The organism is Aquimarina algiphila, assembly GCF_947494415.1.
Lineage (GTDB): Bacteria > Bacteroidota > Bacteroidia > Flavobacteriales > Flavobacteriaceae > Aquimarina > Aquimarina algiphila.
On record NZ_CANLVC010000006.1, the window covers coordinates 1 to 461,373 of the forward strand.

Consider the following 461,373-nt stretch of genomic DNA (forward strand, 5'->3'; position numbering starts at 1 on the left):
GTGACCGGGCTGGGGCTCGAACCCAGGACCCTCTCCTTAAAAGGGAGATGCTCTACCAACTGAGCTACCAGGTCATACATTCTTTTTCCTTGAATGCGGGTGCAAATATACTATCATTAATTTATTTTTCAAGAAGAAATTGATATAAATTTGCATTTTATTTTAAATGATATTTCTTTTGAGCAATATCAACTTAATTTTTATGATATGAGTATAGTTTTAATTGGGTATATGGGGAGCGGAAAATCCTTGGTAGGCAGAGACTTGGCAAAAAAAATGAAATTAGAATACCTTGATTTGGATGAATATATAGAAAATCAAGAAAAAAAAACAATTTCAAAAATTTTTGAAGATCACGGCGAGATATATTTCAGAAAAAAGGAATCATTATACCTAAAAGAGGTCTTAGATAAGCATACTGATAGTGTAATTTCACTTGGCGGAGGTACACCTTGTTTTGCGGGAAATCTTGAAATTGTGAAAGAAAATGAAAATACAAAAAGTATTTACTTACAAACATCATTGGATGAACTGACAAAAAGATTATTTGCAGAACGGAATAAAAGACCACTAATTGCTCATATCACAACGATCGATGAACTTAAAGATTTTGTTCGTAAACATCTTTTCGAAAGATCCTTCTACTATAATCAAGCCGATTATAAGGTGGTTACAGATCAAAAAGATGCAAATCAAATAAGTGAAGAAAGTATTTCTGCGTTATTTTAGATATGCACGATCTTCTCCTCCAAATTGTACTATGACATGCTCATGTAATGAAGTGGATAAAGAAATACCTTTAAAATCTGCCTTGATAGGATATTTCTTGTGATTTCTGTTTACTAAAACCGCGGTTTTAAACCTAACTAAAGGAACATCTAAAAAGTGTTTTACACCATAGATAAGAGCTGTTCCCGAATTAAGAACATCATCAGCAAGAATTAAAGACTTGTTTTTATATTCAGAAGAGTTTAACGATGTCTTTACAGTATTTTGAGGAGATTTTTTATCCATTGTGACTGTGCATAACGTAACCTGGATGTTTGAAATATCTTCTAATGTCTCTTTTAATCTCTGTGCAAAAACGTATCCGTTTTCTGCAATTCCGGCAATTATGATTTCTTTTTCGTCTACATTAGTTTCGTAGATTTGATATGCAATTCGTTTTATTTTATGTTGTATTTGCTCGTGCGTAAGGATTATATTGTGGTCTGTTTGCATACTTAGATTCATTAGTCACTATTATAGAATAACAGGTAGACGATTAAAGATTTTCAAATATAAAAAAGAGTTTGTTAACCTTGATGCAATCTATCAAATTCTAATGGTTTTGCGAATTTTAGAAACTTTTACCTAAACTATTCTTCTTCTTCACTCGCAGTATTCGTGCCATCAATATACCAATCATCGATATCTCGTCTATCTTTTTTTGTAGGCCTTCCAGTCCCTTTTTTTCGATAATAATCTTTAGAATACTTTAAAAGGTCTAATTTTTGCAACGCTTCCTTAGGAGTGGTGTCTTTACGGTATATATCGACGAGCTTTGCTCCAATTCGATTATCAGGTGTATCTAATACAACAAGTTCATAGTTGATTTGATTTTTGCGAACAGTAATTTTATCCATTGGATAAATTTCTCTGGAAGGTTTAATAAGGGTATCATTTACCCTAACTTTACCTTCTTTACATGCTTTTGTTGCGATACTTCTTGTTTTAAAGTATCTGATACACCATAAATATTTGTCAACTCGCATAAAAAAATATTAAAATGCGTTTTTATATTAAATAATTGTAAAGCAAAAGTACAAGAAAATCGTATCTTGCGCCTTCAAAAAAGTAATTAGATGAATGTAAGAAAATATATTTTTGCCATTGTGTTGGTTGTGGTATCTTTATATGCTTGTAAAAGTGATGATGACGATGAAGCAGCGGCAGCTATTCCTGCTAGAGATAGAGCAGAGCAACAAGTTACTGATGATGCAATGCTTCAGGAGTATTTAAAAACTCATTTTTATAAAGTCGAAGATGTGTTTATAAATGGAGATACTACTCCAGAATATCAAATTGTCAAATTAGATACTATCGAAGGAGCTAATAGTGGAGAGTCAGCAATTATCGATTCTGATCTTCTAACTACAAAAAAAGTTACTAGTAATGATGTAGAGTATAATTTATATATTCTAAATTTAAATAAAGGAGAAGGACCACTACAACCTAGCTTTGCAGATTCTACTTTGGTAACCTATAAGGGTGAATTACTATTTGATGATGATAATGGATTTGATAGCGCGATTACTCCTATATGGTTTAATCAGGAAAGTCTAATAGAAGGATGGAGAGAAGCTGTAGTGGACTTTAAAGGAACTCTTAGTGAAAATTTTGTTGAGAATCCTGATGGTACAGTAACGGCAACCGGGTTTGGACATTTGGTGGTGTTTATTCCTTCAGGGCTTGGGTATTTTAATGCTGCTCAACCAGGAATCCCATCTTACTCGCCTTTGATTTTTAATATACAATTGTATAAAGTGAATCAATCTGATCACGATAGAGACGGAATTCCTTCTGATCTTGAAGATCTTGATGGTGATCGTATAGTTGCAGATGATAATACCGACGGAGATGTATCTCCAAATTATCTTGATATTGATGATGATGGTGATGGTACACTAACCAGAGATGAAATTACAGTTACGGATAGTAATGCTGATGGTATTATAACTATAGATGAAATAACATTTTATGATGATGATGGGGATGGAGTGAGTAATCATCTCGACCCTGATGATAGAGATGTGAAAAATAATTAACAAAAAACTCCGGTACATATACCGGAGTTTTTTGTTAATTATTATAAATCCAGAGAGACGCCTATTATAAATTGATTAGGTCTAGAATCTACTCTAATTCCATCATCTATAGATTCTGCTCGGTTTTTACTTAACCCTCTCTCATATCTAATGTCTGCATTAAAACTCCCTAATTGTAAACCGGCTCCAAATTGTAGGCCGACGGTAAACTCGTTTTTGACATCACCAAGCCTTACGTCTTCCAGGTCGTTTTCTACTATATATTGCAAAGAAGGTCCTCCAAAGACATGTATAGGTCCTAAAACAGAAATTCCCAGAAGAATAGGCAAGTCTAGTTTTTTGATATTATAATCAAGATCGGTTCCTCCAACATTAGTATATGTACTATTGTTTACAGTGTATTGTAATTCTGGTTTAAGATAAATATTGTCAGTTAATTTTCCTCTCAAAAATACACCTAGATGGTAGCCGACTCGATCGTCTGCCCGAACACTGGTTACATCTGCAACTTCGATTTTACCATTGTCTCCATAATTAAGACCAGCCTTTACTCCAAAAGTTATTTTTTTCTCCTGAGCAAAAAGAGAGCAAGAGATAAATAACAAAAAAAATACAAATACATTTTTCATTGTAAAATAATTTTACTTTAAAGATTAATAAATAATTTGAGTGATTTTGGTGTAATGGCTAGTGTTTATAAAACGATTAGAATACCTTTTTATTCTTTCTAAAAACAAAAAACCTTCTGAAATAAATCAGAAGGTTTTCTTAAATATGCTTTATTTTATAAGTATTATTTTCTTTGTATTGCTTTTTGAGAAGCTTTAACGATGGCTTCAGCGTTTAAACCATATTTTTCCATAAGTTGTGCAGGTGTTCCACTTTCTCCAAAAGTATCATTAGTAGCAATGAATTCTTGTGGAGTAGGATGATTTTTAGTTAGAACTCTAGAAACACTTTCTCCTAAACCTCCCAAGAAATTATGTTCTTCTGCAGTAACAACACAACCTGTTTTCTTTACAGAATTTAATATTGCTTCGTCATCTAATGGTTTTATCGTGTGTATATTAATAACTTCTGCACTTATTCCTTGCTCTGATAATGATTCAGCGGCTTGTAATGCTTCCCAAACCAAGTGACCAGTCGCCACAATAGTAACATCAGTACCTTCTTGTAATAGAACGGCTTTTCCGATTTCGAATTTTTGATCTTCCGCAGTAAAATTAGCTACTTTTGGTCTGCCAAAACGTAAGTAAACAGGACCTTGATGATCTGCTATGGCAATTGTAGCTGCTTTTGTTTGGTTATAATCACATGTGTTGATTACAGTCATCCCAGGAAGCATTTTCATAAGACCTATATCTTCAAGGATTTGGTGTGTAGCACCATCTTCTCCTAAAGTTAATCCAGCATGAGAAGCACAAATCTTTACATTTTTACCACTATATGCGATAGATTGACGTATTTGATCATAAACGCGACCAGTCGAAAAATTTGCAAATGTTCCTGTAAAAGGAATTTTACCCCCTATGGTTAATCCGGCTGCAATTCCCATCATATTTGCTTCAGCAATACCTATCTGGAAAAAACGCTCAGGATGATTTGCAATAAAAGCATCCATTTTTAAAGAACCAATCAAATCAGCACATAAGGCTACTACATTTTCATTAGTTTTTCCCAATTCTTCCAAACCGGCTCCAAAACCAGAACGTGTATCCTTTTTTCCTGTATCTATATATTTTTTCATTTTGTTTTTAATTTGGGTAATTTAATAGTCACCTAATGTTTCAGGGTTTTGCTCTAATCCAATTGCTAATTGCTCGTCATTAGGAGCTTTACCATGCCATGCATGAGTATGCATCATAAAATCAACTCCATTACCCATTACAGTGTGTAATAATACACAAACTGGTTTCCCTTTTCCTGTTCTGCTCTTAGCTTCCTGAAGTCCTTCAATTACAGTGTTGATATTATTACCATTTTTTACTTCCAAAACGTCCCATCCAAAAGCTTCAAATTTACCTTTTAGACTTCCCATAGCAAGTACATCATCGGTAGACCCATCAATTTGCTGACCATTAAGATCAATAGTAGCAATAATATTATCTACTTTTTTTCCAGCGGCATACATAATAGCTTCCCAATTTTGACCTTCTTGAAGCTCTCCATCACCATGAAGGCTATATACAAGATGAGGATCATTGTTTAGTTTCTTGGCTTGTGCTGCTCCCAGAGCGACAGACATTCCCTGTCCTAATGATCCAGAAGCAATTCTGATACCAGGAAGTCCCTCATGTGTAGTAGGGTGTCCTTGTAATCTGCTGTTGATTAGCCTGAAAGTGTTAAGTTCTTCTACAGGAAAGTATCCGCTTCTTGCCAATACGCTGTAGTACACAGGTGAAATATGACCATTAGATAGGAAGAAAATATCTTCACCTATACCATCCATGTCAAAATCGTCTTTTCGTTCTAAAACCTCTTGAAAAAGGGCGACAAAAAATTCTGTACAACCTAAAGAACCACCTGGATGACCAGAATTGACTTTGTGTACTTGTCTTAAAATGTCTCTGCGAACCTGTGTTGCAAAATCCTCTAATTGTTTTGTTTTTGGCATTATAATGCTGATTTCTTGATAATAAAAGCCCAAAAATACAGGTTTTGTATACGGTGACAAAATGTATACAGCGCTTTTAATTAAGAAACTATTGTTAATAACGAAAAGTTTTCGAAAACCTAAGTTTATCAAAGTGATTTTAGTTAGTTATCTTTGCGCTCTACCAAATAGGAATTATGCAATTTGACCTTTTGTCCAAAGACTCTCAAAGTAAAGCGAGAGCAGGAAAAATAACCACAGATCACGGTATTATCGAAACTCCAATTTTTATGCCGGTTGGTACTGTAGCTACTGTAAAAGGAGTACACCAAAGAGAGTTGAAAAATGATATTAACCCTGATATTATATTAGGAAATACATATCATTTATATTTAAGACCTCAAACACCAATTTTGGAAAAAGCAGGAGGACTGCATAAGTTCATGAATTGGGATAGAAATATTCTTACAGATAGTGGTGGATATCAGGTGTATTCTTTGTCAGCTAATCGTAAGATAAAAGAAGAAGGCGTAAAGTTTAAATCGCATATAGATGGCTCTTATCATGTTTTTACTCCAGAAAATGTAATGGAGATTCAGCGTACAATTGGAGCAGATATTATTATGGCTTTCGATGAGTGTACTCCGTACCCTTGTGACTATAGATATGCAAAAAGAAGTATGCATATGACTCATAGGTGGTTGGATCGTTGTATGCAACATTTAGAAAAAATTCCGGTTAAGTATGGGTATGATCAAGCTTTTTTTCCGATTGTCCAAGGAAGTACATATAAAAATCTAAGAGAACAATCTGCAGAGTATATTGCAAATGCAGGAGCTGTGGGTAATGCAATAGGAGGATTATCTGTAGGAGAACCTGCTGAAGAAATGTATGCAATGACAGAGGTTGTCACTAATATTTTACCAGAAGATAAACCAAGGTATCTTATGGGAGTGGGTACGCCTATTAACATATTAGAAAATATTGCTTTGGGGGTAGATATGTTTGATTGCGTTATGCCTACGCGTAATGCGCGAAATGGAATGTTATTTACGGCACATGGTACTATTAACATAAAAAATAAAAAATGGGAAGATGATTTTTCTGCAATTGATGAGATGGGAATCACCTTTGTAGACACAGAGTATTCAAAAGCTTATCTAAGACATCTATTCTCTGTAAATGAATTGTTAGGGAAACAGATTGCAACCATACATAATTTAGGCTTTTATTTATGGTTGGTTAGAGAGGCAAGAAAACATATATTAGCTGGGGATTTTAATTCCTGGAAAAATATGATGGTTAAACAAATGGATAAAAGATTATAGATTGAAGATATTAGATTGGTACATACTTAAAAGGTATTTAGGTACATTTTTTACAATGATTCTGTTGTTTATTCCGATAGGAATTATAGTAGATCTTTCTGAAAAAATAGATAACATGCTAGAACATAGTGTTCCTTTTAATGCTATAGTTGGGTATTATCTTGATTTTACAGTCTATTTTGCCAATTTATTATTTCCACTTTTTGTATTTCTATCTGTAATTTGGTTTACATCTAAGCTGGCAAATAAAACCGAAATTATAGCTTTTTTGAGTTCAGGGGTTTCTTTCTGGAGGTTTCTTCGCCCTTATATGATTGGAGCTGTTCTCATTTGTCTAGGCGCATTGGTTATGGGGTTATTTCTAGCACCAAGAGCTAGTAAAGGGTTTAATGAATTTAAATATTCTTATCTTAAGAAAGGACGAAAAGTACAGGATACTAAGAACATATATCGTCAACTTAATGATAGTGTCTTTCTATATGCCAATAATTTTAAACCTTTAGATAAATCTGCGACTAACTTTACTATAGAATATTTTAGCGGTAATACATTAACAACAAAGATATCTGCCAAAAAAATTACATTTAAAGACAGTATTTATGAATTACAAAATTATGTAAAGCGAAGAGTTTTAAAAGATAGAGACATTATCGAGAAAGGTAAAACAAAAGATACAGTCTTACCTTTTAATATTGATGAATTTACATCCGTCTCTTACGTCGCTGAAACTCTTAATTATGCAGAACTTAGTAAGTTTATAGAGAAAGAAAGTAAAAGAGGATCTTCTGACATTAATAGATATAAGGTAGTTGCATATAAAAGATGGAGTTTGCCGATATCAGCATTTATCCTAACCATTATTGGAGTAGCAGTTTCATCTATGAAAAGAAGAGGAGGTATGGGGGTGAACCTTGCTGTAGGTATTTCTTTGGCTTTTGTTTTTATATTTTTTGATAAAGTTTTGGGGACCCTTGCTAATCAGTCTGATTTTCCACCTATTGTAGCGGTCTGGTTTCCCAATATATCCTTCGGAATTTTAGCTATATATTTATTATACAATGCCAAACGCTAAATTTAAAAATTATCTGCATTTACATTTTATAGTATTTGTTTGGGGATTTACCGCAATACTTGGCGAGTTAATATCAATTGAAGCATTGCCATTAGTTTGGTATAGAATGTTATTAGCATCTGGATTTATTCTTGGGTACATCTACGTTAAGAAAGTATCGTTAACCATCTCAAGGAAATTGTTTTTTATCCTTTTTTTTGCTGGTATTGTTATTGCGTTACACTGGATTACCTTTTTTGCAGCAATCAAAGTTTCTAATGTTTCTATTACTTTAGCAATGCTATCTACAGGTGCGTTCTTTACATCAATCCTAGAGCCAATCTTTTATAAGAGAAAAGTGATTTGGTATGAAGTACTTTTTGGAGTACTTGTAATTACAGGTTTGTATATTATTTTTCAAGTAGAAGGGGATTATCTTTTAGGAATCATATACGCATTGTGTTCCGCATTTTTATCTTCTGTTTTCTCTTTAATGAATGGAAAAATAGCCCAACAATATAATCCTTCAATGATTTCTTTTTATGAGTTATTATGTGGTGTAGGGGTAATTACACTTTATTTATTGGGGTTAACAATTTTTGGAACACCTACAGAAGGTTTTACTGTTTCTTTTTTTCAACTATCTACTTCTGATTGGATGTATATGTTGATACTGGCATCTGTTTGTACAGCATATGCTTTTATAGGTTCTGTGCAGGTAATGAAGTATTTAAGTCCTTATACGGTAATGTTAACAATCAACTTAGAACCTGTTTATGGTATACTATTAGCATTTTTAATTTTTGGTGAAACAGAAAAGATGAACCCCCAGTTTTACTACGGAGCAATCATTATTTTGTCTACAGTTGTTTTGAATGGAATATTCAAAAATGCTAAAAAAAGAAAAAGACAGACAACTTTAGGTAACATTACGAAGTAAAGTTTTTATATTTGTCCGCTAACCCTAGTTAATATAAATTATATTCTTAGTTATGGAATATTTAGAATTTGAACTCCCCATTAAAGAGCTTGAAGAACAATTCGAGAAGGCTTGCGCCATAGGTGAAGAGAGTGAAGTTGATGTAACAGACACCTGTAAGCAGATTGAAAAAAAACTGAAAGAAACCAAAAAAGAAATATATAAGAACCTTACTCCATGGCAAAGGGTTCAATTATCTAGACATCCTTCTAGACCTTATACCTTGGATTATATCGATGCAATTTGTGGAGAATCTTTCTTAGAACTGCATGGAGATCGAACTGTTCGTGATGATAAAGCGATGATTGGAGGTTTAGGAAAAATAGGAAACCAAAGTTTTATGTTTATTGGTCAGCAAAAAGGCTATAATACAAAAACAAGACAGTATCGTAATTTTGGAATGGCAAATCCAGAAGGATATCGCAAGGCACTCCGTTTAATGAAAAGTGCAGAGAAATTTAATATCCCGGTAGTTAGTTTTATTGACACACCAGGAGCTTATCCTGGATTAGAAGCAGAAGAACGTGGACAAGGAGAAGCTATTGCTCGCAATATATTAGAAATGACTAGGCTTAAAGTTCCTGTAATTGTAATTATTATTGGTGAAGGAGCAAGTGGAGGAGCATTAGGAATAGGAGTAGGTGATAAAGTACTAATGCTTGAGAATGCATGGTATTCTGTTATTTCACCAGAAAATTGTTCTTCTATTTTATGGAGAAGCTGGGACCAAAAAGAACAAGCTGCAGAAGCACTAAAACTTACTGCAAAAGATAGTGTTAAACTGAAAGTGGTGGATGAAATCGTTAAAGAACCATTAGGAGGAGCTCATAGCGATCGGGAAACTACCTTCAAAACAGTACGAGATAAAATTCTATCATCTTTTGAAGAATTAAAAAACTTATCACCAGAAGTATTGGTTGAAAATCGTATGGAAAAATATGCGAATATGGGAGTCTTTAAAGATTAACCCTTAAAGAATCACTTACTACATAAATCTGAAGTTGTAAGCTTCAGATTTTTTTATGCTTATTAACAATAATATAAACTTATTAACAGTTCTTTTGTTGAAGACCGGTGAACATTCGTATCTTTATATGTAGGTACATCTCTTTACAATTTTTTTACATTCGTAGTCATGGAAAAAGTACAGCAAGCTCAGCAAATAAATTACGGTCGGGGGAACGTAATATCGCTGGAGAAAGGAAAAATACCTCCTCAAGCAGTTGATTTAGAGGAAGTTGTGCTTGGAGCAATGATGATTGATAAAAAAGGGGTTGATGAAATTATTGATATTCTTAATCCAGATGTTTTTTATCGAGAAGCGCATCAATACATATTCGAAGCTATATTTAAACTCTTCGAAAACTCTGAGCCAATCGACTTATTAACGGTTTCTACCCAATTAAAAAAAGACTCAAAGCTAGAACTGGCAGGAGGAGACTATTATTTAATACAATTAACTCAAAAAGTAGCATCTTCTGCCCATATAGAGTTTCATGCTCGTATTATTCTCCAGAAATATATTCAACGTAGTTTGATTAAAATTTCAAATGAGATTATAGAAGAATCATATGATGAAACTACAGACGTTTTTGATCTTTTGGATATGGCAGAATCCAGATTATATGAAGTCACACAAGGAAACATAAAACGATCTACAGAAAGTGCTCAAAATCTTGTAATACAAGCAAAGAAAAAAATACAAGAGATATCAAACAAAGAAGGAATGAGTGGAGTTCCTTCTGGATTCGATAAGCTTGATAAATTAACTTCAGGTTGGCAACCAAGTGATTTAATTATTGTAGCTGCTCGTCCAGGTATGGGTAAAACCGCTTTAACCTTATCGATGGCTAGAAATATGGCCGTAGGAAGTAATATTCCTGTAGCTTTTTTCTCTTTAGAGATGTCTTCAGTACAATTGATTACACGTTTGATCTCTTCAGAAACAGGACTTTCTTCAGAAAAATTACGTACGGGTAAATTAGAAAAACATGAGTGGGAGCAACTTAACGTAAAAGTTAAAGATTTAGAAAAAGCTCCTTTGTTTATTGATGATACGCCTTCTTTATCAATTTTTGACCTTAGAGCTAAGGCGCGACGTCTGGCATCGCAACATGGTATTAGAATGATTGTAATTGACTACCTTCAACTAATGACAGCGGGAGGAAGCGGTAAGAATGGAAACAGGGAACAAGAGATTTCTACAATTTCTCGTAACTTGAAAGCTTTGGCAAAAGAATTAAATATTCCCGTAATAGCCTTATCTCAGCTATCACGTGCAGTAGAAACTCGTGGAGGGAGCAAACGACCACTACTTAGTGACCTGCGTGAATCTGGAGCAATAGAACAGGATGCAGATATTGTTGCTTTTATTTTTAGACCAGAATATTACAAAATTGATGAGTGGGATGATGAAGAAAGATCACCTACTCAAGGGCAAGGAGAGTTCATTGTTGCAAAACACCGTAACGGTGGTTTAGAAAATATTAGGTTAAAATTTATTGGTCACTTAGGTAAATTTGATAACTTAGATGACTTTAGTACTCCTTTCGAATTTCATTCTAAGATGAATGATGGTGGGGAAGAAGAACCTTTTAAAACAGGTAATCTTCCTAGTGCAGATGAAGCTTTTGGGAGTAGCATAAATGATTCTAATGATGATGATGATGAAGTACCTTTTTAAAATATTTGCGACTCAGAAATCTACTTTTATGATTAAAAGAAGGATGCAATCTTTTGTTGTTTTATTATTTTTATTTCTGTTTACATTTCAATCCTATGCTTCTTATGTATTGATACCAATGGACGCAGAAAGCCAGCAAAATCATCTAAAAGCTTATGGGATTACCTATTGGACTTTAAGTAAAGATCTGAAAGTAAAATGGTTGTTAAATTATAGAGGTGGTTCTTTTCTCTTGCCTGATACCGAAAATATAAGAAAAGAATGTACTATCCGAGGAATCTCTTATGAGGTACTTAGCGATGGAGAAACAGAAGAGATTCTTGAAGAAATTAGTAGTCCTTCTCAGAATATGGAAGCTGTAGTATTAGAAAAAGCACCTAAGATAGCTGTGTATTCTCCAAAAGGAAATCAGCCATGGGATGATGCTGTAACTATGGTGTTAACGTTTGCTGAAATTCCTTATGAAACGATATACGATAAAGAAGTTCTAGAAGATAATCTAATATTATATGACTGGTTGCATCTGCATCATGAGGACTTTACAGGACAATATGGTAAATTTTATGCTTCTTATAGAGCTGCACCCTGGTATATTAGAGAAAAAGCTGCAGCAGAGAAACTAGCTTTGGATTTGGGATATCCAAAGGTATCACAAGAAAAACTAGCGGTAGCTTTAAAAATTAGAGACTACGTTGTTGGAGGAGGATTTATGTTTGCAATGTGTAGTGCTACTGATAGTTTTGAGATTGCTTTGGCAGCAGAAGGAGTAGATATTTGTGAGCCTATGTTTGATGGAGATCCTAGCGAACCCGGATATCAGTCTAAAATTGACTATAATAAAACGTTTGCATTTAAAAACTTTACATTAGAACGCAGCCCGAATGTCTATGAGTTTTCTTCTATTGATATGACCAGAAATCGTCGTATCTCTAAAACCACAGATTATTTCACTCTCATGGATTTTTCTGCAAAATGGGATCCAATCCCAACAATGCTTTGCCAAAATCATACAGCCTTAGTAAAAGGTTTTATGGGGCAAACCACTGCATATAATCCAAATGAGATTAAATCCAATGTTCTGGTATTGGGTGAAAATAAGACAAATTCAGAAGCTCGTTATATACACGGAATCAAAGGAAAAGGTTTTTTTACATTTTATGGAGGACATGATCCCGAGGATTATACACATAGGGTGGGAGATCCGAAAACAGAACTGGAGTTGCACCCCAATTCACCTGGATATCGATTGATTTTAAATAATGTACTCTTTCCTGCTGCAAAAAAGAAAAAGCAAAAAACCTAAGCCTCAAAGTACTTCACTTATATATATAATTTCACTGTTTATTGGGATAAACTTATGTATTGCTTTTTATAGCTTTGTTTTTGGTTCATAATATTGATGAAAAAAGTTATGATAAAAAAAGTATTAATGACATTAGCAGTAATATTTGTAATTATTATTTCATTGGTTGGATATGGAATTTATAGATTTTTTAACCCATTTGGTGAATTGGTAAATGAAGAAGTATCAGATTCCTATTTTTATTCTAGGGATAAAGAGCATATAATATATAGTCCGATGGGAAATTGGTTTTCTCTTGGGAAACATGAAATGGATGTTGATCTTTCTACTTTTAAGGTTCTGGGAAGGGATTATGCAAAAGATCAACAATATGCTTATTTTAAGTCTAGAGCAATCAATTTTCAAATAGATGTGCCTTCATTTAATGTAAAAGAAGGGTATGTTCCTCTAGATAAAAATTATGTTTATGTTCTTGTAGATGATCTCTATTATTTAGACGATTCTAGGGAAGGTTTTAAGATCCTAGAAGATGCAGATCCAAATACATATGTACAATTAAATTATAATTTTGCAAAGGATAAAAATTTTGTATTCAGAAATAATGAAAAAATTAAAGAAGTAAATCACGAATCTTTTGAAGTGATTAACGACGAGTTTTGTAAAGATAATAATGGGGTTTATTTTTATTGGTATCAAAAACCGCTACGTATAATAAAGGAAGTAAATCTCTCCGAAGTCGTAGCGTTGACCAATTCTTGTATTCGAGATGATAAGTATATTTATATACATATAGGTAGAAGAAATTATGAAGAAGTTGATGAGGTTATTAATATTCCTTTTAAAGATGTCGAAACGATTAAGTTTTTTGAAGATCATGCTTTTATTAAAGTAGATGACAAAATTTATTATGAAGGAGTTATTTTAGAAGCAGCAGATGCTTTTTCTTTTGAAGAAATTGGTTATGGATATGCTAAAGATGTGAAATATGTTTTTTTTAATGGGAAGGTGATACCGGGTGCAGATTCAAAAACATTTAAATATAATGATATAAAGTATACTTTTTCTGATAAAAATAATACTTACAAAGCAGGAGAAGTTGTAAAGAAATAAAAACTGTGATGATATTTATTGTAAGGTTAAGTTGTTAATACGACTACATCTGCTAAAATTAACTCATATCATACAGTTTAATTATGAAAAAACTAATCCCACTATTACTTTTAATTGTTGCTTTTGTATCCTGTAAGCAGGAAGTAAAAACAGAACAAGAAACTGTTGTTTCAGAACCAGTAAAAGAAGAAACTATTCCAGATCGATCAGGTAATTTTCCTGAAGATATAGCTGCTGTCTTTACAGCCCATGGAGGTATTCAAGCTTTTGACCAAATGAATACTCTAATTTTTGAAATGGTAAAGCCAGAAGGAAACGAAAAACATACTACTGATCTTAAAACACGTCATGCCCGTATCGAAACTGATAAATTTGCTTTAGGGTTTGATGGAAATGAAGCTTGGTTAGAACAAGAAGATTCTACATCCTTCAAAGGAAACCCTCGTTTTTATCATAACCTAATGTTCTATTTTTATGCCATGCCCTTTGTGTTAGGAGACGAGGGTATTTCTTATGAAAAAATAGAAGATCTTAAAGTAGAGGATGTTTCATATCCCGGGTATAAAATATCATATGGTGATGGTATTGGAGATTCTCCTAAAGATAATTATTTTGTGTATTATGATGAAGCATCTAAAAAAATGAAGTTTTTAGGATACACAGTTACTTTTTTTAGTAAAGAAAAAAGTGAGAAAATCAATTTAATTGAATACTCTGATTGGAATGATGTAAACGGGCTATTGTTGCCTAAAACTCTTAAGTGGAGAGTGTTTGAGAACGGTGTAGTAGGAGAGGTAAGGAGTGAAAGAAATTTTGCAAATGCTAACGCAAGTAAAGAAAAGCCTTCTCCCTCATTATTTAAAAAACCTACTGTAGAAGAAAGTAAAACATTATAAAATAAAAGATTATTTTAAAAAAGATGAACCCGTTACTATAGTAACGGGTTCATCTTTTTTAAACAAAGAAGCTGACTTTTTTTGATAAAAATTCCATGCCTTTTTTAAGAATTATACAAAATACATCTAACTTTTTATTGCCAAAATATAAGATTAGTATTCTTCAATATGATTTTCACTAAAATCAAGTGCATTTCAAAATTTTGGGTTTATAGAATTAGCTAACTTTATATCCTTTATTCAACTTTGATTGCGAAAACGATATAGTTGATAACAAGTAAAAATCTAAATCATGTATAGCGAACTTAACACAAGTAATAGAATTTTGATGGGTCCAGGACCTTCTGATGCGCATCCAAGAATACTTAAAGCAATGTCAACTCCTTTAATAGGACATTTAGATCCACAGTTCGTGACTATTATGGATGAGGTAAAAACAATGGTGCAGGATACGTTTATAACAAAGAATCATTTATCTTTTGTGGTCTCAGCTCCCGGAAGCGCAGGGATGGAAACTTGTTTGGTGAATTTATTAGAACCAGGTGATGATGTTATCATATGCATTAATGGGGTTTTTGGTGGTAGGATGGCTGATATTGCAGAACGATGTGGAGCAATTGTACATAAAGTCGAAGTAGCTTGGGGAACCGTAATATCACCAGAAGACATTAGGAAAGTATTAGACAAGTGTCCAAAACCAAAATTGTTAGCTCTTGTGCATGCAGAAACATCAACAGGTGCCTTACAGCCGATTAAAGAAATTAGTGACCTGATTCATAATGCAGGAGGTTTATTAATGGTTGATGCGGTGACTTCGTATTGCGGTGTAGAACTAAGAGTTGATGATTGGGGTATTGACGCAATATATACAGGAACACAAAAATGTCTTAGTGCTCCTCCAGGACTATCCCCGGTTAGTTTTTCTGATAGAGCGGTTAAGGTACTGGAAAATAGAAAAACTAAGGTGCAAAGCTGGTTTTTAGATCTTAGTTTAGTTAAGAACTACTGGGGTGGTGAAAAACGGGCTTATCATCATACAGCGCCAGTTTCATCTGTATATGCACTGAGAGAATCTTTACGTATCGTTTTAGAAGAAGGTTTGGAAAACAGATGGAAAAGGCATCAGCGGGTTCATGAAGTGCTAAAAACTAAATTAGAAAAATTAGGCTTTAGATATTTGGTAGAAGAACAATATAGGCTGCCAAACCTTAATTCTGTATTCTTACCTGATGGAAATGATGAAAACTTAATACGTTCTATATTATTGAATGATTATAATATTGAAGTAGGAGGTGGGTTAGGTGCTTTTTCCGGAAAAATATGGAGAATTGGTATTATGGGAGAGAGTTGTACCTTTAATCACGTCAATATGTTGATCAGCGCTCTTGAAGATATGAAAGAATTTAATGCTTAAAATTTAAAATACACCCCGTAGTTTAAAAAACTACGGGGTGTATTGTTTTGATCTTCTTAGATTTACTTAAAAAAGTTGTTACTTAGAATTGTATTTCTTACTATATCGTTTCCAAAGTTTGGTATGATGACTTTCTAAACTAATATCACGTCCTTGAATAAATGCTTTTTCTAATTGATTAGTGCGCATATCTAACGCGTCGCCTTTGCTAATAAATAGGGTAGCGTCTTTACCCACTTCTAGGGTTCCTGCAATGTCATCAATGCCAAGGATTTTTGCACTATTACCAGTAATGAGTTGTAGCGCTTTTTCTTTGTCTAATCCATGCGCGGCAACAGTTCCAGCTTGAAAAGGTAAATTTCGAGCATTGGCACGTTCCATCTGGCCACTATTTTGTATTGCAACTAATACACCAGCATCCATAAGTAATTTTGCATTTTTATATGGTTGATCATAATCATCATCTTCCATAGCAGGAACACTATGAGCTCTGGTACTAAGTACAGAAATATTATTCTGTTTTAATTGTGAAGCTACTTTATGCCCTTCATATGCTCCTACTAAAACTAGTTTTTTGATTTTGTTATTCTTTGCAAAGGAAATGACATCTAGAATACCTTTTTCTGTTTCTACATGCATAAATAACGTTTTAGTGCCATCAAAAAGACCTTTCATTGCATGATGAGGGAGGTTTATTGTTTCCTTATTAGATTGTATCGAGGCTTTAGCTTGCTGAACAAAATCTACTAACTGGGTTACTTGTTTTTCGTATTTTTTGTTTTCTTTAAACCCAGGGTCTTCACCAAGCCACCAACGTCCTCTTGTAAATGTATTTGGCCAATTGATATGAATCCCATCATCAATTTTGATAGCAGCATCTTCCCAATTCCATGCATCTAGTTGTACAATCGATGATGTTCCTGTGATTCTACCTCCTCTTGGGGTTACCTGAGCTATTAAAACACCATTTGGTCTCATGCTTTCTACAATTTTGCTTTCAGCATTATAAGCAATGATACTGCGAATGTGAGGGTTGTAATTTCCAATTTCACTATCATCATCTGTTGCGCGAACAGCACTTATTTCTACTAGCCCTAAAGTAGAGTTAGGGGCTATAAAACCGGGATAAACATGTTTTCCAGAAGCATCAATCACGGTCCCTTTTGAAGCAGAACTTCCTGATGAGCCAACTGCGGTAATCTTTCCATTTTCAAAAATAATTATACTGTTTTGGATCACTTCTCCATTACCGATATGAGCAGTGGCTCCAGTAATAGTAATGGCGGTTTTTTGATTTTTTGCAGGTGTTTGCTGAGCACTTATCTTTCCGTATGAGATGAGACAGAGTACTATTATGGCAATTATATTTTTCATGTTTTTTATGATTATAGACTTTGGCAAGCTCGGTCTGATAAATGTTTTATTTAGTTAATAGTCTCCAAGGTTTCACATTCAAAATTTTGTTTTTCCTTTTTCTTGGCAGGCTGTGTTTTAAGCCCACTGTTTTTTGCTTTTAGCATCATCGTAGAAAGCTTGTTCTTTTCTTTTGTAATAGATTGTCTCATAGCTTTATCTTTTTCAAGATCAAAATAAATTGCTCCTTCAATTATAGTTTTTTCAGCTTTAGCATATATAGAAAGAGGATGATCGGTCCATAATACTAAATCAGCGTCTTTACCTACTTTAATACTGCCTACTCTATCATCTATGTGTAATAGTTTTGCTGGATTTAAAGTCACAAATTTTAAGGCATCTTCTTCGCTAACTCCACCATATTTTACAGATTTTGCAGCTTCTTGATTAAGACGACGAGACATTTCACCATCATCACTGTTAATAGCAGTTACCACACCTTGTTTGTGCATAATAGCAGCGTTATATGGTATTGCATCATTAACTTCATATTTATATGCCCACCAATCAGAAAAAGTAGATCCACCTACACCATGAGCAGCCATTTTATCAGCAACTTTATATCCTTCAAGAATATGAGTGAATGTGTTAATTTTAAAGTTAAACTTTTCAGCAACTTTCATTAGCATGTTGATCTCACTTTGTACATAAGAATGACAACTAATAAAACGTTCGCTATTAAGAATTTCTACTATAGTCTCCATTTCTGTATCCTTACGATAAGGAACCCCACTTTTCTTTAGTTTTTCATATTCTTTTGCTCTAGAAAAGTAATCTACATATAACTGCTCAACTCCCATTCTTGACTGGGGAAAACGGCTAAAACTTTGCCAGTTACTTTGTTTAACATTTTCACCTAAAGCAAATTTGATAAACTTAGGAGCATTAGTGTAAATTAGATGATTTGCATCTTCACCCCATTTTAACTTTATAATGGCAGAACGTCCACCAATAGGGTTTGCAGAACCATGAAGTATCTGAATAGAAGTTACCCCACCGGCAAGATTTCTGTAAATGTTGATATCATCAGGGTCAACAACATCTTCTATGGTAACCTCTGCAGAAGAGTTATGCCCTGCTTCATTAATTGCAGCAGCAGCAATATGAGAATGCTCATCGATAATACCAGCAGTAAGATGCTTTCCTGTAGCATCGATTACTCTAGCATTTCCAGAATTTAGATTTTTACCTATCGCTGAGATTTTACCATTCTTGATGAGAACATCTGTAGTTTGCATGATCCCTTCTACCTCATTAGTCCATACCGTAGCATTTTTAAATAGTATAGTTTCAGATTTTGGTAATTGAGTGTTACCATAAGCTATATTAGGATATACCACTGGAAGAACTTCGGGAGCATCTTTTTTCTTAGCATCTTTTTTAACATCTTTTGTACCTGCAGTATCTTCTGTTTTCTTTTTAACCGAAAAAGAAGTTTGTGCTCCATTAGGAAGTATAGTTTTTCCACTCCAGAAATTTGAGTTGTCTCCGATTTTTGAAATGATTCTGGTATATTGGGTTTTTGTGGTGTCTGGATCAGTAAATGTTATAGTTACCCAATCATTTTTATAATTGATTTTAGTCCCTAATTTAGTTTCTCCAAGCTTTAATTCAGCTTTAGGAGAAGAGGTTTTTCCCGAAATCAATAAATCATATGTTTTTCCAGAAACTGATAATTCATATTTTCCGTTAATATCAGTAATATTCATGTCATTAATAATATTTTTATGACCCTGTATCCAGTTTTCATATATAATATTATCCTTTGAAAACAACTCATCTTTTGAAATTAAAAAGTTGGCATACGCTCCTTTTTTAATACTTCCCAAAAGATTACTTTTTCCTAAGATTTCAGCGGGAATGGTGGTTAAAGCGGCAATGGCAGTTTTTTTATCCAAACCATGTTCAATTGCCTTTACTATTCTGGTTTTTAGATCAGCTATCTTCTTTAACTTATGTGTTGTCAAAGAAAATGTAATTCCGTTTTTAGATAAAACATATGGATTAGTTGGAGCTTGATTCCAATGACGCATATCACCCAAACTAACCAAATTAGCCATGAAAGGGTCAGATACATCATATGCTTCTGGAAAATCAAGTGGAATAATATATTTTGCATTAGTAGCTTTTACTTTATCTATACGAGCATATTCATCTCCACCACCCACTAATATGTATTGTATATTAAACTGATCACCAACTTTATCTGCTCTAAAACCATTAATTCTGCTTCCGACGTCAAAAATTTGAGGAAGGTTTTTATTTCTGTTTAATGCCTCTAATGATAAATCTTTGTTATTAGCATTACCACCTGCATACCAATCAGCATCATAATACATTTGTCTAAGTAAAGCCATACTACCCATTAGAGAAGTGGGATACATTTGCTTGCTTTTATTGCTTTTAGAAAATGATAAAAATTGAGCTGATCGATCACTTAATAGACGTTCTCCTTCTGTTCCTTGATTGTTTAATGCTACTAATAATCCAGTTCCTCTCACTATACCATCTGGCATATGTGTATTTACAACACCAAATCCTTCTTTTATGAATTCGGTAGCTTTTTTTGTGTCATACTTAAAAAGAGTTAGAGCATTAGTTTCGGGACGTATATGGTCATTCCAATAATATCCTTCTCTAGAAGCTTCATATTGTGGATTTCCTCTAAATGGACTACCCCCTTTGCGTTTTGGTTTTTCGATACCAAAGTTGGTAAAAGGATCAATGAAAGAAGCGTAAATATGTTTTCCTTTTAGGTCAATAACAACACTGTTAGTGGGAATGGATAAGGAATTACCTACCTGTACAATCTTTCCTTTTTGGATAATCAGAATTCCATTTTTGATTTCTGTATCAGGTGTAGTGTGAATAATCGCATTTTTAAATACGGTGTAATTAGAATCTGTGGTATTAACTCCATCATTTTTAGGAAAATAATCTTGAGAATGAGAATTTAATATTCCACAAGCAATTGCAAGTGATAATAGAAGTTTTTTCATGAGAGTTGTGTAAAGTGTATTGAATCGATTTTAAAGATAATAGTTGAAGCAAAAGGAGTTTGTTAATTAAGGTTTATTTAACATGTGGCATAGTGGTAAATATTTGATTTTTGTGATATTTAGTAAAAAGTAATAACAAAATCTAAGAAAATAATGAAAAACTTTTTACTCTTCTTTTTATTAACCACTTCAATGATTGGACAGCAAACTATAGATAATGGAATTGATCCTGAAGGGAGTTCAGCTATATCGCCATACAGTACTACAATGATTGTTAGAAATGCTCCAATTGATAATAGTATTCGAGGTCATCAATACTATGAAGAATATAATAGTCTTGCTACAGTGTATATAGATAAAAAAAGAGCACGTAAGTGTTTAGTTCGATATAATGCTTTCAAAGATGAAATTGAGGTTACTGAAAATGATAAGGCATTTAATATGTTAAAAATAGATGATATTGAAGTTGCTCTTGATGGATATGCTTATAAATTATATGATTATGAAGGAGGAAAACAATTTTTTATTGTTTTTAATGAAGGGCGATATTCGTTAGGAATAAAAGCACAAAAGAAAATAAAAGCAGGAAAACAGGCTTCAACTGGTTATGAAACAAGTACACCTTCTAGATATATTGAGGTTAATAAATATTGCATAATCGATAATGAGAAGGGAGAAATAAAGAATGTTAAACTGAAGAAAAAAGAAATTCTTAAAGTACTAAATAAAAAAACTGAAATTGAAAAATTTGCTTCTTCAAAAAAACTAAGTTTTAAAAAGGAAAAAGATCTTATTAAGATTATTAACTATTATAATTCTTTGTAAAACTTTATGAGTATTTCATTCTTAGGAGGTAATTGAAAAAGTGCAATTGTCGATTTTATTCCTGTTAGGTGTAATTCTTTGATCCCTAGATTTTATAGAATAGAAAACGTTTGGAAACCATAGTTTTTTTATCAATAAATTATGATTCAAACAGATATTTTGTATGCTTACATCGCAATTAAAATGTAATTATCTAAAGCATGTTTAGTGGTGAACTTAACCAGGAATTGTTAATTTCATAATTCAAATATATAATTAACTTATTAGTTTATTGTTAACCATATTCGGTAAAAATTATTGATATGTTATTTTACTAATTAAGGTTTATGATTATGAATAAAAATCGTTTATTTGCTTCGGAAAATTTTAAATTAAAGGAAAATGAAAAATTTGTTTTTAGTAATTTTATTATTGAAAATGTATATGGCTGTTGGACAAAATTCGATTTCTAGAGCAGAAGAACTGTCAGATATGGGAGCTTATGGGACTCGAGTAGTCGTTAGGAAACCTATAAAAAATACTGTTCAGGGGCATCAGTATTATGAAAATGAGAATAAACTTGCTTCAGTATATATAAACGGTAAAAAATTGCGTAGAGCTTATGTTAGATATAATAGTTTAAATGATGAAATAGAAGTTACTGAGGTATTTAATATTTTGAAAAAAGAAAATATTAAGGTTGTTTTGGACAAAGGGTATGTTTATAAAATGTTAGATTTTGAAGGAACAAAGCAGTTCTTTATTTTTTTAAAAGAAGGAAAAAATTCTTTGGTTATGAAGGTAGAAAAGAGAATAAAACAAGGTGAAAATGCAATTGACGCTTATAAACAGTCAACGAACGCTAAATATATAGAAAAACGTAGGTATTTCATATTGACATCAGAAGGTGATTTACTTAGGGTCAAATTAAAACAAAAAGATGTACTTAAAGTCTTGGGAGATAAAAAAAATGAGATCAAAAAATACGTTTCCTCAAAAGGGCTTAATTATAAAAAAGAAAATGATTTAATTAGAATTGTTAGTTATTATAATACATTATAATTCTATAATTTGGTTTTGTAATAATTAACTAATAAGGCTACTACATAGCTGTACGTGTCTAATCCATCAGGTTGATCGTTAGCTTTTAGATAACTGTCATAAGTACTTTTAAAGATAGGTTCAAGAGGATTTTCGTAGGATTCCCAAAATTGATTTACCTCTAGATAATTTTTTCGAATTCCCGGACGTAATTTTTCAATAAGACAAATGGCTTTTTCTTCGTTACGAAGATAGAGGTCATTTAAGCAAAACTTTAAAGCAAATGTAACTCCGCTATAATTAAAATAAGAATCATCATAGTTTATTGTGGTTAAGGCGGCTATAAAGTTAGCTTCATTTTCTTTTGCAAACCCCAATTGGTGAGCCTGCTCATGACAACTTGTTGTTGGAGCTTTATAGTTAAGAATTAATCCATTTATTTGTGCTTCATTAGTAATCGGATTTAGGTATCCACTAAAGCCCATGTAGGTAAGAGGAAGACTTAAAAGTGATGTTTTAATACTCTTAGGATGATACTTTAATGTAGGGAATATGGTATTAAGTTGATCATAGGCAGGGACTGTTTTTTGAAAAACTTCGTCTTTGGTATATGGGATTCGTATTGGCAAAGAGTCGTTGGGTTCTAATTCTAAATGTAGAGAATTAGCTTGTGAAATCAATTTCTCAGAAACCTTAATAAGTTCCACTTCGGTATATTGATCATCAATTTTTAGTATTTCATGTAATGGCAGTCGATAATAATTCATACCCCATAGGATATGAAAACTAGCATAAATGATAGATAAGGTAGCTCCAATATCGAATAGGACTTCTTTCCAAATTATTTTTTTTCTAAATACCTTTTTGAATAAAAATCGAATTAACAATACAATCAAAATACAATAGACTATATCTCCAAAAGAAAACGGAATCCAGCCAAATACATACCGTAGAATTTTAGAAGTATAAATAAAAATTCCATTACTGTAAAATTGTTCGATAACATCAGGGAAAAAAGAGAGTACTTTAACCAGAATGACCTGAATTGGCAGTAATATCGTGAGATATAGCTTTGTTTTAGATTGCATTGGGTAAATATATTTACAATTCTGAATTTAGGATAACGAATTAAGAGTTTTTTAGTATCAATTAGTTTAACTCATGAAACTTTGATTCTTAATTTTAAATTAAGAATTTCGCAATTCTAAATATAATACACATATGAATTCAGAAATAAGAGCCTTAGAACCCAAAAGACTTTGGAATAAATTTGCAGATCTTAATGAAGTACCAAGACCTTCAAAAAAAGAAGAGCGTGTAATCGCGTTTATGAAAGATTTTGGAGCATCTTTAGGATTGATAACCGAAGTTGATAAAGTTGGCAATGTCCTTATAAAGAAACCAGCTACAGCAGGGCTTGAGAATCGTAAGACTGTGGTAATGCAATCACATTTGGATATGGTTCATCAAAAGAATGCAGATACTGATTTTGATTTTGATACTCAAGGAATAGAAATGTATGTTGACGGAGATTGGGTACGTGCCAACGGAACCACACTTGGTGCTGATAATGGATTAGGAGTAGCAACAATTATGGCAATTCTTGAAGCAACAGATATTGCTCATCCTGCTCTTGAAGCACTTTTTACTATTGATGAAGAAACTGGTATGACAGGGGCTATGGGGTTAGAAGGCGGATGGTTACAAGGGGACATACTTTTAAACCTGGATACAGAAGAAGATGATGAAATCGGAGTAGGCTGTGCTGGCGGAATAGATGTAACTGCCAAAAGAACCTATAGAGAAGAACCTATAGAACAAGGTAAAAAAGCATATGTCATTTCGGTTACAGGGCTTAATGGTGGTCATTCTGGAATGGATATTCATAAAGGATTGGGAAATGCCAATAGAATAATGAATAGACTATTGTTTGATGGTTTTGAAAATTTCGGACTACAAATCAGTGAAATCAAAGGAGGAAGTTTGCGTAACGCTATACCTAGAGAGAGTTTTGCCAATATAGTTGTTGATACTGTTCAAGCTGAAGCTTTTGAGTTTGAGCTCAATGAATTGATAAAAACAATTAAGAATGAACTTAGTACAGTGGATCCAAATCTTAGTATAGAAATTAAGGAAACTAATCTGCCAGAAAAAGTAATGGAATTAGGAGTACAAGAAGGAATGTTAAAAGCGTTATATGCAGCGCATAATGGAGTGTATAAGATGAGTGCGTCGATTTCGGATTTAGTAGAAACCTCTAACAATATATCAAAAGTTACTATAGGAAATGGAGAAATGACTATTGAATGCCTAACCCGAAGTAGCGTAGAATCCTCTAAACAAGATTTGGTTAATAAATTAAGAGCAACTTTTGAATTGATAGGGTGTGAAGTAATTACTGGTGGCGATTATCCTGGTTGGGCACCTAATATGAATTCATCAATTCTAAAAGTATTAGATGAATTATATCAAAAATTAAACGGAGAAAAAGCGCATGTAGCTGCTTGTCACGCTGGTTTAGAATGTGGTATTTTGGGGCAAAATTACCCAAATATGGATATGATATCTTTTGGTCCGACAATTTTAGGAGCACATTCTCCAGACGAAAGAGCAAGCATTTCTTCTGTTCAGAAATATTGGAAGTTTGTTAAAGAAATTTTAGCAAATATTCCGTTGCAATAGATAATAAAAGTAATCGTTCTTTTAGTTACTAAAAAAGCGTCCTGATCAGGACGCTTTTTTATATTTCTTCTGTAACTATTTTTTTATTTAGCTTCTTCTTTACCTTGGATATTCATAATTTCTAGTTCGAATATCAAATCAGTGTTTGGTGGAATTGTTCTTGCTCCTCTTTCTCCATATGCAAGGTGAGAGGGGATAAAAAGTACAGCTTTGTCTCCTACTTTCATTTTTTGAACTCCTTCTTTAAAACCAGGGATCATTTGAGCATCTGGTGAGTATGGTACTGGAATAGGAGCATATCCTCTAGGATCTGCTGCTCTCTGTTCGTTATATACACCTAATTCTTTAGCTGTCTCTGCAATATTAGTGTCAAAAATTCTTCCGTCTGTAAAAAAACCAGCGTAGTTTACACCAACGGTATCATCTGATTTTGGTTGTTCACCATCTCCTTGGTTTATAAAATGAATTTCTAAACCGCTTTCTAATTTTGTAGATTTAGCTTTTAGCTCAACAAATTTTGCAGCAATAGCTTCGCCACGTTCTTTTGCTAATCTTTCTTTTTCAGCTTTTTCTTCTTCAAGAGCTTTTAATTTATCAGTAAATGCAGAATCTGTATCAAATGCCTTTGCGTCTGAACCTTTACGGATAATATTAACTTCTATCATTTTTAGTTCTTCTACTGGTTTGTCTCCTGCTGCGGTCTTGGTAATACCTATACTATCAACAATTTCTTGACCTAATACAATTTCACCAAAAACAGTATGTTTTCCGTTTAACCATGGAGTTTCTTTTAATGTGATAAAAAACTGACTTCCGTTTGTTCCCGGACCAGAGTTTGCCATAGATAGAATTCCTTTTGATTTGTGAGAAAGTGAATCTACGATTTCATCAGGAAATTTGTATCCAGGACCACCAGTACCAGTACCTAAAGGATCTCCAGTTTGGATCATAAAATCCTTGATTACTCTATGAAATATAATTCCATTGTAATATTTTTTTCCTTTATAAGTGCTATCGACCATAGTGTTAGTACCTTCTGCCAAAGACACAAAGTTTGCAACCGTCATAGGAGTAACATCATGATATAATTTTGCTACCGTAGTTCCTTGATTGGTTATAATTTCTGCATAAATTCCATCTTGTAGATCTGGGTATTTTTCATTACAGCTATTAAGTGTTATTGCAATAATGGCTAGGAATAATAAATTTAATCTTTTCATTTTTGTTGGTAATTAATTTTCTGTTGTTGATTCTTTTGTAATTGTGTTAAGTGTTACTTCTGTTATTAACGGAATATTTGTGCCAATCTTATTATCATCACCATAATATCCATAAGCTTGATAAGAAGGGAAAAGAAAAGTAACCATTTCTCCTTGTTTCATGAGTTTTAAACCTTCTCTTAAACCAAGAAAAAGTTCTTCTTTATCAATACGATATGTTATAGTATCTAATTCTTGTTGTGTGTAAATTACATTGCCGTTTAAATCTGTTACATTATAATTAAATGTAACTATATCCCCAAATTTTGGAGTTGTACCTGATATAGTGTCTTTTTTAGTGTAAAAATACCAGAAACCGGTTTGTGATGCCAGATAATTATGAGCAGAGTCGTTATTAATTATTTTTTGAATTCGAGCTTCTTCCTTAGCTGCAAGTTCTTTATTACGACTTATAGATTCATCTATGAAAGACCCTGATTTAATATTTATAGGTCTCCTGGCTTCAGGTGTTTTACAAGATGATAAGAAGAAGACAAGACAAAGTATGTGAAGTACTAACCTCATTGATTTAGGACGTTTTTATAAGCAGGTAAGATACTAATAAATTTCTCAACAGTATCAGATAATGAAAGATTACTTCTTCCACCGGCAGCATTATGATGACCCCCTCCTTCAAAATGACTTCTTGAGAATTCATTTACAGAAAAATCTCCTTTAGAACGTAAAGAAATTTTAATGATTCCTTCTCCCTTGTTTTCAATAAAAATTAAGGCAAACTTAATATCTTTTATAGAGAGTCCTAAATTGACAAAACCTTCGGTATCTCCTTTTTTGAAATGATGATCATCTAATTCTTTTTGAGATAAAGTGATATAAGCAGTTTTGTATTCTGGAATAACTTTTAAATTGTTTAAAGCAACACCTTGTAATTGAATCCTGGATAAAGTATTCATATCGTAGATACTTTCATGAATACCAGTGTTATCAGCACCATGATCAATCAAATTTGCAATTACCTTGTGCGTGATACTTGTTGTTGATCTAAATCTAAAAGATCCCGTATCTGTCATTATTCCAACATAAATGCAAGTTGCAATTTCTGGAGTAATACGATCTAAATCATCAAGTTTTTCTATAAAGTGATAAATCATTTGACAGGTAGAACTCATCCCTGTATCACTATAGGTATATGCCGCGTAAGTATCGGGTTGTTGATGATGATCGATCATGATAAAAGTGGTTTTAGTTTTAGCTAAAACATTTTCCATGTCACCACTCCTGGATAAGTGATTAAAATCTAAAGTGAAAATAAGATCAGCTTCCTCAATTTTTGATATAGCTTTTTTAGTTTCACTATCGTACTTAAGAATTGTATCTTGTCCTGGAATCCATTTTAAAAAATCCGGATAATCATTAGGAGTAATAACAGTAACGTTATGATTACTTTCTAATGCAGTAAGATAATGATATAAGCCTAAACTAGAACCAACAGCATCACCATCTGGATTTTTATGAGTTACAATAACAATTTTTTTTGAAGAGGATAATAATCCTTTTATTTCGATTATTTCATTAGTATTCATAGGTCAGCGAAGATACAATAAATAATATTTTGGTAATATTAGAACTACTACTTTTATATGTACTTTATATGCTCTAATAATGAAAAGAAAATATACATACCTCGTATTGTATGTCGTTGTCGTACAGTTTTGTTTTAGTCAGAAAAAAGTCGAAGTTAATAATACCGATTTTACTATTGCTTTTGGAAGTTGTAATAAACAAAACAATCCGCAACCTTTTTGGAATGAAATATTAAAAAATACCCCTAATGTGTTCATTTGGGGAGGAGATAATATCTATGCTGATTCTGAAGATGTATTAAAAATAAAAAATGATTATGCGTTTCAGAATAGTAATTCTGGGTATATAAAATTAAAACAATCTGTACCAGTAATGGGAACATGGGATGATCATGATTATGGTAAAAATGATGCAGGAGTAGAGTGGAGTAAGAAAAAAGAAAGTCAGCAGTTGTTTTTAGATTTTTTGGAAGTATCAAAAGATAGTCCCAGAAGAACACAGCATGGAGTATACACGTCCCGAATATTTGAAATAGACAAAGGAAATATAAAGGTAATTGTTTTGGATACTCGATATTTTAGATCTCAGTTAAAGAAAAGTGCTAATGGTAATGGTCGCTATGAACCTCATGATAATAATGAGGGTACAATTTTGGGAGAAGAACAATGGAAATGGCTTGAAAAAGAATTAGAGAATAATTATTCTGATTTTGTTGTTATTGTCACCAGTATTCAGTTTTTGTCTTCTGAACATGGTTTTGAAACCTGGGGTAATTTTCCTCATGAAGTAGCACGTCTTAAAGAGATACTATTGAATAAGAAGGTTAGAAATGCAATTTTACTAAGTGGAGACAGACATATTTCTGAATTTTCGATAACTAAGATACCAAGTCTAAAATATCCATTAATAGATTTTACATCAAGTGGATTAACACATTCGTATTCTGCATATAGAGGAGAATCTAATAAATATAGAATAGGTAATGTTGTTTCTATTCCGAGTTTTGGAGTTCTAAAATTTGATTTTGATTCTTATGAAGTAACTATGCAAATTCGGGGAAAGAATAATGTTGTACTTCAAGAATTTAAGCAGCAATATCCCAAAGATTAATCTTTTTTTGTATAATCTTCAAGAAGGTTACATATTCCTAATAATAATTCTTGTTTTTGAAGCTTTTATATATATTTTTGCACAAAAATTAAAAAATCGGGTTGTAATATACCTAAATAATAATCTGAAATACTTTTAGATAAAGAAGTATATAGAAAGTAAAAAAAATACCATGGCAACAAACAGAACTTTTACGATGCTTAAACCGGATGCGGTAAGAAAAGGATACATCGGAGCAATTCTTGAGCAGATTAACGCTTCAGGATTTAGAATTGTAGCAATGAAATTAACACAACTTACTACTGACGATGCAAAAGCGTTTTATGCAGTACATAGCGAACGTCCTTTTTATGGTGAGCTTGTAGAATATATGACCAGCGGTCCTATTGTTGCTGCTATTTTAGAAAAAGAAAATGCAGTAGAAGATTTTAGAACTCTTATTGGAGCAACTAATCCAGAGGAAGCAGCAGAAGGTACTATACGTAAGAAATATGCAACTTCTATTAGTGAAAATGCAGTACACGGAAGTGATAGTGATGAAAATGCCGCTATCGAAGGAGCTTTTCATTTTTCTGGAAGAGAGCAATTCTAAAGATAAAATATTCAGAATTTTTTTAAAACCATTTCGTTTTCGGAATGGTTTTTTTGTTTATCATCTTCAAAAAATACGAAGTAATGTGATAAAAAATAATTTTTATTTACCAAAAGACTCTGAAGCTAATATTGGGTGTAATTCCTAGAGAAAGGATGTCAGAGTTTATGAATTGATTATTTAGAGAATTTGTTGTTCTAAATTCTCGGTTTAGCAAATTCTTCCTATTATACAAATTAAGAATTGAAAGCCCAACACGATATTTGAAATTAGAATGTGATCTTAACTTAAAATCATAAATAGCAGAAAAATCTAACCTATGATATTCGGGTAATGTATTACTATTAATTTCTCCAAATTCTAAGATTACAATTTCACCACTATCGTCAACTCCAGATACATTAGTGAAAGACTTACCAGTATGCCATATCCAACCTAGAGAAAACTGAAAATTATTGATTTTGTAGAATTGAGACCATTTTACTGTATGTTCAATATTCCAATTACCAGGAAAAGATTCGTTATTGTTGATGTCCTCAAATGTATTGCGTGTATTAATATAGGAATAACTCACCCATGTTTTATAGTTTTTGAATCTCTTTTTAAGAAAAAGATCAATTCCAAAGACTCGACTTTCTCCTACATGATATGTGTTATCAATAGGATTAATAAACCCTGCGGTTAATGTTGTAATGTCCTCGATTTGTTTATAGTAACTATCAATGTCAATAAACCATTTATTTTTTCTAAAACTACTCCCGAATGTGTATTGATAACTTGTGACTATAGGAAATTGATCATCATTAGCTAATGTCCAAACCTGATTTTCTAAAGATAGATCACTGACCACAGATTCTTGTATCTGACTTGTTGCCTGACTACGGTATTCTGCACTGGTATTGATTTCCCAATTTTTGGTAATGTATTTTTGTAGAAAAACTCTGGGTTCAATAAAGGTTTTATCTAGTTCTGCGTAAAAATTAAAACGTAATCCGGTAGAAATAAAAAAGTTTTTTGGGTTTTCGAGTTTATATTCGGCGTATGCGGCATGGGTATTTAAAAAACGATCATCCTGATCCAAGACTAATTCATAACTGGGAGTAGCAGTTACAAACGCGTATTTGATTGTATTGTTTGAAAACTGATATCCTCCCGAAACACTCTGGTAATCTGATATTTTGTAGTCCAATTCAAATTCTGCTCCAAAATCTGCGACATTATTTTTTTTACTTTCAATTTCTGTTATTGCACCTAGATCTCTGGTAATGAATTGATAATTTAATAGATATTTGGTATAATATCCACTTACATTTTGAGAAAGATTTTTCGAATATGATTGATTCCAGCTAAAGTTATATCCCTCATTTTCGGTAACGAGGTTATCATTAAATGACTCTACATCATCACTTCTTCTAAAATCCAAATCATTTTTACTGTAAATAGTATTGAATTCTATTTTGTGATCATCAGATGGTTTTATGATTAGATTTGCATTATAATCTGCATAGAAAAAATCATTAACTTCATCATTAAGCTCTACCGTTTCTGCAATTTTTGTATTCTGAAAAACGCGATCTGATAACTGTTTGTATGTAAAAGTTTCTAATACATCGGTATATGATCTTCTCCCAGATAACTGAAGAGATACTTTGTCTTTTATGATTGGTATATGCGCAACAGCATCTACGTTAATCATATTAAAACCAGCTCCGCCCGTAAAACGATTAGAAACTTCATTTTCAGACTTAATATCCACTACACCGGCGATTCGATCTCCATATTTTGCGCTAACACCACTTTTTGAAAAATTTACCTCTTTAGCAACATAGGGATTGAAAGCTGATAGCATACCAAAAAGATGTCCTTGATGATATGTTTTTATACCGTTCCATAACACTAGATTTTGATTTGGAGTACTACCTCTTACAAAAAGACCAGAAGCTGTTTCAAAAGGGTTGTTAACTCCCGGGGTTAGTTGTATGCTCTGTAAAATATCAGGTTCAGTTCGACCAGGTAATACTTCAACATTGTCTAAGTCAATATTGATTATCTTTTTGTTTTGTGTAATTCCTTTAGCCAAATATTCCTGAATAAAAACTTCATCAAGAATTTCTTCCTGAGCTGCATGTATAAGGCGTATTTTGATACATTCTCCTGTTATAAATTGTTTGGTGTTTAAGACTCGTTGACGAAATCCGGGAGCACTAATCAAAATAACAGAATTAAACGATACTTCGTTCTTTTTAAAATATCCATTTTGGTCTGTTGTGATATTGGTGCGATCAGATTTAAAGAATATCCTAATATCTTTCAGAGGCTTGTTTTCTTCATCTAAAATATATCCACAAATTGAAAGCTTATCTTTTTGGTTGAAAGAACTAATAGTAACAAAGTTATTTCCTGTAATAGTAAATTGTAATTGTGTCTGTTTTTGTAGTTCTTGGGTAAGGTTTTCTATGGATATCTCTGGGTTAATGGTAATTGAAACTTTTTTGTTATCAATTAAGTTATCGATATAGGAAAATTTAAGATTGTAGAGATTTTCTATAATCGTAATGGTCTCTAATAGCGATTTGTTTTCTACAGTTATCCCTTTTGTTTCTTCCTGAGAAAAAACAGATATATACCATAAAAAAAAACATACACATAAAAGTCTTGTCATGCTATTACTTTTCTAATACCACGGTCTTGCCATCTTGCGATACGCTATACTCCATGCCTAAGGTACTAAAAACTGTTTTAAGAGCCACTTCCTTATTGTTATTAGGAAAAGTTCCTGTGTATATAGTTTTGAGATTTATGTTTTTTGTATTAATATCTAAATTATATTGTTCTTCTAACTCATCGAATACATACTTTATAGGTGTACTTCTAAATGAGCTTGTATTTGTAAGCCATGAAGGTTCATTAGACTCAAAAGTCCATTGTTCAGGATTACTATTATTTAAATTTCTATATCCTTTTCCTGCCGTAAGAATTTCTTCGTTTTTAAGATTGCTTACACTAACCTTACCTTCATAACAAGCAACTTCGAAGAAATTGTTTTGTGATTGTACATTAAATTGTGTTCCTAATACAGATACTTCTCCATTTTTGGTTGAAACAGTAAATTTACTTCCTTTTTTAACTTTGAAATATGCTTCTCCTTTTAATGTTACGGTTCTGTTTTCATTCCAGTTATCACTGTCAAAATTTGCAGTAGATTTAGCATTAAGAATCATTTCGGATCCATCAGGTAAAGTAACCGCTAATTGTTCTCCGTAATCAGATGAGAAAGAATCATTAGAGTTAAATAAAAATAACCCTAAAATAATTGCGATTGAAGCTGCTACCGCTGTGTATGGCCATAATTTTATAACTAAACCAGAGTTCTTATTCGTCGTGCTATTTCGTTTAGATTTTAAAGTGTGAAGTTCTTCTTCAACATCATAATCTTTTAGATCCAAAGCATCTGCACCCGCCATTATCTTTACATAATATTCATATTCAGGATGAGACTTAAATTCACGAAGTTCCTCTTCAGAAAGCTCTCCGCTAATCCATCTGGATAAGAAAATATCGTCTTTTTTATCGTCTAACATAACTTCGGTTATATATATGTGAACGTTTCATTTGCTAATTACCCTACCTTTTATTTGTAAAAAGATTGAATTTTTAATTTTTACTACCATAAAAAGCTATTTTTTAAAGCATTTTATGTTGCGACATCTTTGTATTTAATATTAAATATTTCCTATTTTTTTACGTAAGGCTAATAATGCCTTATGCATTAATTTCTCTATAGCTTTTACAGATACATCTGATAATTCTGCAATTTCTTTATAAGTCTTTTTGTCTATCCTACTCAAAAGAAATACTTCTCTTTGTCGTTCTGGTAAATCAGCGATCGCACTTTTTAGTTTCTCCATATATTCTTTTTCTAAGATGACAAATTCTGGAGATTCATGGTTAATATCGGTTTTACGCTGTACTATATAATCTTTGTACTTGAATTTTACTTTTTGATGACGTGTATTGCTAATGCCTAAGTTAGTAGCAATAGTATAGACATAACTTTTTGCTTTGTCAATAGGTACTTTAGAGCAATTATTCCACAGTTTGATAAATGCATCCTGAACGATATCTTCTGCTTGCTCCATATCTCCAAATTTATAATAGATATAGTTTCTCAAAGATTTAGAGTGGTTTTTAAAAAACCTGTCAAAAGCATTTTCGTTACATGTAGAATTTTTATTGTCAGACATTGGGGAGGTAAAATATATTTTTCAAATCTAGATTTTTTTTTCAAGCTATCAAAAATAAAAAAATTAAAGTATGCTAGGGTAGGGTGTTCTTTTTTTGAGTCGTTTCATTTTAGAGAAGTAGAAAAGGACTTCTAAAATTAATAACTCAAAAAATTACACACAATGAAAAAAATTGGTATTTGGTATTTTTTAATACTTTCACTTTTATTAGGGTTTACATCCTGTGATGATGAAACAGAAGATTTTGATAATGATCCAAAAGTAGAGATTGTTATCGACAATAAAGAAGGAAGCGCGGTCTATAGTTTTGAAGCTAAAACAACCGGTATTGATGATAATGCACAAGTGATTTGGTCTGTGGACGGAAAAGACATAGAAGGAGAAGATCAACAAAATATCATTAACCAAATCTTAGATTATTTATTTAAACCAGGAAAACATACAATCTGTGTTAGGGTAATAACAGAACAACGAACAATAGAAGCTTGTGCAGAGATTAATGTAGATGTGGATCAAAACAATCCATGTCCAGATTTATTTTTTAAAGCTAAGCGTTATCAAGGGCCGTTTACATATAAGTTTATAGCAGATTTTGAAGGAGTTGAAAATGCATCCTATGAATGGTCTGTTAATGGAGAATTGGTTCAGGAAGCTTCACAAAATGATAATCAATATCTTATTTATAATTTTGAGCAGGCTGGAGAATACGAGGTGTGTATCATGACCGAAACACCAGATTGTCCTCAAGGAGTGTCCTACTGTAAAGTCATTGAGGTAAAAGACGATAATAATGGATTATGCCCAGAGTTATCTTTTATTACTGAAGGGAATTTGTTGTTTGCTAATTTTCCTGAAATGGAAGAATTGGAAGCTTATGAATGGTTTGTAGATGGTCAATTAGTAGAAACTGAATCTCTTCAGAATCAAGATCGTGATGATTTACTTAATTTAGAATCTTACAATCCAGGAACATATACGGTTTGTATTAAAGCAGAAACACCAGATTGCCCTAATGGGATAGAATTTTGTAAAGAAGTTGTTATACCAGAACCTAAGCCAATAGATTGTTCTGTATTTGATTTGGTAAACTTTAAAGATAAAGCAGCTGTAGCAGGTGCTATATCTATTACAGATATTGATCCTAATTCTGTGGTTTGGACCATCGATGGCACAGTAATTACTCCAATAACACCTAGAGTTGCCCGACTTACGGATCATGTTACTCAACCGGGAAAATACGAGATTTGCTATAAAGCTGTTTCTCCAACATGTGGGACTCTCGAGAAATGTATCGAAATTGATTATAAAGGGTAATGTGTAGAAAATCATAGTGATTTTTCTATATAATATATTATTTATATAAAATCAAAAGAAGGTTATGTATATATATGTAACCTTCTTTTTTATTGATTATCAATTAATTATATAGGTTTTGTCTGTTTTTTTTTAATAAGGTGGTAGGGGAATTCCCCCTTGATGCGTTTCATAAATGTACGGCAAATAGAAAGCCAATTTTAAATTAATAATTGAATAACCCCTAAAATCAAATACAATGAAAAAACTTAGAATTTGGTATACATTGATGCTTTCGCTTTTATTGGGATTTATTTCTTGTGAACAAACAGAAGATTTTGATAACGAACCCAAAGTAGAGATTGTTATAGATAATCAGGAAGGGAGCGGAGTGTATAGCTTCGAAGCTAAAACCATAGGTATGAGTGATAATGCGCAAGTCATTTGGTCTGTGGATGGGAAAGAAATTGAAGGAGAAGATCAAGAAAATATTATCAATCAGATTTTGGATTATTTATTTAAGCCAGGTAGTCATACCATTTGTGTTAAAGTAATAACCGATCAACGAACAATAGAAGCTTGTACAGAAATAGAGGTTGAGGTTGATGAAAATGACCCTTGTCCAGACCTGTTTTTTAAGACTAGACAATATGAAAGGCCATCTACATATAAGTTTATTGCAGATTTTGATGGTGTAGAAGAAGCTTCTTATGAATGGTTTATTAATGGTGATTTAGTAAAAGATACTTCAGAGAATGGAAATAACTATTTGATTTGGAACTTCAAAGAAGCAGGAAGATATGAAGTATGTATGAAGACTGAGACTCCAGATTGTCCTCTAGGAACATCATATTGTAAAGTGATTGAAATTGAGGAATCTGATTTAGTGTGTCCAGAAGTTTCTTTTACAAAAGAAATGGAGCCAGGGACTTTTGGCACCTATACTTTTGAAGCGCAAATAGAAAGTAATGATGATGTGGCAGAAATTAAGTGGTATGTAAATGGTGATCTTGTAGAATCTCCTACAGACCCGCAAGTAGGAAATAGAACGCTATATTACCAGTTTGGTTCTGGAGCTCATGAAGTATGTCTTAAGGTAACTACTCAAAATTGTCCAGAAGGGATTAAATATTGCAAAGAAATTAGAGTAGGAGATTGTCCGGATCTTTTCTTTGAGCCAGAAAGAGATGGAGATAAGAATGCATATTATTTTTACCCTAGAGCTTTTGATGGTATAGATGATGTTGTTCTAGAATGGTTTGTCGATGAGCAATACGTAGGAAGATCTCCAGAGTTTCCACACAACAATCCGTATTATTATGAGTTTGATGGACCTGGTAGATACGAAGTGTGTTTAATGATCGAAACTCCAGAATGTCCAAATGGAACTTCATTCTGTAAAGTAATAGAATTTGAATAATAAAAATATATAATTAATTAAGTTGTTTAGGTTAGATTAATTAGGTTGATTTCCCTGAAAGTATGGCCATTACTTTCGGGGAATTTCATTATTGAATTCTACTTTTGAAGGTATAATCTTGTATGTTTTTTTGATTGTGATTATATTTTTATACTTTCATGACCTATTGATTATCTTAAAAATAAGAGGTAGGGTAAATATGTTTTTAAACGTTATATATATAAGAACCAGTCATATTGAATAAAATTTACACATATTATACTGTTTTTATACTAATGATAGTCTTATTGGTATCTTCATGTGTGAGCGATGATGGTTCCTTTCCTGAAGATCCTGGTAATGAAATTACATCAACCCCAGCAATCGTTACTATTCTTAATGATTTAAATGTTAAAGGAGATACTTTTTCAGAAGATCAACTATGCTTTAGATTTCAATATCCATTGACTTTGGGATATAATACAGATTCTAATATAAGAATTGATAGTTATCAAGGTTTATTGGATGTGATTTCAGGTCAAAGTTCTAATTTTAATATTACAGGAATTCAGTTTCCGGTCGAAATTATATACAGCGGAAATACAACGACAAACGTTATAGGGAATGAGGCCGCCTTATTTGAGGTAATTCGAGAATGTCAATTAACTACATTTAGAGATATCTTCAATAAACTTTTTAAGCAATGCTTCAAGTTTGATTATCCAGTGATACTTAAGAACGGAAATAAGGAAGAAACTACTATTGATGGCGATGAAGGTTTTATTCGTTTTTTAAGTGCTCAAGGAGAAAATTATCAACCAGATTTTACATTCCCCGTAAATATTTTAGTCGCTCCAAATTTTGAAGCCAATAGGATATCAACCTATTATGAGTTTTATCAAATTTTGAATTTATGTGTAGGATGTCCGGATATTAGATTCGATGTCATACCATTACAGGATAATATATATCAGTTTACTCCAAATTTTGAAATAGGAAATGGATATGAATTATCTTTTAAAGTAAATGAAGAGGTTATTCCTGATGTTATTATAGATGGAAGCGTATTTACAAGACAATTTAGTCCGGGGACATATGAAGTTTGTATAAAAGCAATAACACCAGATTGTCTCGAAGGTAAGAGTGTTTGTAAAGAAATAATTGTAGAGCCAATTTGTCCGGATTTATTATTTGATTTTGTACAGCAACCCGGTAGTCTATCGTATAATTTTACGGCAGATTTTGTTGGGATAGATGACATATCTTATGATTGGGTAATTGATAATGAAGTTATAGAAAGTGATGGAGGAGCTAATGGAGATAATATGTTTACTTTTGATTTTACTCCAGGAACTCATAAAGCATGTATAAAAACTGAGACGCCATCATGTCCAAATGGGATCGAGCTTTGTAGAGACATTATAGTTTGTCCAGAATTATCTTTTACTTCAATGCAGCAGGGAGTAACAAGTACATATGACTTTGTCGCAAATTTTCCTGGAAAAGAAGATATATCATATCAATGGCTCATTAATGATAATATCCAGGAAGAAGATGGAGGAGCAGTAAATGGAGATAATGAATTTACATTCAATTTTACTCCGGGTGATTATGAAGTTTGTATTGTTACCGAAATTGAAGGATGTACAGATGGAGTGAGATTTTGTATGAGCATAAATATCCCATAATTTTTTTCTAACTATCTTTTATTGGTTTGCAGTATTATCTTATTATGATTATAGCAAAATATAAGGATTATAATTTTTAATTTGCTAACGTACAGCTTTTTCAATTTTTAAACTCATAATTCGTTTTAGAAGAGCTATAAAATGTGTCCTCTCAGGGATGTTTTTCATAATTTTGTTGAAAACAAAGAAGGCTATGAGGTACCATACAAGAAAAATTGTAAAACCAGGAGATTTAAACCCTAATGAGACGTTGTTTGGAGGTAGGTTATTAGAGTGGATAGATGAAGAAGCGGCATTATATGCTGTTATACAATTAGAAAGTAAGAGAGTAGTAACAAAGTTTATATCTGAAATCAATTTTGTTAGTTCTGCTGTACAAGGTGATATTGTCGAGATAGGAATGGATGTGGTAAAATTTGGAAACTCTTCTTTAATACTTAAATGTGAGGTAAGGAATAAGCTAACACGTAAAACGATAATTCAAGTCGAGAATATCACTATGGTCAATCTTGATGAAAACGGAAAGCCTAAGGCGCATGGTAAAACTAAAATAGAGTATGTAAAAGATAGATTATCTCATAACTAATTTTTTAATCAATATTTTACCTAATTCGGTATTAATATTATCGATTATTTTCTGTTTACCATAGCTCAATTCTTCTCTTAATACAGATGAAGTAAGTTCAACAAATAATGTTTCTCTTTCGAGTTTAATATTCCTGGTGTATTTGGTAATGGCAGGCCCCATGATTTTTTCCCAAACATCACGAACTTCAACTTTATCCAGACCTTTTTGTAGATTATTGTCAGAAACAAAGTTTTTTAAAACCTCTTCCAGGCTTTGATGTTCTTGATTGCGTTTTGCCATTATAATTTAATCTTCTGATATCGGTTGTAAAAGTAAACATTTCCCGTCTCATTTTGGATCACCATTTGGTTTTCTTTTACAGAAATAATCGTTTCTGTCCAAGTGGCTAATGAAGTTTTATAATGTATTCTCAGACTATCATTTTTGATTGCTAATGAGAATGTTTCACTATCCTTGGTGATGATGAATCCCCCATCAAGTTTAGGTTGTACTTTTTTGCGAATCCCTACAGAATCGTTCACTTCAAAAAAATCAATGCTCTGATTGAAATTATATTCTTTTTCACTACCATCTTTTAATTGTACTTTCTTGATTTCCCAATACCCATTAATGTGTTGGATGTTTTCTTTTGGATTTGTTGTTGTGCATGAAGCAAAGATCCATAGAATGGTTAGCATTAATGTATATGTTAGACCTTTTTTCATATGATAAATTTAAAGGTTTTCAGGCTCATGATCTCCTAATTTAATGATCTTATAGGATTGTGATATTTTTTTTACTACTTCTTCAGTTCTATCGGCGTGTGTATCGCTTATAAATAATTGTCCAAAATTTTGATCATCTACTAATTTTATGATGTGCTCTACTCTTTTTTCATCGAGTTTGTCAAAAATATCGTCGAGAAGGAGCAAAGGATTTACTTTACTTTGCCTTTTAATAAAATCAAATTGAGCAAGTTTTAAAGCAATTAGAAATGATTTTTGTTGCCCCTGACTCCCAAATTTCTTGATCGGATATCCTTCAATTTCAAATAGTAAATCATCTTTGTGGATTCCTACACTAGTATATTGTAACATTCTATCTTTGTCAAGATTCTGTTGTAGAAGTGTTAGTAAACTTGTTTCAGAAAGTTTACTCTGGTAGGTTAAAGAAACTTTTTCATGTCCAGAGCTAATGGTATGGTATCTACTGATGAATATGGGAATAAAGATTTCAAGAAAAGCTGCTCTTTTTTCGTGTATAATAGAGCCGTATTCACTAAGTTGCTGATTGTACACTTCTAATGTAGTGGCATCAAATGTATTATTAACAGCAAAGTATTTTAATAAAGAATTACGTTGTGCGACTATTTTTGAATATTTTAATAATGTGGTAAGATATTTTTGATCACTTTGAGAAATTACGCCATCAATAAACTTACGTCTGGTATCACTTCCTTCTGTAATTAAATCTCGATCTGCAGGAGATATGATTACAAGAGGCAAAAAACCAATATGCTGACTAAAAGTGTCATATGTCTTTCCATTGCGCTTGATTACTTTTTTTTGTCCTCTTTTTGCGCTAATAACAACTTTCTCATCCCGTTCTTCTTTTGTATAAAGCCCGTCGATGACAAAAAAATCAGTATTGTGTTTAATATTTTGACTTGTAATTGGATTAAAATAACTTTTACCAAAAGATAAATGATAAATAGCGTCGAGAACATTCGTTTTTCCGACTCCATTGTTTCCAACAAAACAGTTTATCTTGTCGTCAAATTCAAAATTGATCGATTCAAAATTTTTATAATTGAGTAAAGAAAGCGATTTTAAAATCATAAAACACTGATCGTCAAGGAGTCTTAACTTTAATGAAATTCTTAGTTATCCGCTGCAAAATATTGAAAAATAATAAATAGTTGTGCTTTTAATTATGAATAAAAATTTTATTTTTGCCGTTCATTAAAGCAAACTTATGGCAACTTATAAGAAACGAGGACACAAACCAAAAAATAAAGCTGAAGAAGTTGAGCATGTTGAAGAGAATTCAACAACAGCAGAAGTATTTAATACTCTAGATGAAGGAGCTTCGAGAACCGAAGAATGGGTTGCGGCGAATCAAAAATATATACTTGGTACAGTTGGAGTAGTAGCACTTGTTATATTAGGGTATCTTGGATTTCAGAAATTTATTCAGGAGCCAAAAGAACAAGAAGCAGCAAATGAGATGTTTAAAGCTCAACAATATTTTGACAATGCTGTTAATGGTAACTCAACAGTGAGTGATTCATTATATACTTTGGCTCTTAATGGAGGAGAAGGAAAATACGGTTTTCTAGAGATCATTGAGAATTATGGAAGTACAAACGCGGCTAATCTTGCGACGTACTATGCTGGATTTTCTTATTTAAATATGAATAAGTATCAAGAAGCAATTGATTATCTTGATAAGTTTAAAAGCGATGATGAGATGCTTGGACCTCTTGCTCTTGGAGGTATTGGTGATGCATTTTCTCAACTGGATCAAACAGAAGAAGCTTTAGGATATTATGAAAAAGCGGCGAAAGCAAAAACTAACGATTTTACAACTCCGAAGTTTTTATTAAAAGCAGCAATTACAGCAATATCTCTTAATAAACCACAAGTAGCAATACCATACTTAGAACGAATTAAGGAAGAATTTCCTAAAAGTGTAGAAGCTAATCAAGTTGATGTACATCTTGGTCAGGCTCAAGCAATGAAGTAATTTGTAGTTCAGGTTTTAAGGCATTTCCTTGGTCTGAATAACAAAAACTTTAAATCAACACCATGGCTACAGAAAATAAAAATTTATCACAATACGATAAAAACACAATCCCAAATGCGAAAGATTTTCGATTTGGGATTGTTGTTTCAGAGTGGAATGAAAATATTACTGAAGGACTATTTCAAGGAGCGTTTGATGCTTTTATTGATTGTGGAGCGATAAAAGAAAATATTGTACGTTGGAATGTGCCCGGTAGTTTCGAATTGATCTATGGTTGCAAGAAAATGCAAGAGTCTTTTGATATGCTTGACGCTGTTATAGCTATAGGATCTGTTATTCAGGGAGAAACCAAACATTTTGATTTTGTATGTGAAGGAGTTACTCAAGGTATCAAAGATTTAAATATTAATTCTGATATTCCAGTAATCTTCTGCGTTCTTACAGATAATACACTACAACAATCTATTGACAGATCAGGAGGGAAACATGGTAACAAAGGAACAGAGGCGGCAATTGCGGCTATCAAAATGGCACAATTACGCAAAGATGCTACCTTTTATAAATAGATTTTTAGACTTTTATTACTAAGCGGCATAATCCTTGCTGTTCATATTTTGATGTTATTGTAATGCTAAAAGCTTTAGATTGCAATGCATTTTGAGTATATTTGGATAATCTAAAGATAGAACAGATTTTGAAGTTAAGTATTCCAAAGAGAAGGAAAAACCGAAGATTCAACTACACGCCTAGATACTATGAAGGTAAAAGTGAAGGTAATATCTATGATTTTGAAAATAGAATTACGAAATATCGGGATACCACAAATGATATAGATTTTGGTGCTCATTGGGCAGAAGCCCGTACTTCGAGTCGCAATCGAGGTAATCGTGAAATCAATAGAAGGGTAATTTACGTAGCAATAATCTTGATTTTTATCTTTTTGTATATAATAGATTTTGATTTATCCATATTTACTGCACGACGTTAAATGTCTGACATTATTCAACTTTTACCAGATCACGTAGCTAATCAAATTGCTGCTGGAGAGGTGGTTCAGAGACCAGCTTCAGTAGTAAAAGAATTGTTAGAAAATGCTATTGATGCCAAAGCGACATATATAAAACTGATCATTAAAGAGGCAGGAAAAACTTTAATTCAGGTTATTGATGATGGTTCAGGGATGAGTGTTACCGATGCCAGATTAAGTTTTGAGCGACATGCTACTTCAAAAATAAAAACTGCAGAAGATCTTTTTCAATTAGATACAAAAGGGTTTAGAGGAGAAGCTCTTGCTTCTATAGCCGCTATTGCACATGTAGAGTTAAAGACGAAACAAGAAGAAGATGAAGTAGGTACAGAAATAAAAATTGAAGGCAGTGAAGTTACATCTCAAGAGGTTTGTGTAACTCCAAAGGGAACTTCAATAAGCGTTAAAAACTTATTTTATAATATTCCTGCACGTAGAAATTTCCTAAAATCAAATGCGGTAGAACTAAGACATATCATTGATGAGTTTCATAGAGTGGCAATGGCGCATTCTACTATAAAATTTGATATGTATCATAATGGAGCAGAGGTTTTTAATTTGCCAAGCTCTAATGATCGCCAGCGTATTGTAAATATCTTTGGTGGAAAGACAAATGAAAAATTGGTTCCGGTTACTGAAGAAACAGATTTGGTTACCATAAATGGTTTTGTTGGAAAACCACAATATGCTAAAAGAACAAGAGGAGAACAGTTTTTCTTTGTGAATAATAGATTTATAAAAAGTCCATATTTAAATCATGCTGTTAATGCAGCATTTGAAGGGTTGCTGAAAGATAAAGCACATCCAAGTTATTTTTTATACCTTACTGTTGATCCTATTTCGATAGATATCAATATTCATCCTACAAAAACTGAAATCAAATTTGAAGATGAACATGCTTTATATGCTATGTTACGCTCTTCTATAAAACATAGTTTAGGGCAATTTAATGTAGCTCCGGTTTTAGATTTTGATAGAGATTCTTCAATGGATACTCCTTATGAGTATAAAAGTAAAGCGGCCCAAACACCAACGATAGAAGTAGATAGAAGTTTTAATCCATTTAAAGATGAGAAAATATCAGGAGGAAGTGCTTCTGGAGGTTCTTCATCTTTAGATAAAAGTTATACTCCTTTTAAGAAGGAACCGGCAGGAAGTTGGGAAAACCTTTATGTTGGGCTTGATTCAGAAGTAGCTCCTGTAAAAACGGTAGAGAATGACTTTTCTTCGGTAGAATTCGAAAGTACAGAGGTTACGGGTTCTTTATTTGAATCAGATGAGAAGAAAATAGGACATCATACTACATATCAGCTTCGAAAAAAATATATAGTGACCACTATTAAAAGTGGAATGGTGATTGTTAATCAACACCGTGCTCATGAAAGAATAGTATACGAGGAATTATTGCGCAATATCACAATGGCTAGCGCAGTGAGTCAACAATTATTATTTCCGCTTACTCTTTCTTTTTCTAAAAAAGAGATAGCACTTCTTGAAACAGTAAAAGAACAGTTAGAAAATATGGGATTTGTTTTTGCAGAACAATCACTAAGCGAAATTGAAATTACCGCAATACCATCGGTAACTTCAGAAAAAGAAGTTTCCTTATTGTTGGAGCAATTGATTCATGACCTTGAAAACGAAGTGCCGGATAGTGGTTTTTCACAAACAGATCTGTTAGCTCGATCTATAGCAAAAAGTATAGCGGTAAGAACAGGAGTAGAATTAGCACAAGAACAACAACAATATATGGTGAATAGTTTGTTTGCATGTACAGAACCTACGATTACACCAGATAATAAGCCGACTTTCATCACGTTAACTGTAGATGAAATCGATAAGAAATTTTAAATAATACATGGGAAGAATTACAGATACAGTAAAAGGCTTATTGATTGTAAATGTCATTTTTTTTGTAGGGTCTCTGACTCTGGGAGATAAAGCATTCGAGTTATTTGCACTTTGGTTTCCAAAAAATGATTATTTCCAGGTATGGCAAATTATTACCCATATGTTTATGCATGGAGGTGCGGGGCATATCTTTTTTAATATGTTTGCTTTATACATGTTTGGAAGCCATTTAGAAAGTTCTATTGGACAAAAAAAGTTTCTTTTTATTTATTTCTTTTCAGGCCTTGGAGCGGCTGGTTTTCAAATTCTTTTTACTTATTTCGAATTTAGCCCTGGATATCAAGCGTATTTGAGTGCAGGTTTTTCTCCTTCAGAAGTGAATGATTTTATACAGAGCACTATAGCTTCTGGTCAATATCGTGTTGACCCTAATATACCTCAGGAAGTAACAGAAAAGATGATTGGAGCTTATGTTACTCCTATGGTAGGAGCTTCGGGAGCTATTTTTGGTGTATTGGCTGCATTTGCAGTGTTATACCCTAATTTACCTTTGTATATTATGTTTATTCCCGTTCCTATTAAAGCAAAGTATTTGATAGGTGGTTATTTCTTATTTGATTTATATTCGGGTATAACAGGTCAAGCAATTTTGGGACCTTCTAACGTAGCGCATTGGGCGCATATTGGAGGAGCGGTGATTGGTTTTATCACCATGTGGTATTGGAAAAAGAATTCGTTTAACGATAGACGTTGGTATTAGTATGGCTAGTAATAATCTAACATATCAATTTAAAACAGCTAATATTATTATTAAGCTGATTGTGATTAATGTGGTATTGTTTTTATTTGCCACATTAGGTTCCTGGATGTTTAAAACAAGTTCTGGGGCTTTAATGGAGTGGTTTGTATTGCCTGTTGCTCCCGAGAGCTTATTAGTACAACCATGGAGTATACTTACATATAGTTTTTTACATTTTGATTTCTGGCATATCTTCTGGAATATGTTAGTATTATATTGGTTTGGACAATATGTACTTAACTTATTTACAGAAAAAAGGTTTCTTACCATTTACCTCTTAGGGGCTATTTGTGGAGGATTGTTATTTGTATTAGCATATAACGTCTTTCCTGTATTAAATGGAACATTAGCCTATCTTATTGGGGCTTCAGCGGCAGTTCGTGCTATTATGATTTTTATTGCGGCATATACTCCAAATTCTGAAATGCGAATATTCTTTTTTAACATTAAGTTATGGCAAATAGGAGTATTTGTGGTGTTATCTGACCTTATCCAAATACCAACCTCTGGTAATGCTGGTGGTTTAATTGCACATTTAGGCGGAGCAGTTTTTGGTTATCTATATGCGGTTCAGCTTAAAAAAGGAAATGATATAGGAGCGTGGTTTGAAAGACTAATGGACGGATTAACCAATATGTTTAAACCTAAAAAGAAAAGCCCTTTAAAAACGGTACATAAATCAAAGACTCGTAAAACAACCCCAAATAGAACTACAGTTTCTTCAACCAAAAGCCCAAACCAGAAGCAAATAGATGCTATTCTGGACAAGATCAGTAAAAGTGGATATGATAGCCTAACCAAAGAAGAAAAAGACTTTTTGTTTAAAGCAGGTAAGGAGTAATTATGAGGAAAATAATTAACAAGATTGTCTTTGTGATGAATTCTATCGCAGCCTTTGCATTGTTGTTATCTTATCTATTGCCCTATGTTTCCCCAAAAACATTTCCTCTATTGTCGGTATTAAGTTTAACAGTACCTGTTTTTATTGTGATTAATCTATTTTTTTTATTGTATTGGGTGATATTGCTTAATAAGAAAATGATACTTCCGCTTACGGTATTGCTTTTGGGGGTTTCTCACGTTTCTTCTTTGTATAAATTAAGAGGTAAATCTTCAGAGGATACGGCTGGTAGTATTTCGTTGTTAAGCTATAACGTACATAGTTTTAATCGATTTAAGTGGATTGATTCAGATTCAATCCCCCAGGATATTTCTTCGTTGATACGAGAACAGGATGTGGATATTTTCTGTGCTCAGGAGTTTTACAATAATCCTGATATTAACTTTAGTCAATATAAATATAAATACGAATATTTTAATCATAATAGTAGGGAGCTAGCATTAGTTATTTTCTCTAAGTTTCCTTTTATCAATAAAGGATCTTTAAATTTTGAGAAAACTGCTAATAATGTGATTTTTGCTGATGTTGTAATACGTAAAGACACTGTTAGGGTCTATAATATTCATTTACAGTCTCATAGGATAAGCTCCAAAACAGATGAATTGGCCAAGGCTGATTCTCAAAAATTATTAAAACGTATTGGAGTTTCTTTTAAAAAACAACAGAGTCAGGCTGAGCAACTTATAGCGCATATGAAATCTTCACCTTATAAGAACATTATAATGGGAGATTTTAATAATACAGCGTATTCATATGTGTATAATAAAATTAAGTCTGAAAACCTTCAGGATAGTTTTAAAAAGGCAGGGAAGGGGTTTGGGAAAACTTTTAAATTTGAATTATTTCCTGCAAGAATTGATTTTATATTGGTACCTGAAGAATTTGAAGTATTAAATTTTAAAAGTTATGATCTTGAGTTGTCTGATCATTATCCTATATTCTCTAGAGTAAAGCTATAAAATAGAGTATACTACAGTGGATTTTTGATATCAATATGCTTAAGAGTAATACTTTTCATTTTCAGATATCTAGTCATATTCAACAAATATATATTACTGTTCTATAGAAACATTGCATAATACTATATTTACTTAATCAATAAAATTGAAAGATTCAAAAAAAACCTATTTGCTAATGAGTTTAGTAAATTAACTTGTTTTTTAAAAATACCGAATAATATGAGTATTATACTTTTTTTTATAATAGTAGCTGTAATAGGAATATTTCCTGTAAAATGGGTACTTAAAAAACTAGGAGTTCATAATAATACAACAAAATGGATTTTAGGAATTCCTTTAGCATTAATATTAAGTGTATTACTTTATATGCTGTTATTAATTATACTATATAGCTATGAAGAAGGAACTGGTAACATGGATTTGTTTTAAAGATAAAGTTGAGTCATTAGAGCTTAGCTTTAAAATTAATACAGAGTTTGAGTCTACCTCAAAATGATGAAGGTTTTAAATGAAAAAAAACAAACTCAATTGTTTATTAACTAATCCTGCAGATCAGTGGCTTCTTTTGCCATTCTTTGTTCCCAACCTTTAGAAAAAATAGCATGTTTGTTGGCTGTCATTAGTTTCATTTTTTCTTTAACGGCTTTTTGTATCTCTAGGGGTAACCCATAAAATTGTCCATTGATTTTGGTTAGTCTTCCACCATATTCACTGTTTTGATGTCTAATTGTTATCCTTCTTTTATTGTGATATATCATGATTTTCATCCTACCGTCTGCATACATATCTTGACCAGTAGTTCCGTAAACTAGTATAAGATCAATTAATCCATCTTTGTCTAAGTCTGAAAATTCTGAGTACTTATTCCAAAACGAAATCGAGCTTTCCCAATCTTTATCTATTTCGTCACTGATACTGGATTTCTTTTTGAGTCGATTGTCTTTATTGGTCAGATAAAGAGATTGTAACTTATCGTTTAGCGTGTCATTTTTTCCATCTGTTTCTAGAATATATTCTGATAAGGATAATACCAAATAATATTTACCTGATTCATCGGTATATGAATATGCCTGATGAATAGGGTGTTCAATATCAAATCGCATTTTTACTCTCTTGTTGAAAATTGATTTGATCTCTTTTTCAGAAAGTTTATTTCCCCATTTTGGATCAATAGATATAGAATCAAGTTTTTTTAATTCTATTTTAGGGATAGTATCTTGTTCTATTGTTTTTTGATCAGAATTATTTTTGGATTCTTTTGATTTTTCCTGGCAAGAAAATAGGGCTAAAAGTATAACGAAAAATAGAAATCTATTCATAGATAAGAGGTTAGATTAAACAAGAAACATTAACATAGTTTCATAATAAATGTAATAAATATTTTATAAATGCATAGATATATCCATATTTACATCATCCAACAATCCAATTGATCTGTTATTATATGCCATATCAATGCTAATCCAATAATTCTTGTTCTTGTAAAAAACAGAGATGTACAATATACTGCAATTGCATAATAGCTATGTAGAGGATGAAAACCGACGCTACATCGATTTAGATCAAAAATAGGATTGGCAAGAAGATGATCAAGATCAATTAGCATACTTCCTAAAAAAATAAGGTATACCTTTTTCCATTGTTTAGGAAAGAAGAGTAGTGCGATAATTAGGGGAATTATAAAATGAAAGCTATAGTGCAGGATTGGTCTAATCATCGACAATAGATTGATTCTCTAGGTAGGTCAAAGTATTAGTTCCTTCGTTAAAGAGTAAATCCAAAATAGAAAGATTAGGAATAAATCCTTGTTTTTCTGCAAAAACCTGGATGTAAGATTCTAAAGAATAAGGTTTTTGTTTTTTAGCATTTATAAGCGTTCTTAAATCTATATGTTCTTGAGGGCTTTTGATATATTCACTAGTTTTTGTATATGAAGTGTCTAGTTGTAAGCAATTATATACTGCTTGCATGCATTCATAATTGAAATCTAAAAGAAACTTTTTTGGTTTTTCGAAAAGATGCGCAAATTCATCTTCATAATACTCAAAAAAAGGTGATGTTCTGTATGCTGTTTCAAGTGATTTCCAATGTAATGACTGCCAGGGGAAATCATTTTCTATACGAACATCTTTATATAGTTGTCTCCCTTTATTTCCGATATGTTTTATAGGAATACTAAGAAGTAATTTTCCATTAGCACCATAAATATAAGTACGATTACGATAAGTTTGTTTTTGGTAATTATCTTCGTTTTCAAAAACAACAGATGTTGCTTTCGCCATTACTACATATTGTGCAATAGTTCCAAAATACATTGGATGTAATAAGGGGATATTCAATTTAATCGACTATGTATTAAGCGCTTTTTTTCTTTTTACGATATTGACCATAAATAATCCATCCAGCTAAAACAATTAAAAAGTACTTAAAATAAGAAACTGGATTTCCGCTTCCACCAACGGTGGTAAACATGCGTTCCCATCTTATTTTATTAAACAGCCCTTTGGCATTAGTATCCCAACTAAACCATACAAATACAGGTTTTCCAACAATATGATTGGCAGGGACATAACCCCATACACGACTGTCTTCACTATTGTGACGATTATCACCCATCATCCAATAATAATCTTGTTTGAATGTATACGTATCAATAGGTTTTCCATTAAGTAAAACTTGCGTACCATTTACAGTAAGTTTATTATCTATACCCAATTCAGAGCCTTCATAAACTTCAATAATTCTTCTATATAATGAAAAACTTTTAAGATCCATTTTAACAGTTTTTCCGGCTTCAGGAATATAAATTGCTCCAAAATTGTCAGAGTTCCAGTTTACTTTGCCGTTATTAGGAAAAATACTAGGGTCTTTAAGTCCCTTTGGCATTATATTTCTTTCAATACCAGCAACGTTGGGGTGGTTTTTAAATCGGGTCGCAGCATCAGTAGTCATTCCCTGAGCATTAAATTGAGTATTGTTGTATCCAAACTCATTTGGTTTAATGCGATAACGATCATATAAGTTTGGTAGATTGAAATTACTGCCTTTTGTAGTTCCACTATATGAAAACTGCACTTGCGCACGTTCTGGTAGCTTATTCTGCTTTCCATTAATGTATACATACCCATCAACTACTGATAAAGAATCTCCAGGAATACCTACACATCTTTTTACATAATTAGATTTCTTATCAATAGGTTTGTAGTAACTTAATTTTGATCGATCTCTAAAATATCTAACAGTGTCTATTGGCCAACTAAAAACAACAATGTCATTACGTTTGATATTCTGAAATCCGGGTAATCTAAAATATGGATATTGCGGTTTGCTAGAGTATGATTTTGTTCTTACTAACGGTATAGTGTCATGTACCATAGGAAAAGATACTGCGGTCATAGGTGTTCTTGCACCATAATGAAATTTACTTACAAATAGGAAATCCCCAACAAGTAATGTTCTTTCTAAAGAACCTGTAGGGATAGTATATGGTTGCATAAAATAAGTGTGTACAATAGTTGCAGCAACTACGGCAAAAAGAATAGAACTTATCCACTCTCCAGCAGCTGTTTTTGGCTTTAAATCACGATTTTCTATATAAGTAACATCAAGCATATAGTTAATGTAATATATATAGAACCCTAAAGTAACTACTACAAGAACAGTATCAGTAGTAGAGTTTTTACCAAAACTCCTAATGGTCTCCACCCAGATAACGGGGAGCATGATTACATTAATTACAGGAATAAATAATAATATTACCCACCACCAAGGGCGATTTATAATTTTCATTAAAACAACGGCATTATACACCGGGATAATTGCTTCCCATGCTTTTCGTCCTGCTTTAGTGTATAGTTTCCAGGTTCCTAAGAAATGAATTGCCTGTAATATCAGGAAAAAAATAAACCATTCTGTAAGTATCATCTTTAAATATATTTTTTAGTATAAGTACATCTTATTAACCAAGCGTTACACTTTTTATAGCCCTAATACATCTTTCATACTGAAAACTCCTGTTTTATCAGTTAACCACTCAGCAGCTACAACTGCTCCTAGTGCAAAACCATTTCGATTGTGTGCCGTATGTTTAATCTCGATGTCATCTACTTCTGAAGTGTAGTTGACGGTATGTGTTCCAGGTACTTTATCAATTCTTTTCGCTATTATAGGGATAGTGTTTTTGTCTCCATTATCTAATTGCCATTCAGTTTTATCTGTGTTTTCGATAATACCTTTTGCAAGAGTAATAGCAGTACCACTTGGAGCATCTAATTTTTCTGTATGATGGATTTCTTCCATTGCAATATTATAGCCCTCTAGCGGTGCCATCATTTTTGCTAACTTTCTATTAAGTTCAAAAAACAAATTAACACCAAGACTATAGTTTGAGGCATAGATAAACCCTCCTTTTTTTTCTTTGCATAGGGCGACCATGTCTTCATAATGATCTAACCATCCCGTAGTGCCAGAAACAACAGGTACTCCTGTATTAAAGCAATTCGTTATATTATTCACAGCCGCAGTCGGAATACTAAAATCGATGGCTACATCTGCTTCTGAAAGATCATATGTGGTATCTTCTTTGTCTACTTTAAGTATAATAGTATGACCTCTTTCTGTGGCAATTTTTTCTATTGTTTTCCCCATTTTGCCATATCCCAGCAGCGCAATTTTCATATCTTGGTTGGTGTTATTTTTATGTTTTATAAAAAGGAATCAATCTTTTTTTAAAAACTATAATTGAGTGATACTCCATAATTTGGTCTGGTATCAAACTCATTAAAATTTATTTTTGGTTTGAAAGAAAGATCATCTGTTATATTATATTGTTGTAAATGTGCAGTTACATTGGCATCTACAATGTTTAGGAGATAAATCCCTACAGTAACTAATAATGATAACTCCTTATCACGTCGAAAACGTTCTTGCAACGATATTAATTGATCATTGGTTATGTTTGGAAACTCATCATCGGTAAAACCAGCGAGTCTACGTTTAAAAATATCACGAAAGCGATTATAGTTATTATTATTGTCAATATAAAAGTATACTCCTGTTCCTAATGCTGCGTATACGATAGGGACTTTCCAGTACTTTCCTGTATATGCTTGGCCTAGCCCAGGGAGTACCGCAGAATAAAAAGCGGCTCTTGCGGGAGCTAAAGGTTCATATGGTCGAATCTTTCTCTCTCTCTTTTTCTTCTTCTTTTTTACAGGCACTTCTTCTGTAGTAACTTTTAATTCTTCATTTTCTTGAGCAAGAATATGCTGAATAGAAAGTAGTGTAAAAAAGATAATATAAAAGAATTTAATCTTCACTATTAATAAGTTTCTTTATGCGTTTAAAATCTTCTTCGGAAGAAAAAGGTATAATTAACTTTCCACTTCCTTTATTGGAAACTTTTACATCAATTTTTGCGCCAAAGTAATCAGAAAAATCTTTTACTCCTTTTGCAATATGTTTTGGTAATAAATTTGTTGCAGAACTACTATTTGCAGAAGAATTAGTACTATCTGTTTTTTCATTTAGAGATCGTACCATTTTTTCTGTATCACGTACAGATAGTGACTTTCCAATGATAGTTTCATAAATATCAAGTTGTTGTTGTTGATCATCAATATTTATGAGTGCTCGACCATGACCCATAGATATAAATCCGTCTCTCATTCCTGTTTGAACAATAGGATCTAATTTTAGAAGTCTAAGATAATTTGCAATAGTTGACCGTTTTTTACCCACTCTATCACTCAATTGTTCTTGAGTGAGGCTAATCTCATCTATAAGTCGCTGGTATGAAAGTGCAATTTCGATCGGATCTAAATCCTGGCGTTGAATATTTTCGACCAATGCCATTGTTAATGATTCCTGATCATTAGCAATACGAATATATGCAGGAATAGACTTTAATCCGGCTAATTTTGAAGCACGAAAACGACGCTCTCCACTAACTAGTTGATAATTGTTAAAATCTAATTTACGAACAGTAATAGGTTGAATTACACCGACCTCTTTTATAGAAGTAGCAAGCTCACGTAATGTTTCATCATTAAAACTAGTACGAGGTTGAAAAGGGTTAACATCGATACTTTCCAATTCTAACTCGATAATATTGCCAACTACTTTATCAGCACCTTTATCTTCTACTGATTTTATATCATTATCAGGATCTTTTAACAGAGCTGATAATCCTCTTCCTAATGCTTGTTTTTTGGTTGCCTTCGCCATGAATCCTTAGCTGTTTTTCTTAATAATTTCCTGTGCCAAACTTAAATAATTACTAGCACCTTTACTAGAAGCATCATAATTAATTATACTTTCACCATAACTGGGTGCTTCACTCAAACGAATATTTCTCTGAATGATTGTTTTAAATACCATTTCATTAAAATGCTTTTGTACTTCTTCTACTACTTGATTGGATAGCCTTAACCTAGAATCATACATAGTAAGTAATAGTCCTTCTATATCTAAATTTTGATTATGAACTTTTTGCACACTTTTAATTGTATTCAAAAGCTTGCCCAATCCCTCTAAAGCAAAATATTCACATTGGATAGGTATCATTACAGAGTCTGCAGCAGTCAATGCATTTAGTGTCAATAAACCTAGAGATGGTGCACAATCAATAAGAATATAATCATATTGAGATTTTAATCCTTCAATGGCTTTTTTAAGCATATATTCTCTTGAATCTTTATCTACAAGTTCAATTTCTATGGCTACCAGATCAATATGTGCAGGTATGATATGCACATTTGGAGAACTGGTTTCCAAAATTGCTTCTTCTGGTTTGATAGTATGTTCCAGGATTTGATATGTTCCTTTTTCAATGGTATCCACATCCAACCCAAGTCCAGAAGTAGCATTCGCTTGGGGATCAGCATCGATTAATAATACTTTTTTCTCTAATACGCCTAGAGAGGCTGCTAAATTTACTGAGGTAGTAGTTTTACCTACACCACCTTTTTGATTGGCAATCGCTATAATTTTACCCATGAGGGGAGGTTTGGATTTAAGAGGTAAAAATACAATTTATTATATATTATAAAAATGAAAAATGTTAACAGTAGGATATAAAAAAGACCATCCCCCTTTGGAGATGGTCTAGTGTACTATTTTATTGTTAATAAAAACTTATTTATTCTTTTTTGAACGTATCATTGCCTCAAGTTGATCCCACATTTCTTCAGGGACCTGTTCAAGAAGATTAAATTGTCCGGCTCCTTTAATCCATTCTCCGCCATCAATGGTAATTACTTCCCCATTTACATAAGCAGAAAAATCTGACACCAAATATGCAGCAAGGTTAGCAAGTTCTTGATGCTCACCGGTACGACTTAATGGTACACGTTTTGAAAAATCTAATTTTTCTGCTAAATCTCCAGGAACTAATCTATCCCAAGCTCCTTTTGTAGGGAATGGCCCTGGAGCAATTGCATTAAAACGCATTCCGTATTTTGCCCACTCCACTGCTAATGATCGTGTCATAGCCAAGACCCCTGCTTTTGCGCTCGCACTTGGCACTACATAAGCAGAACCAGTCCATGCATAAGTGGTTACAATATTAAGAACAGCAGTGTTTTTGTATTTAGTATCAATCCAATGTTTTCCAAAAGCTAATGTGCAGTTTTTGGTTCCCTTAAGCACAATATCAATTATAGTATCAAAAGCATTTGCCGATAGACGTTCTGTGGGAGATATAAAATTACCAGCGGCATTGTTAAGTAAGATGTCAACAGAACCAAAAGCTTCAATAGCTTGATCTCGCATTGCTTCAACCTCGCTGTAATGACGAACATCACACTGTAAAGGTAAACAAGTACCTCCGGTTTCAGCTTCGAGTTCTTTAGCTGTATTTTGTAACTTCTCTATGTTACGAGAAGTTATAGCTACTTTTGCTCCAAGTTCAAGAAAATATTTGGTCATTGATTTCCCTAATCCACTACCACCACCAGTGACTACAATATTTTTACCTTCTAGCGCTCCATCTCGAAGCATTTTGTTTGTATAATTCATAATTTTTGTATCGATATTTTGCTAATATAACAAGTTATAGTTAAAAAACTATGCGTGCATAGTTTTTTATTGCCTGTTTAAGTACTTAACAAAAATACTATTATTTATAAAGCTTGCGGTGATGTCTAGGTAAAAACATTTATTATTTGTAATTGTGCAACTTTCTATAAGGAGTGAAAATATATATGTTGATTAAGAGAAGTAAATAACTTTTACCTATTTTTATAATGTGCTATTAACCAGTTTATTTGGAGAAAGAAATTATATTTTAAGTATCATAAGGAAAACAAAATGCTTTTGAAAAAAAAAATACTGTTTAAATTCTTACTATTAACCATTGTTGTTGGGAATTCTACTCACTCTTTTGGTCAATCAAAACCCAGATTAAATAAAATTTCAGGTTATGTAACTTACAATGAATTTCCACTAGAATTGGTAAAGGTCGAAATAAAAGATAGTAATGTGAAAACAACTACCAATAGGAAAGGATATTATCGTATTGAAGCGCCCGAAAAAGCTATAATTCAATTTTCTTTTAAAGGTATGAAACCTGTTGAAGTTATTGTAGAAGACATTACAAAATACCTAAATATAGGAATGGTTGATGAAGTGAATGATCTGGAAACAGTAGTTATAAAGACAAATAATAAAAAGAATAAGTTTAGAGATGAGGATGCAGAAGACGATCAAAATATTGAAACGGCTTATGGTACTATTAATAAGAAAAGTGTTTCTTATGGCAAGATAAAAACTATTAAAAGTAATAGCCTTAATATCCAAGGGAGTGATTTAATTGAAACCTTAAGTGGTTTAATAAAATATCAAGGTATATCATATGATAGTCGAAGAATTAAAAGGGTAAGATTGGTCCCTAATTTATCCATTTCTAATCCAGAAGAAAGTCTAGCTATATGGGATATCGATGGGATCATTTATGAGGACCCACCTAACTTGAGAGTAGGAGAAATTGATAAAGTTACTGTAATTAGATCTGTATCAGGAACAACAAAATATGGAATGAGAGGATCTGGTGGAGTAATTGTGGTTAGAACAAAAGGAGCTAGGTTAAAAAAGAAAAAGGGAAGTAAGAATAAGGCTAATAAAAATATTTATGCAACAGGAAGTGTTCCTTATTCAACAATAAAATTAATTCCTTCTTATTTTTCGATATTAGATACAGTTACTAATGATAAGGAAGCATATAAATCTTATAGTGCCTTAGCCGAAAAAAACAAAAACTCACCTAGTTTTTTTATGGATATGGCAAGGTATTTCAAAACAGAAAAACAACTGGATACACTTTCATTAAAAGTTCTTTCTGAAGCAGAAGTATTGTTTAAAGAGGATCCTGAAGCATTAAAAGCTATCGCATATATTTATCAAGAACGTGGACTACATCAAAAAGCTATAGGTTTATATACAATGCTTATAGAGTTAAGACCCTCTTATTCACAATCATTTAGAGATTTGGCTAATGCGTATGCGGCTAATAAAGAATACAAAAAGGCTTGGGATACATATTTACAATATTTACAGGCAGGTAATTATGTACTAGAAGATGGTATTGAAAAAATGGTACATAGTGAAATGTCATTCCTGTATTTGAAAAAAAAGAATGCTTCAGGAATTCGTGAAAATGCTGAGATTAAAAACTTAAACCTAGAGAATGCAGAAAGTGATATTCGAGTTGTTTTTGAATGGAATACTACAGAAGCTGAGTTTGCAATAGAATTTGTAGATCCAGAATCCCGTTCTTTTGCATTCGAACATTCTCAAGAAAAAAATAACGATCGTATTGTAGATGAAAAATTAAGAGGATACTCTTCAAATGAGTTTTATTTATATGATCTGGCAAAAGGAAATTGGTTTATTAATATCACCTATCAAGGAAATAAAAAATATGAACCTACCTATCTAAAAACTACTGTGTATAGAAATTGGGGGAGAATCAATCAAACTCAGGAAATAAAGGTGTTCAAACTTCAAAGAAAAGAATATAAGATGGGGTTATTAAAATTTAATTCAAAACTCTCTACTGCAGGATATTAATCAATAATACTCTCTTCAATCATTAGATTCTAGTATATATTCTTAATAAAATCATAAAAATTATAAATAAAAATTTTTATGACACAATGTGGCAAAATATTTGATGCGTTAAAACTAATGGGTTTTTTGCTAATTATCTAGTTATGTGTGTAATACCGTTGAGGAGATATTTAGTTTTTAAGCTAATACTAATTATTATATATGATTTGGAAGAAAGAGACTGGTCGGTTATTATAACTTGTTAAGGAAACAAAAAGTATGAACCTACCTATCTTAAAGCTTCAATATATAAGAATTTAAGACAAGCAAATTTACCCTAAGAGAAAAAACTTTTTAAGCTATGCAATCAAAATTATAAGATGAGATTGCTAAAACTTAATGGCAGTTTTCTTAACTAGAATAATTAGGTATTATTTTGCTAGCCAGTAAATTAGAGGGCGAAAACGAAGTGCGATTTAATGGCTTCATAAAATTAGTTAATTAACATTTCTATATTATAATCTGAGGGATTTCTTCAGTAAATTTAATAGGAATGTAACATATCATAACCTTCAAAATTCAACTAAAATGTTATTACAAAAAAACAGTATTACCAAAATCCTTATAGGGCTAACTTTATTTTTAAATTATTCGCTTTCTTTTGGACAACCTTCCTCGATGAATAAAATAACCGGATATGTAACTCATGATAATGTACCATTAAATAATGTGAATATTTTCGTAAAAGGAACAGATAGAAAAGCTATCACTAATAAAAAGGGGCAATATTCTCTTCAGGCATCAGAAAAAGAAGTTATTCAATATTCCTTTGTTGGAATGAAACCCGTCGAGATAGTGGTAGAAGATGTGACTGATTTTTTAAATGTAAAAATGGCCAAAGTGGTAAGTGATTTAGAAGAAGTTTTGGTAGAAGGAGATGAAAATGTGAAGAGTTTTGGTACAAAAAAACAAAAAAGACCAAAAGTTTCAACGGCTTACGGGGACATTGATCGACGAAGTTTTTCAAATGCTGTTCAGATTATAGAGGGTAAAGACTTGTGGTTAGGTTCTGGAAATATTGCCCAGTCTTTGCAAAATCAGTTAGCTTTGAGTGGATATGGAAGTTTTGGAATACGACCTACAGGTACTTTCTCTGGCAGAAAAACTGCGTTATGGGATATTGATGGGATGATTTTTGAAAATAATCCTCCGCATGTAGATCTGGTTGATGTAGATTATGTTGCTGTCCTTAGATCTGTGGCTTCAACCACTTTATATGGGATGCGAGGCGCTTCAGGAGTAATTGTTGTAAGAACAAAAGGAGCCTCAAAATCTGAAGTATTAAAACAGCAATTGGGTTTTAGAAATCAATCTAAATATAAAAATGATGCATTGCCATATAGAGACTTTTCATTTAATACTGAATATTTGAAAAAATTGGAGCGTGTACCAAATCAAGAATTATACGATTCTTATAAAGATTTATCTGCTCAGTATAAGAATTCACCTAGTTTTTATTTAGATGTTTCTAATTTCTTTAGAATCGAGAAAAGAAATAAAAAAATGTCTTTGGCAGTGCTAGAAGATATGGAAGAAGCATTTGATCAAAATCCTGAAGCATTAAAAGCTTTGGCATATACGTATCAAGAGTTAGGAGAGAAGTCGAAAGCAATAAAAGTATATTATAAAATTGCTTTTTTAAGATCATCTTACACACAATCTTTCAGAGATCTTGCAAATGCTTATATAAAGAACAAGCAATATAAAGAAGGTTGGGATATGTATCTTAGATATTTACAAAGAGGTAATAAGCTACAGGATAAAGGTATAGAGCAGATTGTTTATAATGAGATGAAATCTTTGTATTTACAAAAAAAGAAGGTTGCCAAAATAAAAGAAGTTTTCATTCCTAAGGATAAAAAAAATAATCCAGAAAGTGATTTAAGAGTGGTTTTTGAGTGGAATACTTCTGAAGCAGAATTTAAATTTGAATTTGTTGATCCAAAATTAAATTCATTTGTTTATGAACATTCTATGGAAAAGAATAGCGAACGTGTTGCAGATCAAAAAGCAAAAGGATATTCTTCTGAAGAGTTTTTTATATATGATATGAATAGTGGAGATTGGCTTATTAATATGACATATTTGGGAAACAAAAAATATGATCCAACTTATTTGAAAGCGACAGTTTACAAGAATTGGGGACGAAAAAACCAAAAAGAAGAAACAAAAGTATTTAAGTTAAGTGATCTTAATAATAAAGTACAGCTTTTTAAATTTAATTCTACGATACCGGTATCATCCGCTGTATCTTCAAATTAGAGGAGCATCAATATATCCAATTATTATCTTAATCTCGACTTTTTAGGAAACCACTAGAAAGTCGAGATTAAAATTTCTAATATGGTGATAGCAGCATCACTAATCTTGGTTCCAGGTCCAAATATAGCTACTGCTCCTGCTTCAAAAAGAAAATCATAATCGTCGGGAGGAATTACACCTCCAACGATAACCATGATATCTTCTCTTCCGTATTTTTTGAGTTCCTCAACAATCTGCGGAACTAAAGTTTTATGTCCTCCAGCTAGAGAAGATACACCTACAATGTGTACATCATTTTCTACAGCTTGTTTTGCAGCTTCTACCGGAGTTTGAAATAAAGGTCCAATATCAACATCAAAACCTACATCAGCATAACTGGTTGCAACTACTTTGGCACCACGATCATGGCCATCTTGTCCCATTTTAGCAATCATGATTCGAGGTCTTCGTCCTTCTAATTCTGCATATTGATTTGCTAGTTCTCTGGCCTTGTTAAAGGAATCATCATTTTTTATTTCTTTAGCATACACTCCTGTAAATGATTTTATTTCTGCTTTAAATCTTCCAAATTCTTTTTCTAAAGCATCACTAATTTCTCCCAAAGTAGCTCTTAATTTTGCTGCTTCAACAGCTAAAGCTAGTAAATTTTGATTATCATCGGCTGCAGCCACAGTTAAATTATTCAATGCCTCTTGTACTGCTTTTTCATTTCTTGAAGCTTTTACTTTCTCAAGCCCTTCTATTTGTTGAGCTCTTACTGCTTGATTATCAACTTTGAGGGTGCTTATAGCTTCTTCTTCCTCAAGCTTATATTTATTAACTCCTATGATAACATCTTGCTCACTATCAATTCTGGCTTGCTTTCTGGCGGCGGCTTCTTCAATTCTCATTTTTGGAATACCTGCTTCAATAGCTTTGGTCATTCCTCCCAGTTCTTCTACTTCTTCAATTAGTTTCCAAGCCTTTTCAGCAATATCATTGGTTAGAGATTCTACATAATAACTTCCTGCCCAAGGATCTACTGTACGAGTAATGTATGTCTCTTCTTGTAAGTAAATCTGAGTATTTCTGGCAATTCTTGCAGAAAAATCTGTTGGGAGTGCAATAGCTTCATCAAGAGCATTAGTATGCAAACTTTGTGTGCCTCCAAAAGCTGCGGCACTTGCTTCTATACACGTACGCGCAACGTTATTAAATGGATCTTGAGCAGTAAGACTCCATCCGCTAGTCTGACAATGGGTACGTAGCATTAAGGATTTTGGATTTTTTGGATTAAACTGTTTAATTAGTTTAGCCCAAAGCATACGTGCTGCTCGCATTTTTGCAATTTCCATAAAATGATTCATTCCTATAGCCCAAAAGAAAGAGAGGCGAGGAGCAAAAGAATCCACATCCATTCCAGTTTCAATTCCTTTCCTTATGTATTCTAAACCATCAGCCAATGTATACGCTAGTTCGATATCACAAGTAGCACCGGCTTCTTGCATATGGTATCCAGAAATACTTATAGGATTAAATTTGGGCATATGAGTAGAACAATATTTAAAGATATCTCCAATAATTCGCATTGAAGGAGTAGGAGGGTAAACATAAGTGTTACGAACCATAAATTCTTTAAGAATATCATTTTGAATTGTTCCCGAAAGAAGATTTTTAGCTACTCCTTGTTCTTCTGCCGCTACAATATAAAAGGCCATAATAGGTAAAACAGCCCCATTCATAGTCATAGAAACAGACATTTTATCAAGGGGTATCTGATCGAATAACACTTTCATGTCTTCAACAGTGTCTATTGCTACACCTGCCATTCCAACGTCACCAAATACACGTTCATGATCACTATCATACCCGCGATGTGTCGCAAGGTCAAAAGCTACTGATAACCCTTTTTGGCCAGCAGCAAGATTCCTGCGATAAAAGGCATTACTCTCTTCTGCTGTAGAAAAACCAGCATACTGTCGTATGGTCCATGGCCTTCTAACATACATTGTAGAATATGGTCCACGTAAATATGGAGGTATACCTGCAGAAAAATTAAGATGACCTAAAGTATCAATATCATCTTCAGTATAGGAGGATTTTATGTTAACTCCTTCTGAGGTAGTACATGTAGAAATCTCTTCCTGTCTTGTAGGAATTACTTTTTTTTGTAATTGGATGTGTTGTACGTCTTTTCTATTCATTATTCAACGCCTCATTTTTGGAAATGATAAATTAACAAGGCCATAAAATTAAGGTTTTAAAAATGATTTTTATTATAAAAAATCAATTCTACCTCAGGTTTTTAGAGAATAATGCAAAAAAATTTACTTAAACGCTTTTTCAATAACCATTAAAATAGAATAATAGATATCAAAAGCGATAAAGTTTTTTATTTCAATAGCACAAAACTCTTTATCAGTAATGTAATAAATTCTTTGAGAGATCAATGAAGTACTTACATTTCCATCCTTTTCAAGCGTATCGATAATTTCTTTAAAATCATCACTGTCACTCGTGTTTTTAAGACATTGAATAAATCCACCTCTGTAATTAAATATTAAAACTTCTTCTTCATTTTTTTTGCTATTAGTAGAAGGAGAAGATTTCTTTACAGCTTCTTGATTTTCATACTCACTTAATCTGATCCAAAGTGAATTTTTATTATCCGCTATTTTCTTAAACTCACGGGCTAATTGAATAGAGTTACTAGAAGGAAGTTTTCTAAGATCTAGAGATAAACTTGCAACTTCTGCAAGGAAAGTTCTGTAGGTCTTAATAGAATCGTTACCAAATTTATAATAATCGAATAGGTCATTTTCGAAAGAATCGAATGCTTTTTTGATAATTCCTGTTTCATCTACACGATGACAATTAATACCATTTTGAGCATAAGTCATATTCAGAATTAATGATAAAGAAACGACTATGATTCTAGATCTAATCTTTAGGGGCATTGATTTAGATTTAGTACTGTTAGTATATAAGCTAAGTTTTATAATTAGCTCGAAAGTTAACAATAAATTAGATAATATTAACGTTTTATTGTGTTTTTTTCTCGACTATCTCACTTAATCTATGTTTTGTGATAGGTTGAAGTAGTGTTTTTCTTACATTTTTATCTGGAAAAACAGATTTTTGAAAAGGAGGTAAAACTTCCTCAGAGTTTACATATTTGTTAGCTCCGGTTAGTATAATGGTTTGATTGTCGAATAATTCTTGCTCTTTTTTAGCGCTTTCTTTTATTTTCTTTTGTAGGATTCCAGATTTTAATTGGTTTAAAAAACCACCACCTTCTTCAATATTTTTAAATAATGATAATCCTTTTTCTGCTAATTGATCTGTCAGGCTTTCTATGTAATAAGATCCTGAAGCTGGGTTAGTAACCAAATCAAAATAACTTTCGTTTTTTAATATAAGAAGTTGGTTGAGAGATATCCTTGTTCCAAAATCATTTTCGAGATTATAAATATCATCATAAGGAAGATTCTGAACCGTATTTGCTCCGCCTAGTATAGCACTCATACATTCTGTAGTTGTACGAAGCATGTTTACATTATAATCCATGATTGTCTTATTACGGTGTGAAGGATATGCCAAAATATAGCATTCTTCTAGGATGTCATACTCAGAGGCTAATGAACGCCATAATATTCTTAGTGCTCGTAGTTTTGCAATCTCAAAAAAATAATTACTACCCACCGCTACCTTAAAAAGTATTGGGGTTTTTGTAAATGAAGAGAGCGTTATATCCTTAAAATGATTTAGATATTCATTAACATGGGCTAATGCATATGCCAATTGTTGAACCATTGTAGCACCCGCATTTTGATATAAACCTACGTCAATACTAATTGTACTTTTAAGGTGTTTGCTCTGCTTAATAATATCTTGTAGTATTTGATGATCATCTTTTAGGCTTGTAAACCAATTACCCGTACTTGCCAAATTACCAATGATATCTGTTGCTAAAAAGATATCTAAATTTAAATTTTGAGCAATGTCATTTAGCTCTTTTATATAGGAAAGCGAAAGAAACTCAGTTTCAATGAAAATCTGAGTATTTGGGGGTATATTTTCTAAAAGAAGATTAAGATCAATAGTTTCTTTTGCGATAACGAAATGAATACTTTCTGCACCTTTTTTAATAGCTTCCAGTGCTTTTTGATTACCAATAGTTGCATCTGATACTTCGATCTTTAGTGAATTATTCCAGGAAGAATTTTCTGAAATTGTTGTACTAATATGCTCCAGATCTTCTTGATGATAAAAAGGTTTAATATCAATTCCTTCTAAAGATTTGAATATTAGAGCTTCATTGTAATCAGCTCCTTTGAGATCAAATTGAATTTTTTGTTTCCATTGTTTTGCAGAAACGTCATCAAAACTATCAAATAAGGATTTAGTCATCTTTTTTGTTTTTAGGAACACTATCTTCATATTCGATAATGTAAATTTCTTCATTATCTCGTTTCATAAAGTATTCTTCTCGAGCAAATTTTTCAAGTTCACTACTGTCTTTTAGTGTTTTAATATCTTTTTGATCTTTTACAATCTCTTTGATATAGTACTCTTTATTATCCTCAAGTTCGCGAATCTCCTGATCCAATTCTTTATGAATAAGCCATGAGTTTGTATCAAGAAACAACATCCAAATCACAAAAAGAAGAACGATCAACACATATTTATTTAAAAATATTGCGAATATCGGTATCAGTGCCGGTTTGTTTTTAAGTTTCTGAAAATAACTTTTAAGCTTCAATCTCATTAAGAATTATATGGGTTATAAAGGTACAAAAGTTAATTCAAGCGTTCTTTAATAATGGTACGTACTATATCAACTGCTACATTGTTATAATTATTATTGGGGATAATAAGATCTGCAAATTCTTTGGTTGGATCAATGAATTGCTGATGCATAGGTTTTAATGTATTTTGATAACGATCCAAAACCTCATCCATATCTCTACCACGTTCTGCAATATCTCTTTTTAATCTTCGTATTAAACGTTCATCACTATCGGTATGTACATATATTTTGATGTCAAACATATCCCTGATTTTTGGGTTGGTAAGAATCAAAATTCCTTCTACAATAATTACTTTACTTGGAGCAGTTGTGATGGTTTCCTTAGTACGGTTATGCTCTACAAACGAGTATACTGGTTGGTCAATTGTTTTACCATTTCTAAGCGCGATCAAATGTTCACCTAATAAATCAAAATCTATAGATTGTGGATGATCAAAGTTTATTTTTACTCTTTCATCATAAGTGAGATGACTGGTGTCTTTATAGTAGGAATCTTGTGAAATTACACATACCTCATTTTCGGGTAATTCATTTACAATTTGATTGACTACAGTAGTTTTACCACATCCTGTTCCGCCAGCGATACCGATAATTAGCATTTCTATTTTTTTGGCAAATTTACAGAATGCAAATTAATCTTTGACATAAACTTATTCACGAAGGATAATAAATAGTTCCTGAAGAGGAATCTTTCTTCGCTCCGGTTACTGATTGCAGGCAATTGACTTCATTTCTTTCTTTTAATACTCCCATAAAACCAAAGACTAATGCTTCTTTAAAATCGATAATGTTTTCTGGTGGAATAATAACCGTAGTCAATTCATTTAACTTTTGTTGTAAAATTTCTATAAGAAAATCATTTTTTGCTCCACCACCTGTTATTAGTATGGTAGCATGTTTTTTTGTTACTTTTTTTATAGTGTCCGCGATCTGCGTAGCGATATGATGTACAGCCGTATGCAAGAGATCCTGGGGAGAATCTTCAGAAACATTTATAATAGGTATTACTTTTTCTAAAAACCATTCGTATCCTAATGATTTAGGGAAGGGTTGCTTATAATATTCTAAATTGTTTAATGCACTTAATAAGGCCAAATTCAATTTTCCTGTTTTAGCAATTTCTCCACGATTATCATAGGATTTATCGATAGTTGCGCAAATATAATTAAGTAACATATTTGCGGGCGAAATATCATAGGCAATTCTTTTTCCTTTATTTTCAAAGGAAATATTACTAATTCCTCCAAGATTAAGACAAAAATCATATTGATTGAACAATAATTGATCTCCTATGGGAACCAAAGGAGCTCCCTGTCCTCCTAAAGCGACATCATTAGTTCTAAAATCACTTATCACTTTACATTCACAAGCATTAGCCAAATGCTGTCCAGACCCAATTTGATAAGTTAATCCAATTTTAGGTTGATGAAAGACAGTATGACCATGGCTTGAGATAAAATCAACCTTAAGGTTATGGTCAAGAATAAATTTTTTTACCTGATTGCCTAACCAACTTCCGTATTCATTATGAAAAGCCAATAATGAGACTGCATCAAGATTAACCGTGTTTTTAAGTTTTTCTTTAAACGTTATGTCATAATCTACACTTTGGGTGTTAAGAATTGTAAAATCCCAAATATCATTTTTTTTCTCAAAATGACAATAAACGATATCAAGACCATCCAATGAAGTTCCTGACATTAAACCTATGACTTTATATTGGTCTTTATTTGAATTCATGTTTTTTAGATTGAAAGTTGAACTGGCGATATTCCAATAGCCTTATGTTTGCCAATAAAATGTTGTGCCGCAACCTGCTGAAAGGTTTCAAGATCCTGATACCCAAGAATAATGTTGTTAATATTATCAGTTTGTAATATTCGCAAAGCGTAGGGGTTGCCAAACAGGTATAAAGCTACATTTTTTGTACGGCTTAATTCTGCAATTGTCTCCTTCATCTTTTTGTCTATTCCAAATTCGTTTTTTGGTTTTATAGAATCAGGGAATAGGGCAATAAGGATATTGTTATTTGTAGTCGTTTTAGAAAGATTTATAAGGTTAAAATTTTTTGTTTTTTCGATTTCTGTAAAGAAAATACAGTGGTCTGTATTTTTTATTAAAATAGCATCAAATCCCTCAATCATGAATTTGGATAAACTATTTTGATCTGAGATATAATGAGTAAGTGATGCTTTGGCTATATTTTGATTTAGAGAAGTTATTTTGTTGATATCGATATTATGTTCTGAAGAGTGTTTTGTAAATGCATTTTCTTTAAATGCTGTGATTCTGCTAAAACTTTCTTCAATTTGATCAGTGGTCGCATTTTTTTCAATAGTTAGTATTCCTTCTTCCACATGCTCCGCAAAGCATAAAACATCGTTACCGGCATCAAAGGCCTTCCATTCTAAAAGTCCTTTTTCTGGGTATAGTTTTGAAACGCTATGCATATTAAGTGCATCAGAAATTACAACACCTTTAAAACCTAATTCTTGCCTTAATAGTCCCTTAATAATATCTTTTGATAACGTGGCTGATATATTTTTTCCTTTAGAAAGAGAAGGAACTGCTAAATGGCCAATAAGTATACTGTCGATACCTTGAGCAATAGCTTTTATAAATGGATATAATTCTGTGTTCTGTAATTCTTGTTTTGATTTCATAATCACAGGAAGACCCAAATGAGAGTCTACTTCGGTATCCCCATGACCAGGAAAATGTTTGAAACATCCTAAAATTCCTGATGCTTTAAGTCCATTGTAAAATGCAATAGACTTAAGTGTTACCTGTTCTTTATTTTCTCCAAAAGCACGATAACCAATTACAGGATTATTAGGGTTGATATTTACATCTGCTACTGGGGCAAGGTTAAGGTGAATTCCAATATTAGCCAAATCATTTCCTACATGTTTTCCTACTTCAAAAATCAAATCTGTTTGGTCTTTTGGGAGGGCTCCTAATGTGATGGCATAGGGATATTGCGGAGTGTTTTCTACACGCATTGCTAGGCCCCATTCTGCATCTATACTTATAAGTAAAGGGTACGAGGCTATATTTTGATAGTGTTCGATAAGTTCTGATAATCTTTGTGCACTATTTTCGTTGCGTATTACTTTTTTCTTTCCTTCAAAGTTTGTTGCAGCACTAATTCTGCTATGAAAAAAAGTTAACCCTCCTATTTTATAATCTTTTATAAGTCTTTCAATCTTTTTTATTTCTGAATCACTATCATTTATAAATGCAGCAGGAAAGAAGAACTGACCAATTTTTTCTGTTTTGGATACGATATTCATACTGCTATTTTTTATCTTTCTTTCCATAATCATTAGGGTATTGTATATATCTGGTAAGGATGATTCCGGGTACAGCTGCTACTGCAACCCAAATAAAAAAGCCCGTATAACCGATAGCTTCCTGGATAATGCCACTGACCATGCCTGGCAACATCATTCCTAATGCCATAAATCCCGTTGCAATCGCATAATGAGAGGTTTTAGAAACTCCTTCGGCTACATAAATCATAAACATTAAATATGCGGCGAATCCAAAACCATATCCAAATTGCTCTATAATTACTACCAATGTTGCAAATAGAGTGGATGAAGGTTGCCAAAATGCAAGCAAAGCATATAATAGATTAGGTAGGTTTAATGCCAATATCATAGGAAGCATCCATTTTTTTAATCCGTGCATTGAGATTACGATTCCGCCAAGAATACCTCCAATAGTTAAGGCTATAAGTCCAAAAGTTCCGTATATAGTACCTACAGCTGTAGTAGATAATGCAAGTCCTCCAACTTCGGTTTGATCCAATAAAAATGGGGAGGCCATTTTGACTAATTGAGATTCTCCTAAACGATACATAAGGATAAAAGCGATCGCAAGTCCAATTTGTTTTTTTTGAAAAAATGTACTGAAAACATCAAAAAAACCTATTTTCTTCTCTTTATCCAGAGTATTCTCCTGTTCTATTTTTGGAGTAGTGAAGAAATTAGTAAGTGTCAATATCACCATAAAAACAGCAGTGATAGTTATAGTGTAGGACCATGCTTTCTGATTATTTCCATAATACTCTTCTAAAAAACCCGCAAGTACAACAATAAGCCCTTGTCCGGTAATCATAGCTAAGCGATAAAATGTACTACGTACACCGAGAAAAAAAGATTGTTTTTTTTCAGAAAGGCCAATTAAATAATATCCATCTGCGGCGATGTCATGTGTGGCAGAAGCAAAAGCAGCAATCCAAAAACAAGAAAGACTTAAAATAAAGAAATTGTTGGTAGGAATCGTTAACCCGACTCCAAGAAAAGCTATAGCAATAAGAAGTTGCATACCTAAAAACCAATTGCGTTTAGTGCTTTTAATATCTACCAAAGGACTCCACAAAGGTTTAAGAACCCATGGTAAATATAGCCAACTTGTATATATACCTATATCGGCGTTACTCACACCTAATTTTTTATACATAATAACAGAAACTGTAATTACTATTACATAGGGTAGACCTTCTGTGAAATAAAGTGAAGGTACCCAAGCCCAGGCATTTTTATCTTTATTTGATGATTCTATCATGAATTGTTTTTAAGGAAAGTAAGATACTCACAAATTTATTAATAAAACTTAGTTTATATTTTATCAATATAGTCTAACTCAAGCTTGTCAAGATGTATCTCGGGGAGTGATTTTTTATAAAAGAAATCAATGATTTGATTTTCAAGATATGAATTGATTTTGTCAATTTTTTTTTCTTCAATCATTGTAAAGATATTCATTGCTTCAGCCTTTTTAAATTCTGCAATAAGCTCGTCTGGATTTTTAACTGCATCCATGCCTCTATATCGTTCTATTTTTTTCTTCATCCATCGATGACTCATTAATTTTATTTGGCTATCATGAAATTCTTTACTCAGTCGATTAATTTCTTTAATATTATTTTTATCTTCTTTATTGGCGCGATCCAGAGCTACTTTAGCTTTTGTAAATTGTCTTTCAAACTTAAAATCAAGACGTCGCATATCTCTTTTTAGATGTAAAATCACCGCATAGAGAGCATTGTCATATATGGTTAAGAAATCTTCATAAGCATATAAAGCATCAAGAAATATGATCGCACGTTTTTTATACAATCGGGGTATGGGTTGTTCTCGTACTTTTTTAAAAAGCATATTAAGTTCGACTTGTTTTTCTTCAGGAATATTTACAAACCATGAATTATTCTTTAGCGTCCTTATTTTTTTGGTTATTTGGAGTTTAGTCCCTTTGTATAATTCTGATTTATAACTAAACCGATAGGTATTTGGATTAACTTCCTCAATTTCTTGAGCGCTGCTTTGATATATGAGTATAAATACAATAATGAATGTGAAGAGTTTCATATATCGTCTTTGATTAGTATAAGCCTTATTAAGTGTGTTGTAATGTTAACGTAAGATATGATTTGATTGTTGTATTATAAAATAGACATTGAATTTTAACTCATAAAAACACAATATTTTGAACTTTGTTGTGAAAAAAAGTAAGGTGTAGAACGGCAATTCTACACCTCTTGTAATTAAGAAAAAAAGCTAACTCAGACTTAATTAATAGTTTTTGATTATATATTAAAACACAAGTTTAGTACTCTTCATAGAAGATCTCTTTATAATAAGACCCTAGAAAACACAAAAAGGGTAGTGGTAATATGAAAAAAAAAGAATAATGATTTAAAAAAGTTACCTCAATATTGTAATGTAGTTTTGTCTTCTAGGAGAATAATTAAAAAGTTTTGCTTTTTTTAGGGTAGCGTCTGGATTGTTTTTGAGGAGTTATTTCTTTTAACCTTTACAAATTGAAGATCATCATTATTTTTAACAACACCAATATACCTTGTATTACCAATAGTGATGAAGGAGAAATCTTTAACATCCCCCTTAAGATATAGTCCACATTGATCATTTGGTACTGCAATAAAATTACCATTACCATCACCCTTTAAAAAGGTACCAATACTTGAATCGTTTCTAGGGGTTTCGATTTCAGAAGCATACAAATTTCCTCCAAGTATAATGTCTTTGAAGCCGTCTCCATCAATATCGTTAGAGATTATTTTATTGACCGATGAAAATTGAGCTTCATTAGGCAATGGGGTTATTTTAAATTTTCCTTTACCTAAATTTTCTATGTAGCTGCTAGCAAAAGTTTGAACTTTGTAATGTATCTCGGCATTTTCTAGTTTTTCTTTACCATATACTTCATTAACATCTGCAATTGCAAACGAATTATAGTCTTGGAATTTTTTTCTTAATGTTGGCATTTGCTGAGATGAACATGATTTACCACGAACCGGAAATAATTTTCCAAAATTATAATAACTCAGTACTATATCTTTTCTCTTATTACCGTCAAAATCATCTGCATATACTTCAAAAGGTTCATCTTTTGAGGCTTTGTATTTGTAATTTAGACCTAAATTACCAATTATATAATCAATATCGCCATCATTATCAAAATCATCTTGAGTTATGCTTGACCACCAACCATTGGTGTTTTGAAGCCCAGTAGATGTTGTTGTATTTTGAAATGTATTACCATCATTGCTATAAAATAAGATTGGTATCCATTCACCTACGATAATAAGATCTAGTGTACCATTATTATCAAAATCTGTCCAACTAGCATCTGTAATCATTCCTAATGTTGAAAAATCCGGGGCTATTTCTGCTGTTACATCTTTATAAATACCATTATCATTATTTAAAATATAACTCTTTGCCGGCCAGGGGTATTGTCCAACAACTAATCTCCCACCTACAAATAGATCTAAATCTCCGTCATTATCGTAGTCACCTGCTATTACTCGAGAACCGCTAGTTTCTATGCGAGGTAAAACGCTTATACTTTTAATAAATTTGCCTTTACCATCATTTATATAAAGACGGTCTTGAAAATTTGCTAAGTCTTGATCACCTTCATTGCCGCCACTCACTACATATAGATCTTTATCCCCATCATTATCATAATCCAAAAATAAAGCACTCATATCTTCCATAGCTTTATCAGCTTCCCAAATAATATCGTTGGTTCTGTTGAACTTACCTTCAGTATTTTGGACAAATAGTGTTGCTGCTTGTTTTGAAGCACCACCTATGTAAAAATCATCTAAGCCATCTCCATTTACATCGCCAACCGCAATCCCTGGACCCAACATAGAAGTTTGATGAGGTAATAGAGGCTCAAAATAATAGTCATCATATTTGTTTTCTATATGGGTAAAATCTACACCAATGGTATCTAAAGCTATAGTTTGAAATAGCGGTTTATTTTGAAGAGATTCTTTTTTTGATTTCTGAGCAGAGGAAAAATCTACCAGGAGATTTTGATTTGCTTTTACATCTTTTATTTCAGAAATATCACCATTTGGCCATACTACTTTTACTAATGATACGATTTCTTCTTTCCCTAAACCAAAGTGTAATATAGGAGCTACAGAAGATTGAAATCCCCTGGTTAAGGTAAGTTCATTGAATTGTTGTGATTGATTGGTCGTTATATATACTTTTGCTCCAAGACCATTTTGGTTGTTTTTAGTGCCTTTTAGACTTATTGTTAAAAAATTATTATGGTCTAAATTATTGTTTTTATAAATCGAGGGATGCTGATCGATATTATTAATAACAAAATCTAAATCCCCATCATTATCCAAATCAGCATATAAAGATCCATTAGAAAACGTTTTTTCATCCCATCCCCATTCATCTACCATATTTTTAAAAGTAAAATCTTTGGTGTTTTTAAAAATATAATTAGATATTTTTTCTGAAGGGATTTGTTGTACTTCTTCTGCTGATAATGCTGCATTCCCAAAATAGTTCTTCGTTTTTAATTTTGCGAAATAATCCCTGTTATTAATATCCCTTCGTGTTCCGTTAGAAATAGTTATGTCTTTCCAACCATCATTATCTAAATCTGAAAAAAGTATTGACCAACTCCAATCAGTGGTTGATATTCCGGCTATTCTTGAAACTTCACTAAAAACTGGATTTCCGTTAGCATCATTCCCCCTGTTTAATTGAAGACTATTTTGCATGTACTGATAGTTTAAACCAGAATTTACCATTTTAGTAAATCCCAATGGATTCATGCTTGACATATTAGCTTTAGATCTTCTGTTGTCTTCTGGAGTCATGTCTACCTGGGCTATGTCATGAAGATTATCATTGTTATAATCGGCTATATCTGCCCCCATGCCATATTGAGAAGTATGATTTACAGCTTCTTTAGCAATTTCCTTGAATGTCCCATTCTTATTATTTATGTACATGAAATCTGGAGAATCGAAATCATTAGATACATAAATATCTTTAAAACCGTCGTCATTAAAATCTGCAATAGTTGCGCTTAAGGAAAGTCCAAAGTTTAATATTCCAGATTCGATAGTAACGTCGGTAAAAGTACCATCGCCATTGTTTTTAAATAGAATATCAGATTCTTCTATTTTTGGATTATTTACTTTACGTCTATAAAAAGATACGGGGCTTTTAAATGGAGTAGGTGGATAGTTGGCCAGATATAAGTCTAAATCCCCATCATTATCATAATCAAAAAAAGTACTTTGGGTGGTATGCCCGTTATGGTTTATCCCAAATGCTTCAGCCTTTTCTGTAAATGTTATTTGCCCAGAGCTTGTCGAAGGACCATTATTGATATATAAAAGATTATTTCTTTTGTTGCTTTTACCAGAAACACTTACGTAAATATCTAAATACCCGTCGTTATTAATGTCGACCATGGTAGTTCCTGTAAACCACCTGTCATCTCCTCCTATATTAGCCGCATCGGTAATATCTTCAAACTTAAATTTTCCTTTATTTAAGTATAATGAATTGGATTTCATATTAGCAGTAAAAAACAAGTCTACAAGCCCATCGTTATTAATATCACCAGCAGATACTCCTCCTCCCATATACATATATGGGTAAGTAAAGTAATTTAGACTATCCGTCTCAATAATATCATTAGAAAACAAAATACCTGTACGATCACCGGATAGCAAACTAAACTGTTTTTCTTTATTTTCCTGACAAGAAAACAATACTATTGAAAAAAATACGATGCTATATATCCTCTTCATTTTTAAATTTTTTAGAAAATTATAAAAAGGGCCCCAAATAAACAATATCTAAGACCCTTTTAAATCATAATTATATTTTTTTAGTATCCTTCATTCTGTGGAAGTAAGTTCGGATTTATACTTAATTCAGAATTAGGTACAGGAACTAATTCGTGACCTGCAGGTATGGTTTGACCATATCGTTCTTGAATATACCGGGTAGCTTCACCTGACCTTCTAATCACTGGCCATAAAGAAAATTCCCCTCCCAGCTCGTGTCTGTACTCTTCAAGAATAATATCCATCATACTTCCTGTTGGAGTAGGGGCAATGCTTCCCCAGGCACGATTTCTAATTCTCATTACGTTTTCCATGGCTTTACCGTCATTACCTGATTTATGATAGGCTTCAGCTAAACTTAGTAGTACTTCACCGTAACGTATCCAAATATGACCTTGACCTCCAAAAAGTTGAGTTCTACCCCAACCATCAATATTAGGATCTCTCCAGCTTTTAATTCCCCAATATCCTGTTCTTTGATCAGATTCTGCTTCCCCTGCTGGTGCACCTGTCCAAGGGTCAGCAATTGTACCACAAGTATTGATATCTACTCCCTCATACATATTAATATCAATTAATGGGTCAGGATGTTCTTCACCTGGTCCAATCACTGTGGCTTGCCTCCTTAAGTCTCCAGGTTCAAAAGAATCATATAATTCTTTTCTTGGGATACCTGCAAAACCACCACCACCAGTGATATCAGTTGGCATAGCAAATAATTGTAAAATATTTACTTCATCATTTCTGTTCCAGCTTAAATCACCATTAGCAGCCCATTGTATTTCAAATATTGATTCTTTACCATTTGGGTTTGCTACGGCATGAATATCAAGATAATTTTCTTCTAAAGAAGTAACTCCTCCAGTTTCTATAGCTTCAAAAGCTGTAATTGCCCTATCATATTGTCCTAACCACATATGAGCATTTCCTAAAACGGCATAGGCGGTTCCTTTGGATACCCTGCCTTTTTCTTCATCATATGACCACGGAAGTCTATCTACTGCCTCTTCCATATCAGTAACTATTCGTTGCCAGATCATCTCTTCAGGGTCTCTACCCTTAAAAGGGTCATCATTTTGACTCAACATTAGAGGTACATTTCCATAGGTTGCGGCAAGATATTGATACGATATAGACCTGATTACCAATACTTCACCAATTAGCCTGTTTCCTAGGTCTGCATTTACATTTCCAGCATCAATAGCTGGTTGTAAATTATCAAGTGCGTTATTGGCTCTACCAATAGCTCTATAAAGGTTGGGCCATATTTTAACAGCAACATCACCATCGGGACTAAGATCTAATCTGTCATATTCTGATTCCCCTCTTACAGCACTATCTTGCCAATCTAGTGTAATGTTATTAGCCATTCTAAAAATACCTTTAACATTAAACTCATTGGGTAGACCGGGATCACCCTGTGAATCATTTTGTAATCCATCATATACACCTGTTACAGCTGCTAATGCTGTATTATCATCGCTAAAAACAATGTTCTCTGATAAATCTTTTTCATTTTCATCTAATAAGAACTCATCAGAACAGCTCAATACAAAGGTTAGTATTGCAACTCCAAAGAAAACGAAAAGCTTAGTGTTTTTGAGTTTTATATTCATAACAATTTATTTAAAATTTTAAATTAAATCCAAGTGTAAAAAATCTTGATACTGGATAAGCACCAGCATCTATACCTCTGGTAGTAACACTGCTCTGACCTTGGATATCTGAGTTTTGTCCTACTTCAGGATCAGAACCACTATAATCTGTAATAGTGAATAGATTTTGAGCACTTAGATATAGTCTAAAGGAATTTAGACCAATTTTATCGGTTATTTCGCTAGGTAAAGTATACCCTAAATTAATGTTTCTTAACCTAAAATACGAACCGTCTTCTACAAAGTAACTGGAAGCCCTGTTATTTTGGACACTTCCATCATCGATTAAGGCTCTGGAAAAAGTATTTGAAGGGTTACCAACTGTCCATCTATTATTGAAATATTCGGTACTTACATTTGAGAAAGATGCCGAATTACCATAACCTGAGGCACTTTCTAATTCTCGTTTTACAAGATTCAATATTTCATTGCCATAAGTACCGTAGAAATTAAGTCCCAGATCAAAGTTTTTGTAAGCAAAGTTAAGGTTTAAACTTCCATAAAAATCAGGTATAGGACTACCTATAACTTCTCTGTCCTCTCCAGTAATTTGACCATCACCGTTAAGATCTCTAAACCTACGATCACCAGGTGAGGTCTCTGCAGCTTGATAATTTCCATTAGGTGAAGCTGTATTTAATGCATCGATCTCTGCTTGACTTTGGTAAATACCATCTGCTACAAAGCCATAGAAAGATCCTACCTCTCCACCAAGTTCTGATCGTGTTATGTCAAACCAAAAAGCACTTTCATTAAAACTATCTAAGAATTCGTTATTAAATCTGATTTGTCCTACAGGAGAATCAATTTTGGTAATTTCATTTTTGATCGTAGTAATATTGGCGTTAATATCAAATGTAAAATCACCTTCATCTTTGCGATACCCGACTAAAAATTCGAATCCTTCATTAACAGCTGTAGCTCCGTTTACAGGTCTTGTAGGGAATCCAGATTGACCAGGCGTTGTTATGTCAAATAGGATATCTTTAGATTTTCTGTTAAAATAATCTACTGTAAAGTATATTTTATTATTCAAAAGTTCTCCATCGAATCCAATATTACTCTGTACTTGGGTTTCCCAGCGTAAATTAGAGTTTGAAGCACTTACAGGAGCTAGTCCTAATGATTGAGTAGTGTTTCCTCCAAAACTATAACTAGAATCATTTCTAGGTGTTCCGTTACTAAAGGTGGTGCCAGATACAAATGGAGCTATTCCAAAGAAGTTACCAGTTTCTCCCCAACTTCCGCGAAATTTCAGGACATTAAAAATACTACCTTCCATGAAGTCTTCTTCATCTATATTCCATCCTGCAGCAAATGATGGAAATACATCCCAGGCATTTTCGACAAGAAATCTATTTCCTACACCATCTCTTCGTATAGTAGCAGTTGCGTAATATTTGCTGTCAAAATTATAATTTAACCTGGCAAATGTACTTGCTAAAGTTTCTCTGGCAAAGCTACCTTGTCTATTGGTAATATCTTGAGCTTGTGCAATATCCCGAATTCTGTTATTTAAGAATCCTGTACCTTCAATTTGAGTAAATTTTGTATACCCTCGTTGTGCAGAATATCCTGCAAGAACATCTAAGTTATGTTTAGTAGCAAAAGTCTTTTTATATTGAAATATATGTTCTGCTAATATTTCATTAAATGTATTCTGCGTAACAGTAAAGACAGCGTTATTTCTTAAATCAATATTTCCATTACTACGGTAATATTGTGGGTTAAAAACCCAACCTGCAAAATTTGTAGCTCGAGCACCAATGTTAACTCTAGTAGAAAGTCCGTCTATTATATCCCATTCTGCACTTATGTTAGCCAGTATATCATTTGTTACATTATCGCGATCATCTTCTAAAGCTCTGGCTACAAAATTTCTACCATCACGAAACGTTTCTGATCCCACATCTGGATAAGCTCCAAAGTTCCCATTTCCATCAACGGGTACATTACTTAAGTTAGGATCTCCATTAAGATTAAGTTCCCCTACTGGTGCTAAATGTGGTATATTTCCATAGAGATTTAATAGACTTCCACGTCCTGATCCCAACGGTTGAAAGTTTTGAGAAGATATATATTTTACACTTCCTTTGAAACGAACCTTATCGGTCACATCAAATTGAGCATTTAATCCTGCATCATAACGTTTGTATTCAGAGCCAATAAGAGTTCCTTCTTCATCATAAAACCCTAAGTTTAATGCTACTCTGGATTTTTCGCCACCTCCTCGTATACTTAATGTAGTACTTTTACTGATTGCTTCGCTAAATACCTCGTCTTGCCAATCTATGTTTCTCAGACTACCAGAATTGTTCCATCCATCATAAGGAATTGCAGAACCGGCAATTTCAGAATCACTGCTTCCGCTAAGTTCGAGTGCAAGTGAGGAAAATCTATTTACATCAAGGACATCAACACTTTTTGGTTTGGTACGTACTCCCAAAAAGGAATTTAACTCAACATTTACTCTTCCTTTTTTTCCTTTCTTAGTTTCAATGATTACAACACCATTACTTGCTCTAACACCATAAAGAGCAGTAGCAGATGCATCTTTTAAAACAGATAAAGATTCTATGGTGTTAGGGTTGATAAAAGAAATATCTTGTGTTGGAAAACCATCTACAATATAAAGAGGTGTAGTACTACCAAAAGAACCTACACCACGAATGTTTACTGTTACAGATGAACCTGGTGCTCCAGAATTAGCGGTGATTTGTACACCACTAGTTTTACCCTGTAATGCTTGATCTACGGTTGTAGTAGCAAAATTATTAAGTTCTTCTGAACTAATTACAGATACAGCACCAGTAAGATCTTTTTTAGTAGAAGTACCATATGCAACAACAACAACTTCTTTTAAAGCTTCTGCATTTTCTTCTAATTGAATGTTAATTGTAGTATTTGTACCTACAGGAACCTCTTTGGAAGTAAAGCCAATAGAACTAAAGGTTAAAATTGCATTTGCACTAGATACGGTAAGTGAATAATTACCGTCAAAATCTGTTGCAGCACCATTCGAAGTACCTTTTTCAACGACAGACACACCGGGTATAGGTTGTCCGTTGGTATCTGTAACTATACCTGATATAGATTGTTGAATAGAAACGTAACCTATTTCTACAGATCGTTTTTTAGAGTCCTCAATCGTTTTCGTGTTTGATACATTTTTTAAATCCGGATTTATTTTGATATTCCCTGAATGGGTATTTGCCCGAATTGAAAAAAATGAAACTAATAAAGAAAATAAGGTGAGTCTTATTTTTAAGTTAAATTTAAGCAGATTGAGCTGATATTGCTCAGAGCCTTTAAGGTTTTTCATATATTTGAAATGTTTATATAGTTGCTAATTTTTAGTTGACTATTATATATCGGGAAATGTTGGAGCATTTCTCGATATTTTTTGTAATAATCAGAAATCTGGATGTCAATTTTATTGCATAGGCATTGTTATTTATAAATATTAGATTTACGATAAGTATCTTTTATAAAAGTGTTTAAGATTTTTTTAATAGGTTTCTTTTTAATTTTTTAATTATAATTTAGGTTATATTCATTTGCACACAAAAAATCTAAAAATCCTCTTTATTATAAGACCCAAAAATTGTCAAATCGGGTAGTGTTAAAATGGAAAAATCGTATTTTTTTTATTAAAAAAATGTCATTAAATGAATTATGAATATTTAAGCATATGTATTTCGTAATGCTAAGCGTAATATTTTAAATGATTTTTTTAAATGGAATTTCACTGTATTTATTGAAATACCAAGTGAGTCAGCTGCATTTTGATATTTTTCTCCATCCAAAACGCAAAGCTGAAAAACTTTTTTACTTTGTTCTGGTAATACTTCCATAGCCTTTTGTACTTTGATTTTTGTTTCTGTTTCAATCAAATATTCTTCATAAGAAGGAGAAGAAATTACATTAGAATTTTCTAATTTTTCTAATTTTCTATTTCTTTTAATCCTTTTTAAACTATTGTTTTTTACAGCTGTACTGATGTAATTTTTTAAATCTAAAATTTCGTTTTTAGGTTTTCTTCTCAATATTTTAACAAAAACATCCTGAACCATATCTTCGACTTCAGACATGTTTTCGATATAACTATATGATAGTAAACACCATTCTTGATAGTGTTTTAAAAACATGGCTTCAATTTCTGGTTGATTATTAATCTTTAAATTATTTCCCAACATTACATTACTATTTATCCAATATAAATTTTATCATTACACTTAAGTTCTTTCCTTAATAGCTTATCCTAATTATCTTTTTTTATTAAACAAACCCAATCTCTTTGAACAGTTTCATCTTTTTGAGTTAAGGGGAGACCTAGTTTTCGTATTCCTTCACCATGTATACTTTCTACAGATCCTTTTTGCAACTGTCCTCCGTTTTGGGGATCAAACCAATGTATTGTAAAATCACCTTTTACATTAGTTAAATTGATGGTGTGTACTTTCGATTTTGGTAGGTAAACAGCATATATTTCTCCTGTTTTACGTAAGCAATATGCTTTTGATGAGTTGATTAGTGTATGTTCTGGTTGCATTTTCCAGTATGGTAAATTGTCTTGAAAAAATGTAATAGCATGATTAGTTAATTCCCAAAGTCGAGTTCGTTCTCTCCAATCTTCAGAATTTAGATCATTGTGTGGGTGCTTTGCGCCAAAATACCATTCCAAACCTGCAGCTCCCGACAATAAAGTTCCCCAAAGAACATATTGTCGTAAGGAATCATGATCGGGGTCTTCATTATCCGGTAAAGCTGCAGTATGCCATAAACCTATTTCGTCCATGGTAATTAACCAATCATGTCCTTTTTCTTTGGCTTTTGTTTTCCAGGTTTCAACTACATGTGATGCAAATTCTCTTTTGTCTTGTTGTAATGACAAGCCATCTAAGTACTGATATCCCAAAATAGAATCTAAAATTTTACTTCTTAGTGGATCATGTGAATGTGTATGTAAAAGAACAGGATGTCTATATGGGTCGGCATTTTTAAGAAATTTAGCCATTGCCTTTCGCTGACTATCATTTTGTCCTATTGGAGACCAGGAAGCTGGACCGTTTTCTTCTCCTAAGTTCCAGTTTAGTGCTAAATGATGTCCGAAGCGAGCAATTAATTCTCTGAAATATAATTGCCTCATAGGTCCTGTATTTCCCTTATCGAGCATTGTTTCATTTTCAGTTTCTTGTAGTACCAGATGTAATAAAATCCCTTTGGCTTGCATGTGCTGAAAGGCAATTTCCCATTGATCTAATTTGCTAACATCAAAACGGGTAAAATCTTCAGGGTGTATATATGGCCATACATCTTTACCATCTCCTAAAATATTCATGGTTAGAAAGTAGATCGAATTCATTCCTTTTGAAGCTAAAAAATTTATAGCTCCTATTAATGATTTTCCTTTGCCGTTTTTCCAACTGGGATCACCAGGCTTCCAATCTTTTAGATGAGGTTCATATTTATGTATTTCTTCTGTAGTACTTGCTTCGCCATCTTTGTTTGAACTCTGTATGCGATAGGTGTCATCAAAATCTACATATCCCAATAAGTTTTCAGGACTATTTGCTCCTCCTTTTAACCAGTATTTTTTTGAATCTTGAAATCGATAATATCCTTTTGAAGCTTCAAGACGACCATTAGCTCTAAAATCAACTCCATCTTTATCAGATTCTGTTACTATAAATTGACCTTTAGCATTTGTGATGTCAACTTGTTCTCCTTTTTTTAAATCATCATCTAGAGCAATACTATCTTTATGATGAAGTGTTGCAGAATAACTCCATTTTCCTATTTGATCTGGGGTGAATCTTGCCTTCCAGATATTTCCTTCTTTAGCTCCCGTTTCAGAAGCATTACCATCCGCAGCAAAAAAACCTCTTATGGTATATTGCGTTTTTTCATGTTTGAATTCTACATTTAAACGATAATTTAAAAATGGATTATCAGAAGCTGTTTCTGATGTTTCTGATCCGGCAAACGATAAGGTTACGGTATGCCATTGCTTATGAATAGGTATAGCATTTGATTGTGTAACGGTTTCACTATTATCCTTAGATGGTAGTTTAAGTCGTTCTATTGAAGTAAGCTCTGGTCCACCACCACGATTACCGCTTCCTGATGCTATGTATACATAGTCGCCAATAATAGCGAACCCTGTGCCATGACGCCCTTGTAGTAATGAAGGCCATTTGCTCCATGTTTTTGTTTTACTATTGTAAGCTTCAACTTCATTATGAGCAGCTTCATGCGCCATACTTTCACCTCCACCAATTATAATATCATTATTCCATGAAAATGCAGAATTACCGGCTCTTTGAGTAGGTATTTCTAGTATATTAGTTACTGTTTCCCATTTGGCAGTTTCAAAATCATATATATTTCCATAAGTATTGGTCAATGCCATATCTTGATTTGTTTTTTTTGAAGTCCTGCGGCCAGCAAAAGCATATAGTTTATTATTGGCCACTACAGCCTGAAAATGATCTCGTGCATCAGGCGCATCGTCCAAAACTTTCCAGGCTCCTGTTTTAGGATCATATTCATCTAACCAGGGTTTGTAGCCATCTACATGGCCATTTGTAATCCCGCCAACCAAATAAATTTTATTGTTATGATACACTACACCTGCGCCTCCACGACGTCGATGTTTAGGAATTGTATGGCCGTATACAAATTCATCTCGTTCAGGGTAATATATGATAACACGATCAAGAGGTTTTTCGTTTGGCCATTTCCCGGTCATTGCACCTATAAGATATACAGCATCCTCTACAACTACCGGTTGAAAATGATGTAACTCGATAGGGGTCTTTGATTTAGCTTCCCAAGTATTTGTTTTTGTATCAAAAACATCAATAGGATTAATTCTTCTACCACCAATCAATAAAATTTTATCTTTAAACGCCACCATCCCTGCTTCATGACGAGCAGTTGGTTTACCTTGTACAGAAATAGTTTCCCATTGACTATTTTCTATTCGTGTTTCCTTACAGTTTACGAATAGCAGCAGGCTTAATAGCAATAGAAAATTATATGTAAGACTAAAAAGACGTTTCATAAGTTTTTACTTCATTTTTAAAGTTTAGTTTTGGTTTTTTTTCCTGAAATGATAGTTATTAGTTTTTGTTTTTTATTACCATCATTACCAACCAAACCAAATTCATCACTTTTATAATTCCAGTTTGCATATCCAATTCCTGTTTCTTCAAAAAGCTCGATCATATCTTCATACCAAATAAGACTATCTTTTTGTGGTGCGTCAGAAATAATTCCAAACTCCCCACAGTATAGAGGTAAGCCTAATTCTTTTGCTTTTTGAATGGGTTTTTGCCACATTTTTAATAATATGGCTTTGTTAAATTCTACATTTACCCATTTTTTCACTAATGGTTTTACAGCTTGAGGAAGTTTCTTAAATTCCTTTTCAGTAAGTATTATTCCCGGGTAATGCACAGGGCCTTTGTATTCTTTTAAAGGAGTCCAATGTGTTTTGTAATGACTTAATAAAAAAGGCTTATAAAAATGAAAGCTCAAAAGAATATTTTTATCATTTAGAGGCACTTCAAGAGCATCAAAAGTTTCTACCGATTGCCATCGATTAGAACCTATAACAATTGTACGTTCTGGTTCTAATGTTCTAATGGCAGAAAAAGCACTAACAAGCAATTTGTTCCAGTCATTGTGATCGTCTGCAACGGCTTCATTCATTAATTCATAGGCCAATAAATGATTAGGGTATTTTTTTAACGTTTTTGAAAGATCACGCCATAGGTCAAAGAATTTTTCTTGTTCTAATGTACTAGTCCATAATGGTTTTACTTTCGCATTGAAATGATGTGATCTTAAAATATGTAAATCGACTATAACTTTTAAGCCATATTCAGAACACCAATTCACACAATCTTCCATTAATTGAAATGCATCTTCATATCGATTTCCATTTTCATCCCACATTTGTTCTTCATCAATGGGCAATCTGATGTGATCAAAACCCAGATCTGCAATTTTTTTTACATCTGATTTTGTGAAAAACTTTGTTCGTTCTTCCGTTTTTTTCTTGGTTTGAGATAGCCAATGTGCAATGTTAGTTCCTTTTTTTACTTCAAATTTTTCAAAATCTGTTTGTTTTGAATTTTGACCAAAAGAAAGGGTAGAAGCCAATATTATAAAAATGACCATCATATATTGCATTATTTTAAAGCTTGTCCTCATTGTATTTTATATATATTACCAACCTTTGTTATCAAGAGCTTCTAGAACGACTACTTCATCCATTTCTGCATCCATTGTACCAGCTACAGCAATGGCACCTAGAAGTTCATCATTATGCCAAATGGGATATCCTCCTTTTAAAGGAACATATGCTTCTGATGTAGCACTATCCAGAACCAACATAGGTGTTCTTCCTTCTAATACTACATTTTCGAGATCGATTGTGGGCCTTTTAAAAGCAGCAGCGGTGGCAGCCTTACCAATTGCTATTTTTGCAGCACTACTCATTGTATTTTCAAGACTCTCTAATAATATTAGATTTCCACTGCTATCAACAATTGCAATTGCTCCTGGGACATTATGTTGAAATGCTGACTTTGTAGCAGCATTCATAAGTGATTTTGCGTCACCATACGTTATTTTAAAAGTTTCTTTTGGCATTTTTAAAGTCTATAAATTTCTTTTCGTACTAATTTCATCAAATCCATATGTTTTTCTTCATGCATAAGTCTTCTGTATTTATCACGATCTAGATGTTCTACAATATTCCAAATGGCTTTATTCATTTCTGCATGTTCAGTAAAAAAACCAACCATATCAAAAATACGGGGAGATGCATCGGCTGTAAAATACTTGTTGTAACCAAATTCTTTTGCATAAAAGAAAAACTCTACCGTATGTAAAAAATTTCTAGAACCACCAATTAAATCCCAGTCAAACTGCCAATCATTATCATTGGTGTGTAAGTAATAATCTACGTTTGACTGTTCGCACAGAGCGAGTACCTGTGCTGGATTTTCTTTGGCTAAAAGAGAATGACCAAAATCAATTGTAATTCCGGTTGCAGCATTCTGAACTTCTTTTAAAAACACAATTGTTTTTGCGCAACTATCCAAATGACAGTTTACTCTGGTTTCATTAATTTTATATTCAATAAACAAGGGCATTTCTGGTTTATAATCTGCAGCTTCGGCGACAGCATCAATCATATATTTCCAGGCTTTTTGATAATCTACCTGAAATAAGTTGTCAAACCCATCTGATAGAGGGCAACAAGTAACCAAGGGTGCACCAACGGTAATTGCATAATCTTTTGCATCTTTGATCATTTGAACAGCTTCTTGTCGCAGATTTTCTTTTGGTCTGGATAATGCACCAGGGACCCATTTTGTTTCTTTTTTGATATTGGCATTTACAGCAGCAAATTCTAATCCCATCTCTTGCATTAAAGCTTTGGTTGTATTAGCTTCTTCTGTTTCATAAGGAAACACAATCTCAACACCAGTAACTCCATTAATTTTTTTTACGATTTCAAGACGTTCTCTTAGAGCAGTAGGTTCTTGATATTCAGAAAACCTATCCTGTGTTTTACTTAAAAATGCGGTTATAATACTTTGTTTCATTTATATTTTGTTTGATATTGTTGTTGTATTAATATGTGCTGTTACTAGGTTCTTGCTCGATAATGGTATCTCTTACAATATTTTGATCTGTAAACTGATCCATTAAATCTGTTACAGTTGTTGAAAAAGAATACATTACAGCTCCCTTTTTACCAGCTTGGAACCAATGTTTTGTCCCTGCTGGTAATACTAATTGATCTCCAGGGTTAAGTACAACTTCATTGCGCATGGTGTAGCAATCTTCTTTTCCATCTACAATAAAACCTTGTGTCATGTTATTTTCTCCAGGGATATAGAAATAAAGTTCTCCACTAATAGCTCTTATAACTTCTTCTTTTCCGGGGTCATTTCCTACGGTAGGGTGCCAGTGCTCTGGTTCTGTTTGATTGGGTAATAAAACCAATATTTTACCGGCTATTCTATCAGTCTGAAACATGGTTAGTATTTGAACGCCTTCTTTTTTTATATGATTTAAACCAAAATCTGCAGCTGTTATTTTCTTTTTATCCTCTGGTGTTAGTAATAGTCCAGCAGCTTCAATCATCTCGATGGATTGTTGACAAACTTCTTTAAATTCTTCAAATTTTATCATTCTTTACTTCTTTATTGAGTTAGAGACAATGGTTTTTGTGGTTTTACGATCAGCCACATAGGTATAGCTAATACATTAAGTAGTGCGGCTAAAAAGAAAAAAGGAGTATTAGAACCTGTAAATGCTATCATATAGGGGAAAGCTAATGCAGTAAAAAAAGAACCTAAGTTTCCTGCCATATTCATGGTTCCGCTAACAGTTCCCGAATGCTCTTTTCCAATATCAAGGCAAGCTGACCATGATGGACTTAACGTCATATCTGCTCCAAATACAGCCAGAGATATAAAGATTACGGCTCCCAGGACTTCGTCCATATAGATACTTGCTACTATTCCGATGGCTGCAAGAGCAAATCCTATCATGGCAGGTACCTTTCTTGATAGTCCCCAGTTTCCTTTTTTGTAAATGAAATCTACCATCCAACCTGAAACCCAATTTCCGATGGCACCAAATATAAATGGAGCAGAGGAATAGAAACCAGCTTCAATAATATCTAAATTGTATTTTGCCTTAAGGTGAGGGAACAACCAGGTTAAACAAAAAAAGAAGGTGAAATTACTACAGAAATACTGTCCCATCATTAGCCATACTGCACGAGAACCAAATAATTTTTTAAATGAGATAGATGGCTTATTATTATTTGTTTCTTGCACATTTTCTTTGATGATTTTCAATTCATTTTCTGAAACCGAAGCATGATTTTCTGGTAAATCACGATACCACCAATACCATATTAAGGCCCATAATACTCCAATTAATCCAAGAATAACAAAACTCATTCTCCAACTTGTAATATCAATTAACCATGCTACAATAGGCAATGCAATTGCAGCTCCGATTCTACCGCCAGAAAAATTTATACCGTGTACTAAACCTCTTTCTTTTATTGGAATCCAACTAAAAATTGCTCTCGCCATGGTTGGAAAGGCTCCTGCTTCTCCAACTCCAAAAAGAAATCGGACGATGATAAGAGTGAAAAAATTATAAACCGCTCCAGTAAGTGCTGTGAAAATGGACCAAATACTAACTACTGCGGTAAGAATTTTTCTTGCTCCGTGTTTATCTGCCAAAAATCCTGAAGGAGTTTGAAATAAGGCATAACCAAGAGCAAAAATAGATAATACCCAACCCATTTGTTTATCAGATAATGCAAGGTCATTTGCTACTGGGTCCTTGGCTACCGAAATTAAAATTCGATCAAAAAGGACAATCATAGAGAGAACAAATGTGCCTAGTACCATACGATACCTAACAGGGAAAAAAGTGCTTTTTTTACTCATTTAACTTTTTTAGAATTAGTTGCTTTGTTCTATCTAGATGTGATTTGGAAAGTTCTTCGGCTAAGTCGGAGTCTCTTTTCTGGATTGCGTCAATCATTTCCATATGCTCCTGAAGTGTTTCATCAGGTTGTCTTAATAAACCTATTAAGTCAATACAAACCAATAAATTTCCTTTATGAAATAATTTGTGTAGAAAGTTATTTCCGCTGCCAAGCATAATGGCATCATGAAATTTGGCATCTGCTTTTTGATAAGCATCGTTGTCAATTTTTCCATTTAAAAAAGGAAGGAATAGATTTCTAAGTTCACTTATTTCGGCATCTGAAGCGCGGTCTGTAAATAATCGAATGGCAGTTACTTCTAAAGCTATCCTGCAATCGAATATTTCTACAATTTCTCTATCTGTAAATTCTTTTACAATTACACCTTTGCGAGGAACAGATTCTATTAAACCTTCTCCTTCTAACATTTGTAGTGCCGATCGTAAAGGCGTTCTGCTAATACCCAGATTTTCTGCTAGTTTGTCTTGAACAATCTTCTGCCCAGGGACTAGTTTTTTATTTATAATCATTGATCTGACCTCTTTGTAGGCCTGTGCACTTAGTTCATTATTAGAGAGTTTTTCCATCTTATATTTTATTTCGTATACGGTATACAGTATACTAAAGTAGTCTAAACTAATGATTTATACAAATGTTTTTTAAAATTGAATGAAAATTGAGTTTTAAAATAACTTCTAACTGAATAGCAGGAAAGTCTATAAGAAAGAAATATGAAGTTGAATAAGAACCTAATAAATATAGGTGTTTAAAGAGGGGGTATATAGTGTTTGTGTTAAACTATTGTAGCAATTAATTTGTTGTTTTTACACATGGATAATATTTTAAAATATCTTTTATCATCATAGTAGTAATGCTATCAAACTATTGATAGGCTAAATAGTAATCAAGGAAGTTAGTATTATGTAGTATATATTTTGGGAAGAGTATTATTTTTTTACTTTAGAAACTTCCTGAGTTGTAACCATTTTTTTCTGTGTATTTCCCCATGTGTTCATGATATAATTCATAACATCCGCAATTTCTTCATCCTCAAGCCCTAGTGAAGTCATTGCACTATTGTATGATATTCCGTTAACTTCTATAGGGCCATTTAGTCCATACTTTATAGAGTGAATACTTTCTTTACGTTTATTAACTAACCAATCAGATCCTGCAAGGGGAGGGAATACTTTTGGAGTTCCTTTTCCATCTGGAAGATGACATTGCATACAAAAATCAGCATATATCTCTTTTCCACGGGCAATACTTTCTGAAAGTATTGCATCTTGAATTTCTAATTCTGTATTTGAAATGTATGTGTAATCAGTGTTTCCTTTTTGAGCAAGAATCGATACGCTCATAACCAATATTATGATTTCAAAGATTAAAAGTTGTTTTAAACGCTTCTTCATTTTATATTTCTATTTTAGGGAAGGAACTATTTTTACAATACCTTTATTTTCGATAGCAACATAGATAAATCCATCAGGTCCTTGTCTTACATTGCGAACACGTCCCATGCCATCTAATAGTTTTTTTCGTCCTGTAACTTTATTGTTGCTTAACTCTACCAATTCCAAATATTGAAATTTTAAAGAACCTACTACGAGGTCGTTTTTCCAATCGGGGTATTTGTCACTGGTAATAAAATCCATACCACTGGGAGCAATAGAAGGTACCCAATAATATAAAGGTTGTTCCATTCCTTCTTTTTTGGTGATATCTGTTATCGATGTACCACTATAATTGATACCATAAGTGATTACTGGCCAACCATAATTTACTCCTTTTTTTATAGGATTAATTTCATCTCCACCCCTTGGTCCATGCTCATGAACCCAAATTGTGCCATCAGGGTGGATTGCCATTCCTTGAGGATTACGATGTCCATAAGAGAAAATCGCCTTTTTTGCACTATCCTTATTTACAAAAGGGTTATCTTTTGGGATGCTTCCATCATCATTAAGACGATATATTTTTCCACCATCTTTGGTAATATCCTGAGGGTTTACATCTCTATTTCCTCTATCTCCAATGCAAAAGTATAAGTATCCATCATTATCAAATTCTATTCTAGATCCAAAATGGTGTCCACGGGTAGTATTTGGAGTTCCCTTATATAATTTTTCTATGTTAACTAACTCATTATTTTTAAGTTTAGCTCTTATTAGTGCTGTATTTCCTCCTTTTTCTGGACCTTCTTTAGAAGAGTATGTTATGTATAGCCATCCATTTTCTTTGTATTTAGGATGTAGCTCGATGTCTAATAAGCCTCCTTGATTACGATTATATACTTCTGGTACATTTGCAATTGAAGTTTTAACACCATCTTTAAAGAGGATTAGCTCTCCACTTTTTTCTGTAATTAACATACTCCCATCAGGTAACCAAACCATTCCCCAGGGAATTAATAAATCAGGAACTACTATTTCTGTTGTGTAATTCTTAGGATCTTCTTCTAAAGTAATATCATTTTTCTTTTCCTGAGCACATGAAAAAGTTGTGAGGAAAGTAAAAGTCAATAGGAGAACAAAATTCTTCATAAATTATGTGTTTACTCTGGAAAAATACAAAGAAATATTGTTTATAATCTATAATTTATGTTAATCCCTCCATAGATATTAAATGGTAAACCTGGATAAAAATATCTTGGAGCGTTACCTCCAAAACCTCTTGCGTTAATCTGTAATTGAGAAGCATAGTCAGTGTCTAAAATGTTATTTACACCCAAAAATAAATCGTAATTGAAGTGGTTACTAATACTATTCTTAAATCCTATTTTACCATGTAATAATTCATAGTTTTTACTAAAAGTAGTATTGGCGTCATTAACTGGGATTTTGCCTACGGTTTGATAATTAAGATTACCATAAAACCCTTTTTCTGTAATAAATTCGATGCCAGAATTGGTAACTTCTGAAGGAACACCAGTAAGATCGTTACCAGAAAAATTACTGTCAAGATCAATAAAATTATCAAATGTATGGTCATATATAGATGCGTTGAAAAAGAAATTTAAAGTTCTTTTACCAAGATTTAATCTGGCAACGGTGAAATTTAATTCAAACTCAGCTCCATTATGAGTGGTTTTGCCGGCATTAATTGCAAAGAAATTGTCATCTACAGTTCTCCTTGAGACTAACAAATCTCTGGCTCGAAGCGTGTACAAAGATAAAGAACCGTATACTCTGTCGTCAAGTAGTTTGTAACGTGTTCCAATTTCATAATTCCAACCTATTTCGGGCTTTATATTTGGATTAAAAATACCATTAGGTAATAATGTTTCTGATGTTGTAGGAGTAGAGAAACCATGAGCAATAGAACCGTAAAAAGTAACGTTGTAATTTAAAGTATAGTTTATACCAATTTTTGGAGAGAGTATAGGGTCGAAATCAAATTCTCCAGAATTGTCTTCTCCATCTGATAAAAACTGATCTTCAATGTCAAAGGAAGTTTGATTAAGGTGTGCCCCAGCATTAAATCTAAGTTTTTTGTTAATTTCATAATTCACTTCGCCAAACAGGTTATAATAGTATCGTTTTTCATCAAGATCAGAAAGTTGATTTCCCTGTACACTACCCGTTCCGATAGGGAAATCTTCATAAAGATTTTGAAAAGTCTTACCGGTATAATTTTCAAAAAACAATTCTCCGCCTATGGTCCAATTCAGTTTCTTTTTAGCGACAAGATGTGTGCCTAAAATCCTACTCCTAATACCAAAGCTATTTGTATTTTCTTTAAGGATGTTAAATGGTCTGGGTTCATCATTATTTCTAAAAGAAGTAAATAAACTGGTGTTGTTGGATACTTTTTCATTGAAACGATGTTTCCAGGTTAGTCCTAAAATTCCGTAATTTATGTCTTCAAAACCTTGAGCTCTTCCCCATGTAAATGCAGCTTGTCTGGGATTGTTATCAAAGTCTTCCTGATTTAAGGAACTAGGTATGCCCGCTTTGAGGTCGACATAACTTCCTAATATAGAAAAGCTATCTTTTTCTCCTAAATCAAAATCAGAGGCGAGTGTTATTGTATTTCGATCATACTCATTATTCTCTCGATAACCATCGGTATGGTTATTACTATAGAGTACAATAATATTTGAATTCTTCAGAGATGTAGAGGCTCTAGCGAGAATTCGTCTTAAACCATAACTTCCAAATGACGTAGTAAGTTGACTTTGGGTAGTATTTTCTTCAGCATATTCAGGCTTAAATAATATGGCGCCACCCAATCCGACACCAAAACTACTAGATGAAGGCCCTTTATGAATTTCAATTTGAGATACAGTCCCGAGTTCTAAATCTTCTATTGAAGATTCTCCATTTCCATCAGTTAATGGAATATCACCAAAATAAGCTCTGATATTTGCGGTTCCAAATAAATTTCTGGCACCAATTCCTCTAATTGTGATTCGATTGGTGTTTAATGTTCCGTTTTGCATAAAAACACCTGCCACACGATTTAGAACAGGGTGTAATTCTATCGGATTTCCTCGGTTAATATCATTTGCAGTGATAGTAGAAACAGCATCTGTTGCATATTTATGTGGTTGCGGACGAAAATAGTCTTCAATTAATACCTGTGTTAATTCTGTAATGGGGGATAATGTTATCTCTATATGTTCATCTTTACTATAATTGTCTTTGTTGATCAGGATGTAAACTCCGGCATATCCTTCTTTAGAAAATTCGATTTTACCTAAAGCCTTTATAGAAAATTTTCCGTTCACATCAGTTAAAATACTGACATTACTTCCGACATCAAGAACCTTAGCATTTTCTATGGGCAGGTTATTTGAACTATCAATTACGGTTCCGGTAACATTGAGTTGCGAGTAAGCAGGAAAACTACAAACAAGTATTAGCAATAAAAATATTCTTTTCAAGATTTGTTTTTGTTCAAATATCGTAAACTAAAGATAAATGCTTTTAAAAAACATGATTGTGTTAATGAATTTTACTAAATACCTTTTTAAAATTTAAGAGTTATATCGTTAACAGAGAAAGAAAGGACGTTCACAGATTAAAATTTCTTAAAAGCTGTAAGAGTATCACTTTTGATGTATCAAATTCAAAAAAATGATACGAACAGTAGTTGTTATGTTTTTTTTCTTCATTGGATCTCTAATCACGACCAGTCAAGAGGTAAGAACTTTTAGAGGTACGGTAATAGACGTAGTCACTAAAGAAATAATTCCTTTTGCAACAATCGCAGTTTATAATGATAAAAATGAATTGTTAGATGGTGCCTCGACAAATGATAGAGGACATTTTCAGTTAAAAACTAATAAACGATTTACATATTTTGAAATTAGTTTTATTGGTTATGAAAACTTTGTGAAACGACTTTCTGAAATTAATGACCTTACCAATATCTCAATTGAATTAAAACCGACAGTGAGTAATCTCGAAGAGGTTGTGGTAGAAGCTGGCCGAACCACTACACAACTCAAAATTGATAGAAAAATTATTGATATAGGAGCAGATATTCAGCAATCAGGAACTACGGCACTCGAAGCTTTTGACCAAATAGTTGATATCCAAACTGACCTGGGGACAGGTAGTATATCTTTAAGAGGAAGTGATAATGTAAGATTATTAATCAATGGGAAACCATCTTCTATGGATGCTGTAGAATTGTTAGAACAAATTCCGTCATCTACTATTAAAAGTGTAGAAATCATTACTTCTCCTTCAGCAAAATATCAAGCAGATGGGTTGTCTGGTGTTATCAATGTCATTCTAAAGAGAAATTTGAATACTGGATTAAATCTTAATCTCAACAGTTCTGTAGGAACAAAACGTTATGGTTATGGAATTGATGGAAACTATAATTTATCGTTTGTAAATCTAAGGTTTAATGCTTCACAATCTGGACGAGAAATGGATAGTAAGCAAACTATCGATAGAACTTTTCTGAATGGTAATACCCAAAGCATTTTTACTCCTCATGATTTTAATGGCCTTGTTAGAAAAGGAACAGTAGGATTGGATTTTTTTATAGATAAATATAATGAGTTCTCGATAGGTTTTGATTATACTGATGATTATCACAGTTTTTATAACAATTCACAATATTTTAATGTGACAGATCGTAATGATTTTGTGTATACCCGAAACTCAGCACATTCACATCTTACTTCCGTTTTTAATGCTAATTATCGCAAAGCGTTTCGTAAAGAAGGACATTTTTTAGAGATAGATTATAATCTTAATGACAATAAAAATGAATATCCTGCTTCTGATTTTGAAGATGCTGTTTTTTTGTTTGATCAAATTATAGAGGAAGATAATACCATTCATGCAATATCATTAGACTACGTTTTACCGGTTTCAGAAAAAATTCAAATAGAAACAGGAGCTTCCTGGAATAGAAGTGATACAAAAAACCAGCAGTTTTTTAGAGCAAATAACACTACCGGAGCACTAGATACATTTGATTATGAAGAAGAATTGTTAGGTATTTACGGACTTGCAAAATTTAGTGCTCAAAATTTAGACTGGCAAGTAGGGTTGAGGTATGAAGATTTTTCTTCGACATCGCAAAACACGTTGAATTTATCTACAACAGATTTGGATTTTTCTAACTTTTTTCCATCAATACATGTTTCCTATAAGTTTAATGAAGATAATACAATCGGTTTAGGATATAGTAAGCGAGTCTCCCGTCCTAATCTACATCATATCAATCCTTTTCAGTTAGGTAATCCTTTCTTCAGGTTTGATGGTAATCCAGAATTAAAGCCAGAATCAAGTGATAATATTGAATTGAATTATCAAAATAATGGCGAAAAAATAAATTGGTCTTTAGCGACATTTTATCGGTATAGGAAAGATGTAATCCTGTGGGTAAATGATATCGAAGACAATAATGTACAGGTAATCTCATTCCAAAATATCGGGGTAAATCATTCTTTTGGAGTTGAAACTACAGTGAAATACAAATTTGCTAAGTTTTGGGATACAGCCCTTACGGGCAACTATTATTATACGGCGATAGATGATAATAACCTGGTTACGTGGGATGAGCTATACTCATCAAATCTACAACTAAAAAATACATTTAAGATTTCTAAAAAGATTAGTACAGATATTACATATCGACATATGCCAAGACGACAAAATGCTTTTAATTTTATTGAACCAAGACATAGAGTAGATTGGGCATTAAGAGCAAAATTTCTAAAAAATAAATTGACAGCTAACCTTAGAGTCATTGATGTGTTAGATAATAATTTAATGAAACGAAATACGCGTACCACAGAGTTTAATCAACGTACCGTGTGGAAGTTTCAATCACAAACTCTTGGATTTCTTTTTAGCCTCAATTACATGCTTTTCAAAAATGAAAATAAAGAGAGAAATAGAAAAAAAAGAGAATATAGACATAATGATTCTAACAATTAAAAATTGAACAATGGTAAAATTTAATGTAATACAAAGGAACTCTTTTCTATTTATGATATTGGTAGTTTTGGGATTAGGACTAGTAAGTTGCAATTCTAATGAACTTATTGAAGAAAAAGTTAGTTCTCAGGAGCTCTCTGGGTGGGAAACACTAGGGAAAGGTAAAACTTCGATACAAGATCATGAATTTGTTTTTGAAGAGATAGATAGCTCTGATGGTTTCTTTTTGATAAGTCCAAAAAGATATGAAGGTGATATGGTATTAAAGTATAAGGTAAAGCCTTTGTCTGAAGCATCGGTATTAATCACATTGTTTTCGGCATCTGATACAGCAGAAACATTACAACTCACCTTACCAGAAAAGAACGCTGATGAAGAGGCAATATGGGAGTGGCGTAGAAAAATGAACCATTATAACTTGACCTTTAATAATGAATCTCATGGATATACTCCATTTTTTTATAAAAACATTTCTTCATTAGATCGAGGTTTTCATCTCCGAAAAGAAGAAAATATAATGAAGTCTAAGGAATGGGTTACCGTAGAAATAGGTAAAAAAGAGAATAGTGTATGGTTTTCTCTTGACGATATTGTTATTTTCGAACGTACAGACTTTTCGCCACTTTTAGGAGGACATGTGATTTTTAGAATAAGCGGCACTACAACCAAAGAAAAAACTATTCTGGCAAAGGCATCAATAAAGGATTTAGTGATTTATCATCAATAAAAATAATAACTTAGTACTCTTCTATGAATAATAACACGATGTATCTAAAACTGAAAAAGACAGAGCCTGTATTGCATTTGTTCTTTTGGGGAATGGTACTCTTTTTTCCGTATGTAAAATATATGGGTAGAGAAGGAGGGTATCCTATGAGTTTTATGCATGAATTGGTAGCATTATTATTCAATATGATTCCCACATATATAATGTATTTGTGGTTCTTTCCATTAAGCAATAAGAGAAAATATATTCTTTTAGTATTGCTTGTCTTTATTTGCAACGCTTTGATTCATTACTATGCCGATACTTTTTTTCATCCAGAAGAAGGACATAAGCATCATCGTTGGAGATCTATAACTTCTAGTTTGGTAACATACTTATCTTTTAGTTTGGTTTTTTTTGCTTTACATTCTGTAAAGAAGTTATATACAAAACAGCAAGAGTTAGATGCTACAATACAAGAAAAACAACAAGCAGAACTTAGAGCGTTAAAAGCACAAGTGAATCCACATTTTTTATTTAATACACTCAATAATATTTATGCAAATGCATTAAAAGGAGATGAAAAAACTCCTGATTTAATTTTAAAACTCTCGAATAATTTTAGATATGTATTGCATGAAGGACAAAAAGAAGATGTATCTCTTGATCAGGAAATTACTCATATAAAAGACTATATTAGTTTGCAAGAAGAACGATTATCTACTAAGGTAGAAGTTGATTTTTTGAGTAAGATGGATAATGCAAAAAAACAAATTGCACCATTACTATTAATTCCTTTTGTAGAAAATGCATTTAAGTACACAAGTATTTTGAAGGGTAATAAACATCCAATAAATATTAAAGCAATATTAAAAGATAACCAGTTCTCTTTTTATTGCGAGAATCCATACGATGAAAATGGAAAACAAGAGATCGAAATAAACTGGCAAGAGAGCGGTATTGGAATAAAAAACACACAAAAAAGGCTGCAATTGTTATATCCAGAACAGCATCAATTAGAAATTAAAAAAGAAGAGAACCTATTTAGAGTGATACTTACTATTTCATTATGATACATTGTTTAATTATAGAAGACGAGCATGGAGCGCAAGAGGTTTTACAAAATTATATCGAGAAAACCCCTTTTGTGAACTGTTTGGGGGTGTATGAAAGTGGATTGGATGTACCATTACAAGAGCTAGACGAAACAGATTTTTTGTTTTTGGATATTCAACTTCCCGAATTAAATGGTTTATCTTTTTTAAGAACGTTATCAAATCCTCCTAAAGTTATTATTACTACAGCTTATCCAGATTATGCGGTTGAAGCTTTTGAAGAAGCAGTTGTGGATTACCTGGTAAAACCTTTTTCATATGAACGGTTTTTTAAAGCTGTAAACAGGTTACAGGATATAAAAGCATTGGATAATAATGAGAACACAAAACAGCTTTTTATCTATGCAGATAAGGCTATTTATAAGGTAAATATTGATGATATTCTTTTTTTGAAAGCTGAAGTGGATTATGTGAAGGTAGTTACAAAAGATAAAAGTATTTTGATTTTAGATAGCCTTAGAAATTGGGAAGAAAAATTGTATAATTCTAATTTTGTTAGAATACATCGTTCTTATATTATCAATCTGGATAAGATTGAAAAAGTCTTGGGGAATCAGGTTTTTATTCAAGATACAGTAATGCCGATCGGAAAAACATACAAGAACGATTTCTTAAAGCGTATTAGTTATTAATAATTATTTAGCAAGCCATTTTTTGATAACCTCTTTTTCCTTATCCATAGAATAATATTTCATTTGTTTATTGTTTATAACAACTCCAAATTTTACATCATCATTTGGATGTCTGCTTTTATACCCTTCTAATTGATCTATGGTCATTTCTACCATTGGACGATTCACTAACCCTGCTTCAATTGCTTTCTGAACATTAAAATAATAAGAACCAGCCGGACTTGGTTTCCATAAAGGCATTATTTTGTATGGAAGGATCTCATTTTTTATTAAAAAGTCACCATCAATCCAATGCATTTTTTTCGGCATTTGGGTAGCATGTATTAGGCTGGAGACATAATCTTTAAAGGGAGTAGGAGTGTATGCAACATTGTAGTCTCCATAAATTTTATTCTTAGCGCAGTGAATGATAAAATTCACTAAACTTTTTACATCAGTAACCTGGATGTGATGATTGTGGGTTGCAGGTAACAGGATTTCACCTCCTCTATAAAATCTAATAGGCCAAAATGGTTCTGAATTGGGATCTTCGGGTCTTGTGGTCCTAAAATCTTTCATGCCATGAGATCTGTATATTGTATACTTATTTGTCTTTTCTCTTATGGTGACTTCAGAAAATGTTTTTCTAATAGCATACCTAAAATCTTCTTGTATGGTTTTCGGAAATTTTGGAAGTGGATTTAAAGGTTCTGTCTCTGTTATAAATTTCTTGTCCCATTTATCATAAACAGAAACGGTAGAGACGTAATGATAGTGTCCAATTTGTCCCTCAAATTCCTCCAGGAAATCTGAAACAGCTTTTGGAGATTTCTGCCATGTGTCTACAACGATATCCCAATACGTTTCTTTATGTTTTTTATCAATAGTTTTAAGCCCTTGTTTGTTTTCCAGTTCTCTATCGCAGATTATTATGGGAAGATTTTTAAAAAGGTGAGGGTTTGTTTTTCCTCTATTTAATAAAGTAACATGATAACCAGATTTTAAAAAAGCACTAACAATAGTTGGTCCTATAAAACCTCTTCCGCCTAGAACGAGAACCTTAGGAATATGGTTTTTATCACTATTTGATGTATATGTTAAAGCTTCTAATGGATTTAAAAATGTAAACGCTGTAGCTGCTCCCATGGTTTTTATAAAATCTCGTTTCTTCATTTTGTTTAATCTTAAATTGAGATACAAACAAAGTGATTTGCAAGATGATAACGGAACCTCTTAATTAATCCGAACTTATTCCTTTTACAAATTGACCTGGTGTTTTTCCTGTATGCTTTTTAAAATGATAAAAGAAAGTGGATTTAGAATTAAACCCACATTCATAACCCAACCCTTCAAATGTCAATTGTTTATTATTTCCTTTCCTTATTCTGTGCATAGCATATTCTATTCGTTTTGTATTAATCAAATCATAAAAGGTAGTACCCATGTCCGAATTTATAATCTGAGAAAGGTGATGTTTGGGAATATTTAAAGATTTTGATAAAGTGGTTAATGAAAAATCTGAATGCAAATACATAGTACTTTCTTTAAAAAAGGAATTAATTTTATTTTGAAAAATATTGATCTCATCATTCTTTAAAGGACTATGCTTGTATTTTTTTTCTTCCGGAAATGCACTAAGAGAGATTTCTGGTGTATAGACGATACCATATTTCAAACCAAAAAAACCAATAATTGTAAAAAGGCTAACATAAAGTAACATATCCAGAAGTTCAAAGTATGCAACACCAACCAGAAGTTCTGTAGTAAGCCTTAACATCGCAATTCCTGAGCTAATTAAAAACAAGATTGCTATATTTTTAAGCCAGGATAATTCTAATATACTATGATCGGCTCTTTTTGATTTCAAAAATTTAAGTTTTGCATTAAGCGAGAATAATACATATAAAGGGTAAATAATTCTAGAGGCAAGTTTTGCAATAAGAACGATGATTTCTAACGATAGTTCTTGATTAGGTTTGATATAAAAGCCAGAAATAGTGAAAACCAAAAAAGGTAAAAAATGTAAAATATCAAATTTGCTGGGGTGTTGATTGAATATAGTTTTTGCGTAATAGTAAAAAAAAGGGCCATGTAGAAAACCAATGGTCATTGTTAGTATTTCTAAAGCATTTATAGGATATTTTTCTTTTACTATAGCTAATACTAAGTGAGTGAAAAAAATTAAAAACCAAAGAATTAGATTCCAATCAGATAATCTTTTGTTCTTTTTTGCTAGTATTAATAATATGAATAAAATACTTTGAATTGCTCCTATTCCACAAAATATTTCTAGCCAATAAGTCATGTAGTCATATCTTTTTTAATATTATCTATTACAGAATTAGGTAAAAAATAAAGTATAATCAATACTAGATTAATATCTGAAAAGTAATAATTAATAAAAATTTACAAAAATAAAAAGCTTATAAATTAATTCTGTAAGCACGGTAAAGCTAAAACAAAACCTTACTAAACTATAATTGTACACCTCTTTGTAATTTGTGAGACAACTAAAGAAGAGTAAGTATTATAGATTTTGAAACTGTTGACGATAGTTCTTGGGAGACATTTGTTTGTACCGATTAAACCGCCGGTAAAAAAAAGACAAATTGTTGTAACCAGATTGATAACCGATTTCAGAAACAGATAAGTCGGTTTCAATGAGCATCTTACTGGCAATTGTTATTTTGTATTCATTTATGTAATTAGAAAATGTTTTGTCAAAGGTTTTCTTGAAAAACCTGCAGAATGCCTCTTTACTTAATGAAAGCTTTACAGATAACTCATGGAGTAGATTTTGACTATGGATATTATCTTTGATGTAATTATGAATTACGTTAACTCGATGGCTCTCTTTTGAAGAAAGTACCTTTCCAAATCCTGGCCCAGCTAATAATTGCATGGTGGATTTGGTAGCTAATGTGTGTAGAATATTTAATAATGTTACTAATCTTTCAAAAGGAGCCTGTTTAGCAATAGAAATAAATGATTTTTCTAAAGATGTAGCAATAGTATAATCAAAAGAGACACTTCTAGAAGATTTTTGTAGTAAAGCTTTTATAGCGATAAATTCTGGTTTGTCTAACCAATTTTTGAACAAGGTTTCATCCCATTGTATGATAACACATTTAACGTGTTCATTTTTTGTATCAATGGTCTTCCATGAGTGAGGAACATTTTTACCCACTAGAACCAAATCACCACGTTTAAAAGAATGCATTGAATCTCCCACATACCTTATTCCAGTACTCCTTACCATGTATGTAAGTTCATATTGAGGGTGAAAATGCCATACAGGCTTAAACTCTTTGCCTTCAAAGACTTTAACTTTAAAAGAGCTATCAGGTGAAGTTGTAACCTCTTTAAGGTATGCTTTCATATTTTTTTACGCTAATATTTAAAAACAAAAATGACCATTATTAATTTATGATAAGCTGTAAATTAACTTAATAGTCAATATAGTATATAAAATGAACCATATGCTGTATCAATTCTTCAATGAAATCAAAGACCTTTGTATTGCATAAAGTAACTAAGATATTATTATGAATGATTTAGCGATTAGAGACGTAAAAATATATAAAGCGTCTTCAGAGCTTAAAAAACCCATTTCAGATTCAACTCACACATTAACTGAAATCTCCTTTATTATAATGAGAATTCAGCTAGAAAATGGAATTATTGGAGAATCATACCTGCTGTCTTTTCAATATTCTCCAAATGCTATCATAGGAGCCTTAAAAGATATTGTTCCGGCAGTAAAAGGACATCAATGTTTTGAAACAGGAATTGTACATCAGAAATTAGAAAACCTCTTTGAGTATTTTGGAAATCAAGGTTTATTAAGATGGTCACAAGCTGCTGTAAATATCGCAATGTGGGACGCTTGGGCCAAATCTCAAAAATTACCTGTTCATAAGTTATTAGGTGTCACCAAAGAGAAAGTGCATATATATGGAAGCGGTGGGTGGATTTCGTATTCGATTGATGAACTAATAGAAGAAGTTACAGACTATGCAAACCGTGGATTCAAAGCGGTAAAAATCAAGGTAGGATCTCCAAAAGTTAGTACAGATTTAGAAAGGCTGAAAAAAGTACGTGAAGCGGTAGGAGATAAAGTTGATATTATGATGGATGCTAATCAGGGTATGGATTTACCATCAGCAATTAAATTATCTAATGAGGCAAAGAATTTAAATATTCATTGGTTTGAAGAACCCGTAAACCATCAAAATTTTCAGGCTTTTGAAATATTAAAAAATCAAACAGGAGTTTCTTTGGCCATGGGAGAAAGAGAGTTTGATACGCTGGCCTTGCGCGAATTGATTTCGAGAAATGCTTTGGATATTTGGCAACCTGATATTTTAAGGATAGGCGGAGTTGAAGCTTGGAGAGAAAGTGCAGCATTGGCCAATAGCTTTCATCTCCCCGTATTACCCCATTATTATAAAGATTATGATGTTCCATTGTTGTGTACTATTTCCAATGGAGTTGGAGCTGAATCTTTTGATTGGGTAGATCCATTAATTGATAACCCTATGGTCATTAAAGATGGGTATGCAAAACCACATGATTTACCTGGTTGGGGGTTCAATTTTATAGATGATAGATTAACCGAAATTAAATAATATGGCTTTATCTGTATTTTCTTTAGAAGGAAAATTGGCATTAGTTACAGGAGGTGGAACTGGTATAGGTCTGGGAATTTCAAAAGCTTTTGTTGAAGCAGGAGCACGAGTTGTTATTACCGGGAGAAGAGAAGAAGTATTAAAAAAAGCTGTTGCCGAATTAGGAGAAAAATCGACATACCGTGTAAATGATATTACGCGTAAAGAGGGAATACCTGTATTAGTCACAGAAATAGAAGAAACAGAAGGACCCATAGAAATATTAGTAAATAACGCCGGTATACATCATAAGGCAAATGCTCAAGAAACTTCTGATAAAGACTTTGAAAGGATTTTACAAACCAATGTTATGAGTGTTTTTACGCTTACTCGAGAATGCGCCAAATATATGTTGCAGCGAAAATGCGGTTCCATTCTTATGATAGGTTCTATGGCTGGTTTATTCGGGATAGATAAAGTAGTAGCTTATGGGACATCAAAAACTGCATTAACAGGACTAGTCAATGCTCTAGTTACAGAATATTCAACTAGTAACGTTCGTGTAAATGCCATTGCACCCGGTTGGATAGAATCTAATATGTTTTTAAATGCCATTAATAAAGACGAAAAACGTAAACAACAAATCGTTAATCGTATTGCTATGGATGGTTTTGGTCAAACCAGTGATATTGGTAATGCTGCGGTGTTTTTAAGTTCTGAGGCGGCAAGATATATAACAGGAGTGGTATTACCGGTGGATGGCGGTGCTACTGTAAGTTTTTAATAGATGAATAGACCTTCTTACATAGAAAACTATGAAATAAGTGATGCTTTTGGAGGAGAAAGTCGCCTGGTTTTTGGCACTTCAGGATTAGGAGGTGTATGGGGAAAAGTAGAAGCGCAGGAATCTGTAGATACCTTACTGTATGCATTTGAAAACGGAATTTCTGTCTTGGATACTGCACCTTCTTACGCCAATGCAGAGAAATATGTGGGTGAGGCAATACGGCAATGGAAAGGTAAAAAGCCATTTGTTAGTACCAAAATAGGAAGATTAAAAGGAAATGATGCTTTTGAGGTAAAGCTTGATTATTCTAAAGACGGAATGAAAAAAAGTTTAGAAAACAGCCTTGAAACATTAAATACTTCAATTGATTTGTTGTTTCTACATGAACCACAATTAGTCCCTCTCGATCAAATTGAAGATGTGATTGAAACGTTGCTCGAATTTAAATCGCAAGGTTTGGTGAAGGAATTGGGTGTTGGGGGAAATCCTAATTCTACTTTTATGCCTTATGTAAAAAAGAAATACTTTACCGTAGTATCGGGTTTTCTAAAAATGGATGCTTGTAATCTTTCAGTTTTTGATGGAGAAATTCAACAGTATAAAAAGGAAGGAATCGCATACTATGCAGCTTCAGCACTCCACTTTTCTTTATTAGGAAATCGATTCAAAAAATATCAAAACGATGGAGCTGATGGAGAATGGATTACAGAATCAGATCTATTGAATGCGAGAAAGGTAAAAGCAATAGCAGATAAACAAGAAATGTCTTTGGCAACATTAGCACAACGTTATCTCTTTTCGATCAAGGAAGCAGACCGTGTGGTTATGGGAGCAAAAAATCTTACCCAAATAAAGTCAACAATTCATGACTGGAAGTTGGGAAAACTGGATCAGGAAACCTTTGAAGAAGTAAGCAAAGTTATATTAGATTAAATGAGCTATGAAGATAATACGATTAGAAAAACCAGGAGTTTGGAAAAGTTATTCAAAAGAATTTCCAGGTAGGGATTTACAATCTGGAGAAGCATTGGTCAAGGTTCATAAAATGGGTGTCTGTGGTACAGACTTACATGCCTTTAAAGGCAACCAGCCTTTTTTTGAATATCCAAGAATATTAGGGCATGAGTTAGCTGTAGAAGTATTAGAAATAAGTGCAGAAGTATCTAATGTAAAAGTGGGAGATCGATGTTCTGTAGAACCCTATTATAATGAAAAAATTGGACAGGCCGCTAGAAGAGGGAAAACAAATTGTGGGGATTATTTGCGTGTATTTGGTGTACATGTCGATGGTGGGATGCAGGAAGTCATGAAGATTCCGGCAAAAAAATTACACCCTTCAGATACATTATCCAATGACCAACTGGCTATGATAGAACCATTAGCAATTGGTTGTCATGCTGTCGATCGTGCAGAAGTAAAGAAAGATGATATTGTACTGGTTATTGGAGCTGGTCCTATTGGTTTAGGGACTATTCAATTTGCTCAATTGACAGGAGCTAGAGTGATCGCAATGGATATTGATGCCAATAAGCTTAAAAAAGCACAGGAAATTACTCAGGTAAAAGATACCTTATTAGTCTCAGATCACATCGAAGAAGATTTAGAAGAACTATTAGCTGGTGATTTGCCAACTATAGTTTTAGATGCAACAGGTAGCCCAAAATCTATGTTGAATACATTCAAGTATGTTTCAGCCGGAGGCACCATTGTTTTTATAGGATTGTTCCAGGGAGACATTGTTTTTAATGACCCTTATTTTCATAAAAAAGAATTGACTTTAAAGGCAAGTAGAGCGGCATTAAGTACTGATTTTAATAGGATTATTAAACTCATAGAAGCAGGAAAAATAAACCCTGAAACGTTTATAACACATCGAATGAATTTTGATGATGTGCCAACAAAGTTTGAAGAACTTTATGATTATGGAGGAGTATTGATAAAGGCAATTATTGACTATTAATTTTTTTTAGACCCGTAAGTACTATTTATATGAATATTTCATTTATCGACCTTTCAATTATAGCCATTTACCTAATTGGTATTGTGATTGTAGGTATTTGGGCCGGAGGTGGTTTCAAAAAACAATCTTCTAACAATTACTTCCTTGCTGGAAGATCATTGGGTTGGGGAGTTGTCGGAGCATCACTTTTTGCCTCCAATATTTCAACAGTTCATATTGTAGGTTTCGCAGAGTCTGGATTTACCTCGGGACTATCCGATGGAATTTTCGAATGGATGGCTATTCCATGCCTGGTATTTTTAGGAATTTTTATTGCACCTTTTTATTTTAGAAATCAAATCGCTACAATTCCAGAATATTTTGAGAGACGGTTTGATGGTGTTTCCAGAACCTTTATGGTTGTTTTTGCCATTTTAACAGCCTTATTAATCCATATAGGAATTAGTTTATACGCAGGAGCTACCATCATGAAGGAGTTTTTTGGACTAGACCAATTATGGGGCGTATTGTTAATCTCAGGTTTAACAGCGCTGTATACTATTTTAGGTGGCTTAAAGGCAGTAGCAGTTACTGAATCTATACAATCCGTAATGTTATTGGGAGGAAGTATTCTCATAACCGTATTCGGTTTAATGATGCTACCAGATATAGGTATTGCCGATTTGGCCTCTTTTAAAGAAAGCATCAAACCAGGAAGTTTATCTATGCTACGCTCGGATGCCATAGTAGCCGAGACAGGTGGGATTCCTTGGTATGCTGTATTTTTAGGGTATCCAGTATTAGGTATTTGGTATTGGTTTACAGATCAGACTATTGTTCAAAGAGCTTTAGGGTCAAAATCTGAAAAGGATGCACGTATTGGTCCAATGTTTACAGCAGTTTTAAAACTAGCGCCAGTATTTTTTATGCTCTTGCCAGGTTTGATTGCTTATGTGCTTTTTAAAGATGAAATTACTACTGCTGGTACAGGACAAACATTTTCTATTCTTGTTAATAAATTACTCCCGGTAGGATTGGTAGGATTAGTAATTGCTTCTTTGCTTGCTGCGCTTATGAGTTCGGTTGCAGCTGCTCTAAATAGTTCTTCAACGCTAGTTTCTATAGATATCATTAAAAGGCTAAAACCAGAGACTAAAGATGGCCGCTTGGTTTGGTTTGGAAAAATAACTGCTTTTGTGGTAATGATTATCGCTATTCTTTTTTCATTAATTGCTGGATCAAAAGGTGGTTCTATCATCACTATTGTAAACTCTATTGGTTCTAGTATTGCACCATCAATTTCAGCAGTTTTTATTCTTGGTTACTTTTGGAAACGAGGTACTAAAGAAGCAGCAAAGATTACTTTTGGGATAGGGTTGATCATTGGGATATTAATGTTTGCCTTAGATTTTCCGGATAAAAATGGTATAAAATTAATTACCGATACTTGGGGCATCATATTTATGATGCAAGCGTGGTGGGGTTTTGTTATTTGTTGTCTGATCTTTATCATTATAAGTTTATTGACTCCTACGCCAACAGAAGCACAACAAGCTCTTACCTTTTCTGGTAGCGCGTATTTTAAAAAAATAAAATCAACCTTTGATTATCGAATAATTGGTATTGTAGTATTAATAGTATTGGTCGTATTGTGGCTAATAATTGAAATGATTGCATAACTTAAAAAATACATAAGAATGAAAAAATACATCGCTATAGTTTTATTGATCTTTACGCTATGTGCTTGTAATCAAAACAAGGGAGATGATGGAAAAGTGAGAAGGTTCACATTTGCTGTTTCTTCATCAGTAAAATTACCCTCAAACCTGAATATAAATGATACATCCATAGAAATAGAAGTGTTTAAATTGAATGATAAAGCGTTTTTGATCATTGATGCTCCAGGTAATTACAACTTCGAAGATGTATTAACTACATTACAAAAAAACAATTCTTCAGTATTTGTTTTGTTAGAATCTCTATCTCCCTTAGAAAGAGTTTACAAATTAGATCAGGAATATGAATATACGCCTCTTGAAGGACAACTGATATCCATTCAGGAAAATACAAAAAAGTATGTTTTGACCTTAGAAATCATCAATGATCCTGAATTAAAAAAAGAATATAAACGAGTACATGGTAAGGGAATGGCTTGGCCAGAGATCACCGCCAATATGAAAGAAGTTGGCATAAAAGATATGGAAATCTATTGGGAAGGCTATCAGGCGTACCTAATTATGGATACCAAAATGGATTTTGATTTTGCTACAGATGGAGAAAAATGGAGCACTTTACCTCGGGAGTCTGAATGGCAAGAATATGTGGCAAAGTTTCAAAAAGTTGATCCACAAAGTAAGGCTGCCGAAAAGTGGCAAACTATGATTCTGCAAAAGTAAAAAGGTATTTTTTCTAAAGTATTATGAAACAGATATTAAGTATAACATTGGTTTGCATATCCCTTATTGGATATGGTCAAAAAATACAAGAAACCTATAAACCTACATGGACTTCATTGCAACAACATGAAATACCACAGTGGCTAAAAGACGCTAAATTTGGAATATACACTCATTTTTCTTTAGAAAGTATGAGATTTATCAAAGGCAATGAAAATAAATATCAGCATGAGATGATTGGTGATTTCAAGTTTGAAAATTTCGATGCTGCTGAATGGGCAGAACTTTTTAAAAAATCAGGAGCCAAATTCGCGGGTCCAGTTTCATGGCATGGAAGCGGAATGGTACATTGGGATAGTGATTTAACTCAATTAGATGTTGTCGATATGGGACCTAAAAAAGATATATCTGCATTATTAAAAAAAGAAATCACAAAACGTAATATGAAATTCATCATGTCTTTTCATTCAGGATATTGGTATCGCGCTGCTATTGATAGAGATAACCCTGGTAGAAAAGATTCCAATTTTTATGAATTATATGGACCGCCTCATGATGAAGATGTAACAGATGCTATACCTTGGGAAAATCATATTGAAAAACAATCTAAGTATACAGAAGAGCATCTGGATCTTTGGTTAGCAAAAATGAAAGAAGCCGTTACAAAATATAGCCCAGATATTTCTTGGGTTGATGTTTCTTTTGGGGGTAGCGTTCGGGCACATAATATAAACTCCTTTAAAAATGGAAAGGTGGTCTCTAAAGAAGTCTATTTTAGTGGTGTTAATGAAAGTAGACAAAGAGAATATATTAGTCATTATTTTAATACAGCACTTAAAAATAAGCAAGATGTAGCATTTGTTTATAAAGAGCATGATATCCCACCTGGTATTGGAATGCGAAATTTTGAAAATGGACTTATTGATCAATTGACATATGATACCTGGATGACCGATATTGACATATGTCAACCTGTTAGTTGGTGGTATCAAGAAGGTATGGGAATTAAAGATGCTAACTTATTAATTGACATGTTAGTAGATGTTACATCAAAAAACGGAATTCTGTTGTTAAATGTACCTCCAAAACCTGACGGTGCTTTTGCAGATTTTATAAAAAAAGAACTGTACGAAATTGGGGATTGGTTAGAAATCAATGGAGAAGCCATTTATGGAACCATGCCTTGGTCTATATATGGAGAAGGCCCATCATTTCTTCCCAATACAGGGCACTATTCAGAAAAGAAAATTAATGCCTCCTATACATCCAAAGACTTTAGGTTTACCCAAAAAGATAATATACTATATGCTACTTGTCTAGGAATACCTAAAGGAGAAATTACTATTAATTCGTTAGGGTCTTATGGAAGATTATATGCAGATGATATACTTTCTATTGAACTATTAGGTAGCGATGTAGAATTAAAATATCAACAAAACAAATATCATTTAAAAGTTGAAATGCCTACTAATTTTGAAGGTAAATATGCTTGTGTTTTTAAAATTAAAAGGAAGTCTTAACTGAATTTTTTATAAAAGTTTAAAGAATGAAAAAAATAATTTACATACTATTTACTATTAGTTTAGTGGCTTGTCAATCAAAAAAAAAGGATAAAATTGAAGTTGATACAGAAAATCAAAAACTCACAACACAAGCATTCAAGTTTGAAGAAAATTGGGATAGTTTAGAGCAATATAAGATTCCTCAATGGATGAAAGATGCTAAATTTGGAATCTTCATACACTGGGGACCTAACTCGGTAGCTGAACTACATACGGACTGGTATCCTCGCTGGATGTACATGGATTCAGGGCAAATAGACCATATTACAGGAGAATATACCAGTAGAGAGCCTCATCCTGCTGTAGCACATCACAGAGAGAAATTCGGTGACCAAAAGGAGTTTGGATATAAAGATATGATCCCGCTATGGACAATGGAAAATTTTGATCCAAAGGCTTGGGCAGAATTATTTAAAAAGGCCGGCGCACAATATGTAATCCCTGTTGCAGAGCACCATGATGGTTTTGCTCTTTATGAATCTGGTATTACACCTTATAATGCAATGGATATGGGACCAAAACGTGATGTTTTTAAGGAATTGATAGATGAGGTTAAAAAACAAGGCTTGATATCTGGTGCCAGTTCTCATTTGGCTTTTAACTGGAACTATTATAACCAACAAGATTACTTTGATACCGGTGATCCACAATATACAGATCTCTATGCCCCAAGGCATGAGCGAAATGCTCCTGTGAGTAAAGAGTGGTTGGCTAATATGTGGTGGCCTCGAACAAAAGAAATCATAGATAAGTATCAGCCAGATATTTTGTGGTTTGATTTTTATCTGGATCGTCCAGAATTTGCCCCTTATCATAAGAAATTAGCTGCGTATTATTATAATTCAGGCCTCGAGAGAGGCAAAGATGTAGTACTTCAAACCAAGAATCTAAAATATGAATCCTATAAAAAAGGAACTCACATGTTGGATTTGGAGAGAAGTAAAATGGATTCCTTACGTAACGAGTATTGGCAGACAGATACATCCATTGGTAAGAATTCATGGTACTACGCTAAAAACTGGATTCCTAAATATGCAGATGAGTTAATTGCAGACCTAGTCGATATTGTTAGTAAAAATGGCTGTTTACTGCTTAATATTGGTCCCAGGAAAGATGGGATTATTCCAGAGGATCAGCAAAAAACATTATTGGATATAGGAGAATGGTTAGCGATAAATGGTGAAGCCATTTATGGATCGACTTATTATGAGGTATATGGTGAGGGTCCAACAGAAACCAAAACCGGCCATCTTTCTGAAGATAAAAATAAAGGTTTTACAGAAGAAGACATTCGTTTTACGATCAAGGATGATTTTTTGTATGCTACGGTGTTGGTCGAACCAACAAAAGATATCAAAATCAAATATCTCACTTCATCAAAAATAAAGGTTGATACTATAAAACTATTGGGATATGATGGTGACATTGTATTTAAGCAAAATGCTGAAGGTATTACAATTTCATTACCATCTAATGTAAATCTGAAACATGCATGGGTGTTTAAGATGATTAAGAATTAAGAAATTCAAATTGAGTATAATTTAAGGTGATTCCTATGAGTACGATACATGTATTTTCATATGCTCACGGAGTAGTTACCAAAAAAGATTTTGAGGATGTGAGGTGTCCAAATTGGATTTAGAATATTTAAACGGATGATGAGCAGGTGTTTTTATGCAGTAGAGCACTTTGTTTTCCTGGATTGAATATTAAAACTTCCCTCTTGTTTTGTATTGTTTTGGAGCTATTCCAAACCTTTTTTTGAAAGACTGAGAAAAACTAGAAAGACTAGAAAAACCCATTTCTTCATAAATCTCACTTGGATTTTTTTTGTGAACACCGATGAGGTAAGCTGATTTCTCGAGCCTTTTTTCACGAATCCATTTTCCTGGACTGACTCTGTATAAATCAAAAAACACCCTTTTAAATGTAGAAATGCTCATATTACATAGAAAAGCCATTTCTTCTATTGTACTCAAATTGAATATGTTCTTTTCTATAATCTTTTTAAACATACTTTCATTACTGTAGCTAGTGGGCGTCTTAAAAAAATCAATGACAGATTTCCCGTATTGTTCAAGAAGATATAACATAATCTCTTCAAACTTTATAAGTTGTAGCCTAGAGGAGAATGTACTATTGTCATGAAAAATTTCTTTTATAGTAGTCTTAAAGTTATCAAGATAAGAATCTGTGGAAATCGAGATTTTGTTTTGTATAGAAAGTTTAGAATTTGAATGGTTGCATAAATCTTGATATTTATGCCTAATACGTTCTAAAGCAGTAGAGTTGAAAAAAATCAAGATGCTATGATAGGGCTTGTCGGTTGGTGCAATTTTAGTGGATAAATAATTACCAGATTTGAAGAGTAAACAGGAGTTGCGGTCATAAAAGAAATTTTTATCCCCTACAATGATGTGCTTTTTTCCGCTTAATAACAGAGTAATACAATGACTATTAAATGTGATTTTTGTTCTATGGTCAACATCATCACTAACATGATAATAAAAAATAACATCATTATATTCAGGCACTCTTGTGCCAATTAAAATATCAGGAAGATTTATTATGTTCATAATAGCATAAATTTACCTCAATCTTTCTGATGAAGATATTGGTTTTTTGTATTTCTTGTTATCATCCTTTCAAAACCAGATCTTGTCTTTATTACTTGTTATCTCAATAGTATGGATTAAAGAAAGCATCCACTCAGAATCTACTGCTTTTAATTTTAAGATTTATAGATTCATAATCACCAAATTTTCTGAATACTACTCCGATTTTTACAAGATAACCTTGATAGGATACCCGTTTCTATTTCTAAAACATGGTTTGTACCATACGAATATAATTGTAAAAATTAATGATGTGATACTTTTTGCAAGGTAAATTTCTCAAAATATTTGGACATCTATATTGAAAAAATGAAGAAATAATTAAGATGAACTTTTTTCTAAATTTTTTGAACTAATTGAATAAGTTCGTGTGATATCGTAAGCTCTATTTTTGTGAAGGTATAAGCCATCTGATTCAAACACCACATTAAAAAACAATTGATATGAGCCGAAAAATGAACAGACGAGAAATTTTAAAGACCTCTGCGTTAACCATGGGTGGGATGTCTATAGCTGGTTTTAGCCCCAGTAGCATATTTTCTGATGATGCTCATGATTTATATTTTGAAAAAAAAGTTGCTTTTATTACCGGAGGTGCCAGAGGAATAGGTTTTAGCACGGCAGAAGAATTGGCCAAACTAGGTGTTCACATTGCTATTTATGATATAGCCATGAATATAGAAGATGTGCCCTATGAATTGTCTTCAATTGATGATTTAGAAAATGCCAAAAGAAAGATAGAATCATACAATGTAAGTTGTATAATATTTAAAGGTGATGTGCGAAATGAAAAAAGCCTTATAAGGGCACTATCCGAAACGAAGAAAAAATTTGGAAAAATAAATTTTGTAGTGGCTAATGCGGCAGTAACGCGTTTTGGAGATTTGCTGAGTCATAATGAAAATGTCACCCAGACCCTATTGAATATTAATCTAAAGGGAGTAATTAATACCGTTAAAGGGGTTATTCCTATTCTAAAAGAGCAAAACTCAGGAAGAATTATAACCATTAGCTCAATGGCTGGTAGAGAGGGCACAGGTTTTTTTCCAGTATATGCTGCTACCAAATGGGGTGTAATCGGTTTTACAAAAAGTATGGCAATCGAATTAGGTGAATATGGTATTACTTGTAATACAATTTGCCCAACTGGTGTGAAAACCAAACTTGTACTAAATGAGCATATGGCTCAAATATTCGGAAAACCAGATGTAGAAAATAGAGGAGAAGGGTTCAATTCTTACTTAAAATCTACTGTTCATACGTTGCCCATTGGTTTGTTAGATCCTATAGAAATAGCAAAAACAGCTGTTTTTCTCTGTAGTGAAGGAGCACGGTATATTACGGGGGCAGCACTAGATGTTGCAGCAGGTTGGAATGCTAGGAATACGGCATAGCCGCAAATAGAACAATAAAATAAATTATAATATTATGTATAAACTCAAATCAAATGAGATTTAAATTACTTGATTCCACCATATGTTTTCTTATATTTTTTCATTATGCCTTCTCACAACAATCAGCATCTGCTCCAACTAAGACCTTATATGAGATTGAAGATCATGTATATATATTCCAAGGTGGTGGCACATGGGCTTTGACCTCTATTATATTAGAAGACAATGATACACTTATCCTTATTGATACACATTTTTCTGATGAGAATAATCTGCTGTTAATTGAACAGTTAAAAGACATGTTCCCTAAAAAGAAGGTAGGCACAATTGTAATTTCACATCCACATGCCGATCATTTTATGGGAATTAAATTGTTCAAAGAAGCATTTGGTGAAATTGACGTTATCTCAATTAAGGGAGAGAACGATCACATAGAAAAAACCACAAAAATTCTATATCAAGCCTATGAGGAAGTTTCTCCACAAAAACTGGTAAAACCATATGATATAGTTCATCCCAATATAGAAGTAGACAAAAATTTTACTATTCCATTTGCCAATAGATCCGCAGAATTCGAAATTATCGACCAGAATGAGAGTTGGAAATCACTCATAATGTATTTGCCTGACACTAAGCTTTTATATCTAGCCGATCTTTATTGGGGAGGGCTTGCCCTGGATATTGAAGGATTTGGTGCCTCGCTCATACTTTGGGAAAAGGAGCTTAGAAATGTTATTGACAGGCCAACAGGAAAAATCATCCCGGGTCATGGAGTGGGATTATACCATCGGGATAAAATTAAAGAGTTTCTTAACGACATTTCGGGTTTTATTATTACCAGTATAAGAATGATCAAACAAGGAATAAAACGAGATGAATATATACAAAGTGATTTTCATGATAAAATTATCTTCTTTGGAGGGCGTGAGTTAAATCTGGGTCACGCATATGACGAAATCAAAACATCCATTAAAAATGAAAACAAATAAATACTTAAAACTACTATTTTCGCTAATACTAGCAATCATATCGAGTTGTTTTTTAAATGCTCAAAAACTTGATCAAAAAATACTTGAACCACCTTTTATGGCAAAAAGTGAAAATTTTTCGATCGTGCTGTTCAATCTCGATGCCCATGGTGTACAAGAAATTTTGCCTGAAGGAGTTCAACCAAAAATAAAAGAAGATGGCCAGGTAACGGCTGGACTAGAGTTGTATACAACCTCACGTGTACAAGGAATGCCAATTTTTTCCATTGCATTTATTTATGTCGAGGTAGAATTTATGGAGAGTAAAAATGGTACTCCAGGGCATTGGGCCATTTGGGGAGAAACCAATAACAAAGAAATTTTGGCCAGTATGAAATCGAATTATGGCTTTCCATATCAATATTCTTCAGAAATCAGTATCACAGCCAAAAAAGGAAGTTATATGAGCACGATATTTGGAGACGAAGATGAACGTTTACATATACAATTAAAAAAAGAACAGGCAACAGAACCTTTGATAGCACAAGGAATTGTCAATATGTGCGGAAAGATAAAAAATGGAAATAATGTACAATCAGAGGTTACTTGGTTTACTACTGGTCAGAAAGCAGAAGTAATTTCTATAGAAGTTGAACCAGGTGAAAATAAGGTTTTACAATTGTTAAAGGACTCAAAACCATTTTGGGCCATGGTTAGCGAAGAACAGGTTTTCTGTTACTCAATTCCAATTTCAATCACGCATAACTAATTTATCATATTATACTATGGGATTAACATATATTGACTTTCTTATAGGTCTTACTTTAATAAATACAATTCCGCATTATGTACTCGGAATCTGGAAAGGGCGAATGTTTAGCGGTTTAGGTTTTGGGAATAGTCAAAACATTATATATGGCTTACTCAATTTTAGTACTTCGATTGGTTTGTTTATTTACAAATATGACTTTAAAGGACTTTTAGAGAATGGTATATATTTAGGAAGCGTATTTGTAGTTCTTTGTTATTTTGTAGTTGGTAAATTATGCTATAAGTACTTCCATAAAAAGTATTATCTCAAAAAGGAATAGTGTCTGCGCAAAACTACTTCACTTATAAATATAAATAATGGATAAAGACTATGTAAAACTTTGATCAGAATCTTTATTAGTAAAATAACATCCCTGTATGCAAATAGCAAATACGGGATTTTGTTTTATTACATCATATGAATTCAATTCTTATTTATGATAGTCTGAAAACTATAGAACCTTGTAATTTTAAATTACAAGGTTCTATTTAATTTGTCGGGGTGGCAGGATTCGAACCTGCGACCTCCGCGTCCCAAACGCGGCGCGATAACCGGGCTACGCTACACCCCGAAAAAAGGTTATCCTTTTGAGGGTGCAAATATAAATAAATCATTTAATATAAGGCCAAATAAAATTGAAGAAAATAATGTATGAATTTACTTTTAGCATATCGTAATGCATAAACAATTCAAAATATAGAGGTTGGAGTACTTAATATCGATAGTATAAGATAGAAAAAACCCTTGTAACAGGCACAAGGGTCTCATTCATATAAATAAAAGTATGAGTTTATACAATTATGCATGATAATAACGTTCTCTGTAAATTTTTCCATCTCTCCATTCAGTTACTACGGTTTGCTCTGAAAGCATAGTACTGCCATCTTTTAATTTTAATTCCATTATTGCGTCATAAAAAGAATGGTTACCATTGACAGCATAATTGTTTACATCATATCGAATAAACTCTGTAAGTTGATTATCTATAAAATCTTGTTCGAACTTAACATTAAATGCTTTTCCTTTTTTTGGTGCATCATTAGCTTCTTGTAATTCTACATCATCATGTAAATAAGTTTCCATCGCTTCTATAAATTGTCCTTTTGATAGTAATTCATGAACATGTTTTAAGTTTTTCTCAATTGTACTTTCCATTTTGTAGTGTTTTTTATATTAATTTTTTAGTAGAATACCTACTCTTATAATTTGATATGGTAAAGATGCGTTGATATTCGTTGCTTCAAAATGTAGTTTTTACCCTAATTCTTGTCGATTTTTCCCTGTATATAAAAAACATAATGTTCTTTGGTATTATGAGTAATTTAATTCTAATGCTTCTATTTTATGAAATACATAAACGAAATCTTTATGATGAAAGTTGATGTAATGAATGTTTTGAATTTTGGCTATTTAAATAAGTTATTGTTAATTTTTTAACTATAAAAGAAATAAATTATTAACAATCAAACGTTTGCGTAAAAAAATGGTTATAAAATGCCGTTTTTTTTCGAAATCTTTATTACAACGTTTGAGAAACTATTTAAGAAATAGATTATCAAGTAGTTACTTATTAATCAACAAATAATGTATTATGAAAAAATTATTTTATTTAGGGCTTTTATTGGCTTTTTGCATACCTAGAATCAGTATTGCTCAGTCCAATAAGAACATACCATTTGCATGGGAGAATGCAACGGTATATTTTGTACTTACCGATCGTTTTGAAAATGGAGATACTTCTAACGACTTTTCTTATGGAAGACAAAGAAATGGTCCACCATTAAGAAGTTTTGAAGGTGGAGATCTTCAAGGATTAATCAATAAAATTGATAGTGGATATTTTGATGACTTGGGAGTGAATGCACTTTGGGTTACTCCACCGTATGAAAATATACATGGTTCTATTGGTGGAGCGGGGTATGCTTTTCACGGATATTGGGCAAAAGACTGGACGACCATAGATCGTAACCTGGGAACAGATGCTCTTTTTAAAACCTTTGTGGATAAAGCTCATGATCACGGTATTCGAATCATTATGGATGTGGTTTTAAATCATGTAGGACCCGATAATTCTAGCGATGAATCCTGGCCATCAGAATGGGTTCGTCGTGAGCCTACTTGTAATTTTCAAGGACCAGGAGGTAGTATTCCCTGTGAATTGGTTGATAATTTACCAGATATAAGAACAGAATCAAATGGAAATGTTTCAGTTCCTGGTTGGTTACTTAATAAATGGAGCCAGGAGGGGAGGAGACAACAAGAAGAGAACGAATTAAATAATTTTTTTAACAGAACAGGTTATCCAAGGGCTCCAAGGTTTTATATAATGAAATGGCTAACTGATTATGTTAGAGATTATGGAGTAGATGGATTTAGAGTAGATACAGTTAAACATGTCGAAGAGTTTGTTTGGAAAGAGCTAGAAACAGAGGGTTTAATTGCCTTAAGAGAATGGAAAAATAATAATCCAGATAAAAAATTAGATGATTTAGATTTCTGGATGACAGGAGAAGTATTTGGTTATTCTGCACCAAGTATGGGAAGAAGATTTACTGGAGATGGTTTCAATGTAGATTATTATGATAATGGATTTGCTAACCTTATTAATTTTGAATTTCGGTTTAATGCCAATGACGGATTAGAAAGTATTTTTAGTAGATATGATAATCTTTTACAAAACCAACTGGGAAATGGTAAAAGTGCTATGAATTTTTTGGCAAACCACGATACAAATGAAGTTTTTGATAGAAATAGAACCAGAACTTTTGAAGCAGGAACCAAATTATTATTAACTCCTGGACCTGCACAGATTTATTATGGTGATGAAACTGCAAGAACTTTAACTCCTGGAGGCGGAGCTTCTGGCGATGCTACACTACGTTCAAATATGAATTTTAATGAATTAAATAACCCTAATTCTAAAGCAGCTCTTACCTTAATACATTTTCAAAAGTTAGGCAAGTTTAGAAGAGAACACGTTTCTGTTGGTGCAGGAAAACATACTAAGTTACAGGATACTCCTTATACCTTTAAGAGAGAATATAATAATGCGGGAATTACAGATAAATCATTGGTATATACAGGAAATGATGGTGATTTCTCTGGCGGGTTGAATGTTTTTGGTATGTGGCCAAATGGAACAACTTTAAAAGACTACTTCTCTGATAAAACAGCTGTAGTATCTGGAGGTAGTGTTAACTTTGGAACCTCTTTTGGACTGGTATTGATAGCAGAACCTTTAACGATTTCAAATTCAGCATCTTTATCTGTATCTCCCGCCTCAGGTTTTTATACAAGCGCTGTAAGCGTAGAGATGACAGCATCGACTACAACTCCAGGAGCTTCAGTAAATATTTTTTATACAGATGATGGATCAACTCCTTCTTCTTCTAGTACAGCCTATAATAACTCGTTTACGATAAGTGAGAATACTACTATAAAAGCGATAGCGATAGATTCAGAAGGGAATCAATCTTCAATAATCACAAGAGATTATGTATTTGGAGGTCCTTTTGATGTGTATTTCAAAAAACCAACAGGCTGGTCTTCAGCTTTTATTTATGTATTTAATCAAAGTACAGGAGCAGCCATACCAGGGTTCCCGGCTTGGCCTGGAGTTGCTATGGAAACCGTAAGTGATACACCGTGGTATAAGTATAACATTGATCAAAATGTTCAGGTTGGTATTGTATTTAATGATAATGGAGGTGCTCAGACTGATGATTTAACCAGAATTAAAAATGGTTGGTATGATAATCAATGGTTTGATAATTGTCCGGGAGACTGCCCGGATCTTATTGAGTTGCCTGTAGTATCAGTATCTCCTGCTTCTGGATCTTTTAACGGAAGCGTAGACGTGTCTATGAATGCAACAAATTCGGGATCAATATTCTATACTTTGGATGGGTCAATGCCAGATAGTTCAAGTACTCCTTATACTGGTGTTTTTACCATATCTGCAGAAGGTAGTACTGTGGTCAAAGCTATTGCAATTAATACTGCAGGAAATTCTTCTATAGTAAGCAGAACCTATACTATTGAAAATGTGTCTGGATATACTGTTAATTTTAAAAAGCCAAATAATTGGAGTACGGCTTACATTTATTTGTACGATAAAAATGCCAATACAGCAATCCCGGGATTTCCTGGCTGGCCAGGGATACAGATGTCAAAGTTAGGTAGTTCTCCTTGGTATGCATATACTATTGATCAAACTGTAGAAGTTGGAATTGTGTTTAACGATAATGGAGGAGCGCAGACCGATGATTTGTTTAGAACAACAAGTGGCTGGTATGATAACCAATGGTCAGATACGTGTCCTAATGAATGTCCAGATATTGTGGATACTTCGTTTATGGTATATTTCAAGAAACCGAACAACTGGAACACAGCTTATATTTATATTTATGATAAAAACGCAAATGATGCAATACCTGGATTTCCAGCTTGGCCAGGAATACAAATGTCTAAATTAAGTAGTTCTCCTTGGTATAAATATACTATAGATCAGACTGTAGATGTTGGTATTGTGTTTAATGATAATGGAGGAGCGCAGACTGATGATTTATTTAGAACAACAAGCGGATGGTATGACAACCAATGGTTTGATAATTGCCCTGGAGAATGTCCTAATTTAAATGCTTTAAAGGGATCTTTTTCTAATATAACCTCAGATAATGATAAACTAAACTTTATAAGTGCATGGCCAAATCCTTTTAAGGAAACGCTATCACTTTCGTTTACAAAGAATGTGAATAAGAATAATTTAAAAATAGAAATGTATGATCTTTCTGGAAAATTAACTAATGTAGTTCCTGATAAGAGTACCAAAGAAAATACGGTAACGATACAAACGTCCAACCTTTCCAAAGGAATTTATTTGCTTAAGATAACTTCTGATGACAATGTAAAAATGATAAAAGTCGTTAAGTAATCTATTATTTTTTAGATATAAAAAAACCTGTTGAGGATATTATTTTCTGAGCAGGTTTTTATAAGATAAAAAGATTATACCAATAGTCCTTTTTCAAAAGCAACACGAATCAAACCCGCAGTATTACGCACTCCCATTTTTAGAATCAAATTACTTCGATGGGCTTCTATCGTTTTTACAGTTATAAAAAGTGTTTGTGCTATTTCTTCATTTGTATGTTCTTTAGCAATTAATTGCAATACTTCTTTTTCTCTTCTGGTTAATTTTGGTATAAATGAAGAAGATTTTACACCGATACTTTCGTTCAATAATTTATTTTTTAAGATAGATGGTAGATAGGTTTCTCCTTTATGTACCGTTTTAATGGCTTCTTCTAATTCGTCTTTTGAAGTATTTTTTAGCAAGTATCCTTTTGCTCCATTGCGTATCATATTTTTTATAAAACCCGTTTCACTATAATTGGATAGGCCTATGATGGATATATTGGGGTATGTCTTGGTAATACGTTTACATAATTCAATGCCATTGATGTCTGGTAAATTTATATCTAATATCAGCACATCATAACTATTGTTTTGTAAGTTTTTCAATAATTCCTGCCCTTTCTTATATGTAGCCTTTACTTTAATACTATTAGAATCTTCAAGCATAGTTTCAAGTCCCCTTAGTACCATTGTATGATCATCCAAAATCGAAACTGTTATCATTTTTTAAATTTTATCAAGATATATTTCTATGTTGAAGGAAGTTCCTTCAGCACTTGAATGAATATCTAAGTTAGCATTTAAGAGACTGACTCTTGATTTTATATTCTGCAATCCTATTCCGTGACTTTTTACATCAGGATCAAATCCAATTCCATTGTCTTCAACAGTAATATGAAGTTTGTTTTCATAACTATTGATTTGTATCAAAGCTTCGGTAGCATTAGCATGTTTTATGATATTATTTGTGAGTTCCTGTATAATTCTGTAAATAACAGTTTCTTTTTCCTTTTCAAGTTTGAATTGTTTTCCAAAATATTGAAAGCTTGTATTTAAAGGATTAGAAGAATTGATTCTATCACAAAATTGTTGTATTACTTCGACCAGATTAAAATTTAACAAGGAAGAAGGAGCAAGATTATGCGAAATTCTACGTACTTGCTCTACTGTATTATCAAGCATTTGAATAGCCTCATGATGTATGATTTTTTCTTTTTCATTTAACTTAGAAGGTGCTATAGAGGTAATTTTATATTTAATTGCAGATAAATCACCATTAATACCATCATGTAAGTCTTGAGCTAATCGATTACGTTCTTTTTCCTCCCCATCAATAAGTGATTCGAGTTTAATTACTTCCTGTTGATGTTGTAAGGTTATGATCTCATTATTCTTTATTTTTTGACGTTGTCTATAGATAAAAAGTAGCAAAATGAACCCTAGTATTGCAGATAGTATTGATAGCGTTAAATAAATTTGATGTTTTTCTTTTTTTAGTAACTCATTTTCTTGTGCTTGGATTCTAAAGTTCTGATTTACAATTTCCTCATTCTTTTTGGCTAGCTGATATTTCTGATCCAAATCATAGGCAGTATAGATGTGTTGCCTGGTATTAATCTTTTCTTTTATTTTAAAGTATTGATTTTGTTCAAGATAACTTTTTTCAAAATCTTTGACTTCTGCCCAATACAATGATGATAATTGATGAAAGGTTTGTTTTAAATTAAGATCACTGATATTTGGGATTAGTAAATGTAATTTTTCTATAAGTACACGTGCTTCTTTCCATTTTTTTTCATGAACACTATACTTCAATTTTGCTAAATTAAAATCGAATAAGGTACTGTTAGTTATTTTTTTGTTTTTGATATCGGTGACATCTAATACTGGTATCTTATGAGGTTTTCCTATTTGTCCATTCAATTTGAAAAGTAAAACCTCTATTTGTACCTTATAGTTGGGTAAATCTTTATTTTTAATTAGGTCTAAAGCTTTATGGGCATATAATTTAACTTCTTGATATTGCTTTAGAGCAAGTAAAATATTTCCTTTTAAAATATAAGCTTTACAGGTAGCGATAGTAAGGTTACGTGGATCTTTAGAAAAATAATGAAGTGATTCATTGATGTAGTTTAATGCCTTTTTCAGATCATTAACTTTATAAAAGTTTTCAGTTAAGATTAAATAAGAGACTCCTAATTGAAAATAATTATCTTCTTCAATTAAGCCTATTCTTTTAAAAGAATAATGTAATGAAGAATCAATTCTTCCTGCTACTGAATGAGATGCTTCTTTTTCATTATAAAAATATCGTAAACTTCCTTTAGATACGGTATCTGATATGTACAATCTATTAATTTTGTTTAAGGTATAAAAACAAGAGTCTAATTTACCTTCATCTCTCAGTGTTTTGGCGAGATATGAATTTGATTTTATCAATTCACTATAATGGTGATATTTTTCATAAATAGAAATGCCTTTTTTTACATTAATTTTGGCATTACGAATGTCTCGCTTAAATCTATAGAGTGTTGTTTTAGCATCGTAAGCAATAGCCATATAAATACTATCCTTATTCTTGATGCCGTAAAGCTCCATACTATCTGTTATTTCCAAAGCTTTTTCATAATCAGATTGATCTAATGACTTTCGTAATTGATATTCCATTCTTTTTTTTGAGGTAGAAGTGTCAGTATTGTTTATATGTTGCGCAGATATTGTGTTAAAATTTAATAACACAAACGTCCAATATATATGAATATAACTCAGTCTCATTATCAATATAATTAGCTGACAAAATAGTAGGGGTTACATTAAAGATACATATCTTCTTATCCAATTAAATCCTATTTGCTAGAGGATTTTACCCCTTTTTGTGAAAAGAGATAGAGATTTTTAAGGTATAGTTAAATGTAGAAGAATTAAACGACCTGTTTTTTTAAAATAAACAGGCCGTAAAAAAGGTTTTGGAATCAATTTTATGATTAGAAATTAACACGAGAATAACTGAGGCCTTCTGCATGGTAATAATCCCACCCTGTTTCAGTTTGATTGTCCATCCATAAATTTGGATCTGATAACAAGAATGCGCCATTACTATCAGATGTTGCGGGTACAGTTTGGTCAGATTTCCATATTGCGACGTCAAATGACTTGACAAACCAATTATTAGTACCTCTTAATCTAAGATGCGCTTCATCTACTTCTATCCAGGATATAGCAGTATTATTAAACTGAAGATCGAAAAGATAAACATCGACTTGATCTGTATTTCTATCATCACCATTATCCAACGCTAAATATCTAGTGATGCGTCTTCCCTGGTCATGAACAAATTCTACTTTGGCCATTACATCACCGTTAGTATCATGATTAGGTTGCGACCCAGTATGAGTAATTATTTCATATACTACATGAGTACTTACTCCCTTATTTTGATTAGCATTTTTACTAACATATTCTTTAACCTTTTTTTTCCACTTGAGCTCGTTTTCTTCTTTACTTAGGTTTTTATCAAAACTCATATGAAGTAAAGGTTGTTGGATTTCTTCATTCTTAATATCCAAAACTTGATCATGATTACCGGTTTCACTTGTAAATTCTTCTTCATTAAACTCAACGATTTCTGTCTTTACTCCTTCTTTTTCGCAAGCAATAAATACGATTCCTAACAGTATTGCTAAAATTGACATTTTAAAAATTGATTTTTTCATAATAAATAGTTTTAAGATTTCCCTACTCTTTTGATATGGGTTTTCAGATTCCCCCTTACATACAAATTTGTGTTTGCTAAATTACTGTTGTTCAGCGCTTTGTTTGTGAGTGTAAAACCTAGGATTTAAAATCTAGGGTTTTCCCTAGGTTGGTAAAAAGGATATAGATAAAAGTTTATGGATTTTGGGGTAAAACAACAGCTTTTTTTCTTTAAAAAACCGTGTTTAGATCGTATCTTTATAGCATAAAAGAAACTTCCGGGAAAACAATCTTTTTTTAGGCATATGTAACTAAGGTTACTTAGTATTATGATGTCTAAGAGTATATTTATACAATAAAAAGATTAAAAAAATAATCTATGGAAAACCTTGATGCTGCAAGACTTCAAATGGCATTTACTCTTATATTTCACATTGTTTTTGCTTGTATTGGTATGGTAATGCCTTTTTTTATGGTCGTATCCCATTATAAATGGTTAAAAACTAAAGATAAAATCTACTTAACGTTGACTAAAGCATGGCAAAAAGGAGTTGCCATATTTTTTGTAACCGGTGCCGTTTCAGGAACAGCTTTATCATTTGAATTGGGATTGCTGTGGCCAGAATTTATGAAACATGCAGGACCAATTATCGGAATGCCTTTTTCATTAGAAGGAGCAGCTTTTTTTGTAGAAGCACTGGCATTGGGTTTTTATTTATATGGGTGGAATAAATTACCAGAGAAATTTCACTGGTTTACTGGTGTTATTATAGGAATATCTGGAGTAGCTTCAGGAATTTTGGTGGTAGCGGCTAATGGATGGATGAACGCACCAAGTGGATTTGATTATATAGATGGCGAATTTTTGAATATTGATCCTATTAAGGCGATGCTTAACCCCGCATGGTTTACTCAAGCATTGCATATGACTCTTGCAGCGTTTACGGCAACAGGTTTTGCAGTAGCTGGTATTCATGCTTATCAGGTGTATAAGGGGAGAAGAGTAGAATTGCATAAAAAAGCATTTAAGATAGCAATTACATTTGGAGCAATAGCTGCAATATTACAACCAATAAGTGGTGATATCTCTGCAAAAGATATTGCAGAACGACAACCTGTAAAATTAGCAGCCATGGAAGCTCATTATAATACCGAAAAAGGAGCTCCTTTATATATTGGCGGAATAGTAGATACAGAACACCAAGAAGTAAAGTATAAGATCGCAATCCCAGGGATGTTATCTTTTCTGGCTTTTGGAGATTTTGATGCAGAGGTAAAAGGATTGAATGATTTTCCTGAAGATGAACGACCAAATGTTAGTATAGTACATTATGCTTTTCAGGTTATGGTGGGTATAGGAACGTTGTTATTGTTTGCTGGGGTTTTATATTTTGTTTCTTTGAAGAGAAAAAAATGGTTTACTACCAATAAATATTGGTTACTTTTTGTGATGCTGGCTCCTATGGGATTCATTGCACTGGAAGCAGGGTGGATTGTAACCGAAGTGGGAAGACAACCCTGGATTATTCATAAAGTAATGCTAACCAAAGACGCAGTCACTCCTATGCCTGGTATAGTTTTTAGCTTCTATACTTATGTTGCAGTATATACAATTTTATCAGTAGCGGTAACCTGGTTAATGCTACGACAAATAAGAGTTCTTAATTCCTCAAACTAAACCTATAAATATGTTATATGTCGTTTTGTTTTTCTTGATATTTTCATTGTATCTCTATGTAGTTCTTGGTGGTGCTGATTATGGAGCCGGTATTGTAGAGCTTTTTTCTTCTGAAGAAAATCAAAAAATTACTAAGAAAACTATCTATCGTGTAATGGGGCCTGTATGGGAAGCAAACCATATATGGATCATTATTCTGATTGTGATTTTATGGGTAGCATTTCCTGTTTACTATAATATCATGGTAGTCAACCTACATATCCCATTAACCATTGTATTGTTAGGAGTTACACTAAGAGGAGTAGCATTTGTTTTTAGACATTATGATGCGGTAATTGATAATTCGCAGAAATTATATGATACCATGTTTAAGATTTCTAGTCTTATCACTCCCATCTTTTTAGGGATGGTCTTTGGTGGACTGATAAGTGGTAAAATAAAAGTAGTAGATGATGTTACTACCTTAACTTTTTATGAGGCTTTTGTAGCGCCCTGGTTTAATGTATTTAGCATCTTAATAGGATTGTTTTTTGCATCTCTCTGTGCGTTTTTATCTTCGGTTTTATTAATCGGAGAATCAGAAAAAGCAAATATTTATATCAGAAAAGCGGGAATTGCCACGATCATTGTTTTTGCAATTGGGTTGCTGACTTTTGTATATGGGTACAGTTACGATTATATCTTTGTACATGATTTTATTAAAAATCCGTATTCAATAACGGCGATGTTATTTTCTGGACTATTATTAATACCTCTTTGGATTACTATTAAAAAAGGAAGAAGAATATTAAGTCGTTTTTTTGCTGGTCTCCAAGTATTTTTAATTTTATTGGCAGCATTATTAGCTCATTTTCCCGGAATTATTCTTTTGGATGAAGGGAGCGTTAGTATATTAGAAAATATAGCTCCTGATAGCGTAATAAAAGTTTTAGGAATAACACTTATCATTGGTGGTACTGTGATTTTACCAGGATTATTTCATTTACTAAAATCCTTCAAAATGATAAAAATTTTGGAACAAAATAACAATCCGTCTATATAATTTTAAAGTTATCATTCGTCACACGTAATTTTGAAAAAAGATAATTATGTTTTCTCGCGAGATAAACAAATTCTTTTTCGCAAGAAACAAGTAGAGTAATAATGGTTAATAAATAAGTTTTTTCATTTTTTAAGGTTTTAAGTTAAATACAAAATTGTGAGTTCAATATTTAGTGTTTTAACTCAAAAAAATGATACCCTATATTTTAAAAATTAATACCGATATATGATTGACAATGATTAAATATATAAACTAAAAGACTAAAATTTCATATTCCATTGGTTGGGTTATTTCTTCAATACTACCAATATATGCTTTACCTCTTAATCTATCTACAGTATAACAATCTAGTAACCCATTTGGTAACGGTATTGCATAACTACCTCACTTTTCATCATTGCGCACTCAAACCATAGCTCTTTTACTATAGACAAATTACTACTATTGATTTTAACAAAATTTTAGAGGTAACGATTTGATACACTAATACATTAAAGGAGAATTCACAATACTATTGTCAATAGTAAATTAATTATTAACCCTTAAATATTATTAAAAATGAAAAGTTTAAGAAGTTTATCAGAATTTAAAATTCCTAAAAAAGAATTAAAATTCATTAACGGATCAGGCGGAACAAACGGTTGCTTAAAGTCATGTTCTGAAGCATGCGATATAGTTGACACATCTTCTAGATCTGACAATTTTGTGGGAGAAGGAGGCTCCGATGATTGTAAAAAAACATGTAAAGAGTTATGTGGTGTTGCATAAACTTATTCATATAGATAAGCAAATGCAGAAGTTAAAATCTTAAAATCAAAAGAAATGAAAAGAATCTTAGAAAAAAACACGAATTGGACCGAAAGGACTTTGAGTCGAAATGAACTAAAGCAAATAAACGGTGGTGCGAATCATGATTGCTATGATGACTATAATAGTGATTTTAATTATTGTATTGAAACAGATGGTGTTCTTTATGGAGTTTTCACCGATTCAGATGGACAAATCTGTATTGACAAAGGCGCTGACTATTGTGCAGCTTAAACTTTGAATTTATTTTATTATGATACTCCACATGGACTGATTCGTTTTGTAAATCTGTCCAGTGGATTATCTTACCCAGAAAATTCTTATTGAACCATCTGAAGAAATGTTTTACATATCGAAAACCGTCGTTGATTGCTAATTGTTCTATACTCCGTAGACTAAGAAATACTCTGGTAAAAGAAGCAAACGAGTATCCATTAAAATATTTACTGAGCTAATTGATAGACATAAGAATTTTGAATGTGATGATATTCTATATTACTTTAATGATAACTCAGGGACTTGGATGTGGGGACATATAGATTAAAACTTTTTCTATTTTTCATCTATAACATTGGATACATTTTTCTCTTGACAATCTAAAACATTAGCAAAAACTTTATTTATTTGTACAAACTTGACATTATTAAAGTTCTGAGGTTGTTTTTCGAAATAAGCAAAAAATGAATTAGAATCAGTTATACTAATTTTTATAAATCCGATTTCAAATAATCTAATTAGAAGTTTATTCGTATTATCGAAATATTCATGAGTCCAATCTAAATCAATATGTTTTTCATCAAAATATAATATACATTCCTCTAATTTATCTAAAAACAAATCTTTTGTATACTCTCTATCAGCACCTTCAAAATTATCTAAAAATGATTTTATTTCAGGATATTCATGATTAAATTCAGCACAAAAATCATAATACCTATCTCTTGAAAAATGTTTACTAACTATATCTATAATTTCGTTATTAATTTTTTTTCCAAATAATTTTTTACTTAAATAAGATTTTGAGAACTCCGCTATTGAAAGGTTACAATAGTGTATTACTTCCCTTGGCCTATTTAAAGTTCCTGAAAGCAAATAATCAAAAGTGTTTTCTTCAAAAAGGACTCCTAAAATTTCATTGTGAGAAGCATAATTCAAATGCTCAAAATTATTTCTTACTTCAGGATTATCTTTAATTCTATTACATATGATTGCTATTAATAAATCTTTATCCCATTCTAAAAATTCTATTTCATCTCTAATTTTCTCGGTATCGTCAAACGCAGATGAAAGGTTATTATACATATCTTGTCGTAGAGACAGAAATACTTTTATTCCAGATAAATTATTTATTCTTATACTACCTGTTATTAAACCACTAATAAAGTTTTTAGCTTCTTTTGTATTATTCCATCCTGTATCTAATTCGTCAATAAAAATATAAATTGGGTGTTGAAAAGTTATTTGCTCTAATGCCCCTAAAGGTTTCCTTATTTCATCCAAATTATAAAGACTAACTAATTTTTTTGCTGCATTTGTTTTTGCATCACCTGATACTTTAAACCCTTTATATTCGATATTTAATTTGGTTAAATCAATTCGCGAAAGAAAATCTAAAAATAACTCTAATCTCGTTTGTGATTCTATAAATTTATTTCTTAAAAGAAAATCATCAATGATTTTAATATTCTCTCGATTGCGCTTTACGTTAGGGTTAGCTTTGAAATATTTTGAAACTTCTAAAAATAATTGAACTATCAATGTGTACTCCCAAGCTAATGAATATGAAGCTTTCACATCATAAAAACTATGTTTAAGATTAGTAAAAGTTTCATAAGAGTATTCGGAAGGACTTATTTGAACAATAATATTGTTTTTCTTTGAGGACAATTCAAACGACAATTGATTAAACAGAGCACTTTTCCCTGAACCTCTATGAGCGATATAAAAAAGCTTTCTTTTTCTCTCTTCTTTAGCATTTCTATATGCATTTGTACTTACAAAATAATTATTTAGATGTAATCTTTCACTTTCCGCTTTAGTTCTCCCCAAATATAGATTTCTGATGTCAATATTTTCAATCATTATTATTTTTTAATTTAATCCAATGTTATTGTGAATAGAGCATTTTAACATACTATACATGTTGTCAAAACCTAAGACTTGGGAAAGGATTTTACCTAGAATACATTGTAATGCTCTTTTTTAATTATATTTTAATTGTAGTTAACAGTCTCGTGTATGAAGCATAATAGATTTCTACTTATTAACTTTACAGTTTATCATTGGCCTTAGTTTTATATTTATACTTTATTTTTATTATTTAAACCTCTATTACTTATACTCATTATTGGTATTAGTCTTTTTTGCTTTTATTAAAATATATTCATGTATCCAAAAAGGTTCGAATCGATATTTCGAATATTTATCATCAATAGGGTCTATTGTTATTAGTCCACTTCTATTCAGTAAAGATTTTACTGTTGTGGTGTAGACGATTCCACCTAGGTTAATACTTACTGTCTCATTGTTATCAACTTTAAACCAACCATTTTTTTCTTCAATTTCATCAATATCTATTTTATTCAATACAATCTCTTCAAGAAACGTCATATAAATTGCACCTTCATTAGAGTCTAACATTGGTCTCAAATGGGAATCTGAATTTCTGCCAACCATTGTATTGAACAAAATCGTCTTAATCTCATTTTCATTAGTGTTTTCATCAATTCTATTCTTTAAAATTCCACGAAATAAAAAATCACTATTTGATTGTATTTGTAACTGAAGCTTTATGAAATCGTATGATTTATATAAACTAAGGATCTGCTCAAAAATTTGATTTCTTTCAGTATGATCAATTAAACGACCCAATTTTTCCTCTTGATACCAATCTGCCCAATTATTAACTCTGTCCCGAATCTGATTACTTGTTGCGAAAATTGGTTTTTGAAGTACTTTTTGTTCGAGGCCGTAAATCATATCAACTTTTGGACACTTTCTATAAGTATTAGATAAATAATTAACAAGTGCTTCTGGTCTTGATAAGAATACGATTAAGTTTATGTCAGAATATTTTTCTTTTTCAATTATATCTTCGAATTCTTTTAGATATCTATTTGTAGTTGACTCAGAAACTTCATCCAAATCATCCACCATAATCACATCTATTTGTTTATCGTATTTATAAAACTGAATTATGGAATCTAAATTAAATTTATATGTATATAAATACCCTAAAAGTTTCTCATTTCCATTCTTTGAAACAGCTATTAAATCCGGCTTTTTAGATATAATATAACCTAGTGAATCTGCATAACATTTTGATTCTTGCTCCTTACAAACAAAGTCTTTACGAACTTTAATTTTTCCAATATTTTTACCTGTTAATTCCTCGGATAACCATTTTTTTGTAAAATAGGATTTTCCAAATCCTGCTGATGCTGTTACATAAGCAATACCTTTGTATTTAGGATTTAGAGTTAGAGAATCATTAAATTCTTTAAGAAATGATGTAAAATCAACATTAGATTTTTTTATGTGTTCAATGTATGAATCGGTTTCAAGAATAGGCGTTGTTTTATTAGCGATACTTTTCTGTGTTTTTTTTAATATTTTTTCGTATTCGAGAGTGTCATTTTCTGTGATATTAAAGTCTAAATTATTAACTGATAATAGAACAACAATTGATAAGCCTATAAAACCTAATGCTTTAAAAATTGGCTTAAGGTTTGAATTGTCGAAAAATCTAACAAAAAGAATCAGTATGATTGTAGCTAAGGTTATTATTAACACTGGTTTACTACCTGACGAAAAAAATACGATTATAAAATCCGCAAAAACTTCAAATGAAGTAGAGTTAGGATAATTTTCCTTTAAACTTTCAGCAAAGTTCTTAATGTCACTTCCAGCACTTATAGCTGTCAATTCCTTGATTAAAAATGCTGATAGGATATAAAGAATAGTATTAAGGTTTTTCCTTCTTAAAAACCAATCCACAATTTTATTCCAAGTATCTTTAAAGAATTCTTTCATTTGGTTTCTAGATTAATCCAAAGTAAAGTACTGTACAAGGAGAATTGAAATGCTCTTTGCTCATAGTAATAAATAGTTTATTCTTCTTCATATTTAGATATTATAAATGAAATAAAATTTCTTGGTAATCTCTCACCCGAACCATTTTCTGGTTTTATTAAAGAGTCCTCCGTATCATAATACCATTCAGACCAGTTCAAATCTTCCTTTTTTGTTTGGACAGCTAGATATGAACCTTTTTTCAAGCTAGCTACACCAGTAGTGCCAGAAAAGTCAAATCCTAAACCTATCTCTTGAATAATTTTATTTTTCTTCTCCTCTGTAATATATTCGGTAATTCCAGTAGCATAGCCAGCTACTTCTTTCACAAGTGGGTTTGCAGCCGAAATTAATTCGATTCCTGAGTTAAAAATTGGACTGTTTAAAAATTTAAGAACTTTTTCCTCTGATTTATTTGCTATATATATAGTATTTAAATAAAAGTCTATACCATTATTAGGAACACGTAAACCTTGCAAAACCTTTAACCCTTGCTTCCCTCCACCTCCTTTGTTCCTGATGGTATATTTTTGAGTATATTTTATATCCTCATCGCCGCTATTATCATCAGGTGAATGTTTGGCGCTAAACTCAAATAATATTTCATGTTCACCACCTAAAATACCGGGATATCGATATATATTAATAGTACCAACTCGAATATTTATCCTTTCTCCCTTCAAAGTTTCATCTGGTGCCATTGTCAAGGCATTTACTATGGGAATTTTATTGTCAACTCGATTTTGATAATCAAGATACCCAAAAGCATGTTCTTTTATTTTCCATGCTTTATTGAATTTTAATTCTGGTATACTCTCTAGAGTAAGTTCAGCATTAGAAGAATCTTCTTTTAAAAGATTATCTAACTCAAACGCTGATTCTGTATCACCTATTTCACTTAAAACAGTAATAGCATCTGATATTTTTAGGTCTGAAAAATTTTGAGCCATATTATTAATTTATTTAGTTATTATTTTTTTTATAATTATTCATTAAAGTTGTAAAGTTATATACCCAAAATATAGAAGATATAGGTTATCATGGTAACCATACTTCTTAATCATAAATACTAATTATGATATACGGGGATATTGAAACTGGTTTACGTTTGGGAGGGAATTTTCATTATCTGATATTATAGATAATGATTAATCTATTAAACAAAAAACCTCACAATAGCACTTGTAAAGTGCTGATTATGAGGTAATTTTAAGCTAATTTATTAAAATTAGTTAATTAAAATATTAATTTAATTTTTCCTTAACAATTTAAAATAGTCCTTACTTGTAAAAAGGAATAATTAAATTAGAAACCACCGCCAAAACAATTTTCAGCGGTAAGAGTAATAGATCTTATTCCACTAGCATCTCCATTACTTGAAATTGCCCTAACAGAAACAACATATTCCCCGGGTTGGCTAACTTTTAATAAAGCACTAGTTTTATTAATTGGACTTGGATCTAATTCAGTTCCAAAAACTGTTGGACTAATAGACCAAATATAGTCTGCCGCACAAGGAACTTCATCAATTAGAAGTACATTTGCTGTTGTATTTATACAAAAGTCTCCACTCGTAGGGTTTGTCCCTAAGAAGTTATCAAAAGTTATTGGTCCTGGAATAGAAGGAGCTGGTGATCCATCAATACAACTACAAACATCATCAGCATTTGTAGTAATTACAAAGGATACAGAACAACCATCTAAATAATCTAAAAATATTGTTCCGCATGTAAAATTTGGAGAAAAATTTATGTCAGCATAAAGATTACCATTAGAATCAGTTTGAACTGCGGTTGTTCCCCAAATGTTATCATCTGTACGCTCACTTATACTGAACCTTATTAATTGATTAGTTTCCGAATCAATAAAAGTATATCTATGATCACTATCTGGTGTTACAATAGCGGGGCCCATAATTAAGGAACTAGCTGCACATGGAATAGATGAACTCTTAGCATCAGATTCTTTAATTTCGACAGAAGTTAAACCTTGATCATTGGTAAGTTCATCGGCACTCTCTTTTTCACAAGAAACAAATAGAGTAATAACGGTTAATAAATAAATAAGTTTTTTCATTTTTAAAGGTTTTAAGTTAAACACAAAATTGTGAGTTCAGTATTTAGTGTCTTAACTCAAAAAAATGATACCCAATACTTAAAGAAAATAATATTGGTTTATGATTAACCACGATGAAATATATAAACTAGAAGACTAGATTTTCGTATACAATCGGTTTGGTGATCTCTTCTAGATTACCTATATACGCTTTACCTCTTAACCTATCCACGGTATAGCAATCCAATAAAGCATTTATTTCCATTCAAACTTATATTGAATTAATCTGCTTGAGAATAAATCAAGTTTGTTTTCAATCACTCTAATTCCATTGTTTTGGAAATTACTTTTTAAATTATCATTCATTGGAAGCTCTACACTTATCGTAACAAGCATTTTTGGATGATTTAATTTAATATCTAAAATTCTTTTAAGTACATCAATATCTATTGACTCCTTAAAACCAAGATTCATAAAAGTTCTAATTAAATTTTACCCCATGTAAATCTAATAAATTTTTAAAACCAAATCATTACTACAATGTAAATTACATTTCTTATCGTATTTGTTTTACCATTTGCTTATAATTCCCTAATTATTCGGTATTTTGTTTCTTTTAATTCTATTGATTTTATGCTACTTCTTAAAGTTCTGGCCCTACCAAACCAAATCGAAGAGTTAGCTGGAACAACAACATTATAATTAAAATCATTCCCTCCTATAATTAAAATATTTCCTTTGTTATCTAATCCTTTGAACTGTAATTCTATAGTCAAATCCCCATCAGTGGTGTTATATAATTTTGCTCCAAAAGTTAGCCACGAATTTGTATTTCTTTCCAAAGTAATAAATGAATCTGTGATTAATATATCACCATCTACAGTTTGATACTGAAATTCTACCTCTTGAAAATCAATACTTTGCCCTCTACAGGATACACATAAAATGTATACAAATAGTATTATTAGCTTTCTCATTGTTGTAATTGTTTAACTAGCTTATATTTCTTCTATTGAATTTAAGAATCGTTTAAGAGTAATTACTTCTTCTTTGTTGAATGTTAATACCTGTGAAAGATCAATGTTTAATTCATTGTGCTTAATTATTAAAGTAAGATGATTTCCTATTCTGGAATATGATTTTATAAGACTACAGTCATGTCGTTTTTTATTGTTTTTTTTGGTTCAGGTTATACTTACTGTTAATTTGATTTTTTTGTTTGTCATCTTGTGCCCAAGAATGAATTACCATAAAGTAAAAAGCAAAAAAAAACATCCATATATAGCTGCTTCTGTTGTTCATTCTAAAATAAGATTATCGATATAACTGAAGTTTTAAAGTCTAAATTCAATCCTTTGTTTAGATTGTGCTAAAAAAAGTGTCGAAACCAATTAAATTAGGGATGAATAAAGAGGTTTAGGATAATCCATCCAATAAAATCATCATTAAACAACAGGATTATTTCTCATACTATTTAGGATCATTTGTAAAGTGAAGCTCTTTATTCATACTAACATTATATATTCTCTGAATATGGTTTGAATGTATTCTGGGTGTATATCTACATGGTTCTTATTCTCTACGCAATGAAACAATAAGTGTATCAATCCATACTCTTAAAGTACTTTGTATTTGTGTTGTTCATTATTCTTAACTAAGAGATAAAACAACGAAACCCCTTTATAAAAGAGGTCTCATGGGTGTGGGGTAGAGAGGATTCGAACCTCCGATCTCTGGTCCCCCAGATTACTATATTAAAACTGATTATCAATTGTTTAATTATAAAAAATATAAGATTGTCAAACTTTTGTCAAACTTTAATGTATTGACCATTCATAGTTTTTTAAAATAGTAATCACTCCTCGGCTGTCTTTTAACTCATTTTCTCTTCTAGCCACTTTAAATGAAATACGATGAAATATTTTTTTTGAGAAGTTTTTACTTTTTTAGGCCAAAGAGTTCGTTTTTAAAAAGTTTGAAAGCATTATAAATATTATGCAAATGTGGATAACCGTAAAAACGGTAAAGAACACTATTGTATTTTTAAAACAGAATAGATAATAACCGTTTGTAAACACTTACAAACATTTACAAATACATAATAAAAGATAAATATAGTTACTATGGTAATTATATTTACTTGTTGTCACCAATTTGAAGAAATATAAAGAATGCCATATACAACTGATACAGAAATAGAAATTGAATTAGACGAGGAAATAACAACTAGATATATTATTTCTTCCCAACATAGAGCGACTGGTAATCCGAACAAAACTGTTTGGTCTGTTGACTTTAACGACGAAGTTGAATGTTTTAGATTATCTAAAACATCGGATTGGATTCAAGACAATTATGGTTGGGGAATAAAAGTAATTAACTCAATAATACAGTATATTGGTCATAATTTTGAGAATGAGACACTTAAATTGGCAAAATTCGTTGACGGAAATGGAAATGATATTTGGCACGGTTATCCTGCTGACTATTTAAGAAGGTCACAAGATAGACCACCAACTTTTATCCTTAAAAATTGGGTAGAACAAGGTTTTTTGACTAAAGCGAAAATGAACAAAATAAGAAGAGGACAATCGTGCAACCTTTAAAAATAAGCATAAAAGGAGATTATTATGACTGCCAAATATATCGTGGTAGATTATATCTATGGAATTTTGATGGTGGACTCAAAGTTTACGATTGGACATCTATTGTTCAAAGTTTAATAAAAAAAGAAACAGACAAAATTGCTCTAACATTCAGTTTTTTAGATGGTAATTATTTATATAAATCTTCATTGATTGAACTTTTTAAAGACAAAGATTTTAAACAATTACTACTTAAAAAATTCAAAAGAGTAGAAAATAAAACCTTCGAAATAACTCAAAAAAAATTAACCAAATTCTTGCTTGGAGAACAAGAAACACCAACAGGAATTTTGCCCACAGATACAGAAATTTACAGTAATCAATTATATTTCATACACGAAAAAGGTCTTTTTTCAGGTTCTGCTCACAGAGCTAAATCAGAAAAATATATGGTTAGCTCAAGACCGACTAAACTATGGGATTGTAATTTGTTGTCTATAAAGGCAAACAAATATCCTCAACTTGCTTTATCAGGTGGAGATGAAGGACTTTTTGAGTTAAACACATCAAGAGCACAACCAGAAAATTTAAAAAAAGTTGAAAGTAGAAAACCAATTTATCAAATTAGCGATGAACATTCCTCATTTTCTAATTATTCCTATTTAAATATTTACAATACGTCACTTGTAAAAGATTCTTTTTTGGCAACTTTCAAATGGGATACTAAACCTGAATTAATTGGGCAATTAAATGTCGCAAGAAATTTTGAGGCCAAACTTTCAGATAAACAACTATTTAAAAGTAAATCTAAACAACATTTTGTAAGTTGGGGAATAGCTGATAAATTATACAAGGCAAGAAATGGTGGCTTTGAAATAATTAAATACAATAATTACGCAAACGAAGATAAAGGAGAAGAGAAGTTTCAAAAGTTAACTTCCTTTAATTTGCAAGCTTGGAAAGGAAAAGTAACAAATGGAGGAACAGCATATTTTGGTAATATCGTAGAATGTGAAAATGCTCTAATTGTTGTTTTGAGTGATAATCAAATTATAACGATTCCAGGACCAATTACCAGGTGGAGAGTATATCCAAGGTCAATGAATTATGAAAATCATTTGCACGTTATATTAGACGAATCAATAGATATTTATTCATTCAATCAAGACTATTTTTTGACACAAGAGGATAAAGCAATTGGAATTCAGTTCCGTAATGAAAAATCAAGAAGAACGCCACGAGGTAGCTATTTTGAGGATACCAATGAAAGTTTATTTGGCGATATTGACCTACCTTTTTAAGAAAAAACTGGTGACAACAAGGTGTATAGCCAATAGGGCGTTTGGTAATAAAACGAAAGTCCTGTTCCTTGAGCAGGCAACGCCAAAACAAAGTTTTGACGTTTAATAGAAATAAAATTTAAAAGTAAAAACGTTTGTTTTGGCTTAGTGCAAACCCGAAAGTTAAGTGCTCCGAACCTGCCCTACTGTCCATACACAGAACGTTGTACTTCATTAAAAAAACAAAAACCTATGTCTAATGATTATAAGGATGAATACCTTTTAAGACTTGAAAAAAGTGACCTATATAAGGTTCTTAAAGTTAAATGTGAAAAGAAAGATTCCGAAATAATTACATTGGTTAATAAAGGAATATCATATGCATTCCAAAGAACGAAAACCATTGTAAAACACATGGGTGAGTTTACTCTTCATGATGGAGATCATTTGTTTAGAGTTTTGAATTTAATGGAAAAACTTATTCCTAAAGAAAATATTCAAAATTTCTCGATACCAGAACTAGCAATTTTAATACTGAGTTCTTTTTTTCATGATATAGGTATGGCTCCTGATGAAAAAGAAATTTTAGCATGGAAAAAAGTGTTTGATTATAAACCTGAAATAGAAGAACAAGAAAAAGAATTTTTTGATAAATTTAATCGATTTATAATTGCGAGACCTGAGTCAAAAGAATTGATTAATGAGCTAATAATTAAAGGAAAGCATTCTGAAGCTGAAATACAAAAAGCTTATTTGATAACCGAATATATTAGAGTCACACATGCTGAAAGAGCTAAAGACATTATTGCTAAAGATTGGAGTAATAAGATTGTATTTAGAGATGTTGATCTTACTATTGAATTTGCACAAATATGCTACAGCCATAATGAAAATGCTCTCACTCTCCTAGACCTTGATCAAAATTACCTTTGTGGTGAAAACATCTATTCTTGTCTACCTTTACTTGGTGTGATTCTTAGACTTGCGGATATTCTTGATTTTGATGCTAAAAGAACTCCTCCAACTTTATTTTCTCACTTAAATGTTCGACATCCAATATCAATCAAAGAATGGAATAAACATCGAGCGGTTCAAGCATGGGTAATTAATTCGGATAAAATTCAATTCAATGCAAAATGTACACATCCAGCAATTGAAGCTTCAATTCATGAGTTTTGTGATTTAATTGATCAAGAACTTAGTATTTGTAATAACATACTGAGTATACTATATGATTCAAATCAAATAATTGACAGAAACATAAACATTCGTATACCTTTTCAAGTAGACAGAGAAAAGATTCAAACTCAAAAAGACATTCACAATAAACCGCTTTACATATACAGAAATACCCAATTTAACCTAAGCAAAAAACAAGTTATAGGTTTGTTAATGGGAACTAAACTTTACGGAAACCCTGAAGTAGCTTTAAGAGAACTTTTACAAAACTCTATAGATGCTTGTCTTCTAAGGAAAGCTCAAGAAGATGAATGGGGCAATTCATACGTTCCAGAAATAAGCGTAAAATACTACAAAGAAGAAGGAGATATTATCCTAGAAGTTGATGATAATGGAACAGGGATGGATCAATATATTATAGATAGTTATTATTCAAAAATTGGCTCATCTTTCTACAAATCAACTGATTTCTACGACTTGAAGTCTAAATCAAATGCCGATTTTACGCCAACTTCTAGGTTTGGAATTGGAATTTTATCATGTTTTATGGTTGCAGACACATTGACTGTTGATACCAAAAGGGTTTATGCACCGCACAAGTCAAGTGATGCAATCAATATTACTGTTGAAGGGCAAGAAAGCATCTTTTGGATTAAAGATGGATCAAGAGAAATGCCTGGTACTACAACCAAACTGGTTTTAAGAAAAGAGAAAAATCCTTGGGATGAAATGTCGGAAAATGACTTTATAAAATCTATAGATAATGTAATCCCCAATCCTCCGTTCCAAATAAATATTCATACTATCTCTGAGAAAAAAGTAAAGAATGAAAGTAGCTTTCTCGAACAAACATCTATTTCATTAAAAGATAGGACTTGGAATTCTCATGATAATATTAGAATATTTGAAATAGAACTTAACAAAAAAGAATTAGGCTTTCTTGGTTCTGTATCAGTTGCTATTCTTGAAAGTCAAGATGCTCCCCAAAAGAAAATTGAACTAAATTCAAAAGATATTGAAATTGAAGGCGATACCTATACACTAGAAAAAAAGATTACAATTTCAGAAAACTCTATCTCAGAAACATCAAAAACAATTACGATTAATGATAAAGGAGAAATAGATGAATCTCAATCTCATACTGATTTAGTAAAATCTAGATCTAAACTTTCTCTTCATGGTATTGAAGTACCTTCTACACTATTTCCTAATAGATGGAATTTAAAAAATCATCAAGTTAGAATTTCATGGCCTTTTCCTCTTATTCTATTTGTTGATATCTGTGGTAAAAGAGATTTGGATCTGAACTCGCCTAGAACTGAAATTATAATGTCAGAAAAATGGATAGAATTTGAAGAAGATATTGCTTTTACTATATGTCAAAAAATTGCTAACCAAGTAACTAAGGAATATTGGACTTCCCTGAAAGAAATTTTTGAATCTATGACTGAAAACAAAATATTCTTAGCTGGTTTGACACAAGTAATAAAATAACGAAAGCACAACAATGTATAAGAAAACATAGGGCTTTTGTGTTAACTCCAAAGGTCTGTGTTTATTTATAAAATCCGCTAAATATGAAAAAAATTACACTACTTCTGATTTCTATATTGATAACGTCAAATTTATTATCTCAAGAGTATACAATTGAAAATGCTAAAAAAACCACAGCTGAATTTCTAAAAGCCCTCAAAATTTTGGATTTACCAGAAGGTAAAGAATTAGTATCAGGGTTAGTTTTTGAATCCAATAATAGTTTTCCTGTCATATCGTCAAGTGAAATCCTTTTTGAGAAGCTATTCGACACGGATATTGATGGAATAAAAGGCTACAAGGGTTTGTTAGAAATAAAATCTATTAGCAAAGCAAACACTCCATTGATTCTCAGGTATATATTAATTAGCTATCTAGATAAAAAAGATAGCAAATGGAAAGTCTTTGCTTTTAGAGAAACAATTGATATCGAAAATGAAATTCTTTCTTGTAAGCAAAGCTTAAATAGTGACAATGACTCTCGACCAATGCAATATCGTTTAAGGAATCTAGCATATTGGGAAATTCTAAATGGAGAACTTTCATCTGCAACCAAAAATTTTCGAAATGCATACTCGGAAGCGGAATCAAATAATGATACTAACTTTAAAATTCCAACATCTTTAGTTTTAAATTCAATCACAGGATCAAAAACAGAGTAATCAATAAATATAAACGTGTGGTAAAATTATATATAAAATCAGAGCAAAACTTAGGGCTAGATCAAATGGGCATTTCCTTTTTGCAGTGGCTCTAAATTTTTATAAGTTTAATTAAGAAATAAAAATACGCAGATAGATCGATTGGTTCAGGCTTGCTTGCCTTGCTCCGATTCATATATTTAGCGTTAGCGATAATAACAACGATGATCAATAAGCAGGGAATTCTAGAATACATCGAAAAGATCAAATGTCTATCCTTGATAGAACAATTCAATAATAAAATAGAAAATGAAGAAATACTGATCGATCTTGACGAAAGACCCCAATACACAATAGCCAAAGATCATATTGGTCAGTTTTTTTACGATTATTATTGCAGGTGCACTTTTTTAAGCTCATTGATTTCAGTCAATGTAGATGATGAAATTGATCAAATGATTAAGTTCATCAAAGGTGAAACGGATACAGTTAATACTTATCATTTTTCCCTATCACCACAAAAAACAAATAATGACTTAGACCTTGGGAATTACTTTCTAATTCAACTCAATGAAGATCAATTTCAGAACTTGATTCAAACACACCATTCCTTCGGTCATCAAATTGAACGAGAAAACTACCCATCAGAATATCGGGCACTGTTAATTAGTAAGGTAATTGCAAAAAGAAAACAAGGAAATCAGAGTCATCATCTTTGGTTTGATCGACTTGATGAAATCTACACTTATCACTCAATTATAAGGTTCCTATTAAAATATTTTGCTGGAAATATTCAGTCAGCTGATTCTTCAATTAGTTCAGATAATTTCCCCTTTGCATCTAGTTCCGGAAGTGGTAAAGTTTTTAAAAATGAGATTACTTCTATTTCAGACTCTGACAAGGCGAAAATTATTCAAATTATAGATTTCTTAAGCGATAAACTTGTTTTTAGGCTTATAGTGAGAAGTGAAATAAGCTGTAAAAACGTTTTTGAACAAGCGGTTTTCCTTCGCTCAATTCTTGATCCTATTCTTTCAAAAAACAATACGGCCATAAGAAGTACAATGGTTCAAGGGGATCATAAAACGACTTTTCAAGCTAAATTTATCTTGAAAACTTTAGTTGATAACGCGTGTCAGTATCACAACCTGATTTCTGAGAGTCTATTAAAAGACTTTCTAAAAATCAGAAACTCAATAATTCACCCAAACCCAACTGACGGAATAGAACACCTTCATCTGCTTTATGACAGGATACATGACATTAGAAAGGTTATCTATGAATTTCTGTTTTGTTCAATTGAATTGAAACAAGCAAATAATTTCGATGATTTCGAACTCAATACACAATTATAAAATCGCTAACAATGGCTAAAAATCATATCTGCCCTATGGGACAGCAACGCTTTTTAGCCTGAACGTTAGAGCAAATAAAAATGAATAGAATATACTTCTCTTGATGATCGCACAAGAGGCGTTATAATTTAACAAAAACCCGACCAATAATGATCGGGTTTTCTCAACAACAATAAAACACACTTTTACAGCGAACGAACAATAAGTTTTGTTTTTAAGGGCTCAGCCTTTTTTGTAGGGTTTTTCTTTGTCTCTTCTGAGTCTCTTATCATGCATTGATGATATATACTGTATTTCAGCATAGGGATTTCATTATATCTATTTTTACGTGCTACCAGGTAGTTATCTCTATAATCTTCGTTTGGCTTCTCAACTTGTAATATTACATCGCCATCAAACTCTGAATCCGAACCGCCACGCATGGTTTTTCCGGTAGTTCTCTGGAAAATCAAAAAGAATAGTTTGCCATCAAATGCTTTTCTAATATGCTCATCCAGTTCTAACTTAAAAGATTTAATTAATCGCTGAAGCTTTCCAAAGCTATCTACAAAAATAACATCATGTACTTCTACTAACTTTTTGAATTCTTCATAATTCGAAACATCATCTATAATGGTAATGTTCGCATAATTTTTAGGTGATATGTATTGATTTCTTTTGTTCTTAAATAGCTTACTTTTTGAATGTTCCTCCAGCGTAAAAAACAGACACTTTTTATTATCATTTGCGTATCCTTCCATAGCCTGAAAGAATACCCTTGTTTTACCTGATCCGGCAGGGGCATCTAAGGTAACCACTACGCTATGTTCTGGTTTCTTTTCTAAATTTCCTAAAAACTCTCCTAACTCGGTTTCTAACCTAAAGGTTTCTGTGGGTTCTTCTATATGATCCAGATCTGCCATTGTTGGAAGTCCTTTGATTGGTTTTCTTTTAGGTTTGATTTGTACAGGTTCCTTTTTCTGTTGACTTATGGTTTGAGGCTTTAAAGTTTTTTGAACTGGAGTAAATGCTTTTCTGGTTTGTTCTACTATTTTTGGCACTGTAACCGGTTCCGATGTAGCAAGATGAATAATAGGAACACCTAAACCTTTTACAATAAGTTTAGATGCTTTTTTGGTTTTAGTTTTGCTAATCGCCTTGACTCTTTTTTTAGCTTTTCGCTTTACCTTCTCTAAAGTCTTCGATAACTTCTTTGTGATCTTAATTTTAAACTTAGTATTATCATTTTGCTCGAGAAGATTTTCAATTTTAGAGATTACCAGCTTTTCCTTTTCCGTTCGAGCTTTGGACAGTAATCGTTTTAACGCATCACGAGATACTACACTATCATCCAAATTGTTGTATTGTTCTATTGCTGTCATGTGTTGTTATATAGTGTAGGTTTTACCTAACGATTCTAACTCGGCCTTTACATTCAATTTAGAAGGGTCAATAAAAATTCCGATAGCACTATTAAATAGGTTACCAATGTTTGAGATATCAATGCTAGTAGAAAGATTAGGAATATTCATCGAACCCCTGGCCGGTATTTCTATACCAGATAGGTTAGGGAAGGATTCCCCTATGAACTGACCAGATTCAGAATAGAACAATAAACGCTTAAGGGTAACTAAGTTTCCTGTACTTAAATGTAAACCTTCTTTGGTTGGGTTAGTAATATCTAAGTCAATATCAAAGTTTACACCTGTGGTTTCTATCTGAAAATTACGAATCCCATTAACACGTAATAGGAGTGCATCAACTACATTTTTTATCTCAGTTACCTTTTGTTTTCCAAAATACATAGCTCCAAAAGCTACTCCACCAATTAGTAATAACATATTTTTCATTGTTCTTATTTTTTATGTGTTGCTTCTTTAAATTCTCTAACGTCTAAATTCACGTTAAACCTTTTCATCTTATCAATAAAACCTACTGGAGGAAACTTGCCTTTTGTAATAATATAAGAATTCCAAAATGCACTACCTGCAGGATATAAGAATACAGCCATTCTCAACACAATAATAGCATAACTCTTTACAAATGAGTCTTCCTTTACTATAAAATTGACTCCTTCAAATAAAAATCCTACGGTTACCACTAATCCTACTTTTTTAATAAGGCCAATCAAATTATCTTTAATAGAGAAGTCTTTTTCAATAAATAGATGTTTTAGTGTGCCAAGTCCATGATCTACGATGATGGCACCTAATACGAAAACCACATACGCTTCATTTTCAAAAGTCCAATCTGTAATTTTTTCGGCGAAGTACGCTATGGGACTAATCGATAAACTAAGCGCTAAGGCTGCTTTTACTTTTGTAATCAATGTTCCTTTATGGATTGCAAGTACATGCTTTATTATGAATTTTAAAATAGTACTTATCATATCTTAGATTTATTTTGGGGTTAATCTATATTAAGACCGGGGGAGCCAATGCGGTATAATGGAATAAGAAAAGGTATGATGTAGTTGGTTCTATAATATTATCGGCTGCACTAATCGCAAAGTACAGTCCGTTTGTTGCATATGAAATATTATTACTTCCGAACACGGATTCTACATCATGGAAACCACCTCCAAAAGGATCACCGACATCTGCATTCGTTTTTTTGAATACTACTTGGACGTAATCATCTATACCTAATAAATGTGATAATCCAGAATTATATCCAGTAGGAAATGATCCAGTTAACAGATCATTACCGCTAATTGAAATGGCCTGAGAATAAACAAATTTATTTAGATACTTCGTAAATGTATTCTGAGGTAGAAAACCAATATCTAAATTAGGAGCCAAAGCAAAATCCTCCAATAATATAATATCATTTGGGTTCACTGGTTGTCCACCAACTCCATAGGTTCCTGACGGTATATTTGCTATAAAAGAAGCACGACTCATCCTAATTGTTGTTTTATATAGGTTACTTTAAAAATCGGATATTCATCAGCTTTAATCGTAAAACCCGGATGGTTATCTATGGCTTGTGCCAAATCAAACTTGGTAGGTCTTATCCCAAATATTCGAATTACTCCCAATTCAATTTCAACTGGTTTTTTGCTTCCTCCCTCACTTGTGGCTCTATATGATGTTTTACCCAGTAATAGCATACCCTTATTTTTATACGGTTACAAATCCATTTTGCATCTGATTGCTGATCAACTTTTTTTGTAAATCAGCAATTGAGTTGCCGAAGGTGTCATGAAAATGAGGTTTGTCATCGATTGATTTAAAATCACCACCCCATGTAAAACCCAATGATTTTCCAATCTGGGCGATCTTTATATAATCATCTTTATAATTTGGTTTTCCGTTAATCATAGGTACTACGTCTATAGCTAATCCATAATTATGATAGGATTCACCAGCTTTAGCATTGGTGACAATCTTACCCGGTTTTGTTCTTCCCTTAGCATATAGACTATCCTGTTCACTAAAAGTTCGTAATCCATCAGTTACACGTAATTTAATCCCTTGCTGATCTGCTAAATGAATAAACCTTCGTACTTTGTTTTGTATGCTTGGGTGTAGTTTCTTAATTCGTTGTTCTGAAACCAGATCCCAAACGGCACCATAAATTTTGTTTCTCATTAAAAAAAGAATCGTGGTAAAAGCAATTCCTGCAACTACTATGTTTTTATTTATTTTCACTACAGTGCTACTGGTTTTGGAGTTTTACTTTTATACCATAAATAACCACCTGTTAAAACCAAAGCCCATATCCAAAGGTTATCTTTTTGGGATTTAGCTGCATTAATAATTACTTCATCAAGACTCTCTATAGCATCTTTTAATACGATTACTTTACCAATCTTAGCAAATGAGATATTTTCAGTGATCTTCCCCACATGAGAAAGTGTAATGAACTCTTTACCATTAGAACTAATCGTAGCTTCACCTCTTGCATTGGTAATGGTATTACTACTACCACTAAACACATGAACACCTACTAAAGGCTTTCCTTTTTCATCTAAAATTGTAACATCTTTTTGTATGCTCATAGCCGGTGAAATTTTTCTCGATATATCTTTTGTTGGAAAAACGGTATGCTTAATAATACCCGGTGTTACCGCTAAGTTATTTCTACATGCAAATTGTTTCATAATTATATCGTTTTTAGAATGCAAAGCCTGCGGCATTTACGATTTGTTTTACTTTTTTATATACTTCACCATCACTAGGACTTAATTCTGATTTTAACCAATACACCAAATCTCTGGGTTCGTAACTATCGAGATTAGCGAATATTCCCGATGGAGGAGAATTGTAGCCGTTATAATCCTTCTTGCCAAAGGCATTAAATACGACTTTGAAGTCTGCCTGTGATAGTTGGTTAAATATTTCAAGAATTGTTTTTTCGTCTGTACCCCAAAATGGAGCTTTATGATTGAAAGCATCTAATAATTGTTGTGCAAATACACGGGCTTGTTTTGCGGTGATGGTAGCCCCGTTTGTATCAAGGTCTCCAACATCTACCTGATTATCGATATCGGGATTAAAAATCCCATCCACAGCGTTGCCACCTGCATTCAATGTTTTTACTAATCTATAGACTACAAAACCTAGTACAACACCACCAACCATATACAATGCGGTTTTAGGATTACTTTTTACCAAATCCCCTGTTTTATCAATACCTTTTTTAGCTGCCGAAGCTGCTTTTTTGGCTAGATCTTTTTTTGTGTCTTTTTTGACTAGAGTTGTAGTGGCCATAATTACATAAATAAAGTAGTGATAGTACCCCAATTATTCTGGAGTGCTTTCCTTGATTTTTTTGATTTTGATAACTGGTATAATTTGCTTAATTCATCATCATTTAGATTGTCCTGCATGTATTGTAATGCTTTAGCTCGCTCATTCTCTGATATCGGATTACTTCCTTTAATGTGTATTGTTTGTGCCATTTGTTTTATAATTGTGTTTTAATAAAAGTTGTTGTAATTCTTGGATAAACTCCTGGTTATGATCTCCAAAAGCTTGTAATACGTAGTACGAAGCCATTAATTGTTCATCAGTTACTGCGGGAGCATCCATAATGACTTTGATTAGTTTTCCTTTTAATCCTTCCGGTTGTTGTGATTCGTATGTTGGGGCTGCCAAACCTGGTGCTTTTAATGTGGTAAACATACCCGCTAATGCTGGTCCAGCTTCTTTGACCAAATCACCCCAAAATTGTTTGGTATCATTACTTTTTTCCAACCGTCTTACCTTTTCCTCTAAATCACGGTTTTCTTTTTCTAACCGTACGGTTTTTTCCTTTTCAATGGCTAAATCTGATTTGGTCACATTTAGCATGTTACGATCTACATGCAGATCAATCATATCTGGCATTGAAAGTCCCGGAAACCCTAATCCTTGTGCTATTGTAGATGATGGCTCCATAGTTTCTTTAGGTTTTTGTGAAATGGTCTCTTTCTGTCCATTCGCTAGTTCACAGTTATAGGCTAATCCATCCCGTATACAAGCATTTCCTTGTTTTCGATGTAACTGGATCTGAATTTTAGTAACTCCTTTATCCATCAATTCGGCAAACCACCCTTCAATATCTCCAGATTTTTCAATCATAGTTTTTCCATCAATCCGATCATTAATGGGGACAATAGGGTTACCATTTTGATAGTCTTTAATCTCTACACAAAGTTTGTCGTTTGTCTTAAGTCTATGTACAATATTGTTGAATTCTCTGTCCATAATTAGCAGTCTTTTTTGTGTAGGGAATTGTAAATACAAACTACTTTCCCACCATCTGGCATGATGATATTAATACTTCCTTTCATTGAAAAATTGTTTGCAGAACAGTTAAACATTTCTCCTGGTTTAACCGTGACATTCAAAATAGAAACATCCGTATTACCTTCATTGTGAAATCTAGGTGCAATCTTACCTTTTAACGTATAGTTATCCTCAGTTACTGTAATTGTATCAGAAGAAACCGTAGTTTGATACCCAAAAAGGAAAGCAACCATATGTTGTATTGTACTTAACATGTCGGATGTTGAACAATAACAAAAACTACTTGTACTGTAATGGCAGTAGACAATACTCCATTGGGGGCAATTAATCTTACTTCCACTTCTGAACTCCCTTTTGTATTTACAGGTACAAAACCGTCAATCATATGGTTTCCTATTTCTCTATCCCTCCAGAAACGAACATCAATAGGCGTGTTGATTTCTTGTCCTTGTTCGAATAATCCTAGGTTAAGAAATTTATCTGGTGTAGTATTAGGTTTTGCTGCTGCCACAATCTGTATTCCTGATGGTAACTCTATGTTTTTATTGGCATGAGTATCTCCCACCGGCAAGGTTACTGTTAGGGTTTTGAACTGATATTTATATGCTGTATTCATCTTATGTTTTGTTTTGAATAAAAAAAGCCCTGCCTTTTACAATAGGCAAGGCTTTTTAATGAACTAATCAACCAATTATAAAATACTTACGCGACGTTTTTGATAGTCTTGAATCCTTTTAAGAATACTTCTAGGTAGTGTGCTTTCCCGGTTGCAGGTGCAGGCATAGCAACTCCCGCAGGAAATTTAATCTGCCATTCCATTTCTTCATCATCTACCAAATAGGCTAATGCTCCCAGATCATAGTATTTATCAGAAGCATTTAATCCATTTCCTGTAGGACGTAACAGATCTGCTACAGGTAGGCTTATTACTTCTCTATTATTTTGGATAATGACGAAAGTTGCATTGCGAAGTGCGGGGATATCCGTATTTCCATATTTGACAGCACCTTCTTTGTTTGGATCATCCAATCCATACCCTAAAGCAATTTCGCTAAATACTACAGCTTGATTTTTGGTCAATCGTGTTCCCTTAATACTCGATACACCATCGATTTTTTCTGTAGTAGCATCAATCACATCAAAGTTTGAAGAACCTCCAGTGATATTTTTACGAACAAAAACCGTATGGTCCGTTAACCGTACACGACCATTTCCCAGCAGTTGTTGTAATTCTGAACTTAAAATTGCAGCTATTGAGGTGATAAATGACCAAGCTGTTAATAATGATGATTTATTATTTTGCATTGTATTATGATTTTAGATTTGTTTCTTAATTTTTAAAATGATCTACTTCTTTTAAAAAAAAGAACTAGCATTGTTTTGCATTCCTACTTCATGAAATCCAGCATTATAACCTCCAGGCATATTCAAGGCAGGTAAATAGTCAACATGATAATCTTCTTCGTATCGCATTTGACAACCTCCATCAGGACAAGCTAGACCGATTGCTCCGGCAATGAGTTTATCACTCGATGTACTAGCATCAGTAATTGTATATTTATTTTTTAATGCATCCTGCAATAGGTCCATACCTTGACGAATGGCAATACCTGATAATACTTTGGTCTCTGGTTTGATTACTTTTGCTCCAGCTTGTGTAGCTGCAGCAATCAAAATACTACCTCCAAGAAGTGCTGCTTTTACCATTTTTTTCTGCTTGTCGGGAACCAGTGCAGCTATAGCACCTGAACCTGCCCAACCTAGAGCTGGTAACGCAACGTTTTCTACTGCGCTCCCTATATTTTCTACTTTTAAATTCATGTCTTAAAAATTTTAAATTCAAGTTTATGATAGTGTGCTTTTACGGCAGACCACCGACAAGCAACGGTTATCTTTATTTTTTGCTAATTGCTTTTTTAATTTTTGGAGCGAATAATACTCCTGCAGCTACAAGTCCTAATATCCATCCGGTATTTGCTGTTTGTGCTTTTGATGGAGGTAGTGGAGTGGGGGAGACTGGTGTAGGTTTTGGAGTTACTGGAGTTGGTTTAACTATGGGTTTTACAACCGGTTTGACTACAGGTTTTACTACTGGTTTTACAGGTTTTATTGCCGGTGGATTTACAACCTTTGGAGAAACTGTATAGCTTTGATAGTAGTATGGTGCGGTACCATGTCTACGTCCCCATTGGTAAGAACGCCCTTTGGCATATCCAGGTAATCCTGAAGGCACTTGAAAATTCCCTTCTTTTCGCCCGGCTGATCTAAGATTATAACTCAGTCTAACATCTGCCAATATCTGCCCTATTAATGCTTCTACGGCTGCCTTACGTAATCCGTGACCTTTACGGGTACAACCCGCAAATCGTCCATTGGTACCATTAGTGGATTCTGCCAAATATGCTGCAGAAAAATCTAAAAACTTATTAAGACTAGCGGTATTGACACCACGGGATAAACCACTATGCTCTACAATAAAAGGCATGTCTACTTCTACGTGAGCCTTTGCTTTTGATGGAGAATACGAACTACCCCAGCAACTCACATCGAAACCATTTTTAAAAATCGATCCAATAGAGCTTTTAAACCAATCACTTTTTAGAACGGCTTTTGTTCCTGCAACAATTGCTCCTGTGGTAGCTACGGCATTCAATCCACCTTGAAATGCGCTTTGAAATGGAATAAGTTCTCCTTGAACCACTACACCTGCCTCAGTGATAGCAAAACTAGGATCGATTCCTCTACTTGTATAGTTTTTTACTTTCTGACGAATAGTACTGGTAACAGGTATTGAAATTCCATTATCATTAAGGAACATCAAAAAATCCTCAAATCCTTGATCTACTAAACCAGGCATTCCTAAACCGTGAGAAACCGTACGGTTAGAAGCTCCATTTAATCCAATGTGTGGTAATCCTTGCATAAATAAGTCTTTTGCCTCTAAGAAGTCTACTTCTGTGTTTTCATGCTTGGTAGCATCAATAACGTAGTAGTTCCCACGAGTGTTAGTTTTACCTTTTTTAGGTATGATTACATAAACATGTGTAAATTGATTTGCATGGAAACTTCTTTGTTTTACCTGACGGATATAATGTGAAATCCCTAAATTTTTAAGGATGCAACTCGCAAAAATGCTATAGCTTTTACAGTCAACACCTTCATATCGTTGTTTCCAAGCACAAGCCGGTGAACGTAATTGTTGTTCTCTGCCATCAGCTTTATATTGTATGTGATGATATAGAAAATCATATATTGTCTGAACTGTACCCTTAAGCGTTGCTCGTTTTAACTTTGGTGCTAGTCTTACAGTTTGCTTATAGTGTGTATTGACCCAATCAGCCATGTGACTAACTGTAGTATCTGTACCACCTTTAGTTAAACGAGTAACTTTACATTGTGAATTTGGTATCAGATTAACAAACGCTTGCCCGTCTTTTAGAGGGCGCTGCAGGAAGCTAAAATTTTGAGGTATATCCAAATCAATCAACTTTTGTTAATGAACTTGGGTACAAGTACGTGAGAAAACAAAGGCACTTTCTCGGTTAGTCACGCTTAACCGTGGTTAGCTATGGTTGGACTTGTTTAACATCGATTAGTCTAGTTTAGTAATCTATGTTAATAACTATGTTACGGTAAAACCGTAATTTTTATGGAATATTTCCTAATTTTGGGAAATATTCCAAATGTTATGTTAAGTAAATCTAAACCTGCAAAAATTGATGATGTCTTTATAGAACAAATGATTGAGCGTTGTTACTCGGTTGATCAATACGTTAAAGTTAGTAATTCAGGTTATTTTTATGCACAACTAAAATATGGTGAATATACTTACAGGAATCGCTCTGGAACATTCACTGAAGAAAAAAAACTAAGACCTCTTAAATCAATATTTCATAAACTCATTAATCGTCATCTATCTTTTGAACATGAAGGACACTCTTATTTTTATAGTAGTGGTAGTTGGAGAGTTTATAGATTGGAAGACTAACAACTTTCTTTTAATGTAAAGATAAGGAAATCATATATCTGTATAGTTAAAAATTATTAAAATTACAAAATTAATAATCATATTCTATTAAGGTTATACTCTGAATTTATAAATATCAATAACTAATGTTTTTTAAAAGTCTAATATTCAGTTAAATTGAAATTCACATAACACTTAAAATTTTATAACATGAAAAAATTAAAAGACATTGGTAAGTCGATAACAAAAAAAGAACAATCAAAAATTTTTGCTGGTCATGGTGGTGGGGAAGGTTCTCAATGCAGAGATAACTGTAGAATAAAATTTAATGTTTGTAAAGCCAAATGTTTAAATCCTTTTGGTTCTTGTGTATCTCAATGTTTAGCATTTTATGGCTGTTGTATCGAAACGTGTTAGACAGCAACAATAACTAAAAATAAGTAAAAGCCAACCGAGGTTGGCTTTTAAAATTATAATCTAGGCAGAAGTTAAACTCTTTCTTTTTACCATTCTATTATTATCCATTAAGCTTAAAAAAATACACTAATCCAAGAAAATTTTAATTGCCAATTTGCAACGTTCATTATTGAAATAGTGTCTTGTACGCCAATTATATTTCTATAGAATACTATTGGAAGAATTAGAGACGCAACTGCCATTTGAGTAATATATTTAATGATCGACCTGAATTCAGACATCATCCTTATATATTGTTCTTTTTTCATTTTTACCATTGTTCATAACCATTGTTAGCCATAGTACTTTTACCACTTAAACAATTTCTTTCCTATTTTCCTAATAGCTCCAGAACCTGGAATTATTGCATCTTCTGGATATTTCTTTAAATGTCGTTCTACTTTTTTTCCAGCTTTTTTTATCGCTTTCTCACTTTTCTTTCCAAAGCGACCAATTTCTTTTATCACATCTTCGGTTAATTCATTTCCCGGAATCATAGTAGGTGAGAGAAATAAAAATGGGTCATTACTAACTGCTGCATTAAAGTAAGCATCTGCACTATATTTTCCTCCAAGATATACAATTATTCCTGTGACTGGCTCATATTGGCCAATTTCGGCAGAATATAAGTCAATTATATATTTTGAAGCATCTCTTATTTCTTCTGCAGTTTCGTAATCTAAAGTATTGAATAGTACTTTTTCTTTTTTTTCATCGTAATGAGCAACAGTAACTCTCTTATCGTTTGGATTTTCTTCGTTCCATTTTTCAGTATTGCATTTAGACAAAACCGAGAGAGCATAATTAAAAGATTCAGGCTCTTCATTTCCAGTTTGAATAATTTTGAGGGCTTCCTCACAAGTCATATTTGGATTCAGATTCAAAATTTTCATAGTGTTTGAATCAGTCGATTCGTTTTGCCCAAAAATATTTGTGAAAACAATTAGTGTTACAAATAATAAAATTGATTTTCTCATATTCTACAGTTTTTGATTTGTATTATGGCTAACAATTAGATATAATTACCCTAGTAACTATATATCTTAAATATGGGAGATATAGGTTATCATGGTATAACTATATTTCTTAATCTTAATACTAATTATGACAAATGTGGGAGTGCTTAATGTGTTTAAAGTTTGGGAGATATTTAATTATTATTTCAAGATAGTTTTGATCACTGTGTATGATTATATAAATAATATTTCATCTCCCTTTATCTTAACAATAGCAAATTAAAAATTTCAAATTATTAATAAAATACCCACTAATGGGTATTTTTAAATTACGAAGAATAAAATTGTGCAACCTTTTAGTGATGTTATAACCTAAGCTAAATATTACAGAAATAAGTTTTTCTTTTTTATAGCTCTTTATCTCTCTTTTTATGTTTTGTAAACTAAGGGATAAATTTGGTTAACATTGTTAGTTTAATTATACCTTTTTAAAACAAAGGGTGATTTCCCCCTAAAACAATCACAACCAATTATTTAAATTTAAAAATTCTAACAACATTATTTCATAACTCATTATTTATTTAATTCTTAATCTATACTTAGTTAGTTTTTAATACAAATATCTTCATGGAAAATTCTGATTGCAATAATCTCGAACTAGAAAATAAGAATTTAAAAACTGAAATCAATAACTTAAAAAACAAAGAAAAAAATAGGAGAAAAAAATTATACAAATTAAGTCATCGGATTTTTCAATTAATCACTAAAATCTTTTTTGGTCCTAGATTGAATAAAAGTATAAAAGCTTTTATAGCAGACTTAAGATCAGAAAACAGAATAGATAACGATAGAGTAGCTGATCTTATTTCTTCAATAATAAGAAGGGTTATTGGAGTAAGTCTTTTCGGTGTCATAGTTATGTTAATACCATTCACGCTAAGTACCATACAAACAATAAGTTTATTGAAACAAAATCAATATATAAAAAGGCAATATTATTTAGATGAAAATAACAAAAATCAATCAATCTCTGTATTAATAAACGACTTGATAGTAGATATTGAGAAAGAATTAAGAGATGAGAATAATAAAAAAAGAGATTTGAGTGATCTTTTGATAAAAAGAATTGCTGCATTAACATTTTACATAAAACCAGAATATACTTATTATGACAGCACGAAAAAGTTAAAATCTAATGAAAGAGGTTTTATATTATATTCTCTTATAAAATATAATATATCTAAAAAATCCTTTAAGGAAATAATTAAAAACGCAACTTTTTCTCATGCAAATTTGACAAATATTAAGTTAACAAATGTAAATTTTGATAATGCATATTTACCTGGTGTACATTTATCTGGAACTTTAATTATGAATTGTTCTTTTAAAAACACGATTCTTATTGGTTCAAAAATTAGAGGTTCACTTATATGGAAAAGCACCTTTAAGGGAGCAAGATTAGATTTCTCTTCAATTGAGAATACAATGATCAGGTGCACCGACTTACGAAACATAATATTAGAGAATGCAACCTTAAAAAATGTTGAACTTTCTAATCTCTATTCAAAAAAAACAATGCTTGTACAATTTAATTCTAAGTTTATTGATGAACCAAATCATGATAGTTGGATTCTACGTGAAGTAATAAACCCTCATACCAGAAAATTCATGTTCAACATTACAAACCAATTTGTTAACAAGACCTATACGAAGGATACAATTAAGTTTATCAACTCCCATAATTGGGTTGATAAAGATTTTATTGAACGAATAGGATCCAAAGAGCGTCCAGATGGATGGGATTTGATAAGGAATGCATATAAAGTTTCATTGAATGAATACAATGATATTCAAAATAACGCTATTCATATACTTCAAGAACAATAATTCTTAATGACTTTCAAATATTCTAATGTCTCTTAAGGCGTTTATACTATACCAATTTAATATCCTCCTTAAATAACATATGAATATACTCTGCATGTATTTCTGTATGATGTTTTGCTTCTACACAATGAAATAACAAGTGGATTATCCCGTAATCCCCTAAAGCACCTCTGTATTCATGTCGTTCCTTATTCTTAACCCAGAGGATAAAACAACATAAATGCCCTATTTCTCCAAGTTTTTGAGTGTCCTTTAAACACTCTTTGAATTCTTCCGAAGTCATTCGAGCGTACTCATTATACTTTCGTTTGCAAAAATTGTAATCAAAGGTGTGCTTGTATGATTGTAGTTTTCGATTCTGTATTTCGTAATTCATTCCACTCATAGTATCACTAATCTAGAAAGGTTGGTCAAAGAATCCATCTGGAGGGTAATAACCCTGGGGAATACCAAATAATTTTACAATAGAAACAAACTCTGGATGAAGTAAAATCCTTACGTTTCTAACTTCATCTTCCGTTTTGTTTCGATGTTTTATCATTATCTCACGTATCTCTTCCTTTACAGTTACTTGATTAAGTTTTACATAGATCCTGAAAACTTCACTTTTTGATGGTGACCATGGTAAAGGCCGTTTATTATTCGTTTTATATGCCTCCATACACTTTTCTTTTTTGATTTTTATTCCTATTTAGATGATTACGCTAGTTGTTGATTCAATTCATTTTTTAAAGTAAGAATAACATTCCAGGCATATTCCCCGAAGTCATACCTATGAATATCTTTTAAAAACAGCTCAAGAAAATGAGCTTCATAAAAGGCCATCGTAAAACTCAGTTTTTTGTTTTTAGGATATGTATTCATCGTTTTACTTTTTAATCTTTTGCTGATAGATAATAAAGCACTTCTGGCCACTCTAGATTCCCGGTTAGGATCGGTTATCCTATTGATGAAGTAAAATATCTCATTCAAAACTTCGATCTCCATAGTATTTATCTTGACTTTGATTTTTTTCATGCCGCTCTGTTGTTTTATCAGAATGTATTAGATCCTTATTCCTCTTTTGTATTTAGCCAGTTCGGTTCCATTAGGCTTGTTATCATAAATAATAGCCGTTTCCCATTGCCCTTTAAATGTTTCTCTCAACATCTTATCAAGTCGCCGCATTCCTAGTGCCTTATTTCTTTGCCCATTTTTATGTTTTAAATCAAGGCTATAAAACGTTCGGCAATTGCCATCATAGAAATACACGATACACTTTGTGAGTGCATTCTTATTATCAATATTTGCTATCATTATGATTTTTAGTTTTTGAATATTTATGAATCAAAGTCTGATACTCCTGGTATAGTTTTTCATCTTTAATTTTACTAATTCGTTTTCTCTGAATTTCGAAGAGCTGCAGTCGTGATTTATTTTTAAACTGCCCTTGGCCTTTATCGTGATCCCTCCATTCTTTTTCTGCTCTTTGTAGCACTAAATCATTGCGAACAGCAGCTTTTAAAGCTTCCTGCTTCATAAACCATTGATAGGTTTTATCAAAACCATTTCGGGTATTGAATTGATTAAAATATACCTCTGGTACGGGTATCCAACGATTCGGGCTCCGACTCAGCCATTTGGCGACCATATCAATACGTTTTTCGAGGATTTTTTGATTCTCCTGATAGTCTTTAACTGTACCTTTAACCGTGAATTTTCTATATACCGAAGCCCAAATTAGATTTAAGATCTGGTCATTCTCTACATCAGTTAAAATCATGTCTGGATATAAAATGCTTTTTGCATAAAACCAAAATTGTCGCACCAATCCCAGTAAAAAAGACATATCCGGAGTATCACCATTGACAATGTGAGGGCTTTGCATGCCTATGTTAACCTTTTTATTTGGTGAATCCTCCGGACTGCCTTGTTTGGAAGAAACTGAAACTGATTTTTTGGTAATATCATCAGTAATAGCCTTTTCACTTCCGCCCGTATCTTGATTTTTGTTTGAAAATTTTGCGCCGCTCTTAGCTTGTTCCATTTTGGAGTTTTTACTTTCGCCCGTGTTCATGTGTTGTTCTTGTGGTGTACCTGTACCGTAGGTCTCATTATCGAGAGGAGGCGATAGACGACGTTCCTTATTATCCACAATGCTATTTATATTATTTTGTTCTTGATGTACATGAACTAATGGGGGTAAATTTTTCCTTTCTCCCTTATTTGGACAACTTTTAAGAGATTTTTCAGCCTCTAAAAAATTGTGGTTTTTAGTCTGTTTTCTGAGTGAAAAAACACTTTCATTAATCAATAACTCGATCCCCATTGCACCATGATTAATCTCTCCTGTAATAAACCCTGCACTTTGAAGGCGTTTCCTGTGGTTTTTGATTGTTTTAACCGTACATCCTTTGGCGGTTGCCATAGAGCTATTATAGGTCCTGAAACCAGGTAATCCATTCTCCATGGTATCGCCCAAGGCTAGTGCATGATTCAATTGTTTTGCATATAACCTAGTAATCATTTCAGCAGTGGCACGATGATTTGCATTTAATTTGCTCTTTAGTTCGATTTCTGACACATTATGCTGATCAACAAAATCTTTTGTTGCTATAAATAGCTTCGAAAAATCAAACGTATGACGGGGTATTGATGTATGATCTGACATGATTATATTATTTAAATATGTAGGAATTCCAGGTAAGGCCAGTAAAAAAACCTTTGGAGGTTATGTATTTAATAGGGTTGCCAATAGGTGTTCTATAATAGGTGCTGGAGGAAACATTGATCGAGGTTATATGATCATTCTCCGTTTTAACAACTATGATGAATTTTTCTGATTGATATTCTACAGAAGAGATGATGCCTGAGCTCCCTTTTACGTCTGTAATTGTACCTATGTTTAGATTAGAATGACCATCTTGAAAATATTTATCGATAACCGTGCCGTTAAACTGTTCTTTGTTAGCCATAGAACCATCTATGATTACAACGGATAATAAAATTATAGCAACAAAAACAGACGCTACTACTACCTTATCTTCTTTTAAAATTCTGAATTTCATAGTTTAGGCCGTTTTAAGATGAGTTTGGAAGTATTGTATTTCATCATCTGTAAGCGATACTGGACTAACCAGATATTGATTTCTAATCGCGTAATAGATTTTCTCATTCGCATTAGAATCTGAGATCAAAACTTTAATCTCACTGCCACTCTCTCTTAAGATGAAAAATATATTTCGATCCATAGTACTCGAAATGACACTAAACTCTTCTTGATTCATAAGTTTATGGTTTTACGTTATTACATTAAAGGGTGAAAAAACCGTACGGTTTAATGGCGATTGATGTACTTTAAAATTTTACTCGTTTATAGAATTGGTCTGCTCGATATGCGATAACACTAAGTGTTATGACCAATAAAAAGATGCTTAAAATAGTTATCATAATATTTTGGGTTTTACGAATATGTATTGTTGTTATGAGAAGGTCAAATCCTTTACCTAAGTTTACTTTGCCTGTTTAATTCTCTATCTAAAGATTCTACTTGATACCTGCCATTTACACTTGATTTTCTGATCAAGCATTTAGGATCATTAAGCATTTGATAGAATTTGGTTTTACCACATCCCATGATTTCTAATGCTTCTCTTAGATTACAAATCTTCTTGCGTTTACTCTCCCGCATATCAGCAGCTGTTTGATATACAAGATCTAGAAAGACCTGCTTATCCACCACAACTACCTCTTTTCCTTCTAAATTAAGTATTGATGTATCCATTCTTTTCCTTTTTAAGTTGTTGTATATTTCTTGGTAAAATCCAAAGCCATTTTTTGCAGCTCTTTATTATTGGTCCTGATATTATTTTCATGCTCACTGCTAGCTTCTGAAATAGATTTAACGATCATCTTCATTTTTGACATATCTGTTTTAATGTCTGTAATCAGGTTTTTAAAGTACCATCCAGCACAGCCATATTTTTGTGCGGCTAGTTCTCTGGTGCCCCTTGGCATGATGTTATAAATCTGTAATACTTCTGTATGAATGTCAATTGGATCTGGGTAGGGCTTAACCGTACGGTTATCTATTTTATTTGTAGTAGTTTCCATATATTTGCTGTATTGTGGTTGTAGAACACTACAAATATATAAACATTATTCTAAATCACAAACACTATTCTATTTAAAATAGAATATCGTTTGTATTTATATAGAAAAAGAATATGAAGCCTATAAATAGAGTAGAACAAATAATAAAACATAAAAATCTAAGTATCAGTGGATTTGAGAAGACTACGGGATTATCAAATAACTCTATTCAAACGGCAATAAAAAGAAACTCCAACCTTAAAGATGAAACATTAAACACTATTCTAAGTACTTTTCCTGAAATCTCAGCAGAATGGCTATTAACAGGGAATGGAATCATGTTAAACGGTAGTTCGAATAACTCAAATAATTTTCCAAAAGAAGACGTCAAAAGTTTAATTCGTTATCTAATAGATAATAACGAAAAGCTAATAAAAGATGATTTATTCAAAAAATATATTGAGGGAAACATTAGGCTATTACAACTTGATGAAGAAAAAACAAAGTATGAAGAAGAAATGCAGAAATTGAAGGAAGTTATTTTAAAGAAAAAGCAAAATAATTAATTTAAAAAATCAAAGCTTTTGAGTTTCAACCATTATTGAATTAAACAATGAATTGATTTCACTTTCAGAGTAAAGCTTATCGCTTTCCTCTAATACTTCTCTCAATATTTGTATTTCCATATTTCTACGTTTATACTCTTTGTATTTGTTAGTTGCATTTTTCTCAACTTCATCCAATTCCTTTTTTAGATCAGATTCGGTTATATCTCTTTGTACTTTTTTGACATAACGTCGCCTTCTAAATATCTCTAACAATTTTTTAATCATAACTCTTCTCATCAACAACCTGTTCAAATATTTCTTATAACCTCTCTCAAATCATCTTGAAACTCATCAATGTCATTATCCAAATCAGACTTTTCAATCAATCCTGCTTTTTCAGCATACTTAGCTTTTAACGCTATTTTTGGATAATGTAAAGCTCTTATCCTTTCCAGAAATGAAAGCTGTTTATAAATTATGTCGTCTTTATAAGTATAATATTTGACTAAGAAATAAGTAAAAACGCTAAATAAAAGAGCGCTGACTAATATTATTAAAACATATTTATTATGATTAAAGTCCTTTTGAGTAAGAAAGGTGAGGTGAATAAGCCAAAATATCGAAATCAAGATACCAGAGGAAGAAACAAAATGAAATTTAAAAGTACTTCCACGGGAGAAATCATCGTGAAGTGATTTACAACTAAAAAAGAAAAGTGCTGTAATCAGACCAAAAACAAATATCCAAAAATGAAAACTAGATCTTCCACGAAAAGAATGCTCTCTATTAATTTGACGCATTTCGTCATTAATTAGTTTCAAATTCTCTTTTGAAGATTTAATCAATTGATTTGTTAATATATAGTATTCATCAATATCAATTACTCTATTTTTTAAATCCTCCAAATATTGTTTCTGAGAATTATTCCTATGAGCAATAGCGCTATCATATTTTTCATTATTTGATGGCAACTTATTAGATTTACTATCGAAGAAAACATGAAATAAAGAAAGGGTAACTAACAAAAATGCTAGTACCCCTTTTATAAATGGTAAAATTTTTATTCTATTATTCTCCTTCTCTTCTGTCGTCTTCGTCAATGGTTCCGTCATTGCTCGGGTCGACCAATTGTAATTCTGATTCGTAGATTTCATCATTTACATCTGTTGTCTCACAACTAGATATTGATAATCCAAAGACTACAAATGCTGATACTGTTACTAATTTTTTCATCTTGATCAATTTTATCGGTTTATACAAAAGTAGACCTCAAAAGATCAAAAAAACTAAGTATTTTAATTAATTAGTAAGTGTATTATTAACAATAGTAGTCATATATCATATGTTAGTGAGTTGTGTTAATTTCTTCTTCAAATATAGGGACATTTCCCTGCTATCCGGTTACGGTTTTTCCGCAAAAAAACACTCGTAAGCATTGTTTTTATTGCGGTTTACCACAATTGACTTTACAATTTATTTTACTAAATTGCATAGCGTTTCATAATTATTATTACTTATCAAAGAACTCTTGATAAAGGGTAGGAATTATAAATATAACTATAACAAATAGGCACATGTTACAGAAAATGTATTCTTTAACAAATTAGAGAAATGTAACTGCTTAATTTTAAACGTTTTTGAAAATAATATGTAGGCATTATATTTTACCCCTCCTCCTAGGTATTAACTTCAATCTTAAATAACCAGATATGCGATATAAAGGTCACGTGACTTTTTATATTCTTGTTACAAACAAACAAAAACATGACTGAATATAAATATGGAAATTTCATTTATAGACTTAATGATTATAACAATTTTGAAGTCGAATCGAATATTGAAGAGCCTACTTCTATATTCAAATACTATCCCAATAATAGTAATAGTATAGATGCCCTAACCAATCAATATTTATTTTGCAGTCACCCTTTTCATTTGAATGATTCAATGGATTGTTCAAATTTATTGTGGGATTTTTCGAATATATCTAAAAAACAGTATAATGCTTTTTTCTCAAAAACAGGATTAGACCAAGTAATCGAAGTTGATTTTAAACAAGACAAGAATAACAATTTTTCAACCATTAGACATCACCTTTTTAACTTCATTACTAACGGTTCAGGAATAATCTCATTAACCACTGAGCCACTACACACCTTGATGTGGGCCCATTATGCTTCTGAAAAAGGCTTTATGATCGAATTAGATTTTAATGATGTCAAACAAAATCTAAAAAAGGAAAATCGTAATTTAAAGAATTATGCATTATTCCCGGTTCAATATGTTGATATTCTGGAAAGTATTGATTGTTTTCAAGAAGGTTTCAAATCACCAGATATTCCTTTTTTATATTCCGTAGGAATTAAGAGAAAAGATTGGTCATATGAAAATGAATGGAGACTTGTTCCGTTTACAGATAATTATGGAATACCACATTCTATAATTGCTCCAATGGAAGACATGAAAGGTGAAAATGAGAGAAAAATATACTACCCCAGAAAAGCAATAAAATCTATTGCAATTGGTAAACTTTTTTTTAATGGAAGTAATATTGAAAAAATAATAAACCCATATACATATAAGTTAAAACGGTCTGCTGACTTAGATTTTGTTAATTATCTATATGAAAACTTTAATGATCGAATCTATTTTTGCGGAGAATTTGAAAATGATAAACAGTTTATGAGAAGTGCTGAACGTATTGAATTTAATAAATTAAATGATGACACATTAAGTATTATTCGTAAAAATGAAGGTTTTCATCAAAAATAACCCATTGGTAATACTATATATATGATCATAGTTGATTAGTGATTAATCTCGATTGGTTCTTCTATATTCATAAGGCCTTAATGATTTTAGTATGAGAAATGTATAAAACAAATGCAGATTTGCCTATAGTTCGGTAACATTTTACTGTACTATGACATATACTTATAACACTGTGTTTAATATAAAAAACTAGCAATGAATTGCATTTTTTGCAAAGAAATATCAGATAGTTCTAAAAGTGTAGAACACATTATTCCAGAATCTCTTGGAAACAAAACTCATATTCTATCTAGAGGAATAGTCTGCGACAAATGCAATCAATATTTTGCATTAAAAATTGAAAAGAAATTGTTGGAAAAAAAGTATTTCACGGAAGTTAGACATAGAAATCTAATTGAAAATAAAAAAAGAAAAATTCCTAAATCTAAAGGAATAATTGGCGGAGAAGTTGATGTTTTGAAAACGAGGGACGGTAAAACAGAAGTTGTTGTTGAAGACTCTAAAATTTTCAACGGAATTTTAAACGGGAATTTTAAACATATGATTATTCCGATAATTCAAGAACCAGAACCAAATGATAAAATATTATCGAGATTTTTAGCAAAAGTTGCTATAGAAAGCTTAGCTCAAAGATTTTTTCCTCACGTAGGATGGAATGAAATGCTTATAGAAAAAGAAGAATTAAACCCTCTAAGGAATTATGCTCGTTACGGAACTCAGAATAAGTATTGGGAATATCATCAAAGAAGAGTATATAACGAAACTGACCGTTTTTTCAATCCAAATGTTTCTGATGTTCCTTATGAGGTTTTGCACGAACAAAATTTAGTTTATTTACAAGAAAAGCAACTCTATTTTGTGCTTATCCTTTTTGGAATAGAATATGTGATAAATATAACCAACCCAGAAATAAATGGATATCTAGATTGGTTGAGTAAAAATAATAATCGAAGTCCTATAATTGGAGAAAACGAGAGAGAAACAGTATAAAAAAGTACCACACACAACAACGCTTATAATATACCGCACCATCACTATGATTAATAGACAGATAATATTTGTAGGAGGAATTCACGGAGTTGGAAAAGGAACTGTTTGCAAAGAATTATCACAAAAATTCAATTTTGAGCATCTATCCGCTAGTCAAGTTCTCAAATGGAACGAGATTAGTGACTTGAGAAATAAAAAAGTACAAAACTTTGCAACTACACAAGAAAGATTATTAACCAACCTAAATCAAATTATTCAACCAAATAAAAAGTATTTACTAGATGGACATTTCACGCTATTGAACTCAAACGGAGAGCCTGAAAAAATTGATGATTCCACATTTGTAGGAATTCAACCAGAATCTATAATACTTCTGACCATGCAACCTTCAATAATCTTTGAAAGATTAAAACAGAGAGATAACTCTACTTACAAATTAAATGTTCTCAAGAAAATGCAAAAAATGGAGTTTGAACATGCAAATCACATATCCAAAAAATTAAATATACCTTTATTTACATTAATTAATGGTGACACAAGTTCAGTACTTGAATATTTAAATAAATTATGAGAATACTAATTGATACAAATATAATTATTCATCGTGAAGCGAGTAAAGTCTATAATAAAGATATAGGGTTACTTTTCAATTGGTTGGACAAGTTAAAATATGAGAAATGTGTTCACCCTCTCTCCATACAGGAAATCTCTAACTATAAGAATTCTGAGGTCGTGGATACAATGAAAATAAAAATCGAGAATTACAATCTTCTTAAAACGGTATCAGATGATAAAGATTTAATACTCCAATTAAGAAAAACTGATAAAAATATAAATGATCAAATAGATACAAGTATTATCAAAGAAATCTATAACAACAGGGTTGGCTATTTGATTACTGAAGATCGTGGAATACATCACAAAGCGAGAATATTAGGTGTCTCCGAAAGAGTGTTCAAAATTGATGATTTTTTAGAGAAATGCATTGTAGAAAACCCAGAATTAAAGGATTATAATGTACTATCTGTTAGAAAAGAGTATTTCGGAAAAATAAGCTTATCTGATGATTTTTTTGATTCTTTTAAAGAAGATTATAAAGAATTTGAAAGATGGTTTACAGATAAATCTGACAAAGAATCTTATGTCTGTGTAACTGATGGAATAGTGAAAGCATTTCTATATTTAAAAGTTGAAAAAAAAGATGAATCATATTCTAACATAACACCACAATTCAAAAAAAAGAAAAGATTAAAAATAGGTACATTAAAAGTTACTTCTACTGGATATAAGCTGGGAGAAAGATTTCTAAAAATAGTATTTGACAATGCTATACAGTACAAGGTCGAAGAAATCTATGTCACTATTTTTGATAAAAGGGAGGAACAAAAAAGACTTATCTACTTATTGCAAGATTGGGGTTTTAATGAATGGGGTATTAAAGAAACAGACAATGGAAATGAAAAGGTCTTTGTTAGAACATTTGGAAAAGAATTACCAGTTAGTTTAGAAAACCCAAAAAAGACATTTCCTTTTATTTCAAGAGATACAAGGAAATATATTATAAAAATTGAGCATACATATCATACCGAACTATTTCCTGATAGTATAAATACCAGGGAAAACCAAGAAAATTATATCGAAAATGAACCCCACAGAAATAGAATTGGTAAGGTATATATATCCCACAATAAAGATAGACATCTTCAAAAAGGGGATTTAGTACTTATCTATCGAATGGGAGAAACTAGTCCAAAAAGGTTTACCAGCACAATTACATCAATATGTATCGTGGATGAAGTATTTGACAATATTCATTCATTCGAAGAATTTTTCCAAATATGCAATAGAAGAACCTTTATTAAGGAAGAAGATTTAAGACTAAAATGGTGGAATAAGTCTCAAAAAATAAGACCTTTTGTTATTAACCTTCTATTTGCTCATTCATTTCCAACACCAAAACCAACGTTACAAAATCTAATCGATTTTAATATAATTAAAGATATTCATAATATTCCTAGAGGATTCATAGAAATTAATAATGACCAATTCAATACTTTAATTAAATTTGCTTATCGTTCTAAATAAGATTATGAAAGTAATATTGTCAATAAAACCCGAATTTGCGTTTAAAATATTTGAGGGAACAAAAAAATTTGAATTTCGTCGTTCTTTATTTAAAAACCAAGAAGTCAAAAACATTGTTGTTTATGCTTCAGCTCCTATTAGCAAAGTTATAGGAGAATTTGAAATTGACACAATATTTCATCAGGATCTAAATTCACTTTGGGACAAAACATCTAAATTTTCTGGAATAAGTCAAGGCTACTACAAAGACTACTTTACTGGCAAAGATCAAGGGTATGCAATTAAAGTAAAAAATCCTGTAATGTATGAAAATCAATTATGCATTAAAAAATCTTTCGGATTGAACCCACCTCAATCATTTGCCTATATAAGATAGAAATAGATTACAAAAACTCAATAAAGAGTAAAACCAAACAAATGCCTAGACCAATAATATTCGGAGAAATAGAAGGTATTGAAGAAGGACAATGGTTCCAAGGCCGAAAAGAAATGATGCCAACTAGTTTTCATAGAAGTTGGGGTTCAGGAATTGATGGTAATGGGGGAGAAGGTACTGCAGCAATAGTTTTATCTGGTGGTTATGAAGATGATGAGGACCATGGAGATGAAATTGTCTATACCGGAGCGGGGGGTAATGATCAAAATACTCGTAAACAAATAGCTGATCAATCCTGGAAAAATCCTGGGAATGCGGGATTACGAAAAAACATGAATGAAGGACTTCCTGTTAGAGTAATTAGAGGCCATACTCATAAATCAGAATTTTCACCTGAGCGTGGTTATTCTTACGCTGGATTATACAGTGTGGTTGATGCTTGGGAAGAAACTGGAAAAAGTGGATTCAAGATCTGTAGATTCAGGTTAATCTACTCCGGAGATAATACTCAAAGAAAAACAGTTGAGCAAATAGAACTGGACCATAGTATAAAAGAGAAAAAAAGAAAATCGGGTACAATACTACGTGTAGTGCGAGATACAAAAATTTCTACAGATATAAAGAAATTATATAAATACAAATGTCAAGTTTGCGGCACTGCTATCAAAACCAAAAATGGGTTTTATGCTGAAGGAGCTCATATAAAACCTCTTGGTAAACCCCATGATGGTGATGACAGTGTAGTCAATTTGATTTGTCTATGTCCCAATCATCATGTAATGTTTGATAAAGGTACTTTTTCAATCTTAGATGACTTTACTCTAATTGGAGAGCTTATTGGTGTATTACAAGTCGATGAAAAGCATAAAATAGATAAAAACAACTTGCAATATCACCGAAAAAGCCATGGGTATGATTAAGGTTGTTTGTGGGATCATTTATAAGGATGAAAAAATATTCATCTGTAGACGGAAACCAAGTAAATCACTCGGTGGATTTTGGGAATTCCCGGGTGGTAAAATAGAACACGATGAAACGCATGAGGGTTCTCTTACTAGAGAACTTATGGAAGAGTTAGAAATGGAAGTAGAAATTCAGGAGTTTTATGATTCATCAAAATACAACTATGATCAATTTTCAATTGAATTAATCGCTTATATCTGTACATATAAATCTTGGAACCAAAATCTAACCGATCACGATAAATTCGAATGGGTAGATCCAGATAAATTGTTAGATTGGAAACTTGCTCCTGCCGACGTACCACTGGCGAAAAAAATTAAAGAAGGAAAAAGGCATTAAAACGCATTTTGCTCTAATCGTTATCTTTAAACTATGAAAAAGAAGTATTTGATAATAGTAGTTTTGATTTTGAATCAAAACTTGGCGCTTGCACAAACTGAATCTGAAATTAACTTATTACTAAACGGTATTTCAGAAATGGAAAACTCCATTGAGATAACAAAATCAGAACATGCCAAAAAAATCATTGCTTATGGAGAAAAATCCTTATTAGTTCTTTCTCACTTTTTTACAGATTCCACTCTTACATATGTAAAATCTGAATGCAAAAATCGGATTTTAACAAAAGGAGAATTAGCAATTATAATGGCTGACAGGATTGAAAGAATGCCATATTTTACGATTACTGGAATTCAACATTGTACTATGACTTTTTGTGATAATAATCCAAATATAATTGAATATTATTTGGGGTATAATAAAAAAAATGCATTCAAAGAAAGATATGTAGAATGGTTATATAGCAAGGAAAGGTTAAAAAGAGTAAAAGGAAAAGCAAGAAAAGAACGTAAAACAATGATTCGTGAATGGGATAGAAATACTCGTTAGTAACAAAGTGTCAAAAAAAGGCATTAAATTGTATTTTAAACCAACCATCATTTCTAATTAGATGAAATTTATAGATCCAATGCCTGTCACTTGTGAAAGTTGTAACCATGAAGGAAAATATAAAACCGATCTACTTTTAGCTTACAAAGCAAAATGTGCGAAATGTGGAAATGATCTTGATTATGCTTCGGATCAAATGAATGAAACAATAGATTTTTCCAATGAAACTAATGAAATAATACGAGTCATTCTAGGAATTGAAGCCTATTTTAATAGGGAGTATAAAGGAAGAGAAGTTGAAGAAATTAAATCCATGCAAGATCTTTTAAGCGTAACTATAAATGAATTTCGAAATCCGGAAAATGGAGATGAATGTATAAAAAAGGACCTACTCAACTATTTAAGTGACAAATACAAGGTTGAGAATATAGTATTAGAAGGTTCAATTCTAAAAGCATTAGGAATTGAAATAGAAAAAAGGAAAAGGGTAGAAGGTTAGTGAAACCATACATAAATACTTAATAAAACCTCGAATGGAACATTATATATATTTCAAGACAGATGAATTAAGACCTGATTTTCGTTTAGTTTGTGAATGGGTTTCGGATGAAATTCATAGTATTGATACTGATGGAGATTCTCATAATCCAGCAAGTAAAGAATGGACTTGGCTATATTTAACTAACCGAAAAATTGAGAATGAATATGCTGAAATTGGTCAAATCAAAGAGAACTCAGAGATTTATGAGATTGAATCCTCTAAAGCTGAATTTGGCTACTTTCTTGCATATTTTCTTGCAAAGGAGACCAAAGCAAAAATTGCGTTCGATGATAAGTTTGAGAATACTATTGACCTGAATGAATTATCAAAAAAAATTACAAATTATAATATAAACGACTCTTAAAGAGAACTGAAAAAAGTATCTGGAGAAAAGCAACTCTTGAGAATCCATATCCAAATTCATAATAATTTTACACCAGGAAAGTAATTAATCCAAACTATTCCCAAAATAACTTTAATACCTTTTCATGTTCCTTGTCGATTACTTCATAGGATAACTTTCTTTGATACTTATATGTTATCCCTTCTGGTTTATGACCTTGAATCTGCATAATGGTTAACGCATTAATTTGAAGATCCCCAGAGAACGATCTAAACAAGTATCTAGGAGTTTTAGTCTTCAGATTCTCAGACAATTTTAAAGTATTAGATATTCTTCTTAATGACTGACCTGCATTTTGCCTTCTAGAAATATAATTTGGTGAATCTGGAGAAGGGATATGAGAAAATATTCTTTCGTGGTTTTTATCACCATATTGTTCAATAGTAGATAGTGCAAATTTGGATAACATATTATCTATTCTTTCTCCACCATTAGGCTTATTACGATTTTTATATCTCTTGAATTTTATACGCCCATTTTTTACATCTGTCCATTTTAGATTAGCGATATCCGCATAATCATGTCCTCCTATCGCAAACTGAAAAAGAAATATATCAATATGCCTTTGCGATACAAACAGACTTTTCTTAGTCGAAGACTTCCTTGGCTCATAATTGAATAATTTTTTTATCTCTTCCACCGTTAAATCGCAGACCTCTTTAGTTGTATTATTCTTAATCAATCCTAGAAAAGGATTCCCCTTTTTAACATTCAAAGATTCTCTTCTTTGGGCCTCTTTAAATACTGCTCGTATTGTTTTTAATAAGAAAGTAACATTACCTTTTCCTTTACCAAATTTTGTTTTATACCTAATAAAACTTTGGAGCCATTCATAATCGATATTATTGAGTAATATATCATTCTCTCCAGCCAAGAAATTTACAACTTGTATCCTTGCATTTTTATACTCTTGAGATGAACCGTTTAAATCCTCAATCTCCTTAATTCTAATATCAAAGAACTCGATTAATCCTACTCCTGTTTCTCCTTGTAACTCTGCTAGCTTCTTCTTAAGTAAAAAAATTTGCATGTCTTTATCATCAGGGATCCCATCTTTGATAATTTTTAAACTCTCTTCTAAGGAAAGCTTGTTATTATTACAGTATTGTATTTCTTCTTCTAGCTTTCCAATTCTTCGAGCAATTTCTGAATCTATCTTAAGCGTTTTTGACTTCTGATATTTTTTTAAACTAATATATTTGTAGGTACGATTAGCATAAACTTCTATTTTTACAGCATATCCTTGGGAGCTTTCTCTCCTGGTCTCAACAATAATCTTAGCTTCTATCATTTTATTTTGTCAAACATTTGTCAAACAAATGTACTATTTTATGGCAAAAAAAGGCTAAAAAAGGAAAAATTGAGTATCTAAAAAGTTGAAAAAAGAAATGGTTAAAAACACCGAAACCCCTTTATAAAAGAGGTCTCGTGGGTGTCGGGTAGAGAGGATTCGAACCTCCGATCTCTGGTCCCCCAGACCAGCACTTTAACCGGACTAAGCTACTACCCGTTTTTACTTAATTACTTCTAAAAACCAGTTGTTTTCAGTGCATTTAAGTTTTAATAAAAATTTCTAAAATTGTTTGAAAATTAATTCGATTCTATTTTTGTGATTAAAAAAGCACAATGAATTGTTAATTATAGAAGAGCAACTTCAAAAGGTTATTCTATAAAAATCGAAGTATATATTCAAGGCGCAAATATAAATATTTAGGTTTAGATAAATATTAAAAATCCAAAAAGTCTAAACAGATCTATGGCATAATAAAAAAACTAAATTAATGGTTCGATTGTAGTGATTGTTCTTAAAGAAGTTTACGAGTATATAAGTGTTTTGAGCATATAATGCCACCGATAGAAATCTCAATCAAGATCAAAAACAATCACTTTTTTATCCATGTAGATTAATTTATGGTCTTATAAACAAGATAAAAAAATAATTAGGTATTCTAATTCATATCAAGTCTCTTGAGTTTAAACATGGCAGACACTAGTTAGCAGAATATTAAATGAACACTATCAATCAACTCATTGCTATACATGAACTATAATTCTTTATTGAAGTTTTACCAATTCTAAATGTATTTTTATTTTGCTTCCAGAAATTGTAGCATATATTTTGTCTCCTTTTTTTCTATATTTTATTTTATTAGGAGAATCAAGTTGCTTATTAGGAAAATTACGTGCATTATTTTCGCAAATAAATTCATGGGCGTTAGAACTTGTCATTTTAAATGAAGAAGGTTTAGTTTCGCCCTGTAATTGAATTTGAAAATTCCAGTGATTATCTAATTTTATAAGCCCAAATTTTTCTTTTTTTATTGTATCCCCATTTTGTACTGTAAATCCTAATCCAACATACTCGGTTTTACTTTTTTTATCCCAATTTTCAAACATTTCTTTACCAACCTCCTTAGTATTGATTTTCCATGTACCCAACAACCAATCAAAATTATCCGCTTCTTCAGTCAACTTAGGAGTATCCTCACTGATTACCGATTCTTCTTTTTTATTTTGATTACAAGAGATAAGTAAAATTGTAATCAATAACACAAATGTTTTTTTCATAATTTTTGATTTTGCTATACTATTGATAAAAAGATATTATTAATCTTATCATTTATATTTTTACTTAAAATTAGATGAAATGGATAAGGAAAAATATTTCACCGTATTGCACTGAAAAACCTGTAAAAAAACCAAAGAAGAATGTAAAGGTTATTATTGAATACGTCTTGCTCAATTAGAAAAGTAGTGTACTATTCTTATCAAGCTTGTATCATTTTAAAGTTTGTTATAGAGTAAAGAAGCTGTATGACTTTATAATTTCTAATAGTATCACTGGATTGATTTATTAATAATACAATACATAAAACCCCTCTAGTTAAGGTGCTAGAAGGGTTTTCACAATCAATATTAAATAAATTTATTATAAACTTTAAAACCTATTATAAAGATACTAATCATTAGTACACCGATTTTACGGGTTTCCTTAATTTGAGATTTTTTTTGATAAAAAGATAAAGACGATTTTCTAATCTTAATTATTCTCAAGATTTATGTAAAAACGGACTAGTTATTCGGTTTAAAACTTACGGCTATATTTTATACACGTTGTTCTTAAATAAATTTTCTAATATTAACCATGAACCCTAAGTGTAATCCTTCGTGATAATTATTAAATTCAAAAGCATCTTTTAGCGAAGTTAGATAAAACCCAGTCCCCGTCATTCGTTCATTATAGTTGACAAATTTTCCGTCATAAAAATCTGTTTCTGTTTTTTTGATTAAGGATAGTAATAGTTCTTTCAGTTCTGTTACCTCATTTTGAGAAGTTTTTCCAGTTGGTTTTGTTCCAGGTTTATAAAGTTCAAATAATTCATTTGGGATATATCCTTCCAAATCTGAATCTTTATAGATTAATGCTTGTTGAGCAACAATAATATGGCCAATATTCCAAATCAGATTATTGCTAAATCCATTCGGAATTTTATTTAGTTGCTCTAAAGTATAGTTATTAAAATAGTCTAAATAAAGTTCTCTGCTTGTTTTCCAAGTTCTAAATACAGATTCCATTCAGTTTGTTTTTCAAATGTTTTACAACATTAAATGTATGTGTCATAATAGCGCAAAATGTTGCCAGAGTATTGACATTTTTGTTGCATTGATCGTCAACTTTAACTTTTTGCAAGCACTGCGCTTTACCAAAAATACAAAGACCTTTCGATTTATCACTTAACGGTTATGATCATATTTATCGTGTTGGGCAATGCCCTTATTTACTGTCGTAACTTTATTACTTGCTTTTAAGATATACACTACATAAAATAACCATAATGTTTCTCCATTTCCTTTTTTTTAATCCAAATCAGATAGAGCATTTATGAATACCATTGATCAAATACTAAAGCCAAGATTTTTGACATACCATGTTAACAATAGATGTTTGGTTTACTGTGACTATTTTACAAATATTAAATACGTTTAAAGGTAATCTAGAAGTACTTAATCAACTTTGAAGTACTCAAGCGTTTGAAATTAGAGAATCTTTTTGTTGGAAAATATAATAAAACAGATACTATAATCGAAATTAACCAAAGTTGATATACATGACTTACTTGAATAACTTCACCTTTATTTATGGTAAAGATTAAAATTGCATGAAAAATTAGAAGAACGTACAAATGAATAATATAAAAGAACATAGGGGCTGCGCCATATACTTTTAAAACCTTAGAAAATCGACCATTAATTCTTTCAAAATAAGAAAGCAGTAGAAACCCAATACCCAAAGTAAATAACAAAAAATGTAGGGAAGGAGGGTATTTTGTGTAATTTAAAAATGACATCACTGATTTTAAGACTGAATTTTGTGTCTCCCAGGGCAAAGTTTCACCATAGATATTCCATCCCCTTAATATCAAAAGCAAAGTAAGAGTTGAAAGTCCAAGGAATACTAGTATTTTTTGCCTCCTTGCTGCTACCATATGATGATGATATAATGGTCCTGTAAAGTATCCCAATAAAATTACACCTACCCATGGTAGTACAGGATAAGAAACTCTGATGTCTATAAAACTATCGGTTACTAAATAACCTCTATCGTGAAGAATAGTCCAAAAATTATAACCTAATTCAGTAGTATCGAATGTAATTGGAGTTAATAAATTGTGTCCAAAAACAATGATGAATCCAAGTACTCCAATCCAAATTCTTGGAAGTTTACTCAATAATGCCAAACAAATCATACATATACCTATCGCCCATATCACTTGCAAATACAAAGTGTTATAAGACGCAGACCATGAGAAATTAATTAGTGTGATTTCTAATAGAATTAAAAAAAGCCCTCGTTTTAGTAAGAAAGCGGTTGCCGATCTGGACGGTTTATCTTTTGGGTTTGAATATAACCAAACGGATAGCCCTGTTAAAAAAACGAAGACAGGAGCACATAAATGGGCTAGCAATCTAGTAAAAAACAAACCGCTACCAGTTTCTTCAATAACCATTGGATCTACAACACGATGGTGCGTGAAAAAATGTTCTCGTACATGATCCACTAACATTATCAACATTACAAAACCTCTTAGCATATCTATAGATGCTATTCTTGGAGTTCTTTTTTTATTTTCCATCTTCTTAATTACTGCTTATACTTGTACTATGTTTTTGGCGTTTAAATACCTGATTGTAGAGATACAAACAGAATAGAAAATCTACAGGGATTTTTTAAGTACATCTAAATAAGCATTAATTTTATTCTTTATTATCACCAGTACTTTATTATTCCAAAGCATAAGCCCTTTCAACTGGCCATGTATCATCGTAACCATCTTTCCATTTTTGAGTATTTAATTCTTCATCTGATGAAAGACAAGCGTTAAGATTTGACTTAATTTGTTGTTCATCCATATCCTGACCGATGAATACAATTTCATTTTTTCTATCACCAAAGTCTTTATGCCAATCTTTCTCAATTTGATCCTGATTCTCAATAAATGTTAAGTTTCTGATTCTCTTTTCAAAAGACATACTGCTCCACCAAACTCCAGCGCTGTCCGCTTTTAAAGAACCACCTGCTTGACCCCAGATTAAAGCTTGTTCTGGTCTAGAAGCTAGCCAGAATAAACCTTTACTTCGTATGATTACATTAGGGAAGTTATTTTGTACGTAATTCCAGAATCGTTCAGGGTCAAATGGTTTTTTACTTCTAAAAACAAAAGAGCTAATACCATATTCTTCAGTTTCAGGAGTGTGCTCACTTTTATTTAATTCTTCTATCCATCCAGCACTCTGTTCAGCTTCTTCAAAATCAAATAAGCCTGTGTTTAAAATTTCTTTTGGTGCTATTTTACTAAAACTTGATTCAATAATTCGAGCAGAAGGATTTAACTTTTGGATAGATGCTTTTAATACACCAAGGTGTTCCTTAGTGACTAAATCTGTTTTATTTAATATAATAACGTTAGCGAATTCTATCTGGTCAGTTAGTAGATTAACAATTGTACGATAATCTCCTTCTATATTGGTAAGTTCTCTATCCATTAATGTTTCGGGACTTCCAAAATCATTAAAGAAATTAAAAGCATCAACTACGGTTACCATGGTATCGACATAGCTAAATCGAGAGAGATCAATACCATGTTCTTCATCTACAAATGAGAATGTTTGAGCAACAGGAATAGGTTCACTAATACCGGTACTTTCTATAAGCAAATAATCAAAACGATTTTCTTTTGCTAAGCGTTCTACTTCAATCATCAAGTCTTCTCTTAATGTGCAACAAATACATCCATTACTCATTTCAACAAGCTTTTCTTCTGTTCTCGAAAGCGTGTTTTCACTTTTCACCAGGTTTGCATCTACGTTGACCTCACTCATATCATTCACAATAACTGCCACTTTTAGACCTTCTTTATTGTGCAGGACATGATTTAGCAATGTTGTCTTTCCCGCCCCCAGGAAACCACTTAATACTGTTACAGGTAATTTACTGTCCATATTTGCTATTTTTATTGAATAGAATAAGGGAGTAAATTTAGCTGTTAACATTTGTTAATGCAACTAAGTTGCATTTTTTTAAGAAATAAAATGTTTTTTGAAATGATAGCGTGTTTACGTGGTATCGATTACAATGTTCAATACATAATTTTGTAAGGGTTTGCGTATTTCAAATCTTATCAAGTTACTATTTGAAAAATAAAGCTCTTGATGACGCTCTAAAACTCTTGAAATACTTATGAAGTATACACATTGCGTTGTGGTGTCGGATAATCACATGTGTTTTCTAAATTCGTTTTAGTAAGCTCGAACCGCTCAACTCTGCTTCAATAGTTTTTTCCTTAATCAATTTAGTTAATTCATTATGCCAGGACTGATCTCGCCACATACCTACAAACTGAGGTCCACAGAAATTACTCGTTGAAATAGCTGCCCAACGTCCAGTTTTAACAGCTTCACGAGTACCTAAATCGCATAGTTCTTTAACCCAATCCCACTCCAAAAGAGGCCAGTCTTTATAATCAATTATACCCCAACACTCGGTAGTGACAAGAGGTTTATTGACCTTTTTAGACCATTCGGCAGCCCAATGAATCTGCCTTAAAAGCTGATCTTTCCAGTAGTTTTCTTTTTCACGATATAGTTTTTCTCCTTTTAGAGCAAGGTTTTTATAGCCATCATCAGAAAATCTTTCGTAATTATAGTCTATCTCTTTATAAAATTCACCATTGTTCCCATTTACCATCCAAATATGTACTTCAAGAAAGTCGAGCATGCTAGTATCCCCCTTAGTTAAGGAGGCTTTGTTAACCTCACCAGTGAATGAAAAAGTATATGGGATATCGGGGTATTTTTCTTTCAGTACTGCTATGGATTCACTCATCCAACGACCGGACTCTTTGGTATGCCATCCTTCCAAATCGGTTTTAAAAGGAGTCCATACTTCTAATGGCCATTCGTTACTTAGGTCCAGGTATATGATTTGATCCATCAAATCATGTGATTCAATCAAATCGAGTACCGATAGCCAGACCTCGCCAAGTTTTTGAGGGGTAGTAATCACATTATATGACTTCTCTTCATCTGATCGCCACCATGTTGAGAGTCCAATTTTAATACCGTATTCTTTGCATTTCTTAATGAAGTTAATAAAGTAGGGTTGTAGTATGACTTTAGTAATAGCAGGACTTCCCCAGTCTTGTGTATTCCAATGTGGGTTAATCACAAACTCTTTGTTTGGGTTTTTGTGGATAAGATGTGGAAAAGCATCTATTCGAATAGCATTATAACCCCGTACTTTTAACTCAGAAAGTGCTACATCCCAATCCTCATAACCTGCACCCGGCCATCGTCGTTCCAGCCAACTAAATTCCCACATTGTTATAGCCAAAGCCTTTTTATTATTTGTGGTTTCTTTGAAAGACATAGCACTTATTTCTGTTCCTAAAGACAATCCCAGCGTCGTAAGCGTAATGTTTTTTGTGAAATTTCTTCTGTTCATATTTTTAAAATTAGTTGTAGATGTCTTTTATTGACAGTCTATTTTACATGTACCACAACAGTCTTGTGTATGAGCAGTAACAAATTTTAAGTACCTACTTTATTAAATTACAATATACTTTAATTTAATGAAAGAGGTTTGAGTGCTAACTCAAACCTCTATTATTTATACATATTGTTTTGTAAAGTGTCTTTATTCTTTTGGTTTTGTGTAAGTAACAATGTCAATTCCAATTCCATTAGGGTCAACTATTGCAAAATGTCTGTCGCCCCAAGGTTCGTCTCGGATTTCAATTTCCATTTGGACTCCTTTGTCTTTTAGCTCTTTGTAAACGTCGTCCACTTTCTCAACTTCAATTGTTAAATAAACGCCTTTTCCATTAAATGCCGACTGGAAAATGGATTTTTGACTTGGGTGGTTCGGTTGCAAAAAGCTGATTTCAGCTGAATGATCTGGTGTATGAAGTAATAGATAGAATTCGTTTTCAAAGCTTAGTTCAAAGTCTAATACTTTCATATAAAATTTCTTAGTTTCCTGTAGTTTTTCGGTAATTATTCCTGCGTTAAGTTTCATTTTATTCGCTGTTTGTGCATTTGAAAATCCAAAGAGTAAAACAAATGCAATTAATAATAATGTTTTCATTTTCAATGATTTTGTTTACTGCAAATTTAGATTGACAAGAAACCGTAGCATTGTAAAAATCGGACAAACTTAACGAAAGGCTAGAGAAGGTGTTACACCATAAAATGTTTTAAAGCTTTTAATAAAATGGGCTTGGTCAAAAAATCCGACATCAAAGTACAGTTTGTTTTCTTTTAGACTTTGTTTTGAGGGTTTTGCATTTAAAATATGCTGAAACCTCACAACATTACTAAATGATTTTGCAGTTGTGCCGATATAAAAATTGAAAACTCTACGCAGTTGTCTTAGACTTAAACCTGTATTAAGGTCTTTTTCAATATCCAAATATCCTTTTTTTTGAAAAATTAGGTTTAGTGAATCTAAAAAACGGTGGTCGTAATGAATGTTTTGATTTTTTGAATTTTCAATTATTTTTTCGTTCAGGACTTTTGTAATAGCTTCAAATGAATCGGAAGATTTAATTGCTAAATTGATCCATTTAGAAAAATCGGGCAAAATTTTGTTTAGTTCTTGAGATTGATTGCTTAAAGTTTTAGCATCTACTCTGAATAATATAGGAAATGCAGAAGGTAAAAACCTAATACCGATGTAGTCAAATTCTTTACCTATCGAAAATTGAGTGTACTTTCTGCAAAATCCCATTACAAAATTTTCATTCGGTAGATTATGATTAAAAAATATATCAATACAGCCGTCAGAAACAACTCTATAATTATAATCTTTGTTTAAGGGCTTCTTTGTTTTAAGTTGCCAAAAGCAGTAAACGTAATTTTCAATTTCTTTATTTGGTTGTCTTTCTTGATAGTATATTTCGTTATCGTTAGTCGAAACTGTTGGTTGAATCGGTTTATAATATTCTCTTATGGTTTTTAGTTCATTCACTGCGTTTTCTAAATTAAGCACAACGTTTAATATAAAATGAGCTTTAATGCCGTTTATACCATGTTGGGTACAGTTTAATTAAAAAATTTCAGCATTATTAAACTCCTTCAGCTCAAACTCTATCGGCAAATTATTTCCATCTCTGAACTTCAATATTTGTGGATTATTATTACAATAAATAATATCAAAAGATAATCTGTCATTCCCATAAATTCCTCTATGAATCATATTTGCCGAAAAAATCAATAAATCACTTCTTCTTAATTCTATCAACTTTCCTTTTTTAAGAGGGTCATTTGGTTTTCTATTGTTTAATGAATTTCTAACTTCATATTCTTCATTAGAGTCCCAAATTCTATGTGTTTTTAGGATTAATTCAATTCCAAGTTCTTTTTTTAAAGGTATTCTAAAGTGAACAACATTTTGAGTTTTTATTACTTCTTTTTGTTCTGTCTCACTAATTCCTGTATACTGAATATCTCTATGCCAATAGTTGTTTTGATTCAAATTGTTTGGATCAAAAAAAAGTTGAGTATTCAGAAATTTTGGGCAGTCAAACTCAATAAGATTTATTATTCTATTTGAAGAAATGAAGTCAAACAATATTTTTTTTTCTTGTTTATTGAGGTTTTTTGAAGAAGTAAGGCTATGACTATTTAAAGCTCCTTTTAAATAAATTTCTGAATTTTCCTCTAACCAAAAATTATGAAACTTTATTAAAATAGGTTCTATACGCGAAAGCTCTTCTTCTTTGAAGAAGTTTTTATGATAGCTAAAACCCAACTCTGTGTAATCTCCTATTTTCATACTTTCAATTGTATCTAGTGTTTTGTGTATGATTAGTTGCGAGAAAGTACGCATGCACTTTCTGCCGTTGCTAAAGATAATTAATGCAAGTGATTTTTGATAAGGAAATTCTGCCATACACCTTATTATGTTATATCTGGTATTCAAATCCGAATAGAAATCATTCAATTCTTTACAATCGACAAAAACAATTACAATCACTTCAAGTCTTTTATTTTCAGAGAGATGGGATGTAAGTCCGTTCCTGAAAATTTACATATATACAGGTTCTTTAGATCCAAATCGACTCGTCCTAATCTATATTAAATCCAAGTTCATCAAAATAGAAGTCCATCATTTTTTATAGTTCTATTAAATACAGTACAACGGTTTTCTGTATGAATAGTAGTGGGTTTTGAGTACTAATTTTTTATATATGTTGTTAGCTACTGGCGTAGCAGTCTTTAATAAATTGTTTTTTAAAATAATTGTACTTGTTCAAAGGTTTCATCTTTATAGTACTTTACAATAAATCAATAAAAACAGAACAAAATCAACTAAAAAATGTGTGAATATTACTAAGCCAGTTGATTTCTGTTTATCAGCAATAAAACTATACGCTATGGAAATTAGAATATAAGGTAGTATTAACTCTAATGGTAAAAAATGAACGATTGAGAATAATATTCCAATGACTAAATAGCTTACAAGTTTAGAGTATTTTCTGTGCGTAGTATTTTGCATAAAACCTCTATAAGTAACTTCTTCTACTATACCTGCTGTAAGTGCTAATCCTAACAAAAGTGGAATAGCTGTGATAGCATTATAATCTGAAAATGATTTTATAAACCCTAATTGTGGTGAGTTATCTATATCAAAAATTATGTAACTAAAGTATATAGTTGTTAGAGTAAATATGCCTAAACCTAAAACGCTTAGTATATTTTTTTTATCTAAAATATTAAACTTAAAACGTATTTTAATATCGTCTTTATTTGTAAATGGATTCCATTTGTTTATAATTTTCCAGTATACATAAAGCATAATCAAAACGGGTATTAAACTAATACCATATTTTGGGAAGTATTTAAGGTTAAGTTGTATAATTGTTTGATTAATGGTAATAATTGGATATAATAAAATAATGTTTAATAACATTGCTTTTAACCAAGCAGGAATCTTTTGCCAAACTTTTTTCATAATAGTATAAATTTTAATTTGAAACAAAAGTAGTGGCAGTCAAAGGTATAGAAGTCCTTTTAATATTGTTGGGACGTATTTTTGTTTAATTTTCTATACGTACTTGGTGTTTGTCCAGTTTTATCTTTAAATATTCTATTAAAAGCAGATTTACTATTAAAACCATTATCATAGGCAATAATCATAATTTGTTCTGTAGATGATATAAGTTCTTTTTTTATAGATTCTATTCTATATGTATTTATTAAGTCGTAAAAATTTTCAAACTCACTGTATTTAATTATATCAGTTAATTCTATAGATTTAATGTTGAGGTAACTTGAAAGTTTGACTAACGAAAGGTTTTCATCTTGATAATACTTACTGGTTTCTAGAGCTCTTTTTAACTCGTTTAACTCATCTTTAAATTGTTTTATTGGTTTGTTATCTTGTTTTAAAATGCTTTTTTTAGGTATGCTAACATAGTTTTGAGATAATACATTTGAATTAAAAATAAATGAAAATAATACTTGAATTATAATCATAAAACTTAACAAAATTCTAACGTTAATTACAGGATACATATAATTAAAAAAATAGAGTATAATTGGAATTAAGAAAAGAGAAACCCATAAACTATGAAACTTTAAAATCCAATTTGCACTAATGTTTTTTAAACTCGAAAAATGATTATAGAGTATACTATTAAACTTTTTTATCTCTCTAATACTCTTGCTAAAATAAATGATTGATAACATGATTATTACTAAGAAAAGAATTAAAACATCTATAGAGAAAAGAGACTCATTATTACTAATGTTTTTTTCAAGTTTCATGTATTGTTCTAAAATTAATTCATCTGGAACAGATAAATAACTAATTAAAGAAAGAGATAATCCCATTATAAACGGAAGAAAATTAAGAAGTATTTTAAATTTAAACTTGGTGGTATTTAATAAAGATTTTGAATAAAGCCATAAAACGACACTGTCTAACAATAACAAGTTTTGGTCTAACATTAATAGGATTGGATATTTTGAAGCTATTTCAGAATCTTTTAATAGAAAAAAAATGCACCTAACAGTCCAAACTATATTAATTAAAACAGCTATTTTAGTAGAAGTAAGTTTAGCGTTTTTCCCTTTCAATAATTGAAAAATTCCTAATAGACTTATTCCAATACCTATTCCTAAAATAATTTTCATTTTTCTTTATTCAGCTTGCACATAACGTTTAGTGTATATATCGTTAGAAATTCTGTCGAAGAATTTCCTTTTGTGCCAAGGTAACAAAATTGAAATGAATTCTGTTTAAGGAATCCAGTTGTAATGGGCTATACACATTGTTGTGAACAGTTTTTTAGTAATTCTCTATTACAAAATTCATTTTTCCAGAATCCATTAGATAATTATAATTCCCATTCACCTTTTTGATATCATTCATGTCGAATTCTGTTTTTTTTATTCTAAATACTCTAACTCTTTCTCCATTACTATTTCCTGCCCATTCGTAGAGGTTTTTTTTCATAGTACTTTGATTATCCCAAACGTATACTTTATTCCAAGATTTTTCTATTATTCCAAATTCATTGAATTCTGTTATAGAACCCGGTGTATCGGTTTTTTTACAGCGAAATATGATATCTCCATTCTCAACTTTCTTATTAAAATATACCAAGTCACCGTACGTATCTTCATTATCCATTAGAAAAAGTGCGAAGATCACAAACCCGGCAATTGTAAGTATTAGAGTGATTCCAATTCCAATTACATATTTAGTTTTAACATTCATTTTGTCAAATTTTACCCAACGTTATAGTATAAGAATAGTAGCGGGGCAAAATGTTACTCTGTTTTTTGATTTTTCTGAGCAGTGATTGCTAACTTTTACTTCTTGCAAGCATTGCGTCTTACCAAATATACAAGAACCAATCAGTTATCACTTAGCTGCTATGGACACATATATCCTGTTGTAACCAGTTTTACCTTACTTTATCATCATTATAATTCTAGCTTTATAATTCTAGATATTTTTTAAACTTCATTTTTATTTATAAATCTTTCGCAAGACATAAGCTGTCTGGAATATTCTTTAGTATACCGTATTTCTCTATAGAATTATAATTGTTTCTTTGATAAAGTTTACCCGCTTCAGGTTGTTTTGAGCCCATAAAGAGTATACATCTGGAATATCCTAATTCTTTAGACCAGTTTTCTAATTCAGATAAAATTTTCTCTCCAACTCTTTGACCTCTTGACTCTTGCGATACATACATTCTTTTAATCTCCATAGAATTAAAATTGTATTCAGAGATTGCTCCGCAACCAATTGCTTTATCTTTTTTGAATGCTAAAACAACATAATTTAAATTAGAGATATCATTGAATTGAGATAAAGGATGAGTCTTACCGTCTCTTTCTGCAAGGTCTAAATTTAGTGATTGTACAAGTTTTTTAAATTCTGGATTTTGAGAATTTGTTCTTATTATTTTCATTATGTTTTAGAGTAAATTAAATGACGTACAACATTATATGTATAAATTTTCCTTACGAAACCACTATGGTTAATAAACTTTGTTAGTGATGGTTTTATTTTTCAATTAGTAAGTTTTCTAAATACCTGAGAGCAGAAGCTATTAAATTCTTCCTATTCTTAGCTTTTTGATTAAAAGATTTGAGTAGCTCCCTATCTAACTTTCGTCCTTTTATAAAAACTGATGAAGGATTTTTAAGTGCTGATAGTGTTATCAAAGGGTTACTATCTAGTATTAATAAATTAGCAAGCTTACCCTCTTCAATCGTTCCTATAGAATTCATAATAGAATGTGTTTTGGAAGCATTTACAGTAGCTGTTTTTAATACTTCATAATTAGAAAGCCCGGCTTCTTTGTAAAATTTTAGTTCCTGATGTATTGAAAATCCTGGAAGGGTTACACCAATACCTCCATCTGTTCCGCAAATTATATTTACACCTGCTTTGTGAAGCTTTTGTACGATGGCAATATGAAAGTAATGTTGATTTTTTATTCTACGAACTACAGTTGAATCTTTTAGTTTGGCATTAAACCAACGATCAAATTGTTTTTTACTGTCTACTTTTTTGATCAGTGGATTCATGTATTCCAATGATTCTGAATCTAAAATTGAATCGTCTATCATCATTTGATAGATATTATTAAATACTGTAATTGTAGGGCTATAACTGGTATGCTTTGAAAGTGAAATAGAATCAATAATGGATTGAAGTTTGATCGTATCTAAATCAAACTTCAATGGTTGTTGTACAATTTCTTCAGCATGTTCGATAGATTTGATTTGTGATTTTAAATGATACGAAAAAGGTACTTTTTGTGAAGGATGGGCAACAATATCAATGTTAGAAGTCTCAGCCTGTTCAACCACTGCATCAAAGATTTCTTTATCCAATCCGTAGTAAGTTTTGATTAAATCGTAACCTCTGTCTTTATATGAGGTCACTTTTTCTTTAGCTTCACTCGGACTGGTTAGATTTAAATTATCGTCACCAATAAATTCAGTTCCCGTTAGTTTAGGACCCGTCGTAAAAAAGATGGGAGAGAAAATATTGTTTTTAACGACATCCTCTTTAATTCTTAGATGCATAGGCATACCCCATAAATTTCTAACCGCCGTGACTCCATTTGACAGGTAGAGACCAAGTTCGTACCTATCCCAAATATGAACGTGCATGTCGATAAGACCTGGTGTTATGTATTTGTTTTTTGCGTCAAAAATTTGAATTTTATCGACCTCAATAGCATCCGCGATTTTTTCAATTATACCTTCTTTTATGTATACCATTTTGTTTATTAAAACAGTATCCTGATTCATTGGTATTACATTAACGTTGGTAATAAGATAAGAATCATTAGCTGTTAGTTCATTCTTATCAATATTGAGATAGCTAGTTTTTTGTGAATCAACCCAAAGTATAATAATCGAGGTTAGCACTAATAAACCTATGATTGCTAATACAATTTTTAATAGACGTTTTAATATTTTCATTTATCTAATTACTGCTAAAGGGATATATGAGAAGTAGTGTGTTTTAACCACTATTTTTTATATATGTTGGTACGGTCAGTTTGCAGTTTATTATAATTTTTTCATTTTGTTTTCTGCTAGTTCTAATAGTTGTTGAATAAAATTAGTTTTTTCTAAGTGCTTACCTGCATTCTTATTAATCTTTCTTAGATTATCAAAAGTGAGGTATTCAGGGTGATAAATCTCTGAAATTATTGCATATTGATGGCTATTATTGTCTTTAGTTATATTAAATTCATAAATGTAAATTGCTAATTTTGAAGGATTAATATTCCCCATTATTTTATATGTCTCTGTAAAATCAGTCTGAGGTAAAATCTCGCCAAAATAAAGGCTTTTCTTCTCAATTCTCCATTGATTCTTTTTGAAAGTTTCTCCTATAGATTGACCACTTAAAATTTTTAAATGCTCTTTTATGAAAGTACTATCTATAGTCTCAGTAAATTTTACAATAGCAAGGGTTCGCGTAATTTTCTTTCCATCATGTAAACTATATAAATTGGATATTCTTAGTTTACTATTTTGATTAAGAACTTTAACATTATAGTTTCCAAATTTAATTTTAATTCTTTCGCTATTAAGTAGTTTAGATAATAAAAAGGATTCATGAGAAATTTGAGATAATTTTGAGTGACGATTATTACCACTACAACCAATAAGAACATTAAATAAAAAAATGAATAGAATATATATAAAATGTTTGGTTTTCATCTCTTATAATTGGCTATAACGTTTCTTATATGTTGCGTTTGCTTCCCGAAGGGAGTATATGCAATATACAAATTGTTGTGTATAGTTTTTAATATGCAAATCGATTAAAAACGCCAATCAATTTCCATTCTTCATTCAAGTTTTTGTATAGACTGGAGTATCCTCCATTATTACCAAATTTAAAACTAATCATGCTGTATTTATTATCATCAGAAAAAATAGGTCTAGATATTGATAATGGCCAACCTCTCCATTTGTGGGGATTATTATTAAACCGTCTTATTTTCCTTTTCAGCTCTCTTTTTTGTTCTTTAGATTTTGGTTTAATAGATTCCAGAGCAGCATTTATATTAATTTTCTGGTTCTTTTTAGTCAGATAAACTTCCTTTAGTTCGTCTATTTTCCATTCCGTTAAGTTTTGAGTAGTGGTTTTTGAAATTAGTTCAATTAAGATTATCGAATCTTTCAAAATCAGCTTACTTTCATTTAACTCATATAGATAATTATTGATATTCCATTTGTCTGTCTTTAAATTAGGTTTGTAACCTTCTTTGTCAACAATCTTTGTTTTATCAACCAAAGCTAAATCTAATAAATCTTGAGAAGACATAGTATAACTGAAAAGCACTACGAATAAGTATAGTAATTTTTTCATTATTGGTTCAGTTTATTTTCAAAACTAAATTAGTTAGTTTATTCTCAAAACTAAAAATGAGTAAACTTACTTTTTTAGAAGATTAACTATCCCAATGATTTAGTTATTAGATTTGATAATTAATACACTATTATACGTTCGTTTTATTTTTTTGTTTTCGTTTTTGAATTGCCATATACATTGCGTGAGGTAACATAATGAATGTCATTCCAGAAAAAGGGATCATATATACTCCGATTAGGACTACAATTAAATACGACCAAATAAATTTACTGGGTATATTTTCAGTAGTTTTTTCAATATAGTCAACTAAAAATCCAATTGGAATTAATAATATTCCAAAATAAACAAACCAAAATGCGGCAAAATTTTCATAATTCATTTGCCCATTTAATAAAGGGAATTCAATAAGTCCTTCACTAATTTTGAAAAACAGTTTATTGGCGAATTCTAGAAACTGTTTGCCAAATGCAAATGGCGAAATACCTAACAAAAAATGAGCAATTCCTATGTATAGTAATATTTTTCCGTTCGTTAATTTCATCTTTTTTCTTTATTTGATACAAAATTAATTACTTTCAAATAAATTGTTTTTGACCTAAATCAAATTATTTTTTGCCCACTCTTATCCTGCTAAGCGTTTCTTGATTGATTCCTAAAAAAGTTGGAATATGACTTAATGGTGCGATTGATCCAATATTTAGGTGTTGTTTTGTTAAACTTTTATAATGTTAGATTGCTTAATTGTCTTAAACCGAAGTGAAAATATTCTGTTTCTAAATTAAACAATTACCTTGGATAGTATAATGTGAAATAAGTATTCGTAATCGTGATATTTTTTGGAGAGAAATTCAACTTTATCCTTTTGGGTTTCAAGAATAACGCAATCTTCCATAGTTTCAATATGATGAAGGTTTGGCTTGTCTGTTAGAAAGTCAGTGCTTGAAGTAAAGTAAACTAATCTATAATTTTCTGATTATTATTAATGTAATACGTTTTTATAGATCTTTTTATCACATAAAGTAATTTGTTTTTGTTACTCTTCCACTACAATCTGCTTACCTTTTTTGTATTCAAGTATTTTACCGTTAGCCTCCCAACTTGAAATTGTTTCTTTCTCAAGATTACTATAATTAAGAGCTGTTTTATCAATTATTTCATTCAATTTTAATGACATACAACAGACTAGTATAAGAGTAGTAAATGGTTTTTAAGTATTAATTTATAGACTTAGATCCACTATAAACATAAAAAAGCGATTTCGATGAAGCACCGAAACCGCTATTGTTTTTATACATTGTTAGGCATTGGTGTTATTTCACTATTTTGATGATGTTTTCTACCATTTCTACTCTTGCAGTTGTTATAAAACCATCAAATTGTTCTTTGGTCATATTTGGGTTTTCAATAAACTCATAATTTGAAGTCCACACTATCATTGACTTGTTGTAACCTAAATCAATTACCTTAATCATATTGTTCATATTTTTTGCAGGAACTCCTTCGACAACTTGGTACGAGTAAGTTCTAGTTTTATCATCGAAGCCAGTTATCTTTTCTTTAAAGTGACCTTTTCCATCTGCTGAAGTACAAACTCTCTCCCCACCAATTCCTTTTGGACCTTTCCATTGCACTTTTGATACGAATGATGATAACTTATCTATATTGTCCATTTCACGAATTTGTTCCCAAACTTCATCTGCAGAACTTTCTATTTCGGTTACCAATGGTGATTGAGCTTGTAATGTAAAGGTTGAAAAAATAAATACGGTTAATAAAATTGCTATTTTTTTCATGATTTTAATTTTTGAATGTTATTGAAATTTGTTTTTATGTTTAAGTTTTTATTAATGTAGCCTTAGGGTACTTCTTCTTTATTTCCTTGTATTTGTTAGTTCCACCAGTAACACGTTCGCCTGTTTCGATGTAGTGTTTTAATCCTACAAGAGTGCCAGACAATTGTTTTTTAAATCCTCCTTTGGCAATTATTCCTAAAAAGGCTGGTTTTGTTCTAAATTGAAATTCATATGAAGCGGTTGAAGTTCCATCGCCATTGTCTTTTACTCGGTAAAAAGCTTGAGAATTATCAAAGTTTAAAGGAAGTTTCGCTCCATCAATAACTACATTACGCATTACCATATTTTCATTATCGATTTCTGCAATTCGCTCTTTAGACCATTGCGTCCCTTTAATATTAAAATTGCATTTACGTTTGGCTCCTAATTCACCTTTTAAAGAACCATTGGTATATTCTGATGTATATATATACGGTGAAAAGTTTGATATTTCTCCGTAATCTAAAACCATTGCTTTCCATACACGTTCAGCAGGTGCTTCTATTTTCATTTCTACCTTAACCGCACGAAATTTTTTTTCCATACTTTGTGCAGATACATTAATACTAAATATCCCTATTAGTATTAATGCTAACGTCGATTTGATTTTGTTTTTCATAATTTAAAATTTAAGTTCTACTACTTTGATACCGCTTTTGAGTTGGTGTTACAAAACCTATACAACTTTCTATAGTAGTTTTTCAATTTCTTTTGCTTTATTCTGGCTAGGGGTTCCTGTTTCAACAAAGTGTTTCAAATCATTTGGAATGTATTCTATTTGTTTACTTAGTTGCATTTTCATCATAGGTCTCATAATGCTACCTATTAAACCTTGTGTTTTTACGACTAAATGCATTTGCACTTTTGTCTTTTCAGAGTCTATTGTTAACAGTTGCCAATTATTAATTGCAGTATCTACAAAAAAAGGAAAGCCTTGAATAACTTCATATTCAAGAATATAATTACCGATGTCAAATTTTTTGATTACCTCTTTGATCTTGCCTGACGGCAATTCGCAAGCTCTATTATTTGATGGAGCTCCATTAATCACTGGTGAACTAAAACCTTTTGAATGATTTAAACCTGATGCCCATTTGTAGGCATCACCAAATTGATTCCCCAGTATTTCCCATACTGCTTCTATAGGTTTGTTGATAATGATTTCTTTTTTGAATTCCATGTCAATAAATTTTATGTGCATTAATGATTTACTGTTTTGATACAGAGAAGTACAATGTGTTACAAAATGAAAAAGGTTACTTCATCATGAAGTAACCTTTTTAATCATTTAAAAGAAGTTTTTCAGAACTTATAAATTGAAATAGGCAGAAAGTTTATCATTATTTATGAGCTCTTTGATAATGGTTTCTTTATTAAAATCTTCCTTAACTGGATGTTCTTGAAATAGTTTACTATAAGTTGATGTAAAATCATTTAAAGCTTCTTCATGATTGTCCTCAACAAAATCTTTTACTTTCGTTTTTGTTTTGATATTAAAAAGCATTTTTTCTTCGTCTAAAACACCCATTTGTTTCAAAGCTTTTGCTTTTTTTGGACATCGACAAGGATTTTTTTTATTAACGAGACCACATTTGTTGTTCATATAGTTAAACAAATCTTTACGTGCTCTGTGAAGTTTTATTCTAAAATTTTGGGGGCTTATTCCAAAAATATCTCCTCCAAGTGTATGGTCAATTCCAAAACTTGCTCCAAGAATGAATATTAATCGCTGTTCTCTATTAAGGCACATAATCATTCCGCTCATACATTGAATCTGCATTTCTTTTGATAGTTCTTGATAGTTTATTTCATCTTCAACGCTCAATTCTGGATTTGGAACTTGGTCTAAGCGCTTTCCATAATCATCAAAATCAGAAAACTGTGCTTCGCCTTTTCTTCTTTTAGATAGTAAAAACTCATTAACAACGATACGATATAGCCATGTTCTAAATTTACTTTTAAAATTAAATTGTCCTAATTTGGTTATTACTTTAATAAGAACTTCTTGAGTTAAATCTTGAGCATCAATAGAATTATGACACATTTTCCAAGCCACATTGTAAATGAAAGGCTGATGAAAACTTATAATTTTATTTAGAGATTCCCTATTGCCCTCTATAGCTTGTTTGACGAGGTTTTGTTGTTCTGTGTCTGAATAAGATTTACTAAAAGGAAATTCCATAGTATAAAGGTTTTTTTAGTTTAGATACAGAATTCTTAAAAGTGTTACAAAAGTTATTGAATTGAGGATTGTTTTTTTCAGTTTGTGACTAACGCCAAATATATAAATCGAATCAAGGCAAGTATACCTTAATCAATTGATCTATCTGCGTATTTTTATTTCTTTTTTTAGTTCTTCAATCAGTTTGTTTTCGCTCATCATATCCTGAAATATGCTGCTTTTAGGAAGAAAGTATAATGTCTTTAATTCTCCCGATTTCATATACTTTATTTTAAACGGTAAATCATCAAAAAGAAAAGTCCGTTCAATATTTTTTACATCATTTAATAGAATTAAATTTTTAGATGTTACATTTCCAATTGATAAAGATTGTTCATTCCAATAGACTGTTTTGAGTTTAGTTATTCCCATGCTGCGCATAATAAATAGACCGATAATCCAAAAAGTTATTGTTATAAAGTTTGTTTTGAAGTCAAATATGAATAGCATAATAAAAACTATAATGGAGAAAATGATGAATTTTACAATTAATATTATCTGAAAGATTTTCGTAAGATTAGAAGATATTTTTTTATTCATTTTAATTTAATACTAACGTGTTCGTGTATGATGTCGTTACGTTGGTTAGGTTAAATTTAGCAAAAGAAAATAGAATAAAGGATTTGCAAATAATTATTCCGAATAAACAAAGAGTAAGTAATGCATTATACACGTTGTTGTAGCATGTTTTATATTAATTAGTATTTTTTCAAAAAGTGATTCTTTTGTCTCTCTAACTTTCAACAATAATTTATTTTAATCCTTTTTAGATCTATTATTACAATTACCTTGACTATTCTTTCAAGAACTTTTAAATCAAGTTAGCTATGAAGACCCCAAAACATATTACTGCCAGCTTGGATAAATTAAACTTGTGACCTTCACCAGTTTCAAACAAAATGGTTGTAGCAATATGTAAAAATATACCGATCACTATAGCATTAACATAATCCATATATTCAGTAACTAAGACTAAATTATTAGATATAAAGGTACCTAAAGGCGTCATTAGTGCAAATACAACTAAGAAACCAATACTTTGTACTTTGCTGTAGTTAGATTGTAATAAAAAGGTAGTTAATAATGTTGCTATCGGGATTTTATGAATTAATATACCATATACCATGTCATTGTGATGATGAATTGGAAATCCTTCTAAAAAGCTATGAATACAAAGACTTATAAATAGTACCCAGGGAAATTTTTTATCTTCTTTATGTTTATGTTCATGACCATGTTCAACTCCTTGTGATAAAAACTCTAAAACAATTTGCAATAAGACACCGCACATTATAAAGAACCCGGTTTGCTTGGCTTCTATATGATGATACACTTCTGGCAATAAATCAAAAAGTGTTAATGCTAATAGAAATGCGCCACTGAATGATAATAAGAGTTTAGTGCCTATTGACTTTTGTTTTTTGGTTACAAAAGCAATAATAACGCCGATAACAATGGCAAAAACTGGAAGTAAATACCTATTCATAATTATATCTGTAAAAATTCCACATGGGTCTATTCTTATTTTTCTATTTCTTATTACTCTTCGTTCTTGTAGAATAAGTTTTACTAACAATTTTCCACTTACCATCAATTTTTAGCAGATGCATAAAATCAATGTAAGAAAAGGTGTCATATTCTAGCTCTAACTGAGCGTTGGCTGCATCTCCTGCTATATTTATAGCAATCATATAGGTTTTTGTTTCTACGGGATCATTTGAGTTAGCATACTCGCTTAACGCTTCAATAGCATTTACTTCCTCATATTTTTTGTCTATCCATTTCATGGTAGCATTGGAATGGAATGCTTTTTCAAAAGACTCTTTATTATGCGTAGTCATTCCATCGAAGTAATAATTGATCGTTTTTTCAATCAATTGTAGATCGTTATCTTGTGCTTGTAGTTGTGTCATAATAATTGTGTTCAAGATGAATATGAAATATATTTTTTTCATGATTATTTATTTTGAATTTTTAATTCGAAAATCTTAAGGACGTAAAGCAACTTTAAGCGTTCCAGAAGAGCGATCACGCATTAAATTGTATCCTTTTTCTGCTTCAGATAGTGGTAAAATATCAGTAAAAATCTTGCTAGGGTCAATTACACCTCTCTCTACTATAGGAAGTAATTTTTCCATATATGCGGCTACATTTACAACACCTGTATGAATGGTTATATTTCTAAACAATGCTGATGAATAAGGTTGATCAACGGGTTCATAAAGGTGACCAAAACCTAGAACACTTATTGATGCACCAGCTTGAGTCATTTCCATACCTTGGGCAATTGCTGTTTTATTCCCCACAGAATCGATCACAGAATTTGCACCTCTTCCTTCAGTAAGTGATTTTACAAATGCTATGGGGTCTTCGTTTTTAGAGTTTACTACGTGAGTAGCTCCAATGGTTTTTGCTAATTCTAATCTGCTATCGTGACGTCCTACAAGAATAATAGTAGAAGGACCAAATAATGTAGAAGCCATTACCGCGCTTAGCCCTACTGCACCGTCACCAATAACTACTACGGTTTCTCCTGTCTTGATATTCGCATTCAATGCACCATGATAACCGGTGGCAAAATTATCTCCTAATGGAAGAACTTTTGTGTCATGTTCATCTCCTGTTAAACCTTCTGGAAGTTTGAATAATGAAGAGTTACCGTAAGGAACACGTATAAACTCGGCTTGTCCACCCTGAATATCATCACCTCCATGTTGAGCAAATAGAGGAGTTCCAAATAAACCTCCGTGGTCACATGCAGAAGGTAAATCGCGTTTGCAATAGTAACAATCCCCGTCTACAAACATGGCTGAAGCTACGACACGATCTCCAACTTTTAAAGAATGAATATCTTTACCTACTTGATCTACAACACCAACAAATTCGTGGCCTATTCGCATCCCTTTAAATAAACCCATTTCTGGTCCATTTTGGGTGAATTCTAAATCTGCACCGCAAATACCAGCAAGGGTAATACGCACGATAACATCATCATCTTTTAATAATTGAGGTTTTGGTATATCCACAACTTCAATTTGTGACCTTTCTTTATAAACTACTGCTTTCATAATAAATCTTTTAACTTGTTTTTCACTTTGTTTATTTTTAAAAAAGATTAGGATCTAGTTTTACAGAACTTATGGTCTAATAAAACTCAAACCCAATCTGCCAATTATTGACACTACAAAGTTGCGTTGTATGTTAAGAGATTAATATGATGTTTGGTAAGAAAATTGCTTGACTTTTGTCAAGGAATACAATTGATGTAAATCAATTTTTATTTATGAGCGTGAACGAATTCTACTTAATGACTCTGGGGAAATACCTAAATATGATGCTAAGACGTACTGCGGGACTCTGTTTGCTATTTGAGGATATTTATTAACGTACTCCCAATATCGCTCTTCAGAAGTTTTGCTAATATTAGAAATGGTTCTTTTGTAAGAATAAGCCATGGATCTTTCTGTAAATAATCTAAAATATTGAGATAAAGAATGTATTCTACTACAAAGTTCTTCAACATCTTCATATTTCATTTGTAGGATTATAGAGTCCTCAAGCGCTTCAGCATAATATTCTGCAGGAGTTCTATGTACATAACTGTAAAAGTCTGTAAAAAACCAATCTTCTATTGCAATAATTACAGTATGCTCTTTTCCTAAATCATCTAAATAGAAAACTCTAACTGCGCCTTCTACAATATAGTTTCGATATTCAGATACAAATCCTGGTTGGACAATAAATTGCCTTTTCTTTACTCTAGTAGTTTTTAATATTGAAATAAAATCTTTTATTTCACTGTCTGATAATTCAACATATCTAGCTATGTGATCCAATATCCCTTGGTATTTACTCATCAATTTAGGTTTTTTTGACTCTTGTAAATAATATGTTTTTTATATTATTTGTTGTGTGTTTAAGCAGCTAATTTAATAAATACCAACTAAATAAAGGGTTTACAAAAGAAATTAAAAGTAAGTTATAATTGGGAATTAATTTTATAAATTAACTCAGCTGAATTTTTTATAACAAAGGAATAATATAAATAATATCAGACTGATTTTTTTATTTCAATCGGTTAAATATTTTCTTTTCCTCCAATCCATAAATTATTTCTTCACAGATTAAATTTAGTTTCTTCTTAATCGTTATCAATTACTTTTAAATTAGGTCTCCTTTTAAGAATCATTTCTTTTTGTTTAGAAGATAAGTTCGATGGCGAAACTATTAATTCTTTCAAATTTATAGGTAAATAATTAGTATCTATTGATTCTAATTTAAAATTATCTGCAAGTGACAAATGAATTAGCTTCTTCATTTTATACATTGATTCTGGTAATTTTTTTATTGCACAGTTTTCAAGCCGAAAAGATTTTAATTTGGTTAATTGTGAAATTGATTTTGGCAAGCTCTCAATATCGTGCCCCCTGAATACTAATTGCTCTAAATTGGGAAGTTTTAAAATCCATTTAGGGAATTCTTGATAGCTGAAATTTAGAATTTCTAATTGTTTTAATGTCTTAAGTTCACCGACATCACTAGGAATTATATTTATACTGTTCGCCTTTGATTGTAGGAAAAGACTTTTTAGTTTTCCGAAATTCAAAAAACTTGGGCCATATTTTTCTAAATCATAATTCGGATATCGAATTGATAACTTAGTAACATCTTTTGCGGTTTTTATTTTCTCAAATAAGTTTTCCGATTTAGATTTCGATAAATTCAGCATTTTTTATTGCATATAACGTTAAATATATGTGTCGTAGCAGGGCAAAATATTACCCTATTTTCGATTTTTCTGCGCATTGGTTGTTAACTTTTGCTTTTTGCAAGCATTGCACCTTACTAAATATACAAGAACCTTTTGATTCATCACCTAATTGCTATGATCATATATATCGTGTTGTACCCAGTTTTTATTTCCAAATTTCCCACCATTTTTTGTGCTCACTGTCATCATATGAATCTGCATAACCATTATAATTCAAAACCTTTTTAGCATGGATAGCAACCAAGTGGTATTTGTGGTCAACAAATTTTTCAATTCGTTTATTTATTCTTGGGCTGTCAAACTTTATTAAGTCCATAAAAATACAACCTTGCACAGCATAAATGAATTCCAATTTTTCAAATTCTTCAAAAGCTATTTTTTCCATTTCGGAATCCCCTTTTTTCAAGTCATTTATTAGTGCAGCCCATGTGATTTTTTCAAAATGAGAATCTTTTTTCATAAGTCGTCTTGAAAGAACTGGTAGAGCATTTTCGGATTTCATTTCGACTAGTGTTTGTCCAATTAGAAGGTCGTCATTTTCTTCCAGTTCCTGAATCAGTCTTTTTTCAACTGCCAAAAACTCTTCTTTATTCAGTCCAGCAATAATTTTATCATTAGTAAAGCCTTCCCGTTCTTCTCGAGTAGGTGGCGGTATAATTTCCTTTATTAACTTTTCAATATTTCTCATTCGTGAAATTGGGCACAACAAGTGAATATAGTTACCAAGATAACTATATATTTTTATATGTATTTGTAAATGTTTGTAAGCATGTACAAACTGTTATTGTTTATTCTGTTCTAAAAATACAATGGTGTTTTTTACCGTTTTTATAGATATCCACATTTGCCTAATATTTATAATATCTTCAAATTCTTAAGGAAGAACTGTTTAGTTTAAAAAAGTAAAAACTTCTCAAAAAAATCTTTCAGACTTTTCATCTTATATTCGAAGGTTTTTTTATTGCTTGTTGTTAATCGTTGAAACGAATAAAGAATAATAACAATACATCAGTAATAAAGATATTATTTTGCTGGCAGATGGATGGCTCAAGTTTTACTCCTCCCTTTCAAAATAATCCCAGACTTCGTTTCCAAGTTTTTCACCATATTCTGAGTTGGTAAAAAGTACATATCCCCATTTTTTATCAATATCCATTAGATACCAACATGTAAATCCAGCATTACTTCCGCCATGAAAATATGTAGTATTATAATGTTGATCTGCGGTTACAAACCCCAGAGTATAATATACATGTATACCTTTTGATGTTGTAGTTATTTTATCTTTTTTATAAGAGGTATGATATAAACAGGCATATGCTCATATGTACAATTAAAAGAGTTGATGTATTTTTTAGTATAGTAAATGTATACATTTTATACTTTGAAAATCAAACTACTACTTTTACATTTTGTTTTATGGTGTTAGCGATAGATATTTCTATGCTATTCAAATCAGTCATTTCCTATCATAGAAAACCAATCAAATTTTGCTACGTTTTTGCTTTTCGAGCCAGATGAAGTAGCGTACATACCAATATAGACACCATTAAATTTTTCTGCAATATTATCAGAAACTATCGTATAATCCTGGACTTCTCCAAGGGTTTTTAAATCCTCTTCATTTTCCCCATACATAAATTGTGCTTTAAGACCTTCAACTTTTACACTTAGTATTACCTTTTCTTTTTTAAAGGGGATTTTTGCAACAATTTCAGGTAAAAATTCTCCTTTGTTGTCTTTTTGAAAAGCTTTAATCAAAACAATCTCCTTTTTACTTTTTAATAATTGATAATTATTACCATGCCTGCGGTAAATGACCAATCCAGATTTTTCGTTTTCATTTTTAGCATTAAAAATAAGCTTTGTTGTAGCTAGATAGTTAAAATTATGTGTACGTTTTGCTATAAAAGATGGGTTTACCAATTCAGTTATTTTTTCTGGACGAAGTTGAATAACCATTTGCCCATCATTTTGTGAATACCATTTAAAGCGGGGAGTGCGTAAAAAGTTCCATTCTAAATTAAGATTTTCACCATCAAAATCATCTCGTTCTTTTAGTTTAGGAACGGGAGTCCAGGGTAAATTAGGTCGATCTTGCTGTTTCTGTAGTAGTCCAATGCCTGGATTAAATATGGGAGTAACACCACTTTCTTGCTTTGTCATTTCAACCTTTGCCAAAAAAGTTTCACGAGCAAGAGTAACAAACCCTTTGATTTGCCTTTTTGCTAATAATACACTCCACCAATCTCCGGTTTGAGTTTCTACTAAATCAGCATGTCCAGTTTGACCAATTAAATGTGTTTTGCCTAAATGGCGATGTGTCATAATTGGATTAGCATGATTAGGAATATAAGGACCCCAAAGGGCTGTACTGTTAAATACTGTAACGGCATGATACTCGCCAGTTCCGCCTTCGCCGATTAATAACAAGTACTCACCATTTATTTTATACAAATGTGGGCCTTCTGCCCATCTTGCGTTGGAAGCATGACCATAGGTTAGTTGTTTTTTTTCTCCGAGTAAAACCCCGGTATCCGGATTTATTTCTTGCATCCAAATCCCATTTTTTCCTGGCCATTTATTACCAGAATTATCTATGATCCCAGCGCCTGTATAATAACAACGATCATCATCATCCCAAAAAAGAGAAGGGTCAATTCCTGGTGCGTCTTTAATCCAAATAGGATCACTCCATGGACCTGCTGGATTTTTGGCTGTTAGTATGAAATTACCTTTCTGGCCCACCATGGTTGTAATGATATAAAATGTACCCTTATGATAACGAATTGTGGGTGCAAATATGCCATTCGAATTTTTTAAACCGTCTTTATATACAATTTGATCAATGCGATGCAATCCATGGCCTATTTTTTCCCAATTTACTAAATCCTTACTTTTATGAATGGGTAATCCGGGATACCATTCAAAACTGGAGTTTACCATATAATAGGTGTCTCCAACTCTACAAATTGAGGGGTCAGGATAAAAACCTGGCAAAATGGGATTCTTAAAATTTTTTGGTACTGATTGCCCAAAAACTTCTAAACAAATTATTAAGACTAAAGGGGTAACTATTCTTTTTAAAAACATTACAGAATTTTATTTTTTAAACGTATAAAATTTATGCTATTACAGAAATAACTGTTAGTCCAAAATCGGAATTTGCACATTAAAAGATTGAATGACATTTTCGTCATCTTTTATATCAGCAGCACAAAGCAAGGCGATTGGTTTTCCATTTTCTATAAAAAGCTGAGGGCGCTCCAGGTGATGGACATTTTGTTTATATCCATTTGTCCAATTAATTTCTAATGCAGAAACCAATGGATGATCTGATAATTTCCAATCCAACCCATCTTCTGATTCAAATAGCACTAATGATCGTCCTGCATCTGTAAAAGCTCCATGCATGTCTTTAACTATTGCACGATATTTACCTTCCTGATACCAGATAAAAGGATCTTCTGCAGGGAATTCATGACCTTTTGCTTGAAAAATAGGCTTGTCATATTTCTTAAATGGTCCGGTTGGATGATCTGAAGTGGCGACACAATGTACGACAGGCCCACCCCAAATTCCTGATTTTTCTTTTCCAACAGCTTTATATACCATAAGATAACCTCCTTCAGGACGTTGAGTAATTGATGGATTACTAACCATTAATGCATCCAATGCATTTTTATTGGGACTAATATCAATGAGCGGAGTATCAAACCTTTTCCAGGGTCCGTAAGGACTATCTGCAACAGCAACACCTATTCGTTGATTATTGCGATGTACAGGATTTAAAATCTGATTTCCTGGTGAAGTAGGTGTTTTAGCATCCCCTGTATTTCCCATATAGTATAAGTAATACTTTTTGTCAAACTTATGGATTGTAGGATTATGTGTACATAATCCATCCCAAAAATTATCACCTCGCGCAGGAAGTGCTACATCTTTAAACTTAAATGGGCCAAATGGACTCTTGGAAACTGCATGAGCAATTTCAGAATCAGTTACCCAAGCCCATCCTAACGCTTTTTCCCAACGCGAATAAAACATATGATACAATCCATCACTTCCTTTTACCATAGAACCACCCCAAATACTCCATGTATCATCTTCAAATTTTGATTTGAGATCGGGTTTTCCTAAAGTCAGTTTAAACCCTTTAATGGGTGTGGTAATTTTTTTAGGATTATTTTTTTCAAGAACAGGATCATGATTTTTGCAAGAGTATGAAAAAAGAAAAATTAGGATGAATAGAGAAAAATACTTCATGGTATACTATTGATTGTTTTAAACCTAAAGGCGCTTTGCACCAGGTTGTTTCATCAGTTCTTTTAATTTATCCAAATAATTCTCATAAATGCCTCTTGGTGTGGTATTGTATAGAGAACAAAGTGCTGCGGCTTTACCTACTATTTCACCCATCATTCCACAAGTTTTCATTACTCTTACAGGTCCCAATCCTTCTCTGCTCACACTTATATTGCGACCTGCCATAAATAAATTAGTAATATTCTGACTATAAAGTGCGCGATAAGGTGCCCAGTAAGGACCTTCATAATCATATCCTTTTCCGGTAGTAGCAAAAGAAATAAATTCTTCTCCTTTAAGATCTTCATCAAAAGATTCATGCGGAGTATGCACATCGATACCCCACGAACATGGAAATGCACCATCTTCAAAATCAACTTTATCTCTAAAATGGTTAGCAGTTAACTTAACATCACCCATAAGTCTTCTGGATTCTCTTTTACCAGAAATAAAGGCAGACCATCCCAAACGATGGTTTGGATATAACTTATCTACATTCTTTAAAGCATCCCAAGCTCCATACATAGCTCGAAAATTTAGATCACGAATTTTTTCTACATCTGTAATAGGATCTTTATCAAAACCGCTTTCCCAGAACCAACCTCCAAGATTGCCCAAAGGATCTTCTGAACCCCATTGTCCCTTATAATTTGCTCTTCCCGGAAATGGTTTGTCACTTAAATCCAGTGCCCAGGGGCATCGCGGAAAAGGTTGTTCGACCTCTCCAATTTCACAAGATAGGGTGAGTGCTGTTTTATCTTTACATTCGCATTTGAGTACTTCCTCTTTATTAGCTGCGTCCATTACATTCCACATATTAGAGAATCCCATAAATCCTGAACTGGATATTTCATAATCTGCTCCGGCGAGAAAACCAACGGTTGCATCTCCTGTACAGTCTGCAAAGAATTTACCTTTAATTTTAGTGTGTACTGCAGTTCTTGTATTTTGAGAAACTATAGCACTAATTGTATTATTCTTATGTTTTACCTGAATTACACGTTCTTCTAAAAATAAAGTAATACGAGGTTCATTTTTAACAACTTCTAGTTTTCGCTGGTCATCATAGGAATCACCTAATCTGGCATTACGGGTTCCATATTTCCCCAGGTCTATGATTTCAGGAGCAATTTCGTCTACAATCTCTCCAATATGAGGAAAAGGCTCTTGTCGAGTATGACCTTCTGGCCAAACACGAACTTCTGAACTTCCATTTCCTCCTAAGACAGGTCGGTCTTGTATAAGTGCTACAGTTAATCCATTTCTTGCTGCAGACAAAGCAGCACAGGTACCTGCAAAACCTCCTCCTGAAACTACCAGATCAAAATTGCCGCCATCTTCTGGTTTTTCTGGTAAACCTAGTAGTTTTCTTCTGAATTTAGTAAGCGCCGTTACATCATTTATCGGCTCAAAATTTAAGTCTTTACAAAAAAGAATTGCCTCACACCTTCCTTCAAAACCTGTTAGATCGTGTAAAGCTACTTTTGTTTTTTTGGATACTTCTACAACTCCTCCATCATGCCAATGCCACTCTTTGCCTTTTGTACCAAAGGTTTCTTTTACAGGCTTGTCATTTAGAAGTAATTGAAACTTTCCAGGAGTACCTGGTGCTTTCCATGGGGCCACCCAATCTCGCGTACGAACCCATAGCCGGTATTTTCCCTTTTCGGGAAATGCAATTTGCGTAGTGGCATCTTCAACAGGTATTCCTAATCCGTGTGCTAATAAATACGGAGACCCCATCTGGTTCATCGACTGTTGGTCCAATTCCCATCCTCCTTGATGGGTAAACTGTTCAGCTTCTACAAAAACAAATTTGCCCGAAATTTTATCAGAGATTTCGTAGTTTGCTAATATCTCCATAGGAGCTAATAACATCAATGTTGCTTTTCCTGCGGTACTGATAAATTGCCTTCTTTTCATAATGAAAGATTAATTCATTAAAAATAGATAATTCTTTAAGGCACAATGGGTAAATTAATACAACAAAAGATTAAAAGCGTATAACAAAAAAGTAAATTCTGGATGAGAACAATACTATTTTACTACGGTAGCTTCTAACTCTATTTTTAATGTTTCAAAAAGGCTTTTCACTTCCAGAAGTGTACTGGCTTGTTTTTATGTTATGTTGAGTTACCCAGTTTTGAAAAATATCAAAACAAGTAAAGAGTTCTTCTGATGAAGTTGTGTAAACGTTTAACCTTACAATGTTTTTACATTCATATCCTGCTTGAATGATAACTTTTTCTAAGTTTTGTATTGCCTGAATTAGTTGTGTTTTCATATTGCCGGTACTTGATTTTCCATCATCATCAATGGCTGTCTGACCAGAAACATAGAGTGTTCCTTCAGCTTTAGTTACTTCAACAGCTTGTACATAGCTTCTTTCATTTTGCCATGTCCAAGGATTAATAATGCGTTTTTCCATTTGTTTTTCATTTTTATTCTGCGCGAATATTGACACAGATGTGAATAATATGATTACTAAAACCTTCCCAACATTTTTCATAACATAGATTTATATGTTCATTGCAAAGATTTGAACAAAATGGTTGTTTTTGCGTGACAAACATCACAATTATAAAAAAGAGAAAAAGACTAAGAAGAAAGTCTGCTAAGTGGCTCTCGCGAAACGCCTAGATAAGAAGCTAAAAGGGTTTTAGGAACGCGTTGAAATAATGAAGGATATTGTTTAAGAAGTTGCTCATATCTTTCTTTAGCATTTGATGTTAGAAAAGATAAAATTCTATATTGAGAAGCAATATGACCCGAGTTAGATTTCTTAAGAAAGAAACTCTGCATTTTGGGTAAGTCTATAGATAATTTTTGATAATCTTCAAGTGTAATGCAAAATACATTAGTATCTTCTATACATTGTAAAGACATTTTGGCTTTGGTCTGAGTGAAATACGCTGAAAAATCACTTTCCCACCAGTCTTCCATAGCAAATGATACAATATGTTGTTTCCCATTTTTATCACCATAAACTAATTTTAAAAGCCCGGAAACAACAAAATAGCAATACTTCACTTTTTCTCCTTGTTGAATGAGAATATCATTTTTTTTATAATTTTTAAATGAAAAATGGGATACAACAAATAAATACTCATCGTCTGTAAGAGGTATTACTTTTTCAATATGTTTTTTAAGTTTTTCTTTCACCAGATATGATGTCTTATCGTATAAAAGCTATCTAAATATAGAACATGTTATGATACTTTTATATGAGTTACTAATGTAATAAATCTTTAATGTTTTGTCTTTATAAGACACATTAAATTCATTACTTTTAAGATACTAACAGTTAAGCTTTAAATAAAAATGAAACCTATTATTTTTACATTGCTACTTTCCATTTTTATATTATTAAGTTGTGATAACAAAGTTCGTGAAGAGCAAAAGCCAATTCATTCTACATCAATTGATTTCTCACAAGCTAAAATTGTAGACTTAACGCATCTTTTTTCTGAAGAGACCATCTATTGGGTAACTGCAAAGGAGTTTGAATTAGATGTTGTTGCAAAAGGAGAAACAGATAAAGGCTATTTCTATTCTGCAAATAATTTTGCTACAGCAGAACACGGTGGTACGCACATTGATGCTCCAATTCATTTTTCAAAAAACGGACAAGCTACAGATGAGATTCCACTCGAAAAACTAGTAGGAAGCGCAATAAAAATTGATGTGTCTAAAAAAGCGTTACCTGATCCTGATTATAAAATAAGTATCGAGGATTTTTTAGATTGGGAAAAAAGGGAAAACATTCAAATACCCGATGGAAGTATTGTTTTGTTAGAAACTGGTTTTTCTAAGTTTTATCCAGATAAATTGAAATATTTAGGAACCGACAAACGTGGTAGTGAGGCCATTAAAGATCTACATTTTCCTGGGTTATCGAATGAAGCTGCAGAATGGTTAGTAAAACATCGTAACATAAATGCTATTGGTATTGATACTCCAAGTATAGATTATGGGCAATCTCAATATTTTAAAAGTCATGTTACCTTGCTTTCTGAAAATATCCCTGCCTTTGAAAACCTAATGAACCTCGATCAACTGCCAAGTAAAGAATTTAATATAATAGCGTTACCCATGAAAATAAAAGGGGGTAGTGGGGGACCATTACGTATTATTGCTCTCTTAAATAATTGATTTCATCAGAAAAACAAAAATTATATCGATTATTTAAGGCGTAACACTCTCATTACTTGTGGTTTCCATTGGTCTTTTATTGCCTGATTTTCTTTGTCATAAAAAGGCCATTGACTATTAGATACATAAATAAACCCAAAATTTGGATAGAATTTTCCGTTAGTGGGTTCTCCAGCGATATCGAGATTATTGTCGAGAAGGTCTATGGTATCAACGACACCCATATGATGATTAATTTTAATTACCTTTTTTGGAGACGAATTATTTTGAATAGCCAATAGAGTATGTTCGTTAACGAATGAAATACCGTCTATGCCTTTCAACAGATATTTTTCTGAAGTGAACCATTTCCTTTCTGATGGATTTAGAAGGTTAACTTGAACTATTCCTTTTATGTAATCAGCAATATATGCCAGATTGTTTTTATGATCAATAGTTATTCCCTGAATATTAAAAGCTTCATCCAAAGATATCGTATTGATAATACGCTTCTTTTTTGTGTCAATAATATAGAATTCTGGAGTAGTAGAGTTCGTTGCATATAGGTATCCGTTTTTACCTTGCACAATACTCCCTACAGTTGCATTATCTGCGAGTTCAATTTTGGTAAGAATAGTACCTTTTTTTATATCAATCTCATAAATAGTAGTTTTATTTTTGTGATCAGATGTATTGTAATCAGAAAATTGAGGGAGCATTGCGGTGGTAACCCATATTGATGTTTTTTTGTACCCTTTTTCAATTGCTAGCGCAGAGGCCGAGAATGTAGCGAGTATTTTGTGTTGTTTTTTCTGAATATCATAGGCAATAACTTCACCGCTGTGTACATCAGTCATATAAATGATATGGTCCATTTTAATGAGGTCTTCAATATGATGGTTATCAGGAAGTGTTAAGTACATCTCACTGGATTTTTTGGTTACTTCATATTCCTGCTTTTTTTGTTCTAATGTTTCCTTATAATTAGTCTTTTTTAATAGATTTTTAAAATCGTTATCTTCCTTATATTTTAGCTTAGCATTCCAGCTTAAAAGTAGGTTTAGAGTATGTACGGCTTCATCATTTTGATTATTTAAAGCATAAGCAGCAGATAAATTATATAAGAAAGTAGGCTGTGAAGGATGTAGTTTGAGAGCTTGTAGATTTAAAGATCTAAATTTTTTATACTCTTTATTTTTATATGCTTCTATGCTTTCAGTATATAACTGCTTAAGATGTTGAGCACTTCCTGAAAATATCAAACAGAACCAAAGAACAAAAGATATAAAAATGGATTTCATGATATAAAGTTTTATATAAAAATAATAGTCAAGCATTGTTGAAAATTAGTTTTTGATATTTTTTACTGATTATATGATAAATTAGTATTGATTTGAATCTATCATGATTAAAGTACCTATAATATCATTTTTCTATCATAAAATATCAAATTTATGAAACAGTTTTGTGAGGTTATGTAGTATTATTTGGGTAGTTAATATTTTGTTTATCAGTGTATTATTTTGTTTTTTTAGAAAGGGTGTACATTGATATAATAGATAAAGGAAAATATTGATGATGTATAAAACCATAAATCAAATTCATATCTTAACGGGATGAAAATAGTAGTAGTAGATGACGAAGCACTTGCTCGAAAAAGGATTTTAAAACTTTTGGAAGAAAGTGATGTATCGACGCAAATTTTTGAAGCATCTTCTGGTAAAGAAGCTATTTTACAAATAAATACAATTCAGCCAGATCTGGTTTTTTTAGATATTCAAATGACTGATATGACAGGGTTTGAAGTATTGAAAAAAATAAATATAGACAAAATACCCAGTATTATTTTTGTTACTGCTTTTGACAATTTTGCAGTAAAAGCATTTGAAGTAGAAGCTATTGATTTTTTGCTGAAACCCTATAAAAAGGAACGTTTTTTAGAAGCACTTCATCGTGGAATAGAAAAAATAGAGATAGAAGAAAAAAAGGTGTTTAAATCAAAGATCAATAGATTGATACAATTTTTGAGTCATGAAGATTCAAATATTGAAAAGGAGAAAGATATGTTTTTAGACAGAATTGTTCTCAAAACTGGTAAAAAATATCGCTTTGTCAAAGTTGATGAAATTAAATTTATTGTCTCCTCTGCTTATTACGCCGAAATATTTACAGTTAATGATGAAAAACATGTGTATAGAATATCAATGAGTGATTTTATCAAGCGATTGGATTCCGAAAAATTTATAAGAGTAAACAGATCAACTATTGTATGTATTAATAGAATTAATGAAGTTATAAGCGAAGGAATGGGAGATTATAGTATTATTATGAATGATAAAAAAACCTTTTCAGTATCCAAGAATTTTAGAAATTCTTTTTTAAAGAAGATGAAAATAAAATTATAAATGCCAAAAACTGAATCTAAATTTTTCTTTAATAAAAATCTAATAAGGTTTTTACTTCTATTTTATACAACAGCGTATATCATTGATATTGCAGCATCATTATTATTATCTTTTGATACTGATAATACCAATGATTGGAGTCAAGTTTTTATAGCTTATATTTTTTCTTACGTCACTAAGTTGATGTTTATTACTTTGGCGATTATAATCACCAAACTTTTCATCTTCCAGAAAAAATCAAATTTAATTAGTGTCTTTGTACATATTGTATTTGCTTTTTTATTATCATTTTATAATGCTATAGGACAAATGGTATTGCGAAAGTATAGTAGTGAAGATCCAATTGAGATAACTTTTGAGAGTGTATATTCCAGAGGACTATATGGGCTTAGTTTTAACTTCTTCTTATATTTTTCTATAATAGCCATTGTATATGCCTTTTATTATCTTAAAAAGCAAAAAGAACAAGAACTATTACAATCCAATTTACAAACACAATTACTGGATGCCAAGATAAAAGCATTGCAATCACAATTACAGCCACATTTTCTCTTCAACACTTTAAATGATATTTCTTCTCTAATGGATATAAGTGTTGAAAGATCTCAGGATGCATTAGCTGATCTAAGTGATATGTTGAGGAGAACAATGGAAATTAAAACAAAATATATTCCTTTACAAGAAGAACTAGAAATTCTTAATAAGTATATAGATATAGAAAAGATAAGATATGCTGATAAAATAAATTTTGACATTAGAGTCAATAAAGATGTATTAAATCTTGCTGTGCCTCCATTGATGTTACAACCAATAGTCGAAAATGCAATTAAGCATGGCTTTTCTTATCATCATGATACCTTACAAATAGATATTATTATAGAAAGTATATACAAAGAGCTCGTATTTAAAATTATTAATAATGGTAAACCTCTGGTCGAAGATGAAATACTTTTTAGGACAGGTTTAGGTAATGTAATTGAGCGTTTAGATACCCTTTATGGAGAAGATTATGAGTTTAGTATTACTAATCAAAATGATATTGGAGTAGTTACTATAATTAAAATCACTGTTTAAATACATTTTACAAGCATTAGTTGTTCTTATAGGATAATCTGTGTTGTTTGTCTATAAAAAGGTGTTGTTTATTAGATAAGTTTAGTATCAAAAAAAATCTTCCTTATTTTCCTGATTCCCTTCAAATCCTATTTAATTCTAAGCATCATGTTTAAGAAGATATATGTAATCGTTTTGATATTAATATATAGTAGTTGCTCAAAAAATGAAACTGAGATAACAAAAGCGATAAACAAAGAAAAGTATACTTCATTATTCGAAACAATTTCTGAGAGTCATAGTAAGGTTCATTTTAAAAATAAAATGGAAGAAACCTTGTATTTCAACTTTCTCAATTATTCATATATCTATAATGGAGGAGGGGTAGCTGTAGGTGATATCAATAAAGATGGATTAGAAGATTTATATTTTAGTTCAAATCAAGGAAGTAATGCGCTCTATCTTAATAAAGGCGATTTTGTTTTTGAGGACATTACAAAAACTGCTGGAGTAATGGATAAAGAGGGGTGGTCTACTGGTGTCTCTATGATAGATATCAATGCAGATGGCTGGTTGGATATTTATGTTTGTAAATCAGGATCATTAAAAAATCAGAAACAGAGAAAGAATAAACTATACGTAAATCAAAAAGATGGTACTTTTTTAGAACAAGGTGATCAATACGGGCTTGCTTCTACTGCATTTTCTACTCAGGCATATTACCTGGATTTTGATAAAGACGGGGATCTTGATGTGTACTTGGTAAATCATCGACCTGATTTTAATAATAATGTAACTATTGATCCCAAAATTCAATCCAGTTTTCTTCCTGAAAGTACAGATCAACTTTTTGAAAATAATAATGGAACATTTTATGAGATCACTCAAAAATCGGGAGTGCTAAATAAAACCTGGGGATTAAGTGCTTCTATTGGAGATTTTAATGGAGATAACTGGCCAGATATTTATGTTGCTAATGATTTCTTAGAATCAGACTTTCTTTATCTGAATAATAAAAATGGAACTTTTACCAATTCAATTCTTGAAACTTTTGATCATATCTCTGTAAATAGTATGGGTTCTGATTATGCCGACATTAATAATGATTTAAAACCTGATCTAGTGGTATTAGATATGTTATCTGATGATCATAAAAGAGGTAAAGAAAATATGGCATCAATGAGTACAGAAAACTTTAACCTTTTAGTAGCAGCAGGGTATCATCATCAATATATGTCAAACATGCTACAACTTAACCTGGGAGATGGAGTCTATAGTGAGATAGGGCAATTAACAGGTGTTGCAAAAACAGACTGGAGCTGGGCTCCTTTATTGGCAGATTTTAATAATGATGGATATAATGATCTTTTTGTAACCAATGGTATTCTTCATGACCTGTCTAATCAGGATTTTAGACATCGAATGAAAGCAAATATTATACGACGTAAAAAAGTAACGCTTGATGAAGCCATTAGTATGATGCCTTCTACCAAATTGAGTAATAAGGCTTTTTTAAATTCTGGTAACCTAACTTTTTTTCCTGTAACCAAAGAGTGGGGGTTAGAAAAAGAGATAAATTCTAATGGCGTAGCATATGCAGATCTTGATAATGATGGGGATTTGGATTTGATCCTTAATAATCAGATGGAAACCGCAAGTATCTATAAAAATAATCAAGACAATAATTTTATTTCTATTGCACTCCTATATGAAGAGAATAACCCAAATGGGATAGGAACAAAAGTCAATATTTACACAAAAAATCAACAACAGTCAAAAGAATTATATCCCGTTAGAGGGTTTCAGTCTTCAGTAAGTCAGCGATTACATTTTGGATTAAATGACATCAAAATTATTGATAGTATACGTATAGAATGGCCCAATGGGAGATATAGTATTATAAAGCAAGTCAAAACGAATCAATTACTTACGATACAATCTAAAGATTCAAAAAAACAGATTAAACGTTCTCAGAATAAGAATGTAGATACATTTAAAAGTATAGATGGTAAGCAGTTTGGTATTGATTATATGAATAAAGAACGTGATTTTGACGATTATAAACTACAATTGTTACTACCTCAGAAACAGAGTGAAAAAGGAGCCGCATTAGCAGTAGCAGACGTAAATAATGATGGTAGAGATGATTTTTTTATCGGAAATGCCAAAGGAGCACAAGGAGCAGTCTACATTCAAAAAGAAGATGGAATGTTTAGAAATTCAAGTAGTGCTACGTTTCAAAAAGATATTGATTTTGAAGATAATACTGCTTTGTTTTTTGATATGGATAATGATGGTGATCAAGATCTTTATGTAGGGAGTGGAAGTTATGAAGATGTGGATAATAGTGTCTGGCTTCAGGACCGGATGTATATTAATGATGGAAATGGTAATTTTACAAGAAGTCATGGTTTACCCAATATTAGATCCGTTTCCTCTACAGTTTCAACATCTGATTTTGATAAGGATGGAGATCTTGATCTCTTTATAGGAGGTGGAGTTCTACCAGGTAAATATCCAATGTCTTCTCCATCATATCTTTTAAAAAATGATAAAGGAACGTTTATAGATGTAACTGATGATTTGGGTAAAGATCTAAACAACCTAAATATGGTTAATGATGCAGTATTTTCAGATTATGATCAAGATGGTGATGATGATCTTATCGTAGTAGGTGAGTGGATGCCAGTTATCATCTTCAAAAACGAGAACGGTACTTTTACCTATAAACAAGATAAAATATTAGAAAATACCTCAGGATGGTATTTTACAATCCAGCCAACAGATGTTGATAGAGATGGAGATATGGATTACCTGTTAGGAAATATAGGAGACAACACTAAGTTTCATCCAACTATTGATGCGCCATTACATATTTATGCGAGAGATTTTGATGAAAATAAAAGCCTGGATATTATTTTGAGTAAAGAATCGAAAACAGGACTATTATTACCTGTTCGGGGAAAAGAATGTTCATCAGAACAAATTCCTAAGTTAAAAGATAAGTTCAAAACATATAGTGCTTTTGCTAATGCATCATTGTCTGAGATATATGGAGATAAAAACCTTCAAGAAGCCATTCATTTTACAGCTACTAATTTTAGCACAATCATACTGGTAAATAATGGTGAAGGTGATTTTGAGATACAACCCTTACCCATACAAGCTCAGTTTGGGCCTACTACCAATTTTATCATCGCAGATTTTGATAATGATACTATTGATGAAATATTGGGGGTAGGTTCTTTATATGATGCCGAAGTAGAGACCATAAGATACGATGCAAATAAAGGATATATTCTTCAGTTGGATAAAGAGAAATTATTTAAATATTATAAGACAATAACAGGACTACAAGGATTACAGATAAAGGCATCAGAAAATATCATAATTAAAGATAAAAAATACATTCTTCTTCAATGTAAAAATGAAGCATTAAAACTTTTATCTACAGGTTTTTAACTTCTAATTAACGTGGTTCTTCTTTTCAGTCCCAAAAAATGAAACTGAGATATCCTATTCTTGTAGATTATTAATCTATAACAATATATTAAATTATGTCAAAAGAAAATTATGACACCAAGCTTACTGTATTAGAAGCAGTATCACAGAACGATGTAAAACCACCATCGACTCCGGTAGATATTTATTTACAAGAATCAGAAGACCTGTTTATATGGGTACAAGAAGATAAGGCACTCCTTATAGGTAAAGGATTAGACTGGAATAATAATGTTCTCGATTTGCCTATACGTGCAGGAGCCTGCCGCCATGCACAGTCATTATGGATGAGTGAACGTTACAGCCAGGAAGAAGCTGCCAAAATCTGGAAAGAAAAATCGCCCAAAGCATATGAGTTACGTAATGATTTGTTAGCAGACTTGCGTTTTGCTTATCGCAAACGTCCTGATCTTACAGCTCGTGTTCGTACTATTGCAGATGGTACTGGCGATGCAGATATGATCCAGGACTTAAGCGATATCAGTGCTTTAGGAAAAGCTAATCCAGATGAATTATTAGTTACCAAATTTGATATGAATCTATTAAATAAAGCAGCACAACAAGCCGATGCATTAGCACAACTGCGTGCCAAAGCCAATGGGGCCACTTTGGATAACTCTAAAGCCAAGGACATTCGTGATAGAGCTTTTACTCATCTTAAAGAAGCAGTAGATGAGATACGTGATACTGGTAAGTATGTATTTAGAAAAGATCCAGAACGTTATAAAGGATATATTAGCCGTTATAAAAAGTAAGTAAAGAAGATTATAATAACGCATCCGCGGAAGTAAAAGTAGGTTCAGCGCTACGCTGGTCGAAGAAATACCTCTGCGGATTGCTTTTATAGTTACACTGGCAACACATAACATACCGCTGATCGAATAAATATCCCTGCTGAAGGTAAAGATACTCCGCTGATTAAGGAACACATACCGCTGATCGATGAAACACTCTTGCCAGAGAATATTTATACTCTGCTGATTAAGATATATGTACCGCTGGTCGATAAAATGCTATTGCTGAAGAATATACATGACCAGTGGATAATGTAAAAGGTATCGCTGATCTATAAAAAACTTTACTGATGGGTATTAATAAACTGCTCATCGGTACTATGAATATGCTAGAACTATTTTAACATAACCGTTCGGGAAACTATCTTTTGGGGTATCATTTTTATAGAAATTATAACGTTAAGTATATGGCAAGTAGGGCGGTAGAAAGCAATGACCTTTCAAATTTGCACTGAGCCAAAGCGTTGTATTTTGTTTTTATCTTATTCATTTTTAAAAAGCCAAATCAACGATTTGGCGGTGTTGGCAGATAACACTGGACTTTCGTAAACCACCAAACGTCCTATTTGCTATATACATTGTTATCCACTGTTTTTTTAATGACTGAATCATTTTTTTCTATTGAACGTATTTGATTCATGAAATAAATTGCATCCATGACCTGACTTCCATTTCCCCTAAGTAATTTGTACATCCATTTTTTCTTGGCGTTTTTCGGACTAATCTTTCTAAAGGACCAAATCGAGATTAATGTGCTGAACACAAGGCTAAATGTCAAGGGCCAATCCAATCCATTCTGTATGATAACTCCAATCATATTCTCTTCGAAAATTATATAATAGCTAAGCAATATAGTATTAAAAGGTAGAATAAGGGTGCCTACCCGGAGCAGTCGAATGGTGGAAAGTTTTATAAGGCTTAAGCACTTCAGCAATTTGGGTAATGGATCATTGTAATCAAATTTATTAATTAAGAATAGCTCATAGATTAAGACACAAATTACCATAAAGGTCCAAAATTCAAATGATGCCAGCGTAGCTATGGTTGCAACAGTAGGTAGGTATTTAACGATGAGCATAGCTAAATAGGCAAAAACAGCAAGAAAAAAACAAAGAATAAAAAGCTTCACTCTAAACAAGTTCTTCAGTTTATGTGATGCTTTATCAAGATTTTCCTGTCTTAACGCATCCATATCTAGTTTCCAGTTTTGCTCTACACTGTTTCCTAAGTCTTGCCATAGGTTTTTATAGTCTTCTATTTTCATGTCAGGGACTTAAATTTCTCTTTAAATATTTTTTTTATTCGATTGATCCTTACCCCAACAGCACTTTTGGAAATGCTGAGTATGGCAGCTATTTCTTCATAGCTCTTTTCTTCCAAATACAAAATGATGATGGCCTTGTTTACTTCATTCAATTGATCGATCATTTGTCTTAGGAGGTGGGTTTGCTCTTCCATATCTTGAGTTTTGTCTACTGCCACAACCATATTGCCATGGCTCATTGAGTCAAAGTACTTTTGTCGGGTACTGAGTTTTCTATAGTTGGAAATGGAAACATTTAGCGAGATCCGGTAGATCCAAGTCGAAAGTTTGAAGGACTCATCGTACTTGGGAAAGGATTTCCAAAGTTGCAAAATCACTTCTTGTACCAAGTCTTTTTTATCTTCTGTATCCTTACAATACATGTTGCAAATTTTGAAGATAATCAACTTATGAGATTCGATAATCTCAAGAAAAGTATCCTTATCCCTTTTTATCATAGCATTCTTTTTCGCTTGCCATTCAATATAAGTCCTATGGGTGTCCATCTGACCAAAAGTGCATAACTTAATAGTCCAATAATAAAAACTGAGCTACATGATATTGCGAGTTTAATCCACAGATTCAGGTCCATATCGTTTAAAATAAATTGTATGTAGAACAATACCGGCAAGTGAATCAGGTATAGCCAGTATGAAGAATCGGCAATATATCGTGAAAAGCGACTCTTATGATTTAAAAACTTTTTACCTAAAAATAACAATACCAAAGTCAAATATACCGCTGCAATTCCTTCCAACAAACTGGCTAAACATTGATTGAAAGTAATAGCCTTGTGCTGAGACAGTAACATGGCTTCTTCTATGCTTACCGATTTTGGTAGTAGGATAAAGAAACCGGCATATGCTATCAGGCCAATAGTCGATAACCTCTTCCAGTATGAGTCTAGTTTGTTTAGAAATACATCATTTTTAAAAAGACAAAATCCCAACAGAAAGAAGGAGCCATAGAAGCCAAAGGACCATAGTTCTGGAATGAATGTTTCGGGGGATGGATGTGGCTTGACATTGGTGATGAGATACATGGCGATAAATAAGGGAAATAATATTAAGAACAGAAGTGTGTTTTTATTAATCCACAGATTGATGACGTCAACCCAGCCTATTTTATATAAGATGCCAGCCAACACATACAGGTACAGCAAAACATATAAAAACCAAAGATGCATAATTCTTACAGGGCCCTGAGAGGCTTCCGATTGGTTCATCAAACTTGCTATCATGCTTAGCATAGACGATTGATTTTCTACGGACTCAGCTGCCATTCCTATAATCATGAATGAACCGATTAATATGAGTGGCAGAAACACAACAAAAGGCAATAAAATACGTTGGGCTCTATTTTTCACCATACCCTTCAGTCCTTTTTTCTTTAAAAGAAAAAATGCAAAATAGCCTGCTATTAGAAAGAACAACGGCATTCGAAAAAGGTGGGTACACCACGCTACAATATCAATCAAGACAGATTGCTGTGAATCGGCAGTGAGCCAGATATTGTGAGACAGTGGGCTATAGGCAAGGGCTGCATGAAAGACGATACCCAAAAGCATGGCGAAAGCTCTGAGGTTGTCCATATAATATATTCGTTGTGTTATTTTTTGAGAGCAAGAGTTTTCTGTATTGATTGTTCTGGGTAATTTTTTCGAGATTTTTTGTTTTTCCAACGTAATCATGAATATTGTTTTTTTTACATTATTCGCATGACCGATCAAAAAATTACATGATAAGCATAATTTTATAAATATGTTCTGAATGGAGAGTAGTGGATAACGTTTAGCTATGAGTAGTGCGGAAGCCGAAAATTACAGGTTTTCGATTTAGCACTTATAAGCTATGTTTTATACACCGTGTTGTAAACTGGCTTTTTTCCAACTTTGTAATTCAATTAGATTTCCTTCGGGGTCTCTTGCATAAACGAAAGTGATTTCACCAACGTCTCTCACCAGTCTTTTCGTAATTTTTCCAAAAGATTTCCCTCCATTTCTTTCCAAAATCTCGAGAACTTTTTCTACACTTTCAACTTCAAAAGCAATATGCCCATATCCTCTTTTATTTGGTGATACAAAATCTTGTCTTTCAATATTCTCGTATTGATAGATTTCTAGAGTCGGTCCGTTATCTCCATATCCTGGAAGTAACAGGTGAGCACCTTCTAATTTGGCATTTTTCAAACCAGTCCCTTTTTCAAGCCATTCTCCAGATTGTTTTCTAATTGGTGGAACAATTTTGCAATCGAAAGTTTTCACATAAAAGTCTGCGAGTTCTTTCCAATTGATACTGATTATATTTGTATGGGCAAATTTCATTTAGTTAAACTAGATTTTATCTAAATCTGATACTGTCAACTCGTTTTTTGTATTTCCAGTATTTAACGTTGATGCAGGTTCAAACAACATAACACTTACTTCTTCAGGTGCATAAGGTTTATGTTCTACTCCTTTTGGAATGATAACAAATTCACCTGTATTCAGTTCTAAAGTTTTGTCAGCCAATTCAATGAATAGCTTACCATTAATAACATAAAAAAGCTCGTCTTCTTGTTCGTGCTTATGCAAAACGAATTCCCCTTTAAACTTGGCGATTTTAACAAATTGATTGTTAAGTTCTCCTACTATTTTCGGTGTCCAATATTCGTTAAATGTATTTAGTTTTGATTGAACGTTGACTTTGTTTATTTCCATCTCTGATTTAAAATTAAATTCCATATGCTTTTTTTGCACTTTCAATTTGTTCTTTTTCCGTCGTTTCAGGATAGAGAATATATTTTGGTGCAATGATTGATTTGGCTTTTACTAAAGTAATTTCCGTTATTGTTGAAAAAGGAAAATCTCCACCAGTCATTTCAGTTAGTACTTTTTCCATTTGTAGAAAATCAGAATTAGTTTTTTCAATAATTTTTGCTTTTCCTTTTAATTGAAATCCTTTTTGTATTAAAATATCGATAAAGCTTATGCAAACATTTTTATTATGCTTAATATTTTGAACAGTTTGAGGTGAAGCAATATTCGCAATAATTATTTTGTCAGTTCCGTAATAGTTAAAAATTTCTTTTGGCGAAACATTAGGTATGTTTTCATTTGATACTGTCGCAAGCCAACAGAGAACACTTCTGTTTATATATTCCTTAATTTCTGTTGATAGTTCCATTTTTTAGCTTGTTTACAACGTCTCGGCTATGGTTAGTACGGGAATTAAAAGTAGTAAACTTTCGATTTAGCACTTAGCCAAAACTTTTTATTTTGTTTTATCTTTTTATTTTAAAGCCAAATCAAAAAGATTTGGCGGACTTTGTTAAAAGCTCTAAATTTTGATTTAAGCACCAAAACCCGTATTAATTATAGCCATTGTTGGCAAATCGTTTTTTTTATTCATCAGGTAATAGGTCAGATGTAAATCCACTATTTTTTTCCCATTCCCTAACTCTTTTCATTTTCTTTTTTTCAATAAATTCTCCAGTCCAAGGGTCGAATGAGTAAACATTATATTTATATACAATCCTTGAACGTCCTTCATCTTTAATGTCCTTTATTTCATTTGTAAATTCAGTTATATAATACTTAAACTGTCCGTTATAAAATTCAGCTTTTTTGAATTTTTCCCATTTTAAAAATTCCGATACTTTTTCTAAATTATTTACTTGTAAACCTTTTGTTTTTGCAATTTCAATCGCTTTGTTTTTATCAATTTGGAATGTTTTATTATTGGATTTCACGTTTTCAAATCCGTAATTATTCCAGAACCCTTCGTTAGGAATATATTCTCCTTTTTCGTCCAGTTCAATTCCAATCATTTCGTCATACCATTCTGAGGTATTTAATTTTACTTGGTATCTAAATAAAAATTTTGTTGGTTTTCTTTCAATTGGTTCTGTCCAACTACCAACATAACCATCTTCATCATAGGCATAACAATTGAAATCAAAACGAACGTGTTCCTCGAAGAATTCTTTGCTATATGTATTGATTATTAAATTGTCCGCTTTGGTTTTCATTCTTTCAAGAGTGTCGTAAAATGGATACAGTGATTTATTGACTTCACAAACTGCATTATCATAATCTCTCGTATACATTAATTGTCCATCAAAATTATACTCTTTCCAAATTCCAATTCTTTTCCCATCCTTTATCGACCAGCCTTCGGTATTTAGTCTAGTGGTATCTTTGATAAAATGAACACTATACCATTCTAAATCCTTGAATTTATATGTTTCGGTATAAGTTTTATAAACTGAATTCTTAATGATTCTAATATGACTCGAATCAGTTTCTATTTTCTTTTCGCTGAACTGTCCAAAGGTTAATAAGGAGGTCAGAATTAATATTGTTGATATGATTACTTTTCTGTTCATTCAAATGTTTGCCAACAATAGTATATAGTTACCATGGTAACTATATTTCTCTTATATGATTTACTAAATTAGTAAATCTTTTACGTTTTTAAACCTTTTTATAGATACATTAGTATAAATTTCTGTTGTTTTATTAGAGCATATACTAGAGAATTATGCTATGATTTTATTTAGAATTAAATTCAGGCACTATAAGTGCAAAGAGATTTGGGATACGATGCTTAATTAACAAAAAATCCTCTTTCATCAATGTAGACAAAAGAGGATTAAAACAATCAAAAGCTCATTTTAGTATACTATAATTAAGCTGGTACTATTTCTTATGAAATCATATAGCTTTTAATGTAACCGAATACCATAGTGCTATTCTATTAATGAAGGAGAGAATAATTATAGTAACAGTATTATAAAAGTCCCGTCTTTATCTATATAAATAGTTATAATTAAATGAAGAACATCTGGAATAAAATAGGTTTAGAAGCTAAAAATTTTGCTAATAAAGAAACGATTATAGAAAGAATAATTATTAAAAATATTAATGATAAAAAAGATTTTTGGCATGCAATTTCTGACATATTGGGAGATAAGCTTAAAACTGATGATTTCACTCGATCTGAATTACAAAAAGTTATTGTTAAAGAAATAGAAGAAGATCCTGACTTACAAGAAAAAATTATAGCTGATCTAAAAGCATATGTTGATCGGGATTTTGCTATAGAAACGTATTTAGAAGTGATTCTTTTTTCCAGAGGTTTTCAAGGAATTACCGCATATCGGGTAGCTAGAAGGTTCCTTCTGAAAAACCAGAAACTAACAGCAAAGTTTTTTCAAAATAGGATTTTCGAAGTGTATGCAATTGATATTCATCCAAATGCCAAATTAGGACAAGGAATAGTAATTGATCATGGGATTGGGTTAGTTATTGGAGAAACAGCCGAAATAGGGGATAATGTATTTATTTTTCATAATGTAACTTTGGGAGGTACGGGCCATCAAGGAGGAGATAGACACCCCAAAATAAAAAATAATGTATTTATAGGAGCAGGAGCTACAATTCTCGGAAATATTACTATTAATAATGGTGTCAATATCGCTGCAAGTAGTGTAGTTACCAAAAGTGTAGAAGAAGGGATGACGGTTGCAGGAATACCGGCAAAAGTGATAGGAAAAGCAAAAAAAATACAATAAGAATAAAAAGTGATTGGGTTTCTGTAAAAAATACATCAATACTCTGCGTGATTAATATATGAAACTCATTTATTAGCATCTCAATATTAATATACGACGATTCAAAAGAAAAATATAAATAGACTCTATAGTTTATTAGAATTTGCAATAGTCAAATCATAAAAAAAACAGATTATGCAAACAAGAACCTTATGTATCTTAGGACTAATATTTTTTGTAACCAGTTATATATTTTTTTCTCAAGGATCACTGAGTGAGCAAAAACATATAGATTTAGCTCATTGGTTTAATTTGATTGGAGCAGTATTATTATTTTCTTTTAACCATGTATTTTCTAAAAATAAACTTAATTCTATAGCATCTGTCTTAACAACCTTAGGAATTATTGCTCATGTTGGACTTTGTACTATTGATTTTATGATGTGGAGCTTTGGTAGTAACGATATCGGAAGAAATGAATTAAGAGAACAAATAAATAATACACCATTAATTTTATACCCTTTTGTAATCATTGGACCATCGTTACTATTTGTGGGGCTAGCCACCCATGCTTTGAATTTTATCAAAACTAACCCTATAAGTTCTCTTATGGTCATAATTGGTGGACCATTTGTCGGACTTTCATATTTTATTTGGAATAGCGGAATTTTAATGTTGGTTAGTTGCATTATTTTTGCATCTGGACTGGCGATACTGTTATACAGAAATGAAATAAGAAACATGATGAATAAAAACTCTCTAATCAAATCTTGATTTTGAGATTTTTTGATATAAGAAATAATTTTTATCAATATTAATCTATGACTTGTACCGTATACAATATCTATATTTAGTTAAGAAAAATGTTTATAGGTGATGATAGGTTGTCCAATCAATTAAAAATTCTCATTATACTCTAGTGAATTCTAATATTCTAAACTGATATTCTAATACTCGGTTAAGTTCATTTTTATATGCCATACATTTAAATGAACTATACTAGTAAAAGGGATATGAAATTATGGAATTAAACTTTTTGAAGGTAAAGAAAATAGGTTTCAAAATAGGGTTGCTTTTTTTCTTCTTATTGATAGGAACTGCCAGTAACGCTCAGATATTTGATAAAGTATTGAAGAAGGTAAGAAATGTTACAGGTAAAAGAATGCCTTTTGAAAAAACTAAAGCAATATCAACCTCGATACAGGATACACTCTATGGTATTGATTGGTTTGATGAAGATATGTTTATACCAGAAATGGCAGAACCAATTGGAAGCTCTACTCTTGGGCCAGGCTATTATAGATCGACTGTGAGATCATATTGTTTAAAAGCCGGGGTATATGGTCCAACCAAAGGAGATGGGTACCAAATAGCTAAACTGAAAGGGAGAAAAGCTAAAGTAATACATTCCATTCTTAAAAAATCAGTCATATATCCAGATATTCCTCAATACCACGTGCAAACTCTTATTTGGGGAATAGAAGTAGGGACTAAGTTTTCCAGCTACCCTCTTGAATTTCAGAATACAGTAAGACCATTATTAACAAAAAAGGAGATGTTATCAATGGAGGTGAATTTTGATAAGATAAAGTACAAATTACTTCCCGAAAAGGTTAAATCCCTTATGAACACCTATGCTTCACTCCGAACAAAAATGCAGTCTGCTCAAATAAAGTACGATGAGATAGAAGCGATTGCCGTAAAAAAAGGAGTAGCTCCATTAGGAGCGGGGAGTAAAGAAATAAAAAAAGGACTTTGGTCTTACATTGGAAATGGTTTTTTTATGCGTGCTTTTCCTAAGGTATATTCAACCACAGAAGTAGAATTATACAGGCCAGCTAAACTGGATATTATAAAAGATGATAAGGGAAGAATAAAAACAATTCTTGATAGAGGAAAATCAATAGAGATTGTTTATGATGATAGTATGGGATCAGATACTTTTGATTATGGAAATACAAAGGTACCTATATGGAAAATAAAGAAAATTCATTTACAAGGTAACCAAAAGGATCAAGATACCGTTATTGAAATCAATCATTGGATATTTAGAGGTTCTCAACAGCAATTGGATTTAGTCATGCAAAAGCATCAAAATTCGATTGAAATCAATCAGTTTGAAAAAACTAAAAGAGGAGGACCTTTTCCTGAGGAAATAAATTTTGCCAGGTTTGACCCAGATAAGAAAAAACCTACCTGGGAAGAAATATATGAAAGACTAAAAAAAGATAAAGAAGTATTTGATAAATACAAGAAATGGTATGATAAGTTAAAAGAGTATAAAGGATATGCAGAAGAAATAGATGAATTTGGCAGGGTACGACCAGATGAATATTATTTAAATGAAGAATTCCGGAAAAAAAGAATTCAAGACGCCATAAAAGCTGTATCTAACCCAGGAGATGCCAAAGGGAGATCAAAATGGATCAGGGAGACGTTAAAAATGACTATGGATTTAGTAGCTAATGCAATATGTGCGTTAGGAGGTTGTGGAGATAATAGACCTCTTGATCCAGATATGGAATCCTACCCTGGACAACCAGGAAATACAGCTAAACAAAGGATTGGCCTTAGTCAATATAAAAAAGAACCATAAAAAAGTGTTCTTTTTTATATATCCATTATAATCTACATTATATTTAAAATAGATATAATTATTTTATTCAAAAAATCCTCTTTCATCAAAATAGACAAAAGAGGATTAAAACAATCAAAAGCTCATTTTAGTGTACTATAATTAAGCTGGTATTATTGACATGATCCTATGGTTTTCCACCAATGTTCACCACTACCGGGAGTAACCCAGATAGGACCTGTTTGTGCTTCATATAAAGTATTTTGATATACTACACGATCACCTTGATTATATACTGTAGGATAGGTTTGCCAGTTGGTAACACCACTACAAGAACCTCCTCCACCTCCGCCAGAAGAGGTTACTGTAATTGAAACGGAACCGGATGTAGTTGTAGCATTGTTATTATCCGTAGCAACAGCACTCAAGCTATAGCTTCCTACAGTAGCATTAGACCATGAATACGTATAAGGGCTACTTGTATCTTCTCCTAATTTTGTATTTCCCTGGAAAAATTCAACTTTAGTTATTGATCCATCAATATCAGTAGCATTTGCAGCAATATTGATGGCTTGTCCTACGACTATAGAAGAATTATTTCCCGGAGCGGTAATAGAAACCGAAGGAGATTGATTATTTCCTCCACCTGTACCACCATCGCAATCTCTTATAAATTCCCATGGTTGCCCTGCTCCTGTGCTAGATGAAGGAATATTACCTTGTGTCCACCATTTTGCTCTATACAATTTATTTTGGTATACAACTTCTTGTCCAGTGGTATATGCTAATGCGGCATTCCATTGAGAAGACTCACATCCGCCTCCACCGCCTCCACCGCCACCAGAGTATGGAGATTCTGGATAGTTTTCAGCGTTTGCTATAGCTTGTGATTGAGAAACCCCACTAAGTACCTGGCTGGCAACATGAACATAACCATATGCAGAAGAATTACCATTACCTAATAAGAGTTGCCATATCATAACTCCATCGTTAGAATTGTTAGCGGCAATATGATTAGATAAATCTGCCATATTTTGATAGTTGTATTCATAATATGGTCCCCAGGGTTCATTTGGATAATGGGTTCCAGCAGCAATTGAGAACCCATATTGATTAGCATAATACTTATAAGCATCGTACATAATCTTCCTATTACTAGCAGCTCCAGTGTTATACCCTTGATAAGCAATAAGATCAATTTTGTCACCTACAGCTTTCATTACAGGAATCATATGACCTGTTGAAGAAAAACCAAATAAACTAATAGCCTGATTAGGAGAAGTTGCATTATATAAATTAGTATCAGATTCTCCTGTTACAGCATTTCGTTTACTATACCCATAAGGAGAGGAGGGATCATCATTATTAAGCCCTCCTAAAGCTCCAGCTCCAGCAGGAGCGCAGGCTAATACATATTGTCCTTTTGGCATGATTGCTCTGGAATTGTTAAAGAAATCTATGAATCGTTGAACATTTATAGGCTCACCAATGGTTTGAAAACTTCCGCTAGGTTCAAAATCCCAATCGATACCTTCAAACCCCATATCATCTACTAAATCTTTAATGTGCTGATAATTTATGTCATAAGCGGCATTGCTACCCCAATAGGTTTCGCCTCCTATAGATAAGATGACCTTGATTCCTTTGGATTTTAAAGCTGCTACTGATTCTTTTAAGGTCTCACCACCATAAGGAGTTTGAATACCTGTATTTGTAATATCCAAAGATCCTTTTTGATACCTGAGATTTGGTTTCCCAAAGGCGAGGAAAACATGGGTTACATGCTCTGGAATATCTCTTAGTTTCGATCCCTGTCCTGGTGCTGCCCAACTTTCTGACCATGATGGAAAATATCCTAATATTATTGGCTCAGTGAGGGTTGATTTGTCAATAGAACTAGATTCAGCATTTTGTGCTTCTAATATTTCATCTTCTACAAAGTTTTCATTTGAGCAGGAAAAAAAGAAAACCTGTATGAATACGATAACCGATAGTCTTTTAAGTAAATTCATAATTAGTTAATTTTAGAGTTTGTGTAGATTTCTATTTTTATAATTAGGAGTTTATTAGATTAATGAAAGATCATATGTTCGTCTACTTCTTTATAATTCATTTCTGATGCTTTTCTGTATTTTAGTTCAACGGTATTCCAATCTGTTGCCCAACCCTTAGCTATGTTATTTAGATACACAATTTTAAGTTTATGTTTTCCTTTCTGTAGAGCAATCGAACTCTCTTTTGGATGTTTTTTTAACGGAGTTTTATAATCAATTAATAACTGATCGGCAACCCAAACCTGATCTTGTACACTAGAAAAATAGTAAACACCATCTTCTGGAATATCAACAAAACCATCTAAGAATACTGCCCTAAAATTATCTTCATTAACTTCATGTCCCCAACTATAGGTAGTATTAGAATCTTTAATTCTTTTTATAGTTGAAGTATGTGTTTTTGTATTGTTTTTAATATCATTCACATTTTTAAAATGTCCTTTAATTTCTTTCATAACAAGCCCTTTAGAAAGCTTTGAGGTATTCAAAGGAGCAATAGGTTTTTCTTTTATTATCGATAATTTTCTAATAGTACTCATTTTACCATTGTCTAATATTGAAGCAATCCTTAATTCTGATGTTTCTGTAAATAATAAGGGTTTTGTGTATTCTTCACTATTTCCATTTGGATCTGTCCCATCTGTGGTATATATCATTTTTACCGGATGAGTAGTTGTGAATTCTAGGTTTACACTATCAATAAAAGTTATTTTATCAGAAGTAGGGCCTTCAGGAAGAGGGATATGGTGACTAATATTATAATGATCTAATACATTATATATCGTATTCAATCGTTTTAAAAAATTATCAAAATCTTTATTTTCTTTGGGTGTCCAAGTGGTTTCAGCGAGAGCTATTATTCGAGGATAAAGCAAATATTCTATGGTTTTTTCCTGAGAAGCGTATTCGGTCCATAAATTTCCTTGTGCTCCTAAAATGTGTTTTCTTTTATCAATTTTAATTTCCTTTGGTATAGGATCATAGTTATACGTTTTTTCAAGTGAGATGTACCCACCAAAAGCAAGAGGTTCTACTTTATAATCACCTTGGTAGAAATTGAGATAAGTATACTCTACGGGGGTCATGATAACATCATGTCCTTCGTTGGCTGCTTTGATACCTCCTTCTTCACCTTGCCATGACATGATGTTGGTTGTAGGAGTAATACCACCTTCCAGAATCTCATCCCAACCAATCATTTTCTTGTTGTATTTTCCTAAGATTTTTTCTACACGAGACATAAAATAACTTTGGATCTCATTCTCATCTTTTAATCCTTTTTCTTTTTTTAATTGCTGACAGGTTAATGAGTTTTTCCATTGTTCTTTGGGGACTTCGTCTCCTCCCATATGATAATATTCATAAGGAAAAAGAAAGGAAAGTTCCTTGATAACATTTTCGATAAAAGTGTACGTTTCTTCTTTTCCAGCACATAGAATACTGGATTCGATACCCCATAAATTTCTCACTTCATACTCCTTGTTATCACATGAAAGCTCTGGATATGCTGCTAAAATTGCGATAGCATGTCCTGGAGTATCAAATTCTGGTACAATATCTATAAATCTATCTTTTGCATAACGTACTACTTCTCTTATTTCTTCTTGAGTATAATATCCCTGATGGTAAGAACCATCAACATCTTTCCTTTTAGATCCAATGGTTGTAAGTTTAGGGTATTTCTTAATTTCGATTCTCCAGCCTTGATCATCGGTTAAATGCCAATGAAATTTATTTATTTTAAATAAAGAAAGTACATCAAGTTGTTTCTTTATGAAATCAACAGAGAAAAAATGCCGGGAAACATCAAGATGCATTCCTCTCCAACTAAAACGGGGTTTATCTTCGATGTCGACGGCATTAATTTTAAAAGGAAGCTGTATAGCATCCTGATTATACAAAGGAAGAAGTTGCATAAAGGTTTGCATACCGTAGAACAACCCTCGATCTGTTTTTGCTTTTATTTTTATATCATTTTCTGAGATAGAAAGATGATACTCTTCATCCTCAAAACCTAATGTGTTTTCTTTTATAAGCTGAATCCTGTTATTCGTATTTCCAGTATCAGATACTGTAAAAGAATGGTTTATACGAGCTTTTATTTTTTCAACAAAGAAATTTGCAATAATCTTTGATGACTCATCTTTACATAGAAAAGAAGTGTTTTTGTTAATTTCAAATTTTTCATTTTTGGAGACTACTCTTAATGGTTTTGGAGTAATGCTCAAAAAATGATCTGTTGATGAAGGTAAAACTTCAGAGTTTTTACAAGCCATAAAAATTAAAAAAAAGAAAAATATACTTCGTATGTTCATTATTAATTTATTTTTTGAAGGATTTCTTGTTGAACGATTTGTTTAACCAGATGGTCGATGGGTTTTTTGATAAAACTCTTTACCTGATAACCATAATTATCCAATTCTTTTTTAATTACATCCTGAGAATAATATGCAACAGAGCCTACGAAATGGATGGGATATTTACATAATTCTTCTTTGTATTGAAAAAGATATGTACGTATAAAGTTTAAAATTCCTTCATGTAATATTTCTTCGATATATATATTACCTCTATTTCTAAATATAAACTTAGCGAAAGAGGCTAAATACTTATTAGGAAAACTAGTACGATATAATATATTTAATAATTGATCAAGGTCAGTATCATATTCCTGTTTAAAAAGCGAGGCCATATTTAATGGCATTTGACCCAAGAAATAATCTTTGATCAATATTTTTCCAAAGTAATTACCACTACCTTCGTCGGCTAATAGGTAACCTAAAGCAGGAAATTTTTGAATTACTTTTTTTCCATCAAAATAACAAGAATTAGCACCGGTTCCCAAGATACAGACAATACCTGGCTTTTGGGTTGTAGCTTTTACAGCACCAATAATATCTTCTTCTATGCTAATTTCTTTAACGTTCTTAAATATAGATTGTAAAACAAGATTTATCTTTTTTTTGGATTTAGCCTCACCACACCCGGCTCCATAAAAATACACACCATGTATTAAGTCACTTTTTTGTACAATAAGATCTTCTTTTTGAATGATACTCTGGATATCATTTTTAGAAAGTAAAAGAGGATTTATACCATGAGTTAAAAATTTGTAAACAGGTTGACCATTATTATTGATGAGCACCCAATCACATTTTGTAGAACCACTATCTGCACATAATATCATAGTTTATTGCGTTGTATCATTAAAAATTATATTTTTTGAAAGCCTCTATAGCTTCATAGTCAGCCAATCCTAGTTGATCATATAGCATTGCGGTATTTCTATTCCTTTCGCGTGCTCTTAGCCAAAATTCTCTTGAGTCTTCACCCTGAAACATTACTCGGTCTTTTTGAGATTGATGATATAAAATAGCGTTAGTTTTTTTGTTTACCTCATGAGGGCTTAATGGTACAGCCATCTCAATTTCTGAAACGTCCCATTCTTGCCAAGCACCTCTATACAACCATACCCAACAATCTTTCATGAAATCTTTATTTTTTAAGTTTTTGACAGCTTCAAAAATGGCATCCAAACATACCTTATGAGTTCCATGAGGATCAGCAAGATCACCCGCAGCGTATATCTGATGAGGTCTTATTTTTGAGATCAAGTTTTCAGTAATTTTTACGTCTTTTTCGCCAAGTGGATTTTTCTTTATTTTACCAGTTTCATAGAAAGGAAGGTCCAGAAAATGCACTTTTTCATCAGATAAACCAAAATGTCTTATTGCTCCAAGAGATTCCATTCTTCTAATCAACCCTTTGATCAATCTTACTTCGGGAATATCAATATCTCCTGGGTTTTTGGAGGTAAGAAATTCTATTACTTTTTTGAAATTATTCCCTTTATTGTTGGTTTGAAAATTATAAGCTACTTCAGAAAATTTTAATGCTTCATCATCTGTAACAGCTATGTTTCCCGATGTTTGATATGCTACATGAACATCATGGCCTTGATCTATTAATCTTAAGAAAGTTCCTCCCATAGATATAACGTCATCATCGGGGTGCGGACTGAAAATGAGAACCCGTTTTTTAGCAGGTAAAGCCCTCTCGGGTCTGTTGGTATCATCTGCATTTGGTTTTCCTCCTGGCCAACCGGTAATTGTATGTTGAAGTTTATTGAAGATCTTGATATTTAAATTATAAGAAGATCCTTCTACAGCCAAAAGACTTGACATCCCATTATCATTATAATCTTTGTCGGTAAGTTTTAAAACGGGTTTATTTAATTCCTGACTTAGCCATGTTACCGCTTTAAATTTTAATTGCTCTGTCCAGATACATTGATCTACAAGCCATGGTGTTTTTATTCGAGTAAGTTCTGAAGCTGCTTCAGAATCAAGAATGATAGTAGTGTTTTTATGTTGCTGTAAAAAGGAAGCAGGAATATTTGAAGATACTTCACCTTCTATAGTTTGCTGAACCACTGTTGCCTTTTTATGTCCCCATGCAAGTAATAGTACTCTTCTGGATTTCATAATAGTGCTTATCCCCATGGTCACGGCCTTTTTAGGAACATGTTCCAAACCATTAAAGTCAGAAGAAGCATCTGTTCTAGTCACGTGATCAAGGGTAATAATTCTTGTGCCAGAATTTGGGTGAGATCCAGGCTCATTAAAGCCTATATGTCCTGTTCTTCCAATTCCCAGAAGCTGAAAATCTAATCCTCCATATTGCTTAATTTTCATTTCATAATCAATGCAATATTGATCCATTTCTTCTACTGGAATAGTACCATCGGGAATGTTTACATTCTCTGGATTAATATCTACATGATCAAATAAATGTTGATGCATAAAATGATAGTAACTTTGTTGATGTTCTGTATCCATAGGATAGTACTCATCCAGATTAAAAGTTACTACATTAGAAAAGCTTAGTTCTCCAGAACGGTGTAAACTCACTAATTCTTCATACACCTTTATAGGAGAAGAACCTGTTGCTAAGCCAAGTACGCACGTATTACCTTCTTTTTGTTTTTGCTTAATCAATGCTGCTATTTCGTTTGCAACCAATTTTGAAGCTATTGATGAATCGGGAAATATTTCGTTATGAATTTTCTCAAATTTCGTTTTTTCGAACTTCCCTACCTGTTTATATTCAATTTCCTGAATCATATTCTCAAGAGTTTGATATTTTTTAGTTGTTTTAATGGCTTTAAGATTTAGATGAAAGAGATGGAGTTAAAATATATATTGTTTTTCCATCTCTTTCATAATTTAGTTTATGGCTAATTGTAATTAAAAATTTCCACCAGGAACATCCCACCATAACCGGGTACCTGCATTATCTGCGCCACCAAGTTTGGTTACAGCACCAGCTACGCCATCAGGGTTAGTTTGTAATTCACTATCCACAAAAGGGATTCTTCGAATTTGTAGATTGGTATCTACTATACCACCACTTTGATTACTAACCACTGGGAATATTTTTGGGTAACCTGTACGTCTATATTCACTCCAGGCTTCTTGCCCCTCGGGGAACATTGCTATCCATTTTTGAGTAATTATACGTTCTAACTTTTCTTCATTACTAGCTGCGTTATCCCAGGCAATAGTAATGGTACTTAATGCAGCAATATTATTTGCAGAATTAATAGGATCTACATAATCTTGTGGAGTTGATGTATTATCTGCAATATAAGCAGCCGCTCCAGAAGATCCTCTTTGCTGAAAAGATAATGTTATACCTTGCTCATAGTTTCCTTGTATATCTCCAGAACCACTCCATCCTCTTAATGCTGCTTCTGCTTTTAGGAAAAACACTTCTGCAGCAGTCATAAGTTGAACAGATGATGTTAATACATTATCGTTAAGAACAGCAAAAGTGATATAATCTGCTTTTTGCGCTAACTCATCTGCGTATCCTGATAATAAAGGCAATCCATTACGAACACCTTTTAATGATCCTGGAACTACAGGGACAGTAGTATTATCTCCTGGAACTGTTTCGCTGAAATATGAATTAGCTCTAGGATCATCATAGCCAATTAAAATAGACTCCATAGAAGCATTCATTCTAATATCTCCCCAAGAGTTATTGATGGTCTTTATCGGGTGATCAAGAGTACCGTTTATAAAAAAGCTATCGGCATTAGATTCCATAACCCCAATAGGATGACTGAGTGATTTTTCTCCTTCAGTTTTTGCTTTGGCAGCATCTACTTTAGAAATACGAATGGCTAAACGTAGTCGTAATGAGTTTGCGTATCGTATCCAACTTTCATAATTACCTCCATATGCTAAATCAAAAGCAGTAAATCTTGGGCTATCTATATTATCAGATAAGATTTGAATCGCTTCTTCAAGGTCATTAAAGAAAGCAGTATAAGCCTCTTCCTGAGAATCATATTCACTTGTTGTAGCAGAAGCTCCAAATTTTGTATATACAATAGGACCAAAAACATCTGACACCCTGTGCATAGCAGTAACCTTTAAGATTTGAGATACAGCAAATAATTCTGGAAACTCATCTTTGGTCTCATTTTCAATAGTTCGTGCATTATTCATCACATTAGAATAAGGCACGCTCCATATAAAATTATTCCAGCCACTTACCAAATTGTATGTAGTATTATTGGCTCCAGCGACAAATGGCCTAGGGTTAGTCATGTACCCAGAAAATACATCTGCATTAAGATTCTGTTGCAATTGATACGACCAAGGCGGTGTATATTGATAAATATTTTCAAACATAGGTTTGTATAAAGAGCCTACATTCTGGAAATCTACTTCTAATTGTTCTTGTGTAATATTTCTTGGATTTTCATCAATCCCTTCCAAATCATCTGAACAGGATGAGAATAGCATCGAAAAGATGACGATCCCCGATAAAAATATATTATTTATGTTTTTCATAGTCTTTTTTTAAAAAGTTAAATTAATATTCAATCCCCAGCTTCTTGTCGAAGGAAGACCTAAAACATCAACCCCTTGCAGTGCATTTCCGGTACTTAAGGAAACATTAGGATCGTGAGGAGCATCTTTATAGAAAAAGAATAAATTATTACCAATTGCCGAAGCTTTTATATTCTTGAAAAAAGAAGATTCTGATAATTTGAAGTTATAACCAATAGCCAGTTCTGCCAGACGAACATTAGTTGCACTGTATACATACTCTCCTGTAAATCCATTTCTACCTCCAGCAAGCCCGTAGTATTCCTGAGCCGTAAGAGTAGAAACAGTTCCAGAAGGATCAACAACTTCTATAGGTGCATTTTCAGTCTCTCTTCTAGAATTATTACTTAATCCTTCTACTACAGCTTCTGTTAAACTCACTGTTTCTCCACCAAATTTTCCATCTATAAGAAAGTCCAGGCTTATATTTTTATATGTTAATGTGTTATTCCACCCTAAAGTAAAATCGGGATTAGCATTACCAATTTTTTCAAGACCAGCTATAGTGTTATCTGGATTCTCATCATTGATAATCAAAGCACCATTATCTACAATAGGTCGACCATTCGCATCACGTTTTACTACCTGAGCATATATGTCTCCATAAGATCCGCCTTCGACCAAATAGGAGGCAAAAGTATTTACTCCAGGAGCAGAAATAACCTGATTATCGATTTGTACATCATCTGAAGGATTACTAATTTCCTCAACCTCATTATCATTAGTAGCAAAATTTATGTTTGATGTCCATTTAAAGTTTTCTGTTTGTATTGGTGTGATAAAAATAGATCCTTCAAAACCTTGGTTGATAATATCACCAGAATTAACCCCTACGGTTACAGCTCCTGTTCCTGTTGAAACGGGAACCTGGAAATATTGATCTACAGTACTAGTGTGATAATATCCAATATCAAATCCGAATCTACCATCAAAAAAACGCCATTCTGTTCCGATTTCATATGATTGTTGCTGTTCTGGTCTAACCTCTCCAAGAGGACGTACAGGATTAAGTGGGCTTATACCTCCACCAAATAAGATTTGTCGCTCTGGAAAAACTGTATTTGCAGGAACATCGTTACCAACTTCTGCATATGAGGCCCGTACTTTTGCAAATGAAATTCGATCCCCTAAGTCAAAAACCTCACTCAAAATACCAGTTACACCTACCGAAGGATAGAAATAAGAATTATTATTAGAAGGCAAAGAAGATGACCAATCATTACGAGCAGTTAAATCAACAAATAGTTTTTCATTAAATCCTATGGTAGCACTTGCAAAGACAGAATTTACCTTTTTGTCTAAGGAAGTTTGAGATAGTGAAACCTGTGGATTAGCATTAAAATTTTGAATAGAGAATACGTTAGCAAATTGAAGTCCACCTGCGGTTCCCGAATCAGCATTTAGAATCTCTGTAGAACTTCTCGTAGTACTGGTACCAACATTTGCCGATAAAGAAATAGTATTAAACTGTTTAGATATAGAAGCAATTATATCTCCATAAATTTGTCTGATATCCTGTTCATTAAAAATGTATCGTCCGGTACTGGGAGCTAATGTAGCTTCCGTCGTAGCAAATATCTCTTTGTCATAATTTAAAAGAGTTTGATCATAAGTACCTCTGGTTTGTAGTGATAACCAATCATTAATTTTAAACTTTAAATTTAAAGAGGCTAATAATTTTCTATTGATATCTTCACTGGCATTTCTGTTTAAAATCCAGTATGGGTTTTGCTCAATATCAAAAGTTGGTCTAAACCATCGTTGACTCTGAATATTTCTAGTGTCATCAAATTCTTCGAATCGTTCGTAGCTAGATAATCGTTCTCCGGGAGAATCAAAATTGTAAGCACCAACTAAAGGGTTAAAATATAATCCAGATACTGGACGATTATCAATAGTTTGAGTTGAAGCTAAAACACTTGCGTTAGCAGTAACTACACCATCAAAAAACTTAGCAGTTTCTCGTATATTAATAGTATGTTGTTTTAGATCATTTGTCGGAAGTATACCAGAAGCAAAAGTATTAGAATACGAAAAATAAGTTTGTGCATTTTCACTACCTCCAGAAGCAGATAAAGAAGTTATTGATGTGACTCCGGTATTAAAGAAATCTTCAATGTCATTTTCTGCTTTGTCATTTAAATCAATGTAATATGCAGCACTCTCAACAAGAATATTAGAAGAGAAATTTACCTTAAAACTTCCTGCTCTACCTTTTTTGGTAGTAATTAATATAACTCCGTTCAAACCGGCACTCCCATAAAGTGCTGATGCAGATGCTCCCTTTAATACAGTTAAAGATTCAATGTCATCTGGGTTAATAAGAGATAAGACGTCTCCACCATCTTTATTCCCACCATTAAGATCACCAAAAGTATCATTCGGTTGCCCTCCGGTCGGATTAGATAGCGGAATACCATCCACAACATAGAGCGGTTGGTTGTTACCTAGAGAAGAATTACCTCTAAGAGTTACCTTAACAGATCCTCCAACCCCAGAAGAACTTCTATTAACAACAACCCCAGATATCTTACCAGAAAGGCTATTGACAGGGTTTGTTTGTTTGACTTTACTTAATTCTGCTGCATTAATATCTTGAGCAGCATATGTTAATGATTTTCTACTTTTTTGAATACCAAGTGCAGTTACCACTACATCATCTAATTGTTCTGTATCTGCTTCTAACTGTACATTAATTACGGTATCACTACCGACAGTTATTTCCTTACTAGCCATTCCCAAATACGAAAATACGATTACATCTTCTGTGGCAGCAGTAATGGTATAATTACCATCAAAATCTGTCTGCACCCCATTCGTAGTTCCTTTTATAATAATATTAACTCCTGGCAGCGGTATGCCATCTGAAGCCCCCTTTACTATACCTGTAATTTGGATCCCCTGTCCAAAGCTCAGAAAAGAAAAAAATAATAAAGTGGTAAGGGTTAAAATTTTTTGTTTCATATTATAGTGTTGTTTATTTGAATGATCTCAAAGTAGTATTTTAATACTCCCGCAAAATTTTTTTTAGACAAACGACACCGTTTTAATAACAATCAACAGATAGTCAGAGATATCAGTATTTTGGCTGTTATCACTTTCTTAATTTTTTTGGTTTTCTGTATAAATAGCCTTACTTTTTTCAAAATTTTTTGTTAAAACGTTAATAAAAAAAAGAATTTTATCAATTATTAATAATGGGGAACGGTGTTCATAAAACAATTAAAAGAATCTATCACTTATACTTTTGGATTGTTTATTTTCTGTTTAATTGGGTACGATGGGGAAGTTATTTTAATGATTATTGGTATTCATTAAAATCCAATCTTGTCGAATTTCCTCTTCATTTGATTATAGTATATTTTAATATTTATTATCTGGTTCCGAAGTTTATACTTAAAAAAAAGTATGTAGGTTATCTTGTTGCACTTTGTATTGCACTTGGTGTACATTATGTTTTAAGATCTGGACTTAATTTTTGGCTGGTTACAGAGGATATTTGGCCAGAAGTACAAGGAAAACTTAACCCTTTTGGTTTTAATCATATTGTTGCTGTTACTATAGGAGAACTATATGTAATAGGACTTACTTCTGCTATAAAATTTACAGTAGATTTTGTAACAGAGCAAAATAAGAATAAACATTTAAGCGAATTACAATATAAAACAGAATTGAAATATCTGAAAGCTCAGATTCAACCCCACTTTTTTTTTAATACTCTAAATAGTTTATATGCGTTGACGATACAAAAATCTGAAAAAGCTACAGATTTGGTATTGAAACTTTCTAATTTCATGAGATATGTAATCTATGAAACCAGTCAAAAAAAGTTACCTCTTTTACAAGAGATCGATCATATAGATAATTATATCGAACTTGAAAAAATGCGTCATTGTGATAGGGTAATTTCAAATGTAGATATAAGTGGCAATATAGATGATGTTAAAGTCGTTCCTATGTTGTTTTTGCCTTTTATAGAAAATGCTTTTAAACATGGTCTTCGGGATAATGATAGAATGGAGCTATCTATTTCTTTTGAAAGAAATGGCAATGAATTGATATTCATATCCAAAAATAATTATGAAGAACAATTAGAAATTGAAAAATCAAATGGGATAGGTATAAAAAATGTAAAACGAAGATTGCAAATTCTCTATCCCAAAAATTTTACGTTAAACATATCAAGAAAAAATAATGAATATTCGATTTTACTTAAAATCCCCATCTAATGACTATTAAATGTATAATAATTGATGATGAACCCTTAGCCATAGAAGTTATTGAATCTTTTTTGGAAGAATTTAAAAATGTTCAGATTGTTAATGTTTTTAGAAGTCCGATAGAAGCATTACCCGTTTTAGAACTAGGCGATATTGATGTAGTGTTTTTGGATATAAATATGCCTAAGATGAACGGCTTGGAGTTTTTGAAAAGCTTGCAAGTATATCCTCAAGTGATCATTACTACGGCTTATAAAGAATATGCACTAGAAAGTTATGAATTAGAAGTTTTGGACTATTTGGTAAAGCCTATCTCCTTTAATCGGTTTTTAAAATCGATAAATAAATTAACTGCTAGATTAATTGCAATTAAAAAACATGAACCTTCTATAGATCTCATTCAGCCAGCTCATATTTTTTTGAAGGTAGATAAGAAATTAGTTAAGATTCTCCTTAGTGATATCCTTTTTATAGAAAGCCTTAAAGACTATATCAGGGTGAGTACAATAGAGGGGACTTTTATGTCACATAAATCTCTTTCAAGTATAAGTGAAGAACTTCCTTCAGAAAATTTTATTAGAATTCATAAATCATATACAATAGCCATAGATAAAGTTAAGTCAATAGAAGGTAATCTTTTGGAAGTTGGAGGCAAAAGAATTCCTATCGGAAGAAATTATGCGGCGCACGCCAAACAACAAATATTAAAGAACAAATCAAATTTATTAAAATAAAAACCAAGAATGGAACTAAGTACCTTAGATTATTCAATCATCATATTCTTTTTCTTAACTACACTTATTATAGGTGTTGTAGTAGCCAGGAAGTCTGGGAAGAACACATCAGAATACTTTTTATCCGGTCGTAATATGCCATGGTGGCTCTTAGGATTTTCTATGGTAGCAACTACTTTTTCTACTGATACACCTAATCTGGTAACAGATATTGTTAGACAAAATGGGGTTTCTGGAAATTGGATATGGTGGGCTTTTTTGTTAACAGGTTTACTCACTGTATTTATTTATGCAAGATTATGGAGGCGATCAAATGTGAATACAGACATGGAATTTTATGAATTACGATATTCTGGAAAATCAGCTCGGTTTTTGAGAATATTTCGCTCGGTTTATCTGGGTTTTATTTTTAATATACTTGCTATGTCTGGTGTTACATTAGCCGCTATTAAGATTGGTCAAGTAATGTTAGGATTATCTGCTATTGAAACCGTTGGTTATGCCGCTATTGTTACGCTTGTTTTTAGTGCAATAGGAGGGTTTAAAGGGGTAGTGTACTCTGATTTTTTATTATTCTTTGTTGCAATGGCAGGTGCAATCGGAGCAGCTTATTATTGTGTGAATTTACCCGAAGTAGGAGGTATTAATAATTTGGTGTCGAATCCCAATGTACAAGACAAACTATCGCTTGTTCCAAAATTGGAAGATAAAAAAGGGTTGATCACATTACTGGTTATACCTTTGGCTGTGCAGTGGTGGAGTTCCTGGTATCCTGGAGCAGAGCCAGGTGGAGGTGGGTATATAGCACAGCGTATGCTTGCTTCAAAAAGTGAAGGACATGCGATCGGAGCTACATTCTTTTTTAATATTATGCATTATGCATTAAGACCTTGGCCTTGGATTATCGTTGCATTAGCTTCCCTTATTGTATTTCCTGATCTTGCAAGTTTAAGCGAAGCTTTTCCGGGAATCACAGAGGATAAGTTGGGGCATGATCTTGCATATCCTGCGATGTTAACAAAATTACCAGCAGGACTTTTAGGACTAGTGGTAGCGTCTTTAGTGGCAGCTTATATGTCAACTATTTCAACACACTTAAACTGGGGAGCTTCATATCTGGTAAATGATGTTTATAAAGAGTTTGTAGATAAAAATGCCACAGAGAAAAAACTAGTGAATGTAGGAAGAATAGCAACTATTTTATTGATGATAGTGAGTACTTTAATTGCGTTAGCATTAACTAATGCGGTTCAATTATTTAAGTATATATTAATGTTTGGAGCCGGTACTGGACTTATTTTTATTTTAAGATGGTTTTGGTGGAGGATTAATGCCTGGAGCGAAATTTCAGCAATGTTTTCATCAGGTATCATTTCTATAGTGATAAGTACTTCTTTTATTAACGAAAAGCTGTTTGGTAAAGCAATAGAAAATGGCTTTCAAGAAGGAATATTCCCTGATTGGTTCGAGTTTCCTTTTGTTGTTTTAGTGACTACTATTGTCTGGTTATTGGTTACTTTTCTTACCAAACCCGATGATGATCAAAAACTGTTTGATTTTTATAAGAAAATACAACCCGGTGGACCTGGATGGAAATTTATATTAAACAAAGCCAAAAAACAAGACGTAGAAATTATCACGGGCAAAGAAAGGTGGATGGTTCCTTCTGGGATATTAGCCATGATTTTAGGATGTATTCTAGTCTATGGAGCATTATTTGCAACTGGAAACTGGATATACGGAAATTACACAGATGCCTCTATGTTAACTGTTGTAGTAGTGATTGCAGGGTTCTTGCTATCCAGGCTTTGGAAACGAATAGGTAAAACTCTGGTGTCATAACTATTGTGAAAAGGATACAGTCAGTTGATTTTTTAAGAGGGTTTACCATAATATTAATGATTTTGGTAAATACCCCTGGAGATTGGTCTTATGTATATGCACCTTTATTGCATGCCGAATGGAATGGTTTGACCTTAGCCGATTTTGTATTTCCTTTTTTTCTATTTATTGTTGGTATCTCTATTTCATTTGTTTATAAGGAAAAAAATAGAGATACCACTACATACAAAAAGATCATATTTAGAAGCATAAAACTTATTATACTAGGATTGTTTCTCAATGCTTTTGTTCCCTATATTCCTTTTCTTGAAATTAAATCTTTACGCATTCCGGGAGTGTTACAACGTATAGGAATTGTATTTTGCATAGCATCTATATTGTATCTTAATTGCACTAAAAGGCAATTATTAATGATCTCAGGATTGATACTTGTAGGATATTGGTTATGGTTAGCGTATATTCCTTTACCCAACGGAGCTTCTCCAATATTGCAAAGAGGATCTAATAACTGGGCTAATTATATAGATTATGAGTTGTTAAAAGGACATATTTGGAAGCCTGATTATGACCCCGAAGGAATTCTAAGTACTTTTCCAGCAATAGTGACAACACTCATTGGAGTTTTTATAGGTGAAATTTTAATAAGCACAAAAAAACAGAAGCTATTTTTTCTATCAACAATAGGGATGGTTTTTATTGTAATAGGGTATATGTGGGGGTTTTTATTTCCAATCAATAAAGCCTTATGGAGCAGTAGTTTTGTATTAATAACTTCAGGGTATGCGATTTTGTTTTTAGTGTTGTTTTATTATTTAATGGATGAAAGTAAGTATAATTTTGGTTCAGTTATAAAATCAGTTGGGGCTAATGCCATTATCATTTATTTTTCTTCCAGTATACTTACAAAAATATTTTATTTGGTTCATATCACCCAGGATACTTCTATCCATAGTTGGCTTTTTGAATGTTTGTTTGTTTATGAGTTTTTGGACAGAAGTTTTTCCTCATTTATATATGCAATTGCGGTTGTAGTATTTTATACCTTAATGGCTTATGTGCTCTACAAAAAAAAGATATTCTTTAAGGTCTAAACATATTGTGTTACACAAATTAGAATACAAATATTTGTTAGTTTATAGACATTGTTTTTGCAGGTTATATTGATTCATTTTTACAACATTTCAGTTTATCCTTAATTAAGTGTTACAAATCAATATTTTGAAGTTGTTTAGCGAATTAATTTCTTAGATACTTCACTTCTTTCTACTTTAAAAAACGAAAAATCAACTTAAAGCTCTTTTTTAAACTTAGTAACACACAAAAATCGTTTAAACCCTAACTATAACAATTATGAAAACTTCGAGAAGCAGCACGATTCCGTGGCTGCATTACACAACTCATGTTAAAACCGTATGTATTCTATTTTTTTTCTTAGCCCTGGGAAGCTTAAATGCCCAGGTGAATACAGGAGGAAATTCTAACACATCCAATCATAACAAACAAATCATTGGTTATATAACCAATTGGGATGCTTGGAAACAACCTACGGCAGGAGTGCCAGCTCAAGGAGCATTAACTCAGTTGAATATAGACTATTCAAAATACACTATTCTTAACTATTCCTTTTTTGGAGTAGCCAATGATGGATCTTTACATAGTGGAGATCTTCGAAATAAGAATATTTATCAACCAGGAGCTGTGCAACAACCAGGTGATATACTATTTAGTGATGTATATAGTAGTTGGGATTTTCATATTCTTTTTGGTGAAATCGAACCTATTCAGTACATCAATGAAGCTGTAAAACAACGCGCTGAAGCATTGGGTTACCAGGTAACTGTAGGTGGAAATACCTGGAGCCATCCAGAGTGGGGGCTTGAAGGGACTTTACCATTACCATTACCAAAAGAAGGTAGTGATGGAAAAGGATTATTGGAGTTAGCACATCAAAATGGAGTAAAAGTAATGGCTTCTATCGGTGGATGGAGTATGTGTAAACATTTTCCTGAAATGGCGGCAGATCCGGTTAAAAGAGCACGTTTCATAGAAGATTGTAAAAAGCTGATTAGTATGGGGTTTGATGGAATTGATCTGGATTGGGAATATCCCGGGCCATTTCCTGGAATGAATTTTACAGGAACAAATGCTGACTATGCTAATTTTGAGAATTTAGTTCAGGAAATTAGAAATGCTATTGGTCCAGATAAATTAATTACAGCTGCAATGGCAGCAGACTATAAAAAATTAGAAGGATTTAACTGGTCAAATCTGGCCAATACCATGGATTATTTTAATATGATGACCTACGATTTTAATGGTGGTTGGTCTAATAAAGCGGGACATAATGCGCCTGTATATCCGTATGATGGAGCTGAAGCGCCAGAGTTTAACTGGCAAACATTATTTAATAAGATGACATCGATGGGAGTGCCTTCGAATAAAATAAACTTTGGTATTCCATTTTATGGAAGAGGAGTAGTAACAGAGGGTAATGCTGCATTAAACGCACCTACCGTCAAAAGAAATGTAACTATACAACCCGATGGACCTGTGAGTACTGCTGCCGATTATACAAATTGGCCACAAGAGGTATATGATGGTACACCAAATTATTTCTTTATTAAACAAAAGACTGGAGGAGGAAGCGGATGGACCAGACAATGGGATGATCAGGCTAAAGTACCTTATATGACAAAAGGAAACTTCTTTTTAAGTTATGATGATGAAGAATCTATAGGAATAAAAGCACAGTATATCAAAGACAATAACCTTGCAGGAACTATAGTGTGGACTGTTTATGGTGACTTAGAGATGAGCGGATCGGTTCAATCTTTTGGAACTAAATTAAAAAGGTGGTCCAATGTAAAATCACCATTAATCAATAAAGTAAATGAAGTTTTTGCAAGTGGCGTAGTGGGTAATGTAATGCCTACAGTTGCCATCACTTCTCCTGATTCTGGAGCAACATTTACTGCAGGATCAAATATTACTATAGCCGCAAATGCCAGTGATAGTGATGGTACAGTGACCAAAGTAGAATTTTATAACGGAAATACTAAAATAGGAGAAGACACTTCCTCCCCGTATACATTTGACTGGAATGATGTGTCTGCAGGAAATTATACGATTAAAGCAAAAGCAACCGATGATAAAGGAGGAACTGCAACTTCGTCGATATCAATTACAGTAACGGGAAGTGGAGGTAATCAGTTGCCAACAGTATCTATTACTTCTCCTCAGGCTGGAGATACATTTACAGTTGGAGCTAATGTTAGTATTTCCGTAAATGCAAGTGATAGTGATGGTACAATTACTAAAGTAGCATTCTATAATGGAACTACACTTTTAGGAGAAAAAACAACTACTCCATATACCTATAGCTGGAATAACGTTTCAGAAGGGAACTATACAATTATGGTCAAGGCTTATGATAACGAAAATGGTGAAGGGTCCTCTTCTGTTGCTATTACAGTAAGTGATACTGGTGGTTCATGTACCTCACCCGCGTATGTGCCAGGACAGGTATACACGGGAGGCGATATGGTTTCTTATCAAGGAAATGAATATAGAGCCAAATGGTGGACGCAAAATAATGATCCGGTTACCAATAGAGAAAATGTTTGGGAATTAATAGGGCCTTGCAGTGGAGGAGGATCTTCGCCACAGGTATCAATAACATCACCAACTTCGGGAACTAACTTTACCGTTGGAAATAGTATTACTATCAATGTTAATGCATCAGATAGTGACGGATCTGTTTCTAAAGTAGAATTTTATAACGGAACAACAAAGTTAGGTGAAGATGTAACGAGTCCTTATAGCTATACTTGGAATAATGCTACTATAGGTAGTTTTTCGTTAACAGCAAAAGCTACTGATAATGAGAATAAACAAAGTACTTCTTCTGTTGTATCGATAACCGTTGGAAATGATGGTGGATGTACAGGTAGTAGTGATTTTAAAGTGGTAGGGTATATGCCAAGCTGGCAAGGCACCCCTTCGAATATTCAATATGATAAATTAACACATATAAATTATTCATTTCTGTTACCAAATAGTGATGGTAGCCTTCGTCCTTTGGATGGTACTGCAAAAATGCAACAAATTATTACTCAAGGTCATGCTCAAGGTGTAAAAGTACTAATTGCCGTAGGAGGATGGATGGATGGAAATGATTCAGCATTTACAACCCTTGCAGCTAATCCATCAACAAGAACTATATTTATAAATAACCTGGTAAATTTTGTGAATCAGTATAATCTGGATGGTGTTGATATGGATTGGGAATATCCTCGAGAAGGAAATGAGCCTCAGAATTATGAATTATTAATGCAGGAGTTAGGACAAGCGATGCATAGCAGAGGGAAATTATTGACTGCTGCAGTAGTAGTTTCCGGATGGAATGCCGACGGAATATTAAGTGGTGTTTTTGATGATGTAGATTTCTTAAATATCATGGCATATGATGGTCCAGATCATTCTTCAATGGGACAAGCCGAAGGAGGATTAAATTATTGGTTAAGTCGTGGGTTGCCAAAATCTAAAGCCGTATTAGGAGTGCCCTTCTATAGTAGGCCACAAGTAAAAAGCTATACTGAGTTATTAGCTATGGGAGCAAATCCTAATAGTGATTCTTATCAAGGAATGAATTATAATGGAATAGCTACAATAAAAGCTAAAACAGAAATGGCTTTAGAAAGAGGTGGAGGAATTATGATGTGGGAGCTATCACATGATACTAATGACCAAGCAACATCACTACTGGCAGCAATTCATCAGGTAACCGGTGATCCTTGCGGTGGAAATAATACTCCACCAACGATATCAGTAACATCTCCTGCATCTGGAGCATCTTTTACCACCGGAACGAACGTAACGATTAATGCAGATGCTTCAGATAGTGATGGAAGTATTACTAAAGTAACATTCTATGTAGATGGAGCTATGGTAAGCGAAGATACATTATCACCATATTCTGCGAGTTGGACTGCAATTGAAGGAAACCATACGTTGACAGCAAAAGCCACAGATGATGATGGAGCTATGACTACATCTTCTTCAATTGAAATAAGCGTAACGGGAGGTACAGGTAATGAGTCGCCAACAGTAACTATTACAAACCCTTCTCAAGGAGCAACGTATACTGTAGGACAAAGTGTGAGCATAGCAGCTAATGCAAATGATACAGATGGTAGTATAAGTAAAGTGGCATTTTATGTAGATGGAATCATGATAAGTGAAGATTTTTCAGCTCCATTTACAGCAAACTGGACATCAACATTAGGAAGTCATAATATTACAGCAATGGCAACAGATGATGATGCCGCAACAATTACTTCTATTGCAGTAGCAATTACGGTAAATACAGATGCCGGAGGTGATTGCGATGCTGCACCTTATGTTGACGGATCAGCATATAATACGGGTGATGTTGTACAGAATTTTGATAAAAAATATGAATGTATTGTTGGTGGATGGTGTAGTATAGGAGGTCCTTATGCTCCTGGTGATCCAAATGGTTGGGCTTGGCCAAATGCATGGAAAGAAATTGGAGATTGTACCGGCGGTGGTGGAGCACTTACAGTGTCCATTACACAACCAAATGATGGTGCAAGTTTTACAATTGGACAATCTATAAATATAACAGCAACCGCAAACGATACAGATGGAAATGTTACTAAAGTTGAGTTCTTTGTGGATGGAGTAGAAGTTGGAGAAGACATGTCATCGCCATACAGTACAAATTGGACTGCTACTCAAGGAAATCATACACTTATGGCACGTGCAACCGATAATGATAATACAACAATAGATTCAGCACCAGTTACCATAACTGTAGGATCAATAAATCCACCACCGCCAGGAGGAGATCTTCCTAAGCGAATATTAGTAGGATATTGGCATAATTTTGATAATGGTTCTTCAACTCCAAAACTAAGAGATGTATCTGATAAATGGGATGTAGTTAATGTCTCTTTTGCAATTCCTAAAGTTCAACTAGGTGCAGACATGGAATTTATTCCGGATAATAGTATATATTCTTCTATACAAGAGTTTAAGGATGATGTAAGAGTCTTACAAGGTAGAGGTCAAAAGGTCCTAATTTCTATGGGTGGTGCTACTGGAGCAGTTGATGTAGATAACCCTTCGGATGCTCAGATTTTTAGTAGTTCAATGACTAATATTATTAATGAATACGGATTTGATGGAATGGATATTGATTTTGAAGGTACTTCAATTTCTTTGGCCCCGGGAGATACCAGTTTATCAAATCCGACTTCTCCAAAAGTAGTAAATCTTATTTCTGCTTTCAGATCTATCCTTTCTCAATACGATATGTCTAAATTTATTCTATCGATGGCTCCTGAAACGGCTTATGTTCAGGGTGGTATTGGGCAGTACGGTGGTATTTGGGGAGCATATCTTCCTTTAATTCATGCATTACGTACAGAAATGGATTACATCCATGTTCAACACTATAATACTGGTAGCATGTTAGGATTAGATGGTAGATCATATTCTGCTGGAAATGCAGATTTTCATGTAGCGATGGCAGAAGTATTATTACAAGGATTCACATTAAGTACGGGAGAACAGTTTCCTGCTTTACGACCAAATCAGGTTGCAATAGGATTACCAGCTAGTCCATCCGCAGCTGGAAGTGGATATACAAGCGCATCCGAGGTTCATAAAGCATTGGATTATATTATCAAAGGACAATCTTTTGGGGGACAATATACCCTTCAAAACCCTTCAGGTTATGCTGATTTCAGAGGATTAATGACTTGGTCCATTAATTGGGATATTGTAGCTGGATTTGGATTCTCTACTCCTCATAGAACATATTTGGATGCCTTAGACGGTAGAGCAAGCAAAACGATCAATGCTGTAGAAGTATATCCTAATCCAATTGCTGGAGATTTAATGAATGTAAATATCAAAGCTTCCAGAGCAAATTCTGATTTCAATTTGGGAATATTTAATACCAGCGGAATCAAAATGTTAGATTTCAAGAGTACACTTACACAAAAAGGCGATAATCTTAAATCTTTTGATGTGAGTACACTTCAGGAAGGCTTATATTTTTATATTATTTCTTTACCAAAAGAAAAGATCAATGGTAAAGTAATGATAAAACGCTAACCCCGATTTCTTACCATCCGATGTTATAGAAACTACTATGGCATCGGATGGTTTTTATTTTAGATACCCTATTCTAATATCTTTTATGATATAGAAATCTATACTACTTTCTTAAAACCTAATGTATGAAAACACAATATATACGAACAAGGTATTTCGTTTTAATTCTATCTTTTTTCTGGACACTTATTAGTTTTACAACTATAGCGCAAGAAACTCCTGTTGCTCAAAATGGCCAGCTCAAAGTATGCGGAACACAACTTTGTAATCAATATAATAAACCAATTCAACTTAGAGGAATGAGTACTCATGGCATACAATGGTATGGTTGGGGAAATTGTTTAACAGAATCTTCACTAGATGCCCTAGCCTATGATTGGGATGCTGACATCCTTCGAATCTCCTTATATGTACAAGAAGGAGGATATGAAACTGATCCCGTAGGATTTACCAATCAGGTAAATCGATTAATTGAAGAAGCTACAGCAAGAGGAATGTATGCGTTAGTAGATTGGCATCAATTAAATCCGGGAGATCCAAATTATAACTTAGAAAATGCGAAACGTTTTTTTACCGATATCGCTAATCAACATAAAAATAAAAATAATATCATTTATGACGTTTGTAATGAACCCAATGGTTCTGGAGTTACCTGGAATCGTATAAAAACCTATGCAGACCAGATTATACCTGTTATTCAATCGATTGATAATGATGCCGTAGTCCTTGTGGGTACTCATGGGTGGTCAACTTTTGGTGTATCGGGACAGGGGAATTTGCAAGATGTTATTAATAACCCATTACAGTTTGATAATGTGATGTATACTTTTCATTTTTATGCTAAGAGTCATGGAGAATTGTATTTAAACAGATTAGATGAAGCGTCTAGTCAATTGCCTGTTTTTGTAACTGAGTTTGGTAGTCAGGAAGCTAGTGGTGATGGACCAAATGATTTTGTAATGACGCAACGATTTATCGATCTGATGCAACAAAAAAAGATTAGTTGGACAAGTTGGAATTATTCTGATGATTTTAGAACTGGCGCAGTTTGGCAATCCGGAACTTGTTCTGGTGGACCTTGGACTACTGATAGACTTAAATCAGCAGGAAGCTGGATCCGAGATAAAATTAAATTTCCAGCAGATAATTTTCCTGGAAATGGAGGAAGTGATACACAATCCCCTTATGCTGGTACTCCAAGAAATATTCCTGGTAAGATCGAAGCCGAAAACTATGATCTTGGGGGGCAAAATATAGCATTTAATGAACTTTCTGATAGTAATGAAGGAGGTGAGTATCGTAATGATGCTGTAGATATTGAAGTTTGTTCTGAAGGAGGATATAATATTGGTTGGATAAAAACTGGAGAATGGCTTGAATATACTGTAAATGTAGAAACCGCAAAAACATATACATTAGAATCCAGAGTTGCAGCAATTTCTTCTGGAAGAAAATTTCATATAGAAGTTGATGGACAAAAAAGCAGTGGTCAGATTGATGTCCCTAATACTGGTGGATGGCAAAATTGGCAAACTGTAACAACTTCTGTAACATTAAATAAAGGAGTACAAGTAGTTCGAGTCGTTATGGATAGTGATGATTTTAATCTGAATTATTTGATATTTAAAAATGAAGAAAATCCGTCGAATCAATCTCCAACAGTAGTAATTACATCTCCACAACAGGGAACTTCTTATACTGCCGGGCAGACATTAAACATATCAGCCAATGCAAATGACATAGATGGAAATGTAACCAAAGTAGAGTTTTTTGTGGATAATACTAAAATTTCTGAAGATATATCTTCACCATACACAACAGATTGGACTGCTATAACAGGTAACCATACAATTCGAGCCGTTGCTATTGATAACGATGATGCTATAACTTCTTCAACAGTGGATGTTATAGTACAAACGAATACAGGTGGAGGAAGCTGTGATGTGGATATATATTCACAAAACGGAAATTATGCTGCAGGAAATCAGGTGCAAAACAATGGGAGCATCTATGAATGTAAGCCCTGGCCATTTTCTGGATGGTGTAGTGGAAATTCAAGTGCATATGCTCCAGGTACAGGAACCCATTGGGAAGATGCCTGGATAATCATAGGTTACTGTACCGCCAGGACGGCACAACAAGAAACTTATTTTACGTTGACAAAAAACTATCCAAACCCTTTTGATGAGGTAACGAATTTTCAATTAGAATTAACAAAATCAAGCACTGTAGCATTTACTATATATAGTCATATAGGAAATGTAGTAAAGATCCAATCGGGAATAAAAATGAAAGCAGGAATACACGATATACCGATAAACTTTTCGGGCCTTAAAGAAGGAATGTATTTCTGTAAAATTTTAATAGATGGAAAAGAAATGATCCACAAAGTGATAAAAGAATAGCTTAATTAATTGTAATACAATCTTGGTATTTCAAAATACTCACTCTTGTTACATAGAACGGGGTCGAGATACATTATAATTCAATGTTGATTTCTTGACTCTGTTTTATGTGATATAAAATGGTTGTTATGTAATTCATCCTAAAACACATTAAAACACACGATAATGAAAAAACATACTTTTATAAGATTAATGTTTTTAGTAGTGCTATGCTTCTTTTCGTTTCAAATACAGGCACAGACTGGGAGTTGTGTCAGTCCCCAGTATCAAGACGGAACAGCATATCAAACTGGAGACGAAGTACAAAATTTTGGTAAGCAATACCGTTGTAAAGTAGGAGGGTGGTGTTCTCTGGGAGGACCATATGCCCCGGGAGGGACAGCAGAATGGGCATGGCCAAGTGCTTGGGAGGTATTAGGTACATGTGATGGAGGAGATAGTAATCAGTCCCCTATGGTGAAAATTAATTCGCCAGTCAGTGAAGATCAGTTTCAATCTGGAGAGGTAGTAATTATTGAAGCAGAGGCTACAGATCAAGATGGGAATGTGATAAGCGTTACTTTTTTTATGAATGGAGTTGAAATTGGTGTGGATACCAGTGCACCATTCGAGTTTAGGTTTTCTCCGATGGATGGAAATCATATTATTACGGCAGTGGCAAAAGATAATCTAGGAGCAACCACACAATCTAAAGAGGTTGATATTAAGGTAACTCCACCATCAGGAGGAGACTGTAGTAGTTCACCATATGTAAATGGAACATCCTATGTGACTGGTGATGAGGTTCAGAATTTTGGAAAGAGGTATCGTTGTAAAGTTGGAGGTTGGTGTTCTGCAGGAGGCGCATATACTCCTGGTGGTTCTGCAGAATGGGCATGGCCATTGGCATGGGAAGAGTTAGGTCCTTGTACAGGAGGTAATACACCACCAGAAGTTACAGTGCTAACACCTTCTGTTGTCTATACAGGGGCTTTACCAGTAACAGTACCCTTTCGAGTTCGCGCAATAGATGCTGATGGTATTGAGCTACCTGTTATTGTAAATGTACCAGAGGGATCATTCCCTTTAGACCCAAAAGATGATGATATTTATGAAAGAGATTGGTCTTTTTCAGATTATAAAACATATACATTCACGGGATATGCTAGAGATAATAGAGAGGGTGTAACAAATTTTTCGATTGAAATTACCATAAAAGAACAGATAAGTGGAGGAGATGCTATACTTTCAGAAGCACAATACAATGAGTTCTTCCCATATCGATTTGGAACGGATTTAGATACATTTGAACTAGATCCTGCTAAAGATTTCTATACATATCAAGCGTTTATAGATGCAATTGCCAGAATGTCAAATATTGAAATAACTTTCGAAAGACGTAAAGGAACAAATTTATACCGTCTTACTAGAAAAGATAAGCAAACCAATCAATCATCAGTGATTCGTATTGATCAGGATTTTAATGCTGATTGGAATCAATCCAAACCTATAATCACCCAAGTGGTTGATTATGGAACTTTTGCTAATGAAGGAAACGAAACGATCCGTAAACGTGAGCTGGCAGCTTTTCTGGCTAATATAGCTCAAGAAACTACAGGAGGTTGGGATACTGCTCCTGGAGGAAGATATTCCTGGGGATTGTATTTTAGAGAAGAACAAGGATATGAAGGGACTGATAGGATAGGGTATAGAGACGAAAATAATATTAACTATCCTCCCGCACCTGGCAAATCCTATCATGGAAGAGGACCAATCCAACTTAGTTACAATTATAATTATGGACAAGTAAGTGAATTCTTGTTTGGAGATAAAAATATACTTATAAATAATCCAGAACAAGTTGTGCAAGATGGAGCATTAGCTTTTCAGACAGCGATATGGTTCTGGATGACGCCACAATATCCAAAACCTTCTGCACATGATGTAATGGTCGGTAATTGGACTCCTACAGTATATGATCAGGAACGTAATAGAAAACCAGGTTTAGGAATGACAATTAACATTATTAACGGCGGTATAGAGTGTGGATCAGGAACAGAATTCATTAAAGTAACTCATAGAATTGGTCACTATAATCGTTTTACAGGGATTGTTGGAGTAAATAATGACCTGGATACTACCAATGATTGTTCAGAATGTGGTTGCGCACAAATGACACCTTATACTACTCTCGAACCAGAATCGAGAACTGCTACTACCCAAACTTTAGCACTAACCAAAATGAATATCTATCCTAATCCATTTTTGGATACAGTCTCTTTTAGTTTTGAATTATATCAAAGACAGAATGTTTCTATTCATGTTTCTAGTCTTAATGGAAAACGATTAGATAAAGAAATAAAGAATAAACCTTTACAAAAAGGAACATATACTTTTTCCTGGGATACTTCAAATTACGCTAAAGGAATATACTTCTATTCAGTAACCATGGGTAAAGATACAAAGGTGTTTAAGATGGTCAAATTCTAAGAACTAACATAAAACTATAGATCACTAAAAAATAACGTCATGAAAATTTTAAATAACATCCTCACCCAACATAGAATTAGAGTACACCTTATAATTACTATATTTTTTTCATTGGGAGTAGCCAAATATATGTCGGCATCAGATACTACATATAGTAATACAATGGATATAAAGATCATTGCCTGTAGTTCTCCATCATGGGTAGCAGATAATGTATACATCAAAGGAGATAAAGTTACTTATCAAGGGACAGAGTATGAGGCGTTTCATTGGACTCAGAATCAAAATCCAGCGAGTAATAACTCACAATGGGGTCCATGGGTAGAAGTAGGACCTTGTGATGGAAGTAATATTGTCCCAACGGTGTCTATATCTTCTCCTTTATCTGGAGCTACATTTACAACAGGAAATAGCATAACCATTAGCGCTGATGCTTTAGATACTGATGGTACAATTACTAAGGTTGAATTTTTAGTTGATGGCATCGTATTATCAGAAGATACCTCTGCACCGTATATAGCAGATTGGACTGCAACATCAGGAAACCATACGCTCACTGCACGTGCAATAGATAATGATAATGCAGTAACGGTTTCATCTGATATTGTTATTACAGTAAGTATAGAGACAGGGAATCAAATGCCTATAGTTGTTATTGTAAGTCCAGCAAATAATTCATCATTTACCACAGGAGAAAATGTAGGTATTACAGCAGATGCAAGTGATGCAGATGGTAGTGTCAGTAAAATAGTATTTTATGTTGATGGAAATATGATTAACGAAGATACATCATCTCCATATACAGTAAATTGGACAGCAACCGAAGGTACCCATAGTTTGGTAGCTGTAGCAACCGATAATGAAGGCGCTAGTAGTACATCTTCGGCAATAAATATAACTGTACAATCAGATACCGGAGGAGGAAGCTGCGATGAAGCACAATATGTTGAAGATGGAGGATATGTGGCTGGAAGCAAGGTGCAAAATGATGGTAATATCTATGAGTGTAAACCTTGGCCATTTACTGGATGGTGTAATGGTGGAGCTTCGGCATACGCTCCCGGCAGTGGAACCAATTGGGAAGATGCTTGGGTATTGGTTGGAGAATGTGGTTCTGGTGGAGGGGATGGAGAGCCTACTGTATCAATTACTTCGCCATCTACAGGACAATCATTTATAGAAGGTAACTCGATTACGATTAGTGCTAATGCTTCAGATGATAACGGAACAATAACCAAGGTAGAATTCTTTAGTAATGGAATCAAATTAGGAGAAGATACTACTAGCCCATATAATTTTGATTGGAGTGGCCTTTCGATAGGAAATTACTCATTAACAGCAATAGCTACAGATAATGATAATTTGTCAACTACATCAAGTGCTGTTAATATACGTGTTATCACTTCAGGTGGTGGAGGTGGGCCACTACCAGAAAGAGTATTAAATGGATATTGGCATAATTTTCAGAATGGTTCGGGGTTGATAAAACTACGTGATGTTTCCTCTAATTGGGATATTATTAATGTTTCTTTTGCAGAACCAAAAATATCCTCAACAGACGGTGAATTAGGCTTTGAACTAGCTCCAGAATTTAACACGATCAATTATACTGAGAGTGATTTTAAATCAGATATCCAATACTTAAAAGGAATAGGTAAAAAAGTAATTATTTCTATTGGAGGAGCAGAAGGGCAAGTGAGATTAAATACTATTTCTGCCAGAGATAAATTTATAACTTCTATGATCTCTATTATCGAAGAGTATGACTTTGATGGTATGGATATTGATTTTGAAGGACAATCACTATCTCTTGACCTTGGTGATACCGATTTTAAAAACCCTACAACTCCTGTCTTAGTAAATACTATCAATGCAGTAGAAAGTGTATATAATCATTTTGGGAATGATTTTATACTCACTATGGCTCCTGAAACATTTTTTGTTCAACTGGGGTATTCATTTTATGGTGGAATTTCGCAAGGAGCTGATCGTCGCGCTGGAGCATATTTACCTTTAATCCATGCATTACGAGATAAATTAACCTTTTTACAAGTCCAGTATTACAATTCAGGGTCAATAACAGCATTAGATGATAGTTTTTATAGTATGGGTAATGCAGATTTTTATGTTGCTCTCGTAGATATGTTATTAAAAGGATTTCCGATAACAAAAGATTCAAGTAAATTTTTCCCAGCACTTCGCCCAGACCAAATTTTAATAGGAGTACCGGCTACAGTTAATGCAGGAGGAGGGTTTACAGGGTCTCAAGGAGTCATTAATGCACTGGACTATCTGATCAATGGTAATTCTTTTGGTGGTCAATATTCATTATCACAAAACTATCCAGGTCTTAGAGGAGTAATGAGTTGGTCGATTAACTGGGATCAATTTGGAGGGTTTGCCTTTTCAAACCCTGTACGAACTTATTTAGATGGATTAGGATCACGTCAAATAACTACATCTGTACAATCTAAAGCTCTTTTATATCCAAACCCATTACAGGATCGACTACAAATGCAATTAGATACAGAAACCTCTGTTGGATATACCCTAGAATTGTATAACCATATAGGGATAAAAGTATTTGAATATACAGGATTGCAAACCGATAAGAGGGCTTCATCTCCAATACCAGGAATAAATGTATTAGAACCTGGAGTGTATATCTATAAGATCAAAGTAGCTGATCAAAATTATTCTGGAAGAATCATAAAAGAATAATCATAACTATATTTTTATGATAAGAAGGATATAATTATTGTCCAGTTTTATCAAACACAAATCACTAAATATTAACCTAACTAAAATTTTAAAATGAAAACAATCAAAACATTACTCTTTTTAACCTTTTTTGTAATGGCAACTTCTGTGGTAGTTGCTCAAAACTGGAACTTGGTCTGGCAGGATGAGTTTACTAACGGAATAAGCCCTGACTGGGTTTTTGAAACCGGAAGAGGATCCTCTGGATGGGGAAATAACGAATTACAGTATTACCGTCGCGAGAATGCCAGTGTAGAAAATGGACAGTTAATTATTACGGCTAAAAAAGAAAATTTTGGCGGAGCTAATTATACTTCTGCACGTATGAAAACTCAAGGTAGAAGAAATTTTAAATATGGTAAAATAGAAGCAAGAATAGCTTTGCCGATGGGACAAGGACTCTGGCCTGCATTCTGGATGTTGGGAAGTAATATTTCTTCAGTAGGTTGGCCGGCATGTGGAGAAATTGATGTTCTTGAGCATATTAATAACTCACCAGATATTCATGGAACTATTCACTGGCAGGATGGCAATGGTAATTATGCCTATTACGGCGGACATACAGCAGTTAATGTTACAAATTATCATTTGTATTCAGTAGAATGGAATGAGAATAATATCAAATGGTTTGTTGATGGAAATCAATATCATGAAGTTGATATTACTAATGGTGTAAACGGGACCAGTGAGTTTCATAATGAGTATTTTTTATTACTCAATATGGCAGTAGGAGGTAACTGGCCAGGGTTTTCTGTTGATGATAGTAAAATACCAGCACGTATGGCTGTAGATTATGTAAGAGTATATCAAGCTGGTAGTAATCCTCCAACTACAGGAGTAGCTACTATGTACCAACATTGTTCTTATGGTGGATATGGTATTGATTTAGGAGAAGGTACATATACAAGAGGTCAATTAATTGGATTAGGTATTGGAGATGATGATATCTCTTCAGTAAAAGTACAATCAGGATATCAGGCTACACTTTATTTTGATGATAACTTTACAGGAACTTCAATTATAAAAACAGGAGATACCAGTTGTTTGGTTAACGATGGATTTAATGACCAAGTTACCTCTATCATAATTTCCAAAACAGGGAATAATGGATCTAGTCAAACAATTGAAGCAGAAAATCACACTTCTATGTCAGGTATTCAGAATGAAAACTGTTCTGAAGGAGGGCAAAATGTTGGATATATCGATACCGGAGATTGGATGGCATATGCAAATATTAATTTTCCTTCTTCTGGGAATTATCGTATAGAATACCGAGTTGCAAGTGCGGTTGGAGGCGGTACATTATCTGCTGATATAAATGCTGGAGCTACGGTTCTTGGACAAGTGAATATACCAAATACAGGAGGATGGCAAAACTGGACGACAATATCTCATAACGTTACTATAAACGCAGGAACTTACCCTTTTGGTTTATATGCAGCATCTGGGGGTTGGAATATTAACTGGATAAAAATAATAGGACTATCCGATGTGAAATTTGCTGATTCGACGTTGGTTGAGAATAAAGAAAACAATGATGAAGTAAGGAATACAGATACCATGACATTATATCCAAACCCTTTTAAAAACTCACTTCAATTTAAGTTTGAAGGAGAAAATGTCAGGGTTACTGTGTTCGATGCTTTTGGCCATAGAATACTACATTCTATAACAGTAGAGCCAGGAAGATCTATTGATCTTTCTCATCTTAAGAAAGGACTATACTTAGTTAGTATAGAAAAAAATGGAAGCACAGAAACAAAACGTGTAATTAAAGAATAATATTATGAATTTTAGATATAACAATAGTATGAAAGTTAAAAATAGAGCTACTCATATATTTTGTCTTGGACTATTATTCTTATTAGGGATAGTAGCTCAAGCACAAACATTGCCATATGAAATCACCAATAATTCAATATATCCGGATAATGAGATATTTGTTGCTATAGTAGGAATTACCGATGGCCATGTTTGGATAGATCCCGTGACAGGTGCAGTGAATCGAATGGATAGTACTTATAATACAGTTCAAGGCCCTGTAATTGATGGTAATCAGGGACCAGGAGAGAATGGTAAATATGCCAATTGTTTTCGTAGACTCAGCGATATTCCTAATAAAACGGTTCAGATTCCTAAAATAGCAGGATGTAGAATTATGGTTTCTTTTAAAAGTCAACTGTATCTCTACTTTTTTGGCCATTCAGGTGCTCCAAGTGGGTATTCTGCTCCAAATCTGGCAAACCCAACAGATCCCAATCAGGGTATAAAATTTGAATTGATTGAATTAACTTTCAATGATATTGGCCTTTGGTGTAATACATCAAGAGTTGATTCGTATCAATACCCTATGGGTCTTGAGGTCTGGGGAGATAACTTTTACAAAAAAGTAGGTGAGTTAAAAAAACATGATGATATTTTGGCCCAGTGGCAAGCAACGGTTCCTAATGAATTTAGAAGCTTACTCAATACAGATGAAGGAACGATTCATTTTCCTACCAAAGTCGAAGCATTTCCTAAAAACTTTATGGATGGGTATATAAATGCTATTTGGTCTAAGTATGTTAATCAGGAGCTTGTATTTACATCAGATGCAGGTATTTGGAGAGGAAAAGTACAAGGTGGGAATCAATTTGTATTTAATAGAGATAGTGACGGACAGGTTGCAACAATCCCGGGAAAACCAACTACAATAGAAGCAATGGAAGGGAGTGGAGTCATGGCATCAGGACAGCGATGGGATTTGGTAGTACAATCTCAAATGGTTGCAGCAATTACAAGACACGCTATAGATTTAAACGTACCTTCAGGAGTGTTACAAAATTTTGGAGATACTTCTAAATATTATCAAACCTGGCCATATAACTGGTACTCTAAATTCTTCCATCAGACAGATATTAGCTTCGAAAGCCAAACCTATACGTTTGCATATGATGATGTGTATGATCAATCAGCAACAATCCATACTCCAAACCCTAGAAATGTAAAAATCACACTTGGAGGTCTCGAAGGAAATTCAAACCCTAATCCTCCAACTACAGAAGTAGCTACTATGTACCAACATTGTTCCTATGGTGGATATGCAATAGGTTTAGCAGAAGGTACATATACACGAGGTCAATTAATTGGATTAGGTATTGGAGATGATGATATTTCTTCAGTAAAAGTACAATCAGGATATCAGGCTACACTTTACTTTGATGATAACTTTACAGGAACTTCAATTATAAAAACAGGAGATACTAGTTGTCTAGTTAACGATGGATTTAACGATCAGGTTACCTCTATCATAATTTCAAAAATAAATGGTGGTGAATCTAGTCAAACAATTGAAGCAGAAAATCATACTTCTATGTTGGGTGTTCAAAACGAAAACTGCTCAGAAGGAGGACAAAATGTTGGGTATATCGATACTGGAGATTGGATGGCATATGCAAATATTAATTTTCCTTCTTCTGGAAATTATCATATAGAATACCGTGTTGCCAGTGCAGTTGGTGGTGGTACATTATCTGCTGATATAAACGCAGGAGCAATAGTTCTGGGTCAAGTGAATATACCAAATACGGGAGGATGGCAAAACTGGACTACAGTATCTCATACTGTTACTATTAATGCGGGAACCTATTCTTTTGGTTTATATGCAGCATCTGGCGGTTGGAATATCAACTGGATTAAAATAACGAAGCAGTCTGATGCACGATCTTTTGATGAAGCTTTAATAGGAAATACTAAAACAATTGAAGAAAAGATATCTCCGCTTATGATATACCCTAATCCTGTAGATGATTTTATGTATATCGCAGGACTTGATTTTGGTGCATTCGAACTCTATGATTTAAATGGAAAAAAACTTTTAGAAGTACAACCAAATGGCAGAAACATAATCAAATCTGATATGAGTTCATTGGCATCTGGTATATATGTTTATAAAGTAAAAGGAGCTAGTCAAACTCATTCTGGAAGGGTCATAAAACAATAGTCATAAACATAATTACTAACTATTAATATCTAACACAAATTCAATTATTATGATTAAAACTCAGATCACAAGATTGTCAATACTAAGTTTGTTATTGACAGCTTGTACAGCAGAACAATTTGATGAAGTCACCACAGCTTCAGAAGAAGTAACAAAAGCCAGTTTGGTAGAAATAGCCTATCCTGAGAATATAGGGAAAGTAACTGAGATGTATTATGCGGGAGAAAAAATCCAGGTTGAAGAAATTAATGGAGAATACATCTATGAAGGTGATATTGTATTTTTAAAAAACATGTTGTCTATAGCACCGACCAAGTTGGTTTTTGAAGAAGGAGAACAAATTCCCGAACAAAAGAGTGTCGGTAGAACCGGGGGACGGTGGCCCGATAACACAGTATATTATACGGTCGAGAGCGGATTACCCAAACAATATCGCGTATCTGATGCCATTGCACATTGGGAAGCCAATACATCCTTACGATTTGTACAACGAACAAATCAGTCTAACTATATACGCTTTAGAAAGGGATCCGGTTGCTCCTCTAGTGTGGGGATGGTAGGTGGACGCCAGAACATCACCTTGGCAGATGGTTGTTCTACAGGAAATACCATTCATGAAATTGGTCATGCTGTAGGATTATGGCACGAGCAAAGTAGAGCCGATAGAAATCAGGATATCACGATTAATTTTCAAAATATACAAAGCGGTAAGGAGCATAATTTTCAGACTTATGTGCAACGAGGTAGAGATGGAGATGAATATACAAATCGTTTAGATTTTGGATCGATTATGCTATACAGTTCATATGCATTTTCGAAGAATGGAAATCCTACCATTACCAAAAAAGATGGTAGTACTTACAGTACGCAACGTAATGCCTTATCTTCTGGAGATAAGACAGGGATTAATCAAATGTATCCTGGTAATGGTGGAGGAGAAGTATATGAAAATGGAAACTATTATACAATTCATGGAGTAAGAGTCTACAGATACAGCGATGTTTGGTGGTATTGGGATACTAATCAAGATAGATGGAGACGGGTAGAATTAAGAGGTACTACCTGGTATTATATAAGCTAGTTTGATACTAAGTTTAGTGTGTTTTAAAAATCCCGGCCTGTTATAAGGTCGGGATTTTTTAGTTTTACTGCTTGAAGAATAAGATTTAGGGTAGATCAAATGGTTTTATAAAAAAATCATTGAACTTTATCATAGTTTTCAGACTGTGAATAATGTCCCTCTTTATCTACATCGATTTGTTGATACGAATTGGTGCCCATCACAAGTTCGAATACAAAAACTTGTGTGGTATCGACAATTTTCATCATAGGACCAGAAGCATATTCTAAACGTTCTTCGAGCATGCCGTCTTTGATAGTATACGTACCATAACCGAACCATTCGTTATTATCTTTTGGGTCATAACGAGTCCACATCACTTTTCCTTTGCTGTACATCTTTACCTGGCGATATCCATTCTGATTAAGAACAGTATCAATTATTTGGTTGTGATCATCATATAAGAATTGATGTTTAAGTTCCCAAACACCCTCTAGGTTATAAGGCTCAATTGCGGTAGTTTTATTTTCTTGTGTAATAGCGAAAAAAGAACACATCCCGCACAAAATTAAAATTAAGGTTTTCATGACTGCAGAGATTTAAAAGCTATTCCTCAATAAGTTACGAAAATTTTATGAGATTGATTTGCTTCATAAAAGTTTTAGTATTTATTTACAATATTAAATCCAAATACAAACCAAAGAAGTAATTTGGAAATGGTTTTTTCATCCCTACAGAATAGATAGACCTACATGTTTTGGGTCAAAGCAGATGTCATTTATGAACTCTAATAAACTCGGTACAAGAACACTCTAAAAGTATTCTGAGCTTGTTGAAAATTCACTTTTATGATATTCTGTTTTTTATCCACCCCTCTTATATCATAATTGTTTTCGCAATAATGTTTTTGCATTATTTTATTCTATCAGGATGACGATGTGATTTTTATATTCTTGACTTATAGATATATAGTAATATATTTAAGGTTTATGTCACTAGAATTGCTCTAATAAAAGAGGAGAGTTTTAAAACCCATAAGAAAAACAATGTCATCACCTTCTTTTTTATACCTTAGTAAAAATTCAAATTTATGCGCTACTCTAACGAACTTTTCCTTCGTTTCAAAACCGTATTCATAGCATTTATTGGTGTTTTTTCAACTTTAGTTTTATTACGGATCATTTTAAATAATGCCTTTTTAATTGAAAAAATTGTTGAGGTTACGTCTTCTTTAAGCCGTTTAAAAGTATGGTGGATCATTATTTTGTCTGTTATTGTTATACTAACACTATCCAAGCATAAGAGTGTTGGCGGATATTTTACCATTCTTGTTACCATACCTTTAGTAGCAGTTTTGGTAGCTATAACTATATTAAGACGTTCTCAGGACGGAACTGTAATTTCAGAATTCATTAATACAGTATGGTATTTTACTTTATTATTAATGCTTTTATCTTTGGTAATGAATACTATATCAAAAATTAAAACTTTTTTAAAGTATTTTGTTTATATACTCAGTATCTTATTGATTTTATTCTTCTTTGCAAGATTTATATTTTTTGAAGAAATCTTTTTTAGTAAAGCTAATGATACTGAAAATCAAATAATTGTTGGACGATTTTTACTCCTTCTTCTGTTATTTATTTGGCTTATTATATCAATTAACCCTATAAGTTTGCTTAAACAATCAGAATCAACTAATGGTAAACGAAATGATGTTTCAGAAAGTATGATAATACTACTTTTAGGCATGTTTTATGTTTCAGTTTACTTCTTTATCTGTAAAGACGTATTAGATTCTGAAACATGCAAAGCGGTCAACTTTGATTGTGTAACAAAGCTTTGGGAATTTTAGATAAATATAATAGACAGAATAATGATACTCCATCGCTTTTGTATTTTTGGAAAAAGAATGCAAAATAATATTAGAGTATAAAAGGCATTAAAAAGATCATTTAGATTACTATTAATGATGATTTGAAAAATGAATAGGAAATATTAATCGTAGTTGAAATAAGATCAAATATAGTATCAGTTAATACAATTTTCATCAGTAAATTTTATAAAATGTATAATTTAAAAAATAAGATTAGTTTGGGGTTTCTTGGTGTTTTAACTTCAACACTTCTATCACAATGCAATATTAATAAAGCAGAGAGTAATAGTAATGAAGTTGGTAATACAAAATCAACTATTGTTAATAATGTAAAAGACTTTAAAGATTATTACCCATCTGGTAATGTCAAAGAAATTGGTCAATTTATTGAAGAAAGAAAAACAGGAAAATGGACTTTATATTATGAAGATGGAGAAATACAATCTATAGAAAATTTCAAAAATGGAAGACGTGACGGATATTATAAAACTGATTATTCTGGTGAACTTTATATGGAAGGTTGGTATAAAGAAGATATAAAAACAGGAGTATGGAAAAGCTATTTCAAAGAAACAAAGACTTTAAAATATTTAAAGCAATATGATGATAAAGGATTAGCAAATGGAGAATGGAAAAATTATTATGATTCTGGAGAAATAGCAAGTATAGAAAACTATTTAAATGGTAAAGCTAATGGGAAACAAACTGAATATTTTAAAAATGGTAAAATACATACAACCGGTGAAAAAGTAAATGGTAAACAAAATGGATTATGGAAATATTATTTTGATAATGGAAATTTAAAGTGTGAAAGAGAATTTAAAGAAGGTGTCGATGATGGAAAATATGTAGAGTATTTTAAAAATGGTAAAATTTACAAAACAGGGAAGAAGGTAAATTTTAAAAAAAGCGGGGAATGGAAAATCTATGATGAACAAGGGAATTTGCTTGATACTGTTTTGTATAAAAACGATGATTGAAATTATTCTTAGAGATTAAACGAATTTGTAATCTGTACCGTAAAATAATCACTATCTCTCTACGAAAATCGTTTTAGTGTTTTCAGATTCATTGAGATAAAGGATATTTATAAAATGAATCTAATAGTAAAAGGGATTGTTTTTTTTATAATTACAACTATTGTAATTAGTTGCGGATATACAAAAACAGAGGATGATAAGTTTCCTGATATGGAGGTGTTTCCAGAAAATTCAAACACTGAAATAGCGATTCAACCTCTCAAAATGAAAATTTATGATATGTATAGCTCTAATAACGCTACACTATACGCTGCTGTTAACTTTTTTTACGATGATGGGTCTACAGGACAGTTTATTATGGAGATGGATAACGAATTAAATAGTATCGATTCTATTCCCAGACATGGCTCTTATTTTATTGCAAAAAACGAAAATTTTTATGTTAATGATAAAAATGGAAATGTAATTAAGTATCATGATCTAAAATCTAAACCACGAAAAGTACCCATTCATCCATTTCATGGTCGGTTATATAAGGATGATATAGAGAAAAAACTTAAGGAAAAAGGATCTTATGCATTAAATAAGTTTCCTGATAGTCTGCATTATGATATAAGTCGCAAAATAGATTCTATCAGTTATCATAAATCAGTAGACGAATTTAATAAACAGGTTTTAACAAATCTGGAGTGTGTTAGAGATATCGGAGACTGGTATTTGCTAACATATCCTCAAAATGAATTTATAATAAAAGAAATGCCTACTCCGCTTTGGAAAGAAAATATTGGAAATAGGAAAGAGCCTTATGAACAACTCAATGAATTTGATCAATGTCAGCGGAGAGATAAATTCATAAAAGTTGATAACAAAAGCTTATTGATCAAAGATAAAGCTGTAATAGCAAATGGCAGTTCAGGAGGTAACCATTTCGTGCCTGGAACTTTCTATCCCAAAGGATATCAATATTATGACTTCAATATAAATGATACGACTACTCAATTCAAAATTTTTGCAGAACATGTACTTGCTCAAAAAATAACATCAAGAAACATCCCAAATACAAATATTTATTTACTCGATGTTAAACCAGAAATATATGATTATGATCATCCAACTACTTATATCGTAGTTAAAGAATAATTATCTTTAATAAGATTTTAATTAAAAAACAAGATAATTGGATTGTAGTTTTTGATTAGGATTATAATAAATCTTACGGTAGATTCGCTTTACAAAATATAAGAAAACATTAACCTATTGGATATGTACAATTGTTATACGCAAGTTGCAATATGAATAGAATAGAACATATAGAAAATGAAATTTCTGAGTTAAGAAATCAACTAAGAGGCCATAAGCTTTACAAAGTATTAAGTGATGTGTCAGACATTAAAGTTTTTATGGAGAATCACATATATGCCGTATGGGATTTTATGTCTCTTTTGAAAGCGCTACAATTACAACTTACAAAAGTAGAAATACCCTGGACCCCAAGAAAAAATGCAACGCTTTCAAGATTTATCAATGAAATTGTCCATGGAGAAGAAAGTGATATTAATGAATTAGGAGAACCCAAAAGTCATTTTGAAATGTACTTAGATGCAATGGCGCAAATTGGAGCAAATACTAAAGAAATCAATACTTTAATTGGATGTATTGACTCGGGACATTCTGTTAATTCAGCATTGAATGAAATTAGTATTGATAAAAGAGTGGCTGATTTTGTGAACTTTTCATTTGCTATTATTGACACCAATAAGTCTCATTTGATTGCCTCGGCATTTACATTTGGTAGAGAAGACGTTATACCAGATATGTTTATCGAAATTTTAAAAAGTGCAGATTCTGAAAATAGACGTTATGATAAACTCACGTATTATCTCGAAAGACATATAGAACTTGATGGGGACGAACATGGTCCTCTCTCTCTTCAAATGATATCAGAATTATGTGGAACCGATGAGGTAAAATGGTCTGAATCACTTACCATAGCAAAACAATCTTTAGAAAAAAGAATTTCATTATGGGATGCAATTTGTGAATTAATAGAAAAAGAAAAACTAGTATGTAATAAGGAATATAGCGCATAGTTAGTATACAGGAATTAGCTATGTCACAATGCAAAAAATTAACTTCATGTTGTTTGATACTCCTAGGGAAAAACTATTCGAATGCGAAAATTTATAGAGATCAATATCCTTTTAATAATGACAGTATTTCTGTTTAGTTCTATGATGAATCTAACAGGACCTTCTTCAATTGCATCAGAAATTAATCCCATTTCGATTAATGAAAATGGAGAGATATTGTGTAAAACTCGTTTCACAAAAAATCAAATGGGTGGGTATAGTCCCATGAGAGTCGAATATGGGTTTTGTATTCTTTCTAAAGATACCATTATTCAATTTAGAGGTAAAGTCCTTGAGGATAATGAAGCATATTATGAACAATTGAAGTATTGGGACGACATATTTAAGTCAGAGATCAATGAGGAACAATTAAATGAACTTAATAAAGAGGTTCTTAAAAATGAATATAACTTTTCTTCATGCAATGCAAATTCATTTAAAGTTGATAAAACAATGCCGATCTCAGAGTTTGAGACCAATAAAAAAATAAATCTCAAAGATAGCCGACAAAAAGCATTACATGGAGCTTCTAGTACATCATATTATGATGAAAAGAAAGTTCATTTACTCTACGATTTTGGACATATTCTGCTTCTTAATAATATAAATGATGACAATGATGAAGAAGAACTTAGCTTAGGATCTGATTTTGATTATTATAATCCATGGGTAAATGAAGAGGGTAAAGAAGTTAATATAGGATTTGATATAAGTTTGGTTACAGGAGTTTTGATTACTGAATAATTATAACGATAACCTATGTAGCGTTACATTTTATAAGCAAAATTTCACCTAATATTAGAAAACCATGAAATCCCTGAAATCTCATGGATTTGTAATCCGTTCATAAAAAAACAATGAACTTTTTACTATATTCGAAGCTATGAATACAATTGAAATTCGGACTGTAGATGTTGTTCAATATATAAAACCTTTACGAGAAGGAGGATCTCTTCCTGCAATAGTTAAAGCTGATGATGATTTTCTTTATGTTTTAAAATTTCGGGGAGCTGGCCAAGGGAAAAAAGTACTTATTTCAGAACTTATTGGAGGAGAACTGGCAAGGGCGATTGGATTACATGTGCCCGAATTGGTATTCATGAATCTTGATGACTCTTTTAGCAAAACCGAACCTGACGAAGAAATCCAAGACTTACTTAAATTTAGTGTAGGTCTTAACCTGGGCTTACATTTTTTATCCGGAGCAATTACATACGATCCTTTGGTTTCTATTGCTGATAGTATAACAGCATCCAAGGTGGTATTACTGGATAGTATGATTAGTAATATTGATAGAACTTTTAAAAACACAAATCTATTAAACTGGAATAACGAATTATGGTTGATCGATCATGGAGCCAGTTTTTATTTTCATCATAATTGGGAAAGATGGAAAAATCACCTTACTAGAACATTTCCTGCAATAAAAGATCATGTTCTTTTGGAGCGAGCGAATCATTTAAATGATGCTTCAAAAGAAATCCAACGATTGATTAATAAGGATAAAATCATAGAAATTGTATCAAAAATACCTAAAGATTGGTTAGAGGATGAATCAGAGTTTTTAACGCCTGATCAAATGAGAGCGGCATATATTGAATTTATATGTACTAAACTTTCTAAGATAGATTCACTAGTTAAAGAAGCAGAAGATGCAAGATAAGGTTACATTTGAATTTGCTGTTATTCGATTTGTTCCAAAGGTTGAACGAGAAGAGTTCTTTAATATTGGTGTAATATTGTTCTGTAAGCGCAAAAAATTTCTTGGTGTAAAATATCACGTTAATAAAAGCAAGTTTGAAGCTTTTTCAAATGACTTTGAATTAAAGCTGCTAGAGGAATATTTAACATCCTGGAAGTTAATCTGCAAAGGTCAACCCTCTGGAGGAGCTATTGGAGAATTTGAACTAGCCGATAGATTTCGTTGGTTGGCAGCCTCAAGAAGTACTGTTATTCAAAGCTCAAAAACACATCCTGGTTTATGCAGTGACCCAGAAAAAGAATTAGAAGATCTTTTTGAAAGGTATGTTTTATAAGAAACATTGTCAAGTTATAGTATTCAATTAAACGATACGACAAGATCATGATAAATGAAAAAGTAAGTTCCTCTGATGCTTTAAAAAAGAAAATAATAGCACATATACAAGAAAAAGGCAATTCACCCATTGTTTTAAAAAGGAAAGAATACCTTATTAGAGAAGGTCGTATCGAAAATAGCATGTACATCGTTGAGCGGGGTTCTTTAAGAATATTTGTAAATAGAGAATCAGAGGAAATTACATTAAGGTTTGGTTATCGTGGTTCCTGGATGACTTCTTTCCCTTCTTTTTTGAGTAGAACTCCCTCCTTATATAATATACAAGCTATAAAAGAATGTTATTTACTTCAAATTGATAGAGATGATTTTTTTGATTTTATAGCTTCAACAAAAGAAAATCAAGCACTTTGGACAAAAATGCTTGAAGAGTTTGCAATTCAACAACTAGAACGAGAATTAGACATATCTATTCGTACACCTATAGAACGATACGACCGTTTATTAAAAAGAAGTCCTCATGTTTTTCAGGAAATTCCTAATAAATATATTGCATCATACTTAAGAATGAATCCCGAAACATTGAGTAGGTTGAAAAAACGTTGACTAGAGTCAATGTTTTCTGAAGACAAGTTCTTGATTTTTGTTTCTATAAATTCTAAATATAACATAGATGGAACTAGAGCATAGTGATTCAATACAGAATCAAAATACAACAAATCTTATGAATTATGTCTTTCAGAGTTTTACCGTTGTAATAGACAAAGGAGTGGCGTTTGTTACTTTTGACTATGGAGAGACTAATATTCTGGATATAACCTCGGTTACAGAGTTAGATAAACTAGCTAAGATGCTTGAGGTTGATGAATCGATAAAGGTAATTGTCTTTCAAAGTGCTAATCCGGATTATTTTCTTTCACATGCAGATTTTAAATTACTTCAGAATTTTAGAGATCAAGGAGTATATGATAGTGATGAAATGCCATTGTATTCGGGTTTACTAGAAAAATTTAGGATCATGCCAAAAGCTACAATTGCAAAAATACAAGGCCGTGCTCGTGGTGGTGGTGCAGAATTTATTATGGCTATGGATATGAGTTTTGGAGCTATGAATTCTGCTTTATTATCTCAGATGGAAATTATAATAGGGATTCTTCCTGGAGGTGGAGCAGCACAATATCTTGCTAGAAAAGTAGGAAGATCCAGAGCCATGGAAATCTGTTTGGGAGGAGGAGATTTTGATGCATTGGAGGCCGAAAAATATGGATATATTAATAGAGCGATCCCAGATGATGAGATCGATTCTTTTGTAGAAGACCTAGCGTATAGAATCGCTACGTACCCAGCAAAGGCAATTGCTTATAATAAAGCTACCGTAAATTTATTTGAAAAAGATAGGGAACAAGAGTTTATTATCTCAAATCAATGGTTTGCTGAACTTGTAAAAACAACTGAATTTGATGATAGAGTAGATAAATTTTTTTCACAGGGTGGTCAAACCAGAAAAGGGGAATTATTTAACTGGAAAGAATGGGCAAGAAAATTAAAATAGTCGTTTTTTATTCAAATTTTAACCTACACTAACATTATGAATGTTTTGATAATTGAAGAAATGAAAACAAACCCAGTGAATAAAAGGTGATTATTGTAAATTAAAACGCATTTAAGCTTAAATTAATGAATAGAAATAAAACATTAAGGAACTGAAAAACATACTGATGATTCTTACGAATTTCTTAAATAAAATAACTTTGAAACCAAAAAAGATTTTTTTTATAGATAGTATGGGAGCATTGATAACTGCTATATTCTTAGGCTTGGTATTAGCAAGATTGGAACCTATTTTTGGAATGCCTCCAAAAGTGCTGTATGGTCTGTCTTTTATTGCTTGCATGTTTGCCTTGTATTCATTTTACTGTCATTTACAACTTACCAAAAACTGGAGACCATACCTGATAGGTATAATTAGTGCAAATCTGATATATTGTTGTTTGACCATTGGTTTAGTGATTTGTTATTATCAAAAACTAACAAATTTGGGCTTAATGTATTTTTTGTTTGAAATTGTGGTAATCCTAATTCTGGTATGTATTGAATTAAAAACAGTTTCCGAATTAACCTACAGAAAAGATTAATTTTGAGATTCTATCCATAATAATCGTTTGTTTTCTATCATACTTACCATATATTTAACGTATAGCAAGACTAAATAGAAAAAAATATGAATTAACATAACACTTGCAATAATGAATAACATTCAAATACGAGTATTGTGTGTATGTATTCTATCGATTATCATTTCTTGTTCTGACTCTCCTAAAGATGAGCAACAGAATATTACCAAAGAAGTACAATGGAAATATTTAATAGATGAGGAATTATCGAATTGGGATACCTACTTAAGTTTTAAACATCAAAAGGGTTATGATGGTTCTGCACCAAAAAATGAAGATGGAACTTTGATAGATCCGATAGGAATGAACAAGTCAGAATATAAAGTATTTACTACTGTTAAGGAAGGAGAGGATGAAATCATTAAAGTAAGTGGAGAATATTATGGATGTTTGATTTCTAAAGAAGAATATAAGGATTATCATTTACAGTTGAAGTTCAAATGGGGAGATAAAAAATGGACTCCACGAGAATCATTACTTAAAGATTCAGGAATATTATATCATTCTATTGGACCAGTTGGAGCTGAGCATTGGAGAACGTGGATGCTGTCTCAGGAATTTCAAATCATGCAGGGACATACAGGAGATTATTGGAATCAGGCTACGTCGGCAATCGATATACGAGCATATACTCCAGAATATATAATGAATCCAATGGCTAATGAACATCAGGACTATTTACATATTGGTGAAGGAGGACCTTATAAAAACTATTGTCTTAGGAGTAATGATTATGAGAAGCTTCATGGAGAATGGAATACTCTGGATTTGATTTGTTATAAAGATAAAAGTCTTCATATTGTTAATGGAAATGTAGTGATGGTTCTTAAGAATTCCAGATATCTAAATTCACAAGGAGAAATGGTTCCTTTAACAGCAGGAAAGATTCAGTTACAAAGTGAAGCGGCCGAAATCCATTTTAAAGATATAAGAATTAGAGGATTAGATTCGTTATCATCAAATTATAAAACTTATTTCTAAATTAGAACGAAATATACCGTAAAGCTAAATGAAAAAAAGAATTAGTATTCTAGTCGTGGCCATTTTGATGTATTCAGGATATAGTCAAGTGAATGATTCAATACAGAATAAGCTTATTGAAGAATTAGAACAAATTTATTCACGTGGTTATATAACTGGATTTTCTGTTGCAATTGTGAATCAAAATGATATTCTATTTACAAAAGGATATGGATATTCTAATAAGAAAGAACATCAGGAATACTCAAAAAACTCTATTCAGAGTATTGCTTCAGTTTCTAAGACATTTATTGGTATAGCTTTACTTAAGGCTCAGGAATTAGGTAAACTTAAGTTGGATGACCCAATAAATGAGTACCTACCATTTGAAGTGACGAATCCTTATTTTCCAAATACATCTATAACGATACGACAGTTAGCAACACATACATCTACTATAAAAGATTCTCCGCGATATGAGAAGAATGGATACATTCTAAAAGAAAAGGAAAATGGTGGAGCTACAGTAAATACCAATTTTCGGTCTCCTGATGAAATGATGACTCAAGAAGCATTTTTGAGAAAAATTTTAAGTAAAAAAGGGGACTGGTACAAGAAGAATAATTTTTTAAAGAATAAACCTGGAGAAAAATTTAAATACTCGAATGTTGCTGCTGGATTAGCTGCTTTTATTATCGAAAAAGCAACAAACGAACCATTTAATGAATTTACAAAGACTCATATTTTTAAGCCTTTACAGATGTCTGAAACGGGATGGTTTTCTAGTGAAGTGGATTTCTCAAAACATTCTAAATTATATTCGACTACAGAAAAAGAATTGGCATTTTACCAATTGATAAATTACCCTGATGGGAGCTTAATTACTTCTTCTGAGAATTTAGGGAAATACCTCATAGAATTGATTTCAGGTTATAATGGAGAGGGGAATATACTAAAGAAAGAGAGCTATAAAGAGTTGTTCAAAGCACAACTAACAGACGAAAATTTTGAAGAGCGAAATGAAGGCCCTTACAATGATGAATATAATATGGGGATATTTATGGGGATTTCTGCTCAGGGGCAAATGGGACATACAGGGGGAGATCCTGGAGTAGCATCATACATGTTTTTTAATACTAAAACCAAAATAGGGAAAATTCTTATCGTAAATACAGATCTAAAAAAGGAAGGGATAAATGAATTTATAGACATCTGGAAAACATTAGAAAAGTATGAAGCTAGACTCTAAGTTAATTACTTGATTATTCATAATAAGCAATCTCTCGTTCACATACGAGCATTGGAATTTCATTTTTATACACTATTTTTTTAATCCAATTGTTATTGTTGTCATATTCATATGTCGTACTGTTGTACTCGGTAGGTGTTGCATCAGAGTAGTACATATGACTTTCAATTTGGTCACCATGCTCATTATAAGTCATTTTATAATGTGTGGTTTTTGATTTATTAAACCAATATTCATTGGTTTCATGCAATTTATTATTCTCATACGTATAATGTACTCGTAAATCTACTTCACCAACACCATTTCTATGTTCGTCGATAAAATTATTTCCATTACTATCATATGTACAAGTCTGCACAGACTCTAACTGGTTGGCAAGATTATAAATCTTTTTTTCAAAAACGTTAGGGCCACTATAGATAAATATAGTTTTCTCAATGATAAACTTTCCATTGATACTATGTTCGATGAATTCTATAACCTGACCTTTAGAATTGTATTTATATGAGAAATCCTGACTTAATTTACCATCGATAAATTCTTGAGTTCGTATCTTTTCTCCTTGTGAGTTATAAGTGTAAACTGTTTCAGATTCTTGATGATCATCAAGAGAGTAATTATATATCTTGTTTAGAAACCCCAAAGTATCATATGTATAGGTATGTTTTGAACCCATATTTTTTTTGGTATCAAACCAGTGGCTTTTTTTTAATAAACGCCCACTTTGAATAAAGACCAGTTCAATCGCCTGATTAAAACTATCTTTTTGTATGATATTATTTTTTGGATCTAGAGTAGCGTGATAAGTTATTTCTTTTAAAGATTTTACTGATCCTTTTAGTTCTAATTGTGCAAGATCATTTTGTGCCTTTACCCCGAAGAGAAAGGAACTTACTACAATCAGCAGTGTTAAAATTCTGTAATTTAGCCTCATAAAGTTAGTGTATCCTGTGTGAATGGGTCTCTAGAATTACTAAAATAAAAATAATTAAGAAAATACAATACAAAAACCTTAAAAAGAATACGGTAATGCCATGTGTTTTTAAGAGCTAATGTTAGAACCTTTTGTGCATCATGTTTCGAATGTTCTTCTGTTTTTTTCAATCCATAGAATATATATTCTAATTAGACTTAAAAAACTTTTTTATATTAGTAAGCTATAATTCGGCGCAGAGAGTTGAGGTAAAACATGTAAACAAATCCATTATGAAGGATTTTATAATTCAACTCTTTTTTAGCGCCGAAATTATAGCTACATCTTAGTGTAGTTTAAATTCCATTTGAATATTACATCGTTGGTATGGGGTAGGTATACCAATTACTTTTTTAAATCCTAGTTTGTAGTATAAATTAATAGCCGGTTTTAGTACAGTATTGCTTTCTAAATATATATTTTGAGCTCCCAAAGATTTTGCTTTTTTAAGTATAGCTTCACCTAAAAGAAAGCCAATGCCTTTGCCTTTTGCCTTTGGAGAAACTGCCATTTTTGCCAATTCAAAATCATAATTTGGATGATTCATTTTTATCAAAGCACACACACCAACAGGTTCATCTTTATACAGCGCAATTAAAATCTCACCCCCACGATCTAATATATATTCTTCTGGACTATCCAAAGCTCTATGGTCGGCTTCCTCCATAGTGAAAAAATTAGTAATCCATTCTTCATTAAGCTCTTTAAATGGTATTCTATATTTTGGTTCATAGGATACAATCTTAATATTTGCTGCTTCTCGATGTTTTTTCTCTTCCTTAACTCTTTGAAACATTGATTTTTGATCCAATAAAAGTTCAAATTCTTCAATAGCATGCCACATATTGTAGGTACTTTGGTCTAGTGTTTCCTCTACAGCCTTTCTTACATCAATGTATTGATCTCGAATTTGATTTGCCATTTGTTTCCCTTTAGGACCTAATGCTACATTATTTTTTCTTGCGTCGTTTTTATCTTTCTTTTCTAATAGAATCTTTTCTTTTACCATCTCACGAACAGTTTTGCTTACAGATGGGTGTGAGTGACCGATCTCTATTGCTATTTCTGTAATTGATTTTTCTCCGTTTTCAGATACTACATAAAATACAGGAAACCATTTTGGTTTTAAATCTACATGATACAGTTCATAAATTTTATCAGCGTCTTTTGCCATTTGTTCACTTAGCATTCTTAGCCTTGTGCCAATTGCCATAATACCAACATTATTAAAAAAATCTGTTTTCATAACTATTTACGTAACTGATTACGTAAAAATATGGATATATTTTATTTTTTCAAAATTAAAACTTGAATAGACATTATTTTAAGAAAATGAAATTGGTATTGATGAATGTATATAATTAGGATACAACTCTTAAGTACGTATATAAAAAATCCGGTCAAAAGGACCGGATTTATATATATCATTAGAATAATTTATTCTTTTGGACCGTTTTTCATATTTTCTTTTACAAGGCTATAAAACTCATCAAACTTAGGATCAATTATAATTCTTGTAGCGGTCTCTATACTTTCAGATCCGTATTCACTTTTTGCAAGCACTTCCATTCTTTTAGGATCTACTTTATGGTCAATTTGCAAAGCTCTGACAATGGCAGCTGCTTGTTTTGCACTAAGATCCCAGTTGTCACTGATGCTTTTATCTTTGAAACTAATAGCATTACTATTTCCTTCAACGATTATTTTTAAACCTGGTTTAGCTTTTAATGCATTAGCAATCTTTCCTAAAACACCTTTACCTTTATCGTCTACTTTATGACTATCATCATTCCCAAATAGTGTGGCATTAGGCAATACAATTAATACCATGCCATTTTGTACTCCGATATTTCCTTCTCCTCCTAAAGCATTTTTAAACACTGTTAATGTAGCTAGCTTAAGAGAATCGTTTTTCCCAATAGCATCATTTATTAACTTAAGTTGTCTATCTTTTTCCTGAAGACTTTTAAGAGATGTTTCTAAGTTTTTAGCTTTTTGATTTGATAACTGTGTAAAATTACTCATGTTGCTCAAAAGAGAAGCATTGGTGTCTTTAAGATCTTTTACCTGAGCTTCCATAGTAGCAACCTGAGTTAAGGTCGCTTTCTCTTTGTTGCGAGAATCATTCAACTCACCTTTTGTGGTTTTTAGCTCATTCCTTAATTTGGTTATTTCATCAAGAAGATCCTTTTTTTTCTGAGCTTGCATGGATGAAACTGAAATAAACAGTACAGATGCAAATACAATAATTTTTCTCATTGGTTTTAATATGATTTGTTGCAACCGCTAAAGTAAAACATTTTTATAAATAACAAAGCAAGTGACCTTTATGACTTTTTCAAGATTTGTTTCGCATTTTCAATACTAGCGTTAATTTGGTCTTTAAGTTTATTTACTTTAACCTCTTCTTCTTGCAGTAATTTCATCTGAGAAGACATCTTTTCTTTGTCTACTTTTTGGTCTTCTTCTTGATGCGGAAAAGTATCACTAAATTCACTCATCCAACTCATCATAAAATCATATGCATCTTTTACATCTTGTTGTGCTTTTGCATAGGATTGTCCTTGTGCTGTGGTATCTACTTTGGTTTCTAATTCTTTAATTAGACTACTCATTTCCCCCATTTTGGGCATGACTTCATCATGCACATCAATTATTTTTTGCATCAGAATATCAAATTCTTGTTCTTCTTTAGAAAGTTGATTACAGGATGTGCATACTAATAATAGTAGTAAGGCTGAGTATATAAACGATGATTTCATAAGTATAATTTTTTTATGTGATTTTTATTTCATTTTGTATTAAAAGGCAACCTTAATAAAGGATGTTTGTTTTTTTCAAAGATATTATTTTTCCTCTTCACGTTTAAGTTTTGCTTCATAGTATTGGTTTCCTATATCATTCATTTTACGTAATTGAAGAATAATTTGAAAAACACAAAATGAAATTGCTGTAATTAAAATATAAGTTAGCATATATTAAATTTTAAAGTTTATTTGTTTTTTTACGATTGAATGTCTTTGAAGTCAAAATATAAAGTGTAAATCCAGAAAGAATGGTGAAGATGCCAAAAAAAGAAAATGCTCTAAGTAAGAGGTTATTAAAGTCATCACGTTCCTGATAGTCCATGGTATGCAACATCCATAAAAAATCAAAGATTCGCCATTTATTGTTTCTAAACGTTTGAACATTTCCGTATGTTACCGATACATATATCGTAGTATTTGCTGGTTCACTAAATGAAATAGCATAGGCTGGTAATGGCCGATTACGGTATTCGTGATGATTTCCTGTTGAGGTGAGATATTCAACTTCTGTTACTGGAGCTTTTATATTCAACTTATTTTTAGCAAGTTGGATAGCTTCGTTTTCCTGAAGTGGTTTTCTCAGATTTCCATTTTCAGCATTTATTAATACTACTTTTCTCTCCCCTTTATTAGTGATCTCAATACGATATATTGGGTCCATCAGTATCGTTGTAAGTTCTAATGATACTACACTATCGTTCTTTACAAGATGTTGATCTAAAAAATCTTTTGGAGAAACGTAATTGATATCCTTCGGCAATATTGGAGCGTTCTTTTTTAAATGATCCCCTCTTATTTCATCAATATTCGTCCAACTAAAATAGAGTCCGCCTACGGTCCAAAGTAAAAATTGAATTCCAAGGATGATACCAAGGTAACGATGCCATTTACGAGTTAAACGTACTACTTTACTTTTCTTCATTCTCTATAATTTTTTATTAAGCAGAAAGTATTGTCTTTCTCTTTTTCTTTATGGTTCTGATATACTCAACAATTAAAAGAATGATTATACTTGCGCCAAATAATGGGAATACTAAACCTAGAATTCCTATAATTATTATAATTCCATATCCAATTTTAAAAGTGATGGGTACTTTTGGTATTCCCCATGATCCTTTACGTTTTCTAAGTATGTAAGAAATCAGAGCCGAGCCACTCATTATAGTCAAGGTTATTGCCGTAAAAAACATTAACCACCAATTCCAAACTCCAAATTCTCCTTGATGAAAAGCCATCACCCACATTCGCCCTCGCATTAATACTCCTACATCTTGCCAATCATTAGATAAAATCTGTTTTCCAGAGTATTGATCAAAATGAATCTTTTTTTGAGAGTTCAAATCAGATGGGTTATTGTTAGATACGCTAAAAACTCCTTGAGGACCTTTTGGAAAATGGATTTTTACCGTTCCTGTAAGATGGAGTGCTTCAGCTTTGATAGCAATTTGATCTAATGTTATAGGCTCTGCTTTGTGTTGAGATTGTAATTGGTGACCTTTCCAACTATCGGGGTAACCGGTATTTGTCATTTCCTGTAATTTTTTAAAGTTCCCTCCAACAACATCGGTCCATGGAAAAGCCCCAGCCAAAATGAGGATTAATAAACCAGAAATCCAAAACCCAGATATCGAATGCATATCCCTGAAAAATGTTCTTTTACCTTCGCCAATTCTCGGAATGAAAAAACCTTTGAGTTTCCAGCCTCTTCCCGGCCACCAGACGTATAGACCTGTAAGGATTAGAACCAGCATCCAACTAGCAATAAGTTCTACTATTTTGGTGCCAAATTTGCCCATGAGTAATTCACCATGTAATTTTCTAATGGTATACATATCGGTTTCTTTTGTCACAATCTCCCCAGAGATTTCTCCTGTATATGGGTTTACAAACACGCTACTTTGTCCACTAAAACGACCAGAGATAAATTCGGTAGCATGATGTTTTGAAGTTGGTAATAGTAAAGCGTTTGGTTTTTTTACAGCATTTTTATTGGCAATTTGCCATTGTTGATCTAATGAAATACGATCTATTGCTACAGCTACTTCTTTGATATGCTTTTGCCTTGGCTTTTCATAATCTGCTTTAAAAAGATATATTCCTCCTGTTATAGAAAGTATAAGAATAAATGGAAGGGAGATTAATCCGGCGATAAAATGCCATTTCCAGAGCCATGTATTTAGTTTTTCATTTTTTTTCATTTCTCAATTAAGATTAGCCCTCCCAGATATAAATAATCCAGGAAGGCTGGTTGGATTGGTTGTTAGAAATTATATCGTGCACCAAGATGAAAAGCTCTCGGGTTTCCAATTGTAAAGCTATTTTCTCCTCTAAACCTATTAAAAGATGCTCTTGCAGCATAGAGTTCATCAAAGACATTAAGTGCATGACCCCAAACTTCAAAACCTTTATAGTTGATAGTAGCTCTAAGATTAAAAACAGAATGTCCCTTGTATGTTTCGGTGCCAAAAGTGCCATCCTGATTGTTCACTTGTCCTTCAAAACTAGTGTTATATTCACCGACTAATTCGTATTCTGCACTAATACTAAATCCGAGGTTGTTTTCGAGATTTTTTCTATAGGTAATTAAAGAAGATCCTAATAGGTTAGGAGCAGTTTCTCTATCTGTGTCAGAATAATCGATACCTCCGTCAAAAAATTCGACATATCTGTGCTGTGCATAACTACCATTATGAGATATAGATAATTCTTTTATGGGAAACCATGTGATGCCATATTCAATACCATATGATCTTGTTTTTCCTGCATTGGTGTTAAAAAACTGATCGTTTTCATCTCTAAGAGTAATTAGAGTATTATTACCTTCAAGAAGGTAAATAGCTGCATCTAATTTTAGTTTTGCAGGTATGGTGAAATAACCCCCAACCTCATAGTTATTATAACGACTGGGCTTTATTCCTCGAAGTTCATTCCTGTTTCGATATAAGGTAGATACTTGTGGTGGCGCAAACCCTTGAGAATAGTTTGCATATAGTCCGGTTTTTGAATTTACATTATAATTAAAACCAAGTTTTGGAGTTAGGTTATTAAAATTATCCACAGCATCATCTACTCCAACAATTCCATCAGCCAGATTATCATAATCATACTCAAAGCCATCATACCGAAGAGCAGCGGTAACCTTTAACGCTTTGATAGGCGAAATTTCATATTGGAAAAACCCAGCATAGTTAAAAATATTAGCTTCATAATTAAGGATAAAATCTCCTGAATTAATGCTGAAATCCAAATTTCTTCCTGTTTCAGGATCTACAGTTACGTTAATAGTTTCTGCTATATAATCTTGTGGCGAGTAGTCTACTGTACCTCCGAAAATTAAAGATGAATTGGCAAAACTAAAATCAATTTTATGTTGAATCAACCCTACATAACTTTTAAATTGATTAGAATTAATTTCTCCAGATCCAGAACCAGTCAACTGTCCTTGATTTCTAAATTGTCGAACTCTATATGATGGATTTTGATCCATTCGATTGTTTCGCACTATAGTATTGAATGAGGTTTTATTATTATCATTCCAGTATTTGTCTAATGTAGTTCTAACTCTAAAAGAAAGAGCTTCCCGTTCGGTAAACGTTTGATCACTTTCATAGTTTCCTCCATTATAATCAGCTTCACTTAAAGAGCCTGTCATATCGGATCTATAATCTACAATATCAAAAACGGTAGTCCATTTTGTTGTCTGATTAATATCATACACTGTTTTAAAGGTAACTGCTGTTTTTTCATAATTACTATGCTCTATTGGACCGTCTTCACGTTGTACATATTGTCCTCCAAGATAAAAACCAAATTTTTTACTTGCTTGATCCGATACTTCAAAATCATATCGGGTTAATCCCAAATCGTTAGTCTGAAAACCAACACTACCGCTTAGATCTTCGGTTGGGTTTTTAGTAATAAAATTAAAACTTCCTCCTATAGCTTCGCTGCCATAAATACTGGATGCTGGTCCTTTTAGAACTTCAACTCGACCAAAAGCAATATCATTCATTTCTAATAATGCATTGTGATTAAAGACTGAAGTTGGACGAATTTGCAGACCGTCTTCAAGATATAAAAACAATGCTTTGGTTGAGATAGGAGAGCGAACGGCCATAAAATGCTGTTCATTACTAGCTGCTCTTGATGTGGACATGAACACTCCAGGAACTTGATTGACCAATTGATCGATACCAAATGCTTTAGTTTCTTTCATTGCTCTAGCGTTGATGGTAGCAATGGATCCCGGAACCTCAGAACGTTTTTGAATTTCTCTACTTGCCGAAGTTACTAGAACTTCCTCTAAAGTTACATTGTCTGTAGTTAATCTAATCACATTAAAAGTACCTGTTAAGGATACTTTTTTAGTATTGTATCCTAAAAAGCTAACAGTAACATCAGCAGAATTTTCAAGAGTAATTTTAAATACTCCCTCTTCATTACTCATCACTCCGTTGGCATTATTCTCTGATGCTATGATAGTAGCGCCAAGTAAAGGGTTGTTAGATTGATCAACTATTTTTCCTTCGTATGATTGTTGGGCATAACTATGTATCCCTAAACATAGGGTAATTATAAAAACTAATGTGTTTTTCATTTTTTGTATTCTCTTAACATGCTTTTTTGAAATCAATAAACCATGTTTAATTTTTTATGATTTTTATGTTCTATAAAGCGTATTGCAGCCCTAATGTTAATGTTTCTTTGGTCCTAAGCTGTACTCCGTTCATGTTTTGAAATACCGGTAATGCAGCTTCAAAACCTAATCGAAGATCTTTCAGGGTTCCTTTAAAAGCATACAAATTAAAGCCAAGACCAGCATTTGCATATGTCATTCCTGAATTAGCAGTATCGGCTGTAATAACCATCATTGGATTAAGCACAGGATTAATACCTTCGATTTTATCAATTGCACCTAATTCTATTCTTCCCGAAAAACTTAACCAATCCAGAGCTTTCACTGCTACCCAATTATTGATGCTGTATTTGTTTCCCAGACGATAGTTATTGTCATTTTTTCCTGTACGTAGTGTAGTTCTGGCTTGTGATCCAAAAGAAAGAGTTCCCCATTGTTTTAGATAGGTTAAAGCTAGCTCGGCATCCCATGTTCCACTTCCTATTTGCATAGGATAGGGGAGGATTACTTCATTAGGAGAAGATGCAGGAGTAACATCTTCTTCATCAATACTACCAGTAGGAATTGATAGACCAACTTGTGCATGTAATTGTTGAGTGTTTTTGTTAAAAAACTTATAAAGTGCAGAAACTTTTGTGTCGCCAAAACCAGAAGACTGAGTAGTAAATGATCCTCCCATAGCGGTCACATGATCCATTTCACTTGATAGATAATTAACCATTCCTACTAAAGTGATTTTATCACTTGGTGCATACATAGCCCCCAGCATATGCATATTCATAGGCATACTAGTTGGAGTAACCATATAAACGTCATTGGGACGTAATGCATTAGAGAAGGGGACATTTTCGCTTCCTCTATTAAGTTCATCCATGTTCATATACATATATCGGTAGGAGAACATTACTTCTCCCTTTCCATGAGTATGATCTCCCATTACAGAGATGGGGGCATGGCCATCTGGTCGTGCTCCTGACCATTTATTTTCTTCTTGAGCAAATATTATTTGAGTAGCCGCTAAGAGTAGGGCATATATGTGTTTTTTCATCTTATAGAATGAATTATTACGATGCTCTCCAACTGTTTACTTTTAGGTATACAGAGGAGTCATCATTGTTATGATATTTAAAAGGTTTGAATTTTTTGCATTAATACATGCTGAATAGGAATTGATTCGTATTCAAAAGTAAATTCAAAAGTATGTTAGAATAATTATGAAAGGATATACTCAGGAGGGTGGTCGATATCTTTGGAAATTGCTTTTGTATGTAAATATTTTACTTTCCAGTTTTGAGTATACTCAGAAATGAAAGGATTTGTGTTTTTTATCTGTACTGTATGATCCTGAAAAAAAAGCGGAATAAAAGCTTCGGTAATTACAATGGTGCCAGAAGAATCCTCTGAAGATGGTTGCGTTTTGGCTTTCATCTGACTCATTAAATAACATTTTCCGTTACAATTTAGCCTTGGCCGTTCTTTATTGACACAATACTTTTCTACTATAATATCAATGTTAAGCTGATAATATAGAACGGTACTGATTTGTATCATGGGCCGTATGGCAAAAGAAGCAAATAAAAGTATGGAGAAAAATATTCTCATCAATACACGTTAAATTTGCTGCAAAAGTACAAATTAGAATTATTATTTTATCTTAAAAAAACGTAAGATTTTGGTAAAAAATAACACTGCAGTAATTATTATATAACGCTATTTTGGAGAGCGATTTATTTTACTTAGGATACTGCAAATCAAATTAGTAAAAGGAGTGTTAATATGATAGAAAGCTCCTTTTTTTTTGATTACACCATTTTTGGCTCCTAATTCAATTGGATTACCATTGCGTCTATCGGTTAGCATAGAACTTCCTTTTGTGTCCGGGTATTTGATGAGTTTGTCAAACATTTCATCAATAAAAGAATCATTAATATTGGCTCCATCAGCTTTTGCAACATTAATACCTTCGATAAGCAAGATCTTATAGAGCTCTTGCATTTTTGGATCTTTGAAAACCCAGCATGTTTCTCCTGTTAAGCATAGAATGGCTCCTAAAGTTGAGCTTTCACATACTTTTTTCCAGCTTTCGGTTTTAAAATCAGAAGTAGTTTTGATACAAAGTTCTTTTTTATTAAATAAATCAGAGAACTCTTTTAGTGCTTCTTTTTTAGAAATTGTAATAGTTGGTTTTCTTAACTGTTCATAAAATCCATCAGAGCCCGGTTGCACAGGACAATCGATCATACATTCTACAATATAATTTTCTGAAGTAAATTCTAGGATAGGTTCTTTTAGTTGCAAACCATTACGAATTACCACAATTTTTGTTGAAGGACCAATGAGTTTGGATAACCATTCTTTTGCATTCTCGAATTGATATTCTTTTAGACAAATAATCAACCAATCTAAATGTTGTTTTTTATCAATGTAAATATCACAACGTATTGAGAACTCAATTTTTATATTATTTCTTTTTATTTTAATCGTTTCTCTTGGTGACCTGTTATAGTGATATGTATTTGGCAGGTATTGAGGATTTATCAAAGATGCAATTACAGATCCAATTGCTCCTATGCCTAAAATACCTATTGTTTTAGTATCCATTTTTTGACTACTTAATCTAATATGTTAAACAGAAAAATGAAGTTTCATACCTTCATGAGAATCTTTAAATCCAAGTTTTTTATAAAACTTGATTGCTTCGGGTCTTTTTTTATCTGTTGTAAGTTGTAATACGTGAGCACCTCTTTGTTTGGCGCGCTCTATAGCCCATGCAAACATTTCTTGACCTATTCCTTTGCCTCTTTGATCATCTCGAATTCTAACGGCTTCAATTTGAACTCGTATTCCACCTTGATACGTGAGATATTGAATAAAAGTGAGCTGAAGTGTTCCTATAATTTGAGAATTAACATTTTCTACCACTATTAATTCCTGATTGGGATCACGATGTATAGCAACAAAAGCATCGACATATTCTTTGGGTAATGGGGTTTGAAAGTTTTCTCTGGTTTTGCCGAGATCGTCATTTGCAATCATGTGTATGATTGTCGAAAGATCTTCTTGAGTTGCTTCTCTAAATTTTATCACTTATAATAATACATTAGAAATTAAACGCTCTACGGTTGGATGGTCATTTCCTCCTGCTGGTTCTATAGTAATATTAATAGATGAAGCATCATCAATATATTTCATAGCAATCATTTTTTTATCTCTAGGGATGATACCCATATCAATCATTTCACCATCTACATCTGCCCACATTTGGTATGTTTCATCATCTTTTAGTTTAGCTAGTCCTTCGGGATTTAGAATCACAATTTTTTCATTGTGATTGACATATGTGATCGCATTAGAACTTGGAGAAATCTCATTTCCTTTTAATACCAATTGTATTGTATTCGGGTTATTAATTGCACCATACCAGGTACTAATTTCGTTTAGGTTCTCTTCTAGAATTGTTATGCGATTTTGTAAATTGGAAGTCTCATTTTCTACAATTTCTAGATTTTTTTTGGAATCCTGCCATTGCATATACAGCCAACCAGAACCTAACATACAAAGAACAGCTATGCTTGCCGCTATATTAAGATAAATACGAGTTTTATTTTTGTTATTGATCGGGATTGTTTTTTTATCTTCTAAAGCATTTGCATTTTCAATAGTATCCATTAAAGATACTTTTATCTCAGGTGGAGGTGCAATAGCATTTTCGAAAGCTAATTTTTCAAAGTCATCTTCTATTTTATTAAAATATTCACGTAACTCTTCATCTTCATTAAGCATGTTCTCGATTTTGATACATTGATCTTCCGAGAGTTCTCCCAACAAATATTGTTCTAATATCCCTGTATTTTTTATAGAATTTCTATCCATCATATCATCTTTTCTATAATCATCCATACTATAATCAATCCCTTCTCATATTCTTCTCTTAATTTTTTTAATGCTTGTCTAATATAAGACTTAAAAGTTCCTAATGGTACATTCATTTCTTCATGAGCTTCTCGATGTGTAAGTCCATTAAAGTAAACTAATTCTATTGCCCTTTGATGATGAGGCTCAAGTTTCTTCAATGAACCATTCAATTGCATTGTATCTAATTCGGGCTCAAAAGTTTCTTTATTTTTATATACACTCAAATCCTCATTTTGGATGAGTTTAGAAGGATTTCGTAATGCATTTAAAGTACTGTTTTTTGCAATTCGATATGACCATGTAAAGAATTTTCCTTTTTTAAAGTCGTAAGAATTTGATTTTTCCCAAATTTTCAAAAATGTTTCTTGTAATAAGTCCTGAGCTTGAGTTTCATCTTTACAGATACGAAGAATTACACCGTACAAAGCGCCAGAATACCTGTCATATATTATAGACAACGCTTTCGGATCTTTTTTCTGTAATCGTTTTATAAGCTCTAAATCATCTTGCATGTGGAGTGAGATTATTCAAATTTAATAAAAAAACAACCCAACCTCATCCAAAACTATAAAACATGTGTATATGATAATGTAAAGCACAAAAAAAGTTTAACTATTAAAACAAAAATCATGAAAAAATTAGCTTTTGTTATTTCAACACTTATTTTATTTTTATTCGTACAATCTCTATCTGCACAACAATCAAACAAGGATATTGTTGATGTAGCGGTATCTGTAGATGATTTTTCTACATTAGTTACTGCCTTAAAAGCTGCAGATCTAGTGAAAGCATTAAAAGGAGATGGTCCTTTTACCGTTTTTGCTCCAACTAATGATGCTTTTGCTAAAATAGATGCAAAAACATTGAATTCTCTGTTAGAGCCTGCAAACAAACAAAAATTAACTTCGATTCTTACTTATCATGTAATAAGTGGAAAACTTGCAGCAGAGGATGTTGTAAATGCTCTGAAAAAGGGAAAAGGAAAAGTAGAACTAACTACCCTAAGTGGTGCCAAAATTAATGTTATAAAAAAGGATGGTAAGATTTGGTTGAAAGATCAAAATGGAAAATACAGTCAGATCGTAAAAACAGATGTGATGGCTAATAATGGAGTAATCCATATTATTAGTGATGTGGTAATGCCTAAGTAAGGTATTAATTTGGTTTTTCTGTTAAAAGCGTCGTTATAAACGACGCTTTTTTATTTTTAAATTGATCTTAAGTACTGCCATCGGTGCTGTTTTTGAGTTCAATTAATGTTATTTGCGCGGCAGCACATAGTTTTTCTTTCCCATTTTTAACAATAAATATTTCAGATCTACATATCGTTAATGTTCTACCATTTTTTAAAACGGTTGATTTCCCAATAAGCAATTCGCCATCTCCTGGAGCCATTAAATTGATCTTAAATTCTACAGTTAATACAGAAGAATCTTTCTCCATTAATGAAAAACCTGCATAACCAGCAGTATTATCTGCTATCGTACTAATTACTCCTGCATGAAAAAAACCATGTTGTTGTGTGAGATTAGAATCATATGGGACATGGATTTCACAATATCCAGGTTGAACATCTATTAATTTAGCATTTATTAGCTTCATAAATTTCTGACGCTCAAAACTCTCTCTTACTTTTTTATGATAATGATCTGATTTAGGTTCGAATTTCATTATTAACAGATAAGATGTGTTATAAAATTAATACATAAAAGGTACTATAAATTCATTGAATAGTATTTCTGTCTGCAATAGTAAATAAAGGTAAGGATACTCTATATTTTACTACCAGTAATCTAATTATAATGATTAAAAGGGCGGTAGAAATATATGTTATATTTTGATCCAAATCTAATGAATATAGAACCATAAAACATATCCCACCTGCTATAGATGCTGTTGCATATATTTCTTTTCTGAAAATCACTGGGATTTCATTACATAAAATATCACGAATTACCCCTCCAAAACAGCCGGTTGTGGCTCCTAGAGCAATAGATACAATTGGTTCTAATCCTGCGTTGATTCCTGTTTCTACTCCTGTAATGGTAAAAATTCCTAATCCAATAGTATCGAATAAAAAAAGTGATCCTTTAAGATAATCCAGTTTATTTCTAAAAATAATAGAAAATATGGTTACTCCACTTATCAAATACATAGTGGTAATATTTTGCATCCATGAAACTGGCGTATTTCCGATAAGTATATCACGAATTGTACCTCCTCCAATTGCCGTTACAAAGGCAATAATAAAAATACCAAAAAGGTCAAATCTTCGATTCATAGCACTTAGCGCTCCAGATATTGCAAATGCAACAGTTCCTAAAATATCTAATACATCAAAAAAAGTCATAATCTTATCAGGGAATTTTATAGAATGTAAATGTAATAGTATTGAGTATGAAGAAAAAATTCAATAATTGAACTTTATAGGTTAATAACAATTCTTAATAACTTTAATGTAAGGTTTCTGATCAAATTGCTACTTTTACATCATAACAAAATGAAAAGAATATGTCTGATACAATAGAAAGAATAAAATGTCTTATTATAGGTTCTGGACCTGCGGGATATACAGCAGCGATATACGCAGCAAGAGCTGATCTTAAACCAATTATGTATACTGGTATGGAACCAGGAGGACAATTAACTACCACTACAGAAGTAGATAATTTCCCTGGATATCCTGAAGGAATAGATGGACCAACCATGATGGTACAGCTACAACAACAAGCAGAACGTTTTGGTACAGAAGTACGTATTGGAATGGTTACTTCTGTAGAATTTAGTAAGGAACAAGGAGGAATTCATAAGGTTACTGTTGATAATTCTACTCAAATAGAAGCAGAAACAGTAATTATTTCTACTGGAGCTACTGCAAAATATCTTGGACTACCAAGTGAGCAAAAGCTTAGAGGTGGTGGAGTATCTGCATGTGCAGTTTGTGATGGTTTTTTCTATAAAGGACAGGATGTTGCTATTGTTGGAGCAGGGGATACCGCTGCAGAAGAAGCTACGTATCTGGCGAATATCTGCTCTAGTGTAACCATGTTAGTTCGTAAGGATTATATGAGAGCTTCTAAAGCGATGCAACATAGAGTTAATAATACACCAAACCTTAAAGTATTATATAATACAGAGGTAGATGAAGTATTAGGGGATCAGGTAGTAGAAGGATTACGAATGGTGAATAACCAAACTGGAGAGAAAGAAGATATTTCAATCACCGGTTTATTTATTGCTATTGGTCATAAACCTAATACTGATATATTTAAAGGACAGTTAGATATGGATGATACAGGGTATCTTATTACCGAAGGTAAATCCACAAAAACGAATATCCCAGGAGTATTTGCTTCAGGAGATGTACAGGATAAAGAATATAGACAAGCAGTTACTGCTGCCGGAACTGGATGTATGGCAGCATTAGATGCAGAACGATACTTGGCGACGGTTGAAACTAATGAAGAAGTTTCTGCATCATAATTGTTTGATAAGATAAAGCATTAAAAAACCCGCTATTTGGCGGGTTTTTTACTTAAAATATGTTAAACGTTTATTTTATTTCAGTCTAAACTTACTAGGAACGTAGTCTATATTTTTCTTATATAAAGTTGCTTCATTTGCAAATGCTTTTATACTAATCTTGGGCTCACCGAGCAGGTATATTTCAGTTTTGTCCTTGGCGTCAATATGAAGTTCTCCATTAGTCAATAGGAAACAATCACTTGTCCCTTCTGCTATCAAAGTAGTTTTTGTAGCACTTAACTTTTCACCATAAAAATCGGTATCGTTATCTACTCTAACTAGCATCGATTTGACTTCTCCTTCAAGTTTAGCAACCCCCTTTTGATATAAATCTACTGTAAGACTGTCTGTAGTCGCGATGCCTTTTAACTCAGAATTATCATTAATCTGATATATAATTTCTCTGGCTGTAGCATGCAATTCTGTATTGGACTTTCCGCTTCCTACATAATTTATTTTACCAGCATCTATAGTTAAAAACATTTCTGCATTATCATTTACTTCTACCGATAACTCTCCAGAAGTTATAGGTGATAATGATTTTGCGTTGACTTTATCATAAACCTTAATTTTTTTTAATTCGGTAGCATAAGAAATACTAAGGTTTAAAGCTTTTGCGCGCCTTAAGTCTTTATCAGATTTAATAATCAAAACACTATCCTGAACAATGACTTGTATTAATTCCTGAAGATTACTATCAGCTTCAATTTTAACTTGATTGTCACTACTTTCATCTAGTGTGACCTCAAAGCTTTCATATATTTCTATAGTATGAAATGCTTCTGTATTGAATTCCTCGGTACTAACAATTTTGTTTCCTTTTACCTTTTCTTTTTGTCCAAATGTATTTGCAAATACTAGAAGAGCAAATAGTAATAGCAGTGAAGTTCTCATATTTGTGTGAAATTTATATGCTAATAAAACAGTTTTTTTTAAGTTTAAGTATAGCATTCTATATAAAACTTATTTACAAATATAAATAGACTCATAGATTAAATAAGAGTTACACGAGTAAACTAAAAAAATAGAATTTAAGAACGTATATTTCATATCTTTTAGAACCTAAAAACAAACCAGAACCTTGAAACCTGTACATACTATAGATGATGTTATTATCACTTTGGGAAATATCATACTCGAATCAAAGACCAATAATAATCCATTAGGATATTTTGCAACTTTATATAGAAAGGTAACTATTAAAGTAAAAGAGGGGATTGATAATGATTTTTTTGATGATGGCCCAAGAATGGAAAAACTAGATGTGATATTTGCGAATAGATATCTTGATGCTTATTTCACATTTCAGGAAAATAAAACTGTTACCAAATCCTGGGAAAAAGCATTTAATTTATCTAATAAATATTGGCCTATTGTATTACAACATCTGTTGATTGGTATAAATGCTCATATTAATCTGGATTTGGGTATTGCGGCTGCAGAAGTTGCAAAAGGTGAGGATATTGAAAATCTTAAAGGAGATTTTGATAAGATAAATGAAGTTTTATCATCTTTGGTCAAAGAGGTAGAGAATGATCTGGCTGAGATTTGGCCCACATTAAAAAAAATCTTGAAATGGACTCGAAAAGTAGACGATTTTTTAGTCGACTTTAGTATGAAACTTGCTAGGGATGGAGCATGGGAATTTGCAAAAGAGCTTTCAAGTTCTCCTGGTAATATGATTACAGAGCTCATAGGAGAACGAGATGTTAAAGTGGCAGAAAAGGCAAGAATCGTAATTAAACCGGGTTTTATTGTTCAAATGGTATTGATGATTGTTAGGCTAGGAGAACGCGGTACTATTAGGGATAAAATTAACGATTTAAATGAATAACTTTAAATTTATGGATTTAAAAAACTGCCCAAAAAGCTAGTGGTTGGTTAGTAGTTTATTTTGACCGGTTACATAATCGGTTGTGGTTATTGTTATTTTGTCCATGCTATAAATTCTTTAAAAATTCTATTCCAATGTTTTGTGATTTTATCATTATTTTTTTCTGTGTATGTATGGTCACAGCCAATGCAGATGTCAAAAGTTAAATTGTTTTTTTTTAATTGCATAAATTGTATCGGAATTAGATATGCTGTTTCAATAGGGGTGCTTTCATCTTGAGTTCCAAAGACGGTATAAATTGGAATATCAATTTTTAGTAAATCTTGTATAGGAGGGTTTTGATAAGAAGACCATCTCTTATTTGTAAACCCCCAATCATCAATTGCTGTAGAGTTTGGTTTATTAATTACTTTTTTATACCAGTCGATAATATTCATTATATTGGTATGTGCAATAGAATCAGATTGTTGTTTCTTTAGAGCAGCTATCCTTTCAAACAAAGAGAATTCATAAAAATTATTAAGTACATTCCCTGACCAAAAGCCCAAGTGGGTTATATTTTTGTTTTTCTGTACTAAGGATGCGGCTATAACTGCTCCCTCAGAATGTCCATATACAATTATTTTATTGGGTTTTTTAAGATGTTTTTTAATGATGTGTTCTATAGAAAAATGTATTTGATTTACTCGATATTCTCTATGGTTTTTAATATGGTATGATTGCGGAATACTATTTTTTTCTTCATTTATAATTCCGCTGAGACCTGGTTTTGGAACTATTGCAAAAGTATAAGTTGAATCTAAAGTTTTATAATCATTATTAAACCATCTATAGATAACATATTTATCATTTTTAATCTTATACGAGAAAATAGGGTTTGGATCAGTTCCTTGAATGAAGACAACTAGTTTATCAGGTTTGACCTTATCATTTTTGTAATTCTTCAAATAATATGTAATCGTGTCTGTTTTGTGTACAATTTCCTCTTCCAGGAAGCTATACTTTTGTAATGCATCATTGATTGTTGGAATCTTTTTTGTTTGTGATGTTCCTACAATACATATACATGTTATACAGATGGTCAATATTATTCTCATAACAGAATATTTTTATTTTATTTTTTTTGCCTCTTCTACTATAGCTCCATTTTCACGAGCAATAAATTTATCTACATTACCTTCGGCGTTTTTTATAAATTCGAAGGAAAGAGGACTTTGTTTATGGAAAAAATGATTTTCGGATTGTGGATATACGATTGCCTGCATTTTACCAGCTTTTATTTCTAGAAGATGTTCTTTTTTTGTAATGCTTACGGTACCAGTTTTTGGAGCTTCATATGTGCCTACATATTGTGTCAAAATTTCATCAGAAATAGAGATTTCCTTTTTATCTGTATTTTGGGGAGCAGGTTGATGGTCATAACTTAAAACTCTTGTCATTTTCCATTCCTGATTTTTATGCTGCCAGACATGAGTAAACTTAGCAATCTCAATTAATCTTTCCTGCTTTCCTTTTTCCGTAATATAAAAAACATGTTCTCCGCTTATAATTGCTCCATAATTGTTTAAAGGATATACGTTAACGCTATTTTCTACAACCTCTCTTCGCAATCTCGGATTTTCTTTACCACATAATCCAGTCTCTACTAGTTTCATCATTTTGGAAAGACCAGAAGTTAATCCTCCTTTGTCGTGATAAAATTCAAAATCATCGATAAAGAATGTTTTAAAATTCTCAATATCACAAGTGTTATATGCTTTCCAGAACTGCCCATCAAGAGTAAGAATTATTTCTTTGAGAGGCTTTTGATCAGAATGATTTTGATTTGATTGTGCATAGGTTGATATTTGTGTAGTTATGAATACGATGACTACCCAAATAGTTGATTTTTTCAATATGATTTTCATTTGTTCGTTTTTTTAGATTATCCATCCGGAAGTGATTTGATTAAGATTGATGAATTTGATTAGTTAGGTTAATGTTTAATAAAAAACTGCCTGAAAAGCTAGTGGTTGGTTAGTTTTGCTTCTCAGACAGCTTATTTTGGTTGATTAAATAATTAGTTAGGTTGTTATTTAGGATTTATAAGGTTTAATGTCTTCTAACATTTCCTCCAGAATTATCTGTTTCTGATACTTTTTCTGGTTTTCCATAGTAGACTACATCTGCACCACTTGTTGCTTTTCCTGTAAATTCATTTTTGGCATGAATTCTTATAGATGCTCCACTCGTAGCTTTTGCTTCAGTCGATAAGCTCAAAAGGTCTTGAGCACGTATATCGGCTCCACTAGTAGCTCTTGCTTGATGATGATTTACTTTTCCTGAGAGATTCATCATAGCACCGCTTGTTACGGAAGTAGTAACGGTTTCTGCTTTTATTTCTAAATTTATATCAGCACCACTTGTTGCACTTAGGTCAAGATCTTTTTGAACCACTTCTTGATCTGATGAAACACTCGCGCCACTATTAACATGTACCTTGTTTAATTTGGTATAAGAAACATATACTTTTTTTTCATCTGCAGAATATATATTCTCATCAGAGGTTACACGTAGTGTATTACCTTCGACATAGATTTCAATGTGATCATGTAGATTTTTATTGGCTTCGACTATTACTTTTTTGTTGGGACTATTAACAAGGATTACATCTAAGCCTCTACTGGCTTTAATGGCATCAAAATCAGAGTTAATGGTTCTTTCTTTTTCTACTACTTCTCCTTTTCCTCTAACTCCATTGAAAGCTACATTGCATGAGCAACAGGCTAATGATAAGGAAAGAATTACTAAAAATTTGGCTAGTGCTGTCATAATTTTATGTTTTAATGAATTTAAACTGTTCGTTTTTTGATTTGATTTAATTTTCGGTTTTAATTTCTATTCCGTTCTCGTCGATTTTTAATTTTACGGGTTCATTATTTAGTTCTACTCCATCTTCATCAATTTTTAATTTAAAATCTTCATCATCAGTGTTAATATTGATCTTAATACTGTCATCATCATTTTGAGATTCTTGGTATTCCCATTCATCTTGATCTTCGATACATGTATCGCATTCAAATTTTCCATTTACTAACTTTACATAGTTTCCTTCTTTTCCATCTACGGTGATATAGTCATCATATTTCCAGGAATTATTATACCCTGATGTATTATCATCAGCAAATATTGTAATTCCCTCGGGTAGTGTTAAGATCACTTTTATTTCTTGATCTCTGTATTTGTTAGTATATTCAGTAATGGCATAACCGTTTAATAGTAAAGTATCACCATCAAGTTCGTATGCATATTTAAGCTCTTCGGCTCTTTTTGAAGCTTCTTCATAAGATCTTCCCTGAGCTTTCTTTTCGATAGAAATTCCTAAAGTAGAATCTTTCTTTGAAGCCTTAAGGTATACTTCAACATCCTGAATAACAATTACTCTGTTGCCTTGTTCGTCACGTTTGATCTTATAATCGTGTCTATGTCTTAAATGTCTAACGTATCTATTGTTACCTTCCATTTTTATAGTTAGTGTGTCCTTACTGGTTATAGGAAGTATTTCTTTTTCTGTGATTACTTGCGCATCATAAGCTTCTAGAGTTGCCTGTCTGATACCGACAATTCCTAACCCTATTAATGAAAGCATCCAAACTCCTAATAAACCAAGTTTTGCTGGGGTACCTATAGATTTTAGGTTTTTAATCATAATTTTCAATCCAAGAATGAATAAGAAGAAGAATGGTATTCCTACTGCAAAAAAGGATAATAAAGAAATTAACCATAGTGGTACTTCGGGATGACTGCCAACTTCTATGTATTCAACCCATGGGGTGTCCATAAATCCAAATGTTCCCAAAGTAAACAGACCTATAAAAAGACTGATTAAAGTTACACCGGCAATGATAATAAGTAGAACACCTATAAACTTTACAAAAATCTTTAGTAAGAATAAAAGTACATCTCCCAAAGCATCAAAGAAAGTAGTAGAACTATTTTTTACTTTACTACTGTATTTTTGGTAATCTACATTTTTTACGGTGTCAGCAACACCATCAAACCCTTCTTTAATTTTCTTTTCTATATTACTGATATTTACAGCTTCTCCTCTCATAGCAAGAAAATCGGCTGTAGTTTTAGCTTCCTGAACAAAAATCCAGAAAGCTATATAGATAAGAACAAAGGCTCCACTAGAGAAAATTGTAAATAATATCCATGCTAATCGAATCCAAATTGCTTCTATTCCTAGGTAGTGACCTAATCCAGAGCTTACTCCACCTACATAAGAATTTGTTGTATCTCTAAATAGGTGTCTTGATGTTTTTGATTTTTGATTTGATGTTTTAGGCTCATCTTCAAAGATTTCTTCGTCTAATCTGTAATCTTCGGGTTGTCCCATTACAGTGATTACTTCTTCTACCTCTTGATTTCCAATAACCTGTCGTTCATCCTTTATTTTTTCACTAAACAACTCTGCAATACGAGCTTCGATATCTGCTATGATCTCATCTCTCCCTTGCGAATCAGTGAAAGAGCGTTTTATAGCACTTAGATAACGTTGCAGTTTTAGATAAGCGTCTTCGTCTATATGAAAAAATATGCCTGCTAAATTTATATTAACTGTCTTGTTCATTTTACTTCTTTTTTTGTTTGGTTACCAGATTTACAGCATTTTGTAATTCTTCCCAAGTGGTATTTAATTCTTTGAGAAACAGTTTTCCTGTTTCGGTGAGTCCATAATATTTACGAGGTGGTCCTGACGTTGACTCTTCCCAGCGATAGCTTAATAATCCTGCATTTTTGAGTCTTGTTAACAGGGGATATATTGTACCTTCTACCACAAGCATTTTTGCGTCTTTAAGGGTTCCCAAAATTTCAGCAACATAAGCATCATCGTCCTTAAGGATAGAAAGTATGCAATATTCCAGAACACCTTTGCGCATTTGCGCTTTTGTGTTTTCGATCTTCATAAAACTAATTTTTAAATGTTAAACTGTTCATTTTTTGATTGATGTTTGATTGATGGTTACTTTAAAAAATATTGATCAGTAAATACTACACCAGCTATAAAAACAGATGTTAAAAGATAATTGATTAGGTTAAACTTTATAGTGTATTCCTGTTCCTTTGATGTTTTTATTAATAAGAACAATAATGTAAAGCATACTAATAATGGAAGTATCCAATACCCTAATCCCAACCATTGACTAATTCGAGCTTCATCATTTGGATTAAAAATCGATACAATCATTGCCATTAGTCTAAAAGCAAAAGCAAAAAACAAAAAAGGATACCAATACATATTTTTTGTCTTTCTAATAACATAAAAAAATACAAATGCTGTTAGTACTGTAAAGAGCGGTCCGGCAGCACTTACAATGTGCTCATGCCATACTGTTTTATATTCTCCTTCTACCAAGAAAGCAGAATTAAGTGTCATTTGCATGGGATATCCTAATAGCTTTCCTGTAAGTAAATGTGCTAATTCATGAAAGAAAAAGGACAGTACAACTGCAAGAGTCATTATTAGAATATATTTTATGTTTATTACTGCCTTCATTATTTTATAAATCGTATAGATAATGGATATCTGTATTTTTCACCCTTATTTGCTTTCATTGCTGCGCTAATTGTAAAGATTATTTCCAGAAAAAAACCAATTAAAGCGATAACACCTACAAAGGAAGCTCCAATAAGAGTTCTAAACCCTCCTGCATCAGAGAAATTGATGGATATGTCATTAAAATGAAATAAATCTGATATTGTAGCATCTCCAAAAACGTTAAAAATGAAAAACGGAAATGAAAATATTCCAAGGATAATAGTATATAATAATATACTTAGTTGAAAATTGATAGCTTCTTTACCATGATCATCAATGAATTCTGATTTGTCTTTGTTCGTTGTCCATAATAGAATTGGAACAATATAATTCCCAAAAGGAATAAAGTATTTTGAGAATGCACCTAGATGCATAAACGTTGCGATATTTTTGTGATTTTTGATTGACATTTTAAAAGTATATAATAGTTTCTTATGCAAATATATGGTTAAAAAAAGGTATTATGCAAAACATAGTACCATAATTTAACATAAATTTAAGATTTTAAAGTCTTTTGCATGCTGTTTCTTTTTACTTATATTGTGTATACTAAAAATGAAAATCATGAATATTACTCCGGGTAAGCTTAATACCTTCTTATTGTTTAAATTACCTTCTGCATGGTTGTGTGGGGTGCGGGTAAAAAGTATCGATAGAACTAGTTGTATGGTAAGTGTAAGGCACAGATGGATAAATCAAAATCCATTTAATTCTATGTTCTGGGCTGTACAAGGAATGGCTGCTGAACTTACTACAGGAGCTATGGTAACTGGATATATAAGAGACAGTGGTAAAAAAATCTCTATGTTGGTTGCAAACAACAATGCTACGTTTACAAAGAAGGCTACAGGAAGAATTACTTTTGTATGTAATGATGGTAATCTGGTAGAAGATGCAATTAAAAAAACAATAGAAACAGGAGAAGGGCAAACGGTTTGGATGAAATCTATTGGAACCAATACAGATGGAGTAGAAGTGTCTACATTTAATTTTGAGTGGACTGTTAAAGTTAAAAAGGTATAAGGAAAGAAATATAACATTTATCCGATCACCTTTTAAGTATATTGTGTTTCAGATTTCTGTTTTACAAGATGAAATTCAAAAAAATATATATTCTTAGTAGTCTTATAGTGTTGTTAATTATATTTAAAGCTTCTATTTACAGAGCTATTATTAAGTATGAAGTTGTTGGTTCAAGAAAAGGCTATGAGGTAAAAGATGAAAATTTAATCAATTTTATTAAAAAAGAATTAACAGAAGATGATCTTATAGATATTGAATCAATACTAAAAAAATCGAGAGTACTTACTAATGAAAAGTTACATTTTACTTCATCTAAATGTGATATTGATCCGAATAAGTTGATCACTAGTGAATATACTCATTGTATTGGATATGCACTCTTTTTTGAAACTATTTGCAATTATATGATCAAAAAGAATCCTCTTTTAAAAGACTGGAAAGCTACGACCAGAATTGGGGAATTGTATTTTTTTGGTATTAATATTCATAATTATATCGAATCTCCATTTTTTAAAGATCATGATTTTGTAATTATCGAAAATGCAAAGACAGGTCAGAAATTTTTTATTGATCCAACTGTTAGCGATTATCTTAGTATTGATACCGTATCAGTAAGATAAATAATTTATAGGGAGTGTAAAGGCAGTTTTTCTGATCAATATTAATGTGATTTTTTTAAATACGTTTCTGTAAGAATAATATGATGTAACATATTTAAAAAAATGTTTACTCATAAAGTAGTTATTCATTAATCAAAATATTTTAAACATTTAAAAATATGACAGCACACGAAATCGATTATGAAATCATAGGTGAAGAAATGCAATATGTAGAAATAGAACTTGATCCACAAGAAGGAGTAATTGCAGAAGCAGGAAGTTTTATGATGATGGACGATGGTATAAAAATGGATACCATCTTTGGAGATGGATCAGAGAAAGATAAAGGAGTTTTTGGTAAAATTTTTGGAGCGGGTAAACGATTGTTAACTGGTGAAAGTTTATTTATGACTGCTTTTTATAACCAGGTTGGAGGAAAAAAGAAAGTAAGTTTTGCTTCGCCATATCCGGGAAAAATTATTCCGATAGACCTAACCAAATACGGGAATAAATTTATTTGCCAAAAAGATGCTTTTCTATGTGCAGCCAAAGGAGTTTCTATTGGAATAGAGTTTTCCAAAAAATTAGGTAGAGGTTTATTTGGAGGGGAAGGTTTTATTATGCAAAAGTTAGAAGGCGATGGTATGGCTTTTGTTCATGCAGGAGGAACTACAGCACGAAAAGAACTACAACCAGGAGAAAAATTAAAAATTGATACAGGTTGTATTATTGGATTTTCTAAAAATGTAAATTATGATATAGAGTTTGTAGGAGGAATTAAAAACACAATTTTTGGAGGAGAAGGGCTCTTCTTTGCTACACTAACAGGACCTGGCGTGGTGTATGTCCAATCACTACCTTTTAGTAGGCTAGCTAATAGAGTATTGGCTTTAGCTCCTAGAGGAGGAGGTAAAAGTAAGGGAGAAGGAAGTATACTGGGAGGATTAGGAGATCTTTTAGATGGCGATAACAATTTTTAACAATGTTAAATAAGCGCTAAATGACTATTTTTTTGGTTTTATTTGCATATATTAGCATGAACAACTTTAAAAACAGTAAGCTTATTCCTACAATTACTTGTTTAAACCTAATATTTAAACCCCTATTAATTTATGGCCAGAGCGATGTTTGATTACACTAAGACTGTACTTAAGAAAGTAAGTTTTGATGTTAATCTTTTTACAAAGGAAGTCCTGAAAGCACTAAACAGACTACTTCCACATGAGATTGAAGAATTAAAAATTTGGATTCAATCACTAACAGTAAAGCAACCAGAATTACAATCTTGTTTAATTTATTTAAAATCATAATATAAAAAGCGACTTTTAGTCGCTTTTTATTTTTGATAGAGGGCTGATAATCTGCACGTTTTGAAACGCAATGGCTCCTTTTACAATACCAGCTATAGTAGAATGCAAGGCTTCAATGATTTGCATTTTTAATTCACTTTTATTAAAAATCAGACTTACTTCTCTGGCAGGAGAAGGTTCATTAAAGTAATGCAAGTTACTCTTTTCATTATTTTTGATATCCAAAGTATGTAAATAAGGTAATAAAGTCATTCCTAAACCTTCATTAGCAAGTTTTATTAATGTTTCAAAACTTCCGCTTTCTAATTGAAAATGGTCTTCTTCATAACTCTTTTTGGTTTTACACAGATTAATAATGCCATCTCTAAAACAATGACCATCTTCTAACAGTAACATATCATCAATGTCAAGATCTGCAGTATCTATTTTTTTCTTCTGATTTAACCTGTGATTAGAAGGGATATACCCAACAAAAGGTTCATAATACAATACCCTTTCTTTTATATTTTCGTCTTCTAACGGAGTTGCAGCAATAGCAGCATCGAGATGACCATCTAGAAGACGTTCAACTATTGCTTCGGTATTTAACTCTTCAATTTTTAACTTTACTTTTGGGTATTTTTTTATAAAATTATTTAAAAACATTGGTAATAGAGTAGGCATTATTGTCGGGATAACCCCAATCTTAAATTCTCCTCCAATAAACCCTTTTTGTTGATCTACAATATCCTGAATACGTTCACTTTCATTTACAATATTTCTAGCTTGCTGTACAAGTTTACTGCCAACTTCTGTAAGCTCAATAGGTTTTTTACTTCGATCAAAAATTAGAATATCAAGTTCTTCTTCGAGCTTTTGAATTTGCATACTTAAGGTAGGCTGAGTAACAAAAGTTTTTTCTGCAGCTTTGGTAAAATTCTTGTTTTCGGCAACTGCTAAAACATATTTCAATTGTGTAATGGTCATAGGTTATATTTTGGGCAACAAAAATATGAAAGCTATCGATATTATTTATTAAAAAATTACTAAAAATTTGTTTTGTCTATGTGCTGATCACAAAAAAGAATTGCACTAATGAAGTGCAATTCTTTTTTTGATTGATGAATACCTGTATTTATATATTTACATTCTAATTTCAAGTTCTAGGTTTTCTGAAGTCACTTCAAATTTTGCTTCACCCCACATTGGTGGTCCGTAACTCATACTATTGTTGGATACTCCATAATTTTCTTTTGGCATTCCATTAGGTTCAAAATCCATTCTGTTATTTCCATTTATATCATGAAAACATGAGATGGCATATACTCCTGCAGGAACATTGGTAAAAGTGATTTTTGCTACACCATCAGTGATTATACTTTTTTCACCTTTTATAGGGGCAGCTTTCATAAAGGTATTTTCGTCATATAATCCAAAAAGAACTTCACCTTCTGAGCTTGTAACATTGGGAACAGTTACTGTAATGGTTATTCCATTGATGTTTTCTTGTGCGTGTGTGAAAAAATTGGAAATTAGAAGGGCTACGATTAAAGCTAGAGTTTTCATATGATTAAAGTTTTATAGTTATTGTTTTTTGATGATTCAAAAGTCTATAAAACCAGGAGTCTTTTATAAAGTAAAATACTGAGTTGTTATTTTTAGAGGATGAAATGTAGGTATCTCCAGAATGGACTTGTTTTTAGTACTATCACTGATCAGTTATGATGTTCAAGTTTTGATAGCATTGTAAAATCTAATCATGTTATGTGTAAAGATGCCAAGTATAGATGTAATGTTATGAAAAGGTAAATAATGTAAGACATGTGTATAGGTTTCTTGAAAATAGCAGTTAATTTGATGTAAAATTGTATAAGAATGACTATACCTCAAATTATTGGTTGGCTAGGAGCTATTGCTTATGTACTAGCTTATTTGTTGCTAAGTTTAGAAATTTTAAAATCTGATAAAGAAGTGTTTCACGGTGTAAATACTTTTGGAGCTCTATGTTTAGTTATTAATGCATTGCCAGTAGAGGATTACCCTACAATTGTTGTAAATGTAGTTTGGGGTCTTATCGGTATAATATCAATAATTAGAATTGTTTTGAAAAGAAAATTAATCAATTAATTCAATATGAAGATATTTAAGATGTTTTATATTCAATTAATTGTTTTACATGATTCATATATATCGTGACTTGCTTTTCATACTCTTTTCTGTTATCTGTAAAAGTTCCCAGATAATAATAAGCGCCATCAATTAGAGCAAAAATAATTTCTGTAAGCTCATCTATATTTGTATTCACTATGATTCCGTTGTTTCTTGCATCCAGTAGTCTGTTTTTTAAAACGTTATGTAGTGTCTCCAAAAATGACTTAAAACTTTTATTGAAATCTTTATTTCTATATACTTGAGCATAAAAGCTATAAAAGAGTCCGTCATCCACGTAATCATTCCATTTTCTGGAAAATAATAGCATAATAAATTCTTCTAATTTTTCTTTACTATCTATAGATTTAAGTTTTTCTGAATCAATAAAACTTAAGTATTTCTCGAGAATATAATCTTTTAAAGCAACTAGAAGACTCTCTTTTGTAGCAAAATAGTGCATTACTAAACCTTTACTAATTCCCATTTCCTCTGCAACCTTTGCGACAGAAGTATTTTCTAAGCCAATTTTTTTGGCTACAGTATAAAAAGCAATTATAATTTCTTTTTGTCGTATTTCACTTAAGTTTTTTCTACCCATTAAACTATTAATTTTTGTCAAAAATATAGTTTTAAACTTGATTTATTAAATCTCCTCTTGTTTTAGAATTCAAAACATACATACGTTCAAACTAACAAAATTATGCTGTTAAAAGGAATTAAAATCAACACAAGTTTAGATACTATAACATCTGGAAATGCTTTAGTAATAGGATGTTTTGCCTTATGTATAGGTGTTGATCTATTAAAATTGCTAAAAACAATTTAATTAACTTAAATAGAAAATCTCTAACATTAGTTTAACCATACAGTAAACTTTTTTTAATTGACTGGTTGTTCAATCTATTTTTACTTCGCTGTAGATTTGCAACGGGAAAACAGTAATAATTTAATCTTTCTCCCTGATGATTAATCTTGTTTTAACTAATTGATAACTCTTATGAAATTTTTTTTATACGTAGTAACTATACTGATTGGATGTTCTGTTAATGGTCAGGATAAGGCTTCTAAAAAGACTAGTACAGAAGGTGTTAAAAAAGTAGTGTTCGTTATTATTGATGGTATTTCAACAGATTTATTTTATAAATCTAATACTCCCTTTATAGATACAATGTCTAAAGAAGGTGCTTTTTCTGAAGCATATGTTGGAGGAGAAAAAGGAAAATACTCAGAAACACCAACAATATCTGCGGTAGGTTATAATAGTTTACTGACAGGCACCTGGGTTAATAAACATAATGTTTATGGAAATTCTATTGTAAACCCCAATTATAATTACCCATCGATATTTAGAGTATTTAAAGATATATATCCTGATAAGAAAATTGCTATTTATTCGTCATGGTTGGATAACAGAACCAAACTTGTAGGAGAAGGATTAAAGGAGACAGGCGCAATAAAAATGGATTATTCTTTTGATGGTTTAGAGTTAAATGAAGAAAAATTCCCACATGATAAATTAAAGAAATATCTAAAACGAATAGATGCAGAAGTGGCTAGAGAAGCAGCCAATCACATATTTGAAACAGGACCAGATTTGTCTTGGATATATCTGGAACATAGTGATGATATGGGACATATTTTTGGAGAAAGCCCTACATATTTTAATGCAGTGTCTTTTGAAGATTCGCTACTTGGGCTTATTTGGGATGCAGTCAAACTAAGAGAACAAAAAACTGGAGAAGATTGGCTTATCATAGTCACCACTGATCATGGAAGAATGCCCACTGATGGAAAACACCATGGTCAACAATCCTATAGAGAACGAAGTACTTGGATAGCGCTTAGTAAGCCTATTGATAATACTTACTTTAAAAATAATAAAGTAGCTATCGTAGATATATTCCCTACTATCTGCGATTATCTGAGTATTACTGTTCCAGAAGAGACATCATTAGAGTTAGATGGAATTTCTCTAATGAAAAAAGTAGATGTATCTAAGTTAGAAGGAGTGTGTATACATAATGAATTTTTACATCTGCAGTGGTTAACAGAACATAAGGAAAATGAAATGGGAAAAGTATATATAAGCTATACCGATAATTATAAAAAAGGAGAGAAAGATAACTTCACTCTTTTGGGAGAAGTTGATATTCAAAAAAAAGAATTTACTACCAAAATTAAACCTCCTGCCGGTACAAAGTATATAAAAATTGTTTTGAAAACTAAAAATCAAACTATTAATACCTGGGTAAAAGTTACACCCAAATAGGCAATTTAAATCAATTATTAAATAACACTAAAAACTTGTGAAAATGAACAAGAACCTGATTATTTTATTCCTCATTTTTTCTACTTCCCTTTTTGCTCAAAAACAAATTACGGGTGTTGTAGTAGATCCTGCGGGGACACCTGTTCCGGGAGTAAATGTAATAATACAAAATACAACAAGAGGTACTGCAACAGATTTTGATGGAAATTATACTTTAGAAGTTAACGAAGGAGAAATTTTAGAATTTTCTGTTTTGGGATATGAGACTCAAACAATAATGATAAAGAATCAAACGGTCATCAATATTTCATTACAAGAAGGGGCTGATTTATTAGAAGAAGTCGTAGTAACTTCTTTAGGTATTCGGAAAGAAAAAAAGGCTTTAGGGTATGCAGTTAGTGAATTGAAATCTGAAGATATTAATAGAGTTAAAGCGACTAATGTTATCAATACGCTGTCTGGTAAGGTTCCGGGTTTACAGGTGACAGGAGCAAGTAATGGTTTAGGAAGTTCTGCAAGGGTGGTGATAAGAGGAGAGAATTCTTTAAATCTAAATAGCAATGAACCTTTGTTTATTTTGGATGGGATACCTGTAAACAATCGCATTTTTGGAGTTGGAGGAAATTCTACTGATCAAGCAGATCTTCCCACAGATTATGGTAACGGACTTTCAGAACTGAATTCTGATGATTTTGAATCTGTAACTGTACTTAAAGGTGCTGCAGCATCAGCACTATATGGATCCAGAGCAGCAAACGGAGTTATTGTAATCACTACAAAAAAAGGAAAAGAAGGGCGTGGTTTAGGGGTTGAAATTTCATCTTCTACTATGTTTAGCTCTGCATTAAGACTACCAGATTTACAGACCGAATATGGTGGTGGATGGGCAGGAGCATATGCCTCAAATTTTGGTACTAATTATGGTCCAAGACTTGATGGATCCATTGTTTCTCAAGAATTAGCTTTAGGAGAACCAATCGATAGGCCATTTATAAATAGATATGATTTAGATGACTTTTTTGAAACAGGTGTAAATTTAAATAATACAGTTTCTATTTCTGGAGCTAATGAGAAAGGAAATTTTTTATTCAGTTATGGAAATAATTATAATGAAGGAATAATACCTAATACAAACTTAAAAGGAAATAGCTTTAGGTTAAATGCTGGTTATAACATCAATGATAAATGGAAAATTCAGGGATTAGCTAATTATATAAGTAGAAGTTCTGACAACCTTCCTGTAGCAGGATATGGATCGCAAGGTATAATGTATACGTTACTTTGGAACTATATAAATGTTGATTTAAATGATTTAAGGAATTATTGGAATGTAGAAAATGAAGAACAACGTAAATTATTTACTTGGGGAGATAATCCCTGGTTTATTGTAAATGAGAATATCAATGCATTTAATAAGAAAAGATTTATTGGTAATGTAAATACAACGTATCAATTAACAGAAAATCTAAGTTTATTAGCTCGAATTGGTGCAGATGAATCAAATGATTTTAGATGGTCACGTAGATCTATTGGGGCTCAACGAGCTCCAAATGGATTATATAGAGAACAAAGAATTAATTTCTCTGAAATCAATGCAGATTTTCTGCTTTCATATGAAAAAGAATTTGGCAATTTTGAGACCAAAACATCAATAGGAGGTAATAGATTCGATCAAAAAATCACTGAAAGTTTTTTATTAGGTAATGGATTAACGATTCCTGGAATTTATAATTCACAAAATATTGATGTGACTCCAGAGTTGAGAAGCGATATTTTCAGGAAAAGGATTAATAGTGTATATGCATTTACAAATATAGGATATAAGGACTTTTTATATTTAGATATATCTGCGAGAAATGATTGGTCTTCTACACTACCAGCAGGAAATGATTCGTATTTCTATCCTGCAGCTTCCTTGTCTTTTATTCCTTCAGCATTGTTTTCTATGCCAGAAGCAATAGATTTTTTAAAACTTCGGTTTAATATAGCAGAAGTAGGTAAGGATACAGATCCATACAGACTTTCAAAAACATTTAATTTTGCTACACTACCTGGTACATTGACCAATCCATCTCAATTGCCAAATGCTAATTTGAAACCAGAAAGAACAACTTCTACAGAGTTTGGGTTAGAAACCTTTTTATTCAATAAGCGAATTTCTTTAGACGCGACTTATTATACATCAACATCGAGAGACCAAATTCTTAATGTAGGAGTATCCGGTAGTAATGGATTCAATTCTTTGGTGACCAATGCAGGAGAGATTCAAAATTCGGGTATAGAATTAGCATTAGGTATAGTGCCACTTAGAACAGAGAATTTTGAATGGCGTATAAATGCTAATTTTTCAAAAAATGAAAGCGAAGTAAAATCATTATCAAGTGATCTGGATACATTTATTATTGCTCAAGGACCTGATGGCGTTACAGTAGAGGCTAGACCAGGAGAACAAATGGGAGATATTTATGGTCAAGCCTATGTTAGAAATGATGCTGGAGAAATTATATTTGAAAATGGTTTACCACTTACAGGAGATAGAAAAAAAGTAGGAAACTACAACCCTGATTGGATGTTAGGATTATCAACAAATCTAAGATATAAAGGAGTAAATTTATCTGTATTATTCGACATCAGACAAGGGGGAGAAATCTATTCTTATACCAATGCAATCGGAAGAGAAAGCGGAATTCTAGCACTTACAGCCGGATGGAGAGATGGAGTTGTTGGAGAAGGAGTAGTAAGTGATGGCGCAGGAGGTTTTGTTCCAAATACTCAAGAAGTAACCGCAGAAGCATGGGCCTATGGAGTGCCCAGAAGTAATGCAGAGGCAAATATCTTTGATGCTTCATATATAAAGCTACGTCAGTTAAGTCTGGGGTATACTTTCCCTGAAAAGGTTGTTAAACCACTAGGTTTACAACAGTTTTCTATAAGTCTTGTAGGATCCAATTTAGTGTTGTGGACAGATGTTCCCAATATAGATCCTGAAGCTCAGGCATTAAATGGAGGGTCCCTATTACCAGGATTTGAAGTGACTCAACTACCCTCTGCAAGAACGTACGGTTTTAAACTTAATATGAAATTATAAAAAGTAACATGATCATGAAAAAAATAGTTTATTTATTAACTCTGATTATTTTAGGAGCTTGTACAGATCAGTTCGAAGAGTTGAATACCAATCCAAATGATCCGGTAACAGCAAGTGAAAGCTTATTATTACCAACAGTTTTGTTTGATTTATCAAATATTACAGTGAATCAAACTTATGGTTTTGGGGATGTTATAGGACAATATACAGGGAATTATGAATTTAATGATATTGATATATATCGTTGGCAGGCAGACGATAGATTCTGGTCTCCAATGTATAGTATATTGCAAGATATTAATGATTTAAAAGCAATTGCTGAAGATAATAATAATGAAAATTATAAAGCAATTGCTTTAATTCTAGAAGCATATATTTATAGTGTTATCACAGATGCATATGGTGATGCGCCTATGACAGAAGCTAATAGAACAATTGAAGGTATCACTACTCCTGTCTATGATAAACAAGAAGATATTTATACAGCTATATTCTCAAAGTTAGAAGAAGCGAATACTATTGCTAATATTACAGAAACAATTAAGGGTGATATTATGTACAATGGGGATTTAGGTAAATGGAAAAAGTTTGCAAATTCTTTACGTTTACGCTTGCTAATGAGAATATCTGGAGTACAAAATGTAAGCTCAGGTATGAATAATATCATAAATAACCCAGATAGATACCCTGTATTTACTTCAAATGATGATAATGCTATATATAAGTATAGCGGAGTTGTCCCAGATGTATCTAATGTATCTCAAGCAGGAGGAGGAAGAGATTATGAATACTTTTTACGTATACCAACAGCTCACTTTTTGGGATTGCTAGATGCTAATAATGACCCTCGTTTAAATTTATGGATAAGTCCGAAGGAGGGAACCGACGATCGAACACTGGGAATAATACCAGGACAACCACTTGGAGAAATAGGACGTCCCGCAGATTTTAGTAGAAAAGCGGTTGAGTTTTTTGAAGAAGCAGAGAGCATCCAGGGAATATTTATGACATATAGTGAGTTGAATTTTATTTTGGCAGAGGCTAAAGAAAAGAATATGATCTCTGCAGGTGTAGCTAAGGATTACTACGATATTGCTGTACAGTCATCTTTTGATCAATGGGAAGTAACCATACCTACTGATTTTCTTACGACTACAGTGCCATATGATAATAGTACAGATAGATTATATGAACAAAAATGGTTAGCACTTTATCATACCGGAGTAGAACCCTGGTTTGATTGGAAAAGGACCGGTAAACCATCTTTTATTCAGGCGGGATCAGGAAATCTTAATAATGATATGGTTCCTGTACGATTAAGATATCCAAGTTTAGAACAATCTGTAAATGCAAGTAACTATGAGCAAGCTTCTGCAGCTATGGGTGGAGATAATATTAATGCTTCATCCTGGTGGTGGTAAGAATTGATTGAGTTTAAATAATTACTTTATGTAATTCCAATTATCTAAAATGCTCCCAGGGAAACCGGGAGCATTTTTAATTTGATTTGAAATTGTGATTTTTTTATGTTTTTAAGAGCAGCTATAAAGAATTTTTTTAAATAAACTTATTATGACAATGATTTATTAATACAGATCCAAAACATTTAATAAAAAGAAAAGTTAAGTTTTAGTCTTTTTGATATAATGAATTGTTAAGTAACTTTTTGTTAACTATTTGTGATATATTATTTGGTAAATTAATTTAGAATTAAAGACGTAAACATTTATGTCTCTTAAAATGTATTAGTTTAACTCTTAAACCTAGAATTATGTTAAAGAACATTTCAAACATTAATGGAATTCAATTTTTAAACAAATCAGTTCAAAAAGACATTAAAGGAGGATCTTTGGATGGTGATACATATGGAGTGTGTCTACCTCATGCTTTTCTTTGTGGAATACCTGATCATATTTGTTGTAATGATTTATGTGTTTTAGAAACACATCCCGCCTGTAACTTTTAGTAAATTTTTTTTAAAGCGAATGAAAGTTCGCTTTTTCTTTCCTCTTAAAAGAGCATATGCTTTATTTTTTTAATATATTTTTTTATATATCTAAAAAATAAAACTTAAATATTCAGTGTGTAACTTGTTGCTAACCTGGTAATTTAGGTGTACATGTTAAATCCAATAATGCTATGTGCTTAAGAAATTGTTAATCAAACTATAACAACCCTCTGGCTTTAATCTCCAGGTATTTGTTAATAGTATTTACGGTGAGGTTTTCGGGAGTGGTAAGTATCGTTTGGATACCGTGCTTTTGTAGCTCTTTTACCATTACTTTTTTATCATAGGCAAACTGCTGGGCTATAGTTTGATCATATATGGTTTGCGTGTTTTCTGCTTTTTGATGAATTAAATGATCTAACTCTGTATTTTGAAAGAGAATCACAACTAATAAATGCTTCTTAGCTAAGGCTTGAAGATAAGGTAGTTGTCTTTTTAATGAGGAAATATGCTCAAAATTAGTATATAATAACAGTAAACTTCTATGGTTAATTTGCCGCTTTATATGAGCATATAATAATCCGAAATCAGAATCTAAAAACTGAGTTTTCACATTATATAAAGTTTCAGATATGGCATTAATGTATGTTTTTTTTCCGCTATCCGGTAAAAAATTATTTACGGTATTAGAAAACGATAACATGCCTACTTTGTCATGTTTTTTGAGCGCGATATTAGAAAAAGCTAAGGTACTATTTACGGCATAATCTAATAAGCTCAATTCATTAAAAGGCATTTTCATAACACGACTGGCATCGATTACAGAATAGATAGGTTGAGATTTCTCATCCTGAAACTGATTAATCATTAAATTTCCATGCTTTGCTGTTGCTTTCCAGTTTATGGTACGCACATCATCCCCAACTACATATTCTTTAATTTGTTCAAATTCCATGGTATGACCAATACGACGAATTTTCTTAAGACCAATCTGAGTTAATTTGTTATCAATGGCTAAGAAATCATATTTTTTCATTTGAATAAAAGAAGGATATACTTTTACCATAGCCGATTTGTCAAAACTATAACGCCGTTTTACAAAACCTATCCTGGTCATTGCATATATATATAAGTTTCCAAAAATATATTCTCCACGTTGTACAGGACGCAGAGCATATTCAAAATCAAAAATAGATTTAACAGGTATTCTAACGGTCTTAAGGAAATCACGTTTCTGAAATTGAACAGGTATCTCATCAATGATCTCGACAGTTGTGGTAAATTGGTAATTACTTTTTATGCGAACAGGAATGGCATTAAAATCACTATTCGAAAATTTATCAGGTAAAATTCTATTAGCTTCAATACCCTTTTTTGTATTGTAAAGAACAATAACGTCAAATAAAACGATAATTGTAAATCCCCATACTAAAAGCCAGGCAATCGGATACAACTCATTAAACCAATACGATATTAAAAAAAGAATCGATAGGAATGCTAGTGTATAAAATACTCTGAAACTAAAATATAATGATTTCAAGAACTTGATCAAAACTAACGTGGTATTTCAACAGATTGTAAGATCATTTCGATAACATTTTCAGTAGTCATTCCTTCCATCTCACGTTCTGGTGATAAGATAATACGATGACGTAATACTGGGAAAAGAGATTTTTTAATATCTTCTGGTGTCACAAAGTCTCTTCCGTTAATTGCTGCAAAAGCTTTAGAAGCATTCATCACTGCTATAGATGCTCTTGGTGATCCACCTAAATATAAATGCGGATGTGTTCTGGTTTTGGTTACGATTTCTGCAATATACCCTAGAATCTTTTCTTCTATAATTACTTCTTGAGTTTTTGCCTTAAACTCTATTAGTTTTTGTGGAGTTAAGATGGTATTAACTAACTCTAAGGGTTTTGTGGCTTTTCTCTCATGATGTGTTTTTAAGATATTTACTTCTTCTTCCAATGTAGGATAATCGACTTTAATCTTAAATAAAAACCGATCCAATTGTGCTTCTGGTAATGCATAGGTCCCTTCTTGTTCTACAGGGTTTTGTGTTGCTAATACCATAAATGGAGGATCCATAGGATATCGTGTACCATCTATAGTTACCTGTCGTTCTTCCATAACCTCAAATAAAGCTGCTTGAGTTTTGGCAGGAGCACGGTTGATTTCATCAATGAGTACCATATTTGAAAAAATAGGTCCTTTTTTAAATTCGAAATCACTGGTTTTCATATTAAGAACAGAAGTCCCTAATACATCACTTGGCATAAGATCAGGGGTAAACTGAATACGATTAAATTCAGTTTTTAGTGTCTTAGCAAATAATTTGGCTGTAATCGTTTTAGCAATTCCAGGTACTCCTTCTATTAAAACATGACCATTGGCTAACAAGGAAACAATCAATAATTCGATAAAATCTTGTTGGCCGACAATAACTTTGGCAAGCTCGGCTCTTAATTTTTCTACTACTTGTTGTAATTCACTGAGATCAATTCTGTTCTGAAAGTTTAAATCTTGCTCAGATGATGCTATAGGTGAAGTCTGTTCTGAATTTGTATCGTTTGTGATTTCTTCGTTTTCCATATATAATACTTTAAAAGAGAAGTGATGATTAAGATTTACTTTTGAATTTGGTAATCAATTCATATAGCGCTATTAATTCATCTTTCTCTATCTTTGGTTTTCTATTTATTTCTTCAAAATATTTGAATAAGTTTTTGGTTTCTTCCATAGTATTACTACTTCTAGCGGCAATATCTGTTAAGGTTTTTTCATCCAAAGTATCTGTTGGTATTCTTAATGTATTACGCACGTAATCCAAAAATAATAGATTTTGTTTTGTTGCTATTTCTTTATGCTTTTCTTTTTCAAAGTACATACCGCTAATAGTCCTTGTAAAAGATAAAGTTTGATTTTTTAGCGGTGTAATTATAGGAATACTTCTCTGTTTTCGTTTGCCTTCAAAAAGAATAAACAATACTACTCCAATGATGACAAAATAATATGCCCATTTAAGATAGCGATTGTTTAAAAGAAAGAAAAGTGGAGAGGTATAAAATGTTTTTCCAGATTTATAATAGTTATCCCAGAGGATTTGTTGTTTAGGATTGATATACGCCAGAAGATTTTGAGTGTATTGATAATTATTTTCTTTTAGCATAAAATAATTTCCAAATGCTTCGGGAAAAGTATGAAGCAAAATATGACCATTCCCAAAGGATTGTCTGATATAATTGATTTCTGGATCTTTTATGACTAAGGTGTCATTGTATAATTGAGAAACACCTAAAACCGTTGTGTTTATGGTATCTATTTCACTAAAATAAGGGTTGCTAATATCTCGATCGTATAAAAATGGAATTTCATTTTTTAGATTGGTATTGGTTAATGCAACAAGAGGTTTGGTATTAATATCATCAAGAGCTAACAAATTATCAGTGTCTATATTAAGAGTATCTAATAGTGTATACCCAATATTTTTTGAAGAAATGAATAAAGTATTTCCTTTTCCTACCCAACTTAATATTTTATCCAGCTCACTTTTATCAAAACCTACAGAACCATTAATAAAGAAGTAAGTTCCGGTTATGCTATCATTATCTGTAAGAAACTCATAAGGCGGCTGATTAATGTCTTTAAGCCCCTTGTTATCAAATGCTTCTTTAATTAAATTATAGGAAACAAAAGTACCTAAAGGAATTTTATCTGTTTTAGAATAACTAGGAAACCAATTAATGGGAGCTGGTTCACTAGCTTCCATGTACGTTAAGAATGCAATAAGCCCTATAATGATGATGATAAATATTTTGGATCCTTTTGTCATCAAATTAAGATTGTATGCTATTGGTTATAGATTTAAACTCTTTTTCTGCTTGCAGATATGATTTTTCATTGACCTCAAAACTACCATACCAGGTAAAATCATATAATTTGGTTATGGATTTAAATTGCTTTTTTATGATATCATTCGATATTTCTTTGGTATAATCGGTATTTGTTTTTTGAGCTTCCCATGTGATCAATTCTAAATCAGATAATTTTTTTAAAACAAATAGATAGTAATACCGAATAGCTAATCTGTAATTATTATTTTGTAATGCTTGATTAATCAATTGTTGAATATCTTTATTTTGAATAATGTCTTCATCCTCTGTAAGCTCCACTTGAGGGGGGATTTGTTTTTCTAAAAGCATATCACCGGGATTCACTTTCATGAATAACCAACCTAATAAAAATAATATACCAATAATTAATAAATATGGTAGTAGCTGAAATATGATTGCCCAAAAACCTGTAATTTCATCAACCCCAAAAAACCAGGATTTAAATTTTCTCCAAAGCTGGTTAAACCATTTTTTCAATCGAGTCCACCAATTATCGGGTTCTTGGTATTCTGTATAGTTGAAATCATCTTGCTTTTGAAATTCTTGTATTTTTTGATCATCCAATTTTATGATTTCTTTGGGAGAATCAAGATCATATACTATTTCCTGCGCTATAGAAGTAACCGTGCTGTCTTGAATCTTAGCAGATAAGGAAAAGGAGATGAAAAATAAAAAGCAATAAAGAATTTTCAAATTATTTGTTGTTACCTAGTGAATCTATTTGTTCCAAAGCTCCTGTAGCATGTTTTATTTCGTTCAGGTTAAAATAAATAAATGCGGTAGAAATTGCGGTTATAATATATAATACATATTGTGCGGCAGATGATATCGTATTTAGAGCAATAAAGACCCAATCTATCATTGCCGTAGGATCTACCATAGAACCTTCAGAGGCAGATGTTAATAATCTTGTATACGAATAGACGGCTGCAGGAATAGAAAATACCATACTTATAATCCATATCACTATCCCAACAATAAAAAGAGTAGCAAAGGTAATCCACCATTCATTCTTTATCAGATTAAAGCTATCACTTATAGCATCTGAAACACTAGAATTTCGAAATATTAATATGGAGAAAACAAGACTCATAGGAACATATAAATATATACCAGGGAAAACACATAATAAGGTTCCGAAGAAAGTAATTAAACCAGAGAGAACTCCTAATCCGATAATTTTACCGAAATCATTTTTTACTCCTTGTACTACAGTTTCAGAATTTACAACACCTTTACCTTCGATATAGTTTTTTATGTAGTGCAAAACAGTACCGAAAAGGGCACCATAAAAAATTAATAACATAGCAAACATTGCAACTAATGCAATCAATAAAATTCCCATATCCGAAAGCTCTCCTCGTGATAGGCTTACTGGGTCAAATACATTAGCATAAGTATGGGTGTAATATGCAGATGCTAATAGAAGTAATACGAATGGTATTACCGAAGTTTTTAGTAAAATTGATAACAAGTGTTTACCATTTTGTCTTATAAAGGCAAAGGTATCTGTGATAATGTCTCCTAATTCTCTTTTTTTCTTAAATTCTATGTAGTTATTGTTCATTTGCTAATTTTTTATAGAGTATTCTGGGGTATATAACATAATAAAACAGGATTAAAGCTAAAGATCCTGATATGATAATAATTGCCAGCCAATCTGGCATTTCTGTGTGTCTTGTAACAAAACCTTCTAAAAATCCTGCTATTATAAAAAAGGGAATTGTACTGATTACAATTTTTAATCCTGCTTTTACTCCTCTTACAAAAGAAGTTAACCGAGTATATGTTTTTGGAAATAAAATTGAATTTCCGACGACCAAGCCAGCACAACCTGCTATTATAATTACAGATATTTCAATAGTTCCATGAATCCAAATGGTACGAGCGCTTTCCCAAAGCAATCCTTTGTCATAAAAAAAGTATTGAAAAGAACCAAGCATAATAAAATTACTCATCAGCATGTAAATAGTTCCAATACCACATAATACACCAAATGAAAAACATAATAAGGCTACTCTAATATTATTAATAGTAATACCAAGAAACATATTGGTTTCTTCCATTTTTTTGTATACGGCCATAGGATCATCGTTAGCAATATTCTCTAAAGTCATATTAACATATCCGTCGCCTAATATTGATCTTACAAATGCGCCATCTGTTGCAGATGAATAAACCCCAATTGCAGTAAATAGAACAGAAATTAAAAAGGTAATGAGTAATTGTTTTTGATATTTGTAGAATTCTAAAGGAAATTCTTTGACCCAAAAAGAGTATAACCTATTTTTTTTCTCCTTTTTTGTTTTGTAAATTTTTTGATGTGCGCTTGAAGCTAAACTATTTAGATAGTTAAGTGTTTGACTATTAGGGTAAAATGTTTGTGCATAACTAAGATGATCCGTTATTTCAATATATAAATTAGAAAGCTCATCTGGAGTTATTTGGGTATTATTAACCAGAACACTTTCAAATTTTAACCATTTATCTTTATTTTGCTTCACAAAAGCTGCCTCACGCATGTATCGATCAATTAAGAGGTTCAAAGAAACATAATTAATGGATAATTTTCAAATAGAAACGGCTCAAAATGTTAGTATACAGCAAAATGCTGCTGGAATCGGAGAGCGAATATTGGCATATCTTATTGATCTCTTAATTATTATAGGGTATTTTATTGTTACTATATTTATTCTTGGGGTTTTAGGATTGGATCCTGGAGATCAATGGACATATTGGTTAGTTTTAAGTTTGCCGGTTTTTTTATATTTTTTATTGTGGGAAACATTTTGGGATGGTAAGACTCCAGGTAAAGCAGCAATGAAAATAAAGGTGGCAAAATTAGATGGGTCGAGACCTGCTTTTTCTAATTATTTAATTAGATGGTTACTTCGTTTGTTGGATATTTCTTTTGCTTTTGGAGGAATAGCGGTAGTCTCTATTTTATTGGGAGGAAAAGGGCAACGTTTAGGAGATATGGCTGCGGGGACTACCATAATTAGTGAGCGACAAAGGGTGCAATTTCATGAGACTATACTCGTTGATATCCCTGATGATTATGTAGCGGTATATCCACAGGTTACAGTTTTTAGTGATGAAGAAATGCGAAAAATCAAAACCATTTATACCGATGCAAGACGAAATGCAGATCATAATATCATTCTGGAACTTTCAAAAAAAGTAAGTACTTTGATGGATGTGACCCCTCAGGAGAAACCATTACAATTTGTGGATAAGGTAATAGCAGATTATAATTATTATACGCAAAAACTATAATTTACAGCAATAGAACACCAATTTTATAACATTGGGGTTTTTAAGTTTTATTGAATGACTTCGGCTGTTATAAAAATATTTTCTTTAGGCCATTCGCTTCCATCGACAGGAACATTAGATATTTTATCAGCTACATTCATTCCTTTAACAACTTTTCCAAAAATAGTGTGTTCTCCATCCAAATGAGCAGCCCCTTTCTTTGCAATTACAATAAAAAACTCATAAGGTGTAGAACGATTAGAAGGGTTATCCACCCATTGTTTGGATAGGGCAACCGCACCACGAACATGTTTAAGGCCTTTTACCGGCTCTTGGGGGATAGTATATTCTCCAATTTCAAAACGTTTGTTTGCGGTTTGTTGACGATCACTATTGCCTCCTTGAATAACAAACCCTTTGGCTACACGGTAGAAAAAAGTCTCATCAAAATACTTTTGTTTAACCAGATAAATAAAGTTTGCTCTATGTATAGGAGTCTCTTTATATAATTTTATATGTATATCACCGTATGTTGTCTTTATGTTAACCAAAGTTTCTGGATTCTCTTTACCATAGGCACTCATGAATTCTCTTAGGTTTTTGTTTGAAAGTTTAAATGGTTCTTCGTTAGAGGTTTTTTCTTCTATATCAGCTTTTACCTTAGAAGAAACTTCTTCATTTATCTTCTTTGTTTCCTTTATCCTGATAGTATCTTTATTTCTTTCTGTACTCTGCTTGTTTTTTTTAGAATGTGTATCTTCACAATTAGAGAATAAGATAATACTTACGCAAAAGCATAAAATTGATTTGGTAAATGACATTTGAAACATTTAAAAATTTAATTCCAAAAATAAAGAAAATGTCAGTACCGGGCGAATCTTCGCATTTTATTATGGCTCCTGATCTTCGAATAAAAGAATTAAATAAACTTAAAATAGAAGAAAGAAATCCTCGAAATGCTGCGGTTATGATGCTTTTTTATCCCAAGGAAGGGATTACTCATATAGTTTTGATATTAAGACCAGATTATGAAGGAGTACATTCTGGACAAATTGCATTACCAGGAGGGAAAGTAGAACAACATGATTTAAATTATAAAGAAACTGCATTACGTGAAACTCAGGAAGAAGTAGGCGTAAATACAAATACAGTTAAAGTCATTAAAACTTTAACAAAAGTATATATTCCTCCATCTAATTTTTGGGTGCATCCGTTTTTAGGTTTTACAGAAAAACGTCCTGACTTTGTAGCACAAGAAGAAGAGGTGGCAAAAATCATAGAAGTACCATTATCAAAATTATTGGATGAAAGAAACGTGGTCCCACAAAAATTGTCAACATCTTATGCGAAAAATATAGAGGTACCTTCCTTTGAATTAAATGGTTATGTGGTTTGGGGTGCAACAGCGATGATGCTTAGCGAGCTTAAAATCTCTATAAAGCAGTCAATGGTCTTATGATTTTGTATATTTGACGTTCTTAATACAACGAGTTTTCTAAAACATATGGGATTATTTAAAAGAAATCCATTTGGTCATATATTATTTCTAAAAAAATGGCTCATCCGTATCATGGGAGGGCTAACGCATAGACGGTATAGAGGTTTTAATGAATTACAAATAGAAGGAAGTGAAGTTTTTAAAGACCTTCCAGATAATGGTGTTCTATTTGTTTCTAATCACCAAACCTATTTTGCAGATGTGGTAGCAATGTTTCATGTATTTAATGCTAGTTTAAGCGGACGTACAGATTCGATTAAAAATGTGGGATACTTGTGGCAACCAAAAATGAATCTTTATTATGTTGCGGCAAAAGAGACAATGAGAGCTGGGCTGTTAGCGAGGATTTTAGCATATGCTGGAGCGATAACAGTAGAACGTACCTGGAGAGATAAAGGAAAAGATGTTAATCGTCAGGTAAAAATGAGCGATATTACTAATATCTCACGAGCTTTAGAAGATGGATGGGTAATTACATTTCCACAAGGAACAACAAAACCGTTTAAGCCTATTAGAAAAGGAACTGCCCATATTATAAAACAATATAAACCTATTGTCATTCCTATAGTTATTGATGGATTTAGAAGATCTTTTGATAAAAAAGGTATTCGAATTAAAAAGCGTGGAATATTACAGTCAATGGTTATCAAGGAACCGCTGGATATCGATTATGAAAATGACACTACAGATGATATTGTAGGTAAATTAGAATTTGCTATAGAACAACACCCTTCTTTTCTAAAAGTGATTCCTCAAGAAGAATTAGAGGCAGAAGAGGAATTGAATAAAAAAAGAAAATGGGAATATTAAAATATAGTTTTAATAAATATGCCTCATTGTAGTTATATACGGTAATGGCTAAACTTTTTTTCATTATTCTATAATGATAAAGTTTAGAGGATAGGGTAGGGCTCAAAAGTATTCATACGTTATATAAAGAAAAACGTATTATGAAATTTTCAAGAATATTTTTAAGACTAGGGTTAAGCTTACGAACTGTTGTTAAATTTTTAAAAGAGCTTCCAGCATCTTCTTCAAATGCAATCCATAGGTAAACACAAATTTCATATCGATGATTAATGATCTGATTTTGGAATGGACAAAAAAAGCCTCTTTCATTTTTTTGAAAAGAGGCTTCATAATTTTATTCATAGTTATTTTATAAAAAATATGGACTATGTTGTATTCTTTCTTATACAAGAAACTCTCTTTCCTTTTTTAAATTCTAAAAGCACTATAGATAATAGTTGTATGATTAATTTTTTAAAGAATTTAATCTACATTCATCGTTTTTGATTCGTCATTCGTCTTTTTTTTTGGGAGAATAAGTACTAGATCAAATATATTGTCAACGTACTATCAAATACAGTATAAGAATATATTTTATTTGATGTAAAAACTTCTTGTTAGAAACTTTAAAAGTTTTCTCGCAATTAACCAACTGTTATCGTATTATCAATTTATTTACTTGTGCGATGCACAAATTTTCTCAATTTTTCATGATTATAGTATGGAGAGCTTAGAAAATAATGATCAAGTAACTTTTAAAACTCAATAAATATGTACACACAAATTAGAAAAATTAAAGGAACTGTTTTTGTCTTGTTTTTAATGTTTTTAGCACTATCATGTTCTAAAGATGAAATTAATGAAGAACAGGTTAATCAAGAAGAATTCAATGAGGTAGAAGTAAAAGCACATGGTTTAAAAAACCCAGCATCTGTAATGTATATAGAAGTGAATGATAATGCTATGGAAAATGCAATAGCTTATACATTACCAAATGGAAAACCAATGATTGATATTGCTGTAATTTTTGCTGCTAATATTAATTACAAAAATGCATCTAGAACACATGTATTATTTATGAATAACAATGTGAAAAAGGTATTAAGGAATAGAAATACAACTATCAAACCTTTACAAAGAAAAGGGATTAAAGTACTGCTTTCGATTTTAGGGAATCATCAGGCAGTTGGTATTTCAAATTTTCCTACACGAGGTGCAGCTAAAAAATTTGCGAAACAAGTAGCTAATGTGGTTAAGAATAATGGATTAGATGGAGTAGACTTAGATGATGAATTTGCAAAATATGAAACTATATCAGGACGACCAGCTATTAATAATAAATCATTTATTTGGTTACTACAAGAATTAAGAACTGCTATGCCTAGTAATAAAATAATTACCTATTATCGTATAGGAGAATCTGTTAATCAAATGATGTCGAATGGTAAAAAAGCGGGTCAGTTTTTAGATTATGGTTTTCAACCATTTTATGGATCATATAGTAATATTACAGTTCCAGGATTAGGAAAAGGAAAACTGTCTGCAGCAGCAGTTGATGTTACACAAACACCTTCTTCTACGGCAAGTAATTTTGCGCAAAGAACAAAAAATGATGGGTATGGAGCTTTTGTAATGTATAATTTGGACGGGGTAAATCGCGAAAGTTATCTAAATGGAATATCGCAAAAATTGTATGGTAAAAAAACAAGCTTAACAGGGACCTTAAAAAATTGAATTGTTGTTTTTGAATTAGTACTAAGGAGGTTGTCTAAAAAGCAACCTCTTTGTCATTGTAAATAGTTTAAGTTTTATATGAATTTAAATAAATACAACTAGAGTACTTTTATTATTTGTTAGCCATCTAACTAGCAGATACCAATATTTTGGTAATGTAGCGATATAAAAAGAAAATAGGTGCTTTTATAAATACACTAATTCTTTTCTCAAAAGAAACCAAGAGTAGATTTTTCTTTTGGCTTTTTTGCACAATGGTCTATCTCTAAAAAAAATCAAAAAAAATAATAGCCTTATTTTCAATTTTTTGAATAGTTGCAATATTATTTAAAAAAAATTACGAAATCGTTTTCGTATTTGACCATAGCATTGATATTTTCAAAGATAATTATATATCTGTGTATAAATTAAAGTGATGATTTTATTATAAATATATTTAGTTATTTACTTGATTATTAGTATTTTGTGTTGATTTTGTTTTTTTTAAATCATATGATTCTTCTTTTTAATAATAGGGAAAGGGGATTTTTTTGTGATTATTGAATTTATTTAAGATTTAAATTAAGGTATTGTGATTTTGGTGTTAAAAAATTGAGAAATAGTAAGAATTGATATTAATTTATAAGTGAATTAAAAAAAGATAACACACACACTAACTAAATTAAAACTTTTTAATCATGAAATGGAAAATTACACAGTCAATATTCATTATTTCACTATTATTAATGGGTTTAAATGTACATTCTCAGCCCCCACCAGGAAGTGGATGGACTAATGTATTTGCAGATGAGTTTGGGGGAAGCTCTGTTAATACTAATATCTGGAATGTGAGAAATGATGTAGCTTTTAAGCCTAATAAAGCAGAAGTAAATGGCGGAACTTTAAAAATTAGAAATACGTTCACAAGTAATAGCGTATCTCAAGGAGGGTGGTTAGAGTCTAAAACTGGTTTTAGCGGAAACAACAGATACGGTTATTATGAAGCTCGATTACGTATTGACGGTCCAGATAGAGGTGATATTTGGCCTACTTGGTGGATATGGGGGAAAAATTTTAGAAATGGAGCTCCTGGGCCTAGTGGTACAGAATTCGATTTAATGGAATATAGTGGTTTTGGTAAAAAGTTTTTTGGAGGAGCAACAACTTCTCACCACTATTTTGATAAAAGAAATATTAATGGTAAAAGTAATATTACATCAACCAGAGCTTCTACAGAAAGTAGAAATGCATTTCAATGGCATGTTTGGGGTATGCATTGGACTCCGACAAAAATTGATTTTTATTATGACGGAGTAAAATATATGTCATCAGATCAGCCAGCAGATGCTGCTAATGATCCATTTCCTTTATACCTTATATTTTCATCTTCTCCTCATACTAGAAATGTACAGAATGCCAATCAGGATTTTGGAGGATTTCAACCAAGTAATGTACCAGAATTTGCCGCCGTTCCTGGTCGCTCATTAGCTTCTTTGGAGGTTGATTGGGTCAGAGTATGGCGAGGAGGTACTATTGAGAATACTGGTGGTGGTTCTGATACTAATGTAACGTTTAGAGGACAAGGAATTAATACTTATGTGAGCTCCGAAAATGGTATTGGCCCTATCACTTGTAATAGAGCAAACCCGGGAGCTTGGGAGGTATTTACAGTAAAATCAGAAGGTAATGGACAAGTAAGTATTCAGGGAAATAATGGCAGATACATTAGTTCTGAAGATGGGCTACAGGCTATGACTTGTTCTAGAGTTTCTGTCGGAGCATGGGAAAAGTTTACATTAGTGTCACAAGGTGGTAATGTATATGCTATCAGAGGTAATAATGGTAAATATGTAAGTCATGAAAATGGTAATGGTCCAATGAATTGCAATAGAAATGTTATAGGAGCTTGGGAAAAGTTTACTATAGCTGGTCTAAATAATAACAAATCTTTATCTATTGAAAAACCAGAGTTGAAAAACACTATTTCTTTTTACCCAAACCCAAGTACTGTAGATAACTTAAATCTAGAAATAAGTACATCTAAGAACGTTAATTCTACATCGCTCGAGATTGCAGATCTTACCGGTAAGATAGTTGCTAGTGAAAAGTTGGGAAGTCTTGAGGCAGGAAGAAATTCTGTTTCCTTAAGTCATGTAAAAGGATTATTAAGAAGCGGGTTGTATATAGCAAAAGTTACTTTGGATAATGAAGTTAATATGACAAAAATTATGATAGAATAATCCTGTTTAGTTTTGGTCAAAACTAATATTATGAAATAACGAAAAAACCTTTTGGAATTTATCCAGAAGGTTTTTTCGTTATAATTATTCTAGCCATTCTTTAAAATCTTTTACTCGTTCACGTGCTACAATAATATCTTGTTCATTAAAATGATTCAATTTTATTTGTAATCTCGAATTAGTATACGAAATGATATCTTTAATGGCATTTATATTGATATAGAATTTTCGACTGGTTCTAAAAAACTGCTGAGGGTTTAATTCTTCTTCCAGGGATTCTAAAGTAGTATCAATTAGATAATTTCTATTGTCGGTGGTATGAAGATATGTTCCTTTGTTTTCAGAATAAAAACATTCAATATCCTCTACCGAAAATATTTTTAGATGTTGTCCAACTCTGGCAGTAAATCGTTTTTTATATGAACGATCCATCGGGTTTATAAGGAGTTTTTTGATATCTTCAAAATCTACTTGTAACTGCTGCTTTTCAGGAAGTTGTTCTTTGTATTTATTTACAGCTATCTCCAAATCTTCATCATCTATTGGTTTCAATAAATAATCGATACTATTTAACTTAAATGCTTTTAGGGCGTATTCATCATAAGCAGTAGTAAATATTATAGAGCTTTTAATAGTGATCGCATCAAATATTTCAAAAGATAAGCCATCACTAAGTTGAATATCTAGAAAAATAAGGTCGGGATGTTCATTAGTACTAAACCATTCTATTGATTCTTGTACAGAGTGCAACATAGTATGCACTTCTATATTTAAATCTTCAAGCATTCGTTTAAGGCGTCTTGCAGCTGGTTTTTCGTCTTCGATAATTATTACATTCATTTTTTTATAAATTACAAAACTTCAGAGAAGCAAAGTTGAAGAAGGTATATTAGTTGATTTTTTGTTTTATTTTTTTGAAATCATACAATATTTCATTCCCAAAGTTGCTTTTGGTCATCCTGTTCTTCTTCCATATATTTTCTAATTTTACGTTCTTCCCAGTCTTTGTTAAACATAGGGTTTACTCTGTAAGCTTTGATGGCATGAAATACAATTCCGATTCCCCATCCAAACGCAGCCCACAAAAACCAAGCATGACTCCATTCGTTTTGATAATAATTTAACCCTGCCAAAAGGCTTATGATAACTATATATGAAATTAAGTTATTATAAAATTTCTTTAATTCCTCGACACGTTCCTTGGCACGCTCATATCTTTTTTGTTCGTTAAAATTTTTCATAATATATTTTTTAGATTGTTTTTAATAATCTTCTTTATCCATAAATTCTTTGGTCTTTCGTTCTTCCCATTTTTTGTTAAAGATAAAAGACTTCTGAAAAGCCCAAAGCCAGTGAAAAAATAATCCAATACCCCAGAAGACAGGCGTTGCAAGATTGCCAAAACTCCACCAGGAAAGAAAGTCTTTATCTTTTACATCTACATCAATAAGCATCAGAATTTTTTGTTTAAAAAAGAATATGGCGATATTGATTACGATATAAGTTACTAGATGACCAAAAAAGTCTTTTTCATTTTTTACTCTTTTTTTAGCTTTTTCATAAGCTTTTAAGTCTTCGTGATTATCCATAACTTTTTTATTTGGTTTCTAGAAATCATCCTTGTCCATTAATTCTTTAATCTTACGCTTTTCCCATTCTTTATTAAAAATACTGTTCTTCCCAAATACTGAAACTCCATGAAAAAACAAACCGATTCCCCAAAATAATGGAGTAGCATATAGATGCCATTGAAACCAGTTGTTAAAACCTTCATCTATAAAATCAGAATTAATAAATAATAGAGCGAGATTTATAATAATATATACCGTTAAATGTGAATAAAATCCCTTTTCTCTTTCTACTCTTTTTTTTGCTTTTTCGTATCGTTGTTGTTCAAAATTTTCCATTGTAATAGATTTAAAATTTAAAATCATCATCTTTCATAATCTCCATAATCTTACGTTCTTCCCATTGTTTACTATATATTGTGTTTTTAAACCACTTAATATTTCTTCTAAATGTCCAAAGACCATGACATAGTAATCCTGTCCCCCATAGTAGAGGTCTAAGTGTAATAACCCATATTAGCCAGTCTTTATTTCCATCTAAAGCATATTGAAATATGGTAATAGCTATATTCATAACCACATATATAATAACATGCATATAAAAGCCTCTTTCTTCATCTAGTCTCTTTTTTGCTTTTTTATAAGCATTTTGTTCTTTATTATTAGTCATAATATTTACTTTTAGATTCATCCATATACTTTCTGATTTTCTTCTTTTCCCAGTCTTTTCCAAATATAGGATGATGGCCTGAAGCCTCCATATAGTGAAAAAGAACACCAATTCCCCATCCTGCTATTGGAAATATTACCCATGGAATACTAAAACCAGTGGTTTTATAATTGATAAATGCTAAAAAAGGAATGACAATGCAATAAGAACCCAAGTTCCAGTAGAATTCTTTTATTTTTTTTACTTGTTCTTTTGCGCGTTCGTATTTTAATTTTTTTGCGCTTTCTATGTTTTCTATCGTTTGTGAAATTTCCATATCTGCGAATTTTATTTTTTTTGTTAATATCGGAAGCTCAGCAATAAAAGCCTCTTCTGTTTTGTATACCGAAAATTTTCTTTTCGTTAATAATGCATAACGTTGTTGTACATTACCCAATCCAACACCACTACTTTGCTTTATTACTTCTTTTGGTTGAAGATTATTCTCAACCACTAGAAATCCATCCTTTTCATAAATTTTGATATGTAACGGTTTTTGTGGCATTACCACATTATGTTTTACCGTATTTTCTAATAAAATTTGTAATGATAATGGTACTACTTTTGCTTCTGGATTAATAGCCTGATCAGGAATTTCAAATACAATACTATCCTCGAAGCGCAATTGTATCAATGTCATGTAAGTTTTTGCAAAATTTAATTCTTCATCAACCGTAACCAATTCTTTATCTTTTTGTTCTAAAACATATCGATATACTTTTGATAGCGAAGTGGTAAACTTTTGTGCCATCCTTGGATTTTCCTCGATTAATGATGTTAAAACATTGAGACTGTTAAATAAAAAATGTGGATCTAATTGATTTTTTAATGCAGCAAACTTAGCTGATGCCGTACCCGCAATTATTTTTTGTTCTGTAACCTTTTTTTCTTGTAATACCTTGTAGAAATAAACCGTATGAAAGAATAATGAAAAAATCATCATGATCACTAACGGAAAAATATAGTTGTTAAAGGATTGATTAGTGATAAATTCTTCTGTAGTGTATTTTTGAAAAATCACTACGGTTGTGATATACTCACAAAAAGCAAAGGCTAGTATTGTAATTATAATTGAACCGAAGGCACCAGCGAGAACACGTTGTAATCCTCTATTTTGCCAATTAACTTTACGATTTATATATTGAAAATAATAAGAATTAATAGCGGTTATTACAAAGGAATACATAAAAGCGATCCCCCACCATTCTAGTGTAAAAACTCTGGTAAAATTAAACCCATTTAATATCAAGGTTACCAGCCCCACAAATAGGGCAACTACGACAGAAACTAGGATTATTTTTTTAAAGTCTTTCATGTGATTAAATCAATTATTTTCAATTTGTTTCAAATAATAAAATAGTTACTGACAATTTTTTTGAATTCTTTCTATTTGATCCATCCCCCATTTTGGATAAAAAGGAACGTCATTTGTTTCGTTTTCAAAGTACAAGATAGCTTTTTCTATTTCAGGACAAAAGGCTTTTGGGTCTTTACCCCAGAATTTAGCACCTCCCATTTTCCATTCTGCATGATATAGCATTGCTCTAGGGTTTTCTGGCTCCAGAGCTTTAGCTTTTCGATATAATTCTTCTACTTTTGCAGAAAGTGTTGGGCCATATACAGAAGGATTATAAACTACATATGCAGTATTGAGCATAGCTTCCATAATTGAAATTTCTGCATTTTCCTTAGAGAATGTCCTGGCTTCATTTAAAAAATCCTGCGCTTTTTTTAATCTGGTTTCAATTTCATTACCATCTTTAATACCAAATGTAGTAATAATGTGTACTTGAGCGGCATAATAAAAAGGTAACCAATTTTCTTTTTCGGCTCTGGCAATACGTTCGAAAAGATTAATTGCTTCATCAGGGTTTTTACTTCCCCATAGTTCGAAAGCTTTGTTCATTCCTTTCTCGTATGCTGTCTGCGAATGAATCGTTGTCATGCTAAGAAAGGAAATTATAATTAGTAATGTTCTCATGGTTGTTTTGTTTTTGAATTACAGTGTAAATATCATCAGAGCTATCCTCTTTTTATAGTATTTATGACCGAAGTGTATTTTTTTAAGGATGAAATGTAATTAGAGGTATACTCTGATATATTGATGAAATCATAGAGAGATTGACTGGGATACTCTTCTATCGGTAACTTTGAATTTTGCATCTTCCCATTTTGGAGGACCAAATCTTCCTTTAGCGTTATTACTTACTCCATAAGGTTCTGTAGGTATTTTTAAAAAAGTATTGAGTTTTTGATTATTATCTTCATCGTGATATAATGAAATTGCATATGTCCCATTAGGAATATTTTCGAAGGATGCTGTTACCTTTCCTACTTTGGCTTTTGCACTAATGGATGTAAAGGGTTTTCCTAGAAAACTTTCTTGTGCATCGTATAGACCAACACGCAATGTGCCTTCATTAGATTTTATATTATTGATTGTAACCGTAATTGTATGTCCTTCTAACTCTTGTGCAATACCTAAATTAAAGGAACATATTACGAATAGAAAAAATGCAAATTTTGTAATTTTCATAATAATGTAATTTTAAAGTTTATAAATTGTCTAATTGATTATCTGTTTTATTATCACTTATGGTCCAGAAAAATCCTACGATGAAGAATCGATCGGCATTTTGTCGAATGGCTCTTCTGGAAAAATTTCCATTAGCATTAGGGTTGTTTGCGTATTGGTAGTTAAAAATGTTATCTGTACCTAATACATTTGAGACAGAGAAGTATAAAATCTTTTGCTGACTAATTAAGTATGCCCAACTAAAATTGATAGCATTGAAGTTCTTTGTTTTACTATTTTGAAAAACAGATTCATTGGGATTATTGTAAGGTCTTCCAGATGCAAAATTATAGGTTGTACTTAATAAAGATTTCCAATCTTTAATCCAATATTTAGTGACTAGCGAAAGGTTGTGTTTAGCTGCAAAGTTTGGTGTCGCTTGAGCAGGATAGTTTCTATAATCTCTTTTGGTGTCCAGGTAAGAATAACTTGCCCAATACTCAAAATTCTTTATCGATTCATTATCTCGCCAGAAAAGATCAATTCCTGCAGCATATCCATCTCCCAGATTACTATATGTACTGTTAAATTCTGGAATGTCGGTGTCGAATTTAACTAGTCTGTCATAAGATTTATAATATCCTTCTGCTCTAAATGTTCTTCGATTTTTTTGGAATTGATAGTTAAGAATATAATGAGACGATTTTTCGGGATCTAATGTGGTATCATATTTTAAAACTTCTTGTTGAGGAGATTGATAGAAATCCCCATAAGCCAATGATATTTGAGATTTTGATGAAGTTTTATAGGCTAAAGAAACTCTTGGAGAAATTTTAGTATATTCTAATAAAGAATTATGTACACCTCTAACCCCAAGTTGTAATGCTAGTTTTTTACTGAAGAATATATTAGCTTCTGTAAAAGCCGCAGTACTATTATTATTGTTTGAAGTTCTGAAATTACCAAAATCGGAAGTTTCCACTTTTTCTGTGAAGGAATTTAAAAATTGTTCAGCCCCAAAATTCAACTTAAACCGATTACTAAATCGCTTTCTAAGTTTTACTTTAGCATGGAAACTGTTTTCTTGATTATTAATATCTGTATTTACTATACTAATATCATTGTAGTCATTTGCAAAACTGGTTCCGGCAGCAATTTTCCAACCATTACTCAGATTGCTCTTATATGAAGAGTTTATGTATAGATTTCGGTTTTTAAGACCAAAATTAACCCCTTCAGGAACATTAATATCATCTTGTATAAGTTCGAAATCGGTATAACTTAACCCTCCATATATTTTTAGAAGTCCTTTATTAAATTTATGACGGTACACAGCTTCTCCAGATAAAGATTGAAAAGGTTTAATCCATTCTACTCGTTGTTTGATAATGTTTTGATAGGGTTTAAGGTTTACATAAAAAGCATTTACACTTAATGAGTTATTTTTCCATTTCTGAGTGTTTCCTCCACCAATACCTACATTTATGAATTGAAATTCTGTTTTCTCCTGATCAGGTTCATCTATAGTGTTAAGAAGTAATACACTAGATAGAGCATCTCCATATTCTGCAGAATATCCACCTGTAGAAAAATTGGTTCCTTTAAAAAGAAAAGATGAAAATCGTCCTCTGGTCGGTATATTATTAGTTGTAGCTGTAAATGGTTGAAAAACTCGCAAACCATCTATGTAAATGTTTGTTTCGTTAGCATCTCCACCTCGTACAAAAAGTCTACCGTCTTCGGCAACATTGGAAGTGCCGGGTAAAGTTTGAAGAGCTCCAATGTAGTCACCTGCAGCTCCAGCTGTGGTTACAATGTCTAAAGGTGTTAATACAGAAGCTTTACTGTTGTCTCCAGCAGAAAATGTACCTGCGTTTAAAACCACACTGCCTAAAGAATTCACATCTTCCTTAAGTACAATGTTTAAATTTTTCATTGTAGCAACATCTTCCATAAATGAATAGGTTTCGAAGGATAAAAATGAAATTAATAATGTTTGTGGACCTGTTTCTTGAGTAGTAAAGGAAAAAGCTCCTGTGTCATTAGAAGAACTTCCATCATAGGTGCCATCCAGATATACATTTGCTCCAGGAATAGGGTTTCCTGAAGAATCTTTGACAGTTCCTGTGATGGTTGTTTGTGCAGTTATGTTACTAGATAATGCTAAAATAAAAGTGAAAGTCAATAAAAGTTTCATTTACATATTATGTTTTGATTGATAGATCAAAAGTCTAATATGTCATTAGAAAACAGAATTGAATATTACCCAATTGTAGAAAGTAAAAGATGAACTGTAAATTTTATAGAAAAAGCTTTTGAACTACATTATCCTAATAATTGTTTTAGCATATTTTATACATAGTAGTCAAAAAATGACTTTCTCTAATAAAGAAAGGATTAGAGAAAGAGCTAAAAATAATGATGATCACTTTCTGTTAGAGATGGATAAATCTTTGGATAAATCCATTTACTCTTTTAGAAACCAGATGTAGGTAACAAGAGTTATACACTCTCTCTTGTATAATCCTTATTCTTAAAAGGCCTTACAATAAGTCGAGCCGCTTTGTCATAATTAATATAGTTGTATACCCAATTAAAAAAAGTAACAAAACGATTTCTAAATCCTACCAAAAACCATAAATGAATAAACATCCAGATAAACCATGCGAAGAAACCACCAAATCTAAATTTTCCAAGATCTACTACCGCTTTATTGCGGCCAATAGTAGCCATAGATCCTTTATCAAAATATTTGAAAGGAATCATGGGTTTGTTTTTTAAGTGACGTTTTAAGTTTTTCGCCAGGTGTTTTCCCTGTTGAATAGCCGGTTGAGCCACCATAGGATGCCCTTTAGGGTAACCTTCGGTTTCCATTACAGAGATATCTCCAATGGCAAAAATAGTATCATACCCATCGATTTGATTATACTCATTTACTTTATAACGGTTAGCCCTTGGAATTAGAGATTCAGCATTTATACCAGATACAGGAGCTCCTGTTACTCCGGCAGACCAAATAAAGGTTGCGGTTTTTAGAGAAAGATCTGTATTGGTGGTTACAAGATTGTTCTCGTAGTTTTGTACCTGAGTGTTTGTATGAATATGTACTCCTATTTTTTCTAAGAATTTTGTGGCTTTTTCTGAAGCATTTTCACTCATAGGAGGTAAGATACGGGAAGCGCCTTCTATTAAATGAATTTCCATATCGTCAAAGTCCATATCAGGATAATCTTTGGGTAGGACATTCAGTTTTAGTTCTGCAATTCCTCCTGCTAACTCAACTCCAGTAGGACCTGCTCCGGCCAATACAAAACTTAATAATTCTTTCCTCTTTTCGGTATCTGTAGTAATAACCGCTTGTTCAAGATTTTCAAGCATTAAACTTCGCAAATTAAGCGCTTGCGGTAAGTTTTTCATGCGCATGGCATTACTTTCTATGGTTGTATTACCAAAGAAGTTTGTTCTAGCACCTGTTGCAATTACAAGATAATCATATGATATATTACCGATATTAGTATTTACGTGTTGAGTTTTAGGATCTATAGACATAACTTCTGCCATTCTAAAAAAAGTATTTTTACCTTTTTTTACAATTTTACGAAGTGGATAAGCAATAGAATCCGGTTCTAATGAAGATGTAGATACCTGATAAAGTAAAGGTTGAAAAGTGTGGTAGTTATGTCTGTCTAATAAGACTAATTGGACATCTTCTTTTATCATATTTCTTGCCAATGCAACTCCGGCAAAACCACCGCCAATAATTACTAATCTGGGTAAATTAGTGTAAGGGATATTCATACTATCTTGTGTTGTTTTACAAAGATAAAATGATAAAGTTATATACCCTATCAAATGTTGATTTTTGTAACTAAAATTATGATATTATTTATTTTTATGTAACATAAATGTTTTCTTGACTACATATAAGATGTAACTAGCCGAAGTGAATAAAGAATTAGAACATAGTTTTGTAACCAATCTTGAGCAAAATCAGAATATTGTGCACAAGGTGTGTCGTATATATACGAGTGATCAGGATTCACATAATGATTTGTTTCAAGAGATAACCATTCAACTATGGAAAGCTTATCCTAAGTTTAGAGGAGATGCAAAATTTAGTACATGGATGTATAGAGTAGCACTTAATACTGCGATTACTTTATATCGAAGATCTAAACGAAGTATTAAGACTGCTGATCTTGATACGATGAATTTTAAAATAAAAGCAGAAGATTATGATGATGAGGTAGAACAACAATTAAAATTGATGTATGCTGCTGTAAAACAATTAAATGATATTGAAAAAGCTTTGGTCTTTTTATATCTGGAAGATAAGTCATATAGAGAAATAGCTGATACAATGGGTATTAGCGAAGTAAATGCCCGAGTAAAGATGAATAGAGTAAAAACGAAGTTGAAAAAAATATTAAATCCGTAACCCCATGGATGAATTAGAATTATTAAAGAAAGACTGGAAGAGTCGGGAGCATGGACTTCCAAAATTGTCTTATACTGAAATTTATCAGATGATCTTGAAAAAATCTTCTTCAATTGTAAGATGGATTTTTATCATCAGTATTTTAGAATTTTTATTATGGGCTTCTTTGGATATCATTTTTAAATTAAATGGAATGCAAGCTAAAGTAGAAAAAGTAGACATGGGGTCTTTTTCTTTTATAGCTTCAATCGCTTCTTATTGTATTTTGATATACTTTATAACACGTTTTTATTTAAATTATAAAAAGATTAAGGCAACAGATTCTACTAGAGTTTTGATGGAGAATATTATTAAAACAAGAAGAACAGTTAAGCAATATATCTGGGTTAATATTGGATTTTTTACATTGACTATACTTGCAACTATGGCATATATGGTTTTCTTTACAGACGAATTTCAAAATAGATCAATAGAGGAGCAGGCACCAATATGGTTAGTTGTAGCTACAACAATATTTATTATTGCTGTTTTTGTTGGATTTATTATACTATTTTATAGGGTTGTTTATGGGATTTTAACACGTAGGTTAAAAAAGAATTATAAAGAACTTGAAAAATTAGAGGTATAGTCAATTATTTGTTCTCATTAAAAGCAGAAGGTAATAATTGAGGGATGAACTTGACCAATAAAGGTAATAAAAGACTACCACCGGGAAGAATAAAAATAGCTAATGATGGGATAGTTTTGCAAATATCCAATAGCTGTTTCTTTACCTGTTGTTTTTCTTCTTTAGATAAATCACGTACCGTCGACTGACCCAGCAAAATCATAAGATCTTTACTTTCTGTAATTTCCTTAATCAAACGTTTTTTATTCCTTAATACCAATACACTAACCGTTCTAGAAGTCTGTTGATAGAAATGTAAAGCAGGGTGTGAGTAGTTAAAAAATGAAATATGTTCCTTATGAGTATTTATAAAAACCTGAACCAAACTTATTGATTCTTTGATTATTGCATTTGGTAATTGAAGCTCAGCTCCAAGCGCAGATAAAAAACTCTGCTCACCTCTATCGATCTCTCTATCATTCCAAACGGCAAGACTGGTGAGGTCAACAATATATTTTTTTTCGATTTCATCAGTATAAGGATCAAGTTCTATATAGTCAAAGCTAGCCTCCTCTTCTGTTGAAATATTAGTGTATCGAACTGACGAAGCAAACAATTTTACCAACATTTTATCATAATCATCTTGCTCTTGTTTAGAATTTAAGGCCAGAAAAACAGTGTTGGTTAACGTTTCTTCTAATTGTGCAGCATATTCAAATGGATTCTTATCGTGTATCAGGAAATAATCAAAAGCTAATACATCAATAAATAATAAAGCATTAGTAAGTAAGTGACTAAAGTTCTTCTTAAAAATAGATTCGTTAGTTTGTATTCGTGTATGTATAATCTTTTCTAACTTTTCACTTTTATTAGAAGTAAGCATATTTCCAAAAGAAAAAATCGATTTTTTAGTATCCAGAAAGTTATAAAACTGAACTAATGCTTCAATAAACCCCTTTTTATCTGCATTTTCAATAGTATCATAATAAGTTACTACTAATGCAGTAAATAAATTCAATTTTGTCTTCTCTTCTTCAGAATATATAATGTCAGTATCATTTGAAATCAAGGTGTCAATAGAAGTCCCATAAATAAAACCCACTTGTCTTAAATCAGAATATAATTGATCAAATGACCATGGAGATGAATTATAATGATCATTGAAATTCCTTAAAAATTTTTCTATCCAACCAGAAGTTGAAGGGTTCATCGAGTAAGGTTTGTTACAAAGTTAGTTTTATTTTAATAAAATTCTATTTTGATAGGTTATAAAACGCATGGATAGAATTGAAATTGCCTTATCTGTCGTGTGTAATGACTTATTAAATAGTGTTTTATTGCTTTGTTTCTGCTTGTTTACCTCATATTCAGTCAAAACTTTATTTCTGTTAACAAATATTTAACAAAGATAAAAAAACCAAACTTTACATGTTCTCGTATGTATGGGCGTAAACTTTTAAAATTAAAAAAATGAATCGCATTAAAAAAACAAAATTATTTATCATTGGCGGTCTCCTTTCTATAGGGATAGTATTAATGGCAGCTGATCATTTAGATGCTCCAGCGGTAGGTGGGACTACTGCAGATATCACAGATTTTTACGCTTTTGAAGGAGCGAATTCTGACAATACCGTTTTGGTGGCTAATGTACAAGGGTTATTGGCTCCAGGAAGTACAGCAGAATTTGATGAAAATATATTGGTAGAAATAAACATTGACAACGATGGAGATTTGGTTGAAGACCTAATCATACAAGCGATACCAAGAAATGGTACAATGTATTTCTTTGGCCCATATAGACCGTCTGTTACCGGGCTAAATAGTACTATTAATGAAGAAGCTCAGTATTTAGGGCAAGTAGAGATTAGTACAGGGGCAAATGCTATTAGCTCCTCTGCTAACGGAATTTCGTACTTCGCAGGATTACGAGAAGATCCTTTCTTTTTTGATTCAAGTCAGTTTAACGCAATTATTGGAGGAATGGCTCCCAACGGATTTAATAACCCTGGGAATGATGATTTTGATGGAACTAATATTTTATCCATAGTTGTAGAAGTACCAAATGCTCTTTTGGGAGGAACGTTTAGTCATCCAGCAGGAACTGGAGTTCAAGTATTTAATACATGGGTAGAAGCTAAAAGAAAACAATAATTAGAAATTTTTAAAACACAAAGTGATGAAAATAAATAGTATAAAATATATAACAGCAACCCTTTTATTAGTGATAGGACTAACGAGTTGTAACAATGATGATGAAGGTATTATAATTGTAGAACCAACTTTAGATTTTTCAGGAACTTTTGCTCAGGAAGATCAAATGGGAAGACCTGGTATTAATACCGTATTCAGTGCGACGCCTGAGATTGAAAATAACTTTAATGTTACTATCCCTTCAGAACAAGGAGCGGCTTTTCAATCTTTATTTGAAACTCAATTGGCAGGTTTACATTCAGCTTTTGGGGCAACATATGAGAATAATATTCTTAATTTAGACATTACTACACTTACAACTGTATTAGCTTCAGATGTACTTCAGGTAGCACCCGATGCGCCAACTACTTATTTTGATGGGACTAATGTGCTTACGGGAAGAACGTTAACAGATGATGTGATTGATGTTTCTTTAATTCTATTATTTGGCGGACAAACCGGAGACCGATTTAATGGTCAGGACATCAATAATGATGGTACGCCAGACCTGCCTATTTTGGTTACCGATGGTGTGAGTGCAGCAGGTGAAACACCATTAGATGCATTTCCTTATTTAGAGGCACCCCACGGAATATAGTGTATAGAATGGTTCCTACTTACCATTACGAGCGGAGTCAAGAATTTTACTAAAAGATTAATAGTAAAAAATAACTCCGCTCTCTATAAAAAAGCAAAATAGAAATCAATATTAAAATACTAAAAAAACATCAAGATGAAAATCATAAATCTTATCTGTGTGTTGATAATGGGTACTATTATCATTTCATGTCAAAAATCAGAAAATACTGTTACCAATTCAAAAGATTATGTAGCGTATCTCCAAAAAAAAGAAAATCAAGTGCAGAAAGATGCTTTGGTGCAACTTAAATTCTGGAATGCTAAAATCAAAAAAGATAGTATGCAGATTTCGGCCATGGGAAAAGCAGCACAAGTGTGCTCAAATTTATTTCAAACTACAGGAAATATTAAATATCTCAAGCAGGCAGAACAAATACTGGCTAAATCAGTAGAAATAGCTGCTATAAAAAAAGAAGGATATCTTTTGGCTTTGGCTCGTAATTATATTTCTCAACATCGATTTAGAGAAGCTAAAACTGCTGCAGAAGGAGCGTATATGTTAAACCCTAATAAGGCTTCAAAAATGGTGCTTTTTGATATTTATATGGAACTAGGGGAGTACGATAAATCAAAAAAACATTTAGAAGGTATTGTCGATCAAAGCGATTATAATTTTTTAATTCGATTAGCAAAATGGAATGATTATCAAGGTAACCTGGATGCTACGATACGTAATATGGAAAAGGCCAAAACGATTGCTGAATCTAGTAAGAAGGAAGGGTTAATGTTGTGGTCATATACAAATCTTGCTGATTATTATGGTCATGCCGGGAGAATTCGGGATTCATATGAACATTATTTAAAGGCATTACAGATTGACCCATCAAATAGCTATGCCAAAAAAGGAATTGCATGGATTGTATATTCTTATGAATACAATCCAGAAGAAGCTTTAAAAATCATTGAAGCAATTGCAGAAACGCATCAAAGTCCTGACTACTTTTTATTAAAAGCAGAAATTGCAGAATACCAAGGAAATAAAGAGGATAAAGAACAAAATCTAAAAGCTTATTTTGAAGCAATTAATGATCAGCGGTATGGAGATATGTATAATACATATACCGCTTTACTTTTAGCAGAAGAATATCAAGAGTATGATATAGCCCTACAAATTGCAGAGAAAGAGATTTCCAATCGTCCTACTCCTCAATCCTATATTCTAAAAGCAAATATTCTTAATCTCATAGGAAATCATGAACAAGCATTAAAAATCGCAAAAGAATTTGTTGTCGATAAAACGTTTGAGCCAGAGGCTAATTATCAAGTTGCTCAGATTTATAAAGCAAATAAATTGCTAGATGAAATCAATCCAATAAAGAAAGAATTGATAGAAAGCAATTATGAATTAGGACCTGTACTATCTCAAAAGATTTTAGAATTATAAAAGAGTATGAGACATCTTATATTCATATTGATACTGATATGTTATTGGAGTACTCATGCGCAGTATCAATCTCAAGATAGTAGAGTTGAAAAAGGAACCAAAACTTGGATGGAGAAAAGTTTTTCTTTAGGTCTAGATAAATTACCTAAAGTAATAGAGTATCAATCCAGTATATCTACCTTAACAACAAATTCGTTGATGAAAATATTAAATACAGGTACGCTTCAATATAAAGCGAGTACTATCAAGTATACAGGAATGGATTTTGGAATATTTGAAGTAGTACCCAAGGTACAGATAGATTATTTTAGAAATATTGATGAAGATTTTGAGAGTCAAGCCTCTTTTCAATCTTTACTTATTCCTGGATTAAGTATCCTATATAAAAAGAATGATGATCTTAATTTTTTCATAAAGTCAATAATAGGAATTAAAAGTAATATTGATCAAGATGCAGTTGTTAATATGAAAGAAAAAAAAATAAATAGCATTTATGCGTTGGATATAGGCATGGATTGGCAATTGTCCTCTAGGGTTTCTTTAAATACAACATTGTGGTATCTTAATTTTGATCAAGGGTTTGAATATATTGAAGATGAGGAGATCGCAGTATTTGATGGGAAAAACAAAAATACTGGGTTAGATTTTAGTAGTAGATATCAAGTTAATGATTGGTTATATCTGGATACCTATATTGGATATGTATTTGGGGGTAAAGAATCATTCAACGAAGGAGATAATACACAATTTAATGATGAGTTTGTTGCCGAAGGAGGTATAGGTGTTGAGAATTATAAAAATTTCTCTGGAAAAATAATGTATAGATATTTTCAAGATGGGCTTACCACTAATTATGATATAAATCAAGAGTATTTAGTTGCCGATGCAGAAATTAATTATACCTGGAAAAACTTCGATTTTGGTATTGTTGTAGAAAATATATTTGGAGGAACATACAATGATCCAAGGTTGGCCGGTGCATCTAGGTTAACCGGTGAATTAGAAGCTGAAACAGAAGGAATTTATTTTACGCCTGATACTCCATTTACTTTTGAAGCTAGAATAACATATAGTTTTTAATTACACTTACTTAGGTTTTAAAAAATAACTGAAACCAGTACAATAGAACTAATTTGATGTTTGTTTTTTGATGTTTAGAAAAGCTTATCTGCAGGGGCGCAGACAAGCTTTTCTTGTTTTTATATTTAAATTACCTTTGTATATCTGTGGATATTACAACTTATTTAGAAAAACAAATGTAAATAGGTGTGTATAATACATTTATCTAGGTCAAACTCACATTATGAAAAACTATATATTTCTATTGATAATTATTATTACTATTGTTTCCTGTCAGGAAACAAAAAAGGAAAATTCTGATTATCAGGAAATCGAAGTAGAGAAATTAACGCCCGGTCCTATTGTTAATCAATCATTGACGGATAAACAATTAGATCATATTAGAACAATTCATGACACTTTTTTAGAAGTATATCCTATATCTCTCGATGAGACAATTACTAATTTTAAGAGAGATCAAAACCCCGATAATGAAATTGAGGTTTGGTTAGCTATGGCTGAATCATATAAAAATTTTGTTTTAAAAAATAAAGGAGATGATCAGGTAGAAAAAAGGAAAGAAGCTTTTAAGTTAGTTTTAATGAGATCAATGATGTCTGAAGAAGAAACGGTTAAAAAAACCGAAATAAAAATATTGACAAAAAAAGAAGTTAAAGAAATTCTCGATAGCTATCAATTAGGAAAGAAACCGATAAAAATAGAAACTCATTAACGTTAGTATGACTATTTTAATCTGATTTTCATTAATTCTTCTAGGACTCTACAACTCCTAAGGTGTATAGTTGTTCTAAAGTAGGAGATTCACTACCACCTTCTGGTTCTAGGGTTATTCCAAACGCTTCAGATTTATTAGGATTCGCTAGTATAAAGATTTTAGTATCATCCTCATTAAACGTATCCAATACTCCCATACTGGTAGGTGTTAATGGGTCAAGTTTTAATGACCATACCTGATACACTTTTCCAGGAGGGGGTGTAGGAAGACCAGCTACATCAATATAAGCTGTTTGTTTATTTTTATCCCAATAAACAGCAGCATAAGCGGTTGGATCAACTTGTTGGGCTTTTAACGGAACTTGTATGAGATCTTTATTTCTCAATATTTTTAATAAAGACTTAGCCTTAGAAAGGTCTTCTTCTGCAATATTGATTTTTCCTTCAAGTAATGTTTGTTCAATCTGATTCGTGACAAGTTGCTTTTGTAATTTTTGATTTTTGTTAAATTGGATAAATAGTCCAATTAATAGAGCAACACAAGCTGCCCATCCAATGTAAGCAGGCAGATTAGTACGTTTACGAGTAATTGGTATTACATTATTATTAGATTGGATTTGTTCTTGTACCTTAGTGTATAATGATTCTATATCTTCAGGAGCTTTTGCGGCTGATAATTGTTGTAAAGCATTTTCAATACGTTCTACTTCTTTAACAGCTTCAGGATATTCTTGTAACACCTTGTATACTTCGGTATTCTCTTTTTCAGAGAGTGAACCGTAGACGTATAGTTCTAAAATACCAGATGCTATGTAAGCTTTAATATCCATGAGTTGTTATACTTCCAATATTTGTTTTAGTTTATCAATACAAATTCTATTCCTTGTTTTTACCGTACCTAAAGGAATTTCCAATTCTTCAGCAGTCTCTTTCTGTGTAAATCCTTTAAAAAATAACAGATCAATTACTTTTTTACACAGAGGCTCTAGTGCAGCAATGTACTTTTTGATTCCTATGCTATCTATTTTACTGTTAAAATTAGTTTTGTCTTCTAATATATCTACGAAATAATCGGTTGTTAGGTTTTGTGATGTATTTTTAAAGCTCTTTGATCTGGTTTTATCAATAGCCGAATTACGCGCTATATTAAGAATCCAGGTAAAAAACCGTCCTTTTTTCTCAGAATAAGTATGAGCACTATTCCATATTTTAATAAATACATCTTGTAATACTTCTTCAGACAGAGCTTCATCTCTAACAATATTATAAATAATACCGTAGACATTTTGAGAATACATATCATAAATACGTTTAAACGCAGCTTGATTTTTATTCTGTAACGCTATAATAAGTTCTGTGGGTTGCATTCTGTTGATCTACAAGAAGTATCGAAGGTACTGTTTTCATTAATTTAAAACAAAAAAGAGGTTGTTATATAGCAACCTCTTTTTTGTCTTTTTTAGTAATTTATTGTATGATACCACCGCAACTTACTCGACTACCAGCAGCACCTGAAGGCTGTGAGGTAAAATCATCGGTCCCTTGATGTACAATAATTGCTTTCCCAACAATGTTCTTTTTGTCATCATCACAACCGATACACCATTCGTTGGTTGCAAAAGTAATACTTCCGGTACCATCGGCATCTGCTTTAAAATTTCCTATGTCACCTTTATGATATCCTTCTTTTACTCCCCATTTACCATGAGGTTCCATTGTAGGGTTCCAGTGACCACCTGTAGATTTACCATCTGGAGAAGAACAATCTGCTTTTTCATGAATATGAATAGCATGTTCTCCTTCACTTAGTCCAGTTAAATCTGCAACCATATTTACCATACCTTCAGATTCAGTAAAAGTAACTTTGCCAGAAACTTTACTGTCACTTTTTGGTTCAAGAGCAAATGATAGAGTAATAGTCTTATCCTCTTCTTTCTTTTCTACAGTCTCTACCGTTTCTGTAGTATCTTCCTGATCCGTAGCCTCTTTCTTTTCTCCTTTACAGCTAAATACAGCTATAGATAAAAAAGTAAGTACTGCTAATTTTAGGGTTTTCATAGTTTTATGATTTGTATTTATTTTGTTAACGTAATATAATGCAGTTTTAGTTTATGACAAAGATTATATATAGAATTTTGTTATAGGTGTATAAGATAGCGTAAAATGCTTATATGTTAAACGTTTTACGCATAGGGTAACTATTGTGAAAATTAAGAATAAATGGATATTTGTATGATATCATTATAAAATAGAAATATCATTCAGTGCGTTATAGTCTTTTTATTAATTCTTTATGATCTCTAATTCCTAGTTTTAAGTTTTCTGTAATGATAAGTGCTTTGTCGATACGATTTTGAGTGTTTCTTATTTTTAAAATATAATAGATTATACTTCGTTTTTTACCAGCAGTTAGGGTGTCAAAAATCTGCAGAGCTTCTGGATCACTTTGCAATACTGCTTCGAACTCTTCTGGTATTTCTACACCATATTTAGAAGTGTCTTCTAATAAACGTACGATAAAATAATCAGAAGGAAAAACACCTAATTTTTTCTGATTTTGTTTGTTAAAAGTGATATGATACCTTTCTTTTATTTTTTGCAATGCTGCGTGAAATTGCACTGATTTTTCTTTGAAAACAATTTCAACAACTACTCTTTTATAACCTTTATTTAAATAATGATTTGCTATCTGATCTGGGACTATAATACTATGACTAGATTGAAGAGAGGTTTCAAACGTCTTGATTTTCATTGTTTTAATTTTAATAAAAGTAACTTGAATTAGTCATAAATCATAATTTAAGAATAACCTGTTTAGACTTTGAAGAATTTTGTTAATCAAAATTTGTCTTTTTGTTAAGATAACTAACGTTAGTTATAAAAAAAACAAAATTAATTTCGACATGTTTACCGTAATGCAAAAAAGGCATTTTTATTCTTTTGGATTTCTTTTATAATTTTTTCTTAAAACATTTTTAATTAGAGTGTCAATGTTTATAAAGGTTAACAGAAATGTCGTCTCTTGAATGTTGTATTTTAACAATATGTGTAAAAATAGTTCAATATAAGTGTTAATTTATGGTAATTTAATACACTATCATTAAGTATAATCATAAACATCCTAAAAATCGTTAATTTTAGATATCACAAACTCAAAACTTATTTTTTATGAAAAAAGTCTACTCGTTTGCCATTCTATTATTTTTGGTAGGGCAAACAATTCTTGCACAGAATTCGGATGCAATAGTTCGAAGTCACTTTGAAGATTTTAAGACTACGACGTCAAAAAGCTCTTCTTCAATTAACGATTATTCAGAATGGAGAATTACTAGTGAAGCAACTTCATTAAAACCTGGATTAAAACATGTATATGTAAATCAGCTTCACAACAATATTCCAATTGTCGATGGTACTTTTAAATTATCTATTGAAAATGGTCAAATTACTTATCAGATCGATCAATTTATAAAAGATGTAACATCCAAGATAACATCTGCTAAAGCATCTTCTAATGAAATAGCAGCTATAAATGCGGTTATTAGGGCGCATAATTTACCTTCTGCTCAGAGGCTTTCAAAAACGGTAAATAGCAAGTCTGGAGGATCAGAAATTTATGAATTCAAAGATTCTGGAATCACTATGGAAGGTGAAGCTATCAAAGTACAACAAGTATATAAATTACACAACGATCAACTTAAACTTTGTTGGAATGTGAGTTTATACGAAAAAAGTGGTCAAAATTGGTGGAATAGTTATGTAGATGCAAGTTCAGGGAGCATCATATATGAGGAAAATTGGGTAATCAAATGTAATTTTGATACTCCTGATCACACTTCTCATAATCATAATAATTCAGTGCTTTTTAATAAAGAAGTAGCTACCGTTGCAGAAGCGCCAACTGCCGCTTTAGCGCCAGATTCATATAATGTATATGCGATGCCTTTGGCAAGTCCTGATGAAGGAAATCGTACTATTGAAACAAATCCGGCTAATACTACAGCATCACCTTTTGGATGGCATGATACCAATGGAAGCTCAGGAGCTGAGTTTACTATTACAAGAGGTAATAATGTTTGGGCACAGGATGATAGTAATGGAAACAATGGAACAGGATTTTCTCCAAGCGGAGGCGGTAGTCTAGATTTTAGTTTCCCAGTTAATCTAAATCAGCAACCTAGCTCATATAGAGATGCATCAATAACTAATTTGTTTTATTGGAATAATATCATGCACGATGTGTGGTATCAATATGGTTTTGATGAAGCTAGTGGTAATTTCCAGGAAAATAATTATGGTAATGGTGGATCAGGAAGTGATTCTGTAAATGCAGATGCACAAGATGGTAGTGGTACTAATAATGCCAACTTTGCAACACCAGGAGATGGAAGCAATCCAAGAATGCAGATGTTTCTTTGGAATAGAACAAGCCCAGGTAGAGATGGAAGTTTTGATAACATTATTATTGCTCACGAATATGGACATGGTATTTCAACCAGACTTGTAGGAGGGCGTAATACTAATGCACTAGGAGGTTCTGAGCAAATGGGAGAAGGATGGTCTGATTGGTTTGGATTAATGTTGACAATGAAAGCTGGAGACACTGGTACGGATGGAAGAGGTGTTGGTCCTTATGTATTAGGACAACCTATTGATGGAGCAGGAATTCGTCCAACAAGGTATTCTACAAATAGATCTATTAATGATACAGATTATGCAGATATTGGTGGATTAGCAAGACCACACGGAGTTGGGTATGCTTTTGCTACAATTTTATGGGATATGACTTGGGCATTAATTGATGCCGAAGGTTTTGATGCTGATTTCTATAATGGTACAGGAGGTAATAACATAGCAATGGCACTTGTAATAGAAGGATTGAAAAACACGGCAAATAATCCAGGATTTGTTTCTGGACGTGACGGAATTCTTCAGGCTGATCAAGATTTATATGCGGGAAAATATAACTGTTTGATATGGAAAGCTTTTGCAGAACGTGGAGTAGGACAAGATGCGAACGAAAATAATAATGGGGGATCTAATGGTCAAACAGATCAAACGGTTTCTTTTGTAAACCCTTGCGATGATCCGGGACCAGGACCAGGAACAGGAAATTGTTCTGGTGATGTGGCATCATTTCCATTTAGTGAAAGTTTTGAAACTAATTTAGGAGAATGGAAACAAGCCACTTCTGGAGATGATCTTGACTGGACCAGAGATTCTGGAGGAACACCTTCAAACGGAACCGGCCCAGGAAGTGCAATCGATGGTAATTTCTATCTTTATGTAGAAGCATCAGTTACTGGAGCAGGATTCCCTAATAAAAGAGCAATTCTTAATTCACCATGTTTAAATTTTAGTAGTTTGACTTCACCTAGCCTTACATTTCAATATCATATGATAGGTAGTGCAGTTGGTACTTTTACAGTGGAAGCAAGAACTAATAATACAGGAAATTGGACTAGTGTATTTACCCGAACTGGAGCTCAGGGAACAGACTGGAATGCTGCCGATATTGATCTTTCTGCGTATGCAGGAGAGGCTAGTGTACAACTTAGATTTAATGCAGTTACTGGTAATAGCTGGCAAGGAGATATTACAATTGATGCTGTAAGTATTCAAAATGGAACAGTCAACCCTCCAACTGGATGTACTACATTAGACTTTAATGATTTCCAAATCACTCCTTTTTCTAATCAAGATTCAGCTGGTAATTTCTCCATTGTAAATGGAGGTGCTGGATTATCTATGCAAAATAATACCTGGAAGTATATTCCTCTTAATTATACGGTAACTACAAATACTGTCATAGAATTTGAATTTAGTAGTGCAGCTCAAGGTGAAATTCACGGAATTGGTTTCGAAAATGACAATACCTTAACACAAACTCAATATTTTAAAGTTCATGGTACTCAAAATTATGGAGTAACGAACTTTGATAACTATACTAGTGGAACCAGAACATATGTTATTCCGGTAGGAGATTTCTATACAGGTGCAATGGATAGATTAGTGTTTATCAACGATAATGATGCTGGTTCTGGAAATAGCTCAATATTCTCTAATGTGAAAATTTATGAAGGATCTTGTGGTGGATCATTAGCAGAAATAGCAACTTCTGGATTTGGAGGAAATACTCCAATCATAGGAGACGAAGATGAAGATGTTTTATCAAGTATAGCTGTTTTTCCAAATCCGTTAAATAAAGGGGATGTACTTCGAGTATTTATTCCTGGTAAAACAATCTCAGACACTTCGTATTCTATAGTTAACTTAATGGGACAAGTGGTTGGAGAAGGAAAGATTAATAATAACGGTTTTATAAACGTGGACCGCTTGGGTGCAGGCATGTATATGCTTAAAATTCAAAATTCGGGAAGCGAAACAATAAAACGTTTTATTAAGCAATAACTGATTTGTAGAGTAATTTAGGAAAGGTCATCGTATGCGATGACCTTTCTTTTTTTATTAGTTGTCATGTCGTGAGTTGTTTTACTTTTTTAAAAAAATAAGACATTTGCCAACTTAAAATCTCAAAAAATATTGTTTTGATTTCATTGATTAATATCAAGTTTATAATTGACAAAAGCCTATATTTAAATTGTAAGAAGTAACTAATTTTGAAAAAAATAAACTCTTAAACACAAACCTCAAACCAAATCATGAAAACTCACCACCACTTCACTCCAGTAGTATTTATAATGCTTATGTCGAATATAAACATTAGGCAGATTTCAGAACAAAAAAATAAGCAATGTTAATTGGATCTAAATTCAATGTTATGCTTTGTGAAAACTTACGTTAAATGATTTAAGGATACATTAAGAATTTATGTGTGGTAATTTGCTGCTGGCCAATTTTTTAAATTTGAATTCCTTAAAACCTGATGTACTACGATCATGAAAAAAATCTGCTTTCTAATTGCAATAAAATCATGTTTACAATTGAATTCTATAAATGATAAATATGGGTAAATAACAGCTCATAATCTTAGCATATCTAATGTGTGAAATGATTAGATGCAAACTCCTAAAAATATTCAATACCTAATTGTGAAAAACATAACGATTCGATTATAATAGCTTTAAATAATCAATATCTCATAAAAAGTATTTTATGAAAAACAAATCTGATTTTAAAAAACCAATACCTTTTATACAACTAACTTAAACACAAAAAAATGAAAAAGCTCTATTTTTTGTTTGTGATTCTTATGGGATTACAAGCACAAGCGTCCAACGGTAAATATCGATTAACATTAAGAGGTAACCCAGCCACTTCTATTGTTATAGGATGGGATCAGACCTCTGGGAGTAGCCCCACAGTGTATTATGGGACAACCGATTTTGGAACCAATTACAACAGCTATCCCAATTCTAAGACTCCTGATAGAACCGTTTCCTATAAGGGAATGAATAATAATTTTGCCCGTCTTACAGGCTTGACTCCTAATACGGCATATTATTTTGTTATAAGAGATAGTCAGGGAACTAGCCAACGTTTTTGGTTTAAAACGGCACCATCAGATAATAGTAGATTATCTTTTATTGCAGGAGGAGATTCTCGTAATAATAGAACACCACGTAGAAATGCAAATAGTCTGGTTGCAAAATTAAAACCACATGCTGTACTATTTGGTGGTGATATGACTAATGGAGATAGTTCATCAGAATGGAGAGAATGGTTCGATGATTGGCAACTAACAATTGCAAGTGACAATAGAATGTTTCCAATTGTGGCTACAAGAGGAAATCACGAAGATAGTAATAATAGTGTCTATAACCTTTTTGATGTACCTTCTTCAAATGTATATTATGCAATTACTTTTGGTCAAAATTTGGTAAGAACTTATACACTGAATACTGAAATTTCGATTTCAGGAAGCCAAACAACATGGTTGCGAAATGATTTAAATGCAAATCCCAATACAGTTTGGAAAATGGCTCAATATCATAAACCAATGAGACCACATGTTTCTTCCAAGAGAGAAGGGAATAGTCAATATAGTAACTGGGCAAATCTTTTTTATGACAAAGGCGTAAAACTAGTTATAGAATGTGATGCTCATACTGTAAAAACTACATGGCCATTAAGACCAACTACAGGGTCGGGAAATGATGAAGGATTTGTAAGAGATGATACCAATGGGACCGTATATGCAGGAGAAGGTTGCTGGGGAGCACCATTGCGATCTAATAATGATAATAAAAGCTGGACTCGTAATTCTGCTAGATTTAATCAGTTTAAATGGATCTTTGTGGATGAAAATAAAATTGAAACAAGGACTATTAAAGTAGATAATGCATCACAAGTAGGTTCGGTATCTAATAATAATGTGTTTACAATACCAAGTAATCTGGATATTTGGAATCCATCTAATGGAAGTGTAGTAACTATTAATGCTACGGTAACCACTCCAGATACTGAAGCTCCATCAACTCCAACTAACTTAACATCATTAAATGTAACATCAAATACGGCTTCTTTAGATTGGAATGCTTCTACAGATAATGTAGCAGTTTCTGGATATGATATATATCAAGATAATACAAAAATAGGAACTACTAGTACGACAACATATAATGTTACAGGGTTATCTCCTAATACTTCATATGCTTTTAAAATTAAGGCAAAAGATGCGGCAGGTAACGTTTCTGGATTTAGTACTACAGAGAGTGTAACAACGTTAGATGGTTCTACAGCTTTATTTACTGTAGGTATTACAACAGTAGGAACTAGTAATTCTACTCATTCAACACGAAGAGCAATGCCGTATACCTTATCAGAAAATGGGATACTGCAAAGTATTGCTATACATATTGAAGGAGGTACAGGAAATACCCAATTAGGAGTTTATGCAGATAATAATGGAGCTCCGGGTAATAGGATAGGGCAAACTGCTATTACATCAATAAGATCCACCAGAGGATGGCAAACGATAGCATTAGAAAACCCTGTTAATGTAGATAGCGGAGATACTATATGGTTAGCTTGGATTTTTTCTGCGAATCCTGGTGTGGCTTATGTATCAGGCAGCCCTGGAAGATATCAAGCTGATGGAACCAGTTGGTCTTCAAGTGGAGGTAATATGCCATCCAGTTACGGAAATGGAGCTCAAAGCAATTATAGATACTCAGTATATGCAAACTATACAAGAAATACATCAAGTACCACATATACGTTAACTACAAATACCACAGGACAAGGTTCTGTAAGCGGTGCTGGAACATATAATGATGGAAGTTCGGCTACTGTTACTGCAACTCCGGCATCTGGATGGCAATTTGATGGATGGAGTGGAGCATTATCGGGATCAGCAAACCCAGCTAGTCTAACTATGAATACTAATAAAACTGTTACAGCAACCTTCACAGAAACAAATACAGGAGGAGGACAAACAGGAAGTGTAGAAGTTGCTATTAGTAATGGAAGTGATGATGTAGAAGAAGGTGAAAATGGTACTATATATGCTAATAGTAGCGATCTCGAAATGGTTTATGATAGTTATAATAGTAATGGATATCAGAAAATAGGTTTACGTTTTCAATCTGTGGGAATTCCTAAGAATGCTATAATAACCAACGCGTATCTTCAGTTTACAGCAGATGAAAGTAATAGTGCAAGTGCATCTTTAGAGATATCTTTACATAATAGTGGTAATTCGCCAGCATTCTCTTCATCAAATAACGTCTCCGGAAGAAGTGTTTTTTCAGAAAAAGTTACCTGGAATCCACAATCTTGGTCAAGTAATCAAAATGGAAGTGCTCAGCGTTCTCCTAATCTGAAAAGTATGGTACAAAGTTTAGTCAATAACACCAGCTGGGTATCAGGTAATAATGTAAGTTTTATTATTAGAGGTAAAGGAAATAGCTTAACCAGTACATCTGCAAAAAGAGTAGCAGATTCTTATGAAGGAGGTGCGAATAAGGCTGCAAAATTGATCGTAGAATACACAACAAATAGTGCCAGATCTTTAGAGATCGCTAATATACCTTTAAATCAAAAAGAAGCTTTTAATATTCATCCTAATCCATTTGTTAATACTATCGATATTTCAGCATCATTATCAAAATCTAATAGTAACTATACTGTAATTATTTATACCTTACAAGGTAAGGTAGTGCATAAAGAAGGAATTTCATCCGGGTCAAAGAATGAAAGTGTTACGATAACTCCTAAAGTTAATCATTCGGGAATTTATTTGCTTTCAATTAGTGATGAGAATGGTAAGGTAATAGAAACCAAAAGGCTTATCAGGAAATAATAGTCTGAATACATAAAAAACGAATATTTTAAGAACCGCTAATTCTCAATAGAAATAGCGGTTTTTTATTTTTTTAATTAAAAGATTGCCTAAATGTTAAGGGAGAAATTTTTGTTTTATTCTTAAATAGTTTACTAAATGATGCAGGATGTTCAAAACCCAATTCATATGCAATTTCACTAATGCTTAATTCGGTTGTAGAAAGTTTTTCTTTTGCTTTACTAATTAGTTTATTGTGAATATGCTGCTGCGTACTTTGTCCGGTAATTATCTTTAATATAGTACTTAAATAGTTAGGCGAAAGGTTTAAATTTTTGGCAATTTCTGCAACCTTGGGAATTCCTTTAGTAGAAGTATTTTCTTCATTGAAACATTTATTTAGTGTTTCCTCTAATTTTATGAGAATTTGATGATTTGTGATTTTTCGAGTAATAAACTGACGTTCATAATAACGTTCTGCATAGTTGAGTAATAATTCAATCTGAGAAATGATGATACTTTCGCTAAATTTATCAATATTAGATTGATATTCTCTTTGTATATTTTCCAATATGTCTACAATAATATTTTCTTCTTTTTTGGATAGAAAAAGTGCTTCATTAACAGCGTAACCAAAGAAATCATAGTTCTTAATAGTCTTTACTAATGGTGTGCCCCATAAAAAATCTGGATGAATAAGTAATAACCACCCAGATGCATTTACTGTTGCATTTTGATTTATTTCAATTGTAAGAATTTGTTGTGGCGAAACAAAGGCTAAAACGCCTTCATCAAAATCGTATTTTTGTTGACCATAATTAAACTTTTCACTCACATTTCGTTTTAAACCAATTGAATAAAAATTTTGTGTCCATTTAATTTCTTCAGTATCTGTTGGATACTTCACTTTACTGTAATCAATTAGACTAATTAGAGGGTGTTCTGGAGCAGGTAAATTACTATATTTATGAAACTCACTTATGGTTTTAAATTGATACATATTGTTCATTTTTGAAATTTAGTAATCAGTTTTCTTTTCGCAAAATCATCTTTGTTTGTATAGGGTTTTATTTTTAAATTCTCATCGATAGAGAAATCTTTATCCCTGAGTATTCTTTATTTTTTCACATAACTCAATCTTCAAATCCAGTAGATATTCCTAAATTTTGATGCTCTTTCATTGCTTTTTGAATAGCTTCAATTTTTAGATTAGCATAATGATATGCGTCTTCCCCCATAAAAAAATGAACAGGAGGTTTTTCTTGTTCACTTAAAGCGATAAGGACGTCTGTAGCTTTTTCAGGGTCATTGGGTTGATTTCCGTTTATGTCGTTTAAGTGGGCTTGTTCTATTTCGCGAGCTGATGTATATTCTAAAATTGGGTTAGATGGTCTTTGAATAGATCCTTCTGATAAAAAGTTCGTTCTAAAATATCCGGGATAAAGTAAAGTAGTATTAATACCAAAGGGCTTCATTTCTTCTGCAAGTGCTTCGGTAAAACCAGCTACTGCAAATTTTGTAGAACAATAAATACCAAACCCTGCAAAGTTGCCAACATAACCACCAATTGATGCTATATTAAAAATATGCCCAAATTGTTGCTTACGAAGATATTGTGCCACATTACGAATTACATTTATTGAACCAAAGACGTTTACATTAAAATTATTTCTTACTTCTTCTTCTGTAAGCTCTTCTAATGTCCCTATTTGGCTATAACCAGCATTATTGACTACAACATCTATTTGACCAAAACGATCAATTGTATCTTCAATACCTTTTTTTACATTTTTACTTTGAGTGAGGTCCATTTCAATAGGCAGAAAATGTTCATTTTCTTTACCAATTTTATTTATTAGAGCTTGCTTATTTCTAGAAGTTGCAGCAACATTAAATCCGTTCTCTAATAACTTTTTTACTAATATTAACCCCAAGCCCTTAGACGTGCCTGTAATAAACCATACTTTTTTTGTGTTCATTATTCTTTAGTTTTGAATTATGATACAAAGGTGATTTTATATAGTTTCATTTACTTTTCCAAATCTATGAAAATGATAGCCAAATCTACTTTTATGATGATTTTGGTCTGTTATTATCTTTAATTTGTTGTATTTGAAAAGTAATTGGTTAGGATGTATTGTTTTTGAATTATAAGCAAAGATAGCAGAAAAGAGGTGAACTTAAAGTCTAACTCTTAACTGTTACTTTTTATATACATTGTTAACGGTTGTGTTTATTTGATCAGTTGAATGATTGCCTAAATTCTATGGGAGAGAGCTTAGTTTTATTTTTAAACAAACGACTAAAAGACTGTGAATATTCAAATCCTAATTGATAAGCAATTTCACCTACCGATAAATTTGTGGTCGATAATTTTTCTTTTGCTTTTTCAATGAGTTTATTGTGAATATGTTGTTGTGCATTTTGTCTGGTTAAAGAACGTAGCATATCACTTAAATAACTTGGTGAAATATTTAAGTGTTCTGAAATGTATTGTACTGTTGGAAGACCTTGGTTTAAGGATTTTCCGCTATTGAAATAATTGTCTAGAATTTCTTCCAAATTCTGCAATAAATCATTGTTTACTACTTTTCGTGTAATAAATTGACGTTTGTAAAAGCGATTACAATAATTTAGTAATAAGTCTATTTGTGATATAATGATGTCTTGACTAAAATCATCTATTCTACTGTTTAATTCATTATTAATACTTTCAAAAACCGAAAAAATTGTTGATTTCTCTTTTTCAGAAAGATGTAATGCCTCGTTAGCTGCATACGAAAAGAAGCCATATTGTTTTATTTTTAGAGCTAAAGGGTATGTTAAGAAAAAATCAGGATGAATGAGTAACATATAGCCCGAGCTTGCTTTATTAGGAGGAGATTCGAATAGTTGATTTGGTGCAGTGAATACTAAGCCCCCTTCTCCGAAATCATAATAATTTTGACCATACTTTGCTTGTCCGCAGAGGCTCTTTTTATATGAGATTTTATAGAAATGGAGAGTAAAAGAATTGTCTAATTCGTTTGATGCAATTTTAATGTCCTTCATATCTATAAAGCTTATCATTGGATGTAAGGGCTTTGGTATGCCTAATACCCTATGAAAAACCGATAAAGATTTAAATTTTTGAGGAGAATTTCCCGATTTTTTCATCCTATTAATTTATATTAAATTTCTTGAAATTAGACTCTAAGAGCTTCTTGTTTTTAGAAATGTGCTTATTTTACGTATTATAAAATTGAGCAAACTCTTTAGCAAAATCTGCTAGTTTTACTTTGCCTAAAGTTGGTTTGTTTCGGTAATATTCTTCATATAATGTTCCATTTCCTTGTGCAGTTTGCATCTCTATAAATCCCTTGGCTATTTGTTCATTCATATTCATACTTAACATTTTATTAAGTAGTTGTTTATCAGAAATTTCTAACCATTTTAATTCGGGTTTACCAATTGCTTTTCCTATAACATGAGCTATTTCAGATGGAGAAACTTCATCACTTGCCAGATAATGTACTTCTCTTCCTTTAAATGGCTTTTCCATTTCTTCGGCAATCGTAAAAGCAATATCCAAAGGTGAAACCCAAGGCTCTTTTGCACCTCCACTATAATTTGATATAATAACACCTTGTTCTTTTATAGTTTGCAATGACCTGAATATATTAGTAAAAAAGCCAACAGGACGCATAAATTTAATAGAAACGTCGTTTGGTAACTGCTTCATAATGGCTTCTACATTATAATGCATTACAAGATTACCATTCCCTTTATCTGTATGAGCTCCAACACTGCTTAAGAGAACTACACGTTTTACATTTGATTTTTCAATAGCTTGTTTGTAGTTTACGCCAATCTGCGTTATATGACTGACAAGATCAAAATTGGAATCAAAAAAATCACTGGTGTTAATTGTTTCCATTAAATAAACGATATCAGCTCCTTTAAAAACTTTGGTTAGAAAATCAACATCTTGCATTGTACCGATTGCGGCTTTAGCTCCTAATGCTTCAATATCTTTTTGTCTTTCAGTTTTACTGCTAATAACTGTAATTGCATGCCCTTTTTGTACCAATTTTTGAGTAAGAGGTTTTCCTATGTTTCCTAAAGAACCTGTGAGTATGATATTCATATTTCCTTTGTTTAATTTATACAAAAGTGAACAACATTCAAAAGGTATATGTATCCCTATTGAGGAATTTTGTATTCAAAATGAGAATATTGGTATAATTTCAAAATTAGTTTTTTTATACCATTGCTGTCAACATTAATATATGATATCGCTGTATAAAATACAATCAGAACATTGATGAATCTATACTGATTTTATAACTTTAACTAAATAAAACCATCATAAATATAGAAGAGCTAATCAATTCAAAATTTATAAACTACGATTAGATGTGATAATGGTTTTATTTAGTTAAAGTTTATTAAACAGAATTCAAATTTTCTAATTCCAAGTAATCAGAAAAGTATTTGGCAAACCACTTTAAATCATTAATTACATACTTTTCGTTTTCGTCATCTAAACCAAACAATGGGTATATGTTTTCTTGATTATCATAAAAGAATAAAGTTCCCTGATAAATATCGTTTTCGAGATACCCTGTTGAATAGTCAATTTTTTCTTTCAAAATAGTCTTGTCTATATTTGATGAATTTATGAATGTGGCAGTTTTTAGACTTCTAATAAGTTTTCCTCTGTATTTGATCTTTGAGAAATCAGACTGTTGTTCAAATATATCCTTCCGGAAAGTTTTTCTAATTCTAGAATATCCCAATTAACGTTTTGTACAAATTCGATTTCAAATTCTTATTTTTTTTATTCATACAATGTAGAGTAACTGGACCTCCATTCACCCGTACCGACAACTCTTGGATTAATATTTGAGAAGTTAAATCTATTTTCAAATTAAGAAATTATAATATCAAAGTGGTAATTACTTGCGTTTCACTGTGTAATGTTTTATGGACAGGACATTTATCTGCAATTTGTAAGATTCTTGCTATTTGTTTTTCATCAAGATCACCCTCTAATTTGATTTCTCTCTCAAAAGTGTCAATCTTTGCCATAGGATCTTCACAATTTTCACAATCTACAGCATGCGTCTTACTATAGCTGGTGTGTACTTCTACATTTTGGAGATCCCAACCTTTTCTGGCGACATACATTTTTATGGTCATAGCTGTACATGCAGATAAACCTGCGGATACAAGTTCATAAGGAGAGGGGCCAAAATCATGACCTCCAACACTTTCTGGTTCATCTGCAATCATATAGTGATTCCCTACTTTCATCTGGGTAGTATATCCTTCGGTATTACCCAAACTTGCAACAACATGATGTTGACTTTTAATTTTTGATTTTTCGGGAATGTCTACATATCGAGAAGACCACCCGGCAATTACTTTCCCGACATAGATAGAATCTTCTTTTCGCATTAGTAAATGATCCGCACCATCCAAAGTAACAAAGCTTTTAGGATGCTTTGCGGCGTGATATATTTCTTCTGCATTTTTTATTCCTACGGTGATATCTTGAGGAGAATGCATCACAAGAATAGCTTTATCTAAACCTTTAGCAACTTGGGGTAATGATTTGGTTTCCAGATCATCAATAAATTGTTTTTTAATGGTAAAATCGCGACCACTTAAATTTACGACAGCCTTACCATTTGCTTCGATCTCTTCTAAGCCACTTTTTAATAAATGTTTTACATGTTTTGGGTTTGAAGGGGCTCCAACTGTTGCTATCGCTTTTATAGAATCAATTGCCGCTGCAGCAAAAATAGAAGCAGCTCCACCAAGTGAGTGCCCAATAATAAGAGTAGGGGCTTTATATTCTTTTTTGAGAAAGTCTGCGGCTGCAATAAGATCCTCTACATTTCCAGAGAAATTAGTGTCTGCAAAATCTCCTTCACTTTCCCCAAGTCCTGTAAAATCAAATCTAAGTACACCAAATCCTTGAGAAGTAAGTCCTCTACTAATATTTCTTACAGCGCCCAGATTTTTATTACAAGTAAAGCAATGTGCAAATAATACAAAATTGTGAGGATGTTGATCTACAGGAAGCTCTAAACGACCAGATAGTGTTTGACCTTCAGAATTGATAAAAGTGACTTTGGATAGGCTCATTTTAAAATTGTTTATGTAAAGAGTCGGTATAACTAAAAAATACTTTCTAAAGATAATTTTTTCAATTTAGAATTGCTTAATTATTATCCTTGAAAAAAACTATAAATAACTCCTAAAACATGTTAATGTTTATCAACCTTTATTTTAATTAATTAAATTTAGATATAACCAAAACTTTATATTATGTTAAAAAAAATTCTTGATTTAAACGGAGTTAACAAATTATCAAACGATCAACTAAAATTTGTAAAAGGGGGACTAGCCTGTGATATGGATAATCCTTGTCCTGGCAATACATATTGTGATTACAGATGGGGAGATGTTGGGTTATGTGTTTGATATTGAAGTATGTCACACATCTTGTAGTATTTAAATACTATTTTAGAAACACTTCTTTTTAAACAATTATTAGTAAAGTGCACATATCATGAAAAATTAAATCTTTCATGATATGTGCACTTTACTTTATTAAGATTTCTTCTCACCCAATAAAGTATAGAGTTAGCTATTCATCAAATAAGTTAAAAAGTGATGCTGTAGATAATACAGTTGCAAATTCATCTTTTAAACTTGCGATAGCAGTATCATGAATAAGTTGTGCGCCATAGTGCTCACCATTTACTCCAACCTTATTAAAAGTGGCAACAGCATCTTCTATTAAATAAGTATTAAAACCAAAATTACCAGCCATTCTCGTAGTCGTAGAAACACAATGATCGGTAGTAAGACCAGCAACCACCAGAGTATCAATATTTTTGTTTTCTAATTGTTCTTTGAGGTTTGTACCAATAAAAGCACTATTTACCTCTTTTTCGATAATAGGCTCATTAGTTAACGGCACTATAAAATCCATGAAATCGTTACCAGGATTGTTTTTTGATAATGGAGAAGAGGGAGTAGTAGAACAATGTTTAATATGAAATACAGGTAATTTCTTCTTACGCCAAAAAGCAAGCAGTTTTTTCATATTAATTTCAGCATCAGGGTTATTGCGCTCGCCACCCCAATATGCTATATCTTCAAAACCTTTTTGAATATCAATTAGCAATAATGCAGAAGTGTTGTCTTTTGAAATACTCATTAGTTTTTTTCTTTTTTTCTAAAGTCGGTATTATAGATCACACCTAACTGCAATCGATCAAAATTAACACCGGTAAAGTGGTTTTTAAGATACCCTAATTGAATACTAAAATTAGATTTTACATTATATCCAACTGCTCCGTATAACCTGTTTTGACCAAAAATTGGCTCCTGTAGGTTAATGAATACTTCATCATATACATTGAGAAACCATTGTTCATTAATAGGGTAGGTTAGCTGTAACCTATATCTTGCTCGGTGTTCGGTGAAATCATCATTTTGTGTACTTATAAATCTTTGCTCAAGACGATATCGGTGTTCAAATTTAAATTTACCGACGCTGTTTTTTAGAATAAACTGTTCGAATATTCGATGTTCATTGGAGTTTTCTTCATCAGGAATATCTTCAAAAGTGCCATCAGTACTAATAAAACCATATCCAAGAGTAGCAATTGCTTTATCATTGATATGATAATTTAACCCGGTCCTTAAGAGTAATTGATTAAATGTGGAAGTCACTTCGTAAAAACGGAATTGCGCTTCAGAATGAATACTAAAGTTATCGCTAATACGATTGGTGCCAAAATACATATACCAGGCACCAAATTCATCTTCGCCATTATCTTGAGCACTCGAGAAATTAATTAAAGAAAGCAATACTAAAAAAAGAAATAGTTTTTTTGTGTTCATGTGTGATTTGTATTTTGAGTTTTTCAAAATTAGGAATTAATTCTGTAGACCATCTGATTTGATAATAAATAAAGGGTGTAAAGATAGAATAAACCAACACCAGTTTTGATATAAAATTATGCTAAAGAAATTACAGTTTTTTTTTGTTGATCATTTCAAAAAAGGATTTGCGATATGTATCACTTATAGGTAATGCTTTATTGACAATATAAGCATGTAAAGAATCGGTTTTGATAATATGATTAATAGATACAATATAGGATTTATGAATCTTAATAAATGTCGTAGAAGGAAGTGTGCTTTCTATATGTTTTAGTGTGCTATATGTAATAATTTGTTTGTCTAATAAATGAATCGCTACATAATTTTTTAGCCCCTCGATATAGAGAATCTCATTTATATATACTTTCTCATAATTATTTTTACCATCGGTCTTTACAAATAAGTATTCTTCGGTAGATTTATTTTGATGAATCGAAGATTCTTTCTGCTTAATTTTAAGTACTGCCTGATAAAAACGATCAAACTCAAAAGGTTTTAATAAATAATCAACAGCATTAAGTTCATATCCTTCTATGGCAAATTGAGGATAAGCAGTAGTAAAAATAATCTGTACTTTATCTTTAATAATTTTTGACAACTGAATTCCAGATAAATCCGGCATCTGAATATCAAGAAATACGAGGTCTATATTTTCATTTTCGATATGTTGTAGTGCTTCCAAAGCTTTTGTGGTACTACTGATGAGGTCAAGAAAAGGTACTTTTTCTACATAGTTTTTAAGCAAACGTATTGCTGGCGGTTCATCATCTACAATAAGGCAACGTAAAGATCTGCTCATAATGGAATTTTTAAATAGGCTTCAAAATAAGATTTTTCTTCTTTTTTATGCAATGTAAAATCATTTTTAAAAAGAGCAATTAACCTTTTTTGGACACTAGAATATCCAATTCCCGATGCTGCATAATGCTCCGAAGTAGCAACTCTATTTTTAGTGTTGATTTCTAAGCTTTCAGGTAGGATAGTGATTGTGATATTGGCTACTTCAGAGGTGTCATTTACAATTCCATGTTTAAAAACATTTTCAACAAAATGAATAAGCAGCATGGCAGGTACCTTTTGATTTGTAACAATCCCATGTACCTGGTAATTCACAGCTAGATTATCTTCGTAACGTTTTTGGAAAAAATATATATAATCTTCAATAAACTTAAGATCTTTTTCTAGTGATATACTATCCTGGTGAGCTTCATAAGTAACAAATCGTAAAAGATCAGAAAGCCTATGAATGTCTGCAGCAGTTTTTGGTTGACTTTCTATGAGTTCAGAATAAAAACTATTTAGCGTATTGAATAAAAAGTGAGGTCCCAATTGGGATTTAAGTAATTGTAATTCTGCCTTTTTATTCTCAATTTTTAATTGATGAAGTGTTTCTTTATGGTCTATGAATCTAAAGAAAAGATAGATAGCTGTACTAAAAAGTAGACTTTTAGAGGCATAATAAGAGTTGTCAAAAACATAAAACCCAAAATGTCGAGTACGTTCTACATAATTATGCTGTCCTGTAATGGAGTATAATAGCACTTCTTCTAATACATATCGAATACCAGCAAATAAAAATGCCAGTACAATAATTCCGATACTAAATTTAAGGATGTGCTTTCGCGAAAGCGTAAGAGGGCACAATACTTTATAGTTTAATACGTAAATACTAAAAAAAGTGATATACATAGTGATACCGAATAAATATATAGGGTAATCAAAATATTCCGCCCAACTACTTTTGTTCTTATATATGTAATCACCATATAAATCCATTATGATGATTAATGCACCAAGTATGGTATGATATCTCCAACGGTATTTAAATGCTGTCATGATTCAAAAATAACATTTACAATATTTAATTTTTCCTTATATGGTTACAATCCCTCTTTTTCTTATACGAAAAGGGTAAACTATACAACCAAATATCTGTTAGCGCAATTATCCCTTTTTTATCCTGCGATTTACCTGTTACATGTAAATTAAAAACCTTTTAGAACACTAACCCTTTATTTTGTTTCAAAATCAAAAAACAATGAAACCAGTTATTATATTTATTACGTTATTTCTATTATTTTCTTGTAAAGAAAAACAATCAGAGCATGTTGTGAGCCAAAGCCAGAATGTAGACAAGATACCCGTTATCGATTCTGCATATGTAGCAACTAAAACAGCTTATTTTAAAATTAAGGATGGAGTTATTGTAGGAGATGGTCGAACAGTGCTGGATACTATTATATCTACATCACAATTTGTGATGTTTGGAGAACGTCATGGTTCAAAAAACACTTCGCAATTGATTACCGCTTTGATTCCAATGTTACATACGGGAGGATTTAATCATACTGCTTTTGAAGTTGGACCATATTCGGCTAAAAAATTGGTCACACTTAGCACTCCACCATCAGAAACGGTGAATAACTTAAGGAAATTTACTTCGCAATATGCCGGCAAAGAGGATAATCAAGTTCCAATTCCATTTTTTGATGGTCTCGAAGATGCATATTTCCTTCAATCCATCCGGGAGCATGATATGGGTATTTGGGGACTAGATCAGGAATATTATTCGTCAACCTTATATTTTATGGATGAATTACTCTCTTTTGTAAAGAATGATGCTGATTATACTATTATCAAATCAGAAAAAGAACAAGCGTCCAAAATAATTGCTTCATGGTATGAGAAGGAAGAGAATTCGGATACTGATATTGATCTTTTTACAGAAATCCAAAAGGAACCTAAAGTGCAACAATATTTGAATCGTTTCAGGAAAAATGAAGCTACCAAAAAAATCATCGAAGATCTAGAAATTAGCTGGGATATTTATTCTCGTTGGCGTAAAGATTCACATGCAGATCGGATAAGTTATATGCGTAATAACTTTTTGAAACATTATCAGCAAGTAGTAAAAATGGAATCTAATCCTAAGGTATTCTTAAAGTTTGGAGGCTTACACGCTTCTAAAATTCTAACTAATAATTGTTATGATTTGGGTAATTTGATTACTGAACTGGCACATCAGAATAATAGCAAAGCAACGATTATAAATTCCTGGAATTATCACTTTATTGATGAAACAGGAACAGAAGTGAATTATTTGAAAAAATATGCTTGGTATTATAAACGCTTACGAGATCTTATGGTGTTAGGTAAGAGAGATGAATGGACTATTATTGATTTGACAGCTATTCGTGATGATATCCAGAATGGCCGTGTAGCTTTACCTAAAAACGGAGATTATCACCGTATCAAAAGTCTTATAGATGGATATGATTATCAGTTAATTCTTCCATTAGATACAGCAGTGACGCCCAATAAAAACTAATCTAAAAAGTATTAATAAAGATTCATTTTAAAAACAAAAAATACAATTATGCGTATCATTATTTTGATAATACTACTCAATTTAAGTGTATTATCTATAGCTCAGGAACAAAAACCTGTTATTAGTGTCTTAGGAATGACCCATTTGCATAACCCAGGTGCCGATGCAGTAAATATGGATATGGGTAATATTCATTCTGATAAGAGACAGGCAGAGTTAAAAGAAGTCATTAGCTTAATTTCTAGGTTTAAACCCACTAAAATTGCCATAGAAATAGATAGAGCAGATACATTGTGGAGTGAAACCTATTATAAGGATTTTGTGAACAATACACTAGAGAAAACAATACATGAAGATGATAGATCTTTTATGTCAAGTGAAACGGTACAAGTATGTTATCCTTTGGCCCAAATGATGAATCATAATAAATTATATGGCATTGATGCTTCTGCAAATTTTAATACTGATGCTGTAATAGCATATGCAGAGAAGCATAACCAAACGGAAGAATTGAAGGAGTTTGAAAACCTAATCCAAACGATGCAAAGTGATGTTGAAGCCATAGCAAAAGGTTCTATTTTGGAAATTATTCAATTCGCAAATTCAGAGAACTTTGACAAGAATTATAATCAAAGATTTTATTTAAAACACCTGATTAGTTTTGGTAAAGATGATCATTATGTGGGTGCTCAAGCTGTTTCTGAATGGTATCTTAGAAATTTAAAGATTTTCACTAATCTTCATAGAATTGTTGAGCCAGAAGATAGGGTTTTAGTAATTTATGGAGCCGGACATAAAGATATACTTGTTGATCTTATTAAAGATCGGATAGATTGGGAATATTATGATATTAATCAAGTATTAAATGTTAGTAAATAGTTGCTTTTATAAAAAATGCTCCCTAATTAGATAATGAGGGAGCATTTTTTATTACATTTTCTTAAGTTGTTTTTTTAAGATTCTGAATCTACTTTTTTAGTTTCAGTTTTTCCATCATTTATTATTTCAGAACCTTTCCCTTTTAAATATTTATCTAAGAATTTAAGTACTCTACCATAAGCCTCAATTTGATTTTCTTTTTTTACAAATCCATGACCTTCATCTTCAAACAATACATATTCAACAGGAACACCATTTTTCTTAACTCCTGCTACAATTTCATCAGATTCTACTTTTAAGACTCTTGGATCCTGAGCACCTTGCAATACAATTAATGGTTTTGTAACCTTTTCAGTATGAAAAAGAGGGGAGATTTGTCTTAATCTAACAGAATCAGCAGTATTAGGATTACCCATTTCGGTATATAAAGCATCTTTAAATGATTCCCACCATGGCGGAATACTTTTTAACGTTCTTAACCAATTAGTTACACCAAAGATATTCACACCTACTTTAAATTCTTCGGGAGTATAAGTAAGCGCTGCCATTGTCATATATCCTCCATAAGAACCGCCGATAATTCCTATTTTGTTAGCATCAATAATATCTTGTTTTGCTAACCAATCTTTCCCAGCAACACAATCTTTTAGATCTTTATCTCCATGATTTTGATCATCCATTTTGAAAAACGTTTTACCATAACCACTACTCCCTCTATTATTAACAGCTAATATAGCATATCCATGATTTACCAGATATTGAATTGTAGAGTTAAATCCTTGTCTAGATTGTCCGCCTGGTCCACCATGAACCCATACTAATGCGGGAACTTTGTTATCTGCATTAGCTTGTTTAGGTTTGTAATAGATCGCAGGGACTTCTAATCCGTCGAAGGATTTAAAACGAACAACCTCAGAAGTTACAAGATGATCGGCATTGATATCTTTATTAAGAACGTCGGTTAATTTAAAATACTCTTTAGATGTGAGGTCATAAGCATATGAATTGGTAGGAGTATTTGACCCACCCACACTAAGTATAGCCATAGTTTCATCTCTGGAAAATGAAGCTCTATTAATTTGTTGATTTTCTATTGAAGGAAAATCAACTGTTTTGCCAGTTGCAACTTCTTTTACATCCATTACCGTTTTAGCATCTTCATTGGTAAGCATGATTTGGTATTTTCCGTTTCGAGTAAAATAAAACGTGGAAATATCCCAATCTTTTTCTACTACTTTTTCTTTAGTACCATCCTCAAGATTATACTTCATTAAATAACTGAATTCGGCACTATCGTCTGTTGTATAGTATAGAGATTTACCATCTGAAGAAAAATCCTGAGGAGAGTTGCCACTTATGTTTTCGTTGATTTTAATTTGCTCTTTGGTATTTGTATTCATCAAAAACAAATCATTATCGTTAGTGTTGATCGGTTTGGTAAGAGCTATATATTTTCGATCTTCTGACATACCTCCAAACTGCATTCCATCCTCGTTTTTATATATCAATTTTGATGTAAAGGTGTTAATATTCATTTCATAGTGATCCATGAATTTTGGATTTCGTTCATTACTACCATAGAAGAAACTTTTTCCATCTTTTGACCATCCCCTAAATAATGCCCTTACATTTTTTTCAGGAGTCAAACGTTTTATTCCAGAACTATCTTTTACAAAGATTTTGAATATTTCATCTCCATTGCCATCCATTCTAAATAAAATTCTATCATCTTCGGGAAAGTAAGATATGCCAAAAATAGAAGCACTATCAGATTTGGTAACCGGTATGAATTCGCCTCCTTTTGCAGAAACAGTATACATATTATAAATTCCTGATCGGTTACTGGTCATGAGCACCTTGGACTTGTCATTAGAAAATCCATTAGTAAAGGCATTCTCATTATTCATGAACTGCTCTATCGAATATTGGTCAATTTTAATAGGTTGTTGAGCTATTTCTTCTTTCTTTTCCTGTTTACAAGAATAGAGTAGAAGTGCTCCTATACTAAGTAAGATTAGTTTTTTCATCTATTATATAGTTTAGTTATTATTCTAAAACAAAATTCTTCGCTTCTTTAAAAGGAGAAACTTCTAATTTTTCTATGGCTTCACGATATGGTTTCCAATCACTATTAAAGAAGGTATTGGTTTTGTTTAAAGCATCTTGTAATGCATCTTTTGCATGTTTTATAAGCGTATTCTCTGTTGAAGTAAGTCCATTCTGACGACTACCAGAATACCAGCTTGCTGTTCCCAAACGCTGCATAACAGTAACTTCTGGGTTACGAGTGATTCCCTGACGCTTATCTTCTTTACCAATGTAAATCGCAATTACACTATCAATTTTCTTAGAAATATCCTTAGACAGTTTGATTTGATCTTTGAATTTCTTTTTATCTAATTTTTGAAATTCTTTTTGATACTTAGAGGCTATATCTTTACTCTCAACCAATTGCTTTACAGCATCTGCAGCTGTTTGTTGCATTTTTTCTAAATCTTTCGAAATAGCATATATTTCATTAATGCTTTTCTGAGAAACTTTTAATCTAGGATCAGATTGTACTTCTACCGTAGTTTCCGATTTTTGATCACCGTATTCTATAACCAGTTTGTATTTTCCTGGTTTAACGCTAACACCTCCTGGTTCGCGATCTTTTTTCTGTATTTTTCTTGAAGGCCGATCCGCGCCTTTTTCATCCATAAACCAGGTAGTCTTATATATCCCTGTAGAATCAGGAGTTTTCTTTTTTAATGTTCTGATTAAACGATCTCCATCATAAAACTTAAAATGAATAGAGTCCCATTTTATTTTAGCTTCTTCTTTTTCATCCTCTTCTGGATCTTCTTCCTCTTTTTTGCCCTCGGTTTTATCAGAGCTTTCTTCTTTCTTTTTTTCTACCTGGATATAATACGATATCAATGAGCCATAGTCTTTATTTTCACCATTATACACAGCATCTCCACCAAAACGACTTCCTGTAGGTTGCTGATATGCTGCTTGATATGCTATTGATGGTTCAAATACCTGAAGTTTTTGGTTTAAAACGGCACTATTTTTGGCCAAAGCTCTTAGCGGTTTAATATCATCTAATACCCATGCAGCTCTTCCAAAAGTTCCAATAACAAGATCGTGTTCTCTGGACTGAATAGCTAAATCTTTTACAGGAACAGTAGGGAATCCTTTAGTCCATTTTGTCCATTTATTTCCAGCATTAAGGGATATATACAATCCGTCATCAGTACCTAAAAACATTAAGTTTTTTTCGATAGGATCTTCTATAATGCACAACGCATAGCTTTTTACGTCATTTTGATCTACAATACGTTCCCAAGTTTTACCATAATCTCTGGTTCTGTATGCATAAGGTGTATAGTTAAATCTACGATAATCATTAACAACAAGAAGTGCTTCTCCTTTATTTTTATTTGATGCTTTTATTTGTACAATCCAACTTCCTTGAGGCAATCCTTTTATGTTTTTAGAAACGTCGGTCCAATTTGTTCCTCCATTTTGAGTGATATGTAAACGTCCATCATCAGTACCAACCCAAAGCATATTTTGCTCTAATGGAGAAGGCTCGACTACTAAAACAGTACAGTGATTTTCTGCTCCTGTTGCATCCATAGTTAATCCACCACTTTCTGCTTGTTTTAATTTTTCTGGATTATTAGTTGTTAGATCGGGTGATATTACTGTCCAGGTAAGCCCTTTGTCAGTGCTTTTATGTACGAATTGACTTCCAAAATAAATGGTACTATTATCAAATGGATCAATATTGATTGCAGCATTCCAGTTAAAACGTAGTTCTACTTTTGGATCTGAATGTGTAGGGCGAACTATATAATTATTTCCTGTCATCCAATCATATCGACTCACAAACCCTTGTTGACTCATTGACCATCCATATCTTGAGTCATCCTTATCCGGTACTACGTCAAAACCATCTCCAAAAGAAATTTCCTGCCAGTAAGAGTTTCGTATTCCTTGAGCTTTCCAAACATAAGCAGGACCTCTCCAACTACCATTATCTTGCATACCTCCATATACGTTATAAGGAAACTCATTATCTACATTAATATGATAAAACTGTGCTACAGGTAGATTACCTATAAAACGCCAGGTTTTACCACCATCACGAGTTATGTTTAAACCACCATCATTACCATCAATCATATAACTTCCATCATTAGGATGAATCCACCATGCGTGATGATCAGGATGTACACCATTATCTACACCATATGCAGGCATTAACTGAGAAAAGTTCTTACCTCCGTCTTCAGAAACATTCACATAAGTAAATACAGAGTATACTCTATTTTCATTTTGGGGATCGACAAATATATCTGAGTAATAAAATGGACGATTACCGATATCTTTTTTGTCATTTACTTTTTCCCATTTAAATCCTCCATCTGTCGATTTATATAATGCGTTCTTTTTGGCTTCAATCAATGCATATATAATATTAGTTTTATTAGGCGCTATTGCCAGTCCAATTCGACCTAATTCTCCCTTTGGTAATCCATCTTTATCTGTTCTTTCTTCCCAGGTTTTACCTCCATCATGAGTTATATAAAGACCAGAGCCTTCACCACCAGATTTAAAAAACCAAGGATCACGTTTATGTTCCCACATAGCGGCAACTAATTTGTTAGGGTTTTTTGGGTCTATTACCAAATCTGCAGCACCTGTTTTGTTATTATTAAATAAGATTTTCGACCATGTAACTCCTCCATCGGTAGTTTTAAAAATACCTCTTTCTGGATGTTCTCCCCAGGGAGAACCAATAGCAGCAACATAGACGACATTTGGATTAGTAGGATCAATAATTACTTTATGAATATGGCGGGTTTGTTCTAAACCCATGAGTTCCCAGTTTTTACCTCCATCTAGCGATCTGTAAATACCAAAACCTCCATTAAGACTATTTCTCGGATTTCCTTCTCCTGTTCCTACCCAAATTACCGAAGGGTTTGATTGCTGAATCGCAACAGCTCCTATGGATGCAGTAGCTTCATTATCAAAAATAGGCTCCCATTTAATACCTCCCGAAGTAGATTTCCATAAACCTCCTGATGCTGTTCCTGCATATATAATATCAGGATTAGAAGTAACTACATCGATGGACGTGACACGTCCACTCATACCTCCCGGACCTATATTACGAGGAGTACCATCTTTTATAAGATCCATGGTGAATGTTTGTGCAGATACAGAAGAAATTATACCTAGGAATAGCAATAAAAATATTTGTTTTTTCATTTTGTCAAATGTGTGTTAATTATAGTTGTATTTGTTGTTCTAATGTGTTGAGAAAGTGAATGTTTGGATATCTTTCTTTTAATTCTGATAAGTTTTTATCTTTTACTCTTGGCGAAATATGAGTAGCAATTACTTGTTTTGGATTGATATATTTCTTGATCAATTCTAAAGCGTTATCATCTAATAGCATCCAGTATGGAAGAATAGCAATATCTATAGTTTCTTCCTGTAATTTTAATTGATCAAACAAGTTAATTTCTTCAAGCCAGTTGGTGTCGCCTACATGAAGAATGTTTTTGTCATTTAGACGTACAATATAACCCACATTTTCAACTGAGATATGTCTTTCTCCTGCATGATTTATTTTAAGACTTGTGATTGTAATCTCTTCTAATGTAGAAGTTTGCTTGCTATAATTGTCCGTTTTTATTGTAATTACTCTTTCTCCAAATTCAGAAAAGTTCTTGGTAACCTGACTAGCTGCAAAAAGGAACGCTTTTGTATTGGATTCTAAATATTCCTTTGTGAGTTGTTCGCTAAAATGATCTCCATGATAGTGCGTAAATAGAATGGCATTAGGTTTTAAATCGGTAGTAATCTTATCGACTAATTTTTTTGAAGGAAATAAATAATCATCACCATATTTTGTATGCAAGCCATCAATTAAAACAGAAGATTTTCCTCCAGAAATAAATACTCCCATATTGCCCGTATAAGTGAGCATTATGTTTTCTTGCGAAATGCCAGAGACATATAGTAGAAAACTAGTGAAAAGAACGAGTAATTTTGGCACTTTTTGACAGGTTTACTTAGAAGTCTCTAAAGTAAATAAAATGAAAATGCTAAAGTCTTAAAGGGGTGTTAAGGTGAAATCATCTACATTTGAAGGATAAAACCACGGTAAAAATGAAATTTATAGAACTCACACTGAAAAGTCATATAATTGTACATGGGTTTGATGCTCGTAATCAAGAAATCATAGAAGAGGTACACGTTGAAAAAGCTTCTAGAAAATTAGTCGCAATGGATAGAATCTTATCGGTAAGTGATAAGTATATTTTAATACAATATGCCTATGATCGAATTATATACTGGGAGTATATGGAAAGTTTTGAAGAATTGCAGAGCCTGTCAAAGTAATACTCAGAACAATAATATTATAAAATTAGGAAAAAGTTTTGCGTTATGCTTTACTTAAATTCCTGAGGAAAAGATGAAGGTTCAAAATTCCAGAAATAAGGCAATAAGTAGTATGTTACTATTACAATAAGTATAATGGATATTATGTTTAACCAAAATCCTTTTTTCATCATATCAGGAATCGTTAGAAATCCTGAGCCAAATACAACAGCATTAGGAGGAGTTGCCACAGGAAGCATAAATGCACACGAAGCTGCAATAGTAGCTCCTACCATTAATATAAAAGGATGTACATCAAGAGATAGCGACATAGATGCCAGAACAGGCAATAACATTGAAGTAGTGGCAACATTGGATGTGATTTCGGTTAAAAAGTTTACTACTGTGACAATAAATACTAATAGTGTAATAAGGTAAACTCCTTGTAGTAGTGTCATTTGTGTGCCTATCCACATGGCGAGACCAGATGTTTTAAAACCAGCAGCCAAAGCTAACCCTCCACCAAAAAGTAATAAAACTCCCCACGGTAATTTTACTGCAGACTCCCAATTCATCAGAGCTTTTCCTTTTTTACTGCTGGGAAGAAGAAAGAGAAGAATTGCAGCAGTTATAGCAATTGTAGTATCATCTATTGCAGAAAAAATAGGTTGTAATAAAAATGACCTGGTAATCCATGCAAAAGCTGTAAATACAAAAACGACTAGTACTAACTTTTCTTCAAAAGATATTTTACCAAGTTCTTTTAGTTGTTTCCTTACCTCGTCTTTTCCTCCGGGAAATTCTTTTTGTTTAAATGTAAATGCTACTTGTACCAAATATCGCCAACAAATAAAAAGCATAAGTGCAGAAATAGGGAGCCCTATGACTATCCAGTTAGTAAACGTAATTTCAAAATCATAAATCTCCTTAACGACACCTGCCAAAATAAGATTGGTAGGAGTCCCAATTAATGAGGCAACTCCGCCAATAGAAGCACTATAAGCAATGGCTAGCATTAGTGCTTTTCCAAATATTTTGTTTTCATTTTCAATGGTATTTGGATTATCCGTAAGCTGGGTAATAATTGCAATTCCTATAGGTAACATCATCACTGATGTTGCAGTATTAGAGATCCACATAGATAAAAAAGCTGTAGCAACCATGAAACCAAGAATCATATTCTTGACATCTGTACCGATAAGATTAATGATATTTAAAGCGATACGTTTATGTAAATTCCATCTTTCTATCCCTATAGCTAATATAAATCCTCCAGCATATAAAAAGACATTGTGATTACCAAATGCAGCGGTAGTTGTTTTAATATCCAATCCCCCTGAAAGTGGAAATAAAACAATTGGTAATAACGAAGTAGCAGCAATAGGAATTGCTTCTGTAATCCACCATATAGCAACCCACAGAGTACTAGCTAATATTGCATTAGCTTCTTTTTTTAAGCCTTCTGGATGAAAAAATAATAGTACAAGAATAAAAATTAAAGGGCCCGAAATAATCCCTATTTTTTTGATACTTATATTCATAGGATAGGGATGCTTATTATGAAATCATAGGATTAATAAATGATTTAATATGAATAGTAAAAGTATGTATAAAAGAATTAAACAATTATATCTTTCAAGAAATATTACTTTCAAAAGTTAAAACTTGTAAATCAAATACATTTTATAATAAGTACACCAAGAAATAAAATACAATGGGAGCCTTGAGAAAAAATATTAAGAATTTATCTCAGTTTTTAAACTGGTAATTAAGAACATAATTAATTTATTTTTGTAATTACTTAGGAGTCATGATTTTAGAATTATCGCTATTTCTTGCCGAAATAAGTCTAAAGTCTTTATTTACTTTGATGATAAATATTTTACCTGTATGTAAATTAACCATCTTCCACCTAAATCCATATGAAGTTTCAAATATGGCCGATCTGGCGGTTTTTCGTAAATCAATTTTATCAATATTTTCAATAATTTGATTAGCTAATAAATCTAGACCTCTTTGTTTTACTTCTTCTGCAGAAAGTTTGCGATCTCTGGGGTTTTGAAGATATTTAGTTGAGAGTGTGAATGAATTTTTATCAATATTGATATTTGGGTACAAAGAAAATGAGCAAAGTATCAAAAGGGGTAGTATATAATTTTTCATAATCTGACGATTTTGGTAATTACATACTATGTCATGCACATATTTTGCAATTACACGGAGTTTACGTTTATTCTCATATGTATTTGTTGTAATGCTTTAACAATTATCTCAATAAGGGGTATTGTAAAATTAAACCATTAATGCCCTTTTTTTGGTATTATTTTGTTAAACAAATAATAAATTATCTTAAAATTTAAGATTTTTCATTAAAATTTTATGGATTTATTGAGAAATATTTAATTTGAATAATGATGGAAGGCTATTTTTTATATAATTTTTTACCTGCCTCATAATATTTATCTCCGTCTATCCAAAAAGGAGTTTTTGGATTATTAGCAATATTTCTACATGCTAAAACATAAGATTGAAAAAACTTCAATAAATATTCATAATCCAAAGTATCAGGATTATCAGTAACTTGATGATAATATTTGGTGATTTCTTCATCAAAAGCGGTAAATCCCATACTAAATGTTGGAGCAGGAATACCTTTTGCAGCAAAATTTACATTATCTGACCGGTCAAATAATCCTTGTTCAGGAGCAGGATCATCAATTGCTTTTAGTCCAAATTTGGCAGCAGCATCTACAATATCTTTTTCTGCAGTTGTCCTACCTAAACCAACTATAGTAGCAATGGTAGTATCATTATAGCCTCCGTTATCACTATTAAAGCAATATACCATTTGATCTAGTGGAATAACAGGATGTTCTACATACCATTTGCTACCTAAAAGACCTTTTTCTTCACCTGTAAAGAGAATAAAAAGAGCGGATCTTTTGGTTGTGTATTTTGCAATGTTTTTGGCCGCAGAAAGGACAGTAACAGTTCCTACTGCATTATCTCGTGCTCCATTGTATATAGAATCATTTTCTACCGCTTTTCCGATACCTACATGATCATAATGTGCAGAATAAATAACATACTCATCTTTAAGTTTAGGATCTGACCCTTCTACCATACCAACAACATTTTGTGAAAAGCTATTCGTTTTTTTAATTCCTTCAACTACAATCTCAATATCTAATTCTTTATTTGTAGAAAAGAGTTTACTTATTTCTTCAGTTTTGTCATTGATCCAGGTATGAGAAAAAGTATCCGAATTATTTTTATCATCAATATTCATTTTCTCCCCGTTAAAGTAATGATCCATCCTAGTCCAAATAGGAGCTTTAACATTGCAAAGTTCAATTATACCTAGAGCACCATTGTCTTTGGCAAGAGCCATTTTATGAGCTCTCATTGAAAAAGCAGACATCGTATTTTTATTATCCTTAGTACCTACAATAGCAACTATATATTTGCCTTTTACATCAATATCACCATAATTTTCTTTCATTCCATAATCCAGAAAAACGGCTTTTCCTTTGTAATTAGTATTTACTTTAGTAACTGTTAGGATATCATCTAATTCGATATCTCCTATTTTAATTTTGGTTTTTGTAGCGCTGGAGATTTTATTCAATTTTACTTTTTGGAAGTAGGTGTTGCTATCGGGAACTGTTTTTACACCGTAACCTCTAAGTATATTAGCCAAATATTGAGCAGCAATTTTGTTTTCAGGGGATCCAGTTTGCCTTCCTTTTAATTCGTCAGAAGCTAAAAAATAAATATGACCTTCGATTTCACTTTTAGAAACAGTGGATTTTACTTTGTCAATATCATTCTGTGCAGTAATAGAAAATGTAAAAAGTAATAGTAGTATTGTTAGAATATGTTTTTTCATGTGTAAAGAGATATAATATGTTATGAAAACGAATATATGTGATATGAATTTAAGGAATATCTACTCTCTTCAAAGATAATAAATGTTCGCGATTACAACTTTTGCAATAAAGGAGAAGTTGTTTTTGGTTTCAATTATCCAAAACAAATGTTAATTCTGATTTCTTCAAAGGTCGATTCGTTAGAATCTTTTGCAAAATATACTAACTTTAACATATGAAAAAGAAAAAAGATTTTTTTAAAAAGGGCTTTACCTTTAAAGCCTACGAAGCTCCAGAACAATCTCCTTTTGATAAGCTTTTTGATATTTTTCAGGAAATTATTACACATACTTCTGGTGATCTAGATGAAGCTTTGGATTGGATGAAAGAGTTAGATAAAGAATATGAATTAACTGATGAAGAATATACATTAGATGATTTTGTAGAAGACCTAAAGAAGAAAGGATATATTCGTGAAGAAGTTGATAAAAATGGTAAAGGAGGAATGTCGATTACTGCCAAAACAGAACAGGCCATTCGAAAAAGGGCGTTGGATCAGATTTTTGGAAAATTGAAGCGAAGTGGAGCAGGCAATCACAGAACAAACTATATCGGTAGAGGGGATGAACATTCTGGAGAATTTCGAAATTATCAATACGGAGATTCCTTGGAACGAATATCGATGACAGAAAGTTTAAAAAACGCTCAAATTAATCATGGTATCGGGGACTTAAATCTTACCGAAGAAGACCTCGTTGTTGAAGAAACACAGTTTAAAGCTCAAATGAGTACGGTATTAATGATAGATATTAGCCATAGTATGATTTTATATGGAGAAGATCGAATTACACCTGCAAAAAAAGTAGCTATGGCACTGGCCGAATTAATTACTACACGATACCCTAAAGATACATTAGATATATTAGTTTTTGGTAATGATGCCTGGCCTATTGCTATTAAAGATTTGCCATACTTACAAGTTGGACCCTATCACACTAATACTGTAGCGGGCCTACAATTAGCAATGGATATGCTGCGAAGAAAACGTAATACCAACAAGCAGATTTTTATGATAACAGACGGTAAACCTAGTTGTTTAATAATGCCAGATGGACAGTATTACAAAAATAGTAATGGTTTAGATAGACATATTGTAAATAAGTGCTATATGATGGCTCAACAAGCCAGAAAGTTACATATTCCGATTACTACATTTATGATCGCTCAAGATCCTTATTTGATGCAATTTGTAAGAGAATTTACGTATGCAAATCAAGGAAAAGCATTTTATACTGGATTAAAAGGATTAGGAGAAATGATTTTTGAAGATTATGAAACTAATAGAAAAAAAAGAATCAAAGGATAATATTATACCATTAGAAAATACTACTAAAAAGAAAAAGAAAAATTTCGAAATAGATGAAAATTGAAAAAATAAATACGCTGGGTCAATTAAAAAAAGAAGGATATAAAAGTATTTCCATTAAAGATGAACTTAGAAATAACCTGAGGACAAAAATTGGCAATAAAGAAAAAACCTTTACAGGAATTCATGGTTATGAAAATACTGTGATTCCCGAATTAGAAAGAGCAATTCTTTCCAGGCATAATATTAATTTACTAGGTCTAAGAGGTCAGGCAAAAACTCGTTTGGCAAGACAAATGATTAATTTGTTAGATGAATGGATTCCTATTGTAGATGGATCAGAAATTAATGATGATCCTTTTAATCCTATTTCTAGATATGCGACTAATTTAATTGAAGAAAAAGGGGAGGATACCCCAATTAGCTGGTTACATAGATCAGAACGTTTTTCAGAGAAACTAGCTACTCCAGATGTCACCGTAGCAGATATTATAGGGGATGTGGATCCTATTAAAGCGGCTAACCTAAAATTAAGTTATGCCGATGATAGAGTAATTCATTTTGGGATGATTCCCAGAGCAAATAGAAGTATTTTTGTAATCAATGAATTACCAGATTTACAAGCACGTATTCAGGTAGCATTATTTAATATTTTGCAAGAAGGTGATATCCAGATTAGAGGATTTAAGCTGAGGTTACCTCTAGATATGCAATTTGTATTTACCGCAAATCCAGAAGATTATACTAATCGGGGAAGTATAGTAACACCATTGAAGGATAGGATTGGATCGCAAATCTTAACACATTATCCTGAAACAATAGAAGTGGCAAAAACAATAACACAACAAGAAGCTAAGCTTGATGAGAGGCAAGCGGATTTGGTGTATGTACCGAATATAGCAAAAGACATATTAGAACAGATTAGTTTTCAAGCGAGAGAAAGTGAATTTATTGATCATAAAAGTGGTATAAGTGCAAGGATGAGTATTACTGCTTATGAAAATTTATTAAGTACAGCAGAATATCGAGCTTTGCAATCTGGAGATAGTACCACTTTATTGCGTTTGAGTGATTTTATAGGTATTATTCCTGCAATCACTGGTAAAGTAGAGTTAGTATATGAAGGGGAGCAGGAGGGAGCTGCATCTGTAGCACATTCTTTGATAGCAGATGCAATAAAAACATTGTTCCCGGATTATTTTCCTAATATAGAAAAACTAGAAAAGGAAGATTATGAAAGCCCTTATCAGGAATTAATTAATTGGTTTTTTGAAGAAAGCGGGTTTGAATTATTGGATGATGTATCAGACGCAACATACAAGGAGAAACTAGATGTAATAGCACCACTTAATGATCTAATCATAAAATATCAACCAGAATTGAGTAAAGAAGATAGCTATTTTATGAAAGAGTTCTTATTGTGGGGATTAGTAGAATATAAAAAACTAAGCAAATACAGGCTGTCAGAAGGATTTAGGTTTAAAGATCTTTACGGGAGTTATATCAGTGGTTTATAGTATATACTTACCACCAAACAACAAAGAATCGTTCATAAGAATCTTCATTTTCTTTCATCCAAAGAAGTGGAGATTTTTTTTGTAAAAGAGGGGTTTGTATTTGTGGTAAGATTTCTTCAAAAGAAAACCATGTATTACAATATTTTGGATTAGAAATCCAATCTTTTTTTTGTGGTATATAGAATTGATAATTACCATATTGTTCATCAGTAAAAGCATTTGATTTTTCCCAAAAACCAACAATACAGTCATTGTTTATTATAGGGAAAGTGTGATGTTTTAGCGTAATAGGAACAAACAAATATGATATAAAACAAGCTTGTTGATTGATTTTTGATACATCAAGCTGCAGGTTTTCTAAAATAGGTTTGGTTTCTTTTTTATACAGTAGAGGAAACTGTTTTAAAGTTAGTTTTTTTACTTTTTGGAGTAATGAATCTTTTCTATTTGGACCAATCCAAGTCTCAAGTCCATCTCCTAGAGTAGTGTCATAAAGATAAAATTTACAAACTAATTCTATATGTAATACTTTGTTTTGTTGAAGATCTTTAACGATAAAATCTAACTCTCCTATTGTAATTTTATGATCGAATACCTGAATGTTTTTTGCAAGAAGATCATATCGATCGGATGAAGTTATACAATATTCAAAAAAGTGCTCTACGCGTTTTCCTAAAACCTCATTTTCCCCAATATTAATTTGTACAATTTCAGGATGAATAGCATTTTTGATTAATTCTTCAAAATTAAAAATAGAGAATTCATATGATGTCCCACTATTCCATAAAGAAGTACTGTTTAAAAAACTCAGGTACTGATGTTTGAGAGACATCTAGGTCAATTTTGATTTGGTAAATACAGAAAAGTACTTGTTAATAATTGGCTTTAAGATTTTTCTATCTACAGGTTTAGAGACAAAATCATCACATCCAGCCTCTAATGCTTTTTCTATATCTTCTTCTGTTGAATATGCCGTTTGTGCAACTATAGGAAGACCAGGTCTCATTTTTTTTATTTTCCTTGTCGCAGTATATCCATCCATGATAGGCATTCTTATATCCATTAATACTAAATCAATAAGAGTATTATTCTCACAAATATCTACAGCTTCTTTACCATTTTCAGCACGATGAATAACAAATTTATATCCTTTCATTTTTGATAAAATGGTTTTAAGAAATAAGAAGTTAATGTCTCCATCTTCGACAATTAAAATAACCTGCTTGATTGGGATATCCATTTTCACTTCAGAAGTATCAGAAACAGTATCTTTATTAGGATCAATGATAGGCTGATAGGGAATTGTTAATTTAAAAGTAGATCCTTTATTGAGCATCGACGTGAATGAAATATTTCCATGAATCAATTTTGCGTTTTTTAAAGCAATGGATAATCCTAATCCAAGTCCGTCATAGCTTTTTGTTACTTCTTTTTCAGATTGAGAAAAATTTCTAAAGATTAATTCCTGGTCTTGTGGTTTAATACCAATACCGGTATCAATAATCTTAATAAGGATTTGATTATCTATAATTTCACAAGAGATTTCAATAATACCTTTGTTTGTAAATTTGATCGCATTATCAATAATGTTATATAAAATTTTATTGATTTTTAACTTATCCATTAATATAATTCCTTGATCATCAGTCAGAGAATTATTAAGGTAAATTGCAATATTTTTAAGGATGGCTTTGCTTTGAAAATTTGAGAATAGTTTTTGCAATAGATCATTAAGATTCATTTCTTCAAAACGAACCTCGACCTGATTGGTTTCTAATTTTGATATTTCAATAATATCATCTATTATATTGATGAGTTGATTGCTACTATCTATAATAATTTTTGAATATTCTTTTTGTTTCTCGGGAGTGATTTTTGGATCATTAATTAATTCTGAAAAACCAATAATACCATTCATTGGGGTACGTACTTCATGAGAAATATTATGAATAAATGCTGTTTTTAATTTGTTACTTTCTTCTGCACGTTCTTTTGCTATATTCAATTCTTTGGTTTTTTGTCTAATTAAGTACTTAAGATATCGATTAAGTAGAAGAATTATAATAAGAGAAAGAAGGATAATCCCTGTAAGTATTATCCAAAAACTTGGTTTTTTATAAAATGGAATAATTGCATGATATAACCAGCTGTCAAAAATAATTTCCTTTTCATCATCGGTTATGCTTTTGGTGGTTTTTGAAAAAATTTGATTAAGTATCTCATTGTCTTTCTGCACCGCAATGCTAGGAGTATAATTGTATTTTGTCTCAGAAACTATTTTAAGATTATCCAGATTTTCTGTATTAATCAAATAATTAGCGACTGCTTTAGGACCAATGTAGGCATGGTACTTTCCTGAACTTACTTGCCGTAAACAAGTAATACCATCAATTTCTGTCGAAACAATAAGGTTTTTTTCTTTTTCTTTAAGAATTTCATGTATGCCATAGTCTTTAGGAACTGCTATGGTTTTATCATAAAAATCTTTCAGATTTGATCCATAAGATGAATCTTTTCTAGTTATAATTGAGTAAGGGGACTCAAAAAGTTTAGAATAAAATTCAAGGTAAGAACTACGCTTCTTGGTTTCTTGAATTTCTAATATGATATCAATTTTATTACTTTTTGCATCATTTAATAATCGCTCCCAATTGGTATATAATTTTTTTTGAAACTTATGATCTATTTTGTTCTCGATCAGTGTGAGATAATCGATCAAAATACCATCTATTTTTTCGTTTTCATTAATGAATTGATATGGGGCGTAATATGGAAATACACCAACAGAAATACTATCATTGGCTTGTAACCAATTTTTTTCATCTTCTGTAAGTATTTGAGATTTAGAACAAGAAAAGATACCTATTAAAGCAAGTGATAAAAGAAAAACATATTGTATTTTTTTTGGCATAGTAGTTAGCTAAATATCCATTACTTTTTCTCTCCCTCATTACTAAAGATACTATTTAATAGGAACACTATCAAAAAAAGAACAATCTTATTTTACAAAACGAATACTATCATAGTGTTTTTGAAGAAGTTGATGTTAGATACTTTTTCAGAATTTTACTAGTAATTTTTGGGTCCACAGGTTTTGAAATAAAATCGTCACACCCGGCAGCAAGAGCATTCTTAATATCTTTATTTGTTGAATAGGCGGTTTGTGCGATAACAGGAAGTTCGGGGTGTGATTTTTTAATTAATCTTGTAGCTTCATAACCATCCATTTCAGGCATTTTTATATCCATAAAAACGAGATCTATATCCTTGTTTTTTTTACAAAATGCAACAGCTTCTTTACCATTTTTTGCGCGATGAATAACAAAATTGAAATCCTCCATCTTCATTAATATAGTCTTGAGAAATAAAAAATTGACTTCACCATCTTCTGCAATGAGAATGATATATTCTTTGAGATTTGTTTCTAAAGACTTAGGGGCTGTTTTAAGTCCAAAATTCTTAGAGGTTATAGACGTATAAGGAAGCTCAAGTCTAAACTTAGATCCTTTATCAGGAATGGAAGAAAATGATAATTTGCCTCCCATTAAAGCAGTATTTTCTTTAGCAATAGTTAATCCAAGTCCAAGTCCTCCATATTTTTCGGATATTTGATTTTTTGATTGAGAGAAACTCTTAAATATACGATGTTGGTCTTTTAATTCAATTCCTATTCCAGAATCTCTTACAGTAATAATTAAAGAATCGTTTTGTATTGCACATGAAACTAATATGCCCCCTTTTTTAGTAAATTTGATTGCATTTTGAATAAGACCATTGATGATCTTCTTCAATTTAGATTTATCAATAATGATAAAACGTTGTTGATTTGTAAGATTATTATTAAGAATAAGAGTAATTCCTTTTTTCTTTGCTTTAGCTTCAAAAGTAGAAAAAGTGTTATCTAATAGATAAAAAAGATCAGTTTCTTCGGCATGAATATTAACAAGTTTGGTTTGTAATTCTGAAATCTCGAGTATACTATCCATGCTATGAATTAATTGTCTACTACTGTCTACTATAATATCAATATATTTAGCTTTTTCTGTTGAAGATACCCCGGGTTCTTTTAGGAGTTTAGAGAACCCAATAATACCATTCATCGGAGTACGGATTTCATGTGATATATTATTAATAAAAGCTGTCTTTAATTGATTATCTTTTTCTGCAAGATCTTTTGTAATTCTTAAAGCTTTTGTTTTTTGGCTAACTATATATCCCAAGTAAAAATTAATGCATCCAACACCTATTGCCCCTAATAGCATAAAAAAGAAAAAAGGAAACCAGAAATTTGTCTTCTTATAAAATGGTTTTGTTTCTATATAAAGCCAATTTTCTATTATACTTTGTTTTTCTTCATGAGAGATATTATGAATTGCTTTTTGAATAATAGAATTAAGTATAGTGTTATTCTTGCTTACGGCAATTCCTGGTTTATATGCTAATTCGGTTTCTGAAACAATTTCTAAATTGTTTAAATCCTTATTCTTAATAAGATAATTAATAACAGCTTTTGGACCAATAGATGCATCATATGTTCCTGAATTTAATTTTTGAAGACAAGTCAAATCATTGCCATCTTCAACAAAATTAAACAAAGGATACTTTTGCTTTAAATTTTCAAAAATTGCATAATCTTCTGGAACGGTAATTGTTTTGTCTTTAAAATCACTAATCTTACTTCCATTATAAGTGCCCTTTCTAGCTACAATTACATGTTTTGACCTAAAGGATTCTGCATAAAAGTTTAAATAAGTTTCTCTATTTTTGGTAGATTGCATTTGCATAATAAGATCTACTTCACCGTTTTGTGCATCTTTCATTAATTCTGGCCAATCCAAGTAATATTTTCTTTGAAATTTATAGCCTATTTTTTCTTCTATTAAAGCTACATATTCTACAAAAACACCAACAATAGTGTCGTCATCATTGATGAATTCATAAGGAGGGTAATACGGGAAAGACGCAATGGCAATGCTATCATTTTGTGCTAACCATTTTTTTTCCATATCCGTTAATATCTCTCTCTTAGAACAAGAGAAAAATAGAACTGAACATAGTAAAAAGACAAGGGGGATAAGAAATATTTTCTTATTAGACATTTAAATACAATCTTATAAAACAATGATAGTGATCTTGTTAAAGATAGTATAATGATAATATTTTAAAAAATTTAAGTTGATTATTTATTTATTTCGGTGCCATCAGGGTACAATGCAAACCTACCTTTTGACGGCGAATGTACATGATCATAACCAGACCAAGGCCAGCCTCCAAATTCAGTTTGTTGATATTCTTGGATAGCTTCTCTAATTTCTATTTGACTATTCATAACAAATGGCCCATGTTTTACTACAGGCTCATTAATAGGTTTCCCTTGTAACATTAATAAGTGTCCCTCTGAAGCGGTATTTTTAATAGTTATTTCCTGATCAGATTCTAAAATGATTTCATGATGAACAGGTATAGTATATTCTTCTGTGATAATTTCTTTTCCTTTAAAGAAATATAATGACCTGTTAAGCCCACTAGAAGCTTTTGGAAAAGTGTAGATTGCGTTAGGGGCCATTTTTATAGTCCATATGGCTACTTCGTTTTGAGGATCTGCCGCCCAGGATTCTGGTGCAGGTTCTGGAGCGGTTTTATTATTTAGACTCCCTGCGATTAATGTAATCTCAGTATTATTTTTGTGCTCATCTATTACATTAATTTTTGGAATTTCCTCATTCCACAACATTTTAAAATGAGGCGTCACCATTTTTTTACTTCTGGGAAGATTAAGCCAAATTTGAAATAATAGAAATGGATTTTCTTCTTTTGTATTTAATAATGGAAACATTTCAGAATGTTGTACACCTTTACCTGCTGTCATCCATTGTACATCGCCATTTCCAAAACGTCCTGCAGCTCCTAAGGAATCAGAGTGATCTACTAATCCTTTTTGCACAATAGTAACAGTCTCAAAACCTCTGTGAGGATGTGCGGGAAAACCTGGTATTTTAGTACCATGATACATACGCCATCCATCTTTTGGAGTGAAATCTTGACCAATGTTCCTTCCTTCAAGTGAAGCATCGGGTCCTAATTGTCCATTTCCCTTGGGATATTGATCTTCATGATATGCACAAAATAAAAAAGGGTCACTGGTTTCCCAGGGAAAGCCTAAAGGTTTGATTTTTTTTATAGCACTCATAAGTTAGTATTTTGATCCTTTACTAATGTTAGATGATGATTTGGTTATAAATGCTCTAATGTCCTCATTAGCCTGAATTAGATCCTCATTACGTAGATACATCATATGTCCGCTACGGTATCCTTTAAAACTAAGACGATTGGTAAGTTTTCCGTTAGCGTTTAATTGCCACATAACATATTTAGCATTAAAATAAGTGGTTGCTCCATCATAATAACCAGATTGTATCATGGTATGAAGATTGGCATTCATTGCCATTGCTTTTCGTAAATTTTCTCCGGTACGATTACCTTTACTTCTGTCCCAGGGTCTAACCGGACCAAACATATTGTATTTTAAATCTGTTTTAAATTTTAGTTCCTGGCTGTAGTAATAGTTTATAGCTGGAGTAAATGCATGAAGCCACGAGGTCAATTCACTATTGTAGTCTGGGTTCTCTCCGGCTTCTTTGATATCCATTCCTTTATAACGAGAATCTAACCTACCAATCGTATATCCTTCCTTGTCGCGCAAAAGATCTTTCCAAAAATAAGATTTTGGTACTTCTAGATTATGTTGACGAATTGTTTTTTTGGAAAGACCAGAATAGTAGGACATCTTAGCAATTACTTCTTCTTTTTTAGAAGTATCAAGATATCCACTTTTTATGATTGATGGTAATAACTCATTGATTGTATATTGTTCGACTTCTGGTAAAACCTCTAATAAATCTTTGCTTTGAAGTTCTGAAGGAAGCATTTTATGATACCATGCAGCGGCAGTAAAATAAGGAAGGCGATTCGCCACTTCTACTGGGCCAGCAAATTTGAAACCAATTTCGGTGGGAGAGACCAATATCACCCCGTTAAGATACATCCATTGACGATTTTGAAGTTCTAGAGCTAAACCAGAAACCCTTGTGGTTCCATAGCTCTCTCCTATAAGATATTTTGGAGATCTCCAACGATTATTTCGAGTAACAAAGGTATTGATCCAATCTGCAAGATATTTTACATCTTTATTTACTCCGAAAAACAATTTTTTATCAGGCATTTTTCCATCCTCACCTGGGGTCATTCTAGAATATCCTGTATTTACAGGATTTACAAATACAATATCTGCAACATCTAGTACAGAATTTGGATTAGATTTAATACCGTATGGTTGTATAGGGAATCCTTCATTATCAATTTTAAGAATACGTGGACCGGTATATGCGATATGCATCCAAACTGAAGCAGAACCAGGGCCTCCATTGAACGATATCAATAATGGTCGGTTTTCATCATTTTTGACATCTGATTTTTTATAATAGGTATAGCACAGAGATGCAATTGGCATTCCGGCTTCATTCCATACAGGCTGAAAACCAACAGTTGCGGTATAAGGAATTGTTTTTCCTTTTATCGTGGTGCTATGTGAAGTGACTATGGTTGTATCAATAGGAGTTTTTATATGCTGAGCTTCTGCAGAAATTGAAAAAACAAATACAATTGATAATAAAGAAAATATGGTTTTCATTTTGAAATATAATAATGGTTATCCCTAATTTTTACTAGCATTTTGAGCAATTTCCTGAAGTTTTTCATCAATCATCTCTTTTGTGATTAATTTCCCTTGCAGTATTACACCAAAAACTTGCATTAAGGCTTTACTGTTTTCTAACGGATTAGAATCCAGTAATACGATATCGGCTTCTAATCCTTCCTTAATTTGCCCAAAAGTATCTTCCTGATCAAAAAAACGAGCTGGATTGATGGTTCCTGATTGTAATATCTCTAATGGTGTTAACCCGGCCTCTGCCATTCCATTTATTTCATGATGAATAGAAAACCCCGGAACATTAAATAATTGAGGAGCATCAGAACCCAATAGGATTCTATTTCCACCACTAAGCTTTTTAAGTAGTTTTCTTCTTATGGTATTAAATTGTTGCCATTGCGCTTCATTAAAATTAGGATTATCCTCGGTGTACTGAGCTTTTCTTTGTTTCCAGTTTTGTAATGTAGATGCTGGCATATATTTCATTTCAGGATCTTGTAGTAATTCTTCTGCAGAAATAGGGGCAAACCACCTTTCGAATAAACTTTGCGTGGGAACAATCCAAATATTATTATTGTTAGCGAATTGAACTAATTCATCTATTTTTGATTCATCTGCTAAAGGTGTGAAGTTATACCCAAAAAATCCATTATCCTCAGGATTTACATTTTCTGAATCTGGTACCAATCCTTCTAGAAAACCATCAATATGATCAATTGAAGCGTATTTACTTTCTATAGCATGTCGTATTCCTACATCAACAGGGACATGTCCAGAAAATGGAATACCTACTTCGTTTGCAGTCTTTACAAGTTGATCAAATACTTCTAATGTAATTCCTGGATGTATTTTTAAGAAATCATACCCTTCTTTTTGATATGCCGTTATTTTGTTTATAGCTTCTTCTTTAGTTTTAATGGAGTTACCATTAAGAGATGGGCTTGATGTATAAATTCTTGGACTTTGTATGTTGCTTGCTTTGGCTTTTTCTCTTAATTCTAAATGATAAGGATGTCCCAACATTCCTCGTATGGTTGTAATTCCATTAGAAAGATATAAGAAGAGAACTTCCTCAATACGTTCTTTAGATGATGATGTTGGCTGAGGAATATGAGCATGCATTTCTGCTAGCCCCGGGATAAGATATTTTCCAGTAGCGTTAATTTTGGTAAGATACCCTTCTGGATTTTCAATGGTATCAGAAATTCTTTTAATTTTTCCAGAGTCAATTACTATATGTTGCCTTTCTAGAACAGTACCTTTGACAACATCAATAATATTTGCATCTGTAATTAGAATGGCGGTTTTACTTACTTGCTTTTGTGGCTGAGCACATGATACAATAAGCAAAGTTAGAAGTATGAAAAGTGAATTTTTCATTTTTTTGTGTTTTACAATTTTTTAAAGCGGACTGCCTCTTCGCTTGTAAATTTACTTTTGAAAGAGAAGGCATAGGGTGTTTCACCATGTTCCTGTAAATGATATAATCTCTCTTTGGCTTCTTCGGGGGAAGGTTGGTGACCTTCTTCGATATACCAGAATGCCATATGCATACGAGGCATTTTATGAAACCATTCTTTTTTACGCTTTAAGATCTCTGAATGTGCTGTGTTATAAACAAAATCAAATAATGTTTCTGCATTTTCCCAAACAGACATATTAATGATTAAAAAAAGATTATCAAATACTGTAATTGCAGTGGCATTACCTTCGTCTCCTTTAAGCCTCCAGACAAAACCTTTGCTTTGTTCTGCCAATGCATTTATACGGTCTAGATTATTTACAAAATCTTCCATGATAGGATCATTTATTGGAGCTAGCATTTCTGCGATGTTTACTTGAGCAAGTTGCATAGGTATAGTGTTTTTTAATTATGTCCGATATGACAACCACATCCTGGGCGCATAAAACTTTGAGATTCTTTATGCCAAGGAAAAGCTTGACTATAGTTCGCATTCTCCCACCAGAATTTACTTCTGTTTTTGGTAGTATTTCCTATTTCATTCATGGTATCCGTATCAAATAACCTACCATTGACCATGGTATATTTTACCGTTTCAGTATTTCTAATATTTTCTAAAGGGTTTTTATCCAATACAATTAAATCTGCTAACTTTCCTTCTTTAAGGGAACCAATATCGTTTCCAGCTCCTATATATTGTGCACCATTTAAGGTTGCGGCTCTTAAAGCTTCTAAGTTTGTCATTCCGCCTTGTTGAAGCATCCATAATTCCCAATGTGCTCCAAGACCTTGTAATTGACCATGTGCTCCCAAGTTAACCTTTACTCCTTCATCACTTAAAGCCTTACAGGTTTTTGAAACAAGAATATGTCCGTTTTCATATTCTTCATCTGGTACCATAGTTCTGTGTCTAGCACGTGCGTCAACAATAGCTCTGGGGGTATATTTAAGTAATTTTTCATTTTCCCAAACATTATCTTTTTGATAGAAGTAATATTCTCCATTCATACCTCCATAGTTTACAATTAATGTTGGAGTATATCCTGTCTTACTTCTTTTCCACAATTCATTTACATCTTTATATACAGGTGCTACAGGAATATTATGTTCTACTCCGGTATGTCCATCCATAATCATACTCATATTATGATAAAAGGTAGAACCTCCTTCTGGAACAACATTGATTTGAAGTTCTCTGGCTGCTTGTATTACCTGCTGACGTTGATCTCTTCGAGGTTGATTATAGCTTTTTACAGATTTGGCTCCAAACGCCTTGGTTCTACGGATTGAAGATCGTGCATCTTCTAATGAATTTACGACAGCTTTAAAATCTCCATCTGCACCATATAAAATAATTCCGGTAGAGTAGAGGCGAGGACCTACCATTTGACCATTTCGTATCATTTCAGACATGGTAAATATTGATTCTGTATTGGCAGAAGGGTCATGAGATGTGGTTACTCCAAAAGCAAGGTTCGCATATAATTGCCAGTGCTTCTGGGTTGTTAATCCGTATCTAAATCCTCCAACATGAGCATGAGCATCTACAATACCAGGCATAATCGTTTTGCCTTTTACATCATATACTTTTGCATCTCCAGGAACAGATATTTCAGAAACGTCACCTATTTTTTCAATACGGTTATTTCTTATAATGATTGTACCATTTTCTATGACCTGATCGCCTTCCATTGTAATTATTCTGGCATTAGTAAATGCAGTTCGACCTTGTGGTACATCGGTTTTTACTTTTAAATCAATTTTGATCCCATTATCCGTAATATCACCAACTTTTTCAGGAGAATCAGGTAAGAATGTAAAACGATCTTTTATATCATTAGAAAAATATTCATCACCTAATGTCCAGAATACTTTTTTACTATCCTTTGACCAATGAAGATTTACACCTGCATCTTTAGTAATCTGAGATACGGGTACAGATTTAGATTTATTATCGAGATCTACTTCTTTTCCATTGATCACCAAAGGAGCTACAAAAGCTTTATGTAAATTCGTAAATGCTATCCATTTGTTATCCGGACTAGGTACTAATCGATTTGCATATTTGGATTTGACATGTGTTTTTTTATCCTTTCCGTTTAAATCCACAGATTTTAGTTCCTTTGTAAGACTCCCAAAATATGTACCTCCAGTTTGATAAAAAACCCTTTTTCCATTAGCAGAAAACATAGGATATTCACCTTCATCTGTTATTAACTTTGCAATACCTCCAGAAGAAGACATAGTATATATCCCTGTGTTTTTTGTAAAACTCAATCCTTGATCACTATTTCCATTTTCTTTCCTAAAAGTGATCAAACTATTGGTAGAATTAAATACAGGGGTTCTATAAATCCCTTTTTTTGTCGTAAGCTTAGCAGGTGTTCCTCCTGACAATGGAATTTTACTTATTCCGCCTAAATTCTCATCATTCCAGGTGACATAAACGATATATTGTCCATCAGTAGAAAAGCTAGGTTCGAATTCAAAATCAGCAGACTGAGTTGTAAGCCGTTGAGGTTTGCCTTTGGGTAAATGTTTACTCCATAATTGCCCAAGAGCACTAAATACCAGTGTTTTGCCATCGGGAGAAGTTACTACATTACGAATTACCTTTGCAGTAAATTCATCTGGAGATACCGGAGCATTAAAATGTAATGTCTCTGCGATTTTAATGTTGGCATCTACTGAAAATGGAATATTAGCTATTTCCTGAGTCTCAATATTAATTTTATTAATTTTCCCGCCAGACCAGAAAACAATTTCTTTATTATCAGGTGTCCAGCTAAAATTAGGATAGGTGCCAAAAATTGCCCAGGCTTGTTGTTGATCTTTATTAAGTTTGTCATAAATAGGCCATTCTTCTCCTGTTTCCAGGTTATGAATGTACAATACAGTTTTTGTTCGTACTCTTTTTATAAATGCTAATTTCTTTCCATCTCGAGATACTTGTGGTCTCGCTGCTCCTCCTGGCCCTCCTGTAACTGTTATGGTTTTCCCAGTTTCGAAATCGTATCTTTTAATAGCATAGATTTGTTTGTTGGCATCTTTGTTATATTGAAAGAATCCACCGGGATACATATCTTCACTGTAATACATATATTTACCATCAGGAGTGATATTGGGTTCATTGACGTCTTGTTGGTCATTTTTTCTTTTGGTAAGCTGTATTCCAGAACCACCTGTGATATGATATTGCCACATTTCTCCAGCACCTAATGAACGTTGAGAAGTAAAATGTTTTCTTGCAATAAGATAATTACCATCAGGCATCCAGGTAGCATTGTTTAATAATCTAAAACTTTCTTTAGTAATTTGTTTTGCATTACTACCATCTCGGTTCATCACCCATATATTATCACCGCCTCCTGCATCACTGGAAAAGGAAATTTTCTTTCCATCTGGACTAAAACGTGGTTGTACTTCAAAAGGAATTCCTGTACGTAATACTTTTGCTTTTCCTCCAGAAAAGGGGATACTATAAATATCCCCTAAAAGGTCAAAAATAATGGTTTTTCCATCTGGACTTACATCTAGATTCATCCAGGTACCTTCATCAGTATTAAATTTGTGGTCTTTATAATTAAATTCTCCTTTGGGATTAGAAACATCCCATTTTTCTTCTTCTTTTTTATCTTTTTTGTCTTTTTTGTCTTTCTGAGCCTGAGTAGTTGTTACAATTAATAATCCCAATATCAAGAAAGAGATAATGTGTTTGTGCATGATTCGTAGTTTATGTAATCCGAAAATAAGGATTTATCACATAAAATATCTTAAAGTGTTGTTAATGCAATTTTAGTAACTAAAGGAATCCTAAATCCTATTTTTTTCATCTTCAATTCCGGTTTTACGCTTTCTGGATTTTTTTACTTCTTTACTTCCAAAGTTATACGTCAAATTAAAACGAACCTGTCTACTATCCCATCCTCCATTACCTCGTATTGATAGATCTCCAAATCGTGTATCTCCATGCCAGGGAGAGGTGTATAAAATATCATTAAATGCTAAGCGGGCAGTCAATTTATCAGAGAAAAAACGTTTTTGGAAGGCTAGATTTAAGGAGCCTAAACTTTTAATTTGGTAAGTCCCTCCCCAGATAGATGGAGAATTAAACCATCCAGAGATTTCCATTTTATAACCTTTTGGCAATGAAAAAGTATTTTGACCATATAGACTTAAGGTATTTTGAGATACAGAAACAAAATCTTGATTAGTGGCTTCAAAAATACTTCTATATGCATTAAGACTATAGTATACACTCCACCAGTTATTAATTTTGGTAGGATAAGATATACTAAGGTTAATAATTTTTTGGTCTGCTACATTTCTGGTGATTATAAAATTTTGATCCTCGCCTTGTGCTTCAGTTACTTGTGCAAAATAATCTCCTACAAAACTATAACTTATAGCAGTTGTTAATCTATAATTGTGTGTATGTGATAATTTTATATTATCTGTATATTGAGGTTGTAAAAACGGGTTTCCTTTTCTAAACGATAATTCATTAAGTTTAAATTCGAAAGGATTTAGGTTTTGATAATTAGGACGTTGTATTCTTCGACTATAGGTTAATGCAATAGAATTTTTTTGATTCATTTGGTAAGTAATACCACCACTAGGAAAAAAATCAGTATAATCTCTTTTAACCCTATCATCGCCTGTATCCTGACGGCTAAATAACTGCCCGTCCGATTTTGTTTGTTCTACACGTAGACCAAATTGTAAATTAATTTTTTTGAATTTACGATTGTAATTAAAATAGGCAGCATATATCTCTTCATCATATGTAAAATCATTACTTTGATCAAGATTAATAATATCCTGACCACTTATTCTATCAAAAAAATCAAACCCGTTTTCAGTATCTATATTAGAATATTTAATACCAAGTCCCAATTTTCCTTTAAGAAAATTTTGTTCATAATCTGCTTTTGAAGTAAAAATAGTAATGTCTATCGGAGTACTAAAAAAATTGGTTGTTTCGCTTTGTAATTCGGTTTCATCTCCGTTAAAATATTGATTAGGCTGTAAGTTTGTTCGATCATTATTATATTGTCCATAATCCAAATCGATATTCATACTATATCCCAGGGTATCGCTATAACGGTAGTTTGCATTGGCATATAGGTTACTGGTTTGTGTATCAGAATCACTACCTGCAATTAAAACTTGCTCGGGGTTACTATTACCTTGACGAATAATTGGTGTTCTGGAATCAGTATCTGATATTACATTGTTAAAATTTCCGGTAAGAATAATACCAAAAGTAGATTTTTTATTAGCAAAGTAATCATATCCTAGTTTTAGATTATTACTGTTATTATCATTTACAGTTTCTGATTTGGCATCAAAAATAGTATTGTTTTGTGTTCTAAACAGATCAATAAAACTAAAACTCTTTCCAAAACGATTACTATAGGTTCCGAAGAAGTTTGATTTCTTATTCCTGGTGTTAAAGGAAACAGAACTGGTATATCGAGCAAAGTCACCATAGGTAATACCTGCACTTAGAGAACCATTTGTACCGAGAGTTTTATCTCTTTTTAATTTAATATTGATGATACCTGCATTTCCTTCGGCTTCATATTTTGATGATGGTTGTGTAATAATCTCTATAGCTTCTACATCACTGGATTGAATGGTTTTTAAATAGTTCGTGAGATCCTCTCCTCTAAGTACAGAAGGTTTGTCGTCTATATATATTAAAACTCCGGTTTTTCCTTCTACAATAAGATTATCATTATTATCTACAATAACACCAGGGGCCTTACGCAAAAGCTCATAACCAGATGTTCCGCTGGCACTTAATGTGTTTTGTACATTAAAAACAGTCTTATCTGCCATGACTTGTACGATTGGTTTTTCTGCAACCACAGTAACTTCGTCGAGGCTTTCTGTTTTTATAACAAGACTAATTCTTCCTAAATCTACATCTTCGCCTTGTATTGTAATCAGAGCGGTAGTGTAGTCTGTAAAACCAAGACTTGAAATAATACCCTGATAAGTTCCATCTTTAATGTTTTCAATATTGAATTCTCCTTTGTTATTGGTAATTACTCCCGTAATGAATTCTTTGTTTGAAGATCGAATAAGAGATATTGTGGCAGCATCAACAGGTTTTGATTGCTCATCCAGAACAACACCTTTAATTGTATTTTGTGCTTTACTTATGTTCATCGATAAGAACACAAGAACAATAATTAGAATAAATTTATTACTTTTTCCGTACATGATTGATTATTTTTTTGTTTCGACAAATTTGAAAAATGAAACAATACTAGTCATGTAGAAACCGATGAGTTGACTATTGTCCCGTTAAATGGGAAAAGACAACTCGTCTGGAAATAAGACAATTCGTCGAAATATATGTAAAGGAGAAATGTATTAGTTTTAGTTTTGTATACGATAATACATAATTATGAGAAAACCATTTTTAGAAAGAAAAGTTTTTGGCATCAGAACGGTAGAACTTATTGCCTTTGTTGCAATTTATGTGTTTTTCGCATTTGCATATCACTTAGCGATATGGGCGAATAGAGAAGGGTATAATAAAGAGGAGGATTCTTTATTCGACCTTATTAATTTTATCGATGATGGTGGTTTAGATTATCTACTGAAACTTATTATTACTATTCCTATTTGGTGGCTTCTTTTTAGGGTTTTAAAGAATTGGTCGATGAAAAGTAAGCTATTATTGCATATTGTGTTATTACCGTCTTTTATCATTGTATGGCAGCAATTGTACTATTCCATAAGTGATATATTTGGATTTTTCTATTTGGATGGAGCAGGACGAACATGGGATTTCTATATTCCTGCGCTTTTTTATATACTTCAGTTTGGAATATTTCATTCGTACCAGTATCATATTGATAATCAAAAAAAAATAGAATTAGAAGGTGAATTACGTGCTGCAGCCTTAAAAAGTGAATTATCAGCATTAAAGGCTCAATTAAATCCACATTTCTTGTATAATATATTTAACACAATTAGTGCTTCTGTACCCCCTGAAAATGAAAAGACTAGACATTTGATAGCAGAATTATCAGATTTGTTTAGGTATCAGTTACAAGCCTCTCAAGTTGAAAAGGTTCCTCTAAGGGAGGAATTAGATTTTGTAAAAAAATATTTGACACTAGAAAAAGAACGTTTCGAAGAACGTCTTCAAATAAAGATTGACGTGGCAGAAGATGTGCTGGAAGAAAAAATACCACCTATGCTATTACAACCACTGGTTGAAAATTCTATTAAACATGGTCTTGCTTCTCTGATAGAAGGAGGTGAAATATCTATTTCAATATTCAAAAAAGAAGATAAACTTCATTTTGAGATTGGGGATACTGGTATTGGTATTAAAGACAAAGGAAAAGTATACGGAAAAGGTATTGGACTAACTAATACCAGAATGCGTTTGGAAAAAATGTATAATTCTACGCTTAAGTTAAGTGATAATATACCACAAGGACTAAAAATTAATTTTACTATATAAAATGAAGAAGGTAATCATTATAGATGATGAAGCTGCAGCAAGGAAACTCATCAAAGAATATCTAGCTGATTTCCCAGAGTTGATCTTGTTAGGAGAAGCTAATAATGGAGTTGATGCGGTTAAAATGATTAATGAGTTTAAGCCAGATCTTGTATTTATGGATGTACAAATGCCGGGAATGACTGGATTTGATGTACTCACTCATATTGATGAAATTCCTCAGATTATTTTTTCTACTGCATATGACAAATATGCATTGCAAGCCTTTGATGTACATGCAATCGATTATTTATTAAAGCCATATACCAAGGAAAGGTTTAAGGTAGCAATAGAACGTTTAAATTCATATACAGGTGAAAATAAGATTAGGCCTTTGGCAGAAAGCTTATTAATGGATCAACCAAAATACCCCGAGCGAATACTTGTACAGTCTCAAAGTAAGTTAATTACTATAGCTGTAGAAGATATTATACGTATTGAGGCCTATGGAGATTACTCTAAATTAATAACAGATACAGGGGTATATCTAAGTAATTTTGGCATTTCTGCATTAGAAGAAAAATTAGATAACGCGATTTTAATCCGGGTGCACCGTTCTTCAATTATTAATTTAAATAAAGTAAAAGAGTTAAATAAATATACCAAGAGCTACGATGTCGTAATGCAAAATGATGAAGTGGTGCGGGTTAGTCGAGGATATATGGATAACATAAAACGATTAATGTTTTAAAGGATATCACCAATTCCCTCTTGATTTTATATTAGCTTCACAAAATTTAATAATCTCTACAATTCGCTTATCACGGGTCTCTTGACGTTTTGCGTTATAGAGCCAATAGAGATAACTTTTGCGATATCCTTTTGCAAAGTTTTGATAATTCTTGAAGGCTTTTGGATTTTGAACAAATGCATGTTTTAGATCTTTAGGAATAATACCGTCTTCGACATCATCCAGAGCAATCCATGAACCATTTTTTTTTGCAGTGTCTATACTCATTAATCCACTTTCATGCATTAAATTGTTTTTAATTAAATCTATAATATGAGTCTTATTGACTTTACTCCAAATACTTTTAGGCTTACGCGGACAGAAATATTGTCTACGACGTAGATCATCTAACCTTTTAACGGTAGAATCAATCCAACCATAACATAAAGCAACTCTGACTGCTTCTTCCCAACGCATGCTGGGTTGTTTACTTTCTACTTTATAAAGAATTAAGTATACCCCTTGAGATTGATTATAGTTTTCATGGAGCCATGCACGCCACTCTTTATCGTTTTTAAAATATAGTTCTGGTTTATCCATACGAATATATTAGGGAGTTATAATATAATTTACTTTGTCAACTCCGGTATTTCCGGTCTTTGGGTGATATGCATATACAATAAGTTCATAATTCCCTGTAGAATCAACATTTATAGAGCTTTCGAAGAGATTTGGAGAACTTACTTTAAGAGGAATCTCCTGTATTTTAGTACCATCTTTTTTTAATATTCCTTTTACTTCTATTTGATTTGCATCCCAAAGCCCACCATCGCTAATCGTACAACCACACATCATTACAATGTTGGATTGTATACTAATACTTTTTTCTTCAATGGATTTTAGCGAAATAAACTGATGTGTTCTGGGGGTTAAAATATCGATTACAAAACCCGGGATTTCAATAATAATACCATCACCTAATATATCTTTTCCTGGGATTATCCATAGTGTAGTTGATCCTGATACCGTAGCTTGTTTTTTATTTATAGGAGCAAATACTTCTATACTTACAAAAACAGGTTCTGATATATCTAATTCAGCCAAAAAACCAGAAGTTTTATCATCTGTAATATTGATATTTCTTTCTCTTGGTGTTTTCATGATAAGGCTAGTATCTCCAGTTCCTCCTTTGGTCTTGCCTTGAGAAAGAATCTCGCCAGTACGTTGATTACGTATAATGATATAAGCACCTCCTATAGAATTACCAATAAACTTGGCATCCTTGGCTTTAGCTCGTACCATTATTTTAGTTGGAGTTGCAAACGAGTTAAAATTAAAAAAGGTCACAAAAAGAACTAATATTATTTTCTTAATCATGATGATTGGTGTTTTGTTGTATTATCTAAGCTAAAAATAATAAAGTTTATCGTATATAGAGGGGATGAAGAAGTATAAAAATATCTTAAATCATGGTTCAAATACTTAAGGATATTTAAAGAGATAATAGCTATTTGTTATATTACCATAGAAAACCTTTTATTCCCTAACATGATAGAATCATTTGTTGTTTTTTCTATCCCAGGCAGATGCGAAATCTTTATTATACAATACTTCTTTTTTTGTATTCGTATTATTGATTTGATTGAGCCAGATTATTTGTTTAGGGCTCAAATATTTTTTAGGTGATTTCTTACTTCCTAAGGCACTATTAATTTTTGTTTTCTGCAATTCGGTTAAAGGTAAATATTTATAATCTGTATGTTGTAAATAGTATTGACGATCTTTTGAAGCAATATGATAAGATCCATCATTAAGAATTGGATAAAAATCTACTTGCTTAGCATACGCATTTAGTTCATTCTTGTTTATTAATTGTTCGTCGTATTTTACTTTTACAACTTCATTATGACCAATAAACCCTGGTTCTGTAGTTAATACACCTTTGGCATTACCTAAATGTTTCTCTCCGGTCCAGAAACAATACATTTTATAGTATTTTTCTTTAATATTATTATTTTGCGATGAGGCAAGTTCTGATCCCAATAACTTCATATATTCTGGAATATGTTTTTTTTGACTTTTTAATACATTTTCCATAGCATTATAAAGTGCAATTGAAGAATAATTACGTGCTACTCTTTTTACTATATTTTCACCTTTTGTATTAACAATTCTTACTACAGGGTTATTCCAACTTGGTTCATTATATCGTTTTAGAATTTGTGCATCTTTGCCTCCTTTATTATTATAAATTGCCAAAGGAATGAATAAATCTTCTATGGCCTCAACCATTAAAGGATGACTTAGAACATTATGTCCATAGTTTCTACAGGTAGAGCACCCCGGAACTTCCTGAAATAATATAAGAACTTCTTTTTTTTGTTTTTTTGCTAATGCTATTGCAGTGTCATAATCTCTATACCAGCTTACTTTCCCTAATTCTATACTTTGATTTTTTGGAGATGTTTTTTCTTGTGAACTTACATGCATACAAAAAACAGAGAGCATTATATATAAAGCATGTTTTAAAAAAGTATCGATCATAGATGAAATTTTGAGAGTTATTCTATAATATGCTTATGTACTATGTCGTTATTTTGTTTTGTTTTTTACAACATTTATGAAGAATTATCTATTTTTCACAGTATATACCATAAGTTTATAATAAAATGGGAGGGAAGGCATAGAGTACAGATTTGTATGTACAAAAATGTCCCTAAAATAGGGACATCAAGTTTAAATATAATAATTAGCCTTATTCAATTCTTTGATAAAACAAACCTGGACCATCACAGGCTGCCCAGGTTCCTGTTAATTTGTCGTTTGTATTAACTCTAATTAGTTCTTTGTGTTCTGCTGTACAATTTCCTATGAGGATATTATTCGAAGGATATAATAATTCGATATAAGTATCATCTGATAGTGTTATAAATTTATAAGTACCTGTTGCTTCAGTTATTTCCGAATTAACCTCTCTTGATTTAATAAACGTTTTGTTGGATTGTAATATATAGTATTCTTGCCATTCCATATCATTTCCTCTAGTTGGAGGAACATTGGCAATGCTTCCAGTCATTTCGATTAATTGCCATTTTTGAGGGTATTGCTTAGCATCAAATTCTGTAGTTGTCGATTCATCATCATTTGAGCAAGAGAATAGAATACAGATAGAGAATACAGTAAATATTATTTTTTTCACAGTTGAGTATCTTAATTTAATTATTAGATGCATTATTTATATGATGGTTGCGCCAAGGTTGCAAATCATTTCGACCTGTGATATTAGATAAACTAATTGTTCAAATTCTTTACAGGTTATTTTGGTTCTTTGTTTGGCATCCAAGGAGTAAGATAGAAATTAAACAAAAGATAAGTATACGATTCATATCATACATAAGGTTTTTATGATCGTGATCGATTATAGAAAATTATTATAGTTTTTTCTTCTGTTACTTACCTGTAATCAAATATTCTACAAGATCATCATGTAGTATTTCTCCTGTATTACTATTCGTAAAAACTACGAATCCCATATCTAAATCCTGATACATTACAGCAAGGCATCTAAAGTCTCCATTATTACCACCATGACCAAAACTGGGGCCAAATGGGGTTTTTTGCATGTGGATACTCAAACCAAAATAGTCTTGCCATTCTTTTGATCTGGTATCCTTTTCATCTTTGGGTATCTCAGTCTGTACTTTAAACATTTCCTGATATGTTTCAGCTTTTAACCCTTTTTTATCAGATAATCCTAATAAGAAATTAGTGAATGTTTTAGCTTCGGTATGCATACTCCAAGCCATACCAGGATTACTTGGCAAAGTAGTTTGAGAGGGTAGGTTATCAAAATGCCCATTGGAGACCACTTTTGCCAGATAGTCATTTTTTGAAAAGTAAGTATTTTCTAATTCTAATGGAGTTAATACTTCTTCTTTGAGTATTGTATTTATATCCTTACCTGTAATATGAACAACAACTCTTTTTAAGTATTCAAAACCTTCTCCAGAATATTGATATTTTGTCCCGGGAGTAAATTTTATATCTATTTTACCATCTTCATTCATCCATGCCCAATTAGGAAATCCTGTCTTATGACACATGACATGACGTGCCGTGATCAATTTATATCGATCATCATGTGCGATATCTTCAAAAGGTAAGTATTCATATAAAGGTTTATCTAAATTAATAATTCCTCGTTCTACTAATCGCATAACAGCAAAACCAAAAACAGGTTTGGTAATAGAGGCAGCTTCAAATAATGTTTTATCATCTACTTTTTCTTTAGTAAGTGTGTTTTTTACTCCATACGTTTTATGGTATACAACTTTACCATCTTTGATTAATGCGAGTGAAACTCCAGGGATTTGATAATGCTCTTGATATGTATTAATAAACTTATCGACCATTACTGTTTTGTTTGTGTCAAAATCATGTAATATTCCTTTTTCTGGTATTATGTCAGGATCAGGGACTACAGAAAGTTGAAGAACCGGAGCATCTATTGTTTTATTAGCAATTACGGTTACATTACTATTATCATTTTGAGTGTTAATTCTAACTAATTTTTCATCTCTAAATTGACTTTCATCTGAGTAGAATAGTTTTTTTGCAGGAGAGATGATGTATTCACCTGTAGGAATATCCAAAGTATAATTGCCCATTGAATCCACTGCTGTTTGTACCCAAAGATCAGAGTTGTTTTTAGCAGTAAATCGAATTTGATTGGGATATTTCTTTAGTTTTGCATCTTTCCATGCAATTTTTCCTTGTATTGTACCTGTTTTTTCTTTTTCCTTCATTAGAATTACATCTCCTAATCTTCCAGGAGCGCTACTTTTTCCTCCGCCATTTCCCCAGGCGATAAAGGAGTTAGAGTTCTTATCATCATCTGCGTCTTTATCGATAAATACATGGTCAATCCCTATTGATTTACCAACTTTTATGGTATTGCTTAACTTCACTTTGCACTCATAAATAGTCGTAGTGCTTTTTCGCTTAGATATAATTTCTATGTTATCCCAGCTGGTTTCCTTTTTTGATGGATCCCAACTCACGGATTGATCGTTAGTATCTTTGTAATGTTCGCTAAACTGATACAAATCAACACCAGATCCATTAGGAGAGTGTTGTTCATCTATGTAAAAATTAAAACTGTCTTGTGTATTCCAATCTGATTCATCAGATGTGTCAACAACATGAGATTCATCAGTGACAACAACAATAACGTATAATGCTTTTTCTGAAATGTTATATCCCACATTGAAATATGCATCAAAATCATTTTTATTTTTAAGATCACCACCATATGGAAATTTATTGATAGGATAACGTTCCAGGTCTGTAGGCCAGTCAGAAATATCTCCGTCAATTTTAATATTAGAAATGGGATATGCATAAGCAATAGCCCCATTAGAAATTGTAACCAAATCTTTTGAAGATGTATTTGTTGGTGTTGAACTACCAAAAATCACATTGGTGAATAATAGTGTGATTAGCACTGTAAAAAAGATTGGAATATTTGTATGTTCGTTTAATTGATGATTGAATAGACGAGTAAGAGAATTAAAGTGTAAACCCATTGCGATTAGTTTTTTAAAATGAATAACTACATTCTTTAAAAAGGTAATGCATAATAACATTACCTTTTCTATAGATACTGTGATTTAAAAAATGTTACAGTTTTGTTATGCAACTAATCGATTTATACAAAAATAGTTATGTTTTAAACTGTTTTAACTAAGAACCAAATAAGAAAACCCAAGAAGTTTTTGATTAGTAAATTAGCACTAACAATTAATTTCATATAGTTTTCAATAGTATTATTCTTTTACAGTTTCAAAAAATGCTATTGCTCGAATTATTTTTTCATCCTTTGCTAAATCCTTAAAATTATCTTTTTTGATAACTTCAATATCTGGAATAATGTATTCTCGATACTTATTATTTACATCAACAATATAAGACATAGTAAGGGCTATTTTTGTATTAAAAGGAAGCTCAAAAACGTCATTACCTGTTAGGAAACCATAGCTTTTTTCTCCAATAAAAATTACATTTTTTCTATTCTTGAAAGCGACCGCTATATCTTCCCCTGCACTACCTGTCATTTTACCAATGATAAGTGCTACAGGTATCTGTAAATCTGGTGGAGTAGAAATGTTTACTTTGGTTTTTAAAGTTTTTCCAGAATAAAATCCACCATTTTCTAATCTATTCGTATTAATCTTAGCTCCATTTATATCAACTGAATTATAAACAATATTATCTCCTAACAAATTGTACAAAGCTGCTAACATTACATAAGCATTACCCCCAATATTGAAACGTAAATCTATCACCCAACCTTTGATAGTTTCTTTTTTCTTTAATTCAACGATCTTATCATACATTTTTTGTGTTTTGAGGTTGAGTGAATCTTGAGACAAATTAATCAACAACATTCCAGGCATATTTATATAACCAATATTTTTATTAATAAGTTTAACATCAAAATTGAACCCAGTTTCATTTTCTAATGCTCTTAAAAATTCGATGCTGAAATCATCCTGTGATAAGGGGGTATTTAAAGTGCTTTTATAAGAGTCTTTCTCGGCAAATAATTCACAATGATTGCAACCTATAGTATCAAATAATTTAGTCGTAGTTTTTAAAGATGTCTCAAAATCTTTCGCTTCAAATGCATTTTTAAGAGTGTATGCCTTTATATTATCCCAGTCTATTTCTTTACGGTTTAAGTACTTTGATTCTAGATTATTTAATAAATCATTATAAAAAAATGCGATACTGTCTTTAATGGTTTTCGGCTTATCTTGACCATATACATTTGTAATTAATAATAAACTAAATAAAATACCTTTAAATATTGACTTCATAATTTTAAGTTTTAATAAATGATTATATGAGCAAAGCTAATTTTGGAATCACTTATTTTTGTTAAAAAAGAAGAGAAGAATGTCCAGAAAAAAAATAATGGACGTATTATTTTTTATGCATTACCTTGTATTGGGTGGGTGTTATGCCGGTAACTTTCTTAAAGACGGTGTTAAAAGAAGACTTAGAACTAAAGCCTGCACTTTCTGCGATAGCTAAGAGTGTATATATATTTTGGTTTTCAGATATCAGTAATTCTTTTACTTTTTCAACTCTATGTTGATTTATGTAATCTGAAAATGACATATTAAATGATTCGTGTATATATGAAGACAATTCTTTTTCGGTTGTTTCTAATAAATAAGCCAGATCAGCCACTTTCAGGTTTTTATTTGTAAAAACTTCTTCTGTTTTTATATAATGTTCAAGTTTTTGCGCAAATGGATTTATAGGTTGCTGTTGCTCGGTGTTTTTTTGTTTTAGGCTAAAACTATTAAATAAGAATTTTGATTTTGTCAATGTTTCTAAACCTACCCAATAAATATAGATCGTATTTATCACTAGAATAATTAGGTATAGTTGTCCATTATCTTGTAAACCGGTAAGACTCATAATACTTTGATGTAGTAAGTTTACTATTGTAATAGCCATAAATATGTAGGAAAATTTTAAGAGCCACCTCCAGTTTTTTCGCGCTGTATTAAAACCTTTGATTTGCATACTGGTTCTTTTTAAGAATCGTATAGCGAAAAAAAGTAGTAGAAGATTAAAAATCAAATAAACAAATTCATTATAAACAAAAAATCCTGTTTTGTAGACATTCAAAAAGATATTTTTGTCTATACCTGTATGAAGGTTTATATACCAGTAAGTTCTTAAAATAGTATAAAGTAAAGCTGGTAGAAATAAAAAATATTCATGTTTAGCAATGATATTTTCATCTTTAGATATTTGAGATTTTATGTAAAAGTAAAACCCTACTCCGATGAGGTATTTATAAGGAAAAGGAAATGAGGTTATGGGGATACCGGCAATTACCGTTATCTGCATAACAAGAAAATAATATATAAGATTAAAGAAGGATAAAGAGAAAAGGAATAATACAAAATAACCAAGCGCATTTTTGTTTACCTTTTTTTTAATTAAAAAAAACAGACACAATGCAAAGCCTTGAATAGCTCCAAAAAGAATTATGATATTTATTAACGAATTATCGATTTTTTTCTGATGTTGAAATTTTTAGGGCGGTAACCTATAGTACTGCATTAATATATTATTAATGTTTTGTCTAAAAATTGCTTTTTTTAATCAATTCATTTTTTTACTTGTTTTTAGTATAGATCTTAAATTCCAAATTTGTTTAAGAGCAAATACATGCAATGTCGAAATGCTTAGAATATAGTCAAATAGATAAAGTTGAAGTTATAGTTTGTGAGCAAAAGTTTTAGTTGTTTTGTCAATCAAATCTTTCTTTTTTAAATCATTATTCAGTTCTGCTTCTAATGCTGTTAAACAAAAAAATAATGAAAAATTTGAATCGTATTTAGATAGTCCGATTAATTTATCATTCCATGATTCATCATTAAATTCTTGTTTGTATTTTTTTTTAAGTTCTGCAAAAAAGTGTTTAAGATTCATGTTCTTCATCCAATTAGGGATAAAATATAGTCCAGTTTCTTTTGCAAATTGATTTCTAATAAAGGCCTCTTTTTTTGTTGTTTTACCAAAATAAAACCAAAAATATACAAATAAAGAAATAGAAATTAGGGAAGGTATAATCAGCCACTGCCATTCATTGTTTTCAAAATTTCCAATATAGGCTCCAATTGAAAAAAAGGTTAAAACACTTATAATTGGTCTTATAAAGGCAGCAATAATACTTGTTTTATTTGTCTTAATTTCTACTCCTTTTCTTCCTCTAGGGAGCATATCTGTTACTAAAGTTGTTGTCATTACATAAATAGGAACAATAAAACAAAAAACTTTTGTTTCAATACATTGCTTATTTTGACTTTTAATTTGTCCGGTAAAAACTGTTCCGAATATCATTTATTTAGTTTTCTAGTTCGAATGCTAAATATATGAATAGAATTAAGGAGAGTATATCTTAACAATCATTTTTTTGTACATTTCTATTTTATATTAAGTTTTACTTTTATGTTTAAAGTTAGCAAGGAGTTATTGTTTAAGTGCAAATTTTACAGCACTCTTAGCGTGAATTTTTTGCAGATAAATCTAATTTCTCTTTACACTTTTATGCTTTTGAATACAGACTTTTTTTAATCTACTTTGCTACGATTAAATACGAACTTTTAAAATCTATGACAAAATTTATTAGGTTTTAAAAATACTAGGTAATGGTTTGTGTGGGGGATAGTTGAGAAAATCAGTTGTGATTTTCAGATGTATTGGGAAATTAAGTATACATGATGTTGTACTTTTTATTATTTTATTTTGACATATCCAGTTCCTTTTTCAAAATAGTTCTGAATCGTGTCGCGCTAATATAATGGTCTTCTAGTAACTTACCATCGTGCAATAGATTGAAAACTCCAAATCCCGAAGGGGCCATTTTTGCTTCTTCTACTGTGTTTATTTTGGATACTTTCAAATCTACACCGTAATCCATTGCTACGTTTAGTATTGCTACTGCAGACTTTTCGTTCCAGGGACACTGGTCTGCATAAAGTAAATGCCAACCTTTGTACTTTTTTTGTTGATTGGTCCAATTGTAGAATTTAGGTTTTTTAGCGCTGCTGTTCCATGTTTTTGAAAGAAGTTCAAACCTATCTTTTGCTTCGAGTTGTTCAAAACCATTGTTCTCAAAAAGAGTTTTATTAGCCAGCCAACCACCTTTACTCGTTATTACGCATAAGCCATCCATCCCCTTGGTTTTTGCCTCTTTTTCAGCATCTTCAATGAGTATTGATCCATAACCTTTATTCCGATCCTTTTTAGCGTATATATAGGTACAATGAATAAACATATAGTTATCAGCATCTATAGGTCTCCATGCTTTTATGGCTGGAACGTATTCTATAAACCCAATCATTTTGTCTTCATCATTTTTAAGAATTTTTATTTTTAGACCTTCTTTGTAGCTCTTTTTAAACCACTTAAGTTTATCTTTAAATCCTTGTTTTTGGGTATTCTTTATGCAGAAGAAAGTTTCTTTTACAGCATTTTCTGGTGTTACCTCTACTAGTTTCATAGTTTCTGTTTTTATGATTTTATAACGGTAGCAGTACGCACTGCAGGAATGTCCCAGGCTTCTTTGATCAAACCATCAAAAATACTCCATACGACAACGGCGTCAACTTCCATTTGATTACCTTTTAATAGCATAGTGTCTTTGACATGCACGACAACTATTTCATCTCCCATAGGAGTAATAGACAGAGGATTTATCTTAAAGGTACCAGTGGTGAGATCAGATAATTTTTTAAAAAAGTCCATTAAACCAGAAAGACCGAAATAGTCTCCTTCTAAGTCGGGCAATTCTGGGTTAAAATAATGCCAAACAAAGTCTTCTGCAATAACTTCGGTACTTGCTACTAAGTTGGTAAGGTCAAGTCTTTTTAAAACCTCGATATTTGGATGTTCTTTGTTCATAACATTAATTTTTAACTAGTTGTTTTGTAGCGCGAAAGAACTTTAAAGTCAACACATTATAAGTAAAAAAGTTATAATTTATATTAGTATTATGTTTTTGATTTAAATACTAAATCTACTATCTATCAACTATTTAAAAAATGATATAAATCACAAAATATTTCTTTTAAGATTATTACTCTTAAAATGGTTATGAGATAAATACAAATTGATTGTTTCTATTGAGAATGAAGACGGTTTATACATTTAAAACTTAGGTTTGACACTTCTTCCATTGTTACTTATATACCACCATGTTGTAGCGAATTATTATTTGTTCATTAACCCTAGTTTTTCGACTTTTTTTAGCCATTTGACTCTAAATTCTTCTTTGGATAGTCTTATTGGTCCTATAGTTGTAATTTGTACTTTTTTTACACCTATAAAATTCATTGTTAATTTTTTCATGGCATTATGACTAGGACTTCTATAGAACCATTTGTAATACCAACTTGGCTGATCTAAGGTGCAGATTATTCTAGCCGTTTTGCCAGTGAAACTTTTATCCCACCACAAAGAGTTTTTTCTTTTATTAAAAGCAAATCCAGGAAGTAAAACTCTATCTAAAAAACCTTTCATAATTGCAGGTACAGAGCCCCACCATACAGGATAAATCCATACCAGATGGTCAGCCCATTTCAATTTTTTTTGAGCATTTAACAAATCTGGCTCCAGTTCTGTTCTTTTTCTATATCCAAATTGAAGGTTTGGGTTAAATTCTAAATCTCGAATTATTATCTCTTGAATTTCAGTACCAGAAGTTTGTACTCCTTTTTTATATGCTTCTGCTAATGCATTATTATAACTTTCCTTATCTGGATGGCCAATGATTAGTACTATTCGTTTATTCATCTTTTGTTATTTTTAGATTCCTAGTAGTGTTAAAATTCCAATTACTAGGAAAACTACCCATCCAGGATGTTTTCCTTTTGTTCCGAATAAAACCAGAAAGGAAGAACAAAACATTGCAATTGCAATTGAACTTATTATGAATTCTATCAATTCAGCATTTAATATAGTTTGCTTAAGTGCTATTTTTATTAGTATAGCACCTACACACCAGCCAAAGAAAGAAGCTATATGCCAAGTAGTCCAAATAATTCTTAGATGCCTTTCTTTAAGGTCAGACTTTACGATTGTAGGTATTATTTTTTTATTATTTTTTTTGTGTTGAAAAATTAAAAGTTCTCCAAATATTGAATGAGATAGCCCTAAAATAAAACAAAGGATTCCCGCAATAAACAAATGTGCATTCATATTTAATACATTAGGATTGACTATAAATTTGATGAGTAGAAATATCAGTATAGTTTTAGTTTGAAATACGTGTATTGCTATTTTTACAGGCGTTTCTAACCATTTTTTTTACAATTAATTGATGAAAAGGTTTAACAATTGTCATATATATTTTACCCCATCTTTTATTATACTGTACTATGGTAGAAACTTTAATGTTATAGGTTAGTTCTTGAGAATTAAAAACGCTGACTCTAAAATTGAGATGTTTATCATTTGCCCCAAGAATAATTTCATTACTCATTATTTCATAAATCTTAAAGTACCCTATGTAACCTCCTACTTTAAAATCAGTGTTATAATCTGAAGGTTTTTGAGTTTTTAAATCGAAAATTTTCACAATTGTATTTCTAAACTTCATCATAATTGTAACCCAATTAGGAAAATTGGCAAATATCATATTTGTAATTTTCTCTAAACTATCTAAATGATTGGTTGTAGCGTAAGTGTCTGAATAATCGATTTTATTTAATGTCTTGTTAATCAGACTTGTATCAGGGGTGTTTTCTAAAATGACTTTTGTATTCATAACCGGTAATATTGCTTATAGTTGTTGTGCAGGTAGAGGATTAGAAAAACTTTTTCATTAGCTGTTCGAATCTTGAGCCTGTTAAATCATCTTCTTTAAATAACTTAAACAGGGTAAAACAAGCAGGTACGGTTAAATAAAATGTGCAAATGATGAAAGTAGCGATGCTACAAAAAATAGCTAAAGTTTGAGCACCGATTTGTCCTACATACTTTTGTTGTTCGATAAAATAAATATGAACAGATAATGAATATTCATAAAAGCGTATTGAAACTTCATATACTAGCCAAGCTGGATAAAACCATTTTCTAAATGGTATCCACCATTTCCCCCAAATTGATTTCGATTGTTCGTTATTTTCTTCCATTTTTAATCTTTTTACAAAGGTTATTTAAATGAAAGAAGTTTCATTTGATATAAATCAAATTCGAATTTTGGGATTTCTTATCCGGCTCAGGGTCTCGAGAGTAATTCCTAAATAAGAAGCAATATGTGTAAAAGGAATTCTATTGGTTATATCAGGATATATACTTAATAAGTGTTTATACCTTTCTTCGGCCTTATTAAATTGAATTGTATATAACCTTTCGCATAAACCTAACATGGTTTCAGTCACTACAATACGGATAAAGCGTTCGAAGTCATGATGTTTATTAGTAAGGCTGTCTATTATGTCTTTCGAAAATTCTAAAACTTTTGAATCTTCAACAAATTCAACATAATGTGGGCTTGGTTCCTCGCTAAAAAAACTAACAATTGGTGCCATAAACTGATTTTCGAAAGTGAACCAATCTGAAATATCTTTGCCGTCTTTCAAATAATAAGCTCTTGCGCAGCCTTCCACTATTAAATAGGCCTTTTTAGAATATTGACCCTCTCTAACTACAATCTCTCCTTTATTGAAAGTGCTAAGTTTTGAGTTGATAATGAATTCTTTTTGACATTCGACGGATAAAGGTGAATATATTTCACTTATTTTATTTAAGATTTTCTCACTATCCATTTTTCTAATTGACTACAGTATACCTTTTTTATTTTTTCCGTTATCCTTTCCCAATAAATTTTGTTTGCAAATAAAACTCTCCGATGATCCAGAGTACAATAAAAATTAAAGAAACTAGCAATGTTTTATTCATTCGATTTGCATTTTTTTCAATCAGATATTTTAATTGGAATATTATTAACCCAATTAAAATCAGAGGGATAATAAGTCGGGAAAAACCATATTGCTCTTTTGTCAAATCATAGTAACTATACATATTTCCCCAAATTCCATTTTGGCCAGAAATAGTTGCGTAAAAAATCCAACCATAAAATGTTGTAAAAAGACCAAATATTGGAATAGTAATAATTGACAGCATCCAATGATAAGGCTTTAGTGTTTTATGTATTTTGATTTCCATTTAGATTCTGATTGGTAAATAGTAAAGAATACCAAATATATGAATTGAAGCAAGGCAAACATACCTTAACCAATCAATTTATCTACTCATTTTTATTTCTTATTAAATTTATAAAAATATAGTACTATTGCAAAAGGAAAATACCTTTTGATTTCAAACTAAACTTTGCTCTGATTTTATGTATAATGCAAAGCGTTTGCTTTTTCTTTGTTTAGTTTAAGGAATTTAGACCGAGTTTATTCCCTTCAGTATCTAAAAACATGGCAAAAAATCCACTTTCATCTGCGTGTGCAGTTTTTGGGACAATGACTTTTCCTCCGTTTTTTTCGACCTTATCAAGAATATGTTGAAGATTATTTCCACCATTAAGGTATATGGTCACACCATTTGTTGAAGGAGCGTATCCTTCTCCTTTTATTATAACTCCTGTAACCATTTGTCCTTCATACGGAAATATTCCCATTTCCATTCCTGGTATTTCCATTTTTTCAATGTTAATACCCAAAATAGCTTGATAAAAACTGATTGCTCGTGAAATATCTGTTGCAGGAATTTCAAAAAGAGAAATAAAACTTTGCATCTCGTTTGTAGTTTGTTCTACTGGTAAATCTTGCTTTTCTTCTTCTGGTTTGAATTTGTTTTGGCTGTTACAAGCCATAAGACACAAGGCAAGTATTAGTATTATTTTTTTCATTTGTTTCAATTAGTTAAACACTACAAAATTATCTTTTATAAAGAAACAGAAATTGTAAAAATGCGACACTTGATCTATTTGTAGAAAAGAGCAGAAAGAGTCATATTTTCATTCCCTAAAAACTCTTTTGGGCTAGTTCCTGTAAACTCCTTAAAGTCTTTAATAAAATGGGCTTGGTCATAATATTTACTTTCGTATGCAATATGAGTTAGACTTTCTGTTTCTGTGTTAAGTAATATTTTTAATGCGGTTTGTAATCTAATGACTTTGCCTAATTGTTTTGGACTAACTCCAATTTGTTTTTCAAACTTTCTCTCAAGTTGTCTTCTTTTGGATAAATCATCTTTAAGAATTGTTTTTATTGGTGCATTTCCGTTCGTAGATAGTAGAGCATTAATAGTTGTTTTTACAATATTTTCAACCGTCGATTTATCATTTAACCTTTCCAGAAGAAATACTTCTATGATTTCTATTCGTTGTTTAACACTCTTTGCATAGATTATTTTTTGTTCTAGTTCTTTAGCTATTTTTTCTTCAAACAATACTTCTAACGGAGTTTCTTTATTAGCTAAGTTTTTAATTGGCTCAGCTACAAAATTTGCAAATCCGTATGGATAAAATCGGATTGCGAATGTATTCACATATCCTGTTGGTTCTATATAAAATGGTTTAATGGTTTGCCCAAGTATCATTGCACGAGGCTGTAATATAAATTCATCCTCTGAAGTATATCGTTTTATATCATCACCTAGAATAAAAGCCATTTCAATACAACCATCGGGAACGATTCGCTGTTTTTGCGAATCATTATCAGCAGGAACTTCTAAAGTCCAATAACAGCTAATTAGGGATTCTAAATCTGGATGCGGCTGAAATGTTTGATAATCCATTGATAGTTTGTTTTTTTAGTGATACACAATGTTAAGGGGAGGTAACATTGGACGGGTGATAAACGATATATTTTGGATTGGGACTAAGTCAAATATAAATATTTTCCTTTTATCATTTTTTGTAAATTCCAATTTTTTAATTGACGATTTTGCAAACAAACACAGGTCTTTTGAGTAAGCTTCAGAGCCTTATGTTTTTTATATATCGCTAAACTATGTTTTATTCCCGAATGTCAATATTAAATCCAACACCCATACTACTATATTTTTTAAATTCAGCCTGACTTGATTTTTTATAAATTGTACCGTTTGTTAAAAGACCTAGCGAAAAAAAGATTGCCTCTCCTTTTTTGTTTTCTCCTTCGTTATCTACCCATTCAAGAGTAACTATTATATCTGAGTTTACAACTATGTGATAAGATTTTAAGTCAATCGAAATCAATCCAGTCTGTTTTGGTTCTATTTCTACAAATATATTTTTTGTCAAAATATTCTCAAAGGGTTTATTATTTTTTACTGAGTAAAAGTTTATTCTGAAAATAGATTTAGCACTTAAACGATTGTAAGAAATATTGAAATTAAAAGCATCGACAAATGTTGGTTCTTTTCGAATGTTTATTTTAATTCCCATTTCTGCGCCTAATTGGTCGTAACTAAAACCGGTACTTAGGAATTTAGATTTGGTTTTATTTCCAATGATTTTCTTCTTAAGCGCCTTAGTAGTAATTACAACCTCATTTAGCTCACTAATATGCTCGGTTAATTCAATTAAAAAAGGCCTTTTTTTTGATTTCAGGTCTTTTATCAATATTTCGATGGGTTTGTAGCCTATCATCGAAATTCTTAAAGTGTCGTTTATAACTTGGTCATTCATTTCTAAAATAAAATTACCTTCTATATCGGTAACTGTTCCAGTTTCTCCATTTAGGACACCAATATTTACATACGATAGTGATTCTCTAGTTTTAGCATCAATTATTTTACCAGATATTTCTGATGTAGCTATTGTTTTTTCTGAAATATCAAAAGTCTCAATATTCGTAGAATCTGATCCAATCAATGTTTCCCAATTTTCTGTAAAGGTATCGTTACCATTTATAGTTTTATTGAAAAAATTAACTGTTGCAGTATTTATGTTTTCATAAATTTTAACTGAGTTTATTGATGCATTGAGAATGGATGGTATACTGGTGAAATCAGAGTGAGTACTATTTTCAAATCGTAAATAAAATTTTTCTGAATTCAATTTTTTAAAATAGTTGTATTCTTCGGTTGGCTGAAAATCATTGAGCTTATCACCACTTTCAAAATAAAGATAACTGATGTTTTGATTTTGTGGATTCAGAAGATTTGAATCATATATTTCTTTAATAAACAGGTCATTATCTTCTCCAGTTGCTCCGTTAGCATACACGTTCGTGTCAACTTCTCCAAAATAATGAGTTTCTGTTCCATCAAAGGAAACTATTGTTTTTATATTTTGATTTTTATTGGACAATACTCCTGCAGCCATACCTCCCCAACTATAAGCAAGAATTCCAATATTGTTTAAATCTACATTTAATTTTTTGTTATTTTTCAAGTAATTCAAAGCAAACTCAGCGTCATAGACTTGCTCTTGCATATCTTCTTTTTCATTAGTCATATCACCAGGATAGCGGCCAACAGACCAAATAGAAACAACAACAAATCCATTTTCTGCCAAACTCTCCAAAACTTTGTAATTCTCGAACCCCATTCCATTAAACCCTGCCATATAGATTATTACTGGGTGTTTTTTACTAGAAGGTGTTATGTTACCAAAGCTATTTGTTTTTATTTCCAATAATTTTTCTCCATCTGTACCGACACCCAATTCGGCAACGTAAAATTGTGCTAACTCTGAAGTAAGTCCAGAGAAATCATTGTTCTCTTGATATTTGATAGCTCTTTCTTCAAATAATTTGAATAAATCTCCAAAAATTAATGGTTTATCTTTTTTTTCATTCGATGGATACCAAATATCTAAATCTACAGGTCGAAAATGTAAACTATCGTTATTCGAGGTTTCAGGCTTATAAATTCTGCCTTTGTCTTTTAAGTTTAAAGACATAAATCCAGCATTATATTTTTCTTTTTGGTTTTGTTGGCCAACTAATAGTATGGGAACTAATAAAAGTAAATAACTAATCTTTTTGGGTATCATTTTCTTTTCATGATTGGTGTCTATTGTTAAAGACGCTATTTCTTATCAAATAGTTGTCTTGATTAGGAAATGTTTTTTTTAAATGTGATATAATGTTAAGTATAGAAAAGTAGGGGAGAAGATGTAAATTAAATTTTGGTTTGATATTAAGTTGAATGTATTATTTTGTATTTATTATCAATATTAAAACATCAATTTTTATATTTTATCACTTTGCAAATCATAATGTTTTTTATTTTGAGATTACTTTTAGTATCCTCAATAATCTCTGTCCTTCGACTTCCCAACTTCCACTAAATCCTTTTGGTAATATAAAGAAGTCTCCTTTATAATATGTTTGAGGTTGACTATTAATTGGTCGGATTGTTAAACTACCATTGAGTATGTGTATGAATTGCTCTTTTTTGTTTTCAGAAATTTCTTTTTTTGTTGGTATTTCTGCTTCTGTAAAAACATCTAATTCTACTCCAGAATAGATAATGTTCTTGTACGTAGTAGAATTATGTTTTGTTAGACCAATTCCAGACAATAATTCTTGGTCAAGTAAAAATGGGTTTTTGGCTATCGATGTTTTGGTGCTATCGCCTCGCTTATTTGAAATTACTGATAATTCCAAATGAAGTTTATTTCCGCCGTTATTTGTCCAATTTCCAGAAAATCCTTTTGGTACAAAAAGGTAATCGCCCGAATAAAAAGTAAGTTTAGTAGAATCTTTAGTTTCTATATCAGCTCTACCATTAATGTAATAGACAAATTCATCAATAGGAAAATTATTGATTTCATTTAATGCAGTTTCACTTGATAAAATGTAGACACTTAGTTCTGGCCCTTTGTAAATATTTTTTTGATAGTATTCACGTTCTGGATGCGCTTTTAATTTTAGCCTGGGTATATCCAATCCTGAGATTAATCTATCTTCAATTTTAAATGGTTCAATTATTGAATCTTTGGATGTTTTTTGAGCAAAAGATAATGTAGATACTATAGTTAAAATTACGGTTATTAAAATTCCTTTCATTACGCACAAGGTTTAGTAAAAGTGTAATAGTAGATCAGACACACTTAGTTTTCAGAAAGTAATATACTTAAATAAATACAAAAACGGTTCAGGTTAGTACCCAAACCGCTATCAATTTTATACAGTGTTGACAGAAGTGTTTTTATTCTAAATTGAATATATTAGACTTAATTACTTGAATGTTTTGCAATACGTTTTCACGTTTAATTGTTAGTCGAATAGCTTCATCACCTCTTAAAATTTCTTTTGTGTAATCGTAGAAATCACAATAAGAGCTTTTGGTAATATCTTTGTTGTTAATAGAAATGACAATGTCATTTAGTTTTAATCCAGCTTTTTCTGCAGAAAAATCTTTAAAAATTTTGCTCACGTATACATTGTTATCGTTCCGATTTAAGTCAAACCCAAATGATTTTTTAGAGCTCAGTTTTTCTTTATTTTCAATTGGCGTAAGCAAGAGTTCCTGATCTTTAAAATTCAAGGTAACAATAAAATGTTTTGTAATTCCAGAACCAATAAGATTATAATTATTAGATTTTGAATAGTAGGCAACTTGATTTTGTAGATTAGAACGTCCTATTTTAAAACTTTCTAATGTTTTAATAAACATACTTTCATTTACAATACCATTTGCACTTATAGAACCTTCTCCAATAATCTCGACTATTTCTTGTGAGTTTAAATTTACACCAACTTTTTCAGTAAGTGAAATAAAACCGCCGTAGCCAAAATCAAGTAAAAAAGTTAATGTTTTATCATTAATTTTAGCTTTAATAAACGGATTAAAAGTTTTATCTAGTTTTACTTTTATTCTGATTGCATTGTTGAGGTTTTTTAGTTTATTGATGTTGTCGGTCAATATGATTTTTTGTTCTTTAGCATTTACTTGCCAAACAGCATTCTTAATAATGCTTTTACCAATAATCCCCCCATTTGTGTAACATTTGATTTGAGGTGAATCGTCAAAATCAAAATTAAACGCTCCAATTTCTTTAAAATCAATATCTCCAATTTTGATTGAAGGTATTTTTGTTAGTATGATTTTAGATTTTATTTGATTAGAACTACCCACTTCTACTTCCATTAACTTTGGAAGTTTGTTTTTATCCATAATTTCGGAAGTCAATGTATTGTATCCTCCTGTATCAAAAATGTATTCATAATTTTTATTTCCAATATGTACTGGTATTATGAAGTAGCCAAATTTATTTTGGAAGGATATCTCCTCAAAAAAGACTTTGTTTTCTAATTTAGCAGAATTAGCAAGTGCTAATTGTTCTTTTGCAGATTGAGCACTAGTCAAATCGATTAAAAAAAAGAATATTATGAGTACAATAAATTTTTGCATTTGTCAAGGCTATTTTTTTATAAAGACGTAAAAAAAATAAAAATGGTTGCCTCGAACCAAATTATGTTGCTTTATCCAACATTCTCGATAATTTTTTAGTGTATAGAGTGTATAATAATTAGGGGAGTAGAAAGCGATAAACTTTTGGGTTTACACTGAAACAAATTGTTGTATTGTTTTTAATTTACCCGTTCTTAAAACCTAAATTTTATAATGTTTAGTCCAATTAACTTTATATGTTCCCTTCTTGTTTTTTAATATTAAATAGTGTTTTCTAAAAATGGATAATCTGTATAACCTTTTTCTCCTGTTGAGTAGAAAGTACTTTGATCTGCTTTTTGTAAAGGTGTATTCAGCTCAAAACGTTTCACCAAATCGGGATTACTAATAAATGGTTCTCCAAACGAAATTAGATCTGCTAAATTTTGCTCTATTGCATCATTTGCCAATTTTTTTGTGAAACCTCGATTTATGATATACGTTCCCTTGTATAATTTTCGATAATGTTTTGCGGTATCCAAAATACTTTGAGTTGGGTTAGAATCATCTGCTTCTACATAACCTCCAATATGTAGGTAGGCTAAATTATAGTTATTCAGTTTTGTAGTGATGTATTCAAACAGTTGCGTTGTTTCATCATCTGTTTGAATACCAAACCAAGTTTTAAAATCGGGAGAAAGTCTAACGCCTATTTTTGATGAAGGAATTTTTTGTTGAATTGCATCTAATGCGTCAAATAAAATTCGAGCTCTATTTTCAATGCTTCCACCATATTGGTCGGTTCTTGTATTGGCACATTTTGCAAAAAATTGATGAAATAAATAGCCATTTGCAGCATGTATTTCTATACCATCAAAACCTGCTTTTATGGCGTTTTCTGTTGCTTTTTGAAAATCTAAAATTGTATTTTTTATTTCTTGAGGAGTCATTTCTTTGGGTGTGACAGTACCTTTAAATCCTGAATGCGTGTAACATTCTGAATTTGGATTAATTTGAGAAGGAGCTAAAGGTAAATTTCCATCAAGTAAATCAGGATGAGATATTCTACCAACGTGCCAAAGTTGAGCAAATATTTTACCTCCTTTTTGATGAACTTTTTTAGTAATACTTTTCCAAGAAATTGTTTGTTCTTCACTATATATTCCTGGGACATTTATGTATCCAATGGCTTGTTTGCTTATACTAATCCCTTCTGTAATAATTAATCCTGCTGTTGCCCTTTGTTCATAGTATTGAGCCATTAAGTCAGTTGCTAATCCTTTTTTATTATTAGCTCTACTCCTTGTCATTGGAGCCATTATAACCCTATTTTTTAAGGTTATGTTTTGCGTTATATATTTATCTAATACTGTCATTTTATCTTGAATTTTTGACAAAATTAAGTAAATTTGTTATTATTGCAAGTAATTCGCAATAGTTATTGCGAAAAAGTCGCATTTATATGGAAAGACGTAATACTCCAACTAAAGAAGCCGTGTTAGAATTGCTCAAGAAATCTGGAAAAGCAATGAGTAGAGATGCTATTGAACAAAAAATAACGCAGAACATTAACCGAGCAACAATTTATCGTGTTTTAAATCGGTTTTGCGAAGATGGTATTTTACATCGGGTAGTTGCAGAAGATGGCAAACAGTATTTTGCCGTTTGCGTAAACTGTGATGATAAAATTCTTTCGGGTCATCATTTTCATTTTAGATGTACTAAGTGTGAGACTATTGAATGTCTACCGGTAAAAGTCGATTTTTCGGTACCGAATGGTTATCAAGTGGATGGTGTAAATTGTGTTTTATCCGGAACTTGTGAGGATTGTTCTCGTTGACTTTCAACTGTCCATTACGGTTTTTATATAGCCTGTTATGGTTAGTTTTATGCGTGTTGGTAATTGATTTTATTAAGTTGTCATTTTCTGATTAGAACATAACTACCTTAAGGGTTAATTATATACTATGCTATAGGTAGTTTATTTATTTCTTGCTTTTTTCTAAGACATTGTATACAAACTGCTAGAAACCACAATACCATCAATGGTCCAAATATATAAGGAAATCCTATTTCATATGGCGTCATGGGGAAAGCGTAGCATTTAATTAGTATCAATGATATGCTAATTAAGAAACCTGATATTCCCCAAATCTTTCCAAAATATTTACTCTTTAGCATAACTATTGAAAAAGCAACATGGCTATAGCAGTAAAAAAGTCATTCGATAATTGCATTCCTAAATGTACAGGATCAACAGTTTTTGCAATCCAATTAAGTAAATCTATATCTGTTTGTGCAGTTATACCATCTTGATAGTGTTGTAAATATCCTTTAAAAGTGAGTTGCACCATTAACATAAGATTAAAAATCACACCACTGCAAAAGATAAAAATAGCTCCTAACTGTGTAAGTATGGTTATTTTCTCGTATTTTAATAAATGATGAAGAGCAAAACCAACTAAGGAAAATAAAATTCCAAAAATACTCGCCAAAAATATTTCAATATAACTCGGTAATGATGTTAATAAGAGTATTGGAAATAAAATATTTGCAATAATTCCTGAAATTGCACCAACAGTTATCCATTGCCTGGACAATAATTTTTCAGAATTCATAACTAAAAGTATAAGTAGTTAAAGTATTGTGTATTTAAGCACCTTTTCCGAACATAATGAGTATTAACTCTACAGATTCATCAGACTCATTCCACCATTTATGGTGCACATTAGCAGGGATAAATACTGTATTTCCTTCAGAAACAGTAATAGGTGCACCGTCTACAATCCCTTTTGCAGTCCCCTTAATCATTACTCCCATCATAGGAAAAGGCATAGCTTGTTCTCTTGCATCTTCTCGTACACGTTCTCCTGGCAGTATATTATACCAACCTGTTCTTAATCCTTTCTCATAATAAAAAATAGTAACTCCAGAACCATGAGCTCTACGCGTTGCATCAGGACGAAATGGAATAACTTCAGGAAATCCTTTGGTCCAAAAATGAAATGAAAAAGCATTTAATGCACTATCATCATCTTCAGTCGGCTTGTAGCCTTTAATTTCGTATACATCCATCGGTGCATAATCGCTAGAAAAAGCTTTTGCTTGTGCAGTAAGTGCGTTTATTTCTTCATTATTAATTGCTTTTAAAGTTTCTAATTCAATACGGTAGACATAAGTAGGTATATTTGGTAATCCTTCTAAAAGATTTACTTCCCATTTTTTTTCACCTATTTTTTTTCCTGTTATTTTTATTGTCCATTTCCCATCAACCTCAGGGACTTCTATACCAACAATTCGCTTTTCTTTGGCATGACGATCGTTTCTGTAATCTTCGATGTAAGTGTTTAAGATTTTTTCAACTTCTATTTTAAGAACAGTTTTGGTTTTATTTTCAGCATCAGGTGTTACTTCTGATGCACTAATTCTTTGAGCACATATGCTCATCATAAACAGGCCACAAAATAATGTAGCAATAAGAGTATTTAATGTTTTCATTTGAGTAATGATTTTAAGTTTTTACTTCGCAAATGAATAAAACTCAAAACTCAAAACCTTTTGTTTTATGGTGATTGTGGATAATGAGCAGGTTTTAGGGGTGAATTTGTAAAAGACTTAAAATAGTACTGTAATATTTATTAGATACAGGAATCTCATCTTGAAATTTTTTAAGTTCAATTGATGTATTTCTGCTTTTACTATTTTTTATTTTGAAGAAATTAATATTGATTAAATATTGACGATGACAGCGATATATTGGTGATAGTGGATTGACGATTTGACTTTCAATGTTTTTAAGACTAGAGCGAAAAATTATTTTGTCTCTTTTATCATTTGAAATAATATGGATATCTACATAGTTATCATCACTCATAATATACATTACTTCATCAAGATTTAATTTTATAGGTTTGACTTTGGGAGCAGTAATTTGGTACGTTTCTTTTGAGGAAATTAAAGAAATTTTTTGTCTATTGAAGTAACTAACAATCCCTAAAGTAAAAAAAGTAATAAATAGGCCTATTCCAGAAATTCTTCCAATAACGTTTAAATATTCTACTAATGTAAAATCATTAAAACCTGCTAAAAAACTCTTAACTATAAACATCACTCCACTTACAAAAAGTATCATCCATGTATACCATAAAATAGCTTTAACCAATGTCCATTTTTGAAATAGCTTTTTAAAAAGAAGAGGTACAAGGAACTCCATTATGTATATAGAAAGAGAAAAAACAACACCCATACCTATGAGAATTAATTTAAAATACCATAAGCCATTATGCTCTATACGAAATGGTTTAAAAAAAATAATGAATACACTAGCGATAAAGCCTAACAAAAAAACATTGAATATATTTCTATAAGTTTTTTTAGGTCTAGGGAAAGGCGTGTGTAAAAATTTGATCATTTCAAATTATATGAAACTTTATTCTGGATGAGTAAATTAACTATAACTATCTCTTGTCACATTGGTTGTGTGAATGCTTTCTTTAGTTGTTAAAGATAATTAATGCAAGTAAATTTTCAATAGGTAAATTCTATAGAAATTAATTTATACGCTCTGTTATGGTTAGTTTTATTCTAATTCCTTAAAGTATTTTTCTTTAATAATATTTATATGATGCCTTTCATGGCCAATAATCGATTTAAGAAATTCTTCAAGTGTAACTTGATGTTCTTGCGCCATTCCTTTAATTTTCAATTGTTTCTCAGATAATGTGTTGATGAAACTTACTGATGCTTTTCTAACACTTGAAATGTCTGTAATTAATTGTTTCATTCTTAACTCTTCAAATCTAGCATTGCTAACGAGTAAGTTTTGGTCATAGCCCCATAATTCAACTGTTTCTTTTCGACTAAGTTGAAATGCCCTAAACATTTTAATTCTTTCATGATCAGTTATATGCCCAACAACTTGTTTTATAGTCCATTTGCCTGATGAATAACTATAATTACCCTTTTCTTCATCGATTGATTTTAAAAATGTAAGAGTAGAAGGTGAAGAAAAAAGGGAATATAAACCATCATCTTTAACCAAACTGTAATAATAAGGAAATCCGTCTTCTGGTTTATATTCCATAGTTCTTGAAATTTTTTCCAATTTTGTATTGTTTCTTATAGCCTCTCTTTCCTGTTATGTTTGTATCACAAAGAGTGCTTATGCAATATACAAATTGTTGTGTGTTTGTACATTTTATTCTTCATGATAGATTTTATGAAACATTTTTGCCAAATTTTTTGGGTTTTCTTTCCATGCGTTAAACATTTCAAGTCCTATATCTTCTGGGATAATATCCAGTTCTTCATTTTCTACTTTATCAAGGATTGTTTTGGCAACACTATCTGGCGAGGGCATGTCCCAATCACTTCCTTTATTCATATCAGTATCGATTGCTCCTGGGTTTACTGCATGAACCGTTATTCCTCTTTTAGCTAATTCGATTCGTACAGAATAGGTGGCTGAAAGTAGAGCAGCTTTTGAAGCTGAATACCCTGCAATAGAGGGCAATGGTGAATACGCTACAATTGATGTAAGATTAACTAATGTTGAAGGTGAATTTTGATCTAGAGTAGAAGCAAACGCTCTCATCATATTTAGAGTACCATAATAATTGACATCCATATCTTTTTTGATAGTACTTATTTCTCCATCCAAAATAGTCCCTGGATTTAAAACACCGGCATTGTTAATAAGGACTTGCGTATCTGATGCTTGCTTAACTACTTTAGTTATTTGGTGTTCATTAGTTATATCAAGTTCAAGTGTAATTACTCTATTGTCTTCAAAGTTTGGCATTTTGCCCAAATCTCGGCAAGTAGCATAGATTTTACTAGCTCCTTTTTGCAATGATGCTTTAACAAGTGATTTTCCTATTCCTCTGTTTGCTCCTGTAATGAGAACTACTTTGTTTTTTAAGGTTTGCATATTTTTATGTTTTTATGCAAAATTAAGACTGATGCTACTCGTCTAAAATCCAAAACTTGCTGAATATATGTTTTTCCGTCTTCAATAATACTTTTTTTGTCAAATCCATTCATATTTAAACGTTTAGATAATTCATCATAAGTTTTTAAACGTTCATTAAAAATGAACCCCACTTTTCCGCTTAAGGTTTTGATTTTACAAATGTATCCCTTTAAATCTTTGCGATTATAGAAGCCACCATAACTAACTGTATGTTTTAAGTCTTTTAAGAATCTCGACGGGTTCTAAAAAGTCTAGGGTATCTATTTTTTTAGAGCTGTAGTCAATATTTATGTCATTATATAAAATAGTGCCATTTTCTACAACATAATAATATGTAGTATTCTGTGCGGATATTTTTTGTTTTGCGTTCTCAGATATTACATTTTTTTTTGTTTCTGCGGGTTGTTGATCTTTTTCTTTATAAGAAAAAAATAAACAGACAATTAATAGTATTGTAATTCTAAAAATTATGTTCTATACTTCTAAAAGTATCCTAAAATCCTTTTTTTTATAATCATTCCGTATAGATTCCCATATTGATATAGAGTCGGTTTAGATTTCAACAATATCAAGAGTTCATCGTCCAGTGAAATTTTCAAAATCTGATGTTACTTTTCTTTTTTCTTACCTAATGAAACCTTATAATCATCTATATTCCCTTTGATCTTTAGATTGAGATACTTTATTTTTTTGTTAGGATCTATTTCTACAATCTCGTCTTCTTGCTCTTCATTAATAGCAGCATCCTTTTTGTTTCCAAATATTTTTTGCCAGGCAGCTTTTCTGACAGTTTTCAAAGGAATACGTAAATAATAATCGATATTTTGATTATTATCATGTGTACCAGACAATTCCATATGGCCCAAAGTAGATTCGATCGTCATAGAGGGAATATTAATTTTTCCTTTCTTGATATCCAAGCTGTTTTGTAAGGTATCAAACCGAATGTTTTGTAGGTTTTTAGCTCCCATATAATCTGAAAGGGCCAGCATTGGATCGTAATTTTTTAATCTTCCATTTAATACTTTTACGTCCATTTCTATAGTAGATTGATCCAGGTCTGGAACCATATCCGGGTATACTCTAATCTTACCTTTAATTCTGGAGGTGAGTTTCCCTTGTAAATTTTCGGAAACAAGATGGTCTTGCCCAAAATTTTCGAATTTGAACAGCAATTTATCCAAATCAACATTATTCATAACTAAATCCGGCTGCATATAGATATGTTTTGGATCGCTACCATTAAAATATCCACTTAATCGAATATTTCCTCCTGCAGCATCCATATTTAAGGTATCTATATAAATGTAATGGTTGAGTGTTGTTCTTAAATCTGCTTTGATGTTTTGAAGATCTATTCTATGGTAAATAAAGTGAGCGATATCTACTTTAAATTGCATATCCGTAAATGGCAACTCGTATAAATTGAAGGCATCTGCATGTTCTTTTACATCTGCAGTCTTTGAAGTAACAACTTCTGTTGATTTTTTGGGACTTAAATCGAAATTGAAAAGCGCATCAAAGTCGATATAATTTGCCTTTAATTCGAAATAATTATCTCTTTTCTTTATTTTCTGATCTTCTCCCAAATAATAATTTAAATCGAAATTAAAATTGGTGGTTCCTATTTCTCCATGAAAATCTTTTATCACCAAATGTTCCTCTTCATAATGTATGTTTCCTCTAAAATGGTCAAAGCGAAGTGGATGCAATTTCATTTTTGTATCTAACTTATCTAAAGCCAGATTTATAGAATGTAATGCAGAATCTTTATAATGCATACTAGAGGCAAAGTGTAATGCCAAATCATCAAACGCTTCATGTCGATATTCTTTTGGAACATAATTTTCTCCCTTATAGGAAAAGACATCTTCCAGTCTTAACTTTTTAGAGGTGAGATTGATATCTAAATCTACATCTCCGTTAAGTTGGGGTTGCATCCAAAAAGCATAATCATGTATTAACCCGTCAAAATGAAAATCACTATCATCTATATACCCTGTAAAATCTATTATTTCTAAGTCTTTGTCATTTATTAACATATCGGCATGAAAATCATGTAGTTTATGCGGATAATGTTCCAAGTCAGCATATAAACTATCGATAAAAAATTCACCTTTGGGTAAAAACTCTGATTCTGTAAAATCTTTTGCAGAAGCTTTAAAAGAAAACCCCAAGCTTAGGTTTTTTATTTGTTCATCAAAACCGGTTTGGGTAGTATCTTGTTTTGAAAAACCTGTTAATTGGGCAATATCTAAGTACTTGGAGGAAATATCTAAATGAGCTTCTACAGGAATGTTAGTATGATGTATAATTGAAGGTAAGTCTGAAAAAAAACCACTTACGGATAGGTCCGAATTTCCTATCAATAGTTCAAACTGGTTCAGTGTGGCTTTCTTGCCATCCATTACTAAATGCACATTCAAATCGTGCAGGGGAGCAGGAAGTTCTTTGGCGACTAAACTCAAGTCTTTTACAATCAATTCTGTAAAGTACGCTTGATTGAGTTTTTGCAATGCCTTTTCGGGGTTGTCAATATCAATAATATCGTGAAAATTCATTTTCAGCGAAACTTGTCCTGACGCATCTTGTACTTGCTCTAGTTCAAAAAAGTCTGCAATAAAATCGAGATTGAAATTCGAGTTTATTTGCATGTTCACTTCTGGGGATTCAAAATTCTTTACAAAAATAGAGCCTTCAAATTCTCCTTTTTCTAAAGAAGCAGTCATATCAGTTAGAGAAAATTCCATGGTACTTGCATCTCTATTTTCTCCGTTAGTGAAATGACCGTTGAAGCCCATATTATCTATTTTTTTTGCTTTTTTAGTATTTTCTAAAAAGGCTTTACCAGCTCCAAAATTGGCTTTGATAAAAGGTCTGTTTCCTTTGTTAGCGGGTCCCTGGATATTGGCATTAAAATAGATTTCGCCAGCATTTCTATATTTCTCTAATACCGGTATGACATCTGTTGGAGCAAAAGCAATCAGCATATCAAAATTGGGCTTTGTTCCTTTTATAGAAAGGTCAAGATCTACATCATTCTTTGTATCTATGGAACCTTCTAACTCAAAATCTCCATTTTCCATGACAATACTCGAAGGTTGTATGTCAAGAATTCCTGTATATTCATTAAATACTACATCAGTACTTACTTCAAAATGTTTATTATGTATAAAGGTAGTGTCTCCATCTTTGATTACATTTAACTCAAAATGAGTATCTATATGCCCAGCAATGATACTATCTTTTTGGCTAAAACCACCTGTGCCAGCATACATGAATTTTTCGACATCTGTATTTGTAGCTTCATCTAAGGTATGGATATCAAGACTTTTAAATCTGATTTTTTTTAGATGAATATTGGTAGAAGGTGTTTCTGTTTCAGAAGTACTTGCTAAGGAATTTTGAATATTCGTCGTATTATTTTCATGAATCACAATATTAAAAACGCCTTCTTCTATTACTAAAGACTGAATATCATAATTTCCTTTCACCATATCCCATAGATTAAAACCTATATATATGTCTTTTACATCCATTATGACTGATGCATTATCTTTTTTAGTTTCTAAAATTTTTACATCATATACTTTTATAGAGATGTATGGAAAGTTGCTAAAAAGAGATAATTCACTTTTGCCAACACTAATAAGTCCTTTGTGTTCTTTGTTTAGTTTTGCAATCTCCTCTTTTATAATTTCAGATTGGTTACTCTGAATATATAGCATTAGGCCTCCTACTGATAAAATAGGAACTAAAATCAGTACTAGTAAAATTCGTTTCCAGAATTTTTTAATTTTCAAAGTAGATATCTTTAGGGTTAGAAAAGGTGTTTGACCTTAAAAGTAACGAATTAGTATGAAAAAATCTTATTTTAGAATACGATTTAGTTTTTGGGCCAACCGTATTTATTGATTATATATTTTAAAGCTTTTAATAATTTAGAATATTTAAAAGCCATTCTTCCTAACAACACCTATACATTTAATTTAGAAAAATAAATATCTGTGTTTTTAGTTTTCAAACTTAATTTATAATTAGATGCCAATAAAAAGTTTTAGTCTGGAAATTCTGCTCCAGTTGAAAACGCTAAAAACAATAGAATCCAAGGAAGAAGGAACATTAGTAGAATAATTATTGAAAATATGATTACATATTTTTTTCTTTTTGTTATTTTATAGATTAACAATCCACCAAGAATACCAATCATCAAAAAACCAATAATATATTCCATTCTTTTATTCTTTTGATATTACTTCTTTTCTTTTCGCATAATTTTCTCCATTTTACGACCTCTTGCCAATTCATCAATCAGCTTTTCCATACGTCTACATTGTTTATACAATTCAAATTCATCCTCTATTTCTTCAATTCTATAACCACAAACGACTCCTTTAATTAAGTGCGCGTTTGGATTTATTTCAGCTTTTTGAAAAAATGTTCTAAAAGTTGCTTTTTCATCTATAAGTGCTTGTAAAGCATCTTGATCAAAACCAGTAAACCATTTTATTACTTGGTTGAGTTCTTCTTTTGTTCTACCATTTTTCTCTAATCTATTCAGGTATAATGGATAAATGGATGCAAATATCATATTGGCAACCTTTTCATTTTTTTCGGCTGTAACTTTCATTTTTATTGGATTTTTAACTAATTGATGTTACCGTGTTTGTGTATAATTTTATGCTATGTTTTAGCAACTAATTTAACAAATACAAACCGAATAGAGAATCCATGGGGATTTTAGTTAGTGCTAACAATTAATTTTATGAAGTGTTGATATTCCTCGAGTGGGCAGAGTTTATTCAGCTAACGATTTCGTTTAGCTTTTAATTCTGCTCAAAGATTCATTCCGCAAAAATTGAGAAATTCGGGAGTGTGATTTTTCAATTTTTTGTTCATTGGTTACTAATTTTCTTTATTGAAAGTACTACGCCACTCTAAAATAACCAGATCATCCACTTAGTTATTTAGCTGCTATGATCTTATATATATGGTTGTAGTACGTTTTTTTATCGATATTAATGCCCTTTTTTAGCATATAGAACTCGATTATAACTTTTTTCAAGTAAATATGCTATTCGAGAATTATACTTTTTAATTTTTCCCATCATTTGATTGTATAAAGAAATTTTCTTTTCATTATGTTCGGGGTGTGTTTCGTCAAAAATAAACCAAAAAATACTTTCTATTTGCTCATCATTTAATTTGTTCATCTCAATAGAAGCCTGTTCGGTATCTACAAGAAATCTTTTGTATATCTCAAAACCGTCTTGCATATAATCGGCTCCATATTTCCCTCCAATACAGATGTTAAAATATTTTCTGTAATATTCCTTTTTGTCATTGTAATCCATAGAACTTAAATGTTTTACCCAAGGATTTATGATATATGATTTTGGGATATAATTCTTTTTATGTTTATTTTCCTCATACTCAATTAACTTTTTAGAAGAATCTATATACATAGCATGACTCATTTCAGTATGATTGTTAGGTAATGATTGAAAAAATTGTTTTTCAAATTTTTTCTTTTCTTCTCTCTTACTTTTCAGGACTTTATTATAATAGTAATTTATAGAGTCGACTTTTGACTCCGAAATACTTAAATTAGAAAAATCAAATTTATATTGAGCAAAAGATTTTCCATAAAATAATAAAAATACAATGATTAAAATTTTCTTCACTTCAATCTGTTTTTAATTTGCGACAACGTCCTGGTTATGATTAGTACATGAATTAAAAGTAGTGAGCTTTTGATTAAGTACCAACCCACATATTAATTATATCCATTCAGCCTTAATTCCCATATTATTCAACTCCTCAATTACATTATCTTTTGCATAACATAATATTGCTTTTTTCAAATTAGGAAACTGTGTTGCATCTTCAGTGTTTTCTATATCCCAATAATCTTCCCAACCTTCTCCGAATCTTAAAAGTTGCATATAAATATCATTTCCTCCATCTTGATAAATTTCTGTTATTTCAGTTGCCAATTTTTTAGGTACAGGCAAATTCTTAAAATATTCAGTTACTTCAGGTATTGGTTCGTATCCTTCTTCTTCTATATTGATTTCTCTTTGGTCGTATAATTCTACAAATTCATCCAAATCAAATTTAGGTTTCAAAAGTTCTTTATTATACATCAATTCTTGAATCACCGATAATTTAAAACCAAAATCACCAAATTCAATTTGTTCTTCCTCTAACTTCTCAATGGTATACTTATCTTTTGTCGGTTTAGGCTTAACAAAACCCTTGTCAAAAATTTGATTGTAAAAAATATCAATTAGGCAAGGACTTTTTTTTCCAGTATATGTAAAGTGCTTTACCTCATATTTTCGCATTGTGATATTTTCAAAATGACTTTTATTGATTTCAATGCCATCAACAACTATTTTACCTTTAAAAAATGGTTTTTGTTCAGATTTTGAACTTACTTCCATTGGATTATAGTCGGTATGCAGAGATAAGTGATTTGTTTGACCATTACCATGCGGATTTGTACTTATCCCTATATCTTTCCAATAAATTCCATTTCTCTTGATTTCTGTTGGTTCTCCAAAACATTTTTTAAGTTCTTTCCAATCCATTGGGAATTCAAGAACATTTTCGTCGATAGAAAGTTGATCATTTTCGATGCGAATAATGATATCAGATGACTTATTTTTTAGATTGAATATTTTTATCATTTTCTTTGGCAGTGCAGTCTGTTTTAAATTGGTTATGACGTTATGGCTATGAATAGTTTTGTAGTTGAGTACATAACTTTGCAAGTATAGGCTAAGCTAAAAATCTACGAGCATTTTTCAAAATAGGCGAGAACAAGCAATTACTTATTGCTATTGTTGTCGATAGTTTTATTTTTCTAAATAATTCGTAATTTCTACATATTCTATGTCAGTTCTGTCCTCATAGAAGTCTTTTATTACAGCTCTGTGAGCAGCTCCTACTATAACTAAAACTCTATCATCTGGGTTAATCCATCGGTCAATATTAGTCATCATATAAATATTACGTTCCCACCATTTGGATACGAATTTTGCTCCAATGTAGTTTGAGTCATTTACGAATTTTGCTGTTTGATTTAAGTATTGATCTTTATTTCTAATATCTTCTTTATCTGAGTTCCGGTAGATAAGATAATCCAGCATAGAATTTTTAGCTAAAAAATCAGATTCTTTTTTGTCTTGTGCTTTGATCGAAGCAATCATATTTTCATATCTTCTTTTATCATTATTTTCGGCAAATTCTATAAGTTCATCAAATGGTAAATCTAGCTTATAGTCTATAGAATAAACTCGATTATGATTTAACTCTTTTGCTAACCTAAATCCCAACTGCTCTATTTCATTAATAGTGAAATCACGATTATCATTTAGAGTTTCATTATACAAGCTATCTAAATACTTTGAATCAACAGAAGGATATTCGAGCATGATTTTAGTCGGTCTAAATTCTTTAAGTTTTTTAACAATATCTTTAATCTCGATTTGTCTTTTTTCAGATTCAAGGCTTTCAAATTGAACAGAAGAGAAATCTGATGTTCCCGCAAAATGAAACACCCCTAAAATTGTGATTTTTGGCTTATCATTGACTTTTTGTTTCTCTTCTTTTTCCTTTGTTCTATTGCATCCCGTAAGAAGCAAAAAGCAAATTATAAAAGTTAAAAATGATTTCATACTATTTGTATTTTAGTTCTAATTACTACCAACGTCGAATATATGAATCAGAGCAAGGTAAATACTCCTGAATCAATCGATTTATCTGCACATTTTTATTTTTTATTAAACAAATAATAATAAAGGGGTTAAGTGTCTGTAAATTAATTATATAAGATTTTTGTTGTCCCTGTTATTGTCCCTAAAAAATAACATATTTTTAACCCCCGTAAACAAAGCGTTACGGGGGTTTTTCTTATTTCAGAATTAAATTTTCGTCTTTAAATAGGTTTTGAATATCTGTTGCTACATCCAAAGTAAACGTATTATAGTTTTCTTCTATCCAGTAAGGAGTTTTGTTTTTGTTTTGATCTCCTATTTGAACAATGTACCCTTGATAAAACAATTTTCTATGCTCACTATATAAACCGTAGACCTCTCTTGTATTTGCGTTTTCAAGCCATGATAAGATTTTTTCAACATCTCTATTCATTTTACTTAAACTTAATGCAAAAATCGCCTCTCGTTCGTCTAAGGAGTGAACAAAACTTACTTTAAAATTATAAATTTTTATAGGTAAGATATATTTGTTTCTCCACAGAACTAACGGTTTTTCCTTTGAGCCTATAAGTCGTACATTGTCTAAATGTTTTTTCCAAAAATTCAAATACGCATTATTTCTGTTGGTGTAATCAGAACTCATAATTATCTGTTTTAAATTAAATAAAGTGGCGGGGAACTTGTCCCTTAATTTGTCCCTTAAAATTAATGTTTTGTTGTGTTTTAAACAACTATATTAGACAATAATTTTGGTAAGTGGTCTTTGGGAAACCTTATAAACACTGTGCTTTAGACAAGTTAAGACAATTTAAGACAGTGATCTTATTATAAATTAAACTTATAAAAATCTAGTGCCATTGCAAAAAGGAAATAACCTTTTGATCGAGCACTAAATTTTGCTCTGATTTTATATATAATGTTTGCTAACCATTTTTATAGACGATGTCAGCAGTTGTTTTTCTAGTTAGTCTTTCTGTTAAAGAATTTTATACTAAAAGTTATATTTTGTTTTAGCTTGCAGTATTTCTGTATATTTGGGTTTAGTAAGTTTTTTCTCTTTAATAAGTTTTAGTATAACTTTATTTCCGAAAATATCGGTGTTTATAAGACTCTCAGCGGTTTCTTGATCTGTAATTTTATAAATAGTGTTAAAAATAAGTCGACTTTCACCTAAATTATCAAAATAGTACCAATGTTTTCCATGCTTCCAAACAGAGCCAAAAGTATTAATATCTCCTAATTTTTCCCACGATTGTTTGGGATCTAAATTATCTAAACGATTTATAGCTGTATATCTACTATCAAGACTTTTATTGTTTTTATTATTATTTCTTTTTTCATAAGCATCAACAAATAAAGTCTTTTTTCCATTTGAAAATACAAGTGGAGCTATTTCCTTAAAATCATTATTTGCAAAAGGATTATTTGCTACTCTTTGTACTTCTCTTTCTTCGGTATTGTAAAAATAAACACCATTTTTACTTAACCATAGTGAGTGATAAACATGAGAACCAAATTTACTGATTATACGATATGGTTTATGTTTTTTACTAAAGGAGATAGTATCTATATATACCATACCATCTATAGGATTATAAATATAACTTTTTACATTTTGCGCATCTAGTTGGATACTATAAATCTCTTTATTATCAATTATAGGTAGTAGATTTTGTTTATAATAAACATGTTTACCATCTCTAAAGTATATAAAACTCTGTCTATTGTTATTATTTTTGTTTAATGATAAAGCAGTTGTATTCTCTGGATTAGCTTTTGACATTACTTGACCTTTATAAAATACTTGTTTTCCATTCGTAGCTAACGAATGACTCGAAAGAGAATAATATGATGTTTCACTATTGGGGAGCATTATCAAAGGGTATACGTAAGTTTGTGGTTTTTCCCCTTTGAAGAAAACGTAATTTATTTGCTCTCGAATTCCAACCTCAGTGAGTTTATTATTTATTTCTGTGCTTATATTACAATAGCAAGTTGTTTTTCCATCAGTATAGTAATTGTTCCCTAATGCTTGTACTGTTTTAGGGTTCATTTTTGGAATAATTTGGTTACCACAAAATACGTTGTCTTTATCAATACCGATATGGGTATCGTAATAATTGTTACTTATCGAATGAAAGCTTTTTTTATCTGCTTCGGGAATTGGATGATAACCACTACTGGGAATAGATACATAGATAGTGCCTTCAAAATACATAAATCTACCAAATAATTTTTCGCCATTTTCGTTAATGGAGTAAGAATCTGGAACGTTATCATTTAAAAATCCTGCTATTGATATTATACATATAAAGCAAAAAAATATGGTAATAGTAATAACAACTTTTTTAGTTTTCATGTTGTAATTTCGTCTAAAATTTTGAGTTTAAAAGGTTCTGAATGCCGTCTGATTACTTTACTATTTTTGCATATAATGTTTAAAATTAAGTATCATTTATTAAGGACGAGTCAAGCTTACGCACAACGGTTTGTGCATATTTAGCTGCGTAAGCGACTAAGATATAAAAAAAGAACAGCAGTAGCAGTAAGGAAACCTGTCAGGATTTTCGAGACACTCATTATATCTACTGTCAAGCAATTAATTATACACGGGTGTTAGGGAACAGACTATATTAATTTAATACTTCTTTTAAACTCTTCAAATTCAGATTATGTCTAACAGTCCAGTATAAGAATAGTAGCGGGTATTAAAACTATTTCTTTTTCGATTTAGATTGGAATGTAAATATAAAAAAAGCGGTTTTGATTAAGCACCAAAGCCGCTATTGTTTTTAGATTGTTAGTAATAGTTATTTAAACGTATTTAGTATTCAATTGCTGTTCAAAAAGAAATATTTTTCTACTCAATTCTTCTTTTAATCCATTATCAGAAATTTCATCTTCTGAAAAATTATCATAGAAATTGGGCAATGAAAAATCTGCAATTATAGTACCTCCTAAAAAGGGGAAATAGGCCTTAGCAGATTGCAGGACTGTTGTACCACCTCTACTACCAGGTGAAGTTGCCATTAAAAGCATTGGTTTTTCTCTCCATATTTTCATATTAACACGAGACAACCAGTCTATAGTATTTTTAAATACCGCAGTATAAGACCCATTATGTTCTGCAAGAGATACGATAAAACCGTCTCCCTCGTTAAATAACTTGTCTAGCTTTTTAATAGCAGTAGGTATACCATTTTCGGTTTCAAAATCAACTCCATATATAGGCAAAACATAATCGTTTAAGTCGATTGAAATAATTTCTACATTTTTTAATAAACTAGTTGTATAGGATATTAAACTTCCGTTGATAGATTTTTGACTATTACTTCCTGATATTGTGATTATTTTTTTCATGATTATTGTTTTTTAGAGATTAGAGTATCGATTGACCATTTTCCACTACCATTTATTACTATGGTTAAGGCAAGACCGATAATTAGAAGAGAATACTCATAACCTTCTCCTGCTTGATTTCCGAACCAATTCATAAAGAAACCATGTTCTAACTGTGTAATAAAAATGATACCTACGAACATTCCTGCAAGTAATAATGCCCAAAACCTACTGAGGATTCCTATGACTAGGAAAATAGAGCCAAAAAACTCAATCATTATTACAGAGAATGCCACAACACTTGGTAAACCCATTTGCATAGTTAATGTTTCCATAGTTGCTGAATAACCATAACCTCCAAAAAGCCCGAATAATTTTTGCGCACTATGCGGAAATATTATCAAACCAAGTGTTAATCGTGCAATGCTAAATCCAATATTTGGATGAGTGGTTAAAAGTTTTTTTACTAATTTTTTCATAATGTTTAAGATTTAAAATTGTTTATAAAGTTTTTCGGTAATACATGCCGAAAGATGATTTTTCTATAGGTTTAGACCCATACTGGTCAAAGTCCAAACCAATACCGAACTGATGTCCATTAAATGATAGACCAGAACGTAATTGTTGAAAACTTCTAGAATGCGTTTTGAATTCGTCCCAAATCGTTAAAAACTGACCATTTAACCAAAGAGATACTTTATCACTTAAAGATTTATTGAACTGGATCTGTGCAAATGCTTCTGCATAGCTAACGTTCGTTTGCTCAGAATGAGCAACTGTATGAATTATTATAAATAATACTCTTGAATTTTTAACTGTGAGCTTTGCTGACAAACGTTCTGAATAACCAGCAAAACTGTTGTAATAAAAGGAGGGACCAATTGCTATATTCTTATGAATATTCCATAACAGTGTTGGTTGTATACCAATCTCATCAAAACCTTGGTTTTCTTCATCTTTAAATTTTTGAAAGAAAGCTAGTGTGTTAATAATGAGAGTTCTGTCCTTGTTAATAGGATAACTTGAGAGTAATGTGAAATCTGTTTTATCAAAACCAGAAAGCAGTTCTACTTGCGTAAATTGTCCTAGCAAATAGTTTGTAAATCCAATTGTGAAAAATGATGTAATGATTATTATTTTTTTCATGCTTCAAAATTCCGACAGGAGCACATGAAAAAAAATGAACTAGTTTAAGACTTTTACATTCTATTGATTTTAGAAATAATTTTGCTCATAAATTCTGGCGTAATACCAATATAGGCAGCTAAATCTTTTTGCGTAATTCTATTTACAATTTTTGGATATTTCTTTTTGAACTCGATATATCTTTCCTCTGCAGTTAAGGATATGCCATAATTAGAACGCCTTATATAACTTACAAGCGATCTTTGATAAAGTATACGATAAAACCTTTCAAATTTAGGTATTTCTTGAAATAGTAAATCATAATTAGCCCTAGAGATACCTAATAGTTCTGAATCCTCAGTAGCTTTAATAAAATAAGGTGTCGGTTCTTTGGTCATAAAACTAGCAAGGTCTCCAGTCCAATAATCCTCTACAGCAAACATAGATATGTGTGGCGCACCATCTTCATCTAAAGTATAGACCTTTAAACATCCTTTTATTATAAAATATTCATATTTAGTAGTATCACCTGCCTGCATTAAAAACACCTTCTTTTTAACTTTTATTTCTGTAAGTAAGGAGAGGTATTTTTGTTTTTCTAGCTCTGTTAAATCAATAAACCTTGCTATATTATTAAGTATTAGAGTATGTGATTCTTTGTAGTTCAATTCAAGCTTAGTTTGAATGTTATTTTATGTAAGCTCTTATTCCTATGATTTAGTTTGAGCTAGTTAATCTTTTTTATAGCTATTATTAGGTGTTGGCATTTTACCTTATTCTTTTTTCATTTTTGACAAAAACTCATAAAATTTGGCAGTATCAAAAAATACTTCAATTGATGTTATTTTATTATCATCTAATTTGATTATTTCTGAAAAGGTAATATTTAAGCTATCTCCTGTTGGCAATGCCATATCATAACTTACTAATGCAGAAGCATATTCTCCTTTGGTAATCATCCATTTGACTGATGCTTTCTGGACCAATTGCCTAAATTGAATATCTAGTTCGATAAACTTGTCTTTACCACTTACTTTGTCTATTGGACTGGTAAAATTCAATTCATTCGCTAGCAAAGATTTCCAATCTTTATCAGTTCCAAAAGTTCCAAAAAACTCAATTACCTTTTTCTCTGTTGTGTTCATTGTTTGAGCTTGTATAGTATTCATTGTTCATGTAATTACTAAAATTTTAATTACAGTTTGTATTCAACAAGTTGTTATTTTATAAATTATTTTTTCGATTAAGTGCTTTGCGCTTACGTACAACGGGTTTGCGTAAGAAAAGCAGCGTATTCATGAGCTAGATTTTCATTGTTAAGACTAAAGTAATAAAAAAGTGCAAAACTTTGATGTCTTACACTTAATGAGCTATTTTTTATATATGTTGTTGAGCTCTGTTTTTTTATTATTGAATACTTTCTCTAGATAGTACTTATAGCACACTTTGATAAAGGATTTTATCTATATACCAAGAGCTATCTTCTTTTACAAGAAATACATAATCACATCCTTTTTTATTTTCTGCCCAATACATATCAATTTTTACTACTGCTATTTTCTCCTGAACATCCAAAATTTCTAAATTAATTTCAGATTTAGGCATAATTTTTTCTTTATTATATGTCAAAACCCACTTTTTGATTTCGTCAATTCCAACTGTAGATAAATCAAGCCATTTTTTGGATTCATAATCGTAAATAAAACCAGTTTTGGTTGCATCTTTTGCAAAGTATTTGTCTATTAAATTTGTATCCAGTTCCTTAAAAGCTTTAGGATACATTTTAGACACTTTTGTAATTTCATTTTGATTCATTTCTTTAATATTTTTTAATTAATGAAGCAAAAGTAGAGGAGGAATATGACAGCCTTATGTCAACTAAGTCTGGAAACTTTCAAAATATTCTATTGTTGTTAGTTTTTTTATCCTAATGTAATCTAAACTCTTTCAATTTTTCTCGAAGTTGACAATAGGTAATTACTGTCAATAATATTGTTTTTATTAAAACTCAATACACGAGATTTTAATAATTCTAAATTTTCTTTCTGAAAATTTTTAAGCATAGCTTTTATTTTAATTATTAAAGCCAGCCATAGTATAGATATACTAAAAAAACAGTGTCAATAAATCCGTGAACAGCAATATTAAACCATAAATCGCTTTTTCGTATATGAAAAATTACAGCCAAAAGCATACCTGTAATACCTGATAAAATCTGTCCACTTATTCCTTGATATGCGTGTATCCATCCAAAAATAAATCCAAATAGTAGAATGTTAATAGCAAGACTAATTTTACTTGATCCAAAAAACTTAGTAAATTGTCTCATTAGGTACCCTCTAAATACAATTTCTTCACCAAACGCAGCTGAAACCCAAATAAGAGTAAGTAAACTTAGAGTAGCAGGCAAGTTTCCTTTATAAATTTCGAATTCTGAAAAATCTATCGGTTGCCCTGTAAGATAGGTAACACTTGGCATCATCACATAGCCATAAAACAGGAAGATAGCTATGCCCAATAGTGGCGCTACGATTAATAGATTTTTTATATTTATTCCTTTACGCTGAAAACCTAAAGAGCTAAAAAGTTCTTTTTTGTATTCTATTGCGCTTGCGATTAATAATATTAAAGCCGCTATAATTATTTGAAAATATCCTGATAGATATAAAATATAACAAAGAACTATAGCGATTATTGGTGTCAATTTTGTAGTTAGAAAGTTTTTATTCATTTTTTTATCGTTTTTTGTTTTAAGCGAAGTAATAACGATAAAGCAAGATAAGCGGTGATATACAGCTCGTTTTTACTGAATGGTATCAAAATAATAGCTGAATAATCATTGGATTTTATAGCTTACCCTTAAACCAGTTCATAAATTCTTGTTTTTTATATCTACTAATATTTATTTGAAAAGCTTTTTTGTTAGAAATTGTAGGTTTGAGTAATACAGATAATTTTCCGTTTTCTATTGATTGTACTTGTTCAATAGAATGGATATGAAGAATAATTTGTCTATTTGCTCTATAAAAACTTTGTTCACTAATTTTACTTTCAACTTCATTTAGTGTGAAATCTGTAAGAACTGTAGTCCCATCAGTTTTTATAATAGATACTATTTTGTTTTCACTACATATATAGGCAATTTCAGGATACTTAACTAAGGTTATTTTACCCCCTTGTTCGACTTTAAGTATCCCTTTTATGGAGAGAAGTTTGTGAAGCTTATAAATATCAATTGAAAATAAAAGCGAAATTCCTAGAGTACATATGAGTAGGGAAACTGAAAGTCCCTTTAGTAAATTATAAATACTGTACGATTCAATTCCATTTATCAAACCATTCAAACTATAATATAAAAAGATATATAGTATAGTAATATAACCTAAAGTTGAAAACAGAAAACGTAATAGTATTTGCGTGTTAATATTTTTAATGAAGTATTTGTTTTTAAAATATTTGAAATTAAAGCGAGCGATGAGAATTATTATAATTCCTGTAATTATTGATGCAACAATTGGAAATAGAGGAAATTTGTAATTTTTATTAAACGGGAAATTTTCTGGCGTAAAAAGGTGGTTTGATAAAATAGAAATTATTAGAAGTATAAAGCCATTTCTAACCCAAAAATTTGAAAAGCTAATATGTTTTTTAAAAGAATTAAGTATTGTTTTCATTAAAAAAATAATCTATCGTCTAGGTTTTTTAAGTTTATAACGGACTTGTGTATGAAACGTAGCGTGTAAAAAGACACTAAATTTTCGGATTAACACAGAGCCGAATTTTTATATTTTGTTTTTAATTTTTCTATTCTAAAAGCCAGATTAAAAATTTGACGGTCTTTGCAAATAAATACAAACCTTTTGGTTAGTAATTATTAGTTCTATTTTATACACCATGTTGCCCACAGTTTTTATTCTTTTTTTCTTTCAAATATCGTTTTTCCACGAACTTTAAAATCAGTTTCGCTCAATACTCTTCCTAATTTTGTTATTTCAACAATTGAGTCATTTTTATCATATTTATATTCAGTCATAAATTCAACAAATTCGTTTGGGTTTGTTCCTTGATTAAAGGAACTGTCAATTTCTCTTTTCAGCTTACCTTTTACGTTAAACTCAAATTTTGTTTTCATTCGGTGGTTTCCACTAAAAACCCATTTTTCAATTATTGGTCGATTTAAGGAATCGTAATGAAATTCGGAGATTTTAGGTTCTGTATTTCCTTCCTTGACAATTTTCTTCTTCATAACTCCATTTTCAAATTCTTGTGTCATAGTTCTGAAGTTAGTTTTTGTCTCAATCAGATTTTTTTCCAAATCATATTTGAATGATTTGATAGTATCAATTTTTTTACGCTTTTCCGTGATATATTTCAGTAATCCATTTTCATTGTACACATAATTTTGCGTGTTAATTTTTGCTATTCCTTTTCCTTCTCTTTTATAAATTGATTTAGTTTTTTCAATTCGGTTATTGTCATCATAGAAGTAAAATACAGCATTGCTTATATTAATCAAACGGTTTTTAGAATCGTAACTTTTGAATGATTTATGCTCTGAATAAATAGAATCTTTTTTGTTCAGAGATTTTTTGGTTGTCCAAATTCGATAATTTTCTTTTACTTTAAATTCCGTAATCAATTTATCTTCTTCTAAATTCCCGCAAGAGTTTAAAATCAGTATTAAAATCGTTATTTGTAGCAGTTTTTTCAAATTGTGGGCAACGTCTCGGCTATGAGTAGTTGCTTAAGGTACCAAAGATAGCAAAAAGGTATAGAGTGAGTAATATTAGGATAATACTCCGATTGGCACTTACCAACCTGAAGCAATTAATTATTACCATTGTTGTCGAGTCGTTATTAATTTCTGCAAGCTCCACATTCATGATTCTTATTCAGATATGCGATTGTTTCCTTACAGATTTGTTCTAAGATTGAAATATCAATGTCAGCAAGTTTTTTAACATATATACAAGCTTTCCCCATTTTAAATTTGCCAAAATCTTTCAATAACTTATCACTCTTGTCTGTTTTAGAATATATGTAGAATGAAAACTGTGCTTTTCTTGGCGAGAATCCTAGCATTGGTGCATCTCCCTCGTGACCACTGGCATATTTATAGTGATAACTGCCAAAGCCAATAATAGTTGGTCCCCACATCTTTGGTTTAAAACTAGACCATTTGCTCATTAGTTTTATGAGTTCAAGACTATCCGATTTCTTTTGCTCGTTTTCAACATAAGAATTGATAAAATCGAATACATCAATTTCAGTAACAGTTGTTTTGTTCTTTGCCATTCGATGATTGTATTTGTTAATTATATATGGTGTGTTTGCATCTTACAGTGTGCATATGCATTATACAAATTGTGACCACCAATTTAGTTTTTCATTTTTTCACTCAAATATTTATAAAAGAATGAGTCTTTAAGATATGACTTACATTTTTCCTTGTCATTCAATTCAGAATATAAGTTTATTTCGTAATCGATTTCGTTGACTTTTAATTTTATTAGTCTCTTTTGTTTGTCAAAAGTCAGGTTTTCAATTCCATTGTCAATTTGAGATTTCAGGTTTTTCAAATCATCAAATTTAGAACATATCGTTTCTGCTAATTCGGTTTCATCATTACTTGGCGAAACTGTTGCCCAATCTTGATACATTGATTTGTAATCATATTCAAATGCTCGCTCAATTAACTTTGAAACAGCCTTGTCTTTTTGTCCTAAATCATTTAAAAATCGATATTTCCAAAATGCTAAATCTACTTTTTGAAAAATAAAAGAGGTTAATGAAGTTGTCTCAAATACAATTTTATTATCAGCTTTTTCAACATATTTTAAACCTTTTTCAAATTCTCCTTTTTTTCCATAATAGCTTGCTAATTGCATAGTTGCGTGATAACGATAATTCTTATAAGGTTTCCCGATTTCGTTATTTGTGTCTTTATCGTTTAAATCAGAATCAATTATTTTTTGATAGTAAGTCATTATATTTTTTTCATCATCCTTTTTTATATAATAGTATAGTATATTTCCTAAAGTCGTTCCATAAGTCGATGAAGGATTATCTGCTTTTTTCTCAATCTTTTTCCAGATTTTTAAAGCTTTATTTTCTTTTCCGTCTTGATATAAATCTATTCCTTTATCAATATCGTCGTCTAACTTTTTTTGACTAAAGGCTTGATTTGAAAAAAGAATTATTAATATTAGGAGGATGTTTTTCATAATTGATGGTAATGATAAGTGGATGAAAGGTAGCATTTAAAAAGGATACTAACTTTTGATAGATGCTTATTCTTTTGTTGTAGCACTAAAATTGCCATCTTTCATACATAATGTTAGTGGTTGTTTTTTTCTTCCCTCATCAATTTGATGATTGATGTAAGGCAATCCTATTTCCTTCACTATCTTCAAATTCCGCGACAAAACCTAAGTCTCCATTTGATGTTTTTGGATATAACAATTGTCCACCACTTTCAATCGACATTCTTAAAGTCTTGTCTATGTTTTCGGTTTTAAAGTAAATCACAACTCCATCATTTGTCGGTTTGTAGATTTTTCCTTTTGCTAATGCTCCTGAAATTCCAGCGTTTTCGTCTAAAAATGGAAACAAAGCCATTTCATTTTTGTCAATTACTTCTCTTTCAAATGTGAAGTTAAATACAGATTTATAAAATTTAATTGCTCTATCAATGTCCGTAACTGGAATTTCAAAATAAACAACTGGATTGTATTTCTTTGTCATCTTATTGTTTTCTAATTGATTACTGAAGTATATTCATTTCAGTATTTAATCAAATGTCTCCTTCTACTCTCATGTCGTGTTGATTATTCTTTTAATTACGACAATGGTTTATGTATGGTTAGTTGCGTGCTTGAAGTAACTAATTTAGTAAACATTCACAAGCCAGATAAAATTCCTTCGAAATTTTCCAAATAAGTACTTGCCAAAGCAATTACTTATCCCATTGTTATCTACTTTATTTTTTTTCTTCCAATATTGGAATTAAATATTTTAATATAATTTCAAATGGTAATTTACCTCTCCAATTTCCATAATTACTACCCGTGAAAGCAATAGCTGTATTATAATCCTCCAGTATTATCATATATTGCCCACCATTTCCAGAAGCAAATAGAGCTTCAGTTTTAATGTCATTATATTGCAGTAATTCTCGATACCACAAATAGCCATAGTTGGCAGTTGTATATTTTGCATTCTGTGTTTGGGCAAAACGTACAAAGGACATTTCTACATCTATCTTACAATTAGTTGATTCATCTATCCATTTCTCACTAACAATCTGTTGTTCTCCCCAATTTCCTTTGTTCAAAACCAATTGAGCAATTTTCAACATATCGATCGGTTTCATATTAAAAGATCCAGCAGCATATCCTCCACCATTTGGAGTTATATACCATTTGTAATTTTCTATGCCTAATGGCGTAAATAAGTGCGTTTTAGCAAATTCCATTAATGTCATACCACTTGTTCTTGAAATAATAATACCAACAAGTTCAGGTTCCATTGAAGTGTAGGCCCAATTTAACTCAGGATTATGTCTTAATGGAATATTAAGGATATAACTCAGCCAGTCTTCCGTTTCCCACATATCAGATTCACAATCAGGTCCGATACCAAAAAAGCCTTCACACGCCAAGCCTGATTTCATCTCTAACAGGTTTTTAATAGTAATTTTCCCTCTTGGGTCATTCTTCCATTCTGGTATAAACTCTTCTATCTTGTTTTCTACTTTGAAGAGCCCTTTGTCAATTGCTATTCCTGCGAGTAAACTTGTAACTGATTTGAATGAAGAACGTGTATCGTGCAAACTGTCTTTTTCAAAACCGTTAAAATATTCTTCGATAATTATTTTATCGTCTTTGGCGACAACGATACCATCGATATTGGGGTATTTATCAGAGGCAATAATTTTTTTTAATTCTATAATCTTGTCGTTTGTTGATTGTTGCCCTTTACAGCTAAGACTTAAGAGTAATAAAGCTATAAATGAATATTGTATTTTTATTTGTTTTTTCATAACTGGAGATAACGGTTAGTGTATGGTACGTATTCCTAAGAATATGAACTATATATACACCTTGTTGTAGATAGTTTTATTCATTGTTTTTTATTTCTTCAATCTTTTGAATCATCTCAATTCCATTCTTATTTTCTGGGTTAAATTCAAGAGATTTTTTATAATTAGCTAAAGAAAGGTTGTATTGTTTATTCAGGAAATACCCTTCTCCTAAACTATCATAAGCATTAGCAGAGTTAGGAAATTCAGAAACCAACAATTGAAAAACCTGTATTGCTTCTTTAGTTTTGTTTAGCCTTAATAATTCATACCCCAAATCGTTTAACATAGAACCATCATCAAAATTATATTCTTTACTATGTTCTCTTTTTAATCGTTGGTATTTTTCTATCCAATTATCAGGATTTTTATGGATGTAATTCCTAATTAGATAATAAGCATTTTTTGTAGGATAATTTATAAGATCTGTGATAAGAAGCGAAGCTGCATTATTTATTAAATCATTAGCATTATTGCCATTATAATTAAACGAAACGGTAAATCCACTATTAATTTTAGGCAATAAAATCAGCCAATTAACGCTTCCACCTGTTCCACCATTATGCATCATAAGATCATCACCATCTACCATCCAAAAATACCCGTATTCATCACCTTCTTTTTCATCATAAAATAGAGGTTTTCTCATTTCTTTAACTACCGGATTGTTACCTTTTAGAAGAAACCCTATGTACTTTAGCATATCAGGAACTGTGGATTTTAAGCCACCACCAGCACCAGTCAATGGCATTTGCAATGGTTTTACTATTTGATTATTATTGGTATATCCGTTCAAAACATATTTTTTGTCATCATCGCTTATATGCATTGAAGTATTGCTCATTTTAGCCTTTTCAAGAATAAATTCCTCCAAGAGTTCTACATATAATTTTTGATATGTTTTTTCCAAAATCATTGCTAATATCTCAGGTACGACAAAACCCGAATAATCAAACTCTTTTCCTGGAATAATTTCTAAATTATAGTTATTTAAATCCTCAATAAAATCTGTCTTATCGTATTCAGAAATTGCTTTTCGTTCACGTTCCGTGGCATCTATTGAAAACATTTTAGACAAAGTTTTAGAATAGAGTTCCCGCTTAATTCCGGTTGTATGAGTTAATATATCTTTAATTATAATAGGGCGACGATCTAACTCTAGATTATCATAAGAACCTTCCAGGTATTTTCTAATATCATCATCTAAACTTAATTTTCCATCTAATACTGCTTGTGCAGTTATATAGGCAGTAAATGTTTTTGTTACAGATGCGATTTCAAAAATTGAGTTGTCATTCGCTTTGTTGTCTTTTCCTTTATCAACTTCACCGTAATAATTCGTATATGTTTTATCATCCTTATAAACTCCGATCGAAATAGAATTGATTTCAGGGTTTTCCAAAATCAATTTTGCAATTTCGTCCATTGAGTACACGATAGAATTCAAAGTCTTTTCAGTATCAGAGTTTGAATTTGTTTTACAACTAAATAATAGAATAGCAGAAGTTAAAATTAATAGAAATTTATTCATAAAGTATTTATTCCAATTTCTTACAATGTTTCTTGTATGGTGTGTTTGAATCCCGAAGGATGCATATACATTATACAAATTGTTAGCAAAAGTTTAGTGTTCTAAATAAGTACTAATACACATTACGGTATCATCAATATTTATTGGTGGCGTAGCAAGCATATACAAAATAATACCATCGTTAGATGCTCTGTATTCCTCCAGAACGCTGCCAAATTCATCAGTAGTATAACCAACAACGTCATTTTTATTTACCTTATCTCCAGCTTTATATTTGCTATGAAAAATACCATTTACACTAGAACTTATATATGTCTGACTATTGCGATAGATAATATTTTTATGAGCTCCAGTTCCATTAGAGTACATGCCCATAGTTTCAAGCATATTATATACCCCTTTTTTTATCAAATTGACATTCTCTTTCTGTACATTTCCCAATTTACCACATTCAATACTTAGAGCTGTTTTTCCGTCTTGTACCGCTTGTTTAAAAGTATACTTGGCTGGTTCAGTATCTGAAATTGTATAGGGATAGGAAACAACATATTCAAATCCGCTATTTTCAGAAAGTTTCTTCGCTAACGCAGTTTGATCTGGTTTTTTTACATTGTTATAATAGCATACAAAGGGGATAAGGTCCTCGCAAGCATCTCCACCATGAACATCTAAAAAAACATCGCTTACAGGAATAATATTTGTAGTAATAAAATATGCTATTTGTTCGGTAATGCTACCATTTTTTTTTCCGGGAAAGGCATTGTTTAAATTTTTCTGATCCTGGGGATTAATAAAAGGTGTTCGTGTGTAAAAAGAAGCAATATTGGCAATTGGAATGATAATTAATGTTCCTTTAAGCTCCTCTGCTTTGATTTCTTTTAGTAATTTTTGGGTTGCAATAATTGGCGGATATTCGTAACCGTGAACACCAGCAACAATGGTGAAAACTGGTCCTTCAACTTTACCTTTTATAATGGAAATAGGCAAGTGTCCAGAATTTTCTATATCATCATAAAATTCTATGCGAATGTTTTCTTTTGTAGATCTAGTTTTGGAATTAAAAGCTTTTTGAAAAGCATTTTGTGCTACGACAAATTGCATGATAAAAAAAAACAAAAACGATAAGGGTATTCTTCTCATTTAATTTTAAATTTTATTCAAGATTTTTGCTAATGTGTTTGTGTATGATTAGTTGCGTGATTAAGGAACTAATTTAGTAAACAAAAACGAACGCAGGAAAATTCGGAAGGAATTTTCCAAATAAGCAACGAGCCAAAGCAATTAATTATACACGTTGTTACCTACCGTTTTTATCTAGCATAGCTGGAATAATAAAATTATTTACAATTTCATCAGTATAATTATGACCATTTCTATTACCATAGTTAGTTGTAGTAATAACTACAGACACATTTAATTCAGGACATGCTAAAACTTTATTTCCACCATTACCTGACATGAAGAAAGAATTGTATTTTTTATCCTTACCAAAGTTTTTTAACCAAAAGAGATAACCATATTCGGCATCATAAGCTTCGAGTTTTGTTGTTGATGCTTTTTCTATCCAAGACGATGAAATAATTTGTTTCCCATTCCATTGTCCTTTGTTTAAGCATAACTGAATTAATTTCAAAAGATCTCTACTTTTATATTCACTACCTCCGGCAGTATTTAATATTTTATGAGGTGTATAGTGCAATGTATAATCTTTAATTGCTAAAGGTTCAAAAAGGTTTTTCTTTGCAAATTCAGCTAAATTACTTTTAATAGCACTTTGTAAAATTTCAGCAACTAAAGCAGCTCCAGCACTACAATAACTAAACGCACGACCGTAAGGTCGTTCTTCCGGTTTAGGTCCCCAAGGATAAGAATAAACAGGAAGGTCCAAATAAAATTTCGCCCAATCTTCGATGATATACATACGTTCTTCATTACCTCTCGAGTATCTATTACTATCATTACATTCTAACACAGAACTCATCGTTAAGAGATCTTCGATTGTAATTTCTTCTTTACGCTTATCGGGGTTTTTTACGGGAAGTTTGTGCTGTAAATAGTCAAAAATCTTATCATTTTCAGATTCAATATATCCTTTATCTATAGCGATGCCAGTTAATAAAGTTGCCATGGTTTTAGTAACAGAACGAGTATTATGCTTAGAATTAACATCATTTTCATTGTAATACTTTTCGAATAAAACATTACCATCTTTAGCTATTAAAATACTTGTTATACGTTCATATTTTCCAGAAGATACAATACTATCCATTTCATTTAATAGAGAGATATTACTTTTATTGGTTTTAGAAAAATTGAGTTGGGCATTACAATGTAGAATACATAAAAAATAAACTACTGTTACAAGTGTACATTTCATATTACATTTTTTAATTTATGAATCATCAAACATAGGGAATAGGATGATTACTTAATAGAATGAAATTAACATTATAAATTTTCATTAATTTTTTTTCGATATGTGCTTAGACTAATATTGAAAATCGATTTAAATACACGATTAAAATGACTTTGGTCTGAAAAACCTGTTTGGTAAGCTATCTCGGTTAATGAATTATTTGAGTTTAGAAGTAGCGGAATGGCTTTTTTAATTTTATGCTGCCTCATATATTCTCCAAGGCTCATCGAAAGGTGTTTTGAAGCAGCTCTTGAGATATGTACAGGATGTACTTTTAGCTCATTTGATAAATAATCAAGACTAAGAGTAGAAGTATCATAGTGTAGTAATTCTTTTAAACCATCTACCCAGTTTGGTTTCTTTTGAGAGTTAATTTCCTTTAAGTTACTCAATGCTTCACAGATTTGAAGTAATAAAACTTCAACAGACACATCGCTGCAATTATCTGAAATTAAAAACTCATGATATAGTTTTGCGAAAAGCAAGTGCAATTTCGGGTTTTCAATTAGTTGACTACCTTCCAATAAATTTAGTGGTATTCCGTTTTCTTTAAGCCATTTTCTTTCAAATTCTAAATGAAAACCACTTGCCTCAGTAGAATGTTTAGAACCATAATGAGCTTCTTGCCAATTATTGAACATTAAACTCCCAGCAGGACACAATGATTTTACTTTTTTATTGCAATCCTTCATATTACCGTTTAATACATACATGAAATAAGGATTTTCATGATAATGCCATGGAGTTCTATCTTCATGGTAGTCATATTTGGTCAATAAAATACCATTAAATGCCCTCTCTGAGTTTAAGTTACCATAATATTTTCCTTTAGTTGAGATTTTCATTTTATACACGGCTTATTGACTAAAACGATGTTTAGACCAAAATAGTTGATAAAGGTATGGCTTTTTATATTTTGAAAATAAATGTCAAAAACTCTCATAATTTAATTTGTTCATGGTTTTTCAACTTTTAGGTAACGCGTGTTTGTGTATGATTAGTTGCGTGATTAAGGAACTAATTTAGTAAACAAAAACGAACACAGGAAAATTCGGAAGGAATTTTCCAAATAAGCAACGAGCCAAAGCAATTAATTATACACGTTGTTAGCCTTTCGTTTTTAATTTTTATTCAATTCTTTTTCAACCAATCTTAATAAGTTACTAATATCATTTTCTAACCTTAAATAATAATATTTTTGAGATTCATTCAATGCAATATGATAAGATAAAAGGTTTTCAAATTTTTGAGATTTTAGAAGTAATTTATTACTATTTCTCCTAATAGATTTTCTTATCTGAAAATGATTTGAGGCACCCACATCGTCCAACATAATTTTAAAAACTCCATTATCTATTATAAAATCAATAATTTTTTCTCTTGCGTCATACACTCCTTTCTCTTGTTTTCTTATGTCGATCATTCGTCCCTCCCAGGAGGTTACTTCATTTTTTATACGATCACTATTTATCGAAATCAATCCTCCTGAATATAAAAGTTCTTTGAATGTTCCATCTTGATATTTTAGTTCAAAAACATTTGAAAACGAAACGGCAAGTATTTTTGACAATTCAATCTCATTAACTGTATCTTTTTCAGAATTTATCAAAGATATTAATTCTCGCTGTCCATTAATACTTCTTTTTAATCCTTCAACTTCAGTTTTAACTAGCTCAACATTGGTTAATAATTCATTCTTCATTGACATCAAATACTTTTTTTCTTTTATGTCAGATTTGCGTTGCTCATTAAGATTATTGACTTGAAGTGCAATTAAAATACCAATGACAACTAGGAGGATTTCTCCAAAAGCATAAACAATGTATTTCGTAAACTTGTTTTTAATGAACTGCTGTTGTCTAATTTTTCTAAAAAAATTTGTCATTGGATTTTATCTTCTTCTTTTTGAATTTATAGCATTTTTTAAAAAACTAATTTAATCGATTCTATTTATCAAATGAAGGCTAAAGGTTTCGGCTAAGATTAGTATGGGAATTAATAAGCGATTAAGCACTTAGCCAAAACTTTTAATTTTGTTTTAATTTTCATTTTTAAAGCCAAACCGAAAGATTTGGCGGACTTAAGAAAAATAGACTAAACTTTGGATTAACAACTAAAACCTGTATTAATTATAGCCATTGTTGATAGTAGTTTTTTATTTATGGACAGGTAGTAACAGGGTTTCCACATAATTTTTCTGACTGAACCCATCCACTCCCTTTTTTTGTTTTAACTTTAAGCCAATTACAATCGGTTTCAATAATTTTGAAGTAGTTTACTTCTTCTCCCTTAATTTCGACTAAATTTTCACCATCAGGATCGTGTAATATTTTAAAGTGTTCTAATGTTTCTCCTCTAACTTTCATTATTTTTTTTCCATTTGGTTTATCTAATAAATAAATGTCATGTGTTGTTGAAATTCCCACAACGGAAACATGAATCCAACCTTCAAAGTTTGAAATTATGCATTCCTCTGTCCCTGTAATTTTGTTTATTTTTAACCAACTATCTTTGGAATTAATTACATTTACGGAATATCCCCAACTATTATAATTTTTGTGATTGATTTTGAAAATTATAACTCCACCCGGTGTAGCTCTTACATTTGTGAATTCTCCTTTATCATGATCACTATCAAAAAATACTTCAAATGAGTTGCATTTTTCATTTTGAGCATAAGAAATATTGCATAAGAACATTAATAGTAATACTAAGCCATTAATTTTTCCCATAGTTCTAATAAGGTTTTAATTACTACAACCTTTAATATATGTATCGTAGCAGAACAAAATGTTACCAAGCCATTGACGACATTATCTGCGAATTGGTTGCTAACTTTTACTTTTTGCAAGCATTGCTCCTTACCAAAAATACAACAACCATTTGATTAATCACTTTGCTGCTATGATCACATGTATAGTGTTACCCACTTTTTACTTTTTAGTTGGGTTACTCATTAAACCAACAATATCAATTACTTCACATTCTCCTGTTCTAATTCCTTCGATAAAATAACCTTTAGTTCCGATTTTTATTCGTTCTTGATGGTAAGCTCGTAATTTGTCATTTATGATCCACATTCTTGCTATTCCCTCATTCAACACTATTCCAGATTCAATTAATTCGCCATTTTTGCTTTCAAACTCAGGCCAAATAATAAAATTACCGTCCATTGTGTGATTTTCACTTTCGTACCAAAAGTCAGATCTTATTCCTTGAAATGGTGGAGATTTTCTTCCTTCTTCGTCATCTGAATAGAAACAATACCGAACTTTAAAGTCCTCAGGATGGTTCAATCTTTCTTTATATGGAATATGTTTTTCACTCATATGCAACGGCACCACATAATACATCAGCAAAAATTCGCCAAGTTGGAGTTTTTGGATCCAGATTTGGTTTTACATTTTTGTAATATCCGTCAACACTCTCCGAATATCTTTGCATTGCTTCTAAGAATAATTCAAGATTATTGTTTTCCCATTTTTGTCCGTTATTTTTAAAATCCTCTAACAAAAGCTTTAAAAATTCCGAGAAATCTTTTTTGTTATTAACTTCTTTTGATGTGTAAGTCATTATTTAAAATTTTGGGTAACGGGCTCAGCTATGATTTCGTTGTGGAATCATCCGCAGGATTATTCTGTCGAAATCTCGTCGTTTGATTTATACTTTTTATTTCGTTTTGGCACAAAACCACAAAGAATTATAGACAATGTTAACTGTAGTTATTTATTATTTTTATTAATTCAGAAGGTTTTTCAATTTCAAAATCTGCCTTGTATTTCCATGAACTCGTTTCTGCTCCACTATATTTAGCGACTATAGCTATTACTCTACTTTGTCCGTTTAATTCTTTGTTAATATTTCTTGCAAATTCCACATCGCCCTCGTGGTCTCCGATGTAGAAAATAGTTTTATCATTAATGTTTCCAAATATTTGTTCAACACATTTCAGCCCACCGTATGGATTTGGTTTCTGAGCGTTACTCGGAATATCATCATAACCTATAATTGCCTGAAAATTATGAGCTAAAGAGTTATGCTCCAAAACCTGGTTTATATTTTTGGAAGAATTTTGTGAACATATTCCTTGAGGTAGTTCAATTTGATTTATTGTTTGATTGATTTCAGCGAATAATTCAACTGGCGTTGTATTTCTCAATTGATATTCCGTCCATAAAGTTCCCGCTTTTAGCATTTCAGATTCCGACATTCCATAGTAATTCAGATAAAGGTCTTGCCAGTTTTTGGATTGATGGTTAGCCACATGATATGATTCTTCATTTTTCAGGTATTGAGGTAAACTTTCACCAGTCAATCTTGGTGCAACTTCAGCCAGAATTTGTTTTGTAATATCAATATTCTTTGGTACAGAATTAACCAATGTTCCATCATAGTCCCAAAGTATTGCATTAATATTCATTAAGTTTTGTTTTAATTACATCTAACGGTTTCGACTATGAATGAGTAGTTACGTGGGTTAGCACTTAACTTCGCAAGTACATACCAAGTTGGAAATTCCGCAGAAATTTCCAAAGTAGGGGAGAACAAGCAATTATTTATAGCCATTGTTACCTGCTGACTTTTATTTGTTTATAATTGGTTCAATTTTGTCGTGTAAATTTTCTTTAATCCATTTATTCAATCCATCTTTCCCATCGCCTTCTGCTTGATGCCAAGGACTTTCCTCATTGATTAAAACTTTTTGATTTTTCAAATCGTATAACGAATGGTAGAGATTTCCACGTTCCATAATCAAATAGTCATTTTTAATGAAAATTCTAATATTTTCAGTGTTTTTCTCTCCTTCGTCATAGTTGAAAAGGATTGGTTCAATAGTATTGTCTTTTTCAACTTTTTCTCTGCTTAATCTTTCTTTTCCGTTCCATTTGTTTTTTGGTATTTTGATTATGTTCCATTGCATATCGTCAAATCCAGCCATTGTAAAGTAGAGAATATAGTAGTCGTTATTATATTCTACTTTTTGTTGGTATAGATAATCTTTGAAGAAAGACATATAAATATTTGCTTTTATGTCTGCATATTTCATAAACCCATCTTGATTCAGTCTATTTGAAATTGAGTCCTTGTATTTTGGTGCAATGGTCAAACTATCAATTAGTACATTTTGTTTAATCAGTTCGTCCATTTCTAATTCTGCTATTTGTTCAAAATAGTAATCAATTTTCCTATCCTTAATTTCACTCGTTTGGGATTGACAACTAACAGTCAAAAAAGTCAAAATCAGTATTAATGTCTGTTTAATGTTCATTGGTGTCTTTAGCTTGCAGATAACATTGCGTATAAATGGTCGTTTTAATGCCGTTTATACATTGTTGTGTGTTCGTTTTTCTATTTTTTCTTCTACAAATTTCCAGGCTAATTCGAAATCGTCAAAAATCCATTCTTCAGTAGTTGCTGATTCTTTACTATTAATTCCATGAATAAGTGTTCCTATGGCTTCTGAACATTTTTCTCCAATGACTAAAGCAATCGGAAATTCAGCATCTATGTATTGATTTGAACCAATATTAAAGACCAAATCCATCATATCTCCCCATTCATATTCAATTTTCGATAAGTCAAGAATTACTGCCATTGGTTCATAACAATTCAAACCATATTCACCTTTTGCATACATGTATTGTGCATCACTATTTCCTGCTGAGCCTATTCCATATTTGCCAGAAAATTTAATCGTCAGAATGTCGTAGTAGTCCGTAATTCTTGAATTACCCTTTAAATATTCAACATTAATTTTGCTTAGTTCTTCAGGGTTTATTTCTTCTAATTTTATTTCAGTTGCTGAAACTTTATTTTTCTTCCAAAATTTCATGATTATGCATTTTGGATTAGTTCTTTTAATTCGTCAGTCCCATATCTTTTTACCAAGTCAATTGAATCTTTTGTTAATAAGTTAATATCACCACCATTACTCAATATCCACTTCGTCATATCTATGTTTTTGGTATTTGTTGCCGTTATAATACTTGTATTTAAAATCATTCCGTTTTTTACATTGATATCCACTCCTTGTGAAATAGAATACATTAAACCTTTCAATTCATCATTATGAACCGCATAATAAACACCGTCAAAATCTTCCCTAGAAATGTTAGCTCCTAAAGAGATTAGATATTTAGCTGTTTTGATTTGGGAATACGCTAACGCATTGCTCAAAGCAATGTCTATTTCAGATTGAGTAAAGTTAGAATCCAATAGTTTCTTTAACGACTCTAATTTCCCATCTCCAGCTAATCTCTCGATATCATAATTTCTTGACTTCTCCATGTTCAATGACACCTAACGGTTTTGTGTATGGTTAGTTGCGTTAATTAACTAAGATAACAAAAGAGGACGAATCTGAGGAAAATTCAGAGAATTTTCTGATTGACAGTGAGAAACTCAAGCAATTAATTATACATGGTGTGGGCAAATCGTTTTATAGCCAGTTGTTCTTTATGCCAAGTCTAAATTCACTCTAATTAATCTATCGGGAATACTTCAAAATCAGTGAATTCCTTCCACTTATTAGTCCATTCGTCAAAGAGTTCAGGTTTATTAGTTTCCATGAGTTGAAAGCAAATACTTTGTTCTTTGTTGACCCAAGAATTTAAATAATAAAGCCCTTCAGGTAACATTCTACCTTTCTTGTTCCAAAGTTCGTTATTCTTCTCAAGACAATTTGGTTTGAATTTTTCAACAACCATGTATTTTTTCATAATCTATTTTCTAATGTAGGCAAATCGTTTTATTTTTTTAGTAATTTTTTCTCCATTTCATAATTTTCTATAATTTGACCAGTCTCAAAATGATTAGGCACTATGTCTAGTAACTTGTATCCCATTCGTTTATAAAATTCTATTGTCTCAAGATTTTCTTTATGTACAATTAATTTAATTTTTAAAATAATCAATTTTCTTGCGAAACTATCGATAAACTCAATCGCCTTTTTCCCAATTTTTTTACCTCTATACTCTTCTAAGAGGTATAACTTATCTAATAATAAAAAATCGGGCTCTTTATTTAGTCCAAGATAACCAACATTCAAGTTTTCATATTTAAGTAAAAAATAATTACTTCCGTTCTTAACCTGTTGCTCTATTGCTTTTGCCGTTTGATACTTTTCTATGAAATATTTAGTATGTTCTTTCGGAATAACAGGGTCATAAAATTTATGCAAAATTTGTCTAACTAAACTTTCAATGATTTCAAAATCAGAATATGTCGTTGCTGGTATAATCTCTATCATTCGTTCTTTAATTATGATAGTTCAAAAATCAAGGATTAGTGCATACTAAAATTGTACATATTTTACCTTTATGTGAAAATCCAATTTATTTTTTCATCAATTGAGTATAATTTTTTAAAAAAGTCTTTTGGTTTATAACCTGTAAGTTTATTAAAATCTTTAATCATATGTGCTTGGTCAAAGTAATTTGACAAATAACTTAACTGCGTTAAATTATTTTTTTCTTTGTTTTGCAGCGTTTTTCTAAAACGGGCAATTTTTCTAAACTCAGAAGGTGTTTTACATACATTTTTATTAAAATGAGAGATTAAAGTCTTATGGCTTAAATTACTGTCATTTGCGATTGAAGAGATTGATTTATTTGGGTTTTCGATTATGGCTTTGATGGGTTTTTCGAGCTTAAATGGTCCATCTTTTTTTAACTTGCTGGACCAGTAATTTTCAAGTTGTTCAATTATTTTATCAGATGATTCTATTTTTAGAATTGAATTCATAGTATTCACATAATCTAAAAATGGGAAAAACTGTGTTTTATCTGAGTCACAATAATAATTAAGCGACTTATTTAAAAAAGCATTCAAGCCTAAAGGTTTAAAATAAGTTGTAATTTCTTTAACGTCACCGTCATATTGAATCAAAAGAGGTTTTGTGAATTTAACGTCTAAATTTGAATCAAAATTCAGTATTGAGGACTCTGTTGTTTTTATAAACCTATTTGTTCTAATTACATTTGTATTAGAAGAAATTGATACTATAGAAAAAATACTTGGGAATGTAAAATACGTTGTTCTACCTTCTTCTTTCGAATGTGTTAAAATATAGAAACATTCAATGTATTTCTGAAGTTCAATATCTGAAGGTTTAATAACTTCTATATTCATTATTTTTTTTCAAATTCTGACTAACGGTTAAATTTAACATAAAAATTTAACTCGTTAGCTTAAGAAATTAATGGAGTTTTTATATAGAGAATGTTTGCCAACGTCTCTTGTATATAGTTAGTTACGTTGGTTAGAGCTAAGTTAGTAAAAGAAAACGAACCAAAGGAAAATCCGTAGGGTTTTCAGAGCACGCACAAACTAGCAATTCACTATACACGTTGTTAGCTGCTGACTCTATCTTGCAAATTATCATACCTTTTAATATAGAAGAAGGCTTCATTAGAATTGTCAGTAAAAAGGATACGATTGTCTTCCCGATTAATGAGATTTCCGCCATTTTCTAATATTAACTTTTTTGATGTTGCTAAGTTTTCAACACCAAAGGTGCACACCCAATATTCGTATTTCCCTTTGTATTGATTTTGTATTTCCAAGATGTCAGCTATATATTCGTCTTCATTGTTCAAGACTTCATATATTCCATTTAGTTTTTGCACAATATGCCAATTAAAAATTCCTTGATAAAAAGGGATGATTTTTGTTATATCAGAAACGTGTAATTCGTTCCAGATAAGTGTGTTTTTTGTGTTTTTCGTTCTGGTGTTTTTTAGTTTGTCACCTTCGTAAATAGTAAAGCCAGCACCTTGAGGGTCTCGAATCAAAGCCACTTTACCAAAACTATTCATTTCGTAACTCAATTCAATAATACCTCCAAGTTGTTTAGCTTTATCTATCGTAGCATTTAAATTAGCTACTTTAATGTACGTCATCCAAAAATGAGGCATACGCATTTGTTTGAACTTTTCAGGAGTTTCGTATAAGCCAGATACTAATGTATTTCCTAAAAAAGCTGTGAAATAGTTATCAGTCTTGTAGTATTTCCACCCAAAAGTTCGTTCATAAAATGGCATGGTTTTTTTAGGAGAATAGGTTGATATATCTACAAAAAATGGATTGTTTAACATTGTTATCTCTATTTATTTGTTGGCATCCAATCGGGTGGTTTTATAAAAACCAAAAGTTTGTTTTTAAACCCATCTACTTTTTTTAATTTTCTAACAAGACGTGTAATTCCATGAAAAAATACTTTTATAGGGTTGCTACTATTTAGAGGCTCCGAAATTCCATAACGAACTTTTTCTACTTCGGGCTCGAAAGTACCAAACATTCTATCCCAAATTATTAAAATACCAGCATAGTTTTTATCCCAATACTGTCGATTTGAGCCATGATGAACACGATGATGTGATGGCGTATTGAAAATATATTCTACTGGTTTTATGAGTTTACCTATTATTTCTGTATGCAATAATGTTTGAAAGACTTGAACGAACACTTCTGCCAGTAATACCAAAATAGGATCATAGCCTAACATAACAATGGGTAAAGAAAATAATATAGGCATAATTGCATCCAAAGGTCCAAATCTGTACGCTACAGACATATTAAAATGAGGTGAACTGTGGTGTACAGTATGAGTAGCCCACCCAATACCAATTCTATGCATCATTCTGTGTTCCCAATAATAGGCGAAATCGGCCAGTAACACACAAGTAATAATTGTTATCCAGTTTAATTCTAAATGAGATAAACTAAAGTTATTGTAAACCCAAAAATAGACTTTAGTTATTGTTAATAGACCTAGAATAATCTCTATTAAGAAAAATGCTCCAAACGTTATAATATTAGCCACGCTATCTAAAATTAAATCTTTATTTAGTCTTTTTAAATATGCGTATCTAACTAACTCTAATACAAAAAAAGGAGTAACGATGTACACTAAACTTAAGTCATTTAAAATGTAAAACCAATATTCTACATTTATCCAATCGAGTTTTTTTGATAAGAATTCAATCATAACTATTGTCTTTTCCAGGTTTCTACATCACTATAACCATAATAGTTATAACTCAACTTAAAATTGTTCTCATCTATCATATCAATTTGGCAATCAACTTGATATTGCTGTTGTTCATATTCAATTGTATAAACGCCTTTACCTTGGTAACCATCAAAGTTTTTAATGATTAAAGCTTTACTACCTTCAGCTTTTTCTGAATTATCATTTTTATCTTGATACTGATATACATATGCATTAAAATTTTCTCCTTCTTTTTTGATGTTATATAAAACAGCTCCAATAAAATCTTCACTATTATAATTTACTTTCCATTTTCCGACAATATAATCAGTTTTGGGATTGTTGTTTGCTTTTGAATTTTTGTCTTCTTTGAGATTATATTCCTCGATTATATTGACTGATTCATTATAAGTTATGTCATCTTTGTGAGAAGCGTAACTTACTAAATGAGCAATACCCGAGATAAAAATTATAGTTGCTAAACTTCTGAATAGTAATGTTGAGTTTTTCATGGGTTAAATATTTTTACAAAAATGAGAATGTTTGTAATCATATTTTTTGATCTATGTCAAAATCTTCAAATAGTTTAAAATTGAATAAAAGGCGAGTAATGACCAAATGACAATCATGAACCAATATAGTTTTGGAGAATTACCTCTAGAAACCTCTTCAACGAAATGAATACTTTTACTTTTAAGCATATTTAACAGTCCTGGCAAAATAAAATAGCCCAAAACTATTACCAATCAAGGTAAATGACTAAAGTTATAAAAATAAGAACTAAAATGTTTTCCAGTGTTTCATAAATGAAAATTATTAACATTTTATTTCCTGATTCTGCTAAGAGTTTCTTGTGAAATTCCGAGGAAAGATGCAATATGTCCAAGTTTTACTCTTAATTCGATATTAGGGAAATATGTAAGTAATAATTTATACTTTTCGCTAGCAGATAGAAAAGACCAACCTTTTGAAAACTCATCAATAAATGTGAGCATCTCTTCGGCAAGCAGTCGAGCAAAGTTTCCAAATGCTGGAAAATCAGCTATTAATTTCTGATAATCTTTATAGCTGATTTGAAATAAAGTACAATTCTCTAAACATTCAATTTCCTCGAAGCTTGGTTTTTGGGCATAAAAACTATGCCATGAAGTTATAAACTGGTTCTCATTATAGAACCAAGATGATATTTGCTTGTCGTCATGGTAATAATAATTATGTAAAACACCTTTTTTAATGAAATAGAGATAATTGACTTTGTTTCCCTGAACTAGAATTTTTTCTCCTTTTTTTGCATTTATTTCTTCAAAGTCTCTTGTAATTCGTCTCTGCAATTCAGGACTTAAAAAACATCTATGGCTTATTTCCTGAAGTAAACTTTGCATGTTAAATTGAATTTGGTTGAGAAGTTTGCAGCTAACGATTAATATAAAGGTCTGTGCGTGTTGAAAGCCATTAACTTTCGGAAGAGCACAAGGCGTTACATTTTTTAGTTTTTTATATTCGGTATTAAAATGATAAAATTTGTGGCGCCGACTTCACAAATACAAAACTCCCTTTGCCCAAAGCACTAAAAAGCATTGCGTTTATATAGTGTTAGCTATCTTTATTTAAAATATCCTCTCCTTTTAAGGATACCATTTTTTTTAAGCTCGAATAAATCCTTTACATAATTTCCATAAATAATCATTGCTTTATCTTTTTCGATTTTGTAGTATGGCTCAAAAAACCATCTCTTTGCTTTATCTTTTGGATATCCACTTAAATCTATACTTGGATCTCCTTCAAAATCAATTATTTCAGGTTTAATTTTTGAGTCATTTTTTATTTTTCTACCATAGTCATAAGTTGAGTAAGGCCCTGCCCATTTGTCTTTTTTTGTTTTGAATACAGGATTATATTGATATTTACAATGAAAATATTGGTCATTTACTTTTTTGACATAAAGTAAAACATTCTTAAATTTTGTAAATGGAGGTATTCCATAATGATCAAAAGCAGTAAAAACTATTGTATCCTTTTTGATTTTTCCATACACATTTGTTATTACTTTATATTTTAATATGTACTTCTGGTCTAAATAGAATCCATTTTGATTTGTATCAATACTTCTTTGTACGTTTATTTTTTCACCTACAAAAACTTTTAAATCTGCCTTGGAGTTCTCTAATTTATAACGTTGAATAGCATCATTTGGTAAAGTATTTTGTCCAAAAATGATAGCATTAACAATGAGCATTAATATCATTAATATTTTTTTCATTTACATTGTAGCTAACGTGTTCGTGTATGGTTAGTTGAGTGAATAAGCAACTAAGTTAGTAAATAGAAGACGAACCAGAGGAAAATCCGTAGGATTTTTTGAGTACGCATAGAACCAGCAATTGACTATATACGTTGTTGGCCTCTGACTATTGTTATTCTTTTGATTTAATATTAATTAATATTATTTTCTATGATATAAGGGCTAACGAAACTATTATATTTTTTAAGTTTTTTCCAATACAATATAAATATAAGAGCAACTATATCTAATAGTATAAATATAATACTCCCTTCTGGGCCAAAAACTCCACCTGTAAGTAAATTATTAGGCATATTTACACTAATTATAGATACCTTAGCAATATTACCACTAATTGCAAAACCAAAAATAACACCTTGAAAGAGGTTCCATGAAAAATGCATACCAATTGACATTCCTAATCGTCCAGTTATTAAGAAGGGTAAGCACATCATCATTGCATCAAGACCGAGATTTATTGTGGATATTACTGTAGCACCTTCATTTCCAACATGGGCAATTCCAAATAAAGGAGCAATAACAATGAGTATTATAACAGCTCTTTTGCCAGCATCTTTTTTAACTGTTCGTAATGCCTCATAAACAATATAAAATATGAAAGCTCTAAAAAATATTTCTTCAACAGTACTTCCAATAATTAAACCAAACATTTCAGAAAAAAAACCTTGCCAAAAAGAGTAATCAAAGGAATAACTTGAGGAATTAGTAGTAAAGAAGTCTACAATCTTTAGATTACCTGTAATATACATTATCAAGAAAAATATAGATAGTTGAGTAAGCGAAATTATGATTCCTATAATAAATTCCTTTATCCAGATTTTATTAATTTTCAAACCATATTTTTTAAAAGATGATTTGTCCAGAAATTTTATTTGTATATATAGGCTAAGAACAACGGATAATAAATATATAGAAGCAGAGATCGACCCTCTTAGAAGGCCTTGGTTTAGAACTTCTTGAAGCCCTAATTGTAATGGGATATTTATTAAAAACGTTATTGATAAAAAAAGAAACAAACGCCATATAGGACGAATTCTGTTTTTTGAATTGAAAATGATTTTACGCATACTTAAATTGATTTTAAATGATTGATGATAAATTTAAAAGCAAGATAAGTCCGCTAATTTTTTTAAAATAGAATGAAATTAGTCGTTTGTTAAAAAATCAAAATTTTCGAAAGATCTTAGGATTATACCCTACATATCTTTTGAATACCCTAATCATATGGCTATGATCTGAAAAACCACATGTAAAAGCTATTTCTGTAATAGGCATATCTGTGTGAAACAAAAAATGTAGTGCTTTTTGAACCTTAACTTTTCTCATATAATCCCCCAATGAGCCATTGTAATATTTCCTAAAATATTTAGAAATAGTTACTGGATGAACATTCAATATAAGAGCCAACTCATCCAAGGGGATAAATTCATTCCAGCGATCTTCAATTATTTCTCTAAGTCGCTTTATCCAAATCGGTTTTTTGGAAGATATATCTTTTGTTGTAAATAATGATTTTATCGAAAGTTGTATCGAGTCTGAAGTATAGGAGTCGTTGACATGTAATTCACTATAAATGTGTATCAAATCTAAATAGGCTTCAATATTTTTGGTTTCTGATAAATTTAAATCATTAAAGTTTAAGTGATTTTTAGAAAAAAAATCACTATTAAATTCCAAATTAAGATTTTTTGAAGGAAAAGCTGTAAATCTATTTCTATGAATTTCACCTTGATTATAAGCTATGATTTTACCCGAAGATACTTGTGTGTCTTGTTTTTTTCTAGACTCTAGATTTCCTCCTTGTAGAATTAATGATAAATGTATGTCTTCATGAGAATGCCATTCTTCTGAAACTGGCTTATTGTAATTAACAATGGAAATAGAACAAAATTCTAGATTGAATTTCTCATTTGTTGTTCCTAAAAATGTATTATGTTTTAATTTCAATTCAGTTTTTTTAGTTTGAGGTTAACGTCTCGTATAAGATTAGTTGCGTTGTTTAAGCACCTGATTTAGTAAATATAAACCGAGTAGAAGGTCCGCCATAGCTTTCGTAAGTATGCAAGAACTAGCAATTAATTTTATACTGTGTTGGTAAATGTTTATTTTAATTGAGTCAGAATAAAGTTATTTTCCAATGTCTTATTAAACTTTTTTAAGAAATCGTCATTAATAGTTTTTTCAGAGCAATCACAAACACGTTCACCATAACTTAACACATATTCATAATTTTTATCAGGAGAGTTTACAAAAAACTGTTTTAAATAAATGGCAACTCCAAAATCAAAGCCGTTTTTTTTAATATATCTAATATCTGCTGCTTCCTTAAATATTTTTTTATTTAAGACCAGGCAATTTTCTTTCATAAAGAAGTTTAGTCCGTTTAGTTTAACAGGTTCCATATAACTGTAATCTAGAAAATTGGAATTGTCGGTAACTTTCTCGGCATGCACGATGATAAGGTGTTTTTCTTTCATTAAAGCAGCTACAGAAACGTTAAACGGATGATTATTGAAAGTAGGTTTATGATTAAGGGGCGGTATTTTACTAAATCCAGAAGGTATTTGTAATGCATATTTAATAGCATGAGTAGATATAATTTCACTATCCCTAAATTGAAGATAATTAAAGTCTACTTTTTTTTCAGATTCTGTGTTCTGTGCGACACACGTTGAACAGAATATAAAAATCACAATTGTGAATAAAAGAAGATTGAGAGTAACTAAACTATTTTTCAGTAATTTCATTCTATTTGTTTTTTTACTTATGACGACATAAAATGAAGTAGGTTACAGCTCTTGTATAGTTTAATGTTTGCTAACGTTTAGTTATGCGTAGTATGGGAGCAAGAAATCACTGATTTTCGATCTAGCACTTAGCCAAAGTAGGGGAGAACAAGCAATTACTTATAGCCATTGTTGGCGAGTCGTTTTTATTTTTTTTCCTGTGCTTGACTAATCATATGGTCAGTTATTTTCCATTCATTATTTATTTTTTGATAAACTCGTAAGTGGTGAATGTATCGATCATTCATAAAAGTGCCATCACTCCATTTCTGGCCTGTTCTTATATTCGTCGAGCGCAATAACGCAATTTCATCAGTTAGAAATTGTACATCATCATTTTGATAATTGTCAGTACCTTCCATAACGAAGTCCATTGCAAAAATTTCTTTAAGTAATTCTCTTAACTCTGACTTTGATTTTATTCTATCTCCAAAGGCATTGGTCCAATCAGTATCTTCAGAATAGTCCGAAATCGCTAATTCAACATCTTTTTTATCCCATCCTTCATTCCAGTTATCAATCGTTCGAATTATTCTTTTCGATTCTATACCTTTATCCATTTTCACTTCTTCTTTATTCGAATTACATCCAAGTGTAAATACGATTAATAAGACTATCAAAATTTGTTTTTTCATATCAAAGGGTTTAAATGCTCGCCAACGGTCAAGTATATGCTTAGTGCGACCGATAGGGAGCATTTTCGCATGTACAGTGTTGTAGCATGTTTTATCTATTTTTGATGCATCAGATAGAGTTTTTTCAATATTGAAATTGCTCCGTCAGTCGCATTATTTTGAAAGGTGATTATGCCAATTTTGTTATCAGGGTTAAAGTACATTGTAGTGCGTACACCAAGGTCTATACCATTATGTCCCCATAATTTAAGCGAATCGTTTACTGTTTCCGTATAAAAACATAAACCTTGGGAACCTCCTTTGCTCAATTGAGGACTTAGCATTTTTCTAACAGTTTCCTTTTGCAATATTCTACTCCCATTTAATTCTCCTCCATTCATAATAGCAGACATAAATAAGGATAATTCTTTAACACTTGTTCTTGCAAGTCCATCTGGATAATTAGGGAAACCGTAAAGACAACCTTCTACTAATGTTCCAGTCGCGAAAGAATCTTCATAAGGGAACAAGTTCTTACGTTTTAGATATCCATTTCTATTTCGGTCAGTAATAAAGCCATATGGCCTTATGTGATCTGTGGAATCCACTTCATTTAGATGCCATCCTGTGTTGTTCATACCAAGAGGTTTGAAAATTTGCTTGCGACAATAAAGATTGAATGGTTGATTGGATACTTTTTCTATTATCAACCCTAATAATCCGAAGGCAAGGTTTGAATAATAGCTTTTTTCATTTGGTGCCCATTTTCCATAGTTACTGCCTTCTGTGTATAACTCTCCTTCTTTGCTCAGATTAGAATAAATCCAATCTTCAAGAGAAACAAGAGGATCTCCACAATCATAGTTTTGAGAATACGACTCTCCATCTTTAATTGACGAGGTATGGGTAAGGAGTTGGAAAACTGTTATTGAGTCGTCTGGATAATGTTGATTTCTAACTTCAAAGTCTAAATAGTTATTGACATCCGAATTTAGGTCTACTAATTTTTTTTCCCATAACTGCATAATGGCAACAGCCGTAATCGTTTTTGATATAGAACCAATATTCATAATCTGGTCAGTATTGATGTCTATATTTCTTTTGACATCAGATTTTCCATAGGATTTTGACCAAATTAATTCAGTATCAGAAACAAGGGCGATTGAAAAACCAGGAATGTTCCTCGCAATCATAAGGCTATCAATTGTTCCATCAATAGCATCATAATCATATTGCATTTGATTACCTGAAGTGTTTTGACAACTTAGTTGTACAAAAATTATGAAACAGTAGATAAGAGCTTTCAAAAGTTTTTTCTTCATCTTTGATTTTTTCAATTTTGTTGTTCCTAAATGTGCTACAACGTCTCTTGTATGTTGCGTTTGCCTGCCGAAGGCTGCATATGCAACATATAAATTGTTATGCACAATTATTTTTTACAAAAATCAAATTCAGTTTTTATTAAGTTTAAGATTTCTAACATATAAATAAATTGGTTCATCAATTTTTGGATAATGTCTAAGATATTCATCAAAATTAGAAAATACAAATTCACTTGTTCTATATATTACCTTTTATTTAAACCCTTCACTATCTAAAATCGTTTTGTATTACCTTTCCAAATAAAAAGTGAAGAAAAAAACTTAAATTTAATCACTCTTAATCATACTTTTTTAAATCTATGCAATATCCTCAGCTTTATAAACAATTTAAAAAACATATAGATTTATCTCTTGAAGCTTATCTTGATTTAGAGAAAAGGCTGATAAAAAAAACAATAAAGAAAAAGGAGTACCTAATAGAAGAGGGAAAGATAGCCAAGTATTTGCCATTTATAGAAAAAGGGCTATTAGTAAATTATCGATTTGATTCTGATGCACATACGCACGTGATACAAATTGGATATACAGGCAATTGGTTAGGAGATTTATTTAGTTTTTTTAACAATTCTCCAACCCATTTTAATATTCAGGCTTTTAAAGAAACCGACCTACTGCTAATAAATCGTGAAACATACGAATACATTTCAGAGAAATATCCCATTTATGAAAAGTATTATCGAATAGGGATTCAAAATGCATATAGCCAAGTACTTAAAAGGATTTACAATATTCACAGTCAAAGTGCAAAAAAAAGATATCAAGCATTAATTGAAAATATCCCCACAATATTAGATGATATACCACACTATATGATTGCTTCTTACTTAGGTGTTAAACCACAATCCCTTAGCCGAATTCGAAATCAATAAAGTTAATATTTCTTGATATACGTATTTTAAAACTAAGTATTTCAGTTATTTATATAATTTTAAGTGTTAATGTTTAAGCCCGTTAACATAGGTGAATAAGATTACTTTTCATGTTGTATAATTTTGTTTAAACATTTAAAAATTTAGAACAAATGAAATTTAATTTATTAAAATATTGCGCTTTAGCTTTTGCGTTATCAGTTGTTTCATGTAATGATGATAATAATGATGCAACAGAAGGGGGATCCAATAGTATTCCACTAAGTCAAGTAGTAAATGCATTAGGAGGTACAGCTGTAATAAACAATATTACTACAATGAAGTACACCGTAGAAGGACAAACTAATGAGTATGAAGAGGAAGAACCAAACGTTTCTAATCCAATTAATACATCAAATTATGTGCGTACTGTTTCTACCGAATTAAATACCAGAAAAGTTAGGTATGATTTTTCATCACTTAATATTAAATTTCCCTTTCCTTTTCAGGTAGATAATTCTACAACCATTATTAATAATCAAAAAGGATCTTACTCTGGAAATTCGGGTTTTGGTTCTCATTTTTTTGGCGCTACTGCTGCGCTTCCATTATTTTCTAGCCGAATAGAAGCATATTTAAAGATTCAAAAAATGAGTAATCCGATCGAACTTTTAAAACAAGTGATCTCGACTAATGACCTGTCTTCATTAACTTCTTCAAATTTTACCATACCAACAGGTATTGATGGATTAAATATAGAGTTGGTTATTGACCAGAATATAAGTTTACCTAAAAGTGCACAGGTAACCGAGGCGGATTTTATTAATGGTGATGTTGTGTTTGAAGTAAATTATGAAGATTGGAAAACCGTTGGCGAAACGATGTTCCCAAGTAAATTAACTCATACTTTTAATGGCGAGATTATAAAGGTTGAAGAACTTTCAAATATTGAAATGAATCCTGCTTTTACAGAAGTTACATTTACACCAGAAAACACCGATGGAGAATATATAGTTGAACAAGGCGAGTTTGGAATCTATTCTTCTTGGTGGTATGAACGATTTAATGCACTAGGATTTGTTAATAGTTTTGATCAACCTTTAAATAATGGAGCTGTTACTACCCCTACTGGCCCAAATGTAGCCGATCAGACAATCGGGCCAAATGTGAAAATAATTGGAAGAGCAGATGTAGGATCGTGGTCTGTTGCCGTCAAAACGTCAACAGGAGTGGTAGTTGTTGAGCCTCCTTTAAATCCAAGATGGACAAGAAGTATTATAAATACTGTGAAAAATGATGCTTTTCCAGATGAAAATATTGAAGGTGTAATTGTTACTCATACCCATTTTGATCATTTTGGTGGAGTAAGGGAATTAGCGCACGAGTCAGGTAAGGTGTATGTAGGTGAAGAAGGAGTAGCTCTTACAGAAAGAGTTTTAACAAACCATTCTTCCTTACTTCCTGATGCATTAGCAGTCAATCCAATCAGTGTTGAGGTAGAAGGTGTTTCAGATGTAACCACATTAGATGGTGGAACCATACAAATTCATTTACTTAAAACAGAATCTTTAGGTTTAAATTCTCATTCAGAAAATATAGTAGCAGTTTATGTTCCAGAAAGTGAATCTTTTATAGTTTCCGATTTATTTAATGCTGGTGGATTTGTAGCTGTAGCAGCAGGTTTTGGAGCTACGAATTTTAATGAAGAATCTAGATCTATTATAGCAGAGCGCGCTACTTATTTGTTGGATTACATTACTGAAAAAGAATTAGTAGTATCCAATGTAATTGCTATCCATAATGGTGTTGCAACATTAGCGGATCTTCAGCTTATGGCAAACTTATAAATTCATATAGATTTGACTAGTTCTAAAAAGCATTACAGTTTTTTAGAACTAGTAACTTTTATTACAATTCTGGGTTTGTTTAACAGTTACTGTTTTTAGCTATTGGTCTTTTTTGGTATTCAGGATAATACAAGTGAATCTTTATTCCAAAAAGTTTCTTTTGTATCAATTATAGTAACAAAGATTCCTATTCCAAGGACGGGTATTCGATTTATTTGTGCATAACGTTTAGTATATGGCAAGTAGGGCAGTAGAAAGAGATGAACTTTCAAGTTTGCTCTGAGCTAAATCGTTGTATTTTGTTTTTAATTTATTCATTCTTAAAAGCCAAATCAACGATTTGGCGGTGTTTGTAAACAAGCACAAATTTATCGATTTAGCACTTATTAGCTATGTTTTATACACGGTGTTAGGCATAGTTTTTATTCTTTTTTTATTTCTCCATTTTCACTAAACAGAGTTGTTTTTATTAAAATTCCGTCATTGTCATAAAAAGAAACTTCTTTAATTATTCCGTTTGATAATATCTTTTTAACTCTCCAATTACAAGTCCGTTTTTAAATTCTGCTTTCAGCCGAATTTTTCCGTTTGAGTAATAATCAGTTTCAATTCCGTCGCAAACCTTTTTGCAATTCATAAACTTATAGTTAGGAATTATACCAAGTTTTTTAAGTTGTTCCCGACTTGTACCTTTTTTATAGGAAACGTTTGTCTTTTTTATATATTCTTCGATTCTCGGTTTAACTAAAATGTCTGAATTTATTAGTTTGTTAATTACAATTTTACGTACTTCCCCAATTTCGGTTGCGACAAGTTTATACTCTCCTTTAGTGAGAAGAATTATTGTTCAGTCAAAGTCCGATATATTATATTCGGTTCCATCCTTTTCAAGATGGTAGTAATCACTTCTTTCAATTTCGTTTGAGCAAAAATCTTTCAAAAACAGATTGAATTTAATTTTTTGACTAAATCCAGAAATGGTAGAAAAAAGTAATATTAAAATCGTTAATTTCATTGGTTTGTCAAATTGTGCCTAACGCTCTTGTATATGAAAAGTACGTTTTTTTGATGGACGGTTTTCAACCGTGATTAAAGGTAATTAAAATATAGGATTTTTAATTCAGCTAAGACTGACGTATTTTTTATACACGTTGTTGGATGCAGTTTTTCAAATTTTAATCAATTAATTTATTGATAAGCTTTAAAATAAATGATGTTAATTGACCTTCAGAACTATTATTGGATAAAATAGCAACACCAATCATTTTTGAAGGAACAATAAGAACAATACTTGAACTACCATATGTTCCTCCATTGTGAAAATACATAGTTTCGTTTTGGATGGTATGGATACCCCAACCCAAACCTACTGCTTGTTCATTGTTTTTTAATTGATTTTCAAGAACAAGTTCTACGGTGTTTTTTATAGCCACAGGCTTTTTTAAATGTATATCTAGAAAACTTAATAAGTCTGGCATAGAAGTTTTAATACTACCTGAAGGACTCATTCCTGCCAAATGAATTAATGGCATTTTTTTTAATTTTCTGTGTGGGATAGCAATATCGGTTAAATACCTTTCTGGAACACTTAAATAAGTCGATTCCAGACCTTGGTTTTTGACAATATATTTCATAAATAAATCAGAAAAGCTTGTGTTTTGAGATTTTGCCATTGCATAACCTAAAAGCCCAATCCCAAAGTTAGAATATCTTATTTTCCCATAGTTATTTAACGTATCTGTTTTTTTCAAAATATCTAACATAAAATCTTCTGTGAACAATCCATAAGGATCATTTTCATCGAATCCTTCAAGACCGATTAAACTTTTTGTACTTTCAAATTGTGGAAGTCCAGAGGTGTGAGTGGCCAAATCCACTAACCGAACTTTAGAGCCCCATAATTTATCATCAGTAACTCCCTGTGGTAAATATTTCGATAAAAGATCAAAACGACTAATCTTATTTTCAGTCTCAAGTGAAGCTAAAATGAAGGATGTGTAAAGTTTAGTTACAGAGCCGATTTCAAAGAGCGTGGCACTATCAATATCTTTTAGGTTATGAACGTATTTTCCACCATAATAATATTCTCTTATAGAATCATTTTCAATAATTCCAATACTCAATCCTACATTAGTACTGTCCTGAAAGTGTACTTTGGCAATGCTATCGACAAGAACTTTTATGTTTTGCGCAATAGTATTTTGACAACAAGCAAATAGTAGAAAGAAAGAAGCTTGCTTGGTAATTACAGAGATATTCAAATTTCCAATGTTTTTATATTAATGAATTTTTTTAAAACACCGTTGTATAGTGTTTACGTATTTACGACTGTATAAATCCGCATTCAAAAATAAATAGTCAAATGATTATGAAATTGTAAAAAATGTTACCGGACTATTTTTAGTTGCTCGTAAAAGAAGTTCTTACTTTTAGAAAATTTTGACGGTGTAACACCAGTGATTTTTTTCATATCCTTTATAAAATGGGATTGATCAAAATAACCGAATTTATAAGTTATATTGGTTAAAGATTCTTGAGGATTATTTGTACGGTAAGTCATTATTGCCCGTAATCTTGTATACAATGCAAATTCTTTAATTGAATTGTTAGTTTGGTCAAAAAACAACTGGTTTATTTTTTGTCTAGAATATGAAAATTGAGAAAGCATATCTCTAATAATAACATTCCCATTGTTTTGATAGATATAATTACAAATATATCTGCTAATTTTTGTGTTGGCTACATCTGGCAGTATTTGCTTACTGAAAAAAAGTTCTGCGTGTTTAATCTGTTCTTCAAAACTATTAGAATTAAAAATTTCACAATGAAGACTAGAAATATCTGAATACAGTGTTTCCGATAAATCAGTTATTGATGCAATACCCTTAGGAAAAAAAAATGAAGATACCCAAGGTTGAAGCTTAATTGTAAAATAAGTCAACGTTGATGGTATTATTAATTTATATGGTTTAGGTAATTTACCAAATCCAAAGGCTTGTGGTAATTCTATTTCTGCACTATTGTGCTTAATGAGTATGTCTTTTTCTTTAACAAAAGAAAATTCAAATAAACCGTCTTCAATAACTATTCCTGTGTTTTTTTGTAATTCTTGTTGTTCAATTGAGCAAAAATGATAAGACTTAAAGATATCTTTTAATGTTTTAGTAGGATATGCTTTTAATACGTTCATATATTGTTCTTTACTTAGGACTAGGCATAAATTGCATACAACGTCTCGGGTATGTTGTCGTAGCTGATGTTAGGAAGCTATGCAATATACCCATTGTTGTGGTGTCGTTTTTATTCAGTTATATATTCAATCTTTAAATGGTGGTGGTGGACAAGTCTTAAAAAGATGTTTTTCAGGTATTTTTTTAATTAATTTACTTTCATAAAACCCAAAAGTTTTAAGCCACCAATTTTTCAAACTCTTCTTCTCCGTGAACAAGTATTGATTTTTCATTTTCGCATTATTATTTATAATTTCAAATGATACAATTGCTACAAAATAATAGAAGTTCTTTTTTTTGTCATATGCAAAAAGATTATAAGAGTAAAATTTTTCATCAGCACTTGGCATTAGTATTTCGCCATATATGATATTGTCGGAACCCAGTTGGTTTTTATATTCTTCTAATTTTGAATACAACCAAGTATCTTTTGGTGGATTTGCATTCTTCAAAGATTCAATTCGCCCTTGTTTAAGAGGCGTTGTAAACGATTTTCCTCCGTCATATATCTTTTCAAGAGTTTCTTTACTCAAATCTTGCGATAATGCAGGTTGAAGAAGGAAAATCAACATCAAAATTGTTAATATTTTTATATGTAGATTGTTAAAAGTCATTTGATCTTTAATCTATGATTTGGCGGACTTGATTAAAAAGCTCTAAACTTTGGGTTAAGTACCAAAACCCGTATTAACTATAGTCATTGTTAGCACCAGTATTTATTTCAGAACATTCAATTTTCTAAGACCGAGAAGAGTTAAATCCAACCTTTTTTCAATAAAAGAGTTGATATCAAACTCTTTTTTAGGCTCCAGATTTGTTGCAAATAAGTATGTATTGTTTTTAAATTCAACAAACCCAACAAACCAACCATTGTATTTTCCGTTATTATTTGATAAACCAGATTTTCCACTAAGTTTATATTGGTCAGTTTCTTCAATGAGCATAATATTTCGCATTATATTCTCAGTTCTTTTGGAAATAGGAAGTTCAAAGTTGTAGAGCCTTTTAAGAAAGTCAATTTGTTCCATTTGACTTATTCTTGATTCTCCTTCTAACCAAAATTTATCGATGTTGGTAGAGTCAATTTCTAGATTTCCATAGTTAAGTTTTGATACATAATCATTCATTTTTTTTGAACCGACTTTTCTTGCAACTTCTTGATAACAATGAACACAAGAAAATTGAAAAGCATCTCTAAGAATTAAATCTTGTTCCCAATTTTTTAACCATTTCTTTTCCCCGTCCCATTTAAATATGATACTATCATTTTCAATCACGCCAGTTTCAAGTCCGATAATTGAATTTGCGATTTTGAATGTAGATGCTGGTAAATTCCCATTATTTGACCATTCAAAGTCATTTGAATAGTATGTGTCCTTGTTTAAATCGTAAATTAATATTGAACCTTTAACATCAGAAGAATCAATAATTGACTGAAATTCAGGTTTTACTATTTTATTATTATCAGGTTTTTGTGTTTCAGTCTTTGCAATTTGACTTCTGTCTTTACAAGAGAAACATAGAAGTAACAGAAGTGTCAATGTGGTTATCTTCATTTTTTTATATTGGTGCTAACGTCTCGGTTATGATTAGTGCGGACATTATAAAAATACACTAAACTTTGGATTAAGTACTAAACTCGGTATTAATTATAGCTTTTGTTGTAATGCGTTTTTATATCTGTCTTTATTTAGCATTTTTATCTATAGGTTCGTTCATTAATTAATGAAAACATGAAAATTTATATAATTAATTTTTTACTTGGCTTTTAGTTTTATCCAGATCACTTCGTAATACTTTTCTTTTTGTAGTATAGCTTATACATCCGGTTGATATTGCTTTACTGCTAATTGTGATTTCTCTTTTTCCTCCTTTTCCTAATTCAATAGTCCCTATTTTTATATATTCACCCAAATCTCCATTTGATTCAAAGCTTTGTATGAAATCTTGTATAAAGATATCATACGTGTTGTTTTTTAAAGAAATTGGTGTTTGAAAATCAAATATAATTTCATGTTTAGCTAATTGACTTTCAAGTTTGATGGCATTTGGAAAAATTTCTGGTTCAGATTGAGGTCTTTCTGAATCAACTATCTTAAATGTTAAATTATTAAATTCAGAGTTGTTTATTTCTATGAGTTTATTTTCTATTATTTCATACTGATACTTATTATAGCATTCACCGTTTTCTTCCTCAATCTCAATATACTTAGATTGAAAAATAGCACAACTTGAAATTAGGAATAATCCTAAAATCAAAAATGTAATAGATAATATGAATGTTTTTTTCAAATGCATTATAACGGGGTTGTATATGAAAAGTAGCGTATTGATTAGCTAGATTTTCATTATTAAAACTAAGGTAATAAAAAAGTGCAAAACATTATGTCTTGCACTTGGTGAGCTATTTTTTATATACGTTGTTATCTGCTTTTTCCTTTTATAAGTCATTCAAAGTGTTGCTACCTTTTATAGTAGTTCTATGAAGTGTCCTTTCTGTATCATCGTTTACTCTAGTAGCTTGATGAAATACAGAGTAATTGTCAATGACAACGATGTCTCCTTCTTCCCAACTATGAGCATACATAACATCTGGTAGATTTATGATTCTTTCTATCTCATCAATAACAGCTCTTATATCTTCTTTTTTTGAATTATTTATGGAATATATTTGGTGTGTCAAACCAAAGTTAATGTATATAGCTTTCTTTCCTGTGATTGGATGTGTAATTACCAAATCGTGTTTTATTCCTCCTGCATGTACCGTTTTAAGATGTTCAGCTATAGTTTTCATCTCTTCGGGTAGTAAATCGTAAACCTTGTATGCGTTCGAAAAAAGCGTTTCACCACCTGATTTTGGGATTTTGATTAAGTGAAAAATTGAAATTGGTGTAGGCTTTATGTCAAATGAACCGTCTTGATGCCAATAGAATCCCACATTTTTATGACCTTTTTTAATATCTGTTGATAAACGGAATATTTCAGGATAATCTTTAAATTGAGTTGGGTAAAATGGAAAAGTTTCTAGCTCTCCGAATTTTTTTGAAAATACTACCTGTTCTTTTGGTGTTAAGGTTCTTGATTTAACAATCAATAATTGATGTTTTTGAAGCAATGCTTTTAAATCAATAGTTTCTTTCTTGTCAATGTCATCGATATTCAGATTTTCTATGATTGTTCCAAAATCTTCATATAATTTGGTTTGCGTTATTTTAGAAATAGTTTCCATACGATATAATTTTAAAATGAATATTGTTTATACTCCAAAATTACAAGGTGTTAGCTTCCTTTAAAATGAACTATTTTATAAAAAATACTTGAACTATGTCAACTTTTTAAAGCTTATTGTTTTTAATTCTCGAAAGAAATTCTGTAGACATACCCAAATAAGAAGCTATTGCATATTGTGGGAAACGCTGTGAAAAATCAGAGTATTTTAAAAGGAACTTTTCGTAGCGTTCCTTTGCAGTAAGTGTTATGTTTTCAATAACTCTACGCTGCATATATGCCGTCGAACGTTCTGCCATAATGCGAAAAAATATTTCAAAATTGGGATTTGAATGTTTTAATCTCTGTTCAGTATCATAATCTATTTGCAATAAAATGCTTTCTTCAACAGCCATCACAAACATAGTTGCTGGTTTTTGATAGATATAACTGTTATAGTCAGTAATCCACCAATCTTCAATGGCAAATTGAATCGTACTTTCCTGCCCTTCGTCATTGATTACGTATGCTCTCAATGCACCGTTTAAAACATAATTCCTGTAAGTTGCCGTAAAATCTGGTTGAATGATAAATTGTCGTTTTCTGACTTTTTTTAATTTGAAAGCAGAAATAAAAGTTCTCATTTCATTTTCTGAAAGAAGTATACGTTTATTTATATGATTTTTAAAACTTAAATATTCTTCTTTCATTTTAATAGGGTGAATTGCAGCTAACGTCTAGGCTATGATTAGTACGGGGATTAAAAGTAGTAAACTTTCGATTAAGCACTTAGCCAAAACTTTTTGTTTTGTTTTAATTTTTCTTGTGTAAAGCAAAATCCTAAAGATTTTGCTACCTCATAAATATACACAGACCTTGGCGTAAAAACCTAAACCCCACATTAATTATAGCCATTGTTATGTGGCGTTTTTTTTTATCCACCAATCAAGTCTGGTTTCTGATTTATAATTTTTTATTGTGGGTTTGGTTTCCGCTCGTTCAATTTTCAATTCGTTCAAATTTGCCACTATTGACCAAATTGTACCGAATTTTTCTTTTTTTAAATTCAAGCATACACATTTGTCCGAAAGAATTTCTTTGGCTTTTTCCAAATCCATTTTCTTAACGGTCTTTAAATTGTCTTTCAATCCGTTATATCTTTCCATGCTTTTACTCCATTCCACTCCACCACGGTCGAAAGCTTGCATTTCTTTTGTCTTAAACTCGTTGGTTATGTAAATGAACTGTTCGTTTTTTTCAGGTCGTCTAACAATGCTTTTTTGAGGTGCAGATTCTACGACAGCAATTTCTCCGTTCTTGTCTGCAATCAAAAAATTGTTAGCTGATGAAACTTTAGCTTTTTGAATTAGTTCTATCGCTTGTTTAGTGTCTTCACAATCCTCTAAAATTTTTCTAACTATAAAATGAAAACTAATTCCAGTTTGGATTTCTGTTCCGTTGACGAAGGACATTGCAACGGATAGACCTTTTTCATTAATTCCGTCTGAGCGACCAATGAAAACATCCGATTGGCTTATGTAGGAGTATTTGTCTTTAGGGGCTATTAGACTACTTTCGGTAAATTTTTTAAAATCGAAAAGCATATCATAATTCCTTCCAACTATTGTATTATCTCTGTTTTTGAAAGCAAATACGCTACATTGTCCAGTCGAATTGAAAACACCAAGACTTAATAAAAATGCACCTAACTTTTCGGGCTTGTCCTTGATTCCATTTGCGAAACCTTCAATCTCGTCGATAACTTCGGGAAAGAATATTTTTAGGTCTTGGTAAGATTCAATTCCAAAATCTATTTTCTGTTTGCTGATTGTCGGAATTACGAAATTTGCCTTTTCATATAGCAGTCTACCATACTTTAGCCCCATTTCATAAAATTCTCCGTATAATCTTGGATGATACATTTTATCTCGATGTTGTTTTTAAATGCCACATAACGGTTTGTATAAGAGTAGTAGCGGGTTAAAATGTACTGCTCATGCGTTTGACAATTTACATAATTAAAAAATAATAGCGGTTCGGGTTAACACTAAAGCCGCTTTTACTTTTATACTTTGTTG

At 31.9% G+C, this 461,373-nt stretch carries 434 protein-coding genes, 3 tRNA genes and 1 pseudogene (1 of these 438 only partly in view); 138 read left to right on the top strand and 300 right to left on the bottom strand.

The window, feature by feature from the left end; translation table 11 throughout:
• Window position 1: 1 nt before the first annotated feature.
• Window positions 2-74: transfer RNA gene (locus tag PQF96_RS09250), tRNA-Lys, on the bottom strand.
• A 133-nt stretch (window positions 75-207) separates the two neighbouring features.
• Between PQF96_RS09250 and PQF96_RS09255 the strand changes: the two genes are divergently transcribed.
• Window positions 208-729: a shikimate kinase gene (locus PQF96_RS09255; RefSeq protein WP_109438268.1), complete on the top strand. Its 522-nt coding sequence runs from the start codon at window positions 208-210 to the stop codon at window positions 727-729.
• Here PQF96_RS09255 and PQF96_RS09260 read toward each other — a convergent pair.
• Both PQF96_RS09260 and PQF96_RS09265 read right to left on the bottom strand, forming a co-directional pair.
• A complete protein-coding gene (locus PQF96_RS09260; RefSeq protein WP_143916563.1) occupies window positions 721-1,221 on the bottom strand; it encodes a phosphoribosyltransferase family protein in 501 nt (166 codons plus the stop codon). The two genes, PQF96_RS09255 and PQF96_RS09260, sit on opposite strands and share 9 nt — an antisense overlap.
• A gap of 137 nt (window positions 1,222-1,358) precedes the next feature.
• The gene (locus PQF96_RS09265) at window positions 1,359-1,754 is read right to left on the bottom strand and encodes an RNA-binding S4 domain-containing protein (protein WP_143916564.1); all 396 of its coding nucleotides are present in this window, start codon (window positions 1,752-1,754) and stop codon (window positions 1,359-1,361) included.
• 90 nt (window positions 1,755-1,844) lie between these two features.
• Between PQF96_RS09265 and PQF96_RS09270 the strand changes: the two genes are divergently transcribed.
• Complete coding sequence (locus PQF96_RS09270; protein ID WP_271765859.1) at window positions 1,845-2,807, top strand: FKBP-type peptidyl-prolyl cis-trans isomerase; 963 nt, start codon at window positions 1,845-1,847, stop codon at window positions 2,805-2,807.
• A gap of 41 nt (window positions 2,808-2,848) precedes the next feature.
• Here PQF96_RS09270 and PQF96_RS09275 read toward each other — a convergent pair whose 3' ends face one another.
• The 3 genes from PQF96_RS09275 to PQF96_RS09285 all read right to left on the bottom strand — a co-directional run bounded on the left by PQF96_RS09275 (window position 2,849) and on the right by PQF96_RS09285 (window position 5,421).
• Window positions 2,849-3,436, bottom strand: coding sequence for a porin family protein (locus PQF96_RS09275; protein WP_109438103.1), 588 nt, complete (start codon window positions 3,434-3,436; stop codon window positions 2,849-2,851).
• A 164-nt stretch (window positions 3,437-3,600) separates the two neighbouring features.
• The gene (locus PQF96_RS09280) at window positions 3,601-4,554 is read right to left on the bottom strand and encodes a transketolase family protein (RefSeq protein WP_109438104.1); all 954 of its coding nucleotides are present in this window, start codon (window positions 4,552-4,554) and stop codon (window positions 3,601-3,603) included.
• A gap of 21 nt (window positions 4,555-4,575) precedes the next feature.
• Window positions 4,576-5,421, bottom strand: coding sequence for a transketolase (locus tag PQF96_RS09285; RefSeq protein ID WP_271765860.1), 846 nt, complete (start codon window positions 5,419-5,421; stop codon window positions 4,576-4,578).
• Between the two features lie 176 nt (window positions 5,422-5,597).
• Here PQF96_RS09285 and tgt point away from each other — a divergent pair, with 176 nt between their 5' ends.
• From tgt to PQF96_RS09330, 9 genes are all read left to right on the top strand, one after another.
• On the top strand, window positions 5,598-6,728 hold the full coding sequence (tgt, locus tag PQF96_RS09290) for a tRNA guanosine(34) transglycosylase Tgt (RefSeq protein WP_271765861.1): 1,131 nt from the start codon (window positions 5,598-5,600) through the stop codon (window positions 6,726-6,728).
• Between the two features lies 1 nt (window position 6,729).
• Window positions 6,730-7,800 (top strand): LptF/LptG family permease, encoded by a 1,071-nt coding sequence (locus tag PQF96_RS09295; protein ID WP_109438107.1) that lies wholly within the window; start codon window positions 6,730-6,732, stop codon window positions 7,798-7,800.
• The gene (locus PQF96_RS09300) at window positions 7,787-8,719 is read left to right on the top strand and encodes a DMT family transporter (RefSeq protein ID WP_271765862.1); all 933 of its coding nucleotides are present in this window, start codon (window positions 7,787-7,789) and stop codon (window positions 8,717-8,719) included. Before PQF96_RS09295 ends, PQF96_RS09300 begins: the two co-directional genes overlap by 14 nt.
• A 52-nt stretch (window positions 8,720-8,771) precedes the next feature.
• Window positions 8,772-9,725, top strand: coding sequence for an acetyl-CoA carboxylase carboxyltransferase subunit alpha (locus PQF96_RS09305; RefSeq protein ID WP_109438109.1), 954 nt, complete (start codon window positions 8,772-8,774; stop codon window positions 9,723-9,725).
• Window positions 9,726-9,893: 168 nt separating this feature from the next.
• Window positions 9,894-11,441 (top strand): replicative DNA helicase, encoded by a 1,548-nt coding sequence (gene dnaB / locus PQF96_RS09310; protein WP_271765863.1) that lies wholly within the window; start codon window positions 9,894-9,896, stop codon window positions 11,439-11,441.
• A 43-nt stretch (window positions 11,442-11,484) separates the two neighbouring features.
• Complete coding sequence (locus tag PQF96_RS09315; protein ID WP_200825163.1) at window positions 11,485-12,744, top strand: asparagine synthetase B; 1,260 nt, start codon at window positions 11,485-11,487, stop codon at window positions 12,742-12,744.
• A gap of 126 nt (window positions 12,745-12,870) precedes the next feature.
• On the top strand, window positions 12,871-13,854 hold the full coding sequence (locus tag PQF96_RS09320; RefSeq protein ID WP_271765864.1) for a DKNYY domain-containing protein: 984 nt from the start codon (window positions 12,871-12,873) through the stop codon (window positions 13,852-13,854).
• Between the two features lie 83 nt (window positions 13,855-13,937).
• A complete protein-coding gene (locus PQF96_RS09325) occupies window positions 13,938-14,750 on the top strand; it encodes a hypothetical protein (RefSeq protein WP_109438112.1) in 813 nt (270 codons plus the stop codon).
• Window positions 14,751-15,042: 292 nt separating this feature from the next.
• Entirely contained in the window at window positions 15,043-16,164 is a 1,122-nt protein-coding gene (locus PQF96_RS09330) for a pyridoxal-phosphate-dependent aminotransferase family protein (RefSeq protein ID WP_271765865.1), read from the top strand.
• 78 nt (window positions 16,165-16,242) lie between these two features.
• Here PQF96_RS09330 and PQF96_RS09335 read toward each other — a convergent pair whose 3' ends face one another.
• The gene (locus PQF96_RS09335) at window positions 16,243-17,538 is read right to left on the bottom strand and encodes an amidohydrolase family protein (protein WP_271765866.1); all 1,296 of its coding nucleotides are present in this window, start codon (window positions 17,536-17,538) and stop codon (window positions 16,243-16,245) included.
• A gap of 50 nt (window positions 17,539-17,588) precedes the next feature.
• Window positions 17,589-20,576 carry an amidohydrolase family protein gene (locus PQF96_RS09340; protein ID WP_271765867.1) on the bottom strand — a complete coding sequence of 996 codons (2,988 nt, stop codon included), beginning with the start codon at window positions 20,574-20,576 and terminating at the stop codon, window positions 17,589-17,591.
• A 153-nt stretch (window positions 20,577-20,729) separates the two neighbouring features.
• Here PQF96_RS09340 and PQF96_RS09345 point away from each other — a divergent pair, with 153 nt between their 5' ends.
• Together PQF96_RS09345 and PQF96_RS09350 are read left to right on the top strand one after the other, a co-directional pair.
• On the top strand, window positions 20,730-21,401 hold the full coding sequence (locus tag PQF96_RS09345; RefSeq protein WP_271765868.1) for a hypothetical protein: 672 nt from the start codon (window positions 20,730-20,732) through the stop codon (window positions 21,399-21,401).
• Between the two features lie 381 nt (window positions 21,402-21,782).
• Window positions 21,783-22,442: a hypothetical protein gene (locus tag PQF96_RS09350; RefSeq protein ID WP_271765869.1), complete on the top strand. Its 660-nt coding sequence runs from the start codon at window positions 21,783-21,785 to the stop codon at window positions 22,440-22,442.
• Window positions 22,443-22,444: 2 nt separating this feature from the next.
• Here the strand turns inward: PQF96_RS09350 and PQF96_RS09355 are convergent, their stop codons facing one another.
• Window positions 22,445-23,509, bottom strand: a complete 1,065-nt coding sequence (locus PQF96_RS09355; RefSeq protein ID WP_109438117.1) for a DUF3810 domain-containing protein — start codon at window positions 23,507-23,509, stop codon at window positions 22,445-22,447.
• A 133-nt stretch (window positions 23,510-23,642) separates the two neighbouring features.
• Here PQF96_RS09355 and PQF96_RS09360 point away from each other — a divergent pair, with 133 nt between their 5' ends.
• The gene (locus PQF96_RS09360) at window positions 23,643-25,103 is read left to right on the top strand and encodes an aminoacyl-histidine dipeptidase (RefSeq protein ID WP_271765870.1); all 1,461 of its coding nucleotides are present in this window, start codon (window positions 23,643-23,645) and stop codon (window positions 25,101-25,103) included.
• An 83-nt stretch (window positions 25,104-25,186) separates the two neighbouring features.
• Here PQF96_RS09360 and PQF96_RS09365 read toward each other — a convergent pair whose 3' ends face one another.
• The 3 genes from PQF96_RS09365 to PQF96_RS09375 are packed head-to-tail and all read right to left on the bottom strand — an operon-like array spanning window position 25,187 to window position 27,906.
• Complete coding sequence (locus PQF96_RS09365) at window positions 25,187-26,323, bottom strand: peptidylprolyl isomerase (RefSeq protein ID WP_271765871.1); 1,137 nt, start codon at window positions 26,321-26,323, stop codon at window positions 25,187-25,189.
• 12 nt (window positions 26,324-26,335) lie between these two features.
• Window positions 26,336-26,887, bottom strand: a complete 552-nt coding sequence (gene gldI, locus PQF96_RS09370; RefSeq protein WP_109438120.1) for a gliding motility-associated peptidyl-prolyl isomerase GldI — start codon at window positions 26,885-26,887, stop codon at window positions 26,336-26,338.
• Window positions 26,884-27,906, bottom strand: a complete 1,023-nt coding sequence (locus PQF96_RS09375; protein ID WP_109438121.1) for a DHH family phosphoesterase — start codon at window positions 27,904-27,906, stop codon at window positions 26,884-26,886. Before PQF96_RS09375 ends, gldI begins: the two co-directional genes overlap by 4 nt.
• 79 nt (window positions 27,907-27,985) lie before the next feature.
• On the opposite strand from PQF96_RS09375, the gene PQF96_RS09380 reads away from it, so the two are divergent.
• Together PQF96_RS09380 and PQF96_RS09385 are read left to right on the top strand one after the other, a co-directional pair.
• Complete coding sequence (locus PQF96_RS09380; RefSeq protein ID WP_271765872.1) at window positions 27,986-29,017, top strand: alkaline phosphatase D family protein; 1,032 nt, start codon at window positions 27,986-27,988, stop codon at window positions 29,015-29,017.
• A gap of 172 nt (window positions 29,018-29,189) precedes the next feature.
• Entirely contained in the window at window positions 29,190-29,609 is a 420-nt protein-coding gene (locus PQF96_RS09385; RefSeq protein ID WP_109438123.1) for a nucleoside-diphosphate kinase, read from the top strand.
• A 106-nt stretch (window positions 29,610-29,715) separates the two neighbouring features.
• Here PQF96_RS09385 and PQF96_RS09390 read toward each other — a convergent pair whose 3' ends face one another.
• The 3 genes from PQF96_RS09390 to PQF96_RS09400 all read right to left on the bottom strand — a co-directional run bounded on the left by PQF96_RS09390 (window position 29,716) and on the right by PQF96_RS09400 (window position 33,853).
• Entirely contained in the window at window positions 29,716-32,271 is a 2,556-nt protein-coding gene (locus PQF96_RS09390) for a TonB-dependent receptor plug domain-containing protein (protein WP_271765873.1), read from the bottom strand.
• 4 nt (window positions 32,272-32,275) lie between these two features.
• Window positions 32,276-33,190 (bottom strand): FecR family protein, encoded by a 915-nt coding sequence (locus tag PQF96_RS09395; protein WP_271765874.1) that lies wholly within the window; start codon window positions 33,188-33,190, stop codon window positions 32,276-32,278.
• A 141-nt stretch (window positions 33,191-33,331) separates the two neighbouring features.
• On the bottom strand, window positions 33,332-33,853 hold the full coding sequence (locus PQF96_RS09400; RefSeq protein WP_109438126.1) for an RNA polymerase sigma factor: 522 nt from the start codon (window positions 33,851-33,853) through the stop codon (window positions 33,332-33,334).
• Between the two features lie 162 nt (window positions 33,854-34,015).
• Here PQF96_RS09400 and PQF96_RS09405 point away from each other — a divergent pair, with 162 nt between their 5' ends.
• The 4 genes from PQF96_RS09405 to PQF96_RS09420 all read left to right on the top strand — a co-directional run bounded on the left by PQF96_RS09405 (window position 34,016) and on the right by PQF96_RS09420 (window position 38,819).
• Window positions 34,016-35,167 (top strand): hypothetical protein, encoded by a 1,152-nt coding sequence (locus PQF96_RS09405; RefSeq protein ID WP_109438127.1) that lies wholly within the window; start codon window positions 34,016-34,018, stop codon window positions 35,165-35,167.
• 238 nt (window positions 35,168-35,405) lie between these two features.
• On the top strand, window positions 35,406-36,566 hold the full coding sequence (locus PQF96_RS09410) for a hypothetical protein (RefSeq protein ID WP_109438128.1): 1,161 nt from the start codon (window positions 35,406-35,408) through the stop codon (window positions 36,564-36,566).
• Window positions 36,567-36,841: 275 nt separating this feature from the next.
• A complete protein-coding gene (locus tag PQF96_RS09415) occupies window positions 36,842-38,233 on the top strand; it encodes a hypothetical protein (RefSeq protein WP_271765875.1) in 1,392 nt (463 codons plus the stop codon).
• A gap of 193 nt (window positions 38,234-38,426) precedes the next feature.
• Complete coding sequence (locus PQF96_RS09420; protein WP_109438130.1) at window positions 38,427-38,819, top strand: acyl-CoA thioesterase; 393 nt, start codon at window positions 38,427-38,429, stop codon at window positions 38,817-38,819.
• On the opposite strand, the gene PQF96_RS09425 is transcribed toward PQF96_RS09420, so the two are convergent.
• Genes PQF96_RS09425 through recF form a run of 3 tightly spaced genes read right to left on the bottom strand, consistent with a single transcriptional unit; the run spans window position 38,805 to window position 40,639 of the window.
• Entirely contained in the window at window positions 38,805-39,101 is a 297-nt protein-coding gene (locus PQF96_RS09425) for a DUF721 domain-containing protein (protein WP_109438131.1), read from the bottom strand. The genes PQF96_RS09420 and PQF96_RS09425 overlap by 15 nt on opposite strands.
• Entirely contained in the window at window positions 39,101-39,526 is a 426-nt protein-coding gene (locus PQF96_RS09430) for a lipocalin-like domain-containing protein (protein ID WP_271765876.1), read from the bottom strand. The genes PQF96_RS09425 and PQF96_RS09430 overlap by 1 nt, the downstream gene beginning before the upstream one ends.
• A gap of 9 nt (window positions 39,527-39,535) precedes the next feature.
• Window positions 39,536-40,639: a DNA replication/repair protein RecF gene (gene recF, locus PQF96_RS09435; protein WP_271765877.1), complete on the bottom strand. Its 1,104-nt coding sequence runs from the start codon at window positions 40,637-40,639 to the stop codon at window positions 39,536-39,538.
• A 136-nt stretch (window positions 40,640-40,775) separates the two neighbouring features.
• Between recF and PQF96_RS09440 the strand changes: the two genes are divergently transcribed.
• From PQF96_RS09440 to PQF96_RS09475, 8 genes are all read left to right on the top strand, one after another.
• Window positions 40,776-41,546 (top strand): tetratricopeptide repeat protein, encoded by a 771-nt coding sequence (locus tag PQF96_RS09440; RefSeq protein ID WP_109438134.1) that lies wholly within the window; start codon window positions 40,776-40,778, stop codon window positions 41,544-41,546.
• A gap of 62 nt (window positions 41,547-41,608) precedes the next feature.
• Window positions 41,609-42,112 (top strand): 6,7-dimethyl-8-ribityllumazine synthase, encoded by a 504-nt coding sequence (gene ribH / locus PQF96_RS09445; protein ID WP_109438135.1) that lies wholly within the window; start codon window positions 41,609-41,611, stop codon window positions 42,110-42,112.
• A gap of 125 nt (window positions 42,113-42,237) precedes the next feature.
• Window positions 42,238-42,534, top strand: a complete 297-nt coding sequence (locus tag PQF96_RS09450) for a hypothetical protein (protein ID WP_109438271.1) — start codon at window positions 42,238-42,240, stop codon at window positions 42,532-42,534.
• The gene (gene mutL / locus PQF96_RS09455; RefSeq protein WP_271765878.1) at window positions 42,535-44,424 is read left to right on the top strand and encodes a DNA mismatch repair endonuclease MutL; all 1,890 of its coding nucleotides are present in this window, start codon (window positions 42,535-42,537) and stop codon (window positions 44,422-44,424) included.
• A 7-nt stretch (window positions 44,425-44,431) separates the two neighbouring features.
• Window positions 44,432-45,184: a rhomboid family intramembrane serine protease gene (locus PQF96_RS09460; RefSeq protein ID WP_143916582.1), complete on the top strand. Its 753-nt coding sequence runs from the start codon at window positions 44,432-44,434 to the stop codon at window positions 45,182-45,184.
• Window position 45,185: 1 nt separating this feature from the next.
• The gene (locus tag PQF96_RS09465; RefSeq protein WP_143916583.1) at window positions 45,186-46,064 is read left to right on the top strand and encodes a rhomboid family protein; all 879 of its coding nucleotides are present in this window, start codon (window positions 45,186-45,188) and stop codon (window positions 46,062-46,064) included.
• Between the two features lie 35 nt (window positions 46,065-46,099).
• The gene (locus tag PQF96_RS09470; RefSeq protein ID WP_271765879.1) at window positions 46,100-47,083 is read left to right on the top strand and encodes an endonuclease/exonuclease/phosphatase family protein; all 984 of its coding nucleotides are present in this window, start codon (window positions 46,100-46,102) and stop codon (window positions 47,081-47,083) included.
• A gap of 219 nt (window positions 47,084-47,302) precedes the next feature.
• Complete coding sequence (locus PQF96_RS09475) at window positions 47,303-47,512, top strand: hypothetical protein (protein WP_109438142.1); 210 nt, start codon at window positions 47,303-47,305, stop codon at window positions 47,510-47,512.
• Window positions 47,513-47,622: 110 nt separating this feature from the next.
• On the opposite strand, the gene PQF96_RS09480 is transcribed toward PQF96_RS09475, so the two are convergent.
• The 9 genes from PQF96_RS09480 to PQF96_RS09520 form a co-directional block, all read right to left on the bottom strand.
• A complete protein-coding gene (locus tag PQF96_RS09480) occupies window positions 47,623-48,402 on the bottom strand; it encodes a M949_RS01915 family surface polysaccharide biosynthesis protein (protein WP_271765880.1) in 780 nt (259 codons plus the stop codon).
• Between the two features lie 89 nt (window positions 48,403-48,491).
• Window positions 48,492-48,800, bottom strand: a complete 309-nt coding sequence (locus PQF96_RS09485) for a DUF6122 family protein (RefSeq protein WP_271765881.1) — start codon at window positions 48,798-48,800, stop codon at window positions 48,492-48,494.
• On the bottom strand, window positions 48,793-49,422 hold the full coding sequence (locus tag PQF96_RS09490; RefSeq protein ID WP_271765882.1) for a WbqC family protein: 630 nt from the start codon (window positions 49,420-49,422) through the stop codon (window positions 48,793-48,795). The genes PQF96_RS09485 and PQF96_RS09490 overlap by 8 nt, the downstream gene beginning before the upstream one ends.
• A 16-nt stretch (window positions 49,423-49,438) precedes the next feature.
• Complete coding sequence (gene lepB / locus PQF96_RS09495; RefSeq protein ID WP_109438146.1) at window positions 49,439-51,007, bottom strand: signal peptidase I; 1,569 nt, start codon at window positions 51,005-51,007, stop codon at window positions 49,439-49,441.
• A gap of 54 nt (window positions 51,008-51,061) precedes the next feature.
• Entirely contained in the window at window positions 51,062-51,760 is a 699-nt protein-coding gene (dapB, locus tag PQF96_RS09500; RefSeq protein WP_271765883.1) for a 4-hydroxy-tetrahydrodipicolinate reductase, read from the bottom strand.
• A 50-nt stretch (window positions 51,761-51,810) separates the two neighbouring features.
• On the bottom strand, window positions 51,811-52,401 hold the full coding sequence (locus PQF96_RS09505) for a DUF5683 domain-containing protein (protein WP_271765884.1): 591 nt from the start codon (window positions 52,399-52,401) through the stop codon (window positions 51,811-51,813).
• Complete coding sequence (locus PQF96_RS09510; protein ID WP_109438148.1) at window positions 52,391-53,308, bottom strand: ParB/RepB/Spo0J family partition protein; 918 nt, start codon at window positions 53,306-53,308, stop codon at window positions 52,391-52,393. The genes PQF96_RS09505 and PQF96_RS09510 overlap by 11 nt, the downstream gene beginning before the upstream one ends.
• A gap of 6 nt (window positions 53,309-53,314) precedes the next feature.
• A complete protein-coding gene (locus PQF96_RS09515; protein ID WP_143916592.1) occupies window positions 53,315-54,079 on the bottom strand; it encodes a ParA family protein in 765 nt (254 codons plus the stop codon).
• Between the two features lie 138 nt (window positions 54,080-54,217).
• The gene (locus PQF96_RS09520; protein WP_271765885.1) at window positions 54,218-55,099 is read right to left on the bottom strand and encodes an SDR family oxidoreductase; all 882 of its coding nucleotides are present in this window, start codon (window positions 55,097-55,099) and stop codon (window positions 54,218-54,220) included.
• 297 nt (window positions 55,100-55,396) lie between these two features.
• Between PQF96_RS09520 and PQF96_RS09525 the strand changes: the two genes are divergently transcribed.
• Both PQF96_RS09525 and PQF96_RS09530 read left to right on the top strand, forming a co-directional pair.
• A complete protein-coding gene (locus PQF96_RS09525; protein ID WP_271765886.1) occupies window positions 55,397-57,148 on the top strand; it encodes a carboxypeptidase-like regulatory domain-containing protein in 1,752 nt (583 codons plus the stop codon).
• Between the two features lie 567 nt (window positions 57,149-57,715).
• Entirely contained in the window at window positions 57,716-59,449 is a 1,734-nt protein-coding gene (locus tag PQF96_RS09530; RefSeq protein WP_109438152.1) for a carboxypeptidase-like regulatory domain-containing protein, read from the top strand.
• Window positions 59,450-59,502: 53 nt separating this feature from the next.
• Here the strand turns inward: PQF96_RS09530 and scpA are convergent, their stop codons facing one another.
• The 23 genes from scpA to PQF96_RS09645 form a co-directional block, all read right to left on the bottom strand.
• Entirely contained in the window at window positions 59,503-61,632 is a 2,130-nt protein-coding gene (gene scpA / locus PQF96_RS09535) for a methylmalonyl-CoA mutase (protein WP_271765887.1), read from the bottom strand.
• Between the two features lie 123 nt (window positions 61,633-61,755).
• Window positions 61,756-62,385, bottom strand: a complete 630-nt coding sequence (locus tag PQF96_RS09540; protein ID WP_271765888.1) for a hypothetical protein — start codon at window positions 62,383-62,385, stop codon at window positions 61,756-61,758.
• An 85-nt stretch (window positions 62,386-62,470) separates the two neighbouring features.
• Window positions 62,471-63,838, bottom strand: a complete 1,368-nt coding sequence (locus PQF96_RS09545; protein WP_143917925.1) for a methylmalonyl-CoA mutase subunit beta — start codon at window positions 63,836-63,838, stop codon at window positions 62,471-62,473.
• Window positions 63,831-64,196, bottom strand: coding sequence for an FtsB family cell division protein (locus tag PQF96_RS09550; protein WP_109438156.1), 366 nt, complete (start codon window positions 64,194-64,196; stop codon window positions 63,831-63,833). The genes PQF96_RS09545 and PQF96_RS09550 overlap by 8 nt, the downstream gene beginning before the upstream one ends.
• A gap of 32 nt (window positions 64,197-64,228) precedes the next feature.
• Window positions 64,229-64,837 (bottom strand): uridine kinase, encoded by a 609-nt coding sequence (udk, locus tag PQF96_RS09555; RefSeq protein ID WP_109438157.1) that lies wholly within the window; start codon window positions 64,835-64,837, stop codon window positions 64,229-64,231.
• A 55-nt stretch (window positions 64,838-64,892) separates the two neighbouring features.
• Entirely contained in the window at window positions 64,893-65,978 is a 1,086-nt protein-coding gene (locus PQF96_RS09560) for an anhydro-N-acetylmuramic acid kinase (RefSeq protein ID WP_271765889.1), read from the bottom strand.
• A gap of 5 nt (window positions 65,979-65,983) precedes the next feature.
• The gene (locus PQF96_RS09565; RefSeq protein ID WP_271765890.1) at window positions 65,984-67,558 is read right to left on the bottom strand and encodes a glycoside hydrolase family 3 protein; all 1,575 of its coding nucleotides are present in this window, start codon (window positions 67,556-67,558) and stop codon (window positions 65,984-65,986) included.
• Entirely contained in the window at window positions 67,536-68,810 is a 1,275-nt protein-coding gene (locus PQF96_RS09570; protein WP_109438159.1) for an MFS transporter, read from the bottom strand. Before PQF96_RS09570 ends, PQF96_RS09565 begins: the two co-directional genes overlap by 23 nt.
• A gap of 53 nt (window positions 68,811-68,863) precedes the next feature.
• Complete coding sequence (locus tag PQF96_RS09575; RefSeq protein ID WP_109438160.1) at window positions 68,864-69,613, bottom strand: hypothetical protein; 750 nt, start codon at window positions 69,611-69,613, stop codon at window positions 68,864-68,866.
• A gap of 398 nt (window positions 69,614-70,011) precedes the next feature.
• On the bottom strand, window positions 70,012-73,347 hold the full coding sequence (locus PQF96_RS09580) for a VCBS repeat-containing protein (RefSeq protein ID WP_271765891.1): 3,336 nt from the start codon (window positions 73,345-73,347) through the stop codon (window positions 70,012-70,014).
• Between the two features lie 80 nt (window positions 73,348-73,427).
• Entirely contained in the window at window positions 73,428-75,002 is a 1,575-nt protein-coding gene (locus PQF96_RS09585) for a RagB/SusD family nutrient uptake outer membrane protein (protein WP_271765892.1), read from the bottom strand.
• 10 nt (window positions 75,003-75,012) lie between these two features.
• Complete coding sequence (locus tag PQF96_RS09590) at window positions 75,013-78,363, bottom strand: SusC/RagA family TonB-linked outer membrane protein (RefSeq protein ID WP_271765893.1); 3,351 nt, start codon at window positions 78,361-78,363, stop codon at window positions 75,013-75,015.
• Between the two features lie 361 nt (window positions 78,364-78,724).
• The gene (locus PQF96_RS09595; RefSeq protein ID WP_109438164.1) at window positions 78,725-79,237 is read right to left on the bottom strand and encodes an RNA polymerase sigma factor; all 513 of its coding nucleotides are present in this window, start codon (window positions 79,235-79,237) and stop codon (window positions 78,725-78,727) included.
• A gap of 65 nt (window positions 79,238-79,302) precedes the next feature.
• Window positions 79,303-82,107 carry a Kelch repeat-containing protein gene (locus tag PQF96_RS09600; protein WP_271765894.1) on the bottom strand — a complete coding sequence of 935 codons (2,805 nt, stop codon included), beginning with the start codon at window positions 82,105-82,107 and terminating at the stop codon, window positions 79,303-79,305.
• A 17-nt stretch (window positions 82,108-82,124) separates the two neighbouring features.
• Window positions 82,125-83,231 (bottom strand): glycoside hydrolase family 5 protein, encoded by a 1,107-nt coding sequence (locus PQF96_RS09605; RefSeq protein ID WP_271765895.1) that lies wholly within the window; start codon window positions 83,229-83,231, stop codon window positions 82,125-82,127.
• Between the two features lie 45 nt (window positions 83,232-83,276).
• Complete coding sequence (locus tag PQF96_RS09610; protein WP_109438166.1) at window positions 83,277-83,702, bottom strand: GlcG/HbpS family heme-binding protein; 426 nt, start codon at window positions 83,700-83,702, stop codon at window positions 83,277-83,279.
• A gap of 2 nt (window positions 83,703-83,704) precedes the next feature.
• Window positions 83,705-84,664, bottom strand: coding sequence for a sugar phosphate isomerase/epimerase family protein (locus PQF96_RS09615; RefSeq protein WP_109438167.1), 960 nt, complete (start codon window positions 84,662-84,664; stop codon window positions 83,705-83,707).
• Window positions 84,665-84,692: 28 nt separating this feature from the next.
• Window positions 84,693-85,256 (bottom strand): D-lyxose/D-mannose family sugar isomerase, encoded by a 564-nt coding sequence (locus PQF96_RS09620; protein WP_109438168.1) that lies wholly within the window; start codon window positions 85,254-85,256, stop codon window positions 84,693-84,695.
• 11 nt (window positions 85,257-85,267) lie between these two features.
• Complete coding sequence (locus tag PQF96_RS09625) at window positions 85,268-86,536, bottom strand: MFS transporter (protein ID WP_109438169.1); 1,269 nt, start codon at window positions 86,534-86,536, stop codon at window positions 85,268-85,270.
• Window positions 86,529-87,164 (bottom strand): GntR family transcriptional regulator, encoded by a 636-nt coding sequence (locus tag PQF96_RS09630; protein ID WP_271765896.1) that lies wholly within the window; start codon window positions 87,162-87,164, stop codon window positions 86,529-86,531. The genes PQF96_RS09625 and PQF96_RS09630 overlap by 8 nt, the downstream gene beginning before the upstream one ends.
• Window positions 87,165-87,524: 360 nt before the next feature.
• Complete coding sequence (locus PQF96_RS09635) at window positions 87,525-87,938, bottom strand: c-type cytochrome (RefSeq protein ID WP_109438171.1); 414 nt, start codon at window positions 87,936-87,938, stop codon at window positions 87,525-87,527.
• Window positions 87,939-87,998: 60 nt separating this feature from the next.
• Entirely contained in the window at window positions 87,999-89,120 is a 1,122-nt protein-coding gene (locus PQF96_RS09640) for a PQQ-dependent sugar dehydrogenase (protein ID WP_271765897.1), read from the bottom strand.
• Between the two features lie 41 nt (window positions 89,121-89,161).
• Complete coding sequence (locus PQF96_RS09645; RefSeq protein ID WP_109438173.1) at window positions 89,162-91,462, bottom strand: TonB-dependent receptor; 2,301 nt, start codon at window positions 91,460-91,462, stop codon at window positions 89,162-89,164.
• A 193-nt stretch (window positions 91,463-91,655) separates the two neighbouring features.
• Between PQF96_RS09645 and PQF96_RS09650 the strand changes: the two genes are divergently transcribed.
• Genes PQF96_RS09650 through PQF96_RS09665 form a run of 4 tightly spaced genes read left to right on the top strand, consistent with a single transcriptional unit; the run spans window position 91,656 to window position 96,436 of the window.
• Window positions 91,656-93,983, top strand: a complete 2,328-nt coding sequence (locus PQF96_RS09650; RefSeq protein ID WP_271765898.1) for an outer membrane beta-barrel family protein — start codon at window positions 91,656-91,658, stop codon at window positions 93,981-93,983.
• Window positions 93,984-93,993: 10 nt separating this feature from the next.
• Window positions 93,994-94,710 carry a hypothetical protein gene (locus tag PQF96_RS09655; protein WP_271765899.1) on the top strand — a complete coding sequence of 239 codons (717 nt, stop codon included), beginning with the start codon at window positions 93,994-93,996 and terminating at the stop codon, window positions 94,708-94,710.
• Between the two features lie 23 nt (window positions 94,711-94,733).
• The gene (locus PQF96_RS09660; RefSeq protein ID WP_271765900.1) at window positions 94,734-95,762 is read left to right on the top strand and encodes a sensor histidine kinase; all 1,029 of its coding nucleotides are present in this window, start codon (window positions 94,734-94,736) and stop codon (window positions 95,760-95,762) included.
• Window positions 95,759-96,436, top strand: a complete 678-nt coding sequence (locus PQF96_RS09665) for a LytR/AlgR family response regulator transcription factor (RefSeq protein WP_143917942.1) — start codon at window positions 95,759-95,761, stop codon at window positions 96,434-96,436. The genes PQF96_RS09660 and PQF96_RS09665 overlap by 4 nt, the downstream gene beginning before the upstream one ends.
• Window positions 96,437-96,439: 3 nt before the next feature.
• Here PQF96_RS09665 and PQF96_RS09670 read toward each other — a convergent pair whose 3' ends face one another.
• From PQF96_RS09670 to PQF96_RS09680, 3 genes are all read right to left on the bottom strand, one after another.
• Window positions 96,440-97,588: an NAD-dependent epimerase/dehydratase family protein gene (locus PQF96_RS09670; RefSeq protein ID WP_143917943.1), complete on the bottom strand. Its 1,149-nt coding sequence runs from the start codon at window positions 97,586-97,588 to the stop codon at window positions 96,440-96,442.
• A gap of 64 nt (window positions 97,589-97,652) precedes the next feature.
• Window positions 97,653-98,720 carry a helix-turn-helix domain-containing protein gene (locus tag PQF96_RS09675; protein WP_271765901.1) on the bottom strand — a complete coding sequence of 356 codons (1,068 nt, stop codon included), beginning with the start codon at window positions 98,718-98,720 and terminating at the stop codon, window positions 97,653-97,655.
• A gap of 222 nt (window positions 98,721-98,942) precedes the next feature.
• Window positions 98,943-99,794 carry an AraC family transcriptional regulator gene (locus tag PQF96_RS09680; protein ID WP_271765902.1) on the bottom strand — a complete coding sequence of 284 codons (852 nt, stop codon included), beginning with the start codon at window positions 99,792-99,794 and terminating at the stop codon, window positions 98,943-98,945.
• Between the two features lie 166 nt (window positions 99,795-99,960).
• Between PQF96_RS09680 and PQF96_RS09685 the strand changes: the two genes are divergently transcribed.
• From PQF96_RS09685 to PQF96_RS09720, 8 genes are read left to right on the top strand one after another with little or no spacing between them, the layout of a single operon-like run.
• Complete coding sequence (locus PQF96_RS09685) at window positions 99,961-101,043, top strand: mandelate racemase/muconate lactonizing enzyme family protein (RefSeq protein WP_271765903.1); 1,083 nt, start codon at window positions 99,961-99,963, stop codon at window positions 101,041-101,043.
• 1 nt (window position 101,044) lies between these two features.
• Window positions 101,045-101,806 carry an SDR family NAD(P)-dependent oxidoreductase gene (locus PQF96_RS09690; RefSeq protein WP_271765904.1) on the top strand — a complete coding sequence of 254 codons (762 nt, stop codon included), beginning with the start codon at window positions 101,045-101,047 and terminating at the stop codon, window positions 101,804-101,806.
• Window positions 101,807-101,809: 3 nt separating this feature from the next.
• The gene (locus tag PQF96_RS09695; RefSeq protein ID WP_271765905.1) at window positions 101,810-102,742 is read left to right on the top strand and encodes an aldo/keto reductase; all 933 of its coding nucleotides are present in this window, start codon (window positions 101,810-101,812) and stop codon (window positions 102,740-102,742) included.
• 7 nt (window positions 102,743-102,749) lie between these two features.
• A complete protein-coding gene (locus PQF96_RS09700; protein WP_271765906.1) occupies window positions 102,750-103,769 on the top strand; it encodes a zinc-binding alcohol dehydrogenase family protein in 1,020 nt (339 codons plus the stop codon).
• Window positions 103,770-103,798: 29 nt separating this feature from the next.
• Entirely contained in the window at window positions 103,799-105,427 is a 1,629-nt protein-coding gene (locus PQF96_RS09705; protein WP_271765907.1) for a sodium:solute symporter family transporter, read from the top strand.
• 18 nt (window positions 105,428-105,445) lie between these two features.
• Window positions 105,446-106,144 (top strand): L-rhamnose mutarotase, encoded by a 699-nt coding sequence (locus tag PQF96_RS09710; RefSeq protein ID WP_271765908.1) that lies wholly within the window; start codon window positions 105,446-105,448, stop codon window positions 106,142-106,144.
• Window positions 106,145-106,167: 23 nt separating this feature from the next.
• Window positions 106,168-107,664 carry an alpha-L-fucosidase gene (locus PQF96_RS09715; protein ID WP_271765909.1) on the top strand — a complete coding sequence of 499 codons (1,497 nt, stop codon included), beginning with the start codon at window positions 106,168-106,170 and terminating at the stop codon, window positions 107,662-107,664.
• Window positions 107,665-107,690: 26 nt separating this feature from the next.
• Window positions 107,691-109,226 (top strand): alpha-L-fucosidase, encoded by a 1,536-nt coding sequence (locus PQF96_RS09720; RefSeq protein ID WP_271765910.1) that lies wholly within the window; start codon window positions 107,691-107,693, stop codon window positions 109,224-109,226.
• Between the two features lie 189 nt (window positions 109,227-109,415).
• Here PQF96_RS09720 and PQF96_RS09725 read toward each other — a convergent pair whose 3' ends face one another.
• Window positions 109,416-110,282 (bottom strand): helix-turn-helix domain-containing protein, encoded by an 867-nt coding sequence (locus PQF96_RS09725; RefSeq protein ID WP_271765911.1) that lies wholly within the window; start codon window positions 110,280-110,282, stop codon window positions 109,416-109,418.
• A gap of 482 nt (window positions 110,283-110,764) precedes the next feature.
• Between PQF96_RS09725 and PQF96_RS09730 the strand changes: the two genes are divergently transcribed.
• From PQF96_RS09730 to PQF96_RS09745, 4 genes are read left to right on the top strand one after another with little or no spacing between them, the layout of a single operon-like run.
• Window positions 110,765-111,715 carry an SDR family NAD(P)-dependent oxidoreductase gene (locus PQF96_RS09730; RefSeq protein ID WP_271765912.1) on the top strand — a complete coding sequence of 317 codons (951 nt, stop codon included), beginning with the start codon at window positions 110,765-110,767 and terminating at the stop codon, window positions 111,713-111,715.
• 53 nt (window positions 111,716-111,768) lie between these two features.
• Window positions 111,769-112,704: an MBL fold metallo-hydrolase gene (locus tag PQF96_RS09735; RefSeq protein ID WP_271765913.1), complete on the top strand. Its 936-nt coding sequence runs from the start codon at window positions 111,769-111,771 to the stop codon at window positions 112,702-112,704.
• On the top strand, window positions 112,691-113,452 hold the full coding sequence (locus PQF96_RS09740; protein WP_271765914.1) for a hypothetical protein: 762 nt from the start codon (window positions 112,691-112,693) through the stop codon (window positions 113,450-113,452). The genes PQF96_RS09735 and PQF96_RS09740 overlap by 14 nt, the downstream gene beginning before the upstream one ends.
• Window positions 113,453-113,468: 16 nt before the next feature.
• Window positions 113,469-113,774 (top strand): hypothetical protein, encoded by a 306-nt coding sequence (locus PQF96_RS09745; protein WP_271765915.1) that lies wholly within the window; start codon window positions 113,469-113,471, stop codon window positions 113,772-113,774.
• Window positions 113,775-113,990: 216 nt separating this feature from the next.
• Here the strand turns inward: PQF96_RS09745 and PQF96_RS09750 are convergent.
• Window positions 113,991-114,065, bottom strand: a tRNA-Pro gene (locus PQF96_RS09750).
• Between the two features lie 227 nt (window positions 114,066-114,292).
• Entirely contained in the window at window positions 114,293-114,649 is a 357-nt protein-coding gene (locus tag PQF96_RS09755; RefSeq protein ID WP_109438227.1) for a hypothetical protein, read from the bottom strand.
• Window positions 114,650-115,085: 436 nt separating this feature from the next.
• On the opposite strand from PQF96_RS09755, the gene PQF96_RS09760 reads away from it, so the two are divergent.
• Entirely contained in the window at window positions 115,086-118,427 is a 3,342-nt protein-coding gene (locus tag PQF96_RS09760; protein WP_271765916.1) for a starch-binding protein, read from the top strand.
• 74 nt (window positions 118,428-118,501) lie between these two features.
• Here PQF96_RS09760 and PQF96_RS09765 read toward each other — a convergent pair whose 3' ends face one another.
• From PQF96_RS09765 to PQF96_RS09775, 3 genes are all read right to left on the bottom strand, one after another.
• Window positions 118,502-119,134: a response regulator gene (locus tag PQF96_RS09765; protein WP_109438229.1), complete on the bottom strand. Its 633-nt coding sequence runs from the start codon at window positions 119,132-119,134 to the stop codon at window positions 118,502-118,504.
• 3 nt (window positions 119,135-119,137) lie between these two features.
• The gene (locus PQF96_RS09770) at window positions 119,138-121,078 is read right to left on the bottom strand and encodes a sensor histidine kinase (RefSeq protein ID WP_271765917.1); all 1,941 of its coding nucleotides are present in this window, start codon (window positions 121,076-121,078) and stop codon (window positions 119,138-119,140) included.
• Window positions 121,079-121,395: 317 nt separating this feature from the next.
• Window positions 121,396-122,124, bottom strand: a complete 729-nt coding sequence (locus PQF96_RS09775; protein WP_271765918.1) for a hypothetical protein — start codon at window positions 122,122-122,124, stop codon at window positions 121,396-121,398.
• Between the two features lie 359 nt (window positions 122,125-122,483).
• On the opposite strand from PQF96_RS09775, the gene PQF96_RS09780 reads away from it, so the two are divergent.
• The 4 genes from PQF96_RS09780 (at window position 122,484) to PQF96_RS09795 (ending at window position 125,865) form a co-directional block, all read left to right on the top strand.
• The gene (locus tag PQF96_RS09780; RefSeq protein WP_271765919.1) at window positions 122,484-123,782 is read left to right on the top strand and encodes a cytochrome ubiquinol oxidase subunit I; all 1,299 of its coding nucleotides are present in this window, start codon (window positions 122,484-122,486) and stop codon (window positions 123,780-123,782) included.
• A 10-nt stretch (window positions 123,783-123,792) separates the two neighbouring features.
• Window positions 123,793-124,824, top strand: a complete 1,032-nt coding sequence (locus PQF96_RS09785; protein ID WP_271765920.1) for a cytochrome d ubiquinol oxidase subunit II — start codon at window positions 123,793-123,795, stop codon at window positions 124,822-124,824.
• A gap of 558 nt (window positions 124,825-125,382) precedes the next feature.
• A complete protein-coding gene (locus PQF96_RS09790) occupies window positions 125,383-125,592 on the top strand; it encodes a hypothetical protein (protein WP_109438243.1) in 210 nt (69 codons plus the stop codon).
• Window positions 125,593-125,646: 54 nt separating this feature from the next.
• Window positions 125,647-125,865, top strand: a complete 219-nt coding sequence (locus tag PQF96_RS09795; RefSeq protein ID WP_109438244.1) for a hypothetical protein — start codon at window positions 125,647-125,649, stop codon at window positions 125,863-125,865.
• Between the two features lie 318 nt (window positions 125,866-126,183).
• On the opposite strand, the gene PQF96_RS09800 is transcribed toward PQF96_RS09795, so the two are convergent.
• From PQF96_RS09800 to PQF96_RS09825, 6 genes are all read right to left on the bottom strand, one after another.
• A complete protein-coding gene (locus PQF96_RS09800; RefSeq protein WP_271765921.1) occupies window positions 126,184-127,713 on the bottom strand; it encodes a P-loop ATPase, Sll1717 family in 1,530 nt (509 codons plus the stop codon).
• A gap of 249 nt (window positions 127,714-127,962) precedes the next feature.
• On the bottom strand, window positions 127,963-129,663 hold the full coding sequence (locus PQF96_RS09805) for a hypothetical protein (protein ID WP_271765922.1): 1,701 nt from the start codon (window positions 129,661-129,663) through the stop codon (window positions 127,963-127,965).
• Window positions 129,664-129,740: 77 nt separating this feature from the next.
• Window positions 129,741-130,652 carry a hypothetical protein gene (locus PQF96_RS09810; RefSeq protein ID WP_271765923.1) on the bottom strand — a complete coding sequence of 304 codons (912 nt, stop codon included), beginning with the start codon at window positions 130,650-130,652 and terminating at the stop codon, window positions 129,741-129,743.
• Window positions 130,653-131,007: 355 nt separating this feature from the next.
• The gene (locus PQF96_RS09815; RefSeq protein ID WP_271765924.1) at window positions 131,008-131,778 is read right to left on the bottom strand and encodes a hypothetical protein; all 771 of its coding nucleotides are present in this window, start codon (window positions 131,776-131,778) and stop codon (window positions 131,008-131,010) included.
• A 234-nt stretch (window positions 131,779-132,012) separates the two neighbouring features.
• Entirely contained in the window at window positions 132,013-132,231 is a 219-nt protein-coding gene (locus PQF96_RS09820) for a hypothetical protein (protein WP_271765925.1), read from the bottom strand.
• A 107-nt stretch (window positions 132,232-132,338) separates the two neighbouring features.
• Entirely contained in the window at window positions 132,339-132,734 is a 396-nt protein-coding gene (locus PQF96_RS09825) for a hypothetical protein (protein ID WP_271765926.1), read from the bottom strand.
• A 1,194-nt stretch (window positions 132,735-133,928) separates the two neighbouring features.
• On the opposite strand from PQF96_RS09825, the gene PQF96_RS09830 reads away from it, so the two are divergent.
• From PQF96_RS09830 to PQF96_RS09850, 5 genes are all read left to right on the top strand, one after another.
• Complete coding sequence (locus PQF96_RS09830; RefSeq protein WP_271765927.1) at window positions 133,929-134,363, top strand: hypothetical protein; 435 nt, start codon at window positions 133,929-133,931, stop codon at window positions 134,361-134,363.
• Window positions 134,351-135,643 (top strand): hypothetical protein, encoded by a 1,293-nt coding sequence (locus tag PQF96_RS09835; protein ID WP_271765928.1) that lies wholly within the window; start codon window positions 134,351-134,353, stop codon window positions 135,641-135,643. Before PQF96_RS09830 ends, PQF96_RS09835 begins: the two co-directional genes overlap by 13 nt.
• A 231-nt stretch (window positions 135,644-135,874) precedes the next feature.
• Window positions 135,875-138,295 (top strand): HD domain-containing protein, encoded by a 2,421-nt coding sequence (locus PQF96_RS09840; protein WP_271765929.1) that lies wholly within the window; start codon window positions 135,875-135,877, stop codon window positions 138,293-138,295.
• An 83-nt stretch (window positions 138,296-138,378) separates the two neighbouring features.
• Window positions 138,379-138,996: a hypothetical protein gene (locus PQF96_RS09845; protein ID WP_271765930.1), complete on the top strand. Its 618-nt coding sequence runs from the start codon at window positions 138,379-138,381 to the stop codon at window positions 138,994-138,996.
• Between the two features lie 203 nt (window positions 138,997-139,199).
• A complete protein-coding gene (locus PQF96_RS09850) occupies window positions 139,200-140,330 on the top strand; it encodes a hypothetical protein (protein WP_271765931.1) in 1,131 nt (376 codons plus the stop codon).
• A gap of 185 nt (window positions 140,331-140,515) precedes the next feature.
• Here PQF96_RS09850 and PQF96_RS09855 read toward each other — a convergent pair whose 3' ends face one another.
• The 15 genes from PQF96_RS09855 to PQF96_RS09925 all read right to left on the bottom strand — a co-directional run bounded on the left by PQF96_RS09855 (window position 140,516) and on the right by PQF96_RS09925 (window position 149,522).
• The gene (locus PQF96_RS09855; RefSeq protein ID WP_271765932.1) at window positions 140,516-141,691 is read right to left on the bottom strand and encodes a hypothetical protein; all 1,176 of its coding nucleotides are present in this window, start codon (window positions 141,689-141,691) and stop codon (window positions 140,516-140,518) included.
• 6 nt (window positions 141,692-141,697) lie between these two features.
• Window positions 141,698-142,159 carry a hypothetical protein gene (locus tag PQF96_RS09860; protein WP_271765933.1) on the bottom strand — a complete coding sequence of 154 codons (462 nt, stop codon included), beginning with the start codon at window positions 142,157-142,159 and terminating at the stop codon, window positions 141,698-141,700.
• 5 nt (window positions 142,160-142,164) lie between these two features.
• Complete coding sequence (locus PQF96_RS09865; RefSeq protein ID WP_271765934.1) at window positions 142,165-142,698, bottom strand: hypothetical protein; 534 nt, start codon at window positions 142,696-142,698, stop codon at window positions 142,165-142,167.
• 25 nt (window positions 142,699-142,723) lie between these two features.
• Complete coding sequence (locus PQF96_RS09870) at window positions 142,724-143,212, bottom strand: hypothetical protein (RefSeq protein WP_271765935.1); 489 nt, start codon at window positions 143,210-143,212, stop codon at window positions 142,724-142,726.
• Window positions 143,209-143,421, bottom strand: coding sequence for a hypothetical protein (locus PQF96_RS09875; RefSeq protein ID WP_271765936.1), 213 nt, complete (start codon window positions 143,419-143,421; stop codon window positions 143,209-143,211). The genes PQF96_RS09870 and PQF96_RS09875 overlap by 4 nt, the downstream gene beginning before the upstream one ends.
• A 10-nt stretch (window positions 143,422-143,431) precedes the next feature.
• Window positions 143,432-143,962, bottom strand: a complete 531-nt coding sequence (locus PQF96_RS09880; RefSeq protein WP_271765937.1) for a M15 family metallopeptidase — start codon at window positions 143,960-143,962, stop codon at window positions 143,432-143,434.
• A complete protein-coding gene (locus PQF96_RS09885) occupies window positions 143,962-144,414 on the bottom strand; it encodes a hypothetical protein (RefSeq protein ID WP_271765938.1) in 453 nt (150 codons plus the stop codon). Before PQF96_RS09885 ends, PQF96_RS09880 begins: the two co-directional genes overlap by 1 nt.
• Window positions 144,415-144,427: 13 nt before the next feature.
• Window positions 144,428-145,024, bottom strand: a complete 597-nt coding sequence (locus PQF96_RS09890) for a hypothetical protein (RefSeq protein WP_271765939.1) — start codon at window positions 145,022-145,024, stop codon at window positions 144,428-144,430.
• Window positions 145,025-145,026: 2 nt separating this feature from the next.
• Window positions 145,027-145,215: a hypothetical protein gene (locus PQF96_RS09895; protein ID WP_271765940.1), complete on the bottom strand. Its 189-nt coding sequence runs from the start codon at window positions 145,213-145,215 to the stop codon at window positions 145,027-145,029.
• Window positions 145,193-146,002, bottom strand: coding sequence for a hypothetical protein (locus tag PQF96_RS09900; protein WP_271765941.1), 810 nt, complete (start codon window positions 146,000-146,002; stop codon window positions 145,193-145,195). Before PQF96_RS09900 ends, PQF96_RS09895 begins: the two co-directional genes overlap by 23 nt.
• 2 nt (window positions 146,003-146,004) lie before the next feature.
• A complete protein-coding gene (locus PQF96_RS09905) occupies window positions 146,005-146,298 on the bottom strand; it encodes a hypothetical protein (protein WP_271765942.1) in 294 nt (97 codons plus the stop codon).
• Window positions 146,292-146,660 (bottom strand): hypothetical protein, encoded by a 369-nt coding sequence (locus PQF96_RS09910; protein ID WP_271765943.1) that lies wholly within the window; start codon window positions 146,658-146,660, stop codon window positions 146,292-146,294. The genes PQF96_RS09905 and PQF96_RS09910 overlap by 7 nt, the downstream gene beginning before the upstream one ends.
• 86 nt (window positions 146,661-146,746) lie before the next feature.
• Window positions 146,747-147,349: a hypothetical protein gene (locus PQF96_RS09915; protein ID WP_271765944.1), complete on the bottom strand. Its 603-nt coding sequence runs from the start codon at window positions 147,347-147,349 to the stop codon at window positions 146,747-146,749.
• A gap of 51 nt (window positions 147,350-147,400) precedes the next feature.
• Window positions 147,401-147,865 (bottom strand): hypothetical protein, encoded by a 465-nt coding sequence (locus PQF96_RS09920; RefSeq protein ID WP_271765945.1) that lies wholly within the window; start codon window positions 147,863-147,865, stop codon window positions 147,401-147,403.
• 73 nt (window positions 147,866-147,938) lie between these two features.
• Window positions 147,939-149,522 (bottom strand): hypothetical protein, encoded by a 1,584-nt coding sequence (locus tag PQF96_RS09925; protein ID WP_271765946.1) that lies wholly within the window; start codon window positions 149,520-149,522, stop codon window positions 147,939-147,941.
• Window positions 149,523-149,693: 171 nt separating this feature from the next.
• Here PQF96_RS09925 and PQF96_RS09930 point away from each other — a divergent pair, with 171 nt between their 5' ends.
• A complete protein-coding gene (locus PQF96_RS09930; protein WP_271765947.1) occupies window positions 149,694-150,032 on the top strand; it encodes a hypothetical protein in 339 nt (112 codons plus the stop codon).
• Between the two features lie 189 nt (window positions 150,033-150,221).
• Window positions 150,222-150,428 carry a hypothetical protein gene (locus PQF96_RS09935; RefSeq protein ID WP_271765948.1) on the top strand — a complete coding sequence of 69 codons (207 nt, stop codon included), beginning with the start codon at window positions 150,222-150,224 and terminating at the stop codon, window positions 150,426-150,428.
• 347 nt (window positions 150,429-150,775) lie between these two features.
• On the opposite strand, the gene PQF96_RS09940 is transcribed toward PQF96_RS09935, so the two are convergent.
• Window positions 150,776-151,444 (bottom strand): hypothetical protein, encoded by a 669-nt coding sequence (locus PQF96_RS09940; protein ID WP_271765949.1) that lies wholly within the window; start codon window positions 151,442-151,444, stop codon window positions 150,776-150,778.
• A 606-nt stretch (window positions 151,445-152,050) separates the two neighbouring features.
• Between PQF96_RS09940 and PQF96_RS09945 the strand changes: the two genes are divergently transcribed.
• Entirely contained in the window at window positions 152,051-153,310 is a 1,260-nt protein-coding gene (locus PQF96_RS09945; protein WP_271765950.1) for a pentapeptide repeat-containing protein, read from the top strand.
• A gap of 46 nt (window positions 153,311-153,356) precedes the next feature.
• On the opposite strand, the gene PQF96_RS09950 is transcribed toward PQF96_RS09945, so the two are convergent.
• The 9 genes from PQF96_RS09950 to PQF96_RS09990 all read right to left on the bottom strand — a co-directional run bounded on the left by PQF96_RS09950 (window position 153,357) and on the right by PQF96_RS09990 (window position 157,402).
• A complete protein-coding gene (locus PQF96_RS09950) occupies window positions 153,357-153,686 on the bottom strand; it encodes a hypothetical protein (protein WP_271765951.1) in 330 nt (109 codons plus the stop codon).
• 21 nt (window positions 153,687-153,707) lie between these two features.
• A complete protein-coding gene (locus PQF96_RS09955; protein WP_271765952.1) occupies window positions 153,708-153,971 on the bottom strand; it encodes a hypothetical protein in 264 nt (87 codons plus the stop codon).
• A gap of 38 nt (window positions 153,972-154,009) precedes the next feature.
• Entirely contained in the window at window positions 154,010-154,327 is a 318-nt protein-coding gene (locus PQF96_RS09960) for a hypothetical protein (RefSeq protein WP_271765953.1), read from the bottom strand.
• A 27-nt stretch (window positions 154,328-154,354) separates the two neighbouring features.
• Window positions 154,355-154,477, bottom strand: coding sequence for a hypothetical protein (locus PQF96_RS09965; RefSeq protein ID WP_271765954.1), 123 nt, complete (start codon window positions 154,475-154,477; stop codon window positions 154,355-154,357).
• 112 nt (window positions 154,478-154,589) lie between these two features.
• The gene (locus PQF96_RS09970; RefSeq protein ID WP_271765955.1) at window positions 154,590-155,960 is read right to left on the bottom strand and encodes a hypothetical protein; all 1,371 of its coding nucleotides are present in this window, start codon (window positions 155,958-155,960) and stop codon (window positions 154,590-154,592) included.
• Window positions 155,961-155,967: 7 nt separating this feature from the next.
• Entirely contained in the window at window positions 155,968-156,357 is a 390-nt protein-coding gene (locus PQF96_RS09975; RefSeq protein WP_271765956.1) for a hypothetical protein, read from the bottom strand.
• A 3-nt stretch (window positions 156,358-156,360) separates the two neighbouring features.
• Window positions 156,361-156,576: a hypothetical protein gene (locus PQF96_RS09980; RefSeq protein ID WP_271765957.1), complete on the bottom strand. Its 216-nt coding sequence runs from the start codon at window positions 156,574-156,576 to the stop codon at window positions 156,361-156,363.
• Between the two features lie 215 nt (window positions 156,577-156,791).
• The gene (locus PQF96_RS09985) at window positions 156,792-157,073 is read right to left on the bottom strand and encodes a hypothetical protein (protein WP_271765958.1); all 282 of its coding nucleotides are present in this window, start codon (window positions 157,071-157,073) and stop codon (window positions 156,792-156,794) included.
• A gap of 11 nt (window positions 157,074-157,084) precedes the next feature.
• Window positions 157,085-157,402: a hypothetical protein gene (locus tag PQF96_RS09990; protein ID WP_271765959.1), complete on the bottom strand. Its 318-nt coding sequence runs from the start codon at window positions 157,400-157,402 to the stop codon at window positions 157,085-157,087.
• 113 nt (window positions 157,403-157,515) lie between these two features.
• Here PQF96_RS09990 and PQF96_RS09995 point away from each other — a divergent pair, with 113 nt between their 5' ends.
• A complete protein-coding gene (locus tag PQF96_RS09995) occupies window positions 157,516-157,947 on the top strand; it encodes a hypothetical protein (RefSeq protein ID WP_271765960.1) in 432 nt (143 codons plus the stop codon).
• 9 nt (window positions 157,948-157,956) lie between these two features.
• Here PQF96_RS09995 and PQF96_RS10000 read toward each other — a convergent pair whose 3' ends face one another.
• From PQF96_RS10000 to PQF96_RS10010, 3 genes are read right to left on the bottom strand one after another with little or no spacing between them, the layout of a single operon-like run.
• On the bottom strand, window positions 157,957-158,226 hold the full coding sequence (locus tag PQF96_RS10000) for a hypothetical protein (protein WP_271765961.1): 270 nt from the start codon (window positions 158,224-158,226) through the stop codon (window positions 157,957-157,959).
• Window positions 158,227-158,237: 11 nt separating this feature from the next.
• Window positions 158,238-159,029 (bottom strand): hypothetical protein, encoded by a 792-nt coding sequence (locus tag PQF96_RS10005; RefSeq protein WP_271765962.1) that lies wholly within the window; start codon window positions 159,027-159,029, stop codon window positions 158,238-158,240.
• Window positions 158,998-159,162, bottom strand: coding sequence for a hypothetical protein (locus tag PQF96_RS10010; protein WP_271765963.1), 165 nt, complete (start codon window positions 159,160-159,162; stop codon window positions 158,998-159,000). The genes PQF96_RS10005 and PQF96_RS10010 overlap by 32 nt, the downstream gene beginning before the upstream one ends.
• 531 nt (window positions 159,163-159,693) lie before the next feature.
• Between PQF96_RS10010 and PQF96_RS10015 the strand changes: the two genes are divergently transcribed.
• The 10 genes from PQF96_RS10015 to PQF96_RS10060 all read left to right on the top strand — a co-directional run bounded on the left by PQF96_RS10015 (window position 159,694) and on the right by PQF96_RS10060 (window position 166,908).
• Window positions 159,694-160,701 (top strand): DUF2971 domain-containing protein, encoded by a 1,008-nt coding sequence (locus PQF96_RS10015; protein ID WP_271765964.1) that lies wholly within the window; start codon window positions 159,694-159,696, stop codon window positions 160,699-160,701.
• 195 nt (window positions 160,702-160,896) lie between these two features.
• Entirely contained in the window at window positions 160,897-161,691 is a 795-nt protein-coding gene (locus PQF96_RS10020) for an HNH endonuclease (RefSeq protein ID WP_271765965.1), read from the top strand.
• Window positions 161,663-162,262 carry an ATP-binding protein gene (locus tag PQF96_RS10025; RefSeq protein ID WP_271765966.1) on the top strand — a complete coding sequence of 200 codons (600 nt, stop codon included), beginning with the start codon at window positions 161,663-161,665 and terminating at the stop codon, window positions 162,260-162,262. Before PQF96_RS10020 ends, PQF96_RS10025 begins: the two co-directional genes overlap by 29 nt.
• Entirely contained in the window at window positions 162,259-163,776 is a 1,518-nt protein-coding gene (locus tag PQF96_RS10030; RefSeq protein WP_271765967.1) for a PIN domain-containing protein, read from the top strand. The genes PQF96_RS10025 and PQF96_RS10030 overlap by 4 nt, the downstream gene beginning before the upstream one ends.
• A 4-nt stretch (window positions 163,777-163,780) precedes the next feature.
• Window positions 163,781-164,152, top strand: coding sequence for a hypothetical protein (locus PQF96_RS10035; RefSeq protein ID WP_271765968.1), 372 nt, complete (start codon window positions 163,781-163,783; stop codon window positions 164,150-164,152).
• A 41-nt stretch (window positions 164,153-164,193) separates the two neighbouring features.
• Window positions 164,194-165,072 (top strand): YDG/SRA domain-containing protein, encoded by an 879-nt coding sequence (locus PQF96_RS10040; protein WP_271765969.1) that lies wholly within the window; start codon window positions 164,194-164,196, stop codon window positions 165,070-165,072.
• A complete protein-coding gene (locus PQF96_RS10045; protein ID WP_271765970.1) occupies window positions 165,065-165,454 on the top strand; it encodes a (deoxy)nucleoside triphosphate pyrophosphohydrolase in 390 nt (129 codons plus the stop codon). Before PQF96_RS10040 ends, PQF96_RS10045 begins: the two co-directional genes overlap by 8 nt.
• Window positions 165,455-165,487: 33 nt before the next feature.
• Window positions 165,488-166,003 (top strand): hypothetical protein, encoded by a 516-nt coding sequence (locus PQF96_RS10050; RefSeq protein ID WP_271765971.1) that lies wholly within the window; start codon window positions 165,488-165,490, stop codon window positions 166,001-166,003.
• Window positions 166,004-166,064: 61 nt separating this feature from the next.
• Window positions 166,065-166,502, top strand: a complete 438-nt coding sequence (locus PQF96_RS10055) for a hypothetical protein (protein ID WP_271765972.1) — start codon at window positions 166,065-166,067, stop codon at window positions 166,500-166,502.
• Between the two features lie 34 nt (window positions 166,503-166,536).
• Window positions 166,537-166,908 (top strand): hypothetical protein, encoded by a 372-nt coding sequence (locus PQF96_RS10060; RefSeq protein WP_271765973.1) that lies wholly within the window; start codon window positions 166,537-166,539, stop codon window positions 166,906-166,908.
• 94 nt (window positions 166,909-167,002) lie between these two features.
• Here the strand turns inward: PQF96_RS10060 and PQF96_RS10065 are convergent, their stop codons facing one another.
• From PQF96_RS10065 to PQF96_RS10235, 35 genes and pseudogenes are all read right to left on the bottom strand, one after another.
• Window positions 167,003-168,238 carry a phage integrase SAM-like domain-containing protein gene (locus PQF96_RS10065; protein WP_271765974.1) on the bottom strand — a complete coding sequence of 412 codons (1,236 nt, stop codon included), beginning with the start codon at window positions 168,236-168,238 and terminating at the stop codon, window positions 167,003-167,005.
• A 144-nt stretch (window positions 168,239-168,382) separates the two neighbouring features.
• Window positions 168,383-168,457 (bottom strand) — tRNA-Pro (locus PQF96_RS10070).
• A gap of 545 nt (window positions 168,458-169,002) precedes the next feature.
• The gene (locus PQF96_RS10075) at window positions 169,003-169,515 is read right to left on the bottom strand and encodes a DUF6265 family protein (RefSeq protein WP_271765975.1); all 513 of its coding nucleotides are present in this window, start codon (window positions 169,513-169,515) and stop codon (window positions 169,003-169,005) included.
• A gap of 552 nt (window positions 169,516-170,067) precedes the next feature.
• Window positions 170,068-170,523, bottom strand: a complete 456-nt coding sequence (locus PQF96_RS10080; RefSeq protein WP_271765976.1) for a DinB family protein — start codon at window positions 170,521-170,523, stop codon at window positions 170,068-170,070.
• Window positions 170,524-170,942: 419 nt separating this feature from the next.
• Window positions 170,943-172,082: a DUF1624 domain-containing protein gene (locus tag PQF96_RS10085; protein WP_271765977.1), complete on the bottom strand. Its 1,140-nt coding sequence runs from the start codon at window positions 172,080-172,082 to the stop codon at window positions 170,943-170,945.
• A gap of 148 nt (window positions 172,083-172,230) precedes the next feature.
• Window positions 172,231-173,448 carry a GTP-binding protein gene (locus PQF96_RS10090; protein ID WP_271765978.1) on the bottom strand — a complete coding sequence of 406 codons (1,218 nt, stop codon included), beginning with the start codon at window positions 173,446-173,448 and terminating at the stop codon, window positions 172,231-172,233.
• A gap of 286 nt (window positions 173,449-173,734) precedes the next feature.
• The gene (locus PQF96_RS10095; RefSeq protein WP_271765979.1) at window positions 173,735-174,949 is read right to left on the bottom strand and encodes a cellulase-like family protein; all 1,215 of its coding nucleotides are present in this window, start codon (window positions 174,947-174,949) and stop codon (window positions 173,735-173,737) included.
• 192 nt (window positions 174,950-175,141) lie between these two features.
• Window positions 175,142-175,522, bottom strand: a complete 381-nt coding sequence (locus tag PQF96_RS10100; RefSeq protein WP_271767070.1) for a VOC family protein — start codon at window positions 175,520-175,522, stop codon at window positions 175,142-175,144.
• Window positions 175,523-175,660: 138 nt separating this feature from the next.
• Window positions 175,661-176,494: an AraC family transcriptional regulator gene (locus tag PQF96_RS10105; protein ID WP_271765980.1), complete on the bottom strand. Its 834-nt coding sequence runs from the start codon at window positions 176,492-176,494 to the stop codon at window positions 175,661-175,663.
• 57 nt (window positions 176,495-176,551) lie between these two features.
• Window positions 176,552-177,397: a phytanoyl-CoA dioxygenase family protein gene (locus PQF96_RS10110; protein WP_271765981.1), complete on the bottom strand. Its 846-nt coding sequence runs from the start codon at window positions 177,395-177,397 to the stop codon at window positions 176,552-176,554.
• A 375-nt stretch (window positions 177,398-177,772) separates the two neighbouring features.
• Entirely contained in the window at window positions 177,773-178,459 is a 687-nt protein-coding gene (locus PQF96_RS10115) for a CPBP family intramembrane glutamic endopeptidase (protein ID WP_271765982.1), read from the bottom strand.
• 59 nt (window positions 178,460-178,518) lie between these two features.
• Window positions 178,519-179,643 (bottom strand): helix-turn-helix domain-containing protein, encoded by a 1,125-nt coding sequence (locus tag PQF96_RS10120; protein ID WP_271765983.1) that lies wholly within the window; start codon window positions 179,641-179,643, stop codon window positions 178,519-178,521.
• 154 nt (window positions 179,644-179,797) lie between these two features.
• Entirely contained in the window at window positions 179,798-180,229 is a 432-nt protein-coding gene (locus PQF96_RS10125; RefSeq protein ID WP_271765984.1) for a hypothetical protein, read from the bottom strand.
• A gap of 259 nt (window positions 180,230-180,488) precedes the next feature.
• The gene (locus PQF96_RS10130) at window positions 180,489-180,932 is read right to left on the bottom strand and encodes a GNAT family N-acetyltransferase (RefSeq protein WP_271765985.1); all 444 of its coding nucleotides are present in this window, start codon (window positions 180,930-180,932) and stop codon (window positions 180,489-180,491) included.
• Between the two features lie 94 nt (window positions 180,933-181,026).
• A complete protein-coding gene (locus tag PQF96_RS10135) occupies window positions 181,027-182,460 on the bottom strand; it encodes an amidohydrolase family protein (RefSeq protein WP_271765986.1) in 1,434 nt (477 codons plus the stop codon).
• Between the two features lie 90 nt (window positions 182,461-182,550).
• Window positions 182,551-183,210, bottom strand: a complete 660-nt coding sequence (locus PQF96_RS10140) for a hypothetical protein (RefSeq protein WP_271765987.1) — start codon at window positions 183,208-183,210, stop codon at window positions 182,551-182,553.
• Window positions 183,211-183,298: 88 nt separating this feature from the next.
• Window positions 183,299-183,865, bottom strand: a complete 567-nt coding sequence (locus tag PQF96_RS10145; protein ID WP_271765988.1) for a hypothetical protein — start codon at window positions 183,863-183,865, stop codon at window positions 183,299-183,301.
• Between the two features lie 130 nt (window positions 183,866-183,995).
• Window positions 183,996-184,409, bottom strand: a complete 414-nt coding sequence (locus tag PQF96_RS10150) for a DUF6463 family protein (RefSeq protein WP_271765989.1) — start codon at window positions 184,407-184,409, stop codon at window positions 183,996-183,998.
• Window positions 184,410-185,178: 769 nt separating this feature from the next.
• Window positions 185,179-185,661, bottom strand: coding sequence for an SRPBCC family protein (locus PQF96_RS10155; protein ID WP_109438503.1), 483 nt, complete (start codon window positions 185,659-185,661; stop codon window positions 185,179-185,181).
• Between the two features lie 40 nt (window positions 185,662-185,701).
• The gene (locus PQF96_RS10160; protein ID WP_271765990.1) at window positions 185,702-186,319 is read right to left on the bottom strand and encodes an SRPBCC family protein; all 618 of its coding nucleotides are present in this window, start codon (window positions 186,317-186,319) and stop codon (window positions 185,702-185,704) included.
• 69 nt (window positions 186,320-186,388) lie between these two features.
• On the bottom strand, window positions 186,389-186,880 hold the full coding sequence (locus PQF96_RS10165) for an SRPBCC family protein (RefSeq protein WP_271765991.1): 492 nt from the start codon (window positions 186,878-186,880) through the stop codon (window positions 186,389-186,391).
• 129 nt (window positions 186,881-187,009) lie between these two features.
• Window positions 187,010-187,882: an RNA polymerase sigma factor gene (locus PQF96_RS10170; protein ID WP_109438505.1), complete on the bottom strand. Its 873-nt coding sequence runs from the start codon at window positions 187,880-187,882 to the stop codon at window positions 187,010-187,012.
• Between the two features lie 141 nt (window positions 187,883-188,023).
• The gene (locus tag PQF96_RS10175; protein ID WP_271765992.1) at window positions 188,024-188,293 is read right to left on the bottom strand and encodes a hypothetical protein; all 270 of its coding nucleotides are present in this window, start codon (window positions 188,291-188,293) and stop codon (window positions 188,024-188,026) included.
• A gap of 439 nt (window positions 188,294-188,732) precedes the next feature.
• A complete protein-coding gene (locus PQF96_RS10180) occupies window positions 188,733-189,407 on the bottom strand; it encodes a ZIP family metal transporter (RefSeq protein ID WP_271765993.1) in 675 nt (224 codons plus the stop codon).
• Between the two features lie 43 nt (window positions 189,408-189,450).
• Complete coding sequence (locus PQF96_RS10185; protein WP_271765994.1) at window positions 189,451-189,834, bottom strand: nuclear transport factor 2 family protein; 384 nt, start codon at window positions 189,832-189,834, stop codon at window positions 189,451-189,453.
• Window positions 189,835-189,909: 75 nt separating this feature from the next.
• Window positions 189,910-190,989 (bottom strand): zinc-dependent alcohol dehydrogenase, encoded by a 1,080-nt coding sequence (locus tag PQF96_RS10190; RefSeq protein WP_271765995.1) that lies wholly within the window; start codon window positions 190,987-190,989, stop codon window positions 189,910-189,912.
• 213 nt (window positions 190,990-191,202) lie between these two features.
• The gene (locus PQF96_RS10195; RefSeq protein WP_109434486.1) at window positions 191,203-191,778 is read right to left on the bottom strand and encodes a Crp/Fnr family transcriptional regulator; all 576 of its coding nucleotides are present in this window, start codon (window positions 191,776-191,778) and stop codon (window positions 191,203-191,205) included.
• Window positions 191,779-192,062: 284 nt separating this feature from the next.
• Entirely contained in the window at window positions 192,063-192,650 is a 588-nt protein-coding gene (locus PQF96_RS10200; RefSeq protein ID WP_271765996.1) for a leucine-rich repeat domain-containing protein, read from the bottom strand.
• A gap of 187 nt (window positions 192,651-192,837) precedes the next feature.
• The gene (locus PQF96_RS10205) at window positions 192,838-193,380 is read right to left on the bottom strand and encodes a hypothetical protein (protein ID WP_271765997.1); all 543 of its coding nucleotides are present in this window, start codon (window positions 193,378-193,380) and stop codon (window positions 192,838-192,840) included.
• 366 nt (window positions 193,381-193,746) lie between these two features.
• On the bottom strand, window positions 193,747-193,971 hold the full coding sequence (locus tag PQF96_RS10210) for a serine hydrolase (RefSeq protein ID WP_255412208.1): 225 nt from the start codon (window positions 193,969-193,971) through the stop codon (window positions 193,747-193,749).
• Window positions 193,972-194,147: 176 nt separating this feature from the next.
• On the bottom strand, window positions 194,148-195,785 hold the full coding sequence (locus tag PQF96_RS10215; RefSeq protein WP_271765998.1) for a glycoside hydrolase family 43 protein: 1,638 nt from the start codon (window positions 195,783-195,785) through the stop codon (window positions 194,148-194,150).
• 54 nt (window positions 195,786-195,839) lie between these two features.
• Complete coding sequence (locus tag PQF96_RS10220; protein ID WP_271765999.1) at window positions 195,840-196,958, bottom strand: glycoside hydrolase family protein; 1,119 nt, start codon at window positions 196,956-196,958, stop codon at window positions 195,840-195,842.
• 24 nt (window positions 196,959-196,982) lie between these two features.
• Window positions 196,983-198,920 carry an FAD-dependent oxidoreductase gene (locus tag PQF96_RS10225; RefSeq protein ID WP_271766000.1) on the bottom strand — a complete coding sequence of 646 codons (1,938 nt, stop codon included), beginning with the start codon at window positions 198,918-198,920 and terminating at the stop codon, window positions 196,983-196,985.
• A gap of 114 nt (window positions 198,921-199,034) precedes the next feature.
• A pseudogene (locus PQF96_RS10230) lies at window positions 199,035-199,425 on the bottom strand (RidA family protein).
• A gap of 170 nt (window positions 199,426-199,595) precedes the next feature.
• Complete coding sequence (locus PQF96_RS10235) at window positions 199,596-200,159, bottom strand: Crp/Fnr family transcriptional regulator (RefSeq protein ID WP_271766001.1); 564 nt, start codon at window positions 200,157-200,159, stop codon at window positions 199,596-199,598.
• A 159-nt stretch (window positions 200,160-200,318) separates the two neighbouring features.
• Between PQF96_RS10235 and PQF96_RS10240 the strand changes: the two genes are divergently transcribed.
• A complete protein-coding gene (locus tag PQF96_RS10240; protein ID WP_271766002.1) occupies window positions 200,319-201,149 on the top strand; it encodes a cyclase family protein in 831 nt (276 codons plus the stop codon).
• Between the two features lie 29 nt (window positions 201,150-201,178).
• Here PQF96_RS10240 and PQF96_RS10245 read toward each other — a convergent pair whose 3' ends face one another.
• Window positions 201,179-202,429 carry a YncE family protein gene (locus tag PQF96_RS10245; RefSeq protein WP_271766003.1) on the bottom strand — a complete coding sequence of 417 codons (1,251 nt, stop codon included), beginning with the start codon at window positions 202,427-202,429 and terminating at the stop codon, window positions 201,179-201,181.
• A 315-nt stretch (window positions 202,430-202,744) separates the two neighbouring features.
• Between PQF96_RS10245 and PQF96_RS10250 the strand changes: the two genes are divergently transcribed.
• The 4 genes from PQF96_RS10250 (at window position 202,745) to PQF96_RS10265 (ending at window position 208,842) form a co-directional block, all read left to right on the top strand.
• A complete protein-coding gene (locus PQF96_RS10250) occupies window positions 202,745-203,533 on the top strand; it encodes a LytR/AlgR family response regulator transcription factor (RefSeq protein WP_271766004.1) in 789 nt (262 codons plus the stop codon).
• The gene (locus PQF96_RS10255) at window positions 203,534-204,607 is read left to right on the top strand and encodes a sensor histidine kinase (protein ID WP_271766005.1); all 1,074 of its coding nucleotides are present in this window, start codon (window positions 203,534-203,536) and stop codon (window positions 204,605-204,607) included.
• Between the two features lie 147 nt (window positions 204,608-204,754).
• Window positions 204,755-208,048: a VCBS repeat-containing protein gene (locus PQF96_RS10260; RefSeq protein WP_271766006.1), complete on the top strand. Its 3,294-nt coding sequence runs from the start codon at window positions 204,755-204,757 to the stop codon at window positions 208,046-208,048.
• A gap of 95 nt (window positions 208,049-208,143) precedes the next feature.
• Window positions 208,144-208,842, top strand: coding sequence for a hypothetical protein (locus PQF96_RS10265; protein WP_271766007.1), 699 nt, complete (start codon window positions 208,144-208,146; stop codon window positions 208,840-208,842).
• A gap of 601 nt (window positions 208,843-209,443) precedes the next feature.
• Here the strand turns inward: PQF96_RS10265 and PQF96_RS10270 are convergent.
• From PQF96_RS10270 to PQF96_RS10300, 7 genes are all read right to left on the bottom strand, one after another.
• Window positions 209,444-210,145 carry a hypothetical protein gene (locus PQF96_RS10270; RefSeq protein WP_271766008.1) on the bottom strand — a complete coding sequence of 234 codons (702 nt, stop codon included), beginning with the start codon at window positions 210,143-210,145 and terminating at the stop codon, window positions 209,444-209,446.
• Complete coding sequence (locus PQF96_RS10275) at window positions 210,142-210,642, bottom strand: RNA polymerase sigma factor (RefSeq protein ID WP_271766009.1); 501 nt, start codon at window positions 210,640-210,642, stop codon at window positions 210,142-210,144. Before PQF96_RS10275 ends, PQF96_RS10270 begins: the two co-directional genes overlap by 4 nt.
• On the bottom strand, window positions 210,639-211,874 hold the full coding sequence (locus tag PQF96_RS10280; RefSeq protein WP_271766010.1) for an acyltransferase family protein: 1,236 nt from the start codon (window positions 211,872-211,874) through the stop codon (window positions 210,639-210,641). Before PQF96_RS10280 ends, PQF96_RS10275 begins: the two co-directional genes overlap by 4 nt.
• A 165-nt stretch (window positions 211,875-212,039) precedes the next feature.
• Entirely contained in the window at window positions 212,040-212,507 is a 468-nt protein-coding gene (locus tag PQF96_RS10285; protein ID WP_271766011.1) for a VOC family protein, read from the bottom strand.
• Window positions 212,508-212,516: 9 nt separating this feature from the next.
• A complete protein-coding gene (locus PQF96_RS10290; protein ID WP_271766012.1) occupies window positions 212,517-212,906 on the bottom strand; it encodes a cupin domain-containing protein in 390 nt (129 codons plus the stop codon).
• Entirely contained in the window at window positions 212,896-213,348 is a 453-nt protein-coding gene (locus PQF96_RS10295) for a pyridoxamine 5'-phosphate oxidase family protein (RefSeq protein ID WP_271766013.1), read from the bottom strand. The genes PQF96_RS10290 and PQF96_RS10295 overlap by 11 nt, the downstream gene beginning before the upstream one ends.
• A 217-nt stretch (window positions 213,349-213,565) precedes the next feature.
• The gene (locus tag PQF96_RS10300; RefSeq protein ID WP_271766014.1) at window positions 213,566-214,549 is read right to left on the bottom strand and encodes a hypothetical protein; all 984 of its coding nucleotides are present in this window, start codon (window positions 214,547-214,549) and stop codon (window positions 213,566-213,568) included.
• A 447-nt stretch (window positions 214,550-214,996) separates the two neighbouring features.
• Here PQF96_RS10300 and epsC point away from each other — a divergent pair, with 447 nt between their 5' ends.
• The 3 genes from epsC (at window position 214,997) to PQF96_RS10315 (ending at window position 218,312) form a co-directional block, all read left to right on the top strand.
• Window positions 214,997-215,737 (top strand): serine O-acetyltransferase EpsC, encoded by a 741-nt coding sequence (gene epsC, locus PQF96_RS10305; RefSeq protein WP_271766015.1) that lies wholly within the window; start codon window positions 214,997-214,999, stop codon window positions 215,735-215,737.
• Between the two features lie 174 nt (window positions 215,738-215,911).
• Entirely contained in the window at window positions 215,912-216,490 is a 579-nt protein-coding gene (locus tag PQF96_RS10310) for a hypothetical protein (protein WP_271766016.1), read from the top strand.
• A gap of 247 nt (window positions 216,491-216,737) precedes the next feature.
• On the top strand, window positions 216,738-218,312 hold the full coding sequence (locus PQF96_RS10315; RefSeq protein ID WP_271766017.1) for a hypothetical protein: 1,575 nt from the start codon (window positions 216,738-216,740) through the stop codon (window positions 218,310-218,312).
• 152 nt (window positions 218,313-218,464) lie between these two features.
• On the opposite strand, the gene PQF96_RS10320 is transcribed toward PQF96_RS10315, so the two are convergent.
• The 6 genes from PQF96_RS10320 to PQF96_RS10345 form a co-directional block, all read right to left on the bottom strand.
• On the bottom strand, window positions 218,465-220,303 hold the full coding sequence (locus PQF96_RS10320) for an Ig-like domain-containing protein (protein WP_271766018.1): 1,839 nt from the start codon (window positions 220,301-220,303) through the stop codon (window positions 218,465-218,467).
• Between the two features lie 59 nt (window positions 220,304-220,362).
• Entirely contained in the window at window positions 220,363-222,660 is a 2,298-nt protein-coding gene (locus PQF96_RS10325; protein ID WP_271766019.1) for a family 20 glycosylhydrolase, read from the bottom strand.
• Between the two features lie 2 nt (window positions 222,661-222,662).
• Window positions 222,663-223,532, bottom strand: a complete 870-nt coding sequence (locus tag PQF96_RS10330; protein ID WP_271766020.1) for a BadF/BadG/BcrA/BcrD ATPase family protein — start codon at window positions 223,530-223,532, stop codon at window positions 222,663-222,665.
• Window positions 223,533-223,551: 19 nt separating this feature from the next.
• Complete coding sequence (nagB, locus tag PQF96_RS10335; protein WP_143915605.1) at window positions 223,552-225,468, bottom strand: glucosamine-6-phosphate deaminase; 1,917 nt, start codon at window positions 225,466-225,468, stop codon at window positions 223,552-223,554.
• Window positions 225,469-225,591: 123 nt separating this feature from the next.
• Window positions 225,592-227,208, bottom strand: coding sequence for a RagB/SusD family nutrient uptake outer membrane protein (locus PQF96_RS10340; RefSeq protein ID WP_271766021.1), 1,617 nt, complete (start codon window positions 227,206-227,208; stop codon window positions 225,592-225,594).
• Window positions 227,209-227,217: 9 nt separating this feature from the next.
• On the bottom strand, window positions 227,218-230,211 hold the full coding sequence (locus PQF96_RS10345; protein WP_271766022.1) for a TonB-dependent receptor plug domain-containing protein: 2,994 nt from the start codon (window positions 230,209-230,211) through the stop codon (window positions 227,218-227,220).
• Window positions 230,212-230,444: 233 nt separating this feature from the next.
• On the opposite strand from PQF96_RS10345, the gene PQF96_RS10350 reads away from it, so the two are divergent.
• From PQF96_RS10350 to PQF96_RS10400, 11 genes are all read left to right on the top strand, one after another.
• A complete protein-coding gene (locus PQF96_RS10350) occupies window positions 230,445-231,476 on the top strand; it encodes a sensor histidine kinase (RefSeq protein WP_109434506.1) in 1,032 nt (343 codons plus the stop codon).
• Complete coding sequence (locus tag PQF96_RS10355) at window positions 231,476-232,201, top strand: LytR/AlgR family response regulator transcription factor (protein ID WP_109434507.1); 726 nt, start codon at window positions 231,476-231,478, stop codon at window positions 232,199-232,201. Before PQF96_RS10350 ends, PQF96_RS10355 begins: the two co-directional genes overlap by 1 nt.
• A 9-nt stretch (window positions 232,202-232,210) precedes the next feature.
• A complete protein-coding gene (locus PQF96_RS10360; RefSeq protein ID WP_143915602.1) occupies window positions 232,211-234,043 on the top strand; it encodes a sodium:solute symporter family protein in 1,833 nt (610 codons plus the stop codon).
• A 5-nt stretch (window positions 234,044-234,048) separates the two neighbouring features.
• The gene (locus PQF96_RS10365; RefSeq protein ID WP_333967959.1) at window positions 234,049-235,134 is read left to right on the top strand and encodes an acyltransferase family protein; all 1,086 of its coding nucleotides are present in this window, start codon (window positions 234,049-234,051) and stop codon (window positions 235,132-235,134) included.
• Window positions 235,135-235,393: 259 nt separating this feature from the next.
• Window positions 235,394-241,186 carry a glycosyl hydrolase family 18 protein gene (locus tag PQF96_RS10370; protein ID WP_271766023.1) on the top strand — a complete coding sequence of 1,931 codons (5,793 nt, stop codon included), beginning with the start codon at window positions 235,394-235,396 and terminating at the stop codon, window positions 241,184-241,186.
• Between the two features lie 125 nt (window positions 241,187-241,311).
• Complete coding sequence (locus tag PQF96_RS10375) at window positions 241,312-243,591, top strand: cellulase family glycosylhydrolase (protein WP_271766024.1); 2,280 nt, start codon at window positions 241,312-241,314, stop codon at window positions 243,589-243,591.
• Between the two features lie 165 nt (window positions 243,592-243,756).
• Entirely contained in the window at window positions 243,757-246,060 is a 2,304-nt protein-coding gene (locus tag PQF96_RS10380) for a glycoside hydrolase family 19 protein (protein WP_271766025.1), read from the top strand.
• 39 nt (window positions 246,061-246,099) lie between these two features.
• Window positions 246,100-248,781 carry an Ig-like domain-containing protein gene (locus PQF96_RS10385; protein ID WP_271766026.1) on the top strand — a complete coding sequence of 894 codons (2,682 nt, stop codon included), beginning with the start codon at window positions 246,100-246,102 and terminating at the stop codon, window positions 248,779-248,781.
• A 93-nt stretch (window positions 248,782-248,874) separates the two neighbouring features.
• Window positions 248,875-250,602, top strand: coding sequence for a carbohydrate-binding protein (locus PQF96_RS10390; protein WP_271766027.1), 1,728 nt, complete (start codon window positions 248,875-248,877; stop codon window positions 250,600-250,602).
• Window positions 250,603-250,606: 4 nt separating this feature from the next.
• Complete coding sequence (locus PQF96_RS10395; RefSeq protein ID WP_271766028.1) at window positions 250,607-252,802, top strand: beta-1,3-glucanase family protein; 2,196 nt, start codon at window positions 250,607-250,609, stop codon at window positions 252,800-252,802.
• Window positions 252,803-252,851: 49 nt separating this feature from the next.
• A complete protein-coding gene (locus tag PQF96_RS10400) occupies window positions 252,852-253,883 on the top strand; it encodes a M12 family metallopeptidase (protein WP_271766029.1) in 1,032 nt (343 codons plus the stop codon).
• Between the two features lie 116 nt (window positions 253,884-253,999).
• On the opposite strand, the gene PQF96_RS10405 is transcribed toward PQF96_RS10400, so the two are convergent.
• A complete protein-coding gene (locus PQF96_RS10405; protein WP_143915595.1) occupies window positions 254,000-254,449 on the bottom strand; it encodes a hypothetical protein in 450 nt (149 codons plus the stop codon).
• 503 nt (window positions 254,450-254,952) lie between these two features.
• Between PQF96_RS10405 and PQF96_RS10410 the strand changes: the two genes are divergently transcribed.
• The 12 genes from PQF96_RS10410 (at window position 254,953) to PQF96_RS10465 (ending at window position 265,265) form a co-directional block, all read left to right on the top strand.
• Window positions 254,953-255,717, top strand: a complete 765-nt coding sequence (locus tag PQF96_RS10410; RefSeq protein ID WP_271766030.1) for a hypothetical protein — start codon at window positions 254,953-254,955, stop codon at window positions 255,715-255,717.
• Window positions 255,718-255,929: 212 nt separating this feature from the next.
• On the top strand, window positions 255,930-256,718 hold the full coding sequence (locus tag PQF96_RS10415) for a toxin-antitoxin system YwqK family antitoxin (protein WP_271766031.1): 789 nt from the start codon (window positions 255,930-255,932) through the stop codon (window positions 256,716-256,718).
• Between the two features lie 114 nt (window positions 256,719-256,832).
• Window positions 256,833-257,858, top strand: coding sequence for a hypothetical protein (locus tag PQF96_RS10420; RefSeq protein ID WP_271766032.1), 1,026 nt, complete (start codon window positions 256,833-256,835; stop codon window positions 257,856-257,858).
• Window positions 257,859-258,010: 152 nt separating this feature from the next.
• The gene (locus PQF96_RS10425; RefSeq protein WP_271766033.1) at window positions 258,011-258,808 is read left to right on the top strand and encodes a DUF3050 domain-containing protein; all 798 of its coding nucleotides are present in this window, start codon (window positions 258,011-258,013) and stop codon (window positions 258,806-258,808) included.
• Window positions 258,809-258,889: 81 nt separating this feature from the next.
• Window positions 258,890-259,591 carry a hypothetical protein gene (locus PQF96_RS10430; protein WP_271766034.1) on the top strand — a complete coding sequence of 234 codons (702 nt, stop codon included), beginning with the start codon at window positions 258,890-258,892 and terminating at the stop codon, window positions 259,589-259,591.
• Window positions 259,592-259,730: 139 nt separating this feature from the next.
• A complete protein-coding gene (locus tag PQF96_RS10435; protein ID WP_271766035.1) occupies window positions 259,731-260,510 on the top strand; it encodes a HipA family kinase in 780 nt (259 codons plus the stop codon).
• A complete protein-coding gene (locus PQF96_RS10440) occupies window positions 260,500-260,883 on the top strand; it encodes a DUF3037 domain-containing protein (RefSeq protein ID WP_271766036.1) in 384 nt (127 codons plus the stop codon). Before PQF96_RS10435 ends, PQF96_RS10440 begins: the two co-directional genes overlap by 11 nt.
• Window positions 260,884-260,930: 47 nt before the next feature.
• Complete coding sequence (locus tag PQF96_RS10445; protein WP_271766037.1) at window positions 260,931-261,488, top strand: Crp/Fnr family transcriptional regulator; 558 nt, start codon at window positions 260,931-260,933, stop codon at window positions 261,486-261,488.
• A gap of 67 nt (window positions 261,489-261,555) precedes the next feature.
• A complete protein-coding gene (locus tag PQF96_RS10450; RefSeq protein ID WP_271766038.1) occupies window positions 261,556-262,434 on the top strand; it encodes an enoyl-CoA hydratase/isomerase family protein in 879 nt (292 codons plus the stop codon).
• Between the two features lie 199 nt (window positions 262,435-262,633).
• On the top strand, window positions 262,634-263,017 hold the full coding sequence (locus PQF96_RS10455; protein WP_271766039.1) for a hypothetical protein: 384 nt from the start codon (window positions 262,634-262,636) through the stop codon (window positions 263,015-263,017).
• A gap of 111 nt (window positions 263,018-263,128) precedes the next feature.
• On the top strand, window positions 263,129-264,037 hold the full coding sequence (locus PQF96_RS10460) for a 3-keto-disaccharide hydrolase (RefSeq protein ID WP_271766040.1): 909 nt from the start codon (window positions 263,129-263,131) through the stop codon (window positions 264,035-264,037).
• A gap of 28 nt (window positions 264,038-264,065) precedes the next feature.
• Window positions 264,066-265,265 carry a serine hydrolase domain-containing protein gene (locus PQF96_RS10465; protein ID WP_271766041.1) on the top strand — a complete coding sequence of 400 codons (1,200 nt, stop codon included), beginning with the start codon at window positions 264,066-264,068 and terminating at the stop codon, window positions 265,263-265,265.
• Window positions 265,266-265,278: 13 nt separating this feature from the next.
• Here the strand turns inward: PQF96_RS10465 and PQF96_RS10470 are convergent, their stop codons facing one another.
• The 14 genes from PQF96_RS10470 to PQF96_RS10535 all read right to left on the bottom strand — a co-directional run bounded on the left by PQF96_RS10470 (window position 265,279) and on the right by PQF96_RS10535 (window position 278,108).
• Window positions 265,279-266,199, bottom strand: a complete 921-nt coding sequence (locus tag PQF96_RS10470; RefSeq protein WP_271766042.1) for a hypothetical protein — start codon at window positions 266,197-266,199, stop codon at window positions 265,279-265,281.
• 325 nt (window positions 266,200-266,524) lie between these two features.
• Window positions 266,525-267,484, bottom strand: a complete 960-nt coding sequence (locus PQF96_RS10475) for a bifunctional helix-turn-helix transcriptional regulator/GNAT family N-acetyltransferase (protein ID WP_271766043.1) — start codon at window positions 267,482-267,484, stop codon at window positions 266,525-266,527.
• A gap of 191 nt (window positions 267,485-267,675) precedes the next feature.
• Window positions 267,676-268,497, bottom strand: coding sequence for an OmpA/MotB family protein (locus tag PQF96_RS10480; protein WP_271766044.1), 822 nt, complete (start codon window positions 268,495-268,497; stop codon window positions 267,676-267,678).
• A 68-nt stretch (window positions 268,498-268,565) separates the two neighbouring features.
• On the bottom strand, window positions 268,566-269,000 hold the full coding sequence (locus PQF96_RS10485) for a hypothetical protein (RefSeq protein ID WP_143915583.1): 435 nt from the start codon (window positions 268,998-269,000) through the stop codon (window positions 268,566-268,568).
• Between the two features lie 84 nt (window positions 269,001-269,084).
• Entirely contained in the window at window positions 269,085-269,213 is a 129-nt protein-coding gene (locus PQF96_RS10490) for a hypothetical protein (protein WP_255412207.1), read from the bottom strand.
• Between the two features lie 10 nt (window positions 269,214-269,223).
• On the bottom strand, window positions 269,224-269,967 hold the full coding sequence (locus PQF96_RS10495; protein ID WP_271766045.1) for a PepSY domain-containing protein: 744 nt from the start codon (window positions 269,965-269,967) through the stop codon (window positions 269,224-269,226).
• 16 nt (window positions 269,968-269,983) lie between these two features.
• Window positions 269,984-271,243, bottom strand: coding sequence for a PepSY-associated TM helix domain-containing protein (locus tag PQF96_RS10500; RefSeq protein WP_271766046.1), 1,260 nt, complete (start codon window positions 271,241-271,243; stop codon window positions 269,984-269,986).
• 62 nt (window positions 271,244-271,305) lie between these two features.
• Window positions 271,306-273,642: a TonB-dependent receptor domain-containing protein gene (locus PQF96_RS10505; RefSeq protein WP_271766047.1), complete on the bottom strand. Its 2,337-nt coding sequence runs from the start codon at window positions 273,640-273,642 to the stop codon at window positions 271,306-271,308.
• A gap of 70 nt (window positions 273,643-273,712) precedes the next feature.
• Complete coding sequence (locus tag PQF96_RS10510) at window positions 273,713-274,729, bottom strand: transporter (protein WP_271766048.1); 1,017 nt, start codon at window positions 274,727-274,729, stop codon at window positions 273,713-273,715.
• Between the two features lie 164 nt (window positions 274,730-274,893).
• The gene (locus PQF96_RS10515) at window positions 274,894-275,283 is read right to left on the bottom strand and encodes a hypothetical protein (RefSeq protein WP_271766049.1); all 390 of its coding nucleotides are present in this window, start codon (window positions 275,281-275,283) and stop codon (window positions 274,894-274,896) included.
• A 108-nt stretch (window positions 275,284-275,391) separates the two neighbouring features.
• Window positions 275,392-276,282, bottom strand: coding sequence for a ketopantoate reductase C-terminal domain-containing protein (locus PQF96_RS10520; RefSeq protein ID WP_271766050.1), 891 nt, complete (start codon window positions 276,280-276,282; stop codon window positions 275,392-275,394).
• Between the two features lie 24 nt (window positions 276,283-276,306).
• Window positions 276,307-276,768 carry a GNAT family N-acetyltransferase gene (locus tag PQF96_RS10525; RefSeq protein WP_271766051.1) on the bottom strand — a complete coding sequence of 154 codons (462 nt, stop codon included), beginning with the start codon at window positions 276,766-276,768 and terminating at the stop codon, window positions 276,307-276,309.
• Window positions 276,769-277,581 (bottom strand): anti-sigma factor, encoded by an 813-nt coding sequence (locus tag PQF96_RS10530; protein WP_271766052.1) that lies wholly within the window; start codon window positions 277,579-277,581, stop codon window positions 276,769-276,771.
• Complete coding sequence (locus PQF96_RS10535; protein ID WP_271766053.1) at window positions 277,554-278,108, bottom strand: RNA polymerase sigma factor; 555 nt, start codon at window positions 278,106-278,108, stop codon at window positions 277,554-277,556. The genes PQF96_RS10530 and PQF96_RS10535 overlap by 28 nt, the downstream gene beginning before the upstream one ends.
• 117 nt (window positions 278,109-278,225) lie before the next feature.
• Between PQF96_RS10535 and PQF96_RS10540 the strand changes: the two genes are divergently transcribed.
• Complete coding sequence (locus PQF96_RS10540; protein WP_271766054.1) at window positions 278,226-278,747, top strand: fasciclin domain-containing protein; 522 nt, start codon at window positions 278,226-278,228, stop codon at window positions 278,745-278,747.
• A 67-nt stretch (window positions 278,748-278,814) separates the two neighbouring features.
• On the opposite strand, the gene PQF96_RS10545 is transcribed toward PQF96_RS10540, so the two are convergent.
• Both PQF96_RS10545 and PQF96_RS10550 read right to left on the bottom strand, forming a co-directional pair.
• Entirely contained in the window at window positions 278,815-279,267 is a 453-nt protein-coding gene (locus tag PQF96_RS10545) for a PaaI family thioesterase (RefSeq protein ID WP_143915577.1), read from the bottom strand.
• Between the two features lie 52 nt (window positions 279,268-279,319).
• Window positions 279,320-279,946, bottom strand: a complete 627-nt coding sequence (locus tag PQF96_RS10550) for a trimeric intracellular cation channel family protein (protein WP_271766055.1) — start codon at window positions 279,944-279,946, stop codon at window positions 279,320-279,322.
• A gap of 161 nt (window positions 279,947-280,107) precedes the next feature.
• Between PQF96_RS10550 and trxB the strand changes: the two genes are divergently transcribed.
• Entirely contained in the window at window positions 280,108-281,079 is a 972-nt protein-coding gene (trxB, locus tag PQF96_RS10555) for a thioredoxin-disulfide reductase (RefSeq protein WP_109434545.1), read from the top strand.
• A 75-nt stretch (window positions 281,080-281,154) separates the two neighbouring features.
• Here the strand turns inward: trxB and PQF96_RS10560 are convergent, their stop codons facing one another.
• Window positions 281,155-282,015: a GIN domain-containing protein gene (locus PQF96_RS10560; RefSeq protein ID WP_271766056.1), complete on the bottom strand. Its 861-nt coding sequence runs from the start codon at window positions 282,013-282,015 to the stop codon at window positions 281,155-281,157.
• Between the two features lie 187 nt (window positions 282,016-282,202).
• Here PQF96_RS10560 and PQF96_RS10565 point away from each other — a divergent pair, with 187 nt between their 5' ends.
• Window positions 282,203-282,955, top strand: a complete 753-nt coding sequence (locus tag PQF96_RS10565; RefSeq protein WP_271766057.1) for a DUF5995 family protein — start codon at window positions 282,203-282,205, stop codon at window positions 282,953-282,955.
• Window positions 282,956-283,047: 92 nt separating this feature from the next.
• On the opposite strand, the gene PQF96_RS10570 is transcribed toward PQF96_RS10565, so the two are convergent.
• The 7 genes from PQF96_RS10570 to PQF96_RS10600 all read right to left on the bottom strand — a co-directional run bounded on the left by PQF96_RS10570 (window position 283,048) and on the right by PQF96_RS10600 (window position 288,946).
• Window positions 283,048-284,052, bottom strand: a complete 1,005-nt coding sequence (locus tag PQF96_RS10570) for a hypothetical protein (protein ID WP_271766058.1) — start codon at window positions 284,050-284,052, stop codon at window positions 283,048-283,050.
• 12 nt (window positions 284,053-284,064) lie between these two features.
• The gene (locus PQF96_RS10575; RefSeq protein WP_271766059.1) at window positions 284,065-284,862 is read right to left on the bottom strand and encodes a nuclear transport factor 2 family protein; all 798 of its coding nucleotides are present in this window, start codon (window positions 284,860-284,862) and stop codon (window positions 284,065-284,067) included.
• A gap of 184 nt (window positions 284,863-285,046) precedes the next feature.
• Window positions 285,047-285,766: a head GIN domain-containing protein gene (locus PQF96_RS10580; protein WP_109434551.1), complete on the bottom strand. Its 720-nt coding sequence runs from the start codon at window positions 285,764-285,766 to the stop codon at window positions 285,047-285,049.
• Window positions 285,767-285,812: 46 nt separating this feature from the next.
• A complete protein-coding gene (locus PQF96_RS10585) occupies window positions 285,813-287,567 on the bottom strand; it encodes a PspC domain-containing protein (protein ID WP_109434552.1) in 1,755 nt (584 codons plus the stop codon).
• Window position 287,568: 1 nt separating this feature from the next.
• Entirely contained in the window at window positions 287,569-287,904 is a 336-nt protein-coding gene (locus PQF96_RS10590; protein ID WP_109434553.1) for a PadR family transcriptional regulator, read from the bottom strand.
• A gap of 56 nt (window positions 287,905-287,960) precedes the next feature.
• Window positions 287,961-288,494 (bottom strand): zinc metalloprotease, encoded by a 534-nt coding sequence (locus PQF96_RS10595; protein WP_109434554.1) that lies wholly within the window; start codon window positions 288,492-288,494, stop codon window positions 287,961-287,963.
• A complete protein-coding gene (locus PQF96_RS10600; RefSeq protein WP_109434555.1) occupies window positions 288,494-288,946 on the bottom strand; it encodes a DUF4870 domain-containing protein in 453 nt (150 codons plus the stop codon). The genes PQF96_RS10595 and PQF96_RS10600 overlap by 1 nt, the downstream gene beginning before the upstream one ends.
• A gap of 154 nt (window positions 288,947-289,100) precedes the next feature.
• Between PQF96_RS10600 and PQF96_RS10605 the strand changes: the two genes are divergently transcribed.
• The 4 genes from PQF96_RS10605 (at window position 289,101) to PQF96_RS10620 (ending at window position 291,468) form a co-directional block, all read left to right on the top strand.
• On the top strand, window positions 289,101-289,559 hold the full coding sequence (locus PQF96_RS10605; protein ID WP_271766060.1) for a DUF4442 domain-containing protein: 459 nt from the start codon (window positions 289,101-289,103) through the stop codon (window positions 289,557-289,559).
• A gap of 68 nt (window positions 289,560-289,627) precedes the next feature.
• Window positions 289,628-290,179, top strand: a complete 552-nt coding sequence (locus tag PQF96_RS10610; RefSeq protein WP_271766061.1) for a hypothetical protein — start codon at window positions 289,628-289,630, stop codon at window positions 290,177-290,179.
• Window positions 290,180-290,337: 158 nt separating this feature from the next.
• Window positions 290,338-291,138, top strand: coding sequence for a TIGR00266 family protein (locus PQF96_RS10615; RefSeq protein WP_109434558.1), 801 nt, complete (start codon window positions 290,338-290,340; stop codon window positions 291,136-291,138).
• Between the two features lie 132 nt (window positions 291,139-291,270).
• The gene (locus PQF96_RS10620; RefSeq protein WP_025664664.1) at window positions 291,271-291,468 is read left to right on the top strand and encodes a hypothetical protein; all 198 of its coding nucleotides are present in this window, start codon (window positions 291,271-291,273) and stop codon (window positions 291,466-291,468) included.
• A gap of 15 nt (window positions 291,469-291,483) precedes the next feature.
• Here the strand turns inward: PQF96_RS10620 and PQF96_RS10625 are convergent, their stop codons facing one another.
• Both PQF96_RS10625 and PQF96_RS10630 read right to left on the bottom strand, forming a co-directional pair.
• Window positions 291,484-292,434, bottom strand: coding sequence for a LysR family transcriptional regulator (locus PQF96_RS10625; protein WP_109434559.1), 951 nt, complete (start codon window positions 292,432-292,434; stop codon window positions 291,484-291,486).
• Between the two features lie 156 nt (window positions 292,435-292,590).
• On the bottom strand, window positions 292,591-293,013 hold the full coding sequence (locus PQF96_RS10630) for a DUF2141 domain-containing protein (RefSeq protein WP_271766062.1): 423 nt from the start codon (window positions 293,011-293,013) through the stop codon (window positions 292,591-292,593).
• A gap of 309 nt (window positions 293,014-293,322) precedes the next feature.
• Between PQF96_RS10630 and PQF96_RS10635 the strand changes: the two genes are divergently transcribed.
• Entirely contained in the window at window positions 293,323-293,574 is a 252-nt protein-coding gene (locus PQF96_RS10635; RefSeq protein WP_109434561.1) for a CBU_0592 family membrane protein, read from the top strand.
• Window positions 293,575-293,590: 16 nt separating this feature from the next.
• On the opposite strand, the gene PQF96_RS10640 is transcribed toward PQF96_RS10635, so the two are convergent.
• A complete protein-coding gene (locus tag PQF96_RS10640; protein ID WP_271766063.1) occupies window positions 293,591-294,217 on the bottom strand; it encodes a TetR family transcriptional regulator in 627 nt (208 codons plus the stop codon).
• Between the two features lie 378 nt (window positions 294,218-294,595).
• Here PQF96_RS10640 and PQF96_RS10645 point away from each other — a divergent pair, with 378 nt between their 5' ends.
• From PQF96_RS10645 to PQF96_RS10660, 4 genes are all read left to right on the top strand, one after another.
• Window positions 294,596-295,867: an alkaline phosphatase family protein gene (locus PQF96_RS10645; RefSeq protein WP_271766064.1), complete on the top strand. Its 1,272-nt coding sequence runs from the start codon at window positions 294,596-294,598 to the stop codon at window positions 295,865-295,867.
• 43 nt (window positions 295,868-295,910) lie between these two features.
• Window positions 295,911-298,955, top strand: coding sequence for a SusC/RagA family TonB-linked outer membrane protein (locus PQF96_RS10650; protein ID WP_271766065.1), 3,045 nt, complete (start codon window positions 295,911-295,913; stop codon window positions 298,953-298,955).
• A 14-nt stretch (window positions 298,956-298,969) separates the two neighbouring features.
• A complete protein-coding gene (locus PQF96_RS10655; RefSeq protein ID WP_271766066.1) occupies window positions 298,970-300,376 on the top strand; it encodes a SusD/RagB family nutrient-binding outer membrane lipoprotein in 1,407 nt (468 codons plus the stop codon).
• A 350-nt stretch (window positions 300,377-300,726) separates the two neighbouring features.
• Window positions 300,727-300,921, top strand: a complete 195-nt coding sequence (locus tag PQF96_RS10660; RefSeq protein ID WP_271766067.1) for a hypothetical protein — start codon at window positions 300,727-300,729, stop codon at window positions 300,919-300,921.
• A 199-nt stretch (window positions 300,922-301,120) separates the two neighbouring features.
• Here PQF96_RS10660 and PQF96_RS10665 read toward each other — a convergent pair whose 3' ends face one another.
• The 6 genes from PQF96_RS10665 to PQF96_RS10690 are packed head-to-tail and all read right to left on the bottom strand — an operon-like array spanning window position 301,121 to window position 307,321.
• Entirely contained in the window at window positions 301,121-302,452 is a 1,332-nt protein-coding gene (locus PQF96_RS10665) for a DUF58 domain-containing protein (RefSeq protein WP_143915611.1), read from the bottom strand.
• A 5-nt stretch (window positions 302,453-302,457) separates the two neighbouring features.
• Entirely contained in the window at window positions 302,458-303,498 is a 1,041-nt protein-coding gene (locus tag PQF96_RS10670) for an AAA family ATPase (protein WP_109434567.1), read from the bottom strand.
• A gap of 28 nt (window positions 303,499-303,526) precedes the next feature.
• Window positions 303,527-304,738 (bottom strand): DUF4350 domain-containing protein, encoded by a 1,212-nt coding sequence (locus tag PQF96_RS10675; protein ID WP_271766068.1) that lies wholly within the window; start codon window positions 304,736-304,738, stop codon window positions 303,527-303,529.
• Between the two features lie 4 nt (window positions 304,739-304,742).
• Complete coding sequence (locus PQF96_RS10680) at window positions 304,743-305,492, bottom strand: DUF4129 domain-containing protein (RefSeq protein ID WP_109434569.1); 750 nt, start codon at window positions 305,490-305,492, stop codon at window positions 304,743-304,745.
• A 1-nt stretch (window position 305,493) separates the two neighbouring features.
• Window positions 305,494-306,366, bottom strand: coding sequence for a hypothetical protein (locus tag PQF96_RS10685; RefSeq protein WP_109434570.1), 873 nt, complete (start codon window positions 306,364-306,366; stop codon window positions 305,494-305,496).
• Window positions 306,356-307,321 (bottom strand): stage II sporulation protein M, encoded by a 966-nt coding sequence (locus PQF96_RS10690; RefSeq protein WP_109434571.1) that lies wholly within the window; start codon window positions 307,319-307,321, stop codon window positions 306,356-306,358. The genes PQF96_RS10685 and PQF96_RS10690 overlap by 11 nt, the downstream gene beginning before the upstream one ends.
• A 37-nt stretch (window positions 307,322-307,358) precedes the next feature.
• On the opposite strand from PQF96_RS10690, the gene PQF96_RS10695 reads away from it, so the two are divergent.
• Window positions 307,359-308,075: an RDD family protein gene (locus PQF96_RS10695; protein WP_109434572.1), complete on the top strand. Its 717-nt coding sequence runs from the start codon at window positions 307,359-307,361 to the stop codon at window positions 308,073-308,075.
• A 47-nt stretch (window positions 308,076-308,122) separates the two neighbouring features.
• Here the strand turns inward: PQF96_RS10695 and PQF96_RS10700 are convergent, their stop codons facing one another.
• Window positions 308,123-308,875, bottom strand: a complete 753-nt coding sequence (locus PQF96_RS10700; RefSeq protein ID WP_160114039.1) for a peptidylprolyl isomerase — start codon at window positions 308,873-308,875, stop codon at window positions 308,123-308,125.
• 38 nt (window positions 308,876-308,913) lie between these two features.
• Between PQF96_RS10700 and PQF96_RS10705 the strand changes: the two genes are divergently transcribed.
• The 4 genes from PQF96_RS10705 to PQF96_RS10720 all read left to right on the top strand — a co-directional run bounded on the left by PQF96_RS10705 (window position 308,914) and on the right by PQF96_RS10720 (window position 314,294).
• Window positions 308,914-309,513, top strand: a complete 600-nt coding sequence (locus PQF96_RS10705) for an NUDIX hydrolase (RefSeq protein WP_271766069.1) — start codon at window positions 308,914-308,916, stop codon at window positions 309,511-309,513.
• A 45-nt stretch (window positions 309,514-309,558) separates the two neighbouring features.
• Window positions 309,559-310,362, top strand: a complete 804-nt coding sequence (locus tag PQF96_RS10710; protein ID WP_109434574.1) for a lysophospholipid acyltransferase family protein — start codon at window positions 309,559-309,561, stop codon at window positions 310,360-310,362.
• A 750-nt stretch (window positions 310,363-311,112) separates the two neighbouring features.
• Window positions 311,113-312,075 carry an endo-beta-N-acetylglucosaminidase H gene (locus PQF96_RS10715; protein ID WP_271766070.1) on the top strand — a complete coding sequence of 321 codons (963 nt, stop codon included), beginning with the start codon at window positions 311,113-311,115 and terminating at the stop codon, window positions 312,073-312,075.
• Between the two features lie 677 nt (window positions 312,076-312,752).
• Window positions 312,753-314,294 (top strand): T9SS type A sorting domain-containing protein, encoded by a 1,542-nt coding sequence (locus tag PQF96_RS10720; RefSeq protein WP_271766071.1) that lies wholly within the window; start codon window positions 312,753-312,755, stop codon window positions 314,292-314,294.
• Between the two features lie 84 nt (window positions 314,295-314,378).
• Here the strand turns inward: PQF96_RS10720 and PQF96_RS10725 are convergent, their stop codons facing one another.
• From PQF96_RS10725 to PQF96_RS10770, 10 genes are all read right to left on the bottom strand, one after another.
• On the bottom strand, window positions 314,379-315,134 hold the full coding sequence (locus tag PQF96_RS10725; protein WP_109434577.1) for a LytR/AlgR family response regulator transcription factor: 756 nt from the start codon (window positions 315,132-315,134) through the stop codon (window positions 314,379-314,381).
• A gap of 92 nt (window positions 315,135-315,226) precedes the next feature.
• Window positions 315,227-315,535, bottom strand: a complete 309-nt coding sequence (locus PQF96_RS10730; protein ID WP_109434578.1) for a 2TM domain-containing protein — start codon at window positions 315,533-315,535, stop codon at window positions 315,227-315,229.
• 21 nt (window positions 315,536-315,556) lie between these two features.
• Window positions 315,557-315,883: a 2TM domain-containing protein gene (locus PQF96_RS10735; RefSeq protein WP_109434579.1), complete on the bottom strand. Its 327-nt coding sequence runs from the start codon at window positions 315,881-315,883 to the stop codon at window positions 315,557-315,559.
• A gap of 18 nt (window positions 315,884-315,901) precedes the next feature.
• Entirely contained in the window at window positions 315,902-316,201 is a 300-nt protein-coding gene (locus PQF96_RS10740; protein WP_109434687.1) for a 2TM domain-containing protein, read from the bottom strand.
• A gap of 10 nt (window positions 316,202-316,211) precedes the next feature.
• Complete coding sequence (locus PQF96_RS10745; RefSeq protein WP_271766072.1) at window positions 316,212-316,532, bottom strand: 2TM domain-containing protein; 321 nt, start codon at window positions 316,530-316,532, stop codon at window positions 316,212-316,214.
• A complete protein-coding gene (locus PQF96_RS10750; RefSeq protein ID WP_271766073.1) occupies window positions 316,525-317,886 on the bottom strand; it encodes a 2TM domain-containing protein in 1,362 nt (453 codons plus the stop codon). Before PQF96_RS10750 ends, PQF96_RS10745 begins: the two co-directional genes overlap by 8 nt.
• 45 nt (window positions 317,887-317,931) lie before the next feature.
• Complete coding sequence (locus tag PQF96_RS10755) at window positions 317,932-318,552, bottom strand: hypothetical protein (protein ID WP_160114041.1); 621 nt, start codon at window positions 318,550-318,552, stop codon at window positions 317,932-317,934.
• Between the two features lie 129 nt (window positions 318,553-318,681).
• The gene (locus PQF96_RS10760; RefSeq protein ID WP_271766074.1) at window positions 318,682-319,107 is read right to left on the bottom strand and encodes a DUF2141 domain-containing protein; all 426 of its coding nucleotides are present in this window, start codon (window positions 319,105-319,107) and stop codon (window positions 318,682-318,684) included.
• Window positions 319,108-319,126: 19 nt separating this feature from the next.
• Entirely contained in the window at window positions 319,127-321,283 is a 2,157-nt protein-coding gene (locus tag PQF96_RS10765; protein WP_271766075.1) for a TonB-dependent receptor, read from the bottom strand.
• A 305-nt stretch (window positions 321,284-321,588) separates the two neighbouring features.
• Window positions 321,589-322,884 carry an NAD(P)/FAD-dependent oxidoreductase gene (locus PQF96_RS10770; RefSeq protein WP_109434585.1) on the bottom strand — a complete coding sequence of 432 codons (1,296 nt, stop codon included), beginning with the start codon at window positions 322,882-322,884 and terminating at the stop codon, window positions 321,589-321,591.
• A 145-nt stretch (window positions 322,885-323,029) separates the two neighbouring features.
• Here PQF96_RS10770 and PQF96_RS10775 point away from each other — a divergent pair, with 145 nt between their 5' ends.
• Both PQF96_RS10775 and PQF96_RS10780 read left to right on the top strand, forming a co-directional pair.
• Complete coding sequence (locus tag PQF96_RS10775) at window positions 323,030-323,524, top strand: RNA polymerase sigma factor (protein ID WP_109434586.1); 495 nt, start codon at window positions 323,030-323,032, stop codon at window positions 323,522-323,524.
• 4 nt (window positions 323,525-323,528) lie between these two features.
• Entirely contained in the window at window positions 323,529-324,152 is a 624-nt protein-coding gene (locus tag PQF96_RS10780; protein ID WP_271766076.1) for a hypothetical protein, read from the top strand.
• Window positions 324,153-324,156: 4 nt separating this feature from the next.
• On the opposite strand, the gene PQF96_RS10785 is transcribed toward PQF96_RS10780, so the two are convergent.
• A complete protein-coding gene (locus PQF96_RS10785; RefSeq protein ID WP_271766077.1) occupies window positions 324,157-325,341 on the bottom strand; it encodes an LETM1-related biofilm-associated protein in 1,185 nt (394 codons plus the stop codon).
• A gap of 269 nt (window positions 325,342-325,610) precedes the next feature.
• Here PQF96_RS10785 and PQF96_RS10790 point away from each other — a divergent pair, with 269 nt between their 5' ends.
• From PQF96_RS10790 to PQF96_RS10810, 5 genes are all read left to right on the top strand, one after another.
• Window positions 325,611-326,282 (top strand): DUF4331 family protein, encoded by a 672-nt coding sequence (locus tag PQF96_RS10790; RefSeq protein WP_109434688.1) that lies wholly within the window; start codon window positions 325,611-325,613, stop codon window positions 326,280-326,282.
• Between the two features lie 25 nt (window positions 326,283-326,307).
• On the top strand, window positions 326,308-326,919 hold the full coding sequence (locus PQF96_RS10795) for a DUF4331 family protein (protein WP_271766078.1): 612 nt from the start codon (window positions 326,308-326,310) through the stop codon (window positions 326,917-326,919).
• A 135-nt stretch (window positions 326,920-327,054) separates the two neighbouring features.
• Window positions 327,055-328,344 carry a tetratricopeptide repeat protein gene (locus PQF96_RS10800; protein ID WP_271766079.1) on the top strand — a complete coding sequence of 430 codons (1,290 nt, stop codon included), beginning with the start codon at window positions 327,055-327,057 and terminating at the stop codon, window positions 328,342-328,344.
• Between the two features lie 6 nt (window positions 328,345-328,350).
• A complete protein-coding gene (locus PQF96_RS10805; RefSeq protein WP_271766080.1) occupies window positions 328,351-329,424 on the top strand; it encodes a hypothetical protein in 1,074 nt (357 codons plus the stop codon).
• A 223-nt stretch (window positions 329,425-329,647) separates the two neighbouring features.
• Window positions 329,648-330,136: a hypothetical protein gene (locus PQF96_RS10810; RefSeq protein WP_271766081.1), complete on the top strand. Its 489-nt coding sequence runs from the start codon at window positions 329,648-329,650 to the stop codon at window positions 330,134-330,136.
• 40 nt (window positions 330,137-330,176) lie between these two features.
• Here PQF96_RS10810 and PQF96_RS10815 read toward each other — a convergent pair whose 3' ends face one another.
• From PQF96_RS10815 to PQF96_RS10830, 4 genes are all read right to left on the bottom strand, one after another.
• Entirely contained in the window at window positions 330,177-330,968 is a 792-nt protein-coding gene (locus PQF96_RS10815; RefSeq protein WP_271766082.1) for an anti-sigma factor, read from the bottom strand.
• A gap of 6 nt (window positions 330,969-330,974) precedes the next feature.
• Window positions 330,975-331,505 carry an RNA polymerase sigma factor gene (locus tag PQF96_RS10820; RefSeq protein ID WP_109434594.1) on the bottom strand — a complete coding sequence of 177 codons (531 nt, stop codon included), beginning with the start codon at window positions 331,503-331,505 and terminating at the stop codon, window positions 330,975-330,977.
• Window positions 331,506-331,605: 100 nt separating this feature from the next.
• Window positions 331,606-332,196: a superoxide dismutase family protein gene (locus PQF96_RS10825; protein ID WP_109434595.1), complete on the bottom strand. Its 591-nt coding sequence runs from the start codon at window positions 332,194-332,196 to the stop codon at window positions 331,606-331,608.
• A gap of 211 nt (window positions 332,197-332,407) precedes the next feature.
• Complete coding sequence (locus PQF96_RS10830; protein ID WP_271766083.1) at window positions 332,408-332,890, bottom strand: YdeI/OmpD-associated family protein; 483 nt, start codon at window positions 332,888-332,890, stop codon at window positions 332,408-332,410.
• 416 nt (window positions 332,891-333,306) lie between these two features.
• On the opposite strand from PQF96_RS10830, the gene PQF96_RS10835 reads away from it, so the two are divergent.
• Both PQF96_RS10835 and PQF96_RS10840 read left to right on the top strand, forming a co-directional pair.
• A complete protein-coding gene (locus PQF96_RS10835; protein ID WP_271766084.1) occupies window positions 333,307-336,546 on the top strand; it encodes a M36 family metallopeptidase in 3,240 nt (1,079 codons plus the stop codon).
• 769 nt (window positions 336,547-337,315) lie between these two features.
• Window positions 337,316-340,399: an InlB B-repeat-containing protein gene (locus PQF96_RS10840; RefSeq protein WP_109434598.1), complete on the top strand. Its 3,084-nt coding sequence runs from the start codon at window positions 337,316-337,318 to the stop codon at window positions 340,397-340,399.
• 73 nt (window positions 340,400-340,472) lie between these two features.
• Here PQF96_RS10840 and PQF96_RS10845 read toward each other — a convergent pair whose 3' ends face one another.
• The 6 genes from PQF96_RS10845 to PQF96_RS10870 all read right to left on the bottom strand — a co-directional run bounded on the left by PQF96_RS10845 (window position 340,473) and on the right by PQF96_RS10870 (window position 346,510).
• Window positions 340,473-341,378: a helix-turn-helix domain-containing protein gene (locus PQF96_RS10845; RefSeq protein WP_235010903.1), complete on the bottom strand. Its 906-nt coding sequence runs from the start codon at window positions 341,376-341,378 to the stop codon at window positions 340,473-340,475.
• Between the two features lie 133 nt (window positions 341,379-341,511).
• On the bottom strand, window positions 341,512-342,357 hold the full coding sequence (locus PQF96_RS10850; protein ID WP_271766086.1) for an SDR family oxidoreductase: 846 nt from the start codon (window positions 342,355-342,357) through the stop codon (window positions 341,512-341,514).
• Between the two features lie 262 nt (window positions 342,358-342,619).
• Window positions 342,620-343,534 (bottom strand): helix-turn-helix domain-containing protein, encoded by a 915-nt coding sequence (locus PQF96_RS10855; protein ID WP_271766088.1) that lies wholly within the window; start codon window positions 343,532-343,534, stop codon window positions 342,620-342,622.
• Between the two features lie 70 nt (window positions 343,535-343,604).
• A complete protein-coding gene (locus tag PQF96_RS10860) occupies window positions 343,605-344,504 on the bottom strand; it encodes an NmrA family NAD(P)-binding protein (RefSeq protein ID WP_271766089.1) in 900 nt (299 codons plus the stop codon).
• A 301-nt stretch (window positions 344,505-344,805) separates the two neighbouring features.
• Complete coding sequence (locus tag PQF96_RS10865; RefSeq protein WP_271766090.1) at window positions 344,806-345,009, bottom strand: hypothetical protein; 204 nt, start codon at window positions 345,007-345,009, stop codon at window positions 344,806-344,808.
• A gap of 286 nt (window positions 345,010-345,295) precedes the next feature.
• The gene (locus tag PQF96_RS10870) at window positions 345,296-346,510 is read right to left on the bottom strand and encodes a bifunctional alpha/beta hydrolase/OsmC family protein (RefSeq protein ID WP_271766091.1); all 1,215 of its coding nucleotides are present in this window, start codon (window positions 346,508-346,510) and stop codon (window positions 345,296-345,298) included.
• A gap of 183 nt (window positions 346,511-346,693) precedes the next feature.
• Between PQF96_RS10870 and PQF96_RS10875 the strand changes: the two genes are divergently transcribed.
• On the top strand, window positions 346,694-346,849 hold the full coding sequence (locus PQF96_RS10875) for a hypothetical protein (protein WP_160114042.1): 156 nt from the start codon (window positions 346,694-346,696) through the stop codon (window positions 346,847-346,849).
• A gap of 166 nt (window positions 346,850-347,015) precedes the next feature.
• On the opposite strand, the gene PQF96_RS10880 is transcribed toward PQF96_RS10875, so the two are convergent.
• The 4 genes from PQF96_RS10880 to PQF96_RS10895 form a co-directional block, all read right to left on the bottom strand.
• Window positions 347,016-347,591, bottom strand: coding sequence for a cysteine hydrolase family protein (locus PQF96_RS10880; RefSeq protein WP_271766092.1), 576 nt, complete (start codon window positions 347,589-347,591; stop codon window positions 347,016-347,018).
• A complete protein-coding gene (locus PQF96_RS10885) occupies window positions 347,591-348,280 on the bottom strand; it encodes a DUF2490 domain-containing protein (protein ID WP_109434603.1) in 690 nt (229 codons plus the stop codon). The genes PQF96_RS10880 and PQF96_RS10885 overlap by 1 nt, the downstream gene beginning before the upstream one ends.
• A 130-nt stretch (window positions 348,281-348,410) precedes the next feature.
• Window positions 348,411-349,121 carry a LytR/AlgR family response regulator transcription factor gene (locus tag PQF96_RS10890; protein WP_109434604.1) on the bottom strand — a complete coding sequence of 237 codons (711 nt, stop codon included), beginning with the start codon at window positions 349,119-349,121 and terminating at the stop codon, window positions 348,411-348,413.
• Window positions 349,118-350,158, bottom strand: coding sequence for a sensor histidine kinase (locus PQF96_RS10895; RefSeq protein WP_271766093.1), 1,041 nt, complete (start codon window positions 350,156-350,158; stop codon window positions 349,118-349,120). The genes PQF96_RS10890 and PQF96_RS10895 overlap by 4 nt, the downstream gene beginning before the upstream one ends.
• Before the next feature lie 202 nt (window positions 350,159-350,360).
• Between PQF96_RS10895 and PQF96_RS10900 the strand changes: the two genes are divergently transcribed.
• Complete coding sequence (locus PQF96_RS10900) at window positions 350,361-351,650, top strand: hypothetical protein (RefSeq protein WP_109434606.1); 1,290 nt, start codon at window positions 350,361-350,363, stop codon at window positions 351,648-351,650.
• Between the two features lie 48 nt (window positions 351,651-351,698).
• On the top strand, window positions 351,699-352,529 hold the full coding sequence (locus PQF96_RS10905; protein WP_271766094.1) for a DUF5694 domain-containing protein: 831 nt from the start codon (window positions 351,699-351,701) through the stop codon (window positions 352,527-352,529).
• 74 nt (window positions 352,530-352,603) lie between these two features.
• Here the strand turns inward: PQF96_RS10905 and PQF96_RS10910 are convergent, their stop codons facing one another.
• Genes PQF96_RS10910 through PQF96_RS10920 form a run of 3 tightly spaced genes read right to left on the bottom strand, consistent with a single transcriptional unit; the run spans window position 352,604 to window position 358,587 of the window.
• Window positions 352,604-354,556 (bottom strand): S9 family peptidase, encoded by a 1,953-nt coding sequence (locus PQF96_RS10910; protein WP_271766096.1) that lies wholly within the window; start codon window positions 354,554-354,556, stop codon window positions 352,604-352,606.
• A gap of 19 nt (window positions 354,557-354,575) precedes the next feature.
• Entirely contained in the window at window positions 354,576-357,794 is a 3,219-nt protein-coding gene (locus tag PQF96_RS10915; protein ID WP_271766097.1) for a WD40/YVTN/BNR-like repeat-containing protein, read from the bottom strand.
• A gap of 19 nt (window positions 357,795-357,813) precedes the next feature.
• Window positions 357,814-358,587 carry an MBL fold metallo-hydrolase gene (locus PQF96_RS10920; RefSeq protein WP_143915140.1) on the bottom strand — a complete coding sequence of 258 codons (774 nt, stop codon included), beginning with the start codon at window positions 358,585-358,587 and terminating at the stop codon, window positions 357,814-357,816.
• A gap of 113 nt (window positions 358,588-358,700) precedes the next feature.
• On the opposite strand from PQF96_RS10920, the gene PQF96_RS10925 reads away from it, so the two are divergent.
• Window positions 358,701-358,934 (top strand): hypothetical protein, encoded by a 234-nt coding sequence (locus PQF96_RS10925; RefSeq protein WP_271766098.1) that lies wholly within the window; start codon window positions 358,701-358,703, stop codon window positions 358,932-358,934.
• Between the two features lie 50 nt (window positions 358,935-358,984).
• On the opposite strand, the gene PQF96_RS10930 is transcribed toward PQF96_RS10925, so the two are convergent.
• From PQF96_RS10930 to PQF96_RS10940, 3 genes are all read right to left on the bottom strand, one after another.
• Window positions 358,985-360,454, bottom strand: coding sequence for an SLC13 family permease (locus tag PQF96_RS10930; RefSeq protein WP_271766100.1), 1,470 nt, complete (start codon window positions 360,452-360,454; stop codon window positions 358,985-358,987).
• Window positions 360,455-360,710: 256 nt separating this feature from the next.
• Window positions 360,711-361,076 carry a hypothetical protein gene (locus PQF96_RS10935; RefSeq protein WP_143915143.1) on the bottom strand — a complete coding sequence of 122 codons (366 nt, stop codon included), beginning with the start codon at window positions 361,074-361,076 and terminating at the stop codon, window positions 360,711-360,713.
• 259 nt (window positions 361,077-361,335) lie between these two features.
• Complete coding sequence (locus PQF96_RS10940; RefSeq protein WP_271766102.1) at window positions 361,336-362,802, bottom strand: M28 family peptidase; 1,467 nt, start codon at window positions 362,800-362,802, stop codon at window positions 361,336-361,338.
• 215 nt (window positions 362,803-363,017) lie between these two features.
• Between PQF96_RS10940 and PQF96_RS10945 the strand changes: the two genes are divergently transcribed.
• Both PQF96_RS10945 and PQF96_RS10950 read left to right on the top strand, forming a co-directional pair.
• Window positions 363,018-364,148, top strand: coding sequence for a vWA domain-containing protein (locus PQF96_RS10945; RefSeq protein ID WP_143915144.1), 1,131 nt, complete (start codon window positions 363,018-363,020; stop codon window positions 364,146-364,148).
• Between the two features lie 53 nt (window positions 364,149-364,201).
• Entirely contained in the window at window positions 364,202-365,665 is a 1,464-nt protein-coding gene (locus tag PQF96_RS10950) for a magnesium chelatase (RefSeq protein ID WP_271766104.1), read from the top strand.
• A 7-nt stretch (window positions 365,666-365,672) separates the two neighbouring features.
• On the opposite strand, the gene PQF96_RS10955 is transcribed toward PQF96_RS10950, so the two are convergent.
• From PQF96_RS10955 to PQF96_RS10995, 9 genes are all read right to left on the bottom strand, one after another.
• On the bottom strand, window positions 365,673-366,497 hold the full coding sequence (locus PQF96_RS10955; RefSeq protein ID WP_271766105.1) for a DUF1853 family protein: 825 nt from the start codon (window positions 366,495-366,497) through the stop codon (window positions 365,673-365,675).
• Window positions 366,498-368,576, bottom strand: a complete 2,079-nt coding sequence (locus PQF96_RS10960) for a response regulator (RefSeq protein ID WP_271766106.1) — start codon at window positions 368,574-368,576, stop codon at window positions 366,498-366,500.
• A gap of 109 nt (window positions 368,577-368,685) precedes the next feature.
• On the bottom strand, window positions 368,686-370,671 hold the full coding sequence (locus tag PQF96_RS10965; RefSeq protein WP_271766108.1) for a response regulator: 1,986 nt from the start codon (window positions 370,669-370,671) through the stop codon (window positions 368,686-368,688).
• Between the two features lie 173 nt (window positions 370,672-370,844).
• Window positions 370,845-371,855, bottom strand: a complete 1,011-nt coding sequence (locus PQF96_RS10970; protein ID WP_109434620.1) for a pirin family protein — start codon at window positions 371,853-371,855, stop codon at window positions 370,845-370,847.
• A 3-nt stretch (window positions 371,856-371,858) separates the two neighbouring features.
• On the bottom strand, window positions 371,859-373,355 hold the full coding sequence (locus PQF96_RS10975) for a S10 family peptidase (RefSeq protein WP_271766110.1): 1,497 nt from the start codon (window positions 373,353-373,355) through the stop codon (window positions 371,859-371,861).
• A gap of 24 nt (window positions 373,356-373,379) precedes the next feature.
• Window positions 373,380-374,756: an amidohydrolase family protein gene (locus tag PQF96_RS10980; protein WP_271766112.1), complete on the bottom strand. Its 1,377-nt coding sequence runs from the start codon at window positions 374,754-374,756 to the stop codon at window positions 373,380-373,382.
• A gap of 11 nt (window positions 374,757-374,767) precedes the next feature.
• Window positions 374,768-375,229, bottom strand: coding sequence for a DUF3291 domain-containing protein (locus PQF96_RS10985; protein ID WP_143915151.1), 462 nt, complete (start codon window positions 375,227-375,229; stop codon window positions 374,768-374,770).
• 14 nt (window positions 375,230-375,243) lie between these two features.
• Window positions 375,244-378,561 (bottom strand): amidohydrolase family protein, encoded by a 3,318-nt coding sequence (locus PQF96_RS10990; RefSeq protein ID WP_271766113.1) that lies wholly within the window; start codon window positions 378,559-378,561, stop codon window positions 375,244-375,246.
• Window positions 378,562-378,651: 90 nt separating this feature from the next.
• On the bottom strand, window positions 378,652-381,069 hold the full coding sequence (locus PQF96_RS10995; RefSeq protein ID WP_271766114.1) for a TonB-dependent receptor domain-containing protein: 2,418 nt from the start codon (window positions 381,067-381,069) through the stop codon (window positions 378,652-378,654).
• 187 nt (window positions 381,070-381,256) lie between these two features.
• Here PQF96_RS10995 and PQF96_RS11000 point away from each other — a divergent pair, with 187 nt between their 5' ends.
• Window positions 381,257-382,327 carry a sensor histidine kinase gene (locus PQF96_RS11000; RefSeq protein ID WP_271766115.1) on the top strand — a complete coding sequence of 357 codons (1,071 nt, stop codon included), beginning with the start codon at window positions 381,257-381,259 and terminating at the stop codon, window positions 382,325-382,327.
• A 1-nt stretch (window position 382,328) separates the two neighbouring features.
• A complete protein-coding gene (locus PQF96_RS11005; protein ID WP_109434627.1) occupies window positions 382,329-383,057 on the top strand; it encodes a LytR/AlgR family response regulator transcription factor in 729 nt (242 codons plus the stop codon).
• Window positions 383,058-383,063: 6 nt separating this feature from the next.
• Here PQF96_RS11005 and PQF96_RS11010 read toward each other — a convergent pair whose 3' ends face one another.
• The 22 genes from PQF96_RS11010 to PQF96_RS11115 form a co-directional block, all read right to left on the bottom strand.
• Complete coding sequence (locus tag PQF96_RS11010; protein WP_143915154.1) at window positions 383,064-383,636, bottom strand: YdeI/OmpD-associated family protein; 573 nt, start codon at window positions 383,634-383,636, stop codon at window positions 383,064-383,066.
• 9 nt (window positions 383,637-383,645) lie between these two features.
• Entirely contained in the window at window positions 383,646-384,413 is a 768-nt protein-coding gene (locus PQF96_RS11015) for a hypothetical protein (protein ID WP_271766116.1), read from the bottom strand.
• Window positions 384,414-384,593: 180 nt separating this feature from the next.
• Window positions 384,594-385,580 (bottom strand): VPGUxxT family thioredoxin-like (seleno)protein, type 2, encoded by a 987-nt coding sequence (locus tag PQF96_RS11020; RefSeq protein ID WP_271766118.1) that lies wholly within the window; start codon window positions 385,578-385,580, stop codon window positions 384,594-384,596.
• Between the two features lie 211 nt (window positions 385,581-385,791).
• A complete protein-coding gene (locus PQF96_RS11025; protein ID WP_143915156.1) occupies window positions 385,792-386,235 on the bottom strand; it encodes a hypothetical protein in 444 nt (147 codons plus the stop codon).
• Window positions 386,236-386,485: 250 nt separating this feature from the next.
• A complete protein-coding gene (locus tag PQF96_RS11030) occupies window positions 386,486-388,621 on the bottom strand; it encodes a serine hydrolase (protein ID WP_271766120.1) in 2,136 nt (711 codons plus the stop codon).
• Between the two features lie 240 nt (window positions 388,622-388,861).
• On the bottom strand, window positions 388,862-389,914 hold the full coding sequence (locus PQF96_RS11035) for a S41 family peptidase (RefSeq protein ID WP_109434633.1): 1,053 nt from the start codon (window positions 389,912-389,914) through the stop codon (window positions 388,862-388,864).
• A gap of 106 nt (window positions 389,915-390,020) precedes the next feature.
• Entirely contained in the window at window positions 390,021-390,632 is a 612-nt protein-coding gene (locus PQF96_RS11040; RefSeq protein ID WP_271766121.1) for a helix-turn-helix domain-containing protein, read from the bottom strand.
• A gap of 702 nt (window positions 390,633-391,334) precedes the next feature.
• Window positions 391,335-391,961 carry a hypothetical protein gene (locus PQF96_RS11045; RefSeq protein ID WP_271766122.1) on the bottom strand — a complete coding sequence of 209 codons (627 nt, stop codon included), beginning with the start codon at window positions 391,959-391,961 and terminating at the stop codon, window positions 391,335-391,337.
• 400 nt (window positions 391,962-392,361) lie between these two features.
• Window positions 392,362-393,123 (bottom strand): GNAT family N-acetyltransferase, encoded by a 762-nt coding sequence (locus PQF96_RS11050; RefSeq protein WP_109434636.1) that lies wholly within the window; start codon window positions 393,121-393,123, stop codon window positions 392,362-392,364.
• 11 nt (window positions 393,124-393,134) lie between these two features.
• Window positions 393,135-393,524 carry a nuclear transport factor 2 family protein gene (locus PQF96_RS11055; protein ID WP_109434637.1) on the bottom strand — a complete coding sequence of 130 codons (390 nt, stop codon included), beginning with the start codon at window positions 393,522-393,524 and terminating at the stop codon, window positions 393,135-393,137.
• Window positions 393,525-393,833: 309 nt separating this feature from the next.
• Window positions 393,834-394,415: an NAD(P)H-dependent oxidoreductase gene (locus PQF96_RS11060; protein ID WP_109434638.1), complete on the bottom strand. Its 582-nt coding sequence runs from the start codon at window positions 394,413-394,415 to the stop codon at window positions 393,834-393,836.
• 12 nt (window positions 394,416-394,427) lie between these two features.
• Window positions 394,428-394,820 carry a hypothetical protein gene (locus tag PQF96_RS11065; protein ID WP_271766124.1) on the bottom strand — a complete coding sequence of 131 codons (393 nt, stop codon included), beginning with the start codon at window positions 394,818-394,820 and terminating at the stop codon, window positions 394,428-394,430.
• Window positions 394,821-394,875: 55 nt separating this feature from the next.
• Window positions 394,876-395,388 carry a DUF2867 domain-containing protein gene (locus PQF96_RS11070; RefSeq protein ID WP_109434640.1) on the bottom strand — a complete coding sequence of 171 codons (513 nt, stop codon included), beginning with the start codon at window positions 395,386-395,388 and terminating at the stop codon, window positions 394,876-394,878.
• Window positions 395,389-395,428: 40 nt separating this feature from the next.
• A complete protein-coding gene (locus PQF96_RS11075; RefSeq protein ID WP_109434641.1) occupies window positions 395,429-395,755 on the bottom strand; it encodes a hypothetical protein in 327 nt (108 codons plus the stop codon).
• Window positions 395,756-395,809: 54 nt separating this feature from the next.
• A complete protein-coding gene (locus PQF96_RS11080) occupies window positions 395,810-396,391 on the bottom strand; it encodes a Crp/Fnr family transcriptional regulator (protein ID WP_109434642.1) in 582 nt (193 codons plus the stop codon).
• A 40-nt stretch (window positions 396,392-396,431) separates the two neighbouring features.
• Window positions 396,432-396,791 (bottom strand): hypothetical protein, encoded by a 360-nt coding sequence (locus tag PQF96_RS11085; RefSeq protein ID WP_271766129.1) that lies wholly within the window; start codon window positions 396,789-396,791, stop codon window positions 396,432-396,434.
• A 211-nt stretch (window positions 396,792-397,002) separates the two neighbouring features.
• Complete coding sequence (locus PQF96_RS11090) at window positions 397,003-397,485, bottom strand: VOC family protein (protein WP_271766131.1); 483 nt, start codon at window positions 397,483-397,485, stop codon at window positions 397,003-397,005.
• 74 nt (window positions 397,486-397,559) lie between these two features.
• Window positions 397,560-398,375 (bottom strand): AraC family transcriptional regulator, encoded by an 816-nt coding sequence (locus PQF96_RS11095; protein ID WP_109434645.1) that lies wholly within the window; start codon window positions 398,373-398,375, stop codon window positions 397,560-397,562.
• A 220-nt stretch (window positions 398,376-398,595) separates the two neighbouring features.
• Window positions 398,596-400,560, bottom strand: coding sequence for a carboxypeptidase-like regulatory domain-containing protein (locus PQF96_RS11100; RefSeq protein ID WP_271766134.1), 1,965 nt, complete (start codon window positions 400,558-400,560; stop codon window positions 398,596-398,598).
• Between the two features lie 232 nt (window positions 400,561-400,792).
• Window positions 400,793-401,578, bottom strand: a complete 786-nt coding sequence (locus PQF96_RS11105; RefSeq protein ID WP_271766136.1) for a cupin domain-containing protein — start codon at window positions 401,576-401,578, stop codon at window positions 400,793-400,795.
• Window positions 401,579-401,720: 142 nt separating this feature from the next.
• Complete coding sequence (locus tag PQF96_RS11110; RefSeq protein WP_271766138.1) at window positions 401,721-402,926, bottom strand: PDZ domain-containing protein; 1,206 nt, start codon at window positions 402,924-402,926, stop codon at window positions 401,721-401,723.
• A gap of 260 nt (window positions 402,927-403,186) precedes the next feature.
• On the bottom strand, window positions 403,187-404,281 hold the full coding sequence (locus PQF96_RS11115; protein ID WP_271766140.1) for an alkene reductase: 1,095 nt from the start codon (window positions 404,279-404,281) through the stop codon (window positions 403,187-403,189).
• 86 nt (window positions 404,282-404,367) lie between these two features.
• Between PQF96_RS11115 and PQF96_RS11120 the strand changes: the two genes are divergently transcribed.
• On the top strand, window positions 404,368-404,745 hold the full coding sequence (locus tag PQF96_RS11120; protein ID WP_109434650.1) for a Fur family transcriptional regulator: 378 nt from the start codon (window positions 404,368-404,370) through the stop codon (window positions 404,743-404,745).
• Between the two features lie 343 nt (window positions 404,746-405,088).
• Here the strand turns inward: PQF96_RS11120 and PQF96_RS11125 are convergent, their stop codons facing one another.
• The 51 genes from PQF96_RS11125 to PQF96_RS11375 all read right to left on the bottom strand — a co-directional run bounded on the left by PQF96_RS11125 (window position 405,089) and on the right by PQF96_RS11375 (window position 450,208).
• Window positions 405,089-405,523: a hypothetical protein gene (locus PQF96_RS11125; protein WP_271766142.1), complete on the bottom strand. Its 435-nt coding sequence runs from the start codon at window positions 405,521-405,523 to the stop codon at window positions 405,089-405,091.
• 34 nt (window positions 405,524-405,557) lie between these two features.
• Entirely contained in the window at window positions 405,558-406,403 is an 846-nt protein-coding gene (locus PQF96_RS11130) for a cupin domain-containing protein (RefSeq protein ID WP_271766144.1), read from the bottom strand.
• Between the two features lie 94 nt (window positions 406,404-406,497).
• Window positions 406,498-407,316 carry a LytTR family DNA-binding domain-containing protein gene (locus PQF96_RS11135; protein WP_271766146.1) on the bottom strand — a complete coding sequence of 273 codons (819 nt, stop codon included), beginning with the start codon at window positions 407,314-407,316 and terminating at the stop codon, window positions 406,498-406,500.
• A 168-nt stretch (window positions 407,317-407,484) separates the two neighbouring features.
• Window positions 407,485-408,009 (bottom strand): DinB family protein, encoded by a 525-nt coding sequence (locus PQF96_RS11140; RefSeq protein WP_271766148.1) that lies wholly within the window; start codon window positions 408,007-408,009, stop codon window positions 407,485-407,487.
• 93 nt (window positions 408,010-408,102) lie between these two features.
• Window positions 408,103-408,834, bottom strand: a complete 732-nt coding sequence (locus tag PQF96_RS11145; RefSeq protein ID WP_271766150.1) for an SDR family NAD(P)-dependent oxidoreductase — start codon at window positions 408,832-408,834, stop codon at window positions 408,103-408,105.
• Between the two features lie 650 nt (window positions 408,835-409,484).
• Window positions 409,485-412,679, bottom strand: coding sequence for an AsmA family protein (locus PQF96_RS11150; RefSeq protein WP_271766152.1), 3,195 nt, complete (start codon window positions 412,677-412,679; stop codon window positions 409,485-409,487).
• Window positions 412,680-412,933: 254 nt separating this feature from the next.
• Entirely contained in the window at window positions 412,934-413,110 is a 177-nt protein-coding gene (locus PQF96_RS11155; protein WP_271766153.1) for a hypothetical protein, read from the bottom strand.
• 18 nt (window positions 413,111-413,128) lie between these two features.
• Complete coding sequence (locus tag PQF96_RS11160; RefSeq protein ID WP_271766154.1) at window positions 413,129-413,506, bottom strand: DUF2200 domain-containing protein; 378 nt, start codon at window positions 413,504-413,506, stop codon at window positions 413,129-413,131.
• A 388-nt stretch (window positions 413,507-413,894) separates the two neighbouring features.
• Entirely contained in the window at window positions 413,895-414,560 is a 666-nt protein-coding gene (locus tag PQF96_RS11165; RefSeq protein ID WP_271766155.1) for a hypothetical protein, read from the bottom strand.
• Between the two features lie 96 nt (window positions 414,561-414,656).
• Window positions 414,657-415,568 carry a DUF6892 domain-containing protein gene (locus PQF96_RS11170; protein WP_271766156.1) on the bottom strand — a complete coding sequence of 304 codons (912 nt, stop codon included), beginning with the start codon at window positions 415,566-415,568 and terminating at the stop codon, window positions 414,657-414,659.
• A 168-nt stretch (window positions 415,569-415,736) separates the two neighbouring features.
• Window positions 415,737-416,558 (bottom strand): DUF5694 domain-containing protein, encoded by an 822-nt coding sequence (locus PQF96_RS11175; protein WP_271766158.1) that lies wholly within the window; start codon window positions 416,556-416,558, stop codon window positions 415,737-415,739.
• Between the two features lie 235 nt (window positions 416,559-416,793).
• Complete coding sequence (locus PQF96_RS11180) at window positions 416,794-417,240, bottom strand: hypothetical protein (protein WP_271766160.1); 447 nt, start codon at window positions 417,238-417,240, stop codon at window positions 416,794-416,796.
• Between the two features lie 348 nt (window positions 417,241-417,588).
• Window positions 417,589-418,956, bottom strand: coding sequence for a DKNYY domain-containing protein (locus tag PQF96_RS11185; protein WP_271766162.1), 1,368 nt, complete (start codon window positions 418,954-418,956; stop codon window positions 417,589-417,591).
• Between the two features lie 455 nt (window positions 418,957-419,411).
• Entirely contained in the window at window positions 419,412-419,957 is a 546-nt protein-coding gene (locus PQF96_RS11190) for an NADPH-dependent FMN reductase (protein WP_109434660.1), read from the bottom strand.
• A 2-nt stretch (window positions 419,958-419,959) separates the two neighbouring features.
• On the bottom strand, window positions 419,960-420,415 hold the full coding sequence (locus PQF96_RS11195; RefSeq protein ID WP_271766163.1) for a DoxX family protein: 456 nt from the start codon (window positions 420,413-420,415) through the stop codon (window positions 419,960-419,962).
• A 22-nt stretch (window positions 420,416-420,437) separates the two neighbouring features.
• A complete protein-coding gene (locus PQF96_RS11200; RefSeq protein WP_271766165.1) occupies window positions 420,438-421,082 on the bottom strand; it encodes a hypothetical protein in 645 nt (214 codons plus the stop codon).
• A gap of 53 nt (window positions 421,083-421,135) precedes the next feature.
• Window positions 421,136-421,729 carry a Crp/Fnr family transcriptional regulator gene (locus PQF96_RS11205; protein WP_109434663.1) on the bottom strand — a complete coding sequence of 198 codons (594 nt, stop codon included), beginning with the start codon at window positions 421,727-421,729 and terminating at the stop codon, window positions 421,136-421,138.
• Between the two features lie 105 nt (window positions 421,730-421,834).
• Complete coding sequence (locus PQF96_RS11210) at window positions 421,835-422,230, bottom strand: nuclear transport factor 2 family protein (RefSeq protein ID WP_271766166.1); 396 nt, start codon at window positions 422,228-422,230, stop codon at window positions 421,835-421,837.
• A gap of 265 nt (window positions 422,231-422,495) precedes the next feature.
• On the bottom strand, window positions 422,496-422,876 hold the full coding sequence (locus PQF96_RS11215; protein WP_109434665.1) for a nuclear transport factor 2 family protein: 381 nt from the start codon (window positions 422,874-422,876) through the stop codon (window positions 422,496-422,498).
• A 265-nt stretch (window positions 422,877-423,141) separates the two neighbouring features.
• Window positions 423,142-423,792 (bottom strand): CPBP family intramembrane glutamic endopeptidase, encoded by a 651-nt coding sequence (locus PQF96_RS11220; protein WP_271766167.1) that lies wholly within the window; start codon window positions 423,790-423,792, stop codon window positions 423,142-423,144.
• Between the two features lie 115 nt (window positions 423,793-423,907).
• Window positions 423,908-424,396 carry a LytR/AlgR family response regulator transcription factor gene (locus tag PQF96_RS11225; RefSeq protein WP_160114047.1) on the bottom strand — a complete coding sequence of 163 codons (489 nt, stop codon included), beginning with the start codon at window positions 424,394-424,396 and terminating at the stop codon, window positions 423,908-423,910.
• A 575-nt stretch (window positions 424,397-424,971) separates the two neighbouring features.
• Complete coding sequence (locus PQF96_RS11230; protein ID WP_271766168.1) at window positions 424,972-425,772, bottom strand: hypothetical protein; 801 nt, start codon at window positions 425,770-425,772, stop codon at window positions 424,972-424,974.
• A 146-nt stretch (window positions 425,773-425,918) separates the two neighbouring features.
• Window positions 425,919-426,356, bottom strand: coding sequence for a DUF1801 domain-containing protein (locus tag PQF96_RS11235; RefSeq protein ID WP_271766170.1), 438 nt, complete (start codon window positions 426,354-426,356; stop codon window positions 425,919-425,921).
• An 83-nt stretch (window positions 426,357-426,439) separates the two neighbouring features.
• Window positions 426,440-427,285 (bottom strand): hypothetical protein, encoded by an 846-nt coding sequence (locus tag PQF96_RS11240; RefSeq protein WP_271766172.1) that lies wholly within the window; start codon window positions 427,283-427,285, stop codon window positions 426,440-426,442.
• 139 nt (window positions 427,286-427,424) lie between these two features.
• Entirely contained in the window at window positions 427,425-427,805 is a 381-nt protein-coding gene (locus PQF96_RS11245; RefSeq protein ID WP_271766173.1) for a VOC family protein, read from the bottom strand.
• 235 nt (window positions 427,806-428,040) lie between these two features.
• Window positions 428,041-429,102, bottom strand: coding sequence for a serine hydrolase domain-containing protein (locus PQF96_RS11250; RefSeq protein WP_271766174.1), 1,062 nt, complete (start codon window positions 429,100-429,102; stop codon window positions 428,041-428,043).
• 76 nt (window positions 429,103-429,178) lie between these two features.
• Complete coding sequence (locus PQF96_RS11255; protein WP_271766175.1) at window positions 429,179-430,672, bottom strand: serine hydrolase; 1,494 nt, start codon at window positions 430,670-430,672, stop codon at window positions 429,179-429,181.
• A gap of 93 nt (window positions 430,673-430,765) precedes the next feature.
• Entirely contained in the window at window positions 430,766-431,812 is a 1,047-nt protein-coding gene (locus tag PQF96_RS11260) for a M14 family metallopeptidase (protein ID WP_271766177.1), read from the bottom strand.
• A 157-nt stretch (window positions 431,813-431,969) separates the two neighbouring features.
• Window positions 431,970-433,049, bottom strand: coding sequence for a serine hydrolase domain-containing protein (locus PQF96_RS11265; RefSeq protein WP_271766179.1), 1,080 nt, complete (start codon window positions 433,047-433,049; stop codon window positions 431,970-431,972).
• A 71-nt stretch (window positions 433,050-433,120) separates the two neighbouring features.
• A complete protein-coding gene (locus PQF96_RS11270; RefSeq protein WP_271766181.1) occupies window positions 433,121-433,933 on the bottom strand; it encodes a helix-turn-helix domain-containing protein in 813 nt (270 codons plus the stop codon).
• Between the two features lie 275 nt (window positions 433,934-434,208).
• A complete protein-coding gene (locus PQF96_RS11275; RefSeq protein WP_271766183.1) occupies window positions 434,209-434,973 on the bottom strand; it encodes a DUF6090 family protein in 765 nt (254 codons plus the stop codon).
• Window positions 434,974-435,247: 274 nt separating this feature from the next.
• Entirely contained in the window at window positions 435,248-435,820 is a 573-nt protein-coding gene (locus PQF96_RS11280; protein ID WP_271766185.1) for an SH3 domain-containing protein, read from the bottom strand.
• A gap of 201 nt (window positions 435,821-436,021) precedes the next feature.
• Window positions 436,022-436,417: a hypothetical protein gene (locus PQF96_RS11285; RefSeq protein ID WP_271766187.1), complete on the bottom strand. Its 396-nt coding sequence runs from the start codon at window positions 436,415-436,417 to the stop codon at window positions 436,022-436,024.
• Window positions 436,410-436,661 carry a DUF7660 family protein gene (locus tag PQF96_RS11290; protein WP_271766189.1) on the bottom strand — a complete coding sequence of 84 codons (252 nt, stop codon included), beginning with the start codon at window positions 436,659-436,661 and terminating at the stop codon, window positions 436,410-436,412. The genes PQF96_RS11285 and PQF96_RS11290 overlap by 8 nt, the downstream gene beginning before the upstream one ends.
• Window positions 436,662-436,800: 139 nt before the next feature.
• A complete protein-coding gene (locus tag PQF96_RS11295; RefSeq protein WP_271766190.1) occupies window positions 436,801-437,508 on the bottom strand; it encodes an HAD family hydrolase in 708 nt (235 codons plus the stop codon).
• A 162-nt stretch (window positions 437,509-437,670) separates the two neighbouring features.
• Window positions 437,671-438,357 (bottom strand): hypothetical protein, encoded by a 687-nt coding sequence (locus PQF96_RS11300; RefSeq protein ID WP_271766191.1) that lies wholly within the window; start codon window positions 438,355-438,357, stop codon window positions 437,671-437,673.
• A gap of 54 nt (window positions 438,358-438,411) precedes the next feature.
• Complete coding sequence (locus tag PQF96_RS11305) at window positions 438,412-438,921, bottom strand: hypothetical protein (RefSeq protein ID WP_271766193.1); 510 nt, start codon at window positions 438,919-438,921, stop codon at window positions 438,412-438,414.
• Window positions 438,922-438,923: 2 nt separating this feature from the next.
• Window positions 438,924-439,376, bottom strand: coding sequence for a hypothetical protein (locus tag PQF96_RS11310; protein ID WP_271766194.1), 453 nt, complete (start codon window positions 439,374-439,376; stop codon window positions 438,924-438,926).
• A 194-nt stretch (window positions 439,377-439,570) separates the two neighbouring features.
• Complete coding sequence (locus PQF96_RS11315; protein ID WP_271766195.1) at window positions 439,571-439,807, bottom strand: DUF3303 domain-containing protein; 237 nt, start codon at window positions 439,805-439,807, stop codon at window positions 439,571-439,573.
• A gap of 29 nt (window positions 439,808-439,836) precedes the next feature.
• Entirely contained in the window at window positions 439,837-440,337 is a 501-nt protein-coding gene (locus tag PQF96_RS11320; RefSeq protein ID WP_271766197.1) for a GNAT family N-acetyltransferase, read from the bottom strand.
• Window positions 440,338-440,405: 68 nt separating this feature from the next.
• Entirely contained in the window at window positions 440,406-441,218 is an 813-nt protein-coding gene (locus PQF96_RS11325) for a helix-turn-helix domain-containing protein (RefSeq protein WP_271766199.1), read from the bottom strand.
• 221 nt (window positions 441,219-441,439) lie between these two features.
• Complete coding sequence (locus tag PQF96_RS11330) at window positions 441,440-442,183, bottom strand: VOC family protein (protein ID WP_271766201.1); 744 nt, start codon at window positions 442,181-442,183, stop codon at window positions 441,440-441,442.
• 8 nt (window positions 442,184-442,191) lie between these two features.
• Window positions 442,192-443,076, bottom strand: coding sequence for a sterol desaturase family protein (locus PQF96_RS11335; RefSeq protein ID WP_271766203.1), 885 nt, complete (start codon window positions 443,074-443,076; stop codon window positions 442,192-442,194).
• A 2-nt stretch (window positions 443,077-443,078) separates the two neighbouring features.
• On the bottom strand, window positions 443,079-443,591 hold the full coding sequence (locus PQF96_RS11340; RefSeq protein ID WP_271766205.1) for a hypothetical protein: 513 nt from the start codon (window positions 443,589-443,591) through the stop codon (window positions 443,079-443,081).
• A gap of 312 nt (window positions 443,592-443,903) precedes the next feature.
• Entirely contained in the window at window positions 443,904-444,461 is a 558-nt protein-coding gene (locus PQF96_RS11345; protein WP_271766207.1) for a Crp/Fnr family transcriptional regulator, read from the bottom strand.
• 221 nt (window positions 444,462-444,682) lie between these two features.
• Window positions 444,683-445,339, bottom strand: coding sequence for a hypothetical protein (locus tag PQF96_RS11350; RefSeq protein ID WP_271766209.1), 657 nt, complete (start codon window positions 445,337-445,339; stop codon window positions 444,683-444,685).
• A gap of 173 nt (window positions 445,340-445,512) precedes the next feature.
• The gene (locus PQF96_RS11355) at window positions 445,513-446,448 is read right to left on the bottom strand and encodes a CPBP family intramembrane glutamic endopeptidase (RefSeq protein ID WP_271766210.1); all 936 of its coding nucleotides are present in this window, start codon (window positions 446,446-446,448) and stop codon (window positions 445,513-445,515) included.
• Between the two features lie 97 nt (window positions 446,449-446,545).
• A complete protein-coding gene (locus tag PQF96_RS11360; protein ID WP_271766212.1) occupies window positions 446,546-447,328 on the bottom strand; it encodes a helix-turn-helix transcriptional regulator in 783 nt (260 codons plus the stop codon).
• A 155-nt stretch (window positions 447,329-447,483) separates the two neighbouring features.
• Entirely contained in the window at window positions 447,484-448,128 is a 645-nt protein-coding gene (locus PQF96_RS11365) for a hypothetical protein (protein ID WP_271766214.1), read from the bottom strand.
• 185 nt (window positions 448,129-448,313) lie between these two features.
• Window positions 448,314-448,802, bottom strand: a complete 489-nt coding sequence (locus tag PQF96_RS11370; RefSeq protein ID WP_271766216.1) for a YybH family protein — start codon at window positions 448,800-448,802, stop codon at window positions 448,314-448,316.
• 95 nt (window positions 448,803-448,897) lie between these two features.
• Window positions 448,898-450,208, bottom strand: coding sequence for a serine hydrolase domain-containing protein (locus PQF96_RS11375; RefSeq protein ID WP_271766219.1), 1,311 nt, complete (start codon window positions 450,206-450,208; stop codon window positions 448,898-448,900).
• Window positions 450,209-450,462: 254 nt separating this feature from the next.
• Here PQF96_RS11375 and PQF96_RS11380 point away from each other — a divergent pair, with 254 nt between their 5' ends.
• Window positions 450,463-451,032, top strand: a complete 570-nt coding sequence (locus tag PQF96_RS11380; RefSeq protein WP_271766221.1) for a Crp/Fnr family transcriptional regulator — start codon at window positions 450,463-450,465, stop codon at window positions 451,030-451,032.
• Between the two features lie 152 nt (window positions 451,033-451,184).
• Window positions 451,185-452,858 (top strand): MBL fold metallo-hydrolase, encoded by a 1,674-nt coding sequence (locus PQF96_RS11385; protein ID WP_271766223.1) that lies wholly within the window; start codon window positions 451,185-451,187, stop codon window positions 452,856-452,858.
• Window positions 452,859-453,366: 508 nt separating this feature from the next.
• Here the strand turns inward: PQF96_RS11385 and PQF96_RS11390 are convergent.
• The 10 genes from PQF96_RS11390 to PQF96_RS11435 all read right to left on the bottom strand — a co-directional run.
• Window positions 453,367-453,495 (bottom strand): hypothetical protein, encoded by a 129-nt coding sequence (locus tag PQF96_RS11390; RefSeq protein WP_271766225.1) that lies wholly within the window; start codon window positions 453,493-453,495, stop codon window positions 453,367-453,369.
• Window positions 453,496-454,033: 538 nt separating this feature from the next.
• Window positions 454,034-455,119 (bottom strand): serine hydrolase domain-containing protein, encoded by a 1,086-nt coding sequence (locus PQF96_RS11395; RefSeq protein WP_271766227.1) that lies wholly within the window; start codon window positions 455,117-455,119, stop codon window positions 454,034-454,036.
• 125 nt (window positions 455,120-455,244) lie between these two features.
• Window positions 455,245-456,048 carry a helix-turn-helix domain-containing protein gene (locus PQF96_RS11400; RefSeq protein WP_271766229.1) on the bottom strand — a complete coding sequence of 268 codons (804 nt, stop codon included), beginning with the start codon at window positions 456,046-456,048 and terminating at the stop codon, window positions 455,245-455,247.
• Window positions 456,049-456,174: 126 nt separating this feature from the next.
• A complete protein-coding gene (locus PQF96_RS11405; protein WP_271766231.1) occupies window positions 456,175-456,702 on the bottom strand; it encodes a hypothetical protein in 528 nt (175 codons plus the stop codon).
• A gap of 102 nt (window positions 456,703-456,804) precedes the next feature.
• Complete coding sequence (blaOXA, locus tag PQF96_RS11410) at window positions 456,805-457,644, bottom strand: class D beta-lactamase (protein ID WP_271766233.1); 840 nt, start codon at window positions 457,642-457,644, stop codon at window positions 456,805-456,807.
• Between the two features lie 193 nt (window positions 457,645-457,837).
• The gene (locus PQF96_RS11415; protein ID WP_271766236.1) at window positions 457,838-458,386 is read right to left on the bottom strand and encodes a hypothetical protein; all 549 of its coding nucleotides are present in this window, start codon (window positions 458,384-458,386) and stop codon (window positions 457,838-457,840) included.
• Between the two features lie 142 nt (window positions 458,387-458,528).
• Complete coding sequence (locus PQF96_RS11420; protein ID WP_271766238.1) at window positions 458,529-459,317, bottom strand: TauD/TfdA dioxygenase family protein; 789 nt, start codon at window positions 459,315-459,317, stop codon at window positions 458,529-458,531.
• A 106-nt stretch (window positions 459,318-459,423) separates the two neighbouring features.
• A complete protein-coding gene (locus tag PQF96_RS11425) occupies window positions 459,424-460,005 on the bottom strand; it encodes a Crp/Fnr family transcriptional regulator (protein ID WP_271766239.1) in 582 nt (193 codons plus the stop codon).
• 207 nt (window positions 460,006-460,212) lie between these two features.
• On the bottom strand, window positions 460,213-461,217 hold the full coding sequence (locus PQF96_RS11430; protein WP_271766241.1) for a C45 family autoproteolytic acyltransferase/hydolase: 1,005 nt from the start codon (window positions 461,215-461,217) through the stop codon (window positions 460,213-460,215).
• Between the two features lie 143 nt (window positions 461,218-461,360).
• Window positions 461,361-461,373, bottom strand: the 3' portion of a protein-coding gene (locus tag PQF96_RS11435) for a ketopantoate reductase family protein (protein WP_271766242.1). The gene runs 935 nt beyond the window's last position; the window shows 13 of its 948 coding nt (coding positions 936-948); the start codon falls outside the window, past its right edge; its stop codon occupies window positions 461,361-461,363.

Bases quoted from the DNA above. Each gene is read 5' to 3' on its own strand.
- PQF96_RS09255 (WP_109438268.1), top strand. From the start codon at position 208: ATGAGTATAGTTTTAATTGGGTATATGGGGAGCGGAAAATCCTTGGTA.
- PQF96_RS09260 (WP_143916563.1), bottom strand. From the start codon at position 1,221: ATGCAAACAGACCACAATATAATCCTTACGCACGAGCAAATACAACAT.
- PQF96_RS09265 (WP_143916564.1), bottom strand. From the start codon at position 1,754: ATGCGAGTTGACAAATATTTATGGTGTATCAGATACTTTAAAACAAGA.
- PQF96_RS09270 (WP_271765859.1), top strand. From the start codon at position 1,845: ATGAATGTAAGAAAATATATTTTTGCCATTGTGTTGGTTGTGGTATCT.
- PQF96_RS09275 (WP_109438103.1), bottom strand. From the start codon at position 3,436: ATGAAAAATGTATTTGTATTTTTTTTGTTATTTATCTCTTGCTCTCTT.
- PQF96_RS09280 (WP_109438104.1), bottom strand. From the start codon at position 4,554: ATGAAAAAATATATAGATACAGGAAAAAAGGATACACGTTCTGGTTTT.
- PQF96_RS09285 (WP_271765860.1), bottom strand. From the start codon at position 5,421: ATGCCAAAAACAAAACAATTAGAGGATTTTGCAACACAGGTTCGCAGA.
- tgt (WP_271765861.1), top strand. From the start codon at position 5,598: ATGCAATTTGACCTTTTGTCCAAAGACTCTCAAAGTAAAGCGAGAGCA.
- PQF96_RS09300 (WP_271765862.1), top strand. From the start codon at position 7,787: ATGCCAAACGCTAAATTTAAAAATTATCTGCATTTACATTTTATAGTA.
- PQF96_RS09305 (WP_109438109.1), top strand. From the start codon at position 8,772: ATGGAATATTTAGAATTTGAACTCCCCATTAAAGAGCTTGAAGAACAA.
- dnaB (WP_271765863.1), top strand. From the start codon at position 9,894: ATGGAAAAAGTACAGCAAGCTCAGCAAATAAATTACGGTCGGGGGAAC.
- PQF96_RS09315 (WP_200825163.1), top strand. From the start codon at position 11,485: ATGCAATCTTTTGTTGTTTTATTATTTTTATTTCTGTTTACATTTCAA.
- PQF96_RS09320 (WP_271765864.1), top strand. From the start codon at position 12,871: ATGACATTAGCAGTAATATTTGTAATTATTATTTCATTGGTTGGATAT.
- PQF96_RS09325 (WP_109438112.1), top strand. From the start codon at position 13,938: ATGAAAAAACTAATCCCACTATTACTTTTAATTGTTGCTTTTGTATCC.
- PQF96_RS09330 (WP_271765865.1), top strand. From the start codon at position 15,043: ATGTATAGCGAACTTAACACAAGTAATAGAATTTTGATGGGTCCAGGA.
- PQF96_RS09335 (WP_271765866.1), bottom strand. From the start codon at position 17,538: ATGAAAAATATAATTGCCATAATAGTACTCTGTCTCATCTCATACGGA.
- PQF96_RS09340 (WP_271765867.1), bottom strand. From the start codon at position 20,576: ATGAAAAAACTTCTATTATCACTTGCAATTGCTTGTGGAATATTAAAT.
- PQF96_RS09345 (WP_271765868.1), top strand. From the start codon at position 20,730: ATGAAAAACTTTTTACTCTTCTTTTTATTAACCACTTCAATGATTGGA.
- PQF96_RS09350 (WP_271765869.1), top strand. From the start codon at position 21,783: ATGAAAAATTTGTTTTTAGTAATTTTATTATTGAAAATGTATATGGCT.
- PQF96_RS09355 (WP_109438117.1), bottom strand. From the start codon at position 23,509: ATGCAATCTAAAACAAAGCTATATCTCACGATATTACTGCCAATTCAG.
- PQF96_RS09360 (WP_271765870.1), top strand. From the start codon at position 23,643: ATGAATTCAGAAATAAGAGCCTTAGAACCCAAAAGACTTTGGAATAAA.
- PQF96_RS09365 (WP_271765871.1), bottom strand. From the start codon at position 26,323: ATGAAAAGATTAAATTTATTATTCCTAGCCATTATTGCAATAACACTT.
- gldI (WP_109438120.1), bottom strand. From the start codon at position 26,887: ATGAGGTTAGTACTTCACATACTTTGTCTTGTCTTCTTCTTATCATCT.
- PQF96_RS09375 (WP_109438121.1), bottom strand. From the start codon at position 27,906: ATGAATACTAATGAAATAATCGAAATAAAAGGATTATTATCCTCTTCA.
- PQF96_RS09380 (WP_271765872.1), top strand. From the start codon at position 27,986: ATGAAAAGAAAATATACATACCTCGTATTGTATGTCGTTGTCGTACAG.
- PQF96_RS09385 (WP_109438123.1), top strand. From the start codon at position 29,190: ATGGCAACAAACAGAACTTTTACGATGCTTAAACCGGATGCGGTAAGA.
- PQF96_RS09390 (WP_271765873.1), bottom strand. From the start codon at position 32,271: ATGACAAGACTTTTATGTGTATGTTTTTTTTTATGGTATATATCTGTT.
- PQF96_RS09395 (WP_271765874.1), bottom strand. From the start codon at position 33,190: ATGTTAGACGATAAAAAAGACGATATTTTCTTATCCAGATGGATTAGC.
- PQF96_RS09400 (WP_109438126.1), bottom strand. From the start codon at position 33,853: ATGTCTGACAATAAAAATTCTACATGTAACGAAAATGCTTTTGACAGG.
- PQF96_RS09405 (WP_109438127.1), top strand. From the start codon at position 34,016: ATGAAAAAAATTGGTATTTGGTATTTTTTAATACTTTCACTTTTATTA.
- PQF96_RS09410 (WP_109438128.1), top strand. From the start codon at position 35,406: ATGAAAAAACTTAGAATTTGGTATACATTGATGCTTTCGCTTTTATTG.
- PQF96_RS09415 (WP_271765875.1), top strand. From the start codon at position 36,842: ATGATAGTCTTATTGGTATCTTCATGTGTGAGCGATGATGGTTCCTTT.
- PQF96_RS09420 (WP_109438130.1), top strand. From the start codon at position 38,427: ATGAGGTACCATACAAGAAAAATTGTAAAACCAGGAGATTTAAACCCT.
- PQF96_RS09425 (WP_109438131.1), bottom strand. From the start codon at position 39,101: ATGGCAAAACGCAATCAAGAACATCAAAGCCTGGAAGAGGTTTTAAAA.
- PQF96_RS09430 (WP_271765876.1), bottom strand. From the start codon at position 39,526: ATGAAAAAAGGTCTAACATATACATTAATGCTAACCATTCTATGGATC.
- recF (WP_271765877.1), bottom strand. From the start codon at position 40,639: ATGATTTTAAAATCGCTTTCTTTACTCAATTATAAAAATTTTGAATCG.
- PQF96_RS09440 (WP_109438134.1), top strand. From the start codon at position 40,776: ATGGCAACTTATAAGAAACGAGGACACAAACCAAAAAATAAAGCTGAA.
- ribH (WP_109438135.1), top strand. From the start codon at position 41,609: ATGGCTACAGAAAATAAAAATTTATCACAATACGATAAAAACACAATC.
- mutL (WP_271765878.1), top strand. From the start codon at position 42,535: ATGTCTGACATTATTCAACTTTTACCAGATCACGTAGCTAATCAAATT.
- PQF96_RS09460 (WP_143916582.1), top strand. From the start codon at position 44,432: ATGGGAAGAATTACAGATACAGTAAAAGGCTTATTGATTGTAAATGTC.
- PQF96_RS09465 (WP_143916583.1), top strand. From the start codon at position 45,186: ATGGCTAGTAATAATCTAACATATCAATTTAAAACAGCTAATATTATT.
- PQF96_RS09470 (WP_271765879.1), top strand. From the start codon at position 46,100: ATGAATTCTATCGCAGCCTTTGCATTGTTGTTATCTTATCTATTGCCC.
- PQF96_RS09475 (WP_109438142.1), top strand. From the start codon at position 47,303: ATGAGTATTATACTTTTTTTTATAATAGTAGCTGTAATAGGAATATTT.
- PQF96_RS09480 (WP_271765880.1), bottom strand. From the start codon at position 48,402: ATGAATAGATTTCTATTTTTCGTTATACTTTTAGCCCTATTTTCTTGC.
- PQF96_RS09485 (WP_271765881.1), bottom strand. From the start codon at position 48,800: ATGATTAGACCAATCCTGCACTATAGCTTTCATTTTATAATTCCCCTA.
- lepB (WP_109438146.1), bottom strand. From the start codon at position 51,007: ATGATACTTACAGAATGGTTTATTTTTTTCCTGATATTACAGGCAATT.
- dapB (WP_271765883.1), bottom strand. From the start codon at position 51,760: ATGAAAATTGCGCTGCTGGGATATGGCAAAATGGGGAAAACAATAGAA.
- PQF96_RS09510 (WP_109438148.1), bottom strand. From the start codon at position 53,308: ATGGCGAAGGCAACCAAAAAACAAGCATTAGGAAGAGGATTATCAGCT.
- PQF96_RS09515 (WP_143916592.1), bottom strand. From the start codon at position 54,079: ATGGGTAAAATTATAGCGATTGCCAATCAAAAAGGTGGTGTAGGTAAA.
- PQF96_RS09520 (WP_271765885.1), bottom strand. From the start codon at position 55,099: ATGAATTATACAAACAAAATGCTTCGAGATGGAGCGCTAGAAGGTAAA.
- PQF96_RS09530 (WP_109438152.1), top strand. From the start codon at position 57,716: ATGTTATTACAAAAAAACAGTATTACCAAAATCCTTATAGGGCTAACT.
- scpA (WP_271765887.1), bottom strand. From the start codon at position 61,632: ATGAATAGAAAAGACGTACAACACATCCAATTACAAAAAAAAGTAATT.
- PQF96_RS09540 (WP_271765888.1), bottom strand. From the start codon at position 62,385: ATGCCCCTAAAGATTAGATCTAGAATCATAGTCGTTTCTTTATCATTA.
- PQF96_RS09545 (WP_143917925.1), bottom strand. From the start codon at position 63,838: ATGACTAAATCCTTATTTGATAGTTTTGATGACGTTTCTGCAAAACAA.
- PQF96_RS09550 (WP_109438156.1), bottom strand. From the start codon at position 64,196: ATGAGATTGAAGCTTAAAAGTTATTTTCAGAAACTTAAAAACAAACCG.
- udk (WP_109438157.1), bottom strand. From the start codon at position 64,837: ATGCTAATTATCGGTATCGCTGGCGGAACAGGATGTGGTAAAACTACT.
- PQF96_RS09560 (WP_271765889.1), bottom strand. From the start codon at position 65,978: ATGAATTCAAATAAAGACCAATATAAAGTCATAGGTTTAATGTCAGGA.
- PQF96_RS09565 (WP_271765890.1), bottom strand. From the start codon at position 67,558: ATGGAAAGAAAGATAAAAAATAGCAGTATGAATATCGTATCCAAAACA.
- PQF96_RS09570 (WP_109438159.1), bottom strand. From the start codon at position 68,810: ATGATAGAATCATCAAATAAAGATAAAAATGCCTGGGCTTGGGTACCT.
- PQF96_RS09575 (WP_109438160.1), bottom strand. From the start codon at position 69,613: ATGAAACTCTTCACATTCATTATTGTATTTATACTCATATATCAAAGC.
- PQF96_RS09580 (WP_271765891.1), bottom strand. From the start codon at position 73,347: ATGAAGAGGATATATAGCATCGTATTTTTTTCAATAGTATTGTTTTCT.
- PQF96_RS09585 (WP_271765892.1), bottom strand. From the start codon at position 75,002: ATGAATATAAAACTCAAAAACACTAAGCTTTTCGTTTTCTTTGGAGTT.
- PQF96_RS09590 (WP_271765893.1), bottom strand. From the start codon at position 78,363: ATGAAAAACCTTAAAGGCTCTGAGCAATATCAGCTCAATCTGCTTAAA.
- PQF96_RS09595 (WP_109438164.1), bottom strand. From the start codon at position 79,237: ATGTTGGGAAATAATTTAAAGATTAATAATCAACCAGAAATTGAAGCC.
- PQF96_RS09600 (WP_271765894.1), bottom strand. From the start codon at position 82,107: ATGAAACGTCTTTTTAGTCTTACATATAATTTTCTATTGCTATTAAGC.
- PQF96_RS09605 (WP_271765895.1), bottom strand. From the start codon at position 83,231: ATGATGGTCATTTTTATAATATTGGCTTCTACCCTTTCTTTTGGTCAA.
- PQF96_RS09610 (WP_109438166.1), bottom strand. From the start codon at position 83,702: ATGCCAAAAGAAACTTTTAAAATAACGTATGGTGACGCAAAATCACTT.
- PQF96_RS09615 (WP_109438167.1), bottom strand. From the start codon at position 84,664: ATGAAACAAAGTATTATAACCGCATTTTTAAGTAAAACACAGGATAGG.
- PQF96_RS09620 (WP_109438168.1), bottom strand. From the start codon at position 85,256: ATGATAAAATTTGAAGAATTTAAAGAAGTTTGTCAACAATCCATCGAG.
- PQF96_RS09625 (WP_109438169.1), bottom strand. From the start codon at position 86,536: ATGAGTAAAAAAAGCACTTTTTTCCCTGTTAGGTATCGTATGGTACTA.
- PQF96_RS09630 (WP_271765896.1), bottom strand. From the start codon at position 87,164: ATGGAAAAACTCTCTAATAATGAACTAAGTGCACAGGCCTACAAAGAG.
- PQF96_RS09635 (WP_109438171.1), bottom strand. From the start codon at position 87,938: ATGAGCGTATCGATTCTTGCTCAAAAAGGAAACACTGATTACACATAC.
- PQF96_RS09640 (WP_271765897.1), bottom strand. From the start codon at position 89,120: ATGAAGAATTTTGTTCTCCTATTGACTTTTACTTTCCTCACAACTTTT.
- PQF96_RS09650 (WP_271765898.1), top strand. From the start codon at position 91,656: ATGATACGAACAGTAGTTGTTATGTTTTTTTTCTTCATTGGATCTCTA.
- PQF96_RS09655 (WP_271765899.1), top strand. From the start codon at position 93,994: ATGGTAAAATTTAATGTAATACAAAGGAACTCTTTTCTATTTATGATA.
- PQF96_RS09660 (WP_271765900.1), top strand. From the start codon at position 94,734: ATGAATAATAACACGATGTATCTAAAACTGAAAAAGACAGAGCCTGTA.
- PQF96_RS09665 (WP_143917942.1), top strand. From the start codon at position 95,759: ATGATACATTGTTTAATTATAGAAGACGAGCATGGAGCGCAAGAGGTT.
- PQF96_RS09670 (WP_143917943.1), bottom strand. From the start codon at position 97,588: ATGAAGAAACGAGATTTTATAAAAACCATGGGAGCAGCTACAGCGTTT.
- PQF96_RS09675 (WP_271765901.1), bottom strand. From the start codon at position 98,720: ATGACTTATTGGCTAGAAATATTTTGTGGAATAGGAGCAATTCAAAGT.
- PQF96_RS09680 (WP_271765902.1), bottom strand. From the start codon at position 99,794: ATGAAAGCATACCTTAAAGAGGTTACAACTTCACCTGATAGCTCTTTT.
- PQF96_RS09685 (WP_271765903.1), top strand. From the start codon at position 99,961: ATGAATGATTTAGCGATTAGAGACGTAAAAATATATAAAGCGTCTTCA.
- PQF96_RS09690 (WP_271765904.1), top strand. From the start codon at position 101,045: ATGGCTTTATCTGTATTTTCTTTAGAAGGAAAATTGGCATTAGTTACA.
- PQF96_RS09695 (WP_271765905.1), top strand. From the start codon at position 101,810: ATGAATAGACCTTCTTACATAGAAAACTATGAAATAAGTGATGCTTTT.
- PQF96_RS09700 (WP_271765906.1), top strand. From the start codon at position 102,750: ATGAAGATAATACGATTAGAAAAACCAGGAGTTTGGAAAAGTTATTCA.
- PQF96_RS09705 (WP_271765907.1), top strand. From the start codon at position 103,799: ATGAATATTTCATTTATCGACCTTTCAATTATAGCCATTTACCTAATT.
- PQF96_RS09710 (WP_271765908.1), top strand. From the start codon at position 105,446: ATGAAAAAATACATCGCTATAGTTTTATTGATCTTTACGCTATGTGCT.
- PQF96_RS09715 (WP_271765909.1), top strand. From the start codon at position 106,168: ATGAAACAGATATTAAGTATAACATTGGTTTGCATATCCCTTATTGGA.
- PQF96_RS09720 (WP_271765910.1), top strand. From the start codon at position 107,691: ATGAAAAAAATAATTTACATACTATTTACTATTAGTTTAGTGGCTTGT.
- PQF96_RS09725 (WP_271765911.1), bottom strand. From the start codon at position 110,282: ATGAACATAATAAATCTTCCTGATATTTTAATTGGCACAAGAGTGCCT.
- PQF96_RS09730 (WP_271765912.1), top strand. From the start codon at position 110,765: ATGAGCCGAAAAATGAACAGACGAGAAATTTTAAAGACCTCTGCGTTA.
- PQF96_RS09735 (WP_271765913.1), top strand. From the start codon at position 111,769: ATGAGATTTAAATTACTTGATTCCACCATATGTTTTCTTATATTTTTT.
- PQF96_RS09740 (WP_271765914.1), top strand. From the start codon at position 112,691: ATGAAAACAAATAAATACTTAAAACTACTATTTTCGCTAATACTAGCA.
- PQF96_RS09745 (WP_271765915.1), top strand. From the start codon at position 113,469: ATGGGATTAACATATATTGACTTTCTTATAGGTCTTACTTTAATAAAT.
- PQF96_RS09755 (WP_109438227.1), bottom strand. From the start codon at position 114,649: ATGGAAAGTACAATTGAGAAAAACTTAAAACATGTTCATGAATTACTA.
- PQF96_RS09760 (WP_271765916.1), top strand. From the start codon at position 115,086: ATGAAAAAATTATTTTATTTAGGGCTTTTATTGGCTTTTTGCATACCT.
- PQF96_RS09765 (WP_109438229.1), bottom strand. From the start codon at position 119,134: ATGATAACAGTTTCGATTTTGGATGATCATACAATGGTACTAAGGGGA.
- PQF96_RS09770 (WP_271765917.1), bottom strand. From the start codon at position 121,078: ATGGAATATCAATTACGAAAGTCATTAGATCAATCTGATTATGAAAAA.
- PQF96_RS09775 (WP_271765918.1), bottom strand. From the start codon at position 122,124: ATGAAAAAATCAATTTTTAAAATGTCAATTTTAGCAATACTGTTAGGA.
- PQF96_RS09780 (WP_271765919.1), top strand. From the start codon at position 122,484: ATGGAAAACCTTGATGCTGCAAGACTTCAAATGGCATTTACTCTTATA.
- PQF96_RS09785 (WP_271765920.1), top strand. From the start codon at position 123,793: ATGTTATATGTCGTTTTGTTTTTCTTGATATTTTCATTGTATCTCTAT.
- PQF96_RS09790 (WP_109438243.1), top strand. From the start codon at position 125,383: ATGAAAAGTTTAAGAAGTTTATCAGAATTTAAAATTCCTAAAAAAGAA.
- PQF96_RS09795 (WP_109438244.1), top strand. From the start codon at position 125,647: ATGAAAAGAATCTTAGAAAAAAACACGAATTGGACCGAAAGGACTTTG.
- PQF96_RS09800 (WP_271765921.1), bottom strand. From the start codon at position 127,713: ATGATTGAAAATATTGACATCAGAAATCTATATTTGGGGAGAACTAAA.
- PQF96_RS09805 (WP_271765922.1), bottom strand. From the start codon at position 129,663: ATGAAAGAATTCTTTAAAGATACTTGGAATAAAATTGTGGATTGGTTT.
- PQF96_RS09810 (WP_271765923.1), bottom strand. From the start codon at position 130,652: ATGGCTCAAAATTTTTCAGACCTAAAAATATCAGATGCTATTACTGTT.
- PQF96_RS09815 (WP_271765924.1), bottom strand. From the start codon at position 131,778: ATGAAAAAACTTATTTATTTATTAACCGTTATTACTCTATTTGTTTCT.
- PQF96_RS09820 (WP_271765925.1), bottom strand. From the start codon at position 132,231: ATGAATCTTGGTTTTAAGGAGTCAATAGATATTGATGTACTTAAAAGA.
- PQF96_RS09825 (WP_271765926.1), bottom strand. From the start codon at position 132,734: ATGAGAAAGCTAATAATACTATTTGTATACATTTTATGTGTATCCTGT.
- PQF96_RS09830 (WP_271765927.1), top strand. From the start codon at position 133,929: ATGCCATATACAACTGATACAGAAATAGAAATTGAATTAGACGAGGAA.
- PQF96_RS09840 (WP_271765929.1), top strand. From the start codon at position 135,875: ATGTCTAATGATTATAAGGATGAATACCTTTTAAGACTTGAAAAAAGT.
- PQF96_RS09845 (WP_271765930.1), top strand. From the start codon at position 138,379: ATGAAAAAAATTACACTACTTCTGATTTCTATATTGATAACGTCAAAT.
- PQF96_RS09850 (WP_271765931.1), top strand. From the start codon at position 139,200: ATGATCAATAAGCAGGGAATTCTAGAATACATCGAAAAGATCAAATGT.
- PQF96_RS09855 (WP_271765932.1), bottom strand. From the start codon at position 141,691: ATGACAGCAATAGAACAATACAACAATTTGGATGATAGTGTAGTATCT.
- PQF96_RS09860 (WP_271765933.1), bottom strand. From the start codon at position 142,159: ATGAAAAATATGTTATTACTAATTGGTGGAGTAGCTTTTGGAGCTATG.
- PQF96_RS09865 (WP_271765934.1), bottom strand. From the start codon at position 142,698: ATGATAAGTACTATTTTAAAATTCATAATAAAGCATGTACTTGCAATC.
- PQF96_RS09870 (WP_271765935.1), bottom strand. From the start codon at position 143,212: ATGAGTCGTGCTTCTTTTATAGCAAATATACCGTCAGGAACCTATGGA.
- PQF96_RS09875 (WP_271765936.1), bottom strand. From the start codon at position 143,421: ATGCTATTACTGGGTAAAACATCATATAGAGCCACAAGTGAGGGAGGA.
- PQF96_RS09885 (WP_271765938.1), bottom strand. From the start codon at position 144,414: ATGAAACAATTTGCATGTAGAAATAACTTAGCGGTAACACCGGGTATT.
- PQF96_RS09890 (WP_271765939.1), bottom strand. From the start codon at position 145,024: ATGGCCACTACAACTCTAGTCAAAAAAGACACAAAAAAAGATCTAGCC.
- PQF96_RS09895 (WP_271765940.1), bottom strand. From the start codon at position 145,215: ATGGCACAAACAATACACATTAAAGGAAGTAATCCGATATCAGAGAAT.
- PQF96_RS09900 (WP_271765941.1), bottom strand. From the start codon at position 146,002: ATGGACAGAGAATTCAACAATATTGTACATAGACTTAAGACAAACGAC.
- PQF96_RS09905 (WP_271765942.1), bottom strand. From the start codon at position 146,298: ATGTTAAGTACAATACAACATATGGTTGCTTTCCTTTTTGGGTATCAA.
- PQF96_RS09910 (WP_271765943.1), bottom strand. From the start codon at position 146,660: ATGAATACAGCATATAAATATCAGTTCAAAACCCTAACAGTAACCTTG.
- PQF96_RS09915 (WP_271765944.1), bottom strand. From the start codon at position 147,349: ATGCAAAATAATAAATCATCATTATTAACAGCTTGGTCATTTATCACC.
- PQF96_RS09920 (WP_271765945.1), bottom strand. From the start codon at position 147,865: ATGAATTTAAAAGTAGAAAATATAGGGAGCGCAGTAGAAAACGTTGCG.
- PQF96_RS09930 (WP_271765947.1), top strand. From the start codon at position 149,694: ATGGAATATTTCCTAATTTTGGGAAATATTCCAAATGTTATGTTAAGT.
- PQF96_RS09935 (WP_271765948.1), top strand. From the start codon at position 150,222: ATGAAAAAATTAAAAGACATTGGTAAGTCGATAACAAAAAAAGAACAA.
- PQF96_RS09940 (WP_271765949.1), bottom strand. From the start codon at position 151,444: ATGAGAAAATCAATTTTATTATTTGTAACACTAATTGTTTTCACAAAT.
- PQF96_RS09945 (WP_271765950.1), top strand. From the start codon at position 152,051: ATGGAAAATTCTGATTGCAATAATCTCGAACTAGAAAATAAGAATTTA.
- PQF96_RS09950 (WP_271765951.1), bottom strand. From the start codon at position 153,686: ATGAATTACGAAATACAGAATCGAAAACTACAATCATACAAGCACACC.
- PQF96_RS09955 (WP_271765952.1), bottom strand. From the start codon at position 153,971: ATGGAGGCATATAAAACGAATAATAAACGGCCTTTACCATGGTCACCA.
- PQF96_RS09960 (WP_271765953.1), bottom strand. From the start codon at position 154,327: ATGAAAAAAATCAAAGTCAAGATAAATACTATGGAGATCGAAGTTTTG.
- PQF96_RS09965 (WP_271765954.1), bottom strand. From the start codon at position 154,477: ATGCGGCGACTTGATAAGATGTTGAGAGAAACATTTAAAGGGCAATGG.
- PQF96_RS09970 (WP_271765955.1), bottom strand. From the start codon at position 155,960: ATGTCAGATCATACATCAATACCCCGTCATACGTTTGATTTTTCGAAG.
- PQF96_RS09975 (WP_271765956.1), bottom strand. From the start codon at position 156,357: ATGAAATTCAGAATTTTAAAAGAAGATAAGGTAGTAGTAGCGTCTGTT.
- PQF96_RS09980 (WP_271765957.1), bottom strand. From the start codon at position 156,576: ATGAATCAAGAAGAGTTTAGTGTCATTTCGAGTACTATGGATCGAAAT.
- PQF96_RS09985 (WP_271765958.1), bottom strand. From the start codon at position 157,073: ATGGATACATCAATACTTAATTTAGAAGGAAAAGAGGTAGTTGTGGTG.
- PQF96_RS09990 (WP_271765959.1), bottom strand. From the start codon at position 157,402: ATGGAAACTACTACAAATAAAATAGATAACCGTACGGTTAAGCCCTAC.
- PQF96_RS09995 (WP_271765960.1), top strand. From the start codon at position 157,516: ATGAAGCCTATAAATAGAGTAGAACAAATAATAAAACATAAAAATCTA.
- PQF96_RS10000 (WP_271765961.1), bottom strand. From the start codon at position 158,226: ATGAGAAGAGTTATGATTAAAAAATTGTTAGAGATATTTAGAAGGCGA.
- PQF96_RS10010 (WP_271765963.1), bottom strand. From the start codon at position 159,162: ATGAAAAAATTAGTAACAGTATCAGCATTTGTAGTCTTTGGATTATCA.
- PQF96_RS10015 (WP_271765964.1), top strand. From the start codon at position 159,694: ATGACTGAATATAAATATGGAAATTTCATTTATAGACTTAATGATTAT.
- PQF96_RS10020 (WP_271765965.1), top strand. From the start codon at position 160,897: ATGAATTGCATTTTTTGCAAAGAAATATCAGATAGTTCTAAAAGTGTA.
- PQF96_RS10030 (WP_271765967.1), top strand. From the start codon at position 162,259: ATGAGAATACTAATTGATACAAATATAATTATTCATCGTGAAGCGAGT.
- PQF96_RS10035 (WP_271765968.1), top strand. From the start codon at position 163,781: ATGAAAGTAATATTGTCAATAAAACCCGAATTTGCGTTTAAAATATTT.
- PQF96_RS10040 (WP_271765969.1), top strand. From the start codon at position 164,194: ATGCCTAGACCAATAATATTCGGAGAAATAGAAGGTATTGAAGAAGGA.
- PQF96_RS10045 (WP_271765970.1), top strand. From the start codon at position 165,065: ATGATTAAGGTTGTTTGTGGGATCATTTATAAGGATGAAAAAATATTC.
- PQF96_RS10050 (WP_271765971.1), top strand. From the start codon at position 165,488: ATGAAAAAGAAGTATTTGATAATAGTAGTTTTGATTTTGAATCAAAAC.
- PQF96_RS10055 (WP_271765972.1), top strand. From the start codon at position 166,065: ATGAAATTTATAGATCCAATGCCTGTCACTTGTGAAAGTTGTAACCAT.
- PQF96_RS10060 (WP_271765973.1), top strand. From the start codon at position 166,537: ATGGAACATTATATATATTTCAAGACAGATGAATTAAGACCTGATTTT.
- PQF96_RS10065 (WP_271765974.1), bottom strand. From the start codon at position 168,238: ATGATAGAAGCTAAGATTATTGTTGAGACCAGGAGAGAAAGCTCCCAA.
- PQF96_RS10075 (WP_271765975.1), bottom strand. From the start codon at position 169,515: ATGAAAAAAACATTTGTGTTATTGATTACAATTTTACTTATCTCTTGT.
- PQF96_RS10080 (WP_271765976.1), bottom strand. From the start codon at position 170,523: ATGGAATCTGTATTTAGAACTTGGAAAACAAGCAGAGAACTTTATTTA.
- PQF96_RS10085 (WP_271765977.1), bottom strand. From the start codon at position 172,082: ATGGAAAATAAAAAAAGAACTCCAAGAATAGCATCTATAGATATGCTA.
- PQF96_RS10090 (WP_271765978.1), bottom strand. From the start codon at position 173,448: ATGGACAGTAAATTACCTGTAACAGTATTAAGTGGTTTCCTGGGGGCG.
- PQF96_RS10095 (WP_271765979.1), bottom strand. From the start codon at position 174,949: ATGAACAGAAGAAATTTCACAAAAAACATTACGCTTACGACGCTGGGA.
- PQF96_RS10100 (WP_271767070.1), bottom strand. From the start codon at position 175,522: ATGAAACTTAACGCAGGAATAATTACCGAAAAACTACAGGAAACTAAG.
- PQF96_RS10110 (WP_271765981.1), bottom strand. From the start codon at position 177,397: ATGGCAGAATTTCCTTATCAAAAATCACTTGCATTAATTATCTTTAGC.
- PQF96_RS10115 (WP_271765982.1), bottom strand. From the start codon at position 178,459: ATGAAAAAAGTTTGGCAAAAGATTCCTGCTTGGTTAAAAGCAATGTTA.
- PQF96_RS10120 (WP_271765983.1), bottom strand. From the start codon at position 179,643: ATGAAAATTATTTTAGGAATAGGTATTGGAATAAGTCTATTAGGAATT.
- PQF96_RS10125 (WP_271765984.1), bottom strand. From the start codon at position 180,229: ATGAATGTTAAAACTAAATATGTAATTGGAATTGGAATCACTCTAATA.
- PQF96_RS10130 (WP_271765985.1), bottom strand. From the start codon at position 180,932: ATGAAAATAATAAGAACAAATTCTCAAAATCCAGAATTTAAAAAACTT.
- PQF96_RS10135 (WP_271765986.1), bottom strand. From the start codon at position 182,460: ATGAAAATATTAAAACGTCTATTAAAAATTGTATTAGCAATCATAGGT.
- PQF96_RS10140 (WP_271765987.1), bottom strand. From the start codon at position 183,210: ATGAAAACCAAACATTTTATATATATTCTATTCATTTTTTTATTTAAT.
- PQF96_RS10145 (WP_271765988.1), bottom strand. From the start codon at position 183,865: ATGAAAAAATTACTATACTTATTCGTAGTGCTTTTCAGTTATACTATG.
- PQF96_RS10150 (WP_271765989.1), bottom strand. From the start codon at position 184,409: ATGAAATTAACGAACGGAAAAATATTACTATACATAGGAATTGCTCAT.
- PQF96_RS10155 (WP_109438503.1), bottom strand. From the start codon at position 185,661: ATGAAAAAAATAGCAATTTTATTAACCGTATTTATTTTTTCAACCTTT.
- PQF96_RS10160 (WP_271765990.1), bottom strand. From the start codon at position 186,319: ATGAAAAACAAAATCAAATCGACGTTAGCATTAATACTAATAGGGATA.
- PQF96_RS10165 (WP_271765991.1), bottom strand. From the start codon at position 186,880: ATGGAATTCAAAAAAGAAATCATTATCAACAAACCTATAGAAGCAGTA.
- PQF96_RS10170 (WP_109438505.1), bottom strand. From the start codon at position 187,882: ATGGAATTTCCTTTTAGTAAATCTTATTCAGACACAGAACAACAAAAC.
- PQF96_RS10175 (WP_271765992.1), bottom strand. From the start codon at position 188,293: ATGGGAATAACTAAACTCAAAACAGTCTATTGGAATGAACAATCTTTA.
- PQF96_RS10180 (WP_271765993.1), bottom strand. From the start codon at position 189,407: ATGAATAGGTATTTACTTCCAGTTTTTGCCATTGTTATCGGCGTTATT.
- PQF96_RS10185 (WP_271765994.1), bottom strand. From the start codon at position 189,834: ATGACACAACTACAAGCACAAGATAACGATCTACAATTGATTGAAAAA.
- PQF96_RS10190 (WP_271765995.1), bottom strand. From the start codon at position 190,989: ATGAAAGCAGTAGTTTATAAAGAAAGGTCACAAATTGAAGTTGTGGAT.
- PQF96_RS10195 (WP_109434486.1), bottom strand. From the start codon at position 191,778: ATGAGTAAATACCAAGGGATATTGGATCACATAGCTAGATATGTTGAA.
- PQF96_RS10200 (WP_271765996.1), bottom strand. From the start codon at position 192,650: ATGCTGAATTTATCGAAATCTAAATCGGAAAACTTATTTGAGAAAATA.
- PQF96_RS10205 (WP_271765997.1), bottom strand. From the start codon at position 193,380: ATGAGAAATATTGAAAAGTTAATAAAGGAAATTATACCGCCACCTACT.
- PQF96_RS10215 (WP_271765998.1), bottom strand. From the start codon at position 195,785: ATGTTTTTAAAAAGAATAGTTACCCCTTTAGTCTTAATAATTTGTTTA.
- PQF96_RS10220 (WP_271765999.1), bottom strand. From the start codon at position 196,958: ATGAAGTATTTTTCTCTATTCATCCTAATTTTTCTTTTTTCATACTCT.
- PQF96_RS10225 (WP_271766000.1), bottom strand. From the start codon at position 198,920: ATGAAAAGAAGGCAATTTATCAGTACCGCAGGAAAAGCAACATTGATG.
- PQF96_RS10240 (WP_271766002.1), top strand. From the start codon at position 200,319: ATGAAACCTATTATTTTTACATTGCTACTTTCCATTTTTATATTATTA.
- PQF96_RS10245 (WP_271766003.1), bottom strand. From the start codon at position 202,429: ATGAAATCCATTTTTATATCTTTTGTTCTTTGGTTCTGTTTGATATTT.
- PQF96_RS10250 (WP_271766004.1), top strand. From the start codon at position 202,745: ATGAAAATAGTAGTAGTAGATGACGAAGCACTTGCTCGAAAAAGGATT.
- PQF96_RS10255 (WP_271766005.1), top strand. From the start codon at position 203,534: ATGCCAAAAACTGAATCTAAATTTTTCTTTAATAAAAATCTAATAAGG.
- PQF96_RS10260 (WP_271766006.1), top strand. From the start codon at position 204,755: ATGTTTAAGAAGATATATGTAATCGTTTTGATATTAATATATAGTAGT.
- PQF96_RS10265 (WP_271766007.1), top strand. From the start codon at position 208,144: ATGTCAAAAGAAAATTATGACACCAAGCTTACTGTATTAGAAGCAGTA.
- PQF96_RS10270 (WP_271766008.1), bottom strand. From the start codon at position 210,145: ATGAAAATAGAAGACTATAAAAACCTATGGCAAGACTTAGGAAACAGT.
- PQF96_RS10275 (WP_271766009.1), bottom strand. From the start codon at position 210,642: ATGATAAAAAGGGATAAGGATACTTTTCTTGAGATTATCGAATCTCAT.
- PQF96_RS10280 (WP_271766010.1), bottom strand. From the start codon at position 211,874: ATGATTACGTTGGAAAAACAAAAAATCTCGAAAAAATTACCCAGAACA.
- PQF96_RS10285 (WP_271766011.1), bottom strand. From the start codon at position 212,507: ATGAAATTTGCCCATACAAATATAATCAGTATCAATTGGAAAGAACTC.
- PQF96_RS10290 (WP_271766012.1), bottom strand. From the start codon at position 212,906: ATGGAATTTAATTTTAAATCAGAGATGGAAATAAACAAAGTCAACGTT.
- PQF96_RS10295 (WP_271766013.1), bottom strand. From the start codon at position 213,348: ATGGAACTATCAACAGAAATTAAGGAATATATAAACAGAAGTGTTCTC.
- PQF96_RS10300 (WP_271766014.1), bottom strand. From the start codon at position 214,549: ATGAACAGAAAAGTAATCATATCAACAATATTAATTCTGACCTCCTTA.
- epsC (WP_271766015.1), top strand. From the start codon at position 214,997: ATGAAGAACATCTGGAATAAAATAGGTTTAGAAGCTAAAAATTTTGCT.
- PQF96_RS10310 (WP_271766016.1), top strand. From the start codon at position 215,912: ATGCAAACAAGAACCTTATGTATCTTAGGACTAATATTTTTTGTAACC.
- PQF96_RS10315 (WP_271766017.1), top strand. From the start codon at position 216,738: ATGGAATTAAACTTTTTGAAGGTAAAGAAAATAGGTTTCAAAATAGGG.
- PQF96_RS10320 (WP_271766018.1), bottom strand. From the start codon at position 220,303: ATGAATTTACTTAAAAGACTATCGGTTATCGTATTCATACAGGTTTTC.
- PQF96_RS10325 (WP_271766019.1), bottom strand. From the start codon at position 222,660: ATGAACATACGAAGTATATTTTTCTTTTTTTTAATTTTTATGGCTTGT.
- PQF96_RS10330 (WP_271766020.1), bottom strand. From the start codon at position 223,532: ATGATATTATGTGCAGATAGTGGTTCTACAAAATGTGATTGGGTGCTC.
- nagB (WP_143915605.1), bottom strand. From the start codon at position 225,468: ATGATTCAGGAAATTGAATATAAACAGGTAGGGAAGTTCGAAAAAACG.
- PQF96_RS10340 (WP_271766021.1), bottom strand. From the start codon at position 227,208: ATGAAAAACATAAATAATATATTTTTATCGGGGATCGTCATCTTTTCG.
- PQF96_RS10345 (WP_271766022.1), bottom strand. From the start codon at position 230,211: ATGAAACAAAAAATTTTAACCCTTACCACTTTATTATTTTTTTCTTTT.
- PQF96_RS10350 (WP_109434506.1), top strand. From the start codon at position 230,445: ATGGGGAACGGTGTTCATAAAACAATTAAAAGAATCTATCACTTATAC.
- PQF96_RS10355 (WP_109434507.1), top strand. From the start codon at position 231,476: ATGACTATTAAATGTATAATAATTGATGATGAACCCTTAGCCATAGAA.
- PQF96_RS10360 (WP_143915602.1), top strand. From the start codon at position 232,211: ATGGAACTAAGTACCTTAGATTATTCAATCATCATATTCTTTTTCTTA.
- PQF96_RS10370 (WP_271766023.1), top strand. From the start codon at position 235,394: ATGAAAACTTCGAGAAGCAGCACGATTCCGTGGCTGCATTACACAACT.
- PQF96_RS10375 (WP_271766024.1), top strand. From the start codon at position 241,312: ATGAAAACACAATATATACGAACAAGGTATTTCGTTTTAATTCTATCT.
- PQF96_RS10380 (WP_271766025.1), top strand. From the start codon at position 243,757: ATGAAAAAACATACTTTTATAAGATTAATGTTTTTAGTAGTGCTATGC.
- PQF96_RS10385 (WP_271766026.1), top strand. From the start codon at position 246,100: ATGAAAATTTTAAATAACATCCTCACCCAACATAGAATTAGAGTACAC.
- PQF96_RS10390 (WP_271766027.1), top strand. From the start codon at position 248,875: ATGAAAACAATCAAAACATTACTCTTTTTAACCTTTTTTGTAATGGCA.
- PQF96_RS10395 (WP_271766028.1), top strand. From the start codon at position 250,607: ATGAATTTTAGATATAACAATAGTATGAAAGTTAAAAATAGAGCTACT.
- PQF96_RS10400 (WP_271766029.1), top strand. From the start codon at position 252,852: ATGATTAAAACTCAGATCACAAGATTGTCAATACTAAGTTTGTTATTG.
- PQF96_RS10405 (WP_143915595.1), bottom strand. From the start codon at position 254,449: ATGAAAACCTTAATTTTAATTTTGTGCGGGATGTGTTCTTTTTTCGCT.
- PQF96_RS10410 (WP_271766030.1), top strand. From the start codon at position 254,953: ATGCGCTACTCTAACGAACTTTTCCTTCGTTTCAAAACCGTATTCATA.
- PQF96_RS10415 (WP_271766031.1), top strand. From the start codon at position 255,930: ATGTATAATTTAAAAAATAAGATTAGTTTGGGGTTTCTTGGTGTTTTA.
- PQF96_RS10420 (WP_271766032.1), top strand. From the start codon at position 256,833: ATGAATCTAATAGTAAAAGGGATTGTTTTTTTTATAATTACAACTATT.
- PQF96_RS10425 (WP_271766033.1), top strand. From the start codon at position 258,011: ATGAATAGAATAGAACATATAGAAAATGAAATTTCTGAGTTAAGAAAT.
- PQF96_RS10430 (WP_271766034.1), top strand. From the start codon at position 258,890: ATGCGAAAATTTATAGAGATCAATATCCTTTTAATAATGACAGTATTT.
- PQF96_RS10435 (WP_271766035.1), top strand. From the start codon at position 259,731: ATGAATACAATTGAAATTCGGACTGTAGATGTTGTTCAATATATAAAA.
- PQF96_RS10440 (WP_271766036.1), top strand. From the start codon at position 260,500: ATGCAAGATAAGGTTACATTTGAATTTGCTGTTATTCGATTTGTTCCA.
- PQF96_RS10445 (WP_271766037.1), top strand. From the start codon at position 260,931: ATGATAAATGAAAAAGTAAGTTCCTCTGATGCTTTAAAAAAGAAAATA.
- PQF96_RS10450 (WP_271766038.1), top strand. From the start codon at position 261,556: ATGGAACTAGAGCATAGTGATTCAATACAGAATCAAAATACAACAAAT.
- PQF96_RS10460 (WP_271766040.1), top strand. From the start codon at position 263,129: ATGAATAACATTCAAATACGAGTATTGTGTGTATGTATTCTATCGATT.
- PQF96_RS10465 (WP_271766041.1), top strand. From the start codon at position 264,066: ATGAAAAAAAGAATTAGTATTCTAGTCGTGGCCATTTTGATGTATTCA.
- PQF96_RS10470 (WP_271766042.1), bottom strand. From the start codon at position 266,199: ATGAGGCTAAATTACAGAATTTTAACACTGCTGATTGTAGTAAGTTCC.
- PQF96_RS10475 (WP_271766043.1), bottom strand. From the start codon at position 267,484: ATGAAAACAGATTTTTTTAATAATGTTGGTATTATGGCAATTGGCACA.
- PQF96_RS10480 (WP_271766044.1), bottom strand. From the start codon at position 268,497: ATGAGAAAAATTATTGTATTTGCATCTGTACTGTTTATTTCAGTTTCA.
- PQF96_RS10485 (WP_143915583.1), bottom strand. From the start codon at position 269,000: ATGAAATCATCGTTTATATACTCAGCCTTACTACTATTATTAGTATGC.
- PQF96_RS10490 (WP_255412207.1), bottom strand. From the start codon at position 269,213: ATGCTAACTTATATTTTAATTACAGCAATTTCATTTTGTGTTTTTCAA.
- PQF96_RS10495 (WP_271766045.1), bottom strand. From the start codon at position 269,967: ATGAAGAAAAGTAAAGTAGTACGTTTAACTCGTAAATGGCATCGTTAC.
- PQF96_RS10500 (WP_271766046.1), bottom strand. From the start codon at position 271,243: ATGAAAAAAAATGAAAAACTAAATACATGGCTCTGGAAATGGCATTTT.
- PQF96_RS10505 (WP_271766047.1), bottom strand. From the start codon at position 273,642: ATGAAAAACACATTAGTTTTTATAATTACCCTATGTTTAGGGATACAT.
- PQF96_RS10510 (WP_271766048.1), bottom strand. From the start codon at position 274,729: ATGAAAAAACACATATATGCCCTACTCTTAGCGGCTACTCAAATAATA.
- PQF96_RS10515 (WP_271766049.1), bottom strand. From the start codon at position 275,283: ATGAGAATATTTTTCTCCATACTTTTATTTGCTTCTTTTGCCATACGG.
- PQF96_RS10520 (WP_271766050.1), bottom strand. From the start codon at position 276,282: ATGGATACTAAAACAATAGGTATTTTAGGCATAGGAGCAATTGGATCT.
- PQF96_RS10530 (WP_271766052.1), bottom strand. From the start codon at position 277,581: ATGGATGATTATAGAAAAGATGATATGATGGATAGAAATTCTATAAAA.
- PQF96_RS10535 (WP_271766053.1), bottom strand. From the start codon at position 278,108: ATGCAAGATGATTTAGAGCTTATAAAACGATTACAGAAAAAAGATCCG.
- PQF96_RS10540 (WP_271766054.1), top strand. From the start codon at position 278,226: ATGAAAAAATTAGCTTTTGTTATTTCAACACTTATTTTATTTTTATTC.
- PQF96_RS10545 (WP_143915577.1), bottom strand. From the start codon at position 279,267: ATGAAATTCGAACCTAAATCAGATCATTATCATAAAAAAGTAAGAGAG.
- PQF96_RS10550 (WP_271766055.1), bottom strand. From the start codon at position 279,946: ATGACTTTTTTTGATGTATTAGATATTTTAGGAACTGTTGCATTTGCA.
- trxB (WP_109434545.1), top strand. From the start codon at position 280,108: ATGTCTGATACAATAGAAAGAATAAAATGTCTTATTATAGGTTCTGGA.
- PQF96_RS10560 (WP_271766056.1), bottom strand. From the start codon at position 282,015: ATGAGAACTTCACTGCTATTACTATTTGCTCTTCTAGTATTTGCAAAT.
- PQF96_RS10570 (WP_271766058.1), bottom strand. From the start codon at position 284,052: ATGAGAATAATATTGACCATCTGTATAACATGTATATGTATTGTAGGA.
- PQF96_RS10575 (WP_271766059.1), bottom strand. From the start codon at position 284,862: ATGAAAATCATATTGAAAAAATCAACTATTTGGGTAGTCATCGTATTC.
- PQF96_RS10580 (WP_109434551.1), bottom strand. From the start codon at position 285,766: ATGACAGCACTAGCCAAATTTTTAGTAATTCTTTCCTTATCATTAGCC.
- PQF96_RS10585 (WP_109434552.1), bottom strand. From the start codon at position 287,567: ATGAACAAGACAGTTAATATAAATTTAGCAGGCATATTTTTTCATATA.
- PQF96_RS10590 (WP_109434553.1), bottom strand. From the start codon at position 287,904: ATGAAGATCGAAAACACAAAAGCGCAAATGCGCAAAGGTGTTCTGGAA.
- PQF96_RS10595 (WP_109434554.1), bottom strand. From the start codon at position 288,494: ATGAAGGCAGTAATAAACATAAAATATATTCTAATAATGACTCTTGCA.
- PQF96_RS10600 (WP_109434555.1), bottom strand. From the start codon at position 288,946: ATGTCAATCAAAAATCACAAAAATATCGCAACGTTTATGCATCTAGGT.
- PQF96_RS10605 (WP_271766060.1), top strand. From the start codon at position 289,101: ATGAATATTACTCCGGGTAAGCTTAATACCTTCTTATTGTTTAAATTA.
- PQF96_RS10610 (WP_271766061.1), top strand. From the start codon at position 289,628: ATGAAATTCAAAAAAATATATATTCTTAGTAGTCTTATAGTGTTGTTA.
- PQF96_RS10615 (WP_109434558.1), top strand. From the start codon at position 290,338: ATGACAGCACACGAAATCGATTATGAAATCATAGGTGAAGAAATGCAA.
- PQF96_RS10620 (WP_025664664.1), top strand. From the start codon at position 291,271: ATGGCCAGAGCGATGTTTGATTACACTAAGACTGTACTTAAGAAAGTA.
- PQF96_RS10625 (WP_109434559.1), bottom strand. From the start codon at position 292,434: ATGACCATTACACAATTGAAATATGTTTTAGCAGTTGCCGAAAACAAG.
- PQF96_RS10630 (WP_271766062.1), bottom strand. From the start codon at position 293,013: ATGAAAACTCTAGCTTTAATCGTAGCCCTTCTAATTTCCAATTTTTTC.
- PQF96_RS10635 (WP_109434561.1), top strand. From the start codon at position 293,323: ATGACTATACCTCAAATTATTGGTTGGCTAGGAGCTATTGCTTATGTA.
- PQF96_RS10645 (WP_271766064.1), top strand. From the start codon at position 294,596: ATGAAATTTTTTTTATACGTAGTAACTATACTGATTGGATGTTCTGTT.
- PQF96_RS10650 (WP_271766065.1), top strand. From the start codon at position 295,911: ATGAACAAGAACCTGATTATTTTATTCCTCATTTTTTCTACTTCCCTT.
- PQF96_RS10655 (WP_271766066.1), top strand. From the start codon at position 298,970: ATGAAAAAAATAGTTTATTTATTAACTCTGATTATTTTAGGAGCTTGT.
- PQF96_RS10660 (WP_271766067.1), top strand. From the start codon at position 300,727: ATGTTAAAGAACATTTCAAACATTAATGGAATTCAATTTTTAAACAAA.
- PQF96_RS10670 (WP_109434567.1), bottom strand. From the start codon at position 303,498: ATGGAAAACGAAGAAATCACAAACGATACAAATTCAGAACAGACTTCA.
- PQF96_RS10675 (WP_271766068.1), bottom strand. From the start codon at position 304,738: ATGACAAAAGGATCCAAAATATTTATCATCATCATTATAGGGCTTATT.
- PQF96_RS10685 (WP_109434570.1), bottom strand. From the start codon at position 306,366: ATGAACAATAACTACATAGAATTTAAGAAAAAAAGAGAATTAGGAGAC.
- PQF96_RS10690 (WP_109434571.1), bottom strand. From the start codon at position 307,321: ATGCGTGAGGCAGCTTTTGTGAAGCAAAATAAAGATAAATGGTTAAAA.
- PQF96_RS10695 (WP_109434572.1), top strand. From the start codon at position 307,359: ATGGATAATTTTCAAATAGAAACGGCTCAAAATGTTAGTATACAGCAA.
- PQF96_RS10700 (WP_160114039.1), bottom strand. From the start codon at position 308,875: ATGTCATTTACCAAATCAATTTTATGCTTTTGCGTAAGTATTATCTTA.
- PQF96_RS10705 (WP_271766069.1), top strand. From the start codon at position 308,914: ATGTCAGTACCGGGCGAATCTTCGCATTTTATTATGGCTCCTGATCTT.
- PQF96_RS10710 (WP_109434574.1), top strand. From the start codon at position 309,559: ATGGGATTATTTAAAAGAAATCCATTTGGTCATATATTATTTCTAAAA.
- PQF96_RS10715 (WP_271766070.1), top strand. From the start codon at position 311,113: ATGTACACACAAATTAGAAAAATTAAAGGAACTGTTTTTGTCTTGTTT.
- PQF96_RS10720 (WP_271766071.1), top strand. From the start codon at position 312,753: ATGAAATGGAAAATTACACAGTCAATATTCATTATTTCACTATTATTA.
- PQF96_RS10725 (WP_109434577.1), bottom strand. From the start codon at position 315,134: ATGAATGTAATAATTATCGAAGACGAAAAACCAGCTGCAAGACGCCTT.
- PQF96_RS10730 (WP_109434578.1), bottom strand. From the start codon at position 315,535: ATGAAAAATTTTAACGAACAAAAAAGATATGAGCGTGCCAAGGAACGT.
- PQF96_RS10735 (WP_109434579.1), bottom strand. From the start codon at position 315,883: ATGGATAATCACGAAGACTTAAAAGCTTATGAAAAAGCTAAAAAAAGA.
- PQF96_RS10740 (WP_109434687.1), bottom strand. From the start codon at position 316,201: ATGGAAAATTTTGAACAACAACGATACGAAAAAGCAAAAAAAAGAGTA.
- PQF96_RS10745 (WP_271766072.1), bottom strand. From the start codon at position 316,532: ATGACTAATAATAAAGAACAAAATGCTTATAAAAAAGCAAAAAAGAGA.
- PQF96_RS10750 (WP_271766073.1), bottom strand. From the start codon at position 317,886: ATGAAAGACTTTAAAAAAATAATCCTAGTTTCTGTCGTAGTTGCCCTA.
- PQF96_RS10755 (WP_160114041.1), bottom strand. From the start codon at position 318,552: ATGAGAACATTACTAATTATAATTTCCTTTCTTAGCATGACAACGATT.
- PQF96_RS10760 (WP_271766074.1), bottom strand. From the start codon at position 319,107: ATGAAAATTACAAAATTTGCATTTTTTCTATTCGTAATATGTTCCTTT.
- PQF96_RS10765 (WP_271766075.1), bottom strand. From the start codon at position 321,283: ATGAAACTTTTATTGACTTTCACTTTTATTTTAGCATTATCTAGTAAC.
- PQF96_RS10770 (WP_109434585.1), bottom strand. From the start codon at position 322,884: ATGAATATCCCTTACACTAATTTACCCAGATTAGTAATTATTGGCGGT.
- PQF96_RS10780 (WP_271766076.1), top strand. From the start codon at position 323,529: ATGGATGAATTAGAATTATTAAAGAAAGACTGGAAGAGTCGGGAGCAT.
- PQF96_RS10785 (WP_271766077.1), bottom strand. From the start codon at position 325,341: ATGAACCCTTCAACTTCTGGTTGGATAGAAAAATTTTTAAGGAATTTC.
- PQF96_RS10795 (WP_271766078.1), top strand. From the start codon at position 326,308: ATGAAAATAAATAGTATAAAATATATAACAGCAACCCTTTTATTAGTG.
- PQF96_RS10800 (WP_271766079.1), top strand. From the start codon at position 327,055: ATGAAAATCATAAATCTTATCTGTGTGTTGATAATGGGTACTATTATC.
- PQF96_RS10805 (WP_271766080.1), top strand. From the start codon at position 328,351: ATGAGACATCTTATATTCATATTGATACTGATATGTTATTGGAGTACT.
- PQF96_RS10810 (WP_271766081.1), top strand. From the start codon at position 329,648: ATGAAAAACTATATATTTCTATTGATAATTATTATTACTATTGTTTCC.
- PQF96_RS10815 (WP_271766082.1), bottom strand. From the start codon at position 330,968: ATGGATATTAAAGCTTACATAGCATCTGGTATTTTAGAACTATACGTC.
- PQF96_RS10820 (WP_109434594.1), bottom strand. From the start codon at position 331,505: ATGCAACCCACAGAACTTATTATAGCGTTACAGAATAAAAATCAAGCT.
- PQF96_RS10825 (WP_109434595.1), bottom strand. From the start codon at position 332,196: ATGAAAACCCTAAAATTAGCAGTACTTACTTTTTTATCTATAGCTGTA.
- PQF96_RS10830 (WP_271766083.1), bottom strand. From the start codon at position 332,890: ATGAAAATCAAGACGTTTGAAACCTCTCTTCAATCTAGTCATAGTATT.
- PQF96_RS10835 (WP_271766084.1), top strand. From the start codon at position 333,307: ATGAAAAAAGTCTACTCGTTTGCCATTCTATTATTTTTGGTAGGGCAA.
- PQF96_RS10840 (WP_109434598.1), top strand. From the start codon at position 337,316: ATGAAAAAGCTCTATTTTTTGTTTGTGATTCTTATGGGATTACAAGCA.
- PQF96_RS10845 (WP_235010903.1), bottom strand. From the start codon at position 341,378: ATGTATCAATTTAAAACCATAAGTGAGTTTCATAAATATAGTAATTTA.
- PQF96_RS10850 (WP_271766086.1), bottom strand. From the start codon at position 342,357: ATGAACACAAAAAAAGTATGGTTTATTACAGGCACGTCTAAGGGCTTG.
- PQF96_RS10855 (WP_271766088.1), bottom strand. From the start codon at position 343,534: ATGAAAAAATCGGGAAATTCTCCTCAAAAATTTAAATCTTTATCGGTT.
- PQF96_RS10860 (WP_271766089.1), bottom strand. From the start codon at position 344,504: ATGAATATCATACTCACAGGTTCTTTAGGAAACATAGGAAAACCTCTT.
- PQF96_RS10870 (WP_271766091.1), bottom strand. From the start codon at position 346,510: ATGAGCCTATCCAAAGTCACTTTTATCAATTCTGAAGGTCAAACACTA.
- PQF96_RS10875 (WP_160114042.1), top strand. From the start codon at position 346,694: ATGTTAAAAAAAATTCTTGATTTAAACGGAGTTAACAAATTATCAAAC.
- PQF96_RS10880 (WP_271766092.1), bottom strand. From the start codon at position 347,591: ATGAGTATTTCAAAAGACAACACTTCTGCATTATTGCTAATTGATATT.
- PQF96_RS10885 (WP_109434603.1), bottom strand. From the start codon at position 348,280: ATGAACACAAAAAAACTATTTCTTTTTTTAGTATTGCTTTCTTTAATT.
- PQF96_RS10890 (WP_109434604.1), bottom strand. From the start codon at position 349,121: ATGAGCAGATCTTTACGTTGCCTTATTGTAGATGATGAACCGCCAGCA.
- PQF96_RS10895 (WP_271766093.1), bottom strand. From the start codon at position 350,158: ATGACAGCATTTAAATACCGTTGGAGATATCATACCATACTTGGTGCA.
- PQF96_RS10900 (WP_109434606.1), top strand. From the start codon at position 350,361: ATGAAACCAGTTATTATATTTATTACGTTATTTCTATTATTTTCTTGT.
- PQF96_RS10905 (WP_271766094.1), top strand. From the start codon at position 351,699: ATGCGTATCATTATTTTGATAATACTACTCAATTTAAGTGTATTATCT.
- PQF96_RS10910 (WP_271766096.1), bottom strand. From the start codon at position 354,556: ATGAAAAAACTAATCTTACTTAGTATAGGAGCACTTCTACTCTATTCT.
- PQF96_RS10915 (WP_271766097.1), bottom strand. From the start codon at position 357,794: ATGAAAAAACAAATATTTTTATTGCTATTCCTAGGTATAATTTCTTCT.
- PQF96_RS10925 (WP_271766098.1), top strand. From the start codon at position 358,701: ATGAAATTTATAGAACTCACACTGAAAAGTCATATAATTGTACATGGG.
- PQF96_RS10930 (WP_271766100.1), bottom strand. From the start codon at position 360,454: ATGAATATAAGTATCAAAAAAATAGGGATTATTTCGGGCCCTTTAATT.
- PQF96_RS10935 (WP_143915143.1), bottom strand. From the start codon at position 361,076: ATGAAAAATTATATACTACCCCTTTTGATACTTTGCTCATTTTCTTTG.
- PQF96_RS10940 (WP_271766102.1), bottom strand. From the start codon at position 362,802: ATGAAAAAACATATTCTAACAATACTACTATTACTTTTTACATTTTCT.
- PQF96_RS10945 (WP_143915144.1), top strand. From the start codon at position 363,018: ATGAAAAAGAAAAAAGATTTTTTTAAAAAGGGCTTTACCTTTAAAGCC.
- PQF96_RS10950 (WP_271766104.1), top strand. From the start codon at position 364,202: ATGAAAATTGAAAAAATAAATACGCTGGGTCAATTAAAAAAAGAAGGA.
- PQF96_RS10955 (WP_271766105.1), bottom strand. From the start codon at position 366,497: ATGTCTCTCAAACATCAGTACCTGAGTTTTTTAAACAGTACTTCTTTA.
- PQF96_RS10960 (WP_271766106.1), bottom strand. From the start codon at position 368,576: ATGCCAAAAAAAATACAATATGTTTTTCTTTTATCACTTGCTTTAATA.
- PQF96_RS10965 (WP_271766108.1), bottom strand. From the start codon at position 370,671: ATGGAAAAAAAATGGTTAGCACAAAATGATAGCATTGCCATTGCGTCT.
- PQF96_RS10970 (WP_109434620.1), bottom strand. From the start codon at position 371,855: ATGAGTGCTATAAAAAAAATCAAACCTTTAGGCTTTCCCTGGGAAACC.
- PQF96_RS10975 (WP_271766110.1), bottom strand. From the start codon at position 373,355: ATGAAAACCATATTTTCTTTATTATCAATTGTATTTGTTTTTTCAATT.
- PQF96_RS10980 (WP_271766112.1), bottom strand. From the start codon at position 374,756: ATGAAAAATTCACTTTTCATACTTCTAACTTTGCTTATTGTATCATGT.
- PQF96_RS10985 (WP_143915151.1), bottom strand. From the start codon at position 375,229: ATGCAACTTGCTCAAGTAAACATCGCAGAAATGCTAGCTCCAATAAAT.
- PQF96_RS10990 (WP_271766113.1), bottom strand. From the start codon at position 378,561: ATGCACAAACACATTATCTCTTTCTTGATATTGGGATTATTAATTGTA.
- PQF96_RS10995 (WP_271766114.1), bottom strand. From the start codon at position 381,069: ATGTACGGAAAAAGTAATAAATTTATTCTAATTATTGTTCTTGTGTTC.
- PQF96_RS11000 (WP_271766115.1), top strand. From the start codon at position 381,257: ATGAGAAAACCATTTTTAGAAAGAAAAGTTTTTGGCATCAGAACGGTA.
- PQF96_RS11005 (WP_109434627.1), top strand. From the start codon at position 382,329: ATGAAGAAGGTAATCATTATAGATGATGAAGCTGCAGCAAGGAAACTC.
- PQF96_RS11010 (WP_143915154.1), bottom strand. From the start codon at position 383,636: ATGGATAAACCAGAACTATATTTTAAAAACGATAAAGAGTGGCGTGCA.
- PQF96_RS11015 (WP_271766116.1), bottom strand. From the start codon at position 384,413: ATGATTAAGAAAATAATATTAGTTCTTTTTGTGACCTTTTTTAATTTT.
- PQF96_RS11020 (WP_271766118.1), bottom strand. From the start codon at position 385,580: ATGATCGATACTTTTTTAAAACATGCTTTATATATAATGCTCTCTGTT.
- PQF96_RS11030 (WP_271766120.1), bottom strand. From the start codon at position 388,621: ATGGGTTTACACTTTAATTCTCTTACTCGTCTATTCAATCATCAATTA.
- PQF96_RS11035 (WP_109434633.1), bottom strand. From the start codon at position 389,914: ATGAAGTCAATATTTAAAGGTATTTTATTTAGTTTATTATTAATTACA.
- PQF96_RS11040 (WP_271766121.1), bottom strand. From the start codon at position 390,632: ATGCAAATCAAAGGTTTTAATACAGCGCGAAAAAACTGGAGGTGGCTC.
- PQF96_RS11045 (WP_271766122.1), bottom strand. From the start codon at position 391,961: ATGATATTCGGAACAGTTTTTACCGGACAAATTAAAAGTCAAAATAAG.
- PQF96_RS11050 (WP_109434636.1), bottom strand. From the start codon at position 393,123: ATGAAACTAGTAGAGGTAACACCAGAAAATGCTGTAAAAGAAACTTTC.
- PQF96_RS11055 (WP_109434637.1), bottom strand. From the start codon at position 393,524: ATGAACAAAGAACATCCAAATATCGAGGTTTTAAAAAGACTTGACCTT.
- PQF96_RS11060 (WP_109434638.1), bottom strand. From the start codon at position 394,415: ATGAATAAACGAATAGTACTAATCATTGGCCATCCAGATAAGGAAAGT.
- PQF96_RS11065 (WP_271766124.1), bottom strand. From the start codon at position 394,820: ATGAATGCACATTTGTTTATTGCGGGAATCCTTTGTTTTATTTTAGGG.
- PQF96_RS11070 (WP_109434640.1), bottom strand. From the start codon at position 395,388: ATGAATACAAAAGTCATTTTAGAAAACACCCCTGATACAAGTCTGATT.
- PQF96_RS11075 (WP_109434641.1), bottom strand. From the start codon at position 395,755: ATGGAAGAAAATAACGAACAATCGAAATCAATTTGGGGGAAATGGTGG.
- PQF96_RS11080 (WP_109434642.1), bottom strand. From the start codon at position 396,391: ATGGATAGTGAGAAAATCTTAAATAAAATAAGTGAAATATATTCACCT.
- PQF96_RS11085 (WP_271766129.1), bottom strand. From the start codon at position 396,791: ATGGAAATCAAAATACATAAAACACTAAAGCCTTATCATTGGATGCTG.
- PQF96_RS11090 (WP_271766131.1), bottom strand. From the start codon at position 397,485: ATGAAAAAAATAATACTAATACTTGCCTTGTGTCTTATGGCTTGTAAC.
- PQF96_RS11095 (WP_109434645.1), bottom strand. From the start codon at position 398,375: ATGGATTATCAAACATTTCAGCCGCATCCAGATTTAGAATCCCTAATT.
- PQF96_RS11100 (WP_271766134.1), bottom strand. From the start codon at position 400,560: ATGATACCCAAAAAGATTAGTTATTTACTTTTATTAGTTCCCATACTA.
- PQF96_RS11105 (WP_271766136.1), bottom strand. From the start codon at position 401,578: ATGAAAGGAATTTTAATAACCGTAATTTTAACTATAGTATCTACATTA.
- PQF96_RS11110 (WP_271766138.1), bottom strand. From the start codon at position 402,926: ATGCAAAAATTTATTGTACTCATAATATTCTTTTTTTTAATCGATTTG.
- PQF96_RS11115 (WP_271766140.1), bottom strand. From the start codon at position 404,281: ATGACAGTATTAGATAAATATATAACGCAAAACATAACCTTAAAAAAT.
- PQF96_RS11120 (WP_109434650.1), top strand. From the start codon at position 404,368: ATGGAAAGACGTAATACTCCAACTAAAGAAGCCGTGTTAGAATTGCTC.
- PQF96_RS11125 (WP_271766142.1), bottom strand. From the start codon at position 405,523: ATGAATTCTGAAAAATTATTGTCCAGGCAATGGATAACTGTTGGTGCA.
- PQF96_RS11130 (WP_271766144.1), bottom strand. From the start codon at position 406,403: ATGAAAACATTAAATACTCTTATTGCTACATTATTTTGTGGCCTGTTT.
- PQF96_RS11135 (WP_271766146.1), bottom strand. From the start codon at position 407,316: ATGATCAAATTTTTACACACGCCTTTCCCTAGACCTAAAAAAACTTAT.
- PQF96_RS11145 (WP_271766150.1), bottom strand. From the start codon at position 408,834: ATGCAAACCTTAAAAAACAAAGTAGTTCTCATTACAGGAGCAAACAGA.
- PQF96_RS11155 (WP_271766153.1), bottom strand. From the start codon at position 413,110: ATGGAATATATTATTGGTTTTTTGATGATTGGTATTCTTGGTGGATTG.
- PQF96_RS11160 (WP_271766154.1), bottom strand. From the start codon at position 413,506: ATGAAAGTTACAGCCGAAAAAAATGAAAAGGTTGCCAATATGATATTT.
- PQF96_RS11170 (WP_271766156.1), bottom strand. From the start codon at position 415,568: ATGATAAAAATATTCAATCTAAAAAATAAGTCATCTGATATCATTATT.
- PQF96_RS11175 (WP_271766158.1), bottom strand. From the start codon at position 416,558: ATGAAATCATTTTTAACTTTTATAATTTGCTTTTTGCTTCTTACGGGA.
- PQF96_RS11180 (WP_271766160.1), bottom strand. From the start codon at position 417,240: ATGAGTTCTGATTACACCAACAGAAATAATGCGTATTTGAATTTTTGG.
- PQF96_RS11185 (WP_271766162.1), bottom strand. From the start codon at position 418,956: ATGAAAACTAAAAAAGTTGTTATTACTATTACCATATTTTTTTGCTTT.
- PQF96_RS11190 (WP_109434660.1), bottom strand. From the start codon at position 419,957: ATGAAAAAAATAATCACAATATCAGGAAGTAATAGTCAAAAATCTATC.
- PQF96_RS11195 (WP_271766163.1), bottom strand. From the start codon at position 420,415: ATGAAAAAATTAGTAAAAAAACTTTTAACCACTCATCCAAATATTGGA.
- PQF96_RS11200 (WP_271766165.1), bottom strand. From the start codon at position 421,082: ATGAAAAAAATAATAATCATTACATCATTTTTCACAATTGGATTTACA.
- PQF96_RS11210 (WP_271766166.1), bottom strand. From the start codon at position 422,230: ATGAATACTATACAAGCTCAAACAATGAACACAACAGAGAAAAAGGTA.
- PQF96_RS11215 (WP_109434665.1), bottom strand. From the start codon at position 422,876: ATGAATCAAAATGAAATTACAAAAGTGTCTAAAATGTATCCTAAAGCT.
- PQF96_RS11220 (WP_271766167.1), bottom strand. From the start codon at position 423,792: ATGAATAAAAACTTTCTAACTACAAAATTGACACCAATAATCGCTATA.
- PQF96_RS11235 (WP_271766170.1), bottom strand. From the start codon at position 426,356: ATGGCAAAGAACAAAACAACTGTTACTGAAATTGATGTATTCGATTTT.
- PQF96_RS11240 (WP_271766172.1), bottom strand. From the start codon at position 427,285: ATGAAAAACATCCTCCTAATATTAATAATTCTTTTTTCAAATCAAGCC.
- PQF96_RS11245 (WP_271766173.1), bottom strand. From the start codon at position 427,805: ATGACAAAGAAATACAATCCAGTTGTTTATTTTGAAATTCCAGTTACG.
- PQF96_RS11250 (WP_271766174.1), bottom strand. From the start codon at position 429,102: ATGAAAAAACAAATAAAAATACAATATTCATTTATAGCTTTATTACTC.
- PQF96_RS11255 (WP_271766175.1), bottom strand. From the start codon at position 430,672: ATGAATAAATTTCTATTAATTTTAACTTCTGCTATTCTATTATTTAGT.
- PQF96_RS11260 (WP_271766177.1), bottom strand. From the start codon at position 431,812: ATGAGAAGAATACCCTTATCGTTTTTGTTTTTTTTTATCATGCAATTT.
- PQF96_RS11265 (WP_271766179.1), bottom strand. From the start codon at position 433,049: ATGAAATGTACACTTGTAACAGTAGTTTATTTTTTATGTATTCTACAT.
- PQF96_RS11270 (WP_271766181.1), bottom strand. From the start codon at position 433,933: ATGAAAATCTCAACTAAAGGAAAATATTATGGTAACTTAAACTCAGAG.
- PQF96_RS11275 (WP_271766183.1), bottom strand. From the start codon at position 434,973: ATGACAAATTTTTTTAGAAAAATTAGACAACAGCAGTTCATTAAAAAC.
- PQF96_RS11280 (WP_271766185.1), bottom strand. From the start codon at position 435,820: ATGGGAAAAATTAATGGCTTAGTATTACTATTAATGTTCTTATGCAAT.
- PQF96_RS11285 (WP_271766187.1), bottom strand. From the start codon at position 436,417: ATGAGTGAAAAACATATTCCATATAAAGAAAGATTGAACCATCCTGAG.
- PQF96_RS11290 (WP_271766189.1), bottom strand. From the start codon at position 436,661: ATGACTTACACATCAAAAGAAGTTAATAACAAAAAAGATTTCTCGGAA.
- PQF96_RS11295 (WP_271766190.1), bottom strand. From the start codon at position 437,508: ATGAATATTAATGCAATACTTTGGGACTATGATGGAACATTGGTTAAT.
- PQF96_RS11300 (WP_271766191.1), bottom strand. From the start codon at position 438,357: ATGAACATTAAACAGACATTAATACTGATTTTGACTTTTTTGACTGTT.
- PQF96_RS11305 (WP_271766193.1), bottom strand. From the start codon at position 438,921: ATGAAATTTTGGAAGAAAAATAAAGTTTCAGCAACTGAAATAAAATTA.
- PQF96_RS11310 (WP_271766194.1), bottom strand. From the start codon at position 439,376: ATGGAGAAGTCAAGAAATTATGATATCGAGAGATTAGCTGGAGATGGG.
- PQF96_RS11315 (WP_271766195.1), bottom strand. From the start codon at position 439,807: ATGAAAAAATACATGGTTGTTGAAAAATTCAAACCAAATTGTCTTGAG.
- PQF96_RS11320 (WP_271766197.1), bottom strand. From the start codon at position 440,337: ATGATAGAGATTATACCAGCAACGACATATTCTGATTTTGAAATCATT.
- PQF96_RS11325 (WP_271766199.1), bottom strand. From the start codon at position 441,218: ATGAATATAGAAGTTATTAAACCTTCAGATATTGAACTTCAGAAATAC.
- PQF96_RS11330 (WP_271766201.1), bottom strand. From the start codon at position 442,183: ATGTTAAACAATCCATTTTTTGTAGATATATCAACCTATTCTCCTAAA.
- PQF96_RS11335 (WP_271766203.1), bottom strand. From the start codon at position 443,076: ATGATTGAATTCTTATCAAAAAAACTCGATTGGATAAATGTAGAATAT.
- PQF96_RS11340 (WP_271766205.1), bottom strand. From the start codon at position 443,591: ATGAAAAACTCAACATTACTATTCAGAAGTTTAGCAACTATAATTTTT.
- PQF96_RS11345 (WP_271766207.1), bottom strand. From the start codon at position 444,461: ATGCAAAGTTTACTTCAGGAAATAAGCCATAGATGTTTTTTAAGTCCT.
- PQF96_RS11350 (WP_271766209.1), bottom strand. From the start codon at position 445,339: ATGAAAAAAATATTAATGATATTAATGCTCATTGTTAATGCTATCATT.
- PQF96_RS11355 (WP_271766210.1), bottom strand. From the start codon at position 446,448: ATGCGTAAAATCATTTTCAATTCAAAAAACAGAATTCGTCCTATATGG.
- PQF96_RS11365 (WP_271766214.1), bottom strand. From the start codon at position 448,128: ATGAAATTACTGAAAAATAGTTTAGTTACTCTCAATCTTCTTTTATTC.
- PQF96_RS11370 (WP_271766216.1), bottom strand. From the start codon at position 448,802: ATGAAAAAACAAATTTTGATAGTCTTATTAATCGTATTTACACTTGGA.
- PQF96_RS11380 (WP_271766221.1), top strand. From the start codon at position 450,463: ATGCAATATCCTCAGCTTTATAAACAATTTAAAAAACATATAGATTTA.
- PQF96_RS11385 (WP_271766223.1), top strand. From the start codon at position 451,185: ATGAAATTTAATTTATTAAAATATTGCGCTTTAGCTTTTGCGTTATCA.
- PQF96_RS11390 (WP_271766225.1), bottom strand. From the start codon at position 453,495: ATGAATTGCAAAAAGGTTTGCGACGGAATTGAAACTGATTATTACTCA.
- PQF96_RS11400 (WP_271766229.1), bottom strand. From the start codon at position 456,048: ATGAACGTATTAAAAGCATATCCTACTAAAACATTAAAAGATATCTTT.
- PQF96_RS11405 (WP_271766231.1), bottom strand. From the start codon at position 456,702: ATGACTTTTAACAATCTACATATAAAAATATTAACAATTTTGATGTTG.
- blaOXA (WP_271766233.1), bottom strand. From the start codon at position 457,644: ATGAAGATAACCACATTGACACTTCTGTTACTTCTATGTTTCTCTTGT.
- PQF96_RS11415 (WP_271766236.1), bottom strand. From the start codon at position 458,386: ATGCATTTGAAAAAAACATTCATATTATCTATTACATTTTTGATTTTA.
- PQF96_RS11420 (WP_271766238.1), bottom strand. From the start codon at position 459,317: ATGGAAACTATTTCTAAAATAACGCAAACCAAATTATATGAAGATTTT.
- PQF96_RS11425 (WP_271766239.1), bottom strand. From the start codon at position 460,005: ATGAAAGAAGAATATTTAAGTTTTAAAAATCATATAAATAAACGTATA.
- PQF96_RS11430 (WP_271766241.1), bottom strand. From the start codon at position 461,217: ATGTATCATCCAAGATTATACGGAGAATTTTATGAAATGGGGCTAAAG.